Origin of the sequence: Rhodococcus sp. UYP9, assembly GCF_040547235.1 — a bacterium.
Classification (GTDB): Bacteria; Actinomycetota; Actinomycetes; order Mycobacteriales; family Mycobacteriaceae; genus Rhodococcoides.
Genome location: NZ_JBEPPH010000002.1, coordinates 341077 through 684667 on the forward strand (window position 1 = coordinate 341077; position 343591 = coordinate 684667).

349 protein-coding genes, 5 pseudogenes and 2 riboswitches (1 of these 356 cut by a window edge) are annotated in these 343591 nt (G+C 62.9%); of the genes and pseudogenes, 229 read left to right on the top strand and 125 right to left on the bottom strand.

All coding sequences use genetic code 11. The features are described from left to right. Positions 1-2144, top strand: partial view of an acyl-CoA dehydrogenase family protein gene (locus tag ABIB36_RS07925; protein WP_354559862.1) — the 3' portion only. 16 nt of this gene lie to the left of the window's left edge; the window shows 2144 of its 2160 coding nt (coding positions 17-2160); its start codon lies off the left edge, out of view; it ends in the stop codon at positions 2142-2144. 226 nt (positions 2145-2370) lie between these two features. Here ABIB36_RS07925 and ABIB36_RS07930 read toward each other — a convergent pair whose 3' ends face one another. Next, positions 2371-4677 carry a serine/threonine-protein kinase gene (locus ABIB36_RS07930; protein ID WP_354571543.1) on the bottom strand — a complete coding sequence of 769 codons (2307 nt, stop codon included), beginning with the start codon at positions 4675-4677 and terminating at the stop codon, positions 2371-2373. A gap of 335 nt (positions 4678-5012) precedes the next feature. On the opposite strand from ABIB36_RS07930, the gene ftsH reads away from it, so the two are divergent. The 18 genes and pseudogenes from ftsH to ABIB36_RS08020 form a co-directional block, all read left to right on the top strand. Then, complete coding sequence (ftsH, locus tag ABIB36_RS07935; RefSeq protein WP_354559858.1) at positions 5013-7682, top strand: ATP-dependent zinc metalloprotease FtsH; 2670 nt, start codon at positions 5013-5015, stop codon at positions 7680-7682. Positions 7683-7798: 116 nt separating this feature from the next. Then, on the top strand, positions 7799-8404 hold the full coding sequence (gene folE, locus ABIB36_RS07940; protein ID WP_179142207.1) for a GTP cyclohydrolase I FolE: 606 nt from the start codon (positions 7799-7801) through the stop codon (positions 8402-8404). Next, positions 8401-9255 (top strand): dihydropteroate synthase, encoded by an 855-nt coding sequence (folP, locus tag ABIB36_RS07945; RefSeq protein WP_179142178.1) that lies wholly within the window; start codon positions 8401-8403, stop codon positions 9253-9255. Before folE ends, folP begins: the two co-directional genes overlap by 4 nt. Continuing rightward, the gene (folB, locus tag ABIB36_RS07950) at positions 9252-9614 is read left to right on the top strand and encodes a dihydroneopterin aldolase (RefSeq protein ID WP_084345538.1); all 363 of its coding nucleotides are present in this window, start codon (positions 9252-9254) and stop codon (positions 9612-9614) included. Before folP ends, folB begins: the two co-directional genes overlap by 4 nt. Beyond that, entirely contained in the window at positions 9611-10129 is a 519-nt protein-coding gene (gene folK, locus ABIB36_RS07955) for a 2-amino-4-hydroxy-6-hydroxymethyldihydropteridine diphosphokinase (protein WP_084345537.1), read from the top strand. The genes folB and folK overlap by 4 nt, the downstream gene beginning before the upstream one ends. Next, positions 10126-10593 carry a DUF3180 domain-containing protein gene (locus ABIB36_RS07960; RefSeq protein ID WP_084345536.1) on the top strand — a complete coding sequence of 156 codons (468 nt, stop codon included), beginning with the start codon at positions 10126-10128 and terminating at the stop codon, positions 10591-10593. Before folK ends, ABIB36_RS07960 begins: the two co-directional genes overlap by 4 nt. A gap of 100 nt (positions 10594-10693) precedes the next feature. Beyond that, the gene (locus ABIB36_RS07965) at positions 10694-11911 is read left to right on the top strand and encodes a DUF6779 domain-containing protein (protein WP_084345535.1); all 1218 of its coding nucleotides are present in this window, start codon (positions 10694-10696) and stop codon (positions 11909-11911) included. A gap of 155 nt (positions 11912-12066) precedes the next feature. Continuing rightward, a complete protein-coding gene (locus tag ABIB36_RS07970; protein WP_084345534.1) occupies positions 12067-13011 on the top strand; it encodes a Rossmann-like and DUF2520 domain-containing protein in 945 nt (314 codons plus the stop codon). Next, positions 13008-13910, top strand: a complete 903-nt coding sequence (gene panC, locus ABIB36_RS07975) for a pantoate--beta-alanine ligase (protein ID WP_354559855.1) — start codon at positions 13008-13010, stop codon at positions 13908-13910. The genes ABIB36_RS07970 and panC overlap by 4 nt, the downstream gene beginning before the upstream one ends. An 11-nt stretch (positions 13911-13921) precedes the next feature. Further along, positions 13922-14353 (top strand): aspartate 1-decarboxylase, encoded by a 432-nt coding sequence (gene panD, locus ABIB36_RS07980; protein WP_354559853.1) that lies wholly within the window; start codon positions 13922-13924, stop codon positions 14351-14353. A 2-nt stretch (positions 14354-14355) separates the two neighbouring features. Beyond that, entirely contained in the window at positions 14356-15156 is an 801-nt protein-coding gene (locus ABIB36_RS07985; RefSeq protein WP_084345531.1) for a type III pantothenate kinase, read from the top strand. Positions 15157-15303: 147 nt separating this feature from the next. Next, a complete protein-coding gene (locus ABIB36_RS07990) occupies positions 15304-15852 on the top strand; it encodes a cysteine dioxygenase (RefSeq protein ID WP_354560212.1) in 549 nt (182 codons plus the stop codon). Continuing rightward, a complete protein-coding gene (locus ABIB36_RS07995) occupies positions 15849-16271 on the top strand; it encodes a rhodanese-like domain-containing protein (protein WP_084345520.1) in 423 nt (140 codons plus the stop codon). Before ABIB36_RS07990 ends, ABIB36_RS07995 begins: the two co-directional genes overlap by 4 nt. 39 nt (positions 16272-16310) lie before the next feature. Next, positions 16311-17831, top strand: coding sequence for a lysine--tRNA ligase (gene lysS, locus ABIB36_RS08000; protein ID WP_084345518.1), 1521 nt, complete (start codon positions 16311-16313; stop codon positions 17829-17831). A gap of 310 nt (positions 17832-18141) precedes the next feature. Continuing rightward, positions 18142-20682 carry an ATP-dependent Clp protease ATP-binding subunit gene (locus ABIB36_RS08005; protein ID WP_084345516.1) on the top strand — a complete coding sequence of 847 codons (2541 nt, stop codon included), beginning with the start codon at positions 18142-18144 and terminating at the stop codon, positions 20680-20682. A 324-nt stretch (positions 20683-21006) separates the two neighbouring features. After that, the gene (locus tag ABIB36_RS08010) at positions 21007-22605 is read left to right on the top strand and encodes an MFS transporter (protein ID WP_354559851.1); all 1599 of its coding nucleotides are present in this window, start codon (positions 21007-21009) and stop codon (positions 22603-22605) included. A 55-nt stretch (positions 22606-22660) separates the two neighbouring features. Then, positions 22661-23098, top strand: a complete 438-nt coding sequence (locus ABIB36_RS08015) for an OsmC family protein (protein WP_084345513.1) — start codon at positions 22661-22663, stop codon at positions 23096-23098. A gap of 995 nt (positions 23099-24093) precedes the next feature. Further along, positions 24094-25395: pseudogene (locus ABIB36_RS08020) on the top strand (putative bifunctional diguanylate cyclase/phosphodiesterase); the annotation flags it as partial. Positions 25396-25511: 116 nt separating this feature from the next. On the opposite strand, the gene mhuD reads toward ABIB36_RS08020, so the two are convergent. After that, a complete protein-coding gene (mhuD, locus tag ABIB36_RS08025; protein WP_354559849.1) occupies positions 25512-25820 on the bottom strand; it encodes a mycobilin-forming heme oxygenase MhuD in 309 nt (102 codons plus the stop codon). Between the two features lie 44 nt (positions 25821-25864). Here mhuD and ABIB36_RS08030 point away from each other — a divergent pair, with 44 nt between their 5' ends. Next, entirely contained in the window at positions 25865-26602 is a 738-nt protein-coding gene (locus ABIB36_RS08030; protein ID WP_354559847.1) for an alpha/beta fold hydrolase, read from the top strand. A gap of 5 nt (positions 26603-26607) precedes the next feature. After that, positions 26608-27414 carry an alpha/beta fold hydrolase gene (locus tag ABIB36_RS08035; protein ID WP_084345502.1) on the top strand — a complete coding sequence of 269 codons (807 nt, stop codon included), beginning with the start codon at positions 26608-26610 and terminating at the stop codon, positions 27412-27414. Positions 27415-27429: 15 nt separating this feature from the next. Here ABIB36_RS08035 and ABIB36_RS08040 read toward each other — a convergent pair whose 3' ends face one another. Next, on the bottom strand, positions 27430-28326 hold the full coding sequence (locus ABIB36_RS08040) for an HhH-GPD family protein (RefSeq protein WP_354559844.1): 897 nt from the start codon (positions 28324-28326) through the stop codon (positions 27430-27432). 68 nt (positions 28327-28394) lie between these two features. Between ABIB36_RS08040 and ABIB36_RS08045 the strand changes: the two genes are divergently transcribed. Next, positions 28395-29018 carry a carbonic anhydrase gene (locus ABIB36_RS08045; protein ID WP_084345881.1) on the top strand — a complete coding sequence of 208 codons (624 nt, stop codon included), beginning with the start codon at positions 28395-28397 and terminating at the stop codon, positions 29016-29018. Positions 29019-29116: 98 nt separating this feature from the next. Further along, the gene (locus ABIB36_RS08050; RefSeq protein ID WP_084345501.1) at positions 29117-29851 is read left to right on the top strand and encodes a hypothetical protein; all 735 of its coding nucleotides are present in this window, start codon (positions 29117-29119) and stop codon (positions 29849-29851) included. A gap of 16 nt (positions 29852-29867) precedes the next feature. Here ABIB36_RS08050 and disA read toward each other — a convergent pair whose 3' ends face one another. The 3 genes from disA to ABIB36_RS08065 all read right to left on the bottom strand — a co-directional run bounded on the left by disA (position 29868) and on the right by ABIB36_RS08065 (position 33182). Next, positions 29868-30965, bottom strand: a complete 1098-nt coding sequence (gene disA, locus ABIB36_RS08055; protein ID WP_084345499.1) for a DNA integrity scanning diadenylate cyclase DisA — start codon at positions 30963-30965, stop codon at positions 29868-29870. Between the two features lie 112 nt (positions 30966-31077). Continuing rightward, positions 31078-32487 (bottom strand): DNA repair protein RadA, encoded by a 1410-nt coding sequence (gene radA / locus ABIB36_RS08060; RefSeq protein WP_354559841.1) that lies wholly within the window; start codon positions 32485-32487, stop codon positions 31078-31080. 35 nt (positions 32488-32522) lie between these two features. After that, positions 32523-33182, bottom strand: coding sequence for a copper chaperone PCu(A)C domain-containing protein (locus tag ABIB36_RS08065; RefSeq protein WP_354559840.1), 660 nt, complete (start codon positions 33180-33182; stop codon positions 32523-32525). Positions 33183-33540: 358 nt separating this feature from the next. Here ABIB36_RS08065 and ABIB36_RS08070 point away from each other — a divergent pair, with 358 nt between their 5' ends. From ABIB36_RS08070 to rlmB, 5 genes are read left to right on the top strand one after another with little or no spacing between them, the layout of a single operon-like run. Continuing rightward, positions 33541-34029, top strand: a complete 489-nt coding sequence (locus ABIB36_RS08070) for a CarD family transcriptional regulator (RefSeq protein WP_084345496.1) — start codon at positions 33541-33543, stop codon at positions 34027-34029. An 11-nt stretch (positions 34030-34040) separates the two neighbouring features. Continuing rightward, the gene (gene ispD / locus ABIB36_RS08075) at positions 34041-34715 is read left to right on the top strand and encodes a 2-C-methyl-D-erythritol 4-phosphate cytidylyltransferase (protein WP_373270515.1); all 675 of its coding nucleotides are present in this window, start codon (positions 34041-34043) and stop codon (positions 34713-34715) included. After that, positions 34712-35176, top strand: coding sequence for a 2-C-methyl-D-erythritol 2,4-cyclodiphosphate synthase (gene ispF / locus ABIB36_RS08080; RefSeq protein WP_084345494.1), 465 nt, complete (start codon positions 34712-34714; stop codon positions 35174-35176). The genes ispD and ispF overlap by 4 nt, the downstream gene beginning before the upstream one ends. A 23-nt stretch (positions 35177-35199) precedes the next feature. Beyond that, on the top strand, positions 35200-36615 hold the full coding sequence (gene cysS, locus ABIB36_RS08085) for a cysteine--tRNA ligase (RefSeq protein ID WP_084345493.1): 1416 nt from the start codon (positions 35200-35202) through the stop codon (positions 36613-36615). Next, the gene (gene rlmB / locus ABIB36_RS08090) at positions 36615-37592 is read left to right on the top strand and encodes a 23S rRNA (guanosine(2251)-2'-O)-methyltransferase RlmB (protein ID WP_084345492.1); all 978 of its coding nucleotides are present in this window, start codon (positions 36615-36617) and stop codon (positions 37590-37592) included. Before cysS ends, rlmB begins: the two co-directional genes overlap by 1 nt. Before the next feature lie 20 nt (positions 37593-37612). On the opposite strand, the gene ABIB36_RS08095 is transcribed toward rlmB, so the two are convergent. The 6 genes from ABIB36_RS08095 to ABIB36_RS08120 form a co-directional block, all read right to left on the bottom strand. Then, entirely contained in the window at positions 37613-38470 is an 858-nt protein-coding gene (locus tag ABIB36_RS08095) for a 5-oxoprolinase subunit C family protein (protein ID WP_084345491.1), read from the bottom strand. Then, a complete protein-coding gene (locus ABIB36_RS08100) occupies positions 38467-39069 on the bottom strand; it encodes a 5-oxoprolinase subunit B family protein (RefSeq protein ID WP_084345490.1) in 603 nt (200 codons plus the stop codon). The genes ABIB36_RS08095 and ABIB36_RS08100 overlap by 4 nt, the downstream gene beginning before the upstream one ends. Then, positions 39069-39827 (bottom strand): LamB/YcsF family protein, encoded by a 759-nt coding sequence (locus ABIB36_RS08105; protein ID WP_354559838.1) that lies wholly within the window; start codon positions 39825-39827, stop codon positions 39069-39071. Before ABIB36_RS08105 ends, ABIB36_RS08100 begins: the two co-directional genes overlap by 1 nt. Positions 39828-39838: 11 nt before the next feature. Beyond that, positions 39839-40717, bottom strand: coding sequence for a metal ABC transporter permease (locus ABIB36_RS08110; protein ID WP_084345488.1), 879 nt, complete (start codon positions 40715-40717; stop codon positions 39839-39841). Next, entirely contained in the window at positions 40718-41536 is an 819-nt protein-coding gene (locus ABIB36_RS08115) for a metal ABC transporter ATP-binding protein (RefSeq protein ID WP_084345487.1), read from the bottom strand. Between the two features lie 139 nt (positions 41537-41675). Further along, entirely contained in the window at positions 41676-42614 is a 939-nt protein-coding gene (locus tag ABIB36_RS08120; protein ID WP_084345879.1) for a metal ABC transporter solute-binding protein, Zn/Mn family, read from the bottom strand. 217 nt (positions 42615-42831) lie between these two features. Between ABIB36_RS08120 and ABIB36_RS08125 the strand changes: the two genes are divergently transcribed. Further along, positions 42832-43920 (top strand): LacI family DNA-binding transcriptional regulator, encoded by a 1089-nt coding sequence (locus tag ABIB36_RS08125; RefSeq protein WP_354559835.1) that lies wholly within the window; start codon positions 42832-42834, stop codon positions 43918-43920. A 199-nt stretch (positions 43921-44119) separates the two neighbouring features. On the opposite strand, the gene otsB is transcribed toward ABIB36_RS08125, so the two are convergent. Further along, positions 44120-46669 (bottom strand): trehalose-phosphatase, encoded by a 2550-nt coding sequence (otsB, locus tag ABIB36_RS08130; RefSeq protein WP_354559833.1) that lies wholly within the window; start codon positions 46667-46669, stop codon positions 44120-44122. Positions 46670-46720: 51 nt separating this feature from the next. Next, positions 46721-47413, bottom strand: a complete 693-nt coding sequence (gene kstR, locus ABIB36_RS08135) for a cholesterol catabolism transcriptional regulator KstR (protein ID WP_084345484.1) — start codon at positions 47411-47413, stop codon at positions 46721-46723. Between the two features lie 94 nt (positions 47414-47507). On the opposite strand from kstR, the gene ABIB36_RS08140 reads away from it, so the two are divergent. The 9 genes and pseudogenes from ABIB36_RS08140 to ABIB36_RS08180 all read left to right on the top strand — a co-directional run bounded on the left by ABIB36_RS08140 (position 47508) and on the right by ABIB36_RS08180 (position 56612). Next, positions 47508-49649, top strand: coding sequence for an acyl-CoA dehydrogenase family protein (locus ABIB36_RS08140; protein WP_354559831.1), 2142 nt, complete (start codon positions 47508-47510; stop codon positions 49647-49649). 132 nt (positions 49650-49781) lie between these two features. Next, positions 49782-50711 (top strand): annotated as a pseudogene (locus tag ABIB36_RS08145) (acyl-CoA dehydrogenase family protein); the annotation flags it as partial. Between the two features lie 111 nt (positions 50712-50822). Next, complete coding sequence (locus tag ABIB36_RS08150) at positions 50823-51962, top strand: acyl-CoA dehydrogenase family protein (protein ID WP_256895511.1); 1140 nt, start codon at positions 50823-50825, stop codon at positions 51960-51962. Next, entirely contained in the window at positions 51959-52879 is a 921-nt protein-coding gene (locus ABIB36_RS08155; protein ID WP_354559829.1) for a bifunctional MaoC family dehydratase N-terminal/OB-fold nucleic acid binding domain-containing protein, read from the top strand. The genes ABIB36_RS08150 and ABIB36_RS08155 overlap by 4 nt, the downstream gene beginning before the upstream one ends. Next, the gene (locus ABIB36_RS08160; protein ID WP_084345480.1) at positions 52861-53289 is read left to right on the top strand and encodes a MaoC family dehydratase; all 429 of its coding nucleotides are present in this window, start codon (positions 52861-52863) and stop codon (positions 53287-53289) included. The genes ABIB36_RS08155 and ABIB36_RS08160 overlap by 19 nt, the downstream gene beginning before the upstream one ends. Next, positions 53286-54461, top strand: a complete 1176-nt coding sequence (gene ltp2 / locus ABIB36_RS08165) for a 17-hydroxy-3-oxo-4-pregnene-20-carboxyl-CoA lyase (protein ID WP_084345479.1) — start codon at positions 53286-53288, stop codon at positions 54459-54461. Before ABIB36_RS08160 ends, ltp2 begins: the two co-directional genes overlap by 4 nt. A gap of 154 nt (positions 54462-54615) precedes the next feature. After that, entirely contained in the window at positions 54616-55110 is a 495-nt protein-coding gene (locus ABIB36_RS08170; RefSeq protein ID WP_354560209.1) for a gluconokinase, read from the top strand. A gap of 138 nt (positions 55111-55248) precedes the next feature. Next, on the top strand, positions 55249-56025 hold the full coding sequence (locus ABIB36_RS08175) for a DUF2637 domain-containing protein (RefSeq protein WP_084345478.1): 777 nt from the start codon (positions 55249-55251) through the stop codon (positions 56023-56025). Positions 56026-56114: 89 nt separating this feature from the next. Continuing rightward, positions 56115-56612 carry a DUF427 domain-containing protein gene (locus tag ABIB36_RS08180; protein ID WP_084345477.1) on the top strand — a complete coding sequence of 166 codons (498 nt, stop codon included), beginning with the start codon at positions 56115-56117 and terminating at the stop codon, positions 56610-56612. 3 nt (positions 56613-56615) lie between these two features. On the opposite strand, the gene ABIB36_RS08185 is transcribed toward ABIB36_RS08180, so the two are convergent. From ABIB36_RS08185 to kstD, 6 genes are all read right to left on the bottom strand, one after another. Next, complete coding sequence (locus tag ABIB36_RS08185) at positions 56616-57638, bottom strand: NHL repeat-containing protein (RefSeq protein ID WP_354559825.1); 1023 nt, start codon at positions 57636-57638, stop codon at positions 56616-56618. Then, positions 57635-58279 (bottom strand): 5,6-dimethylbenzimidazole synthase, encoded by a 645-nt coding sequence (bluB, locus tag ABIB36_RS08190; RefSeq protein ID WP_084345475.1) that lies wholly within the window; start codon positions 58277-58279, stop codon positions 57635-57637. Before bluB ends, ABIB36_RS08185 begins: the two co-directional genes overlap by 4 nt. Beyond that, entirely contained in the window at positions 58269-60572 is a 2304-nt protein-coding gene (locus ABIB36_RS08195) for a putative bifunctional diguanylate cyclase/phosphodiesterase (protein ID WP_354559823.1), read from the bottom strand. The genes bluB and ABIB36_RS08195 overlap by 11 nt, the downstream gene beginning before the upstream one ends. Before the next feature lie 122 nt (positions 60573-60694). Next, positions 60695-62428 (bottom strand): cholesterol oxidase substrate-binding domain-containing protein, encoded by a 1734-nt coding sequence (locus tag ABIB36_RS08200; RefSeq protein ID WP_084345473.1) that lies wholly within the window; start codon positions 62426-62428, stop codon positions 60695-60697. A gap of 40 nt (positions 62429-62468) precedes the next feature. Further along, on the bottom strand, positions 62469-63329 hold the full coding sequence (chsH3, locus tag ABIB36_RS08205; protein WP_354559821.1) for an enoyl-CoA hydratase ChsH3: 861 nt from the start codon (positions 63327-63329) through the stop codon (positions 62469-62471). Continuing rightward, entirely contained in the window at positions 63326-64993 is a 1668-nt protein-coding gene (gene kstD, locus ABIB36_RS08210) for a 3-oxosteroid 1-dehydrogenase (protein ID WP_179142176.1), read from the bottom strand. The genes chsH3 and kstD overlap by 4 nt, the downstream gene beginning before the upstream one ends. 115 nt (positions 64994-65108) lie before the next feature. On the opposite strand from kstD, the gene ABIB36_RS08215 reads away from it, so the two are divergent. Continuing rightward, positions 65109-66725: an FAD-binding protein gene (locus ABIB36_RS08215; protein WP_354559818.1), complete on the top strand. Its 1617-nt coding sequence runs from the start codon at positions 65109-65111 to the stop codon at positions 66723-66725. Between the two features lie 38 nt (positions 66726-66763). Here ABIB36_RS08215 and ABIB36_RS08220 read toward each other — a convergent pair whose 3' ends face one another. Further along, positions 66764-67087 carry a hypothetical protein gene (locus ABIB36_RS08220; RefSeq protein WP_084345470.1) on the bottom strand — a complete coding sequence of 108 codons (324 nt, stop codon included), beginning with the start codon at positions 67085-67087 and terminating at the stop codon, positions 66764-66766. Beyond that, positions 67084-68226, bottom strand: a complete 1143-nt coding sequence (locus ABIB36_RS08225; protein ID WP_084345469.1) for a 3-ketosteroid-9-alpha-monooxygenase, oxygenase component — start codon at positions 68224-68226, stop codon at positions 67084-67086. The genes ABIB36_RS08220 and ABIB36_RS08225 overlap by 4 nt, the downstream gene beginning before the upstream one ends. A 155-nt stretch (positions 68227-68381) precedes the next feature. Between ABIB36_RS08225 and hsaA the strand changes: the two genes are divergently transcribed. From hsaA to hsaB, 4 genes are read left to right on the top strand one after another with little or no spacing between them, the layout of a single operon-like run. Further along, a complete protein-coding gene (gene hsaA / locus ABIB36_RS08230) occupies positions 68382-69563 on the top strand; it encodes a 3-hydroxy-9,10-secoandrosta-1,3,5(10)-triene-9,17-dione monooxygenase oxygenase subunit (protein WP_256895476.1) in 1182 nt (393 codons plus the stop codon). Next, on the top strand, positions 69560-70438 hold the full coding sequence (gene hsaD, locus ABIB36_RS08235; protein ID WP_354559816.1) for a 4,5:9,10-diseco-3-hydroxy-5,9,17-trioxoandrosta-1(10),2-diene-4-oate hydrolase: 879 nt from the start codon (positions 69560-69562) through the stop codon (positions 70436-70438). Before hsaA ends, hsaD begins: the two co-directional genes overlap by 4 nt. A gap of 3 nt (positions 70439-70441) precedes the next feature. Then, on the top strand, positions 70442-71341 hold the full coding sequence (hsaC, locus tag ABIB36_RS08240; protein ID WP_354559814.1) for an iron-dependent extradiol dioxygenase HsaC: 900 nt from the start codon (positions 70442-70444) through the stop codon (positions 71339-71341). Beyond that, positions 71342-71908: a 3-hydroxy-9,10-secoandrosta-1,3,5(10)-triene-9,17-dione monooxygenase reductase subunit gene (gene hsaB / locus ABIB36_RS08245; protein ID WP_084345466.1), complete on the top strand. Its 567-nt coding sequence runs from the start codon at positions 71342-71344 to the stop codon at positions 71906-71908. Positions 71909-72006: 98 nt separating this feature from the next. On the opposite strand, the gene ABIB36_RS08250 is transcribed toward hsaB, so the two are convergent. From ABIB36_RS08250 to ABIB36_RS08270, 5 genes are read right to left on the bottom strand one after another with little or no spacing between them, the layout of a single operon-like run. Continuing rightward, a complete protein-coding gene (locus ABIB36_RS08250) occupies positions 72007-73086 on the bottom strand; it encodes an acyl-CoA dehydrogenase family protein (RefSeq protein WP_354559811.1) in 1080 nt (359 codons plus the stop codon). After that, positions 73083-74057 carry an acyl-CoA dehydrogenase family protein gene (locus ABIB36_RS08255; protein ID WP_084345464.1) on the bottom strand — a complete coding sequence of 325 codons (975 nt, stop codon included), beginning with the start codon at positions 74055-74057 and terminating at the stop codon, positions 73083-73085. Before ABIB36_RS08255 ends, ABIB36_RS08250 begins: the two co-directional genes overlap by 4 nt. After that, complete coding sequence (locus ABIB36_RS08260) at positions 74054-75196, bottom strand: acyl-CoA dehydrogenase family protein (protein WP_084345463.1); 1143 nt, start codon at positions 75194-75196, stop codon at positions 74054-74056. Before ABIB36_RS08260 ends, ABIB36_RS08255 begins: the two co-directional genes overlap by 4 nt. Beyond that, positions 75197-76033: an enoyl-CoA hydratase gene (locus ABIB36_RS08265; protein WP_084345462.1), complete on the bottom strand. Its 837-nt coding sequence runs from the start codon at positions 76031-76033 to the stop codon at positions 75197-75199. Further along, positions 76030-76164, bottom strand: coding sequence for a hypothetical protein (locus tag ABIB36_RS08270; RefSeq protein WP_256895475.1), 135 nt, complete (start codon positions 76162-76164; stop codon positions 76030-76032). The genes ABIB36_RS08265 and ABIB36_RS08270 overlap by 4 nt, the downstream gene beginning before the upstream one ends. Before the next feature lie 55 nt (positions 76165-76219). Between ABIB36_RS08270 and ABIB36_RS08275 the strand changes: the two genes are divergently transcribed. From ABIB36_RS08275 to ABIB36_RS08285, 3 genes are read left to right on the top strand one after another with little or no spacing between them, the layout of a single operon-like run. After that, positions 76220-77416 carry an acyl-CoA dehydrogenase family protein gene (locus ABIB36_RS08275; RefSeq protein WP_256895474.1) on the top strand — a complete coding sequence of 399 codons (1197 nt, stop codon included), beginning with the start codon at positions 76220-76222 and terminating at the stop codon, positions 77414-77416. Then, positions 77413-78210 (top strand): SDR family oxidoreductase, encoded by a 798-nt coding sequence (locus tag ABIB36_RS08280; protein ID WP_084345461.1) that lies wholly within the window; start codon positions 77413-77415, stop codon positions 78208-78210. Before ABIB36_RS08275 ends, ABIB36_RS08280 begins: the two co-directional genes overlap by 4 nt. Positions 78211-78262: 52 nt before the next feature. Continuing rightward, entirely contained in the window at positions 78263-80128 is a 1866-nt protein-coding gene (locus ABIB36_RS08285) for a Na+/H+ antiporter (protein ID WP_354559809.1), read from the top strand. An 11-nt stretch (positions 80129-80139) separates the two neighbouring features. On the opposite strand, the gene ABIB36_RS08290 is transcribed toward ABIB36_RS08285, so the two are convergent. Further along, positions 80140-81021 carry an alpha/beta fold hydrolase gene (locus ABIB36_RS08290; RefSeq protein WP_354559807.1) on the bottom strand — a complete coding sequence of 294 codons (882 nt, stop codon included), beginning with the start codon at positions 81019-81021 and terminating at the stop codon, positions 80140-80142. A 228-nt stretch (positions 81022-81249) separates the two neighbouring features. On the opposite strand from ABIB36_RS08290, the gene ABIB36_RS08295 reads away from it, so the two are divergent. The 4 genes from ABIB36_RS08295 (at position 81250) to dinB (ending at position 84898) form a co-directional block, all read left to right on the top strand. Continuing rightward, the gene (locus ABIB36_RS08295; RefSeq protein ID WP_354559805.1) at positions 81250-81705 is read left to right on the top strand and encodes a MarR family winged helix-turn-helix transcriptional regulator; all 456 of its coding nucleotides are present in this window, start codon (positions 81250-81252) and stop codon (positions 81703-81705) included. A gap of 110 nt (positions 81706-81815) precedes the next feature. Next, positions 81816-82445 (top strand): TetR/AcrR family transcriptional regulator, encoded by a 630-nt coding sequence (locus tag ABIB36_RS08300; protein WP_256895473.1) that lies wholly within the window; start codon positions 81816-81818, stop codon positions 82443-82445. A 12-nt stretch (positions 82446-82457) separates the two neighbouring features. Next, complete coding sequence (locus ABIB36_RS08305) at positions 82458-83606, top strand: acetyl-CoA C-acetyltransferase (RefSeq protein WP_084345457.1); 1149 nt, start codon at positions 82458-82460, stop codon at positions 83604-83606. Between the two features lie 110 nt (positions 83607-83716). Continuing rightward, positions 83717-84898, top strand: coding sequence for a DNA polymerase IV (gene dinB, locus ABIB36_RS08310; protein ID WP_354560207.1), 1182 nt, complete (start codon positions 83717-83719; stop codon positions 84896-84898). On the opposite strand, the gene ABIB36_RS08315 is transcribed toward dinB, so the two are convergent. Genes ABIB36_RS08315 through ABIB36_RS08325 form a run of 3 tightly spaced genes read right to left on the bottom strand, consistent with a single transcriptional unit; the run spans position 84884 to position 87600 of the window. Continuing rightward, positions 84884-86272 carry a cytochrome P450 gene (locus tag ABIB36_RS08315; protein ID WP_354559803.1) on the bottom strand — a complete coding sequence of 463 codons (1389 nt, stop codon included), beginning with the start codon at positions 86270-86272 and terminating at the stop codon, positions 84884-84886. The genes dinB and ABIB36_RS08315 overlap by 15 nt on opposite strands. 52 nt (positions 86273-86324) lie before the next feature. After that, positions 86325-86978, bottom strand: a complete 654-nt coding sequence (locus ABIB36_RS08320) for a GyrI-like domain-containing protein (RefSeq protein WP_084345873.1) — start codon at positions 86976-86978, stop codon at positions 86325-86327. A gap of 19 nt (positions 86979-86997) precedes the next feature. After that, positions 86998-87600 carry a TetR/AcrR family transcriptional regulator gene (locus ABIB36_RS08325; RefSeq protein WP_084345872.1) on the bottom strand — a complete coding sequence of 201 codons (603 nt, stop codon included), beginning with the start codon at positions 87598-87600 and terminating at the stop codon, positions 86998-87000. A 135-nt stretch (positions 87601-87735) separates the two neighbouring features. Here ABIB36_RS08325 and ABIB36_RS08330 point away from each other — a divergent pair, with 135 nt between their 5' ends. From ABIB36_RS08330 to ABIB36_RS08340, 3 genes are all read left to right on the top strand, one after another. Then, entirely contained in the window at positions 87736-88845 is a 1110-nt protein-coding gene (locus ABIB36_RS08330; RefSeq protein WP_354559800.1) for a hypothetical protein, read from the top strand. A gap of 89 nt (positions 88846-88934) precedes the next feature. After that, entirely contained in the window at positions 88935-89510 is a 576-nt protein-coding gene (locus ABIB36_RS08335) for a TetR/AcrR family transcriptional regulator (RefSeq protein ID WP_084345870.1), read from the top strand. A 33-nt stretch (positions 89511-89543) separates the two neighbouring features. Next, entirely contained in the window at positions 89544-89822 is a 279-nt protein-coding gene (locus tag ABIB36_RS08340) for a DUF2277 domain-containing protein (RefSeq protein ID WP_084345454.1), read from the top strand. 56 nt (positions 89823-89878) lie between these two features. On the opposite strand, the gene ABIB36_RS08345 is transcribed toward ABIB36_RS08340, so the two are convergent. The 4 genes from ABIB36_RS08345 to ABIB36_RS08360 are packed head-to-tail and all read right to left on the bottom strand — an operon-like array spanning position 89879 to position 93283. Beyond that, positions 89879-90946: an NAD(P)H-dependent flavin oxidoreductase gene (locus ABIB36_RS08345; RefSeq protein ID WP_084345453.1), complete on the bottom strand. Its 1068-nt coding sequence runs from the start codon at positions 90944-90946 to the stop codon at positions 89879-89881. Continuing rightward, on the bottom strand, positions 90943-91689 hold the full coding sequence (locus ABIB36_RS08350) for a CoA-transferase subunit beta (protein ID WP_084345452.1): 747 nt from the start codon (positions 91687-91689) through the stop codon (positions 90943-90945). Before ABIB36_RS08350 ends, ABIB36_RS08345 begins: the two co-directional genes overlap by 4 nt. Continuing rightward, positions 91686-92510, bottom strand: coding sequence for a CoA transferase subunit A (locus ABIB36_RS08355; protein ID WP_084345869.1), 825 nt, complete (start codon positions 92508-92510; stop codon positions 91686-91688). Before ABIB36_RS08355 ends, ABIB36_RS08350 begins: the two co-directional genes overlap by 4 nt. Before the next feature lie 5 nt (positions 92511-92515). Beyond that, a complete protein-coding gene (locus tag ABIB36_RS08360) occupies positions 92516-93283 on the bottom strand; it encodes an enoyl-CoA hydratase family protein (RefSeq protein ID WP_084345451.1) in 768 nt (255 codons plus the stop codon). A gap of 260 nt (positions 93284-93543) precedes the next feature. Here ABIB36_RS08360 and ABIB36_RS08365 point away from each other — a divergent pair, with 260 nt between their 5' ends. After that, a complete protein-coding gene (locus ABIB36_RS08365; RefSeq protein WP_084345450.1) occupies positions 93544-93963 on the top strand; it encodes a helix-turn-helix domain-containing protein in 420 nt (139 codons plus the stop codon). A gap of 178 nt (positions 93964-94141) precedes the next feature. Further along, positions 94142-94819 (top strand): hypothetical protein, encoded by a 678-nt coding sequence (locus tag ABIB36_RS08370; RefSeq protein ID WP_354559796.1) that lies wholly within the window; start codon positions 94142-94144, stop codon positions 94817-94819. A gap of 16 nt (positions 94820-94835) precedes the next feature. Here ABIB36_RS08370 and ABIB36_RS08375 read toward each other — a convergent pair whose 3' ends face one another. Further along, a complete protein-coding gene (locus ABIB36_RS08375; RefSeq protein ID WP_084345448.1) occupies positions 94836-95966 on the bottom strand; it encodes a steroid 3-ketoacyl-CoA thiolase in 1131 nt (376 codons plus the stop codon). Between the two features lie 230 nt (positions 95967-96196). Here ABIB36_RS08375 and ABIB36_RS08380 point away from each other — a divergent pair, with 230 nt between their 5' ends. Beyond that, positions 96197-97465 (top strand): cytochrome P450, encoded by a 1269-nt coding sequence (locus ABIB36_RS08380; RefSeq protein ID WP_084345447.1) that lies wholly within the window; start codon positions 96197-96199, stop codon positions 97463-97465. A gap of 70 nt (positions 97466-97535) precedes the next feature. On the opposite strand, the gene ABIB36_RS08385 is transcribed toward ABIB36_RS08380, so the two are convergent. From ABIB36_RS08385 to ABIB36_RS08400, 4 genes are read right to left on the bottom strand one after another with little or no spacing between them, the layout of a single operon-like run. Next, entirely contained in the window at positions 97536-98396 is an 861-nt protein-coding gene (locus ABIB36_RS08385) for a TIGR03619 family F420-dependent LLM class oxidoreductase (RefSeq protein ID WP_084345446.1), read from the bottom strand. Further along, complete coding sequence (locus tag ABIB36_RS08390; protein ID WP_084345445.1) at positions 98393-99562, bottom strand: thiolase family protein; 1170 nt, start codon at positions 99560-99562, stop codon at positions 98393-98395. Before ABIB36_RS08390 ends, ABIB36_RS08385 begins: the two co-directional genes overlap by 4 nt. After that, complete coding sequence (locus ABIB36_RS08395; protein ID WP_354559793.1) at positions 99563-100612, bottom strand: thiolase family protein; 1050 nt, start codon at positions 100610-100612, stop codon at positions 99563-99565. It lies immediately after the preceding gene. Positions 100613-100623: 11 nt separating this feature from the next. Then, a complete protein-coding gene (locus tag ABIB36_RS08400; protein WP_354559791.1) occupies positions 100624-101586 on the bottom strand; it encodes a Zn-ribbon domain-containing OB-fold protein in 963 nt (320 codons plus the stop codon). 67 nt (positions 101587-101653) lie between these two features. On the opposite strand from ABIB36_RS08400, the gene ABIB36_RS08405 reads away from it, so the two are divergent. From ABIB36_RS08405 to ABIB36_RS08415, 3 genes and pseudogenes are all read left to right on the top strand, one after another. After that, positions 101654-102682, top strand: coding sequence for an LLM class F420-dependent oxidoreductase (locus tag ABIB36_RS08405; protein WP_354559789.1), 1029 nt, complete (start codon positions 101654-101656; stop codon positions 102680-102682). Between the two features lie 22 nt (positions 102683-102704). After that, a pseudogene (locus tag ABIB36_RS08410) lies at positions 102705-103787 on the top strand (AMP-binding protein); the annotation flags it as partial. 150 nt (positions 103788-103937) lie between these two features. After that, a complete protein-coding gene (locus ABIB36_RS08415; RefSeq protein ID WP_354571554.1) occupies positions 103938-104264 on the top strand; it encodes an AMP-binding enzyme in 327 nt (108 codons plus the stop codon). On the opposite strand, the gene ABIB36_RS08420 is transcribed toward ABIB36_RS08415, so the two are convergent. The 3 genes from ABIB36_RS08420 to ABIB36_RS08430 all read right to left on the bottom strand — a co-directional run bounded on the left by ABIB36_RS08420 (position 104261) and on the right by ABIB36_RS08430 (position 107267). After that, complete coding sequence (locus ABIB36_RS08420; RefSeq protein WP_354559787.1) at positions 104261-105424, bottom strand: FAD-binding oxidoreductase; 1164 nt, start codon at positions 105422-105424, stop codon at positions 104261-104263. The two genes, ABIB36_RS08415 and ABIB36_RS08420, sit on opposite strands and share 4 nt — an antisense overlap. A gap of 74 nt (positions 105425-105498) precedes the next feature. Continuing rightward, entirely contained in the window at positions 105499-106185 is a 687-nt protein-coding gene (locus tag ABIB36_RS08425; RefSeq protein WP_084345439.1) for an ABC transporter ATP-binding protein, read from the bottom strand. Then, a complete protein-coding gene (locus tag ABIB36_RS08430) occupies positions 106182-107267 on the bottom strand; it encodes an ABC transporter permease (RefSeq protein WP_354559784.1) in 1086 nt (361 codons plus the stop codon). The genes ABIB36_RS08425 and ABIB36_RS08430 overlap by 4 nt, the downstream gene beginning before the upstream one ends. A 182-nt stretch (positions 107268-107449) precedes the next feature. Here ABIB36_RS08430 and ABIB36_RS08435 point away from each other — a divergent pair, with 182 nt between their 5' ends. From ABIB36_RS08435 to pyrE, 8 genes are all read left to right on the top strand, one after another. After that, on the top strand, positions 107450-108634 hold the full coding sequence (locus tag ABIB36_RS08435; RefSeq protein WP_354559782.1) for a sensor histidine kinase: 1185 nt from the start codon (positions 107450-107452) through the stop codon (positions 108632-108634). Next, positions 108631-109254 carry a response regulator gene (locus tag ABIB36_RS08440; protein WP_084345437.1) on the top strand — a complete coding sequence of 208 codons (624 nt, stop codon included), beginning with the start codon at positions 108631-108633 and terminating at the stop codon, positions 109252-109254. The genes ABIB36_RS08435 and ABIB36_RS08440 overlap by 4 nt, the downstream gene beginning before the upstream one ends. A gap of 97 nt (positions 109255-109351) precedes the next feature. Further along, positions 109352-111898, top strand: a complete 2547-nt coding sequence (gene clpB, locus ABIB36_RS08445) for an ATP-dependent chaperone ClpB (RefSeq protein ID WP_084345436.1) — start codon at positions 109352-109354, stop codon at positions 111896-111898. 76 nt (positions 111899-111974) lie between these two features. Further along, the gene (locus ABIB36_RS08450) at positions 111975-112928 is read left to right on the top strand and encodes a DUF5666 domain-containing protein (protein WP_256895470.1); all 954 of its coding nucleotides are present in this window, start codon (positions 111975-111977) and stop codon (positions 112926-112928) included. A gap of 67 nt (positions 112929-112995) precedes the next feature. Then, positions 112996-113799, top strand: a complete 804-nt coding sequence (locus ABIB36_RS08455; protein WP_354560203.1) for a TtfA family protein — start codon at positions 112996-112998, stop codon at positions 113797-113799. A 103-nt stretch (positions 113800-113902) separates the two neighbouring features. Then, entirely contained in the window at positions 113903-114691 is a 789-nt protein-coding gene (locus tag ABIB36_RS08460) for an SDR family NAD(P)-dependent oxidoreductase (RefSeq protein ID WP_179142204.1), read from the top strand. Between the two features lie 61 nt (positions 114692-114752). Further along, positions 114753-115328, top strand: a complete 576-nt coding sequence (locus tag ABIB36_RS08465) for a LemA family protein (protein WP_354559779.1) — start codon at positions 114753-114755, stop codon at positions 115326-115328. Between the two features lie 65 nt (positions 115329-115393). Beyond that, the gene (gene pyrE, locus ABIB36_RS08470; protein ID WP_084345867.1) at positions 115394-115942 is read left to right on the top strand and encodes an orotate phosphoribosyltransferase; all 549 of its coding nucleotides are present in this window, start codon (positions 115394-115396) and stop codon (positions 115940-115942) included. A gap of 8 nt (positions 115943-115950) precedes the next feature. Here pyrE and ABIB36_RS08475 read toward each other — a convergent pair whose 3' ends face one another. From ABIB36_RS08475 to ABIB36_RS08485, 3 genes are all read right to left on the bottom strand, one after another. Then, positions 115951-116472: a class F sortase gene (locus tag ABIB36_RS08475; protein ID WP_354559777.1), complete on the bottom strand. Its 522-nt coding sequence runs from the start codon at positions 116470-116472 to the stop codon at positions 115951-115953. Positions 116473-116539: 67 nt separating this feature from the next. Next, positions 116540-118333 (bottom strand): hypothetical protein, encoded by a 1794-nt coding sequence (locus tag ABIB36_RS08480; protein ID WP_354559775.1) that lies wholly within the window; start codon positions 118331-118333, stop codon positions 116540-116542. Between the two features lie 276 nt (positions 118334-118609). Beyond that, positions 118610-119209: an Rv1733c family protein gene (locus ABIB36_RS08485; protein ID WP_354559773.1), complete on the bottom strand. Its 600-nt coding sequence runs from the start codon at positions 119207-119209 to the stop codon at positions 118610-118612. Between the two features lie 127 nt (positions 119210-119336). Here ABIB36_RS08485 and ABIB36_RS08490 point away from each other — a divergent pair, with 127 nt between their 5' ends. Then, the gene (locus ABIB36_RS08490; RefSeq protein ID WP_354559771.1) at positions 119337-120008 is read left to right on the top strand and encodes a lysoplasmalogenase; all 672 of its coding nucleotides are present in this window, start codon (positions 119337-119339) and stop codon (positions 120006-120008) included. Here the strand turns inward: ABIB36_RS08490 and ABIB36_RS08495 are convergent. After that, positions 119973-120425 (bottom strand): hypothetical protein, encoded by a 453-nt coding sequence (locus ABIB36_RS08495; RefSeq protein WP_084345428.1) that lies wholly within the window; start codon positions 120423-120425, stop codon positions 119973-119975. The genes ABIB36_RS08490 and ABIB36_RS08495 overlap by 36 nt on opposite strands. Positions 120426-120473: 48 nt before the next feature. Here ABIB36_RS08495 and ABIB36_RS08500 point away from each other — a divergent pair, with 48 nt between their 5' ends. The 4 genes from ABIB36_RS08500 (at position 120474) to ABIB36_RS08515 (ending at position 123825) form a co-directional block, all read left to right on the top strand. Then, positions 120474-121301 (top strand): SDR family oxidoreductase, encoded by an 828-nt coding sequence (locus tag ABIB36_RS08500; RefSeq protein WP_179142174.1) that lies wholly within the window; start codon positions 120474-120476, stop codon positions 121299-121301. An 82-nt stretch (positions 121302-121383) separates the two neighbouring features. After that, positions 121384-121989: a DUF6636 domain-containing protein gene (locus ABIB36_RS08505; RefSeq protein WP_354559769.1), complete on the top strand. Its 606-nt coding sequence runs from the start codon at positions 121384-121386 to the stop codon at positions 121987-121989. A 5-nt stretch (positions 121990-121994) separates the two neighbouring features. Then, a complete protein-coding gene (locus ABIB36_RS08510; protein ID WP_354560201.1) occupies positions 121995-122669 on the top strand; it encodes a TrmH family RNA methyltransferase in 675 nt (224 codons plus the stop codon). A 43-nt stretch (positions 122670-122712) separates the two neighbouring features. After that, positions 122713-123825, top strand: coding sequence for a glycoside hydrolase family 76 protein (locus ABIB36_RS08515; RefSeq protein ID WP_084345425.1), 1113 nt, complete (start codon positions 122713-122715; stop codon positions 123823-123825). Positions 123826-123832: 7 nt separating this feature from the next. On the opposite strand, the gene ABIB36_RS08520 is transcribed toward ABIB36_RS08515, so the two are convergent. Together ABIB36_RS08520 and ABIB36_RS08525 are read right to left on the bottom strand one after the other, a co-directional pair. After that, positions 123833-124483, bottom strand: coding sequence for a DedA family protein (locus ABIB36_RS08520; RefSeq protein WP_084345864.1), 651 nt, complete (start codon positions 124481-124483; stop codon positions 123833-123835). Positions 124484-124543: 60 nt separating this feature from the next. Further along, complete coding sequence (locus ABIB36_RS08525) at positions 124544-125272, bottom strand: VTT domain-containing protein (RefSeq protein ID WP_143542041.1); 729 nt, start codon at positions 125270-125272, stop codon at positions 124544-124546. 214 nt (positions 125273-125486) lie between these two features. On the opposite strand from ABIB36_RS08525, the gene fbaA reads away from it, so the two are divergent. Then, positions 125487-126527, top strand: a complete 1041-nt coding sequence (gene fbaA / locus ABIB36_RS08530; protein ID WP_084345862.1) for a class II fructose-bisphosphate aldolase — start codon at positions 125487-125489, stop codon at positions 126525-126527. A 73-nt stretch (positions 126528-126600) separates the two neighbouring features. Here the strand turns inward: fbaA and ABIB36_RS08535 are convergent, their stop codons facing one another. Next, positions 126601-127392 carry an Rv0361 family membrane protein gene (locus ABIB36_RS08535; RefSeq protein ID WP_084345424.1) on the bottom strand — a complete coding sequence of 264 codons (792 nt, stop codon included), beginning with the start codon at positions 127390-127392 and terminating at the stop codon, positions 126601-126603. A 101-nt stretch (positions 127393-127493) separates the two neighbouring features. Between ABIB36_RS08535 and ABIB36_RS08540 the strand changes: the two genes are divergently transcribed. The 3 genes from ABIB36_RS08540 (at position 127494) to ABIB36_RS08550 (ending at position 130043) form a co-directional block, all read left to right on the top strand. Then, on the top strand, positions 127494-127910 hold the full coding sequence (locus tag ABIB36_RS08540) for a DUF3151 domain-containing protein (protein WP_084345423.1): 417 nt from the start codon (positions 127494-127496) through the stop codon (positions 127908-127910). A gap of 37 nt (positions 127911-127947) precedes the next feature. Then, positions 127948-129045 carry an FUSC family protein gene (locus ABIB36_RS08545; protein WP_084345861.1) on the top strand — a complete coding sequence of 366 codons (1098 nt, stop codon included), beginning with the start codon at positions 127948-127950 and terminating at the stop codon, positions 129043-129045. A 71-nt stretch (positions 129046-129116) separates the two neighbouring features. Then, entirely contained in the window at positions 129117-130043 is a 927-nt protein-coding gene (locus ABIB36_RS08550) for a cation diffusion facilitator family transporter (protein WP_354559765.1), read from the top strand. Here the strand turns inward: ABIB36_RS08550 and ABIB36_RS08555 are convergent. The 3 genes from ABIB36_RS08555 to ABIB36_RS08565 form a co-directional block, all read right to left on the bottom strand. Beyond that, positions 130033-130500, bottom strand: a complete 468-nt coding sequence (locus ABIB36_RS08555; protein ID WP_084345421.1) for a pyridoxamine 5'-phosphate oxidase family protein — start codon at positions 130498-130500, stop codon at positions 130033-130035. The genes ABIB36_RS08550 and ABIB36_RS08555 overlap by 11 nt on opposite strands. Positions 130501-130649: 149 nt before the next feature. Beyond that, a complete protein-coding gene (locus tag ABIB36_RS08560) occupies positions 130650-131393 on the bottom strand; it encodes a site-2 protease family protein (RefSeq protein WP_354559762.1) in 744 nt (247 codons plus the stop codon). Further along, positions 131390-132067 carry a hypothetical protein gene (locus ABIB36_RS08565; RefSeq protein ID WP_084345419.1) on the bottom strand — a complete coding sequence of 226 codons (678 nt, stop codon included), beginning with the start codon at positions 132065-132067 and terminating at the stop codon, positions 131390-131392. The genes ABIB36_RS08560 and ABIB36_RS08565 overlap by 4 nt, the downstream gene beginning before the upstream one ends. 211 nt (positions 132068-132278) lie before the next feature. Between ABIB36_RS08565 and ABIB36_RS08570 the strand changes: the two genes are divergently transcribed. The 10 genes from ABIB36_RS08570 (at position 132279) to ABIB36_RS08615 (ending at position 140344) form a co-directional block, all read left to right on the top strand. Then, positions 132279-133568 (top strand): adenylosuccinate synthase, encoded by a 1290-nt coding sequence (locus tag ABIB36_RS08570; RefSeq protein WP_084345418.1) that lies wholly within the window; start codon positions 132279-132281, stop codon positions 133566-133568. Between the two features lie 406 nt (positions 133569-133974). Continuing rightward, on the top strand, positions 133975-134541 hold the full coding sequence (locus ABIB36_RS08575; protein ID WP_354559760.1) for an alternate-type signal peptide domain-containing protein: 567 nt from the start codon (positions 133975-133977) through the stop codon (positions 134539-134541). Between the two features lie 12 nt (positions 134542-134553). Beyond that, on the top strand, positions 134554-135117 hold the full coding sequence (locus ABIB36_RS08580) for a hypothetical protein (protein WP_354559758.1): 564 nt from the start codon (positions 134554-134556) through the stop codon (positions 135115-135117). Beyond that, entirely contained in the window at positions 135114-135716 is a 603-nt protein-coding gene (locus tag ABIB36_RS08585; RefSeq protein ID WP_354559756.1) for a signal peptidase I, read from the top strand. Before ABIB36_RS08580 ends, ABIB36_RS08585 begins: the two co-directional genes overlap by 4 nt. Continuing rightward, positions 135713-136231, top strand: a complete 519-nt coding sequence (locus ABIB36_RS08590) for a hypothetical protein (RefSeq protein ID WP_084345414.1) — start codon at positions 135713-135715, stop codon at positions 136229-136231. The genes ABIB36_RS08585 and ABIB36_RS08590 overlap by 4 nt, the downstream gene beginning before the upstream one ends. Beyond that, entirely contained in the window at positions 136228-136854 is a 627-nt protein-coding gene (locus ABIB36_RS08595) for a TasA family protein (RefSeq protein WP_354559754.1), read from the top strand. The genes ABIB36_RS08590 and ABIB36_RS08595 overlap by 4 nt, the downstream gene beginning before the upstream one ends. Positions 136855-136865: 11 nt before the next feature. Beyond that, on the top strand, positions 136866-137435 hold the full coding sequence (locus tag ABIB36_RS08600; RefSeq protein ID WP_354559752.1) for a signal peptidase I: 570 nt from the start codon (positions 136866-136868) through the stop codon (positions 137433-137435). Continuing rightward, a complete protein-coding gene (locus ABIB36_RS08605; RefSeq protein ID WP_143542040.1) occupies positions 137419-138036 on the top strand; it encodes a SipW-dependent-type signal peptide-containing protein in 618 nt (205 codons plus the stop codon). Before ABIB36_RS08600 ends, ABIB36_RS08605 begins: the two co-directional genes overlap by 17 nt. Before the next feature lie 7 nt (positions 138037-138043). After that, on the top strand, positions 138044-139765 hold the full coding sequence (locus ABIB36_RS08610; protein ID WP_354559749.1) for a signal peptidase I: 1722 nt from the start codon (positions 138044-138046) through the stop codon (positions 139763-139765). 138 nt (positions 139766-139903) lie between these two features. Continuing rightward, entirely contained in the window at positions 139904-140344 is a 441-nt protein-coding gene (locus ABIB36_RS08615; RefSeq protein WP_084345412.1) for an LGFP repeat-containing protein, read from the top strand. Positions 140345-140490: 146 nt separating this feature from the next. Here ABIB36_RS08615 and ABIB36_RS08620 read toward each other — a convergent pair whose 3' ends face one another. Continuing rightward, positions 140491-141009: a methylated-DNA--[protein]-cysteine S-methyltransferase gene (locus ABIB36_RS08620; protein WP_354559747.1), complete on the bottom strand. Its 519-nt coding sequence runs from the start codon at positions 141007-141009 to the stop codon at positions 140491-140493. Between the two features lie 75 nt (positions 141010-141084). Between ABIB36_RS08620 and yczR the strand changes: the two genes are divergently transcribed. After that, positions 141085-142563: a MocR-like transcription factor YczR gene (yczR, locus tag ABIB36_RS08625; RefSeq protein WP_354559745.1), complete on the top strand. Its 1479-nt coding sequence runs from the start codon at positions 141085-141087 to the stop codon at positions 142561-142563. 10 nt (positions 142564-142573) lie between these two features. On the opposite strand, the gene ABIB36_RS08630 is transcribed toward yczR, so the two are convergent. Further along, entirely contained in the window at positions 142574-143650 is a 1077-nt protein-coding gene (locus tag ABIB36_RS08630) for a CaiB/BaiF CoA transferase family protein (RefSeq protein ID WP_084345410.1), read from the bottom strand. A gap of 117 nt (positions 143651-143767) precedes the next feature. Between ABIB36_RS08630 and purT the strand changes: the two genes are divergently transcribed. After that, positions 143768-144955, top strand: a complete 1188-nt coding sequence (gene purT, locus ABIB36_RS08635; protein ID WP_354559743.1) for a formate-dependent phosphoribosylglycinamide formyltransferase — start codon at positions 143768-143770, stop codon at positions 144953-144955. After that, positions 144952-145434, top strand: a complete 483-nt coding sequence (locus tag ABIB36_RS08640; RefSeq protein WP_084345408.1) for a DUF456 domain-containing protein — start codon at positions 144952-144954, stop codon at positions 145432-145434. The genes purT and ABIB36_RS08640 overlap by 4 nt, the downstream gene beginning before the upstream one ends. Positions 145435-145442: 8 nt before the next feature. Here ABIB36_RS08640 and ABIB36_RS08645 read toward each other — a convergent pair whose 3' ends face one another. After that, positions 145443-146177 carry an amidohydrolase family protein gene (locus ABIB36_RS08645; RefSeq protein WP_354559741.1) on the bottom strand — a complete coding sequence of 245 codons (735 nt, stop codon included), beginning with the start codon at positions 146175-146177 and terminating at the stop codon, positions 145443-145445. Positions 146178-146215: 38 nt separating this feature from the next. Here ABIB36_RS08645 and ABIB36_RS08650 point away from each other — a divergent pair, with 38 nt between their 5' ends. Further along, on the top strand, positions 146216-147085 hold the full coding sequence (locus tag ABIB36_RS08650) for an SMP-30/gluconolactonase/LRE family protein (protein ID WP_502944896.1): 870 nt from the start codon (positions 146216-146218) through the stop codon (positions 147083-147085). Positions 147086-147143: 58 nt separating this feature from the next. Here the strand turns inward: ABIB36_RS08650 and ABIB36_RS08655 are convergent, their stop codons facing one another. Further along, positions 147144-148529, bottom strand: coding sequence for an FAD-dependent oxidoreductase (locus ABIB36_RS08655; protein WP_354571548.1), 1386 nt, complete (start codon positions 148527-148529; stop codon positions 147144-147146). A gap of 440 nt (positions 148530-148969) precedes the next feature. Here ABIB36_RS08655 and ABIB36_RS08660 point away from each other — a divergent pair, with 440 nt between their 5' ends. The 4 genes from ABIB36_RS08660 to ABIB36_RS08675 are packed head-to-tail and all read left to right on the top strand — an operon-like array spanning position 148970 to position 152115. Further along, the gene (locus ABIB36_RS08660; RefSeq protein WP_354563186.1) at positions 148970-149860 is read left to right on the top strand and encodes a TauD/TfdA dioxygenase family protein; all 891 of its coding nucleotides are present in this window, start codon (positions 148970-148972) and stop codon (positions 149858-149860) included. A gap of 20 nt (positions 149861-149880) precedes the next feature. Beyond that, positions 149881-150408, top strand: a complete 528-nt coding sequence (locus ABIB36_RS08665) for an Rv0361 family membrane protein (protein ID WP_084346326.1) — start codon at positions 149881-149883, stop codon at positions 150406-150408. Between the two features lie 37 nt (positions 150409-150445). Beyond that, positions 150446-150859 carry a rhodanese-like domain-containing protein gene (locus ABIB36_RS08670; RefSeq protein ID WP_354563183.1) on the top strand — a complete coding sequence of 138 codons (414 nt, stop codon included), beginning with the start codon at positions 150446-150448 and terminating at the stop codon, positions 150857-150859. 17 nt (positions 150860-150876) lie between these two features. After that, a complete protein-coding gene (locus ABIB36_RS08675) occupies positions 150877-152115 on the top strand; it encodes an O-succinylhomoserine sulfhydrylase (RefSeq protein ID WP_084346324.1) in 1239 nt (412 codons plus the stop codon). A gap of 29 nt (positions 152116-152144) precedes the next feature. Here the strand turns inward: ABIB36_RS08675 and ABIB36_RS08680 are convergent, their stop codons facing one another. From ABIB36_RS08680 to ABIB36_RS08700, 5 genes are all read right to left on the bottom strand, one after another. Beyond that, positions 152145-153260 (bottom strand): isochorismate synthase, encoded by a 1116-nt coding sequence (locus tag ABIB36_RS08680; protein WP_354563181.1) that lies wholly within the window; start codon positions 153258-153260, stop codon positions 152145-152147. Then, positions 153260-154018: an HAD-IIA family hydrolase gene (locus ABIB36_RS08685; RefSeq protein ID WP_373270526.1), complete on the bottom strand. Its 759-nt coding sequence runs from the start codon at positions 154016-154018 to the stop codon at positions 153260-153262. Before ABIB36_RS08685 ends, ABIB36_RS08680 begins: the two co-directional genes overlap by 1 nt. Before the next feature lie 85 nt (positions 154019-154103). Next, the gene (locus tag ABIB36_RS08690) at positions 154104-154433 is read right to left on the bottom strand and encodes a WhiB family transcriptional regulator (protein WP_502950150.1); all 330 of its coding nucleotides are present in this window, start codon (positions 154431-154433) and stop codon (positions 154104-154106) included. 69 nt (positions 154434-154502) lie between these two features. Then, on the bottom strand, positions 154503-155990 hold the full coding sequence (locus ABIB36_RS08695) for an MFS transporter (protein WP_354563178.1): 1488 nt from the start codon (positions 155988-155990) through the stop codon (positions 154503-154505). Between the two features lie 83 nt (positions 155991-156073). Then, complete coding sequence (locus ABIB36_RS08700) at positions 156074-156301, bottom strand: hypothetical protein (protein WP_354563176.1); 228 nt, start codon at positions 156299-156301, stop codon at positions 156074-156076. Then, a riboswitch (SAM riboswitch) is annotated at positions 156301-156398 on the top strand. It overlaps the preceding gene by 1 nt. 4 nt (positions 156399-156402) lie before the next feature. Here ABIB36_RS08700 and ABIB36_RS08705 point away from each other — a divergent pair. From ABIB36_RS08705 to ABIB36_RS08785, 17 genes are all read left to right on the top strand, one after another. Beyond that, positions 156403-156477 (top strand): putative leader peptide, encoded by a 75-nt coding sequence (locus tag ABIB36_RS08705; protein ID WP_354563199.1) that lies wholly within the window; start codon positions 156403-156405, stop codon positions 156475-156477. A gap of 87 nt (positions 156478-156564) precedes the next feature. Then, entirely contained in the window at positions 156565-157509 is a 945-nt protein-coding gene (locus ABIB36_RS08710; protein WP_502950152.1) for an amino acid ABC transporter permease, read from the top strand. Then, entirely contained in the window at positions 157506-158288 is a 783-nt protein-coding gene (locus ABIB36_RS08715; protein ID WP_354563174.1) for an amino acid ABC transporter ATP-binding protein, read from the top strand. The genes ABIB36_RS08710 and ABIB36_RS08715 overlap by 4 nt, the downstream gene beginning before the upstream one ends. A 35-nt stretch (positions 158289-158323) precedes the next feature. After that, the gene (locus tag ABIB36_RS08720) at positions 158324-159298 is read left to right on the top strand and encodes an ABC transporter substrate-binding protein (protein WP_354563172.1); all 975 of its coding nucleotides are present in this window, start codon (positions 158324-158326) and stop codon (positions 159296-159298) included. 27 nt (positions 159299-159325) lie between these two features. Then, positions 159326-160411 carry an FAD-dependent oxidoreductase gene (locus ABIB36_RS08725; RefSeq protein ID WP_354563170.1) on the top strand — a complete coding sequence of 362 codons (1086 nt, stop codon included), beginning with the start codon at positions 159326-159328 and terminating at the stop codon, positions 160409-160411. Next, a complete protein-coding gene (locus ABIB36_RS08730; RefSeq protein WP_354563168.1) occupies positions 160408-161451 on the top strand; it encodes an LLM class flavin-dependent oxidoreductase in 1044 nt (347 codons plus the stop codon). The genes ABIB36_RS08725 and ABIB36_RS08730 overlap by 4 nt, the downstream gene beginning before the upstream one ends. A 103-nt stretch (positions 161452-161554) precedes the next feature. Then, positions 161555-163168 carry an ABC transporter substrate-binding protein gene (locus ABIB36_RS08735; RefSeq protein ID WP_354563165.1) on the top strand — a complete coding sequence of 538 codons (1614 nt, stop codon included), beginning with the start codon at positions 161555-161557 and terminating at the stop codon, positions 163166-163168. Between the two features lie 2 nt (positions 163169-163170). Further along, positions 163171-164145, top strand: coding sequence for an ABC transporter permease (locus ABIB36_RS08740; protein ID WP_354563163.1), 975 nt, complete (start codon positions 163171-163173; stop codon positions 164143-164145). Then, entirely contained in the window at positions 164138-165031 is an 894-nt protein-coding gene (locus tag ABIB36_RS08745; protein ID WP_354563161.1) for an ABC transporter permease, read from the top strand. The genes ABIB36_RS08740 and ABIB36_RS08745 overlap by 8 nt, the downstream gene beginning before the upstream one ends. Continuing rightward, entirely contained in the window at positions 165031-166626 is a 1596-nt protein-coding gene (locus tag ABIB36_RS08750) for a dipeptide ABC transporter ATP-binding protein (RefSeq protein ID WP_354563195.1), read from the top strand. Before ABIB36_RS08745 ends, ABIB36_RS08750 begins: the two co-directional genes overlap by 1 nt. Next, on the top strand, positions 166619-167731 hold the full coding sequence (locus tag ABIB36_RS08755; RefSeq protein WP_354563160.1) for an LLM class flavin-dependent oxidoreductase: 1113 nt from the start codon (positions 166619-166621) through the stop codon (positions 167729-167731). The genes ABIB36_RS08750 and ABIB36_RS08755 overlap by 8 nt, the downstream gene beginning before the upstream one ends. Further along, a complete protein-coding gene (locus tag ABIB36_RS08760; RefSeq protein WP_354563157.1) occupies positions 167731-169092 on the top strand; it encodes an NtaA/DmoA family FMN-dependent monooxygenase in 1362 nt (453 codons plus the stop codon). Before ABIB36_RS08755 ends, ABIB36_RS08760 begins: the two co-directional genes overlap by 1 nt. Further along, positions 169089-169865 carry a DUF1684 domain-containing protein gene (locus ABIB36_RS08765; protein ID WP_354563155.1) on the top strand — a complete coding sequence of 259 codons (777 nt, stop codon included), beginning with the start codon at positions 169089-169091 and terminating at the stop codon, positions 169863-169865. Before ABIB36_RS08760 ends, ABIB36_RS08765 begins: the two co-directional genes overlap by 4 nt. After that, positions 169862-170989: an LLM class flavin-dependent oxidoreductase gene (locus tag ABIB36_RS08770; protein ID WP_354563153.1), complete on the top strand. Its 1128-nt coding sequence runs from the start codon at positions 169862-169864 to the stop codon at positions 170987-170989. Before ABIB36_RS08765 ends, ABIB36_RS08770 begins: the two co-directional genes overlap by 4 nt. Positions 170990-171059: 70 nt before the next feature. After that, on the top strand, positions 171060-171407 hold the full coding sequence (locus ABIB36_RS08775) for a DMT family transporter (RefSeq protein ID WP_354563150.1): 348 nt from the start codon (positions 171060-171062) through the stop codon (positions 171405-171407). Then, positions 171407-171730: a DMT family transporter gene (locus ABIB36_RS08780; RefSeq protein WP_354563148.1), complete on the top strand. Its 324-nt coding sequence runs from the start codon at positions 171407-171409 to the stop codon at positions 171728-171730. Before ABIB36_RS08775 ends, ABIB36_RS08780 begins: the two co-directional genes overlap by 1 nt. A 244-nt stretch (positions 171731-171974) precedes the next feature. After that, positions 171975-172781: an alpha/beta fold hydrolase gene (locus ABIB36_RS08785; RefSeq protein ID WP_084346419.1), complete on the top strand. Its 807-nt coding sequence runs from the start codon at positions 171975-171977 to the stop codon at positions 172779-172781. 73 nt (positions 172782-172854) lie between these two features. Here the strand turns inward: ABIB36_RS08785 and ABIB36_RS08790 are convergent, their stop codons facing one another. After that, positions 172855-173061 (bottom strand): dodecin, encoded by a 207-nt coding sequence (locus ABIB36_RS08790; protein WP_084346317.1) that lies wholly within the window; start codon positions 173059-173061, stop codon positions 172855-172857. 174 nt (positions 173062-173235) lie between these two features. Between ABIB36_RS08790 and ABIB36_RS08795 the strand changes: the two genes are divergently transcribed. From ABIB36_RS08795 to fgd, 3 genes are all read left to right on the top strand, one after another. Next, the gene (locus tag ABIB36_RS08795; RefSeq protein ID WP_354563144.1) at positions 173236-173943 is read left to right on the top strand and encodes a GNAT family N-acetyltransferase; all 708 of its coding nucleotides are present in this window, start codon (positions 173236-173238) and stop codon (positions 173941-173943) included. Between the two features lie 37 nt (positions 173944-173980). Further along, entirely contained in the window at positions 173981-174322 is a 342-nt protein-coding gene (locus tag ABIB36_RS08800; RefSeq protein WP_084346315.1) for a YidH family protein, read from the top strand. A 79-nt stretch (positions 174323-174401) separates the two neighbouring features. Beyond that, positions 174402-175415 carry a glucose-6-phosphate dehydrogenase (coenzyme-F420) gene (gene fgd / locus ABIB36_RS08805; protein ID WP_084346314.1) on the top strand — a complete coding sequence of 338 codons (1014 nt, stop codon included), beginning with the start codon at positions 174402-174404 and terminating at the stop codon, positions 175413-175415. A 162-nt stretch (positions 175416-175577) separates the two neighbouring features. On the opposite strand, the gene ABIB36_RS08810 is transcribed toward fgd, so the two are convergent. Further along, positions 175578-176096 carry a nitroreductase/quinone reductase family protein gene (locus tag ABIB36_RS08810; protein ID WP_354563140.1) on the bottom strand — a complete coding sequence of 173 codons (519 nt, stop codon included), beginning with the start codon at positions 176094-176096 and terminating at the stop codon, positions 175578-175580. A gap of 61 nt (positions 176097-176157) precedes the next feature. Here ABIB36_RS08810 and pta point away from each other — a divergent pair, with 61 nt between their 5' ends. Then, positions 176158-178233, top strand: a complete 2076-nt coding sequence (gene pta / locus ABIB36_RS08815; RefSeq protein ID WP_354563138.1) for a phosphate acetyltransferase — start codon at positions 176158-176160, stop codon at positions 178231-178233. Next, positions 178230-179414 carry an acetate kinase gene (locus ABIB36_RS08820; RefSeq protein ID WP_354563136.1) on the top strand — a complete coding sequence of 395 codons (1185 nt, stop codon included), beginning with the start codon at positions 178230-178232 and terminating at the stop codon, positions 179412-179414. Before pta ends, ABIB36_RS08820 begins: the two co-directional genes overlap by 4 nt. Here the strand turns inward: ABIB36_RS08820 and ABIB36_RS08825 are convergent. The 3 genes from ABIB36_RS08825 to ABIB36_RS08835 are packed head-to-tail and all read right to left on the bottom strand — an operon-like array spanning position 179403 to position 184068. Next, positions 179403-181715 carry a serine/threonine-protein kinase gene (locus ABIB36_RS08825; protein ID WP_354563134.1) on the bottom strand — a complete coding sequence of 771 codons (2313 nt, stop codon included), beginning with the start codon at positions 181713-181715 and terminating at the stop codon, positions 179403-179405. The genes ABIB36_RS08820 and ABIB36_RS08825 overlap by 12 nt on opposite strands. 2 nt (positions 181716-181717) lie before the next feature. Beyond that, complete coding sequence (locus tag ABIB36_RS08830; RefSeq protein ID WP_373270522.1) at positions 181718-182713, bottom strand: glutamate ABC transporter substrate-binding protein; 996 nt, start codon at positions 182711-182713, stop codon at positions 181718-181720. Beyond that, complete coding sequence (locus tag ABIB36_RS08835; RefSeq protein ID WP_354563132.1) at positions 182710-184068, bottom strand: GlnX family signal transduction membrane protein; 1359 nt, start codon at positions 184066-184068, stop codon at positions 182710-182712. Before ABIB36_RS08835 ends, ABIB36_RS08830 begins: the two co-directional genes overlap by 4 nt. 13 nt (positions 184069-184081) lie before the next feature. Between ABIB36_RS08835 and ABIB36_RS08840 the strand changes: the two genes are divergently transcribed. Further along, on the top strand, positions 184082-184921 hold the full coding sequence (locus ABIB36_RS08840) for an NUDIX hydrolase (protein ID WP_354563130.1): 840 nt from the start codon (positions 184082-184084) through the stop codon (positions 184919-184921). 36 nt (positions 184922-184957) lie between these two features. On the opposite strand, the gene thiE is transcribed toward ABIB36_RS08840, so the two are convergent. Then, positions 184958-185650: a thiamine phosphate synthase gene (gene thiE, locus ABIB36_RS08845; protein WP_354563127.1), complete on the bottom strand. Its 693-nt coding sequence runs from the start codon at positions 185648-185650 to the stop codon at positions 184958-184960. 25 nt (positions 185651-185675) lie between these two features. Continuing rightward, a riboswitch (TPP riboswitch) is annotated at positions 185676-185788 on the top strand. Here thiE and thiO point away from each other — a divergent pair. The 7 genes from thiO to ABIB36_RS08880 all read left to right on the top strand — a co-directional run bounded on the left by thiO (position 185787) and on the right by ABIB36_RS08880 (position 191990). Then, positions 185787-186848, top strand: a complete 1062-nt coding sequence (thiO, locus tag ABIB36_RS08850; RefSeq protein WP_084346306.1) for a glycine oxidase ThiO — start codon at positions 185787-185789, stop codon at positions 186846-186848. (Overlaps the previous riboswitch by 2 nt.) Then, complete coding sequence (thiS, locus tag ABIB36_RS08855; protein ID WP_084346305.1) at positions 186845-187060, top strand: sulfur carrier protein ThiS; 216 nt, start codon at positions 186845-186847, stop codon at positions 187058-187060. The genes thiO and thiS overlap by 4 nt, the downstream gene beginning before the upstream one ends. Positions 187061-187064: 4 nt before the next feature. Then, a complete protein-coding gene (locus ABIB36_RS08860) occupies positions 187065-187805 on the top strand; it encodes a thiazole synthase (protein WP_354563123.1) in 741 nt (246 codons plus the stop codon). An 83-nt stretch (positions 187806-187888) separates the two neighbouring features. Beyond that, a complete protein-coding gene (locus ABIB36_RS08865; RefSeq protein ID WP_084346304.1) occupies positions 187889-188851 on the top strand; it encodes an ABC transporter ATP-binding protein in 963 nt (320 codons plus the stop codon). After that, positions 188851-189648, top strand: a complete 798-nt coding sequence (locus tag ABIB36_RS08870) for an ABC transporter permease (protein WP_084346303.1) — start codon at positions 188851-188853, stop codon at positions 189646-189648. Before ABIB36_RS08865 ends, ABIB36_RS08870 begins: the two co-directional genes overlap by 1 nt. A gap of 24 nt (positions 189649-189672) precedes the next feature. After that, entirely contained in the window at positions 189673-191151 is a 1479-nt protein-coding gene (locus ABIB36_RS08875; protein ID WP_084346302.1) for a M28 family peptidase, read from the top strand. A 32-nt stretch (positions 191152-191183) separates the two neighbouring features. After that, positions 191184-191990, top strand: coding sequence for an adenylate/guanylate cyclase domain-containing protein (locus ABIB36_RS08880; protein ID WP_084346301.1), 807 nt, complete (start codon positions 191184-191186; stop codon positions 191988-191990). On the opposite strand, the gene thiD is transcribed toward ABIB36_RS08880, so the two are convergent. Further along, positions 191952-192806 carry a bifunctional hydroxymethylpyrimidine kinase/phosphomethylpyrimidine kinase gene (gene thiD, locus ABIB36_RS08885; RefSeq protein WP_354563119.1) on the bottom strand — a complete coding sequence of 285 codons (855 nt, stop codon included), beginning with the start codon at positions 192804-192806 and terminating at the stop codon, positions 191952-191954. The two genes, ABIB36_RS08880 and thiD, sit on opposite strands and share 39 nt — an antisense overlap. Positions 192807-193076: 270 nt before the next feature. Between thiD and ABIB36_RS08890 the strand changes: the two genes are divergently transcribed. Both ABIB36_RS08890 and ABIB36_RS08895 read left to right on the top strand, forming a co-directional pair. Next, on the top strand, positions 193077-193403 hold the full coding sequence (locus tag ABIB36_RS08890) for a GNAT family N-acetyltransferase (RefSeq protein WP_084346300.1): 327 nt from the start codon (positions 193077-193079) through the stop codon (positions 193401-193403). Positions 193404-193481: 78 nt separating this feature from the next. Then, entirely contained in the window at positions 193482-193808 is a 327-nt protein-coding gene (locus tag ABIB36_RS08895) for a GNAT family N-acetyltransferase (RefSeq protein ID WP_179142241.1), read from the top strand. 8 nt (positions 193809-193816) lie between these two features. Here ABIB36_RS08895 and ABIB36_RS08900 read toward each other — a convergent pair whose 3' ends face one another. Genes ABIB36_RS08900 through ABIB36_RS08910 form a run of 3 tightly spaced genes read right to left on the bottom strand, consistent with a single transcriptional unit; the run spans position 193817 to position 196197 of the window. Beyond that, on the bottom strand, positions 193817-194617 hold the full coding sequence (locus ABIB36_RS08900; protein ID WP_084346299.1) for an exodeoxyribonuclease III: 801 nt from the start codon (positions 194615-194617) through the stop codon (positions 193817-193819). 52 nt (positions 194618-194669) lie between these two features. Beyond that, positions 194670-195590 (bottom strand): N-acetylglutamate synthase, CG3035 family, encoded by a 921-nt coding sequence (locus ABIB36_RS08905; protein WP_084346414.1) that lies wholly within the window; start codon positions 195588-195590, stop codon positions 194670-194672. Between the two features lie 13 nt (positions 195591-195603). Further along, positions 195604-196197 carry a peptide deformylase gene (locus ABIB36_RS08910; RefSeq protein WP_084346298.1) on the bottom strand — a complete coding sequence of 198 codons (594 nt, stop codon included), beginning with the start codon at positions 196195-196197 and terminating at the stop codon, positions 195604-195606. A 275-nt stretch (positions 196198-196472) separates the two neighbouring features. Between ABIB36_RS08910 and napA the strand changes: the two genes are divergently transcribed. The 5 genes from napA (at position 196473) to ABIB36_RS08935 (ending at position 200737) form a co-directional block, all read left to right on the top strand. Beyond that, on the top strand, positions 196473-196802 hold the full coding sequence (gene napA / locus ABIB36_RS08915) for a nucleoid-associated protein NapA (RefSeq protein WP_084346297.1): 330 nt from the start codon (positions 196473-196475) through the stop codon (positions 196800-196802). A gap of 33 nt (positions 196803-196835) precedes the next feature. After that, positions 196836-197369: a LytR C-terminal domain-containing protein gene (locus ABIB36_RS08920; protein WP_354563115.1), complete on the top strand. Its 534-nt coding sequence runs from the start codon at positions 196836-196838 to the stop codon at positions 197367-197369. Positions 197370-197454: 85 nt separating this feature from the next. Next, the gene (gene sodC, locus ABIB36_RS08925; protein ID WP_084346296.1) at positions 197455-198153 is read left to right on the top strand and encodes a superoxide dismutase[Cu-Zn]; all 699 of its coding nucleotides are present in this window, start codon (positions 197455-197457) and stop codon (positions 198151-198153) included. An 81-nt stretch (positions 198154-198234) separates the two neighbouring features. Then, on the top strand, positions 198235-199353 hold the full coding sequence (locus ABIB36_RS08930) for a glutamate--cysteine ligase (protein ID WP_084346412.1): 1119 nt from the start codon (positions 198235-198237) through the stop codon (positions 199351-199353). 46 nt (positions 199354-199399) lie between these two features. Continuing rightward, entirely contained in the window at positions 199400-200737 is a 1338-nt protein-coding gene (locus tag ABIB36_RS08935) for a phosphatase PAP2 family protein (protein ID WP_354563112.1), read from the top strand. Here ABIB36_RS08935 and mnhG read toward each other — a convergent pair. Genes mnhG through ABIB36_RS08965 form a run of 6 tightly spaced genes read right to left on the bottom strand, consistent with a single transcriptional unit; the run spans position 200700 to position 207036 of the window. Beyond that, the gene (gene mnhG / locus ABIB36_RS08940; RefSeq protein WP_084346294.1) at positions 200700-201044 is read right to left on the bottom strand and encodes a monovalent cation/H(+) antiporter subunit G; all 345 of its coding nucleotides are present in this window, start codon (positions 201042-201044) and stop codon (positions 200700-200702) included. The two genes, ABIB36_RS08935 and mnhG, sit on opposite strands and share 38 nt — an antisense overlap. After that, positions 201041-201298 (bottom strand): monovalent cation/H+ antiporter complex subunit F, encoded by a 258-nt coding sequence (locus ABIB36_RS08945; RefSeq protein ID WP_084346293.1) that lies wholly within the window; start codon positions 201296-201298, stop codon positions 201041-201043. The genes mnhG and ABIB36_RS08945 overlap by 4 nt, the downstream gene beginning before the upstream one ends. Continuing rightward, complete coding sequence (locus tag ABIB36_RS08950; protein ID WP_179142259.1) at positions 201295-201930, bottom strand: Na+/H+ antiporter subunit E; 636 nt, start codon at positions 201928-201930, stop codon at positions 201295-201297. The genes ABIB36_RS08945 and ABIB36_RS08950 overlap by 4 nt, the downstream gene beginning before the upstream one ends. Before the next feature lie 5 nt (positions 201931-201935). Beyond that, positions 201936-203564 carry a Na+/H+ antiporter subunit D gene (locus tag ABIB36_RS08955; protein WP_084346291.1) on the bottom strand — a complete coding sequence of 543 codons (1629 nt, stop codon included), beginning with the start codon at positions 203562-203564 and terminating at the stop codon, positions 201936-201938. Then, the gene (locus tag ABIB36_RS08960) at positions 203561-204196 is read right to left on the bottom strand and encodes a Na(+)/H(+) antiporter subunit C (RefSeq protein ID WP_084346290.1); all 636 of its coding nucleotides are present in this window, start codon (positions 204194-204196) and stop codon (positions 203561-203563) included. The genes ABIB36_RS08955 and ABIB36_RS08960 overlap by 4 nt, the downstream gene beginning before the upstream one ends. Beyond that, positions 204193-207036 (bottom strand): Na+/H+ antiporter subunit A, encoded by a 2844-nt coding sequence (locus ABIB36_RS08965; RefSeq protein WP_354563109.1) that lies wholly within the window; start codon positions 207034-207036, stop codon positions 204193-204195. The genes ABIB36_RS08960 and ABIB36_RS08965 overlap by 4 nt, the downstream gene beginning before the upstream one ends. A gap of 290 nt (positions 207037-207326) precedes the next feature. On the opposite strand from ABIB36_RS08965, the gene ABIB36_RS08970 reads away from it, so the two are divergent. From ABIB36_RS08970 to ABIB36_RS08985, 4 genes are all read left to right on the top strand, one after another. Then, positions 207327-207632 (top strand): ArsR/SmtB family transcription factor, encoded by a 306-nt coding sequence (locus ABIB36_RS08970; RefSeq protein WP_084346409.1) that lies wholly within the window; start codon positions 207327-207329, stop codon positions 207630-207632. Continuing rightward, positions 207625-208101: an SRPBCC family protein gene (locus tag ABIB36_RS08975; protein WP_084346289.1), complete on the top strand. Its 477-nt coding sequence runs from the start codon at positions 207625-207627 to the stop codon at positions 208099-208101. Before ABIB36_RS08970 ends, ABIB36_RS08975 begins: the two co-directional genes overlap by 8 nt. A 38-nt stretch (positions 208102-208139) precedes the next feature. Next, a complete protein-coding gene (locus ABIB36_RS08980) occupies positions 208140-208553 on the top strand; it encodes an NUDIX hydrolase (RefSeq protein ID WP_256895551.1) in 414 nt (137 codons plus the stop codon). 70 nt (positions 208554-208623) lie between these two features. Beyond that, positions 208624-209376: an isocitrate lyase/PEP mutase family protein gene (locus ABIB36_RS08985; protein WP_084346408.1), complete on the top strand. Its 753-nt coding sequence runs from the start codon at positions 208624-208626 to the stop codon at positions 209374-209376. 35 nt (positions 209377-209411) lie between these two features. Here the strand turns inward: ABIB36_RS08985 and ABIB36_RS08990 are convergent, their stop codons facing one another. The 7 genes from ABIB36_RS08990 to ABIB36_RS09020 all read right to left on the bottom strand — a co-directional run bounded on the left by ABIB36_RS08990 (position 209412) and on the right by ABIB36_RS09020 (position 216009). Beyond that, entirely contained in the window at positions 209412-211550 is a 2139-nt protein-coding gene (locus tag ABIB36_RS08990; RefSeq protein ID WP_084346288.1) for an AAA family ATPase, read from the bottom strand. Continuing rightward, positions 211547-212404, bottom strand: a complete 858-nt coding sequence (pssA, locus tag ABIB36_RS08995) for a CDP-diacylglycerol--serine O-phosphatidyltransferase (RefSeq protein ID WP_084346287.1) — start codon at positions 212402-212404, stop codon at positions 211547-211549. Before pssA ends, ABIB36_RS08990 begins: the two co-directional genes overlap by 4 nt. A gap of 11 nt (positions 212405-212415) precedes the next feature. Then, a complete protein-coding gene (locus ABIB36_RS09000) occupies positions 212416-213132 on the bottom strand; it encodes a phosphatidylserine decarboxylase (protein WP_084346286.1) in 717 nt (238 codons plus the stop codon). Between the two features lie 101 nt (positions 213133-213233). Further along, complete coding sequence (locus ABIB36_RS09005; protein WP_084346285.1) at positions 213234-213503, bottom strand: GlsB/YeaQ/YmgE family stress response membrane protein; 270 nt, start codon at positions 213501-213503, stop codon at positions 213234-213236. A 75-nt stretch (positions 213504-213578) separates the two neighbouring features. Then, a complete protein-coding gene (locus ABIB36_RS09010; RefSeq protein ID WP_084346284.1) occupies positions 213579-214034 on the bottom strand; it encodes an SRPBCC family protein in 456 nt (151 codons plus the stop codon). Positions 214035-214178: 144 nt separating this feature from the next. Continuing rightward, the gene (locus ABIB36_RS09015; protein WP_256895550.1) at positions 214179-215066 is read right to left on the bottom strand and encodes a DUF559 domain-containing protein; all 888 of its coding nucleotides are present in this window, start codon (positions 215064-215066) and stop codon (positions 214179-214181) included. 133 nt (positions 215067-215199) lie between these two features. Continuing rightward, a complete protein-coding gene (locus ABIB36_RS09020; protein WP_256895549.1) occupies positions 215200-216009 on the bottom strand; it encodes a DUF1206 domain-containing protein in 810 nt (269 codons plus the stop codon). Positions 216010-216469: 460 nt separating this feature from the next. Here ABIB36_RS09020 and ABIB36_RS09025 point away from each other — a divergent pair, with 460 nt between their 5' ends. Further along, positions 216470-217147: a GOLPH3/VPS74 family protein gene (locus tag ABIB36_RS09025; protein ID WP_354563102.1), complete on the top strand. Its 678-nt coding sequence runs from the start codon at positions 216470-216472 to the stop codon at positions 217145-217147. Positions 217148-217170: 23 nt separating this feature from the next. On the opposite strand, the gene ABIB36_RS09030 is transcribed toward ABIB36_RS09025, so the two are convergent. Continuing rightward, positions 217171-217518, bottom strand: coding sequence for a DoxX family protein (locus ABIB36_RS09030; protein WP_084346281.1), 348 nt, complete (start codon positions 217516-217518; stop codon positions 217171-217173). Between the two features lie 362 nt (positions 217519-217880). Between ABIB36_RS09030 and groL the strand changes: the two genes are divergently transcribed. The 5 genes from groL (at position 217881) to ABIB36_RS09055 (ending at position 222887) form a co-directional block, all read left to right on the top strand. Further along, positions 217881-219506: a chaperonin GroEL gene (groL, locus tag ABIB36_RS09035; RefSeq protein ID WP_084346279.1), complete on the top strand. Its 1626-nt coding sequence runs from the start codon at positions 217881-217883 to the stop codon at positions 219504-219506. 115 nt (positions 219507-219621) lie between these two features. After that, a complete protein-coding gene (ligD, locus tag ABIB36_RS09040; RefSeq protein ID WP_354563099.1) occupies positions 219622-220578 on the top strand; it encodes a non-homologous end-joining DNA ligase in 957 nt (318 codons plus the stop codon). A 55-nt stretch (positions 220579-220633) separates the two neighbouring features. Further along, positions 220634-221500 carry an asparaginase gene (locus ABIB36_RS09045; RefSeq protein WP_354563097.1) on the top strand — a complete coding sequence of 289 codons (867 nt, stop codon included), beginning with the start codon at positions 220634-220636 and terminating at the stop codon, positions 221498-221500. An 18-nt stretch (positions 221501-221518) separates the two neighbouring features. Beyond that, positions 221519-222244: a molybdopterin-dependent oxidoreductase gene (locus ABIB36_RS09050; protein ID WP_354563095.1), complete on the top strand. Its 726-nt coding sequence runs from the start codon at positions 221519-221521 to the stop codon at positions 222242-222244. Beyond that, positions 222228-222887 (top strand): cytochrome b/b6 domain-containing protein, encoded by a 660-nt coding sequence (locus tag ABIB36_RS09055; RefSeq protein WP_084346275.1) that lies wholly within the window; start codon positions 222228-222230, stop codon positions 222885-222887. The genes ABIB36_RS09050 and ABIB36_RS09055 overlap by 17 nt, the downstream gene beginning before the upstream one ends. Here the strand turns inward: ABIB36_RS09055 and ABIB36_RS09060 are convergent. Next, the gene (locus tag ABIB36_RS09060) at positions 222847-223632 is read right to left on the bottom strand and encodes an MOSC domain-containing protein (RefSeq protein WP_354563092.1); all 786 of its coding nucleotides are present in this window, start codon (positions 223630-223632) and stop codon (positions 222847-222849) included. The genes ABIB36_RS09055 and ABIB36_RS09060 overlap by 41 nt on opposite strands. Positions 223633-223664: 32 nt before the next feature. Here ABIB36_RS09060 and ABIB36_RS09065 point away from each other — a divergent pair, with 32 nt between their 5' ends. Further along, positions 223665-224237 (top strand): isochorismatase family protein, encoded by a 573-nt coding sequence (locus ABIB36_RS09065; protein WP_084346274.1) that lies wholly within the window; start codon positions 223665-223667, stop codon positions 224235-224237. Between the two features lie 4 nt (positions 224238-224241). On the opposite strand, the gene ABIB36_RS09070 is transcribed toward ABIB36_RS09065, so the two are convergent. Further along, positions 224242-224844, bottom strand: a complete 603-nt coding sequence (locus tag ABIB36_RS09070) for a hypothetical protein (RefSeq protein ID WP_354563089.1) — start codon at positions 224842-224844, stop codon at positions 224242-224244. A 50-nt stretch (positions 224845-224894) separates the two neighbouring features. Here ABIB36_RS09070 and ABIB36_RS09075 point away from each other — a divergent pair, with 50 nt between their 5' ends. The 9 genes from ABIB36_RS09075 to ABIB36_RS09115 all read left to right on the top strand — a co-directional run bounded on the left by ABIB36_RS09075 (position 224895) and on the right by ABIB36_RS09115 (position 238382). Then, a complete protein-coding gene (locus tag ABIB36_RS09075; RefSeq protein ID WP_143542090.1) occupies positions 224895-226292 on the top strand; it encodes a glucose-6-phosphate dehydrogenase in 1398 nt (465 codons plus the stop codon). Positions 226293-226359: 67 nt separating this feature from the next. Next, the gene (locus tag ABIB36_RS09080; protein ID WP_084346272.1) at positions 226360-226638 is read left to right on the top strand and encodes a putative quinol monooxygenase; all 279 of its coding nucleotides are present in this window, start codon (positions 226360-226362) and stop codon (positions 226636-226638) included. Between the two features lie 197 nt (positions 226639-226835). Continuing rightward, the gene (locus ABIB36_RS09085) at positions 226836-227894 is read left to right on the top strand and encodes a tellurite resistance/C4-dicarboxylate transporter family protein (protein WP_354563085.1); all 1059 of its coding nucleotides are present in this window, start codon (positions 226836-226838) and stop codon (positions 227892-227894) included. A 49-nt stretch (positions 227895-227943) separates the two neighbouring features. After that, positions 227944-231663 carry a nitrate reductase subunit alpha gene (locus tag ABIB36_RS09090; RefSeq protein ID WP_354563083.1) on the top strand — a complete coding sequence of 1240 codons (3720 nt, stop codon included), beginning with the start codon at positions 227944-227946 and terminating at the stop codon, positions 231661-231663. Beyond that, positions 231663-233318 (top strand): nitrate reductase subunit beta, encoded by a 1656-nt coding sequence (gene narH / locus ABIB36_RS09095; RefSeq protein WP_354563080.1) that lies wholly within the window; start codon positions 231663-231665, stop codon positions 233316-233318. Before ABIB36_RS09090 ends, narH begins: the two co-directional genes overlap by 1 nt. After that, a complete protein-coding gene (gene narJ, locus ABIB36_RS09100; RefSeq protein ID WP_354563078.1) occupies positions 233315-233971 on the top strand; it encodes a nitrate reductase molybdenum cofactor assembly chaperone in 657 nt (218 codons plus the stop codon). Before narH ends, narJ begins: the two co-directional genes overlap by 4 nt. Beyond that, entirely contained in the window at positions 233968-234714 is a 747-nt protein-coding gene (gene narI, locus ABIB36_RS09105) for a respiratory nitrate reductase subunit gamma (RefSeq protein ID WP_354563076.1), read from the top strand. Before narJ ends, narI begins: the two co-directional genes overlap by 4 nt. Positions 234715-234837: 123 nt before the next feature. Beyond that, a complete protein-coding gene (locus ABIB36_RS09110; RefSeq protein WP_354563073.1) occupies positions 234838-237627 on the top strand; it encodes an aconitate hydratase in 2790 nt (929 codons plus the stop codon). After that, positions 237627-238382: a PIG-L deacetylase family protein gene (locus tag ABIB36_RS09115; RefSeq protein ID WP_084346266.1), complete on the top strand. Its 756-nt coding sequence runs from the start codon at positions 237627-237629 to the stop codon at positions 238380-238382. Before ABIB36_RS09110 ends, ABIB36_RS09115 begins: the two co-directional genes overlap by 1 nt. Before the next feature lie 26 nt (positions 238383-238408). Here ABIB36_RS09115 and ABIB36_RS09120 read toward each other — a convergent pair whose 3' ends face one another. Then, on the bottom strand, positions 238409-238609 hold the full coding sequence (locus ABIB36_RS09120; RefSeq protein ID WP_354563071.1) for a PspC domain-containing protein: 201 nt from the start codon (positions 238607-238609) through the stop codon (positions 238409-238411). Positions 238610-239454: 845 nt separating this feature from the next. On the opposite strand from ABIB36_RS09120, the gene ABIB36_RS09125 reads away from it, so the two are divergent. Beyond that, a complete protein-coding gene (locus ABIB36_RS09125) occupies positions 239455-240288 on the top strand; it encodes an alpha/beta hydrolase family protein (protein ID WP_354563069.1) in 834 nt (277 codons plus the stop codon). A gap of 18 nt (positions 240289-240306) precedes the next feature. On the opposite strand, the gene ABIB36_RS09130 is transcribed toward ABIB36_RS09125, so the two are convergent. Next, positions 240307-242337, bottom strand: a complete 2031-nt coding sequence (locus ABIB36_RS09130; RefSeq protein WP_354563066.1) for a prolyl oligopeptidase family serine peptidase — start codon at positions 242335-242337, stop codon at positions 240307-240309. A 105-nt stretch (positions 242338-242442) separates the two neighbouring features. Between ABIB36_RS09130 and ABIB36_RS09135 the strand changes: the two genes are divergently transcribed. From ABIB36_RS09135 to ABIB36_RS09145, 3 genes are all read left to right on the top strand, one after another. After that, positions 242443-243411 (top strand): dipeptidase, encoded by a 969-nt coding sequence (locus ABIB36_RS09135; RefSeq protein ID WP_354563064.1) that lies wholly within the window; start codon positions 242443-242445, stop codon positions 243409-243411. Positions 243412-243460: 49 nt separating this feature from the next. Continuing rightward, positions 243461-244876 (top strand): dihydrolipoyl dehydrogenase, encoded by a 1416-nt coding sequence (gene lpdA, locus ABIB36_RS09140; RefSeq protein ID WP_354563061.1) that lies wholly within the window; start codon positions 243461-243463, stop codon positions 244874-244876. A gap of 159 nt (positions 244877-245035) precedes the next feature. Continuing rightward, the gene (locus ABIB36_RS09145) at positions 245036-245887 is read left to right on the top strand and encodes an SDR family NAD(P)-dependent oxidoreductase (protein ID WP_354563059.1); all 852 of its coding nucleotides are present in this window, start codon (positions 245036-245038) and stop codon (positions 245885-245887) included. A 17-nt stretch (positions 245888-245904) separates the two neighbouring features. On the opposite strand, the gene ABIB36_RS09150 is transcribed toward ABIB36_RS09145, so the two are convergent. The 11 genes from ABIB36_RS09150 to urtA form a co-directional block, all read right to left on the bottom strand. Then, on the bottom strand, positions 245905-246438 hold the full coding sequence (locus ABIB36_RS09150) for a carboxymuconolactone decarboxylase family protein (protein ID WP_354563057.1): 534 nt from the start codon (positions 246436-246438) through the stop codon (positions 245905-245907). 49 nt (positions 246439-246487) lie between these two features. After that, positions 246488-247537, bottom strand: coding sequence for a M48 family metallopeptidase (locus ABIB36_RS09155; protein WP_354563055.1), 1050 nt, complete (start codon positions 247535-247537; stop codon positions 246488-246490). 69 nt (positions 247538-247606) lie between these two features. Next, entirely contained in the window at positions 247607-248458 is an 852-nt protein-coding gene (locus tag ABIB36_RS09160; RefSeq protein ID WP_354563052.1) for an alpha/beta fold hydrolase, read from the bottom strand. Next, positions 248455-249060 carry a TetR/AcrR family transcriptional regulator gene (locus ABIB36_RS09165; protein WP_354563050.1) on the bottom strand — a complete coding sequence of 202 codons (606 nt, stop codon included), beginning with the start codon at positions 249058-249060 and terminating at the stop codon, positions 248455-248457. Before ABIB36_RS09165 ends, ABIB36_RS09160 begins: the two co-directional genes overlap by 4 nt. Beyond that, on the bottom strand, positions 249057-250844 hold the full coding sequence (locus ABIB36_RS09170; protein ID WP_354563048.1) for an N-acyl-D-amino-acid deacylase family protein: 1788 nt from the start codon (positions 250842-250844) through the stop codon (positions 249057-249059). Before ABIB36_RS09170 ends, ABIB36_RS09165 begins: the two co-directional genes overlap by 4 nt. A gap of 84 nt (positions 250845-250928) precedes the next feature. Next, positions 250929-251606, bottom strand: coding sequence for a GntR family transcriptional regulator (locus ABIB36_RS09175; RefSeq protein ID WP_354563189.1), 678 nt, complete (start codon positions 251604-251606; stop codon positions 250929-250931). Positions 251607-251617: 11 nt separating this feature from the next. Continuing rightward, positions 251618-252310, bottom strand: coding sequence for an urea ABC transporter ATP-binding subunit UrtE (gene urtE / locus ABIB36_RS09180; RefSeq protein WP_354563046.1), 693 nt, complete (start codon positions 252308-252310; stop codon positions 251618-251620). Then, positions 252303-253151, bottom strand: a complete 849-nt coding sequence (gene urtD / locus ABIB36_RS09185) for an urea ABC transporter ATP-binding protein UrtD (RefSeq protein WP_354563044.1) — start codon at positions 253149-253151, stop codon at positions 252303-252305. The genes urtE and urtD overlap by 8 nt, the downstream gene beginning before the upstream one ends. Continuing rightward, positions 253148-254239 (bottom strand): urea ABC transporter permease subunit UrtC, encoded by a 1092-nt coding sequence (gene urtC / locus ABIB36_RS09190; protein ID WP_354563042.1) that lies wholly within the window; start codon positions 254237-254239, stop codon positions 253148-253150. The genes urtD and urtC overlap by 4 nt, the downstream gene beginning before the upstream one ends. After that, positions 254236-255120 carry an urea ABC transporter permease subunit UrtB gene (gene urtB, locus ABIB36_RS09195; protein WP_354563039.1) on the bottom strand — a complete coding sequence of 295 codons (885 nt, stop codon included), beginning with the start codon at positions 255118-255120 and terminating at the stop codon, positions 254236-254238. The genes urtC and urtB overlap by 4 nt, the downstream gene beginning before the upstream one ends. Before the next feature lie 90 nt (positions 255121-255210). Further along, positions 255211-256485: an urea ABC transporter substrate-binding protein gene (gene urtA, locus ABIB36_RS09200; protein ID WP_354563037.1), complete on the bottom strand. Its 1275-nt coding sequence runs from the start codon at positions 256483-256485 to the stop codon at positions 255211-255213. A 255-nt stretch (positions 256486-256740) separates the two neighbouring features. On the opposite strand from urtA, the gene ABIB36_RS09205 reads away from it, so the two are divergent. From ABIB36_RS09205 to ABIB36_RS09220, 4 genes and pseudogenes are all read left to right on the top strand, one after another. Beyond that, complete coding sequence (locus tag ABIB36_RS09205; RefSeq protein WP_084346249.1) at positions 256741-256974, top strand: helix-turn-helix transcriptional regulator; 234 nt, start codon at positions 256741-256743, stop codon at positions 256972-256974. Positions 256975-256986: 12 nt separating this feature from the next. Next, complete coding sequence (locus ABIB36_RS09210) at positions 256987-257496, top strand: DUF2029 domain-containing protein (RefSeq protein ID WP_084346402.1); 510 nt, start codon at positions 256987-256989, stop codon at positions 257494-257496. A 54-nt stretch (positions 257497-257550) separates the two neighbouring features. Next, positions 257551-257739: an MBL fold metallo-hydrolase gene (locus ABIB36_RS09215; protein ID WP_306294092.1), complete on the top strand. Its 189-nt coding sequence runs from the start codon at positions 257551-257553 to the stop codon at positions 257737-257739. Beyond that, positions 257736-257975, top strand: a pseudogene (locus tag ABIB36_RS09220) (MBL fold metallo-hydrolase); the annotation flags it as partial. The gene ABIB36_RS09215 and the pseudogene ABIB36_RS09220, both read left to right, overlap by 4 nt. Positions 257976-258076: 101 nt before the next feature. Here ABIB36_RS09220 and ABIB36_RS09225 read toward each other — a convergent pair. Together ABIB36_RS09225 and ramB are read right to left on the bottom strand one after the other, a co-directional pair. After that, complete coding sequence (locus ABIB36_RS09225) at positions 258077-258358, bottom strand: hypothetical protein (protein WP_306294094.1); 282 nt, start codon at positions 258356-258358, stop codon at positions 258077-258079. Beyond that, complete coding sequence (ramB, locus tag ABIB36_RS09230) at positions 258358-259770, bottom strand: acetate metabolism transcriptional regulator RamB (protein WP_084346248.1); 1413 nt, start codon at positions 259768-259770, stop codon at positions 258358-258360. Before ramB ends, ABIB36_RS09225 begins: the two co-directional genes overlap by 1 nt. Positions 259771-259943: 173 nt before the next feature. On the opposite strand from ramB, the gene ABIB36_RS09235 reads away from it, so the two are divergent. The 7 genes from ABIB36_RS09235 to ABIB36_RS09265 all read left to right on the top strand — a co-directional run bounded on the left by ABIB36_RS09235 (position 259944) and on the right by ABIB36_RS09265 (position 267116). Further along, on the top strand, positions 259944-260357 hold the full coding sequence (locus ABIB36_RS09235; protein ID WP_084346247.1) for an SPW repeat domain-containing protein: 414 nt from the start codon (positions 259944-259946) through the stop codon (positions 260355-260357). Positions 260358-260758: 401 nt separating this feature from the next. Beyond that, complete coding sequence (gene aceA / locus ABIB36_RS09240) at positions 260759-262048, top strand: isocitrate lyase (protein WP_084346246.1); 1290 nt, start codon at positions 260759-260761, stop codon at positions 262046-262048. A gap of 44 nt (positions 262049-262092) precedes the next feature. Next, entirely contained in the window at positions 262093-262977 is an 885-nt protein-coding gene (locus ABIB36_RS09245) for a 3-hydroxybutyryl-CoA dehydrogenase (protein ID WP_084346245.1), read from the top strand. 93 nt (positions 262978-263070) lie between these two features. Next, positions 263071-265371, top strand: a complete 2301-nt coding sequence (gene metE, locus ABIB36_RS09250) for a 5-methyltetrahydropteroyltriglutamate--homocysteine S-methyltransferase (protein ID WP_354563031.1) — start codon at positions 263071-263073, stop codon at positions 265369-265371. Then, positions 265368-265643: a DoxX-related protein gene (locus ABIB36_RS09255; RefSeq protein ID WP_084346243.1), complete on the top strand. Its 276-nt coding sequence runs from the start codon at positions 265368-265370 to the stop codon at positions 265641-265643. The genes metE and ABIB36_RS09255 overlap by 4 nt, the downstream gene beginning before the upstream one ends. Positions 265644-265748: 105 nt before the next feature. Beyond that, entirely contained in the window at positions 265749-266789 is a 1041-nt protein-coding gene (locus ABIB36_RS09260) for an NAD(P)-dependent alcohol dehydrogenase (protein ID WP_354563029.1), read from the top strand. Between the two features lie 105 nt (positions 266790-266894). Next, positions 266895-267116, top strand: a complete 222-nt coding sequence (locus ABIB36_RS09265) for a hypothetical protein (protein WP_084346401.1) — start codon at positions 266895-266897, stop codon at positions 267114-267116. Between the two features lie 10 nt (positions 267117-267126). Here the strand turns inward: ABIB36_RS09265 and ABIB36_RS09270 are convergent, their stop codons facing one another. Then, positions 267127-268032 carry a PPK2 family polyphosphate kinase gene (locus ABIB36_RS09270; RefSeq protein WP_354563026.1) on the bottom strand — a complete coding sequence of 302 codons (906 nt, stop codon included), beginning with the start codon at positions 268030-268032 and terminating at the stop codon, positions 267127-267129. Positions 268033-268073: 41 nt separating this feature from the next. Here ABIB36_RS09270 and ABIB36_RS09275 point away from each other — a divergent pair, with 41 nt between their 5' ends. Next, positions 268074-268535, top strand: coding sequence for a PPOX class F420-dependent oxidoreductase (locus ABIB36_RS09275; RefSeq protein ID WP_084346240.1), 462 nt, complete (start codon positions 268074-268076; stop codon positions 268533-268535). Positions 268536-268627: 92 nt separating this feature from the next. On the opposite strand, the gene ABIB36_RS09280 is transcribed toward ABIB36_RS09275, so the two are convergent. Together ABIB36_RS09280 and ABIB36_RS09285 are read right to left on the bottom strand one after the other, a co-directional pair. Beyond that, positions 268628-269596 carry an iron-siderophore ABC transporter substrate-binding protein gene (locus tag ABIB36_RS09280; protein WP_084346239.1) on the bottom strand — a complete coding sequence of 323 codons (969 nt, stop codon included), beginning with the start codon at positions 269594-269596 and terminating at the stop codon, positions 268628-268630. 55 nt (positions 269597-269651) lie between these two features. After that, entirely contained in the window at positions 269652-270407 is a 756-nt protein-coding gene (locus ABIB36_RS09285; RefSeq protein WP_256895547.1) for a TetR/AcrR family transcriptional regulator, read from the bottom strand. Positions 270408-270587: 180 nt separating this feature from the next. On the opposite strand from ABIB36_RS09285, the gene ABIB36_RS09290 reads away from it, so the two are divergent. The 5 genes from ABIB36_RS09290 to ABIB36_RS09310 all read left to right on the top strand — a co-directional run bounded on the left by ABIB36_RS09290 (position 270588) and on the right by ABIB36_RS09310 (position 274806). Next, positions 270588-271838 carry a DUF445 domain-containing protein gene (locus tag ABIB36_RS09290; protein WP_179142237.1) on the top strand — a complete coding sequence of 417 codons (1251 nt, stop codon included), beginning with the start codon at positions 270588-270590 and terminating at the stop codon, positions 271836-271838. Positions 271839-271965: 127 nt separating this feature from the next. Continuing rightward, positions 271966-272499 (top strand): helix-turn-helix domain-containing protein, encoded by a 534-nt coding sequence (locus ABIB36_RS09295; protein WP_179142236.1) that lies wholly within the window; start codon positions 271966-271968, stop codon positions 272497-272499. Continuing rightward, positions 272492-273289, top strand: coding sequence for a heparin-binding hemagglutinin (locus ABIB36_RS09300; protein WP_084346236.1), 798 nt, complete (start codon positions 272492-272494; stop codon positions 273287-273289). The genes ABIB36_RS09295 and ABIB36_RS09300 overlap by 8 nt, the downstream gene beginning before the upstream one ends. Positions 273290-273344: 55 nt before the next feature. Beyond that, a complete protein-coding gene (locus ABIB36_RS09305) occupies positions 273345-273647 on the top strand; it encodes a DUF2516 family protein (protein ID WP_084346235.1) in 303 nt (100 codons plus the stop codon). Between the two features lie 133 nt (positions 273648-273780). Next, a complete protein-coding gene (locus tag ABIB36_RS09310) occupies positions 273781-274806 on the top strand; it encodes an alpha/beta fold hydrolase (RefSeq protein WP_084346399.1) in 1026 nt (341 codons plus the stop codon). Positions 274807-274819: 13 nt separating this feature from the next. Here ABIB36_RS09310 and purU read toward each other — a convergent pair whose 3' ends face one another. Continuing rightward, positions 274820-275707 (bottom strand): formyltetrahydrofolate deformylase, encoded by an 888-nt coding sequence (gene purU / locus ABIB36_RS09315; RefSeq protein ID WP_084346234.1) that lies wholly within the window; start codon positions 275705-275707, stop codon positions 274820-274822. A 98-nt stretch (positions 275708-275805) separates the two neighbouring features. Here purU and deoC point away from each other — a divergent pair, with 98 nt between their 5' ends. Both deoC and ABIB36_RS09325 read left to right on the top strand, forming a co-directional pair. Continuing rightward, on the top strand, positions 275806-276456 hold the full coding sequence (deoC, locus tag ABIB36_RS09320) for a deoxyribose-phosphate aldolase (protein ID WP_354563018.1): 651 nt from the start codon (positions 275806-275808) through the stop codon (positions 276454-276456). A gap of 67 nt (positions 276457-276523) precedes the next feature. Next, positions 276524-277159, top strand: a complete 636-nt coding sequence (locus tag ABIB36_RS09325) for a maleylpyruvate isomerase family mycothiol-dependent enzyme (protein WP_084346232.1) — start codon at positions 276524-276526, stop codon at positions 277157-277159. A 107-nt stretch (positions 277160-277266) separates the two neighbouring features. On the opposite strand, the gene ABIB36_RS09330 is transcribed toward ABIB36_RS09325, so the two are convergent. Beyond that, a complete protein-coding gene (locus tag ABIB36_RS09330) occupies positions 277267-278001 on the bottom strand; it encodes an LmeA family phospholipid-binding protein (protein WP_179142235.1) in 735 nt (244 codons plus the stop codon). A gap of 143 nt (positions 278002-278144) precedes the next feature. Between ABIB36_RS09330 and ABIB36_RS09335 the strand changes: the two genes are divergently transcribed. Continuing rightward, positions 278145-278732, top strand: coding sequence for a type IV toxin-antitoxin system AbiEi family antitoxin domain-containing protein (locus ABIB36_RS09335; RefSeq protein WP_354563370.1), 588 nt, complete (start codon positions 278145-278147; stop codon positions 278730-278732). Here the strand turns inward: ABIB36_RS09335 and ABIB36_RS09340 are convergent. The 3 genes from ABIB36_RS09340 to ABIB36_RS09350 all read right to left on the bottom strand — a co-directional run bounded on the left by ABIB36_RS09340 (position 278729) and on the right by ABIB36_RS09350 (position 280696). Then, positions 278729-279481, bottom strand: coding sequence for a class I SAM-dependent methyltransferase (locus ABIB36_RS09340; RefSeq protein ID WP_179142258.1), 753 nt, complete (start codon positions 279479-279481; stop codon positions 278729-278731). The two genes, ABIB36_RS09335 and ABIB36_RS09340, sit on opposite strands and share 4 nt — an antisense overlap. Before the next feature lie 139 nt (positions 279482-279620). Next, positions 279621-280124, bottom strand: coding sequence for a DUF2505 domain-containing protein (locus ABIB36_RS09345; RefSeq protein WP_084346229.1), 504 nt, complete (start codon positions 280122-280124; stop codon positions 279621-279623). A gap of 65 nt (positions 280125-280189) precedes the next feature. Further along, a complete protein-coding gene (locus ABIB36_RS09350; RefSeq protein ID WP_084346228.1) occupies positions 280190-280696 on the bottom strand; it encodes a DUF2505 domain-containing protein in 507 nt (168 codons plus the stop codon). 57 nt (positions 280697-280753) lie between these two features. Between ABIB36_RS09350 and ABIB36_RS09355 the strand changes: the two genes are divergently transcribed. From ABIB36_RS09355 to ABIB36_RS09365, 3 genes are all read left to right on the top strand, one after another. After that, the gene (locus ABIB36_RS09355) at positions 280754-281770 is read left to right on the top strand and encodes a UDP-N-acetylmuramate dehydrogenase (protein ID WP_084346227.1); all 1017 of its coding nucleotides are present in this window, start codon (positions 280754-280756) and stop codon (positions 281768-281770) included. 105 nt (positions 281771-281875) lie between these two features. Continuing rightward, positions 281876-283429 (top strand): MBL fold metallo-hydrolase, encoded by a 1554-nt coding sequence (locus ABIB36_RS09360; protein ID WP_084346226.1) that lies wholly within the window; start codon positions 281876-281878, stop codon positions 283427-283429. A 91-nt stretch (positions 283430-283520) separates the two neighbouring features. Next, entirely contained in the window at positions 283521-284756 is a 1236-nt protein-coding gene (locus ABIB36_RS09365; RefSeq protein ID WP_256895546.1) for a L,D-transpeptidase, read from the top strand. 23 nt (positions 284757-284779) lie between these two features. Here the strand turns inward: ABIB36_RS09365 and ABIB36_RS09370 are convergent, their stop codons facing one another. Then, complete coding sequence (locus tag ABIB36_RS09370; RefSeq protein WP_084346225.1) at positions 284780-285535, bottom strand: SDR family NAD(P)-dependent oxidoreductase; 756 nt, start codon at positions 285533-285535, stop codon at positions 284780-284782. Positions 285536-285837: 302 nt separating this feature from the next. Between ABIB36_RS09370 and ABIB36_RS09375 the strand changes: the two genes are divergently transcribed. From ABIB36_RS09375 to ABIB36_RS09400, 6 genes are all read left to right on the top strand, one after another. Further along, entirely contained in the window at positions 285838-287133 is a 1296-nt protein-coding gene (locus ABIB36_RS09375) for an ROK family transcriptional regulator (protein WP_084346224.1), read from the top strand. Between the two features lie 54 nt (positions 287134-287187). After that, the gene (locus tag ABIB36_RS09380) at positions 287188-288021 is read left to right on the top strand and encodes an alpha/beta fold hydrolase (protein ID WP_084346396.1); all 834 of its coding nucleotides are present in this window, start codon (positions 287188-287190) and stop codon (positions 288019-288021) included. A 19-nt stretch (positions 288022-288040) separates the two neighbouring features. After that, a complete protein-coding gene (gene mshA, locus ABIB36_RS09385) occupies positions 288041-289384 on the top strand; it encodes a D-inositol-3-phosphate glycosyltransferase (RefSeq protein WP_256895545.1) in 1344 nt (447 codons plus the stop codon). Beyond that, on the top strand, positions 289381-289863 hold the full coding sequence (locus tag ABIB36_RS09390) for a type III secretion system chaperone family protein (protein WP_084346223.1): 483 nt from the start codon (positions 289381-289383) through the stop codon (positions 289861-289863). The genes mshA and ABIB36_RS09390 overlap by 4 nt, the downstream gene beginning before the upstream one ends. A 103-nt stretch (positions 289864-289966) precedes the next feature. Then, positions 289967-291556: an AMP-binding protein gene (locus tag ABIB36_RS09395; protein ID WP_084346222.1), complete on the top strand. Its 1590-nt coding sequence runs from the start codon at positions 289967-289969 to the stop codon at positions 291554-291556. Positions 291557-291616: 60 nt separating this feature from the next. Beyond that, positions 291617-292858, top strand: coding sequence for an ATP-binding protein (locus ABIB36_RS09400; RefSeq protein ID WP_143542088.1), 1242 nt, complete (start codon positions 291617-291619; stop codon positions 292856-292858). A gap of 18 nt (positions 292859-292876) precedes the next feature. On the opposite strand, the gene ABIB36_RS09405 is transcribed toward ABIB36_RS09400, so the two are convergent. Continuing rightward, positions 292877-293473 carry a helix-turn-helix domain-containing protein gene (locus ABIB36_RS09405; RefSeq protein ID WP_084346220.1) on the bottom strand — a complete coding sequence of 199 codons (597 nt, stop codon included), beginning with the start codon at positions 293471-293473 and terminating at the stop codon, positions 292877-292879. Positions 293474-293569: 96 nt separating this feature from the next. On the opposite strand from ABIB36_RS09405, the gene ABIB36_RS09410 reads away from it, so the two are divergent. Further along, positions 293570-294220, top strand: coding sequence for a class I SAM-dependent methyltransferase (locus tag ABIB36_RS09410; RefSeq protein WP_084346219.1), 651 nt, complete (start codon positions 293570-293572; stop codon positions 294218-294220). A 947-nt stretch (positions 294221-295167) separates the two neighbouring features. Here ABIB36_RS09410 and ABIB36_RS09415 read toward each other — a convergent pair. The 4 genes from ABIB36_RS09415 to ABIB36_RS09430 are packed head-to-tail and all read right to left on the bottom strand — an operon-like array spanning position 295168 to position 298232. Next, entirely contained in the window at positions 295168-295917 is a 750-nt protein-coding gene (locus ABIB36_RS09415; RefSeq protein WP_354563378.1) for an enoyl-CoA hydratase-related protein, read from the bottom strand. Beyond that, the gene (locus ABIB36_RS09420) at positions 295914-296606 is read right to left on the bottom strand and encodes a nitroreductase (protein ID WP_179142233.1); all 693 of its coding nucleotides are present in this window, start codon (positions 296604-296606) and stop codon (positions 295914-295916) included. The genes ABIB36_RS09415 and ABIB36_RS09420 overlap by 4 nt, the downstream gene beginning before the upstream one ends. Before the next feature lie 50 nt (positions 296607-296656). Next, a complete protein-coding gene (locus tag ABIB36_RS09425; protein ID WP_354563382.1) occupies positions 296657-297601 on the bottom strand; it encodes a TauD/TfdA dioxygenase family protein in 945 nt (314 codons plus the stop codon). 10 nt (positions 297602-297611) lie between these two features. Next, a complete protein-coding gene (locus ABIB36_RS09430) occupies positions 297612-298232 on the bottom strand; it encodes a TetR family transcriptional regulator (protein WP_256895544.1) in 621 nt (206 codons plus the stop codon). A 100-nt stretch (positions 298233-298332) separates the two neighbouring features. On the opposite strand from ABIB36_RS09430, the gene ABIB36_RS09435 reads away from it, so the two are divergent. Beyond that, positions 298333-299931 carry an ABC transporter substrate-binding protein gene (locus tag ABIB36_RS09435; protein WP_354563385.1) on the top strand — a complete coding sequence of 533 codons (1599 nt, stop codon included), beginning with the start codon at positions 298333-298335 and terminating at the stop codon, positions 299929-299931. Between the two features lie 131 nt (positions 299932-300062). After that, the gene (locus ABIB36_RS09440) at positions 300063-301598 is read left to right on the top strand and encodes an acyl-CoA synthetase (protein ID WP_354563387.1); all 1536 of its coding nucleotides are present in this window, start codon (positions 300063-300065) and stop codon (positions 301596-301598) included. 45 nt (positions 301599-301643) lie between these two features. Here ABIB36_RS09440 and ABIB36_RS09445 read toward each other — a convergent pair. Further along, positions 301644-302078: pseudogene (locus ABIB36_RS09445) on the bottom strand (carboxymuconolactone decarboxylase family protein); the annotation flags it as partial. Between the two features lie 18 nt (positions 302079-302096). After that, positions 302097-302450 (bottom strand): GNAT family N-acetyltransferase, encoded by a 354-nt coding sequence (locus ABIB36_RS09450; protein WP_354563389.1) that lies wholly within the window; start codon positions 302448-302450, stop codon positions 302097-302099. Positions 302451-302525: 75 nt separating this feature from the next. Between ABIB36_RS09450 and ABIB36_RS09455 the strand changes: the two genes are divergently transcribed. The 4 genes from ABIB36_RS09455 to ABIB36_RS09470 all read left to right on the top strand — a co-directional run bounded on the left by ABIB36_RS09455 (position 302526) and on the right by ABIB36_RS09470 (position 306402). Then, a complete protein-coding gene (locus ABIB36_RS09455; RefSeq protein WP_084346211.1) occupies positions 302526-303497 on the top strand; it encodes a pirin family protein in 972 nt (323 codons plus the stop codon). A gap of 137 nt (positions 303498-303634) precedes the next feature. Beyond that, on the top strand, positions 303635-304390 hold the full coding sequence (locus ABIB36_RS09460) for a phosphoglyceromutase (RefSeq protein ID WP_354563392.1): 756 nt from the start codon (positions 303635-303637) through the stop codon (positions 304388-304390). Positions 304391-304540: 150 nt separating this feature from the next. Then, a complete protein-coding gene (locus tag ABIB36_RS09465) occupies positions 304541-305716 on the top strand; it encodes a sensor histidine kinase (protein WP_084346209.1) in 1176 nt (391 codons plus the stop codon). After that, positions 305713-306402 carry a response regulator gene (locus ABIB36_RS09470; RefSeq protein ID WP_084346208.1) on the top strand — a complete coding sequence of 230 codons (690 nt, stop codon included), beginning with the start codon at positions 305713-305715 and terminating at the stop codon, positions 306400-306402. The genes ABIB36_RS09465 and ABIB36_RS09470 overlap by 4 nt, the downstream gene beginning before the upstream one ends. Before the next feature lie 60 nt (positions 306403-306462). Here ABIB36_RS09470 and ABIB36_RS09475 read toward each other — a convergent pair whose 3' ends face one another. Beyond that, on the bottom strand, positions 306463-307296 hold the full coding sequence (locus ABIB36_RS09475; RefSeq protein ID WP_247595957.1) for a DUF3109 family protein: 834 nt from the start codon (positions 307294-307296) through the stop codon (positions 306463-306465). On the opposite strand from ABIB36_RS09475, the gene ABIB36_RS09480 reads away from it, so the two are divergent. From ABIB36_RS09480 to ABIB36_RS09525, 10 genes are all read left to right on the top strand, one after another. Next, the gene (locus ABIB36_RS09480; protein ID WP_306294091.1) at positions 307297-307719 is read left to right on the top strand and encodes a Ppx/GppA phosphatase family protein; all 423 of its coding nucleotides are present in this window, start codon (positions 307297-307299) and stop codon (positions 307717-307719) included. Beyond that, a complete protein-coding gene (locus ABIB36_RS09485; protein WP_354563395.1) occupies positions 307716-309017 on the top strand; it encodes an Rv0497 family membrane protein in 1302 nt (433 codons plus the stop codon). The genes ABIB36_RS09480 and ABIB36_RS09485 overlap by 4 nt, the downstream gene beginning before the upstream one ends. Before the next feature lie 7 nt (positions 309018-309024). Beyond that, positions 309025-309870, top strand: coding sequence for a sugar phosphate isomerase/epimerase family protein (locus ABIB36_RS09490; RefSeq protein ID WP_179142232.1), 846 nt, complete (start codon positions 309025-309027; stop codon positions 309868-309870). 145 nt (positions 309871-310015) lie between these two features. Next, positions 310016-310852, top strand: coding sequence for a thioesterase family protein (locus ABIB36_RS09495; protein WP_084346206.1), 837 nt, complete (start codon positions 310016-310018; stop codon positions 310850-310852). A 31-nt stretch (positions 310853-310883) separates the two neighbouring features. Further along, positions 310884-311699 carry a pyrroline-5-carboxylate reductase gene (gene proC / locus ABIB36_RS09500; RefSeq protein ID WP_354563399.1) on the top strand — a complete coding sequence of 272 codons (816 nt, stop codon included), beginning with the start codon at positions 310884-310886 and terminating at the stop codon, positions 311697-311699. A 127-nt stretch (positions 311700-311826) separates the two neighbouring features. Next, positions 311827-312063, top strand: a complete 237-nt coding sequence (locus tag ABIB36_RS09505; RefSeq protein ID WP_084346204.1) for a helix-turn-helix domain-containing protein — start codon at positions 311827-311829, stop codon at positions 312061-312063. 231 nt (positions 312064-312294) lie between these two features. Beyond that, positions 312295-312396, top strand: coding sequence for a 30S ribosomal protein bS22 (locus ABIB36_RS09510; RefSeq protein WP_003402602.1), 102 nt, complete (start codon positions 312295-312297; stop codon positions 312394-312396). Positions 312397-312599: 203 nt separating this feature from the next. Next, a complete protein-coding gene (locus ABIB36_RS09515; protein WP_179142231.1) occupies positions 312600-313709 on the top strand; it encodes an NAD-dependent epimerase/dehydratase family protein in 1110 nt (369 codons plus the stop codon). Next, positions 313706-314764 (top strand): lysophospholipid acyltransferase family protein, encoded by a 1059-nt coding sequence (locus ABIB36_RS09520; RefSeq protein ID WP_084346202.1) that lies wholly within the window; start codon positions 313706-313708, stop codon positions 314762-314764. The genes ABIB36_RS09515 and ABIB36_RS09520 overlap by 4 nt, the downstream gene beginning before the upstream one ends. Positions 314765-314782: 18 nt before the next feature. Beyond that, a complete protein-coding gene (locus ABIB36_RS09525) occupies positions 314783-315271 on the top strand; it encodes a GNAT family N-acetyltransferase (protein ID WP_354563403.1) in 489 nt (162 codons plus the stop codon). 19 nt (positions 315272-315290) lie between these two features. On the opposite strand, the gene ABIB36_RS09530 is transcribed toward ABIB36_RS09525, so the two are convergent. Beyond that, positions 315291-316220: an HAD family hydrolase gene (locus ABIB36_RS09530; protein WP_084346389.1), complete on the bottom strand. Its 930-nt coding sequence runs from the start codon at positions 316218-316220 to the stop codon at positions 315291-315293. A 333-nt stretch (positions 316221-316553) separates the two neighbouring features. On the opposite strand from ABIB36_RS09530, the gene ABIB36_RS09535 reads away from it, so the two are divergent. The 14 genes from ABIB36_RS09535 (at position 316554) to ABIB36_RS09600 (ending at position 326396) form a co-directional block, all read left to right on the top strand. Continuing rightward, positions 316554-316826 carry a glutaredoxin family protein gene (locus tag ABIB36_RS09535; RefSeq protein WP_084346200.1) on the top strand — a complete coding sequence of 91 codons (273 nt, stop codon included), beginning with the start codon at positions 316554-316556 and terminating at the stop codon, positions 316824-316826. A gap of 182 nt (positions 316827-317008) precedes the next feature. Continuing rightward, complete coding sequence (locus tag ABIB36_RS09540) at positions 317009-317827, top strand: redox-sensing transcriptional repressor Rex (protein ID WP_084346199.1); 819 nt, start codon at positions 317009-317011, stop codon at positions 317825-317827. Continuing rightward, positions 317824-319206, top strand: a complete 1383-nt coding sequence (locus ABIB36_RS09545) for a glutamyl-tRNA reductase (RefSeq protein WP_084346198.1) — start codon at positions 317824-317826, stop codon at positions 319204-319206. Before ABIB36_RS09540 ends, ABIB36_RS09545 begins: the two co-directional genes overlap by 4 nt. Continuing rightward, positions 319203-320189 (top strand): hydroxymethylbilane synthase, encoded by a 987-nt coding sequence (gene hemC / locus ABIB36_RS09550; protein WP_084346197.1) that lies wholly within the window; start codon positions 319203-319205, stop codon positions 320187-320189. Before ABIB36_RS09545 ends, hemC begins: the two co-directional genes overlap by 4 nt. After that, a complete protein-coding gene (locus tag ABIB36_RS09555) occupies positions 320186-321748 on the top strand; it encodes a bifunctional uroporphyrinogen-III C-methyltransferase/uroporphyrinogen-III synthase (RefSeq protein ID WP_269304833.1) in 1563 nt (520 codons plus the stop codon). The genes hemC and ABIB36_RS09555 overlap by 4 nt, the downstream gene beginning before the upstream one ends. Positions 321749-321822: 74 nt before the next feature. Beyond that, positions 321823-322797, top strand: coding sequence for a porphobilinogen synthase (gene hemB, locus ABIB36_RS09560; protein WP_354563409.1), 975 nt, complete (start codon positions 321823-321825; stop codon positions 322795-322797). Positions 322798-322813: 16 nt separating this feature from the next. Then, positions 322814-323437 (top strand): hypothetical protein, encoded by a 624-nt coding sequence (locus ABIB36_RS09565; RefSeq protein WP_084346194.1) that lies wholly within the window; start codon positions 322814-322816, stop codon positions 323435-323437. A gap of 80 nt (positions 323438-323517) precedes the next feature. Then, positions 323518-323640, top strand: a complete 123-nt coding sequence (locus tag ABIB36_RS09570; RefSeq protein WP_254900410.1) for a hypothetical protein — start codon at positions 323518-323520, stop codon at positions 323638-323640. 72 nt (positions 323641-323712) lie between these two features. After that, on the top strand, positions 323713-323871 hold the full coding sequence (locus tag ABIB36_RS09575; RefSeq protein WP_179142230.1) for a hypothetical protein: 159 nt from the start codon (positions 323713-323715) through the stop codon (positions 323869-323871). 55 nt (positions 323872-323926) lie between these two features. Continuing rightward, positions 323927-324400, top strand: a complete 474-nt coding sequence (mce1N, locus tag ABIB36_RS09580) for a transport-regulating membrane protein Mce1N (RefSeq protein WP_354563441.1) — start codon at positions 323927-323929, stop codon at positions 324398-324400. Then, complete coding sequence (locus ABIB36_RS09585; RefSeq protein ID WP_256895543.1) at positions 324397-324645, top strand: hypothetical protein; 249 nt, start codon at positions 324397-324399, stop codon at positions 324643-324645. The genes mce1N and ABIB36_RS09585 overlap by 4 nt, the downstream gene beginning before the upstream one ends. Before the next feature lie 15 nt (positions 324646-324660). Continuing rightward, positions 324661-324942: a metal-sensitive transcriptional regulator gene (locus ABIB36_RS09590; protein ID WP_084346193.1), complete on the top strand. Its 282-nt coding sequence runs from the start codon at positions 324661-324663 to the stop codon at positions 324940-324942. Between the two features lie 51 nt (positions 324943-324993). Further along, positions 324994-325170, top strand: a complete 177-nt coding sequence (locus ABIB36_RS09595) for a heavy-metal-associated domain-containing protein (protein ID WP_084346386.1) — start codon at positions 324994-324996, stop codon at positions 325168-325170. A gap of 71 nt (positions 325171-325241) precedes the next feature. Continuing rightward, positions 325242-326396, top strand: a complete 1155-nt coding sequence (locus ABIB36_RS09600) for a PQQ-dependent sugar dehydrogenase (protein ID WP_502944964.1) — start codon at positions 325242-325244, stop codon at positions 326394-326396. 91 nt (positions 326397-326487) lie between these two features. Here the strand turns inward: ABIB36_RS09600 and ABIB36_RS09605 are convergent, their stop codons facing one another. Both ABIB36_RS09605 and ABIB36_RS09610 read right to left on the bottom strand, forming a co-directional pair. Further along, positions 326488-328461, bottom strand: coding sequence for an acyl-CoA dehydrogenase family protein (locus ABIB36_RS09605; protein ID WP_084346192.1), 1974 nt, complete (start codon positions 328459-328461; stop codon positions 326488-326490). Between the two features lie 42 nt (positions 328462-328503). Continuing rightward, positions 328504-328710 carry an inositol 2-dehydrogenase gene (locus ABIB36_RS09610; protein ID WP_084346191.1) on the bottom strand — a complete coding sequence of 69 codons (207 nt, stop codon included), beginning with the start codon at positions 328708-328710 and terminating at the stop codon, positions 328504-328506. A gap of 105 nt (positions 328711-328815) precedes the next feature. Between ABIB36_RS09610 and ABIB36_RS09615 the strand changes: the two genes are divergently transcribed. From ABIB36_RS09615 to ABIB36_RS09670, 12 genes are all read left to right on the top strand, one after another. After that, positions 328816-330084, top strand: a complete 1269-nt coding sequence (locus ABIB36_RS09615) for an adenosylmethionine--8-amino-7-oxononanoate transaminase (RefSeq protein ID WP_354563445.1) — start codon at positions 328816-328818, stop codon at positions 330082-330084. 13 nt (positions 330085-330097) lie between these two features. Further along, complete coding sequence (locus ABIB36_RS09620; RefSeq protein ID WP_354563416.1) at positions 330098-331240, top strand: 8-amino-7-oxononanoate synthase; 1143 nt, start codon at positions 330098-330100, stop codon at positions 331238-331240. After that, complete coding sequence (gene bioD, locus ABIB36_RS09625; protein WP_354563418.1) at positions 331237-331917, top strand: dethiobiotin synthase; 681 nt, start codon at positions 331237-331239, stop codon at positions 331915-331917. Before ABIB36_RS09620 ends, bioD begins: the two co-directional genes overlap by 4 nt. Before the next feature lie 134 nt (positions 331918-332051). Continuing rightward, positions 332052-332705 (top strand): hypothetical protein, encoded by a 654-nt coding sequence (locus ABIB36_RS09630; protein ID WP_354563420.1) that lies wholly within the window; start codon positions 332052-332054, stop codon positions 332703-332705. A gap of 143 nt (positions 332706-332848) precedes the next feature. Beyond that, entirely contained in the window at positions 332849-333550 is a 702-nt protein-coding gene (locus ABIB36_RS09635) for an alpha/beta fold hydrolase (RefSeq protein WP_354563422.1), read from the top strand. A gap of 52 nt (positions 333551-333602) precedes the next feature. After that, on the top strand, positions 333603-334928 hold the full coding sequence (hemL, locus tag ABIB36_RS09640; protein ID WP_354563424.1) for a glutamate-1-semialdehyde 2,1-aminomutase: 1326 nt from the start codon (positions 333603-333605) through the stop codon (positions 334926-334928). Next, the gene (locus tag ABIB36_RS09645) at positions 334925-335599 is read left to right on the top strand and encodes a histidine phosphatase family protein (RefSeq protein WP_354563426.1); all 675 of its coding nucleotides are present in this window, start codon (positions 334925-334927) and stop codon (positions 335597-335599) included. The genes hemL and ABIB36_RS09645 overlap by 4 nt, the downstream gene beginning before the upstream one ends. Continuing rightward, positions 335592-336194, top strand: a complete 603-nt coding sequence (locus tag ABIB36_RS09650) for a TlpA disulfide reductase family protein (protein WP_269304863.1) — start codon at positions 335592-335594, stop codon at positions 336192-336194. The genes ABIB36_RS09645 and ABIB36_RS09650 overlap by 8 nt, the downstream gene beginning before the upstream one ends. Next, entirely contained in the window at positions 336191-337012 is an 822-nt protein-coding gene (locus ABIB36_RS09655) for a cytochrome c biogenesis CcdA family protein (protein ID WP_084346184.1), read from the top strand. The genes ABIB36_RS09650 and ABIB36_RS09655 overlap by 4 nt, the downstream gene beginning before the upstream one ends. Beyond that, entirely contained in the window at positions 337009-338652 is a 1644-nt protein-coding gene (gene resB / locus ABIB36_RS09660; RefSeq protein ID WP_084346183.1) for a cytochrome c biogenesis protein ResB, read from the top strand. The genes ABIB36_RS09655 and resB overlap by 4 nt, the downstream gene beginning before the upstream one ends. A 3-nt stretch (positions 338653-338655) precedes the next feature. Beyond that, positions 338656-339624: a c-type cytochrome biogenesis protein CcsB gene (gene ccsB / locus ABIB36_RS09665; RefSeq protein ID WP_354563431.1), complete on the top strand. Its 969-nt coding sequence runs from the start codon at positions 338656-338658 to the stop codon at positions 339622-339624. Between the two features lie 92 nt (positions 339625-339716). Further along, positions 339717-341138, top strand: coding sequence for a MinD/ParA family ATP-binding protein (locus ABIB36_RS09670; RefSeq protein WP_354563433.1), 1422 nt, complete (start codon positions 339717-339719; stop codon positions 341136-341138). Between the two features lie 49 nt (positions 341139-341187). Here the strand turns inward: ABIB36_RS09670 and ABIB36_RS09675 are convergent, their stop codons facing one another. Further along, positions 341188-341388 (bottom strand): hypothetical protein, encoded by a 201-nt coding sequence (locus ABIB36_RS09675; RefSeq protein ID WP_084346181.1) that lies wholly within the window; start codon positions 341386-341388, stop codon positions 341188-341190. 100 nt (positions 341389-341488) lie between these two features. Further along, positions 341489-341701 carry a BldC family transcriptional regulator gene (locus ABIB36_RS09680; protein WP_084346180.1) on the bottom strand — a complete coding sequence of 71 codons (213 nt, stop codon included), beginning with the start codon at positions 341699-341701 and terminating at the stop codon, positions 341489-341491. A 319-nt stretch (positions 341702-342020) separates the two neighbouring features. Between ABIB36_RS09680 and ABIB36_RS09685 the strand changes: the two genes are divergently transcribed. Next, positions 342021-342341 carry a DUF4229 domain-containing protein gene (locus tag ABIB36_RS09685; protein ID WP_084346179.1) on the top strand — a complete coding sequence of 107 codons (321 nt, stop codon included), beginning with the start codon at positions 342021-342023 and terminating at the stop codon, positions 342339-342341. Then, positions 342341-343429: an L-cysteine desulfhydrase Cds1 gene (cds1, locus tag ABIB36_RS09690; RefSeq protein ID WP_084346178.1), complete on the top strand. Its 1089-nt coding sequence runs from the start codon at positions 342341-342343 to the stop codon at positions 343427-343429. The genes ABIB36_RS09685 and cds1 overlap by 1 nt, the downstream gene beginning before the upstream one ends. Positions 343430-343591: the final 162 nt, after the last annotated feature.

Below are 343591 nucleotides of genomic sequence, written 5' to 3' on the forward strand. Positions count from 1 at the left end.
CCGAGGACCAGCTTTCGCTGGCTGAATCAATCAATGACTACTACCGCCGCACGGACGCCCTCGGGCAGACCCGTGCCCGGCTGGAGAGTCCGACTGTGGGCCTGCCGGGCGACTGGGCGAGATATGCGGAGCTCGGGTGGCTCGGCATCCACCTCCCTGAGGACGTCGGCGGGGCGGGCATGGGTATGGGCGAGGCCGCGGTGGTCGTCGAGGAGCTCGCGGCAGTGCTGGCCCCGGGTCCCGTCCTACCGACAGTCTGGGCCTCGGCGCTGCTCGCCGCGAGCGGCACCCCCGACCAGCAGCAGCAGCTGTCGCTGACGGGGCTCGCCGAGGGCACCGTCGTCGGCGCGGTTGGTTCCGTGCCGGATGGGCTCGCCTCGCGCGACGCGGACGGGGCGTTCCGACTCGCCGGTCCGGTCCAGGTGCTGGGAGGCATGGAGGCGGATCTGATCCTGCTGACGGTCGGAGCGGACGTGCTGGCCTTCGACCGCGTGCAGCTGGGCAGCGTGGACGCGGAGAGTATGGACCCGACGCGCAGCGTCGCGCTGATCAGTGCGGATGGCCCCGTGCAGCCTCGGATGGAGTTGCCGGGCGCCGCGGAGCTGGCCCAGGCCATCGGCCGTGTCTTGGCGGCCGCGGAGGCAACGGGCGTGACACGCGCCTGCCAGAACATGGCTGTGGACTACGCGAAGCAGCGACAGGCCTTCGGCCGGGCCATCGGGTCCTTCCAGGCGATCAAGCACATCCTGGCGAATGTCCTCGTCGATCAGCAACTGAGCATGGCTCAGGCCTGGGACGCGGCCGGCATCTTGGCAGGCGCCCCGGAGCAGCGGAGCCTCGCTGCCGCGGCCGCGGTCGTGACCGCGCTGCCCGCAGCGGTGAGCGCCGCCGAGCAGAACGTCCAGGTGCACGGCGCCATCGGCTATACCCGCGAGCACGACGCGCACCTGTACATGCGTCGCGCCGGAGTGCTGAGCATGATGTTCAGCGTCGTCGCCGCGCGTCGCGAGATCGCCGCCGCGACCGTCGCGGGCGTGCGCCGAGTGTCCGGCATCGACCTGCCGCCCGAGGCGGAGGGCTACCGCGCCCAAGCGCGGGAGTTCGTCGCGCAGTTGGGCTCGGTGGCCGGGGCCGAGCGGCGCGAGTTGTTCGTGGACTCCGGTTACGCCATCGCGCACTGGCCCCGGCCCTGGGGCCTGGGTGCCGGCGCCGTCGAGCAGTTGGTGCTCGATGAGGAGCTGCGTGGACAGGAGCGGCCGGAGTACGGCATCGGTGAGTGGGTGCTGCGCACGGTTGTAGACCATGGCACGCAGGAGCAGCTCGACCGCTATGTGCACGCCAGCCTGCTGGGCAAGATCACGTGGTGCCAGCTGTTCAGTGAGCCCGGCGCCGGCTCGGACGCCGCGGGCGTGACCACCAAGGCCAAGCGGGCGGAGGGCGGCTGGATCGTCAACGGCCAGAAGACCTGGACCAGCGGCGGGCACACGTCGACGCATGGTATGGCGACCATTCGGACCAACCCGGACGCGGCCAAGCACAAGGGCATCTCCATGATGCTGATCGACATGGCCGCGCCGGGGCTCACCGTCCGGCCGATCCAGGACAGTCGGGGCGTCGAACTGTTCGCCGAGGTGTTCTTCGACGACGTCTTCGTTGCCGACGAGGATGTCCTGGGAGCGGTCGACGGCGGCTGGGGAGTGGCGCGCTCGGCCCTGGGCAACGAGCGAGTGACCATCGGGCGCGATCGGCTCGGCCTCGACCTGTCCTACGACCTGTTCGCGCTGTACGCCGAAGTGCGCGGCGACGCCGGGCTGGACCAGTCGATCGCGGACCTCGTCGCGGAGGATCTCGCGCTGGCGGCGCTCACCCGCCGCATCGCTGAGCAGGCCGTGCGCGGCGGCGCGTCCGGGCCGGAGGGGGCAGTGCTCAAGCTGGTCGGCAGCGAACATACACAGCGCCTGGCGACCGTGAGCCTCGCGGTGGCCGGCGAGGCCGGCGCGCTGGAGGCGAAGGCGCTGAACGAGCTGCAGCGCAGCTTCCTGTACGCGCGCTACAGCACCCTCGCGGGGGGTACCTCGGAGGTCCTGCGCAATCAGATCGCCGAGCTGATCCTGGGGCTGCCCCGCGAGCAGTCCCTGCGTTGACCTTGCCCTCGGTGATCATCACGTCCACGTCGGCTCGCCGAAGGAGCTCGCCGCCAAGTACGGCGAACGCTTCGAACCCCCGGCAAGCCCCGCTGGGCTAGCGCCAACGCGACAGAGGTGCCTGACCGAAAATCACGGTTCAGGCACCTCTGTCCACACCACTGCAATGGACGCGGCGGTACCGAGTCACTGGCATCGAACCGTGCGATACCGGGCTTGGCCAAGGCTAGCGCGACCTGCGGGAGACGACCCGCAGCAGCGCGTTGAGATCGCCCTCGATCAGCCGGAAAATCGAGTACGACGCGACGAATGCCAAGATCCCGCCCACACAGACGACCCGTACGACGTCGATGATGTTGGGGATGTCCGCAGTAGGAACGAAGGTCAGGCCACCTACGGCGATCAGCGGAATCGACGCGGCGACGGTCAGAAACCCGACGCTACGGCGCTGCAACGTGTGCAGTCGTGAGGCGTCTCCGCTCCCCGCACGACCGTAGGGCAGCAGCGACGGGTACAGACATCGAACGGTGAACAGCGAGACCAGGAAGAACGGGTAGGCGGTTGCCATCGCGCCGCAGACGACCAGCGATGCGATGAAGTGCACGTACGCCTCGGTCGGCACCGAACCGGCGGCGAACTGTAGGGACACGGGGAATGCGATACCTGCGACGACCCACAGACCGAGGCATACCGCGACCACTCGGCCCGCGGCCATGAGCGTGTCTGCTCTTGCCTGGGCCAATCGTTCTTCCGGAACGATTTTTCCGGTCCGCAGTGCATGCGGAACTGCGAGTACTCGACGGCAGAACCAGAGAATCAACACCAGCCCCAGGGGCCAGACCAGGCCGTTGATGGCCGTCGCGACGATCCCGAATCTCTCCTGTGCCGCCGGGGCGAGGTCGCTGATGATCAGCGCCTTGTTGTGCTGGTAGTTATAGACCGCAGCGACGGCATTGGGAACGCCGATCGCGAGGGTCATGACAGGAACCGTGTGTCGCCGAAGTCTCACGCGTGCGCTGGTGGGCGGGGGGTCGACCAGATTGCGTGCGCGAGCGTCGAGGCACAGGTCGAATTGCTGAGCCATTTCCTGGCCGGTGGCCCAGCGATCTTCCCGGTCGGGCGAGAGGCATTTGACGAGGATGCGTCGCAGCGTCGCCGGACAGTCTTGTGGCAGTTCGGACAGTGCCTGCGCGCCGACTCCGCCCCGGCGCACCCCAAGCAGGCCGTCGATGGCCGTACGGTCCCCGGCCGCGGAGTCTTCGGGGTCGGGGAACGGCTTGTGGCCGGTCAACAGTTCCCACAGCACCACCGCGAGCGAATACAGATCGCTGCGCGTGTCGAGATCTGCGGCGCGCCCCGGCCGTCCGGGATGGCAGGCCTCCAATTGTTCCGGCGACATGTAGCTCAGCGACCCACCGAAATAGGCGACTGGGCTGTCCCCTGCCACGGCGCCGCTGAAGCTGATGTTGAAGTCGGCCAGTTTCGGGACGCCCTCGGCGGTCAACAACACATTCGCCGGCTTGATATCGCGATGCAACACACCGCGTTCGCCCGCGTAATGCAGTGCATCCGCGAGTCGACGGCCGATCCAAGCCACCGTCTCCGGCCACGACAAGGACGAAATCTGTTCGCGCACAGTCGAGTCGGTGGGGCGAAGGCCGCCCTTGTCAGCGAGTGAGGCGTCGACGCTGTCGAGAAGTAGTCGTCCGTGGCGGTCGGTTTCTCGATTCGCCCGGACCCTTCCGAGCACATTGAGCAGGGTGCCTCCAGGCACGTACTGCATGTACAGCAGCCGCAGCCCGCGGTCCCGGAGAACACGTTGATCGAACACCCGAACGATGTAGTCGTGATCGAGCTGCGCCAAAGTCTGCGGTTCGGTCCCGCGGTCCTCGGAAATCTTCACCGCCACGATTCGTTGCATCGAGCGCTGCCTGGACAGGAACACCCGCGCAAAAGCGCCACGGCCGAGGCCCATCAGCAAGTCGAAATCGTCCAACCGATCGCCGACGTCGAGATCCTCGAGCTCGTCCTGGGACCCTGGGCGGGTCCATTCCAGGCCGGCGGAGGCGGTTCCCGTCATGTCGGTGGTCGTGGGTTCCACCTGGGTGGCATCGAGCTCCGACTCCGGCTCGGTCGAGGAGAGCTCGGTGGTTTCACCCGGAACGACGTTGAGCAATTCGGCCAGCGCCGCTGCTTGCACCGGGTACTCCGCGACGTAGTGGGACGGCGATACCGAGTCCCCGCTCTGACGTCGCACGCAGAATTCCTCATAGATCAATCCCACCGGGACCTGAGCCTCGGCGAGGTCGAATTCGGTGCAGTAGTCCCGCAGTCGCTTGGGCAAGTGCGCACGTAACCAGCGCTCCTGGAGGTCGACCGAGATGAGCGCTACGAGCCACCGATGCCGCAGAGTGGCCGAATCGGGTAGGAATTCGGCAAGGTCGGGCGCCCGTGGATCAGCCGTCGAGGTACTCGTCCGCCAGGCGGATCTCAGCAGCTCAGCGGCTGCGTCGGCGTGCTCCGGCACTGCCATGCCGTCCGGATGGGTTGTGACACCATCCGAATTTACGGTGACTCTGTCCGAGCCTGGCTGCACTTTGACAGACTAGACCCTCCAGCGTCGCTGTCCTCTGCCGAAAGCGGTAGGTCGGACAATAAGAAGACTGTGGTGGGGAACCTGTGGGGCAGGGGAGACGTTGAAGGGGGAGATGCGTTGTGCAACGCAGCAGTGTTGCCGGCCCGTTTGTGCACGTGATGCACCTGGGGCAGTCGGTTGCCGTTCGCGGTAACCTGGATCATCCGGTGCGCGGCCGGAGTCTGCGTACTGGAGAAGACTGGAAAGGACGAGGCCGTCTCGGCTGAAGCTGTATGAATCGGAAGACAGTTATACGGAACCTGGCCATCGTTTTCGGCGTCCTGATGGTGATCGCTGCCTTCAGCTACTTCGGAAACGACACACGCGGGTGGAAGACTGTCGACACGTCAGTGGCGATAGCGCAGCTCGATTCCAAGAACGTCGACACAGCTCAGATCGATGATCGTGAGCAGCAGATACGCCTCGAGCTCAAGTCCGGCAGCGACGCAACCGACGGCGAGACGAAGATCCTCGCCAAGTACCCGACCTCGGCGTCGGAACAGATCTTCGACAAGGTCGGCCAGGACGGGCTGAAGAGCTACAACACCGTGGTGTCCCAGGACAGCTGGTTCAGCTCACTGCTGCTCTTCCTTCTCCCGATGGTCATTCTGCTCGGCATCTTCGTGTTCTTCATGAGCCGTATGCAGGGCGGCGGTCGTGGTGGCGTGATGGGCTTCGGTAAGTCGAAAGCCAAGCAGCTCACCAAGGACATGCCCAAGACGACGTTCCAGGACGTCGCCGGTGCCGACGAGGCCGTCGAAGAGCTGTACGAGATCAAGGATTTCCTCCAGAATCCGGCTCGCTACCAGGCCCTCGGTGCGAAGATCCCGCGTGGCGTGCTGCTGTACGGTCCTCCCGGAACAGGTAAGACACTCCTTGCACGTGCAGTCGCCGGTGAAGCAGGAGTGCCGTTCTTCACCATCTCCGGTTCGGACTTCGTCGAAATGTTCGTCGGCGTAGGCGCCTCTCGTGTGCGCGACCTGTTCGAACAGGCCAAGCAGAACAGCCCCTGCATCATCTTCGTGGACGAGATCGACGCCGTCGGACGCCAGCGTGGAGCGGGCATGGGTGGCGGCCACGACGAGCGCGAGCAGACCCTCAACCAGCTGCTGGTCGAAATGGACGGCTTCGGTGAGCGCACCGGGGTCATCCTCATCGCCGCCACCAACCGCCCCGACATCCTCGATCCCGCTCTTCTACGTCCGGGTCGCTTCGACCGTCAGATCCCCGTCGGGGTTCCCGACCTCGCTGGTCGACGCGCAATCCTGGCCGTGCACTCGGCGGGCAAGCCGGTGGCACACGACGCCGATCTCGAAGGCCTCGCGAAACGCACGGTCGGCATGTCCGGTGCAGACCTGGCGAACGTCATCAACGAAGCAGCACTACTGACAGCACGCGAGAACGGCACGGTCATCACCGAGGCAGCTCTCGAGGAGTCGGTGGACCGCGTCGTCGGTGGACCCCGCCGCAAGAGCCGGATCATCAGCGAGCACGAGAAGAAGATCACCGCCTACCACGAGGGCGGGCACACGCTCGCGGCGTGGGCGATGCCCGATATCGAGCCCGTGTACAAGGTGACGATCCTCGCTCGCGGTAGAACCGGTGGCCACGCCATGACGGTGCCCGAGGACGACAAGGGCCTGATGACGCGGTCCGAGATGATCGCTCGTCTGGTCATGGCAATGGGTGGTCGCGCAGCCGAAGAACTCGTTTTCCACGAGCCGACCACCGGTGCTTCCTCCGATATCGACCAGGCCACCAAGATCGCGCGGGCAATGGTCACCGAATACGGCATGAGCAGCAAGCTCGGCGCAGTTCGTTACGGGCAGGAGCAGGGCGATCCGTTCCTCGGTCGCTCGATGGGCATGCAGTCCGACTTCTCGCACGAGGTCGCACGGGAGATCGACGAGGAGGTGCGCAATCTGATCGAAGCAGCGCACACCGAGGCCTGGGCGATCCTCAACGAATACCGCGACATCCTGGACATCCTCGCCACCGAATTGCTCGAGCGCGAGACCCTCACTCGCAAAGATCTCGAAAAGATCTTCACGAGTGTCAGCAAACGCCCTCGAATCACCGCGTTCAACGATTTCGGCGCACGGATCCCATCGGACAAGCCACCGGTGAAAACGCCACGCGAACTCGCTGCCGAGCGCGGTGAGCCCTGGCCGCCCGAGCCTGTCGCCCCGAAGGTCGTTCCACCACAACAGTTCCCGCAGCCCACGTACGCAGGTGCACCCCAGCTTTCCAAGGGGGGCCCGGGCAACTACGGCGGTGGTCACGCCAACGGAGCGCCCACAGCGGGTAACAACCCAGCCGGCAACAATCCAGCCGGCAACAATCCAGCCGGCAACAATGGCGGTAGCCCGTACAACGGTGGCACCCAGAACAGCAGCCCGTACAACGGCGGACCGTACAACGGGGGTGCGTACAACGGTGGGGGTGCACCCTCCAGCGGAGCACACAATGACGGCGCGCCCTACAACGGTGGGTCGTATCGCAAGCCGGAGCCACCGAAGAGCTCGCGTCCCGACTACGGTGCCCCGGCCGGATGGTCCGCCCCAGGCTGGCCTCCACGAGATCCGCTCGGTCCCGTTCAGGGCGGACCCCCAGCAGGCTATTCGGAGGGCAATCGCTACACCGATCCCTCCTATCAGCCGCCGCAATATCAGCCCCCGGAGTACCGCCAGCCCGACAATCGCCAGCCCGAATACCGGGAACCGGAGTCCCAGGGTCAGGAAGCCCCGCGATGGGATCCTTTGAACGGGGCCCTGCCGGACGACGCCGTTCGCGGCGGTGGAAACGAAGAACCGAATCCACCCTGGGAGACCCCGAATCCGGACGGCGAGCAGAACGAGGGCCCTCGCACGCAACGCTGGGAAGGTCCCAACGGACAGCACTAGTTCGGTCGCCCCGAGGCGCCGCCGGATAGGCTGACCGTCAAACCTCGGGGCATCGGCGCCCCGCAACCGGAGGTACAAGCTCAGTGTCAGTCAGGCAGATCGACCAAGACGGGGTAATACCCGGCGACGAGTTCGTCGCAGTGGCAACCGGAAACGCGTTCGATCAACCGCGCGCGGAGGCCGCAGTGCGCGAACTGCTCATCGCAGTCGGCGAAGACCCGGATCGGCAGGGGCTGCTCGAGACTCCCGCCCGCGTCGCACGCGCGTACAAGGAAATCTTCGGAGGCCTCTACACCGACCCGGACGACGTACTGAACACGACGTTCGACGAAGGCCACCAGGAATTGGTTCTCGTCCGCGACATCCCCATGTTCTCCACGTGCGAGCATCATCTCGTTTCGTTCCATGGAGTTGCGCACGTCGGGTACATCCCCGGTAGCAACGGCAAGGTGACAGGCCTCTCGAAGCTGGCACGAGTGGTAGACCTCTATGCCAAACGGCCACAGGTTCAGGAACGGCTGACCAGTCAGGTTGCCGACGCAGTGATGCGCAAGCTGAGCCCACGCGGCGCGATCGTCGTCATCGAGGCGGAGCACCTGTGCATGGCGATGCGTGGCATCCGAAAGCCCGGAGCGAGTACGACGACGTCGGCTGTGCGGGGCTTGTTCCAATCTTCTGCCGCGTCTCGGTCCGAAGCGTTGGATCTCATCCTGCGCAAATGACCTTGCCCGTCGCGCCCGTCGTCATGGGTGTCCTCAACGTGACCGCCGACTCGTTCTCCGACGGGGGGCGGTACCTGGACGTCGACGCAGCAGTTGCACACGGAACGACACTGCACCGGACAGGTGTCGGCATCGTCGACGTCGGTGGTGAATCCACGCGTCCGGGTGCCGATCGAATCGACCCTGCCGTCGAGGCGCGCCGAGTTGTGCCCGTCATCGCAGAACTGTCGGCGCGCGGCATCGCCACCAGCGTGGACACCATGCGGGCATCGGTGGCGGCGGCGGCGATCGAAGCAGGGGTATCGATCGTCAACGACGTCTCCGGAGGCCGCGCAGATCCTGCGATGGCGTCGGTGGTCGCCGATGCCGGTCTGCCGTGGATTCTCATGCATTGGCGCTCGGCCGCCGATTACGGCCCTGACGGCGCGGCCGCTCATCAGGACAGTGGCGCCATCGCGTATTACGACGACGTCGTCGCCGATGTTCGACGCGAACTGCTCGAGCAAGTCGATCGTGCCGTAGCCGCAGGTGTGGATCCGGCGGCCATCATCCTCGATCCAGGTCTCGGTTTCGCGAAGAACGCCGAGCACAACTGGGAACTGCTGCGAGCGCTACCGACGTTCGTCGAGCTCGGCATGCCGATTCTGATCGGCGCGTCACGTAAACGTTTTCTCGGCACACTTCTCGAATCCGACGGTGAACCGAGACCGCCCGACGGACGTGAGGTCGCAACAGCGGTTGTGTCCGCGCTTGCGGTCGCAGGAGGAGCGTGGGGTGTTCGCGTTCACGACGCCCAGGCCTCACTGGACGCGGTAGCAGTAGTGAAGGCATGGCAGGGGTTGAGAAGGTGAGTGACCGAATCGAGTTGCGCGGGTTGAAGATTCGCGGCAACCACGGAGTCTTCGACTTCGAGAAACGTGACGGTCAGGACTTCGTCGTCGACATCACCGTCTGGATGGATTTGCGCCCTGCTGCCGCGACGGATGATTTGGTGAACACGCTGCACTACGGCGAGCTTGCGGAAGCGGCAGCGGCGATCATCGCAGGTCCGTCGCGGGACCTCATCGAAACCGTCGCAGCCGAAATCGCCGACGGAGTCATGGCGGACACGCGCGTCGATGCAGTCGAGGTGGTGTTGCACAAACCGTCCGCGCCGATCCCACTCTCCTTCGACGATGTGGCTGTAGTCGCCTCGCGGAGTCGTCGGTGACGCGCGCGGTGCTGTCGATCGGCAGCAACGTCGGTGACTCGTATGCGCATCTGCGTTCGGTGACGTCCGCGCTCGGCGACCGCGTCGTTGCGGTGTCTTCGGTGTACTCGTCGGCGCCCTGGGGAGGCGTCGAACAACAGGACTTTCTCAATGCCATCGTCGTAGCGGACGATGATCAACGGGGCCCGTACGACTGGCTCGAGGTTGCTCGTGAACTGGAAAAGGCAGCGGACCGCATACGGGTCGAGCGTTGGGGACCGCGAAGTCTCGACGTCGACATCATCACGTGTGACGACATTTCCAGTAGCGATCCACAGCTGCTCCTTCCGCATCCTCGAGCACACCAGCGAGCATTCGTCCTGGTCCCTTGGCTCGAGGTCGACCCTGGGGCGTCGCTCGAAGTGTCCGGGGACGCTCGGTCGGTGGGCGAATGGATACAATCGCTGAGCGAGGAAGAACGGGCGGGCGTTCACCGCACGGAGATGACACTGCACACACCGAACACCGCTCCATGACGGCCACGAGAATCAGAGATCTTGTCGGCCTCGCCGGATTCGCGGCTCTCGCAACCTGGCTGCTCGTGCGATCGTTCTACGGATCGCTACCACCGATTCACGTGTTCGCCGGCGCATCGCTCTACGTCGTCGCGATCGCCGAGACGGTGCTCGGCTTCGTGATCCGATCGCGCATCGAGAAACTGCAGGTCGGCGACGGGCCGAATCAGCTACATCCGATCACCGCGGCCCGAGCGCTGGCCCTGGCCAAGGCATCTGCTCTGGTCGGTGCAGCAGCTGCCGGAGTGTGGTTCGGATTCCTGCTACACATCGTCCCGCTCGCGTCGTCGGTGCGGGCCGCGTCCTCGGACCGGGCGGGCGTCATCGTCGGGCTCGTTGCTGCAGTGGCTCTGGTGGGTGCGGCCCTGTGGCTCGAACGTTGCTGCAGGACCCCGACCGACTCCGGTGACAGGCCCGAACGTTGAAGGCAGTTACCGTCCCCGGAGCCGGATCGTTACCACCGAAGCGGACAAGCGTAGTCCGGCTTCCCCGTTTGTCGACGGTTCGCCAGCTACCCTGGACGTCATGACCGAACCGACTCGCGCGAAAGCGTCACGCCGTCAACGGCGGAGTGCGAGCCAGCTTTTCATTGCAGCGCTGGTCGTATTCGGCATCATCGCCAGCATGTTGATGTTGTTCAGCGAAAATGTGCAGTGGCTACGTGTGGGCTTGGTCTCAGCGTTGTGGGCCGCGATCATCGGTGCGTTCGCGATGACGAAGTACCGCCGCGAAGCAGTGGCCGACCAAGCCAAGGCCAAGGATCTTCAGACTGTGTACGAGCTCCAGCTCGCGCGTGAGATTTCCGCTCGGCGGGAGTACGAACTCGGCGTCGAATCTCGCGTACGAAGCGAAGTGGCTGTCGAGACCAGCGAGATTGCGGCACTCCGAGCAGAACTGGCTCACCTACGCAACAACCTGCAACTACTGTTCGACGGCAACCTGCCCACCGAACGAGTGGCGCTGCGAGCCGATGCGACGCGTGTGCAGGAGCTCGGCGGTCGCAGCTACGCCAGCTACCAGCCGGCACCTTCGGGCTTGTTCGTTCCCGGTAAATCTTCGCAGTCCTCTTCCCCGAGCGCCGAGGGCCCGAACGCCCCCGTGCCCGGTCTCGGAACGCCGTACGACGAGCCCGTCACAGCCGAGACCTCGGTGCTCTATCCCGACGTCCCCATCGGTAGCGAGGACGTGCCCGGCGCGGGTTCTGTGCCCAGCGGGGGTTATGTGTCGAGCGAGCCGGCCCGTCGCGCAGAATCGCGATCCCCGGCCAGCGGTCGACGCGTACCCACACCGCCGCAGGCCCCGGCTCCGACACCACCGCTGGTGAGTGAGCCCGTCGGCTATTCGTCCGATCGGTCGACGGCCGTCGAAGCCGAAGAACCGCTCGCGGCAGCCCAGGGGTCGGGCGCGAGTTCGCAGCCATATTCGGGCCAGCCGTCTTCGAGCCCGCAGCCGTACGCGAGCCGGGTGTCCGAGCCTGAGGTTGTTGCGGAGTCGACGGAACAACCTGCACCGGTTCCCGAGGAAGCTGTGGCACCTGCGCCCGACTCGAACACCGAGGACGTGGAAAGTCACGACGCTTCGGAGCCTGCTTCCGATCTTCCGAGGCGACGGCGTCGAGCCGAGCCGGACGGTGATGGCGCGGGTGCGCACACCAATGGTCGTTCGGTGGCCGAGATCATGGCAGGAATGAAATCCAGTGACACCGAGCCGAGCGCACGTCGTCATCGACGCCGCGCCGACTGACCTGCTGACATCTCGTCCGAACGCCGGGCGCGGCACCGAAGGGTGAAATAGATCACTGCTCAGGCCGTGGCCCGAGGTATCCCGGTGCCGCTATCCTTCGTTCAGGACGTCTGGTACCCGCCGAGCGGGACTGGAACGAACGAGAGGAAGTTTCGGTGACCTCACCTGAGTTCAGGAGTGGTGCCCGCGGAATACCCCCAAGCTCTGCCGACCCGGCACCTGCGCGTTTGAGCGTAGGTATCGTCTCCGCAGGACGGGTCGGTACCGCACTCGGCGAGGCTCTCGAGCGCGTCGGGCATGTCGTGTTCGGTTGTGCTGCAGTGTCGGAAGAGTCCAAGGAGCGCGTACGCACGCGCCTGCCGGATTCGCAGATCTTGCCTGTCGACGAGGTTGCCAGGCGTGCCGAGTTGCTGATCCTCGCAGTTCCGGACAACGAGTTGGCATCCATCGCCGCAGGGTTGGCGGCAACCGGTGTCGTTGCCCGGGGAAAGCTCGTCGTGCACACCTCCGGCGCGAACGGCATCGGCATCCTCGCCCCGTTGGCCGCACAAGGTGCTATCCCGTTGGCTATTCACCCGGCCATGACGTTCACCGGCGGGCCCGAGGACACCGATCGGCTGGCCGCTGCGTGCTTCGGAATCACCGCAGCGGACGAGATCGGCTATGCCGTCGCGCAAGCCTTGGTTCTCGAACTCGGTGGTGAACCGGTTCATGTCGCCGAAGACAATCGCGCGCTCTATCACGCAGCGTTGGCTCACGGGTCCAATCACCTCGTCACGCTGGTTGCCGACGCCGTCGACGCATTGCGAGTCGCACTCGACGGCCCAGGTTTTCCTGGGATCGATTCCGAACCCGAAGCAGCACAGCGAGTTCTCGGTCCGCTCGTGCGAGCAGCGTTGGACAACGCATTGCGGCACGGTCAGAGCGCTCTTACCGGGCCGGTGGCGCGCGGCGACGTCGCCGCCGTGCAGAAGCATCTGGACGTGCTCAGCGACGTCGATCCTGCGATCGCGGCGGGATACCGAGCGCTCTCGCTCAGATCCGCCCAACGCATCGGATCGAAACCCGAACTCATCGAGATTCTGGAAGGCGAGTTATGACCCTGGCAGGTAGCTACAAGGCGGGGGAGTTGACAGTTCATCACGATCCGACTGTCGTCTCCGCGGTGTCGAAGGCACTGCGCGGCGTCGGCAGGCAGATAGCGCTGGTGCCGACCATGGGTGCGCTGCACGCCGGGCACATCCATTTGGTTCGGCAGGCGAAGCGCACCGGGGCCGTGGTGTTCGTGTCGATCTTCGTGAACCCCCTGCAGTTCGGCGAAGGGGAAGACCTCGACGCCTATCCACGCACCCTCGACGCGGACGTGGAGTTGCTGGCAAGTGAGGGAGTCGAGATCGTCTTCGCTCCTTCGGTGTCGGATATGTACCAGGCCGGGCCACGTACGACCGTGCTCCCCGGTCCGCTCGGCAGCGAGATGGAGGGTGCTAGCCGGCCGACGCACTTTGCCGGGATGCTCACAGTGGTGACCAAGTTGTTGCAGATCACCTCCCCGCATGCAGCGTTCTTCGGTGAGAAGGATTACCAGCAGCTGACGTTGATCCGACAGCTGGTGCGAGATCTGAACTTCGACGTGAAGATCTTCGGTGTCCCCACCGTGCGCGAGCAGGACGGTCTCGCGTTGTCTTCTCGCAATCGCTATCTCGACGACGCCCAGCGTACGGCGGCGATGGCTTTGTCGGCGGCGCTGGTAGCCGGGGCCCACGCCGCGGCCGGCGGAGCCGAAGTGATTCTGGCTACGGCAGGCGAAGTGCTCGCGGCGGTGCCCGAGGTGAAGGTCGACTATCTCGAACTTCGAGGTGTCGATCTCGGACCTGCTCCCGAGCGTGGCGACGGTCGACTTCTCGTGGCCGCGACGCTCGGCACCACCCGACTCATCGACAACGTCGGTGTCGCTGTCGGGACCGGCTTTCTCGAATACCCCGACGACCCGAAGAATTGAAGGGATAGAACATGTTTCGCACAATGATGAAGTCCAAGATTCATCGCGCGACCGTAACCCATGCGGACCTGCACTACGTAGGTTCGGTGACCGTCGATCAGGACCTGATGGAGGCGGCCGATCTCCTCGAAGGTGAGCAGGTGACCATCGTCGACATAAACAACGGCGCACGGTTGGAAACTTATGTAATCACCGGCGAGCGTGGCAGCGGGGTGATCGGTATAAACGGTGCCGCAGCACATCTGGTCGATCCTGGTGATCTGGTCATTCTCATTGCCTACGGCGTGATGAACGAGCAGGAATGCAAGGACTACGCACCCCGAGTGGTGTTCGTCGACGACAAGAACAAGCCCGTCGAACTCGGTAGTGACCCCGCATATGCACCCGAGGGCTCGGGCCTGATCACACCTCGCACACTTCGTGCCGATTCCGTTCTGGTGTAAAGATGCTGCTTGCGATCGACATTCGCAACACATCGATGACGCTCGGCCTGTTCAGCGGCAATGGTGATCACGCAAAGTTGTTGCGTGATTGGCGGATGCGTACGGATTCGCGAATAACGGCGGACGAGCTGGCATTGATGCTTCGCGGCCTTCTCGGCGACGACGTCGATCAGATCACCGGCGTGAGCGCCCTGTCGACCGTCCCCTCGGTGCTGCGGGAAATTCGGACGATGTTGACCCGTTACTGGGAGCACATTCCGCACGTCGTCGTCGAACCTGGTGTGCGAACGGGTGTTCCGCTGTTGGTCGACAATCCCAAGGAGGTCGGCGCCGATCGGATCGTCAATACCCTTGCTGCGCACGATTTGTACGGTAGTGCCTGCATCGTGGTCGACTTCGGCACCACGACCTGTGTCGACGTCGTCTCTGCCAAAGGCGAATTCCTCGGCGGTGCCATTGCGCCCGGGTTGGAGATCTCCACTGCAGCAATGTCTTCCAGATCAGCAGCATTACGGGAGATCGAATTGGTACGGCCCCGCTCGGTGGTCGGGAAGAATACCGTCGAATGCATGCAGTCCGGTGCCGTGTTCGGGTTCGCCGGGTTGGTCGACGGATTGATCGCCCGCATCCGTCGTGAACTCGCCGACTTCTCCGGTGCGGACGTGGCCGTGATCGGTACCGGCGCCAGTGCCCCGCTGATCATGGGGGAGAGCAGTGCAATCGAGCATCACGAGCCCGACCTGACGCTAGAGGGCCTGCGACTGGTCTACGAGCGCAATCTCGCGAAACGACGGATGCGCTAGCGCTTGCGGGCGGCGTGTGTAACAATCTTTCTCGTGATGACGTGCATGGGACCCAAGGAGTGTTGTCGAGGCTGATCGCTGCCTCGTTCAAACATCGACTCTGGAGTACTCCCCGTGCTTTCCACACCTGTCTTCATTTCCCCACCGGTGCGCTCTGTTTCCAGCCGCGCCCGTTCCGCGCCTCAGCTTTCTCTACCTACCCGGCTCAGGCCACATGACCTACTGCGTATCACCGATCAGGGCGCTTCGGACGTGCTGGACGGCCGATTCGACGACATCCTGCCCGAGAGCGGCCTCTGGCCGACCGAAGAACGCTGGGCGAGTCGTTTGCACGCCGACGACGACCTGGACGTCTGGCTCATCAGCTGGGTACCGGACAGGTCCACCGAGCTTCACGATCACGCGGGCTCGATCGGCGCATTGACCGTCCTCAGTGGCTCCCTCGTCGAATCTCGTTGGGCTGGAAATGAACTGAAGAGCCGGCGCCTCGATGCCGGGGATCAAGCGTCGTTCCCGCTCGGGTGGGTCCACGACGTCATGCATGCACCGGACACCACCGCGCCCGGCCCCACGCTCAGCGTTCACGCGTACTCGCCACCGCTGACAGCAATGTCCTACTACGAAGTCACCGAGCAGTCCTCGCTCCGAAGAACCCGTACCGAGCTGACCGACGAACCCGAAGGTGCATCGAAATGACGATCGTCGAAATGTTGGATCAGGCGCGCAGCCGCATCGAGCGCACCACCGTCTTCGAGCTGCGCGACGCGATTGCCCGTGGTGCCGTCGTCGTCGACATTCGGCCTCAGGCGCAACGGGCCGTCGAGGGCACGCTGCCCGGCGCGCTTGCCATCGAGCGCAACGTGCTGGAGTGGCGCCTGGATCCGACGAGTGATGCCCGGCTCGCTGTCGCAGTCGATCACGACGTCGAGTGGATCGTCATCTGCTCCGAGGGCTATACCTCCAGCCTCGCCGCGGCGTCGTTGCAGGATTTGGGGCTCACGAAGGCCACCGACCTCGTCGGCGGGTACCAGGCACTGAAGTCGGCCGGGCTGCTCGGCGTGCTGACCAAGGCCAAGCACACCGTCCGTGAGGCCAAGGCCGTCAGTGCGCACTGATTCTCCTGTTGAGGGGTTCGACAGATAAAGTGTGCGTCTGTGACTGATTCAGCTTCCTCCACCGCCGACGACACTCCGGAACAGATTCGGATCCGTCGCGCCAAGCGGGACCGGTTGCTCGAACAGGGACGTGAGGCGTACCCGGTGTCCGTAGCGCGGACGCACACGTTGCTCGAGATTCGTGACCGGTACTCCAACCTCGAAGCCGATGCGAAGACGGGCGTGCTCGTCGGAGTCGCCGGTCGCGTGATTTTCGTCCGCAACACCGGCAAGTTGTGTTTCGCCACTCTCCAGGAAGGCGACGGAACTCAACTCCAGGCAATGATCAGCCTTGCGGGTGTCGGTGAGGACGCCTTGGCGGCCTGGAAGTCGGACGTCGATCTCGGTGACTTCGTCTTCGTACACGGCGAGGTCATCAGCTCGCGTCGCGGCGAGCTCAGCGTGATGGCCGATTCGTGGGAGATCGCGTCGAAGGCTCTGCGACCGCTCCCGGTGGCGCACAAGGAACTGAACGAAGAGACGCGTATTCGGCAGCGATACCTGGACTTGATCACCCGCCCGGAAGCACGCGCGGTCGCTCGCAAGCGCATCGCGGTCGTACGCGAACTGCGCAATGCCCTGGAGCGACGGGGCTTCCTCGAAGTCGAGACCCCGATGCTGCAGACCTTGCATGGTGGCGCTGCCGCCCGCCCGTTCGTCACTCATTCCAATGCACTCGATACCGACCTTTTTCTCCGGATCGCACCCGAACTGTTTCTCAAGCGTTGCGTCGTGGGCGGCATCGAGAAGGTTTTCGAGATCAACCGCAACTTCCGTAACGAAGGTTCCGACTCCTCGCACTCTCCCGAATTCGCGATGCTCGAAACCTACGAGGCGTACGGAACGTACGACGACTCGGCGAAGATGACTCGTGAGCTCATTCAAGAGGTTGCCGAGGCCGCGCTCGGAACTCAGGTGATCCTGCTGCCCGACGGCACGACCTACGACATGAGCGGTGAGTGGACGACACTCGAGATGTACCCGTCCCTGTCGGAGGCGCTCGGCATCGTCGTGACGCCCGATACCACGGTCGAAGAACTCTTGGCCCTCGCCGAGAAGATCGGTGTCGACGTGCCGCGCAAGGACGGCAAGTCGATCTACGGTCACGGCAAGCTCGTCGAGGAGTTGTGGGAGAACCAGATCGGTAACGATTTGTTCGCGCCGACCTTCGTTCGTGACTTCCCCGTCGAGACGTCTCCGCTGACTCGTCAGCACCGCAGCAAGCCGGGCGTCACCGAGAAGTGGGATCTCTACATCCGCGGGTTCGAACTCGCGACGGGCTACTCCGAACTGGTCGACCCGGTCATCCAGCGGGAGCGTTTCGAAGATCAAGCACGTCAGGCCGCGGCCGGAGACGACGAGGCCATGGTTCTCGACGAGGACTTCCTGGCCGCGATGGAGCAGGGCATGCCTCCGACCACAGGCACAGGTATGGGAATCGACAGGCTCCTGATGGCGCTGACAGGACTAGGTATCCGAGAGACGATTCTGTTTCCGATCGTGAAGCCGTCTCAGGGCTGACTTGCGAGCAAAGTTTATTGTTCGCCAACAGCGGACACTCGAGGGGAAACGAATTGCCCCGACGGTGCGTTATGAACAGTAAGCAGGCACATAGGTCCGTCGCTACAGATCAGAGATGACCTGTAGAGGGGGTCGAGGGTCGGCAAGTGAACCTTCGGCCAACTAGAGTAAGGCTGGAGGCGTGGATACCTTTCGGCATCTACGTGAGACTTACCCTTCAAATGCCGGCGAACCCGATTTACCAAATACCGTGGTGCTAGAAGACCTGGTGGGCGGAGTGCTACCACCCACCGAGAAGTGAGGGAGAGCGATGTTCGAGAGGTTCACCGATCGCGCGCGGCGTGTTGTCGTCCTGGCTCAAGAAGAAGCCCGGATGCTCAACCACAACTACATCGGCACGGAACACATCCTGCTCGGCCTCATCCACGAGGGTGAGGGCGTCGCAGCGAAGTCTCTGGAGTCGCTGGGTATCTCCCTTGAAGGAGTCCGCAGCCAGGTCGAGGAGATCATTGGTCAGGGCCAGCAGGCTCCGTCCGGTCATATCCCGTTCACCCCGCGCGCCAAGAAAGTACTCGAGCTCAGTCTGCGTGAAGCACTGCAGCTCGGCCACAACTACATCGGCACCGAGCACATCCTGCTGGGTCTGATCCGCGAAGGCGAAGGCGTTGCGGCTCAGGTACTGGTCAAGCTCGGAGCCGACCTCAACCGGGTGCGTCAGCAGGTTATCCAGCTGCTCTCCGGTTACCAGGGCAAGGAGCCGTCCGAGAGTGGTAGCGGACGCGGCGATGCCGGTACGCCGTCGACGTCGCTGGTTCTCGACCAGTTCGGTCGCAACCTGACCCAGGCTGCACTCGAAGGCAAATTGGACCCGGTCATCGGTCGCGCGAAGGAAATCGAGCGCGTCATGCAGGTGCTGAGCCGTCGTACGAAGAACAACCCTGTTCTCATCGGTGAGCCCGGCGTGGGTAAGACCGCTGTTGTCGAGGGCCTGGCTCAGGCGATCGTCAACGGTGAGGTGCCCGAGACACTCAAGGACAAGCAGCTCTACACCCTCGACCTCGGTTCGCTGGTTGCCGGTAGCCGTTACCGCGGTGACTTCGAAGAGCGCCTGAAGAAGGTTCTCAAGGAGATCAACACCCGCGGCGACATCATCCTGTTCATCGACGAGCTGCACACTCTCGTCGGCGCAGGCGCAGCCGAGGGCGCTATCGATGCGGCCTCGATCCTCAAGCCGAAGTTGGCTCGCGGTGAGCTGCAGACCATCGGTGCCACCACCCTCGACGAGTACCGCAAGTACATCGAGAAGGACGCCGCTCTCGAGCGTCGTTTCCAGCCCGTGCAGGTCGGCGAGCCGACTGTCGAGCACACCATCGAGATCCTCAAGGGTCTGCGTGATCGGTACGAGGCTCACCACCGCGTCTCCATCACCGACGGTGCACTCGTCGCAGCTGCCACGTTGGCCGATCGTTACATCAACGATCGATTCCTGCCGGACAAGGCGATCGACCTGATCGACGAGGCGGGCGCGCGGATGCGCATCCGTCGAATGACCGCTCCACCAGACCTGCGCGAGTTCGACGACAAGATCGCCGACGCACGTCGGGAGAAGGAGTCCGCGATCGACGCGCAGGACTTCGAGAAGGCCGCGAACCTGCGCGACAAGGAGAAGCAGCTCGTCTCCCAGCGCGCCGAGCGTGAGAAGCAGTGGCGTAGCGGTGACCTCGACGTGGTTGCCGAGGTCGACGACAACGAGATCGCCGAGGTCCTCGGAAACTGGACCGGCATCCCCGTGTTCAAGCTCACCGAGGAAGAGACCACTCGTCTGCTCCGCATGGAAGATGAACTGCACAAGCGGATAATCGGACAGGTAGAGGCAGTCAAGGCCGTCTCGAAGGCAATCCGTCGTACTCGTGCAGGACTGAAGGATCCGAAGCGTCCGTCGGGCTCGTTCATCTTCGCCGGCCCGTCCGGTGTCGGTAAGACCGAGCTGTCGAAGGCACTCGCGAACTTCCTGTTCGGTGAGGACGACGCCCTCATCCAGATCGACATGGGTGAGTTCCACGATCGCTTCACCGCGTCGCGGCTGTTCGGTGCTCCTCCCGGCTACGTCGGATACGAAGAGGGCGGCCAGCTCACCGAGAAGGTCCGCCGCAAGCCGTTCTCCGTCGTTCTGTTCGACGAGATCGAAAAGGCACACCAGGAGATCTACAACACGCTCCTGCAGGTGCTCGAAGATGGCCGTCTCACCGACGGCCAGGGACGCACGGTCGACTTCAAGAACACCGTGCTGATCTTCACCTCGAACCTCGGTACCGCGGACATCTCGAAGGCAGTCGGACTCGGCTTCTCCTCAGGTGAAGGCACCGGATCGAACTACGAGCGGATGAAACTCAAGGTCAACGACGAGCTGAAAAAGCATTTCCGCCCGGAGTTCCTCAACCGTATCGACGACATCGTCGTGTTCCACCAGCTCACCAAGGACGAGATCGTCCAGATGGTCGACCTCATGCTCAACCGAGTCGAAGGTGCGCTCAAGAACAAGGACATGTCGATCGAGGTCACCGAGAAGGCCAAGTCACTGCTGGCCAAGCGTGGATTCGACCCGGTACTGGGTGCACGGCCACTGCGTCGCACCATCCAGCGCGAGATCGAGGACGCGTTGTCGGAGAAGATCCTGTTCGGCGAGGTCGAAGCCGGCCAGATCATCCTGGTCGACGTCGAGAACTGGGACGGCGAAGGCTCGGGCGAGGACGCGAAGTTCACGTTCCGCGGCGAGAAGAAGCCGATCAGTGTTCCTGACGAACTGCCCGTCGACCTGGCCAAGGCCACCGGCGACAGTGACAGCGACTAGTCGGTAGTTTCAGCCCAGTAGTTTCGGCCCAGTATTTTCGACTCAGCGGGCCGTACTCCGAAAGGGGTGCGGCCCGCTTTGTCGTCTGTGGGCTGGGTGGTTCGCCCGCCCGCCCCACCGCTTCAATGGTCCACTCATACGATCTGATGGCTTCGATGTCACATTCAAGCGGCGGCGGAACCGTCGGATTCGCCCGCCCCACCGCTTCAATGGTCCACTCATACGATCTGATGGCTTCGATGTCACATTCAAGCGGCGGCGGAACCGTCGGATTCGCACTCAATAGGTGAGGCGGAGAACGCAACGTTGGGTTTTACTGAGTGCGTGACTACAGTCGACAGGCACACTGCGTCCGCGCGAGCCGGTTTGGTTCTGTTCGTACTCATCCTTGTTGCTTCCGTCGCAAACCTGAATTTGGCGGTCGCCAACGTCGCACTGCCGGAAATCGGTAGAGACTTCGACGCCAGTCAGACGCAGCTCAATCTGATCGCGGTCGCGTATTCGCTCGGCCTCGCTGGTTCGGTCCTCTATCTCGGTGCGCTCGGGGACCGCTACGGACGCAAACTGTTGTTGGTTCTGGGTATGGCGTTGTCGATACCTGCCTGTGTCATTGCCGGTTTCGCACCCAATTTCGAAGTTCTGTTCGGTGCGAGGTTGCTCGGTGGTCTGTCCGCAGGCTTGGCCTACCCGACGACCCTGGCACTCATCACTGCGTTGTGGTCCGGGGCTTCGCGCACGAAAGCAATTGCGTTGTGGTCGGCTCTCGGCGGCGCCATGTCCGCACTCGGACCACTGTTGTCCGGGGCGTTGCTGGAGAAGTTTCAATGGGGATCGGTCTTCCTGGTGACGTCACCGCTGGCGTTGGTCGCCCTGGTTCTGGCAGCTGCGTTCGTGCCAGCGCATGTGAACGAAACAACCGATCCGGTAGACAATCTCGGTGGAATCGTGTCGGTTGTGTTCATTGCAGCGCTGGTGCTGAGCATCAATTTCGCGCCGGTCGACGGGATGGGAACCGTCGCGCTCGGGCTGGGTGCGATCGCTCTTGCAGCAGGGGCGGTATTTCTCGTCCGGCAGAACCGCACGTCGTTCCCGCTGTTCGATCTGAAAATCGCTCGTCGGAGGACGTTCTGGGTTGCGGCCCTGGCTGGGATCATCGTGTTCGGTTCGCTGATGGGTGTCATCTTCGTCGGTCAGCAGTTTCTGCAGAACGTGCTCGGTTACTCGACACTTGCCGCCGGTGCGTCGACGCTACCTGCGGCCGTCGCGATGGTGCTGGTGGCGCCGCAGTCGGCGAAGCTGGTGGAGCATCGGGGGTCGAGATTCACTTTGCTGCTCGGTTACGTCTTCATCGTTCTCGGATTGGTGATGGCCTGGCTGACATGGAAGGAAGACGTGTCCTATGCAGTAGTGGCGATCAGTTACGTGTTGCTCGGTATCGGCGTTGGCCTCGCAGGCACACCTGCCTCGCGTTCCTTGACCGGCTCGGTGCCGGTCGATCGCGCCGGAATGGCGTCGGGAACAGCGGATCTGCAACGCGATCTCGGCGGAGCGATCATGCAATCGACGTTGGGTGCACTGCTCACTGCTGGGTACGCGGCATCGTTGACGTCGCAGATTTCGAGTTCGCCCGAGGCGAGCAATATCAGCGCGGAAACCCAGTCGATTCTCACCAAGTCGTTCTCGTCGGCAACCGATTTGGCAAGCAGCTATCCGCAGTACGCCGATCAGATCATCGGCGCAGCCAAACAAGCGTTTCTCGACGGTGATCAAATGTCCTACGCCGCCGCGATAATCGTGGTCCTGGTCGGTGCCGTACTGGTCTTCTTCGCTTTTCCGGGGCGCGACGAGGAGAAAAAGCTTCTCGCTCAATATCATTCGATCGACGCGGGTCGATCTGCAACGCCGATCGACGAACCCGGTTAGCCTGGGATTCTTCGGGCTCGTCCGAGCCTGAATTCGAACGAGGAGTCGAAAAGCGATGCCTACACGCACTTCACGCACAGCCTGGAACGGAACACTGGAGAAGGGTTCGGGTCAGGTCGAGCTGACCAGTTCCGGTGCTGCGACATTCGACGTGTCCTTCCCCAAGCGCGCGGCTGAAAACGCTGATGGCACGACGAGTCCGGAGGAGCTCATCGCTGCAGCGCATTCGGCTTGTTATGCGATGCAGCTCTCGGCCGTGATCGCCGAGGCGGGCGGTACTCCGCAGAGCCTCGACGTCACCGCAGAGGTCTCGCTCGGACCGGATACGCCAGGCTTCAAACTCACGGGGATCAAGCTCACCGTCCGAGCCGAGGTCGACGGTCTCGACGCCGACGGTTTCGCGAAGGCTGCGCAGGCCGCGAAGGAAACCTGTCCGGTGAGCAAGGCGCTGACCGGAGTCGACATCACTCTGGACGCTGCACTCGAATCCTGATTCCATCGGACTTTGCTCATCTTGATGTTCGACCAATCCGCTGAGCTTCTCGCTCCGAATGCTCCCTGTTGGACCGTTTCTACTCGGTGTCGGGCACGGCTGTAGTCGGTGGACAAGGGGTCGCTCTGAAAAGGATGCGTTGGTCGAGGTTTCTGCTGCTGGGCTTGTCGGGCACTGGGTTGTACCTGGTACTGCCCGCGGGCCTGCCGCGCTCGATCGCCAATGGCGTACTGATGGCGGTAGCGCTCGCCTTTGTCGTCTTCGGCGCCCGGATGAATCGTTCGGTGAACGGCGTCAGCTGGACGTTATGGGTGGTAGGTCTGCTCGCGTGGGGTTTGGGCAATCTCGTCGGCAACCCGAGTCATACGATGGTGATGTCCTGGGCGGACGTTCTGTGGGTCGGCGGCCACGTTGCCCTCATCGCCGGGCTACTTCTTTTTCGGGTGGGCAACGCTCGGGCGTTCCGGGTTGAGGACATCCTCGAGGGCGCGATCGTCGCCAGCGGTGTCGCACTGGCGACCTGGATAGTCGTCATTCAGGCGCGGGTCGAAACAAGCCTCGATATCACGTCGTTCGTTCGCCACTGGCAGGCGATCGTCTACGCCGGAGCCGACGGTTTTCTCGTATCGCTGATGGTGATTCTGCTGCTGTCGAAAAGGGCACGGAAGGCGCCGTTCGCGCTGGCTGCTTGTGCATTTCTGTTCTTCTTCGCCGGTACGTGGATTTCGCGTGTCGCCGTCAGCGTCGAGGTGCGCGACCCGGCCGTCGTCCAGGCCTGTTGGCTCGCTGGGTTCGTCCTCGCGGGATCGGTGGCCTTGTATCCACCTTCTCGTGCATGGAAACCGCGTCGGGGTCCGAAGTCGCATTTCGTGCTCGATCGCACCCGTCTGGTGGGGTTGGGTTCGGCGATTCTGATGGCTCCCACGGTGATGGCAGTGCAGCTGGCGCGTGGGCTACCTGCGGCCGAGTGGGGATGGGTCGTGCTCGGCTCCACGATGGTGATCATCGCGCTTGCAGCGGCCCGGATAGCGTGTTTCCTGTTGGTGCTACGCAGGCAGGCTGCCGCGCTGACCCATGCGGCCATATCCGACCCTGTCACCGGGCTTGCGAATCGCACTCACCTAGGGGAGCTGCTCGACCTCTCGATCCAGTCCGCAGGAGAGGCCGGGATTGTGGTGATGGTCGTGGACATCGACAGGTTCGCCCACGTCAACGAGACGTTCGGCTATGCCGTCGGCGATCGGGTGCTGCGGGAGATCGGGGACCGATTGGTCTCGGCCGCCGTCGTGGATGCGGTCGTCGGAAGATTGGGTGGCGATCAGTTCGTCGTATCCGTCCCCTCGGACTCGATGGAGCTGTCGCCGTCTCGGTGCGCCGAGCACTTTCAGCGCGCGGTGAATTGCACCATGTTCGTCACCGATATCAACATCGCGCTCGAGGCAACGGTCGGAATGGCCTTGTCCGCAGATCAACCCGGTGTCGATGCCCACGGGTTGTTGCAACATGCGCATGTTGCCCTGACGTCGGCCAAGCACGAGCACACTCGATTATCGGTGTACGCACCCTCCATGGACTGCGATCGCCATGAGCAGATGCGTTTGCTGGGGGAATTGAAGACAGCGCTGAGCGAACGCCAGCTCACAGTCTTCTTTCAACCCTGTCTCGATCTCGGGTCCGGATCGGTGACCGGCGTCGAAGCGCTCATTCGTTGGCAGCATCCACGAGAGGGGTTGATCGCCCCCTCGTCGTTTCTTCCCGATGCCGAGCGCACCGGCATGCTGCCCGCGATCACCGCGTATGTCCTCGAGGATGCATTGGCGTGTTGTAGTGCGCTGCGTCGCAAGGGATCCAACATTCGGGTCGCGATCAATCTCTCGGTCCGGAATCTGATCGACCCCACGCTCGTCGGGCAGGTCGCCAAGGCACTCCAGCGTCACGATCTGCCTCCGGAAGCGGTGGAATTCGAAGTGACCGAGACCTCGGCCATGACCGATACACGTCGGTCGGTGGATTCCCTTGTCGCGCTTCGCGATCTGGGTGTGACCATTGCGATCGACGACTATGGGACCGGATACAGCTCGCTGGCATATTTACGTTCGCTGCCCGTTCAGACTCTGAAGATCGACAAGTCGTTCGTGACGGCGATGGTTTCTCAGCCCATCAATGCCTCGATCGTGCGGTCGACGATCGACCTTGCACGCAGTCTCGGAATGAACGTGGTGTCGGAGGGGGTCGAGGACGGGGACACGTTGAATCGACTTCGCGCACTCGGGTGTGATGGCGCGCAGGGCTTCTATATCGGACGTCCGGTGCCGGCCGAAGAGCTGGAGGAGTCGATCACTCGCATCGAACGCGAGCTCTCCGTCGCAGCGTTGCAGGAACGATTGCCGACGACTGGCACTCCGACGGGGCGTCAGGCCTTGGCTGCGACGTCCAGGACTACTTCGAATTCGAGTAGCGATGCTCCGGCGGCGACGGGCTTGGCGCGCTCGCCCGAATGCGCTGCCCTGGCTGGGCCCGCCGACCACGCCTGGAATGCCTCCTCGGTCTCCCATTGCGTCACTACGAAATAGCGGGTTTCACCCTTGACCGGGCGCAGGAGTTGGAAGCCGAGAAAACCTGGCGAACCTTCGACAGCGCCGGCGCGGGCAGCGAAACGCTTCTCCAATTCCGCGCCTGCACCCTCGGGAACTTCGATTGCATTTATCTTCACGACAGCCATGACCGAGAGGCTACTCGGTCCTGCGGAGAGCTACAGTCGTGACGATGCTGCACGACGAGGGTGGGGACGGGCGACCGATCTTGCTGTTGCACGGGTTGATGGGCAGCGCGCGAACGTGGCGACGCCAAGTGCCGTGGTTGCGTGCGTTCGGCCACGTCTACACCTACGACGCGCCGGGGCACGGCAGGCCCGCTCCGCGCGGGATCGGTACCGAGGCGTTCGTCGAGGACCTGACCGCTCACGCGGAGCAACTCGGGGAATGTGTCGTCATCGGGCATTCGATGGGATCGCTGCACGGCTGGTGTCTCGCCGCGGCGAGACCCGATCTGGTGGCAGGTCTGGTCGTCGAGGACATCGCACCGGACTTCCGCGGGCGCACGGCCGATGACTGGGCTGCACTCATTCGTCGGTGGCCACAGCCGTTCGAGACCGAATCGGCGGTATGTGAGTTCTTCGGGGACGTCGCAGGGCAGTACTTCCTGGATTCCTTCCAACGTCGAGTCGACGGCTGGTATCTGCACGGTGACATATCGACGTTCGAGGCGATCTCGCAGGAGTGGGGTGCGAGGCACTTCTGGAACGAGTGGGAATCCGTCACCGCTCCGTCGTTACTGATCGAGGGTGCGTCCGGAATCACACCGCCGGGGCAAATGCGTCGGATGCACGAGAGGAACGCCAAGTCGAGCTACGTACTGATTCCAGGGGCGGCGCATCTCGTGCACGATGAGCAGCCCGAGCTCTACCGCGCAGCTGTGGAAGTGTTCCTCCGACAACTACTATGACGCGAATGTCCCTGGTGAAGCTCAACGGAATCGATATCAACTTCGACGTCAAAGGTACCGGCCCGCTCGTCGTATTGGTGATGGGATCGGGGAGCCCGGGGCGGGTGTGGCAGACGCACCAGGTGCCGGCCTTGGTGAAGGCAGGCTTCCAGGTCCTCACGTTCGACAACCGGGGGATAGCGCCGTCGTCGGAGTGCGGCGCCGGGATGGTGCTCGACGATCTGGTTGCCGACACCGCTGCGTTGATCGAGCATGTGGGCGCTGCGCCGGCACGAGTCGTCGGAACGTCGATGGGCTCGCGTGTCACCCAGGAACTCGCGTTGGCGCGGCCGGACCTCGTCTCGCATGCAGTGATGATGGCGACGTACGGCCGTTCGTCGACGATGCAGAAGGCCATGGCCCAGGGCGAAAGAGATCTGTACGACGCGAGCATCGCACTCCCGGCCACCTACCGCGCGGCAATCACCGCCTTGAGTAACTTCTCACCGAAAACCCTGCGCGACGAGGCGGCTATCGGTGACTGGCTCGCCGTCATGGAGTTCTCCGGTGGCACCAGATCGGCGGGCAAGCGCGCGCAGATCGGCCTCGAAATGTGTGCCGGATCCGAACGACTCACCGCATATCGCACGATTGCAGCCAAGACCCTCGTGGTGGGGTTCGCCGACGACCGACTCATCCCCGTCCATCTGAGCCGCGAAGTCGCGCAGGCGATTCCGGGAGCTCAGTACGAGGAGATCCCGGACACCGGACACTTCGGCTACCTCGAGCGTCCCGAGAAGATCAACGAAGTGCTCATCGACTTCTTGCGCTGATACCCGGGGCATCGGCTATCCGAGACCGGTCGGGGACCCCGCTTCACCGGCCAGAGCGAAAAGCCCTGCCGCGGTCTGCTCGACCAAGCCGTCCACGAGCAGGGAATCCAAGGCGCGATCGCGTTGCCCGGGATCGCTGAGCCACACGACGTCCAACCGGGCCCGCTCTACCGGACCGTCGGTTTCACGTAGAACAGACATCAGTTTCCCGCGTACCTGCCGGTCGGTGCCCGTGAACTTTTGCACCTTCTTGGCGGGTCCGCTGTAGGCCGGGCGGCCTGCTTCGATCCACGAGCACTCGGGCAGTGGACACAGCAGGCACGCAGGATTCTTCGCGGTACAGATCAACGCGCCCAATTCCATCAGTGCCGCCGAATACCTGGCCGCGCGCGCGTTACCTGCGGGAAGCAACGCCTCGACGTCGGCGAGATCCCGTGTCGTCGACGGGTTGCCCGGTTCCGCAGCGCCGTGCACTGCCCGAGCGACGACGCGTCGAACATTGGTATCGACGACGGGAACGCGTTGGCCGTACGCGAAGCATGCGACAGCGCGAGCCGTGTAAGCGCCGATCCCGGGTAACGACAGCAGCGTCTCGACGTCCCGCGGCACGGCGTCGCCGTGCTCGGCAGCCAACACTCCCGCGCACTGATGCAAACGCAACGCCCGACGCGGATAGCCCAACTTGCCCCATGCGCGCAGGACATCGGCTTGCGAAGACGCCGCCATCTTCGACGGGACGGGCCACCGTACGACCCACTCTTCCCAGATCGGAGCAACGCGGGACACAGGCGTCTGCTGCAGCATGATTTCGCTCATCAGAATCTGCCAAGCGCTGACACCGGGCCGTCGCCACGGCAGGTCGCGCTCCTCGGTGTCGAACCACCCGAGAAGTGCAACTGGACTGATCGGCACGCTTGTCTCCTCGGGTTCTTCGGTATCCGACTCGCCGGTAACAGTGGGATCGGTGCACAATGATGCTTATGCCTTCGACGAATCCGATAACGGCCTGGAAATCTCTTCGAGAGGGTAACCAGCGGTTCATTGCAGGCGAATCTCTGCACCCGAGCCAGGGTATCGAGGACCGTGCCCGTCTCGCCGACGAGCAGCACCCACGCGCCGTGCTCTTTGGTTGCGCGGACTCCCGCGTCGCCGCCGAGATCATCTTCGACCAGGGCCTCGGCGACATGTTCGTAGTCCGAACCGCAGGTCACGTCATCGATTCCTCCGTCCTCGGCTCGATCGAATATGGTGTGGCGATTCTCGATGTGCCGCTCATCGTCGTGCTCGGACACGATGGGTGCGGGGCAGTCAAAGCAACTCTCGACGCGTTGGACACCGGTGACATCCCCGGTGGCTACATTCGTGACCTCGTCGAACGCGTCACCCCGTCCGTGCTGTCCGCCCGCCGTGACGGCTACTCCAACGTCGACGATTTCGAGGCACGGCACGTCGAGGAGACCGGCAATCTGTTGATGCAGCGGTCGCGGATCATCGCGGAGAAGGTCGACGCCGGGGAAGTTGCCATCGTCGGCCTGACCTATCAGTTGTCCGAAGGTAACGCTCGCTTGCGTGGGGTAATCGGCGATATCGGCGAGCTTCCCTGAGCTTGTTCGTCTTTTCAGACGGTTTCTTCGTGACCTACAAGGCGACACGCCGTAGGCGCTTCAGAGAATCGTAGCTGCGTAACGCCTACGGTTGGTCTGTGTTGGAACCAAGCGGGCCGTTGCCCCCCGAAATCTATTGGCGTCGTCGCGCACTCGCCATCGGTGCGGCTGTTGTGGTGCTGGGTTTGATCGTGTGGTTCATCTCCTCTCTCAGTGGTGGCAGCGAAGAACCGCCGCAGGCGGAGCCGGCAGGTGTCGTGACTTCGCCGGGTCCGGCCGCAACGCCGAGTGCCTCCGCCGCGAAGGAGTCGGGTGCATCCTCGGCCGGTTCGGGCGCTGGTTCCGGCGCATCGGCATCGGGTGGATCCGGAAGTGGTAAGCCGGCGAGCACCGGAGCGTCCACGACGCCCTCGAAGCCGGCCGGGGCAGCTGCCGTCCCGAGCAATCAGTGCTCGGATCAAAGCCTCGCCATCAAGGCGACGCCGGACAAAGCGTCGTACAAGGTCGGCGAAGAGCCAGGCTTCACCGTCGTCATCACCAACATCAGTTCCACGGAGTGCCAGCGCGACGTGGGTGCAGGTCTGCAGCAGGCCCTCGTGTACACGCTCGACGATCTGCGGATCTGGTCGAACACCGATTGCTTCCCCGACGCGCAATCCGATCTGCGGACGTTCAAGCCCGGCGAGCAGGCTGGGTTCACGGTCAAGTGGTCCGGTACCAATTCGGTTCCCGGCTGTGGTGAGGAGCGGATACCTGTCGGCGTCGGCTCGTACAAGGTGATCGCTCAACTCGGTGAGCTGCGTAGCTCTCCCGAGCCGTTCAACATGACCTGATCCGGTGCGGGTCCGGTCAGTCGAACGGGCCCGCGATGGACGACTCGGCCAGACGTGAAAGCCCTTCACGAATATGGCGCGCCCACAATCCGCCGATGCCATCGACCGACTGCAGGTCTGCCGCTGTTGCGGCAAGAAGCCCCTGCAGCGTGCCGAACGAGACGACCAGTCGATGGATCTGGCTGAACTGCAGCCTCGGTACCCGGGTGAGGACACGGTATCCCCGGGGGCTCATCGGAGTGTCGAGTGCTTCGATGGTCGCCGGGTAGCCGAACGCGCGTGCGAGCGTCGTGAGGTCGAGCAGATCGACGTCGGTCAATTTGTCGAGAGCAGCCAAGGCCTTCTCCACGGCTGCCGTCGTCGACGGTTCCGGGCCGGCAAGGTAGTCGCGGACGACGAGCTGACGGTCGACGTCGTTGTCGCCGAGTAGTTCCTCGAGCTGCAGCGCCAACTGCCTGCCGTCGGTGCCGAGTTCGAGGACGTTCTGTTCGATTTCGACCGAGACCCGGCGAACCATCTCCAAACGCTGAGCGACCGTGAGTGCGTCACGCAGTGTTACGAAGTCCTCGATTTCCACGACCGAGAGCTGACGGGTGTTGTCGTCGAGACGTTGCTTGTAGCGCTCGAGCGTTGCTACGGCCTGATTCGCACGCGAGAGGATGGTTGCCGAGCCCTCGATGACATGTCGAACTCCGGCCACGTAGACGCTGACGATGCTCATCGACTGGCTGACCGAGACGACCGGGTATCCGGTCTCCATGGCGGTACGTTCGGCGGCGCGGTGCCGCGTTCCTGATTCGACTGTAGGAATCTTGTGATCCGGCACAAGCTGCACGTTGGAGCGGACGATTCGTTTGCCGTCCGTGGACAGGACGACGGCGCCGTCCATCTTGGAGAGTTCACGCAGCCTGGTGGGCGCGAACTCGACATCGAGTTCGAATCCGCCGTCGCAGATCTTCTCGACTTCTTCGTCGTAGCCGAGGACTATGAGACCGCCGGTACGGCCTCGAAGTATTCGTTCCAGCCCGTCGCGCAGGGCTGTGCCCGGTGCTAACCGGGCGATGGTTTCACGTAGCGCCGGGGATGCACTGGCATCGCGTGCGTTCTCGTCCACGTTCGTCCCCTCGTCCCAGCATTTACTTCCACAACGGCTTGTCGGCTGCATCGGCACTACTTCTACAACAGTGGTGTCTCACAGTCTCGCAGCTAGAGGCTACGGGAGTTGATCAAACCGTCCGCATATGTGCGTAATCGAGTGCCTCGCCGAGATTGGTGACGGTGCGGACTTCGATTCCCTTCGGCACGGTGTCGTCGTGTTCGGGGGTGATGGCGTGAGTGAAACCGAGCCGCGCCGCCTCGGCCAAGCGTCGACCCAGCCCAGATACCCGACGGACTTCTCCCGCCAACCCGACCTCGCCGAGGATGACGAGCCCTGTAGGTATCGGACGATCCGTCACGGCCGACGCCACTGCCACCGCGAGTGCCAGGTCCACAGCAGGTTCGCTGGTACGCATTCCGCCGATCGTTGCCGCATAGACCTCGCTCCGTGCAACTTTCACCCCACAGCGTCGCTCCAGGACGGCCAGAATCATGGCTACTCGCGCATGGTCGAGGCCACTCACGGCTCGACGTGGGGAAGGCATGTGTGTATCGACGACGAGTGCCTGCACTTCGGCGAGCAACGGACGCTTACCGTCCATGGTGACCGTCACGGCCGTCCCGGGTACCGCGTCGGTGCGGTGATGCAGGAACAGGCCCGACGGATCGGTGATGCCCTCGATGCCGGTATCCCGCAGTTCGAAGCACCCCACTTCGTCGGAAGCACCGAAGCGATTCTTGACCCCGCGGATCATGCGGAGAGTGGAGTGCTTGTCGCCTTCGAAATGGAGAACTACGTCGACCAGATGCTCGAGTGAACGCGGACCCGCGACGGCTCCGTCCTTGGTGACGTGACCGATCAGGAGGACGGCGACGCCGGTCGTCTTCGCCAGCGACGTGAGCGCACTGGTGATCGCGCGGACTTGGGTGACACCGCCGATGACCCCGTCGACGTCCGCGGCAAGCATCGTTTGGACCGAATCGACGATCAGCAGACTCGGCGCGACCTGCTCTACGTGGCCGAACACCGTCGCAAGATCGGATTCTGCGGCGAGGAAGACGCGTTCGTGGACCGCGCCTGTCCGGTCTGCCCGCAACCGAACCTGACCAGCGGATTCCTCGCCCGTGACATAGAGCGCACGCCGGTCTTCACCGGTACGGGCCCAGCGGTGCACGACCTCGAGAAGGAGCGTCGACTTGCCCACCCCAGGCTCACCGGCGAGCAGTACTACAGAGCCGGGGACCAGTCCACCGCCGAGTACGCGGTCGAACTCCGGGATACCGGTCGAGTTCGCCTGTGCAGTGCTACTGCTGACCTGGGTGAGGGCGGTTGCAGGCGAAGTCGGAATCATCGCGGTGGTCGCCGACCGTGTGTTGCCGGCGCCCAGACCTGATGCGCCCGGTCTGCTTGCAACCGGAGTCAGCACGGGCGCCTCGTCCATCGATCCCCAGCTACCGCATTCCGGGCAACGGCCTACCCATTTGGCTACGGTGTGCCTGCAGGCCGAACATCGGTAGTTCGTCTTCAGTTTGGCCACGTGGCGAACGCTAGAGGACGGTACTGACAGAAACGTCAGTTGTTGCCGTCGGCGCCTTCTTCGACCTGAGTCTCCACGACGCGGTTTTCGGCGCTGTGTGCCTCGGCTTCGACGGGCGACTTGGTCGAGACATCGCGCGGGAGAACCGGGCCTGCATCGACGGGGACGAGAACCTCGACGTCACCGGCTTCTTCGAACGTGAACGTGACGGGAACCGTCAGGCCTGGGCGAACGTCCTCGCTGATGCTGTTGAGTTCGACAACGATCATCTGCAAGGGGATCAGCTCGTCATCGACCTCGGTGCCGGTGGGCGCTCCGGCCCCGAGGGCGGTCAACGGTGCAATCTCGCTTCCGCCAGGCTCCTTGCCGACCGTCACCGAGGACGCCGCTGTCGTGGAGATCCGTGTGAGGCGATCGGGGGTCGTCGCGCTGTTGTTGACGGCGACGAAGCCGAGTTCGACTTTGCCACCCGGCTCGATCGAGTACTCCTCGCTCTGCGGGTACACCACATGCACATTGCGCAGTGAGATGTCGCCGACATTGGCGAAGTTTCCATTGACGGCCGAGACCTGCTGGGCGGTCTGAGAAATTTGGCCGGAGCCGCAGGCAGTCAGAGTCAGTGCTGCGCCTGCCGCGAGAGCGGTTGCCCACAGGCGGGTTTTTCGGTGCGTGGTCGCAGCGTTGAACGCAGTCACGGGTCGTCCTCCAGTTGTGCCGGTGTGTCCGGGGGTGCCGATGCGGTTCCGGGCCAGTGCCTTTGCCGAGCCTAGGCCGGTAGCTCCAGGTCCACTAGGCAGAGTAGTAGTCAGCTTTCGAGGGTAGACCTCTGGGGCGTCCGGAACGTGCGGTATCGGGCTCCGACCGGCGTGTTGACCGGTGTTTGCTGTTACCTGGACCACCTTGACGGAGGGCGCCGGGACACCCACCTGAGGGGCCGCGGATACACGTTAACCGGCGGCTGTCAACCCCTGAAAAGACTGCGTTATGCCCCTGACCTGCGCCGTTGATCTGAGCGCGTGGTAAACTGGCAAAATCGAAAGGGGCACGGGACACATGATTTTCAAGGTCGGAGAGACCGTCGTTTACCCCCATCACGGAGCGGCGTTAATCGAAGCGATAGAAACCCGCACCATCAAGGGTGAACCGAGAGAGTACCTGGTTCTCAAAGTTGCGCAAGGTGATCTCACTGTTCGAGTTCCTGCGGACAATGCCGAGTACGTCGGTGTTCGTGACGTCGTGGGCCAAGAAGGTCTGGACAAGGTCTTCCAGGTGCTTCGGGCACCGCACACGGAAGAGCCCACCAACTGGTCGCGACGCTACAAGGCGAACCTCGAGAAGCTCGCTTCCGGTGACGTGAACAAGGTTGCCGAGGTTGTTCGTGACCTCTGGCGTCGTGAGCAGGATCGCGGCTTGTCTGCAGGCGAGAAGCGCATGCTGGCCAAGGCGCGTCAGATTCTGGTCGGAGAGCTTGCGCTCGCCGAGGGAACGGATGAGGCCAAGGCCGACATCATTCTCGACGAAGTACTGGCCGCAGCCTCCTAGGTGTGACCAGCGTGCATGCTGGCCCGGTCGTCGCGCTCGTACCGGCGGCGGGCCAGGGCCTTCGGCTCCAACAAGGAATGCCGAAGGCATATGTGACTTTGAAGGGTAGAACCCTTCTGCAACATTCGGTCGACGGCCTGACAGCGTCAGGCGCCGTCGACCGAATTGTTGTGATCGTGCCGGCCGATCTGGTCGAGCACACGCGTGAGCTCCTCGGACCCACCGTCACAGTGGTCGAAGGGGCTCACGAACGTACCGATTCGGTACGTTGCGGTCTCGCGGTCGCCGGAGACGCAGCTATCGTGCTGGTTCACGATGCTGCGCGCGCGCTCACTCCGCCCACCCTGGTTTCTCGGGTGGTCGCCGAGGTGCGCGCTGGACGCGGTGCCGTCGTACCCGCAGTTCCGGTTACCGACACCGTCAAGTCGGTCGATCTCACGGGCGCGGTGGTCGGGACTCCCGATCGGAGCTCACTCCGGGCAATTCAGACCCCGCAGGGATTTCGCGCCGATCTGTTGATCCGCGCCTACGCCGAATCCACGGATTCTGCGACCGACGACGCGGGCCTGGTGGAACGCCTCGGTGAGACGGTGCACACGATCACCGGTGAATTGCTCGCATTCAAGATCACCACTCCACACGACCTTTTGCTCGCAGAGGCGATCACAGCACAGGAGAATGCATGAGAGTCGGCATCGGAACAGACGTGCACCCGATCCAGGTCGGGCGTCCGTGTTGGCTCGCGGGCCTGCTGTTCGAGGACGGTGACGGGCTCGAAGGCCACTCCGACGGTGACGTCGCCGCCCACGCGCTGTGCGATGCGCTGCTGTCCGCGGCAGGTCTCGGTGACCTCGGCTCGGTTTTCGGGACCGGGCGGCCAGAGTGGGACGGCGTCAGCGGTGCGGCAATGCTGACCGAGGTGCGTCGCCTTCTTACCGAACACGGTTTCGGTATCGGTAACGCCGCAGTCCAGATCATCGGAAATCGACCGAAGATCGGGCCGAGCCGCGTGCAAGCGCAGGAGACGTTGTCGGCGATTCTCGGAGCCCCCGTTTCGGTGTCTGCGACCACCACCGACGGATTGGGATTGACGGGTCGAGGCGAAGGAATTGCCGCCGTTGCGACGGCACTTGTCATGAGCGAGTAAAACCCCCGGTAGCATGGCGAGTCGTGACCCTTCACCTTTACGACACCGAGACGAGGGCCTTGCGGGAATTCACCCCCTTGGTCCCTGGCCATGCGTCGGTGTACCTGTGTGGGGCGACAGTCCAGGGTGAGCCTCATATCGGCCACGTTCGTAGCGGTGTCGCATTCGACGTCCTTCGCAGGTGGCTCCTCGCCCACGAGGTCGACGTCGCTTTCGTCCGCAACGTCACCGACATCGACGACAAAATTTTGAACAAAGCGCGCGACGCCGGACGGCCGTGGTGGGAGTGGGCCGCGACGTTCGAACGATCCTTTGCCTGGGCCTACGACCAGCTCGGGGTGCTACCTCCGTCGGTCGAGCCGCGAGCAACCGGACACATCACCCAGATGGTGGAGTTGATCGACAGATTGATCGAGTCCGGGCACGCGTACGCCTCCGCCGGTGACGTGTACTTCGACGTGATGAGCTTCCCGAGTTACGGGGCGCTGTCCGGGCACAAACTCGACGACGTACATCAGGGCGAGAGCGCGGCCGAGGGTAAGCGTGATCCCCGAGACTTCACGCTGTGGAAAGCAGCGAAGCCCGGCGAGCCATCGTGGCCGACACCGTGGGGTCGTGGACGGCCCGGCTGGCATCTCGAGTGCTCGGCGATGGCAGAGACCTACCTTGGGCCTGACTTCGATATTCACTGCGGTGGTCTCGATCTGGTGTTCCCGCACCACGAGAACGAGCGAGCGCAGAGCCAGGCGGCAGGTGACGGGTTCAGTCGATACTGGCTGCACAACGGCTGGGTCACGATGGGCGGCGAGAAGATGTCGAAATCGCTCGGCAACGTCCTGTCTGTACCCAATGTTCTCCAGCACGTGCGACCACAGGAGTTGCGCTACTACCTCGGTGGTGCGCACTACCGTTCGATGCTCGAATACTCGGACAACGCGTTGCAGACGGCAGCGGTGACCTATCGAGGAATCGAAGGATTCGTCAAACGGACGGTCGAGCGAGCGGGAGAGGTACCACTCGGCACCTGGACCGACGGATTCGCCGCCGCGCTGGACGACGACCTGGGAGTTCCCAAGGCGCTCGCCGAGCTACACGCGACGGTGCGGGCGGGCAACAGCGCGCTCGAAGGCGGAGACCTCGAATCCGCCGTCGAGCATGCCGGGCAGGTGCGTGCGATGCTGTCGATTCTGGGTGTGGATCCGCTGGATCCGCACTGGGCTGGTGGCTCCGGCGACACCGACGCCCTAGAAGGAGCCCTGGGAGTGTTGGTCGATGCAGAGTTGCAGCGTCGAGCACAAGCCAAGGTGGACAAGGACTGGCCGGCCGCGGACGCGATTCGAGATCGCCTCGCCAAGGCAGGCATAGACGTGACAGATACCCCCAACGGGCCGGAATGGTCCGTCGGGGCAACACGCAGTAACGACGAAGCAGGGCAGTGATGGCAGGCAATTCAAGTAGGCGCGGCGCGATACGCAAGACCGGCACCAAGAAGGGGCAGGTCGCGGGCTCCGGCGGGAATCGGCGCAGAGGCCTCGAAGGTCGCGGCGCCACTCCGCCCGCTGAGGAGCGGACCAAGCATCCAGCTGCGCGTCGCGCCAAGATGGCGGAGAAGTCTGCCCAGTCACGTGGCGACAGCCGTGGTCGCAGCACCCGCGTCCCGACTCGGAAGAACGACGACGCGCCAGAGGTCGTGCTGGGCCGTAACCCCGTCGTGGAGTGCCTTCGCGCGGGAGTTCCAGCGACGGCCCTGTGGGTTGCCGTCGGCACCGACAGTGACGAGCGGCTGAAAGAAAGCGTCCAGCGTGCGGCCGACGCCGGTATCTCCATTCTCGAAGTTCCGCGTTCGGATCTCGACAAGCTGAGCGCGAACGGTCTGCACCAGGGTCTCGCTTTGCAGGTTCCGCCGTATCGGTACGCCCACCCCGACGACTTGATCAGCACGGCTCGCTCGCACCAGGAACCGGCACTTCTGGTCGCTCTCGACAACATCACCGACCCTCGTAACCTCGGCGCTGTCGTGCGCTCGGTGGCGGCGTTCGGTGGACACGGGGTCGTCATCCCGCAGCGTCGTAGCGCCAGCGTCTCGGCCGTCGCGTGGCGCACCAGCGCAGGTGCCGCGGCGCGACTGCAGGTTGCCCGCGCCACCAACCTGACCCGGACGTTGAAGGATTGGCAGTCCAAGGGCGTCACCATCATCGGTCTCGACGCCGAGGGCGACACCACGCTCGACGAATTCGACGGCACCGGCCCACTGGCCGTGGTTGTCGGATCCGAAGGCAAGGGTCTCTCACGTCTGGTTCGCGAAACCTGCGATTCGATTCTGTCCATCCCGATGGCAGGTCCGGTCGAATCGCTGAACGCTTCGGTGGCAGCGGGCGTCGTGTTGGCCGATATCGCGCGTCAGCGTCGTCGATAGGACGGGACGCCCCTTAGGGACTAGTGCACTCGGAACCGTATCGAGTCCCCGGGCCGCAGTTGGCCGATCGATGGCAGATCGGTGTCTCGAACGACGGCGATGACGGGATATCCGCCTGTCACCGGGTGATCGGCGAGGAAGAGGACGGGCTTGCCGTTCGGTGGAACCTGAAGGGCGCCGGGGACCATGCCCTCGCTGAGTAGCTCGTCGGTCCGCGCTCGTTCCAGTGGCGTCCGACCGTCGAGCTTGACCCCGACGCGATTCGAATCGATGGTTGCCGTCCATATCTGGCTCGCCAGGACATGGAGTGCCTCGGAGGTGAACCAGTCTTGGCGCGGACCTAGGTTCACCGACACTTCGATGTGCCCGGCGCGGTCCGGGGGCGGCGCCAATTCCGTTGCAGGCCACTGTGACTGCGCATCACCGATCGCGAGGACGTCGCCTTCCCTCAGTGGCGGCGGACCCAGCCCCGACATCGTGTCGGTGGACCTGCTCCCGAGAACCGTGGCGACGTCGAATCCGCCGCGCGCAGCGATATAGCTGCGGAGTCCCGAAGTCGGTGTCGCCACTGACAATTCGTCCCCGTCGGACAGATACAGCGTGTTGTACATCGCCCCCGCGATGCCGTTGACGGTGATACTGCCCGAAGCGCCGGTGACCGCTACGACGACCGATCCCTGCATGCGGATCACCACACCGCCCATCGTTGCCTCGAGTGTTGCAGCCTCGACGGTGTTGCCTACCAGCCTGTTGGCAGCGTCGTGCGAGCGGAGGTCGGCAGCGCCGGATCTTCCGACGCCGATCAACGCGTGACCGGGACGGCCGTGATCCTGCACTGTGCACAGTGGCCCGGGACGCAGTATCGCGACGGCTTTCACGACTGTCGGAACCTGACCTTCGTGCCGGGCTGTAGCCGCGCGGGGGGCGAGCCGCCCTCGTCCCACAGGACCGCATCGGTGGTCCCGATCAACTGCCATCCACCTGGGGAACTGCGCGGGTAGATTCCGGAGAACTCACCGGCAAGTCCGACCGAACCGGCAGGGACCGAAGTGCGAGGTTCGGATCGGCGAGGAACATGCAGGCGGTCGTCGGGGCTGACGAGATAGCCGAACCCGGGTGCGAACCCTGCGAATGCGACGGTCCAGATCCGACCCGTGTGCGCTGCCACGACTTCCGGCGTCGACAGACCGGTGTGTCTGGCAACATCGTCGAGATCCGGACCGTCGTACCTGACCGCAATCGTCATCGCGTCGGCCTTCGCTTCACTGTCCTCTGGTACTGGTTCGGCCGAACGAATCCACGTCACGATCCGTTCTCGCTCGCCCCGGAATCGCACCAGAACTGTCCGGGCGGCCGGGACCAGATCCTCGACGTCGGCGGGGGCTGTCGCGTGCAGTGAACGGAAGAAGGCCATCGTCTCGCGGAGGTCGCCGTACTCGATCAGTACGGCATGTTCACCTGCATCTCGGACGATCATCAGACGAAGGGTGAGATCGCGATACCGTTGTCGGACAGGCTCTTCCGGACTGCGACGGCCATGTCGACCGCGCCTGGAGAGTCTCCGTGCACACACACCGATTCCGCGGAGACGGCGATGCTGGTGCCGTCGATCGACACGACTGTCCCTTCCTTCACGAGTTGGAGGATGCGGGCCGCGACCACGGCAGGATCGGACAGGATGGCGCCGGCCTCACGCCGGGAGACCAACTCACCCGAAGGTGTGTACGCACGGTCGGCGAAGGCCTCCGCCACGGTCCGCAAACCGGCAGCCTCGGCTTCCTCGAGGAACACCGAGCCCGCCAAACCGAGGACGGGGAGGGTCGGATCGTAGATTCGGACGGCGTCGACAACCGCTTTCGCCTGATCCCGATGCGTCACGATGGCGTTGTAGAGCGCGCCGTGCGGTTTGACGTAGGCGATGGCCGAACCTGCTGCCTGACTGAGTCCGTCGAGGGCCCCCATCTGATACAGCACGTCGGCAGTCAGATCGGCAGGTTCGATGTCGATGAAGCGTCGTCCGAAGCCGGCGAGGTCGTGATAGCCGACCTGAGCACCGATACGGACGGCCTTACCTGCGGCTGCTCGGCAGGTCGCCAGGATCGTCTGTGGGTCACCCGCATGGAATCCGCATGCGATATTGGCACTGGTCACCACGGCCAGCATTGCGTCGTCGTTACCGAGCTTCCACGTTCCGAAGCTCTCGCCGAGGTCTGAGTTGATATCGATGGACGTCATCGGTTTCAAGTCTAGGCGACAACGATGCGACCGGAGTCGGCCTTTCGGCGAGACCCCACCGCGCGGCAGATGAGGTAGATGACGAACGAGATGGTCGTGACGAATGTCGAGACGGGAACACCGGGTGCGAGCGAGAGGAGAATGCCGCCCACAGCTGCGATCTCGGCGAACAGAATGGACAACAGTGTCGCCTTGAGCGGGCTTGCAGTCACACGCGCGGCAGCGGCCGCGGGCGTGATGAGCAAAGACAGCACGAGCAGCGCACCGACGATCTGAACGCCGAGCGCACACGCGACTCCGACGAGAACTGCGAACACGACGGCGAGCCCACGGACCGGGACTCCGCGCGCCAGCGCAACTTCCGGGTCGGTGCTGGCGAACAACAGTGGACGGTAGACGATCGCGAGCACGATGAGGACCAACACTGCGCACACCAGCAGAAGCTGAATACCGCTCTGCCCGACGCCGACGATCTGACCGATCAGGAGCGAGAAGCTCGTGCCGGTTCTGCCCGGATACAGCCAGATGAACAACACCGACAATCCCAGCCCGAACGACATGATGACACCGATCACCGAGTCGCGATCACGAGCCTTGGAGCCGAGTAGAGCGAACATCACCGCGGCGACGACCGAGCCGACGATAGCTCCGAGGCCGACAGTGATACCGACAAGCAAAGCTGCCGAGGCGCCGGTCAACGACAATTCACTCGAACCGTGCACCGCGAACGCCCACTGCCTACTGACGATCAGCGGCCCGAGCGCACCGGAGAGGAGACCGAGAATGGCCGCCGCGAGGAGTGCCTGCTGCACGAAGTCGTAGCTCAACAAGTTCGCCGTCGTGCTGAAGTCGAAGATCTTGGAGAGGGCGTCGACCACTTTCTCGTTCATTCAGAGATCCTCGGTCGGTGGATGGTGCGCACCCGCAGAGCCGAGAGCGTCGATGGAATCTCCGGTGCCGACGACGACGAGCCGCCCACGCACCTTCAGAACTTCCACCTCGGTCCCGTACAGCTCCGAGAGCACTTCGGTCGTCATGACATCAGCAGGTGCGCCGATGCGGAACTTGCCGTCGACGATGTAGACGATCCGGTCCACCAGCGGCAGAATCGGATTGATCTCGTGCGTTACGAACAGCACCGCCGTGTCGTGCTCCCGCCGTCGCCGATCGATGAGACCGGACACGAGACGTTGATTCGCCAAATCGAGGCTGAGCAGAGGTTCGTCGCACAGCAACACAGTCGGATTGCCGACCAGCGCCTGGGCGATGCGGAGACGCTGCTGCTCGCCTCCCGACATAGTCCCGACAGGAGCACCCGCGAAAGCATTGGCGTCGACCTGGTCGATCGCATGCTGCACGACACGAGTGCGCTCACGCATTCCGCGAAGACCGAGCCCCCAACGATGACCGTCCCAACCGAGACCGACGAGATCACGCCCACGCAGCGGCAGGCCGTCGTCGATACTGCGCTGCTGAGGGATGTAACCGACACCGGACTGGCCCTTGCGGACTGGCTCTCCCGCAATTGCCGCAGTCCCCGTCGTCAAATGGTTCTGGCCGAGCAGCACCTTCAGAAGCGACGTCTTACCCGAACCGTTCGGTCCGAGGACAGCCACGAACTCACCGCTCTCCACCGCGAGATCGAGGTTCCGCCACAACGTGCGCTCCCCGAACGCCAGTCCGGCATCGCGCAGTTCTACAGCAGGCATGAACTACAGCTTTCCAGCCCTGACCCGACAGCCGTTCCGCGGGCTCCACTCCCAGTCTCGGGGGTCGTTCCGCGGGCTCCACTCCCAGTCTCGGGGGTCGTTCCGCGGGCTCCACTCCCAGTCTCGGGGGTCGTCATGCTCAGGATGCCGACGCCAGCGCAGATTCGAGATCCTGAGCCGCCTGCGTCTGCCACTCGATGTAGGTCTTGCCCTCGGGCAGCGTCTCGGTCACCTCGACGACGGGGATTCCGGCGGCCTCGGCGGTGGAGCGGATGTCCTGGGTGACGGCGTCCTGCGTCTGGATGTTGTAGACGAGGACCCGAACGGACTTCGACGTCAACAGGTCGCGAGTAGCCGCGATGGACGCGGGCGACGGGTCGTTGCCCGATTCGAGGGCGTTCTTGAAGTCCTCGGGTGTCCGATCGTCGAGGTCGGACTCTTCGATCAGGTAGTGCGCGATCGGTTCCGTCTGTGCGACAGGAGCATTGGCATGATCGACGGCGATCTTGTTCGTCACGTCGGTGATGCGATGGACATGATCATGGAACGTTTCGGCATTCGCGGTGTACTGGGCGGCGTTGTCGGGGTCGAGCTGGCCGAGCTTCTCGGCAATCGATTCTGCGGTGGATGCGGCAACCTCGGCGTCGAACCAGACGTGCTCGTTGGCGTCGCCGTGGCTATGGCCGTGGCCTTCGGTGGAGTCGGCGGAGCTGTCCGGGGCTGCTTCTTCGTCGTCGTGTGCATGGTCCGAACCGAGGAGGTCGTACGCGTTGACCGACGGCACGTCCTTCCCCTCCGAGCCGAGGATGTCATCGATGAACTCGTCGTATCCGCCACCGTTGTATACGACGAGCGACGCCTCGGCCACCTTCGCGGCATCGCCGGCGCTGGCTTCGTACGAGTGCGGATCTGCCGACGGGTCGGCGATGATCGACTGCACCGAAGCGAGGTCTCCCGCGACGGCTTGCGCGACGCTTCCCCACACGTTGGTCGAGGCCACGATGGTGATCGGGCCGTCGATCGCGGTGGCAGGCGCCGAAGAATTGGATGGGCTCGTGTCCGAACTGCATGCGGTCATGCCCAGTGCGGCGGCGCAGGTGAGCCCTACGAGAGCGGTAGTCGAGCGGGCGAGTTGTCGCACTGGGAACCCCTTGAGTCGAAGCTTGCGGAAGCGAAATATTCGCCTAGTTGGAAATGGTTACCGTTGTACTCTAGCGATTCGGCGGTTCTCGATCGAATCGGGTACCCAGGTGCCGAATTTCACTGCAGCGCCCTTTTCCGGCTAACGTCCCCGTATGTCCAGGTCGAGCGAGCCGCGCCGCCCCGCCACATTGGCCTCCATCGCTGCCGACCTGAAGGTGTCGCGCACCACAGTGTCGAACGCCTACAACCGGCCCGACCAGCTCTCACCCGAACTTCGCGAACGCGTTCTCATGGCAGCCAAACGCCGCGGATACGCAGGACCGGACCCACTCGCTCGCTCGCTTCGCACTCGTAAGGCAGGCGCAGTCGGGCTCGTACTTACCGAAGCGCTCAGCTACTCCTTCCGGGACCCCGCCGCCATGGCATTCCTGGCCGGGCTCGCCGAATCCTGCGAAGCTGCAGGCCAAGGCCTACTTCTGATTCCAGCAGGGCCCGACCGAGACGAGACTGCGGCCGCCGCCGTCGTGCAACAAGCAGGGGTCGACGGCTTCGTCGTCTATTCCGTTGCCGACGACGACCCCTACCTGATGGCCGTTCGCGAGCGGCACCTACCGATTGTCATTTGCGACCAACCACGCGGGGTGCCGGAGGCAGCACTCGTCGCCATCGACGATCGATCCGCGATGAAGATGATCGCCGATCAGATCATTGCCCTTGGACACCGCCACATCGCCGTTCTCTGTATGAGACTCGGACGCGACCGTCGCGACGGGGTCGTACCGCCCGCTCGGCTCGCCGGCAGCCACTTCCACGTCCAACGGGAGCGGATAGCAGGGGTGAAGGACGCTATGAAGGACAGCGGCCTCGATCCGGAATCGCTCACCGTCGTCGAACGGTTCGAACACACCACCCGCTCCGGCCACTCCGCTGCAGCTCAGGCGCTACAAGCCAACCGCGAGACCACCGCACTGCTCTGCACCACCGATGTACTCGCGCTCGGCGCACTCAACTTCGCCAAGGTCGCCGGCATCGACGTTCCGGGTCAGCTCACCATTACCGGTTTCGACGGCGTGGACGACGCAATTCGCGAAAACGTCACCACCGTTCGTCAGGATGCCGAGGAGAAGGGGCGACGCGCAGGTGCGCTCCTGCTCTCCACCTCGCAGTCGGGCATCATGGCCGCCGAATTCTTGCCGACCGAGTTGGTCAAAGGTCGTACGGCAGCGCCGCCGCCCGCCTAGACCCCGGCTGGACCGATGGACCGCTTGGCCCCGGCTGGACCGCTTGAATGGCCACCTCAAGCTGACAGATCGTATGAGTGGACCATTCAAGCGAACGGGCGAGACGGCTTGAATGGCCACCTCATGCTGACAGATCGTATGAGTGGACCATTCAAGCGATTGTGTACGAGCGATTGTGGGCAAGCGAATACGGCCCCGCTCAGGCGCTGAGCAAACTCGCACACCTGAGCAGACCGAGGTGGCTGTAGGCCTGGGGATGGTTGCCCAGTGAGCGTTCGGCGACGGGGTCGTATTCCTCGCTGAGCAGGCCGGTCGGACCGGCTGCGCTGACGAGTTGGGCGAACAGGGCCTCTGCTTCGGATCGCTGCCCGATGAGTAGGTATGCCTCGACCAGCCACGCCGCGCACAGGTGGAATCCACCCTCGCCGCCGGGCAGTCCGTCGTCGTGGTGGTAGCGGTACACGGTCGACCCGCTACGCAGTTCGGCTTCGGTTGCCGTCACGGTTGCTGCGAACCGAGGGTCGGACGGATCGATCAGCCCGGAGAGCCCGATGTGCAGGGTCGCCGCGTCGAGGTCGGTGCCTTCGTAGGCTGCGGTGAAGGACCGGACTTCTTCGTTCCAACCCTTGTCGATGACCTCGGCGTGGATTTGCTCGCGCAGACTGGCCCAGCTCGGTTCGGTTTCCCGACCGAACGAGGCCGCGAGGGCGAGCGCCCGATCGATGGTCATCCAGCCCATGACCTTGGAGTACACGTGGTGGCGGGGTGTCCCGCGGATCTCCCAGATGCCGTGATCGGGTTCGTCCCATCGGCGCTCGACAGCCTCGACCATCGAGCGGACCAGAGACCAATCGTCGTCGGACAAGGCCTCTTTCCCAGCCATGCCCTGAGACTGGCGGGCATGCGCGAGGGAAGAGACGAGGTCGACGATAGGACCGAACACGTCGAGCTGGACCTGCTGGTTGGCTGCGTTTCCGACGCGGACCGGGCGCGAGCCGGCGTATCCGGGCAGCTCGTCGATGACGGCCTCGGACGGCAGACCGAGACCACGGATCGTGTACAGCGGATGGAGTCGTTCCGGGCCAGGCACGGACTGCAGGACCTCGTGGATCCATCCGAGGTATCCCTCGGCTTCGGCCGTCGAGCCGAGGTTGACCAGCGCCGACGCGGTGAGGGCCGCGTCACGCAGCCAGCAGTAGCGGTAGTCCCAGTTGCGCACGCCGCCGATCTCTTCGGGTAGCGACGTAGTCGCGGCTGCCATGATCGAGCCGGAGTCAGCGTGAACGAGTCCACGTAGCGTCAGGGCGGATCGTTTCATCAAATCCCGTTTGAGTGGCGGCAGGTCCAGGACATCGACCCAGTCCTTCCAGTAGGCCTCGGCCTGTGCCCGTCGCTCCGGTTCCGGTAGCGCAGACGGCCCGAGATCCTCGCTGCCCAAACGTAATTCGAGAACGACAGGTCCACCGGTCGGGTCGATCTCGGCGTGCGCGGTCTGTTGCGCGCCGTCGGATACGACGTTCCATTTCACGCCGGGACTGCGCAGGACCATCGGCTCTGCGGTGCCGGAGATCCGAAGTCCGTCCTCTTCGGGTTCGAGCTGAACCCATACTTTGCCGAATTCGGGTCGGGGTGCGAACGTCACGATCGCGGTGGCCTTGCCGGTGACGACGCGGGTGAGCGAGGTCTGCCCGATTGCGACATCGTGCGGGAGGTAGTCGGTGACCTGCAGGCTCGCCCACTTGGTCTGGACGGTCATGGTGCCGTCGACGTATTGCTGGCTCAGCGGCAATGCAGTGCGCTTGGGGCCGATGCTGAAGTGCCCGGCCTCGTTGCCACCGAGGAGGTGCGCGAAAATCGCTGCCGAGTCCGGTTCGGGGTGGCACAGCCATGTCAGGTTCGCGTCGGGAGTCACCAATGCGACGGCGTTGGGGCTGGCGAGCATCGTGAGCCGCTCGATGCGTGGAGCATCGGCACCGGAGAGCCACCGGCGACGCTCTTCGAGCAGAAATGCCAGCGCGAGTGAGACCTGTTCGGTGCTGTCGATGTGGAACTCGGCGAGACTGTCGCCGGGGCCGATCTTGACGCCGATGTCGGGGCCGTGCAGGCGGGTGAAGGCCTTCTCATCGGTGACGTCGTCGCCGAAGAACACCGCAGCCGTCGCGCCCTCCTGGTGCCGGAGGATGTCGAGGGCGTCACCCTTGTCGGTGACGATGACAGCGAGTTCGATGACGGACTTGCCTTCGGTCACCTGCACACCTTCGCGCAGCGACACGCCGTCGCGCACCGCAACGAGAGCGGCTTCCGCGTCGGCCGCATCGGCATTGCGGACATGTAGCGCAGCACTCGCGGGTTTGGTTTCGACGGCCACACCGGGGAATCGGGCGGCAATCGAGGTCATCTCCTCGGCGATATCCTGCAGAAGTCGCTTGGCCTCGTCGTCGATTGCATTGATGAATCCGACGTCGAATTCGCTGCCGTGGCTGCCGACGAGTTGAACCTCGGCCGGGAGCCTGGACAGTGTGGCCAGATCGCGGAGGGCGCGACCGGAGATGACGGCGGCCTTCGTCGCGGCGAGACTCGCCAACTCACGCATAGCGGTCACGGACTCTGCATGCGGAAATGCCTTCGATGGATCGGAGACGATGGGCGCCATCGTCCCGTCGTAGTCGGAGGCAACGAGCAGGCGAGGCGTCCGGGCCACGGCCATGAGGGCGCGGCGGAGTTCAACCGGTAGATCCAAAGCAGTCACGGAACGAATCTAGGCGATGCGAGCCGATACGGCTCACTCGGACGCGCACGCTCAGTAGAGGGGCTTTGAATCTCCGAGTAGCAAATCGACGGTCAGTTCGAGTCGAGCGGCGACGTCGGTGGCCGACGAACGACGGGTCAACCACGCGACGAGATTGGACAGCCAGACGTCACTGATGACGCGAGCGATGCTGAGCTGCAGTTCCGTTGGCTCGCCGTCGCTCATCGCTTTGGCGAACAGTCGGTCCATCAATCGGCCGACCTGGTCCACCTCGGCGGCAGCGGACGCGTCCGCGAACATGAAAGCGCGAGTCATTGCTTCAGTGAGTAAAGGATCACGTTGCATCGCTCGTGTGATCTGGCCCAGAATCAGGTGCATCCGCTCCTGCGGCGTTTGGCCGGGCGGGAGCTTGCGACGGGAGTCGATCTTTTCGAACTCACGAGAGAGGGCTGAAACCAGCAGGTGCACTTTGGAGGGAAAGTATCGGTACAGCGTTCCGACTGCGACGTCCGCACGCTCGGCGACAGCGCGCATCTGAACGGCTTCGTAGCCACCTTTGGAGGCGAGAGCCAAGGTCGAATCGAGAATTCGCTTGCGGCGTTCGCGCTGAGCATTGGAACTCAGGTCGTCGTCGGTGAGGACGCCGACCGAACGTAGTGGTGTAGCCGTGTTGGTTTCATTCACGGCCGTTCCTCTGTTCTTGTCGGCATTGGTCGCCGAACGCGACCGAGAAGATGTGCTCATCGACGTTGTCCTTCGCACCTTGACTCTGAACCAGCTACCGTATTAGAACACGTTCTAGACAAAAAAGTCATCTTGAAGAGTAGGGAAGAACATTGTGACAATTGCCACCACCGACGATCAGCGCGACGTCCAACAGTCGATTCGGTCGTGGGCTGCCACTGCCGATCCCATGCGGACGCTACGCGCCGACGAGCAGTCGGGTTGGCGCTCGCACTGGCGCGGGCTCGCTGAACTGGGCGTGTTCTCCGTTGCCGTTCCCGAGTCGGTGGGTGGCGTCGGCGGCACGGTCGCGGACCTCGCGGCGATGCTCGAGGAAACGTCGACAGCCCTCGTCGGCGGCCCGGTGCTCTCGAGCGCCTTGGCTGCTCTCGTGGTCGGTCGGAGCGCGGGACCTGCGGCGGCGCGGTGGGGTGCCGATCTCTGCGAAGGCGCACTTCCCTGCGCCGTAGTGCTGTCCGACGCGCCGGTCGTAGCCCGCCGCGACGGCGACACCTTGCTCCTCGACGGCACTGCGGATATCGCCTTCGGTGCGGCAGATGGCGTCGGCGTGCTGTTGCCTGCAACGGTCGACGGCGAGACGGTCTGGTGCATGCTCGGAATCGACACGCCGGGTCTGAAGATCGAGTCGTTGCTCGGCGTCGATCGCAGTGTTCCGGTAGCCCGGCTGACTCTCCAGGATGTCGCGGTGGATCCGGATTCGGTCCTGTCCGACGTCTCGACGTCGTACGTTCTCGATCTGGCGGCCACTCTCGCTGCTGCGGATGCGGCAGGCGTCGCCGGGTGGGCGCTACGTACCGCTGTCGAGCACGCCAAGATGCGCGAGCAGTTCGGTGCACCGATCGGCAGCTTCCAAGCGATCAAGCATCTGTGCGCCGAAATGCTGTGCCGGGTGGAGAAGACGCGCGCCGCCGCATGGGACGCGGCGGTGGCAGTGGACTCCGCGGCCGAGGAACACCCATTGGCTGCCGCTGTGGCTGCCGCGATCGCTCTCGATTCCGCAGTGGACAACGCCAAGGACGCGATCCAGATCCTCGGCGGTATCGGATACACGTGGGAGCACGACGCGCACTTCTATCTGCGGCGAGCCCTGTCCATCCGGCAGTTGCTCGGCGGTACATCTCGTTGGCAGATGCGCGTGACGGAATTGACCCGCGCCGGCGTGCGACGCCACCTGAGCGTCGACCTCGGCGAGGCCGAGAACAGGCGTGAGGATGTTCGCGCGGAGGTACGCGCGGTGGCAGAGGCGGAGGATCCTCCGCGCACGCTGGCCGAGTCGGGGCTTGCTGCCGCGCATTGGCCGCAACCTCACGGCCGGGACGCAAGTGCAGCGGAGCAACTGCTCTACGCGGAGGAGATGGCTGCGGCCGGTCTCGAGATTCCTGATCTGGTCATCGGCTGGTGGGCCGTTCCGACGATTCTCGAACACGGAACTGCCGAGCAGATCGAGCGTTTCGCGGGTCCGTCATTGCGTGGGGACATTCGCTGGTGCCAACTGTTCAGCGAGCCTGAGGCAGGCTCCGATCTGGCGGCATTGCGGACCACGGCGACGAAGGTCGATGGAGGCTGGAAGCTCAAGGGTCACAAGATTTGGACTTCGCTCGCTCAGCAGGCCGACTGGGGAATCTGTCTTGCCCGCACCGACCGTGACGTCCCGAAGCACAAGGGAATCAGCTACTTCGTTCTCGATATGACCTCGCCCGGTATCCGTATCGAGCCGCTGCGAGAAATCACCGGTGATGCCGTGTTCAACGAGGTGTTCCTCGATGACGTCTTCGTCCCCGATGATTGCCTCGTCGGAGATCTGAACAGCGGCTGGAAGCTGGCCAGGACCACCCTCGCCAACGAGCGGGTTGCGATGAGCAGTGGCTCGACGCTCGGTTCTGCGCTCGAGGACGTTGTCGAGGCGACGTCGTCCAGCACCGATCCCGGTGTCGCGAATGCGTTGGGCGGGCTCGTTGCGAACGGGCTGGTGGGTTCCCTGCTCGAGTTCCGCTCGACGCTTCGGCGACTCGGCGGGCAGGATCCCGGAGCAGAATCCTCCGTTCGCAAGCTCGTCGGCGTACGTCATCGGCAGGATCTCGCGGAATTCGCGTTGGAGGTCTCGGGGCGGGCCGGGGTTGTCGAGGGACCCCTGGCGAAAGAGATGCTGCTGACTCGCTGCTTGTCGATTGCGGGCGGTACCTCACAGATCCTGTTGACCGTCGCTGCCGAGAGGATTCTCGGTCTGCCTCGATGACTGCTGGTATATCCGTACCGATGGTGTTAAAAATAGAACAGGTTCTACCGAAGGACTCTTCGGTTCATCTTCCGTAGGCAGGATCAAGGCGTGGACTTCACCAGAAACTCCAATCAATCGACGGTCGCCGAGATGATCTCCGGATTGCTCGCACGCGACTCCGAGCCCGAAGCATTGTGGACGGCGCTGTCCGAGGCAGGGCTGTTCCAGATGGTGCTGCCCGAGGATCTCGGCGGCGACGGACTCGGATTGCCGGAAGCGGCGACGGTTCTGACCGAGCTCGGCAAGGCTGCGGCAGTCGGACCGGCACTTGCGACGCTCGGGTTCGGCATCATCCCGCTCACGCGACTGGCGGAAGCGGCTCTTATCCGTGACACCGTCGGCTCGGGCCGCATTCTGACGGCGGCGCTCATGGAACCTGGGTCGCCGTTCCCCGCGGAACCGAAGACGAAAGCCGTTCCCGACGGCGATCTCATGCGTGTGACCGGGACCAAGATCGCGGTGCCGTATGCCGAGCAGGCGTACCGCATCTTGGTGCCGACTTCCGAAGGTGTCGTATTGGTCGACCCCTCCGCGGAGGGTGTTCGGCTCGTGCCGACCCCGTCGTCGAGTGGCGACCCCGAGTACGCGATCGAATTCGATTCGGCACCGGGGCAATTCGTCACCGAGAATATTGCCGAGCTTTATCGGATCGCGATCGCGGCCATCGGCGCAGTCGCCGACGGGCTGGCTGCGGGCGCGGCGGCGCTCACCGCGTCGCACTTGGCGAGCCGTCATCAGTTCGGCAAGCCGCTCGCATCTTTTCAGGCCGTGGCCGGTGAGATCGCCGACGTGTATGTCACGGCGCGAACCATTCATGTCGCTGCGGTCTCGACGGTGTGGCAGGCCTCGCAGGAGACGCCGAGTCGGCCGGGTGACGCCGATGTGCTCGCCTATTGGATTGCTGCCGAACTGCCCGCTGCCATGCAGGTCTGCCATCATCTACACGGCGGAATCGGAGTGGACGTCACCTATCCGATGCACCGATACTATTCGGCTGCGAAGGACGTCGCGAGGCTCGTCGGTGGCGCCTCTTACCGGCTCGATCTGGTGGGCGCATCGATTCAGCGCGAGGACGTACTCGAATCGGTCGAGGTCTCCTCCGACGCAACCGGAGAGTCACCCTTCGTCGAGTTGACTGGAGAGCAGCAGGAGCTACAGCGAAAGCTGCGAACGTATTTCGCCGATCTCGTCAGCGACGAGGACGCGGAGATCATGATGACCGAGCGGCACGGCAAATCCTCTCGCGCGATCATCCAACAGATGGGCACCGACGGATGGCTCGGAGTCGGGTGGCCCAAGGAGTTCGGTGGCCACGGGTTCGGTGACGTCGAGCAGTCGATCTTCGTGAACGAGGCTGCGCGCGCTGACATTCCGCTCCCTGCGGTGACCTTGCAAACCGTCGGTCCGACCCTGCAGAAGTACGGAACCGAGGTCCAGAAGGACAAGTTCCTCAAGTCGATCCTCGCCGGTGAGGTGCATTTCGCGATCGGCTACACCGAGCCGGAGGCGGGAACCGACCTCGCCTCGCTGCGCACCACCGCTGTGCGCGACGGAGACGAGTACATCGTCAACGGGCAGAAAATTTTCACCACGGGCGGTCACGACGCGGACTACGTCTGGCTCGCAGTGCGCACGGGGCCTGCGGATTCGCGTCACCGCGGCATCTCCATGCTCATCGTCGACACCACCGACCCCGGATACTCATGGACGCCGATCATCACCCTCGACGGTGCACACCACGTCAACGCGACGTACTACAACGATGTGCGGGTCCCCGTCGACATGCTGGTGGGGGAGGAGAACGCCGGCTGGCGTCTGATCACCACGCAGCTGAACCACGAACGCGTCATGCTCGGACCGGCCGGTAAAATCGACGGTCTGTACCTGCACTTGCGTGGTTGGGCGCAGAAGCACGGCGTGCTCGACGAGCCCGATGTCCGACGCGCTCTCGGCGAGATCCATGCCACGTTCCGGATCAACGAGCTGCTCAACTGGCAGATCGCTTCGTCCACTGCGGATGCGGTCGATATCGCCGATGCCTCGGCTACCAAAGTGTTTGCCACCGAACGGATCCAACGCGTCGGCCGGCTTGCCGAGGAGCTGATCGGTCGACACGGCAACCCCCTCGACGCCGACACTGCCAAGCTCATGGCCTGGCTGGACAAGCAGGTCAAGCGCAACGTGGTCATCACGTTCGGTGGAGGGGTCAACGAAGTGATGCGGGAACTGATCGCAACCTCCGGCCTCGGGCTGCCCAGGGTCGTGCGATGAGCGAATCGATCAGCGAAGCAGCGGATCGTATTGCGGCAGCGGGGGAATGCGCACCTCGCGCTGGGCGGGACCCGATCAATCAACCGATGATCAACAACTGGGTCGAAGCGATCGGCGACGCGAACCCCATCTACGTCGATGCCGGGGCCGCCGTCGCCGCCGGACACAAGGGTGTCGTCGCACCTCCCGCCATGGCTCAGGTGTGGACGATGGGCGGATTGCATTACACGCGCTCGTCCGACGACCCGCTCGGGCTGATGATGGGCATACTCGACGACGCCGGATTCACCTCCGTCGTGGCGACCAATTGCGATCAGACCTATCACCGTTATCTCGAGCTCGGTGAAGAAGTCACGGTCACTACGAAACTCGACAATGTCGTCGGTCCGAAGAAGACCGGTCTCGGTCTCGGCTGGTTCGTCACCACACGCAACATCTGGTACGTGGGTGATGAGGCCGTCGCCGAAATGGTCTTCCGGGTACTCAAGTTCGCACCGGAAGCCAAGCCTGTCGCCGACGACGTTTCGAAGGCGATTCGTCCGGTCGTATCCCAGGAGACCGAGTTCTTCTGGGAGGGAGCACGACTAGGCGAACTGAGGATTCAGCGGGTCGAGGACGGCTCGCTTCGGCATCCCCCGATTCCGGCGATCTGGCAGGACAAGGCCGCGCCGATCGACTACGTGGTCGCGAGCGGTAAGGGCACGGTATTCAGCTTCGTCGTCCATCACGCACCCAAAGTGCCTGGGCGGACACTGCCTTTCGTGGTTGCTCTTGTCGAACTCGACGAGGGAGTCCGCGTACTCGGTGAGCTACGCGGAATCGAACCGTCCCAGGTCGAGGTCGGATTGTCCGTCGAGGTCGAATTCCTCCGCATCGACGAGAACTTCACACTCCCCGCATGGAAGGCGATCCGATGATTGCAGCGCAGGTAGGTGACGAACTGCCCGAACTCGAAATTTTCGCCGATCCGACATTCGTAGTCTCGACGGCGTTGGCCACCAGGGACTTTCAAGATGTTCACCATGACCGCGACAAGGCAATCGAGCGCGGTTCCAAAGATATCTTCGTCAACATCCTTACCGACACCGGCTTGGTGCAGCGTTTCGTGACCGACTGGGCGGGCCCGACCGCGGTCTTCCGCTCGATCGGTCTGCGGCTGGGGGTTCCCTGGTACGCCTACGACACTTTGACGTTGCGCGGGAAGGTATCTGCCGTCACCGACGGTGAAGTGACGGTCGAGGTGACCGGCTCCGACTCTCTCGGTGATCACATCGTGGCAAAGGTGAAACTGGCATCGTCAGAGCTGACAGGGGGGAGGCCGGCATGAGCGGCTTGTCGGGCAAGGCGGCGATCGTCGGAATCGGCGCCACGGATTTCTCCAAGGACTCAGGGCGAAGCGAACTTCGACTGGCTGCAGAGGCAGTGCAGGCCGCACTGACGGATGCCGGTCTGACGCCCGCCGACGTCGACGGTCTGACCTCGTTCACGATGGACACCAACACCGAGATCGCGGTTGCACGGGCCGTCGGAATCCCGAACCTGAAGTTCTTCAGCCGAATTCACTACGGCGGTGGCGCAGCGTGTGCCACGGTGCAGCAGGCCGCGATGGCAGTTGCCACCGGAGTCGCTGATGTCGTGGTCGCGTATCGGGCATTCAACGAGCGCTCCGGCTCACGCTTCGGACAGGTTGCTCCGCATCTCGCTGCGGCACCGACATCCTCGGGTGTCGACGCTGGATGGGCGTATCCGCAGGGGCTCGGTACACCCGCGTCGTTCGTGGCGATGGTGGCGCGTCGGTACATGCATGTCTACGGCGCGACGAGCGAGGACTTCGGCCGAGTTGCCGTCGCGGACCGTAAGCACGCGGCAAACAATCCGGCTGCGTTCTTCTACGGCAAGCCGATCACGTTGGAGGACCACCAGAATTCACGCTGGATCGCCGAACCGCTGCACCTTCTCGATTGCTGCCAGGAGTCCGACGGTGGAATTGCGATCGTGGTGACTTCGCCGGAGCGGGCGAAGGACCTGCCGAATCCGGCCGCCGTCATCACCGCGGCAGCGCAGGGAAGTGGCCCGGACCAATACATCATGACCAGCTACTACCGCGACGCGATGACAGGTCTTCCGGAGATGGGTCTGGTCGGAGATCAATTGTGGGCGCAGTCCGGGCTCACCCCGAAGGACATGCAGACGGCGGTGTTGTACGACCACTTCACTCCGTTCGTATTGATGCAGCTCGAAGAACTCGGGTTCTGTGGGCGCGGCGAGGCACGTGACTTCATCGCCGACGGTGCCATCGAGCTCGGCGGACGGTTGCCACTGAACACTCACGGTGGTCAGCTCGGTGAGGCGTACATCCACGGGATGAACGGAATTGCCGAGGGCGTCAGGCAGATTCGCGGGACTTCGGTGAACCCGGTTCCGGATGTGGAGAACGTTCTCGTCACTGCGGGCACCGGTGTGCCCACCTCGGGGCTCATCCTTTCCCGAACTCGGTAGCGCACGTAGTCGGGTACCGCTGTCATGGAAAACTCGACTACATGGATCGTAACGGCGTGAGAGATCACCACCCTCGAACCCACAGTGAGTGTGGCGAGGGTGGTGATCTGTTTTGACGGACTCCACCGGCGGCGCACATCCGGTTCTGGTCATCATGGGTGTGTCGGGATCGGGCAAGTCCACAGTGGCCGGCGTCCTTGCGCGAGCACTCTCATGGGATTTTCAGGAAGGCGACGACCTGCATCCGGCGTCGAATGTCGCGAAGATGGCGTCCGGAGTCCCGCTGACCGACGAGGACAGGCTGCCGTGGCTAAACACGATCGCTGACTGGATCAGGTCGCATACTCGCCGAGGCGAACCTGGAATCGTCACCTGTTCCGCACTGAAACGAAGCTACCGGGACGTGCTCGCGCACGGATCCGAAGGGCAGGTCCTCTTCGTTCATCTCGTCGGAACCAAGACACAACTCGGCGACCGGTTGGACGTTCGGTCGGACCACTTCATGCCGAGTGGGCTCCTCGACTCCCAACTCTCGACGCTCGAGCCGATCGGACCGGACGAGAACGCACTTCTAGTCGACGTCGGTCCACCGCCGCAGGAGATCGCCGCTCGCATCATCGCCGAACTCGACAGTCGCCAGGGCGAATGAAAGAAGCCGCGTCGACCGCGCGATCTGCTCGCGCCTCCTGACACACCGCCGTCGTCGTCTTCCTGCTGTGGCTTCCGAACAACCGCGCCCACAGCATCGGTCCGAACCTGTCGGTGGTGTACTGCATCATGTGCACTCATGAACAAGGTCCTGCGCGCGACACTCGTCAGCGCTGTCGTCATCACCACCGTCATCGGCATCGCGTCGTTCGTCTTGAGCTTCGCCGCACTGTGGGATTTGGCGACCATGGCCGGAGTCCCACGAAACCTGTCGTGGTTGTGGCCGGTCATCGTCGACGGCACAATTCTGCAGGCCACCATTTCTGTCATCGCACTTGCTCAATTCGCAGATCAGCGTAGCGGCAGGCGCTTCTTCTGGTGGGTGCTCGTCATCGCAGCGTTGGTCAGTATCGGCGCAAATGCATTGCACGCCTTCACTTCCAACACTGGAACCCTGCATCCCGCGCTGTCCGCTGCAATCGCCACCGTCGCACCGGTCAGCCTGCTCGCTGCCACCCACGGGCTGGGCATACTCGTGCGAATCCCCTCGACTCAACCCGGACCGGTCGCCGTCGTGCCCGGAGTGCCTGTGCAACCCGAGGTGACCGTGCAACCCGAGGTGGCTACGGCACGAGACGTCGAGTCGATCGTTCCGTACTCGCCGCAGTCTCCACTGGTTCACGTCGCCCACGACACTCCGGAAGATACCGACCCGCAGGGCCACGAGAGTGCCGAACCGCAGCGCAGTGCCGAACCGCAGCGCAGTGCCGAACCGCAGCGCAGTGCCGAACTAAAGGGCGTCGAGTTGTTGGACGGCATCGAAGACGTGGGCAGCGGAGAGCCTCTGGACAGTGTCGACAGGTGGATCCTCGACGGGGATCGCATCGAGGACCTCTACCCGGTCGATGCCCCATGATCGAGATACCCCATGATCGAGATGCCTCCTGACGGCGTCAAGCTGTGCACAGAAGTGACCTCACAGTGGTGGAGTGGCACTATCGAGGGATGAGCAAGGTGATACCGCAGGTCCCCGGCCCAGGGCAAGAATCAGTGTGGGATTATCCGAGACCACCTCGGTTGGAGCATTCGAATCGATTGATCACGGTGCGCTTCGGTGGGACGCTGATCGCCGAGACTCGCGATGCGTGGCGAGTGCTCGAGACTTCGCACCCACCGACCTGGTATATCCCGCGTGATGATGTTGCCGCCGAGGCACTCTCGCCCTCGGCGGGCCGGTCGACGCATTGTGAGTGGAAGGGTGCAGCGACGTACTGGACCGTCCACGGTGCCGACTCGGTGAGCGACGGCGCCGCGTGGAGTTACGAGGAGCCGACGGCGTCGTTTCTGCCGATCACCGGGCATCTGGCGTTCTCGCCTTCGCGGTTGGAATGCGAGGTCGATGGCGAACGCGTCACCCCTCAGGAGGGCGGCTTCTACGAAGGCTGGATCACGAGCGAGGTGGTGGGTCCGTTCAAAGGGATCCCCGGTAGCTGGGGTTGGTGATTCTCAGGGTGTGAGAGCGCTGGCAGGGATGATCTGCAGGCTGGATTCGTCACCGGGATTGCTTCCCGTCACCAGCACGTCGCCCGAACGTGTATCGACTGCAACCGAATTGGCTTGTCGCACGGTCGGAAGGTCGACGATCGGCCGCGGAGCCGCCGGGTCTGCGACGTCGACGACGCGCAGGGTGTTCGATTCTGTCAGCGTGATCAGCAGCAACTTTCGTTGCGGGTCGTACGCGAGTCCGTAGGGATTGCCAGGTGCTTCGATGCGAGAGACTTCGCTGACCTGCGGGTCGACTCTCTCGATGAAAACCGCACCACCGTCGGTATCGGCGAACGCGGCAAGGTCTCGACCCAGTGCGGTGGCGTGCGTCAATTTGGTTCCGAGTGGCCCCTGCGCGACTAGCTCCTGATCGGGGCCACTGTAGATCCACACACCGTTGCCCTGGACGTCGGCGACCGCAGCGTACTCGCCGACGGCGGCGAGACCACCGGGTTGAACCGGTCCTGCCGGTAGCGAGGCCGTCACCGCGCCGTCGCGAACGAACACGACGCCGCCGCCCATCTCGTTGGTGACAACGGTGGTCCCGTCGGAGGTGGTGACGGCATCGTGCGGTTGTCTTCCGACTCCCTGCACCGTGGTGATGACATTACCGTTTTCGGGATCGACGACGAGTAGCTCGTCGCTTGCTTCGAGCGGTGCGAGGACCGGTCCATCCGGTCCGGCGAGGGACAGGTGTCTGGGTGCGCCGGTTGTCGGTACGAAGGAACGCTCGACGCCGGTGGTCGCGTCGACCAGCCGAATGCCGTCGGGCTCTCGTACGCCGACGGCGGCGATGCCCGAAGTGGTGACGACGATTCCCTCCGGCGCACCCGCGAGTGGCGTCACCACTCCCACCGGTGTCTGTGCCGAGGGCGCTTCGGCAGGCTCTGCTGCGGGCGTCGTCACTGCAGGCTTGTCGCTGTCCTGCGCGGCACACCCCGTCACCAGTGCGAGTACGGCAACAGCAACGAGAAGCTGTTTCACGCGCCGCCGAACTTCTCGTAGTGCACTGCCTCGACGAGCGGGCGTCGATGGCGCCATCCGAATCGTTCCAGGTCGGGAGTCTCGGCGAACTCGGTGACCGGGCCGACACACAACCAGGCGATCGGCCGGATCGGGTCCGGGATTCCCAGCAGGTCTTTCAGGTAGTCCTCTTCGTAGAAGGACACCCATCCGACTCCGATACGTTCGGAGATCGCAGCCAACCACAGGTTCTGGATGGCAAGGACGGCTGAGAACAGGCCGGTGTCCTCGACGCTCGCGCGTCCGAGAATATGTTGGCCTCCTCGGGTCGGGTCGTAGGTGACCACGACGCCGGTGCAGCTCGTTTCGATTCCTTCGATGCGAATGGGATCGAAAGTAGCTTTGCGTTCGGGCGGTAGCGAGTCTGCGAACGCTCGACGCTTCTGCGCCACGTGTGCGGCGAAGGTGGCGAGCGTGTCGGGGTTCTGGATGACGACGAAGTCCCACGGTTGGGTGTTGCCGACGCTCGGCGCCTTGTGTGCGGCGCTCAGGATTCGCTGTAATACCTCGTCGTCGACCGAGTTGCCGTCGAACTCTGCGCGCACGTCGCGTCGCATTGCGATGGCCGTGTATACCGACATCGGGTTGTCGTCATCGTTCATATGTCTTCGTGTATTCCTTCAGTTTGGCGTTCGACTCCGCGACCGAATCCGGAATTCGATGTGCGGGAACTGGGCGTCCCACAAAGTATCCCTGAGCGGTTGTACAAGCGAGCTTACGTAATTCGAGCAGGGTGGCGGCGTCTTCTACGCCCTCGGCCGTGATGGTCAGGCCGAGGGTTCGGGCCAGATCGATCGTGGATCTGACGATGATGCCGTGAGCCTGATCGTGTGCCATGTCGCTGACGAAGGTCTTGTCGATCTTCAATTGCTGCACGGGAAGCCGCTGCAGGTAGGCGAGTGCGCTGTACCCGGTGCCGTAGTCGTCGATCGCAAGCGTGACTCCGAGCTTGCGCAGGCCCAACAGCGACTCGATGGCGACGAGCGGATCAGCCATCGACGAGGTTTCGGTGATCTCGATGGTCAAATCCTCGGGCGCGGCGCCGGCGGCGGCGAGCGAGCGTCGAACCTGCTCTACGAGAGTGCTGTCGAGAAGATTGCGTGTGGAGATGTTGACCGAGACGTTGAGCTCCACCCCTGCTTCGCTCCATTCCTTGCGGTGGGCCAACGCCTCACTCAGGACGAAGTTGGCCAGCGGCCTGATCAGTCCGGTGTGCTCGGCCATCGGGAGGAACTGATCGGGTTCGATGATGCCTTCGACAGGGTGGTTCCATCGGAGAAGCGCTTCGACCCCGGTGGCCTCCATCGAGTCGAGATTTACCTGCAGTTGGTAGTACAGCTCGAGTTCGCGGGCATCGATCGCAGTGGTGAGCTCACTGAGCAGATGCAACTGGCGGCTGCTGTCGCGGTCCATCGACGGTTCGTAGCTTGCGATACGTGGTTGCACCAACTTGGCCGATTGCATCGCCAGATTGGATCGGTGGACCAAGTCGTCGGAGCGTGCACTGGATAGTTCGTTGCCCGAGGCAATACGTGTCCCGGTTCGCGAGGCGGTCCGATCACTCAGTGCGATACCGATGCTGGCCTCCACGAGAAGCGTCGCACCTCCGACACTGATGGGGCAGCACAGCGCCGCATGCATCTTGTGCGCTGCGGCAACGGCCTCGGAATGTGTGTCGTCCACGGCGAGTGCAACGGCGAACTCGTCCGCCCCGAGTCTGGCGAGTACCCCACCGGTGCCGACGGCGCCAACCAGTCGGTCGGCGACGGCACGGAGCACATCGTCGCCGACCGCGTGCCCGAACGTGTCGTTGACTTCCTTGAACCGATCTACGTCGAGTAACAGCAGGGCGAGAGGACCGCTATTGGCGTCGATCCATTCTTCCAACCCTCGACGATTACGCGTCCCGGTCAGATGATCGGTCTGAGCAGCCAATCGTAGGGTGGCGGTCTGCCTACGGAGCAGTCGCAGCAGTTCGGTGACTCGAACGAACACCAAGGAAACGAGCACCGTCGCTGACAGCATGATTCCCCACCCCCACTCGGTGACGGGCGTCCCACGGATGAGAAAGGTTGCCATGATTGCGCCCGGCGTCAGCACCGCCAGTGTGAGAACGATCGTGGTGGGCGTGCTGAACGAGGCTTCGAGAGTGCTCGGCGAGCCGCGCTGTGCACGGGGAACTGTCAGATATCTCATCGACGGATGAACAGCAGCTGTTCCGAGTAGGACGTAGCAGACGACGTAACCGGCGACGGTGATATTGGGGGCCATGGTCGGTACCTCGGCCGAACCGACGCGCATGGTGGTGTCAGTGGCCAGCGTTACCGCCGCCGATGCGGCCAGAAGTCGAAAAGACGTGCTCTGCCACTGAACTGTGCCGAGGAAATGAACCAGGAGCCCGAGCATGAGGACGTCCATCGCTGGATAGGCGATTGCAGCCACACCCGACGCGGTCGAGACGTTCACGCCGTCGGCCGGGATGACGAGCACCCACAGGATGAGGCCGAACGCGATCATGACGATCACACTGTTGGCGACGTGCCCGAACTCGCCTCGCCGCCAGCCCTGCCGCACCAGGAGAAAGAGTCCGAACGCGAACAGTGGGTAGCCGAGTATGTAAATGGCATCGGCTACCGAGGGGACGGGCAGGTGGCCGTCGACGTGCTCGATCCAGAAGAACGCAACGTCCCCTGTCAGCCACATCGAGGTGCCGAGTGCGATCATCCACCATGGCGCGCGGGAGACAGGACGATTCACCGCGATCCCGACGAGTACTGCGATCACCGCAGACAGGCCGATACCGACGTAGAGGACATTGGACACGGTGCCATCCGGGGTGAAGATGTAGCCGATACATGCGGCCGATGCCACTATCGGATACAACCACCATTTCACCCGGTGCATCCTTCCACTGCGTCGTGTCGTCGGTTTCTCATCACTGCCCAACTTCCCACACTTCGCAACTCGAATCACTTCGAACGCAGAATGTGGGAAGCCGGGAAAGTGAGATGTTCGACTCAGGGAAGCAGTTGATCGATGAAGGAATTCGAGTAGATCCGGTGTGGATCGAGGTCGTTGTACGTGGCCCGCGCGGTGTCCCAGTTCTCGCTGACGGGCACCCCTTCACGATAAGTGTCGGGCAGGATGTTTTCGATCACGTCCGCATCCTTGTACGGAAGCTCGGTGCTGAACGCCCAACCTTTCGACCATTCGGGACGGAATGTCGCCCAGCCGCCGGTGTAATGCGAGCGCATCCACTGTTCCATCTCGCGATAGAAGGCGAACATCCCCGGTGTGCCGGGGACGCCGAGCACGTTGAGCCAAATGGCAGTGTCCCACTCGGGATGGTCGGGTCGCGGCCGCATTGCCGAGATCGTCGGTGGCCCAGCAGAATCGACGAGGAGATCCGACTCTGCGTCCATGCCGCAACAGCGGATTTCCACTGGACCGTTGATCGGAAACTGGCCGATCGATTGGTAGTACGACACCCGTTGTTCGAACCAGACGGTGAAGTCGTGGATCACCCGCGCGACGTTGTCGCGGCTGGTGATGACCGCTCCACCGCCCTCGGTCAACAGAAGAGTGCTGGGCTTGATGTAGAACTGGACGTTCTTCGCCCATCCCCACAGATCGTTCGACCCCGTCGCAGCCAATCCCCCGACAGTGGCGGTGTAGAAGAACTGCCCGAAAGCGGGTGCGATGGAGGTTACTCCGGCAGTCAGCTGTCCGATCAGGTCGGACGCGATCTCGGGCAAATTATCGGAGAAGATGTAGTTGTACGGACCGGTCACCTCGCGTGCCGTCAAAGGCTTTTCGGGGCAGATCGACCAAACTTTGAGCCATGGGTTCTCGGTGAACGGATACCAGATGGCCTCGACGCGACCGGTTTGCTTGAGAAAACTCTCGAATGTCCGTCCCGGTGCGCTTGGTTCGCCGAACATTTCGCGCCAACCGATGTCGGTATAACTCTGGCAGCGCATACGTGGATTGGCACCGGCCATCATCGTGACAGAAGTCAGGAACACGCGACCCAGGTGTGTCAGTAGTGGCGTAATTTCCGGGTCGGATCGATCGAACGAGCGCAAAGCATAGGCGTCACCGTCCCAGACGACAGCGGTCAAAGCGGTCACCAGATTGCTCAACGAACCGTACGTGGTTCCGGGTACTGGGATCTCACCTGCGGCCGGAATCGCAGCACCATGGGCATCGACGGCCAGCGCGCCTGCGATGGACAGTACTCCCGGAGCGGGCACGCTGACCCAGCCGAGACCGTTGTTCTCGAGTTGCTGAAGCATCGCCTCCAGGGTCGCGCCGGCACCGGCGGTCACCGTTGCAGGACGATCCGAATCTGCGGGGTCGACGGAAATCCCGTTCAGATGAACCATGGTGTCGACCAGTACGACCCGGTCGAGGTTCTCGCCGTTGACGATCGTCAACGGCGTCCACCCATGCATCGCGCCACGCGGCCTGATGCGATACGAGTTCTCATGGGCCCAATTCGCCAGTCGAACTACATCGTCCGGTGTGGCCGGGGAACAGGTCCAGATGGCGTCGAGAATGATCTCCTTCGACCAGTTCTGATAACGCTGCTGGTAGAGGGGAATTCCCGACGGAAAGTTCGGGGGTGGTGGGATGGTGCTTTCAGGGCTGCCGAAAGGCACGGCACCCACAGGGGCGGCGCGCATCACGGATGCCACCGCGAGTGCGCCCGCGCCTGCGGCGATGAATTTTCGGCGGTTCAGATCGGACATAGTGCTGAGTACTCCGTCGTCTCGAAGATACGAAATGGGTTTAGCGGGTTGTCAATACGACATCGGCGAGGGCCGGCGCGTTCTCTCGTGCGGGAACGGTGACGCTGATCAAATATCTACCGCCTTCGAGCCAGATACGGCAGGCCAAGGTCTCGCCAGGGTAGACGACGCCTGCGAACCTGGCGTCGAAACTGCTGATTGCGTCGACATCACCGTCGAGGACCGTGTCGGTGACGGCCTTGCACACCATCGAGTATGTGCACAGACCGTGCAGAATCGGGTTGGGAAACCCTGCAGCGGCAGCGAACTGGGGATCGGAGTGCAGTGGATTGCGATCGCCGCACATGCGGTACATCAATGCCTGTTGCGGCAGAATCGCTATCGAAGTTTCGGCGTCCGGCGCCCGTTCGGGTAGAACGGCCTTGTTGGACGGTCCTCTCTCGCCACCGAAGCCGCCTTCACCTCGGGCGAAGATCGATGACCTCGCCCGCCACAGCTCGGTGCCGTCGAGCGAGGTCGTGATCTTCTCCTGCACGATGACTGCTGCGCTGCCCTTGTCCCAGATATCGGTGATGCGAGTGATCGTCCGGGCCTGTCCGGCAGCAGGAATGGGACCGGAGACGGTCACGCCCTGACTGCCGTGCACCACCTTGGCGAGGTCGATGTCGACACCGGGGAACTGCACCCGAGGTGCTTCGACCTCGTGGAAGGTGGCTGCCACTGCCGCGAAGGTCGGGAGCACCTTCGGCTTGGCGTCGTCCAAGTAGCGGAGTTCGCGAGGGTCGGTGGGGGACCCACCGGCCCCGACCGCCAGGTGGAATGTCTGCACGTCGTTCGCAGTCCACGAAAACTCTTCCGCCGGTAACTCGGCGCCGATCGCGAGGTCGGGATCGATGCTCACTGAGACGCCCTGCTCGCCATGTCGAGAACGGCCAGGTAGCCGAACGTCATCGCGGGTCCGATGGTTGCGCCAGGGCCCGCGTAGGTGTGGCCCATCACCGGGGCGCTGGCGTTGCCGATTGCGTACAAACCGTCGATGACGCTTCCGTCCTCGCGCAGTACCCGGGCGTCGGCATCAGTGACGAGCCCGCCCTTGGTGCCCAGATCGCCAGGCACCATCTTCACGGCGTAGTAGGGCGGCTTGTCGATCACGCCGAGACTCGGGTTCGGCTTGTTGGTCTTGTCTCCGTAGTACTTGTCGTAGCCGCTGTCGCCTCGACGGAAGTCCTCGTCGACTCCGCTGCGTGCAAATCCGTTGAAGCGCTCCACCGTTGCGGTGAGCTGTTCGACGGGCATGCCCGTCTTCTCTGCAAGTTCGGCGACGGTGTCGGCTTTGACGACCACACCGGACTCCAACCAACGAGAGGGGAACCGCTTCTTCGGGGTCAGCCCGGCGAAGATGTAGCGATCGCGGTAGCGCTGGTCGATGATCATCCATGTCGGGATGTTGTCGCCGGGACCCTCACCGATGCCGTACTCGCCGCCGTACATCATGTGCACGGCCTCGACGTAGGGTGCCGCCTCGTTGAGGAAACGCTTTCCTGCGGTGTTGACCATGATGCCGCCGGGCAGCGTGCGCTCGGCGATACAGAACCACGGGCCGCCGGTCAGCGGAATCGAAGGACCCCACCAGGCGTCGTCCATGAGATCTACTGCCGCACCGAGCTTTTGGCCTGCCGTGATACCGTCGCCGGTGTTGGCCGCAGCGCCGACCGTCCATTCGGTCCCGATCGGCTGACGCTGGTATTTCTTACGCATCTCCGCGTTGTGCTCGAAACCACCCGACGCCAGCACGACGCCCAGCTTGGCCCTGATGACAGAGTCGGAACCGCCCACGACGACGCCGACGACACGGCCGTCCTCGACGTGGAAGTCTGTCATCGGAGTCTCGAGGAGCACCGGCACGTTGGCGTCGAGGAGGCCGGCACGCAGTCCGGCGGACAGTGCTTGGCCGCGGCCGAGTAGGTGCTTGCCGGTGAGCTTGGCGCCCATCCAGCGCATCCCGACGCGCATCACGCGGGCCAGTCCGCTCGGGTGGCGTCGCAGAAGGTTGATCGCCCGGTAGTCCGCCTGAGTGATCACCACGTTCAGTGGCGCCTTGCCGTAATCGGGTTCGAGATTGTCGACCTCGGAGCCCAGGCAGGTGGAGTCGAACGGAGTCGGTTCCACCGATCGTCCGCCGACCCGTCCGCCCGGTGCTTCCGGGTAGTAGTCCGAATATCCCGGGACCCACTGCATTTTCAGCGGCGAGTTCTTCAACACGAAGCTCAGCATTTCGGGTCCGCGTTCGAGATAGGTGTCGATGCGTTCCTTGGACACGACGTCGCCGATGATCGCGTGTAGGTAGTCGCGCGCGGCCTCCGGGGTGTCGTCGACGCCGTCGCGTTCGAGTACTTCGTTGTTCGGGACCCACACACCGCCACCCGACCGGGCGGTGGATCCGCCGAACTTTGCTGCCTTCTCGATGAGGACGACGCTGAGTCCTCGATGTGCTGCGGTGAGCGCCGCCGTCATTCCGCCCGCGCCGCTACCGACCACGACGATGTCGTATTCCTGCTTGTTCATGTAGAACACGTTATAGAATGATGTGGGTGTCAGTCCATGCTTTCTGCCAGGAAGAATTGATGAAAATCGATTCCAGAACAAAAACACGTTGCAGTTCGTGTTCGGGAGGTTTCACGTGAGCTGGGATCTATACGCCGACGTCGTAGTCGTCGGGTTCGGTGTGGCAGGTGCAGCGGCTGCGCTCGAGGCCGTCGCCGCGGGCAGTTCCGTCATCGCACTCGATCGGTACGCCGGTGGCGGTGCCAGCGCGATCTCGGGGGGAGTGGTCTACGCCGGCGGTGGTACGTCCGTTCAGGGGCAGGCCGGAGTCGAGGACAGCCCCGAGCAGATGTTCGCGTACCTGACCAAGGAGGTCGGCGACGCCGTCAGCCCGGCCACCCTGCGAAAGTTCTGCGATCAGAGCCCGGAGATGATCGAGTGGCTTTCCCATCACGGTGTGCCGTTCGAAGCGTCGCTGTGCCCTTACAAGACTTCGTATCCCACCAATCGTCACTACCTTTACTACTCGGGCAGTGAGGCCGCAGGGGAATTTCGAGAGGTGGCCACGCCTGCGCCGCGCGGACATCGGGCCAAGGGCAAGGGCACCTCGGGGAAGATGTTGTACGGTCCGATGGCGAAATCTGCGCGGGATGCGGGTGTGCACTTGATACCGCAGACTCGCGCGGTCTCGCTTGTCGTCGAGGATGGCCGAGTCGTAGGCATCGAGAGTCGGACGTTGAAGGATGCGCCCGCTCGAATCCGGCTGGCTCACAAAAGGATCGGCTTACTCTCCGCGAAGCCGGGCATTTATGCCCCGCAATTTCGCTACCTGCTCGAGCGCAGACTCGCTCGGATCGAGAAGAAGTACGGCCGTCTGGTCCGCATCCGAGCGCGTGGAGGCGTCATCCTCAGCGCGGGTGGGTTCGCCGCGAACCGCACGATGATGAAGACGCACGCACCGAAATACACCGGTGGAATTGCACTCGGAACGGCAGGTGACGACGGCAGTGGCATCGGCTTGGCCACCGACGTCGGCGCAGGTACGGCAAAGTTGGCCAACATCTCGGCCTGGCGGTTCATCGTCCCCGCAGTCCCGTTCCTCGGCTCCCTGCTCGTCGATCGGGCTGGTGAGCGCATGGTCGACGAATCTCGTTACGGCGCTGCCCTCGGTCACGCCATCGTCGAGAAGGGCGGCGGCCGTGGCTGGTTGCTCGCCGATGCGGATCTCGTGCGGGACGCCAAAGCTCAACTACCCAAGCAAGCGATGTGGTTCCAGCGAGTCCAGAATGCCGGGCTGATGCGCACGGCCCGGCGTGGAAATACGATCGAAGAAGCGGCGCGCGCTGCCGGTCTCGACCCCGCAGGACTGCAGGAGACAGTGGACCGACACAACGAGGCCATCGCGTCGAGAATCGCAGATCCGATGGGCAAGCACGACGACTTCCGACGTCCCGTCCTCGCGGCGCCGTTCACGCTCTTCGATGCGGGCATTCCTGGCGGCTCGGCGATCGCGAAGATGATGAATCCGTGCCCGATGATCACCCTCGGTGGACTCATTGTCGATGAGGACACTGGAGGTGTGAAAAATGCTGGCGGAGTGGTTATTCCGGGATTGTTCGCTGCCGGCCGCACTGCTGTCGGGCTGTGTTCGAATTCTTACGTCAGCGGACTCTCGCTCGCGGACTGTGTTTTCTCGGGCCGTCGGGCAGGTGCACATGCGCTGGTACCGGCAAGCGATGTGAGAAACGTGTAGGGGTCCAGCGACGCTGGACCCCTACACGGCGGAACTGTCTAGTCGGAGGGGACCGACAGAATCCCTTCCATCACCGCGTGGTCGATGCTGTCCTGCATACGGGGACACGAATCCTGCGTGGCAGAGTTCCCTGCCTCACGAAACACCGGGCAGGTATCGGCCGGCCTGGTGGTCCACTGCACCGAGGTCTGCTTGGAACTGTTCTTGCGCACCAGAACGCTCGTTCCACATGCTCGGCATTCCACGGGCGCGAGAGACGAATCGAGATAGTTTTCCTTGTCGCGCAACGTCTGCGCGTGAATTTCCTCGATTCGCTCCGGATCCTGCGCGAAGTCCGGTGCCTTGGCCCAGCTCAGGCTCATGACACGTCGGCGTTCTCGGTCTTGTCGGCCTTCTGCTTGGCGAGGTTCTCGTCGACCTCTATCTGCCACGCCTCATTGGCCTTGCTGGTATCGACTTCGAACTCGAACCGGCCGGTCATTTTGTCGTCGACATCGGCGACGTCGACATAGAACTGGTCGTACCAGCGACGCAACTGATAGACCGGTCCGTCCTCCTCACAGAGCAACGGGTTGTCGATCTTGGTCTTGTTTTTCCAGATCTCGACGTCCTGCAGGAAGCCTGCGCTGATGCCCTCGGTGAACTTGTTCGCCAGCTTGGTTGCAGTCTTGTCGTCGATGCCATCCGGCTTCTTGACCGTGATGCCCCACTGCAGTACGAACGAGTCCTGATCGATCGGGTAGTGGCAGTTGATCAGGACGCTCTCTACCTCGTAGCCGCCGTAGCTGTTCATCAGCGGGTTGACCATGTACGAGGGGCCGTAGTACGAGGCTTCGGACTTCAGCAGGGTGTCGCCGCCGTACTGCGAGGCCATTCCGATGTCCGGACGACCCTTGGTATTGAGGTATTGCGAGGCGATATGGCCCTCGAACACGTTCTTGAAGTACGTCGGGAAGGCATAGTGAATGTAGAAAAAGTGCGCCATGTCGACGACGTTGTCGACGATCTCGCGGCAGTTGGCGCCCTTGATGACCATCGAGTTCCAGGTCCAGTCGGTCCAGTCGTCGCTGTATGCGCCCTCGATCCGCGGGATCACGACGTCTTCCGGGGGCGGATTGCCTTCAGCGTCGTTCCAGACGAACAACTGGCCGTTCTGGTCCAACGTCGTCCAGGTCCTGGTACGCGCGAGCGGTGGGACACGCCTCGCATACGGAATCTGCGCGCATTTGCCGTTCGCACCCCAACGCCAGTCGTGGAAAGGGCAGGCGATCTCGTCACCTTTCACCGTTCCCTGGGTCAGATCGCCGCCCATATGGCGGCAGTAACCGTCGAGGACGGCGATCTTTCCGGCCGAATCAGCGAAGACGACAAGTTTGGTGCCGAAAGCCTCGATGGAGTGCGGTTTGCCGTCGGTGAACGTTGTGGTGAGGCCGAGGCAATGCCAACCACGTGCGTAGCGGGTCGGTGTACTGCCGACGTCGATCTCTCGGATCTTTGCCATGTGAACCCCTCACGGTCTACTCGAGCTGTTACTACTAGAACACGTTATAGAATTTCGGTAGAAATGGCTAGTGAAAGCGCGGAAAAGAGTTCTCGACACATGAGAGAACGTGTTCTAGTCTTGCTAGGAAACCACTGAGAAGGTAGGAGTCAATCGTGACGCAGGAGCCGATCGTCAGCCACGAGGTGTTAGCTCGAATCGACGCCTTACTGCCAACCCTGCGCGAGCGCGCGCAGGAGACCGAAGATCTGCGGCGTCTGCCCGACGAGTCGGTGAAAGCACTCCAGGAGACCGGCTTCTTCCGTTTGCTGCAGCCGGCGCAGTGGGGCGGCTACGAAGCAGACCCGGAGTTGTTCTATACCGCAGTGAAAAAGATCGCCAGTGCTTGCGGATCCACCGGCTGGGTCTCCTCCATCATCGGAGTGCACAACTGGCACCTCGCATTGTTCCCACAGCAGGCGCAGGAAGACGTGTGGGGCCAGGACACCGATGTTCGGATCTCCTCTTCGTACGCACCGATGGGCGCGGGCAACGTCGTGGACGGCGGATACCGGGTATCCGGTGCGTGGCAGTGGTCTTCGGGCTGCGATCACGCGACCTGGGCGATGCTCGGCGGACCGGTCATCAAGGATGGTCGACCCGTCGACTTCGTGACGTTCCTCATCCCGCGTGAGGACTACCGCATCGACGACGTGTGGAATGTCGTCGGACTGCGCGGAACCGGCAGCAACACCGTGGTGGTCGAGGATCAGTTCGTTCCGTCGCACCGAGTGCTGAGCTTCGGAAAGATGAATGATCACACCGCCGAAGGGCTCGAGCGCAATACTGCTCCGGTGTACAAGATGCCGTGGGGCACGATTCACCCGACCACCATTTCCGCCCCGATCGTGGGAATGGCGGAAGGTGCCTACGCTGCGCACGTCGAGCATCAGGGCAAGCGTGTGCGTAAGGCATTCGTCGGCGAGACCGGTAAGGATGATCCCTTCGCGAAGGTGCGTATCGCCGAGGCCAGCAGCGACATCGATGCCGCGTGGCGTCAGTTGTCGGGCAATGTCGCCGAGGAGTACGCACTGTTGAAGGCAGGCGAGGAAGTGCCGATCGAGCTTCGGCTGCGAGCTCGCCGCGATCAGGTGCGTGCGACCGGCCGATCCGTTGCCTCGATCGACCTTCTGTTCGAGAGCGCAGGTGCGACGGCACTGCAGAACGATGCTCCGCTGCAACGCTTCTGGCGGGACGCTCATGCAGGCCGAGTGCATGCAGCAAACGATCCGGAACGCGCGTACCAGATGTTCGGTGGCGGCGAGTTCGGCCTCCCGCTCAAGGACACGATGGTATGACCGCGGCCACGCAGGAGATCACCTACGAATCGACGTCGAAGTTCGCGCAGATTCGTCCGGACATGAAACTGCACTACCACGAGGCGGGCGTCGGAAACGATACGACGATCGTGCTGCTGCACGGCGGCGGGCCGGGCGCGTCGGGATGGTCGAACTTCGCGGCCAACATTCCTGTTCTCGCGGAACAGTTCCACGTCCTGTGCGTAGACCAGCCCGGATTCGGGTTGTCCGACAAGCCGATCGACCATCCGCAGTACTTCGTGCACTCGTCGTCTGCGCTCAAGGATTTGCTGGATCATCTCGGGATCGCGAAAGCCCACCTGCTCGGAAATTCGCTCGGAGGCGGCACCGCGGTGCGATTCGCGCTCGATTTCCCCTCCAACGCAGGCAGGTTGGTGCTCATGGGACCCGGAGGATTGAGCATCAACCTGTTTGCCCCCGACCCGACCGAGGGTGTCAAGCATCTCGGCAACTTCAGTGCTCCGCCGGGGCCGTCGAAGGAAAAGCTCAAGGCGTTCCTCAAAGTGATGGTGTTCGACCAGTCACTGATCACCGAGGAGCTACTCGAGCAGCGCTACGCCGCCGCGTCTACCCCGGAGTCCATCGCCGCGATGCGTGCCATGGGGAAGTCGTTCGCCGGCGCCGATTTCGAGAAGGGCATGCTCTGGCGTGAGGCATACAAGCTACGCCAGCCTGTGCTGCTGATCTGGGGTCGCGAGGACCGTGTCAATCCGATCGACGGTGCGCTGGTGGCACTCAAGACGATTCCGCGTGCGCAGTTGCATGTGTTCGGTCGATGCGGACACTGGGCTCAGGTCGAAATGGCCGAGGAATTCAATCGTTTGACCGCTGCATTTCTTACCGAGGGGAGCTGAGAGATGGGTATCCGATCTCTGGCATACATGCGTATCGAGGCCACCGACATGGACGCGTGGCGCGAGTACGGGCTCAAGGTGCTCGGCATGGTCGAGGGCAAAGGCCTCACCCCGGGCGCGCTCTACCTACGAATGGACGATTTTCCGGCCCGGCTGGTCATCGTTCCGGGTGAGAAGGACCGACTGCTCGTATCCGGGTGGGAAACTGCCAATGCTGCCGAGCTGCAGAGCATTCGGAGTTCCCTGGACAGCGCCGGTGTTCCCTACAAGGAGGGCACCGCCGAGCAGATTCAGGACCGTCGAGTAGACGAGTTGATCGTGTTCGAGGACCCGTCGGGCAATACCCTCGAGGCGTTCCATGGGGCGGCTCTCGAGCATCGGCGCGTGGTCAGCCCGTACGGCCACACTTTCGTCACCGGCGAACAGGGCCTGGGGCACGTCGTGCTCTCGACCGACGACGACGACGCATCACTGCGGTTCTACCGCGACGTCCTCGGTTTCCGACTTCGCGATTCGATGCGTCTGCCTCCGCAGATGATGGGTCGGCCCGCCGACGGCGATCCCGGATGGTTGCGGTTCTTCGGATGCAATCCCAGGCACCACAGCTTGGCGTTCCTGCCGATGCCGACCCCGAGCGGAATCGTGCATCTGATGATCGAGGTCGAAAACTCCGACGACGTCGGACTCGGACTCGACCGCGCGTTGCGTAAGAAGGTTCCGATGTCGGCAACGCTGGGACGTCACGTCAACGACTTGATGCTGTCCTTCTACATGAAGACGCCTGGCGGATTCGACATCGAATTCGGCTGCGAAGGAAGACAAGTCGAAGACGAGAAATGGGTAGCCCGCGAAAGTACGGCCGTGAGCCTGTGGGGACACGACTTCTCGGTGGGAATCAGATAGGTGAGTGAACACGTGGCGAACTTCGAACCCCGGACGTTCCGGACTGTTCTCGGGCAATTCTGCACCGGGATCACGATCATCACTACGGTCGACGAGGACGTCCCGGTGGGCTTCGCCTGCCAGTCGTTCGCCGCGCTGTCGCTCGATCCACCGCTCGTGTTGTTCTGCCCGACGAAGGGTTCCAGGTCATGGGCGGCAATCGAACGAAGCGGAAAATTTGCAGTCAATGTTCTCGGTGAAGAGCAGCAGGACACCTGTGCGCGTTTCGGATCTCGTGAGCCGGACAAGTTCGCAGGTGTCGAGTGGAGCCCGTCGGAACTGGGTTCGCCCATTCTGGCAGGCTCGCTCGCGCACATAGATTGCACGGTGGAGACGGTTCTCGACGGTGGCGATCACTACATCGCTATCGGTCGGGTCCACTCGCTCGGCGAGATCACCGGTGAGCGTCCGTTGCTCTTCTACCGCGGCCAGTACACCGGTATCGAACCGGACAAGACCGTTCCCGCACCATGGCGGGACGATCTCGAAGCATTCCTTACCGCGTCGTCTCCGGACACCTGGTTGTAATTCGAGCCACGACGAAAATCGCCCCGGGTGTACCCGGGGCGATTTTCGTCCGCTGAGTCTCCTCGCCGTGCCGGCTCGGTCCGCCGGCGACGGTCCGACTACACCGCGGCGGGAGCGTAGCGGCTCACGTACTCGCTCGGTCGCCCGAACAGCTGTGAAGAGCCGTGCGCCCGTTTGAAGTACAGGTGTGCGTCGTGCTCCCAGGTGATCGCGATGCCACCGTGAATCTGTATCGAATCTGCGGCGATGTGCGAGAGGGCTTCGGAGCAGTGCACTTTCGCCACACCCGCATCGTCGTGGGCCGACGGAAGCTGCTCGGCGAGTGACCGCGCGGCTGCGTACGACACCGAACGTGCGCTCTCGAGCAGTACGTACATATCCGCCATGCGGTGTTTGAGCGCCTGGAAACTTCCGATCGGGCGACCGAACTGTACCCGGGTGCGACTGTATTCCACGGTCATGTCCAGGCTTGCCGCAGCAGCACCGATTTGATCGGCAGACAGTGCAGTACAAGCGATATCGCGAACCTGTGCGAGCGTGCCGGGCGCGGTGTCGATCTTGCGCCCGGTGACGCCGGCGAACTCGACGGTGCTCAGTCGACGCGTGGGGTCCATCGTCGGAGTGTTGCGACGGGTGACGCCTGCGGCGGACGGGTCCACCTCGTACAGCGATACCGTGCCGTCGTCCGAAGCAGCGACGACGAGAACATCGGCATACAGACCGTCGAGGACGTACTCCGCCACACCGGTGAGAGTTCCGTCGGTGACGGTCACCGGGACGTCGTCGTCACTCCACACCGAACCGGCCCAGCACAGCGCCGCAATGGAACTGCCCTCGGCGATGCCGGGGAGCAAACGCTCACAGGCCTCGCGGTCGCCGGACACGAGCAGTGCCTGGCCTGCGAGTACGACCGAACCGAGCATCGGCGACGGTGTCAGGGATCTACCCAGTTCCTCGAGCACCACGTGCGATTCGAGGGCCCCGAATCCGGCTCCGCCGAACTCTTCCGGAATTGCCAGTGACGAAATGCCGACCTCACACAATTGCTGCCACAGCGACTCTTGGTAGCCGCGGTCGGTGTCGATCGCGGCGCGCATGTCCGAGCGCTTGTCGAGCAGTGATCTGACCATGACCCGCAGATCGTTCTGCTCTTCGGTGAACACTCCTACCCCGTTCATACGGCGGCCAGAGCGTGCGCGATACGTGCGCGGTGAGCAGCGACGGTTCCCCATGCGGTGTACAGGGCCCGTACCTTCGTCAGCCACAGCGACAGGTCGTACTCGGCGGTGTAGCCGATCGCGCCGTGTACCTGGAGTGCGACGCGGGAAGCGCGGTAGGCAGCCTCGGAACTGGCGACCTTCGCGGCCGACACGTCACGGGATGCGTCTTCGCTGCCGTCGGAAATGGAGATAGCAGCGCCGTAGATGAGCGGCATTGCCATTTCCAGACCGATGAGTGCGTCGGCCAACTGGTGCTTGATCGCCTGGAAGGAGCCGATGGGCTTGCCGAACTGCACACGGCCCTTGGCGTACTCGGTGGTCGTATCCACGAGATGGCGACCGAGTCCGAGAAGCTGCGCCGAACAGGCCAACGCTGCCAAATCGAACGCGCGATCCCAGGCCTGTGCGACGGCGGGGTCCTCGACCAACGTCGAGCCGTCGGTAACCTCGAACAGCCTGCGGGCAGTGTCGACGGAATTGCGACGAGTCCCTGTCTGTACCTGCTCGAGCCGTGATCCGCTCACGCGCAGCACGAGGTCGCAGACGTCTGCGTCCAGTGCGCGAGGACTTGCCACGGATGCCAGTGCAGATCCGTCGGCAATCCCGGGAAGCCATTTCTCGGCGAGGTCGCCGAACGGCGCGAGCAGTGTCGGGGCCACCGCGACGGATTCGATCAGTGGGCCGGGCGCTGCTGCGCGTCCGATCTCGATGAATCCGACGACGAGGTCGACCGGATGTGCGCCGAGACCGCCGTGGTTCTCCTCGATGGTCAACCCGGTGACGCCGGTGTCGGCGAGTCCGCGCAGAAGCTTGCGGCCCGGCTCGAGTTCGTCGCGGCTCCAGGCTCGAACTGCCCCGGCCGAACCGGTGAGCTGTTCACGCAGACTGGATGCGAAGTCTTGTTGTTCAGTGGACAGTGCGAATCTCATCGGTCCGCCTTAGGAAGGCCGAGCAGACGCTCGGCAACGATGTTGCGTTGAATCTCGTTGGTACCCGCGTAGATCGGGCCGGAGAGGGAGAAGAGGTAGCCGTCCTGCCAGGAGCCGTCGAGCTCGCCGTCGTCGCCGAGCAGGTCGAGTGCGGTCTCGTGCAGTGCTACGTCGAGTTCGGACCAGAAGATCTTGTTGACCGAGGACTCGGCACCGAGTGCTCCGCCTTCCTGCAGGCGTGTCACCGTGCCGAAGGTGTGCAGGCGGTACGCACGCGCCCCGATCCATGCGTCGACGACGCGATCGGTGGTGTTCGAATTCGCCACGGCATCGGAATTCTGCTTCCAATGCTCGATCAAGCGATCCGCTGCGGCAGTGAACCTTCCGGGGCTGCGCAGGGAGAGTCCGCGTTCGTTGCTCGAGGTGCTCATGGCAACGCGCCATCCGTCGTTCGGCTGCCCGATGACGTCGGCGTCCGGAACGAAGACATCTTCGAAGAAGATCTCGGCGAAACCGGCCTCACCGTCGAGCTGCGGGATCGGACGCACCGTGACGCCCTCGGCGGTCAGCGGGAACATCACGTACGTCAGGCCGCGGTGGCGCTGCGCTTCGGGATCGCTACGGAAGAGACCGAAGCCCCAGTCGGCGAAGCTTGCGCGTGAACTCCAGGTCTTCTGACCGTTGAGGACCCAGCCGCCCTCGACCTGCTTGGCGCTCGAGCGGATACCCGCAAGGTCGCTGCCGGCCTCGGGCTCGGACCAAGCCTGTGCCCAAATGTCGTCGCCGCGTCCCATACGCGGAAGGAAACGCTCGCGCTGTTCCTCGGTTCCGTACTCGAACAGCGTCGGAGCGAGCAGGAAGATGCCGTTCTGTGCGACGCGTCCCGGTGCGGCGGCGGCGTAGTACTCCTCTTCGAAAATTACCCATTCCAGCAACGAAGCGTCACGGCCACCGAGTGCGCTCGGCCATGAGACGACGGAGAGGCGGGCGTCGGCGAGGGTGTTCTCCCACTGCCGGTGCTGCTCGAAGCCCTCGGCCGTGTCCATCGAGGCGAGCGGCTCCGAGGGGATGTTTTCGGCGAGGAACTCGCGCACGCTGTCGCGGAACGCAATTGTGGAGTCATCGAGATCGAGATCCATTTACTTGCCCTTCTCCTTCATCGTCTTGGCGTTCATGCCGCCGAGGGAGTCGGTGTCGACCTCGGCATTGTGTGCATGCGCAAAGTGGTGGAGACCGAATACCGAGTCCATGCCTGCGCGCATTCCCATCTGGTCCTCGCACTGGTTGACGGCCTTCTTGGTCAACGCAAGTCCGAACTGCGGCATCGCCGAGATGCGTCCGGCGAGAGCGCGGGTCTCCGACTCCAGATCATCTCGCGGTACGACGCGCGAAACCATGCCCCACTCGTAGGCGCGCTGTGCCGAGAAGCGGTCGCCGGTGTAGAGGATTTCCTTGGCGGCACGGGTGCCGAGTACCCACGGATGCGCGAAGTACTCCACTCCCGGGATGCCCATGCGCACAACGGGGTCGGAGAAGAATGCATCGTCGGAGGCCACGATCAGATCGCACACCCACGCGAGCATCAGTCCGCCGGCGATGCAGGCGCCCTGCACCGAAGCGATGATCGGCTTCGGGATTTCGCGCCAACGGCGGCACATCCCGAGGTAGACCTCCATCTCGCGAGCGAAACGCTGGTCGCCACCGACTCGATCGATGTGGTCCCACCACATGACGGCCTTGTTCTCGAAGTGAACGTCCACGTCGCGTTCGGGGGTACCGATGTCGTGTCCGGCGCTGAAGTGTTTGCCGTTGCCCGCCAGAATGATCACCGCTACATCGGGGTCCTCGGTCGCGCGGGTGAATGCGGCGTCGAGTGCGTAGGTCATTGCCGAGTTCTGCGCATTGCGGTACTCGGGCCTGTTCAACGTCACCGTCGCGATCTTGTCGACAACTTCGTATGTCACAGGTTCGCTCATCGGATTTCCTTACCTAGTTCGATCCGGGAGGCCCTGCCGGGGGCCTCGTAATACTTGTAACGAGTGTTGATCGGGGTCGGCCCTGCCGCACGTCGGAGTGGGTCCGGGCCGATGCTCGGTTCCGTAGTCATGATCTCCTCGGGCGGTTCGTTAACAAGCAAGTGCTTGGTAGGTTATCCTACTGAAGTGGATGGAAGCCAGGGGCAGGTTCGGCAAGGTATCTCGGGTGCGTCCGATGTGGAGTTCGCCGCCGAGGTTCGACAATGGTTGGCAGAGAATCTGAACGGGGAGTACGCAGCCTTACGTGGGCTGGGTGGACCCGGGCGGGAGCATGAGGCCTTCGAAGAGCGGCTCGCGTGGGATCGCCATCTCGCCGCCTCCGGATGGACGTGCCTCGGCTGGCCGGAGGAATACGGCGGACGGGCGGCGACGCTCGATCAGCAGTTGATCTTCCACGAGGAGTACGCCAAGGCCGATGCGCCCGCGCGCGTAAGCCACGTCGGGGAGGAACTGCTGGGCCCGACGCTCATCGCGTTCGGCACCGAGGAGCAGAAGAAGCGCTTTCTTCCCGGCATCAATACGGTCTCCGAACTTTGGTGCCAGGGCTACTCGGAGCCCGGTGCAGGCTCGGATCTCGCGAACGTCTCCACGACGGCGCGCCTCGATGATCAAGGCTGGGTAATCAACGGCCAGAAGATCTGGACTTCGCTGGCGCACGTCGCCGACTGGTGCTTCGTCCTCACTCGGACCGAGCCAGGATCCAAGCGGCACGCCGGACTGTCGTATCTCCTCGTGCCGATGGACCAACCCGGTGTGACCGTTCGACCCATCAACCAGTTGACCGGAACGTCCGAGTTCAACGAAGTGTTCTTCGAGGATGCTCGAACCGAAGCGGAACTCGTAGTCGGCGAACCCGGAGACGGGTGGCGAATCGCCATGGGAACGCTGACCTTCGAGCGCGGGGTATCCACCCTCGGGCAGCAGGTCGGCTTCGCTCGCGAACTCGACGGTATCGAGGCAATTGCCCAGCGCAACGGTTCGGCCGCGGACCCGATTCTGAGCGACCGGCTGGCACGGGCGAGGATCGGACTGTCGGTGATGCGAGCGCACGCGTTGCGCACCTTGGCAACCGTCGACGCCGGCACGAGCGGCGGCGAGGCATCGGTCTCGAAGCTCCTGTGGGCCAACTGGCATCGAGGACTCGGTGAGCTCGCGATGGACGTGCTCGGTGCGAATTCACTGACCTACGAAGAAGAACTGACCAACCTGCAACGGCTGTACCTCTTCACTCGCGCCGACACCATCTACGGCGGATCGAACGAAGTGCAGCGCAACATCATCTCCGAGCGAGTGCTCGGCCTACCCCGAGAGGCGCGTCCATGACCGGACTACTGTCCACCCCACCGGCCGAGATATCCGGCCACGGACTACTCGTCGGCCGGGTCGCCGTCGTGACCGCTGCAGCCGGAACCGGCATCGGCTCGGCAACCGCACGTCGGATACTCGCCGAAGGTGGGGACGTCCTCGTTTCCGACTGGCACGAGCGCAGGCTCGACGCCACCCGTGAAAGCTTGGCAGAGCAGTTCCCCGATGCCCGAGTCGAGTCAGCGGTGTGCGACGTATCGAGCACCGAGCAGGTACGCAACCTCATCGACACGGCCGCCGAGCGGATGGGCCGCATCGACATCCTCGTCAACAACGCAGGTCTCGGTGGCGAAGTCCCCGTCGTGGACATGACCGACGAGCAGTGGGATCGGGTCCTCGACATCACGCTGAACGGCACATTCCGCTGCACCCGAGAGGCATTGCGGTACTTCCGTACTGCCGGTCACGGTGGCGTCATCGTCAACAATGCAAGCGTTCTCGGCTGGCGCGCGCAGAAGGGACAGGCGCACTACGCCGCTGCGAAGGCCGGCGTCATGGCGCTGACCCGCTGCTCCGCCGTCGAAGCAGCCGAATTCGGAGTGCGGATCAATGCCGTCGCACCGAGCATCGCCAAGCACGCGTTCCTCGCCAAGGTGACCTCCGAGGATCTTCTCGACCAACTGTCTGCGGACGAGGCCTTCGGCCGCGCTGCGGAACCGTGGGAAATCGCAGCAACCATCGCGATGCTGGCCAGCGACTACTCGAGCTACCTGACCGGTGAGGTGGTGTCCGTCTCCAGCCAGCGGGCCTGAGACGGGTCCCTCACTTCGCCGTCCGGCGAGGATGCGGGGACAATGACTCGCTATGGAGATCGCTGTCTTTCTCGTGGCCCTCGCGGTCGGTGTACTCACCGTCGCGGGCCTGGCCGAGCGACTGGGCGTTCCGCCGCCCCTACTGCTGATCGTGGTAGGGGTCGCGGCGTCCTACGCGCCGGGAATGCCGGAGATCCACCTCGAACCCGAGGTGGTGTTGCTCGGACTGCTTCCGCCCCTGCTCTATGCGACGGCGATCCAGTCCTCGCTGGTCGATATCAATGCCAACCGCCGATCGATTCTTCTACTGTCGGTGGTACTGGTTGCCGTCACGGCAATCGGCGTCGGCGCAATCGTGCACACCATCCTGCCGAATATCTCCTGGCCTGCAGCGCTCGCGATCGGTGCAGTCGTCGCACCACCGGATGCGGTCGCTGCCTCTGCGATCGGACGCAGAATCGGCTTGCCGCGTCAGATAGTGACGATCCTCGAAGGTGAGTCGCTACTCAACGACGCCACCGCCCTCGTCGCGCTGAGCACGGCAATCTATGCGCTGAGCAATTCGGTGAATGCCGGCCGGATCGGCCTCGACTTCGCCATCGCGGCAGGCGGCGGAGTTGCAGTCGGCCTGGTGACGTTCTATGTCGTCGCCAAGGTTCGGCGCAGACTGACCAATCCGGTGCTGGACACCGCAATTTCGTTCGTCGTCCCGTTCGCGGCGTATCTCTTGGCCGAGGAGATCCACGCCTCCGGCGTCCTGGCCGTTGTCGTCGCAGGGCTGTTGCTCGGGCACGAAGCCCCGATCCTGCAGTCGGCGCAATCCCGGATCGCGGAGCGCATAAACTGGCGAACCATTGCGTTCATTCTCGAGAATGCAGTCTTCCTGCTGATCGGCCTACAGGCGTCGTGGATCGTCCGCGACGTCGCCAAGAGTTCGCTTTCGCCCCTGACCATCGTCTCGGTGTGCGTGGCCACGCTCGCAGGCGTCATCGTGATTCGAATCTTCTGGGTATTCGTCTCCCGTTATGCCCTGGTACGCCCGGGCGCCGATCTGGCGACCGGGACTGTCCCGTCGTGGCGCTACACGCTGCTCATCGGCTGGGCCGGGATGCGCGGGGTCGTCACGCTCGCCGCTGCCTTCATCATTCCGTTGGGAACCCAGGATCGAGAAGTGCTGCTTCTCATTGCGTTCACGGTCGTGGCCGGAACGCTGTTCCTGCAAGGACTGTCGCTTCCGCTGCTCGCCCGGCGTCTGAAGGTCCCATCACCGGATCCGATGGGCGACGCGTTGGCACGCGCCACCCTGCTGCAGCAGGCGTCGAAAGCGGGGTACGCCGCGCTCGACAAGCTCGAATACGAGGACCCTCACGACATCGACACGCTCGTTCGCCAGCGCGTGGAGCAGCGCAACTCCGCGGCATGGGAACGACTCGGCACCACCGCCGATCAGGAGACGCCCAGCGAGCTGTACGCCCGCGTCCGGCTGACAATGATCAAGGCGGAACGCGAGCGAATTCTCGAGATCCGCAGCTCGGGAACCGTGCCTTCCGAGGTCGTCGGCGAAGTGCTGGGGATGCTCGACGTCGAGGAATCGATGATCGACGCGGCGAGCGATTCGCGTCGAGACATTCGAGCGTCGAACGAACTGCGTGGCCATCCCGGAGTCGCATGCGAGGACCTCGACCGATACCCGGAAGCGCAAACGCACACCGACGGCACGTGTCACGAGTGCGTCCGCGACGGGACGGAATGGGTTGCGCTGCGTGCCTGCCTGGATTGTGGACACATCGGGTGTTGCGACTCCTCGGCTCGTCAGCACGCCACCGCGCACTTCCACGAGACAGGCCACCCCGTCATGGAATCTGCCGAGCCGGGGGAGAACTGGCGGTGGTGCTTCGTGCATCACCTGACTGCCTGACCCTCGACTGATCAGCGAAGAAGGAACTCGATTGTGACGCGCTCGAATGCCTCCTTGGCTTCGATCATCACCCAGTGTCCGCAGTTGGGGAAGATGTGCAACTCGGCATCAGGAATGCATCTCATCGGGATCATTGCCATATCGGGTGGGCACTGGCGGTCGTCTCTGCCCCATGTAAGCAGCGTCGGGCATTGCACTTTGTGGAGCATCGACCAGTACGGTGGCGCTTCCGAATTTCTCATCGCGTATTGCCGCTCGGCGAAGGCCTTGGAGCCGTACATCGCGGACAACGAGTCCTGCGAAGCAGGATCGCTCGAGGCGTCCCATCGCTCTTCTATTCGCTCTTCGGTGATTACCGCTGGGTCGTAGACCATGCAGTCGAGCCAGCGAACCAACTTCTCACGGCTGGGACCGTCCGCGAATTCTTGCAGCAGTCGAGTGCCCTCGCTTGGGTTCTGGCTGAAGATGTTCGGCCCTATCCCGCCAATGGTCACGAGCTTGGTTACACGTTGCGGATACCTGATGGCCACCTGCGCGCCGACGACACCGCCCATCGAATTTCCTACTACCGCGGCAGATTCGATGCGCAGGGCCTCCATGAGAAGGACTACCGATTTGGCTGCCGTCACCATGGGCGGTCCGTCGAAGGTGTCGCTGATGCCGAAGCCTGGGAATTCGAGAATGTAGCAACGGAAGTGTGTTGCGAAGACTTCGAGATTGTGTCGGTAATTACGCCACCCACTGACGCCGATGCCGGAGCCGTGCAAGAGGAGAAGGGGCGGACCTTCGCCTGCCTCGTGATATCGCAACACCCCCTGGTCGGTTGCTACTTCGCGCTTGGTGCTCTCGTACCAGTCGTTCGCCCGGAGGTCGTCGAAATTGGATGCACTCATATCGAAACTCCTGTCCCACAACAGAGTCGGATCATCGGGTGTCACCCGCACTCGGGATTGTTCGCGTGCTGACTCAGCGGCACCCGTTTGCGAAGGTAGCAGCATTCTGTCATGTAGTCGATAGCAGTCATATCGCAGCGTTCGGCTAAGGTGGGTGCTTCCTGAAGTGGAGGAGATCTCGAGAACGTAGGCTGCGACACCTACGAACCCTGACAAGAAGGAGGGGCGATGGTGGAAAGCGACGGCGTTGGGCAATTGTCCGAGGTCCTCGATGACCGGATCGGCACACATTTGAGGCGGATAACGCGACTGCTCATCGACGCCAAGGCTGCCGCACTCGAACCGCTCGGAATCACCGTGCCGCAGTACTCCGCGCTCCTGTCGGTCAAGCACCTCGAGCCAAGTTCGGCGGCGCAGCTTTCGCGAGCCGGCTTGGGAACACCGCAGTCGATCGCGACCATGCTGTCGACACTCGAAGGGAAAGGGTTCATCAATCGCCAGGCCTCTCCCATTCATCGAAAGCTTGTCGAAGTTCGACTCACTCGTCTCGGACTGAAGACGGTCGACGAGGCGGACCATCTGGCGGCAAGCATCGAGAACGATCTGCGACGAGCTCTCGGTGAGGAGCTTTTCAGCAGTATCCTGGAGGTCGAGCGGGTTGCCGCGGCGCTCTTTCTGAAGTAGTGGGAATGCGGCTTGCCTCGAGGTGTTGGCAATCGACCTCGAGGTTGCGGACCTGACTGCCTGACCCACGCACGTATGCAAAGCAAGTGCTTGGTTGGTATGATGTGCTCGTGCCCCGAACCCCCAAAGCCGTAGGACGACGCGATGAGCTGCTCGAGCTCGCCGCGACGCTCTTTGCCGAACGTGGCATGCGTGCAACGACGGTCCGTGACATTGCCGACGCAGCTGGGATCCTCTCCGGGAGTCTCTATCACCACTTCGACTCCAAGGAGTCGATGGTCGACGAGATTCTGCGGGGGTTCCTCGACGAACTCTTCGACAGCTACCACAAGATCGTGGCAGAGGGATTGGGTCCGCGGGAAACCCTGGAAGGTCTCGTAGTGGCGTCGTTCGACGCGATCGACCGCTCGCACTCGGCCGTCGCGATCTATCAGGACGAGGCCAAGCACCTCGTCGGCACCGAACGCTTCGAGTACATCACCGAGCGCAATAGTGAGTTTCGTGAACTCTGGAACGGTGTGGTCGAGCGCGGTATCGCAGACGGCAGTTTCCGGCCGGATGTCGACGTCGAACTCGTCTACCGATTCATGCGCGACACAGTGTGGGTGGCCGTCCGGTGGTATCGCCCGGGCGGCAAGCTCACCGCAGAAGCCGTCGCGCAGCAGTATCTCGCCATCGTGCTCGACGGATTGTCGAGCACTCCCAAGTCCGTCACACGATCCCGCACGGCGTCAACCTAGGAGAGTCTTCCCATGCCCGAGGCCTACATAATCGACGCTGTTCGAACTCCGGTCGGTAAGCGCGGCGGTTCCCTCGCCGAGACGCACCCCGCCGATCTCGGTGCGAGCGTCCTGCGTTCCCTGATGGATCGGTCCTCGATCGATCCGCCCCAGATCGACGACGTCATTTTCGGTTGTGTCGACGCCATCGGTGGGCAAGCTGGAAACATTGCGCGCACAGCCTGGTTGGCGGCTGGATTCCCGGAGGAAGTACCTGGGGTCACTGTCGATCGTCAGTGCGGTTCGAGCCAGCAGGCGATTCACTTCGCCGCCCAGGCCGTCATGAGCGGAACGTCGGATCTGATCGTCGCCGGTGGCGTACAGAACATGACGCAGATCCCGATCGCGGCAGCGATGGTCGTGGGACAGCAGTACGGCTTCGAGACCCCGTTCAGTGGGTCGAAGGGGTGGGAGCATCGCTACGGCAAGCAGGAAGTCTCACAGTTCCGCGGCGCCGAGCTCATCGCCGAGAAGTGGGACGTCACGCGTGAAGACATGGAGCAGTTCGCTCTGGCCAGCCATCAGCGCGCTCGACACGCCATAGCCGAAGGGCGATTCGATCGCGAGATCGTCGGCGTCGGCGACTTCATGGTCGACGAGTGCCCGCGTGAGACGACTCTCGAGAAGATGGCTTCGCTCAAGACCCTCATCGAGGGTGGACGGCTCACCGCAGCCCTCGCCAGCCAGATCTGCGACGGAGCGAGTGCGACTCTCGTGGCTTCCGCAGCAGCAGTCGAGGCACACGGACTCACCCCGCGCGCCCGGATTCATCACCTCAGTGCCCGCGGTGCCGACCCGATCTTCATGCTGAGTGCGCCGATCACGGCCACCAAGCACGCACTCGAGAAGGCCGGCCTGTCGATCGACGACATCGACGTCGTGGAAATCAACGAGGCGTTCGCTCCCGTCGTCCTGGCGTGGCTGAAGGAGACCGGCGCTGATCCTGCCCGGGTCAACATCAACGGTGGTGCGATCGCTCTCGGGCACCCACTCGGCGCGACGGGGGCAAAGCTGTTCGCCACCATGCTGTGTGAACTCGAACGTACCGGTGGCCGCTACGGCCTGCAGACCGTATGTGAAGGCGGCGGTACCGCCAACGTCACGATCATCGAACGGCTCTGATTCTCCCGTAACGCGCCGGCGTCGGGGCGAATGTCGGACCTGCGTGCGACCCTGTGGTCGTGACCGAGTTCGCCCCCGACGCCCCGGCGAGCAGTGCTGAAGCCAGCATCATGCACGCCGATCTGGACTCGTTCTACGCGTCGGTGGAGCAGCGAGACGACCCACGCCTTCGAGGAAAACCGGTGCTGGTCGGTGGTGGGGTCGTGCTCGCCGCCAGCTACGAGGCCAAGGCATTCGGGGTCCGAACCCCCATGAGTGGCGCCCGCGCCCGCGCCCTGTGTCCGCACGCAATTTTCGTTGCCCCTCGTATGGAGGCGTACACCGAGGCGAGCCGGGCCGTATTCGAGATCTTTCGTAACACCACTCCGCTCGTGGAGGGCATTTCCGTCGACGAGGCGTTCCTCGAAGTCGGTGGGTTGGGCAAGATCAGAGGCACCCCGGTCCAGATCGCCGAAAAGCTGCGGCGAGAGGTCAAGGAGCAGGTCGGCCTGCCCATCACTGTCGGCATCGCCTGCGCCAAGTTTCTGGCGAAAGTGGCCAGCGCGGTCGGAAAGCCCGACGGGTTGCTGTTGGTTTCGCCCGGCCGTGAGCTCGAGTTCCTTCATCCGCTGAAGATCGAGCGGCTATGGGGCATCGGGAAAGTCACCGCCGAGAAGCTCCATGCGTTCGACATCGTGACTATCGGTGACATCGCCGCCCACAGCGAAGCGTCCATCGTGTCGATTCTCGGTAAAGGCGCCGGGCATCATCTGTATTCGCTCGCCAACAATCGTGATCCCCGACAGGTTCAGACGTATCGGGGACGCAGTTCCATCGGTGCGCAGCACGCACTCGGGAGCGGCCCGACGTCGTCGGCGGAGGTGAAGGTCTCCCTCATCGCCCTGGTGGATCGAGTGACGCAGCGGATGCGTGCCGCTGAACGCACCGGTCGTACAGTGGTTTTGAGCATACGGTTCGGTGACTTCACCCGGATCACACGTTCCCACACGCTCGGCCGTGCGACGGCCGACACCCAGGCCATTCTCGACGCGTCCCTGACGCTTCTGCAGGAAGCTGCGTCTCTGATCGCCGAGCGTGGGATCACGCTGGTGGGCATCACTGTCTCGAATATCGAACGCACGGGCACCGAGCAACTCGAGCTGCAGTTCGATCGACCCGAGAATGCGCCGAGTGCTTCTGCGCTCGATGTGGCGCTCGACGGCGTCCATACCAAATTCGGCAAGGGCGCTCTGACCAGGGGAGTGTTGTTGGGCCGCAACTCCGGTTCTTCGGTTCCGCTACTTCCGGACTGACACCGTCAGCTCGAAGTTCTTCGGCATCAACGTCAGCCGTTCCTCGATCTTCAGCCGGTAGTCGGGGTCGGCCCGAATGTCGAACTGCTGCAGTATGGTTCCGAGAACGAGCACTGCTTCATGAATGGCGAACTGCCGACCGATGCAGGCACGTTCACCCGTACCCCAGGGCTTGTAGACGTGCCCCGGCCGGGACCGAACATTGGCGGAAAGAAACCGATCGGGACTGAAGGCGTCAGGGTTCTCGCCCCAGACCGGGTCTCGGTGCAGACCCGGAATGAGAACGAACGCCCAATCGCCCTTCTTCATCGAATGGATGCCGCCGATCGAGGTGTCTTCGCGTGCCTCGCGGGCGAATGCAGGCGCCGTCGGCCACAGCCTCAAACTCTCGTCGAGGATGCGTCGAACCAGGCGGAGCTTGGGGACCTGCTCGAACTCCGGGGTCTGCGAACCCCATACCTCGTCGACTTCGGCACGCGCGGCCTCGAGAATGTCGGGGTGCTGCGAGAGGTAGTACAGAGCGAAAGACAGCGCGCCCGAAGTGGTTTCGTGGCCGGCGATCAGGAACGTCACGATCTGCTGACGAATGTTGATCTCGCTCAGGGCATTGGGATTGTCGGCGTCACGTGCCGCATCGAGCATGATGTCGAGTAGATCGCCTCGACCGGAGGTGCCGGCGTCGCGGCGAGTACGCACGATGTCGTCGAGAAGGGTTGCGATGTAGTGCTTGTCGCGATCGTTCCTACGCTCGGCTTTGCGAAAAACGATGTCGGCCAGCCATGGGATCGGCACGATTTCGCGTCGTTGATTGTGTGAGAGTACCCCGACCATCGCGTCGACGAACGGGTGCGGCTTGTCGCGGTCGAACGAGTCGAACCCGTAGCTGAATCCGGTTCTGCCGATGGTGTCGAGGGTCAGCTTGGTCATGTCGGCGGACACGTCGACCTTGGTGTGCGCGCGCCAGTGCGCCGTGAGGTCGGCCGCGACGTCGACCATGATGTGGTGGTAGCTGCGCATTGCGGGCTGAGTGAAGGCCGGGCGAAGCAGGTCGTGTGCTTTCTGCCAGTTCGGTTCGTCCGAATACGCAGTGAACAGGCCGTCGCCTCCGATCGAGCGCAAGCCCACGATAGCGGGGGATACGTGTTTGACGAACCGATGTTCGTCGCACAGCTCTCCAGCCAGGTCGGCGCCCGAGACCATCACGTACTGGCGACCTAGTATTACGCGTTCGAAGATCGGGCCCAATTTCTTCGACAGTGCTATCGAATCCTGTACGGGTGTGGACGCGTGGACGCCGACGACGTCGCCGAGGAGCGGCAGGCGCCTCCTCGGGTGCGGAAGTGCGTGCGTCGCCACGTCGACGTCGGTGACCATGCTGACCCTCTCGATTCACTACTGAACTCGAATACAACAGTGAACCTACTCGCTACTGAATCAGTGTCAACTTCTCACTCGGCGATGCAATGTCGGCCTGGGTGACGGGTTGGCGCAGGATCGTCTTCAGCTTGTCCGGGGCGGTGCGGCGTACGTCGCTGAGGTAGACCTCGTGGTGCTTGCCTGTCATCCGTAGCGACTGCGACGGGATGAATTCGTAATGCATCCGGTCGAGCACGGGCCCCTCGTCGTCGTAGGGGCCGATGTGGAGGGTCTGGACAGCGAGGCCTTCGCTCGAGGTCTCGCGCCGAAGCGCGGGGAGGGCAGGCGCGCCACCTTTTCGTTCGACGGTACGCAGCGCTGCGTCGAAGTGATCATCGTTGATCCAGTCGGGAGTCATGATCATCACCGTCCAGTCCCATTGGGACTTGTCCCGAGCCGAAGTGAACGAATCCATATCGCTGGACCACCAGAGCGCTTCGAGTGGCATCACGGTGTAGTCGCGGTCGAGTTCGTTCTTGCTGAGGAACTTCAACGTGTATGCAACGGGATAGATCGTCGCAAGAGCATCCCGGTAGGCGGTGGAGGTGTTGGGATCCCCGTGGCCGTCGATCATCAAGAACGTCATGTCCGGTACGGTGACGACCTCGAATCTGCCCCGAGGTGCGGTGTACGTCTGGATCTGCTTCTTGAAGTCGATCTTCACGATCGGTTCCCCCGTGTGTCTACCCTCGGTGGCGCGGCTCGCCATCGATGACGGTTTGTAGTGCGTCGCCGTAGCTTTCGACGATGGTATCGGTAGATGCGGCGAGCAGCCACGGGCTTTCGACGACGTAGAGAGCGTTCATCAGTCCGGATAGCTGAGCTGCGAGCAGATGGGCGCGCAATTCGGCGTCGCCCCCGGAAAGCCGCGGCGCAAGTGGCGCGATGATCATCTGCTCGATCGCCTCCTGCAGGTGTTCGCGGACCACTGGGCGGTCCGATGCGCGAACGAGTGCTGCGTAGACGGCAGCCGAAGTGCCCACCTGTCGCTGACGTGTTCTCCGGACCACGAAATCGACCAAGGCCCTGCCCAATTCGTCGAGTGGACCTTGCATGACCTCTACGAACGCGTCGGACATCGTCATCGTGCGAATGAATAGCTTTTCCTTGGAGCCGAAGTATCGAATGACCAGAGCTGGATCCACGCCGGCGTGTCTGGCGATGTCACGGACCCCGGTGGCGGCAAAGCCTTGTTCGGCGAACAGTTGCGCCGCGGCGGCCTGTACGGCTTGGCGGTTGTGGGCGGTACCCGACCGGGCGCCGTCGTCTGAGATCTCGACCAGCATGCTTCGCATCCTTCGTTCGGTTCGATCGACCACTTGCCACCAATCATAGTCAACAGTGTTGACAAATCCACTGTCAACACTGTTGACTGTCGTTTGTCATCATCGTTGACATTTGAACTGAAAGGTTTGTTGCGCATGCCACACTCCAGCGACCACCGGCACCCCGACTGGGATCAGGCCTTCGGGGCCGACACCGAAGCCATCGCACCCGCTCATATCTTGGAGCACTCCCAAGCATCGGTGCCCGCCGCCGGGGAAAGTCGGACCGCGTGGCGCTCCGTCGTCGAAGCGATGGTGTTTCCGATCTTCTTCGCCGTGATGTTCGCGCTCTGCTATGTGAGCGCCTTTCACAATCCGACACCCCGGAATGTGGAAATCGTGGTCACTGGACCCGAGTCCTCCACCTCGATACTCGTCGATCAACTCGCGAGCAAAGTCGAGGGCAAATTCGACCTCCAGACATCGACAGACACCGCTGCAGCGATCGAACGCCTGCAAGGCCGCGAGATTGCCGGCGTCATCGAACTGGGTTCACCCATGACCGTGCACGTCGCGTCCGCCGAGGGTCCGGTGCTCGTGCAAGCAGTCGAGGGGTTGACCCAACCACTTGCCGCCGCCCAGGGACAGCCGGCGAACATCGTCGATCACGCGCCGCTCGCACCCGATGACCCCACCGGCCAAGCGTTGTTCTACCTGCTCGTGGTGTCCACGATCATCGGCTATCTGACGATCACCGTCCTCGCACAGGTTGCCCCGGCCATGAAGATGCGACCCAAGCTTGGAATTCTCGCCGGGATGTCCTTCATCGGTATCGCGTTGTCGTACCTCGTGTCGTCGATATTCGTGGGGTTCTACGCAGCTTCGTTCGTGGAGAACCTGGCGATGCTCGCGGTGATCTTCACCTATACCTTCACCGTCGGACTGGTCAGTATTCTGGCCAACAAGGTATTCGGCCATGCCGCGATCATGGTGGTGATGCTCCTCATGATCTTCCTGAACTTCCCCAGCGCAGGTGCGGCCATCCCGGTCGACTTCCTCCCCGGATTCTGGTCGGGTGTCAGTAACTTCTGGATCGGCTCAGGGGCGATGGATGCGGCCCGTTCCATCGTTTACTTCGGTAGTACTGGCGTCGACAAGGGACTGTTCATCCTGGGCGGATGGCTCGTCCTCACCGTGGCACTGCTGGTCTTCACCCACCGGCCCAAGAAGACGTCGAAGGATGTTGCGGCGCACGCCGCACACTGACCCGACAATGGACGTGGACTCCTCGAGCATTTGGCGGAGTCCACGTCCATCTTCGTCTCGAAGTGCTGCCGAGTAACATCGCCAACACGATGTCCAGCCCACGTAAACGCCTGTCACCTGATCTGCGACGCGCACAATTGCTCGACATCGGGTCCCGCCTGTTTGCCGAGCGACCGTACGAAGATGTGTGGATCGAGGAGGTCGCCGACCTCGCAGGCGTCTCACGCGGATTGATGTATCACTACTTTTCCTCGAAGCGTGACTTCTTCGCCGAGATCATTCGCGTCGAGTCGGCACGGATTCTCGAGATGACAGCCCCCGATACCTCGCTCCCGATCACCGAGCAGGTCGCAGCGGGGCTCGATGCATATATCGGTTACGTGCTCGCCCACGAACACGGAATCCGTGCGGTCAACCGAGGCGCGATGTCCGGAGACACCGAGATTCAGGCGATGGTGACGGCCGAACTCGGGGTGCAGCAGGATCGAATCCTTGCAGCCCTTCCCCCAGCGGTCCGAGAGGACGAGGTGCTCAGAACGGCGCTACGGGGATGGGTGTCGTTCGTACGGGCTGTATGCCTCGACTGGATGGACCGCCGGACCATCTCCAAAGAAGATGTGCGCGCGTTGTGCCTACGGGCGCTCGAGGGACTTCTCAGGCTCTAGAAGGAGCGCACTACCAGGACTATCGTGGCGGCTATGTGCCGAAACATCACGACCCTGCGCGGGCTCGAACCGCACGCCACGGACGATGAGATCGAGGCCGCGGCAAGACAATATGTTCGCAAGATCAGTGGCGTCCAGAAGACGTCCGACGCCACCAGGGAGGCGTTCGAGCAGGCCGTCGCGGAGGTGACCGCCACGACGCACCGACTGCTCGATGCGCTGCCCGAGCGACGTCAACCGCCCCCCACCGTCCCGCCCCTGCGCAGGCCCGAGGTCCAGGCGCGGATTGCCGCAAAGGCTTCCGCTTCCTAGCTCTCGGCTGGTCTGGCAGGGGACGATATCGGTGGAGGGCGGTGACAGAAGGTCGATCAGCTAACGGTCGTGAACTTCTGGATGTCCTCGATCCGACGCACTGCGTCTTCGACGATCGAGGAGATCAGCTCGGCACAGGTCGGCAGGTCTTCGATCATTCCGACAACCTGACCCGACGCCAACACACCAGCGTGCGTATCGCCGTCGACCAAGCCTGCTTTGAGCAGCATCGGGGTGTTCGCAGCCATGATGATCTGCTGCCACGTGCGATCGCTGCTGCGGCGCATGGCAATTCCGTCGCGGGCGAGATTCGACCACGTCATACCGGTCATCGACTTGAACTTGCGAGCATTGCCGACAGCGGCGAACAGGCCACGAGCGGGGTTCGACTGCTCGAGGCTCGTCACCAGTTCGGTGTTGAGCACCCGGTGGGGCATGCCGTCGACGCGTCGCGAGACCGTCGTGTCCTGCAGACCCCGTTTGAGGTATTCCTGCTTGACCGAATCGGGAACCGTGCTCTCCTGCGTCAACAGGAATCGGGTACCCATCGCAACGCCCGCCGCGCCGTAGGCCAGTGCGGCAGCGAGGCCGCGGCCGTCGTAGAAGCCGCCTGCCGCCACTACGGGGATGTCGACGGCGTCCAGCACGGACGGGAGCAGAAGCGTCGTGGCGACAGGTCCGGTGTGACCGCCGCCCTCGCCGCCCTGGACGATGACTGCGTCGGCGCCCCAGGCGGCAACCTTCTTGGCGTGCTTGGCTGCACCGATCGATGGAATTACTACTACGCCTGCCTTCTTGAGCAGCGCGATGAGTTCTTCCTTGGGTGCCAGCGCGAAGGATGCGACACGCACGTTCTCCCGAATCAGGAGATCGATGCGTTGACGAGCGTCGGTGGCATCTGCACGGATGTTGACGCCGAAGGGCTTGTCGGTCAACGTCTTCGTCTTCGCCACTGCCGCTTCGAGCTCGGCGTAGGTCATCGTCGCCGACGCCAGGATGCCGAGGCCGCCTGCGTTGGCGGTGGCCGCGACCAGGCGCGGCCCGGCAACCCAGCCCATGCCGGTCTGAACGACGGGATGTTCGATGCCGACCAGCTCGGTCAACGGCGTGCGAAGGCCGGTCATCCCTTGACCTCGCGGCTACGAGACCCCTTGGGGTCGATGACGCCGAGCAGGGTCATCTCCTCGTCGGTGGGGAGCCTGGAATCGGTGACATCGTTGGTGTCGAGTTCGAATCCGGTGTTCTCGAGCACCTCGTCGACGGTGACTCCGGGATGCACCGAGAGCAGGCGCATCGCGTGGTTCTCGCCGGAGAAATCGAATACACCCAGATTGGTGACGACCCGGTGCAGATCGTGGTGGGCGAACCCTGCGTTGTCGGTGACGCGGTCGTAACCGACACCGGACACCAGATCGACGGTCTCGGTGAAGACGCGTGCCGAGTGCCGCGCAATCCAGTAACTGGTGCGGTGATTGATCGTGTTGCCGGGGGCGCCGCGGGAGCCGAACATCTGTCGGGTCGGCTTGTCGTGCGGTCCGAAGTGCGAAATGTTCTGGTTGCCGAACCGGTCGATCTGGTTGGCGCCCATCACGACATGACGTCGACCGCTGGCGACGACGTCGAATACCTTCCGGTACGGGATCCATCCCTCGATCGCACCGGTGGCACCGAGTGCCGGTGTGTCGGCCATGAGGTACGCCTCTCCGTCGGAGAGGAGTAGATCGGGCTCGGTGGTGAGTTTGGCCAGGCGGGCGCCGATGCTGGGCATGAGGCCCATCGGGCTTGCCATGATCTCGCCTGCGCCTGCGAACATATCCGCGCATGCAACTGCGCAGATGTCCGCCCGGGTGATGTCGATGCCGCTCATGCGGACGCCCCTTCCTGATTTGTCAGCTGAGCGAAGCGCTTCCACCCGTCGGGTTCGGACGCTGCCTCCGCATACTGTTTCTGGAGTTCTTCGTCGCGACCGTAATCAGGTACGCACGAGGTGAATCCGGCACCGCCCGGTGCCTCCACCACACCGTCGACCATCATTCGGTTCAGCAGGAGAGCCTGTGGGGGAGCGCTTGCAACGAGCTCTGCGGTATCGACGATGCGTTCGACGGAGACGAAACGCTGTTCGGCAGCAAGGCAGAACAGGTCGTCGAAGTACGGGTCCGGGCCGAGGTATGCGGCGTTGCCGTGGGCGTCGGCGAGGTTCAGGTGAACCAGCGCGGCATCGAGTTCGAGAGCAGGCATCGCGATGAGTTCGCTGGCATCGTCGTACGGCGAGACAACGGTCTTCAACTCGGGGAAGTACTTCGGCACATCGGAACCGAGACCGGCACGCATCGGCAGGAACGGCAGTCGCTGTGCGGCAGCCTGGAGGCCGGTGTTGACCATGCCCTCGTCGAGCTCGCGGATCTCGATCGCTCCGGCCGTGCGGGCTGCGGAGAAGTACGGGTCGTACGGAATCGAGTCGAGGGAGACGAAGCCGAAGTAGAGCTTCTTCAATTTCCCTGCGGCACAGAGCAAGCCGACGTCCGGTCCGCCGAAGCTGACGACAGTCAGATCGGTCACGTCCGAGCGAAGGATCGCCTGGATCAGAGCCATCGGCTTACGACGTGATCCCCAGCCCCCGATGCCGATCGTCATGCCGCTCTTCAGCCGGCCCGCGACGTCGTCGGCGGTAAGTACTTTGTTGCGCATTGCTGTCATTTTGCTGCTGCTCCTTTGGCACGTGCGAGATCGTCCTCGAACGATGCGCGGATCTCGTCGGCGGCTCCCGACAGGTTCAGTTCGAAGGTGAAGCCTTGCTCGTAGCGGTAGCTTCTGTGTACCGGCTGCAGATCGATACCGTTGAGTGCTTCCTTCGCGGCTCGGATCACCCGCGGGTCCTTGGCCGCGATATCGCGTGCGATTTCCAAGGCCGTATCGTCCAGTTCCGCTCGCGGAACCACTCGGTAGACCGAGCCGTGGTGCTCCAACTGCTGCGCGGTGATGGTGGACGCGGTGAAGAACAGCGCGCGCATGAGGTGCTGTGGGACGAGTCGGGACAGATGCGTCGCCGCGCCCAGGGCGCCGCGGTCGACCTCGGGGAGTCCGAAGGTTGCGTCGTCGGAAGCCACGATGATGTCGGAGTTACCGACGATCCCGATGCCCCCGCCGAGGCAGAATCCCTGCACGGCGCTGATGACCGGGACCGCGCAGTCGTAGACCGCTGCGAACGCGGCGGCGCATCCCCGGTTGGCGTCGATGAGGCGTCCGTGCCCGGAGTCGCGCGCGAACTCCTTGATATCGACGCCCGCGCAGAACCCGCGGTTCTCCGCTCGCACGACCACGACGCGTGTGTTCTCGTCGCGGCTAGCTGCGGTGACTATGTCAGCGAAGTCGAACCATCCTTGCGTCGGATACGCATTGACGGGTGGGTAGTCGACCGTGACGACGGTGATTCCGTCGGTGGTGCTCGAAGTGATTGCCATTGATCAAGGATCCTCACGTAAGCTGAAAAACAAGCAAGTGCTTGGTAGGTTAACACGAAGACAGCGATATCGGTCTTCTCGATGGTTCGGGGTTCTGCTCGAAAGGGTCGTTTCCGCGGTTTTCATCGAATTACAAGATCAACATGTCTGTTGATCAGCGGAAAACAGTCGACTACCGGGTATAGAGTTACCTTTTCGTTATCGTTACGGCGCCTCATGCGGGCGGTGCCTCTCCGTTCCGGAAGGATGAAATGTCCCCGATGTCGATCGACTTCGCGGCACGTCTGAACAAGCTCTTCAGCATCGTGCATCCCCCTGGCCGCAGGCCTCACACCAATGCCGAAGTTGCCGATGCGCTCGCCGGCAGCGGACATCAAATTTCCAAGCCGTACATTTCGCAGCTGCGGTCCGGTCAGCGCAACAACCCGTCGGACGAAACGGTTGCCGCACTGGCTCGCTTCTTCAAGGTCGAACCGGACTACTTCTTCAACGACATCTACGCCGCCAAAGTCGATCACGATCTCGAGCTTCTCGCGCAGCTGAAGGGCTACGGCCTACGGCGGCTGGCGACCAGGGCTTTCGACCTGTCCGCGGAGTCGCAGAATCTCCTGAGTTCGATGGCGGAGAAGTTGCGAGCCAGTGAAGGTCTTCCGGAGGTTCCGCCGGACAGCACCGGATAGGGCGCGTCCTGCACACAATCGGACGGCGATTTGTCGATAGACATGGCCGCGAGCAGCTATTCTGAAAACCTGGGGGTTGCTGAAAAGTAGCTGATGCGCTTGAATCCTCAACAAGGGATGGTTCAGTCGCCGGTTCGCCGTCGATAGTGCTGGCGAGGCGTTGAAGGGCAGTAGTACATTGACTGACGATCGGAGTGAATCGTTCGATGCGCTCGACGGTGGCCTCGCCATCGAGCAGCCCCTCCTCCGCGCAGTGTTGTCCTACACCCCGGACGGCCGCCCTGCTCCGCATCCGTCCGAGTGGGTAACCTTGCACTCCGAAGACGGTGCTGCAGCAGTCCGTCTGAGGATGGTGTGCGCAACCGGAATCGACAACGCCGTCAGAGGACCGTTCGATTCCGTGTTCTACCCGTTCGGCTCCTTCGACATCATCGTCCCGTCACGAAAACCGGGTCAGGGCGCGTTGCTGATGATCCAGTTGACCGGACCGGATGCGCCCACCCGATTCGAATTCGACGTCGAGCTCCCCGCCGACTGGGCGCTGCGGGTGGAAGTCGACGGATCGGTGACGGCACTCGACGAGATGGGCAGAGGCAGGATCTACGTCGGAGCGCCGTGGGCGTTCGATGCCGAGTCCTGCCGAGTGCCGATCCGTTACACGCTCGAGAGCGGCAAGCTCGTAAAGAACATCGAACTCGGCGCAACCACTGCATATCCGGTACTCGTAGATCCCGACCCCGACGCAATTCTCACCGGAGACGGGCGCTTGGTCACCGAAACGTGGATTCCGTGGCTCGCGCCGAGCAGCGACGATGTGGCGCTGCTCGACACGAAAAAGCCGCCGAACCAACTGTGACCTCCAGCTGAGAGGCTCAGATCCGTTCGATGATGGTGCCGGTGGACAATGCCCCACCTGCGCACATGGTGATCAATGCTGTCGAACCGTTGCGACGCTCGAGCTCGTGCAGCGCCGTGGTGATGAGTCGAGAACCGGTGCTGCCGACCGGGTGGCCGATTGCCAAGGCTCCGCCGTTGACATTGACCTTGTCCATATCGGGCTTGTGTACCGAGGCCCAGGACAGCAGAACCGAAGCGAACGCCTCGTTGACCTCGAACAGGTCCAAGTCGCCGATCTTCATCCCGCTCTGCTCGAGCACCCGCGTGGTGGCCTGCACCGGGCCGTCGAGGTGGAACTCGGGCTCCGCTCCGACCAGGCACTGCGAGACGATGCGCGCACGAGGGGTGAACCCGAGCTCTCTGGCGCGGTCCTCATCCATCAGGATGACGGCTGCGGCGCCGTCGGAAATCTGTGAAGAGGTACCTGCCGTGTGCATTCCGCCGTCCATCACGGGCTTCAGCTTCGCCAGCGACTCGGCCGTCGTGTCACGCAAGCCCTGATCCCGGCTCACGGTCTCGTCTCCGACCTGCACCGGCATGACTTCACGGTCGAAGCGCCCCTCCTCCCATGCCGCTTTCGCGAGGGCCTGCGACCGAACGCCGAGGGCTTCGAGGTCAGCTCGGGTGATGCCGCGGCGTCGTGCAATCCGCTCCGCCGCTTCGAACTGATTCGGCAGGTCGATGCTCCACGACTCGGGCCGTCTCGGTCCGGCGTTCTCGCCGACATTGGCGCCCAGGGGAACGCGGCTCATGGCTTCGACGCCGCAGGCCATACCGGTGTCGATGGCTCCGATCGAAATCAAACCGGCGATCAGGTGGTTGGCCTGTTGCGCCGACCCGCACTGAGCGTCGATCGTCATGGCACCTGCCTGCCACGGCAGGCCCGCGTGAAGCCAAGCAGTCCTGGTGATGTTGTTCGACTGTTCACCGGCCTGGGTGACACATCCGCCGATGACTTGCTGGACCAACTCGGGGGCGACGCCGAGCCGCTCGATTGCGCCGGTCTGGGCAAGGCCGAGCAATTCGGCAGCGTGCAGACCCGACAGCCATCCACCTCGCTTGCCGATCGGTGTACGGACGGCCTCGACGATAACGGGATTGCCCACTGCGGGCTCCTCTCTTTTCATTCGAAAGTAGAACAGGTTCCATCTTACTGTTAATGGCGGTTGACCGTATCTTCTTCCCTATCTCGACCCCTTGTGTTTGAATAAACCTAGAACGTGTTCCATAAGAGCGCGGCCGTACAAAGTGGCTCCGAGCAGGAGCGCAGCCTGCTCGGCGGCCCTGAACAGGACCGCAGCCTGTGCATCGACCCAAGAAACTGTCAGGAGAGCAAGTGACAGACCTACATCAGGACCTCATTCGTCCCGATTTGCCAGAGGGCTTCGACCCGACCGATCCCAGTATCTACGAACAGAGGATACCGGTCGAAGAGTTTGCCGAGCTTCGCAAGACAGCTCCGGTCTGGTGGTGCCCGCAGCCGCGCAACGTCGGGGGATTCGACGACGACGGATACTGGGTCGTCACCAAGCATGCCGAGATCAAAGAGATCTCCAAGCGCAGCGACGTGTTCTCGAGCTTCGAAAACACCGCGATGCCGCGATTCAACGACGACATCACGCGCGAGCAGATCGAACTGCAGCGCTTCGTGATGATCAACCAGGACGCCCCCCAGCACACCAAGACCCGCAAGATCGTCGCCAAGGGATTCACCCCCAGGGCGATCGGTGGCCTGCACGACGAGCTCGAGCGTCGTGCGCAGGAGATCGTCAAGAAGGCGGCAGAGAACCCGACCGGTGACTTCGTCACCGAAATCGCCTCGGAGCTGCCGTTGCAGGCCATTGCCGATCTGCTCGGGATCCCGCAGGAGGATCGCAAGAAGATCTTCGATTGGTCCAACGAGATGACCGCGTACGACGATCCGGAGTTCGACATCGACCCGGTCGAGGCGTCGACCCAGATTCTCGGGTACGCGTACGGCATCGCGGACGAGCGTCGAAAGTGTCCTAAAGACGACATCATCACCACCCTGATCAACGCCGACATCGACGGTGATCACCTCGCACCCGAGGAATTCGGCTTCTTCGTGATCATTCTTGCCGTCGCGGGCAACGAGACCACCCGCAATGCGCTCACACACGGGATGGGCGCGTTCATCGACAATCCTGAGCAGTGGGAGTTGTACAAGAAGGAGCGCCCGGACACCACGGCCGACGAAGTTGTTCGTTACGCCACCCCGGTCACCTCCTTCCAGCGCACCGCGAAGGAAGATTTCGACCTGAACGGCACCACGATCAAGGCCGGTGACCGAGTCGTGATGTTCTACGGCTCCGCGAACTTCGACGAAGATGTCTTCGAGGACCCGTACAAGTTCGACATCCTACGAGACCCGAATCCGCACCTCGGTTTCGGTGGCCACGGTGCCCACTACTGCATCGGGGCGAATCTCGCGCGGATGGAGATCAATTTGATGTTCAACGCGATCGCCGACCACATCCCCGATATCTCCAAGCTCGGCGATCCACGTCGACTGCGTTCGGGATGGCTCAACGGAGTCAAGGAATTCCAGGTCGACTACAAGGGCGGCTGCCCAGTCCCGCACTAGCCCGGTAGCAGACACGAGAGCGGCAGTACGTCTTCGAAGACGTACTGCCGCTCTCGTATGTGTAGGGCGTCTAGATGAACTTCTCCGCGAACTTCCGAAGCGAATCCTGCTTCGCTTCCAGCGGACCGTCGAATCCGATGCCGTCGAATATCCACGGCACCGAGATGATGTCGGTGACACCGGCGTCTTCGAGTTCGGCGTAACCGTCCTTACCGAAGCGGTCGACGCACACGGTCTGGATCTCGAAGGGTTTGTCGGCGGTGCCGTACTCCTCTCGGAGTTCGCGCAGACGGGCGATGACGGTGACCAGATCGTCGAACTTGATCATCGCCGAGGTCCACCCGTCACCCACCCGAGCGGCGCGTCGTAGCGCCACATCGGTGTGCCCGCCGATATAGAACGGAACCGGCTTCGTCGGTGCCGGACTCATCTGAAGCTTGTCGAAATCGAAGAACTCGCCGTGGTACTCCACCATGCCGCCGCCGAGAATCGCCTTGATAACCTCGATCATCTCGTCGACGCGTTTGCCACGCTTGGCGTACGGCGCCCCACACCATTCGAATTCCTCTGGAGCCCAGCCGATCCCGACACCGAATCCGAATCGATTGTCGGTCAGTACAGCAACCGAACCTACCTGGCGGGCAAGCAGAACCGGATTGCGAGAACCGAGCTTGAGGACCTGGGTATAGAACTCGATGGTCGAGGTCACCGCACCCATTGCTGCCGCCGCGATGAGCGGATCGACCCAGGGGGTCTCGGCATTCCACATTCGTGTGCCATCAGGGGTGTACGGATAGTCCGTCGACTGGGTTTCCATGTAGAACAACGAATCCGGCAGCGCGATCGAAGAAAACCCGCACTCCTCCGCAGTCTTCGCCAGCGCCGGCAGTTCGTGTAGCGGTGTCATTGCAATACCGACCGTGTACTTCATGGCTGTTCGCTCCCTACGACCCACATGGAAAAATATTGGGACCCTCCACCGTAGGCGTGGCCGAGGGCTTTCTTGGCATTGTCCACCTGGTGTTCGCCGGCGCGGTGCATAACCTGCATTGCAGCCTCGGCAAACCTGATCATTCCCGACGCCCCGATGGGGTTGGACGACAGAACGCCGCCGGAGCAGTTGACCGGGAGCTTACCGCCCATGGCGGTGTCGCCTGCCTCGGTCAGTTTCCATCCCTGACCCTCGGGCACGAATCCGAGGTTCTCGAGCCACATCGGTTCGAACCACGAGAACGGAACGTAGATTTCAGCGACGTCGATCTCTTCGAGGGGATCGGTGATTCCCGCTGCTTTCCACAGTGCCGCAGCCGCATCCCGGCCCGCCTGCGGATTGACCTGGTCGCGCCCGGCGAACGTCGTTGGCTCGGTGCGCATCGACGTAGCGTGGATCCAGGCGACCTTCTTCCCGTCCGCCTCACGAGCGTGGGCAGTAGCCTCGTCGCCGATCACCACCGCGCAGGCCCCATCGGACGACGGGCACGTCTCGTCGTAACGGATGGGGTCCCACAGCATCTGTGACGCCTGAACCGACTCCAGTGTGATGTCCGGATGCTTGAGGTGCGCGTAGGGATTCCGGCTCCCGTTGAGCCGGTCCTTCACCGCTACCATGGCGCCGATGTGCTCGGGTGCACTCGAACGGCGGATGTACGAGCGGATATGTGGCGCAAAGTATCCACCGGCGCCCGCACCGACGGGCATGTTGAACGGAACCGGAATCGACAAGGCCCACATGGCATTGCTCTCCGATTGCTTCTCCCAAGCTACGGCGAGAACACGTTTGTGTACGCCCGACTGCACCAACGACGACGCCACGATGGCCGTCGAGCCACCCACCGAACCGGCAGTGTGGACGCGTAGGAGCGGCTTGCCGGTGGCGCCGATGGCGTCGGCCATGAACAACTCGGGCATCATGACGCCCTCGAACAGGTCGGGTGCCTTGCCGATGACGACCGCATCGATGTCATCCCACGACACCTCGGCGTCGATCATCGCGCGGTCGATCGCCTCGCGCACGAGTCCGGACATCGAAACATCGTGTCGCTTGGCGACATAGTGAGTCTGGCCGGTACCCAGTACCGCAGCGGGTTGCTTGCTCACTTATCTTCCCTCCATGACGGCGACCAAGTTTTGTTGTAGCAGTGGGCCGCTCGTTGCATGCGCGAGAACCCGACCGGCACTGCCGTCGAAGATCCTCGACGCCGCATGGCCGATTCGCTCGAGCCCGGCGGAGAACATCGGGTTCCCCACCAGCGTGCCACCGGAGGGATTGATCGTCGCGGTCTCGGGGAGCCAGTCGGACAGAATCAGTTCCTGATGGGTGAACGGTGCGTGCAGTTCGGCCAGTTCGATGCCGGCAAGATCACCGCCCGACGCTTTCACGGCGGCGTTGTATGCCGACGGGGCCGTCGTCAGATCCCGTGCGCCGAAGTTCGGTGAGTCGATCAGATGCTCGATTCCGCTTATCCACGCGGGGTTTTCGCGGAGAGAACGCGCACGATCGCCCGCAGCGAGCACGATCGCCGACGCACCATCGGTCACCGGCGCGCAATCGTGTGCGCGCAGGGGATCGGCTATGTAGTCCGCCTGAAGCAATTGTTCTATGTCGAGGTTGCCGGACAACTGGGCCAACGGATGCGCGTTGGCACGGTTGCGGACGGCGACCTCGGCCATTGCTCGCGCGTCCCACTTCCCGGCGTCGATCCCGGCACGCGCCTGCAGTCCGGCGATGGACAGCGAATCCGGCCACAGCGGAGCGACGAGGTAGGGATCGAGTTGCATCGCAAGAATTTTCGCCAGAGTTCCCGCCGACGACTTTCCGAAGCCGTACACCAGAGCTGTCTCGACCTCGCCCGTCATCAGTTTGATCCAGGCCTCGTACAGTGCCCATGCCGCATCCATCTCTACGTGAGACTCGTTGATCGGCGGGACCGCACCGATGGCGTCGATAGCGGAAATGAAAGAAAATGCCCGTCCGGCCAGGTAGTCGGAAGAACCCGAGCACCAGAATCCGATGTCGGACTTCGTGATTCCCAACTCGGCATACAGCTGCTGGAAACATGGAACCAGCATCTCGACGCCGTTGGTGGTACCCGCCGTCTGTGCGACATTCGGTGCCTGTGCGAAGCCCACCACTGCGATATCGGTCATGCTCTCGCCCCTCAGAGGTGGTGCTTGTAGGTGTCGTACTCGGCGTCGGGTTCACCCGTCGGCCTGAAGTACTCGATGTTCTCGAGCGTGTAACCCCATTCCGCGCGCGGCTTCCACTTGGCCTCGACCCGCATCCCCATCCGAACTTCCGCCGGATCGCATTCGAGAATCAAATGCTGAAACGGAATGTCGGCGCCGTCGAGCAGCACATATGCCGCAATGTACGGGGGCTTGATCTTCTGGCCCTTGAACGGAACATTGACGATGCAGTAGGTCGTCATGATGCCGTGGTCGGGTAGTTCGACCCTCTCCGTCGTCGGCCGACCGTCCGTCGGGCTTGCGCCGCGCGGCGGGACGTAGACCTTGCCCTCGGAATCTGTTCGACCCCCGATGAAGCGCCCTTCGGCGAGACCGCGAAGGTAGTAGCTTTCCTCGGCGGAGGCAGTGTGGGTGTACTCGAGGCGGACGGGGGTGGTGATCATCTCGACGGTTTCCCGGGACGCACCTTCGGGTTCGGGTCCGGACTCTTCCGTTCGCTCCGCAGGTTCGAAGCACACGACGTCGTGAATGTCGCCGGTGCGGTCCTGCGCCCACCGCGGCTGTACGCGCATTCCGGTGGACATCCGGTCCGCGGACTCGGCGTCGACGGCATGAAGGAGTGAGGTGTCGGCACCGTCGAGCTGGATCAGCGCGAAGGCGAAAGGGTGATCGAGAGGGTGGTCGTCGTACGGAGTGTTTACCCAGGACCACGAAGTTACGGTGCCTGTGGAACCGACGTCGACGAAGTCGGTGACGGGTTCTTTTGTGACGGAGTCGTATTCGGGTGGGGGTACGTATACCCGCCCGTCGCTTCCTCGTCCGCCGATGAATTGCTTGCGGCGCAGTCCCGTCAAAAAAGCCCCGATGGTCGGCCCGACAGAGCGGGTGTAGTCGAAGGCGTTGTTCAAGGGCGCGCTGAGTGGTGTACTCACCATAGTCACATTTTTCAGTAGAACAGGTTCTCATTATGGTGGCAAGGCCGCGCTACGGGAAGGCTCGTGAATGAAGCTCGGATTGCAGCTCGGATACTGGGGTGCGCAGCCACCAACTGGCACGGGAGAACTGGTCGATGCGGCCGAAGCCGCCGGCTTCGACGCGATCTTCGCCGCCGAATCCTGGGGTTCGGACGCGTTCACTCCGTTGGCGTGGTGGGGCGCCCGGACGGAATCGGTGCAGCTCGGTACTTCGGTTGCGCAATTGTCCGCTCGTACACCGACGAATTGTGCGATGCATGCTTTGACGCTGGACCATCTGAGCGGAGGACGGGCGATCCTGGGCCTGGGCGTCTCGGGCCCCCAGGTCGTCGAGGGGTGGTACGGGCAACCGTTCGCCAAACCCCTGGCTCGTACTCGGGAATACATCGACATCGTGCGGCAGGTTCTCGCCCGCGAGGCGCCGGTTACCAGTGCGGGGCCGCACTATCCGCTGCCCGTGGACGGAACGGGGATGGGGAAGCCGCTCAAGCCGATCACTCATCCGCTGCGCGCGGACCTGCCGATCTGGCTGGGTGCGGAAGGTCCCAAGAATGTTGCCCTCGCCGCCGAGATCGCGGACGGCTGGCTGGCTATCTACTATTCGCCGCGGCTTGCATCGATGTACAACGGGTGGCTGGACGAGGGATTCGCCCGCCCGGGCGCGCGACGCAGCCGAGCCGATTTCGAAGTTGCTGCCACCTGCCAGGTAGTGCTCACCGACGATCGAGCTGCCACCATCGCGCGGCTCAAACCGACCATTGCGCTGTACGTGGGAGGCATGGGCGCGCCGGAACTGAACTTTCACGCCCAGGTGTACAACCGAATGGGTTACGACCGCGAAGTCGCGGAAATCGGCAAGCTCTATCAGTCCGGGCGTAAGGACGAGGCCGCAGCGATGGTGCCCGATGAGATGGTTGCCGAAACCATGATCATCGGAAACGCCGATTACGTCCGCGAAGAGGTGAAGCGGTGGGAGGATGCTGGCGTCACGATGCTTCTGGTGACCGCAGATACTGCAGATCGAGTACATGAACTCGGGGCCTTGCTCAAGGAGTAGAACGAGTTCTAGATTGGGAGCTATGACCGTCGACACCAATACGCAGACCCGAGGCGGTGGATTGTGGAACATCGCTGCCGAGGAGCCCGATCGAATCGCCCTGGTGGACCCGATCGGCGGCGAGTACAGTTTCGGCGAGTTGGCTTCCACGGCAAACAAATATGGACGTGGCCTCCACGACTTGGGTCTCCGGCCCGGTGACAGCGTCGTGATGATGTTGCACAACAGTGCCGACCTCGTCGCGTTCTATTTCGCGGCTTTGCAGACCGGGTTGTACATCGTCGCGGTCAATTGGCACCTCACCGGACCCGAGGTTGCCTACATATTGAAGGACAGCGAGGCGAAAGCCTTTGTCGCATCGGATCTTTTCGCGGAGGCGGCGACCTTTGCCGCCGAGGAATCCGGAGTCGAAGGCCGGTTCTCCGTTGGCGCGATCGACGGTTTCACCCCACTGCAGGATCTCGGCGAGTCCGAGGAACGACCGGAGATCCGCACCCTGGGTGGGCCGATGCTCTACACCTCGGGAACGACGGGAAAGCCGAAAGGGGTCCGGCGCCCGCTCACCGGCGCCGACCCCGACTAAGTGCCACTCGCATCGAGTGGCTTCTTCGGAATCTTCGGGATCAAGCCATTCGACGATCACGTGCATATCTGCGGTTCGCCGTTGTATCACACAGCCGTACTGAACTTCGTAGTTATCTCGATTCAATTGGGGCACAAGGTAATACTGATGGATCGATGGGATCCGGAAGAGATGCTCGCCTTGATCGACCGCCACCGCGTCACGCACAGTCATATGGTCCCGACACAGTTCCACCGCTTACTGGCGCTACCGGAAGCCGCGCGAGCGCAGTACGACGTGTCCTCGCTCCGATTCATGATCCACGGTGCTGCGCCGTGCCCGCTCGAGGTCAAGCGGCGCATGCTCGAGTGGTGGGGGCCTGTGGTGACCGAATACTATGCAGCGACGGAGGGCGGTGGGACCGTCATCTCGGGTGAAGCATGGCTGCGTAAACCCGGATCGGTGGGCACTGCATGGCCCAACTCGGTGGTCAAGGTGCTCGGCGACGACGGAATCGAACTTCCGGTGGGTGAGCCGGGGCAGATCTACATGCGGATGGGCGGCTCCAGTTTCGAATATCACCACGACGAGAAGAAGACCGCGGAAGCGCGAGTGGGAGACCTTTTCACGCTCGGCGACATCGGCTACCTCGACGAGGACGGGTATCTCTTCCTGTGTGATCGTAAGTCCGACATGATCATCTCCGGGGGAGTCAACATCTACCCCGCCGAGATCGAGGGTGAGATGATCAACCACCCCAAGATCGCCGATATCGCGGTATTCGGTGTACCCCATGTGGATTGGGGCGAGGAGATCAAAGCTGTCGTACAACCGGAGGCGGGTGTCGAGCCCAGTGACGAACTTACCGAGGAGATCATGGCATTCGCGCGTGAGCGTTTGGCCAAGTTCAAGCTGCCGAAGTCCGTGGACTACGTAGCAGAGCTGCCCAGAGATCCGAACGGAAAGTTGTACAAGCGCACACTGCGGGATCCGTACTGGCAGGGGCGCAGCAATATCTAGAGCGGATCGTGCTGTATGTGCTCCATCGGCGTACCGCTTCTGCGCAGTGCGTACATGGTCGTACGCACCATCGAGGGGGATCCGGATATCTGAATTTGCCGGTCCGCCCATGAGCCGAATTGCGTTACGACAGTGCTGATCTGACCATAGAGTTGACGATGCATTCCCCACGGCAGTTCACGCGTAGGACCGGAGTACCACCAGGGGTCCTCGTAATCCTCGGTCACCGGAACTACCGTCAACCATGGATTCGACAGCGAAATCTGCCACAGCGTTTCGATGTCGTACAGATCGCACGGGTACACGCCGCTGACGAACAGGTGAACGCGTGGGTTGGTGCTGCGCAACGCCATGTCCATGATCTGCGCTCGTAGCGGCGCAATCCCGGTTCCGCCGGCAATCATCAGCACGTCCTCGTGACTGTTTCGATCGATGGACATGCCGCCGAGAGGAGGACTTATCGCCCACCTGTCGCCGATAGACACCTCGGAGACCATCGCGGGACTGACCCATCCTCCCGAGACGCGCCGAACGTGAAATTCGATCTCCCCCTGTGGATTACTCGGTATCGCCGGTGAGAGGTATCGCCACAGATTGGGGCGTTGGGGAATTTGAACGCTGACATATTGGCCCGGGTAGTAGGGAATCGGCTCGTCGACCTTCAGTCGAATGATCGCCAGATCGTCGAGTACCCGGTGGTGCTCGACGACGGTCGCACCCCAATACGGCGGCAACTCGTCGTTGTCCGCTGCTACCGCCATGCTGCGGCTCACTGCATCGAGCGTGTCGGTCCAGGCCGCTTCGACTTCTTCGGTCCACACCTCGTTACCTACGAAACCACGGAAGGCCGCAATGAGCGCGGACTGCCCTGCGCGAAAGTGTGCGCCGGTGATTGCGTGCTTTCGGTGATCGCGTCCGAGTTGCTCGAGAAACGGTTCGACCTGGTCCGTCTTGTCGAGATTGTCGAATATGTAGCCCAGTGCAAGAACGAAATGGCGACGGAGTTGATCCATCGACACCGGAAAGAGCGTCCGGAAGTCCGGATTCTGTGCGAACAGGTGTGCAAAAAAGGAGCGGGCCAACCGATCCGGACCATCCTCGGCGGCCTGCACCGATTTGAAACCGGCCCGGATCAGGGCAATAGCTCGCTCGTCCTGCATGAACCAACCTCCGTCCCAGTAGCCCGACTACCAAACTAGACGAACGGAGGTGACGATAGTCGACCTCTCCTCGATCAGGCGCCGCTCTTCACCGAGGTCCGCAGAACTCCGTCGATGATTTCGACGACGTTGTCCATGGCTGATAGATGAGAGTGGTCGTGCGTGACGACCACTGTAGCGGTCGCGTTGCGGTGCGTCAGGGTGGTGATGAGGTCCAAGATCGCCGCACCGCGCTCTTGGTCCAGCGCGCTGGTGGGCTCGTCGACGAGCAACACCGCGGGGTCGTTCATCATGGCTCTGACGATGTTGACCCGCTGACGTTGACCACCGGACAACTGGTTCGGTCGCTTGTCTGCTTCCTTACCCAGCCCGACAGAATCGAGCATCGCCAACGCCTTTTCTTTTGCCGCCCGCGGAGAGTGGCCGTTGATGTGTGCGATGACCTGCAGCTGCTCGACTGCGGTCAGCGAGGGGAGCAGGTTCGGTTGTTGGAAAACCATGCCGACCTTGTTGCGGCGCAGAGTGGTCAAATCGCCGCGGGACAGTGAATCGGTCGAAACCCCGTCGATGACGACGTGGCCGTGGTCGGGCGTGATCAGGGTTGCCGCGACGGCGAGCAGGCTGGACTTCCCGGAGCCGGACGGCCCGATGATCGCTGTCATCGTGCCCTTTTCGACAGTCAGGTCGACGCTGTCCAGGGCGGTGAGGCGGCCGGCGCCGTCGGGGTAGGTGAGGGTGATGTCGGTCAGGTTCAAGCTCATCGTGCGCTCCCGAGTGCAGTGAGTGGGTCAACCGAGGTGATGCGGTTGATGGACAGTCCGGCGCCCATCGCGCCGAGGATGATGATGATCAGTGCGGGCAGTGCCACGGTGCCGATATCGAGTACGAACGGGACTGCCCCGCCGACCAATGCTCCGACGCCGGCGGCGAGTGCGGTTCCGATCGCCGTGCCTGCAGTCAGTAGCAGGACTGCTTGGCCGAGCGCATCTCGCAACAGGTAGCCGGTGGACGCGCCGAGGGCTTTGAGGACGGCGACGTCGCCGGTGCGCTGGATGGTCCACACGGTGAAGAATGCACCGATTACCAGCGCCGAGATTGCGAACATGAACGCGCGCATCAGCTGGAGCGAACCATTCTCCGAGGTGTAGGAACCGATTGCAGATTTGGCATCGGACGTGGTCACGGTGTCGGTACCGATCTGCGCGTCGGCTGCAGCCAGGTCGGCAGTGTCGCCGCTGGTGGTCAAACCGATCACGGTGGCCGACAGCGGACCGGTCGACGAGCCGCCGGTCAGGGTCTGCCAGGCGGCCAGGTCCATGAAGATCACCGGGGTGTGGCTGTAGGAGGCGTCGCCGTCGATCGCCACGACGGTCAGACGCTGCCCACCGAGGCGGAAGTCGTCGCCGGTGCTCACGTCGAGCTCATCGGCTGCGGACGTCGACAACACGGCAGTGCCGGGAACTATGCGGTCCGATTCGGGAGCCAGGGCCGAGCCCTGCTGCACGCCGAAGGCAGAGATTGCAGCGCTGTGCTCACCGGCCTCGGCCTTGGTGGTGGTGATGCCGAGGGGATCGGCTCGGTCGACGCCGTCGACGCTCGACCACTGTTGCCACATGGATTCTGTGACAGTGGAGTCGGTGAACGACACCGACTTACCCGCGGCAGGCTCGGAAAACGCCAGCCGGTCCGCGGACAGGCCGGTAATGGCGGATGTGCTTTCCTTCCCGAGCCCGGCGGTGAGCCCGGACAACAGGCCGACCAACATGGTGATCAGGATGATGACGGTGCCCATCAGGGCGAACCGACCCTTGGCGAACAGTAGATCTCTCCAGGCGACGAACACGGCTTTTTGCCTCTCCTTGCATGCCACCGAATGGGGTCTCGGTGACTGATCTCAACTCTGGTCGGAACCTGCGTGTTCGGCATCGACCGGCAGACTGCATAGGTGAGGCCGTTAGGGGGAGGACCCGCTACACCTTTCGGACGATGCAGTCAGGGAGTCGACCTCGATAGACTGTGGCATCTATGGATCCGTCTTCGAAGACCCCACTCGTTCGCGTACTGCGCGCCTGCCTACATCTGATGTTCGTCGCACTGGTTGCGCTTTCAATCGTGCGTGCGGTTCTGGACGATGCGCCGGACGTGGTCGCGATCGTCGTCATCGCGGTGCTTCTCGGCGCGGTGTACACGGCAGGCGCGTTGTGGCCGAGGGCGCGAACCTCTCGATCGGCGGCCGCGCAGTGGTTGGTAGCGGTCGGCGTTCTCTGGATCGCGTTGCTCGTGTTGAGTCCGGAGGCCGTGTACGTCGCGTTTCCGCTCTACTTCCTGCAACTACACCTGTTGTCCCCCAAATGGGGGCTGACCGCTGTTGCGGCGACGACGATCGCGGCGATCGGTGGTTTTTCCTGGCATCAAGGTGCCCTCACTGTGGGAGTCGTCATCGGGCCGGCGCTCGGAGCGACGGTCGCCGTTGCGGTGGTCTTCGGCTACGACGCTCTCTACCGGGAGAGTGAACAACGGCGCAGGCTCATCGAGGAGCTCACCGCGACCCGCGGAGAACTGGCGGCGGCCGAGCATGCGGCAGGGGCCCTCGCGGAGCGCGAGCGTCTTGCCCGCGAAATCCACGACACCTTGGCGCAGGGGCTGTCGAGTATTCAGTTACTGCTGCGTGCGTCGGAACGAATGCTCCCCGAGCGGCCGGACGAAGCGAAAGAACACGTCGTCCATGCCCGGGAGACGGCAGTGAGCAATCTGGAGGAAGCGCGTCGTTTCGTTCGTGCCCTCACCCCACCCGACCTCGAGAACAGTTCGTTGTCCGCAGCCTTGGAACGATTGTGCGCCAATGCCTTTCATGCTGGTGGACCGGTGGTCGATTGGACGCTGTCCGGCACTCCGGTTCCGTTGCCGATCGCACATGAGGTCGCATTGCTCCGGATCGCTCAATCGGCCCTCGCCAACGCCGTTCAGCACAGTAATGCCGATCGAGTAGCGGTGACGCTGAGCTACATGGACACCGAAGTCGCCCTCGACGTCGTCGACGACGGAGTGGGTTTCGATCCCGACGCGCTTCCTCCTCGCACGGATCGAGGATTCGGGCTACCGGGGATGCGAGCCCGAGCCCGCTCGTTGAACGGGACGATGGTGGTGGAGACCGCCCCCGGCGAGGGCACCGCTATCGCCGTCACTTTGCCGTTGGAGGCGCGAGCATGATTCGCCTTCTGCTGGCAGACGATCACCCGGTTGTGCGCGCCGGATTGCGAGCCGTATTGGAGACCGAACCCGACTTTCAGGTTATAGCCGAGGCACGGACCGCCGAGGAAGCGATCGAAGTGTCCGCCGAACTCGACGTGGACGTCGTACTGATGGACCTGCAGTTCGGGGCCGGAATGAACGGTGCCGAAGCTATCGCGGTGATCAGTGCTCGCCCGGACGGGCCACACGTATTGGTGCTGACGACCTATGACACCGATGCGGACATCCTTGCCGCCATCGAGGCCGGGGCAGCAGGCTATCTGCTGAAAGATGCACCCCCCGAGGAGCTCGCGGCTGCGGTTCGCACTGCGGCATCGGGCAAGTCCGCGCTCGCACCATCGATCGCCTCGCGGCTGATGGACCGGATGAGGACGCCGGACAACGCGCTGACTCTGCGGGAGATCGAGGTACTGGGGTTGGTGGCAGAGGGCCTCTCCAACCTGCAGATCAGTCAGAAATTGTTCTTGAGCCAAGCGACCGTCAAGTCCCACCTCGCGCACATCTACACCAAGTTGGGCGTGGATTCGCGGACCTCGGCGGTTGCAGCCGCGACTTCTCGCGGGCTGATGCGACGCTGATAGAGCCACTTGTGCGAACTTGAGCGGAACAGACTCAACTTGAGTAGTGTTACATCCAGCGACACACGAAACGCTCAGTCGAGAAAGTAGGTGACCGATGGACAGCTTCACCCCCACAACGAAAACGCAGGCCGCGCTCAGCGCAGCATTGCAAGCCGCGTCCGCAGCGGGAAATCCGGATATTCGCCCGTCGCATTTGTTGGTGGCGTTGCTGGACCAAACGGACGGCATCGCCTCGCCCCTGTTGAAGGCCGTCGGTGTCGACCCGATTGCGGTGCGTACCGAAGCACAGAAATTGGTCGACCGCTTGCCCTCCGCGACAGGGTCGACAACCACTCCCCAGCTCGGACGTGAGGCGCTTGCGGCCATCACCGCAGCACAGGCGCTCGCGACCGAACTGGACGACGAGTACGTCTCCACCGAACATCTGATGGTCGGCCTCGCGACAGGTGGTTCCGATGTCGCCGACCTCCTCACCGGCCTCGGCGCAGGCGCCAACGAGCTACGCGACGCATTCCAGGCTGTCCGGGGGAGTGCGCGCGTCACCAGCGCCGATCCCGAGAGCACCTACCAAGCCCTCGAAAAATACAGCACCGATCTGACTGCTCAGGCTCGCGAAGGCAAGCTCGATCCGGTCATCGGCCGCGACACCGAGATCAGGCGCGTCGTCCAGGTCCTCTCGCGTCGTACCAAGAACAATCCCGTTCTCATCGGCGAGCCCGGTGTCGGCAAGACCGCCATCGTGGAGGGACTCGCGCAGCGGATCATCGCCGGTGACGTGCCGGAAAGCCTGAAAGGCAAGACCGTGGTGTCGCTCGACCTCGGCTCGATGGTCGCGGGCGCGAAGTTCCGCGGTGAGTTCGAGGAGCGGCTCAAAGCCGTACTCGACGACATCAAGAACTCCGCCGGCCAGATCATCACCTTCATCGACGAACTGCACACCATCGTCGGCGCAGGCGCGAGCGGTGAGTCGGCAATGGATGCCGGCAACATGATCAAGCCGATGCTCGCCCGCGGTGAACTGCGACTCGTCGGAGCCACGACACTCGAGGAGTACCGCAAGTACATCGAGAAGGATGCCGCCCTCGAACGGCGATTCCAGCAGGTCTACGTCGGCGAACCCTCGGTCGAGGACACCGTCGGAATTCTGCGTGGACTCAAGGAACGCTACGAGGTCCACCACGGTGTTCGCATCACCGACTCGGCGCTCGTCGCAGCGGCCACACTGAGCGACCGCTACATCACCGCACGGTTCCTTCCAGACAAGGCGATCGACCTGGTCGACGAGGCCGCGTCGAGACTGCGCATGGAAATCGACTCACGGCCCGTCGAAATCGACGAGGTGGAGCGGTCGGTTCGTCGGCTCGAGATCGAAGAGATGGCACTCGAGAAGGAGACCGACGACGCGTCGAAAGCTCGGCTCGAGAAGCTGCGTGCCGAGTTGGCGGACTCCCAGGAGAAGCTCAACCAGTTGAGCACCCGCTGGCAGAACGAGAAGACCGCCATCGACTCCGTGCGTGTTCTCAAAGAAGAGCTCGAGAACCTACGCGGTGAATCCGAACGCGCCGAGCGCGACGGTGACCTCGGCAAGGCCGCGGAACTGCGTTACGGCCGGATCCCGACTCTGGAGAAGGAACTCGCAGCCAAGACCGAGTCGACGCCCGCGCAGGAAGGGCTCATGCTCAAGGAAGAGGTCGGCCCGGACGACGTCGCCGATGTCGTCGCGGTATGGACCGGAATTCCCGCAGGTCGGATGCTCGAAGGTGAGACGGCGAAGTTGCTGCGCATGGAAGACGAGCTGGGCAAGCGCGTCGTCGGCCAGAAGGATGCCGTCCAAGCGGTGTCCGACGCGGTCCGCCGAGCACGCGCCGGGGTCGCCGATCCGAACCGTCCGACGGGATCGTTCCTGTTCCTCGGTCCGACCGGCGTCGGCAAGACCGAGCTCGCGAAAGCGCTCGCGGACTTCCTGTTCGACGACGAACGCGCAATGGTTCGCATCGACATGAGCGAGTACAGCGAGAAGCACGCAGTAGCGCGATTGGTCGGTGCACCTCCCGGCTACGTCGGGTACGAAGCAGGCGGGCAGCTCACCGAAGCAGTCCGTAGGCGTCCGTACACCGTCGTGCTGTTCGACGAGGTCGAGAAGGCGCACCCGGACGTCTTCGACATCCTGCTCGCCGTGCTCGACGAGGGCAGGTTGACCGACGGCCAGGGCCGCACGGTCGACTTCCGCAACACCATCTTGATCCTCACCTCGAATCTCGGGGCAGGTGGTGACAAGGAACAGGTCATGGATGCGGTCCGGCGGGCGTTCAAGCCCGAGTTCGTCAACCGTCTCGACGACGTCGTCGTGTTCGACGCTTTGTCCGAGGAACAGCTCGAGTCGATCGTCGACATCCAGCTCGGCCAATTGGCCAAGCGTCTTGCTGCTCGACGGCTGACGCTCGAGGTCTCCCCGGCGGCGAAGATGTGGTTGGCGTCGCGCGGCTACGACCCGCTGTACGGGGCTCGTCCGCTGCGCAGGCTGACTCAGCAGGCAATCGGCGATCAGCTTGCCAAGCTGCTGCTGGCGGGCAAGGTCCGCGACGGTGACCCCGTCTCGGTGGACGTTTCTCCCGACGGGGATCAGCTGATCCTGAGCTGACGAATGCTTCGCTGATGGAAGTAGGGTCCACCGGATACTTTCCGGTGGGCCCTACTTCGGACGTACCCTCGTGAACATGACGAATCCGGATGAGCCGCGTGATCGGCCTCGGGGCAGCGATCGGTCCTGGGCAGATGGCACCGCGAACCCGCCGCCCGAGGGATCCGAGAACGACCAGCCCACCGAGGTCTGGCAACCCCAGCAGAACCAGGGTGGTCAGCAGTATCAGCAGTACCCGGACTCCCAGCCTTATCCACCGGGTGAGCCCTATCCAGGTGCACAGCCTTATCCGACGGGTCAGCCGTATCCGGATCAGCCCACTCAGCAGTTCGGCTTTCCGCAGTCACAGGGGCAGGGGTACGGGCAGCCGTATCCACAGCAGCCGAACCCGACTCAGGCCATGCCCCCGTACGACCCCAACCAGCAGTACGCAGCCAACCAGCAGTACGCCGCGAACCAGCAGTACGCGTTAAACCCGGAGCAGTATGGTCAGCCTCCCGGTTACACGGGGGAGACACCGGTCGAGGCCTCGGGCGGCGGTTCCGGCGGTGACTCGTCCAACAAGTGGCTCGTTGCTCTCCTTGCCCTGGCAGTCCTTGTCGTCGTGATACTCGCTGGGATTCTCTTTCTCACCAATCGGTCCTCGGATTCCGAGGTCACTGCGTCGCCCGGAATCACCAGGACGCTGCCCCAGAGTTCGGCTCCGCTGCCCAGTACACCGCCTCGCGCGCCCGTCGTTCCTTCGGCGCCCGGTGGACTCGTGCCCGGTGGGATTCCGGAGATCCTCGGTGGGGCCGGTGCTGCGGTCGGAACCATCACCGCGATCGACGGCACCACCATCTCGATCAACGGTGTCGACGGCGCTCCCGTCACAGTGACCACGACACCCAAAACCGAAGTCATCTCCCTGTCGGGTTTCGACCTCGCCGATTTGAAGGTCGGATCCTTGGTCGTCGTCAACGGCGCACCTGTCGAAGGCGGTTCCATCACGGCCGAGGTCATCATCGAAGTGCCCAAATTCGGTGGCTGAACCCTCCCGGCTCCATCGACGCAGGCGCCCCACCCAGCAAGCTATAAGGTGATCACCGATGACGGTTATGTGGTTCGGACTAGCAGTGATCGCGCTCGCGGGTGCGGTCGCCCTTCTCTATGTCGATCGATCGCGCCGCGACCAGCTCGGGCGAGTTCGACAGATGTGGGCGAAGGCCCAGGGCTATACGTACGCCCCGACGGATGATCAATTGATCTCGCATTTCCATCGGGCAGCGCTGGCCAAACTCGACGATGCGATTGCTCTCGATGTCGTCCGCGGCGTTCGCAGGGGCGAGAAGTTCGTGCTGTTCGACGTCGAGGAGACCTCGACCATCGTGGCGGTCAAGCGTCCCGTCGGGTCGGACGTCGATATCGATCTTCGTCTCAAATCGACTCCGCCTCCGCGTGAGAAGGACATGGAATTGCTCGGGTCGATCGGTCCGCGCGTCGTGTTCGCCACCGATGTCGAAATCGCTCGCCGGGTCTGCGATCAGCGCATGGCGGCCTTCACCGAGTCCGTTCCGGCACACGTGTCGCTGCTGTGGAGCGAAAGCGAATGGGCACTGGGGTCGGTGCCGCTGAACAGCACCGGTCGCGACTGGGATGCCGCTATCGACGCGGTGGCCAGACTGTCGGGACTTCTCCACGTACTGCCACCCGTCCGGAACCGCCCGGTAGCTCCCCGACCCGACATGCCGCGTCGCCGTCCCGATATCGACGCGGGTGGGCATCCTCCGAACCGTCCGCAGGCACCCGCTGCCCGGCAGGCTCCGCGCCCGCCCGTATCCGCACCCGTGGATCCGCCGCGACGCCCGAGCGGCCCGACCCCGATCAATCGCGACGCGGAACGGCGTCGACGCGAGTCCTGAGGACCGATGATCGATCGGAACGACGTCGGGTTCCTTCAAGACGCCATCAAGTGGCTTCGAGCAGATAGCCTTCAGTTCTATGACCGCTGAGTCGATCGAACCTATGTCCACACCCGCTTCGCGTCCCGTCGCGCTCGTCACCGGTCCCACCTCGGGACTCGGTGGTGAATTCGCGCGCCATCTGGCATCGCGCGGCTACGACCTGGTGCTGGTCGCTCGTAACGAGTTGAAACTACGAGCCCTCGCCGACGACCTGCGCGTCGGATTCGGTGCGAACTCGGAGATCATTGCCGCGGATCTGGCCACCTCGGCCGGCCGCGAGACCGTGATCGCGCGTTTGGAACTGGGCGTGGAGTATCTGGTCAACAACGCGGGCTTCGGTACCTCGGGCGAATTCTGGACCGCCGACCCGGAACTGTTGCAATCGCAGTTGGACGTCAACGTCACCGCCGTCATGCACTTCACCCGAGCAGCGCTCCCGTCGATGGTTGCCGCGGCCAAGGGAACCGTGATCAACGTCGCGAGTGTGGCCGGTTTGTTGGCCGGACGGGGCTCCACCTACTCGGCGTCGAAGGCATACGTCATCTCGTTCTCCGAAGGCTTGTCCGGTGGTCTCGCCGGCACCGGCGTTCGGATCCAAGCCCTGTGCCCTGGTTTCATCAAGACCGAGTTCCATCAGCGGGCGGGCATCGAAATGTCCTCGATCCCGAGCTTCATGTGGTTGAACGTCGACCAGGTTGTGCAGACCTCGATGAAGGATCTGGACAAAGGCAAGGTCATCAGCATTCCCGGCGCACAGTACAAAGTACTGACGGCCGTCGGCAGCAAGGTGCCCAAAAGTGCGGTCCGGAAGCTGACCAACCTTGTCGGACGAGGACGCGGACGGACCTAATTCGCGCGACGCGGGCGAGCCTGCGGGCGTGTCGGGCAGTACACCGATAAATTCATACCTCGTGACTGTTTTCGTGGTTCTTGCGATCCTCGTACTCGTTCTCCTTGCCTACACGGCGAGCCTCGAACGGCGGGTTCGACGCTATACCTCGCGTACCGCTGCGAGTCGACATCTCGTGACCGTCGAACTCGATCGCCGTCACGTTCAGCTGGAGCCGTTCATCGCTGCCGTCGAGTCCTCGGGGCTCGATGCGAAAACAGTCCGGGCCCTGGTCGGTGCTCGATCGTGGTCCAAAGCGGTCCGCGAGCGCGAACTGGGTCTCAACGCACAGGCTGCCGCGGAGAATGCGCTGTCCGCCGCAGTGCACTCGGTGCTCGCGGAATCGGACATGCATCCCACGCTCAAGACCAATTGGGCCTTCCAAGGTCCCGCCGGGGATCTGGAGACGACCGAGAAGCGGATCGCAGGCGCAGTGCGGGTGTACAACGACAACGCATATCGACTCTCGCTGGCGCGTACGACGTTTCCGTCCAAGTTGGTAGCGAAGGCGTTGAAGGTGTCGGATCCAGAGCCGTTCGTCGAGCATGCAGCGTCGGTAGGCGAACCATCTGACAACATGCCCTCGCAGCGTGCCTGATCCTCTGTCGGTCGACCGACAGAGGAGTCGGTAGATTCTCCGGAGACGACCGAAGGGATTTCTTCATGGCCATCAGCGCCGACAATGCCGAGCGGGCCGAATTGGCCGGCCTCGTACGCGAACTTGCCATCGTCCACGGCAAGGTGACGTTGTCCTCGGGAAAAGAGGCCGACTACTACGTCGACCTACGCCGCGCGACGCTCCATCACCGAGCGAGCGCACTGATCGGTTCGTTGATGCGCGAACTCGTCGCGGACTGGGATTTCGACTCGGTCGGCGGATTGACGATGGGCGCCGATCCCGTTGCGTTCGCAGTCATGCACGCACCGGGCCGCCCGATCGACGCGTTCGTCGTGCGGAAGGCCGCGAAGGCGCACGGCATGCAGCGCCAGATCGAAGGACCCGACATCGTCGGTAAGCGGGTGCTGGTGGTGGAAGACACCACAACCACCGGCAATTCGCCGCTGACCGCCGTCGCAGCGCTGCGGGAGGCGGGTGCGACGGTCGTCGGAGTTGCCACCGTCGTGGACAGGGCAACTGGTGCCGACGACGTCATCGCCGCCGAGGGGCTCGAATACCGTTCGCTCCTCGGACTGGGAGATCTAGGTTTGTAGGAGCCCAACTACAGCAGCTGAGCGACCACGATGAAGTTGTCGTTCGTCGGTTCGCCGCCGCGCACGTCGCAGTTGGCGAGGATCAGCCGTCCGGGCACCGAGCGACGAAGGTCGTTGTCGCCCAGTAGTGAACCCTTCGGCAGTGGGCCGACGCTTTCGACCGCGTATTCGAGAACTCCGTTGGGGGTATCGAGTACGACTCGGTCGCCCGGCTGTGCGACGCCGAGCGCCTTGAACGGTGCGTCCTTCTTCGAATAGTTGTGGCCCACAACCACTACGGTCTGTTGTGCCTCGGTCCCCGGTAGCCCACTCTCGGCCCACCATGCAGGTCGCTCGTCGACAGGATTGAGTACCTGGCCGCTGTCGCCTCCACGAAAGAGGCCGTCGGGATTGACCGGGCTGCTCATGTAGGTGACGCCGTCGGAAGAGCGTAGTTCGATGGCGGCGGGCTGGGCCGGATCGACGACCGCGGCAGTCGGCGAAGGCGCAGAAATCTGCGCCTCCACCGACTCCCTGCTGGGACTGCTCACGTCGGAACCGTCACTTGCGCAACCGGATACAGCGATGAGCAGTGCCGAAGTAGTGACCCAGATGGATCTACGAAGCATCGGCACCGTTGCGGCGACGCAGGTACAGTCCGCCACCGACTGCGGCCACTGCGACGACTCCGACGCCGGCAAGGATCGCCGGCAGCGCGTTGGAGTCGGAAGAACTACTCGACGCCGAATCGACTGAATCACCCAGCGCCAGATCGACGGCGGGCAGTTCACCGGCAACCGTCATGACGCCCTGGTCGTTCGTGGTGAAGTAGTCGGCGACGGTGAAGGAGCCGTCTTCGTTGAAGACTCCGATGAGTTCGACGCCGGTCTCGTCGACGACCACGGTGGTCTCGTCGACCTTGGTGCTGTCGACGTCGTCGTGAGCGGTTCCACCGAGGTTGATGGTCAAACTGAGCTTCGGGCCACTGGCGGCGAGGTCGGCGGCCTTCTTCTTCAGGTCTGCTTCGGCCTTGGCTGCGGCATCGGCGGCGATCTTGGCAGTTTCTGCCTCGGCCTTCGCTGCGGTCACGGCCTCGGCCTTCGTCTTTGCGTCGGCTTCAGCGGCATCCGCGGCGGTTGCGAGCGCCGCCGCCTTCTCGTTCGCGGCGATGGCGTCGGCTTCTGCCTTGGTGAGCGCAGCGGCTGCTGCGGTCGCCTTTGCTTCCAGATCGGCGGCGTTGTCACCTGCGGTCGCGGCAGCTTCGGCTGCAGCGGTTGCGGCGGCCTCCGCTGTCTTCAGATCTGCAGCTGCCTTGGTTGCGGCAGCCCGTGCTTCCTCGGCGGCCTTGGTCGCGGCAGCGGCCTCCTCAGTGCTCGCCGCAGCGTCTGCTTCGAGCTCGGTTGCTCTGGCGTCTGCAGCTGCAGACGCTTCCGCAGTCGCTCTGGCCTCGACGGCCAGTGACGCCGAGCGGGCTGCGGTAGCCACTGCCGCGCGGACGGCTGCAGTCACCTTCGCGAGGTTGAACTTCTTGAACGCTTCTTCGACGGCGGCGACGGACTCGCGCAGTTCCGTCGTCGACTTGTCGAAGTCGGCCTGTGCAGTCAACGCGATTTCTGCTTTCGCGTCGGCCTCTGCCCGTGCTTCGGCGGCGGCTGCGACGGCTTCGGGGTCACCCGCTGCTGCGGCGGCGGCCTCTAGCTCGGTTGCCTTCTTCTCGGCGGCCGCGGCTTCGGTCTTCGCTGTCTCGGCGGCGGTCTTGGTTTCGGCGACCTTGGCATCCAACGCTGCTTTGTCGTCCTTGGCTGCGGTGGCTGCGGCGGAGGCCGCGATGCTGGCAACCTTGGCCGCTTCCGCTGCCTTCATTGCGTCGGTCGCGCTCAGTGCGGCGCCTGCGGCATCGAGCTCGGCTTTGGCTGCGGCGGTGTTCGAGGCTGCTGCTGCGGCGACGGCTGCGTCGTAGCGAGTCTGGGCGGCGACCGAGGCTTCCGCGGCTGCCTTGCTGGCGATCTCGGCGTCGGCGAGCGCCTTCTTCTCCGCTTCGGAGAGCTGCGGGACGACAGTGACGTCGATGGTCGCTGTGCCGTCGTCGTTGATGACTACGCCGGCAGTGACCTGAGGTAGTGGGCGCTCGGCGGACGGCGCCTCGAGAGGAACGATCGGTCCGACCTCGGCGGCGTCACCCTCGTTGGCTGCAGGAACGGCGGCGTTGGGCACCACGCTCTCGGATACGCCTTCCTCGGTACCCGCGGTGGATTCCCCGGTCGGTGTTGCTTCTTCCGTGGAAGTCCCCGGTGTGGTGGGTTCCTGCGCGTACGCGATGCCCGGTGCGGCGACCGTCAGCGACATTGCGACTACCGCGCCGGCTGCGGCAATGCGGGCACGCCGAGACCTAGAGATCGATTTGTGCGACATATATGTGGAGCCCTTCAGTCGGTAGCGGTCTGAGCCGCCGTATTTCCGCCCCGACACGGAATTTCAGGTTAGTGAGACATGCATACGAGCGTTCCAAGACCGTAACGGACCCGACGGTCTTCTAAGCTTTACTTCGGGTTTGGTTATCGAAGTGTTACGTGTGGGACGCTTGTGACTGAAGTGGTTTGGGTGGCTGAGCTGCGTCGATAGGCGACTGTGATTTTCTTTACCTCGTACATGCGGCGGGGGAGTCGTCGACGCGCCATTACCACTGGATCAGGACTGGTCGTTCTCTCCCAGAAGCGCCGCGATCTCGCGGTCCCACTCGTCGTACCTTTGGGCGTCGAGACGGAAGCGGACCGCAAAATAGGTGCCGACGAGAATGGATGCGGCGGCGAAGAGGCTGCCGAATCCGGTGAACAGTGCAGTGACGACGGCATCGGCCCCTGTTGCCGGAGGTGCGGTCGGGTCGCCGTCGCGGTCGACCCAGATCGGGAGCTGGGTGCCGGAGGGGCTGCCCGCAGGCAGAGAGACCTGTCCCTGATGGTCGAGACCGTCATGACTCCACGTCGCGCCGACGGTGGTGCTCGTGACCGATCCGACTTCGCCCTGCAGGACGGGTGCGATATCGGCGGCGGCGGTGGTGGTGGCAGTGACCTGGTGGACACTGTTCTCCTGTGCTGCGACCCGACTTTGCCCGACGGCGAGGGTGGACATGCCGATCCACGCAGCTACCGGCAGCATCAGGATCATCAGAGTGAAGACGGTGGTCTTGATGGTGGACTGAATGCGGTCCGAGCGGCGAACCAGTGGGTTTCGCTCGACAAGATGAGGTGACCGGGGCGTCCCGGCGTGCTCTGCATGCTTTCGGCGCATCGTCATCCCCACGTGTTCTCTCGCGTGTCCAACTATCACCATGACAACCTTGGGGCCTGCGATCAAGCATTCAAGGTCAGCATCACATATCTGCTCAGCTCAACCGACGATGGAGGAAACAAGTCCGATGAAGCGATCGACGTTCTCACGTGTTGCATTCGGTTCGGCTGCCATCGCGACGGTATTCGGTGCGGTTACCGGGAACGAGAAGGTGCACCGGGTGGCCAAGCCCCTGATCGTTCCTGCGCTCGCGCTCGGGATGCGACGCTTCTCGCCGGTCCTCGGGGTAGCGCTCACGGCCGCCACCGTCGGGGACGTTCTGCTGATGGACCCGGATGACGATTCGAAGATTCTGCGCGGAGCCGGGGCGTTCGCCGTCATGCAGGGTTGCTATTGCGCCCTTCTCGCGTCGGCAGGCAGTCGACCGACCCTTACCGCTGCCGTACCGCGCTTCGTCGGGTGGGCGGTGGCGTCGTCACAGTTGGCGCGAAAGTCACCGGAGGTGGCTCCTGGGTTGGCCGGGTACGGCGTAGCTCTGGCGGCGATGTCGACGTTGGCTGCAGATCCAGCGTCCGCACCAGGAGCTGATGTATTTGCGGGTGTGGTGGTGCCTAATGCCGATCCGCGTTCCTGGCAGGCGCTGGGCGGAATCCTGTTCACCGTCTCCGACGCGTTGATCGTGTACCGACGGCTCTACCTGTCGAGCGAGACGTCTCGGCGGGTCGTCGAAGGTGCGATTCTGGCGACGTATTCCGCCGCTCAGCTACTTCTCGTCGAAGGATTCACCAGGCAGAAGTAGGACGCGGTGGTGGTCCGACGGGTCGACCATGATCGGCAAGGTTCGACCGGTTTGGAATCGCGCTGTCTCCGACGGGGGTATCGAATAGACGATTCTGCCGACGTAGGAATCCGAACCGGGAACTGTGAATGCCAAGTCGAGTTCCATTTTCCTCTCGTCGATCCTGCGACTCGCCTCGACCGTCGCCCAGCCCTCGACGCCATTCTTGGCCAGGCGTCGCTGTTCGGCAGTAGGGCGGTTGGCGACCATCATGGCCAACCCGAGTGCGGTGCCGAATCCGGCAACCAAGCCGACAAGTTGGTAGGGCAGGGTCCCGGGCGGTGTGTGCGTTCGCAGCCAGCCGGCCCAGATGATCAACACGACGAGGTAGCCGACAGCGACGAAGGCAACCGCTCGCAGAATTCGTTCGTGATTCACCGAAATCTCCTCGAAGACCTACTAAGGGTAGTCCTGAAATCTGTCCAAATGTTTACCGATAATCCCAGTAACCCCTATCCTGTCGGTGTGACTACTCGAACTGTGTTCATCACCGGCGCGGCAGCCGGGATCGGACGGTCCACCGCATTGAAATTCGCTCGCTCGGGATACCTCGTCGGGGCCTATGACATCGACGAGACGGGATTGGCGTCGTTGAGCAAGGAGATCGCCGCGGCCGGTGGCCGGGTCGTCACGGGAGTTCTCGACGTCACCGACCCGGTTCAGTGGGCGGATCGGCTGACAGAGTTCGACGCGGAGTCCGGCGGGCGACTCGACGTCCTGATCAACAATGCGGGCATTCTTGTTGCAGGCAAGTTCGAAGAGATTTCTCTCGATGTGCACAAGCGTCAGATCGACATCAACTTCAATGGGGTCGTCTACGGAACTCTCGCCGCCTTCCCGTATCTGAAGGCCACCCCCGGTGCGCAGGTCGTCAACCTCTGTTCCGCATCAGCGATCTACGGCCAACCCGAACTTGTCACCTACGGCGCGACGAAATTCGCGGTTCGCGGTATCACCGAGGCCCTGGACCTCGAATGGGCTGAGTACGACATCTCGGTGAAGGCGATGTGGCCGCTGTTCGTGCAGACCGCGATGACCCAGGGTGTTTCCACGGGCACCACCAGTTCGCTCGGGATCAAGCTGACGGCCGACGACGTCTCCGAAGCGATCTTCGACGCCACCCGGCCTTCGAAGCGCCTACTCCACAAGGTTCATTTCCCGGTGGGGTTGCAGTCCAAGGCGATGTCGATCGGTTCGCGATTCTCCCCGGCATGGTTGACGCGGGAGATCAACCGCCGTTTGAGTCACACCTGACCCCACCCCACAGTGCTTGTCTCGGTGCGCCGGTAGGGTCGCACTGCGAAACAGGTCAGCGAGAGCGGGGTCGGGGTATTTCATGGTGGACAAGCGTCTTGCAGCAGCGGCAGTCCTGGCGGTGTCGGCACTGTTGACGGCATGTGGCAGTGAGTCCGGTGCAGAGGTGGCCGTAACCTCGCCGCCGAGTACGACGAGTGCGCCCGCCGCGACCACTACTACGACGGTCGCACCTGTTCCCGTCACCACTACCGAGGCGCCGCTTCCCACCACGACCGAGCCTGCTCCGCCGCCGCCGATGCCGCAGACTACGTATGCCCCGCTACAGGGCGCCTACTATTTCAGTTCTCCGGACGGGCAGTTCCAGTGCGGAATCGTCACTCTTCCTTCTCGAACGGAGGCAGGCTGTCAAGGCGCGACCACGCCGGTTCCACCGCGCCCTGAGTCGTGCATGATCAGCTGGGGCAACGGGATTCGCGTCACCAACGAAGGCGCAGCCGAGTTCATGTGCTCCGGTGGCGCGGTGTACACCTCGGGTGGTGCAACGATCGATCCGCCGCTCGAGGTGGGTCAGCAGATCGTCGGCGACGGGTACACGTGCATCTCGGCTGCCGACGGTATCTCCTGCAACAACGACGAGACCGGTCACGGTTTCCGCATTGCTGCCGACAGCAACGAAACCTTTTGAGCGACATGGAATCCGGAGTCGCAGCCGATGCCGGACCGACGGAGTGGGGTGAGGCCCCCAACGGTGTCGGTCCGTGGATCGAGGAGTACACGGCACCGCGACCGACCGATGCTCGTTACGACGCCGAACTGCTCGACAACGGAGATCGACGCAATGTCGTCGACGCCTATCGCTATTGGACACGTGAGGCGATCGTTGCCGACATCGACAGTCGTCGGCACAGTCTTCACGTCGCGATCGAGAACTTCACGAACGACGCCAACATCGGCACAGTGGTCCGGACGGCCAATGCTTTTGCTGCGCAGGCAGTTCACATCGTCGGTCGTCGTCGGTGGAATCGGCGGGGTGCGATGGTTACCGATCGCTATCAACACATTCACCACCACGCCACGGTCGCCGACTTGCTCGAGTTCGCCCGAGCGAACGCGCTGACCGTTGTCGCCGTGGACAACACACCGGGATCGGTGCCGCTGGAAACGGCGGTTCTGCCGCGTGACTGCGTGCTGTTGTTCGGCCAGGAGGGCCCGGGAGTGACGGAGGAAGCCCGCGGCGGCGCCTCGATGACGGTGTCCATCGCCCAGTTCGGGTCGACTCGAAGTATCAACGCCGGAGTGGCTGCGGGTATCGCTATGCATTCCTGGATTCGGCAGCATGCGGACTTGTCTCAGGCGTGGACCTGACTCCTTGTGTCACTCGTCTTGCCTGTAATGGCAGGATCGGGGCATGCAGGAGCAATGGTCGCAGCGTGCGGACGCCGCGGAGGGGGCGGTCTACGCGCGCCACGTACGTCGATTGTGGGGACTGCCCGGTACCGCGCTAGGAGTGGTGGCGTGGCCCCCCGTCCGGCGCGAACGACTGTTCGGACGTTGGCATTACTGGTGGCAGGCGCACTTGCTGGATTGTGCTGTCGACGCGGCAACTCGAGCGCCCACGGTCAAGCGTCGCAGGAAGCTGTCCAAAATTGCTCGCGCACATCGCATTCGGAACATCACCGGATGGACCAACAACTATTACGACGACATGGCATGGCTCGGCCTTGCGCTGGAGCGATCGCAGCGGTTGCACGCCGTCGACAATCGGTCGGCGATCCACACGATCGAATTGGAGTTGTTCGACGCCTGGGCGCCGAAGAAGGGCGGCGGAATACCGTGGCGTAAGGGTGACGATTTCTACAACACTCCGGCGAACGGGCCTGCGTCGATACTGCTTGCCCGCACCGGTCGGCTGTGGCGCGCACAGGCCATGGCGGACTGGATGGACGCACACCTGCGCGACCCGGCGACGGGTTTGATCCTCGACGGCATTCGCACGGGTGGCGTGCTCGATCGTGCGGTGTTCAGCTACTGCCAGGGCGTCGTGCTCGGAGTCGAGACCGAATTGGCAGTTCGTCTCGATGCGCCGCGGCATCGCGCACGCGTTCACGCGCTGGTTGCCGCCGTCGAGACGCACTTGTGCCGGGATCTGGTGATCGTGGGCGGGGGCGGCGGTGACGGCGGTCTGTTCGACGGCATTCTGGCGCGCAACCTCGCTTTCGTCGCCACGACGCTCCCCGGTGACTGCGACGAGGACGAACAGGCTCGCTCGCTGGCGGCGTCGATCGTGCTTGCATCGGCGGAGGCCGCGTGGGAGAACAGACTCGAGGTCGAGGACCATCCGCTGTTCGGCGCCGCCTGGAACAAGGAGGCGCGCCTGCCCGGGCCGGGGCATTCCATCGCCACGTTCACCGGTGGAACCGTCCGCTCGTCCAAGATTCCCGAGCGGGATCTATCGGTCCAACTCAGTGGATGGATGTTGATGGAAGCCGCCCACGTCGTCTCCGCGGCCGGCTTCCGGTAGCGAAGCTCTACTCCCGAACCTCTTCCACCTCGACGATTTCCGTCGGGCGGGCCATCTCTTTGCGGTACTGCCAGATGCCGAGTGCGGTACCCAAGACGAGCGCGACGATCATCGCGATCAATACCGCCGGTAGCAGCCACGGGACCTGCTCGAGGAAGCTGCCGAAGTAGAAGCCGATCAGCAGCAGTACCGGCGCCCAGATGATGGCGCCCAGGGTGCTGGCAATCGTGTATTTACGATGGTTCATGTTCGCTGCGCCTGCGACCATCGGGCAGAGCGTGCGGACCCATGGAATCCAGCGAGCCACGAGCACAGCCCAGAAGCCGTGCTTCTCTAGCAGAACATTCACTTTGTGCAGGTTCTTCGTGTTGAGGTACTTGCCGTTTTTGCGTGCGACGAGCTTGGAGCCGGTGCGGTGGCCGATGACGTATCCGGCTTGATTTCCGGCGATCGCGGCGATCATCGCGCCCACCGACAGCGCCCAGATGTGGCCGACTCCGGACGAGTGTGTGGCCATGACGATGCCTGCGGTCACGAGCATCGAGTCACCGGGAAGAAACAAGCCGATGATGACAGCGCATTCGAGAAACACGAAGGCGACGACGATGGTCCACACGACGAGGGGACCGGCAGTGGTGAGCGGTCCGAAACTGCCCATCGCCGTCATCGTCTCGGACGCTTGTGCGTTGATCTGGCCGATCATGCTCGACGCACCATGTCAGGAAGTGGCGTCCCGCTGCGATTCGATCGACTCGGTCGCTTCGGCCAACGGAGTCTTGCGTGCTTTGATCATCCGTTTGCCCACCTCGATGACGATCGGGAGCACAGAGACGAGAACGATGACGATGAAGATGATGTCGACGTGCTCGCGAATGAAATCGATCTGGCCGAGCAGGTAGCCGAGCATCGTCACACCCGCACCCCAGAGGATGCCTCCGACGACGTTGTAGGTCAGGAACAGCGAGTACTTCATCTTCGACGCACCGGCGACGACGGGGGCAAACGTGCGAACGATCGGAACGAAGCGCGCCAGGATGATGGTGATCGGCCCGTGTTTTTCGAAGAAGGCATGCGACTCGTCGATGTACTTCTTCTTGAAGAAGCGCGCGTCGTTCGATTTGAAGAGGGCGGTACCGCCCTTGGAACCGATAAGGAATCCCACTTGGTCACCGAGGATCGCGGCGATGGGAATCAGGATCAGCAGGAGCCAGATGGGTGCGAACGGCTCGATGTCCGTCGACTTCGATGCCGCTATCAGCCCTGCTGTGAACAGCAGTGAATCACCGGGTAGCAGGGGAAACAGCAACCCCGATTCGATGAAAACGACTAGCAGCAATCCGACCAACACCCAGGCGCCGAACGAATTGAGCAGGTTGACCGGATCGAGGAACCCGGGCAGCAAAGCCAGGTTGGTCGTCACGGATTCCGAGGCGGCATTGAAACTCACGGCGCTCACACTACCGGCCGAACCTGGGAGAACCTGAACAACAGGTTTCGACCACCGGATACGGACTGCCCGATTAGCCGTGATCGATTTCAGAGCCCTGCGGTGGGTCCCGGGCGACACAGCGTCGGTGAGTTGCCATACTGCAGAGGACACACGGCGCGCGCCACTACGCGTGAGCGCTCGCCGATCGACTCTTTACATGGAGGAATCCACCGTGCCGATCGCAACTCCCGAGGTCTACGCCGAGATGCTTGGCCGGGCGAAGGAACACCAATTCGCATTTCCGGCTATCAACTGCGTAGGTTCCGAGTCCGTCAATGCCGCCATCAAAGGCTTCGCCGACGCAGGTAGCGACGGCATCATTCAGTTCTCGACGGGCGGCGCCGAGTTCGCGTCGGGCCTCGGGATCAAGGACATGGTCACCGGCGCAGCAGCCCTCGCCGAGTTCGCTCACGTGATCGCCGCGCGCTACGACGTCACCATCGCGCTGCACACCGATCACTGCCCGAAGGACAAGCTCGACACCTACGTACGTCCGCTGATCGCCCTGTCCCAGGAGCGCGTCGACGCAGGCAAGAACCCGCTCTTCCAGTCGCACATGTGGGACGGTTCCGCGATCGCGATCGATGAGAACCTCGAGATCGCCAAGGAACTGCTCGCCCTTTCAGCGGCAGCACGCATCATCCTCGAGATCGAAATCGGCGTCGTCGGCGGCGAAGAAGACGGTGTCGAGGCCGAGATCAACGACAAGCTCTACACCTCGAACGAGGATTTCCTCAAGACCGTCGAAGCCCTCGGCGCCGGCGACGCGGGATCGCGCTACCTGCTCGCAGCAACGTTCGGCAACGTGCACGGCGTCTACAAGCCGGGCAACGTCAAGCTGAAGCCTTCGGTGCTCGCCGACGGCCAGAAGGTCGCATCGGAGCACCTCGGTCTTGCCGAGGGTTCCAAGCCGTTCGACTTCGTCTTTCACGGAGGATCGGGCTCGGCGAAGAGTGAGATCGAAGAGGCACTCGGTTACGGCGTCGTCAAGATGAACGTCGACACCGATACTCAGTACGCATTCAGTCGGCCGATCGCTGGGCACTTCTTCAGCAACTACGACGGCGTCCTGAAGGTCGACGGCGAGGTCGGCAACAAGAAGGCCTACGACCCCCGCAGTTACCTGAAGAAGGCCGAAGCAGGGATGACCGCTCGCGTCATCGAGGCGTGCAACGACCTGAAGTCCGCCGGCCGTAGCGTGTCCGCCGGATAGGACCCTTCCTCGACCGACTCGGCCCCGCAACGTGTTTTCGTTGCGGGGCCGAGTGCTGGTCGTGATCAGAGAATTACTCCGGGGGTGCGGGGCTACTCGGGCTGCAGACTTTCCACACATCGCCGTCACGGCGCAGGTCGAAGGTGCGGGGTGAGGAGTCGGCGGGATTGGCCGCGGTGTGCGCAAGAACCTGCGCAATCGCGGCGTCACCGGTCACCTGAACGGCGTCGATGCTCTCCACGACCGGAACATTGCCCTGCTCGACGGCAATGCGGTGGACGTCGGCGAAATCGGCGTCCGGGATATCGCGGTAGAAGGTGGCGAGTTCGCCGCACGAGGCGCTTCGGAGAGTCGTCAGATCTCCGGCGCTCAATGCTTGTGTGAACGATTGGATCGACGTTCTGATCTGCGCATCGACCGAACTGCCCTCGTCGTCGCGCGAGAGGTAGGCGAAGCCCGCGACACCGATAGCGACGATCAATACCAACGCGCCCACGAGTGCGGCGATCCATCTTCTGTTCCCGGACTTCCGGGTCGAAGTGCCCTGCGTCGGTTCGATGCGCTGGGGACGGACCTGTGGCTGCGAGAGCTCACCCCGCGCGGGGATGCGTCGCGGTGCCACTGGCGGCCGGGCAGCGGGCGTTGCGCCGGCGGGCTTCACGGCCGACGGCGCAGGCTGGGGCTGTTCGGTGGTCGGCGGCACCTTTGTAAGAGCGGTGGTCTCGGCTTCGGCCGGATCGGGAGCCGCGGGAGGCGGGGTCTTCGGTGTGAGCGGCTGCTTCGCGGCCGGTGGTTCTTGTTTTCGAATCGCCTCGGTGGCGGGCTCTTCGCCCACCTCGTTCGGCTTGTCCTGCGGATCCGACACCCTGTTCTCCCAACTGACCGGACTGTGCGACGCAGACGAGCCTAGCGAGCGGAAGGGTGGGTGGACGCACGCGCGCGGAGTGTCGGGGCACAATGGGGTCCATGACTTCTTTCGGTGACCTGCTTGGACCGCAGCCGACGCTCTTGCCTGGAGACGAAGAGGCAGAGTCGGCCCTTCTCAATCACGAGGACCCGGCGAAGGTGGCTGCCGACAATCCGACGGCCTCGATTGCCTGGGCATATTTGGCGGAAGCCGCTTTGACCGCTGGACAGACGATCACCGCTTACGCTTATGCGCGCACCGGATACCACCGCGGACTCGATCAGCTGCGTCGCAACGGATGGAAGGGGTTCGGGCCGGTCCCGTACAACCATGAGCCGAACCGAGGATTCCTCCGATGCGTCGCCGTTCTTGCAAAGGCTGCGCGCGATATCGGCGAGAACGACGAGTACGCCCGCTGCCTCGACCTCCTCGAAGACTGTGACCCGAAAGCGGCGGACGCGCTCGGCCTCGGCTGATCGCTTTCGCCCGACGGCGAAGCGTGGCAGGGCACGGCTGAAGACCGGACGTATCCGGCTCCAGTCTTCGTTGCTGCCGATCATTCAGTGTGCTTTGGCGGCCGGTGTCGCCTGGTTTGTCGCAACCGACATCGTCGGACACCCGACTCCGTTCTTCGCGCCGATTGCGGCCGTCATCTCGCTCGGCCTCTCACTGGGTTCTCGGTTGCGGCGTTCGGCGGAACTGGTTGTAGGCGTCACACTGGGGATCGGTGTAGGCGACTTGATCATTTCGGCGATCGGCAGCGGCCCCTGGCAGCTCGCTCTGGTCGTGGCACTCGCGATGGCGGCCGCGGTCTATCTCGACGGCGGTCCGATTTTTGCTATGCAGGCAGGCTCCTCGGCCGTACTTGTTGCGACGCTCATTCCACCCGGAAACTCCGGCGGAATCGACCGGATGGTCGACGCGTTGGTCGGCGGGCTGGTCGCGATCGCGATCGTTGCGCTGATTCCGACGCATCCGGTGTGGCGGGCGCGCAAGGACGCGGCGAAGATTCTGAAAACGGCGTCCGAGGTGTTGCAGAAGGTGGCCGACGGTCTCGTTGCCAACGACCCGAAGCCCATCGAGGAAGCGCTGAAGAAGGCGCGTGCGACGCAATCGGATATCGACACCCTGCGCAGTGAACTCAAGGGTGGCCGAGAGATCGCGCGAATCTCACCGTTGTACTGGAGGCAACGCAACCGCCTTGCGGGTTTGGCCAAGACAGCTGATCCGCTCGACAATGCAGTGCGCAATATTCGGGTGCTGGCGAGGCGTTCGCTGTCTCTGGTGCGTGACGACGAGATCCTCGATCCGCGACTCGTCGACGAGGTCGAGAAGCTCTCGCAAGCGGTGGATGTGCTGCGGCGGATGATTCTCGCCGATCCCGGGCAGCGTCCCGACGCGGCCGACGCGGCGCGGGCACTGCGGTCGGTCGCATCCGGTGCGAAACCTGAACTGATCGACAATGCAGGTCTGTCCGCGACGGTGGTGTTGGCTCAGTTGCGGTCGATCATCGTCGATCTGCTGCAGGTGGCCGGTCTGAAGCGGATATCGGCTCTGGCGACGTTGCCGCCGACCGTCGAGAAGCCGGGTGTGACTCCGGACGTGTTCTGAGGGACGACGCCGTTGCACATATGCGTATGTACGCATATGGTGAGGTCGAATCGAACGACCGGAGGGGAATCATGGGCGCGGGGCATGGACACAGTCATGGCATGTCGGGATCCGCGCCGGCAGTAGGCCCGTCGAGCGGTCGGATCCGCAAGATGTTCATCGCGCTGGCGATCCTCGTGGTATTTCTCATCGTCGAGGCCACGGTGGCGTTGGCGATCAACTCGCTGGGTCTGCTGGCAGATGCCGGCCACATGCTCACCGACGTGCTCGGAATGTCGATGGGACTGATCGCCCTTCTCCTCGCACGCAAGGGGAGTGCCGTCGCCGCTCGGACTTTCGGATGGCACCGCGCAGAAGTCCTCACCGCGATTGCCAACGCAGTCCTGCTCCTCGGTGTCGCGGTCTTCATCATGTACGAGGCCATCGAGCGAATCGGAGATGCGCCCGACATCCCCGGGCTGGCGATGATCCTGACGGCCGCGGCCGGTCTCGTAGCCAATCTCGTTGTCATGCTTCTCATTCGCGGCGATGCCAAGGACAGTATCGCGGTACGCGGTGCCTACATGGAGGTGTTGGCAGATGCAGTCGGTAGCGTCGGCGTCCTCATCGCCGGTGTGCTTCTGCTGGTGTTCGATTGGACGTGGGCGGACGTCGTCATCGGTGTGCTCATCTCACTGTGGGTCGTTCCGCGTGCACTCAAGCTGGCCGGGTCCGCGTTGCGCATCCTGACGCAAGCGAGCCCCGGACATGTCGATGTCGAAGCCGTCGAAGCGGATCTCGCTGCTCTTCCCGGTGTCGTCGGAGTGCACGATCTCCATATCTGGACGCTCACTACAGGTATGGACGTCGCGACGGTTCACCTCGAGTGTGATGGCTCGGGTTCGGTATTGCTCCAGCGCGCAAAGGCAGTCCTGGCCACCTACGGTCTCGATCACGCAACCGTTCAGGTCGAGCCGAGTGCTCAAGGCGCTACGTGCAAGGACGAACTCACCTGGTGAAAGTCCGCACCGGAGCGCCCGGCTTCCACAGCCGAACCTTCAACTTGTCCTCGGCTATTTCCGTCAGGACAACTTCGGAGATATCGAGATCGAAGACGTTGTAGGGGGACAGTTCGGGCGGTGCCGCGTCGAATATCTTGTGCAGCGCTTCGGGATCCACGAGTTCGACGGCATGCCCCGAGATTTTCGCGTCGCCACCCTCCATCGAATGATCTCCGGGGTTGCTGTGGATCGCATATCGCGGATCGCGCTGTAGGTCACGCGCTTTGAGGGCATTGAGCATCGAACCCAAGCGCAAGGTTCCATTGTCGAGGAATTCCACCTCGGTGCCGCTCACTCGAGGTGATCCGTCTGCACGGATCGTCGCCAGTACATGATGCTTGTGCGCGCCGAACCTGGCGGAAACGGCCTTCGCCAGCTCCGGCGCCGCGCTCTCGAATTCTCCCCACGTAGCCATGGACACAGTATGCAACCATGTTGGTCTCACGAGAAGGGGCGCTTACGGCACCAACACCGCCTTCCCGATACATCCGAGGCGATCTCGGTGACGAGACTGCATGGACAGACGATATCGTGAGAGATTCACGATGGTCCCTCGAGTCGAATTCAGGCCCAGAATCTCATGAGGTAATTGCCGTACTGCGCGTAGATCTCTGGAATTCCGGACAGGCCGAATATCCAATAAATTGCGCCGAAGAATGCCGAATTGATAGCCGGGACGAACAGGAATGCGACAAGAACCAGAATTCCGTAGCCCTTGAAATTCGCGAGCGCACGGCGGGTGTCGTTCGACAGATATGGCTCGAGTGCGGCGTAGCCGTCGAGACCCGGAACCGGGAGCAGATTGAGAATCGTGGCCATAACTTGGAGAAATGCCAGAAAGCTGAGTCCCCACCAGAAGACGAGGTGGTTGCCGTCCATCCCCCAAATGCGGATCACCGCCAGGAGTAGAACGGCAATCAGTGCATTTGCAGTGGGGCCGGCCAGCGCGATTCGACGCTGAACTCCGGGCGCAAAAATGCCCGAACGCACATAGACAGCGCCGCCGGGCAATCCGATTCCGCCGATGGCGATGAAGACGATCGGAAGCACGACCGACAGGAGAGGGTGTGAATACTTCAGCGGGTTGAGCGTCAGATACCCACGCAGTTCCACCTCGCGGTCACCGGCACGGAACGCGGTGAAAGCATGCCCGAACTCGTGCAGGCAGACCGAGACGATCCAACCGGCCAGAACCAGCACGAAGACACCCGCGCGCGCCCACGTCGAGGTCGGCTCGGCTGTCCATGCCAGCGCGCCACCGGCTGCGGCGACGGCGACAACCCCGAGAAATATCGGACTCGGCTTCACCGCACCAGCAACCACTCCTGGTCGTGGCGGTAGAACGTCGAGCGTTTGACCTCACGGTCACCCGGGACGCCGTCGCGCGTCAGTTGCGCGGCGTTTGCTCCGAGCTGCATCGCGCGGCCGAAAGTCCACCGCCGTTCGAACAATCGACGACGGCCGATGACGCGGGCCTTCAAACCGGGCATCTCGGGCGTCGGCATCACTTCTACACCGGAGACGGTTCCCGAGAAGAGCTTTGTGTCGTCCACATACGCCTCGCCCTCCAGGTTGCCGCCGGCGTTACCTTCGACCAACGCTTTTCCTACGATTGCCTTGCCCGCGTCGTCACGAATGAGGGGCGTCGGTGTGGCAGTGCCGGTCATCGCTACCTTCGCGGCGCGTGAGCCGCTTCCGAGCCGGTAGTTGATGCCCGCCGCGGTCGTCGTCTCGGGGACGAATGCCAGCTCGATGTGCAGGCGTTCGGTCCGCATGAGCCTGGTCAGTACAGCCGCCAGTGATGCGTCGTCACCGAGGACGATCACTCGGGGATCCAACACTGCTCCCACCGCCGCAAACAACGCGTCGCATTCGTCGTTCGTGGGGATCTTCGAAGCCGACGTCAACGGAACGTCGGTCAACGTGATCGGCAGGAGCGGAGTTCCGCATTGCAGGACGAACGGTGTCACAGTGCTCCCCATGCGGGCCGGTCGGCGGCCCGCGCCTTGTCTCGAGTCTTTCGCGAACTGTCTGGAGTCTTCCGCATACTTTCGCCAACCACCGTAGCGCCACGACGGGCAAGCCGTTGCCTCGGCTAGACTGACGCCCCGGCACTGCCGTGAGCTTGGCAGCACGCTGCAACAGCCACCACTGCACAAGAAGTCACTGCACCAAAAACCACCAGGAGAGCACATGCCGGCGATAGTCCTGATCGGCGCCCAATGGGGCGACGAGGGCAAAGGCAAAGCGACCGATTTGTTCGGCGAGCGACTTCAGTGGGTCGTTCGCTATCAAGGCGGCAACAACGCGGGCCACACGGTGGTGCTCCCCAGCGGCGACAAGTTCGCTCTGCACTTGATTCCGTCGGGCATCTTGACGCCGGGCGTGAAGAACGTGATCGGCAACGGCGTCGTAGTCGACCCCGGTGTGCTGCTGTCCGAACTGGCAGGGCTCGAAGAGCGCGGCGTCGATACCTCTGGCCTGCTGCTCAGTGCCGATGCGCACCTGATCATGCCTTACCACGTTGCCATCGACAAGGTAACCGAACGCTTTCTCGGTGCCAAGAAGATCGGCACGACGGGACGCGGTATCGGGCCTTGCTACCAGGACAAGTTCGCTCGAGTCGGCGTCCGTGCGGCCGACGTGCTCGACGAGAAGATACTCACGCAGAAGGTCGAGGCTGCACTCGAGTTCAAGAATCAGGTGCTGTCGAAAATCTACAACCGACGCGCACTCGACCCACAACAGGTGGTCGACGAGGTTCTCGAACAGGCAGAGGGCTTCAAACACCGAATCTCCGATACGCGACTCGAACTCAACCTTGCCCTCGAACGCGGTGAGACGATCCTGCTCGAGGGCTCGCAGGGCACGCTGCTCGACGTCGACCATGGCACCTACCCGTACGTGACGTCGTCGAATCCGACGGCAGGCGGCGCAGCGGTCGGGTCCGGCATCGGCCCCAACAAGATCACTACGGTGCTCGGTATCTTGAAGGCGTACACGACACGAGTCGGATCGGGCCCCTTCCCGACCGAGCTGTTCGACAACTTCGGCGAGTACCTCGCAGTGCAGGGCGGCGAGGTCGGTGTCACGACCGGGCGTGCGCGTCGCACCGGGTGGTTCGACGCGGTCATCGCCCGCTACGCAACGCGTGTGAACGGCATCACCGACTACTTCCTGACCAAACTGGATGTGCTCTCGAGTCTGGAGACCGTCCCGATCTGTGTTGCCTACGACGTCGACGGTGTGCGTCACGATGAAATGCCGATGACTCAGACCGGTTTTCACCACGCCAAGCCGATCTACGAAGAGATGCCCGGATGGTCGGAAGACATCACCGGTGCTCGAAAGTTCGAGGATCTGCCGATCAACGCGCAGAACTACGTGCTTCGCCTCGAAGAACTGTCCAAGGCATACATCTCCTGCATCGGCGTCGGTCCAGGACGGGATGAAACCATCGTGCGTCGGGATATCCTCGGCTGACTTTTTTCAGTATTCGATTATCGGCCCCGGGAACTCAGGTTCCCGGGGCCGATTTTTTATTTCTGCGTGAAGACATGAAAAAGACCGTCGGCTTACTTTGAAGGTAATTACCGACAGCTAATTCTTTTCAGCGATGAATGTCTAGCATTCTCCCTATTTGGAGGGACTTATTCGTAAACGCTTTTTTGTCGCCATTCGATCAAACTCGATGTGCGACCTTTTTCTGATAAAGGGTAGTTAAACAATTCTTTTGACTTTTAAGTTTACCTAGGTAACAAACCGGCTAGTCTTGACGACACATTGGAAACCGCACCCAGTTGCGTGGGCCAATCGAGGCCAAATAGACCCAATCCGGTCGCACCTATCTGGCCTACTCACTGGGCCACACCAGAGAAAGCAGAACAATATGAAAAAAGCAACCAAAGGCGCAGTAGCCGCAGGTGCCGCAGCTGTATTGCTGCTCGGCGGTTTGGGATCTTTCGCTCTGTGGAACGACAGCGAAGATATCGCCGGTGGAACGATCACATCGGGTGAATTGTCTTTGACCCAAGCGACGGCACCGGTGTGGACTCAGACGACAAGTGATGTGAATCCGGCAGGCGAAATCGCCGACATTTCGGCTTACCGAATTGTTCCGGGCGACATCATCACCTACTCGGCCAGCTACGGCATCTTGGCTGACGGTGACAACCTGTTGGCTGACCTGTCGGTCAATATCGCTGACATCGCCCCGGGCGCAGGCAATGCGGAGCTGGATGATGCTGTCGACGTCAGTATCGCTGCCACGTCGGACACGACGCCTCTACCGACCAACGGCGACAAAGTTCGACTCACGTCGGGCGATCAAACGGTGAACCTCACCATTACATTCGCCTTCGACAGTGCGACCACAGGCCAGGTTGCGCAGAATCAGCAGTTGGACCTCGAAGCCTTCACTCTCGTGCTCGAGCAGTCTCGGATAAAGACTCCGTAGTCGAGTCTCGGGTTGAAGCACAGGCGCTATTGGGCGCTCGCAGCCGCGTCCGTCGTCGTGCTGGTCTTCGGATCAGCACAGACGACGGGCGCGTTGTGGCGTGATCAGGAAGTGGTTGCCGGTGGAACGGTCACTTCGGGCACTTTGGACATCAAGGTGGGTCCATCGGGTGCCGAGGTGAACAACTACACCCTTGCGGCATTGGGGTCGACTAATTTGAGGCCCAACGGGTTCTCGCAGGCACCGCTGTCGATTCGCAATGCAGGTAATCAGCCGTTCAACTACAGGTTGCAAGGTACTTCGGTCAGTGGGGTGAACCCCATCCCGTTCAACTTGACCATCACCAAAGTTGTTGCAGCAGCCAACTGCGTGGTGAACGGCGGTGCGCCTACCGGTAGCACGACCGTTCTGTTCAACGGACCGGCATCCAATGCGCAAGTTCCTGTTGCTCCCGCCGCCAGATTGCTTGCACCCACAGCGAACGAGGTGTGGTGCTTTCGATTGGCGACGGTTTCTGAACCACCACAGAGCGCGACCTCGCAGGTCACGTTTTCGTTCAGGGCGGATCAGACATGAGTTCCGTCGATGACACCGATGTCATCCCGACTGTCTCGGCGGAGAAGGCTGACGAGAAGAGCGGGGTTCGGTGGTGGTTCAGCCGTATCGTTTCCTACACATTGTTGGCGGCGATGCTGTTGATTCTGGCTGTGACAGTGGTACTCCCGCGAGTCACGGGGGCGACCCCGTACACGATTCTCACCTCGTCGATGCGGCCTGCGTATCCGCCGGGCACCCTGGTGGTCGTGAAGCCGGTCGATCCACACGAGCTCGGAGTCGGTACCCCCATCACCTACCAATTTGCCTCGGGCTTGCCGGAGTTGGTGACGCACCGAATTGTGGCAATCCGACAGAGCGGTGCAGGTGAACTCACCTTCATCACCCGCGGGGACAACAACGGCTCCGACGACGAGAATCCGGTGCAGGTTGGCCAGATTCGCGGCAAACTCTGGTACGCAATTCCCTACATGGGCTACGTCAATAATTGGCTCAACGGTGAACAGCGGAAGATCACGGTGACGATTATCGTGATCGGGCTTGCGGGGTATGCGCTCTACATGTTCGGCAGCGCCGGAATGGAGCATCGCAACAAGCGGAAGGCATCTGGAGCGCCATGACACGTAACGTGTCGGTCTGCTGGGTCACCGGGCTCGCCACCTTGGCGTGCGTGCTGCTGATCGGCGCCGGCCCGAGCCGGCCCGTTCCGAGCGTCAGCTACAGCAGCGACGCGGAGTCGTGGACACGCACTCTTTCCGATCCGTTGTTCGACAACGATATTCGGTGGGTTCCAGGAGACAGGCGCAGCACGGAGCTTCACGTCTCGAACGACACGGACGACGATGGTCGCCTGGTTCTGTTCGTGGAGAGTCGGAACCCTGCCCTCCGAGAGATGTTGACATTGTCGGTCGAGGGCGGGGATCAGGCAGTGAGGTGCACGCACATTTCCGTACCCGCCCACGAAACACTCCTGGTCGAAACAACTCTCGAGTTGAATGTCGAGGCGAGTAATGAAACACAAAGTGCAACAGCGGGTATCGACCTCCTGGTCCAATGGGACAAAGAAGACGATGACGTATGTGTCGGGTGGGCGCTACGTAACCTGGTCGATGGACAGGAAGAGGCTCAGCCGTGATCGCGCGTAAGAGTGACGGGTTCGACCCGTCGGCCGCAATGCGGCGTGTCGGCCACGCCCTCGTCAGTGCTCGGGCTCGTGCGATCATGTCGATCGGAATCGTTCTCGGTCTCGGTGCAGTGGGAACCCTGGCTGCATGGTCGGATACCTCGGTGGCGACGTCCGGGCAATTCGAGACGGGCACGATCGACATCAAGCTCGACGGGGTGGACAACAACCCGGCGTCGATCTCGACGGGACTGAAGAAGGCCGCAATGCTGCCCGGTGACGCGGTTTCCGCGTCGTTCGTCGTGCAGAACCAGGGCTCGGTCGTGTTCACCTACACAATTGGAGCCTCGATGACGGACGCACCCTTCGGGCAATTGCTGGTACTCGAGGCCTACGCCGGTACAACATGCACGGGCACCGTGCTCGGGACTCGAACCGGTCTCACTACCTCCACACAGCCGTTCGTGGTCAGTGGCACGACCCCACTGACACGTCCGAACGTGGCGGCAAAGGTTGGAGCGACACCAGGTGCGGACCCACTGTGCATTTCGGCCACGATGCCCTCGAGCGCGATCTTGCCGGGAACGGTGCGGACTGGAACGATCTCGCTCACTTTCACTGCGACGTCGACATGAGCGAGCCTGCAATGACACATGAGATCGACGGACCTTCCTCGAAGGTGTCCACCGCCGCCCGGCGTGTTCTGCGTGAAATCTTGCTAACGGTCGGCGCTATCAGCGGGCTGGTGTGCATCGGGATTGCGCTGGCTGCGGCAATTTTCGGTATCACGCCTCTGGTGTTTCGGTCCGGGTCGATGTCGCCGGCAATCGACACCGGCGCGCTTGCTTTTGCGAGAAGTACGCCGGCTACGGAACTCGAAGTCGGTGACGTCGTCTCGGTGACGAATGCGAGCGGGGACCGGGTAACTCACCGCATCGAATCCATCGAAGTCGTAACGGGTAACAGCGCTACTCTCGTACTCAAGGGTGACGCCAACACGGACGTCGATTCCGAGCCTTACGTAGTCAGCGAGGCGGATCGAATTCTGTTCAGTGTGAACAGGCTTGGGTACGTCGTCACCTGGTTGTCCGGGCCGGTCGCGGTCTTCGCCGGAGGCGTGCTTGTGGGTGTGCTGCTGATGGTTGCATGGCGCCCGGGTGGCCTGCAGCCGACGTCGAGAGTCGATCCAGAGGTGAACGATGAACCCGCCGAATAGATCACCTGTGCGACGTGCGCTGGAATCGCTGACGAGTACTCGCGCTCGAATCCTTCTCACTCTCGGCATCGTTCTCGGGCTGGGCACGGTCGGCACGATGGCTGCGTGGACCGACAATTCGACGGCCACCTCCGGAACCTTCAGCACCGGAACCGTCAGCTTGCTGATCAACAACGTCAGTCCATACAACTTCACCAGCTTGACGCTTGCGAGCATGTTGCCCGGTGAAAGCAGGGCGGCAACCCTGCAGGTTCAGAACAAGGGCACGGTTCCGTTGAAATACAGCATGAGTGCGACGACGCCGGCGGGAAGTCCAGCGCTCACGGAATTCCTACAGATCACCATCTTCCCGGGCGCCTCGCCCACCAACACCACGACCAACGGGATGCGGACCGGGGGTTGCACGGGTACGCAGGTGGGGCAGGCGACGCTCGCAGCCGGTGCATCGGTCAACGTCATCACCACTGTCCGTGATCTTGCCGCGACCACCGGCGTGGACGATCTGTGTGTCATTGCCAAACTTTCCGCGACGGCACCGACCACGGTGCAGAACCAGACGCTGAGCGCGGTCACCTTCAACTTCTCCGCGACGACAGTGTGAGGTCGAGATGAGTATGCAAGCGAATCGAACAAGTCCGAGCCCGGCGCGGGGCGTCCGCAGGACTGCCCTGATATTTGCCGCGACCGTCGGTGCAGTTGTCGGATTCGCGGTCCTGGCGTCACTGATCTTCGGGGTCAAGGCACTCGTTTTCCAATCCGGTTCCATGTCGCCGACCATCGAGACCGGCGCACTCGGCTTCGCGCATTCCGTGCCTGCCGCCGATATTCGCCTCGGTGACGTGATCAGTGTCGACGGTGAGGGTGGTACTCGAATCACTCACCGTGTGGTCGGCATCGACGCCAGCTCCGGTGACGCCGCAGAAGTTCGGCTTCGGGGCGATGCCAACCAGCAAGCAGACCTCGTGCCGTACGCCATCACGTCCGCAGACCGAGTCTTCTTCCACGTGAACGGGTTGGGTTACGTTCTCGTCTGGCTCTCGAACCCGTTTGTCGCTGCGGCCGGCGTACTCGGTGCAGCTCTAGCGCTGTCGACGGCCGTTCGGCCGAACTGGCGACGACGGAACACTCACCTGCACAGTCGAGTTCGTGATGAGGCGTCGAATTCCGAACCGGCTATCCCCGCGCAGGGATCGACCAAGATTCTTTACCGCAGTCCTCTCGTTCTGACTTTGGTGCTCCTGACGGCCGTCAGCACCGCAGACGTTTCGGGCACCAGTGCCGCCCTCACCGCCACGGCAGCTGCGAAGAGCGGTGCGTTCGGTTCGAAGGCGGCCTTCGTACCGAGGATCAATACCCCTCTCAGCGGCGGCAGGCTCGTTGACTGTCAGGAGCCAGGCTTCTACGACATCCTTGTGAGTTGGACACACATCGGTGCGCCGTACACGTACAAAATAGCGCTGAGAACTATGAACAACCAGATCTACACGACGTTCAACGTGACTCCACCAGTAGGGGCTGCCGCAGGGGCCACGGTCACTGCCGGCTACGGGCCGTTTCCCAATACAAATGGACTTGCTTTCGACTTCAACCTCGAAGTACATACTGCGCTCCCCTCCTCCGGTGCGGTGTCATCCGCCTGGGCGGGAACGGTGATCCATCGTCCGGCATCAGGCACACGGGCCCGGTGCGGCAGAGCGAGCAGCACCGGAATTGTGCGGGACGTATCCGGGGACGATCCAGTTCCGGCGAACACCCCAGCAATGGCCGGGGCGCAGCGTCGGTCTCTCGATCCCGAGCGGACCAGCGAAGCCGCGCCGACGACTACTCCCGGTGCAGCGTCGACAACCGATCAGCCGTCGACGACCCAGCCGGCACCTGATGAGCCGTCAACGCCAGCGCCGTCCGCAACGGCCGCCCCCGGAGAGACGAGCACTACCTCGCCGGACTCGCCAGCACCGACCGTCCCACCGATAGCGCCTGCGCCGACGGAGGAGCCGCTCACCTCACCCGTCGGATCGTCGTCGGGCAATTACACGGCACAGGTCGTCCAGTCGGCTACCGGACCCAGCGCCGTGATCAGGAACGGGGATACCGAGGTGTACCGCACCGGTGTCTCGGCCGGAGACGTGGTGGGATGGGTGCCGGGCACCGATGTGCTGCAGATCGTGACGGAGAGCGGCACGTGGACGGTCTCCAACTCCGCTGGCGTCTGGGTCAAGACTGCGGTCGTACCGCCCCCGGCAGCGCCGCCCGTGCCCGCGCCGGGTCAGGCACCGTTGGAACAGGAGCCGGAAGAGCCCGTTCCTTCTACCGAATCTGGGCCTGCCTAGAGATCGCCCGGTGGGGCTGCAGGGCATCCAACAGTGAGCGACTCGCTAGGTAGAAAAACGAATATCTTCGATTCGACTTCCCGGAACGTTGAAAAGGGGGGACAATAGTGGGCAATTAATGCGACGGAAGGTCGGTCGATGCCCACTACATACTGCGGTCTCGAAGTTTTCGGATATCAATTCGATCGCTTTGCCTACGAGCACCCGTGGATCGGCGAGCAGGTCGGCGATTTCATGCTCGGTCCAGGTGGCGGAGGAATGCTCGAATACCGGAATGCGACGGTGTTCGCACTCCCCGAGGGCGGCGCCCACGAAGTGCACGGGGAGATACTTGCCTTCTATCTGAAGCACAGCGGACCGTACGGCTCGCTGGGTTACCCGATCAGCAACGAAAAGCCCACGCCCACGGGTTACGGGCGCTACAACCTGTTCGAGCGCGGATCGATCGGTTGGATGCCCGAGACGGGAGCCTTCATCATCGGTGGCCGAAGCGAAGGCGACGCGACGGCACCGGGTTCCGAGGCAGGTAATGCGCCTTCTGCCGACTTACCCGCGGATTCGATCTCCATTCCTGCCTGAAAGATACCGCTGGATTCTTTTCCTGTGGTAATTCAAGCCCGACGGATTGATTCATCGAATTCGAATGAATAAGAAACTTGCGGAATTGATTACCTGAACATTTATTGAATCTGCACTTACACGCAACTCTTCTCGCTCGAGCGCGGTCAAAAAAGTGTCGGCTCCCCGAACCCCGCAACACCCTCGATCGACAGAATCTTCTCCTTGGTGCTCGCCCCGCCCGGTGCGGAGAATCCGCCCACCTCGCGCCCAGCGCCGAGGACGCGGTGGCACGGGATGATGATCGGAACCGGGTTACGGCCCAGCGCTCCGCCCACTGCCTGCGCGGCACCTGGCTGCCCGAGCCGAGCAGCGAGCGCCCCATACGTCATCGTCGACCGAAGCGGTATGGCCCGCGTGACGCTGTAGACCGCACCGTCGAACTCCGAGACGTCGAGGACTACCGGAATTGCAGAAAGATCGACGCGCTTGCCGTCGAGGAGTGCAGTGATCAGTTCGACGGCCTCTCGGGCCGCACCCAGTGGAACTGCCGGTTCACCGCCGAAGCCATGCAGATACTCCGACAGTGCGTCGCCCGATTCCGGTAATCCGACGGCGGTGATACCGGCGTCGGACCAGGCCAGGCCACACCTCCCGAGAGCGGTATCGAAGAGTACGTAGGGCACCCCTCCAGTATGAACCAGTCCACTGGATGGGTCGTTGGATTTGATTCCGAATGCCAGTGGGCGAATACTCGAGCGATGGCAACGAGGGTTCTCCATGCGACATCGCTGGCACGCGATCTAGGACGCTGGCGCACCGATGCCGATGACGGGTCCAGTAGGCGTCGGACGTCCCGGCCGACGTACCGGGCGCTCGCCGACGGCGTCCGACTCCTCATTCACGACGGGCGGATCCCGTTGGGGGTGGGTCTGCCGAGTGAGCGGGACCTCTCCGCTGCGCTCGAGCTGAGCCGCACCACGATCACCTCTTCGTACGCAGTCCTTCGCGAGGAGGGCTACCTCATCAGCAAGCAGGGCGCGCGCAGCACGGTCGCCCTTCCCGACGCGGCGCGCCCCAACGGCATACTCCTCCAGACGAAGTCGTCGAGCGGGCCGGTGGTGGACATGAGCCACGCTGCGATGGCGGCCCCGACCGAGGCGATGCTGGCGGCGTACGGCTCTGCGCTGCAAGCACTTCCAACGTACTTGTCCACGCACGGCATGGAGCCGATCGGCCTCGCAGTGCTACGTGAGGCAATCGCTCGACGGTTCACCGAGCGGGGCCTCGCGACCACCCCCGATCAGATCATGGTCACCTCTGGAGCGCAGCAGGCCCTGGGGTTGTTGTTGGGCACGTTGACCTCGCCGGGTGATCGCGTGCTGATCGATCATCCGACGTACCCCAACGCGCTCGAGGCGATCCGGCGCATCGGCGCGCGACCGGTCCCGGTGCCGATCCGCCCTGACGACGACGCGTGGGATCTGGAAGGTATCCGCAGTGCGGCCAGACAGACCGCGGCGAAAGTCGCGTACATGATCCTGGACTTCCACAATCCGACGGGAAGGTGCTTGGACGCCGATGGCCGCGCTGAACTCGCGCGGATCGCCCGCGACACGTCGATGACACTGATCGTCGACGAGACGATGGTGGATCTGTGGCTCGACAGCCCACCGCCACCACCGGTCGCGTCGTTCGGTCGGGTGTCCGGGACCGATATCGTCACCATCGGTTCGGCGTCGAAGTCGTATTGGGGTGGTCTGCGCATCGGATGGATCAGAGCAAATCCGTCGTTGATCAGTCAGCTCGCGGGCTCGCGGGCCGCGCACGATCTGGGTACCTCGATCATGGATCAGCTGGCTGCAGGGTTTCTACTCGAGGACGCGGATGCGATTCTCGAAACCAGAAGGACGCAACTGCGGGAGCGTCGTACGGTCTTGGAAGATGCTATCGCCGAACATCTTCCGGGCTGGCGTTACCGGCGTTCGACGGGTGGGATGTCGCTGTGGTTGCAGATTCCCGCGCCCGTATCGAGTGCATTGGCCGCGACTGCGCCTGCGTTCGGGGCGGTACTGGCAGCCGGTCCGCGTTTCGGCGTCGAGGGTGCGTTCGAGCGCTTCCTTCGGATGCCGTACACACGCGAACCCGCCGAGCTCGCCGCAGCGGTCACGGCCACTGCGGCGGCGTACCGGGCGTTGGCCCCCACTGTCGAGGGTCAACAACCGGCGCTCGTCTTCTGAACGAAAAGGCTCAGCGCCAGAGTGTCTCGACGTCTGCTGCGGTCGTCGGGGGAGCGGTCGGGGTGCCGTTCGGGGTACGTGAGAAACGCGGTGCCGGGCGGTGTTGAGTGACGCCGTCGACCTCGATGAGCGTGCCGCGATCTTTCAGATGCCGTTGCTCGGGAGCTTCGGCGAACGTCAGGACCGGGGACACGCACGCGTCTGTGCCGTCGAAAATTGCAGCCCACTCGTCGCGGGTCTTGGATTTGAAGGTGGCAGTGAAAAGTTCGGCCATCTCGGGCCAGCGGTCACGCTCACCTTGGCCTGGAGTTGTCGCCGGATCCAGCTGCAGCAGTGTGAGCATCTCGGCGAAGAACTGCGGTTCCAGCGCGCCGACGGCCATGTACTTTCCGTCGGAAGTCTCGTAGGTGTCGTAAAAGGGAAATCCGGTGTCGAGCATGTTGACTCCGCGCTCGTCCGACCAGGCGCCGATGCCGCGTAGGCCCCAGATCATGTGTGAGAGTGCGGCGGTGCCGTCGACCATCGCAGCGTCGACGACCTGGCCCTTGCCTGAAGTCTGGCGTTCGAACAGTGCAGCCAGAATGCCGAAGATCAAGAACATCGACCCGCCGCCGAAATCACCGACCATGTTCAACGGTGGCACCGGGCGCTCACCCTTGCGCCCGATTGCATTCAGAACACCGGTGACGGAGATGTAGTTGATGTCGTGGCCGGCGGCCGCGGACCACGGACCTTCCTGTCCCCATCCGGTCATTCGGCCGTAGACGAGACGTGGGTTGCGGGCGAGGACATCCTCCGGGCCCAGGCCGAGTCGCTCGGTGACGCCGGGACGGAAGCCTTCGATCAGGACGTCGGCACGCTCGAGCAGGCCGAGGACTTTCTCGATGTCGGCCGGGTCCTTGAGGTTTGCTTCGACGATCGTTCGGCTACGGAGTTGCTGATCGTGTTCGGCGATCTGCCCGGCGCGTTGCACTCGGACGACGTCGGCACCGAGATCTGCCAACAGCAGCGCCGCGTGCGGCCCCGGTCCGATTCCAGCAAGTTCTACGACGCGAAGCCCCGTGAGTGGTCCACCGCTACTCGACACATTTCCTCGTTCCGATCAGGTCGGCTCGTTCGGCAGGCCGACTGGGTGTCTGGAGGTTAACTTGTGCTTGGACGTCAAAGTAGTCCGGGTATGGATAATGGGCAGGTGAGCGCGGCAATGGAATCTGGACGGATCGGCACACCTCTTACCTCGGGTGCGACGCGGGTGATGCTGCTCGGAGCAGGTGAGCTGGGTAAAGAAGTCATCATCGCGTTCCAGCGCCTCGGCGTCGAGGTGATTGCCGTCGATCGTTACGACAATGCCCCAGGCCATCAGGTAGCCCACCACTGTTTCACCATCGACATGAGCGATCCGGAACAGTTGCTGTCCCTGATCGACGCCCAGCAACCGGACTTCGTGGTTCCCGAGATCGAAGCCATCGCCACCGATGCTCTTGCCGAGGTGGAGCAGCGCGGACGCACGGTCGTCATCCCGACAGCTCGCGCAACACAGCTGACGATGAACCGCGAAGGAATCCGTCGGCTCGCGGCCGAAGAGTTGCAATTACCCACTTCGCCTTTCGCTTTCGCGGATTCACTCGACGAGGTGCGTAAGTCGTTGTCCACCATAGGTTTTCCTTCGGTGATCAAGCCGGTGATGTCTTCCTCGGGTAAGGGCCAGTCGGTAGTGCACGGCCCCGAGGACGTCGAACAGGCATGGGAGTACGCGCTGAAGGGTGGCCGCGTCGATCTCGGTCGCGTCATCGTGGAAGGGTTCGTCGATTTCGACTACGAGATAACACTTCTGACCGTCCGTTCGGTTGCGGGAACAGATTTCTGCGAGCCGATCGGTCACCTGCAGGAAGCGGGGGATTATATCGAATCCTGGCAACCCCAGCCGATGTCCGACACCGCCCTGGCACGAGCGAAAGACGTCGCCGACCGGATCACCACTGCGCTCGGGGGGCGCGGAGTCTTCGGTGTCGAACTGTTCGTCAAGGGGGACGACGTCTACTTCTCCGAGGTAAGCCCTCGCCCACACGACACCGGCCTGGTCACCCTGCGCACCCAACGCTTCTCGGAATTCGAACTGCACGCCCGTGCGATCCTCGGACTGCCCGTGGACACGACGCTCCTTTCGCCCGGCGCATCCGCGGTGATCTACGGCGGAGTCGACGCGAGAGGAATCAGCTTCGAAGGCGTCGCGGACGCGCTGGCCGTGCCGGAAACCGATCTTCGCTTGTTCGGCAAGCCGGAGAGCTTCGTGCGCAGACGGATAGGTGTTGCGGTGTCGACAGCCGCGGACATAGCCACCGCCCGGTCCAGGGCCGTCGAAGCCGCAGGAAAGGTTCACCCGGTCACGTGAGCGGCTACGCGGAAGTACTCGTGGGACTGGTTATTGCAGTGGGGTTGATCGGAGTCGTCGTTCCGATCCTGCCCGGAACGATCCTGATCTTCGCGGCGATCGGGCTGTGGGCGCTGTTGACCGGCGGTAGCGCAGCGTGGACGGCGTTCGGTATCGCGACGGTCTTGCTCGTGGTCAGCGGTGTCGTCAAGTACACCTGGCCCGGGAGGCGGATGCGCGACGCCGGTGTTCCCACGCGCTCGTTGATCCTCGGTGGATTGCTCGGCATCGTCGGCTTTTTCGTCATCCCGGTGGTCGGGCTGTTCGTCGGATTCGTGCTCGGCGTCTATGCCGCCGAGCTTCCTCGGCATCGAAGTCATTCCGCCGCATGGCAATCCACGATCCATGCAACCAAAGCTGCGGGGTTGTCGATACTCGTCGAACTGTTGGGCGCCCTGCTGGCAAGCGCGGTCTGGCTTTCCGCCGTCTTCGCATTCTGAAGTGTCGGTCAGGTGACGCGATACCAGGCGCGCGCGTTGCCGTCGAGAACTGCGGGTAGGTCGCCACCGACCGCTTCGGCGATGAGGTTCAGATCGGATTCGAGGAACGGGCGCGGTGCGCGCGTGCCGGGCAGATCGGTTCCGAACATCAGCGCCGTCGGATCGACATCGTGAATCCGACGCATGGTCTCCACGATGTCGAGATCCACTCTGCCGAAGCCTGTTGCTTTGACGCGCACTCCTCGGTCCACCAGGTTGAGCAGGTACGACAAGCCTTTGGACGACATGCCGAGGTGGTCGATACTGACAGCGGGCAGCTTCGCCAGAATCGGTTCGAGCGAGAGAAGCATGGACGCATCGACGTAAAGTTCGGCAGGCCATCCGACGAGGTCGAATGCGCGCCGCGCCTGCGTGGTCAGGGTTTGTATGTCGGTAGCGCCGCGCCGGAGATTCAACCGTAGAGCACGTACTCCGGCATCGTCGAGCGCGAGGATGTCCTCGTCGGTGGCGTCGGGCGAGAGTTGAATCACCCCGACCCAGCCGCGGCCCAACGCAGCCAGTGCGGCAACCATGAAGGTCTGATCGCTGCCCTGAAACGATGCGCTGACCACGGCACCACCGGTGATGCCGAGTCCGTCGATTCGGGCCGTGTAGTCGGCGATGGTGAACGGCTCCGGGACGAATCCGTTGTTTTCGACAAGGGGGTAGGCGGGATCGATGATGTGAAAGTGAGCGTCGAACACGCCTCACAGCATGACAGGTGTGTGTTTCGATGGCGTTCATGAAACCTGAAGTCACAGTTGTCCTCGAGAACTACACGTACTTGGAGTGTCCGCGCTGGCACTCCGGCCGTATCTGGGTATCGGACTTCTACAGCCAGCAGGTGATCTCTGCCGAGGCGGACGGCTCCGATGCCCGCATCGAGGCAGAGGTCCCGCAGCAGCCGTCCGGGCTGGGGTGGCTTCCCGACGGCAGGTTGCTCGTGGTGTCGATGCGCGATCAGAAGATTCTGCGGCGTGAGGACGACGGAAGCCTCGTCGTGCATGCCGATCTGTCTTCGTACGTCGGCGCCAACCTCAACGACATGCTGGTCGACGCCGGCGGCCGTGCGTATGTCGGTAACTTCGGCTTCGATTTGATGAACCTCGCGACGCCCGCGACGGCGAATCTACTGCGGGTCGATCCCGATGGCTCCGTCCACGTCGCAGCGAAAGACCTGTACTTTCCCAACGGGATGGCCATGACGGAGGACGGGGAACTGCTCGTCGACGAGACGATAGGCAACCGCGTGAGTGCGTTCGCGGTTCATCCCGATGGATCGCTCGGGGAGCGGCGTGACTGGGTGAAGTTCGCCGAACTCCCCGACATGGGCGACGTGACTGCCGCACTCGGGCAGCTGGTCGTAGCCGCCGACGGGTGCTGTATCGACACCGACGGAACGCTGTGGGTAGCCGACGCGCTCGGGCAACGTGTGGTTCACCTCGCGCACGGCAAAGGCATCATCGATCAGCTCGACTTCGATACCGGTGTCTTCGCATGCGGACTCGGTGGGGACGACGGCCGCACATTGTTCGTCTGCGCCGCACCCGACTTCAACGAACATCAGCGCAAGGTGGAGACGGCAGGAAAACTGCTGGCAGTTCAGATATAGAGGCTGCGCGCATGTGAGTGGAAATACGTCCTTCAGGCGTATTTCCACTCACATGCCGCTAGGCCTTGTCCGGCTCGGACGCCTTCAGCATGTCCTCACGCTCGACGACCTTGACGCGTTCGCGGCCTTCTGTTTCGCCGAGGCTGCGTTCGTGGGCGTCGAGGCGGTACCAGCCGTCCCAGGTGGTGAAGGGGACTTTCTTGCTCTCGAGGAAGTCGGTGACGGCCTGCTCGGTGGGTTCGGGGGCAGCGGTGAAGTTCGGTGCGTCCTCGAGGAGGTTGGCGACGGTTTCGTTGGCGTCGCCTTTGGTGTGGCCGATGAGGCCGACGGGTCCGCGTTTGATCCAGCCGGTGACGTAGGTCGCCGGTACTGCACTGTGCGAGGATGCCGATTCGAGGACGCGGCCTGCTTCGTTGGGGATGGTGCCGGCTTGGTCGTCGAAGGGGAGTTGGGCGATGTTTTTGGAGAGGTATCCGACGGCGCGGTAGACCGCTTGGACGTCCCAGTCGTTGTATTTGCCGGTGCCTTTGACGTTGCCGGTGCCGTCGAGTGCGGTGCGTTCGGTGCGTAGGCCGATGACTTTGCCGTTGTCGCCGAGGATTTCGGTGGGGGATTCGAAGAAGTGCAGGAACAGTTTGTGGGGGCGGTTGCCGACGTCGCGGATGGCCCAGTCTTGGAGGGTGTTGGCGACCATGTCGACCTGCTTGGATCCGCGGCGTGCGGCTTCGGAGCCTTCGTCGTAGTCGATGTCTTCGGGGGCGACGATGACTTCGATGTTGGTGGAGTGGTCGAGTTCGCGGAGTTCGAGGGGGGTGAATTTGGCTTGTGCGGGTCCGCGGCGTCCGAAGACGTGGACTTCGATGGCTTTGTTGGTTTTGAGGCCGGCGTAGACGTTGGCGGGGATTTCGGTGGGGAGGAGTTCGTCGCCGGTTTTGGCGAGGACGCGGGCGACGTCGAGGGCGACGTTGCCGACGCCGAGTACGGCGACTTTTTCGGCCGTGAGGGGCCAGGTGCGGGGGACGTCGGGGTGGCCGTCGTACCAGGAGACGAAGTCGGCGGCGCCGTAGCTGCCGTCGAGGTCGATGCCGGGGATGTTGAGGTCGCGGTCGGCGTTGGCGCCGGTGGAGAAGATGACGGCGTCGTAGAAGCGGCGCATGTCGCCCAAGGTGATGTCGGTGCCGTAGTCGATGTTGCCGAGGAGGCGTACTTGTGGTTTGTCGAGGACTTTGTGTAGGGCGGTGATGATGCCTTTGATGCGGGGGTGGTCTGGTGCGACGCCGTAGCGGATGAGTCCGAAGGGGGCGGGCATGCGTTCGAACAGGTCGACGCTGACGCCGCGGCCGGCGATGTTGTAGTCGGACTTCATGAGTGCGTCGGCGGCGTAGATGCCTGCCGGTCCGGCGCCGACGATGGCGACGCGAAGTGGACGGGTCTGATCAGTCATGTGCAGCGAACTACCTTCGTCGAGGGAAGTACGGATACCCCAGCATAAATTAGGCATCACTTCGCTGGGTCGGTGGTCCTCATCACTGCGCTGTGAGCGGCACGAATCCATGAAATTGCGCTATTGCCCAGTTCCAGGTAGGAATTGCACTGTGCACACGACATTTCTGGTCCGGCGGATAGCCGTCGACTTCTGTCGTGTCTGCACCAATATGTGCTGTCGGTGACCACACCCGACTCGTGAGCCTTTCGGCCATTCCCTTTTTCGTTCGAATATCCCGCGCCCATGTCGGCTCCGCCCGGGATTTGTCGCTGCTCTCCCACGCTCGCTGATGCGTGAGAGACTGCAGGAAGACATCCGCCAGGTCAGAGCCGCGCTGGGTCCGCCGATGACGCGGTCCGCAGCGTAGAAGACTCCGCAGCGTAGGAGACAAGGAAGTCATGACCACCATCGATACGGCCGTCTCCCTCACTCTCGACAAGCTCGGTCCGCGTTTCGGCGCCGAAGTGATCGGACTCGATATTGCGTCGGCTTCCGACGCCGAGGTGCTGGCGGTCCGCCAGGCACTCGTCGAGCACAAGGTGCTGGTGCTGCGCGGGCAATCGCTCGACGACTCGGGCCAGATCGATTTCGGTCGCCGGCTCGGCGAGTTGACTGCCGGGCACCCGGTCCACCACAGCGGTGACATCGCAGAAGAGGTCTATGCCCTCGACAGTGCGGACAACGGGTTCGCCGATGTCTGGCATACCGACGTGACGTTCATGGCTCGTCCGCCGATGGGTTCGATTCTGCGATCCGTCGTACTACCTCCGCATGGCGGGGACACGAATTGGGCCGACAGTCAGCTTGCATACGAGTCGCTCTCGGCGCCGGTGCAGCAGATGATCGATCAGTTGACTGCTGTCCACGACGGCAACCGCGAGTTCGGTTACTACCTTGCTCAGAATCGCGGCGGCAAGGGCAATATCTGGGACGGTAAGGAAGTGACGGCGCTGGTACCCGTCGAGCATCCGGTAGTTCGGGTGCACCCCGAGACCGGGCGTAAGGGCATCTTCGTCAATCCGGGATTCACCTCCCATATCGTCGGTGTGTCCGAGGCCGAGAGTCGCGGAATTCTCGACCTTCTCTATGCGCACCTCACGAAGCCCGAGCATGTGGTCCGCCACCGCTGGCGTCTCGGCGACATCGTGTTGTGGGACAACCGCAGCACCTCTCACTATGCAAATCGCGACTACGGCGCCGAGCGTCGAGTGATGCACCGCATCACCCTGCGCGGCGACATTCCGATCGGCCCCGCAACAGGACAACCCCGGCCGAACCTCGGCGCGTAAAGACAAGGAAGATTGGTCGTATGGCGTCGTGGCGTGAACGAAGACAACAGTGGGCCGATTCTCGTGAGGAAGCGCAGAACAACGCCTCCGAAGCGGCAACCGAGGCAGGTGGGCGTCGTCCGGCGTCGGCCTGGCCGTTCGTGCTTGCAGCCGGGATAGTGGTTGCGATTCTTGCTGCTATTTTTCTCTCCGCCAAGTTTGCACCTGCGGAGAAGAACATCACCCAGGCCCAGTTGATGACGGACAGCATCACCGATTTCGTCGACGCGCAGAACAACGGCGATGCCGAGCTCCTGCGATCGGCGACGTGTCCGGACCAGGTCGCGAAGCTGATCAGCGGCACTGACGACCAGTACCGATCCGACCGGGCCGAATACGTTCAGGAGAACGGCAAGACCACGGTCGACGGCGTACCTACCGACTACCAGGTCAACGGTGACCGGGGCGTCGCGACGGTGCCGACGAAGGAAGCGAAGTCCGGAGCCACGGCCGACGAAGTGTGGAAGTTCGTTCGCTCCGGCGATCAATGGCTGGTGTGCAACGTATGAAAGATGTCGAATCCATCGAAAATGGAAGGCTTGACCCGTGACTTATGCAGGTGACATAACCCCTCGAGCAGCCTGGGAGCTGCTTCGCGCCGATCCCGATGCGGTATTGGTGGATGTGCGTACCCACGCGGAATGGCAATATGTCGGCGTGCCGGACACCTCGACGATCGAGCGGCCGACGCATCTCATCGAGTGGGTCAGCTACCCGGATGGTGCGCGCAACGAGCGCTTCGTCGAACAGTTGAAAGAATCCGGTGTCGACGGCTCCCGTCCAGTGGTGTTCCTGTGCCGATCCGGGCAGCGATCCATCGGGGCTGCCATCGCCGCAACTGCTGCCGGTATCGGCCCGTCGTACAACGTTCTCGACGGGTTCGAGGGCGCAACCGACGCCGAAGGCCATCGCGGCGCGACAGGGTGGCGTGCGGCAGGCTTGCCTTGGAGACAGTCGTGAGCGAAACAGGGAATCGGATGAGTGGCGGGCAGGGCTCGAGTATCCCGAAGGGGGGCGGCTTCGAGAAGCCGTTGCCCACGGGTGTCGGTCAGGGAACTTTGGGGGTCCGCGGTGGGTTGATGCGCTCGGGCTTCGACGAGAACTCCGAGGCGCTGTACCTGTCTTCCGGATTCGTCTATGAAAGTGCCGGTGCAGCCGAGCAGGCATTCACGGGCGAGATCGATCATTTCGTCTACTCGCGCTACGGCAACCCGACCGTGAAGATGTTCGAGGAGCGACTGCGTCTGATCGAGGGCGCTGAGGCGTGCTTCGGTACTTCGAGCGGGATGTCGGCGGTGTTCACCGCGCTCGGAGCGTTGTTGAAAGCAGGCGACCGACTGGTAGCGGCGCGCAGTCTGTTCGGATCGTGCTTCGTGGTGTGCAACGAAATTCTGCCGCGGTGGGGCGTGGAAACCGTCTTCGTCGACGGCGATGACAACGATCAGTGGGAAGAAGCACTGTCGGTTCCGACGACTGCCGTGTTCTTCGAGACGCCGTCGAATCCGATGCAGTCTCTCGTCGATGTCGTGCGGGTATCCGAGCTTGCGCACGCTGCGGGCGCAACTGTGGTGTTGGACAACGTCTTTGCGACTCCGTTGTTGCAGAAGAGTCTCGATCTGGGTGCTGACGTCGTGGTCTATTCGGGCACCAAACACATAGACGGTCAGGGCCGAGTTCTCGGCGGCGCGATCCTCGGGTCGGCCGAGTACATCGACGGACCGGTGAAGAATCTGATGCGCCACACCGGCCCTGCGCTGAGTCCGTTCAATGCGTGGACTTTGCTCAAGGGGCTCGAGACGATGCCGGTGCGAGTGCGGCACTCCACCCAGGCTGCGCTGGAGATCGCGCGGTTCCTCGAAGGGCATTCGGCGGTGTCGTGGGTCAAGTACCCCTATCTCGAATCGCACCCTCAGTACGAACTGGCGAAGTCCCAGATGAGCGGCGGCGGCACCGTCATCACGTTCGAGCTCGACGCGGCCGAGGGCGAGGGGAAGAAGCGAGCATTCGAATTCCTCGACGCGCTACGGATCGTCGACATCTCGAACAATCTCGGCGACGCGAAATCGCTCATCACTCATCCGGCAACCACCACTCACCGCGCTATGGGCCCGGAAGGTCGTGCCTCGGTTGGCATTACCGACGGCGTGGTGCGTATCTCGATCGGGCTGGAAGACACCGTGGACCTGATCGCAGATCTGGAGCAGGCGCTGAACTGACTGCTCGTCCGCACGCACTGTCGGTTCGGCTAGAGGCCCAGGGCAGAGAGAATCGTCCGGAACTTTGCAGTCGTTTCGGCAAGTTCGGCGTCGGGATCGGAAGCTTCGACGATCCCGCCGCCGGCTGTTGCGACGGCCGAGAGTCCGCCTGCCGCAAGCTCGAGGCCTCGGATTGCGACCATCCATTCGCCGTTTCCGGCGCCGTCCGTCCAGCCGACCGTGCCGGCGTAGAAGCCGCGTTTTCCTTCGATGCGTGCGATCGCCTCCATGGCCGCTGCGCGTGGAACTCCGGCGACGGCGGCGGTCGGATGCAGGGCGAGTGCTACCTCGAGCGCGGTTGTTGCTTCGTCTCGGAGAACGCCGGTGATCGGTGTACTGAGATGCCATAGCTGCGGAGTGCTACTGAGCTGCGGCCACTCTGGGATATCGAGCTCTGCGCAGAGCGGCTCCAACGCCGCTCGAATTTCCTCGACCACGAAACGGTGTTCGGCTTGGTCTTTCGTACTCGCCTGTAATCGTGCTGCGATCTCCGCGTCCATCCGGGGATCTTCGCTACGCGCTGCGGTACCGGCGAACGGGTGACAGGTGACCGTGGTGCCGTGGCGTCGTACCAGCAGTTCGGGGCTGGAACCGACCAGGTATTTACCCAAGAAGTCGCCGCCTGCCGCGGACAGGTCGACGGCGAAACCGTTGCCGAGTCGATCTGCACGCACCAACGCGTCGAGAAGCGAGAGTGGGGGGATCGGTCCATCCGCATGCAGTTGCAGTGACCGCGCCAGCACCACTTTCTGCGCCTCGCCTGCTCGCAACGCATCCACGAGCGCCCGTACTCGCTCGACGTGCACCGCCGAGGACGGGATCTGCCCACCGATGTGCACGCTCGGCAGTGGAACCACGGTCCCCGATGGCTGCCACGGACACTGCCGCCGGATCAGTTCGAGCGGCTCGACCAGTGCCGCTGGGTCGGCGACATCGAACGGTAGCGCCCCGACGACGGAGTGCCCAGCGCGGACAGCGTCGACAGCGTCCTGGACGGACGGATAGCAACGATCGGTTCCCCTGGCTTCGACGCTGTAGTCGCTGCGGGACAACACGAACGTGCCACTGTTCAGGTCGGCGGAATGGTCCGGGATAGCTCGGTCCATCAGAAGGGAGTCTGGGTGCGACCGACCAGATCTGCCACCGAGTTGATGACCTTGGTCGGGCGGAACGGGTACTGCTCCACCGACGCCGCCGTCGAAATGCCCGTCAACACCAGGATGGTCTGCAGCCCCGCTTCGAGTCCGGACACGATGTCGGTGTCCATGCGGTCGCCGATCATGAGGGTGCTCTCGGAATGGCCGCCGATCTTTCGGAGCGCAGACCTCATCATCAGCGCATTCGGCTTACCCACGTAGTAGGGCTCTTTCCCGGTCGCCTTGGTGATGAGTGCGGCGACGGATCCGGTGGCGGGCAGTGAACCGTCGCGAGATGGGCCGGTGGCGTCTGGATTGGTCGCGATGAAGCGTGCGCCCTTCTCGACCAGGCGGATTGCGGTAGTGATCGCTTCGAAGGAGTAGGTCCGGGTTTCACCGAGCACCACGTAATCGGGATTGGAGTCGGTGAGGACGTAACCGATGTCGTGCAGTGCCGTCGTCAAACCGGATTCGCCGACGACGTATGCGCTTCCGCCCGGTCGCTGATTACCGAGAAAGTTCGCGGTGGCCAGCGCGGAAGTCCAGATCGCCTTCTCCGGAATGTCCAGTCCGGTTCTTTCCAGACGGGCCCGCAAATCCCGGGGAGTTCGGATCGAATTGTTCGTCAGCACGACGAACGGGATGTCGTTCGACTGCAGTTCGGCAACGAACGCGTCGGCACCGGGAATGAGGTGGTCCTCGTGCACGAGGACGCCGTCCATGTCCATCAGATAGGTCCAACGCTGCGGTTCCTCTGGTGAGCTCACATCACCATTGTGCTCTACCGGGCTGTTCGAGAGCTGCAGATGTGCTCTATCCGGCCCTTTGCGCCCGGGCACGCTCGAGTGCACGTTCACGGGCCGTTGTCCCGCCCCATACGCCGAAGGGTTCGTTGGACGAGAGAGCGAAAAGTCGGCATTGGGTGAGGACGGGGCACTCCGCACACAGGGCTTTCGCCTGTTCTTCGCGCACTCGTCTCGCGGTCCGTCCTTCACCTGAGGGTGAAAAGAAGACCTCCGAGCTGGTGCCGCGGCAGGCCGCGTCCAATTGCCACTGCCACGCTTCGATTGTGGGCGCCATGACTCGATGATGGTCGGGCAAATGGCCGATTGGAAGATTTTCCATCATCGAGAGTCTGACCATGAGGTGAACTTTCGGATTTCATCGAACACCCCATGGCTACTCCTCTACCCGGAGACTGCGGTCCCGGCGTCAGTTCCGAGCGGTGGCGGGTTCGAATGCGCCGGCCGCCGACTCGACCTTTGTCGAAGTGGTCGGACTCTGGAAGCGCGGGATGAAGATGCAGAGTACGAGGGCAAGAATGGAAGCCCCTGCTGCGACTGCCATCGTCACATGGAAGGCTGCTTCGGAGGGGACACTGACCGCTCCGGTGCTGATGGTCATCTGCGCAAGGATGACCCCTGCCACTGCGCTGGCGAAAGATGTTCCGAGAGAACGCATCAGCGTGTTGAAGCTGTTGGCTGCACCGGTTTCCGAGGCGGGAACTGCGCCCATGATGAGGGCGGGCATAGCTCCGTAAGCAAGACCGATTCCGGCGCCGATGATGATCGAAATGAGAACCAGCAGCCACACCGCGCTGAGGGTGAGGGTGCCGAGCAGATATCCGACGGCGATGACGAGCGCGCCCAGCATCATGGTGACTTTCGGGCCTCTCGTTGTGGTGATGTGTGCGGAGATCGGTGCGACGAGCATCATGACCAGCCCGGAGGGAGCCATCACCAGGCCGGCAGCGAGGATCGACTGTCCCAACCCGTACCCCGTGGAGGTCGGCAACTGAAGAACCTGGGGAAAGACCAAGCTCATCGCGAAGAGCGCGAAGCCGACGAAAATCGAGGCGAGGTTGGTGAAGAGAACCTGCCGACGAACGGTGACGCGGAGGTCGACCAGCGGTTCTGCGGTGCGCAGTTCCCACCATGCCCAGAAGACGAACGATGCGAGTGAGGCGGCGAGCATGCCCAGTGTCAGGGCGCTGGTCCATCCCCAACTCGAACCTTTGGAAATTGCCAGAAGCAAGGTGATGAGTGCGACCGACAAGGATGCCGCTCCGGCGAAGTCGAAGCGCCCACCGGTACGGACCTTGGATTCGGGTACCACTGCCATGACCAGGCCGATGACGAAGACCCCGAGGGCGGAGGCCGCCCAGAACAAGTAATGCCAGCTTGCGTACTCGGCGATCAGTGATGCCGCGGGTATTCCGAGGGCTCCGCCGACGCCGAGCGACGCGCTCATCAGGGCAATCGAACTTGCGAGCTTCTTGGCAGGAAGGACATCGCGCATGACGCTGATTCCGAGCGGGATCACACCGGCTGCGAAACCCTGAAAGGTGCGGCCGACGACGAGTGGCACCACGGATGCGCTCAATGCGCCGATGACCGATCCGACGACGAGCAGAGCCAGACCGACGAGGAGCATCCTGCGCTTGCCGTACATGTCACCGAGGCGGCCCATCATGGGGACCGCTACAGCTCCGGCGAGCAACGTTGCGGTGATCACCCAGGCAGCGTTCGACGCAGATGTGTTCAACAGGGTGGGGAGCTGGGGGATCAGCGGAATGACCAAGGTCTGCATGAGCGCGACCACGACTCCCGCAAACGACAGGACCGCGACTATCGGACCCGTGCCGGCGCCTTTCGTGGAATCAGAGACCGCGGGGGCGGTGCCGGCCGAGCGTTGGGACATAAGTGCCTCCGGGGCATATGAGTAATAGCAAAAGCTTTCTAAATCAGTTGACTGAACAAAGTTAATTCACCTGACTCAATCCGTCAATCCGGGGACGCGTCGAACTCGGTGGAGCGAACAGTGTGGTCGGTACCGCGCGGCGGCGGGTCCGTTGCTGCGGCGGGATCGAATGAACCAGGGGTGCACGCGGACCGATTTCGGTGGGTTGCAAGGGTTGAAATCAACGTGATTGCAAGCCGAATATGCACTGCTGCAACATGAATGGAACTACTCGACTTGACGTATCCACTGCCGAAGGCATAGGTTTTCATCACCATCCAGAGCGACCGAGAGACCTTGGCTCTACGACGTCGCAGCAACCCCCTTTCTCACCGAAGGTGTGGGTGCTACCGCCAGGACCGATGGAGGAAACATGAGCTACGACACGTGGCGGCGCCTGCACGTAGATCTATGCCGCGTGGCGACCAGTACCTGTTGCCACGCCTGAGAACATCACAGACATTTTCTCCCGGTACACGCCACCCGAAGGGCGCTTTCGCATGCACACAATCATTCCGTGGTCCCCGTGACCGACATCGCAACCAGGCCCGCTCCCGGCATCGTCGCTGCTGATGCCGAAGAACTGGTAGTCGCTCGAAAGTGGCATCCATGGCGGTGGGTGACGAGCGCAGTCACCGTGGTCGTACTCGCTCAGTTCCTGCATGGATTCGTGACCAATCCTGGTTGGGATTGGGGCACATTCGCGGACTACTTCACTGCGCCATCGATACTGGCGGCTCTATGGCTCACCATTCAGTTGACGTTCTGGGGAACGCTGTTCGGATTCGTCATCGGGATCGCTCTCGCGGTGGCCAGACTGTCGGACAACCCTGTCCTGCAGGTGATCTCCTGGTCCTACATCTGGGCATTTCGGTCCATCCCCTTGATAGTCCAGCTCTTGTTCTGGTTCAACATCGCGTATCTGTATCGGACTCTGTCGCTGGGCGTTCCGTTCGGTCCGGCGTTCTTCGAGTTCGATGTCAACAGTGTCATCAGTGGCTCGACCGCGGCAATCATCGGTCTGGCACTACACCAAGCCGCGTATTCTGCCGAGATCGTTCGATCCGGGATCATCTCGGTCGATCAAGGCCAGCTGGAGGCAGCTGCTGCGTTGGGTATCCCCAAGCGTCGTGAGTTCTTCAAAATTGTTCTCCCACAGGCCATGCGCGGAATATTGCCGAATGCCGCCAACGAGGTCATCAGTCTCTTCAAAGGAACCTCGATCGTATCGGTGATGGCCATCGCCGAGCTGTTCTACCAGGTGCAGGTGGTGTACGGCCGCAACGGGCGGGTCGTACCGCTTCTGCTGGTGGCAACCGCCTGGTACATCGTGCTGACGTCGATCCTCTCGGTGATCCAGTTCTACGTCGAACGGCATTACGCGAAGGGTGCTGTGCGGACAATCCCACCGACCCCGATTCAGAAGCTGCGCAGCAAACTTTCCGAGATCACCCTGGCGCCACGAGGGGCTACACGATGACCGCGCTGCCGAAGAATTCCGAGTACGCCGTCGAGGTACGCGGCATCGAAAAGTCGTTCGGCACGCTGGAGGTACTCAAAGGCGTCGATCTTCTGGTACGCCCCGGCGAGGTCACGGTCATCATCGGGCCGTCCGGTTCGGGGAAGTCGACACTGCTGCGGGTTCTCAACCATCTCGAGAAAGTCGACCAGGGCACGGTTCGAATAGACGGTGAACTGGTGGGATATCGCCGCAAGGGCAACAAGTTACACGAACTGAGCAACAAGGAGATCCTTCGTCAGCGGTCGCAGATCGGGTTCGTGTTCCAGAACTTCAATCTCTTTCCGCACCTGACTGCGCTGGAAAATGTTGTCGAGGCGCCGGTCTCGGCACAGAAGCGCACTCGGTCCGAGGTCGAGATCGAGGCGAAGGCTTTGCTCGGGCGCGTCGGTCTTGCGGACAAGGAGCACGACTATCCGCGCCGGCTCTCCGGCGGGCAACAGCAACGCGTGGCTATTGCCCGAGCACTCGCATTGCGCCCCAAAGTAATTCTCTTCGACGAGCCCACCTCGGCTCTGGACCCTGAACTCGTCGGCGAGGTTCTCGAAGTAATTCGTGTTCTCGCCCGCGACGGAGCGACGCTCGTGATCGTGACCCATGAGGTCGGATTCGCTCGCGAGATCGCGGACAACATCGTCTTCATGGACGACGGACTGATCATCGAACAGGGGTCACCTGCCGCTCTGCTCGACAATCCGAAACAAGAACGAACCAAAGCCTTTCTCGCACGCGTCCTCTGACGCAGTTGCGCCACTTCGAACTACAAGGAACAGCCATGCCCGGATCCACCAGACGTCTCGCCGCAGTCGCCTCAGCGCTCGTCGCGGTCGCCCTCTCGGCCACCGCCTGCAGCGAACCCGCGACCGAGGACACCGTGACCGCATCCGATGGCGTGACCTACGACCTCTCTCCTGAACAGTCCGGCCGTATCCACGTCGACAAGGTCGATGAGATCGCCGCGAAGGTACCTCAGGAAATTCGGGATCGGGGCACGTTGATCGGCACGGGCTCGATCGGTTCGCTTCCCCCACTGGGCTTCTATGCCACCGACGACACGACGCCAATCGGTTCCGAGATCGATATCGCGTGGCTGATCGCCGACACCTTGGGCTTACAGCTCGACCGCCGAACTGCGGACTGGGCACAGAACTTCGTCAAGATCGACTCGGGTGAGAACGACGTATTCATCTCCAACGTCACTGTCACCGAGGAGCGAAAAGACAAGTACGACTTCGCTACCTACCGACTCGACAACCTCGCATTCGAGGCGAAGAAGGACAGCGGTTGGACGGTCGAGGGACGCACGGACGTCGCGGGTAAGAAGATCGGCGTGGGCTCGGGCACCAACCAGGAACAGTTGCTCGTCGACTGGAACGAGCAGAATGCGGCCGACGGGCTCCCTGCCGCGGAGATCGCGTACTACCAGAATGCGTCCGACTACTACCTGGCTCTCGGATCGGGTCGTATCGACGCATACTTCGGCCCCAACCCTTCTGCGGTCTATCACTCCTCCAGCACCGGTGAGAGCGAAGTGATCGGGACCTTCTCCGGTGCAGGGGACGCACTGCAAGGCGAGATCGCAGTGCTGACGAAGAAGGACAACGGCCTCATCGGGCCGATCCAGGAAGCCATCAACCACGTCATCGAGGACGGCAGTTACGAGAAGGTGCTCGCGAAATGGGGCCTGCAGTCCGAGGCTGTCTCCGAGTCGATCATCAACCCGCCCGGCTTGCCGCGCACGGCACCGTAACCAACTCGAACAGGTCAGGAAGTTGCCATGAAGGTAGTAGTCGTCGGCGGCGGCGTCATCGGGGCGGCATCGGCGTGGAGCCTCGCCAAGCGCGGACACGAGGTGACCCTCGTGGAACAGTTCCAGCCCGGCCACAAAAGCGGCGCCTCGCACGGGACGTCGAGGATTTTCCGGCACGCCTATGCCGACGATTACTACGTCGGCCTCGCTGCCCGCGCCTACACCTTGTGGCGCGAGCTCGAAATCGATACCGGTACAGACCTGCTCACCATTACCGGTGCCGTGGACCACGGGCTACCGGATATCGTGAGGCCGAGAATCGAAGCACTGCGACGCTCAGGACGGGCGGGGGAGGTTCTCGACCCGAACGAGGCGCACCGCCGCTGGCCGGGGATGACATTCGATACCACGGTGCTCCACCACCCCGATGCAGGTCGGTTGCATGCAGATCGCAGTGTCGCAGCCCTCACTTCGGTGGCCGAAAAGCTGGGAGTGCGAACAGAATACGGTAGCGCCGTTCGTGAGATTCTTCCAACGGAAGTTTCGACCGACGCCGGTAGTTTTGCCGCCGATCATGTGGTCGTCGCCGCGGGTGCGTGGACCTCTCGGATCGCATCGGCGCACGTGTCGATGCCAGAGCTGGTGACCACTCAGGAACAGCCCGCGCATTTCCTACCGATTCTCGACGCGTCGTGGCCCAGCTTCGTCCACCACCCCGGTGCCGCATTGCAGACGGAAGGAATCTACGGCCTCGCATCGGAGGACGGCGTCAAAATCGGCGAGCACGGTACCGGGCCAGTGGTCGATCCCGACACACGTGACTTCACGCCCGCTCCCGAGGGCGTGGAGCGCCTGAAAAGCTACGCGAGAGCATGGCTGCCAGGCGTCGATGTCGATTCTGCTGATCCACTGACCTGCTTGTACACAACGACCGCTGATTCGAATTTCATCGTCGATCGGTCCGGCAATCTGACTGTGGCCGCGGGTTTTTCCGGTCACGGTTTCAAATTCGCCCCCGCCGTGGGGGAGTTGGTGGCCGATCTCGTGGACGGCCGCACGCTCGGCACGGCACTGTTCGAGCTGGGCCCGCGCACTAGTGAGAGCGCAGCATGAAATTTCTGCTCATGACGCTGGTATCGAACAGTGCCGACCCGATTTCGCGGAAACTGAAGACCCCGGCCGAACGGCTCGGTGAAGTCATCGACACTGCGGTGCTCGCCGAAGAACTGGGTTTCGACGGCTTTGCAGTGGGGGAGCGCCATGAAGATCCGTTCATTTCGTCCTCCCCGCCGGTGATTCTGAGCGCTATCGCAGCTCGGACGTCGGAGATCGGACTGTTCACTGCGGTGACCACGTTGAGTCTTCTGGACCCGGTTCGCGCATTCGAGGACTACTCGACGCTCGACAACCTGTCCGGTGGTCGGCTGCAACTGATCATCGGAAAGGGTAATGGCACTGCACAGGCCGACTTGTTCGCTGTCACACCGCAGGATCAGTGGCAGCGAAATCGTGAAGGTTACGAGCTGTTTCGGATGCTCTGGGACAACGAGAAGGTGACCTGGTCGGGGCGGTTCCGCCCGCCGCTGGTGGGCGCGAAGACGTTGCCGCGTCCGTTGCAGAGTCGTATCCGCATCTGGCACGGCAGTGCAACAAGCAGACAGTCGGTGGATCTCGCTGCGCAGTACGGTGATCCGATATTTTCGGCCAACGTAACCCATCCCATCGAACCGTACGCCGCACTCGTCCGGCACTACCGCGAACGATGGGAGTTCCACGGTCATCGACCCGAGGGCGCTCTTGTCGGTGCAGGAACCGCAGGCTTCCATATCGCTCCGACCTCGCAGGAAGCCGTTGCTGCGTATCGGTTCACGTTCGAAGCACGCTTGGCAGCTCAGCGCAGCGCCGGCATTCCGGTGGTATTCGACTCGCTCGAGGATCTGGTCGAGCGCAGCTCTGCGTTGATCGGTAGCCCGGAGCAGGTGATCGACAAGGTGGGCCGCTACCACGAGCAGTTCGGACACGAAGTGATTCACCTGAGCGCCGACGCCGACGGTGTGACACCGCGGCAGTGGTGTCGAAGCCTCGAACTGTTCCAATCCGCCGTGGCCCCCGTCTTGCGCGAGCGACTTCCGAGCCGCCCGCTTGCCCCATAGTTCTGCTTCACCCTCCACCTTCCGTCCGTCAGCTCGACGTGCCGCTGCTCCTTCGGCGTCGCGGTGGGCTGTTCGGTCCTTCCTCGAGATCCGGAGTAACTCGGTGTCCTCACGTTCCCATTTTGTCGGAGTCAGCGCGCTCGCTGCCGTCAGCATTGTCCTGACTGCCTGCGGCGGCAGTTCCACCTCACCTGCCGACGTCGGCGAACCACGGTCGGGCGGCACGCTGCGCTATGGACTGTCCGGGGCACCGACCTGCTCGGACCCGGCGCAATCGGGCAGTAACCAGACAATCTACGTGGTTCGGCAGGTCGTGGATTCGCTCACCGATCAGGATCCCGACACCGGTGAGATCACCCCGTGGCTCGCCGATAGCTGGGAAGTCGCTCCCGACGCCTCCTCGTTCACCTTCGCACTCAAGGACGGTGTGACGTTCAGCGACGGAACCCCGGTCGACGCCGAAGCGGTCAAAGCGAACTTCGACTCGATCGTCACCGACTTGACCTCGGTGAAGGCCCCTCTCGGTGCGAGCTATCTCACCGGATACAAGGGCACGACCGTCGTCGACCAATTGACCGCACGAGTGGATTTCGACGGCCCGAATGCGCAGTTCCTGCAGGCAACGTCGACTGCGCAGCTCGGAATTCAATCACGCGATACCGTCGCACAGCCTGCGGAAGCGAGGTGCCTCGGAGCCAACATCGGCAGTGGCCCGTTCACCTATGCCGACTACCAGCAGAACAAGTCGGTCACTCTCGCCAAACGGGTGGGATACAGCTGGGGCTCGGCGGCATTCGGCCACGAGGGCGAGGCGTACCTGGACGGCATCGAGTTCACCGTCGTGCAGGAGTCCGGTGTCCGCACCGGAAGTCTGTCCTCGAATCAGCTCGACGCGATCAGTGATGCGTTGCCGCAAGATGCGCCGCAGATCGAGGCAACCGGTGGTTCGATCCTGACGACCTCGAATCCAGGCACGCCATTCGGGTTCCAGCCCAACGTCTCTCGCGGGGTGCTGCAGGATCCGGAAGTACGAAAAGCGCTGATACCGGCGATCGACCGGCAGGAGCTCGTGGACACCGTTCTCGGTCCGGACTTCAAGCCTGCAACAAGCACATTGGCGAGCAAGACACCCGGCTATACCGAGCTGCAGGACATCACGTTCGACCCTGGCAAGGCGACATCCATCCTCGACGCGGCCGGCTGGGTTCTCGGAGCGGACGGCATCCGTGAGAAGAACGGGCAGAAGCTCTCCTTCAAGGTGATGTTCACCGCTGTGTTCGCAGGCAACCAGGCGATCCTGGAACTCACTCAGCAGCAACTGCGCGATGTCGGGGTGGATTTGCAGCTCGAACTCGTATCCAGCCCGGAGGGCACTGCGCGTCAGGGCACCAAGGATTTCGACTCGACGTACTACAACAGCACCAGGGCCGATGGCGACATTCTGCGTACCACCTTCGCTGTCGACGGACGAAACCTGAACGCGCGTGGACCGATCCCGGATCTGGATGCCTCCCTCGCCGAAGAGTTGGCTACCACCGACACCGCCGCACGCAACGAGATCATCGGCTCGACGCAGCAGCAGGTTCTCGACAACGGGCTGTGGATTCCGACCATCGAACTCTCACAGGCCATCGGCGTCGGGCCGTCAGTGCAGGACCTGAAGTTCGAGGCGTCCGCCCGTCTGCAGTTCTTCGATACCTGGTTGAGCGGACAGTAGCCATGATTCGCTACCTCGCGCAGCGCGTAGTACAAGCAGTTCTGGTCCTGTGGGCTGCGTTTACTGTGTCGTTCGCAGTGTTGTTTCTACTTCCATCCGACCCGGTTTCTCTTGCCGCTGACTCGGCAGGCTCCGGCACCCCGGTCGACGCGGCTGCTATCGCCGAACTGCAGGCGCGCTACGGTCTCGACCAGCCCGTGTGGGTTCAGTACTGGCACTCGCTCAGCGGCGCAGTACGCGGTGACTTCGGATTCTCGATCGCCACCGGGCAAAAGGTGACGACGGCAATCATCGACGCAGTGCCGTCTACGTTGGCCTTGGCGACGAGTGCCTTGGTGTTGGCGCTGCTCTTCGGCGGCACAGTGGCATTCTTCGCCACGTACACCAAGATCGGTTGGCTCAGGAACCTGCTGTTCTCGATCCCGCCACTGGGCGTCGCGGTGCCGACATTCTGGGTAGGGCTCGTTCTCCTGCAGGCGTTCTCGTTCCAACTACGGTGGTTTCCAGCGTTCGGCGACCAGGGCGTGCCTTCGCTGGTGCTCCCGGCGATCACGCTGGCGCTCCCCACCGGAGCTGTCATCGCTTCGGTACTCGCCACGTCGATGACGACGACATGGCGGCAGCCGTTCGTTGAATCGGCTCGGGCGAGGGGTGTTTCGCGTCTCCGGGCGCAGACCAAACATGTGGCGCGATTGTCGTCCATCCCAGCGTTCACCATTGCCGGAGTGCTCGTGGGAAACCTGCTGGCGGGGTCGGTCGTCGTCGAAACGGTGTTTTCACGTGCAGGTGTCGGGCGTCTGACACAGACGTCGGTCATGGCGCAGGACATACCCGTGGTACAGGGCGTCGTCGTGTCGATCTCGCTTGTCTTCGTACTCGTCAATCTCGCCGTCGACCTCTTCTATCCCTTGATCGATCCGCGGATCGTCTCGGAGTACACCCGGCCGCAGCCGAAGAAAGAGGTAGTGCATGTCTGACATCCTGACTCGCTCCGTCGACGTCGGCACCGACGATTTCGAGGTCGCGGTCGACGGGGCGCCCTCGCTGCCGAAGAAGCGTCCGAGCCGGCCCATCTCGAAGAACATCTGGCTGGCAGCATCGGTTGTGGTCTTGTTGCTCGCGGTCGGGTTCGCGCTGTTCCCCTCGGTGTTCGCCAGCGGCGATCCGCTCGACGGTGTACCCGCCGACAAGTTGCAGGGACCGAGCGCGGCGCATTGGTTCGGAACCGACAACATCGGCCGCGACCTGTACACCCGCGTCGTCCACGGCGCAGGCCTGTCCCTGACCGCGACGTTGTTCGCCGTCGCGATCGCCCTGATCGTCGGATCCTCGATCGGTCTGCTTGCCGGTGCAGTCGGCGGCATCCTCGACGCCATCCTTATGCGTATCGTCGATGTGCTGCTGTCGATTCCGGCTCTGTTGCTTTCGCTGGCACTCGTCACCGCGCTCGGTTTCGGTACACGCAACGTGGCCATCGCCGTCGGTGTCTCCCTCATCGCCAACTTCGCGCGTGTCATGCGCTCCGAAGTGCTGCGGGTGAGGCGCTCGCTGTACGTGGAGGCGGCATACGCGTCCGGCGTTCGGTGGTACGACGTGTTTCGTCGACACATCCTTCGTAACTCGTATGCGCCGGTGATCGCGCTTGCTGCAGTCGAATTCGGCATGGCGGTCCTCGCGGTCTCGGCGTTGAGCTTTCTCGGGTTCGGTGCAGTGCCACCGACGCCGGAGTGGGGGTCGCTCATTTCCGAGGGTCGTAACTTCCTGGCGACGGCGTGGTGGATGACGACACTGCCGGGGCTCGTGATCGTCGTTGTCGTCCTGTCCGCACACCGCGTAGGCCATGCAATCGAGGGGAATTCATGATGATCCCGGTACTGAAAGTCGATAATCTCGAGGTTTCCTACGGTGACGCGCGGGCCGTCCGCGGCGTCAGCCTGACGGTCGGAAAGGGTGAAGTCGTCGCGATCGTCGGCGAATCAGGCTCCGGCAAATCGACTACCGCACAAGCGATCATCGGTCTGCTGTCCGGCTCCGGCCACATCACGGGCGGTTCGGTGCATTTCGACGGTCGTCGGATCGACGACGTTTCCGAGAAAACATTCGATCGGCTGCGTGGCGCGCACATCGCTCTGGTGCCCCAGGACCCGACCACTTCGCTCAATCCGGTCATCCGTATCGGTGAGCAGGTGGCTGAGGTGCTCCGCGTGCACGGGTTCACCACCAAGCGATCGGCGAAGATCGAAGCCGTTCGGATTCTTGCCGAGGCAGGAATCGACAACCCGGAATTGCGGGCGCGTCAATACCCGCAGGATCTGTCCGGGGGACAGCGGCAACGTGTGCTCATCGGGATCGCTTTGGCGTGCCGGCCGGAACTGGTCATCGCCGACGAACCGACAAGTGCACTGGATGTGACCGTGCAGCGACGCATTCTCGATCACCTCGATGCACGAATAGCCGAGAGCGGCGCCGCCGTTCTGTTGATCACCCATGACCTGGGTGTCGCGGCCGAACGTGCGGACCGTGTGGTTGTCATGCACAACGGCGTCATCGTCGAAACAGGTCTCACTGCAGATGTCCTGTCCAACCCGCAGCACGAGTACACCGAGGCTCTGTTGGCAGCGGCGCCGAGCCTGAATAGAGAGCTGCGTCAACCACGTTCGGCGTCGGAGCCGATTCTGAAGATCAAGAATCTGTCGAAGACATTCCGAATCGGACGGGCCGCGAGCTTGGACGCGATCGAGTCGGTGTCTCTCACGGTCGAGCGCGGTCGAACCATGTCGCTGGTGGGAGAGTCCGGTTCGGGTAAATCGACGCTCGCGCGCATAGCGATCGGCCTCGAAACTCCGACCTCGGGATCGGTCGAGTTCGACGGTACCGAAGTCTCTTCGCTTCGCCGGGCAGGTCTGCGCGCGCTACGTCGTCGAGTGCAGATCGTCTACCAAAATCCCTATGCATCACTCGATCCCAAGCTCGCTATCGAGGCGATAGTTCGAGAACCACTCGACGCCTTTCGAATCGGGACCTCTACAGAGCGTTCGGCACGGACGGTCGAACTCCTCGACCAGGTGGCCCTGTCCAAGGAACATCTGCGGCGCCGACCGGCCGAACTGTCGGGCGGTCAGCGTCAGCGCGTTGCCATTGCACGGGCGTTGGCGCTGAGACCGGACCTGCTGGTCCTCGACGAACCGGTCTCAGCGCTCGACGTCTCGGTGCAATCTCGGATACTCGACCTGCTCGACGATCTGCAGACCGAGCTCGAGCTGAGCTACCTGTTCATCTCGCACGATCTCGCCGTCGTGCGGCAGATCAGCGACACCGTTGCCGTGATGCAGGCCGGAAGAATTGTCGAGATCGGCTCGACAGCAACAATTTTCGATTCCCCGCAGCACGATTACACCCGCGAGCTGCTCGCCGCTGTCCCCGGGCATTCCCGGGAGAAGGAGACCATCGATGTCTGACGGTACATTTTTGATCGGAGTCGACTTACACGGCGCCGGTATCCACCCGCAGGCGTGGCGTCGTGACGACTCGCGCGCCGAGGAACTGTTCACCTCGAAGTATTGGACCGATCATCTCGAGATTGCCGATCGCGCCGGTTTCGACGTCGCATTCATCGGTGATTCCTTCGCACTGCAGTCCGGTGCAGGCTCGGAACTCGGCAGACTGGACGCCGCGTCCATCGCAGCGCGGGCGGCGGCATCGACACACTCGATCGGGCTGATTCCGACCGTCACGGTCACCCACACCGAGCCATTCCACATCTCCAAACAGATCGCGAGCATCGACTTCGCGTCACACGGGCGCGCAGGATGGGAAGTAGAGGTCTCCGAGGACCGGGCGGTGGCCGATGCGTTCGGTCGCAAGCCCGTGCAGCCAGCGGACAGTCTGTGGCGTGAAGCCGACGATGCGATCGAGGTCGTCACCAGACTGTGGGACAGCTGGGAAGACGACGCCGAGATTCGCGATGCGGCGACCGGCAGATTCATCGACCGAGACAAAGTGCACTACATCGACTTCGAAGGTGAGTTCTTCTCGGTCAAGGGGCCGTCGATCACGCCGCGGTCACCTCAGGGCCAGCCCGTGGTGGCCATCCGAGTCGGCGACGGGTCCTCGGTGGCTGCGTCGAGAGCCGACATCGTGCGCATCGCCGCACCCACGCTCGATGCTGCTGCTGTTCTCGCCGGGCGGGTGCGCCGCGCCATCGTTGCAACCGGTCGTGATCCCGCGAACGTGCTGGTGGTGTTGGACCTCGAAGTCCTCGTATCTGACACGGCAGCAGCAGATCTCGATCAGTTGAACGCATGGGCGGAGCAGGTTCCGGAGTCGATCGCGTTTCATGGCGACGCAGAAGGGCTTCGGCTGTTACTCGAGCAGATATTCGAATCCGGAGTCATGGACGGTGTCACATTTCGTCCACTCGCGCTCGCATCGACCCTGCCGACCATCGCGACGCACGTTCTGCCGCAATTGTCTTGGTCGCCGTGCTCGCGGACAGGGTTACTCCGCGAACGACTCGGCCTTCCCCTCCCGGTGAATCGATACACAGCAAAGGAAGCGAAGTAATGGGACAACAGAAGAAACAGATTCACCTCGGCGCACACTTCCCTGGCGTCAACAACACCACCGTGTGGACGGACCCGGCGTCGAAGAGCCAGATCGAGTTCGACTCCTTCGTTCATCTCGCCCAGACCGCCGAACGTGGCCTCTTCGACTTCTTCTTCCTCGCCGAGGGGCTGCGTCTGCGCGAGCATCAGGGCCGGATCCACGACCTGGACGTCGTCGGACGTCCGGATACCCTCATCGTCCTCAATGCGCTGGCAGCGGTCACCACACATCTCGGTCTGGCCGGAACCATCAACACCACATTCAACGAGCCGTTCGAGATCGCCCGACAGTTCGCCTCGCTCGATCATCTCTCCGACGGTCGAGCGGCGTGGAACATGGTGACATCCTCCGATGCCTTCACCGGTGAGAACTTTCGACGCGGCGGCTATCTCGACCGGGGCGACCGTTACGTCCGGGCGAACGAGGTCATCGACACGGCACGCGAACTCTGGGACAGCTGGAGTGCCGAGGCCATCGAAATCGATCGGGAGAAGGGGGTGTTCGCTCGCCGGGAATCGATCACGCAGGTTCGGCACACCGGACCGCAGTTCGATATCGATGCGGCGTTCACGGTTCCTCGCAGCCCACAGGGACATCCGGTGCTGTTGCAGGCAGGCGACTCCGATGAAGGTCGCGAGTTCGGCGCAGCCAAGGCAGATGCCATTTTCACCGTGCACGGGACTCTGGAGGCCGGGCAGAAGTTCTACGCCGATGTGAAGGGCAGGTTGGCGAAATACGGCCGTGAGCGCGGTGATCTCAAAGTCCTGCCGGCCGCAACGTTCGTACTGGGTGACACCCTTGCCGAGGCCGAAGAGCGCGCGATCGGACTTCGTCGCCAGCAGGTCGGGCCCCAGACCGCCATCTCTTTTCTCGAACAGGTGTGGGGACGCGATCTGTCCGAATACGACCCCGACGGTCCACTGCCGAAGGAAGATCCAGCGGCGGATGTGAACATCACCCGTGGGCGTGTTCGCCACGGTGACCCGGCGGCCGTTGCTCGGGATTGGCGTGAGCGCGCCGAAGCCGGAAATCTCAGCATCCGTGAGCTCATCATCGAGGTCACGACGCGTCAGCAGTTCGTCGGCACACCGTTCTCTGTTGCCGAAGAGATCGACAGATATGTACAGAACGATGCGTGCGATGGGTTCATTCTCGTACCGCACATCACCCCGGCCGGGTTGGACGAGTTCGTGGACCGGGTAGTGCCTGAGCTTCAGGAACGCGGAAGCTTCCGGACCGAATACGCCGGCACCACATTGCGTGAGCACCTGAATGTGACTCACCCACATGACACACGAGAAGGAGTACGAGCATCATGACCGACGCTGCGGAGAGAAAGACCTTCGAGGCTTCCTGGGCCGAGTGGCACAGTGAGCGCGAGAGCTTCTACCGCGACCCATTGGGGTGGGTCGCATTGACCGGATTGTACTGGTTGACAGATGAATTCGAGTCCATCGCCGACCTCCCCTGGCGGTGGCGCGCGACCGAGGCCGCCGTCCATATCGAGAGGGCCGAAGGCACGGAGACAGTGAAACCCGTCGAGGGTGCCCCGGGGATCCTCGTCGAGGACGGTGACCGCCGCATCGAAGTGATCCGTCGCACCGGCTCGGTCGCACTTCGGGTACATGATCCGAAGTCGCTCGATCTGCAGTCGTTCGCCGGAATCCCGACTTACGACCCCGACGAGAGGTGGCACGTTCGAGGCACTTTCACGCCCTACGAGCAAACTCGCACCGTCACGACGGGTGCCGTCGTGGAAGGCCTGGAGCATCACCACACTGCCGTCGGTGTCATCGACTTCGAACTCGACGGCCGGCCACAGCAGTTCGTGGCATTCGGCGGCAAGAACGGTGGCCTGCAGATTCTGTTCACCGACGCCACCAGCGGCGTGACGACCTACCCGTCGGCGCGTGCCCTTTCGGTCGCCGAACCTGCGGCCGACGGCGTTGCCGTGCTCGATTTCAACCGAGCCGCAAATCTCCCGTGCTCGTTCACCGATTTTGCGACCTGCCCGATCGCGCCTGCCGAGAACAAGTTGTCGGTGGCAGTCGAGGCCGGCGAGAAGAACCCACGCGAAGGGCGAGTCCTGTGAGCAGAGTTCCACTCTCGGTACTGGATCTCTCACCGATCAGCGAAGGGTCGACCGCCCGTCAGGCACTCCGAAACACTCTCGACCTTGCTCGCCGGACCGAGGAGTGGGGTTACGAGCGCTACTGGGTGGCCGAGCACCACTTCGTCGCGACCGCCAGTTCTTCACCTGCGGTACTGATCGGCTTGATCGCATCGGCTACCAACAGAATTCGCGTCGGATCCGCGGCCGTTCAGATCGGCCATCACACCGCCGCGTCGATAGTCGAATCTTTCGGCACTGTCGACGCGCTCCACCCTGGTCGGATCGACCTCGGTATCGGCCGATCAGGTCAACGTCACGCCGAAGCGCTTGCAGGCAAGGATAATCCGGTCACGCCCAGGCAAGCGCGCGTCGTCGAGGGAATCCTTTTTCCCGAACCATTCGAGACGAAAGGCCTGATTCTCTCCGAACGGTTCCTCGCGTCTGCGTCGATTCTTCAACAGCCAGGCGCGCAGGCCCCGGGCTTCGAGGACCAACTCGACGACATCGTCGATCTCTTGCGCGGGAAGTACGAGACGTCTTCGGGTGTGGCGCTCACCGCAACTCCGGGTGAGGGTGCCGAGGTCGAACTGTGGTTGTTCGGCAGCAGTGGGGGTCAGAGCGCCCAGGTAGCCGGCGCCCGTGGGTTGCCGTTCGTTGCGAGTTATCACGTGAGCCCAGGCACGACACTGGACGCAGTTGAGGCGTATAAGGCGGCGTTCGTACCGTCCTCGGTTCTCGATGAGCCGTATTTCATCGTCTCTGCCGATGTGGTTGTCGCCGAATCCGATTCCGAGGCATTGGATCTGGCAGCGTCGTATCCCCAGTGGGTGCACAGCATTCGCAGCGGTCATGGTGCGATCCCGTATCCGAAGCCCGAAGGGATCGAGCCACTTACCGAGGAGCAATTCGCTCTGGTTCGAGATCGAACCTCGACGCAATTCGTGGGCTCGGCTGCGACCGTGTCCGAGAAGCTCGATGGTCTGCAGCGAGCGAGCGGGGCGAATGAACTGGTGGTGACGACGGTAACGCACGACCACGGTGACAGGCTTCGGTCCTACGAATTGCTCGGCAAGGAATGGGGTCTGCCGCACTTACGCGAGTAGGAGACAACCAGGGATGCAGCGGCGCTCACTTGCAAGGGGGTGGGACCATCATCGGTATGCAGGCAACGAAGTGAGCACGCGGGTATGGACGCTGTTGGCCGCTGCCATCACCACCGAGGTCGCGGCGTCCCTGTCGTTGAAGGCAGCACTCGATGCCCCAGCCTGGTACGCGGTGGTGGTGGCTGGATACGGAACTTCGTTCGTACTGCTGTCGATGATCTTGCGAAGCGGAGCGCCGATCGGCAAGACCTATGGCATTTGGGCGGCAGCCGGTATCGCGCTGACCGCGATACTCGGCACTGCCGTCTTCAGTGAACCATTGACCGTCACCATGATCGCCGGCGTCGTACTCGTCATCGGGGGAGTGGTTCTCGTCGAAGTCGGCTCAGGACGTGCAGCACGCAAGGTCGACATCTGATGTGGTGGTTGTTGGCAGGTGCAATCGCCACCGAAGTTGCCGCGACGCTGTCACTACGAGCGTCGGAAGGCGGGCGAGTGAAACTGTGGCTGATCCCGGTTGTGCTGGGATACATCGCCGCATTCGCGCTGCTGTCACTGACACTCTCCGCGGGGATGGCCATTGGCGTCGCGTACGGAGTCTGGGCCGCCTGCGGGGTTGCGTTGACGGCCATTGCCGGACGGTTGCTGTTCAAGGAGCCACTCACCTGGATCATGACGGCCGGAATTGCGCTCATCATCGGTGGTGTCCTGCTGATCGAGGTCGGATCGGCTGCGCACTGACCCGTTTGCTTCAGTGTGATTCGAAGGGTGTCGCCAGGCGCTGAGGCGAGATACATTGCTCGCTATGGCCTGGATCAAGCGTCTTTTCGACCTGAAGTGGCTCGACGATCACTCTGCTCTTGGGCTCGAGTGCGCCCAAGCCGCAGTGGATTTGTCGATACACGGCTGATTCGCGGAGCAACGCCGTCGACAGCGCAAAATCCAACCGTTGACGCGCACATGAGGCAGTGATGGAGTTGTGGACGTGCCATTTTTCGACGGGGTATCGGGTCCGATCTACTACCGGCATTGGGCTGCGGAGGCCCCACGGGTGTCGGTGGTGTTTCTGCACGGGTACGGCGAGCATTCCGGCCTGTACCACCGTCTTGCGGACTCGTTGAGTTCGGACGGCGTCGAGTTCTGGGCGCTCGATCACCGCGGTCACGGACTCTCTCCCGGCGATCGCGGAAATTTCGGCTCATTTCGTGAACTGGGCGACGATGCCGCGACACTGACTTCGCTCGCCCGATCGGCCGCGTCGGAGCTGCCGATCGTCGTGGTCGGCCATTCCCTCGGTGCCGCGGTGGCCACGCTCGCGGTCCTCGACGCTCCTGATCGGTACGTCGGCGCAGTCATCTCGGGAGCGCCGCTGTCCCCGGTTCCGTGGCTCGATCCCGATGCCCAACAATTCGAACTCGATCCGAGTGAGCTTTCCAACGATCCCTTCTATCTCGACGCATTGGTCAACGATCCGCTTGCCTTCGTCAGCAGCGACGCGGGAGCGCTTCTGGCGCAGGAACTGTCACGGGCGTGGAAGCGATTCGACGCCGACCTGATCTCGCTGCGGCTCCCGGTACTGGCAGTGCACGGCACCTTGGACCGAGTGGCCCCGATCGAGGGTGTGCGACGGTGGGCCGATGTCGTACCGAGCCTGACACTGCGAGAGATTGCCGGGGCGCGCCATGACGTCCTCAACGAGACCGGGCATCGGCGGACCGCGGTGGCGATCGCGAATTTCGTTGTCGAACAAGCGGAACCGACCGAAGAGGAGGACCGGGCATGGCTCGGCTGACTTACCGTGCACCCCGAGGCGTACGACGCACTACCGCGCGTGCGTCCTCGGGGCTGTCCAGGTTCGAGTCGGATTATTCGAGCTTGAAGCCGACCTTGATCATGACCTGGAAGTGAGCGATTGCGCCATCCTCGATATGTCCACGCGTCTCGACGACCTCGAACCAATCGAGATTGTTCAACGTGGAGTTCGCGCGGGAGATGGCCTTGCGAATGGCGTCGTCGGAACTCTCCGTCGAGGTTCCGACGATCTCGGTCACGCGGTAGATGTTGTCGCTCATGTTCACTCGTTTCGCTAGGTGACACGTCCTGAACCCATGTTCTCCGATGCCCGCCGGTTCCAAACCAAAACCGCCGATTAAGTTCCGACTCGGATGGGGTATCTCGGCTTTCGGGATGGAGACTGCCCGTCGAAACGTTGCACCGTCATAGCCCCAGGAGAAAGGTCGGAACGAGTGAGTTCTCAGGTAGTAGATCAGACGCAGGGCGTGCACCCTCTCGACAATCCCGTAGTCGAGTCGCTGCTCGGCGAGCACCGGCGGTTCGCACGCACGCTGGGACGCGTTTCGCGATTCGACCCCGAGGTCGCGCCGTTTCTCGGACACCCGTCGCCGATGAAGGAGCAGGACTGGAAGGACGTACGAACGCTGTTCGGACCCCGCGCCGTCGTATCGCTCCGCGGTACCGGGCACACCCTTCCCGACGGCTGGGAGCTGATCGACAAGTTCGGGATCGTGCAGCTCGACGGCAGTGGCCTCGAGACCAGTCCGTTGCCGGAGGCCGTCCGGCTCGGCGCCGCCGACGTCCCCGAGATGGAAGATCTCATCGCCCGCACACAGCCCGGCCCGTTTCTGCCGCGGACATACGAGCTCGGTACCTATCTGGGCATCCGCGAAAACGGCGCGCTGGTCGCCATGGCAGGCGAACGGATGCATCCACCGGGATGGACCGAAATCAGCGCGGTCTGTACCGATCCGGCGTATCGCGGACGAGGGCTCGCCACCCAGCTCGTCCGCGCAGTCGGGCACGGTATCCGCGAGCGTGGGGAGACCCCGTTCCTGCACGCGTCGGCGGCGAACGTCGGCGCAATCAGGCTGTATCTGTCGATCGGGTTCGTCCTCCGCGAAGAATCTTTGCTGACCTTGGCGCGCACGCCTGCCTAGTGCTCGAATACAAGGGGAACTGGGGCACCATGGGGGCATGACCCAACCCGACCGCCCGGACGAGCGTTTCACCCTCGCCAGCGAACGCACGTTCCTCGCGTGGATGCGCACAGCTCTCGGCTTGCTCGCCGGCGGCATCGCCGTCGTACATCTGGTTCCTGATTTCAGTACCGGATGGGTACGGACCGGTCTCGGCTTGACACTGATCCTGATGGGCGGGGCCGCAGCCTTCGTCGGCTTGCGACGCTGGATGCAGGTCAAGCACGCCCTCGAGCGGGGAGCGCCGATGCCCGAGGCGACAGAGCTGTGGATTTTCTCCGTCGGAATCGGACTCATCGCAATCCTCGCCGCAGTCGTCACCGTGCTCGGTATCACCTAGGACCAGTACCGGTGTGTTCGTCGCCGCGGCGGGAAGGGCACAATCGAGGCATTAGTGACATTTAACGAAGGAGTAGCGCGTGGCACAGGCTCTGAAGCTCGGATACAAGGCGTCGGCCGAGCAGTTCGGCCCACGGGATCTCGTCGAACTCGGTGTTCTCGCCGAGGCACACGGCATGGACTCGGCGACAGTCAGCGACCACTTCCAGCCGTGGCGCCACGAAGGCGGACACGCACCGTTCTCGCTCGCATGGATGACCGCGGTCGGCGAACGAACCAAGACCATCCAGCTCGGCACCTCGGTCCTGACGCCGACATTCCGCTACAACCCGTCGGTCATCGCACAGGCATTCGCGACCATGGGCTGCCTCTACCCGGGACGCATCATGCTCGGTGTCGGCACCGGCGAAGCGCTCAACGAGATCGCAACCGGATACAAGGGCGAGTGGCCGGACTTCAAGGAACGGTTCGCGCGGCTGCGTGAATCGGTGCGCCTGATGCGTGAACTGTGGCTCGGCGACCGCGTCGACTTCGAAGGCGACTACTACTCCACCAAGGGCGCATCGATCTACGACGTCCCCGACGGCGGAATCCCGGTCTACATCGCGGCAGGCGGACCCGTCGTAGCGCGGTATGCAGGCCGAGCGGGCGACGGCTTCATCTGTACCTCGGGCAAGGGCATGGAGCTCTACACCGACAAGCTGCTCCCGGCCGTCGAGGAAGGTGCAGGCAAAGCCGAGCGCGACTCGGGCGAGATCGACAAGATGATCGAGATCAAAATTTCCTACGACACCGACCCCGAGTTGGCGTTGGAGAACTGCCGGTTCTGGGCGCCGCTGTCACTGACACCGGAGCAGAAGCACTCGATCGAAGATCCGATCGAGATGGAGAAGGCAGCCGACGAACTGCCGATCGAGCAGGTCGCGAAGCGTTGGATCGTCGCCTCCGACCCGGACGAAGCCGTCGAACAGGTCAAGCAGTACACCGACGCGGGCCTCAATCACCTGGTCTTCCATGCGCCCGGGCACGATCAGAAGCGGTTCCTCGAACTGTTCGAAAAGGATTTGGCACCGAGGCTTCGCAAGCTTGGCTGACGGTTCGCTGCTTGAATGTGCACCGCTTGAATGTGCGCTTCAAGCTGACTGATCGTATGAATGGACCATTGAAGCGGTGGGTGGGGCTGACCGTCCACCGCTTGAATGTGCGCTTCAAGCTAACTGATCGTATGAATGGACCATTGAAGCGGTCAGGGAGCGTCAGGATACAGCGTCTGCCGACAGCGCAAACATCCGCATATCGCGGTCGGTGCGGGACTGGTACTCGCTATAGGCCCGGGCGAGATCGGCGAACTCGGCGTAGATCCGGACTTTCTCGGGGCCGGTGACCGGTGTCGCTGTCACCGGGATCCGCTTGCCGCCTATCGCGACGGTGGCGAGAGGCTCTTTCAGAAGGTTCGACGTCCAGGCCGGGTGATGTTGTTGGCCGAAGTTGCTGCCGACGACGAAGAGTCGATCGTCTTCGCGGTAGTACAGCAGTGGGTTGCTTCGAATCTTGCCGGACTTGCAGCCGGTGGTGGACAGCAATACGACGGGTGCGGCGATGGGCCCGAGGATCGTGAACCTGCCGTCGGTGCGTTCGAGGAGCCGTCGGTCCACCCCGGCGAGGTGTCGGATGACCCACGATCCCGGTTTCGTTGCCGCGAATGCGATGGCGGGCTTGCGGAGGATACTGCTCTCGCTGCCCCAGCGGACGTCTGGGAATGGTGATTCGGTCATGACCAATCATGCCCGCTGCGGGTGACAGTCTGTCAACACTGCACCGGCTAGTCTGGCTGGCATGGCCGAGTCTGCTTCCTCCATTTACATCGCCTCACCCGAGGGTGACACCGGTAAGTCGACTATTGCGCTCGGGGTGCTGCAGATGTTGTGTGCTTCGGCGGCACGGGTCGGGGTGTTCCGGCCGATTGCGCGCTCGACCACCGAAACCGACTACATCCTCGAACTGCTGATCGATCACACCACTGCGGATCTGACGTACGAGCAGTCGCTGGGGGTCACCTACGAGGAAGTGCATGCCGATCCGGATATGGCGCTCGGGGAAATAGTTTCGCGGTTCCACGACGTGGCCGAGCAGTGCGATGCCGTCGTGATCGTCGGCAGCGACTACACCGATGTCGGTAGCCCGAGCGAGCTGGGATACAACGCGCGCATTGCCGCCAACCTCGGTGCCCCGGTGCTGTTGGCGTTGCGCGGCTCGGGAAGAACGGTTACGGAAGTCGCGCAGTACGCCGAGCTGTGCAAGGCCGAACTCCGCGCGCACCACGCCCATCTGGCAGCGATCGTGGCCAACCGGTGTGATCCGGACAAGCTCGACGAGATCGCGGCTGCGCTGGAGCCGCTCGGCGTGCCTGCGTGGACTCTGCCGGAAGTTCCGTTGCTCGTTGCACCGACGATGGCGGAACTGCTGACGGCGATCGATGGCGAAATGTACAGCGGCGACCCCGAGCTGTTGCGCCGTGAAGCGTTGCGGGTCATGGTCGGCGGTATGACCGCCGAGCATATTCTCGAGCGGTTGAGCGAAGGTGTGGTGGTGATCGCGCCCGCAGATCGGTCCGATGTTCTTCTGGCCATGGTCAATGCGCATGAGGCAGAGGGCTTTCCATCGCTCGCGGGCATCATCATGAACGGCGGGATTTCCCCGCATCCGGCGATCGCGCGTCTTGTCGCAGGATTGGGTCCGCGGCTTCCGATATTGACGACCGGATTGGGAACGTTCGACACAGCGTCGGCCGCGGCGAACACCCGTGGCAGGGTGGCGGTGGGTTCGCAGCGCAAGGTCGATACGGCTATCTCCCTGATGGAACAGCGGGTCGATGCCAAGGTGCTCCTCGACCGCCTCGAACTGACTATTCCCGCGGTCACGACCCCGCAGATGTTCGAGTACCAGCTCATTCATCGCGCCCGCGCCGATCGCAAACACATCGTGTTGCCGGAGGGCAACGACGATCGGATTCTTCGTGCGGCCGGTCGCTTGTTGCAGCGGCGGGTGGCGCAGTTGACGCTTCTCGGCGAGGAGGGGCCGATCCGTCGGCGGGCCGCGGAGCTGGGCGTCCAACTCGACGACGCGCAGGTGCTCGATCCGGCAACTTCCGACTATGCGGAAGTGTTCGCCGCGGAGTACACCGAGTTGCGTAAGCACAAGGGTATGACCATCGAGCGTGCACGCGAAGTCATGACCGATATTTCGTACTTCGGAACGATGATGGTGCACAAGGGAATTGCCGACGGCATGGTGTCCGGTGCCGCGCACACCACCGCGCACACGATCAGGCCTTCGTTCGAGATCATCAGGACGGCCGAAGGGGTGAACACGGTGTCGTCGATCTTTCTGATGTGTTTGTCGGATCGAGTTCTCGCATACGGTGATTGCGCCATCGTTCCCGATCCGACGGCCGAGCAGTTGGCCGACATCGCCATTTCCTCGGCGCAGACGTCCGCGCAATTCGGTATCGAACCGCGTGTGGCGATGCTGTCGTATTCGACCGGTGATTCCGGCACCGGCGCGGGAGTCGACAAGGTTCGCGCGGCCACTGCCCTTGTCCGCGAACGGAGCCCGGAACTGCTGGTGGAGGGTCCGATTCAATACGATGCTGCTATCGAACCCTCGGTCGCCAAGTCTAAGCTTCCCAATTCCGAGGTGGCCGGACGCGCAACGGTGTTCATCTTCCCCGATCTCAATACCGGGAACAACACGTACAAGGCAGTGCAGCGCAGTGCGGGTGCCGTTGCTGTCGGGCCGGTCCTGCAGGGTCTGCGCAAGCCGGTGAACGATCTCTCTCGTGGTGCGCTGGTGGAAGATATCGTCAATACCGTTGCCATCACGGCCATCCAAGCCCAGGAGATCGAACAATGAGTGTGCTCGTCGTCAACTCGGGCTCGTCCTCGGTGAAGTTCCAACTTCTCGACCCGGTGAGCGGCGACTCCATCGCGTCGGGGCTCGTGGAGCAGATCGGTGAACCCGCGGGGCACGTGACCCTCGACTACCTCGATGAGGAAACGAAGAAAACGCAGGAGATCGCCGATCACGGAGTCGGTCTCGCGATCGCTTTCGACATGCTCGCTGCGGCGGGCGTGGAACTGGGGTCCGATGTCATGGCCGTCGGGCACCGGGTGGTGCACGGCGGTGAGGTGTTCTACCGGCCAACCCTCATCGACGACGGTGTGCTGAAGCAGATATCGGATCTGTCCAACCTTGCGCCACTGCACAATCCGGCTAACGTGCTCGGTATCGAGGTCGCGCGGGCGCAGCTGCCGGACGTGCCGCACGTCGCAGTGTTCGACACCGCGTTCTTTCACGGTCTTCCCGCCGCCGCATCGACGTATGCAATCGACCGTGACGTCGCGAAAGCGCACGACATTCGCCGATATGGATTCCACGGCACCTCTCACGAATACGTGTCTCAGCAGGTAGCGGAGTTCCTGGGTCGCGATGATCTGAATCAGATAGTTCTGCACCTGGGCAACGGGGCATCCGCTTCGGCGATCCGGGCCGGTTCGCCGATCGATACGTCTATGGGTCTGACGCCACTCGAAGGCCTGGTGATGGGCACACGAAGTGGCGACATCGACCCAGGCGTCGTCATGCATCTGCGTCGCAGCGCGAACATGGAGGTCGACGCCATCGACGAGCTGCTCAACCGACGGTCGGGGCTCAAGGGTCTGGCAGGTGTCAACGACTTCCGGCAACTGCAGCAACACATCGACGAGGGTGATGCCGACGCCACCCTGGCATTCGATGTCTACATCCATCGCCTGCGCAAGTACATCGGTGCCTACATGCTCGACCTCGGCCGACTGGACGCCATCACCTTCACTGCCGGGGTGGGCGAGAATGCCGCAGCGGTCCGTGCGTCCGCACTGGCGGGCCTCGGTGGGTTCGGGATCGAAGTGGACGCCGAGCGAAATGCGCTGCGCAGCAAGAAGGCTCGGGTCATCTCGACCGACGCGTCGGCGGTGAAGGTGCTGGTGGTGCCGACCAATGAGGAACTGGCTATCGCGCGGGCGGCAGCTCAGCTGGTGCAGTCAGAACAGTGATCGCGGCCTGATGGCGTTCGCCAGATCCACCAGGGTGTAGCGGTGGGCTCGGTCGGTCGCATTGCGGGCAAGCGCGCGTAGACCCGCTTCGGTACCGGTACGCAGGCCTGTCTCGGTGAACGGAGAGCCCAGGATGGGCTCGCGTTCCTCGGCGACGGCGTGCCCGGATCGCACCCAGTCCACTGCCATGGCCAACACCAACGTACGCATCTGCAGGGCACGGCTCTCCCCGCGTGGCAGCATCGCAACTCGACGCGCTGCCTCGCGAAAGTCTTTCTCCTCCAAATCTTTCGACGGTCGATCCATCAAAATGATCAGGACGCTGGTCATCCGCGCGACGGCGTAGTGGCGTGAGCTGATCGGTACCTGGTCGAGAGCGGCTACCGCTCCTTCGAAGTCTCCGCGATACATCATCTGCCGCGCCAGACCGAATGCCGAGCTGACGATCGCGCGGTTGGTTCGCCACACTGTCCGGTAGTAGGACTCGGCGTACGCTCGCCATTTCTCGCGCTCGTCGGTGTCGAACTTCTCGGTACCTTCCCTGATGAGTTCGGCAGTGGCAGCGAGGGCTATCTTCGGCGCGAGCTCCCCGGGAAGTGCGTCGAGAACCTTCTCGAAATGCATCGAGGCGTAACCGAATTCGCCACGAAGCAGTCCGATGAGGCCCGCGTACCACTCGACCCGCCAGGGATCGTTCCCGTCGGTGCGGACCTGTTTGAGAACCGAACTCGCTACTCCGACATCACCTAGGTCGAGGTGTGCCTTGACCTCGGCGAGCGTGATCTCGAGACCGCCGGACGAGCCGTCGGCGAAGCGCTCGATACCGTTGCGACGTGCATGCGCCAGCGAATCGAGTGTCTGCTGGGGTTCGCTGTGTACGGACGCGGCGAGCAGAGGTGCGCTCGGGTCGGCGGGATCGACCAGCGGGACGGGCAGCGCGGTGACGATCTCGCGGCCGTTGATCCTCTCGCCCCGGAGCTTCCCATCGACGTACGTGTCGGTGCGTCCCACCGATTCCTCGGTGCCGAACGTGGTACGAGGCGGACTGAACGCCGTCGACAGCCCAGGTCGTTCGGTTCCCGTCTTCAATGCCAGAATTTCACGCAACACTCCGGTGGCCTGGCTTGCCAGTATTTCGGCCGTCGAAAAGCGTTGTGATGGATCGGGGTTGGTGGCACGCTTCAGTAAGCGATGGAACGACGGATAGGTGCGCAACAACTCGTGATCGTCGGCGGAAGGAATGCCTGCGTCGTATCTGCCCCCACTCGAGGGCATCTCCAGCGTAAGGACCGCAAGAGTGCGGCCGACAGTGTAGATGTCGGAACTGATGGTCGGGCCGGTCTTGGCGATCTCGGGAGCCTGGTATCCGGCTGTGCCGTACAGGTATCCGAAGTCTTCGATTCCCGAGACGGCACCGAGATCGATGAGTTTGATCTGATCGTCGGTCACCATGATGTTCTCGGGTTTGAGATCGTTGTAGACCAAGCCGATGGAGTGCAGATACGCCATTGCCGGCAGTACTTCGAGGACGTAGGCGATAGCTTGCTCCACCGGCATACGTTTGTGCTCGTCCCGTGTCGGCAGGATGTCTCGGAGCGAGCGTCCGCCGACGTACTCCATGACGATGAAACCGATGTCGGTGCCGTCGGCGCGCGGTTGTTCGACGAAGTTGTAGATCTTCACCACGCCCGGATGCGCGACTTCGGCGAGGAACTGACGCTCGGCGACGGCAACGGCATGCGCCTCGTCGTCGCCGGAATGGAGCAAACCTTTCAGCACTACCCATCGATCGCTGACATTGCGATCGATCGCCAGATAGACCCACCCCAGTCCGCCGTGCGCGATACATCCCTGCACTTCGTACTGCCCGACCACCAAGTCGCCGGGCTCGAGCAGTGGTGAGAAGTCGTAGCGGGAACCGCAGCGCGCACACGTTCCCGCAGGCCTGTCCGGTTCCCCCTCGGCGCTTCGGCCGACCGGTGCATTGCACTTCCAGCAGTACCTTTTTCGCTGTGGAACGGTGGGATCTTGCATGACGGCTGTCGCCGGATCCACCGGATCCACCCGAGGGACTTCGACCAATCCGGCGCCGAGCCTTCTTCTGATCCCGGTACCGCGCGTGCGGCCGGACCGTACACGCCCCGATGTCCGATCGGACCGGCGGACGGATGCAGGCGTTCGCTCCACCGCCTGGGTCCGGTCCGCCGTGGGTGTTCGCTCGACGGCCTGGGTGCGGTCCGTGAAATCGGGTGCCGCGGCCGGGGCTGTCGCCGGGCCGGTGGGTGTGTCGGGATCGCCCATGATCAGTCGACGTACGTAGGAGCGGGAGGGCCCGGCGAAGTGCCCATCACCGTGAGCCACTTGTCGTACAACCGATTCCACGTGCCGTCCGACCGGACCCGCTCGAGGGTGCCGTTGACGAATCTGACCAAGTCTTCGCTCTCCTTCTTGATTCCGACACCGTAAGGCTCAGGGCTCAAACTGGCGCCTACCATCTCGAGGTACGGATCCTGCGAGGCGAGACCGGCAAGGATTGCGTCGTCGGTGCTGATCGCGTCGACCTGTCGTTGTTGAAGCACGACAAGGCAATCCGACCACATCGAGGCAGTGACGATCTGCGCCGTCGGCACTATGCGCTGCAGTCGGCGTAGTGACGTGGTGCCGTCCACCGCGCACACGCGCTTGTCCGCGAGATCGGCGACACCGTTGATCCCCGATCCTTTGACCGCCAGAACACGCTGCTGCGCTTGGAAGTACACGGTCGAGAACGACACATCCTCTTTACGGGCGCAGGTGATCGTCATGGTTTTCACCACGATGTCGACCGTGGAATCCTGCAGTCCCTCGATACGTTCGGCCGAGGACAGTATCCGAAAATCCACCCGATCCGGATCGCCGAACAGGTCACGGGAGATCTCCCGTGCGATGTCGACGTCGAATCCGACGAGTTTGCCGGTCATCGGGTCGCGAAAGCTGAAGAGATTGCTACCGGCATCGAGCCCGACTATCAATCGACCGCGGTCCTTGATCGCGTCGACGGTCGGCATCGGTGGGGCATTCTGACCGGCTGCTCCGGGTGGTATCGGCCGCAGGCTGGCGGTGGGGCGATCGCACTGGGGATCCGGGCTCGACGGTTCGGGAGAGGTGGCCGCGGGGCCTGCGCCGTCGGGCAGCGGTGGTTCGGTGTAGCTGACGACCGGAACGTCCGGTACCGCCTCCTCGGTTGCACATCCCGCGATCAGTGCGCCGACGACGGCGAGGATTGCGAACGAGAAACGAAGGGGGGCAGGGTTTTTCACAGGTACTCACGCAACCTCGGAATGAGCCCCGCTCCGACTGCGGCGGCAGCGGCGACGGCGAGGACGATCGCACCCGAGGCAAGTCCGGTCAGGACCGACTTGGCGCGAACCACATTGCCGCGCAGCTCAGCACGTGCGTCGTCGATTCCGTTGTCGAGCATCGTGTCGAGCAAGCGGAATTGGGTCGAGGAATCCTGAACACCGTTACCGGTGGCCACGGTGACAGCGGTAGTGAAATCGCCGACGGCGAGTGCCTGGTCTATCCGCTCGTGCGAGGCCTTCCACGCGGCAACTGAGCCGGTCATATCGGCATTGTCTGCAAACAGTTCGGTCAGACGGTCGGTGTTCTGCGCGAACTCCGCGTCGAACTCTCGGGTGCTTCCGCGTCGGATCAGGTTGAGTGTTTCGTCGGCGCGGGCCTGCTGCGCCAGGATGAACCCGGAGGTCAGTTTCTGCAGCGGAGCAACACCGCGGTCGAGTGCGCGATCGGTGGCTATCGAAGAAATCAGCCCCGCCACCAACATCCACCCGAGCAGGAGCGAGATCGCGAGGGAGGCGCCGAGAAATCCCGCGTTGAGCTTTCGGCGGGTGCGGGTAGAGAGGTATATCTGTGCGAGGACCAGCAATATCAGGCACACCACGACGAGACCGATCGCCACGAACGGAGGATTGACGAAGCGTTCCTGGTCGTTCGATACCCGAGCGGCCTGCTCGGCGTAGAGGCGTTCGGCACGGGGCAGCAGCGAGGACTGCATCTGCGTAGACGCCTCGCCCAGGTACGCCGCACCGACGGGATTGCCACTGCGATTGTTGGCACGGGCGGTCTCCACCAGTCCGGTGTACACCGGCAGGCCCGCGCCGATCTCCATGAGAACCGTCCGTGCTTCGTCGTCCGAAACCGCGAGCCCGTCGGATGCCCGGATCAATTCGGTGCCGGCGTTTCCGATCGCCTGGGTGTATCGATCGCGAACGTCCCGGGGCTCCAGCCCGCCGGCGATGAATGCAGTCGAGGCAGCCGCGTCGGCAACGGACAGTGCGCCGTAGAGGTTCTGCGCCGAGTTGGCGAGTGGCTCGGTCCGAACGAGAAGAGTGTCGAGCGTCCGGGCTCGCTCGGATACCGAGACGGAGATAACGGTGCCGGTGACTACGAACGCGATGACGAGTATCAGGCCCAGAGCGATCATGCGCGCCGGTGTGGACCGAATCAGACGCTGCAGTTCGCGTCGAGAATCGGCCTCCGACGTCACGGCAGCCGTCGTAGGAGGTACGGCAGCCGAGGGCGTAGTGCCGACCACAATCACAGCACCGAGCATATAAGCCGGAGCGACCGTCCGTACGCCTACCGGAAGGTTCACCTAGGGTGTCGGTATGCGTGGCGACGGTGACGGGTGGGTTGTGGGTGAGGACGGCACGCGGCACTGGGGCAAACACGGCGCGGCGGGGCTACTACTGCGGGCCCCATCGCCGGACGGTGAGCCGACGGTCCTTCTGCAGCACCGAGCGCTCTGGAGCCATCAGGGTGGGACGTGGGCGTTGCCGGGTGGCGCAAAGGACTCGCACGAAACCAACGTGCACGCCGCTGTTCGCGAAGCAGACGAGGAAGCCGGAATCGGTGTCGACAACGTCTTCGTTCGCGGCGAAGTCGAGACGGCTCGGATGGCGAGCGGATGGTCCTACACGACCGTCGTCGCCGACGCTGCCACCCAACTCGACACGACGATGAACGGGGAGAGCACCGAGCTTCGGTGGGTTCCGGAGGACATGGTCGATCAACTGCCTCTGCACCCGGGGTTCGCCGCCAGCTGGGCTTCCCTGCGCATCAGCCCGCTACGAGTTCTGCTGGATACCGCGAACGTACTCGGCTCGAGGCCCGACGGTTGGTGGCGTGATCGCAGCGGCGCAACCGGCAAGTTGCTGAGCTCACTGGCGGGCACCCTTCCGCGAACCGTCGAGCTGCCGGGTGTCGGCTTCGGCTGGCTCACCCGGATCGAGGCAGTCCTCGAAGGTGAAGCACGAGCAGCACAGTTCGAGGACACCAGAGTCCCCGTCATCCACGCCGCCGGCAGTGGGGACGACGAACTTGCATCACAGGCACAGGCGTCGACGACACTCACTGCTTTGGTCACCGCCGACCGCGGACTGCAACAACGGCTCCCGACGTCGGTGCAGGTGCTCTCGCCGTCGACCGTGCTGGGATGGCTCGGCTAGGTAGGCCCTAGGCTCCGTCAGCCCTGCAACGCGAGGTCAGCCCTGCAACGCGAGCTTGAGCTCCCGTGCAGCTGCCTGTGGATCGCGAGCTTTGGTGATGGCCCGTACGACGACGATGCGATCCGCGCCCGCGGCAAGAACTTCGTCGACGTTCTCGGCGTCGATCCCGCCGATGGCGAACCACGGCCGCGTCGGAGCGGATTCCGCGGTGCTGCGCAACAGGTCCAGACCGGCTGCTTTCCGGTTCGGCTTGGTCGGTGTGGCCCAGATCGGCCCGGTTGCGAAATAGTCGACGCCGTCCTCGATGGCTGCGAGAGCGGCCTGGCTTCGATTCTGTGTCGACCGCCCGATGACGACGTCGGGGCCGAGGATCTGGCGCGCATAGTGGACCGGAAGATCGCCCTGGCCGAGATGCAGCACGTCGGCGCCCGATGCGAGGGCAAGGTCGGCGCGGTCGTTGACTGCGAGGAGTGCCCCGTGGCGTTTGGTGGCGGCCGACAGAATTGCCAGCGCCGCCAGCTCGTCCTTGGCTTCGAGCGGGCCGAAAGTGCGCTCGCCTTCGGAGTTCTTGTCGCGAAGTTGAATGATGTCGACGCCACCGGACAGTGCGGCCTCGGCGAACTGAGCGAGGTCGCCGTGCTCGCGTCGAGCATCGGTGCACAGATAAAGCCGAGCTGATGTCAAACGCTCACGCGCTTCCGGGTTGCGGATGATCCGATCGCTTTGCACAACGGCAACGGTAGTCTGTTGGCGAGAGTCGATACACGGGAGTCCCGAGGTACGTGGGGCTGAGAGTGGACACGCCAGTCCTTACCGTCAATACCTGAACCGGATCATGCCGGCGCAGGGAGTGAGGTGGTGAGAAGTGCCCAAGAGTCTTTCCGTGGTCGGTGGGGGAGTGATCGGCCTGGCGGTGGCCGCACGATCTGCGCGCGACGGCTGGTCCGTGCGGCTCCACGATCCGTCGGTCGGTACCGGTGCATCATGGGTGGCCGGAGGAATGCTCGCCCCGCTGTCCGAGGGATGGCCGGGTGAACACGAACTGCTCGAACTCGGCGCTCATTCCCTCGCCAGATGGCCCGAATTCGCACGAGCGCTCCCCGGCCCGTCGGTGTTCTCCGCTACCGGATCACTGACGGTCGCCCTCGATGCAGCCGACGCGACGGACCTGCGAACCATTGCCGACTGGGTTGGAAACCAAGGTCACCAGCTCGAGATCCTCGGTCGGGCACAGATCCGGGAGCTCGAGCCTTCCCTCGCACCGAACATCCGCCTCGGGCTGCTGGCACCCACCGAATTGGCCGTCGACAACCGCAGGCTGCTCGAGGCACTGCAGACCGCAGCGGTGAGCGGCGGCGTCGAATTCTCCGCCGACACCGTCACCGATCTCGACGCACTGACCACCGACCGCATCGTGCTGGCAGCAGGCGCTCAGACCTCCGCGCTCCTTGCCGACGTACCGGTCCGGGCAGTCAAAGGCGAAATACTGCGTCTACGACGCAGACCCAGTGCCACACCTGCCCCGACCCGAACGATCCGCGGCAGCGTCCACGGCCGCGCGATCTACCTGGTGCCGCGCGGAGACGGATTGGTTCTCGGGGCCACACAATACGAATCGGGTCAGGACACCCAGGTCACCGTCGCAGGCGTCCGCGACCTCATCGCCGACGCAGAGCGGTTGATGCCGGGCCTCGGCGAATACGAACTTCACGAATGCGCGGCAGGCCTGCGACCGATGAGCCCCGATGGGTTGCCACTCATCGGCAAGATCTCCGACCGCGTCATCGTCGCCTCGGGCCACGGCCGCAATGGAATCCTGTTGACGCCCATCACCGCAGACGCGGTCGCTGCACTACTGGAAGACGACGCACTCATCGAAGCGAAGGCCGCAGACCCGGCCCGATTCACCACAGATAGGAAACAATGACTGCTCTGGCGATAGGTGTCACCGTCAACGGCGAGGACCACCTCCTGACCGAAGAGATGACGATGCGTCAACTGCTCGAACATCTTTCGATGCCACCGAAGGGAATCGCCGTCGCCGTCGACGGCATGGTGCTCCCGAAGAGCCGTTGGGATTCGACGATGGTGGGCAAAGGTTGGACCATCGACGTACTGACGGCGGTGCAGGGTGGTTGATTCGATGAAGATCGCGGACCGAACCTTCGGCTCGCGCCTGATCATGGGCACCGGGGGAGCAGCGAATCTCGCGGTTCTCGAAGAAGCCCTCGTGGCCTCCGGTACCGAATTGACCACCGTGGCAATGCGTCGCGTCGACGCCGCGGGTGGCACCGGTGTTCTCGACCTGTTGCGTCGGCTGAACATCGCACCCCTGCCCAACACCGCTGGATGTCGCGGCGCCGCCGAGGCAGTACTGACCGCGCAACTCGGACGTGAGGCGCTCGAGACCGACTGGGTGAAACTCGAAGTCATCGCCGACGAGCGAACCCTGCTGCCCGACGCCATCGAATTGGTCAAGGCCGCAGAACAACTGGTCGACGACGGATTCAACGTGCTGCCTTACACCACGGACGACCCCGTCCTGGCAAAGCGGCTCGAGGACATCGGCTGCGTCGCCGTCATGCCGCTCGGTGCGCCCATCGGAACCGGCCTCGGCATCTCGAACCCGCACAACATCGAAATGATCGTCGACGCCGCGACCGTGCCCGTCATCCTCGATGCCGGCATCGGAACGGCAAGCGATGCGGCGTTGGCGATGGAACTCGGCTGCGACGCCGTCCTTCTGGCAACGGCGGTCACCAGGGCACAGGACCCTGCGCTCATGGCGTCGGCGATGAAGCATGCCGTCGTAGCCGGTTATCAGGCCCGCCGGGCAGGCCGGATACCGAAACGTTTCTGGGCCCAGGCGAGTTCACCGATGTAGCGGCGCATCATCCCTAAGGATGACCCTCGGTCGCGACTCCTGGGTGATGCGCAGGGGTGGTTCGGTAGTGGACAGTGAGTCCCATGATCGAAGTCAAAGGACTGACCAAACAGTTCGGAAACACCAAGGCGGTCGAAGACCTGACCTTCACGGTGAAGCCCGGCATCGTCACGGGGTTCCTCGGACCCAACGGTGCGGGCAAGTCGACCACCATGCGCATGATCCTCGGATTGGACCGCCCCACCAGTGGGGAGGCGCTGATCGAGGGCAAGCGCTACAACCAACTCAAGCAGCCGCTTCGGACGGTCGGTGCGCTGCTGGATGCCAAATGGGTACATCCCAATCGCTCTGCGCGGGCGCATCTCGAGTGGATGGCAGCCTCCAACGACATCGCGAGGTCTCGAGTGGACGAGGTGCTTCGGCTCGTCGGCCTCACCGACGTCGCGAAGAAGAACGCGGGTGGGTTCTCGCTCGGTATGTCACAGCGACTCGGTCTTGCCGGTGCGCTTCTGGGTGACCCGAAAGTCCTCCTTTTCGACGAGCCGGTCAACGGGCTCGACCCCGAAGGCATCGTCTGGATCCGCAAATTCATGCAGCGCCTCGCCGCCGAAGGCAGAACGGTCCTCGTCTCGAGCCACCTACTGTCCGAAATGGCACAGACAGCAGAAAATCTCGTGGTGATCGGTCGCGGAAAGCTGATCTTCGACTCTTCGGTCCAGGATTTCATCGACCACGCGTCCGAGGCCTCGGTCCGAGTTCGAAGCCCGCAGCTCGACGCGCTTCGCAGTGCCTTGACCTCCGCCGGATTGACGGTGCGCGAACCGGACTCGGCAGAGGAGCTTCAGCCCTCGCTCGTCGTCGTCGACTCGTCCACCGATGCGATCGGTGACATCGCCGGCCGTGCCGGCATCGTGCTACACGAGTTGTCCTCGCAGCGTGGGTCGTTGGAGGAAGCATTCATGAAGCTCACCGGACACGACGTGCAATTCCACGGCGAAGGTGCCGAAGATCCGAACATTCAGCAAGCGATGGGTGGTTCACTCTGATGGGTGTCCTGGCAGCGGAACGAATCAAAATCACCTCGACCAAGTCGCCATGGTGGTGCACGATAGCCATCATCGTGCTCGGACTCGGCTTGGCGGCGATCGTCGGCATCACGTCAAAATTGGGTGTCAATTCTTACAACAATCAAGTCGCACAGGGTGATCAGCCCGACTTCGAACCGTTCTTTCCGTCCGCGTTCGAGGCAGTAGGCAGCGGTGTCGGTGGATTCGGCGCAATGGTGCTGATGATTCTGGCGGCCTTGACGGTCACCAGCGAATACCGCTTCGGCGTCATCAGGACCACCTTTCAGGCCATCCCGAACCGAGCCGCAGTACTGACGTCCAAAGCGCTGCTGATCGGAGTCTTCGGCTTCTTACTCAGTTTGGTTCTCGGCCTCGGAGCGTTCTACCTGGCAAAGGCAACCGCAGGTCCCGACGCCGGAATACTGCTGAGCTTCGACACCGACGGCACCTGGCGCGTCATCTACGGCACGGCCATTCTGGCGTTCCTTCAGGTCATCATCGCGGTCGGTGTCGGCGCGCTGCTTCGGCAGTCGGCGGGTGCTATCGCACTACTGCTGCTGTGGCCGTTGGTCATCGAGAATCTGTTCGGTTTGTTCGGCTCTTTCGGTCGTGCGGTTCAACCGTTCTTGCCGTGGGCGAACACCAGCAACTTCCTCGGTCAGGACGGCGGCATCGACTTCCACTGGGGACCCATCGGTAGCCTGATCTACTTCATCGTGTTCACCGCTGTCATCTTCGGGGCCGCAGTGTTGGTGACGAATCGCCGAGACGCCTGACCTATGTGCAGTTAAGGTGCATGCATGCGACGGATGACCCTTCTTGCAGGTTTCGCAGCAGGCATGCTCGTGGTGGCCGGTTGTTCCTCGTCTTCGGATGAGGAACAACCGGCCATTTCTGCTCCTACCCCGGTTGCGACAGCAGACGGCCGGGGGCTTGCCGATGCCGTCACCGAAGAGAACGTCATCGCTCACTTGGAACAACTCGAGCGAATTGCCACCGACAACAACGGTAATCGCGCAGCGGGTACTGCTGGATACGACGCAAGCGTCGACTACGTCGTCGATCAGCTCGAGTCCGCCGGATTTGCGGTGGAGACACCCGAATTCGAGTTCGATCAATTCACCGCCGACACCCAACTGCTCTCTGCAGGTGAGCAGCAACTCTCGGTCAGCGCTCTGACTTATTCACCGTCGTCTCCACCGGACGGCATCACCGCACGGGTGGTGCGCGCCCCGGCCGATGGGTCACCTGGTTGCGAGGCAACGGATTACAACGGCCTCGAGGTGTCCGGTGCCATCGTCGTCGTCGACCGAGGCGTGTGCCCGTTCGGTGCGAAACAGACCGTCGTAGCAGAACTGGGTGCGCTCGCGATCATCGTGGTCAACAACGAGCCGGGACCTCTCGACGGCGGCACGCTCGGTAGCGCGGACATCGCGAAGATTCCTGCCGGTGGCGTGAGCCAGGAAGACGGACCGATCGTGGCGTCGGCGCCGGAATTGACGCTCACTCTCGACACCGAAACCACAACCACCAAGAGTCGCAACGTCATTGCGCAGACCAAGACGGGCAGCACCGACAACGTCGTCGTCGCAGGCGCTCACCTCGACAGCGTTCCCGAGGGGCCGGGCATCAACGACAACGGCAGCGGCACGGCTGCGGTTCTCGAGACAGCCCTGAAAATGGGAAGCGAGCCCGACATCACCAACGCCGTGCGTTTCACGTTCTGGGGGGCCGAGGAGCCGGGGCTCGTGGGGTCGACCAAATATGTCGAGGGACTGAGCGAGGAGGAAGAAGCGGCAATTGCGCTGTATCTGAATTTCGACATGATCGCCTCGCACAACGCCGGATACCTCGCCTACGACGGTGACGACTCGGACAAGGTCGGCGCTCCGGCGGGACCGCCGGGATCGGAAGCGATCGAGCGGGTATTTCTCGAGCGTCTGCAGCAAGAGGGCATCGCAGCTGACGGGACCGACTTCGACGGCCGCTCCGATTACGGTCCGTTCATCGACGTCGGAATTCCGTCCGGGGGAGTGTTCAGCGGCGCGGACGAGGAGAAATCTCCCGAGCAGGCGGCCAAATGGGGTGGGACGGCCGAGGAAACGTTCGACCAGAATTACCACACCGCCGAAGACACCCTCGCCAATATCGACCGAACAGCTTTGGGCTTGAACGCATCGGCTGTTGCGTTCGGTATCGGAACTTTCGCGCAGGAGATCGACGGCCCGAACGGCGTTCCCTCGGGTGCGGCACGTACCGAGGCACGGTCGGGCGACTGAAGTATGTGTAACCGTCGTTTACAGTCGATCTTGTGAGTCCGTACATCGCGTCGACCGTCGAGTGGGTCCTTAGCGTCAACCGACGCCCCGCTGTGGTCGAGGTAGTGCGCAGAGTGCGGCGAATACTTCCCGGCGATCCGTCCTTCGGTGATCCGCTGTCGATGGCGGGGCCCGGATCTGCGCTGGCAGTGGCACGCGCCGCGGACAAATTTCTCGACGACGAACCCGGAGCCACCCGCGAGGTCGGCTTGGGTGCGCTCCAACTGTGGCAGGCCGTGCTCGAACGAACCGGCCGCGGTCGCGGCGAGCGCGAGATGACCATCGTCTTCACCGACCTCGTCGGGTTCTCCTCGTGGTCACTCGTGGCGGGCGACACCGGGACCCTGACGCTCCTGCGCAGGGTCTCCAAGGCAATCGAACCCGCCATCGAGTTCGCCGGTGGGCACGTCGTCAAACGGTTGGGCGACGGCCTCATGGCAGTATTCCCTCGGCCCGAGCGGGCACTGGAAGCTGCGATAGCCGCACGAGCGGCCCTCGCCGAGGTGAACCTGGACGGGTATACCCCGACGATGCGCGTCGGTATTCATACCGGTAGCCCGCGACAGATCGGATCCGACTGGCTCGGTGTCGATGTCACAGTGGCCGCGCGCGTGATGGAAACCGGCGGCGACGGCAACTTGATGATCTCGCAACCTTCGGTCGACGCGATGCCGCCGGAGACGCTGGAGCGACTGGGACTGGCAACTCGCCCGTATCGTCGCGGCTTCTTCGCACCCAAGCTCAGCGGTGTCCCCGAGGATCTACGCATTCTCCGTGTGGTGCAGTCGCCACAGCGGTGACACCGGGCCGTGGCCCGCGCCGAGGTCGTAGGACGCCTCGAGGCACCGAGTGACCCATTCCTTGCCGAACGCGACGGCATCGGGCACGGAGTAACCGTGCGCCATCGCGCAGGTGATCGCCGCGCCGAGCGTGTCACCACCACCGTGATCGTTGCCGGTGTCGATGCGAGGGCCGGAGAACTCGAGGAATGTGTCGCCGTCGAACAGGATGTCCGTGCTCTTGTCCGACGTACGGAGATGACCACCCTTGACGAGAGCCCACTGGGCGCCGAGTTGGTGCAGCGCCTCGGCTGCGCGGCGTGCGGAGTCGTCGTCGACCACGACGATGCCGGTGATCAACCTGATTTCGTCGAGATTGGGCGTGACGATCGTGGCAATGGGGAAGAGTGTCGTGCGGATTGCGTCGAGGGCCTCCTCGTGCAGCAATGGATCGCCGTGCATCGATGCGCAGACCGGATCGACCAGCAATGGCACCGGCTGATCGCGTCCGATTCCCACCTCTGTACACACGGCGGTGACGGCCTCGATGATGGCTGTGGAGGCGAGCATTCCAGTCTTTGCTGCGCTGACCCCGATGTCGTCGACCACGACGCGAACTTGATCCGCGACGACACTCGGTGGGATCTCGTGAAAGCCGGAAACGCCGACGGTGTTCTGAACGGTGACCGCGGCCACGGCCACGCAGGCGTGGACGCCGCACAGTGCCATCGTCCGACTGTCGGCTTGGATGCCCGCCCCGCCGCCCGAATCGGTGCCGGCGATCGTCAGCGCTCGGACGGGGGTGGATCCGTCGGGCGTCAGCGGTAGGAGCTTCACGAGAGGTGACAGTACCGGCAACGGTTCGCACGGTCTTCGTAGATGTGCCCAGAGTCATGAATGTTGTTGATTCACAGTGAAATAGTGGCTGCCTATATGACGGCTACCAGCCGGGGTGTTGCGACGACGTTGCATGCCCATGTAACCGAAGGTTTGTTCGCGCAAATGGGTGACAAGGCTCAGACGGGCATGTTTAATAGTGGTGCAGGTCACATCTTAGTAACAACTCGAACTTCTCATTCACGTCTCACACAGCAAAGGAGGTGACCTATGCTCGCCAGCTCACCCAGTGCAGAGGTGTCCATCAACACGGACCAGAATCGATTCGAATTGCGGCTGAATGGCGACTTGGTGGGGATTATCGGCTACTACGAAGTCGAAGGTTCGTTCAAGCGTGGTTCTCGCGCTCGCGTCGTCTCGTTCATGCACACCGTGGTCACTGAAGACTTCGGACATCAAGGCCTTGCAGCGATTCTCGTTCGCAGGGCACTCGACAGCGCTCGGTCGTACGGCTGGAAGGTCAAGCCGGTCTGTACCTATGTACAAAGATTCGTCGCCGCCAATCCCGACTACTCCGACGTCGTCGTTCCGCTCTAGAGGTAACGGTTTCACCTTGCCTGCGTCGAATTACTCGGTTCCGTCCCCAATCGGCCCAACTACTGCTCTCATGGTGACATGAATCACAGTCGCATCGACCTAACTTCTGCGGCCGCCGTCACCGCGGCGGTGCGAATCGAGGACAACACCGCGCACAATCGGTTCGACCTGTTCGTCGGCGAAGAACTCGTCGGAATCCTCGGGTATCGAGATGCGGACGACGGTGCCGTCGCATTCATGCACACCGTGGTCAAAGAGGACTTCAGCGATCGCGGGTGGGCAGCTGTCCTGGTCCGCGGAGCGCTCAACACCGCACGCGACCGCCAGTGGCGGATAGTCCCGATCTGCACTTATGTGCAGCGATACCTCGCACGAAATCCCGAGTTTCTCGATCTGGTCGCCTAACTCCTGGGTCAGGAGATGTCGAGGATGACGGGTGCGTGATCGCTGGCGCCCTTACCCTTACGCTCTTCGCGATCTATGGATGCGCCGGAGACGCGAGATGCGAGCGCGGGGGAGGCCAGCGCCATGTCGATTCGCATTCCTTGTTTCTTCGGGAACCTCAGCTGCGTGTAATCCCAGTAGGTGAAGGTTCGCGGCTCGGACGTGAACTGCCGGGTGACCTCGGCGAATCCGGCTTGGGCGAACGCCTCGAATGCATCGCGCTCAGGCTGCGACGTGTGAGTCTTGCCCTCGAACAACTCCGGATCCCACACGTCTGCGTCGGTGGGGGCGATGTTCCAGTCTCCGACCAACGCGATCTGCGCCTCTGGGTCCGCGGACACCCATGCCTGGGCATCGGCCTGTAGCTTGGCGAGCCATTCGAGCTTGTAGGTGTAATGCGGATCGGCAAGATCGCGGCCGTTGGGAACGTAGAGGCTCCACACTCGGACGCCGTCGCACGTCGCCCCGATCGCGCGGGCTTCGCGCACCGCTTCGATCTCCGGATCCTTGCTGAAACCGGGCTGATCCTCGAAACCGATCTGCACATCTTCCAAGCCGACGCGGGAGAGCAACGCGACGCCGTTCCACTGGCTCAGGCCGTCGTGAGCGACCTCGTACCCGATCTCACGGAACCGTTCGTACGGAAACTGCTCGTCCTTGCATTTGGTTTCCTGCATAGCCAGGACATCGATATCGGATCGTTGAAGCCAATCGACGATTCGGTCCTGCCGAGAGCGGACAGAGTTCACATTCCAGGTAGCCAGTCGCACGGCACACACCCTAACCGAGCGCCGACCGTCGGCCCAGCAGTGTGCCAGAAGGTCATCGAGGCGGCTCGGCGTACCGATACCGGTGATGCTCTACGAATCCGAGTTCCCGGTACATGGCGAGGGCCCCGAGATTGTCGGTCGACACCTGCAGGTAGGCGTGAGTTGCTCGCTGCCGCACTCCCCATGCGAGGAGTTCACCGCAGATACGCGTCCCGAGCCCGTGTCGTCGATGAGCCTCGGAGACCTCGATCGCTGACAGGCCGACCCAGCGTCGCAGATCAGGGGCCGTGGTGACGGCTGCGCGTCCGATGGCCAGCATCTCTGTCGCGGAATTGCCGATCCGAGCAAATCCGACAACCCCATCGCGTATGGCCGACACGACGTCCATCGCATCCTCGGGTGCGGCGCGTCCGCGGTAGTGGTAAAACCTCCGCCAGTCCTCGTCGGGGGCGGCGGTGATGACTGCTATCGAGTCGGGCGGCATCACGAGGGAGGTGATGTCCGCGGCCATCACCATGACCTCGTAACCCGTTGTCCAGCCCGCGGGAACTGCGCCGAGACGATCGGGCAACAGCAGCTTCGGCCACTGTCCGCGGTCGCGGAACCATGCGGCGATCTCGCCGAGCGAGGACTCGTCGGCGTGCGGCTCGACCGGAAGAGCAGAGTTTGCTCGGCCGGTGAACCCGCGGCCGTACCGCAACAGCCATCCGTCGATCCACGCCAGCTCCAGGCCCGGCCACCCATCGGCAGCAGCACGTTCGAGTGCTCTGATCTCCGAAGTCCTGATCGGTCGTGGACCGAGGGCCTTCATCGCCACGACACGATCGCGGGCCACCCGCACGACGCGACCGTCCCCGGCCCGAACAGCTACGGCGGTGTCGTTTGCCTCGACCAGTTCACCGATGACGTCGGTCATCGGATGGCTGTACCCCGGGGGCAGCCGATACCGCAGCATGACGCGGGTGCCGGGCATGACGGCCACGAGCTCAGTCGTCCTCGTGGCCGAACGGATCTTCGACGGTTCCCGGTATCCAACTCAGGCCGGGCTTGCCCCAGCCTGCGCGCTTGATGGCCTTCTTGGCTGCGCGGGCATTGCGGCCCACCAGCACGTCGACGTAGAGAAACCCATCCAGATGGCCGACCTCGTGCTGCAGCATGCGCGCGAAGAAGCCGGTGCCTTCGATGTCGACTGGTTCGCCGTGCGCGTCGGTGCCGGTGACCCGAGCCCAGTCGGCACGCCCGGTGGGGTACTGCTCGCCGGGTACCGACAGGCAGCCTTCGTCGTCGTCCTCGGGATCGGGCATGGTTTCGGGAATTGCCGAAGTCTCGAGCACCGGGTTGATCACCTCGCCCTTTCGGCGGACGAGCTTGCCGTCGGGCCCCTCGTCAGGGCAGTCGTACACGAAGAGTCGCAGCGGGACGCCGACTTGATTGGCTGCGAGGCCGACACCGTTGGCGATGTCGAGCGTTTCGTACATATCCGCGATAAGGTCTGCGAGCTCGGCGGGCGTCTGCGTGACTGCGTCAGTCGGGGTGTGTAGAACCGGATCTCCGACGATCCGGATGGGAAGAATTGCCATGGTCGAGAAGAATAGTGTCCGCGTGCAGAGCCGCCTACACACGGTGAGCCAGAGCTGCCGCACGCGCGACTCGCCGCAGACACCGTACACGGCGTGTGACACGCCCATCATGGTTGAATCAGTACCGAACTACACGTGTGCAATTCGCTCGGCCTCCTTCTGCCAGGCCCGATGGGTGACGCGAAGTCGGGCGAGCCCGTTGAACGTTGGCAGGCGATGCTGCACCGAACGTGGATCCGCAGCCGATGCGGGTAAAAGAGAAGTCGAGGAGTGAGATGGACGGCGCAGCAGCGCGTGACTCGAACCAGGCTCCGCAATCCGAAAGCTCCGAAGATCCGAACGAGGTCGGAGCAGACGGACTGACTCGTCGCGAGCACGACATTTTGTCCTTCGAGCGCCAGTGGTGGAAGTACGCCGGCGCCAAAGAAGAGGCGATCAAGGAACTGTTCTCCATGTCCGCTACCCGGTACTACCAAGTCCTCAACGCACTTGTGGATCGTCCTGAATCTCTCGCAGCAGACCCCATGCTGGTCAAGAGGCTGCGGCGCCTGCGTGCGAGCAGGCAGAAGGCCCGCGCGGCACGCAGACTGGGCTTCGAAGTCTAGTTGCCGAGCCGCGATCAACTAGTGTCTTCGAATGTGAGCAGTCCCAATCCGGAATCGTCCGGTCCTCCGCTCCGCGCTCTGGCAATGGTGTTGATTTCGCTGGCGATTCTCTTCGCAGCAATCGGGGCACTGTCGTTGACCGGTTCGGACGAGACCGAGGAATCAGCGGCACAGGCGACGACCAGCGCCGCGCAGCAGGCTCCCACCAGCTCCGCCGCAGCGCGACCCCCTGCCGCAGCGCAGCCTCCCGCATCGGCCACTCGTACATCCGCGCCGACTCCCGCCGGCGAACCGACCGACGTCGAAGTTCGCGTTCTCAACAACAGCAACGTATCCGGTCTCGCAGCCGGAACAGCCGCCACGCTCACCGCCGAAGGCTGGAATGTCGCCGAGACCGGCAATTTCAACGAATCGCAGATCGCACAAACCACGATCTACTACGACACGTCGCCGGGCGCGCAGGTCGCTGCCCAGCAAATATCGACTCAACTCGGCGTCGCCGCATTCCCTCGACCGACGACATTGTCGAGTTTCGGTGAAGGTGTCATCGTCGTCGTGACCGAGTAACTGTCAACCCTGTGGGCCGGTAGTACTACCGGCCATAGTTATGATCGACACAACCGCCCAGCCTGCCCTTCGAAGGAGCAATTTCATGGCACCGATTCGTATCGCTCGGCCAGTGAGTCGAACCTGGCGCCTAGCGACCCCAGTCGTAGCCCTCGCGGCCTTCGGCCTGGTTGCATGCGCTGCTCCCGAGACTGCCTCCGACGTTCCCGGAACGACGCCCCCCGTGTGGACCGGCAAAGAGGATCCGAACGCCAAGGCCGTCGCAGCAGATGCGCCCGTCGGATCGGGTGATATCGAAGCATCGCTGAAGGACGCGTCCGGCGCAGACGTCGGCACCGTCTCGATCGTCGAAGAGGGAAGTTACCTCCGCGTCACCGTCGAGGCCGAAGGACTGACACCAGGATTTCACGGCCTGCACATCCACACCGTCGGCAAATGCGAGGCGAACTCCGTAGCACCGACCGGCGGCGAGCCCGGTGACTTCCTGTCCGCAGGCGGACATCTCCAGGTCGACGGCCGCACCGGACATCCATCCAGCGGCGACTTGACCTCACTGCAGGTCCGCGAAGACGGCACGGGCGAAGTAGTCACCACGACGGACGCCGTCACACTCGAAGATCTCCAGGTCGACGGCGGCCGCGCGATCGTCATCCACGCCGGCGCAGACAACTTCGCCAACATCCCACCGCGCTACACCTTGCCCGACGGCGCAGCGGTGCCCGACGCAAACACACTGATGACCGGTGACGCCGGCGGCCGTGTGGCCTGCGCGGTCATCGACTAGGTGAGTTCCCCGAAGACACCCGATCACTCCGCAGGCTCCGCTCCTGAACCTCCCGGTCACTCCGCAGGCTCCGCTCCTGCAATCCACTTCGAGAGTTCCCCACGCCCCACGCTCGGCGTCGAATGGGAAATCGCGCTCGTGGACAAGGAGTCTCTCGACCTGGTGAACTCGGCCGAGGAGGTCATGGACGGTGTCACGGAGCTCTCGGGTGATCGGACACCACGCGTCACCAAAGAGCTCCTGCGCAATACCGTCGAACTCGTCACCGGAGTGTGCGAGAACGTCGGTGAAGCCATGGACGATCTCGGCGAATCCCTCGATCTCGTTCGCCGAGCAGCGGACCCGCTCGGCATAGATCTGTTCTCCGCGGGCACGCACCCGTTCGCAGAATGGTCGACGCAGGTGCTCACTCGCTCACCCAGCTACGACGAATTGATCGCCCGGACCCAGTGGTGGGGCCGTCAGATGTTGATCTGGGGAGTGCACGTACACGTCGGAGTGTCCTCGCCCGACAAAGTGTTTCCAATCCTGAACTCGCTGCTCCTGCAATATCCACATTTGTTGGCGCTATCGGCCTCGTCACCGATCTGGGCCGGTTCGGATACCGGCTACGCAAGCAACAGGGCACTGATGTTCCAACAGCTCCCGACGGCAGGGCTGCCATTCCAGTTCGAGGACTGGGGGCAGTTCGAAGGCTTCGTCCGTGATCAGATGAAAACCGGCGTCATCGAACAGCTCGGTGGAATGCACTGGGACATCCGCCCCGCCCCCAGATGGGGAACCATCGAAGTACGGGTGTGCGACGGGACGGCCACCAAACGTGAACTCGCGGCGTTGGTAGCGCTGACGCACTGTCTGATCGTCAACCTGGACGAACGTCTCGAAGCCGGCGAAACGCTCCCGACGATGCCGCCGTGGCACGTGCAGGAGAACAAGTGGCGGGCAGCGAGGTACGGCCTCGACGCCGAAATCATTCTCGATGCCGACAGTAACGAGCGTCTTGTCACCGACGATCTGCACGATCTGCTCGAGAAGCTGACCCCGACCGCCGTGCGTCTCGGATGCGCCGACGAATTGGCCGCTGTCGCCGACATTCCACGCCTGGGAGCTTCGTATCAACGGCAACGCCGAATCGCCGCAGAATCCGGTGGAGATCTCAGGGCCGTCGTGGCGTCGTTGGTCGCCGATCTTCGAGCGTGACAGCTCGCTGTAAATAGTTGTTCATCCACCGTTTACTATTAGCGGCGTGCGTTCGGGTGAAGAGGGGGACGGCTCCACCCACGGGGCGGTACCGAATTCCTTACGATTCTATGGCGTCGGTGCGGCGGCGGTAGCTGCGTTTCTCGGATTGCTGCAGCTCGCCGCAAACCACAACGGATTCTCCGGCCCGTTCGCGAGTATCTGGAACGATGTCGCCGGTACGCCCAAGTCGATGTCACTACCATGGGCCGGTCTGATCCTCGGACTCGTCGGTGTGAACAACCGGGTCCGATTGTGGTCGTTGTCGCTCGCAGTCGCTATCGATGTCGTCTTCGCGGTCGGCAGGACCGAATCCGGACTTCCCTTCTCCGTCGGCAACGGCGCGGTGATAGTTCTGATCGGCCTCGCGGTGTACACGGTGTGGACCCGGGACAGCCATGGGATCAAATCCGTGTGCCTCGGCGGCTTGCTCATCCTCGCTTCGAAGGCCGGAGACGCCTGGCTACAGATCACCACGCTGGTCCGGCCGAACGTACTCGACGAGTACGTCCAGCTGGCAGATCACGCGCTCGGAAACCCGTCGTGGGTCGTCGGCACTGCACTTGCCGCCCTAGGCTCGCCCGCGTATGCGGTCCTACATTGGATCTACATCCAACTACCGGTCGCCGCGATTGCCATCGCTATCTATCAACTACGTGGTGTTGCGACGGGACGCCCATGGCCGGCGCACAATCTGGTGCGCACGTTTCTGCTGATAGGCCTCGTCGGGCCGATCCTTTACATCGTGTTTCCGGTGGTGGGACCGATGTTCGCTTACGGTTCGGCCGGGCAGGGCTTCGAGATCGGGGACTTCTGGCCCACGATAGTTCCGATGGACACCTCGCCGTCCGAGATCCCGTTCGACTCGTCGACACCGCGCAACTGCATGCCGAGCCTCCACACTGCCTGGGCATTGAGCTTGTTCATTCATTCACGCAGAGGCCCGTGGTGGCTTCGACTCGGCGGCACGACGTGGTTGGTGGGCACCCTGGCCGCGACGCTCGGATTCGGCTACCACTACGGAGTCGACCTCGTCGCAGGTGTCGTTCTGTGTCTGACTCTCGAAACGATCCTGCGTGACCCCGAACGAGGCTGGGACGGGGGCCGTATCCGGCTGGTCTCGTACGGGACGGCGACCTTGCTGGTGCTCTTGTCGAGCTACCGCTACCTGGCCGTCCCGTTCGCGACGTATCCCGAGGTGTTCGGTCCCCTGGTCCTGCTGCTGATGGGCTCGGTCGTCGTGATGTTCTACGCGACGTTCTTCGCAGCGCCCGGTACTGCGATGGCCAACTGGGGTGGACGCAGCACTAGCGAGGATCCGATTCGTCGGGCTCCATCTCGTTGACGACCAGCAGACCGTCGCGGCCTCGCTGCTCGCGGTAGGCGACACGACCGACGATATGTGCGATGACCGGAGCGGTCGCTAAGGTGAACACCCCGACCAGCACGAGCATCCAGATATCGACGTTGCCGCGCAGTTGGATGACGGCACCGGTCAGTACGAGAATCAGTCCCACGACCTGCGGCTTGGTCGCAGCATGCATGCGCGAAAGAGTATCCGGAAACCGGACGATCCCGATCGCCGCGGTGAACGCCAGCATTGCCCCGATCAAAATCAGAACAGCCGAAATTACTTCGAAGACTGCGTTCATTCGTCCCTCACTCGGAATCTCGCGACGCTGACCGACCCGATGAAGCTCACCAGTGACAGCGCGACGATGGCAGGCACGATCGTGGTGTCGAGGCTGTGGACCGACCACAGGGCCAGCCCACACATCGACACCGCCAGAATCGAGTCCATCGCTACGAGGCGATCGAGGGTGCTTGGGCCGTCGAGAAGTCGATAGGTGGTGATGACGGCTGCTGAGACCAGCAGCACGCCCGCGATCACCAGAACCACGGTCATGACCAGTCGCCCTTTCTCTCGTCATCGATCCGCTTGTCATCTCGAACCTCCGCCGGCGTTGCGATGTCGTCGCCGAGAACACCGTGATACCGCTGGTAGTCCTGGAAATGCAAGGGGCTCGGCTGCCAATCGGAGTCGCGCTCGAATGCCGCGATCAACAACTTTTCGAGTAGTCGAACGGACCGGTAGAAGGCATCGACAGCTTTCTGGCTACCCATGTCGAGGACGTGGACGTAGACGAGCCTGCGTGTCTGATCGATCTCGAGAACCATCGTTCCGGGAATGAGATTGAGGGCATCCACACACAGTGTCAGCACCAGATCCGACTTGATCGCGATGCGGACTCGCAGGACCCCGGTGATGGGAGGGGCCTTCGGCCGGACTGCCAGCCACGCGACACTGAAGCTCGATGCGATTGCGTAGTAGAAGAATACGCAGATGAGCTTGAACACCGACAGGACGTGAACGCGGCCCTCGACGGGAACCTTGGGGAGCGGTAAGAGCAGCATGATGCCGAGACCGACGACGATTCCGCTGAGCACGTTCGCTGGAGAGAGGCTGCCCCACAACAGGACCCACACCGAGGTCAGCCAGGCGAGCGTCCAGAGTCGCAGGAGCAGAAAGCGATTCATGTACTTCATTTGCCCTCCGCAGCTTCGGCAGCACGATCGCCCGCGAATTCCGCTCCGAGTACCGCGTCGATGTACACCGAGCGGTCTCGTAGATCGGCTGCCGCGCGATCGCTGATGTCGATGATCCGACCCGCGAACACTGTCAGTGCCAAACCGACGATGACCAGACCTATCGTCGGGATGAGCATGAACGCCGGCATGCGTCCGACATCCTCGCGGTCACCGAAAGCGATATCCGTCGAGTCATCCAGCAGCGCCGAAGGGCTGTGGTCGGCCAGGTCCCCTTCGGGTGCGTCGGCCCGTGCTCGCCAGAATGCCTTCGTCCAGACACGAGCGATGACGTAGAGCGTCAGCAAACTGGTGACCGTGCCACCCGCGACAAGGATCCAGGCGAGAACACTGCCGTCTGCGCTACCTGCCTGCAGCAATGCGACCTTGCCGATGAAGCCCGAGAACGGGGGAATGCCACCAAGATTCAATGCCGGAACCAGGAAGACGATGGCCAGAACGGGGCTCGCCGCGGCCAATCCGCCGAGCCTTCGTAGCGACGAGGACCCGGCCTGACGCTCGATGAGTCCGACTACGAGGAACAGCGTCGTCTGCACGATGATGTGGTGCGCGACGTAGTAGATCGAGCCCGACAGCCCTGATTGTGTGGACAGCGCGACACCGAAGATCATGTATCCGATGTGACTGACGAGCGTGAACGAGAGCAGACGTTTGATGTCGCTTTGGGCAATCGAGCCCAAAATACCGACCAGCATCGTGAGCAGACCACACACCATGAGCACATTGTCGAGACTGCCGTCGGGAAACAGCAGAGTATGCGCCCGGATGATCGCGTACACGCCGACTTTGGTGAGCAAGCCGGCGAAGACCGCGGTGACCGGGGCCGGAGCCGTCGGGTACGAATCGGGGAGCCATGTCGACAGCGGGAATACCGCGGCCTTGATCCCGAAGGCAACGAGGAGGACGGCGAAGATCGCAGTCCTGGTTCCGGAGGGGATGTCTTCCAGACGCGTCGCCATGTGAGCAAGATTGAGCGTGCCGGTGGCGGCATAGACGAGCCCGATTCCCACCAGGAAGATCAACGAAGACACCATCGAGACCATGACGTACGAGACGCCAGCGCGGACGCGGTCCGCGCTGGCACCGAGGGTCAACAGCACGAACGAGGCGGCGAGCAGAACCTCGAATCCGACATACAGATTGAACAAGTCGCCCGCGAGAAAAGCGTTGCAGATTCCCGCCGTCAACGCCAGATATGTGGGCAGGAAAATCGATACCGGCTGGTTCTCGCTGCCGTCACGAATACCCTGTCCGATCGAGTACACCATCACGGCGAGCAACACGATCGAGCTGACCAACAGCATCATCGCGGCCAACCGATCGACCACCAGCGAGATTCCGATGGGCGAATCCCAGCCACCGACCTGCAGAGCAGTGGCTCCGTCTCGATCGGCAAGATACAGAAGTGCACCGGAGACCAGGACGACAGCGGTCAACGCGACGACGGTAATGAAACGCTGTGCGCGTGGACGACGGCCGAGGACAAGAGTCAAGGCCGCGGCAATCATCGGGATGAGGACGGGGAGAGGGGTGAGAATGTCGGTTGTGCCCGCGGGGATGGTCATGTCGCATCCCCCTTCTTCTTCGTTCTTTTCTCTACTGGGGTCGTATCTTTGACGGCACTGTCGATCCCGTCCAGACCTTGTACCTCGGGTTCGTCGTCGTCATCGTCGAAATCGCCTTCGTGCAGGTCCTCGTAACATTCGAGATCTTCGATATTCTTCAATTCGTCGATGGGTATCGGGTTTCCCTGCGAGTCGAAGGCGTCGCCGCTGAAACTCGGCTCGCCGGTGACGGGGTCGTCGGAGCGGTCGCGGTCCGGTGCGTCGGCGACCGATCGACGCTTGGAGACCTTGGTGTCCTCCGGGTCGTTCTCGACGTCGTCCTTGGTGTTGAGCGTGAAGGAGCGGTACGCCAATGCCAACACGAACGCGGCAATGCCCATCGTGATGACGATCGCCGTCAGAATCATCGCCTGCGCCAACGGATCTGCCATCTCTTCGTAAATGGTCGTCTCGCGCCCCACGATCGGTGGGCTACCCGGGGGGCCGCCGACGGTGAGGATCAGGATGTTGACCCCGTTGCCGACCAGAAGCAGCCCGAGAAGCATCTTGGTGATCGAGCGCTCGAGGAGTAGATACACCCCGCACGAGACGAGTACTCCGACGATGATCAGCATGCCGAGATTTGCGGTCATCGCGCGTTCACCTGCTTCTTCGTTTCCACCTGGGCGTCGAGACGAGCGCCGAGACTGCGCAGTATGTCGAGTACGAGACCGACGACGATGAGATAGACGCCGAGATCGAAGAACAAGGCAGTGACGATTTTGATGTCACCGAGGATCGGCAGTGTCAATTCCAGTGTCGCAGAGGACAATGCCGGTGCGCCGAGGAACAAAGAAGTCACGGCAGTGCCTGCAGCGAAGATGAGGCCGAGGCCGAGGATCTTGCCTGCGTCGATCGGCACCGCCTCGCCCAGTTCGTATCGCCCACCGGCAAGGTATCGGAGTACGAGCGCCAGACCGGCCGTCAGACCGCCGGCGAAACCTCCGCCGGGTGCGTTGTGGCCGGCGAAGAAGAAGTACACCGACATCACCATGATCGTCGGGAAGACCAGGCGAGTGGTGACTTCGAGAATCAGTGAGCGATGCCGCGGGTCGATCAGATCGCCGCCGAGCAACCAGGTCGTATCCGAGCCGACTCCGCTTTCGGAACTGCTGGCCGGGGCGTCGGACACGCGTGGGGCGGTGCCGAACCGTCGGTTCCGGAACACCAGACTCGCGACGCCGGTGGCTGCCACCAGCAACACCGAAATCTCCCCGAGGGTGTCCCAGGCGCGAATATCGACCAGCAGAACATTGACGATGTTCTTACCGTCGCCGAGTAGGTAGGCGGCGTCGGGGAGTTGCAGATACAGCGGCTCGGTGTTGCGGGCGTTCATCGCGAATGCGCCCAGGATCGTCACCGTGGCGCCGACGGCGATTGCCAGCAGTGCACGTGGGATGCGCCAACCGGCAGATCCGCGGTCGTCGACTTCGGCAGGCAGCTTGCGTAGTACCAGAACGAAGACGACGAGGGTCAGTGTCTCGACGAGGAACTGTGTCAGTGCCAGGTCTGGAGCGCCGTGGATGGCGAAGATGATGCCGCAGCCGTATCCGGCGACGCCGACGAGGAGCACGCTGGCGAGACGGTTACGCATGACCGTCGCGCCGAGTGCCCCGGCGATCATGATCAGGGCCACGACCATCTGCAGCGGGTTGTCGAAGAACTTGAAGGTCAAGCCCGGCACGTCCCCGACGGCCAGCACGATCATCGGCAGCAGCACGAGGGTGAGAAGGATGGTTGCCTGTGTGACCGGCAGCGACCCGCGCTGGGTGGAACCGGTCAATCGGATGGACAGCGTGTCCATCCCCTTGAGTACGGCGTCGTAAACGCGGTCGGCGTTGCCGAGCGGTGGGTGCTCGAACTTGAGCCGGTTCAAAATTCGGTGTGCGATGAACAGAGCCACACCGCCGCTCACGACGATCACCGTCAGTCCGAGCGGCAGATTGAATCCGTGCCACAGAGAGAGGTGGTACGACGCTTGCCCGTAGGACGGCGTCGTACGGGCGTAGGGGCTCACGATGGCGTCGACGACCGGGGAGAAGATGCCTGCGAGGAGTCCGAGGACTGCAAGGAATGCGGGAGCCGCCAGGAAGAGAGCGGCGGGTTGGTGCATCTTCTTCACCGCCGGGCTGGGGCGCTTGAGTTGCTTGCGGCCGAACGCGCCCCACACGAAGCGGATGCTGTAGGTCACTGTCAGCATCGACCCGATCACCATGGCGGTGATGACGAGAACGCTGACCGTCGGATTCAGGACAGGGGTGCCGATCACTGCCGACAGGGCTGCTTCTTTGCCGACGAAGCCCAGGAAAGGCGGCAGTCCGGCCATGCTGGCTGCGGCGAGCGCGGCGATGCCTGCCAGTATCGGCACCTTCTTACCGAGGTGCGCGAGCTTGCGGATATCGCGTGTTCCGGTGGTGTGGTCGATGACTCCGACGACCATGAACAGCGTCGCTTTGAACATGGCGTGAGCCAGGACCATGGCCAGGCCTGCGAGCATCGCTTGTTCGGTGCCGATCCCGACGAGGACCATCAGGAATCCGAGTTGGCTGACCGTACCGAACGCGAGGATGAGCTTGAGGTCGAAGGCGCGTAGCGCACGCCAGCCCGCCAGGATCATCGACACCAGACCGAGTGAGATGACCGTCGCTCGCCAGGGTCCTGAGTCTGCGAAACCCGGGGCCATGCGCGCAACGAGATAGATGCCGGCCTTGACCATGGCCGCAGCGTGCAGATAGCCACTGACCGGAGTCGGTGCTGCCATTGCCCCTGGCAGCCAGAAGTGCATCGGAACGATGGCCGATTTGCTGAGCGCACCGATGAGAATCAGTACGACGGCCACACCCGCAAGCCACCCGCCGGGCGCGTCGGCGATGACGGTGGAGAGGCTGTAGCTTCCGGCGACCTGACCCAGGATGATGATGCCGACGAGCATCGCAAGGCCGCCTGCGGTGGTGACGAGCAAAGCCTGCGTCGCTGCACGTCGAGACGAGGCACGCTCGGCGTAGTGGCCGACGAGCAAGAACGACAGGACTGTCGTGATTTCCCAAAAGACGTACAGCACCAACATGTTGTCGCTGGTGATGAGCCCGAACATCGCGCCGGAGAAAGCGACCATCTCCGCAGCGAAGATGCCGAGGCGAGGTTCGTCGTCCTCGAAGTAGCGCGCACAGTAGAGCAGAATCAGCGCCCCGATGCCGAGGACCAGTAGCGACATGATCGCGGCAAGAGAGTCGAACCGCATGTCGAAGTTCATCGACAGCCCGGGAACCCATTGGATGCTCAGCGTCTGCTCGGTATTCCAGTTGGCGAAAACCCAGATGAGGCTCGCCAACGGAACCAGTGCGAGCGGGAAGAAAGCGTTGCGGCCCCAATAACGGACCGCAAGGGGCGCAAACATGGCAGCGACCGTGTGCGCCAACAAGATAGCGAGCAAAAATTACTCCGTCGTCTCGGGTCGTGTCACCGAAGAAGGAGACACGGTGGTCGTGGGGCGGCGTCGAGTAGTCGAGCAATTATCGAGAACACTCGTGAGCCGTGTTCGCGGCCGACGAGATGGATTGGGTTCGATCTTACTTTGCACGGGCGTGGTGCCGTTACCCGGTGCAGAAGGGGTCTTGACGGTTCGAGAAACCCTAGTACTGTAATCAACAGATTAATTGATAAAGGAGATGGTTGATCATCAAGAACGGTGACGATGCCGAGGACCGGTTGGACAAAGCTTTCATGGCCCTTGCCGATCCGGTTCGACGCGCAATCGTCGCTCGGCTCAGTGGCGGCCCGCGGACCGTCAACGATCTTGCCGAGCCGTTCGACATCAGCAAGCAGGCCGTCTCGAAGCACATCGCGGTACTGGAGTCAGCCGGGCTGGTCACTCGATCCCGAGATGCCCAGCGCAGACCGGTCCATCTCGATGCTGCGCACCTGGAGGAAATGACCGCGTGGATCGACCGGTACCGAACCATCCATGAACAACAATTCCGGCGGCTCGATTCGCTGCTGGCAAACATGAAGGAGGAACCCGATGAGTAATCCTGTCACCATCTCCGTCCCCGAGGGCGTCCCGTTCATCGACATCAGCCGCGAGTTCGACGCGCCCGTCGCATCCGTCTTCCGTGCACACAAGGAACCGGAACTGCTCGAGCAGTGGCTCGGACCGCGCGGCTACGACATGAAGATAGAGAAGTACGAATTCGAGTCGGGCGGCAGCTACCGATATGCGCACACCGACCCAGAAGGTGAGGAGTACACCTTCAGAGGTGTTTTTCATGTGGTGCGGGAGAACGAATTCGCGATCCAGACCTTCGAATTCGAGGGCTACCCCGATGTCGTGAGTATCGAATCGATCACCTTCGTCGATCTCGGGAACGGTCGATCGCGCATCGAAGCCCACAGTGTGTATCCGTCGCAGGAAGGGCGCGATGGAATGGTAGAAAGCGGCATGGCGCAAGGCGTCGAGGAGGGTTACGAACGTCTCGACGAGATTCTGGCCAGTCTGTGACGGCTCGTTTGTGATGGCATGAGTGGGATGGGTAGAACGTGAGTGGAAATGTGATCAGAACTGCTGCGCTGGCGTTCGTGCGGGATCGTCGGATGATCCAGGCCAGGTCGGCAGGAAAGTCGGTGTTCTACATGGCCGGCGGAAAGATCGATCCGGGTGAGAGCGCCGAGGACGCGCTGCATCGTGAGGTCCGTGAGGAACTCGATGCAGCCGTCCTCGACGGTTCGTTGGAGTTGCTCGGAGTCTTCGAGTGTGCGGCCTGGGGGCACCCACAGGGCACCGGATTGCGGATGAATTGCTTTCTGGCCGAGTTGGCGTCGGAGCCGGTCGCGACCAGCGAGATTGCGGAAATCCGGTACTTCACCCGCGACGAGTATGCGGCGATGCCCGATGTCGCACCCGGGTCGATGCTGGTCTTCGACCGAATGCGTGAACTCGATCTGATCGATTGAGGGCAATCGGCCCTTCGGGTACGTTGGAGTGAGAACGCACGTTCTCCCGATCGGTATAGGAGCCACACCCATGACGAACCTGTCCCAGAAGGCCACCACACTCCTCGAACTTCACAAGCCAGGCAATCCCGTCGTACTCCCGACCGTGTGGGATGCGTGGTCTGCGAACCTCGCCGTCTCGGCCGGGTTCACCGCGCTCACCGTCGGCAGCCATCCCGTGTCCGACTCACTCGGCAAGCCGGACAACGAAGGAATCACCTTCGAAGAACTTCTCACCCGCGTCTCACAGATCACCGCTGCCGTGGACGCGCCGCTCTCCGTCGACATCGAAGCAGGCTATGGGCAGGACCCCAGGCGGCTCATCGATGGTCTCATCTCGGCAGGCGCCGTAGGCCTCAACATCGAAGACACCGTCCACAGTGAAGGTGGCCGACTGCGTGAAGCGCAGGAGCATGCCGATTTCGTCGGCGCGCTGCGCGCTGCATCGGACGCAACCGACGTACATGTGGTGATCAATGCCCGCACCGACCTGTTCGTCAAGCAGGTCGGTGACGAAAGCGACCGTGTCGACCGGGCCATTGCACGCCTCAAGCTCGCTGCCGCCGCAGGGGCCGACTCGCTCTACCCCGTCGGATTCCACAACGACGCCGACTACAAGCGTCTCGCATCCGAACTGCCGCTCCCGATCAACGCGATCGCACACCCGGTGGACGGCGACCTGGCGCACTTCGCTGAACTAGGCGTCGGCCGCATCAGCTTCGGGCCACTGTTCCAAGCCTCGCTCGGCAAGCATGCAGAAGGCATCCTCGCGCGCTGGAAGTGAGGCTCCTCGCCGGCGGGATGGACATGGCCATCCCGCTAGCGCGTAGCGCTGTAGGCCTTCAAATGCGCAACTTGTGCTGCATCGAGTGAGGGGCGCACCGTCTTTCGGGCAGCCTCGACGTCGGCAGCCGTGACGTCCGCGGCATCCATCGACCGACGCATCGCGGTCAACGCTGCTTCGCGCAGGAGTGCTGCACAGTCCGCAGCCGAATATCCGTCGAGTCCCTCCGCAAGCGCGTCGAGATCGACGTCGGCAGCGAGCGGAACCGACTTTCCCGACGCTTTCAGAATGTCCTTGCGGGCGTCGGCATCCGGCGGTGGCACGAAGACCAGGCGCTCGAGGCGGCCGGGGCGAAGTAGTGCCGGATCGATCAGATCGGGCCGGTTGGTTGCGCCCAGCACGACCACGTCGCGCAGCGGTTCGACGCCGTCCAGTTCGGTCAGCAACGCCGCCACGACGCGATCGCCGACGCCCGAGTCCGAACCCTGACCGCGTCGCGGCGCCAATGCGTCGACCTCGTCCAAGAAGATCAGCGACGGGGCGGAGTCTCGGGCGCGCTGAAACAGCTCGCGCACAGCCTTTTCTGAGGATCCGACCCACTTGTCCATCAGCTCGGCGCCCTTGACTGCGTGGACGCTGAGTTGACCGGAGCTGGCCAGTGCGCGCACGAGGAAGGTCTTGCCGCACCCGGGTGGCCCGTAGAGCAATACCCCGCGCGGGGGATCGATGCCCAGCCGCGCAAAAGAATCGGGATGCTGCAATGGCCACAGCACCGCTTCGGTCAGTGCCTGTTTGGTCTCCACCATGTCCCCGACGTCGTCCAGGGTGATGGTGCCGATTGCGAGCTCCTCTGTGCCCGAACGTGACAGCGGTCGGATCACCTCGAGTGCGGCGAGAAGGTCGGACTGCACGATGACGGGATCGCTCTTGTTGTCACTGGCCCGAGACGCTGCACGTAGTGCGGCTTCGCGCACCAGTGCTGCTAGATCGCCGACGACGAAACCTGGTGTCCGTGAAGCTACTTCATTCAGTTCGAGGGCGTCTGTCGGGACTTTGCGGAGTAGGTGCTCCAGCAGCGCCTTGCGGCCCGCGCTGTCCGGAAGGGTCAGAGTCAACTGGCGGTCGCAGACATCCTGGGCGCGCACTCGACTGTCCGTGCTCTCGGGATGAGCAGTAGTGGCGACGAACGCGATCCCCTCGGTGGCGACGGCCCGCCGCAGATGATCGAGGATCAGCGTCGACGCAGGCTCGGGGACCGAGGGTAGGAGAGCGTCGATATCGGTGACCAGCAGTACACCTTTGCCTGCCAGGCTGTCGATGGCAGCAGCGACCGCATCCACTCGCTCGGATGCCTCCAGTGCGCCGATCGAAGGACCGTCGAGTTCGGCGACAGTACGTCCGGAAAGTACGGCGCGCGCCAGCGTTGCCTTCCCGACGCCTGCCGGGCCGGTCACGAGAACTCCGAGGTGCGGTGATGCACCGAGCTTGGCGAGCAATTCGGACTCGTCGAGAGCGAGGCGAAGCCATTCGAGTAACTTCGCCTGGTGGACCGACACTCCCACGAGTTCGGCGGGCGGAATCGCCGGGATCACCTCGGGGACGGTCGGTGGTCGGCCCTGCCCCCATCCGACGGCGGAGTTGGGCTGAACGCTCACCGGTCCTCCGGATGGTTCGACGGCGGAGACGGTCAGAAGTTCGGTAGTCCATGCAACACCGAAGGTGCGCGAGAGTGCTTGCGTGGCAGCGCTGGAACTGGTTCCCGGTCCCAGGTCGCGGGGGAGCAGTGACACCGTGTCGCCGACGGTCACAATCTTGCCCAGCAGTGCTTGGCGGAGGGTGGTATCGGAGATCGACCCCGCGGCGAGAGCTGACCCGGAGAGTCGAACGGACTTCGCCCCATAGACGGTCACCGGGGCGATGGCTACCGAACCATCTTCTTTGATTCCGGTGTTGGACAGCGTGACGTCGTCGAGCAAAGCCGTGCCCTGCGGGGTGCCCTCCGGTGCCCGTCCTGCAACCGCTGCCGTCCGACGAGAACCGATGAGTGCTACTGCGTCCCACTCCCGAATGCCGAGTGCAGCGAGCACCTCTGGGTGCAGTCGCACCACGCCGCGACGGGCATCGGCTGCCGAGGTGTTCAGGCGTGCGGTCAGGACGAGTTCGGGGGTACTCACCTCGGGCTCCGCGGCCGCCGAAGACCCAGACGGGCGGAGGACCTACGCGCGGTGTTCGGCGCGCGACGAATCGCCCGGCGCTCGGCCCGGCGCTCGGACGGCTTGGCATCCCACGTGTACGGCCGCGCGGCAACCCATCTTTGGGAGCGAATGGCGAACGGGATGTGCGCGAGGTAGACCAACACGAGCACCATCAACAGGATCAACGGATAGGTGATCAGTGCAGCAGCGGTCAACGCCACCATGATCAGGAGTGCCGCCGCCATCCGCGGTGGCACCGACACGGTCTTGAGTGCGAGCGTGGGAATCCGGCTCACAGCCAGCGCTGCAGTGAACAGTGTCCATCCGATGACTACGTAGAACGACGCCCACCAGCCGTCGCCCCACTCTTCGAATGCCGCAATCGGCGCCAGCACGATGAGCGCCCCCGCCGGAGCAGGAACACCGGTGAAATACTCCGCGGCGTAGGTCGGGGTGTCGTTGTCCAGCAGGGTATTGAAACGCGCGAGCCGCAGAACCATGGCCACTGCATAGGTCAGTGCGACGATCCAGCCGAAGCTACTGCCGTCGAGCAGCGTCACGTACAACACGAGCGCAGGGGCCACACCGAACGAGATCGCGTCGGCCAGCGAGTCCAGTTCGGCACCGATCTTGCTCGTCGCGTCGAGGAGACGCGCGATGCGTCCGTCCAGGGCATCGAGGACCGCGGCCGCTCCGATCATGGCCAGTGCAACACCCAGCTGATCGCTCAGTGCGAATTTGACTGCGGACAGACCCGCGCACAGCGCGAGAATTGTCACGACCGACGGCAGAAGTCTGACGGCAGCAGGTGGCCGCGAGCGTCTGGTGATCATCGCCCGGACCCTTACTGGGAAAGCTCGGCGAGCACAGTTTCTGCGCCGACTGCGCGTTGTCCACGCTCGACGAGCAGCTTGGTGCCCAGTGGGAAGTAGGTGTCCACGCGCGAGCCGAATCGGATCAAACCGTAGGTGTCGCCGATGGTGAGCTTGTCGCCGATCTTGGCGTTGTTGATGATGCGCCTGGCGATGAGTCCGGCGATCTGCACAACTGCGATGTTCTGACCTGCAGGGGTGCGGATAAGCATGCTGTTTCGCTCGTTGACCTCGCTGGCTTCGGCTAGATCGGCAGACTTGAACTGTCCGCTGCGGTGCACGACCTCGAGCACCTCGCCACCGACAGGGACACGCTGCACGTGGACGTCGAGGACGGACAGGAAGATGCTGACGCGCGGCACCGGATCGCTACCGAGGCTGAGCTCGGTAGGAGGCACTGCTGTATCGACGAGTGTCACCAGCCCGTCTGCCGGAGCGACTACGACGCCGGGGCGGTTCGGTGGAACGCGGCTCGGATGCCGAAAGAATGTGGCGCAGGCTCCCGCTGCTGTGAGGCCGGCAAGCCGAACCCACTTGTACTTACGGCCGAGGACGGCCACCGCAAGGGGGCCTGCGACGAACGGTAGCCCTGCCGGGTGCAGGGGCGGGACTGTCTCTCGGACCAGGTCGACGACGTGCGCGACCCCAGTTCGGGGCGGTTGACCGATCGGGGTGGGACGGCGTGCCACTTCGCTCCTTATGACTGTTGATATACAAGGCCTCGGCACAGACGACTGCCGGGGCCTCACACAGTACGTGGAAGCCCCGGCAGTCGGTAAGTGTGAGTCGATCAGACCCTGCTACGGCCCATGACCAACTTGACGAGGAACAAGAGGATGACTGCGCCCAGCAGGCAGGTGATGAAGCTGAAGATGAGTCCGCCGCCTTCGACGTCGACTCCGAATACCTTCAGTAGCCAGCCACCGAGTAGTCCGCCGATGATTCCGACGACGATGTTCAAGATGATGCCCATCGAGGCGTCGGTCTTCATGAGCTTGCTGCCGATCCATCCGGCGAGACCGCCGATGATGATCCAGCCGATGATTCCTAGGCCCAACATTTGGTGCCCCCTCTTGCTAATAAGCCGTGGATAGTGCTCAACCAGCATTCCCAGGCGAATCACCAACCAAACATGTCAGCCCTTTTCGGTTTCCGCTTTGATGCGCTGGAGGGTCTTGTTCATGCCGTCGACCAATTCGATGTCGAATCGATCGCTACCGCCGAGCACGTTCTTGACCAGGAACGACGAAATTGCGGTGGTGCCGCTCGGCGCTTCGCGCTTTTCGACGACCGAGGTGCCGGTCCCGTTCGGGGTCAGTGAATACGACCAGATCGTCTTGTTGTCCAGGACGCGGAATGCGATCTTCTTGTTCGGTTCGAATTCGATCACCTTCGACCTGGTCGGCCAGACGAGAAGTCCCTTGCGGTTGATGTTGAGGGTGGTGGTGCCGCGTCGAACATCTCCGCCGAAGACCTTCATGAGCTTGCACTGCGGACTCCACTCGCCCATCCGCTTCAGGTCGGAGATTATTTTCCATACCTGCTCAGGGTTGGCGTCGATGTCGATCGTGGCTTCGAGTGTCTTGCTCACATATACCTCCGTGATGATGAGTGCAACCGGGCGTCACACGCAGTTGGGCAGGATCGTATACCGGGGTGTGGGCATGGTGTTCCGATTCTGCACACACGAAGCGGGATTTCGTTCGGGGAGGACGTAACTGGAACACCATGCCCATCAATTTCGTGAACGCCGGCGCCTGCGCACCACCCCGGCGATCTGACGGGCAGTCTTTTCCGGGTTCGCCATCACATCGAACGCCGAAAATCTCAGTACGAGCCAACCGTCGAGGACCAGATCGTTCTGCCGACGCCGATCCTTGCTGAACACCTCGGGCGCGCTATGGAACTCACGGCCGTCCACCTCGACGACGACCCGTGCGAGTTCGTCGACGAAGTCGCATACGTAATTGCCAACCCAATGGTTGGTTGCGAGCCGGAGACCGCATGCAATGAGCGCGCGATCAAGTACGCGTTCGGGCTCCGAGGCAAATCCCGACGCGGCACTGCGAAGCTGACCGGACGCGCGGGAGTTGCCGCGACGTCTGGGGGTACTTCGAATTTTCGCGGCGATGTCTTGCGCATGGATGTCTGTTGCGAGGCGTTCGTCGACGATTCGAGCGACGGCCTCCGGTGTCATCACGGCGATGCAATCGATCAGCGTTCGTTCGCGGGCGACGACGGGGAGCCGCACGACCTCGGTGGTGTCGGATGCGGGCAGGTCTCGGCGATACATCCTGAGCCAGCAGGGAGTTCGAGCCTTGGATGTCGCGGGCAGCGTCGCTTCGATCATCGAATGCTCGTCCACCCACCCGTACAGCCATGCTGCCGTTCGGTGACTGAGCAGTGCGTTCGGCTGCCACAAGGTGACGGCGTAGCAGCGCGCGATGGTGGTCGGCTGGTCGGCGCTGTAGATCCCAGGCAGCACGCGTTCGTATCTGCGGGTGATGGTGCTGTTGGGTATGCCCGCGGCGAGAAGTTGGCTACGGGTGGCGATTCCGTGGGGATGCACGGCGGTGAGCATCGCCGACGTCCGAACGCGTTCGATCGACGTGAGCTGGGGCAACAGAAACCCTGTGGATGGAGGTGCGGATTGTGGACAACCGCGGGCATGGTGTTCCGATTGCGCTCGAAGGAGACGGCTTCCCGCCTGGTAGAGGTGCAACTGGAACGCCATGCCCATATCGACAGCCGAGTTACTACATCCGTGCGTACCGTGCGAGCACGAAGGAGTACAGCCCGTACAGCGCGATGCCCACGCCTGCCACGATCAACAACACCTGACCGAACGGCTGTTGGCCGAGGGTCTTCAGCGCGCCGTCCATTCCCGTCGCCTTGCTCGGGTCCGAGGTGAAGACAGCAGCTATGACGAGCGCTCCTACACCGATCAGGGCGATGCCCTTGGCGCAGTAACCCACGATCCCGAGGCGCTCGACGGTTTTGCCGGTGTAGCCCTCCAGGTCGTCGAGGAAGTTCTTGGATACGCCCTTGTAGACGTGGTAGCCGCCGACGCCGATGATGACGAGTCCGACGACGACGAGAACGAACTTGCCGAAGCCGTTACCCATCAAGTCTGCCGTCATGGATGCGTTCTGCTTGCCACTCGACTTGCCGGATCCGCTGGCAAACCCGAAGGTCGTCCACGCGAAGACGATGTAGACGAGCGCGAGCGATGCGGCCTTCAATCGGTCCATCACGCTGCCGGAATCGTCGTCGGACTTCTTACCGACGATGGCTTCGACGACCCGCCACAGAGCCAGTGCCACGAAGGCGACGAAGGCAACCCACAGAGCGATGGCTCCGCCGGGCTTCTCGCCGAGCTCGGCGAGCGCGCCGGATTGGTCTGCGTTTCCACCTTGCCCGAACGCCAACCTGATGGCGATGTAGCCGATGAGAATATGGAGCAGGCCACTGACGAAATGGCCGGCGCGTGCGGCCTTCTCGAATGCGCCATTGTCCTGTATCGACTCGACGACGTCGGATGCAGATGAATCCCCGGTCTTACTCAACTTTGTGGCCCCGATCGATTGTGGCTTCCCGTTCGGCTGGACCTTACCCATGGTCGACGGATCCGAAACGCCTCAGCGCGCCTCACACACAACGGGTAACAAGGGGCGAACACTGGCGATAGAACAAACGAGGAATCAGCCAAATCAGTTCGACGGAGTGATCGATCGTGAACCTTCATTCGATGTTGCGACGTACCAGCGCGGATGTGCCACTGCTCGAGTCTGCCCGGATGAGTGGGCGGCCCCGTAAGTGGCCGAGTGAGCAGTTGGAACGGCTGCTGACACCACGGGAAATCGACTTGATAAGACGTGGCCAGATCTGATCTTCGGCCAGAAGGCCTGCGCACGTGGTTCCCGGTGGGTCTGGTGCCGTCGAACTGGCAGCAGTTGCTGAACTGACCCGGCTGCCGAGAACAAGAGCAGGACCTACTAATCCATGGGTACTCGGTAACCTCGGCGTATGACGTTGATCGCCGAGGACCTGTTCCTGCTGCTGGTAGACGATGTCACCGGTAAGCCGATTGTCGACAGCACCAAATTTCCCCGCGTGCTGGCCGGTGCGGTCGTTCTGGAATTGGCTGTCGAGGGTTGCGTTCGCATCACGGAGAAGAATGAGTCCTTCAAGGCGGGACGGCTCGTGGTGACGGGGCCTGCGCCCTCTGATCCCCTCCTCGCCCGTGCGCATGCCTTGATCGGCGCTCGAAACGGTCGGCTGAAGCCGCAGCGTGTGATCGAGAAACTTCAGAGGAATTTGAACAAGGAAGTGGGTTCCAGACTCGCCCAGCAGGGTTTGGTTCTCGAACGTCACGACAAGGTGCTCGGGCTCTTCCCTACGGTGTCCTGGCCGGCGCGCGAGGTGACTCGCAAGAATTGGGCGCGTCAGGGGGTCGGTAGCGCGATCGTCGACGGCACGACACCGGCCCCTGAGATTTCGGTGTTGATTTCGCTGGTGTCGGCCATCGATGCCATCCCCAAGATCTTGCCAGCGGGAGTGGACAAGAAGGCTGCAAAGAAGCGCGCCAAAAAGATTGCCGAGGGCGATTGGGCCAGTTCAGCGGTCCGAAAAGCAGTGGAGGATGTCAATGTCGCGGTCATGGCTGCCGTCATGGTCCCCATCATCGTTTCGTCCGGTTCGTAACGGACCTGCCGGCAACCGACTGCTCACGCGGACAGCAGGCGCAGAACCAGCGCGGCAATGGCGACAGCGCCGAGGAATGCAGCGGGACCGAAACCGCTGTCCTTCACTCGGAGGTGAGCGATGACCGCGCCCACGAAGTACAAGATCACTCCGACTGCGGCGGCGACCCCGATGGGCCAGACGAACAGTCCGAGGATCAGTCCGATCGCGCCGAGAATTTCGATGTAGGCAAGCCAGGGGATCTTGTCGGCAGGCACACCGACCTGTTCCATGATGGGGATGACCTTGGGGTTCTTGGTCAACTTTCCGACCGCCGAGAAGGTCAGCGATACAGCGAGGAAAATCGATACTGCGACTGTTGCGATGAACATCGGTGCCCAATCTATTGTGTCGCCCGAGTTCTCACCGGGCGTCCGTTGTCGAGAACAAGAATAGGGTCGACGGCGGCGGTCCGGGGGAGAGTTGTGAGCATGAGTTTCTGTCCGCCGTCGACCTTGGGCGGGTGCGCCCTGAGCGAACGCTGAGCAAGTCGGGCCAGCAAATCGACCATGTAGTGCCCGTCGACCTTGCACTCGCCATGGTCGAGTGCTAGAAATGCAGTTGGCACTCTCGATACGTGAGTGCCAGGTCGGGACACGGTGAGGCTGGGGATCAAGGACACCCCTGGTCGTCCGTCGCGGGCACCCAACTCGGCCAGAAATGTGTCACCCCCAATCCGGAGGATCACTTCGTAATGGCCAAGATCATCGCGTTCGACGAAGAGGCACGCCGTGGCCTCGAGCGAGGCCTCAACGCCCTCGCTGACACAGTAAAGGTGACGTTGGGACCCAAGGGTCGCAACGTCGTGCTCGAAAAGAAGTGGGGAGCTCCCACGATCACCAACGATGGTGTCTCCATCGCCAAGGAGATCGAGCTCGAAGATCCCTACGAGAAGATCGGTGCCGAGCTCGTCAAGGAGGTCGCCAAGAAGACTGACGACGTCGCAGGCGACGGCACCACCACCGCCACCGTTCTCGCTCAGGCTCTGGTCCGCGAAGGCCTGCGTAACGTCGCAGCCGGCGCCAACCCGCTCGGCCTCAAGCGCGGCATCGAGAAGGCTGTTGCAGCCGTCACCGAGTCGCTGCTCGCTTCCGCCAAGGAGATCGACACCAAGGAGCAGATCGCTGCTACCGCTGGTATCTCCGCGGGCGACCCAGCCATCGGCGAGCTCATCGCCGAGGCAATGGACAAGGTCGGCAAAGAAGGCGTCATCACGGTCGAGGAGTCCAACACCTTCGGCCTGCAGCTCGAGCTCACCGAGGGCATGCGCTTCGACAAGGGCTACATCTCGGCGTACTTCGCCACTGATGCAGAGCGTCAGGAAGCCGTCCTCGAAGACGCGTACATCTTGCTCGTCAGCTCCAAGATCAGCACCGTCAAGGACCTGCTGCCCCTGCTGGAGAAGGTTATCCAGTCCGGCAAGCCGCTCGTCATCATCGCCGAGGACGTCGAGGGCGAAGCTCTCTCCACTCTCGTGGTGAACAAGATTCGTGGCACCTTCAAGTCCGTTGCCGTCAAGGCTCCCGGATTCGGTGACCGTCGTAAGGCACAGCTTGCCGACATTGCCATCCTCACCGGTGGCGAGGTCATCAGCGAAGAGGTCGGCCTCTCCTTGGAGACCGCTGGACTCGAACTGCTCGGCCAGGCACGCAAGGTCGTCATCACCAAGGACGAGACCACCATCGTCGAGGGCTCGGGCGATTCCGACGCTATCGCCGGTCGCGTCAGCCAGATCCGTGCCGAGATCGAGAACTCCGATTCCGACTACGACCGCGAGAAGCTGCAGGAACGTCTGGCCAAGCTGGCCGGCGGCGTTGCAGTCATCAAGGCCGGAGCAGCGACCGAGGTCGAGCTCAAGGAGCGCAAGCACCGCATCGAAGATGCTGTGCGTAACGCCAAGGCTGCTGTCGAAGAGGGCATCGTTGCCGGCGGTGGCGTCGCGCTTCTGCAGGCGTCCCCCGCACTCGACTCCCTCAAGCTGGACGGCGACGAGGCAACCGGCGTGAACATCGTTCGCGTCGCCCTCGAAGCACCGCTGAAGCAGATCGCGTTCAACGCTGGCCTCGAGCCCGGCGTCGTCGCTGAGAAGGTCCGCAACTTGCCCGCAGGTCACGGCCTCAACGCCGCGACCAACGAGTACGAGGACCTGCTCGCTGCAGGCATCAACGACCCGGTCAAGGTCACCCGCTCGGCACTGCAGAACGCAGCGTCCATCGCGGCTCTGTTCCTCACCACCGAGGCCGTCGTAGCCGACAAGCCCGAAAAGGCCGGAGCGCCTGCAGGCGATCCGACCGGTGGCATGGGCGGCATGGACTTCTGAGTCCGTTCCCCAAGCTTTACCGCTGAAAAAGCCCGACTCCCTCGTGGAGTCGGGCTTTTTCGTGTGCGCAGAGAAAGTGCAGCGATGCGGTGGAGCTGCACCTAGGCTTTCGAGCATGGCCCGCGCAGCATCACCGTCGATCGAACTCGAGGTGGGCGAACGTACGGTGCGCATCTCCAACCCCAATCGCGTGTACTTCCCCGAGAGTGGGGCGACCAAGCTCGACTTGGTGAACTATTACCTGAGCGTCGGAGATGGAATCGTCCGCGCTCTACGTGAACGTCCCTGCATGATGCACCGCTTTCCGAGTGGCCTCGCAGGGGAGAAGGTCCACCAGAAGCGAGTGCCCCACGGTGCGCCGCCGTGGCTCGAGACCGTGCGCGTGAAATTTCCGCGCTACAACCGCACCGCCGACGAGCTGTGCGTGACCGAGTTGGCGCATGTGGCGTGGGCTGTGCAGATGTCGACGGTCGAGTTTCATCCGTGGAACAGCCGTCGGGCCGACGTCGAGAAGCCCGATGAATGGCGTATCGACCTCGATCCGATGCCGGACTGTCCGTTTGACCGAGTTCGTCGCGTCGCAGGTGTCGTGCAGGAAGTGTTGGAGGACCTCGGAGCCGTCGGCTGGCCGAAAACCTCTGGCGGACATGGCCTTCACGTCTACGTGCGGATTCAGCCGGACTGGGGTTTCAAGGATGTGCGAAGGGCCGCACTGGCTTTCGCGCGGGAAGTCGAGCGCCGGGCACCCGAAGACGTGACGACCACCTGGTGGCGCAAGGACCGTGACCCGAAGAAACTGTTTGTCGATTACAACCAGAATGCCCGCGACCACACGATCGCGAGCGCCTACTCGGTACGTGGAAACCCGGAAGCAACTGTCTCGACGCCGATTTCCTGGGGCGAGTTGGGCGATGTCGATCCACAGGCATTCACGATGTTCACCGTCCCGGCGAGGTTCGCCGAACTGGGCGACCTGCACGAGGGCATCGACGACGCCGTGTTCTCCATCGATCCACTCTTGGAATGGGCCGAAAGTGACGAGCGGGAGGGATTGAAGGAGCCGGAGGAATAACCCGGAATCGACCCAAGATTCGCACGCCCTCACCCGAACGAGAGGTATCACTTCTGTGTCTCACATCGCCCTGCTGACCACTGGCGGAACCATTGCCAGTAGCCGTGACGAGAACGGCATCAGCCGTCCGGGCAGTGATCCGCTCGGGTTCTCGTTGGCCGCTGATGTCGAGGTTCGTGAGGTCATGTCCAAGGACAGTTCAGCGTTCGATTTCGCCGACATGGATGCCGTTGCCGACGCTGTCGGGAACGCGCTGACCGATCCGGACTGCGTCGGTGCCGTGGTTCTGCACGGTACGGACACGATGGAGGAGACGGCACTTCTCGTCGACCTGTTCCACGATGATCCGAGGCCGGTGGTGTTCACCGGTGCGCAGCGGACGTCGGATCACAGCGAGCCCGATGGGCCCGACAACGTCACAGCAGCGATCGAAGCTGTGCGGAATCCGAGTAACCGGGGAAAGGGAGTCCTCGTTTCCTTCGGAGGCAGAACTCTGTCTGCGCGGGGGTTGATGAAATGGCATACATCGGACCTGGACGCATTTTTCGGATCGGCGCAGGAACGCACCGTCTTCGACCGGCAGAAAATTTCGGACACCAGAGTCGACATCGTTGCGCTGTACCCAGGTGTGGATGCGGTCGCCATCGACGCTTATCTCAGCGCCGGAAGTCAGGGGCTCGTGCTGCAGGCTCTCGGTTCGGGGAACACGAACAGCATGGTCGTGGCGGCGGTGCAGCGCGCCACGGCCGCAGGGATCCCCGTCGTGGTTACGACGCGGGTTCCGCTCGGCTCTGTCGAACCCAGCTACGGCGGCGGAGGTGGCGGTGCAGACCTCGTCGACGCGGGCGCACTGTTCTCAACATTGCGAGCTGGTCAGGCGCGAATTCTGCTTGCCGTGCAGATAGCGACACGCGATCGGTAATTCGTGGACAGTGGAGTGATGCGTCGCAACGAGCCCGATATTCCCGGTGCACCGGTAGGTCGACGCCTCTTCCTCGGACTGGTCGTCGCCGGCGCGGCAGGAATTCTGGGCGGTGGCGCCATTCAAAATGGGCTCGCAACCGTGATGGGCCCGATCGGTAACCACGATCCCACCGGACTGGTCGGCCTGATCCCGCTGGGCAACAACTTTCGATTCTATTCGGTGACCACGGGTGCACCGCGCAAGGACGAGAGCAGCTACCAATTGACTGTCGGTGGTTTGGTAGCAACACCACGCACTCTCGGACTACAGGATTTGCGGGCAATGCCCCAGACGTCTCTGGTGCGAGACTTCCAATGCGTGACCGGATGGCGTGTTCCACAGGTTTCGTGGAGCGGCGTGCGCCTGTCGGAGATCCTCGATGCAGCCTCGCCGACGGCCGATGCGACGGCAGTCCGATTCACCTCGTTCGACGGCACTTACACCGAGAGCTTGACGCTGGAGCAAGCACGTCGCGACGACGTCATTCTCGCCCTCACCATGCTCGGCGGCCCGGTCACTCATGATCATGGCGGTCCAGTTCGGCTCTACGTTGCACCGATGTACGGCTACAAGAGTCTGAAATGGCTCGGCGGAATCGAGTTGACTTCGGATGTGGTGCCCGGTTACTGGGAGCCGCGGGGATACTCGATCGACGGCTGGGTCGGCGCGTCGAACGGACGTGACGATGACGCCACGAGCTGAACTGCTGCGCTTCCACCGAATCGAACGTTGGGTGCACTGGTCCGTCGGCGTGCTGACCCTCGTATGCATTGCGACGGCGGCGATTCTGTACAACGGTTCGTTGGCAGTCCTCGTCGGCAATCGGCACTTGGTCGAAGTGGTGCACGTCTATTCAGGTTTCGGTATCCCGATACCGCTGATTCTCGGTCTTCTCTCGCGGGCCTATCGGCTGGATCTGCAGCGCCTCAACCGGTTCGTCGACGATGACTGGAAGTGGTTGCAGTCCAAGGCTCGTCGGCTCCGGGCAGTGGGCGTCGGAAAGTTCAATGCCGGCCAGAAGCTCAACGGCGGGTTGAGTGGTGGATCGATCGCGGTACTGCTGCTCACGGGGACGGTGATGTTCTTTCCGGAGTGGAGTCCGCTGAACTGGCGGACAGGAGCGACGTTCGTACACGACTGGTTCGCTCTCGCCTTCGGGCTTCTCGTCGTAGGCCACATCTTCTACGCGTTCAAGGATTCCGAAGCGATGCGCGGTATGCGCGGCGGGTCGGTTCTGCGCGCGTGGGCCGAGAACGAGCATCCGGAATGGGCTCGCGAAGTCAAGGCAGCAGAGCGGCCCGTGACTAGCGATCGAGACCCGAAGATTCCTCCTCGAGAACGGTGAACTCGTCCCCGACCGACACCCGGCCGACGGTCTTCACCGAGAACTTCGCACCGAAGACGACGCCTTTGGTGGGGCCGCGGCGGTAGGCGGCGAGGGTACGCAGTGGTTCGGGGCCGGTGCGAATGCCGGTTGTCTGCTCGACGGTCGTGACGGCGCACCGGATGGCAATCTTGTCGAACGCGAGTTCGCAGGCGCCGACGGAAGCCCGGCGTACCAGGTCCTCCCGGTGCGCATCCGCCCAACCGGTGACGACGATGTTGGGCCGGAACCGATCGAACGGAATCGGTGCGTCGAGCCGGGCGTTGAGGCCGCGCATCGACGCATCGGACAGGATGTGGACTGCGGTGCTGTCCGCGAAGCTCGGGGCAGTCGAGGTGATCCTGACCAGTCGGCACTCCTCGCCGAGGATCTCACCGAGCCAGCGTGCAACCTCGTCGCCCTGGTCGATGCCCTGAAACGGTTCGCCGAACATCGTGACATCTCGTGGCCGGGAATGCCGATTCACCTCGACGGTGATCGATCCGAAATCGGCGTGCGACAGGGTGAGGACGTCGTCGACGATCGAGGGATGGACGACGGCGAGGACAGGATCGCTGCGTTGACTGCGGAACGATCCGTCTGCACCGACGATCATGAACTCGCGATCGTGTTCGAGCCCCCGGAACGTCATCGACGCGGTGCTGAGCGACAGGCCCGCGCATCCCTTCACCGGGTAGCACATCAATTCGGTCACTGTCGCGTTCATGCCCATCTCACGTTCAGAGGATACTGGTCACCATGACTCGTGCTTTGTTGGTAGTGGATGTACAGAACGATTTCACCGAGGGCGGCGCCCTGGGCATCGAGGGCGGCGGCGAAGTAGCACGCAAGGTCAGTGAGTTGCTGGCGAAGAAGGGCGACGAGTACGACGTCATCGTGGCCTCGCGTGACTGGCACGACGCTCTCGGCGACAACGGTGGCCACTTCGCGACCGATGAGGTGCCCAACTTCGTCGACACGTGGCCCATGCACTGCGTCGCGGACACGGTCGGGTCGGAGTACCACGGCGAGTTCGTCATCGGATCGGTGGACGTGCACGTCTACAAGGGTCAGGGGAGGCCGTCGTACTCGGCTTTCGAAGGCATCACCGACGAGGGCGTCACGTTGCCCGAGGTGCTGCGAGGCAACGAGGTGACCGATCTCGACGTCGTCGGACTGGCTACCGACTACTGTGTGCGAGCTTCGGCTCTCGACGCGATCGCTCTCGGGCTGAAGGTACGTATTCTCACCGATCTGATCGCCGGTGTTGCTCCCGAGTCTTCGGAGAAGGCACTGACCGAGCTCGTCGCCGCGGGTGCAGTGCTGGTCTGACGAGTCAGTCGTCGATGGTGGTGGTTATGTAGGTGACGCTCGGGGCCTGGGGTGTGGAACCGAATCCGAATCGGACCGGCGGTGTGACGCGGGTCAGTGAGCCGAGATTCTTTCCGTCCCACGACGCCTCGACTGCGGTGACGCGGTATTGGGTGTGAGCCCCGTAGTACTCGCGGCGCCCACCGCCGGCGCTGCCGCGGGTGCGTACGCCGCGGAGCGCCACTCGGGCGATGGGGTCGGTCAGAGTGCAGAACCACGGGGCGGTCGAGATGGCCGTGGGGACGAGCTTCAGCAGCACGCCGAGCGGTGTGATTCGGCCGGTGTGGATTCGCAGGGCCAGTCGACCTGCCTGCACTTTCCTCGATCCGTCCGGTAGGCGCTCGAAGATCACCGGCGTGAGGATCGTCTCGTCGAATGTGTATGTGGCCGAGACGAATTCACGCACCTCGTCATCAGGGGCCAAGAGTAGGCGGTGGCCGTTCTCGAACTCGACCATGACGTCGGTGAAGGTGCCGAGCGGAGACCGCGTCCAGTTGCCGACGACGATGCGTGTGCCCGAGGATGTGCCCATCCCGTAGATCTCGCCGTGGAATTTCGATCGTGTCACCAGATCGACTTTAACCACACCGCACGATCGGTGCGGGCATGATGGAATCCATGGCGACTTTGCAACCTACGATATTCGTCCTGTTCGGTGCGACCGGTGACCTCGCGAAGCGCATGGTCCTGCCCTCGTTCTACCAACTCCATGTCGAGGGACTGCTGCCCGAGAAGTGGCTGCTCATCGGCAACGGTCGTCACGACACCGCCGACGACGAGTTCCGCGACCACGTCCACGGAGCGTTGAAGGAATTCGGCTCCGAACTCGGCAGCAAGGACTGGGACGAGTTCGCGAAACGGATCCGATTCGCAGGCAACGGATTCACCGTCGAAGACCCGGGTGCGCTACCGGAGGCGGTGGCGTCGGCCAAGGACGAGGTGGGCGAGAACGCGCAGTTGGTGCACTACATTGCATTGCCGCCGAGCACGTTTCAGGACTACACCAAGGCCCTCGGCGCGCACGACCTCGCCGATGGTGCACGGGTGGTCTACGAGAAGCCGTTCGGCACGTCGCAGCAGGCTTTCGAAGAGCTCGACAAGGTGGTGCACGAGGTTCTCGACGAGAAGCAGGTCTACCGAATCGACCATTTCCTCGGCAAGGAAGCGACCCAGAATTTGCACGTCCTGCGGTTCGCGAACGGCATGATCGACGGCATCTGGAATGCCGAACACGTGGCCCAGGTGCAGATCGACGTCCCCGAGACCCTGAACATCGACGACCGAGCCGAATTTTACGACAGCACCGGGGCCGTGCTCGACATGTTGGTGACTCACCTCTTTCAGGTCGCCGCCGAGATCGCGATGGAACCGCCTGCGTCCTTGGCTGCCGACGATCTGCAATCCGCGCGGGAAACGGTCATCGGATGCTTCCGTCCGATCGACACGGCCGAGGTCGTACTCGGCCAGTACGACGGCTATCGCGACGTCGAGGGTGTCGCCGACGATTCGACCGTGGACACGTTCGTCGCAGCCAAGCTGTGGGTCGACACCGATCGATGGCGCGGCGTGCCGTTCTTGCTTCGAACCGGAAAGATGTTGGGAGTCAGTGCTCAGCGTGTGTCTCTGGTGTTCCGGAAGCCGGAGAACAGCCCGCTGACCGATCTCCCGGACGACGGCGCGGTGCTGTCCTTCGACTTGTCCGGCAGCGGTTCGATCGATATGGCGATGACGGTGAAGGAGCCGGGACCGGACTTCGATCTGTCCGTCGGGCATCTGTCTCTGCCGTTGCCGTCCGTTCCCAACGCCGACCCACTGTCGCCGTACTCACGCCTGATTCTCGACGTGCTCAACGGTGATCGTTCGTTGTTCACTCGCCCCGACGGGCTTGCACACGTCTGGGAAGTGGCGGCACCGCTGTTGAACGATCCACCCGAGGTGAAGCCGTACGCGGAGGGGTCGATGGGTCCGGAGGGATCTGCCGATCTCGCGGCGCCGTGCGGATGGTTGGTGCACTGACGCATTCCTCGGCCGTGTCGGGTTCGTTGGGGCGATGAGTTTTGCTCTCCGTCGAGGTCTGAGGCTCATGATCATTGTTGCTGGGTATCTGACTGTCGATCCGAACGAAAGAGATCGGTATCTGCAGGGTTGTGTCGAGGTGGTTCGGCTCGCGCGCGAGTCCGAAGGATGCGAGGACTTCGCGATCGCTGCGGACCTGTTCGACGAGCGACGGATCAACGTGTACGAGCGTTGGGCCGACGAAGCGCAGCTGCACGCCTTCCGTGGATCCGGTCCCGATTCCGAACAGCAGGCCGCGATCCTCGACGCCAACGTCCGCGAATTCGATGCTTCCGAGCGGGCTTAGCGGTGGATTCGGCGTGTCGCAGGCTTCAGATATATAGTCCCGCTTGGTCGATCGGCGTTGTGCATCGAATCCGGGTGTATCCGGCGTAGCGTGCACTGTGCAACGCCAGTGCACTGGCTGGCATGTCATAGGTGAGGATTCCGAATGGCACAGCGAGCATCTCGGGGCGTCATGGACCGGCGAATCGGTAACACGTAATGACGGTGCGGAGTGGCGGCGGGCGCACGGTAACCGCCGTTCGAGGTGCCGTCTCGACTCTCAACCCGGGTTACTTCGCGTTGGTCATGGCCACCGGAATCATCTCCGTCGCGATGAAGAACAACGACCAGCCGCTCATCTCCTCGGCGCTGTTCGTGATCGGGGTTCTCGCCTGGGTAGTTTTGGTGGTGCTGCACTGCTGGCGGTTACTGCGCTTCGGGTCTCTGCTGCGCGCGGATTTCACCGATCCGCGACGCGGATTCGGATTCTTCACCTTCGTCGCCGCCACAGACGTCCTGGGCACCCGCTTCGCCGCCGGGGGAGTGCACACGGTGGCCCTGGGGTTCCTGGCTCTCGGGGCGCTGAGTTGGTTCGTGCTCGGATACGTGGTGCCCTCGACGGCGATACTGAATCCTTCGATTCGCCCGGCACTCATGGGCGCGAACGGCACCTGGTTCATCTGGGTGGTTGCCTGTCAATCCGTTGCCGTGCTCGCTGCTGCCCTCGAACCTGTGGTCACAACCGGTAGGAACGAACTCGCACTGGTGGCCGTGTTCTCCTGGTCCGTCGGCGCTTTTCTCTATGCGGGCGTAGCGATTCTGGTCGCGGCGAGGCTGCTGCTCTATCCGCTGAACCCGGTCGACCTCACTCCGGTCTATTGGGTTGCGATGGGCGCAACCGCTATCACCGTCCTCGCAGGCGCTCGCATCGTTCAAATGGCCGATGCCCCTATGGTCGATGCCACCCGCGGCCTGATCGGTGGCACTGCGGTGATGTTCTGGTCCTTCGGAACTTGGCTCATCCCAGTCCTGTTCGCCGCGGCGTGGTGGCGGCATGTCAAGAATCGAGTTCCGCTGGTCTACGACGCGACTCTGTGGAGCATAATTTTCCCGCTCGGGATGTACGGCGTCGCCTCGCACTACCTGGGCCAGGCGGACAACCTACCCATGATGGAAGTCGTCGGCGACGCGGTGTCCTGGGTTGCGTTGGGTGCGTGGTCGATCGTTTTCGTGGCGATGATCTGGCATCTCGCCGACCGATTGGTGGTTCACCCCTGAAGGTTTCGGCTTGTCTTGCCTCGCTACTCCAATTCTCGGGAGGACTTTCATGAGCGCCACCATCAACAGTGGATTGACAGATGCTTTGATCAAGACTCGTCGATTCTTTCGAAGCAACCAGCCTGTTTCTGCCGATGGGCGGACGCTGCTCGCGATCGGGGGACGTTCGGGCGATTCGTTCTACCGGGATCGTTGGAGTCACGACAAAGTGGTCCGGTCGACCCACGGGGTGAATTGCACCGGATCGTGCTCCTGGAACGTCTACGTCAAGGACGGCATCATCACGTGGGAGACCCAGGCCGTCGACTATCCGACTGCCGGACCGGACAAGCCTGAGTACGAGCCGCGCGGGTGTCCTCGCGGTGCCTCCTTCTCCTGGTACACCTACTCGCCGACGCGAACCCGGTATCCCTACATTCGTGGGGTACTGCTCGAGATGTACCGGGAAGCGAAGTCCCGGTTGAAAGATCCAGTGCTCGCCTGGGCAGACGTGACCGAGGATCCTGAGCGCGCCGCACGCTACAAGCGCGCGCGAGGCAAGGGTGGCTTGGTGCGTGCCACGTGGGACGAGGCCATCGAGATAGTGGCGGCGGCGCACGTGCACACGATCCGAAAATGGGGCCCCGACCGCGTCGCCGGGTTTTCTCCCATTCCCGCGATGTCGATGGTCTCGCACGCGTCCGGTGCCCGCTTCGTGAACCTCATCGGGGGATCGATGCTGAGCTTCTACGACTGGTACGCGGACATGCCGGTCGCTTCCCCTCAGATGTTCGGGGATCAAACGGACGTCCCCGAATCCGGGGACTGGTGGGATTCGAGCTACCTGATCATCTGGGGTACCAACGTGCCGGTCACCCGGACACCGGACGCGCACTGGATGATCGAAGCCCGTTACCGCGGACAGAAAGTCATCGTCGTCTCACCGGACTTCGCCGACAGCACCAAGTTCGCCGACGAGTGGCTCCCTGCCGAGCCCGGTACCGATGGTGCTCTGGCGATGGCCATGGGACACGTGATCCTCAAAGAGTTCTACGTCGACCGGCAGACTCCCTACTTCACCGAGTACGTCAAGAAGTTCACGGATCTGCCGTTTCTTGTCACTCTCGACGAAACACACGATCCGGAGGGCGAGGTCACCTATACCGCCGGAAAGTTCTTGACCGCCTCGGACCTCACCGACGAGATCGTGAGCGAGCAGGAGAACTCCGAGTTCAAGACGGTCATGGTCGACGCGAGAACCAACCGGCTCGTCGTGCCCCCTGGCACGCTGGGCCATCGCTACGGTGAAACCGGCGAGGGCAAGTGGAACCTCGATCTCGGCGACATCGATCCGACACTGTCGCTGATCGACGGCGCGGATCAGTACGTTCCGATCGATATGCCGCGCTTCGATGCAGGCCAGGGCAATGCAGGCCAGGGCAAGGTCGGCGTGATTCGACGCGGTGTACCGGTACGCCGCGTCGCAGGGCGACTCGTCACCACTGTCTTCGACCTGATGCTCGCCCAGTACGGCGTCGGTAGACCCGGACTACCCGGGATCTGGCCCAGCGGCTACGACGACGCAGAATCCCCCTACACGCCCGCGTGGCAAGCTGCGATCACCGGAGTCTCCGCGGACGCTGCCGAACGGATCGGCCGCGAGTTCGCCCAGAACGCCGAGGACTCCAAGGGTCGGTCGATGATTCTGATGGGTGCGGGCACCAATCATTGGTTCCATTCCGACACCATCTATCGGACCTTCCTGACGATGACGACGATCACGGGATGCCAGGGCGTGAACGGTGGCGGTTGGGCGCATTACGTCGGCCAGGAAAAGGTCCGTCCGCTGACCGGGTACAACCAGTTGGCCAATGCCCTGGACTGGGTACGACCGCCGAGAAACATGGTGCAGACGGCCTACTGGTACCTGCATACCGACCAGTTCCGCTATGACCAATTCGGTGCCGACACGCTGACGGCACAGACCGGCAAAGGCCAACTGGCGGGCAAGACGACTGCCGACGTGATCGCACAGTCCGCGCGTCTGGGCTGGATGCCGTCCTACCCCACATTCGATCGAAATCCCTTGGTGATCGGTGCGCAGGCCGAGCAGAAGGGGCAGTCGGCCAAGGACTATGTCGTCGAGGAGTTGAAGGCCGGGCGGCTGAAGTTCGCGGCCGAGGATCCTGATGCGCCGGAGAACTTTCCGCGGGTTCTGTCGTTGTGGCGGTCGAATCTGTTCGGTTCCTCGGCGAAAGGAAACGAGTACTTTCTCAATCACCTCCTCGGCACGTCACACACCGTCAGCGCCCGGGAGACTGCGCAGCGCTTCCGACCGCAGGACGTTCGCTGGCACGACGAGGCGCCCATCGGCAAGCTCGATCTCCTGACGACCCTCGATTTCCGGATGACGAGTTCGACGCTGCTCTCGGACATCGTCCTGCCGGCCGCAACCTGGTACGAAAAACACGACCTGTCGACGACGGATATGCATCCGTTCGTCAACTCTTTCAATCCCGCGATCTCCCCGCCGTGGCAGTCGCGTACCGATTGGGATGCGTGGCAACAGATTTCCCAGGTATTCAGCAAACTTGCAGTGCGGCACCTCGGTAAGCAGACCGATGTGGTCGCCGCACCCCTGACCCATGACACTCCGGATGCGATGGCAGCGCCGCACGGGAAGGTCCGGGACTGGAAGTACGGAGAATGCGAACCGGAGCCGGGCGTCACGATGCCGAAAATTATCGAGGTCGAGCGGGACTACACGGCGATCGGTGACAAGATGCGCGCCGTCGGGCCGTTGCTGGACACCTTGGGTGCGACCACCAAGGGAGTCACGTTCGATCTGAGCCGAGAAATCGCTGATCTCAAAGAGAAGAACGGGGTCGTGCGCGGTGGTCCGGCCGACGGCCGGCCCGATATCCTCCGTGACATCCAGGCCTGCGAGATGATCCTGGCCCTGTCCGGCACAACCAACGGAAGGCTCGCCACTCAGGGGTTCAAGACACTCGAAAAGCGCACCGGCAGAATGCTGCACGACCTGGCCTCCGAAAACGAGGGCAAGCGCATCACGTTCTCCGATACCCAACACGGCCCGGTACCGGTGATCACCTCACCCGAATGGTCCGGATCCGAGACCGGTGGCCGTAGGTACTCGCCGTTCACGATCAATGTCGAACGGGAAAAGCCGTGGCACACGCTGACCGGTCGTCAGCACTTCTACCTCGATCACGACTGGATGACCGAACTGGGTGAAGGGCTGCCCACCTTCAGGCCACCGCTGAACATGACGGCGCTCTTCGACGAACCGGAGATCGGAGCAACTCCGGATCACGGTGTGGCGGTTCGCTATTTGACGCCGCACAACAAGTGGTCGATTCACTCCGAATATCAGGACAACTTGCTCATGCTCTCGCTGTTCCGCGGCGGGCCTGGAATCTGGATGAGCCCGCAGGATGCGGAGAAGATCGGTGTGCGGGACAACGAGTGGATCGAAGCGGTCAACCGCAACGGAGTGGTCGACGCGCGTGCCATCATCTCGCATCGGATGCCCGAAGGCACTGTCTTCATGTATCACTCGCAGGACCGCCTCATCGACACACCGATTTCCGAGACGACCGGCCAGCGAGGCGGAAATCACAACTCGCTGACCAGGCTCATGATCAAACCCACGCACATGATCGGCGGATACGCCCAACAGACGTACGCCTTCAACTACATGGGACCTACCGGCAATCAACGCGACGAAGTCACCGTGATCCGCCGTCGTAATCAGGAGGTGAAGTACTGATGCGAGTAATGGCTCAGATGGCGATGGTCATGAATTTGGACAAGTGCATCGGGTGCCACACGTGCTCGGTCACGTGCAAGCAGGTGTGGACCAACCGCTCCGGCGCCGAACACGTCTGGTTCAACAACGTGGAAACGCGACCCGGTCAAGGGTATCCGCGGACCTACGAGGATCAGGAGAAGTGGAAAGGTGGCTGGACACTCGACAAGCGCGGCCGGCTGAAGCTGAAGGCAGGCGGTCGATTGAAGAACCTCGCGACCATCTTCGCCAACCCCAACCTGCCCGGCATCAACGACTATTACGAGCCGTGGACCTACGACTACGAGAACCTCACCACCGCTCCGGCGCAGGACCATATGCCGGTGGCACGACCGAAATCCTTGCTCACCGGTGAGAATACGAAAGTCACCTGGTCCTCGAACTGGGACGACGACCTTGCCGGGTCGGTCGAGCACGGGCACAACGATCCGATTCTCGAGAAGATCGGAAACAAGATCAAATTCGAGTACGAGCAGGCATTCATGTTCTACCTGCCACGTATTTGTGAACATTGCTTGAACCCGTCGTGTGTGGCGTCGTGCCCCACCGGGGCGATATACAAGCGAGTAGAGGACGGCATCGTCCTCGTCGATCAGGATCGCTGCCGTGGCTGGCGGCAATGCGTCAGCGGTTGCCCGTACAAAAAGATGTACTTCAACCACAAGACCGGCAAAGTCGAAAAGTGCACGTTCTGCTACCCGCGTATCGAGATCGGCCAGCCCACAATCTGTTCCGAAACCTGCGTGGGACGGCTGCGCTACCTCGGACTGATGTTGTACGACGCAGACCGGGTGCTCGACGCGGCGTCGGTGACCGACGAGCACGACCTGTTGCAAGCTCAACGCAACGTCTTTCTCGACCCGAACGATCCGGAAGTCGTTCGGCAGGCGCAGCGTGCCGACATCCCGGACGACTGGATCGAAAGCGCGCAACGTTCACCTATCTGGGCGTTGATCAACGAATACAAGGTCGCGCTTCCGTTGCATCCGGAATTCCGAACGATGCCGATGGTCTGGTACATACCGCCACTGTCTCCGGTTGTGGACGCAGTCCGCGAAACCGGTGAGGACGCCGAACGCAAGGGAAACCTGTTCGCCGCCATCGACTCGCTGCGGATCCCCATCGAGTATCTCGCCGGGTTGTTCACGGCCGGGGATACCGCTCCGGTGGACAAGGTGCTCCGCAAGCTCGCCGCGATGCGTTCGTTCATGCGCGATATCAACATGGGTTGGGAGGTAGACGAATCCATCCCGGAGTCCGTCGGGATGACCGGGCAAGAAATGATGGACATGTACCGCCTGCTCGCCATCGCAAAGTACGACGAGCGCTACGTCGTACCGGCCGCCCACTACGAAGACGCCCACAAGCTCGAGAACATCGCCACCGAGTGTTCTCTCGACGTCGAGGGTGGGCCCGGGATGGGTGGGATGGACGGGTCCTTCGGAGGCGACACCGGCATGGGTGCCGATCCAGGTGTCGGCACACCGGACGGGCCGGGACGCCCGGCGGGTGTGCGGATCAATCTGATGGACTGGAACGGGCAGGGCACCCCCGATGGGCTTTTCCCCGAGGCTGCCGGACCGTCCGGATCGACCGATACGGAGCACCGGTCATGACTCCACGCGTGCCCAAGCTCAAATACTCCACCGACGAACTCACCCGCACCTGGCAGTCCGCCTCGATGCTGATGGACTACCCGGACGCACACCTGGTGTCTCACCTCGACCTTCTCGGCCGAGTCGCTGCCACTCTGCCCGCGAAACTCGGTACGGGACTGCAGGAAACGATCGATCAACTCCGCACTCGGCCGCTACCGGAGTCCGAAGCCGATTACGTCGACACCTTCGACACTCGCAGGCGCGGCTGCCTGTTCTTGACCTACTTCTCGAACGGAGAGACTCGAAAACGCGGACTCGCGCTACTGCGTATCAAGCAGGTGTACACCAAAGCGGGGCTGATTCTTGACGAAGGTCAACTACCCGATCACCTCTGTGTCGTATTGGAATTCGCCGCAACGACCGATCAGCAGGCGGGCCTGAAGATGATGTTGGACAACCGCGCCGGCCTCGAATTGCTCCGCCTGCATCTACGCGACATCGAATCGCCGTGGAGCGGGGCGATGGAGGCAGTGTGCGCCACCTTGCCTCCGCTCAAAGGCAAGGATCACGAAGCTGTCGAACGCTTGATCGCCGAGGGACCGGAAGACGAGCAGGTGGGTCTCGATCCCTATGGTTCGCCCGATTTGTTACCGATGCCTGGAGGTGCATGATGGACAATGCCCGGGATGTGTTCCTGTGGTTGATCTTCCCTTACATCTGCCTGACCATTTTCGTTCTCGGCCACATTTGGCGCTATCGCTACGACAAGTTCGGCTGGACCTCCAGATCGAGTCAGATGTACGAAAGCCGCATTCTGCGCTGGGCGAATCCGATGTTCCACTTCGGCATTCTGGCTGTATTCCTCGGACATGTAATGGGCCTGGGAATTCCCGAAAGCTGGACCGAGGCCGTCGGGATTTCGGAAAACATCTACCACTTCATGGCGGTGACGGTGGGCATCGTGGCCGGTGTCTTCACCCTCGTAGGCTTGGCAGGTCTGCTCTATCGCCGCCGCTTCACCAAGGCCGTTCTGGGAGCGACGACCAGGATGGACAAGCTGATGTATCTCATGCTCACCCTGGTGATACTGGGCGGCCTGGTCAACACCGGGTCCGGCGTCGTCGGTGAGTACAACTACCGCGAAGGTGTGTCCGTCTGGTTCCGTGGCATCTTCTTCTTCGACCCGCAGCCCGAATTGATGGCGAATGCCCCGTTCAGCTTCCAATTCCATGCGCTCGCCGCCATCAGCCTTTTCGCGGTATGGCCTTTCACCCGATTGGTCCACGTATTCACCGCCCCGTTGGGATATCTCTTTCGGCCATACATCATCTACCGCAGCCGTGATGCGCACGAAGGATCCCGTGAACGCCGTCGTGGCTGGGACAAGGTCGACACGATACCTCGGCGAAGGTGAACGTCGAATACGATGTGCCGCAGTAGTTGTGGTGGATGCCTTTAGGGCGAGCTCCGGCGACCATTGACAGAAGCCATCTCGACGGCCGACCCTTGAACCAGCCTACGGTAACGAGGAGCGGTCATGACCGGGAACAGTTTCGGTGCGCTGGATCAATTGACGGTGGGCGAGACTGCCTACGACATCTTCCGCCTCGATCGTGTCGAGGGGTCGTCGCGGCTGCCCTACAGCCTCAAAGTGCTGCTGGAGAACTTGCTGCGTAACGAGGACGGGCACCTGGTCACCGCGGAGCAGGTGCGGGCGCTGGCAGGGTGGGATCCACATGCGCAGTCCAGTTCGGAAATACAGTTCACACCGGCACGGGTTCTGATGCAGGACTTCACCGGAGTGCCGTGCGTGGTGGACCTGGTGGCCATGCGGGACGCCATGACTGCACTCGGTGGTGACCCGCAACGGATCAATCCGCTCATCCCCACCGATCTGGTCATCGATCACTCGGTGATCGTCGACATGTTCGGCCGACCCGAGGCATTCCACACCAACGCCGAACTCGAGTTCGATCGCAATCACGAGCGCTACGAGTTGCTCCGGTGGGCTCAACAGGCGTTCGACGGTTTCCAGGTGGTCCCGCCCGATACCGGAATCTGCCATCAGGTGAACCTGGAGTACCTGGCTCGGGTGGTGTTCACCAAGGACGGACCCGATCGCACGGTGGCTTATCCGGACACCCTGGTCGGGACGGATTCGCACACCCCGATGATCAACGGGCTCGGAGTACTGGGTTGGGGTGTCGGAGGAATCGAAGCAGAGGCGGCCATGCTCGGCCAGCCGATGAGCATGCTGATTCCGCAGGTGGTCGGGTTGAAGTTGAGCGGCGAGTTGAGCGAGGGGACTACCGCCACCGACCTGGTCCTCACCGTGGCAGAGGTGCTTCGCCGCACCAGGGTCGTCGGCAAGTTCGTGGACTTCTTCGGTCCAGGGGTGGCCAACGTGCCGCTGGCCACCCGCGCCACCCTGGGGAACATGAGCCCGGAGTACGGGTCGACAGCCGCTGTATTCCCCGTCGACGACGAGACGTTGAGTTACCTGCGGCTGACCGGCCGGCCGGCCGAGCAGATTGCGCTGGTGGAGGCGTACGCCAAGGCGCAAGGACTCTGGCACGACCCCGATCACGAGCCGGAATTCAGTCAGGTCGTCGAGCTGGACCTGGGTACCGTCGAGCCGTCGATCGCGGGCCCGAAGCGACCGCAGGATCGGATCCCACTGCGCGTGGCCCAGCGCGCGGTACGCGGTCTGCTGGCCGGCCGCTCGCATTCCGACGCGGTCCAGGGCGGTCTCGACGACGCTGTGGACGGCTCGTTTCCCGCCAGCGATCCCGTAGCGATCAGCCGCGGTATCGAGCGCGACGAGCCGCCTCGGTCATCTTCGTACGACGAGACACTCACCTGGCCCGAGGACCCCACGAAGGTGACCCTCGACGGTACCGAGTTCGACATCGATCACGGGCACGTGGTGATCGCGGCGATCACCTCGTGCACCAACACTTCCAACCCGACCGTGATGATCGGGGCGGGACTGCTCGCGAAGAACGCGGTCGAGCGCGGACTGCGCAGCAAGCCGTGGGTGAAGACGTCGCTGGCGCCCGGGTCCAGGGTCGTCACCGACTACTACAACCGCGCCGGGCTCACCCCGTACCTGGAGAAGCTCGGATTCGACTTGGTGGGTTACGGCTGCACCACCTGCATCGGTAACTCGGGCCCGTTGATTCCCGAGGTCAGCGCGGCAGTCACCGGCCACGATCTGGCGGTGGCCTCGGTGCTGTCGGGGAACCGGAACTTCGAGGGCCGGATTCACGCCGAAACGAAGATGAACTTCCTGGCCTCGCCTCCGCTGGTCATCGCCTACGCGTTGGTCGGCACCACCCAGGCAGACCTACTCATCGAGCCACTCGGCCAGGACGCCGAAGGCAATGATGTGTTCCTGCGCGATATCTGGCCCACCACGGCGGAGATCAAAGCCGTGGTCGACGAGTGCGTGGAGGCGAGCATGTTCACCGACGGATACGCCGATGTCCTCGCCGGTGACGCGAATTGGCAGGGCATGGACGTATCGAAGTCCGGCACTTTCGACTGGAGTGACACGTCCACCTACGTGCGCAATCCTCCGTACTTCGACGACATGCCCCGCGAGCCACTGCCGGTCCGAGACATCATCGGTGCTCGGGTATTGACGCTGCTCGGAGACTCGGTCACCACCGATCACATCTCGCCGGCAGGTGCGATCGGTGCTGATTCCCCGGCGGGCCGGTATCTGAGCGAGCATGGGGTGGATCGGAAGGATTTCAACTCCTACGGTTCGCGTCGCGGCAATCACGACGTGATGATCCGTGGAACGTTCGCGAATGTCCGTCTGCGCAACCAGCTCGTCCCCGGCGTCGAAGGCGGTGTCACCCGCTACCTGCCCGACGGCTCTCAGCAGTCGATCTTCGATGCCGCGATGGCCTATAAAAAAGACGGCGTGCCGTTGCTGGTGCTGGCCGGCGCCGACTACGGCTCGGGATCTTCACGAGACTGGGCCGCCAAAGGCACCATGCTTCTCGGGGTGAAGGCGGTCCTGGCCACCTCGTTCGAGCGGATACACCGATCGAATCTGATCGGGATGGGGGTGCTGCCGCTGCAGTTCAGGGAAGGGGAGAGCGCCGAACAGCTCGGGCTCACCGGCGAAGAAACGTATTCGGTGATCGGGCTAGAAGGCGCAGACCCGCTCCCCAGTGAGGTCACCGTCCGGGTCGAGACCGACGGGAAGGGGCGTGAGCTGACGGCGACCGTGCGCATCGATACTCCCGCGGAAGCGGCGTACTTCCAGCACGGAGGGATTCTGCCGTACGTCCTGCGCCGTATGCTGGCCGGCTGATGACAGCCGACTCGACGCCAGCTCCCCAGTCCGACAGTCCTGATGCCGACCGTGATGTCGAGCGTGTCCTGGTGTTGGCCGCCCACCCCGACGACGTCGACTTCGGTGCGGCCGGCACGGTCGCCGGCTGGACCGAGCGCGGAATCGTGGTCAGTTATTGCCTGGCCACCTCGGGCGACGCCGGCGGATTCGAAGACATTCCGCGCGAGGCGATGGCGGCGATGCGCGAAGCCGAACAGCAGGCCGCTGCGGCTGCGGTCGGTGTGCACGACGTGGAGTTCCTCCGGTTCGACGACGGCGCGCTGTACCCGACGATGGAGCTGCGCAAAGGGTTCAGTCGGGCAATCAGGAGGGTTCGCCCACAGCGGGTGCTGATCCAGTCACCGGAGTTCGATTGGAGCAGGGTGGGTGCCTCGCACCCCGATCATCGGGCGGCGGGTGAGGCCGCCTTCGCCGCCGTGTACCCCGATGCCAGAAACCCGTTCGCGCACCCGGAGCTGCTCGCGGACGAAGGTCTGCAGGCATGGTCGGCGCACCAACTGTGGATCATGGGTGGACCGCACAACAACAGGGCCGTCGACATCACGGCAACGTTCGATTCCAAGGTGGCCGCGTTGCGGGCCCATCGCAGTCAAACCGGGCATATCCACGAGCTCGACGCACTGTTGCGTGGGTTCGCGGGTGCGGCCGCGTCGCAGGCAGGGCTGCCCGAAGGTCGACTTGCGGAGGCGTTTCAGGTAGTCGCGGTTACGTAAGCTTCTCGCACGAAGTCAGGGACCGATTATCTGCTCGGCATGAGCATCCACGCGGCAAGGTAGATCAGCGCGATGGTTCCGCCCGAGACGACAGTGCCGAGCACGGTCAGGACTCGGACGAGGTTGGCGTCGATGCCGAAGTACTCGCCGATGCCGCCGCACACACCTGCGACCATCTTCTGCGAGTCGGAGCGGACGAATTCTTTGGGTGGGTTGGTGGAAGTCATGCCGACAAGTCTCTCGATGTGGATGTCTTTGCACATCGGGAAGTCCACCCATCTTCACCCTGAAGTTGCCTACGTTGTGCGCGGTGCCCAACCCCTCGATCAAGAGTCAAGACACCTTTCGGATAAAAAACCTCATGCCCGAATGGACGTCCAAAGGCGTTTATTCGTGTGGTTTGCGCATTGTCCCGAGTGAAATAAATGTTGTACGGGTACCGATGAGGGCGTAAGAATTCGACACGACCACTCAATGCTGCGCCGCACTGCCGAGTGCGGTAGGAACGACATCAGGTCGTACTTTCTACGGCTGTTCCAAATGACTAGTACAGGAGATTTCATGGGTTCAGCAGCAGGGTTCATCAGTGACATTTTCTCGGGCGTTCTCGACGGGCTCGTCGAGTCGATCGTGGACCAGATCGTAGGCGTACTGACATCCGGTAGCGCTGCCTGATTTTGTTCACGGTGCACGCTGTAATCGCAGTCGGGGGCGGTTACGGTGGCATCGAGAACGCGTCCGATAAGTGACGTCAGCAATTCAGTGAGTCGAATTTCAGATTTCGACGTACAAGATGTGATCTCGTGAGGTAGACATACCGCTACAGAGACCGTTTTGTGATTACCGTCGCAGAATCTCTGATCCATTTCCTCTCACGAAGGAGTTCTTATATGGGATCCGCCGAACTTGCTGGAATTTTCGGTCTGCTGGCCAAGCTTCTCGGAGCAGCATCGGGTAGCTCGGACACTGCGCCTGCCGCAGCCCTCTAAATCTTTCGACTATGGCCGGTACCCCGCAATACTGGGGTACCGGCCATCGGTCTGTCCGGCGACGCACGCCCTAGTCTGGGTCGGTGCACACCGTTCCCATACAGATGCCCGACGGTTCGACAGTGCCGGTATCGCTTTTTCCGGCCGACGGACCGGACGATGCGCCGGTCGTGGTGATCATGCCGGGTCTCGGAATTCCGGGCGGCTACTACCGCCTGTTCGCCGAAGCCCTGGTCGCCCGCGGTTTCCACGCCGCTGTCGGTGATCTCCGCGGACAAGGCGACAGCGTCCCCAAACCCAGTTCCGCCAGCAAGTACGGCTATCAGGAACTGGTATCGGTGGACTTTCCTGCCATCTTCGAGGTGGTGCGCGAGGAATTTCCGGCCGCCACTCCCTATCTTCTGGGCCACAGCATGGGTGGCCAACTCGGGTCGATGTATGCAGCTCGAATCCGCGGTCGCCTGGCCGGGCTGATCTTGGTGGCCTCGGGGTCGCCGTACCACCGAGGCTTCGGAACCGTGCGCGGTGTTCCATTGCTGTTCGGCGCCGCAGCCATGGCGTTGACGAGCAGCATTGCCGGCTTCTGGCCAGGGGATCGCGTCGGTGTCGGTGGTTTCGGGCGGCAGTCGCGTGTGTTGATCGAAGACTGGTCCAGATTCGCCCGGACCGGACTGATCGAGCCGTCCGGCGCAGATATGGACTACGAGGAGCGGATGCGCCGACTGAAGCTACCGGTCCTGACGATCACGATCGAAGGGGACGAGGTGGCGCCGCCCGGGTCGATGAAGAACTTGGTCGACAAACTCGCCAACGCCGACGTCACCGCCGCGCATGTCGCCGAGTCACTCGGCCACAACGGCTGGATTCGGAATCCAACGGCCGTCGCGGACCTCGTGAGCTCGTGGATACATCGCTGAAAGTTCCTGTCGCCGACGTCAGGGCCGTAGCGCGTTCCACAGGAATCGGAAGGACAGTGCCGTCTTGAAGGCCAGCTGAGCGTTGTCCGCAGCGCCGCCGTGCCCGCCTTCGATGTTCTCGAAGTAGGTGACGGGCTGGCCCAGTTCTTCGAGCCGCGCGGCCATTTTGCGGGCATGACCGGGGTGCACCCGGTCGTCGCGTGTCGAGGTAGCAATGAGGATCGGCGGATAGCGTTTCTCGTCCGGGGCCACGATGTTCTGGTACGGCGAGTATTCGGAGATGAACGCCCACTCCTCGGGGTCGTCCGGGTCGCCGTATTCCGCCACCCACGACGCCCCTGCCAGCAGTAGGTGGTATCGCTTCATGTCCAGCAGCGGTACCTGGCAGACCAGCGCGCCGAACAATTCGGGGTACTTGGTCAGCATGATTCCGATCAGAAGTCCGCCGTTGCTTCCGCCCTGAGCGCCGAGCCGGCTGGGTGTGGTGATCTCGCGCTTTACCAGATCCTGTGCCACGGCCGCAAAATCTTCGTGGACCTTGTGCCGGCCTGCGCGCAGCACCTGGGTATGCCATTCGGGGCCGTACTCGCCGCCGCCTCGAATGTTGGCCACTACGTACGTGCCGCCCTGCTCGAGCCAGGCCAGACCGGTTGCACCGCTGTACGACGGCGTCATCGAGATCTCGAATCCTCCGTAGCCGTAGAGCATCGTCGGCCCGGGGCCCATGCCTTCCTTGCGGACGACGAAGTAGGGCACGGCAGTGCCGTCGAGTGAGGTCGCGAAATACTGGGTGACGGCCATCGAATCGGTGTCGAAGAACGACGGCGCCTGTTTGAGGACTTCGAGGTCGCCGCCGACCGTGCCGAACAGCAGCGTGGCAGGCGTCAGATAGCCACTCGACGACAGAAAGAACTCGTCACCGTTCTCCTCCGCGTCGGTGCCGACGATCTCGGTGGAGGTCGAATCCGGTAGGCCGAGCAACGGCTGATCGTCCCAGGCATCGGGCCCCGGAGTGAGCACTCGGAACTCGCTGCGCACGTCTACGAGCAGGACGACGAGCAGGTGGTTCTCGGTCCAGGCGAACTGATGCAGGGAGCGGTGTGCGTCGGGCGAGAACAGTACGTTCATCTCGCGGTCCCCGGCGAGGAAGCTCTCGAAGTTCGCGGCCAATAGCGCGCCCGACGGATACGTCTTGTCGCCGATCGTCCACTCGGTCATCGTGCGGACCAGTAGCCACTGCTTGTGGACCGAAGTCGTCGCATCGGTCGGCGTATCGATCAGCGTCAGGGTTGTGTCGTCGAGCAGATACAACTCGGCGTTGAAGAAGTCCGTCGCGCGTTGCACGAAATCACGTTCGAATCCGGGAGTTCGGTCGTGCCACGCCGAAATCGAGATGTCGTTCGGCGTTCCCTCGTACACGGTTTCGGCCTCGGCAAGCGGGGTACCGCGGGTCCACCGCTTGGCGATACGCGGATATCCCGAGTCGGTGAGCGAACCGGCACCGAAGTCGGTTCCTACATAGACGGTGTCGGCGTCGATGTACCCGATGTCGGTCTTGGCCTCGGCAACGAAGAATCCGCCTTCCGACTGTTCGCGGAACGTGCGCGTCTGCAAATCGAACTCGCGGACGATCGACGCGTCGGCGCCGCCGCGGGACATCGTGACCAACGCGAGGTGCTGATCGGGACGCAGCACCTGCGCACCGCTCCACACCCAATTCTCGCCTTCGGCCTCGGCGACGGCGTCCAGATCGAGCAGAATGTCCCACTCGGGAGAGTCCTTGCGGTATTCCGTCATCGTGGTCCGACGCCACAGTCCTCGGATGTGCTCGGCGTCGCGCCAGAAGTTGTACAGGTACTCACCGCGCCGACGTGCGTACGGAATTCGTGCGTCGGTGTCGAGGACCTCTCGCACGCGTGCTTCGATGGCGTCGAATTCTGGGCCGGCCAACGCGGCGGTGGTGGCGGCGTTTCGGGTGCGTACCCAGTCCAACGCGCGCTCTTCGGTGACCTCTTCGAGCCACAGGTACGGATCAGAGGTGTTGCTCATGCCCTATTTGTACCCTCGTAGGTACTGTCCCTCCGAGGGTGACCGGCCACCTGCCGGTGCTCGCTCTCGTGTCGGGTAGTGGTGTTCGAGAAAGGTACGGCTGAGATGAATCTGTGGGAACAGCACTGCTGTCTGCCGCTGGTGCCCACTGCGGACATCACGGAATTGGCTCGTTACCCGCTCGGGTCTTACGTGTCCGTCAACGTCGGTTTCTCGCCGCATTCGAAAGCCGTCGTGACTGCGCTGGCGCAGGACTTCCGTCGTAAAGCCCTCGCCGACGGGCGTTTTCGTATGGTCGACGCGGTCGACGCGGTGGACGAACCCGAAGACGCCGAGCTGATCACCCTGGCGTTCGATCTGGAGGATTCCGGTCCGCTCGAGGGCGATCTCGACAATGTTCGCTTTTTCCACAGCCTCGGTGTGCGGTCCATGCTTCCGACCTACAACCACGCCAATGCAGCCGGAGGGGGGTGCCTCGACGTCGAAGACACGGGTCTGACGGCGTACGGGAGGGACGTGGTTCGCGAGATGAATCGTGTGGGGATGCTCGTCGACGGCTCGCACTGCTCGGTTTCGACCGGGCTCGACGTGGCACGTTGCACCGAGCACCCGATGATCTACTCTCACTCCAATTTCGCTGCTCTGTGGCAGCACCCGCGGAACATCACCGATGAGCAGGCACTCGAATGCGCCCGCACTTCAGGGGTCGTGGGGATCAACGGTGTCGGCATCTTCCTCGGCGTCAATGCGCCCGAGGACGATGACAAACGGGTGCAGGCGATGGCCGACCACATCGAGTACGGCGTGGAGTTGCTCGGCATCGAGCACGTGGGTATCGGCTCCGACTATTCGTTCGACCACGAGGATTTCAATCACGAGCTGAGAATTCACCCCGAGGCGTTCTCGGAGATGTACACGCGCTGGGGGCCGCTGCAGTGGGTTCCGCCGGAAGGAACGCTCACCCTGCCCACGGTGCTGCGTAGTCGTGGTTTCGACGACAAGGCCGTCGACGCCGTGTTCGGTGGGAACTTCCGGCGCGTCGCGCAGGCCACGCACGCCGCTACCGGCAGGTAACCCGACCGTCTCGAGACAGAGAATCAGTACGCGACTAAGCTCGGGAATCGTGACCTCACACTATGACGTCGTTGTCCTCGGAGCCGGTCCCGGTGGGTACGTCGCTGCTATCCGCGCGGCACAACTCGGACTGAGCACTGCCATCATCGAGAAGAAGTACTGGGGCGGTGTCTGCCTCAACGTGGGCTGCATCCCCTCGAAGGCGCTTCTCCGCAATGCCGAACTTGCGCACCTCTTCACAAAAGAGGCCAAGTTGTTCGGCATCTCGGGCGAAGCGAGCTTCGACTTCGGCGCAGCCTTCGACCGCAGCCGCAAGGTCGCGGAGGGGCGCGTCAAGGGAATTCACTTCTTGATGAAGAAGAACAAGATCCCCGAGTTCGATGGCCAGGGCACCTTCGTCGACGCCAACACCATCGAGGTGGAGTTGACCAAGGGCGGTACCGAGACGATCACGTTCGACAACGCCATCATCTCCACCGGCAGCACCACCAAACTGCTGCCGGGAACGTCGCTGAGCGAGAACGTCGTCACGTACGAAGAGCAGATCATGACCCGTGAACTCCCGGGTTCGATGCTCATCGTCGGTGCAGGCGCCATCGGCATGGAGTTCGGCTACATCATGAAGAACTACGGTGTCGACGTCACCATCGTCGAGTACCTCGATCGCGCGCTCCCCAACGAGGACGCCGACATCTCCAAGGAAATCGAGAAGCAGTACAAGAAGCTCGGCGTCCGCATCGTCACCGGTGCCGCTGTACAGAGCATCGACGACGACGGCTCCAAGGTGACCGTCAAGTTCAAGAACAACAAGTCCGGCGACGTCGAAACCGTCACCGTCGACAAGGTGATGCAGTCCGTAGGCTTCGCCCCTCGCGTCGAAGGGTTCGGTCTCGAGAAGACCGGTGTCGAGCTCACCGATCGCGGTGCCATCGGCATCACCAGCACGATGAAGACCAACGTCCCGCACATCTACGCAATCGGGGACGTCACTGCCAAGCTGCAGCTCGCTCACGTGGCCGAGGCTCAGGGCGTCGTGGCGGCGGAGACCATCGCGGGCGCGGAGACGCTGCCGATCGAGGACTACCGCATGATGCCGCGTGCGACGTTCTGCCAGCCGCAGGTCGCCAGCTTCGGACTCACCGAAGAGCAGGCTCGTGAAGAAGCACAGGCACGTGGCTCCGACATCAAGGTCGCGAACTTCCCGTTCGCCGCCAACGGCAAAGCGCACGGGCTGGGGGACGCTACCGGTTTCGTCAAGCTGATCGCGGACACCGAGCACGGCGAACTTCTCGGTGGACACCTCATCGGCCCCGACGTGTCCGAGCTACTGCCGGAACTGACGCTGGCCCAGAAGTGGGATCTGACCGTCAACGAACTCGCTCGCAACGTCCATACACATCCGACGTTGTCCGAGGCACTCCAGGAGGCCATTCATGGCCTGGCAGGACACATGATCAACTTCTGACCCTGAAGGCAGTTCGAAGCTCGTTCGTCTTGTGTGCGCACAAGACGAACGAGCTTTTTTCTTGCCCTGTCCGGACTCGTCCTCGCGTGGCAGGATGGGCTTGCCGACCGGTGTCGGTCGCGGCCAGGACGATACGACCGAGGCGAAAGAAGTGCACCTATGAGAAGTTTCGACAACAAGGTCGCAGTCGTCACCGGAGCTGGATCGGGGATCGGCCGCGCGCTCGCCCTCGACCTCGCGCACCGCGGCGCCAGGCTGGCCCTTTCGGACATCGACGGCGAAGCGTTGACGGAGACGGTCGTGTTGTGCGAGAAGATCGGTGCACGCACAGTGTCCTACCAGTTGGACGTCTCCGACCGGGCGGCAATGTATTTCCATGCCGATGCGGTCGTCAGCGAATTCGGACGCGTCAACCTCGTGGTCAACAACGCAGGTGTCGCGCTCGGCGCGGATGTTCTGGATATGACCTGGGACGATTTCGAGTGGGTCATGAACATCGATTTCTGGGGAGTTGTCAACGGCTCCAAAGCGTTTCTGCCGGCACTCATCGAGTCCGGTGACGGTCATCTGGTGAACGTGTCGAGTGTGTTCGGATTGATGGGCATCCCCGGTCAGAGTGCCTACAACTCGGCAAAGTTCGCGGTGCGCGGATTCACCGAGGCACTGCGCCAGGAAATGAAAGTCGCCCGCCATCCCGTCGGAGTCAGCTGTGTCCATCCCGGCGGAATCAAGACGAACATCGTTGCCAACGCGCGAGGAATGGCAGATCTGGGAGATCACGACGCCGTCGTCCGACGCTTCGAGCAGATCGCCGTCACCTCGCCCACACGCGCGGCCAAGGTGATCCTCGGCGGCGTCGAACGTAACAAGCCGCGGATTCTGATCGGCCCGGATGCGCGTCTGTTCGATCTGATCCCTCGCGTGGTGGGGCCACGGTATCAAGATATTTTGGCGCCGCTCAACAGGATTGGGCGAGCCACCGGCGCCAAGTTCGGGTCGAGCAAGAGCTAGCTACAGCGAATCTCTTTTCAGAAGTCGCGTTCTATTCGCAGAGTTTCGATAGTCGTCGCCAAGCTGTCGTACTGCCCGACCAGCAACAGGAATTCGATCAGCTGGCGTTCGTCGAACTCGTGTGCCAAGGCTGCCCAGGTTTCGTCCGACAGATTCTTGGTGGCCAGTAGTTCGTCGGTCGCGGTGAGTATCGCTCGATAGCGATCACCCAGACCGACCGCTGTCGGCCCTTCTTTCACTTGTGCGAGTAGGGTTTCGGTCACTCCGACGCGTCTGCCGATTCGGCGGTGATGGTCCATCTCGTACCCGCAGTCACGTACGTGCGCGACGCGGTTGATCACCACTTCCGTTTCCTTGCGGGAGATCCGGCCGCCGGGCATCAGCTTCCCGCTGTAGAACAACCAGCCTCGGAAGAGGCCGCGGGTGCGTCCCAGGGTGCTGAAAAGATGCGCGTCGGGCGCGCCGGCGGCTTTCGACAGGATGCGCCACAACACCCAGTTGATCGGGCCGAGATCCCTGAACGTTCCGGACGCAATACGCGGTGAGCTCACGCCCCGACGCTACCTGCGGATCTTTCCGTGTACCAGGCGAGAAACGATTTCAGGAATGTCGCCAGTGATCGAAACGGTTCTTGATGTCGGATGCGACGTCGCCGATTCCGTTGCCCACGGCGTCGACGGCACCGGTCAATCCGCTGCCGAGATCGCGGATCGTGCGGATCAGTGGATCCTCTGAAGTGTCGAAATTCTGCTTGTACGTTTTGGCTGCAGTCCGGAACTCGTCGCCGATCTTGGCGCCGTCATCCTGAGACCTTCGGGGGTACTCACCGCGGAGCACCGCCGCGTATTCGCCGCTGTCCACCCACTTCTTCAGTTCGGCCGCGCGCAGTACCGAGAACGGGTGCGAGAGCAGTTCGATGTTGAGTAGTTTCAGCACGCCGTCGCGTAAATCCCCGCTGGCCTCGTACTCGGCGGCCTGTGCCAGAAATGCGTCGATGTCGATTTCGGAGATCCTGGCTCCGCCTGCAAGTTTGAGTTGAACGCGCAACGCGCTGTGAACGTCCTGGCCGCACAGCAACCCAGCACGATCCCCGGAAAGTTCGGACTTGCGTTGCCATTCCATCAAACCGGCGATGATGGCACGCAGAGCCCATCCGCCGACAGGAATCCATCCGATCGTGCCTGCCAGTCGCATGAGGTGCATGAGGATGGTGCGATACACGGCATGACCGGACAGCGCGTGGCCGAGCTCGTGGCCGACGATGAAACGCTGCTCCTCGTAGGTCGTGATGTCGAGCAGGCCGGTCGTGAGCACGATGAACGGGCGATCCATGCCGATGGTGAACGCGTTGACCATCGGCGACTGCAGAACATACAGCTCCGGGGTCTCTTCGGCACCGAGAATCTGCACGCAATCAGCACGGAGATCGTCGAGATCGGTGAATTGCCGAGAGTCGACGCGCACCGACGTCGCCAGATACATCAATCGATGTTGCCGCTCCTGCAACAGACCCGACAAAGTGCGTAGGACCGTATCGAAGCCCTTCAACGTTCGCAGGGTGACCAGTGCCGCCCGGTCGGACGGATGCTCCCACGCGCGGGAGCTGATGTCGGGAAACTGAATTCGCGTGCGGTCCGGTGCGGCGGTCAAAGTAGCTCTCCCAGCGTTCGATGCATGTCCGATTTCAAAGTATCAGCAAAACGGACACGTCGGTCGGTATCACTGCTCGGCGGCCCGCTCTCCATCCTGTGAAAGCAACAGCTCGGCGGCATCTACTGGGTGGGTATACGGCCACCAATGCTCGGCATCGACTTTCATCACGTGGAGGTCCGGTATCCAGCGCTCCAGTCCGTCGGCAAGGTCGCCGGAGAGAAACCGGTCATGGAGTGGAACGACGACGGTGGTGGGCACCACGCACTTCGGATCCGGTCCCGAGAGAAGACGGCGGAGAATGTTTGCGCGATACAGCGCAATTCCGCGTTGTTGGTTCCGCCGCGCTGGTTCCGGGGCATCCTCGCTGCCGATCGATGCCATCATCGCCGGTACGAACCGGCGAAGAACAGGAACGTGGAAACTCCAGATGTACCAGGACCGAACGAGTTGCGTCGCCAGCGATACCCACTGTGAGGGCGAAACGGCGCGTGCACGGCAGAGATCGCGCAGGTGGTCCAGGCTCGGTCCGGACACCGATACGAACGATGCGAAAGTCGTTGCAGCACGGGGTGAGGCCATCGTCTCCCACATCTGGACCGAACCCCAGTCGTGTGCGAACACATGCAAGGGTCCGGTTCGGTCGGGGATCGAATCGACTACGGCGAACGTATCCTCGGTCAAACGGGCCAGGGTGTAGCTCTCGACACTGTCCTGATCGTCGACAGTGGTGGCCCAGCCGCCTCGGGTGTCGTAGGCAACGATTCGCACGCGCTGCTCCAATGCGCGGATCATCGGATCGAAGACGTGGTGATCGTCGGGGTAGCCGTGCACCAGAAGCGCCGTGGAGCCGGCCAGCGGATCTCCGTACTCGTACACCGCGATACGGGCTCCGAAAGAATCGACGGTCCAGGTTCTCACATCGCCTCGATCCGGTTGTAGATGGTTTCGCCTCGTAGTAGTCCGGCGATGAGCTGCAATCGCAACTCCTCCTGCTCGGGCTGCGGATGGACGATTGCCGAGAGCGCTTCACCGTCGAGTAGGTGCACCACGGTGAAAATGACCGTGTCCAGTTGCGCGGGTGGGATGCTGCCTGCGATCGGAAGCGTGCGGGCCAGCGCAGAAATCTGCTCGTGGTAGCGAACCGTGAAGGGAATCAATCGTTCCCGCAGGTCGGTGTCACTCCGGGCCGCAATGAGAAGTTCGTACCAGGCACCGTTTATCGGGGCTCGGCATGCCGCTCGGAGCAGAAGCAGACAGTGCTCGACGGACGCCGTACCGAAACCCGCGAGACCGGTTCGAAATTGGTCGAACTGCCGTCGACGCACGTCGTCCGCAGCAGCGACGACGATGTCGAGGCGTGTAGGGAAATGCCGAAACAACGCACCCGAGGACACCCCCGCACGGGAGACGATTTCGCTCACCGTCGTTGCAGCGTAGCCGTTTTCGCACAGTGACATGATCGTTGCATCGAGTAGCTTCCCGATCGTCTCGGTACGTCGTTCCTGCTGGGTTTTGCTCATACTCGCTCTCGTGGATGCGGTGCCGTGGTGGTACCGGCGCGCAGGAAGCTACCGGCGCGTTCGGATACGCCGAACCATGGCGCGAATTCACCTTCACGGTAGACGATCCGTCCGGCGATCAGCGTTGCGGTGACGGCCTGATCGTTTCGGTTGACCATCCGGCTCAAGCCACCGAACTCGGGCATCATCTCCTCGCGATACGCGAGGACCTCGTCGTCGAGGCCTGCCGGATCGATGACGACCACATCGGCGCGGTCGCCCACCCTCAGGTGTCCTGCGTCGACGCCGTAGAAGTCCGCGAGCTCGCCGCTGAGCTTGTACACGGCATTTTCCACGGACATGAACGGCCGTCGATCTTCGCGGGCGCCGTGCACACGATGCAGCAACCGGATCCCGAAGTTGTAGAAGGCCATGTTCCGTAGATGTGCCCCGGCGTCGGAGAACCCGACGGTGACGCCAGGCCTCGTGATCAGCTTGTCCATCTGCTTGCGTCGGTGATTGGCGATAGTGGTGTGCCAGCGCAGTTTTCGGCCATGCTCGACGACGAGATCGAGGAATGCGTCGACCACGTGGATGCCGCGTTCGGCCGCGACCTCGGCGATGTTCTTGCCGACGACCGAGGCGTCCGGACATTCGGTGATCTGGGCATCGGCGAAGTCTCGGTGCCATACCCGTGAGCTGAACTTCTTCTCGAAGTCGGCGCGGAACCAACGGCGGTAGGCCTCGTCGGACAGCAAGTCGTTGCGGCCCAATTCCTCTCGTAGATGCAGAGCTGCGCGGCCGGATCCGAACTCCTCGAAGACGACGAGGTCGATCCCGTCGGAGTAGACGTCGAACGTGGTGGGCAGGTGTTGCCAGCGGAACTGTCCGCGCCCGGGCCCGTTCACCAGTTGTGCGAGCGGCCCGAAGATGTGGTGAATCCAGGGGGATGCTTTGGCATCGGCGGCAGCAAGAAGTGAGATCTTGAGTGGAGTTCGGCCCAGTCCCGTCGCGCTGCCGAGGAAGAAGAGCATGTCGTATTTGGTGTTGAGGTTAGGGATGCTCTGAAGCAAGCGGCCGCGTCGGCGCAGAATCTTGTGCAGTGCGCGGAATTCCTTCCAACGTGCGTACGAAGACGGCAGTGAACGCGAGCGGTATCTGTCGCCGTCGAGTTTGTCCCAGGGGTTGGTCATGGTGGACATGCCGAGAAGTCCGGCGTCCAGAGCGGTGTTCAGCGCATCGGCCATCGCCGAGAATTCTTCACGTGTCGGTTTCTGGCTGCGGTCGGTTGCCCGATCCAACCCCATCACGTGGGCACGCAGGTCGGAATGCCCCACCAGCGACGCGATGTTGGGCCCGAGCGGGAGTCGCTCGAGCGCGTCGATGTATTCGTTCGGGTTTGTCCATGTCTTGTGTGCATCGACGGCCTTCAGAACGTGCTCGCGCGGCAGCGCCTCCACGCGACTGAAGAGGTCGGCGATGTCGACGGGAGTCGAGTACAACGTCGACAACGAGCAGTTTCCCAGCAGGACCGTGGTGACCCCGTGTCGAACCGACTCGGTGAGTCCTGGTCCGACCAGTACCTCCGCGTCGTAATGGGTGTGTACGTCGACGAAACCCGGCACGACCCACTGGCCGGTTGCGTCGACGACCTCGGTGCTCGGACCGACGGTGAGAGGCTCGGTCGTGATCGCGCGCACGACGCCGACCGAGATGCCTACGTTGCGAACTACCCCCGGCCCGCCGCTGCCGTCGTAGACAGTCCCTCCGGTCAGCACTGTGTCGTACGGCAAGCTCTCGTTCATGTGACCTCCATCACCATGGTTGCTGCAACCATAACTTAGAGAGTGAACGCTCGCAATGTTTGGTTCATGACTGAAAGCAGTGCATCAGATCCGCAGTGCTCCCGCCATCGACGCCGCTTGCTCGGCACGAGCAATAACAGTTTTCTCGTGCGAGGAAATGTGTGCGAGCAGAGCGGACCTCGCCTCGTCGAGCCTTCCTTCGAGGACCGCCTCGCCGATCGTGATGTGCTCGTCGACCTGAGACCGTATGTCCTGCTCGGTCATCGATCCCACCATCCGTACCGGCCGAACTTTCGCGTTGACTGCGCACAGAGCCACGGTCAATGCCGGATTTCCGGACGCGCTCAACAGTGTCGTGTGAAACTGCTCGTCCATCAACACGACCTCGGTGATGTCGGTGGGCGGGATCTTTCGTGCTCGAGTCCAGAGCTCGAGCTCGGTGACGATCGCCGATGCGTCGTGACGGAGCGTCGCGTCTTCGATGGCGCGGACGATGCCGCGAATCTCCAGCGTCTGCCGGAGCTCGTAGAGCCCGGCGAGATCGTCGACGTGTGGTCGATATGCGTGCAACCCGTCGTGGCCGCGGAGGACCAGCCCGTCCGCGAGCAACCGTGCGAGCGCCTCACGCACGGGAGTGCGCGAGACGCCGTACAGCTCGGCCAGGCGTTCCTCGCCGAGCCTTTCCGTTGCCGGGATCGCTCCCGACACGAGGTCGCGACGTAGCGACAGATACACCTTCTCGCGAAGGTCCTTGCGCGGCATGGAAGTACCGGTCAAATCGCCATGGCTGCACGGACATCGGCCTCGGACTCGCTACCGCCCACACCGGTGGACGTGATTCGCCCGGCCTCGAGAATATAGTAGTTCTGGGCAGATTCGAGCGCGAAGCCGATGTGTTGTTCCACCAGCAACACTCCGAGTCCGCCGCGGCGGGTGAGATCGAGAATCGTGCGTTCGATCTCGGCGACGACGGATGGCTGAATGCCCTCGGTCGGTTCGTCGAGGATGAGCATCTTCGGTTCGGTGATGAGCGCGCGTGCGATCGCCAACTGCTGACGTTGACCACCGGACAGAAGACCCGCACGCCTGGTGAGCAGTTCCTTCAACGCGGGGAACAGGTCGAGGGCCTCACCGATCAAAGCCTTACCCCGCGTGCGTCCGTCGGCGACGACCTGTAGGTTCTCGGCCGTGGTCAACTGGCCGAACGATTGCTGGCCCTGCGGGACATAGGCGAGACCGCGTGCGACGCGGGCGCTGGGTCGTAGCGAGCTGACGTCCTCACCATCGAAGAGGACCTTGCCCGAGTTGACTGCAAGCAGGCCGACGGCGGCCCGGAGCAGAGTCGTCTTGCCTGCACCGTTGTGGCCCATGACCGCGGCGACGCCGTCGGCGGGGACGGTGAGGGAGACCCCATGGACGACCTCGCTGCGGCCGTAACCGGTGCGCACGTCGATGAGTTCAAGCATGCTTGTCTCCTAGTGTGGCGTCGGCGCTGTCCTGTGCAATCTGATCGAGTTCGCCGCCTGCGGCTGCGGTACCGAGGTAGACCTCTTGAACCTTGGGGTCGGCCTGTACCTCGGCGACGGTGCCTTCGGACAGGATGCGCCCGGCAGCAAGAACTGTCACCGACGTCGCGAATGCTCGCATGAAGTCCATGTCGTGCTCGACGACGACGACGGTCCGTTCGCCGCCGATCCGGCGAAGCAATTCGCCGGTCTGCTCGCGTTCATCATGGCTCATCCCGGCAACCGGCTCGTCGAGAAGCAGTACATCGGCGTTCTGCACCAGCAGCATTCCGATCTCGAGCCACTGCTTCTTCCCATGGGCAAGGATTCCCGCCGGTTTGTTCCGCTCTTCGGTCAGACCGATGGTCTCGAGCGCCTCCTCGATCTCGGGCGAGACCGCAGTGCGGCGGCGCAACATGGTCATGAGCGAACGTCCTGCCCCGGCTGCGATGTCGAGGTTCTGCAGGACGGTGAGCTGTTCGAAGATGCTGGCAGTCTGGAACGTTCGCCCGACGCCGAGTCTGGCGATCTGGTGCACCTTCTTACCGAGCAGTTCGACGCCGGACTTGGTGATCGACCCGGTGGCGGGTACCAGTCCGGTGATCGCGTCGATCAGGGTGGTCTTGCCTGCTCCGTTCGGCCCGATGAGGAACCGCAGATCGCCCTGCATGAGTGTCAGGTCGACGTCGGTGTTGGCCTTGAATCCGTCGAAGCTCACGGTGAGGCCGCGTACTTCGAGGTACTGGCTCGACATACCGGCGTTGCCACCGAAAGTCGGCTGATGGTTGTCGAGGTGAATCATGTGACAAGCTCCTTCTCTTCGACATCGACGACGGCACCGGGTTCGTCTGCAGCTTTCTTGCGACGTCGGAGAGCGAACAGGCCTGCGACGCCTGCGGGGAAGAACCCGACCACGACGATGAACAGCAGTCCCTGGGCGTAGGTCCAGCCTGACGGAAATTGCTCGGACAGGGTTGTCTGCGCCCACGCCACACCGAGTGCGCCGAGGACCGGTCCCAGCAGCGTGCTCCGTCCGCCGATCGCCACTCCGATGAGGAACGCGATGGACGGAACGATGCCGACGTCGTTGGGGGAGACGATGCCGACGATCGGCACGAAGAGTGCCCCGGCGAGGCCGGCGAAGAATGCCGCAGTCACGTAGGCGACGATCTTCACATTGGCGGGGTCGTACCCCAGGAAACGCACTCGTTCTTCCTGATCGCGGACGGCGACGAGCAGTTCCCCATAGCGGGAATACATGAGCTGTCGGGTGATGGCGACGACCGCCAGCAGTACACCGGCCGCGATGAAGAACAGCATCTGTTTGTTGGCCGGATCATTGAGATTGAACCCGAAGAACGTCCGGAATCTGTTGAGCCCGTTGGATCCGCCCGTGGTCTGCTGACCCACCAACAGAATTGCGAATGCAGCCGCGAGCGCCTGGCTCAGGATCGCGAAGTACGCGCCCTTGACTCGTCGTTTGAAGACACCGAGGCCGAGAACGAGCGCGACGAGAGCCGGGATGAACAGAATTCCGAGAATCGTCACCAGCGGCGAAGCGAACGGAACCCAATACGACGGCAGTTCGCGAATCCCGGCGATGGACATGAAATCCGGCACCGCGTCGCCGCGGAGATCGGCGTCGGAGATCTTCAGATGCATGGCCATGATGTAAGCGCCGAGCCCGAAGAACACTCCCTGGCCGAGCGTGAGCATTCCGCCACGGCCCCAGGCCAATCCGATACCGACCGCAACGATGGCGTAGCAGATGAACTTGCCTAGAAGGTTGAGCCGGAACTCGCTGAGCACGGCCGGTGCGACCGCGAACAAGAGGACGGCGGCAAAGGCGAACCCCAGCCACGCGCCGCGCTTGTGGACGAAGGTGCTCATACCAAACTCCTTGTCTTGACCGCGAACAGACCCTGTGGGCGGGCTTGAAGGAAGAACACGATCAGCACGAACACGATGACCTTGGCGATCGAGGCAGTCGTGCTGTACTCGATGAACGAATTGAGGATGCCGAGCGCGAACGCTGCGATCACCGCGCCCTTGATCTGGCCGAGTCCGCCGACGACGACCACCAGGAAAGCGTCGATCAGGTAGCTCTGCCCGACGGTGGAGCTCGTCGAACCGATGAGCGTCAACGCCACACCGGCGACACCGGCGAGGCCGGACCCGATGAAGAACGTCGAAATATCGGTCCGACGACTCGAGATGCCCGAAGTCTCGGCCAGGTCCCGGTTCTGCACGACCGCGCGAATGCGTCGACCCATCGGTGTCTTCGCGAGGGCGAACGACAAAGCGAGAACACAGATCACGGCGAGAACCAGAATGAAGATGCGAGTCTTGGGAACGACAGCGCCGAGGATGTCGATGCCCCCGGACAGCCAGCCCGGCGAGACTACGTTGACGGCGGGGGCGCCGAAGATATCGCGCGCACATTGCTGCAGGATGAGCCCGACACCGAATGTCACCAGCAGCGTGTCGAGCGGGCGGTGATACATGCGACGGATCAGAGTCACCTCGAGCAGGACGCCCATGGCGCCGCCGACGAAGAACCCGACGATCAGCGAGATGAACAGCGATGCACCGCCGGTGGAGACGAGTTGCTGTACGACGTACGCGGTGTACGAACCGGCCATGATGAACTCACCATGAGCCATGTTGATGACACCCATCTGACCGAAGGTCAGCGAGAGTCCCAATGCGGCGAGTAGAAGAATCGAACCGATACTCAAGCCGGTGAAAAGCTGCCCGACTACGACATCCATGAGCGCTCCTTTACAGTGCAGCTCCGCACAGACGAGCGGACTTGCTTTCGCGAGCTGCATGTCCACTCATCTACGCGAAGTGCCTTGGAATTAGTTGAGGTCGGAAGCCCACTCGTAGGTCTCGAGGAACGGATCGGGTGCGATCGGTGCCGGGGATTCCCACACGGTGTAGATCAGGCCGTCGGCGCGAACTTCGCCGATACGTGCGGTCTTCGAGATGTGGTGATTCGCGCCGTCGATGACGACCTCACCTTCGGGGGCGGCAAAGCTGACACCATCCGCTGCGGCCTGAATGTCACCGACTGCGAAGGACTTTGCCTTCTCCACGGTGTTCTTCCACAGGTACACCGAGGTGTAGGCGGCTTCCATCGGGTCGGAGGTGGGCTTGTCCGCACCGTATTTTGCCTTGTAGTCGGCGACGAACTTCTTGTTCTCCGGGCTGTCGACAGTCTGGTAATAGTTCCACGCCGTCAACTGGCCTTCGATGTTCTGTGCGCCGATTCCGGCAACTTCTTCCTCGGCGATGGAGACCGAGAGGACCGGCATGTCAGCAGCTTTGAGGCCTGCGTTGGTGTACTCGCGGAAGAAGGCGACATTGGAATCGCCGTTGAGGGTGTTGAACACGGCGTCGGCGTCGGCGGAGCGGACCTTGTTCACGATCGTGGAGAAGTCCGTCGAACCGAGTGGGGTGTAGTCCTCACCCTTGATCTCGATACCGTTGGCCGCCGCGTAAGCCTTGATCTCACGGTTGGCGGTCTGCGGGAATACATAGTCGCTACCGACCAGGTACAGAGACTTGACGCCCTTTTCCTTCAAATAGTCGAGTGCCGGAATGATCTGCTGATTCGTCGTTGCGCCGGTGTAGAAGATGTTGTCCGAGGACTCGAGGCCCTCGTACTGGACGGGGTAGTAGAGCAGTGCGTCGTTGTCCTCGAAGACCGGCAACATCGCCTTACGGCTCGATGACGTCCAACCGCCGAAAACAGCTGCGACACAGTCACTGCTGATCAGCTTCTCGGCCTTCTCGGCAAAAACTGTGGGCTCGGATGCGCCGTCCTCGGCGACGACCTGGATCTGCTTGCCGTCGACTCCGCCTGCTGCGTTGATCTCTTCGATGGCCAAGGCGATCGAATCACGCACCGTCACTTCACTGATCGCCATGGTTCCGGAGAGTGAGTTGAGCGAGCCGACCTTGATGGTGTCGCCGGATGTGTCCACGCAGGATTCGGCTGCTGCCGCGCCGTCCGCTGAGGTGGTGTCACTGGCTTTGCTACCGCACGCGGTGAGCGCCAAACCGACCATGGCCAGAGCGAGAGGAGCAACCAGTACACGTGTGGCCATTTTGCTCGAGGAAACTGCAGGCATCTTTGACGCCCTTTCGCTTGTATACGGAGTTGTATTCGCGATTGCAGACAGTAAAGGGGAAGTATTGCGCGGATATGTTGCCCGGTGACGGCTCTATTTCGTCCGTTACGCCGCTGTTAACTTCTCGGCGCGTGGATGATTCGTCCGAGGGGAAGGGCTTCGGCGATGTCGAACCCTGCAGAAATGGATGTGGCTTGCCGCTTGGCGATGACAAGTAGGGTTGACATTCGATGACAAGTCCGCTTGACTTTCGTTATGGCTGCCGCACTCAGGACCAACACGGTGCGTGAACACCGAAAAGCGGCCCGGCTCACCCAGGCGGAGCTGGGTAGAGCATGTGGAGTCAGTAGGCAGAGCATCGTCTCCGTCGAAGGAGGCGACTATGCCCCCAGTGTCTATTTGGCGCTCGAGCTGGCCGCAGCATTGAACACCACCGTCGAAACACTTTTCGCGACAGGCGAAGTGCCCGCGGCACAACCGGAGACATGAGGAGCGATGACCATGAGTACATCCATCACGGCAGGTCCGTTCATCAAGGCGATGCGGTTCGTCGGAGATCTCGACGATGAGTTCTATGACGACGAACGCCAGCGCGATGTGTGGAACGAGGCCTCTGCCATCGGCTTTCAGCTCTTTGCGTGGGTATCGCTGATCAGCGCCGCGATATTGCCGTGGGCGGCGGGCACAACCGGAGCCTGGATCGGTCTGGGCATCCTCGTCGTCTCGACACTGATCAACTTCGCGACTGCAGGCTACTCGGCGGCCCGCGGAGTCAACCTCTACACGGCGTCGAAGCTGGTTCGTGTTCGCGCGATCGTGGTGGGTGTGCTCTTCGCAGTCGGATACGTCAGCGTCCTGGTTGCCTTGCAGCCGAGCGTGTACTCGCAGGCCAGTTCATGGGCGGGTGGCGTCGTCGGCGCGATTCTCGGCGGCGGAGCGGTGGGAGCAGCGATCTGGTACATGCGCAAACGTCATGCCCGCTTCGAAAACGAAGAGATCGACGGCAGTTGACCGGCCGCGGAAATGCTCGACTATGGCATCTCACCGCAGGTAACGTGCTCGCCCATGAGTGCCGGTGAAGGACTGAAACAGATCGCCGACGGGGTGTGGGCGTTCCTGCGACCACCGGGGAGTTGGGGTCAGACGAATACCGGGCTGATCGTCGACCCAGGTGCGGCGTCGATGGTGATCGACACCGTGTGGGACACCCGATGGGCGAAGCGGGTGGCATCGGCGACGTCGGAACCTACATGAACACAGTTCGTGGAGGAGCACGGTTCCCACGCAAGCTGCCGAGACTGCCAGATCAGACGTTCGAAGTGACCGAGCGGATCGACGTAGGGACACGTCAGGTCCAGTTGCGATATCTCGGCCCGGCACACACCGCGGGAGACCTGATCGCCCACGTACCGGACGCAGGCGTGGTGTTCGCAGGCGATGTGCTGTTCATCGGATCGACCCCGATACTTCGGCACGGCCCACTCCCGAATTGGGTGGATGCCCTCGATCATCTGATCGCGCTCGATGCGGAGGTCTACGTTCCGGGCCACGGCCCGATCTGTGGCCTCGACGAGGTGCTCGAGCTCCGTGCTTATTGGACGTGGGTGGACGCGGCCGGACGCCAACACTTCGATGCGGGAGTCGAATCGGTCCATGCCGCCCGCAACATGATGGCGTCCCCGGAATTTTTGTCTTTCTCGAAGTGGGGCTCACCGGAAAGGTTGTTTCTGAGCATGTCCACGCTGTACCGCCTGTGGGAGGGCAAACCGGCGGCGCCGCCGACACTCGTCCGCCGGGTCGCGGCCTTCGCTGCGGCGGGCGCGACGCTGCGCAAGGGGAAGCGAACCCGAGAAAGCGCCGAATCGATGATCATCACCGAACGCGATACGGCGAGACCGAGCTCCGATGCTCATCGATATCGAGGTCTTTGCCGAGCGGGGGGAAGGCACGTTGCGGGCAGTTCGAGCGCTCGCACACTCGGCAACCCGCGCCGATCGGGGTGGCGACAGCCGAACCATGTAGATCGAGCCCATCGGCGTAGACCAACCGAGTTGCATGCCGGAGCTCGCACCCCAAGCCGATGGCGAACGTCTTGGTCGGCTGGCCGTAGCGCGCGGCCCGTCGCTCGACCGTGCGGGCAATCCACAGGTAGCTACGCCCGTCCGGCATCTCGGCGATCTGCGTCATGATCTTGCCCGGGTAGGCGAAGGTTTCGTACACATTCCACAGTGGGCACGTACCGCCGCTGGAAGAAAAGTGAAAACCGGTCGCCGATTGTCTCTTGGACATATTTCCGGCACGGTCGACACGGACGAAAGAGAATGGAACTCCACGAAGCTTGGGCCGTTGAAGCGTCGAAAGGCGGTGGCAGACGGTCTCGTAGCTGACCGAGAAGAAGGCCGACAATCGCTCGATGTCGTAGCGAAATTCCTCGGCCACATCATGGAACTGGCGATACGGAAGAACTGTGGCAGCAGCGAAATAATTGGCGAACCCGAGGATCGCGAGCTTCTTCGATTGTTCGCTCGTGAAACCGCCCTCTTCGACCATTCTGTCCAAGAGATCGGCACATTCGAGGTAGGCCAACTCTGCCGCGTACTTGAAAACCTTCTGCCCGCCCGAGAGGTGCGTGGAAATTTCCAGGACCCGGGTACGCGGATCGAACCGGTGCAGAACATTCTCGCCGAGGTCGATTCGATTGACGATCTGTACCTCGTGGACCGTTTCGAGTCGGCGGGCGATCTCACCGCCGACGTCGGCGCGGTGGAATCGGATCCGAGAGGTCAACTCCTCTGCGGCGGTATCCAATTCATGTAAATAGTTCTGCCGTTGGTAGAAGTAGTCGCGTACTTCTTCGTGCGGTTTGCTGATGGAACCGCTGCCACTGCCGTCGCTGAATCGCTCGTCGGTGGCGGCCGCGAGCTGAGCCGTCGTATTGCGGTACCGGCGGTGCATGTTCACCATCGCCCGAGCCAACTGCGGATGAGAAGAGACCATCTGTGCGATCTCGTGAGCGTCGGCAGCGATGCCCATGTCCTGATCCAGTGCGACCTCTCGAAGCTCGGCGACGAGTCTGGTGTCGTCCTCGGAGGAGAAGAACGAGGTATCGACACCGAAAACCTCGGAAATACGAAGCAGCACGGGCACTGTCAGTGGGCGGACGTCGTGTTCGATCTGGTTGAGATAGCTCGCCGAGATCTCGAGCTGACCAGCCAGTGCAACCTGGCTCATCTTGCGCTCGGACCGAAGCTGCCGCAGCCGCACGCCGACGAACGTTTTGGACATGCGCCCAGGCTACGCCTGTGAAGACAGTGCTTAACAACGTTCGCCTCGGTCGCTCGCGGGTCACGATTCGGTGATGTAACGACCCCGAAGTCGCATCTCGGCGTATACCGGAATGGGAGTTGATTTCAGCCTTCGAACCAAAGATTCAGCCGCGAACAAGAGGGAGTCTGCAGATGTCGGACCACACGAACGAAGTTGTACGCGACGCCATCGTCCTGATTACCGGAGTGGTCCTCGTGACGTCCACCATTTGGCTTCCCGTCGATGGAGACACCGGGGTGTCCGGCGCCATCCTCATCCTCGGCATGCTGTCGGCAGGCACTGCTCTCTGGGCGATGTCCAGTGCGTCGAGATCGAGCCACTGGGCGCACGTGGTCCTCGGGGTGACGCTGGCGCTCTCGCCGCTGATTCTCGCGTTCCCCGCGGATCTGTTGGTGACCGACATGTTCGCCATCGTCGGCGGCGTCCTCATTGCGTCACTCGGTGTACTCGGGGTGGTCTCCAGCACGCGTCGAGCCCCGGAAGCGAGTCGATTGATCGCATCCTCTCTCTCGCAGCCGGCTGCTCGGGATCGCGTGCGGAGCTGATTTCTAGCAGGGAATGCATGGGCCAGTCTCCATCCTGCTGTGATTACGCTCACACCACTAACAAATCGACTTCGTCACTGTTTCGATTCAGACGCCCGCAATCAAACAGTACAAACGTCCGGTAAGGCATCCGGTGGGAGTTTCTCAAATTGCGTTCGTAGCCTGCGGTTTCGGCCTACTGGCCGGTAACCAGCCTGTCCGTTCGGCGAGGGTTCGCGTCGGCTGGAACTTTGCAAACTTAGCAACGGGTGTTGAAAAGCTAGCCAAGATTGGCACTAGCAACAGGTGGACGGGCATTTTTGGGTGTGCCATTGTTTTGGAGTACACCCGAAGGGCCTGGCAACGATGTGAAGAATTCCTTTCGACGCAGGCCGAGAAGATGAGAAGAGACTGGAGCTCCGATGTCGACCACCGGCACCCCGAAGACCACCGCCGAGATCCAGCAGGATTGGGACACCAACCCTCGCTGGAAGGGCGTGACGCGTAATTTCACCGCAGAACAGGTTTCCAAGCTGCAGGGCACCGTGGTAGAGGAAGCAACACTTGCCCGCCGCGGCTCCGAGATCCTGTGGGACCTCGTGACCAACGAGGACTACATCAACTCGCTCGGTGCACTCACCGGCAACCAGGCCGTGCAGCAGGTTCGCGCCGGCCTGAAAGCCATCTACCTCTCCGGCTGGCAGGTTGCCGGCGACGCCAACCTCTCGGGCCACACGTACCCGGACCAGAGCCTCTACCCGGCCAACTCGGTGCCGACCGTCGTTCGCCGCATCAACAACGCACTGCTGCGCGCCGACGAGATCGCCAAGGTCGAGGGTGACACCTCGGTCAGCAACTGGCTCGCCCCAGTGGTCGCCGACGCCGAAGCAGGATTCGGTGGCGCGCTGAACGCTTACGAGCTGCAGAAGGCCATGATCGCTGCCGGTGCCGCAGGTGTGCACTGGGAGGATCAGCTCGCTTCGGAGAAGAAGTGCGGCCACCTCGGTGGCAAGGTGCTCATCCCGACCCAGCAGCACATCCGTACCCTGACCTCGGCTCGCCTCGCGTCCGACGTCGCCGATGTCCCCTCGGTCATCATCGCCCGCACCGACGCCGAGGCCGCAACCCTCATCACGTCCGATGTGGACGAGCGCGACGTGGAGTTCCTCGACGGAACCCGCACCGCAGAAGGTTTCTACGGCGTCAAGAACGGCATCGAGCCGTGCATCGCTCGTGCGAAGGCTTACGCACCGTACGCGGACCTCATCTGGATGGAGACCGGCGTTCCTGACCTCGAGGTTGCCAAGCGCTTCTCCGAGTCGGTTCGTAGCGAATTCCCGGACCAGATGCTCGCCTACAACTGCTCGCCTTCGTTCAACTGGAAGGCGCACCTGGACGATGCGACCATCGCCAAGTTCCAGAAGGAGCTCGGCGCGATGGGCTTCAAGTTCCAGTTCATCACCCTCGCCGGATTCCACTCGCTCAACTACGGCATGTTCGACCTGGCCCACGGTTACGCCCGCGAAGGCATGACGGCGTTCGTCGACCTGCAGGAGCGCGAGTTCAAGGCTGCCGAAGAGCGTGGCTTCACCGCCGTCAAGCACCAGCGTGAGGTCGGCGCAGGCTACTTCGACACCATCGCCACCACGGTCGACCCGAACACCTCGACCGCAGCGCTGAAGGGCTCCACCGAAGAGGGCCAGTTCCACTGATCGCCACGTCCGACTCGAACGACCAGTAAGGCCAAGGAGCTGACGTGACCAGCGAGAAAATTCAGCGAGTCGGCGTTATCGGCATCGGGCAGATGGGTGCCGGAATTGCCGAGGTGTGCGCACGCGCACACGTCGACGTGCTGGTCTACGAACAGACACGTGAGCTGACGGCTGCAGGACGCGCACGCATCCTGCGGTCGTTGGACCGTGGTGTCAGCAGCGGCAAGATCACCGAGCGAGAACGTGAGCAGGCAGCCTGGCGGTTGCGGTTCACCTCCGACCTCAGTGACTTCGCCGACCGTCAGCTCGTTGTCGAGGCCGTTCTCGAGGACGAGAAGATCAAGGCCGACATTTTTGCCGAGCTCGATTCGGTGGTGACGGACCCGAATGCAGTACTCGCGTCCAACACGTCGTCGATCCCCATCATGAAGCTGGGAATTGCGACCAAGTCACCGGATCGTGTCGTCGGTATGCATTTCTTCAACCCGGTGCCGGTGCTCCCGCTCGTCGAGCTCGTCACCACTCTCAAGACAAGCCAGGCTGTCGCCGAGCGTGCGGAGAAATTCGCCAGCGAAGTACTCGGCAAGCAGGTCGTCCGGTCTGCAGACCGTTCGGGTTTCGTCGTCAACGCGCTCCTGGTGCCGTACCTGCTCTCGGCCATTCGCATGGTCGAGTCCGGGTTCGCCACCAAGGAAGACGTGGACAAAGCGACAGTGCTGGGCCTCGCACATCCCATGGGGCCCTTGGCATTGGCCGACCTCGTCGGACTCGACACCGTCAAGTCGATTGCCGACTCGATGTACGAAGAGTTCAAGGAACCGTTGTTCTCCGCCCCGCCGCTTCTGCTACGTATGGTCGAGGCAGGGCTGGTCGGCAAGAAGACCGGATCAGGTTTCTACCAGTACGAGAACGGTCGTTTCGCAAAATAGGTAGGCGCTTCGCGCAGGTGAGTGGGAATACGTTGTCGGCAACGTATTCCCACTCGCGTCTGCCGTTGCACCCTCACTGGAAGGAACCCTTTCGTGGCGAGTAGCGCAGCCGAATTCGGTTCGAGCATCCTGGGATACCCGAGAATCGGCCCGCGGCGAGAATTGAAGCGCGCACTCGAGACCTACTGGAACGGTAGGTCGACGCCTGCCGCCCGCGCCGCACTCCAGTCCGTAGGTCGTTCCCTTCAGGAAGACACCTGGGACGAACTCCATGCAACCGGGTTGACGCAAGTCCCCGGAAACACCTTCTCCTTCTACGATCATGTCCTCGACGACGCATTGCTTTTCGGGGCAGTTCCGACGCGCTTCGCCCCGCTCGAAGGGGAGATGCATCCGCTCGATTTCTACTTCACCGTTGCTCGCGGCAAGCCTGATCTCCCGCCGCTGGAGCTGGTGCGGTATTTCGACTCCAATTACTTCTACCGCCAACCCGAGATCGACGAGTCGACGCCGTTCTCACTGCACGCGGAGAGCCTGCTCGATGAGTTCGATCGGGCGAAGGCCCGCGGTATCGAACTGCGCCCCGTTGTGCTCGGCCCGGTATCGCTGCTGTTGTTGTCCAAGGCCGGATCTCTGGCAGCGCAAGGATTCTCCCCGCTCGATCGGCTGGGGGATCTGCTTACGCAGTACAGTGCCCTCTTCGAGTTGCTTGCCCTGCGAGGTGCTACCTGCGTCCAGCTGGACGAGCCCGCATTCACTGCTGAACGAACAGCCGAGGAGCTGGCAGCACTCGACCGCGCGTACACCGCCCTGTCGACGACGGCGTTGCGACCCCGACTTCTCGTGACAGGTCAATACGGGTCTCTCGGCCCTGCGCTGCCGATTCTCGCAGCCACCAAGATCGAGGCAATCGGTCTGGACCTCGTCGCAGGCAGGCTCGAGCCGGAAGAGCTCGCCGCCATTTCCGGAATGAAACGCAAACGCCTCTACGCTGGAGTCATCGACGGCCGCACCGTGTGGCGTGCCGACCGCGTCGTCGTGCTCGACTACCTCGAGCGATTGAAAGAGGTGTGCGAAGACCTCGTCGTCTCGACGTCGTCGACACTGCTGCACGTTCCGTACGACGTGCTGAGCGAGTACGACATCGACGGCAACGTCGCCGATCGTCTTGCGTTCGCGAAGCAAAAAGTCGGCGAGGTCGTTGCCTTGGCAAAGGCGCTCACCGACGGGCCGTCGGACAGGTGGCGCAAGAAGCCGACCGAGGTGCACTTCAAGCAGAAGCACGCGGTGCGGCACCGGGTTTACAACGTAACGCCCGACATGCGGGTTCGACTGCCGTACGCCGAGCGGAAGATCGCGCAGCACAAGAAGCTGAATCTTCCGCTGATGCCCGCCACCACCCTCGGTTCGTTCCCGCAAACTTCGGCAATGAGGCAGGCGAGATACGAACTGGGACAGGGCCGTATCGATACTGCTGACTATCACGCGCTCGTCGAGGACGAGATCGAGCAGGTCATTCGGCTGCAGGAGGACATCGGGCTCGACGTCTTGGTGAACGGCGAGGTGGAACGCAACGACATGATTCAGTTCTTCGCCGAAGCGCTCGAAGGGTTCGCCACGACGACCAACGGGTGGGTCCAGACGTACGGTTCACGATGCGTGCGTCCGCCCATTCTGTACGGCGACGTGGCCCGGCCGGAACCGATGAGCGTCGAGTGGACAGCGTTCGCGCAGTCGTTGACGGACAAGCCGGTCAAAGCAATCCTGACCGGACCGGTCACCATGCTCGCCCGTTCGTTCGTGCGGAAGGATCTCCCACTGCACGAGGTGGCCGACCAGGTTGCCCTGACCATTCGTGACGAGATCGCCGATCTCGAGAAAGCCGGGATCGGGATCATTCAGGTCGACGAGCCGGCGTTGCGTGAACTGTTGCCCTCGCGTGAGAAGGGGCGCAAAGAATACCTCCGTTGGTCGGTCGAGGCGTTTCGGCTGGCGACGTCGGGTGCACAGGCCGAGACCCAGATTCACACGCATCTGGGGTACTCCACTCGTGCGTCGGTGGTCGACGCGATCGAGAACCTCGATGCCGATGTCACGGCGATCGTGGCAACACGATCCATCGACTGGGTTCTCGGTGCTTTGCAGGAGAACGTCCTCAGCCATGGAGTCGGTCCGGGCGTGTACGAGAGTCGTTCGGCGCGTATCCCCGACATCGACGAACTCGACGAGCTACTGACACAGGCAGCCGCGACGATCGACATCGACCGGTTGTGGGCCAATCCCGACGGTGGCCTCAAAACACGCCAGTATTGGCAACTGGAACCGTCGTTGCGTAACTTGGTGGCAGCGGCGCGACGGGTGCGCCGACGCGCAGAACAGGGGACAGCAGAGTGAGCAAGTCGAAGAAGTCCGGCGGACTCGTTCCGAAGGTGTTCGGAATTGTATTGGCAGCGACGGGTGCCGCGCATTTCGTCGTTCCCGAGGCGTTCGAAGGAATCACCAAGCGTCCTTTCCCTCGCGACACCAGGACCTGGATCAGCCGCAACGGAGCTACCGAACTCGCTGTCGGTGCTGCCATTGCGTACCCCAAGACTCGTAAGATCGGCCTCATCGGACTCGGCACGTATGTCGGCTGGCTGGGTCTCAATATCGCCCGCAACGGTTAGAGCACCGGTCCGGATTGTTGTGAATCACTCCCGCCTGCTGGGAATACCCTGCTGGCGGGAGTGTCCGCTTTGCATGGCTACCGATGGGTAGGTAGCAATGTAGCTATGACTTCAGCTACTGCATATACCGCGACGGCCCCTGATGCTCCGCTCGAGAAGGTCACCATCGAGCGTCGTGAGCTCGGACCCAACGATGTCCTCATCGAGGTCAAGTTCGCCGGTATCTGTCACTCCGATATCCACACCGCCCGGAACGAGTGGGGCGGCACCACCTACCCCGTCGTTCCGGGACACGAAATCGCGGGCATCGTCTCCGAGGTCGGTTCCGATGTCAGTAAGCACAAGGTCGGCGACCGCGTCGGCGTCGGGTGCTTCGTGGATTCCTGCGGCGAGTGCGAGGCCTGCCTTGCCGACGAAGAGCAGTACTGCAGCAAGGGTGTGACGGCGACCTACAACTCCAAGCAGGCCGACGGCACCATCACCCAGGGCGGATACTCCACGCACATCGTCGTCACCGAAGGGTTCGTTCTTTCCATTCCGGAGGGAATCGAGCTCGACGTCGCGGCGCCTCTCCTGTGCGCAGGCATCACGCTGTACTCCCCGCTCAAGCATTGGGGAGCCGGACCCGGAACGAAGGTCGCCATCATCGGTATGGGCGGACTGGGACATGTCGGCGTCAAGATCGCCAATGCACTCGGCGCCGAGGTGACCGTGCTCAGTCAGTCGCTCAACAAGGAAGAGGACGGCAAGCGCCTCGGTGCGCATCACTACTACGCCACTTCCGACGCCGCGACGTTCAAGAAGCTTCGTGGTGAATTCGACCTGATCATCAATACCGTGTCGGCAGAGATCGACATGGACAAGCACATGTCATTGCTCGCGATGAACGGCTCGCTCGTCATCCTGGGGCTTCCGTCCGAGCCCATCAAGGTGCGCGGATTCACCCTTGCGGCCAACCGTCGTAGCCTCGCGGGTTCGATGGTCGGTGGCATTGCGCAGACGCAGGAAATGTTGAACTTCTGCGCTGAACACCACATCGGTGCCGAGATCGAGACCATTGCCGCCGACAAGATCAACGAGGCGTACGAGCGCGTGTTGAAGAGCGACGTCCGCTACCGGTTCGTGATCGACGCCAAGACATTCTGAGTTCTCGTACGCCTTTCGTATCCGAAAATGTATGCGAAAGGCGTACTACGCGGGCGTAGCGTCGAAGTCGGGTCAGCACAGTTCTCTTCGGCGAAGGGACCCGAGATGAAACTCAATACGTTCGCAGGCTGGGTTGGTTACGGACTGGCATTGCTTGCCGTCACTGCGATGGGCTTGTTCCTGGTCGCAGTAGGTTCTGGCTACGACGCTCTGGCAGTGTTGGCAGGCAGTGTCTGCGTGGTGGCAATTGCGGGGGCCATGGGCCTGGTGGGCGGAGTGGTCAAGCACGATCACCGACTCCACCGCACTACCCCAAGACTGCTCTGACGGTTCGGCACTAGCTTTCAGCCAGCCGCCTTTTTTCCAGCTCGACGTCGAAATCGGCAGCGGGCCAGTCGAGTTCGAGCTGTTCCAGTGCATCGATCAGCAACTCCGTTACTGCCAGTCGGCTGTACCACTTCCGGTCGGCCTGGATGACGAACCACGGTGCGTAATCGGTATTCGTTCGATCGATGGCGCGTTGGTACGCGGTGCGATATTGCGGTAGGAATTTACGCTCGGTGACATCGCTCGGATTATATTTCCAGTGCTTGTCTGGACGGTCCAGCCTCTCCTGCAGTCGCGCTCGCTGCTCTTCCGGCGAGACGAACAAGGCGACCTTGATGATGAGCGTGCCCTGTTCGGTGAGGTCCTTCTCGAAAGCGTTGATCTCGTCGAATCTTGGTTCCCACACCTGGCGCGGAACCAGGTCGTGGACCGCTACGACCAACACATCCTCGTAATGCGACCGATCGAAGACCCCTATCTTGCCGCCGCGGGGTAGGGCCTTACGAATTCGCCACAAATAATGGTGCTGCTTCTCTTCCTTGGTGGGAACCCCGAAAGAGGCAAGGTCGACGCCCTGCGGATCGACCATCCCGATGACATTGCGGACCATCCCGCCCTTGCCCGCAGTGTCCATTCCCTGCAGTACCAGAAGAATCGAGCGCAGATCTCCGGCACGTCCGTTGGCGTACAACTTTTCCTGAAGGGCGGAAAGAACTTCACCGCGCTCGAGGAGGAGATCCTGACCCTCCGCTTTCGTGCCCTCGAATCCGGGCGTCTCATCGAAGTCGATGTCCTCGATACGCGTCGAATCGGTCGCGCGGAGGATTTTGCCGGGCGGGGTAGACCACAACGAAGGCTTCTCGTCCTTCGATTCCGCGTTGTCCGGTGACGCCGACTTCTCGGATGACTTGGCCATGAACAGACCCTAGTCCGCGGCGGAGATCTACCCTGGGATTCATGGCCCCGAAACTTGCGTCAGCACAATCCGTCGACCGCTCCACGATGCTCGACTTCGTTTCTCCTCGACACCACCTGACCCTGATCACCCGTAAACGCGACGGCGGAGTGCAAGTCTCGCCGGTTACGTCCGGGCTCGATTCGGAAGGCCGCATCGTCATTGCGACGTACCCGGAGCGCGCGAAGGTCTACAACATTCGTCGCAACCCGTCGGTGACCGCGTTGATTCACTCGGACGAGTGGAACGATGCTTACGTCCAAATCGACGGTACGGCCGAGATCATCGACCTCCCGGATTCGGTGGAACCGCTCGTCGAGTACTTCCGTAGCGTCGCCGGTGAGCATTCCGACTGGGACGAGTATCGGGAGGCGATGCGCAAACAGGGAAAATCGTTGATACGCATCACGATCGAGAGCTGGGGGCCGATCGCCGAAGGTGGCTTCCCGCCGGGGAGAGTGTGACCAGCCCGCCAGAGAGAGTGTGACCAGCCCGCCGGGGAGAGTGTGACCAGCCCGCCGGGGAGAGTGTGACCAGCCCGCCGGGGAGAGTGTGATCAACCCTTTTCGAAGAGCGGTACCGCGTTGTCGAGGGCGTACTGGGTGCCTGCCGCGGACGCGGAAGAGAAAGCGTTGTTCAGGTTCTGGTCTCCGAGGACGACGAGTCGGCCGTCGCGAGCGGAGGGGAGTGCTTGGATGGCAGCGTCGTTGGTGATCGACTCGGCACTGCTTCCGATCGGAAACATCACGGTCAGATCGGCGTCGAGGGCAGCTGTGTTCTCGGCAGAGAGCGTGATTGCGTACTTGTTCGGCTCGGCGAGCGCCTGAATTTCGGGCTTGTTGACGAAACCGAGCCTCTTCATGAAGTCCACGCGGACGTCCCCGTCGACGTAGGCGCCGAGTTGGCCGCTGTAGAGGGTGCCGACGGCAACGGTCTTGTCGGCGAACTGCGGGTTCGCCGCGACGGCCTCGTCGAACTTTTCGTTGGTCTCGTCGATGATCTGGCGACCGTCCTCGGATTTGCCGAGCACGTCGGCGATCAACTGGGTCTGCCCGTCCCACGTTGTTCCGTAGGCGATGTCGGTGCCGACGGGTGCGCCGACGGTCGGAGCGATGTCGGAAAGGTCCTCGTAGACTGCCTGGTCGTTCGTGCTGCGAGTCCACAGGATCAGGTCTGGCTCGAGTGCGGCCACCGATTCGACGTCGATCTCGTAGGTACCGAGGATCGTCGGCGCGGTGTCGTAGCTTTCCTCGACCCATGGTCCGAGTCCGTCACCGCCGACGGCGAGCCAGTCGCTTGCAGCGACGGGCTGCACTCCGAGTGCTAGCGCCGTCTCGGCGTCCGACCATCCGAGTGCGACGACGCGTTGAGGAGCGGCCGGTACGGTGACTTCGCCGAATATCGTGTCGACGGTGGGTCCGTCGGCAGCGGGTTCGCTGCCGGAATCGGTGCCACAGGCTGTCATGGTTACTACCGCGAGGGCAGCGATCACCGGGGCGAATGTCGAGAGTGTCCGTAAGCGCATAGGCAACGCTAACCTACATTGCTTGTTTTTGAGTACCTGCCCCCACGTGTCCTGCTCAGGGGCGGTCCTCGTCGACGAGCGGGTGCGGCTGCGATTTGAACTTCGCCGGCGATCCGTCGGCCTGCGCGACGCCGTGGATTCCACCCCACATCAACATGCATAGATAGTCGATGAGGTCCTCGGCCGACATTGACTTGTTCGAGATCCACCAGTGCGTGGCCAGCTGGACGGCGCCGACGATCGCGAACGCCCAGGGCACCGACCCGCCGGAGTCCATTTCGCGAGCGCGCAGTCGTTCGCCGAGGACGGTCGCGAGCAACTCGGCGATCATGCGCTCCGACTCGGCGACAACGTCACGATTGGTGCCGGCATTGTTGGCCATCACATAGAGGTAGACCTCGGGGTCGGTGGCGACCGTCTCCACGTAGGCCGCGATGACAGCCCGGGTGAGTTGATATTCATCGAGTTCTTCCGAGATGGCCGTGTAGATCCGTGGGGCGAGGGTCGTCTCGACATAACGAGTCATCGTTGCGTTGGTCAGATCGTTCTTGTCGGTGAAGTAGCGGTAGAGAACCGTCTTCGAGATCCCGATCTCCGATGCGATCTCGTCCATGCCGATCTCGCGGCCCCGCAAGCGAATTGCGGCCAACGTGCCGTCGACGAGTTCTTCACGCCGGGCGATCTTGTGATCGCGCCACCGCCGTTTTCTGCCGTCCGGCTTCGCTGGCTTCGTTGCCGCCTCGGTATCTGCCTTCTTGGTGTCGACTTCTGCTTCGAGTGTGCCGTCTTCCGTCGCTTTCGGACTGCTCACTTTTGCCGCTGTCGTCGCATTTCTCGCCACGTGTGTCCGCCGTATCCCGTCGTTTTCGTTCCCGCCTCAGCTTAGGCGTCCTGTTGTATCGATTCCTGCCGCACCGAGCTGCCTGTGCGGATCGGTGCATCCGGGACGACCGCTCTCGCCGAACGCAGGCACAATGGCGAGGTGCAGCTGATGAACTTCGACGATGCGACCAAGCGTCGCGACCTTCGCAAGATGAAGGGCCTCGCAACGGGGTTCCTGGTATTCGCCACCGTGGTCTACATGTTCTGCAGATGGCAGGAGTCCCGAGGCGCAGGCGAGTGGGTCGGCTACGTCCGGGCCGCGGCCGAGGCGGGAATGGTCGGTGCGCTGGCGGACTGGTTCGCGGTGACCGCACTCTTCAAGCACCCGTTGGGTATTCCGATCCCACACACGGCCATCATCAAGAAGAAGAAGGATCAGCTCGGTGCCAGCCTCGGCTCGTTCGTCGGAAGCAATTTCCTGGCGCCCGATGTCGTGTCGGAAAAGATCGGTTCGGCACAAATTCCGCTCCGGCTCGGGACCTGGTTGGCGCAGCCGGAGAACGCGGACAGAGTCGCGGCCGAATCGGCGACGGTGCTGCGCGGGGTCGTCGAAGTGCTCAACGACGACGACATCACGCAGGTGATCGACAACACCATCGTGCGGAGGCTCGCCGACCCGGAATGGGGTCCGCCGATCGGTCGGGTGTTGGGCGAACTCATCAAGGAGAATCGCCAGCTGCCGTTGATCGACATGCTCGCCGAGCGTGCTCACCAGTGGGCGCTGGGAAGTCAGGAGACGATCGAACGCGTCGTCAGTCGCGATTCTCCGACCTGGTCGCCGAAGTTCGTCGACACGCTGCTCGGGGAGAAGATATACAAGGAACTCGTCGAGTTCACCTGGAAAGTCAGGTCGACGCCGGAGCACGAGCTGAGGCTGGCCGCCAACAAGTTCCTCGTCGACTATGCGCACGATCTCCAGCATGATCCGGCGACGATCGAGAAGGCCGAATCGCTGAAGTCCCAGATCATGGGTCGCGCCGAGGTCACGGGGCTTGCATCCGCCACCTGGAAGGTCGCCAAGCGGTTGATCATGGAGTCGGTGGACGACCCGTCGAGCACCTTGCGACGCAAGATCAGCGAGAACGCGGCCGGCTGGGGTGTTCGGCTGCGCGACGATGACGAACTCCGCGGCAAGGTCGATGGCTGGCTGCTCGGCGGAGCGCGCTACATCGCCGCCAACTATGCAGACGAGATCACCACGATCATTACCGACACGGTCGCTCGCTGGGATGCGGAAGAGGCGAGTTCGAAAATCGAGTTGCAGGTGGGTCGCGATCTCCAGTTCATCCGTATCAACGGCACCGTTGTCGGGGCGTTGGCAGGTTTGGCCATCTACTCGGTGTCGAATCTGATTTTTTGATTCGCCAACCCGCCATTGTGTCCCTGGGCAGGAGTGCTAGCAGAGTGCTTGCAATAGCAAGCACCCTTGGGTATGGTCGGTCCTGACGCCGAGACCACAAGTTTCGATGCAGGAACGAGTAGTGAACATGACCCCCAGCAATGATGATCAGACCGACAATCAGGGGATAGTCGCCAAGGTCTCCGAAGCTACGGAGGTCGTGGCGGAGGCGAGTGATCTTGTCGCCAGTGTCGTGACCACAGCAGCATCGGACATCGGCAGTTACATCCGTTCGCAACGCGAGGCCGCGCAGGTGTCCATGCGGCAACTCGCGTCGAGGGCGGGGGTGAGCAATCCGTATTTGAGTCAGATCGAACGCGGGCTTCGTAAACCCTCCGCCGACGTGCTCGCGCAGATCGCCAAGGGTCTGCGTGTGTCCTCGGAAGCTCTATACGTACGGGCCGGGTTCTTGGAAGAACGTCCACACGGTCCGGTTCGAGACACGCTGCTCGGCGACACCGAGATCACCGAACGGCAAAAGCACGTGCTGATCGAAATCTACGACTCGTTTCGTCGTGAGAACGAACAAGCGCGTAAAGCGAGCGACGCAGCGTCGTCGCCGCCCGAACCCGATGTGTCAACAGACCCAGAATCACCCACACAGGAGTCTTCTCATGACTGATCCCAAAAACTTCGATATTCAGACCCCTCTGTACGCCGCAGTCGGCGCAGGCGACGCAGTTGTCCAGGCTGTCGCGGACGTCGTAGCGCAGGTTCGTTCACGCGCCGAGTCCCGCAGCACCGAGGTCACCGAGCGTGTCGACACCGCACGGGCCCGGATCGCCGACCTGTCCGAAGATGTGACCGAGGGCGTAGAGGGTCTTCGTGAGCGCCTCGCTAAGTTGCCCGCCGAACTCCCTGACGAAATCGCCGACCTGCGTGAGCGTTTCACCCAGGACGAGCTGCGCAAGGTGGCAGAGGCATACCTGAAGGTTGCATCGGATCTTTACACTTCTCTCGCCGAGCGCGGCGAAGAGGCCGTCGAGCGCATCCGTCGCACACCGGCTGTCGAAGAAGGTCTCGATCGTGCGAACGCCGCAGCCAACGACGTCGTCGATCTCACCGAGCAAGCGCTGGGAACCGTTGCTTCGCAGACGCGCGCTGTCGGCGAACGCGCAGCTGCACTCGCAGGCATTGCGTCGGACAAGGTCCGCGACACCGCGGACGAACTGGCCGACGAGATCGACGAGGCCGGTGACAACGCCAAGGAAGCTGCCACCGACGCTTCGCAGAAGGTCAGCGGAACCGCTGGAAAGGTCGAGTCCAAGACCCGCGGCAACGTGGATGCTCCCTTGAAGAAGGCGGCTCCGGCGAAGAAGGCCGAGTCTGCCTCGACTCCCACGCCTGCTACCGCAGCCAAGCAGACCGCAGCGCCTGCCAAGAAGGCGCCTGCAAAGAAGTCCACTAGCTGATTTTCAACCCTGAATGCCCCCTGCATCGAGCGGTGTGGGGGGCGTTTTGCGTAGTATGGGTCTCGTGTTAGCCGTCGACAGTCTCACTTCGTGGATCCTTCTCATCCTTCGCTTCATCGCGCTCGGCGGTGCTGCCTACGCGGTGTTCCACGCCGTCAGGCAGCGGCCCGACGCCTTCACCGCGGTGGACAAGCTGACCAAGCCTGTATGGCTCGCCATCCTGATCGTGGCGTTGCTGGTCATCTTCGTTTTCGGAGCCATCAACTTCATCGGCCTGATCGGTGTGGTCGCGGTGTGCGTCTACCTGATCGACGTGCGACCGAAGGTGGACAGCATTCAGCGCGGACCGCGCTGGTAGCTGCACCACGGCGTTGCTGCAGCGGCCGGGCCGTTGGCGCACGCGTGTGACCCGTACAGATCCGATACGACGCAAAGCCCTCGGCTGCGTCGTATCGATCAGTCCTGTCACCAATATCGAAGGAGTTCGGTTCGTGGTTTCACGTAGAGCTGTAGAAGGTGCCATCCTCGGCATCGGGGGACTGGCTGCCGCGGCAGGAATCGGTGTCTACCTCGTGCGGCGACGGGCTCGCACTTCGATCACAAGGACCACCGACACTGCCCCGGACGCATTACTTCGGACGCCGACGTTCGTTCCCCGCATCGTCCCTGTCGTCACCGATGACGGTGCAGAACTTCACGTCCGTGTGTACGGCGACCCGGATGCTCCACCGATCGTGTTCAGTCACGGGTGGACATGTTCGGCGGACTACTGGATCCCGCAGATCAACGCGTTCGCCGAGAACTACTCGGTCATCGTGTACGACCAACGCGGCCACGGTCGCAGCGACGTCGGTACCAGGTTGCTCGGACCCGACGTTCTGGCCGACGACCTCGCCGGCGTCCTGGCCGCTACCGTCACCGAGGACAACAAGGCCGTTCTGGTCGGGCACAGTATGGGCGGCATGTCGATCATGGCGTGGGCCGGCCGCTACCCGAAACAGGTCGACCGACTCGTCAGTGCGGTACTCCTTGCAAGCACTGCCACCGACAGCCTCGTTCGCGAGACAACGGTCATTCCACTTCCGGAGCGTTTTCGTCGAGTCCCGTTGCCACTGTCGCGCGCGGTACTCGGGTCGGCCGTGCCACTTCGGCCGTCACCGGTGATGAGACAGGCCATCAAGTACGTCTCGATGGCCCCGGGTGCGACACCTGCCGAGGTCGCGTTCTGCGAAAAAATCGTGCTCGAGTGCCAACCTCGGACGCGGGGGATCTGGGGAGCTGCGCTGACCGAGCTCGACATTCACGAAGCGTTGGCCAACATGAGCGTGCCGACGAGTGTGCTGGTCGGTACCGCGGATCGGCTGACTCCACCGGTGCAGGCGCGCAAGCTTGCGCGGGCGTTGGAGAGCCACGATCACCTCAGCAGGCTTATCGAGATACCGCGGATCGGGCATATGAGCTCCGTCGAGGCGATCGACGAGTTCAACGAAGAGGTCTTGCGCCTGCGGCTTCTCTGATGACTCCGGGGCCTCAGCTGAAGACGACGGTCTTCTTGCCGTGAACGAGGACTCGGTCCTCGAGGTGCCAGCGCAGTCCGCGGGACAGAACCAGTTTTTCGATGTCGCGGCCTTGCCGGACCATGTCCGCGACCTCGTCGGAGTGGTCGACGCGGATGACGTCCTGCTCCAGGATCGGGCCTGCGTCGAGTTCGGCTGTCACGTAGTGACACGTTGCCCCGATCAGCTTCACGCCGCGGGCGAATGCCTGATGATACGGACGCGCGCCGACGAACGACGGCAGGAAGCTGTGATGGATGTTGAGGGCGCGGCCCGACCAATGGGCGCATAGCTCCTCCGGTAGCACCTGCATGAACCGGGCGAGTACGACGGCATGTGGGTCGTACGAGTCGACGAGGTCACGGACTTCGTCGAAAGCAGGGCCGCGCTCAGCGGGGTCCTTGGCGAATTCGACGTGGTGGAACCGAACGCCGTGCGCGGTCGCAACCGACTCGAGAGACTTGTGATTGCCGATCACTGCGGAAATCTCGGCGGGCAGCTCGCCGCCGGCGGCGCGCCCCAGCAGGTCGTGCAGGCAGTGGGCTTCCTTGCTGACCAGAATGACGACACGCTTACGTTCGCCCGAATCATGGAGCGTCCATTCTGTTTCCGGGCCGATCTCGGCGGCGACGGCCTCGAAGCGAGCCCGTAATTCGTCGATGCTCATATCGACCGAAGACGCACGGACCGCTTGCCGAGTGAAGAACCAGTCGGTGTCGGGATCGGCGTGGTACGCGGCCTCGACGATCCATCCACCGACGTCGGCGAGGAATGTCGAGATCTTGGCGACGATGCCCGTGCGGTCGGGGCATCCGAGTGACAGGACGTAGCGACGGTCGTCGGCGACAGCAGCGGAACTCATTTCTCGATTGTCTCAGGTGGTCCGGACCGCTGTGTCCACCAGTGTGCGCGCAGCGCGCGAGTCCTCCTCGGCCGTCGGGCTGTGGTTGGCTTGCCTCCATGTCTCTCACCCGCGCCGAACTGGCCCGCATGGTCGATCACACGCTGCTCAAACCGGAAGCGACCCGCGCAGACGTGGAGGCCCTGATTGTCGAGGGCCGCGCTCTCGGCGTGCTCGCGGTCTGCGTCTCGCCGTCGATGCTGCCCATCCACGCTGAAGGTTTGGTGACCGCCGTCGTGGCCGGATTTCCGTCCGGCAAGCATCATTCCCTCGTCAAGGGGGCGGAAGCACGACTGGCAGTCGATCAGGGCGCCCGCGAGATCGACATGGTGATCGACATAGGTGCGGCGGTCGAGGGAGATTACAACGCGGTGCTCGCCGACATTCTGACGGTTCGTGAAGCCATCGGATCTTCGGCGATCCTGAAGGTCATCATCGAATCGGCCGCACTGTCCGAGGAAGCGATCGTCGAAACCTGTGTGGCGGCGGAGAGAGCGGGCGCCAATTTCGTCAAGACCTCCACCGGCTTCCATCCCGCCGGAGGCGCTAGTGTCGAGGCAGTGAAGTTGATGGCCGCCACCGTAGGGGGCAGGCTCGGGGTGAAAGCCAGCGGCGGTATACGGACGACCGAGGCGGCGTTGGCCATGGTCGAAGCAGGTGCAACGCGATTGGGTCTGTCCGGGACGCGAGCAGTGTTGGACGGTCTCTGAGTCCGGTTTTCTCGAAACTTCGTCGAAGTTCGGTAGCTATCGGGCCTTATCGGCTTATCCTCCGAAGATGAGTAGCGCCGACGAGATTTTTTCCGCGATTGCGGAGGAGCGTCGGGCTTTGGCTGCAACGGTGTGGGATCTCAGTTCTGAGCAGTGGGCGACTCCGTCGCTGTGCAGCGAGTGGACAGTGAAAGACGTTGTCGCGCATCTTGTCGTGCCGTTGGTTACCCCAGTCTGGAAGTTCGGGTTGACGATGGTGAGAGCGCGTGGAAATTTCCACCGCGCAAATCAACTCATGGCGAGAGGTGTCGGCCGACGGTACTCGACACGACTCCCCGAACTGCTTTCTCGGAATGCGGACAGTCGATTCACCCCACCGGGCAACGGCCCGCTGGCGCCACTCACCGACGTAGTCGTGCACGGCTACGACATCCGCCGTCCGTTGCACCTCGTGCATCGGATTACCGACGAACGTCAGGTCGCGGTACTCGACTTCATCACGAGTACACCTTCACGCGGCATCTTTCCGATCCCGGACGCCACACTGCACTGGAAGGCCACCGACCTCGACTGGACCTTCGGCAGCGGACTTACTGTTCAAGGTCCGGCGGCATCGCTGATGCTCGTTCTCACCGGCCGAACTTCGGCTCTTGCCGATGTCACCGGACCAGGCTTCGAACGTCTGGCGAATTCGGCCGAGTGACGCAGTAGTGGGGGGGGGGGGGGGGGGGCCCCCCCCCCCCCCCCCGGGGGGGGGGGGGGGGGCCGCGGGGGGGGGGGGGGGGGGCGGCCCCCCCCCCCCACTCCAGGTCAGGCGATCAAGGAGCAGCCCTCGGGCGTCTGCTGGGTCTGGTCCGCCGAAACGGGCGGGAGGGTGTACTGATCTCCCTGCAAAGTGAGTTCGATGCCGGAGTCGGTGACGGTCAGCGAGGTCGGTGCCATGTCGAGTGGGTACTGCTGCAAGCTGTCCGACAGAACCCCGACGATGCTGTCCACCAGATCGGTTGGGATTCCGAGTCCCAGAATCGACGCGCCGACGGTCTGGACGTCCACGCGGCCACCTGAGACGACCGGCTTGACGGTCAGCTCCGCAAGGCCGCCGACTGCGAAGGCCAACGTGCCCGCACTTGCATCGCTTGTCACGCCGGTGACGAGCGCGCCGATGCCCTGCGACTGCAGCGTCGACGCGATCCCGGCTGTGGACCAGTCGATGTCCGCGCTCGACGAGCCGATCGTGCCGTTGCTGTCCGCGCTCTGCTGAAGGTTCACGTCGTTGACCTCGGCGTGCACTGTCATGCCTTCGGCAGGCCCGAACCGTGCGTCGTCGCTGTCCAGGGTCACCGAGGAGACCTGCTTGTCGATCAGCGAGACCAGTATCGGCTTCCAGCCGAGGCCGACATCGACCTGACTGCCGATCTCACTTTCGAGCTGGCCTGCCAGGCAGGACTTGATCTGCTGACGGAAGAACAGTTCTCCGCCGAGCAGCGCCGCGACCACCAGGACGGCAACGAGCACCAAGATCAAGGGAGTTTTGCTTCGTGTCATTCGGAGCAGTCTTCCCGAAGAATCTGAAAGAGCTCTGTGAATCCGGCCGATGCGGCGAGTCGGAGGACATGGAAGTGAAACGTCGACGCAATCCGCCGCGCATTTTTGTGATCTGCAACACACCTTGACGTACTGTCTAGTGCATGAGCACGATAGAAGGAAGCGCCGCCGAACTCCGTCGTCTCGCGGCGAGTCAGGACGGATATTTCACCACCGAACAGGCCGAAGGTCTCGGGTTCGGTCGCTCGGCGCTCCACGCCAACTTCGTCGCCGGTGATTGGATGCGAGTCGAGCGCAACCTCTGTCGGCTCAGCGATTGGCCGCGAAGCGACCTCGAAAAGTTCGCAATGTGGTGCGCGTGGTTCGGCGGCGATGCCGTCATCTCGCATCAGAGTGCGGCGGAACTACACGGATTCGGTCACCTGCATCCGCAGTTCGTACACGTATCCGCGTTCACCGATCTTCGTCTCACCGACACCCGCCTGGCCGTTCATCGGCTCCAACTCGCACCTCACGACTTCGAGTCGACGGGCACCTTCAGGCTCACGACGCCGATCCGCACGGTCCTCGACCTTGCGGGAGGCGGAATTTCCCAGATAACCCTCGACGAGGTCGTCGGTGACGCTGTTGCCATCGGTCGCGTCGACGCAGGAGCGTTGTATCAGGAAGCTACTGCTGGATCCGACCGTGTCTCCGAGCGCATCGAATTGGCTCTCTCCGCCTGTATCTAGGTGTTGGGCCGCACGAGGTCCCACGGCACCGTAAGAACGTTGTCCCGCATCCGTCGACGGGGAGGCACCGTCGGTACTCCATTGACGGCGAGCTGTCTCAGCGCGGCGTGCCACCGCACCCGCGGTCCGAACGGTGCCAACGGCGCAGCCGTCGACCAGGCGCGGTCTGCGGCCTGGAGTAATCGGTGAATGGGTTCGCCTGGGATATTGCGGTGAATGAGCACTTTGGGTAACCGCTCGGCGATATCCGAGGGCATGGCCACGGTGAACGGATCCCATGCGAGGGTCAACGAGATCGGTCCGTGAGCGTCGAGCAGGACCCATGCACAGCGTCGGCCCAGCTCGTCGCAGGTGCCGTCGACGAGCAGTCCGCCGGGCGCGAGTCCGGACAGAATGCGTGACCAGGCTTCGGGCACAGCTTCTTCGGGATACTGCCGAAGCACGTTGAATGCGCGAACGAGGTTAGGACGGAGCCCTGCCATTTCGAAGCCGCCGCGGGCGAAATTCACCCCCTCGACCGAGTCCACCACGCGAGCGGGATCGATTTCGAGTCCGGTGACGCGCAGATCGGGCCGGATCGTGCGTAAGCGACGGGCCATTTCCAGAGTGGTGTCCGGTCGAGCTCCGTAGCCGAGATCGACGACGAGCGGATCGGTTGCCTCGACGAGCGTGTGCCGCACGGCCGCGCTGTGGGTGAGCCACCGATCGCTGCGACGGAGTCGGTTGATTCCGGTAGTGCCTCTGGTTATGACGCCTTCAGGAGTGGAGCCTGCGGAACGACCCGGGTGAGCAGGAGTGGAGCCTGCGGAACGACCCGGGTGAGCAGGAGTGGAGCCTGCGGAACGACCATGAAAAGCAGGAGTGGAGCCTGCGGAACGGCTGTGGTGGTCAGGAGTTCTGCGCAAGCCAGTCGGCTGTCACTTCGCCTTCACCGCGCCACAGGTCGATGAGGTTGACCAGCATGAGCTGCTCGAGTTTGCTACCGATGAACGGCAGGAAGACTTTGGCTTCCGAGGAGGTTCGAAGGGTGGATCCGGCTTCGGTTGCGAACAGTGAGGTGGAACCTTTCAGGCTGCCGGGGCCGGCCGGGATGGAGGCATCGTATTTGCCCGATGTGGTTTCGCCGAATGGATCGAAGTGCACGTTTCGGGTGATGATCATGTCCTTTTTGAGGACTGTCTGCGCGATGTCCGGCAGTTCGGTCCGCGGAATGATGTGGTGCATCACGATGTCGATTCCCCCGTCTCCGACCTCGAAGCTTTTCAGCTCGTTGTGGGAGTACTTCTTCATCTCCTCGATACGAGCGTCCCAGTGATCGCGGCTGGACAACGCGGCGTACACCTGCTCGGTGGAGTGGGTGAACCGGGCTGAGTAGTTCATGCGGCGAGCCATAGTGCAACAGGGTACCGGCTTCGTCGGCGGGCCTGGCCAGGGTGCCTACCCGCCGGTATGTCCGGTCAGCTCAGGTTTTCGGCGATCCATTTCGCGGTGAATCCGTGCTCGTTGTCGATGAGCGAGAGAACTTGCTCGCTGATCATGGCTTCGATCTTTCCGCCGAAGATCGGAACCTTCACCTCTGTGGTGCCGGACAACGACATGGTCGACGCCTCGGCGTTTCCTTCGAGCAGCGTGGTTCCGGAGACTGCGGCGGGAGCCCCCTCGACCGTGGCACCGAATTTGCCTTCGGCGCGGTTTCCGCCGATCGGGCCCCAGGATTCGGTGCGCTCGATGACGAGCGGGCCCTTCTTGAATGCGGTGACGGCAGCGGGCAGTTCCTCTTCCGGGATGGATTGGGACATGACGACGCTGATCGTCCCGTTGATCGCATGCACGCTGACCAGGCGTGCGCTGGGGCCGCCGATCTCCTCGATACGGTCTTTCCAGTACTGCTCGGACACGAGCGCGGCGTGCACCTTGTCGACGGGTGCGGGAACGGACGCGCTGTGCGCGATGGGGCGAGGCATACGCGGAGATTACCGGGTGGCTCGGACGTACATGTGAGACCGGTACCCTGGGTTCCCGTGCCTACCGCAATTTCCGAGCTCACCACGATGCGTGTCGGCGGCCCGGCTCGTGAGTTCGCCGTCGCCGCCAGCAGTGACGAGCTTGTCTCCCTGGTCCAGGATGCCGATGCGTCGGGGACGCCTGTGCTGCTCGTCGGTGGAGGATCGAACCTCGTTGTCGGTGACGACGGGTTCGACGGACTGGTCGTCAAGGTCGAGACGTCGGGGACGCGAATCGACGGCGAGTCGCTCTGGGTCGCTGCAGGGACGTCGTGGGATTCGGTGGTGGCCGCCTCGCTGGACGAGGGATTGGCCGGACTCGAAGCGCTCTCGGGGATCCCCGGTCTTTCCGGTGCGACGCCCGTGCAGAACGTCGGCGCGTACGGCACGGTGACGTCGGACGTGTTGGCGAGCTTGACCGTCTACGACCGCGAGACCGGTGAGAGAGCAACCTGGTCGCCGGATCGGTGTGGGTTCGGATTGCATCGCCAATCGGTGTTCAAGCACTCGAGCAGGTACGTCATTCTCGATACCACGATGAAGCTTCGTCGGTCCGAATCCTCGGATCCGGTCCGGTATGCGGGGCTCGCCGACCGACTCGGGGTGAGCATCGGCGACACGGTCGCAGCCAAGGAAGTCCGTGAAGCAGTGTTGGATCTGCGCGGGCAGAAGGGCATGGTCCTCGACGCCGAGGACCACGACACCTGGAGTGTCGGATCATTTTTTCTCAACCCGGTGCTGACCGAGGTTCCGGCCAAGGCAGCGCGCGCTCCGCAGTACCCCGACCCGTCGGGTATCAAGGTGCACGCTGCATGGCTCATCCAGAACGCAGGCTTCGCGCACGGGTACGGCCGTGAATTCGGTGCAGGGACCGTCTCGCTGTCGACCAAACACGTGCTGGCCGTCACCAACCGGGGCGGTGCACGCACTGCGGATGTCATGGCGTTCGCATCACATATTCGCGACGGAGTCGAAGCCGAGTTCGGCATCACCCTCGTCCCCGAATGCGATTTGGTCGGTTGCTCGCTGAACTGACCTGTTCACTCGGCCTACCATCGAAGCAGTTACATGGGAGTTCTGATCCACGGCAGCTGCGGGAGTGCAGGCTGTGGGTACCACGCATGAAAGAGGAGTAATTCTTTGCAGGTCACAAGCGTCGGGCATGCCGGATTTCATATTCAGACCGATGCCGGCAGCATTCTGTGCGATCCGTGGGTGAACCCCGCCTACTTCACCTCGTGGTTCCCTTTCCCCGACAACTCGCAGCTGGACTGGGACGTTCTCGGCGACTGTGACTACCTCTACGTCTCGCATCTGCACAAGGATCACTTCGACCCGAAGAACCTGGCCGAGCACGTCAACAAGGACACGACCGTGCTGTTGCCGGACTACCCGGTCCCGGACCTTCGGCACGAACTCGAGAAGCTCGGTTTCCATAAATTCTTCGAGACCACGACGTCGGTGAAGCACACGGTGTCCGGCCCCAAGGGCGACCTGGACATCATGATCATCGCGCTCCGCGCACCCGCGGACGGCCCCATCGGTGACTCGGGACTCGTGGTGTCCGACGGCAAGACCGTCGCGTTCAACATGAACGACGCGCGGCCGGTCGACCTCGATGTCCTCACCGAGCAGTTCGGGCACGTGGACGTGCACATGCTGCAGTACTCCGGCGCAATCTGGTACCCGATGGTCTACGACATGGTCGAGCGCGCGAAGCGAACGTTCGGTGAACAGAAGCGTCAGCGTCAGATGGACCGTGCGCGTCAGTACATCGAGCAGATCGACGCCACCTGGGTCATCCCGTCCGCTGGGCCCCCGTGCTTTCTCGACGACGAGTTGCGGTTCCTCAACGACGTCTACGAAGATCCGTCGAACATCTTCCCGGACCAGATGGTCTTCCTCGACCAGATGCGTCGCAACGGCCACGACAAGGGTTTGTTGATGATGCCGGGAACCACCTCGACCTTCGACGGCAGTGAGTTGCTCGCGCATGAGCATCCGATTCCGGTCGACGAGGTCGAGGCGATCTTCACCACCGGAAAGGCCGACTACATCGAGGCGTATGCCCAGCGTCAAGCCGGGGTCATCGCCGCCGAGAAAGCTGCCTGGGCTCCGGCTGAGGGTGAGCTGTTGCTCGAGCCGCTTCGCGCCTTGTTCGAACCGATCATGATTCAGTCCGATCAGATCTGCGATGGCATCGGCTACCCGGTTGCGATGATGCTCGGCGAGGAAACCGTCGTACTCGATTTTCCGAAACGGATCGTGCGTGAGCCGATCGTGAAGGAACGGTTCCGCTACAGCTTCACCATCGCGCCCGAACTGGTTCGCACAGCCGTGCGTGACGAGGAGCCCGATTGGGTCAACTCGATTTTCCTGTCCACACGCTTCCGGGCTCGCCGAGTCGGCGGATACAACGAGTTTCTGTACACATTCTTCAAATGCTTGACGGACGAGCGTATTGCGTACGCGGACGGTTGGTTCGCCGAAGCACACGACGACACCGCGACCATCGTCAAGGACGGCTACGAGATCCAGCGTCGGTGCCCGCACTTGAAGGCAGATCTGTCGAAGTTCGGAATCGTCGAGGGCAACAAGCTGACCTGCAATTTGCACGGGTGGGACTGGAACCTCGACACCGGACGCTGCCTGACATCGAATGGGCACGAGCTGAGGACGAGAAAGCTCGACTGACGGTTCGGGCCGAAGTGAATTCGATGTGAATCTGGCCGCACCGGCGGCTCGGATAGGTCGGACCGCGATTTCCGCGGGTACGTTGGAAAGCGTGCATACGCAGGTAGAACGGACAAATCGAACGCGATTGCTGTGGTTGATCACGGTTTTCGCAGCATTGGCGGCATTGGTTTCGGGCTGCACCATAGGCGGTAACGACGCGGGCTCCTCCAACGGAGCGCCGGCAGCCGAGGCGGCTCCCGTCGCCGAAGTATCCTCGACTCCCGCCGACGGTGCCGAGGACGTCAGTCCTATCGCGCCGATTTCGGTGTCGGTGAAGAACGGGACGCTGGGCGAGGTCACGCTCACCAACGAAGACGGCAAAGTAGTTCAAGGTGTCCTTGCGCCGGACAAGACGTCCTATGCCGTCACCGAGCCGCTCGGATACGGCATCACCTACAGCTGGGCGGGCACTGCCGTCGGCACCGACGATAAGTCCGTCGCCGTCGAGGCAGGCTTCACCACGGTCGAGCCCGACAGTCGTACTTCGGTCAGCACCAACATCGGTGACGGCCAAGAGGTGGGCATCGCGGCGCCGGTCATTCTGCAGTTCGATTCGGCGATCGAGAACAAGGCCGCGGTCGAGAAGGCATTGACGGTCACGACCAACCCGCCGACGCCCGGTGCCTGGGCCTGGTTCCCCGATGACAACGGCTCGCGCGTGCACTGGCGTCCGACGAACTACTGGGCGCCCGGCACCGCCGTATCGGTCGAGGCAAAACTGTACGGCTTGGATTACGGCGACGGCGCGTACGGCGCCGACGATGTGTCCATCGACTTCACTGTCGGGCGCAGTCAGGTGGTGAAAGCCGATGCCGCCAGTCACCGCATGCAGGTCGTCCGTGACGGTGAGACCATCATGGACATTCCCGTCAGCTACGGCGAGGGCGACGAAGAACGCAATGTGACGCGCAGCGGTATCCATGTGGTGACCGAGAAGCACGAGGACTTTCTCATGTCGAATCCGCCGTTCTACGAGAACGTGCGCGAACGCTGGGCAGTGCGGATTTCCAACAACGGCGAGTTCATTCACGCCAACCCGCTGACCACTGGAGTTCAGGGCGCATCCAACGTCACCAACGGCTGCATCAACCTCTCGGACGCCGATGCTCAGCAATACTTCGCTACGGCGATGTACGGCGACCCGGTGGAGGTCACGGGTACGCGCATCGACCTCTCCGCCGCGGACGGAGACCTGTACGACTGGGCTATCGACTGGCCGACGTGGCAGTCGATGTCCGAATTGCCCGTCGGAGCAGCAGTTCCGGCGCCGGTCCCGGCAAGCTAGCTACCGGGCCCGGCTAGGGAGGGCTACGTGCGTGAAAAGCGTCCAGGACCCGCTTGATCACGGGGTTTGATGATGATCTGGTCCAGATTCACATGAGACGGACGCGACGCCACGAAGCCGATCACCTCGGCGATGTCCTGCGCAACGAGCGGGGTGATTCCCTGGTACACCGCGTCGGCCTTGGCCTCGTCACCATCGAATCGCACCAGCGAAAACTCGGTCTCGACCGCACCCGGTGCGACCTCGGTCAGGCGGACGGGTTGGCCCAGCAGTTCGCCGCGCAGCGTGCGATGCAGGACCGCCTGTGCGTGCTTGGCCGAGGTGTATCCCGATCCGTTGTCGTACGCCTCGAAGGCCGCAACCGAGGTGATGGTCACCACGAGTCCGTCGCCGGATTCGATCAACTTGGGCAGTAGCGCCTTGGTGATGCGCAGGGTCCCCAGAACGTTGGTCTCCCACATCCAGCGCCAGTCCTCGAGGTCGGCATCGATGACAGGTGCCAGACCTTTGGCGCCGCCGGCATTGTTGATCAGCACGTGAACCCTGGGGATGACTGCGGTGAACGCGGCCACCGAATCCTCGTCTGTCACATCGAGTTCCAGTGCGGTGCCGCCGATTTCGTCGGCAACCGCTTCGAGTCGGTCGAGGCGACGTGCCCCAATGACGACGTGGTATCCCTGGGCGGCGAGTTGGCGAGCAGTGGCTTCGCCGATTCCCGAGCTTGCGCCGGTGACGACGGCGATGCGAGCGTCGGGCGAAATGTGTTCGGACAATGTCATGCATCGATTCTAGACGCCGATTTCGCCTGCATACGGGACCCGGGATTGGTGAAGTGGCCGTGCAGTGCTAATTTTGCCCACATGTCCGCAAGCCTCACCCATGCATTGCGGGTCACCTATGTGACCGCCGCCCTGGGTTCTCGGCTGCCACTTCCCAGGGAACTGTGTTGTCCCGGTCTCGGAACCTCCCGCTAGTTTCCGCACTCGCCGGGCTGAATCGCGTCGTATTGCGTGTTTTCTGCCTCGAGTTTCATGCACCACCTGTCTCGCGAAGACGGGTCTACTGCTGAGGACCGAACACTGTGGCTATCGCTATTTTGCCTACCTCGCCGCCGATTCCATTGCGGCGCAACGCTCGATCCACTCCCACACTCGTGCGTTCGCCCGCACCGCCGAGGACGGGTGTGCAGGTCGTTGCTCCGGATCTTCGGATCGCGGACAACCCCGCTGCATCGGTCCTTCGTGTCGCTTCCGCGGAAGGTCCGATCTCACGCGATAGTGCCGCTCGTGCAACAGGATTGAGCATCGCAACCGTCAACCGGCAAGTATCCGCACTGCTTGGCGTCGGACTTCTTCGTGAACGAGCAGACCTCACCGCCTCCGGTGCCGTCGGACGTCCGCGGATACCGTTCGAGATCAACCACGAGCCATACGCCACCATCGGAATTCACATCGGTGCCGTGGTCACCAAAGTCGTCATCAGCGACTTGCGTGGTCGCATTCTCGGCGCTGTCGAGATCTCGACGCCTCCAGGGTCGGCGCCGGCTGCACTTGCGTCCATCACCCGTAGCGCAGGTGCTTTCGCCGCGCGGTGGCATCGCCGCACCCCACTCTGGGTGGGAGTTGCCGTGGGTGGTCGCGTCGATACGGCGACCGGCTCGGTCGATCATCCACGACTGGGTTGGGAAGGCGCTCAGGTCGGGACGATCATCGGTGGGGGGTTGGGGCTTCCGGTGTCCGTGTCAGGGCACGTCGAAGCCATGGCCGCATCGGAGCTGTTGCTGGCGCCGGTGCGGACCGCCGAGGTCACGACCGGAACGAGTCTGTACTTCTACGCCCGTGAAACCGCTGGAATCGCGCTGACCATCGACGGACGCGTCCACACTCCGTCGACCGGCCCGGGATCGATCGCACATGTGCCGACCGGATCGAATGCGCAGTGCTTCTGCGGCAGTCGCGGATGCCTCGAAGCCACCGTCAGCGACCGAGCCGTCGTAGCGGCGGCCGTCGAGCGAGGTGTGTTGACGGCGGCCGAGCCACGCCGGTCGGTTGCGACGCTGCATCAACTCGCACAGAACGGATCGCTCGGAGCGCAGGAGGTGCTGACCGAGCGAGCGCAGGCGCTCGGCAAGACCGTCGGGTTGTTGCGTGATCTCTTCAACCCGGATCGGGTTTTGCTCGGTGGCCAGGCTTTCACTGAGTATCCCGCCGGAATCCCACACGTCGCATCGGCGTTCTCGCGATCATCGACGTTGCCGCGTAGGGACATTCGCATCACCGGCTTCGGCAGCAAGGTTCAAGAGTTCGCGGCAGCAGTGGTCTCGCTCAGTTCGGTGTACTCCGATCCGCTCGCCTCCATGCGTCGGGCCGCAGCCTGAACGGGCGTTGGGCCGCTGCCGAGTCGGGCCCTGCTCTCGGCGACAATGGGCGCCATGGCAACGAGTGAGGTTCGGCAGGCATGCAGCATCGACGGCACCAACATCGTCTACCGAGTTTCCGGTGATCCTGCCGCTCGGCCGTTGATATTGCTGCACGGCTGGGCGCAGTCCTCGGCGTGCTGGGGTGAGGGCGTGTTGAACGGGTTGGCCGACTCGTATCGGTTGATTGCCGTGGATCTGCGCGGACATGGGTATTCGGACGCGCCCGCCGACGGTTACGCGGACCCCCTCAATTGGGCGGGTGACGTCCACGCAGTCCTCACCGCGGAGGCAGTAGCGGCGAATGCCGTTCTACTCGGCTGGTCCTACGGCGGTCTCGTGATCTGCGACTACCTCGCCGAACACGGGAGCGAGGCGACGGCGGGGGTCGTCCTCGTGGGCGCGATCACCGGTATCGGCCGAGGGGAAGCCGGCGGAAAGGTCGGGAGTTCGATGCGCGCGGCGATCCCAGATGCGATGTCGGAGGTGCCGAGCGTCGCCATTCGCGCACTCGGTAGCTTCGGTAATGCACTCACCGGCCCGGTCGAGGGGAAGGGAGCGCAGGCACAGCAACTCTTCGGGCTCACTCTCGCGACACCCCCTCGCGTCCGGGCCGCATTGTTCGACCGGACGGCCTCCCACGATGATCTTCTGAGCAGCCTCGGGGTGCCGGCCCTCGTCCTGCACGGAACCGCCGATACGGTCGTCGACGTCTCGTCCGGACGACACGCTGCATCGTTGATCCCGAAGGTCACCGAGTCGTATTGGGAGGGTGTCGACCACGGTCCGTTCGTTACCGACCCTGCTCGTTTCGTGGCGGAGGTCGGGGCCTTCATCGAGGGTCTGTGAACGTCCGTACTGTGGGGGAGTGCAAACTGGAACGGTGAGTGGTCGCCAGTTGAACCGGGTTGCGGTGCTGTCACTGCATACCTCTCCACTGGCACAGCCCGGCATGGGTGATGCCGGTGGCATGAATGTCTATGTGCTTCAGAGCGCCAAAGAGCTGGCCAAGCGCGGCGTCGAGGTGGAGATCTTCACCCGGGCGACGTCCTCGGCCGACGAACCTGTCACCGAGGCAGCACCAGGTGTTCTGGTGCGCAACATCGTGGCCGGGCCGTTCGAGGGCCTGGACAAGCAGGATCTGCCGACCCAGTTGTGCGCATTCGCGGCAGGTGTACTTCGCGAAGAAGCGCGTCACGACATCGGGTACTACGACCTCGTTCACTCCCACTACTGGCTATCCGGACAAGTCGGTTGGCTTGCGCGCGACCGATGGGGTGTGCCGTTGGTGCATACCGCTCATACGCTCGCCGCCGTCAAGAACGCATCGATGGCCGCTGGTGACTCACCGGAACCAGCAGCCCGGCAGATCGGTGAACAACAGGTCGTGGCCGAGGCTGATCGGTTGATCGCCAACACCTCGGGAGAGGCCCAGCAGCTCATCGACATCTACGGGGCATCACCGGATTCGATCGACGTCGTTGCGCCCGGCGCCGATCTGAGCAGGTACCGACCAGATGACAAAAAGGCAGCCCGCGCAGAGTTCGGAATCGACCCGAGCGAGACTGTCGTCGCGTTCGTCGGCAGGATCCAACCGCTCAAAGCACCCGACGTGCTGCTCCGGGCAGCCGCCGAGCTTCTCGCACGTGACCCGGGTGTGCCGCTTCGAATTCTCGTGGTCGGTGGACCGTCGGGTAGCGGTCTGGACCGGCCCGACAGTCTCATCGAACTTGCTGCTGTACTGGGCATTTCGGCGCGTGTGACGTTTCTGCCGCCACAGCGTTCGGAGAAGCTCGCGCAGATCTATCGCGCCGCTGATGTGGTAGCCGTTCCGAGTTACAACGAATCGTTCGGATTGGTTGCCATCGAAGCGCAAGCATGCGGAACCCCGGTGATTGCCGCCGATGTAGGCGGTCTCGGTGTCGCGGTCCGATCGGGCGAGACCGGTGTGTTGGTACAGGGTCACCGCACCGAGGACTGGGCTACTGCATTGGGAAACATGCTGCGCGACCGTACTGCGCTCGCGCGCATGGCATCTGCCGCGCCGATTCACGCCGCAGACTTCTCGTGGGAGCGCACCGCCGAAGGCCTCATGGAGAGCTACCGGGCCGCCAAGTTCCACTTCGATCGCCATGAAGCGCCGAGTGAATTCTCGCCGCGCCGATCACGGGGACTCTGGAAACTACGACGAACAGGAGCCGTCACGGCATGAGCGACACGATCACTCTCATCGACGAGGTCTTGACCGAGCGCGGACTCGAATATCAACGCAAGAACGACAATTCCTTCATCGTCGAGTTGCCGGGGGAGCGCAAGCTCAAGACCGCGACGATGCTCACTGTCGGTCGTCACGGTGTTCGCATCGAGGCATTCGTGTGCCGCAAGCCCGACGAGAACTTCGAAGGCGTCTACAAGTACCTCCTCCGACGCAACCGGAGAATGTACGGAGTTCACTACACGATCGACAAAGTAGGCGACATCTACCTCGTCGGTGGAATGTCGCTGCACGCGGTGACCGGGGACGAGATCGACCGAGTGCTGGGCCAAATTCTCGAGGCTGCCGACGGTGACTTCAATGTTCTGCTCGAACTCGGTTTCGCCGAATCCATCAAACGTGAATGGGCATGGCGTGTTTCGCGTGGAGAACCGTTGACCAATCTGGCAGCGTTCGAGCATCTCATCGACGACTGATCGGTGTGGCCGACAGTCGGTTTCGAATGGGTCTATCACCCGTTGTGACGGGGTTCACTGTAGGATTTCGAGCATCTGCCGTAAGCGTGTTCGAAGGAGAGCCATGAGCTTCAACAGCCCCTTTCCCGATGTCGAGATCCCGAACCTCAGTGTCTACGACTATCTGTTCGGGTCCATCGCGGAGGCTGATCTCGACAAGCCTGCGCTCGTCGACGGCAGCTCCGGAGCAGTCACCACCTACAAGGCTCTCATCGGGCAGATCGACGGCATCGCCGGAGCCCTCGCAGCCCGCGGTCTCGAACTCGGCGACGTCGTAGCGCTGCACTCGCCGAACATCCCCGCGTTCGCCTCGGTGTTGCACGGCATTCTTCGCGCAGGTGGTACCGCGACGACGATCAACGCGCTCTACACGGCCGAGGACATCGCCAAGCAGCTCACCGGCTCCGGCGCGAAGTTCCTCTTCACCGTCTCACCGCTGTACCCGCAGGCCAAGGTCGCAGCCGAGAAGGTCGGAATGGCGGACGATCACATCATCGTTCTCGACGGTGCAGAGGGCCACCCCAGTCTGCGGGACCTCCTCACGCAGGGCGCGCCCGCGCCGGAGGTGTCGTTCGATCCGTCGACACATATCGCCGTGCTGCCGTACTCCTCGGGCACGACCGGTGTCCCGAAGGGCGTGATTCTGACGCACCGCAACCTCGTGGCGAACGTTGCCCAGATGGAGCCTCGCGTCGGCATCGACACCGACGACGCGATCCTCGCACTGCTGCCGTTCTTCCACATCTACGGGCTGACCGTTCTGCTCAACATCGCGTTGAAACTGCGTGCTCGTCTGGTCACGATGCCGAAATTCGACCTCGTCGAATTCCTGCGCATAATCCAGGACAACAAGCTCACCTACCTCTTCATCGCACCACCCGTTGCCGTGGCGCTGGCCAAGCATCCACTGGTGGACCAGTACGACCTCTCGAGCGTGCACACCATCTTCTCCGGTGCTGCCCCGCTCGACGAGGAGCTCGGCAAGGCCGTCGCGAAGCGTCTGAATACGCGAGTTCGTCAGGGCTACGGGATGAGCGAGCTCAGCCCCGTCAGCCATGCCATTCCATTCGACCGCGACGACATGCCGCTGAGTTCGGTCGGGTTGCCGCTGGCGAACACCGTCAACAAGATCGTCGACCCGGGGACACTCGAAGAGATCGCTCTTCCGACCGAGGGGCGCTCGGAGCCCGGCGAGCTGTGGGTCAAGGGCCCGAACGTCATGGTCGGTTACCTCAACAACCCCGAGGCGACAGCCGAAACACTTGACGCCGACGGTTATCTGCACACCGGCGACATCGCCGTCGTCGATGCCGAGGGCGTCGTGTACATCGTCGATCGCCTGAAGGAACTGATCAAGTACAAGGGCTACCAGGTGCCGCCCGCAGAGCTGGAAGCGCTACTGCTGACGCACCCGGATATCGCCGACGCGGCCGTCATCGGAGTCATCGACGAAGCAGGCGAAGAGGTTCCGAAGGCATTCGTCGTGCTGCAGGCCGACGCGAAGATCGACGCGGACGGCGTGATGGCCTTCGTCGCCGAGCGCGTATCGCCGCACAAGAAGGTGCGCAAGGTCGAATTCATCGATATCGTGCCGAAGTCCGCGGCAGGCAAGATTCTGCGCAAAGACCTTCGCGCCGCGGAATCGGGCAAGTAGCAACAGCAGGTAGAAGACAAGCGCACCCCGTTCCGCGAGGAGCGGGGTGCGCTCGTGTCGGTGGGGGAACTCGAGGGGGGCGTCGTCATGGTGGGGACAAGCAATCCGTACACCCCTGGCGCGGGGGAAAGACCGCAGGCGTTGATCGGGCGAACCCAACAACAAGGCTTGTTCGACGCGTTGCTTACCGGGTTGGAGCGGCAACGATCCATGCGTTCGATGCTCGTTGTCGGGCTACGCGGGGTGGGCAAGACGGCACTGTTGCGCGATTGCGTGGAGAAGGCACGTGCACGGAACTGGGTGATCATCGATATCGAGGTGAGCAAACGCGAGGACGACGCGTTTCGCCGTCAACTCACCTTCGAATTGCGTGGAGCACTACTCGGACTCTCACCCCGCTCACGGTGGGGCAAGGCTGCCACTCGCGCAGCCGCGGTCCTGCAGTCCTTCGGACGCGGTGCAGACGGCTCGATGATGGCCAAGTGGGACGTCGCAACCGCTGATGGAGTAGCGGACAGTGGTGATCTGGCCGCCGACCTGACTCAGGTGATCTTGGCAATGGGTGACGCCGCACTCGAGAACTCGCGAGGTGTGGTGATAGCAGTCGACGAAATCCAGCTCTTGTCGCAGACTCAATACGCTGCATTGGTCTCGGCATTTCACCGACCGTTCCTGCGTGAATTGCCGATTACGTTGGTGGGGGCAGGTTTACCGCGCGCGGGCCTGACCGAAGAGATCGAGCGCTACGCCAAGCGGATCTTCGAGTTCCCTGCCCTGGGTGCCTTGACGGACGCAGACTCCCGGCGTGTCCTGAGCGAACCGGCGGCTGCACTCGGAGTGGAGTTCGAGGAAGCCGCGTTGGATGCCGCCGTCGAACTCACCGGCCGGTACCCTTACTTCCTGCAGGAACTCGGTGGTGCGGTCTGGTCCAACAAGGCCGGCAACACGATCAGCGCGCAGGATGTTGCTGCCGCGTCGGCGCAGTATTGCAAGGCGCTCGACGCCACGTTCTTCGCCAGAAAGTTCGGTCCGACAACTGATCTGGATCGCTCGTATCTGCGGGCGATGGCCGAGGCCGGTTCCGATCCGCAGCACGAGAGCGATATCGCCCGAATGCTCGACCGCACGGTTACACAGTGTTCGCAGACCCGCCGATCGTTGTTGGACCGAGGGCTGTTGTACGAATTCGACAGTGGCGGTGTGGCATTCACTGCTCCTCATTTCGACCGCTTCATCATCAGGGTCATGCCTTCTCTCACCGTTCCCGCTCGGGCCGCGCGCCGACGTCGGTTCGATCCGTAACAGTTTCGAAGAGCCGTCCTATTTTGAACTCGCCTTCGTCGGCGCGGCGCGGACGTGCGCGCGCTCGCCCTGCTTGCCGACCAGACTGAGAAACTCCACCGGGCCGGAGCTGGTAGCGCCGAACCAGTGGGGGGTCCTGGTGTCGAACTCCGCGGCCTCGCCGGGTTCGAGGATGAGATCGAGCTCGCCGAGGACGAGCCGTAATCTGCCGTCGAGAACGAAGGCCCAGTCGAAACCTTCGTGCGTGCGTAGCACAGGAGTTGCGTCGTCACGACCGGCGGGGAGGACGAACTTGTAGGCCTGAATACCACCAGGTCGACGCGACAGAGGCACGATGGTGGTGCCGTCGTCAGTGGGTAGTGGGCGCATGTTGATGCGGGGGTCACCGGTGGGCGGGGCGTCGACAAGCTCATCCAGAGTGACGCCGTAAGCGCGGGCCAGCGGTAACAGCTGTTCGAGGGTGGGGCGCCGAAGTCCTGCTTCGAGTCGGGACAGCGTGCTGGTTGAAATGCCTGTCTCTTCGGCGAGAGCGATCAACGTGATCTCGCGGCGCTGTCGTAATTGCTTGAGCCGCGGTCCTACGGCATCGATGGTGCGATCCGTGGCCTTGTTCATGCGGTTCGACTTTGCCATTCGGCAACAAGGTTTGCAATACCGCGCTGCTCCGGTCACTGTCGAAGAAGCCACCTATATCGAGAAGGAGAACATGCGATGACGCACTCGTTCGACAAAAATTACTGGGACCAGATCTGGCAGGGCGACCGCGCTGCGGGGATGGCTGCCAGTGAACCGAACCCGCACCTGGTCCGAGAATTCGCAGACTCGACCCCCGGCACCGCACTCGAAGCGGGATGTGGCGCCGGAGTCGAAGCGATCTGGCTCGCCGAACGCGGTTGGCAGGTCACGGCAGCCGACATTGCGACCGATGCTCTTGCTCACGCGGCCCAGCGAGCCACCGCCATGGGCGTCGCCGATCAGGTGCAGTGGATCGAGGCCGACCTGTCCACCTGGGAACCCGACGCAAAGTACGACCTGGTGACCACTCACTATGCGCATCCCGCGATGCCGCAACTCGAGTTCTACGACCGCATCGCATCCTGGGTCGCCCCCGCAGGCACCTTGTTCATCGTGGGCCATCTTCATCACGAGAATCACGGCGCGGACACCGAGCATGGTCATGGTCATGGGCACGAGGATCCGCCCGCGTCGGCCTCTGCGACGGCCGCCGGCATCACGGCACGCCTCGACCCTGCCGTCTGGGAGGTCGTCACCGCCGCCGAATCACACCGAGAATCGACGGCACCCGACGGCCGCCGTACCCCGATTCACGACGTGGTCGTCAAGGCCGTCCGCCGCCCGTGAGCTTGTGGGCGACCGGCGTGTGGGCATGGTGTTCCACCAAGACGACCTTTCGGCGGGATCCCGCCTGATAACCGCGCAACCGGAACACCATGCCCACTTGTTCGGGTACCGATGAGGGATGGACGTCACTGTCGAGATCGCTCAGGGCCGGTTGCGCGGACAACGCGCCGGCGTTGTCACGTCGTTCCTCGGAATTCCGTAGGGAGTGAGCTTCGGATCGCGGTGACGACCGGGGGTGCGCTGATCGGCAGCAGGTGATGGTGGTTCGTCGTTTTGGTGCGAGCATTTTCACCCGAGCTGGAGTGCCGTTCGGGTCACGATTGGGGGAATCGTTGAAGGTCGACACCGAAATTTTAAGCATGTTCGCCGCGTTGCCTGGGGCGGTTCCAAGGTCATGCAGAATCTGTGGGATTGACATGGGTTCTGAAAGAGGCCATCCTCAACCTCGCACAGATCTTCCTGTGCTCCAGTGGATTCCACGGTGGCCGCAGAGAATTCAGTGGACGGGTTTCTCGAGTGCTGTGTTCATCGCAGCCTTCGCCGTACTGGTTTTCGTAGCGTTGTTCAATGGAGTTGCCAACGGAAGTTGCCTGGCTACTGCCGGATTCGCCGGTCTGGCCATCGTGTTCGTGATCATGGCCGCGCACATGTCGGGCATAGCGGGTATTCGGTACGTGTCACTTTCTCGACGCGTGAGAAGCTGTGACCACCTCCGCTACGGGACAGGCGTCGAGATGCTGCGGCCGCCCCTATTGTCTACTCGTTTCGGCTCTCCAGCCTCCAATGCGGGATCCGCATAATCGGCGTGGACGAGCACAGGTGGGGAGACACGGCGAACCCAGTTACGTCGCAGCGATCTTGGATCTGACGCCGGTCCACGATGGGACCGGGCCCGCCCGTTTGCCGGCGATGACCCCGGGACGTCCCACCGCGACGCTGCTGGACGGTCAGCGGCCGCGCCACTGGGGCGGACGCTTGTCGAAGAATGCGCTGATGCCCTCGCTCATGTCCTCGGAGGCGCGGAATACCTCGATGGCCTGTTCGGTGGCCTGCCAGCCGAGGGTGTCCTCGGCGGCTGTGATGGCGCGCAGCGCGCGCAGGGTTTCCCCCACGGCCATGGGGGAGGACAGGCAGATATCCTCGGCGAGGGCGAGCGCCCGCTCGAGCGCGCGGCCGGGCTCGGCCACCTCGTTGACCAGACCCAACTGGTATGCGCGTTCTGGCTCCAGGTGGCGGCCGGAGATGAGTAGCTCCCGCGCGATGTTCGGTGGCAGCGCCCGGGCGGCGCGGAAGAGCGCGCCCGAGGTAGCGACGAGTCCGCGTCGGGTCTCGGGAAGCCCGAAACGCGCGGTGCGGGAGGCGATGATCGCGTCGCAGGCGAGTGCGATCTCGAATCCGCCGCCGAGCGCGAGTCCTTCGACCGCGGCGATCAGCGGCGTGCGGCGCTCGCGCCGGATGACGCCGTACTCCCCGCCCCGCTCGGTCCGCAGGCTCACGCCCGCGCTGAGGTCGGTGCCCGCGCTGAACACCTGAGCGGTCCCGGTGATGATGCCGGCCCACAACTCCGGATCGTCCTCGAGCCGGTTCAGTGCCGCGTCGATGCCCTCGGAGGTGGCCCGGTCGATCGCGTTGCGTTTGGCCTCCCGCTCGAGGCGGATGACGAGTACCCGGCCCTGACGCTCCTCGACGACGCTCATGCCCGCACCCAGGTCGCGGCCGTGCCGATGTCCGCCCGCGGGGTGCGGAAGGAGTTGGCGGGGTGCGCGTCGTCGGCGTAGCCGAACGAGATGGAGCAGACCACCTTTCGGTCCTCGGGCAGGCCGAAGAACTCGCGCAGATAGGGTGCGCTGCCGGCGAGCGCGGCCTGCGGGATCGTCGCTACACCGAGGCTGTGTGCGGCGAGCAGGAAGGTGTTGACGTACAGGCCGCAGTCGACGGCTCCGTATATCCCGAGGGCCTCGTCCGAGGTGATGACGGCGACATGGGGTGCGCCGAACAGCTCGAAATTCTTCATCGTCTGCGCCGACGATGCCTGGCGGTCGCCGGCCGCGATGCCCACACTCGCGTACAGCTGCATCGCGCAGTCCTTACGGCGGGCGCCGTAATCACCCTGATACGCGGTGGGGAAGGGGAAGTCCGGCGCCTGCGGAGAGGTCAGCACGTACTCGCCGAGCCCTTTCCTGAACCGTTCGGTGCCCTCGCCCTCGGTGATCGACACCTGCCAGGGCTGGGTGTTGCACCAGGACGGCGTGCGCTGCGCCATCTCGAGGATCTGCTCGATCGTGCTGCTGGGCACGGGGTCGGTGCGGAACGCGCGGCAGCTGCTGCGCGTGTCGAGCAGCGCTTTCAGCTCGGAGTGGTGGCTGGGGGCCTGCGCCTCTATCACGATGGGACTCTCCTGATTTGATTGCCGGACAAGGGGATAGCGCGGTGGTGCTAGTCGACGCCGATGGGCGTGTCGCCGACGATCGAGATGCGCTCCATGACGCGACGCGCCGGGAAGTAGTCGCTCGAGGCGTAGTGCTGGCTGGCGCGGTTGTCCCAGAAGGCGATCGTATTCGGTTGCCAGCGCAGCCGAACTTGCAGCTCTGGGCGCATGGCATGCCGGTAGAGCATGCGCAGCAGCTCGTTCGATTCGTCCGCCGAGATGCCGAGGATGCGCTGGGTGAAGGCGACGTTGACGAACAGCACGCGGCGGCCGGTCTCGGGGATGACCCGCACCACCGGGTGCGTGACCGGCGGGAACTGGGGTCGCAGCATGTCGATCGCGTCCTGTGGCATCCCGGACCCGAACGAACGTAGCCAGTCGTGCTCGGCCTCGAGGTGGTCGATCCGCGCCTTGATGTCTTCGGGCAGCAGATCGTATGCCGCGCCCATGTCTGCCCACAGCGTGTCCCCGCCGACTGGGGGGATCTCGACCGCGCGCAGGACTGCCGCGAACGAGGGCGTCCGATGCCAGGTGACGTCGTTGTGCCAGATGTTCTCGGCGCCGACGGCGGTCGCGTCCTTGGCCAGCGTCGCGACGTCGATGTCGCTCTGCCCGGGCTGGGTGTACTTGTAGAACGGATGCTGCTCGAGCTCTCCCCACCGTGCGGCGAACGCGCGGTGCTCAGCCCGCGTGATGTCCTGGTCGCGGAAGAACAGCACCTTCCACTCGAGCAGCGCGCGGCGCAATTCCGCCAGGACCTCCTCGGTGAGGTTCCCGCCGAGTCGGATGCCGGAGATCTCGGCGCCGATGGTGGGGGTCTGCGGGTTCAGCGTGAACAGTTCGTAGGGCCGATCGTCCGCGGCTGCTGTCAGACGGGGGGCGATGATCGGCCCGAAGTATGCCAGCGGGTCGGTCGGAGTGGGGGCTGCGGTGCTGGGAAGCGCGTAGGTCATGGCGTGGCTCCTAGAGATACGGGGTGGGGGTCGAGACCGGGGCTTCGATCATGGCGGCGAGGGTGTCGACGAGGTTGGAGACGATCGCCGTGGTCTCGGCGTCGGTCCGGTCTGTGCCTTCCCGCGTGGCGAGGGCAGTCATGCTGAACATGACGGCGTTGTTGGTGCGCCAGGTCGCGATCTTTCCTGGCGCGGGGCAGAGCGCGACCAATAGCTGGTGGACGCGACGGTAGCTTTCCGCCTGCAAGTGTTTCTGGGTCACCTCGGCGAGTACGGGATCGATCACCGCCTGCACGAGAAAGCGCGCATAGCGGCTGCCGGGCCGGCCGAGTGTCTCGGCGGCGAGGGGGTGCACGAGGGCTTTCACGGCTTGTCGGACGGGCGTTGGATCGCCGGACGTCTCGATTTCCTCGAGCAGCTGCGTCCTGCGGGCGTTGATGGGTCCCATACGCGCCGCGACGAGGGCCTCGATGAGTCCCTCGCGGGACCCGAAGTGGTACTTGGCCGCCGACTTGTTCGACTGGTCCGCCGCGAGCTGGACGTCTTTGAGCGTGAGCGCGGGCAGTCCGCGTTCGGCGATGATCTGCTCGGCGGCGTCGATCATCGCGATTCGTGCCGTGATGGGGGTCACAAGATGTAGGTTAAGGTCGTAACCTTAAGCTGTCAAACGTCGCCTGAGCTGTGCGGGCGGCGAAGTCTGGCATGCCTCCGACTGAAAGAAAGAGTGCGATATGGCCTTGCGTGCACTATCGGGAACCGGCCGCGTGTTGGCTGCGTGCGCCGCGGTGGGACTGCTCCTCGTGGGTTGTTCGAGCGGCGAATCCGCCTCATCGGCGAGTTCGGACGACGTGGCCAACGGGCTCGTCGGGGTGCAGGCCGATGGTGATCCGAGGCCGGGCGGGACCATCGCTTACGCCGGCTACTCCTCGGTGAGCAGCCTGGACCCGGCCGCCCGGCAGGACGGCGGCTCCACTGGCGGCACCGAGATGGCCGCGCTCTACGACCTACTGCTGCGCTATGACCAGGATTCCGGCGAATACGTCCCCCAACTCGCGGAGTCGATCGCCGCGAACGAGGACAACACCGTCTGGACCGTGAAACTCCGCGACGGCGCCACCTTCAGCGATGGCACGCCCGTCGACGCGGCGGCGGTGACCTGGAGTATCGAGCGCTACCTGGAGAAGAAGGGCACCCACACGCAGGTGTGGGCGGCCTCGGTCGAGAAGACACAGGCGACCGACGACTCGACGGTCACGTTCACTCTCCAGCGTCCGTGGCGGGAGTTCCCGGCACTGCTGACCAGCGGACCGGGCATGGTCGTCGCGCCGTCGTCGATGGCCGGCGGCGAGTTCGCTCCCATCGGGGCGGGGCCGTTCACGCTCGAGCGGTTCGCTTCGCAGGAGGAGCTGGTGCTGACGGCGCGGGCGGACTACTGGGGTGGCAAGCCGTACCTGGACTCCGTGCGCTTCCCCGCGATCGTCAACGAGACCACTCGTCTGGAGTCGGTGCAGTCCGACAACGTGCAGATCGCCTACCTGCGCAATCCCGAGAACGTGCACAAGGCAGAGGAGGCCGGCCTGCCTGGCGCGTTGTACACGGCCAACATGAGCGGCACGGTGATCATCAACAACCGTGAGGGCCGCCCGGGTGCGGACGAACGGGTCCGTCGGTCGCTGGTCGCCGCGTACAACCCCGATCTGTTCAACCAGCGCGTGCAGAGTGACAGCGGAGTGGCGAGCAGCGACATGTTCGCGCCGCAGTCGCGGTGGCACTCCGACGTCCCGGGCGCCGGCTATGACCCGGACACGGCCCGCAGCCTGCTCGCCGAGGCCAAGGCCGATGGTTACGACGGCAAGATCACGTACGTGGGCACCAACGACCCCGAGACCCAGCGCAGCGCCCTCGCGATCCAGGCGATGCTTCAGGACGTGGGTTTCGAGGTCCAGATCAACTACGCCAGCTCGATCAACGACCTGGTCAAGATGCTGTACGCGCAGCACGACTACGACGTCTCCTACGCCGGCTTCAACGTGCTCGACGAGGCCCCGTTCATCCGGATGTACGGCAACCTCCACAGTGCGTCCGCGTCCAACGTGCTCGGTTACGCCAACCCCGCCATGGACGAGCTGCTGGGCCGGCTTCAGACGGCTCGCGAGGACGACGACCAGCGCCAGACCCTGGCGGAGATCCAGACTCTGGTCAACGAGACCGCGCCGATGGCAGTGACCGGGCCCTATCGGTTGTTCATGCCGTTCGCGGACAACGTGCGCGGCGTGCAATTGAGCTCGGACGGCATCCTGTTGTTCGACAAAGCGTGGACCACCGACTGATCACCTCTTCCGGGGAGCGCGAGGCGATGCTGCGGCAACGGACCGAGCCCGGACGATCATCAGTTTTGTAGAGACGAAAAAGTCCCGGCTCCGAGCCGATGAAACCAATCGACCAACACTGGAGGACCTCGATGTACCCCGCACTGCACGCCCGCACCCATCCCGACCGCGTCGCCGTCCGGATGAGCGATGGCCCCGGCGTCACTTACGCCGAGCTCGACGAGCGCTCCATCCGGCTGGCCCGTGAACTGCGGGGGCGGGGTCTGCAGGTGGGTGACGGCATCGCGATCCTCGCCGAGAACCACGTCCGGTTCTTCGAGAGCTATTGGGCTGCAGTGCGTTCTGGTCTTTACATCACTGCGATCAACCGGCACAGCACGCCAGAGGAAGCCGCCTACATCATGGCGGACTCCGGCGCGAAGGTGCTGATCTGCTCGCACGGCCTGCGGGAGACCGCCGCCGGGCTGCTGCCGCTGCTCGACCCCTCCGTGCACCGCATGATGTTCGACGGCGTGATCGACGGCGTCGAGCCCTACGAGGAGCTGCTGGCGCGGCAGTCGGCGGAGCCTCTCGACGACGAGCCCCGCGGACAGCTGATGCTGTATTCCTCCGGCACGACGGGCCGGCCCAAGGGCGTCAAGCGTGCACTGACCGGTCTGCGGGTCGACGATCCGGCCGCACCCCGGAGCTCCGGCCTGGCCCGCAAGATCACCACGATCGACGAGGAGTCGGTGTATCTCGTGCCCGCGCCGCTCTATCATGCGGCGGCGTTCAACTGGTCGATCGCGGTGCAGGAGATAGGCGGCACCGTCGTGGTGATGCCGAAGTGGGATCCTGAGGAGTTCCTCGCGCAGATCGAGCGGCACCGCGTCACCCACACCCAGGTCGTCCCCACGATGATGGTGCGGCTGCTCAAGCTCGACCCGGGGATCCGCACTCGCCACGACCTGTCCTCGCTGCAGGGTCTGCTGCACTCGGCCGCGCCGTGCCCTGTCGACGTCAAGCGGGGGGTGCTGGACTGGCTGGGCCCGATCGTCGACGAGTACTACACCGGCACCGAGGGCATCGGCGTCACGTTCATCGCGGCGCGGGACTGGGGGGAGCGGCCAGGCACCGTCGGCCGATCGGTGACGGGCGTGATCCACATCTGCGACGACGACGGTGCGGAGGTGGACACGGGGGAAGTCGGGACCGTGTACTTCGCGCGGGAGGACATACCCTTCAATTATCACAACGACGACGCGAAGACCGCCGGCGCGATGCACCCGGACCGGCCGACGTGGTGGACGATCGGCGACATGGGCCGCGTCGACGCCGACGGCTACCTGTACCTGACCGACCGCAAGGCGTTCATGATCATCTCCGGCGGCGTCAACATCTATCCCGCCGAGATCGAGGGCCACATGATCATGCACCCGGCGGTCGCCGACGTCGCGGTGTTCGGCCTGCCCGACGCGGACATGGGCGAGTACGTGCACGCCATCGTGCAGCCGGCGGCAGGCATCGTTGCTGGTCCTGAGCTGGCAGCGGAGCTCCTGGAGTTCGCGCGCGAGGGGCTCTCGCGGTTCAAGGTGCCGCGGGTCCTCGATTTCCGGGAAGAGCTGCCCCGGATGGAGTCCGGCAAACTCCGTAAGGACGTCCTGCGCGCGGACTACCTTCCCGTGTGAGCTGAGAGAGTCCGGCTGTGGGGGTGCGGGGTAGGACGAATGTGGCCGCGGCACAACGGGATGCCCACTGAAGATCGAAATGCAGTTGAAAGAGTTGATGGTAATCGCGATGAGGATCAGCAACGATATCTCGTCGTCGGAGAGAGATTGCCGAACCAGATCGTAGTCTTCGTCGCTCGAGTGTTCTTTGTTCACCAGGGTGACGGCTTCGGCGATGTGCAGAGCCGCACGTTCTTTCACGGTGTACAGGGTGGTTTCGCGTCAGCTGGGTAGGACCGCAACGCGTTGCAGGGTTTCACCGGCCTTGAACGCGGCGGCGCTATGCACGTCGAGGCAGAAGGCACACCCGTTGATCTGTGAAACCCGAAGGTTTACCAGCTCCAAAATGATTCGATCGAGCCCTACGTCAGCGGCCTGCGACCGGAGTTCGCCTGCAGCAGCGGCCATTGCCTTGTATACCGTTGGGCTTTGCTTGTCGATGAATACTCGACCCTGCGGTCACTTGTTCTCGGCCCGGACGATTTCGAGTGTGGCAGGTGTAACCGGGTCGAGGGCGTCGTCGAAGTCGTGGTGCTTTTCGACGAATCTGGCAACGTACGAGCAGACCGGGACTATGCGCTTACCGGCATCGCGGGTGCGACTCAACGCAGCGGCAACCAATTCTCCGGCCAGGCCTCGTCCGGAATACTGATCGTCGATCACAGTGTGATGAAAAATCCGCTGGTTGTCGGCATCGATGTAGGCCGCGAACCCGGCGCGCTGCCCGTCCACATGGATTTCGTAACGCTGGTGATCGGGAGCATCGACTATTGTCGAACCGTGGCCGTCGTCGTTGTGGTCTCCATTGGTCATGATCCCACTATGCCCCAGAATGCCGGGCCGTCGTCCGAATCGGTATCCCGGATGCTACCGAGATGAGGGTCGGTTATGAGTAACCTGGAAGCCTCGCCGCAGGAGTTGTCGTGTGAATCGCGTCTTGATCGAGTCGTACAAGTTCTCGAGGCGCGGGAAGTCCCGTTGGGTGGTCCTCGCGCAATGACCGTCCGGCGCACTCTGCCGCAGCGCACTCGATCATTGATCGGGGCATGGTGTTTCGTCGATCACTACGGGCCAGATGACGTCTCTACCGGCGTTGGCATGCAGGTCCCGGGTCATCCACATACTGGGCTGCAAACCGTGTCGTGGCTTTTCCGCGGTGAAATCGAGCATCGTGACACCACTGGAACGCGCGCGATGGTCCGCCCCGGCGAATTGAACGTGATGACGGCGGGCACAGGAATAGCGCATTCGGAATTCTCGACACCGAACACTTCCGTCCTGCACGGTGTGCAGTTGTGGATCGCATTGCCGGCCGATCATCGGTTCACCGAACCTGCATTTCACCACTACGTTCCGCCGATAGTCGAGCATGGCGGGATTCGTGCAGCGGTCTTTCTAGGATCGCTGTTCGGCCAGACTTCGCCCGTCGAGATGTTCAGCCCTTTGGTGGGAGCCGAGATAGTCGTGCCGGCGGGAAGCACTGCGCGTCTCGATGTCGATGTCACGTTCGAACACGGCGTCCTCGTCGACACGGGTGAGGTCACCGTGTCCGGGATAGCAGCCAGCACCGGGCAATTGATCTATCACGAGCCCGGCGTGGAGACGATCACCGTGCACGCATCCACAGACCTCGACGCACGAGTTCTGCTCCTCGGAGGTGAACCGCTGAACGAGCGAATCATCATGTGGTGGAACCTCATCGGACGCAGTCACGAGGAGATAGTCCAGTTCCGCACGGAATGGGAGCAGGCGCGTCGAGACAATTCGTCCGCCACGCAGTACGGGGCATTTCCCGCAGAATGGGAAAGCACGCTGCCAGCACCGGAATTGCCGAACACCCGGTTACAACCACGCGGATGAGACGCACTCGGCAGACCGAACACCGTTTTTGTAAACCGCGCACACGTGCTCGGACCTGAATGTGGCGCGCAGGTCGGTAAAAACGGTGTCCGGTCCACGCGCGCCAACTGTTGCGCAGTTCATGAGAAACTGACCCCATGAGTATCGGAACCTTGATTCTGCTCCGCCACGGCGAGAGTGAATGGAACTTCTCCAACCAGTTCACCGGGTGGGTCGATGTCCGCTTGACGGACAAGGGAGAGGCCGAAGGCAAGCGTGCCGGCGAGCTCCTGGTCGACGCGAACCTGCTGCCCGACGTGTTGTACACCTCGCTTCTGCGTCGAGCGATCAGCACGGCGAACCTCGCGCTCGACGCAGCGGACCGGCATTGGATCCCCGTCGTTCGTGACTGGCGCCTCAACGAGCGTCACTACGGTGCGCTGCAGGGATTGAACAAGGCGGAGACCAAGGACAAGTACGGCGACGAGCAGTTCATGCTGTGGCGTCGTAGCTACGACACGCCGCCGCCCGCGATCGAAGCAGGCAGCAAATACAGCCAGGACGCGGACCCGCGCTACGCCGACCTGCCGACCGTGCCGCTGACCGAATGCCTGAAGGACGTAGTAGACCGGCTCATCCCGTACTTCGAGGAGACGATCGTCGCCGAGCTGAAGGCGGGCAAGAACGTTCTGGTCGCGGCGCACGGCAACTCACTGCGGGCGTTGGTGAAGTATCTCGACGAGATTTCCGACGCCGATATCGCGGCACTGAACATTCCTACCGGCATTCCGCTGCGCTACGACTTCGAAGCCGGCGAGGGCAAGCTGATTCCGAGCAACGGGGGAGGAACATACCTGGACCCCGAAGCAGCGGCAGCGGGAGCGGCAGCCGTCGCCAATCAGGGCGGAAAATAGGCTCTCCGGTGGTTCGGCGGCTCCATTCGGTGTCCGATTCCCCGAACTTCAGATGAACGGTCGAAGAACACTGTCGGCGAGGCCGGTTGCGACCAGGGGAATGCCTGCGCCCTGCGTATACGAGCTCCACATCGAACGTACGATTCCGGTGTGAGTGTTGCATCGGCTGTGCTGCTGGCTATCGCAGCGGCCTTCGTTGGGTACCTCGTCGGCGGTGTTCTGATCCCGTACCTCGCGACTCGGCATTCGGCGCGGACACGCGCGGCATCGGGATTGACGATGCCGCAGGTGCTGGACCTGATCATTCTCGCGTCCGAGAGCGGCATCGCCGTCGTAGACAGGTTCCACGACGTCGTCCTGTCGAATCCGAGGGCCGAGGAACTCGGTCTGGTGCGTAATCGACTCATCGACGGTCGTGCATGGGAAGCCGCACAAAAGGTTCTCGGCGACGGGAATCCCGTCGAGGTCGACATCAGTTCGAAGGAAGCCAGGACGACGACGAGTCGAGACCGGATGGCGGTCCGGTGCGTGGCTCGGCTGCTGAGCAAAGAGGACCAACGTTTCGTTGTCCTGTTCGCTGACGACGATTCCGAGCAGGCCCGGATGGAAGCGACGCGTCGGGACTTCGTCGCCAACGTCAGCCACGAATTGAAGACTCCAGTCGGTGCGATGAGCCTGCTGGCCGAAGCTCTACTCGAATCAGCTGACGACCCGGACTCGGTCCGTCATTTCGGCGGTAAGGTCGTCGCCGAATCCAAGAGGCTGGGCAGCATGGTGAGCGAGCTGATCGCACTCTCGCGCCTGCAGGGGGCCGAGAGGCTCCCCGACCTCGACGTCGTGGATGTCGATACCGTAGTCAACGAAGCCCTCGATCGGTCGAAGCTCGCATCGGAGAACGCCGGAATCAGTGTCACCACGGACCACCCGAGCGGCCTGGAAGTACTGGGGGACCAGGCGCTACTCGTGACGGCACTCGCCAACCTGATTCAGAACGCGATCGCATACTCGCCCGATGGTTCACCCGTTTCGGTGAGTCGAGGTCTTCGTGGCTCGAATGTTGCATTCGCGGTTACCGATCGTGGAATCGGCATCGCCAAGGAAGATCAGGAGCGGGTCTTCGAGCGATTCTTCCGCGTCGACAAAGCGCGTTCGAGAGCCACCGGCGGCACCGGCCTCGGTCTGGCGATCGCCAAACACGTCGCAGCCAACCACAACGGCAGTCTTTCGTTGTGGAGCAAGCTCGGCACCGGATCCACCTTCACCCTGCAGATCCCGGCGTACTTCGAAGAAGACGACCCTGCGTCGACAGAAAGAGAGACACAGTGACCAACGTGCTTATCGTCGAGGACGAGGAATCGTTGGCCGAACCTTTGGCCTTCATCCTCCGGAAGGAGGGTTTCGAGGTCACCGTCGCCGTAGACGGCCCTTCGGCGCTCGCAGAATTCGATCGGGCAGGTGCGGACATCGTGCTCCTCGATTTGATGCTTCCCGGCATGAGCGGAACGGACGTGTGCAAGCAATTACGTTCGCGCTCAGGTGTTCCCGTCATCATGGTGACGGCACGTGACAGTGAGATCGACAAGGTGGTCGGGCTCGAACTCGGCGCAGACGACTACGTCACCAAGCCTTACTCCGCCAGAGAGTTGATCGCACGTATCCGCGCGGTCTTGCGTCGGGGCAACGATGCCGAGCTCGACGGCATCGTCGACACTGGTGTGCTCGAAGCCGGGCCTGTTCGCATGGACGTCGAACGGCACGTCGTGCTGGTGAACACCGAGCAGATCACGTTGCCGCTCAAGGAATTCGATCTACTCGAATATTTGCTGCGCAACTCCGGGCGCGTACTCACCCGGGGTCAGTTGATCGATCGGGTGTGGGGTGCGGACTATGTCGGCGACACCAAAACCCTCGATGTGCACGTGAAACGGCTGCGATCGAAGATCGAGCAGGATCCGGCCAAACCCGAACGTCTCGTCACCGTACGCGGGTTGGGCTACAAGCTCGAGGGGTAGGCGACCGCATCGCAGGGGAGTGGAAGTGCTTGTCCACGAAGCATTTCCACTCGCCTGAAACTACTTGGTCCGCTGCGCCTCGCGGGTTGCCGGGTGGACCGCTATGAGGCCCAATCCGCGACGGCGTTTGCACAGCGACGCCAACTCGTCGTACGCGGGCTTTCCGAGCATCTCGGTCAGTTCGGGCTTGTACGACTCGAAAACCTGCTTCTCTCCGACGTGCGCGTCGGGGGAGCCGGAGCAGTACCAGGAAAGGTCGTGACCGCCCTCGCCCCAACCGCGACGGTCGTACTCGCCGATGGTCGTCTTGAGGATCTCGGTGCCGTCTGGCCGGGTGATCCAATCCTGCGTGCGGCGGATGGGCAACTGCCAGCACACGTCGGGTTTGACCTCGAGCGGCTCGATGCCTTTGCGTAGGGCCATCGAGTGCAGCGCGCAGCCGATGCCGCCGGCGAATCCGGGGCGGTTCTGGAAGATGCACGCACCCTTGTACCGACGTGTGCGCAGCGATTGCTCGTCGTCGAGGTCGTCGAGTTCGACGTAACCCTTCTTCCCGAGGCCCTTGTCCATCAGTTGCCAGTCTTCCGGCGTCAGTAGCTTCACCGACTCGTCGAGCTTGCGCTTGTCGTCGTCATCGGACAGGAAGGCGCCATGTGAGCAACAACCGTCGTCCGGGCGACCGGCAACCGTGCCCTGACAGGCCGGAGTGCCGAAGACACACGTCCAATTGGACAGAAGCCATGTCAGATCGGCCGCAATGATGTGCTCGGCATTGTCGGGATCGGGAAATTCCACCCATTCGCGAGGGAAATCCAGATCAACTTCTGCAGCAAAAGTCTGCTGCCCACTACCTGGTGTCACAAGAGAGGACGGTAGACCCAGTACCGTGGTCATGTGCGATTAGGGGTGCTCGACGTCGAAAGCAACACCACACATCCATCGGTGATGGATGCGATTGTCGGTGGCCGTCCCGACCCGGAACTAGCCGCGAACGAACGCTTCGACGTTCTGCGGAGTGGGCTCGAATCGGAACTGCCGACGTATTTACCTACTGTGGGCAACCCGGACCGTACGGTGGGAACGTCGAGGACGATTCGATCGTTGGTCCGAAGGTCGGGCGCGGACCGTGCAGGATGGGGATGCGTCGGTGACGATCGGTCACCACAGTCGGTGTCAGGAGCTTTGGTAGCGGAGGCGAGCATGCGAGCACTGTCGATCGACCCGATCGAAATCCGTTCGAGGGCGCTGAGGGAAGGTTTGATTGTGCGGAAGCTGGACACCGAAACGACCGGCGATCCGGTAGTGAGCTCGACATGACGAACAACAACGCAAACCCGGAGGACACCGGGCAGATTTCCGTTGCCGAGCTACTCGCGCGGAACGGTCAGAAGTCGAACCTCAATTCGGGCGGACGCCGCCGTCGAGGCGTCAAGGGCGGTATCTCCGTCGCCGAGTTGACCGGGGAAATCCCCGTCGTGCGCGACGAACCGGTCTCTGCCGAAGCGCCGGTCGTCGAACCGCCGCGTGCCGCCGCGCCGTCACCGCAGCCGACGCCCAAGCCTCAGTTCCAGCAATCTTCTCGCAGGCAGCAGGAGCCGGAACTGTTGTCGGGATCGACGACAGCTGCAGCCGATCTGCTGAATCAGGCTCACGACGAGAACGAGCGTCGGCCTTACGGGTCGGCAGCCACACCGCGACCGGTGCCGGTCCGTTCGCGTCAAGACACCGTGTCGCGTCAGGAAGCAGTGTCGCGTCAAGACCCAGTGCCGCGTCAAGACCCAGTGCCGCGTCAAGAACCAGTGTCGCGCCAGGAAACAGTGGCGAAGCCGAACCAGGAAGCGAAACCGGTCGAGCGCAGTTCCCGCACGTCAGGGTTCGTTCAACGCAGTCGGTTCTCACGCACCGAAGCAGACGCTGTTCCGAAGACCGACGTGGTCGACAAGCCGTCGCAGGCTCGGCCGCGGGCGGCCGATCAGCCCAGCACAGCCGCGATGCCCGCTCAGTCGCGACCGCAACCCTCCAACCCGGTCGCGGTGGCTCAAAAGAAGGCAGTCGAAAAGAAGGCACCGGAAACCGAGAAGAAGACAGCGGCGTCGCCCGCTGCAGCACCGACACCGGATGCGAAGCCGAAATTCGGGAGAGCGTTCGAGCGCCGCGCGGCATCGAAGCCCGACGACGCTGTGACCGAGGTGACCGATGCCGTCGTCCTCGAACCGGTCGACAAGAAGGTCGGACCGGTCGACAAGAAGGTCGAGGCGGTCGACAAGAAGGATGAGAAAGACCAGATTGTCGCCGAGGACGATCTCGCGACTGAGGCCGCGGACGCCTCGAAGGAACGATCCGACAAGAAGAATGCTGCCAAGCAATGGCTCGCACTCGCAGGACAGGGCGCCGTCGCAATCGTGGTGGGCGCACTCTTGTTCAAAGGCTTCGAGAAGCTCTGGGACATGCTGCCATGGGTTGCCCTGACTCTGGCAGTCATCGTCATCGTCGGGTTGGTGGCCGTGGTGCGAATTCTGCGTCGAACCGACGATTTGCTCAGCATGGTCATAGCCATCGCAGTCGGGGTGTTCGTGACGTTGGGACCGCTGGCTTTCCAATTGAGTACGGGCTGAGTCGACGGTGGCGTCGAAAGGCTTGGTAGCAGTCGGATTGTCGACAGCTTCGGTGTATCCGCAGAACACCGAAGCGGCGTTTCGCTATGCGGCAGAACTCGGCTACGACGGCATCGAGCTGATGGTGTGGGCCGAATCGGTGAGCCAGGAAGTCGATGCCGTCGCGGCGCTCTCTCGTAAGTATTCGGTTCCGGTGCAGGCCATCCATGCCCCTTGCCTGCTGATTTCCCAACGAGTCTGGGGCGCCGACCCGGCCGCAAAACTGGAACGTTCGGTGCAGGCTGCAGAGAAATTGGGTGCCTCGACAGTCGTGGTGCATCCGCCGTTTCGGTGGCAGCGGAAGTATGCCGACGGATTCGCCGATCAGGTGGCGGACCTCGAGATGGGTTCGGACGTCGTGGTCGCCGTCGAGAACATGTTTCCGATGCGTGCAGATCGGTTGTTCGGCCGCAAGGAAGGATCTGCGGCGAGACTTCGCAAGCGCGGCGGCCCTGGTGCTGCGCTCTCGGCGTTCGCGCCGTCCTACGACCCGACCGATTCCGGGCACGCGCACTACACGCTGGATCTGTCACATACGGCAACTGCCGGGACCGATGCGTTGGAGATGATGAATCGCATGGGTGCGGGTCTGGCCCATCTCCATCTGGCCGACGGTCGAGGTGCGTCGGTCGACGAGCATCTCATCCCCGGGCACGGCGAACAACCATGCGCCGAGGTGTGCACAGAGTTGGTTCGTCGAGGTTTTCGCGGGCAGGCCGTCATCGAGATCAATACGCAGAACGCACGCACGCTGCCCGAGCGGGCGTCGATGCTCGGGCAGGCTTTGGCATTCGCACGGCGGTATCTCGGATAGTTCGGCTCCTGCGACAGCGCACTCATTTTCGGACTCGCACGGTGGGGGATCGCCGAGACCGACCTGGCGATGACGCCGGTGGAATCCATGCGCAAACGATCTTCACCCCCCATGACTTCACCCCCCCCCACGAAAGGCCCGACCGATGACCGAACCCAGCCCCTTTCGTTCGGCTACCGCACTGACGATCCTCGCGCGTACCGACGTCGAGGGTTCCTTCGCAGCAGTGATCGACTCCGTCTGGACCATCGGCCCCAAAGTGCACGGTGGCACGATGCTCGCCACCTGTGCAGCGGCAGCGAAGGCTCAGCTCGACGACGCGGAGGCGCAACCTCTCGCCGTCAGCGTCAGCTACTTGAATGCGCCCGACCCCGGCCAGGTGGATCTGACGACGATCGTCCGCAAGCGAGGCAAGCAAGTATCGAGCGTCGACGTCGAAATGTCCCAGGCCGGCCGGGTGGCGGTGCGGGCCGTCGTCACTCTGGGGCGCCCGGATACCGACTCGCCGCGACACGAAGTTCCCTCGGCGCTCGCGTCGATGGCTATCGAACCCCCTGCGGATGCCGACGCGGTCGGCGGGGAACATCCGATGGCGTCGGTAGTGCACCTGGCGCAGGGGTGCGATATGCGAATCGACCCGACATCGGCGCACTTTCTTACCGGTAAACAGGGCGAATCGGAGATTCGCATGTGGGTCCGGCCCCGTCCGGGCGACGAGGCCGATGCCGACACCGCCGTCCTGTTCGCACACATGACCGGTGACATCTGCGCACCCGTGACGATGAACCGCGGACTGTTCGGCTGGGCTCCGACCGTGCAGTTGACGTCCTACCTTCGTCGTCGACCCGCTCCCGGTTGGTTGCGGGTAGCTGCGAGCAGCACCGTGATCGGCGCTACGTGGTTCGAAGAAGATCACCTGGTACTGGACTCGACCGGAGCCGTGGTCGTGCAGAGTAGGCAGCTGGCGATGGTCCCGCGCTAGGCACGGTGAGGTCGCCTCTAGAGTTGCGGCCATGACGAGAATTGCTGTAATCGGCGGCGGCCGCATCGGTGAAGCGCTGATCGCGGGCCTGCTCGAATCGGGGCACCCTGTCCGCGACCTGGTGGTAGCGGAGAAGTTCGAGGCCCGAGCCCGCGAGTTGGCCTCGGCGTTCGGGATCCTGACGGCGTCGATCGCGGAGGCATCGGAGAACGCCGACGTCATCGTGCTGGCGGTCAAGCCTGGCGATGTGGATGCCGTGCTCGTCGAGGTCGCCAAGATCGACTTGGACGGAGAACGCGAACAACTGATCGTCTCACTCGCCGCCGGGGTGCCGACTTCGAAGTTCGAATCCAAGCTTCCAGCAGGCTTCCCGGTCGTCCGGGTGATGCCGAATACGCCGATGCTCGTCGGCGAAGGCATGAGCGTGCTTGCCCCGGGTCGACACGCGAAGGCCGAACACCTGGCACTCGTACGGACCGTTCTGTCCTCGGTCGGCAAGGTGGTGACGGTGAAAGAGTCTCAGCTCGACGCTGTAACAGCTGTTTCGGGGTCCGGGCCGGCGTACTTCTTCCTCGTCGCCGAGGCGATGATCGACGCGGGTGTCGGCCTCGGATTGGCCCGGGATGTGTCCACTTCTCTCGTCGTTCAGACGATGGTGGGGTCCGCGGCGATGCTCGATCGGTCCGAAGAGTCCGCAACGGAGCTTCGTTACGCGGTAACTTCTCCTGGCGGAACGACGGCCGCAGCAGTGCGTGAATTGGAAACAAACGGCCTCCGAGCAGCGTTTTTCGACGCTTTGGGGGCCGCGAAGCGTCGATCCACTGAGATGGGCATCACAGCTGAATAGAGATTCGATTGCCTACACCCGTCGCAGTAACCCCATTGGTCCCGCTAAGCTCATCAATAGCACGTGCGTGTCTGTTCGGCAGGAGGGGAAGCCTGCCGCGCGAGACGTGCCGGAGGTAAGTGGATCAATGACGCCTATAAGCAAGTCTTCCAAGGGTTCGTCCCTGGATGGCCAACCAGCTTTTGCTGGAACGCAGTTCCTCACAGTCGCCGAAGTGGCGTCACTGATGAGGGTGTCCAAAATGACTGTGTACCGATTGGTACACGGCGGAGAGTTGCCCGCTGTACGGGTGGGTCGATCGTTTCGTGTGCATGCAAAAGCTGTGCACGATTACCTCGAGACCTCGTACTTCGATGCGGGCTGAGTAGCGCTCGCGCTCTCGGGTGAAGTCGGGCCGGTTTCGCAGACGAATGTCTGCACCGGTAAGATCTACACTCGTCGTGCCAGTCGCTGTTGTTGCATCGGGCTCTGGCTTCTGCAGCGCCCGAGCGCCAGCTTGGGGATCGACAACTCCGTAAGGGGTTCGAGGATGCCAGGTAGGCGTACGCAACTTCGCGTGCGCGAAAACGTAGACAGAACGTGAGGAACACCCGCCATGGGTTCAGTGATCAAGAAGCGTCGCAAGCGCATGTCGAAGAAGAAGCACCGCAAGTTGCTTCGTCGTACCCGAGTTCAGCGCAGGAAACTCGGTAAATAGAGTTCCTCGAAAGAGGCCCGTCACCTTATGGTGTCGGGCCTTTTTCGTGCAGTCGATGCACCCAGTTTTCGACATCGAGAGTCCTGAAAAGCACTCTTGTCCGAATCTGCATTCTTCCTGCACAGGGTGCCATTTCTCGTACTCTCACATCTTCGCTGGATTCCAGTAGGCTGCTTGTTGCGGCACGAATCCTGGGGGTGTGTGTGAACTCGAACGATCGAGGCGTAGCGGCGCCGAAAGTGGTCCTCGTGACCGGTGTAAGCCGTTTTCTCGGGGGTTACCTCGTCACTCGGCTCGCGCAGAATCCATCGATCGAACGGGTCATCGCTGTCGATACGCTCTCACCGAGCAAAGACCTGCTGCGCAAGATGGGCCGCGCCGAGTTCGTGCGCGCCGACATCCGCAATCCGCTCATCGGCAAGGTCGTCCGCAGCGCGGGCGTGGACACCGTCGTCCATGCCGCCACCATTGCCAAACCACCCAGTTCCGGCGGTCGAGCAACCATGAAGGATCTCAACGTCATCGGGGCGATGCAACTCTTCGCCGTCTGCCAGAACTCACCGACTGTGCGCAAGGTCGTCCTGCGGTCTTCGTCGTCCGTCTATGGGTGCAGTGCCAAAGACCCGGTCAATTTCACCGAGGAGATGAGTGCCCGGCGTCCGCCGCAGGGCGCCTACGCTCGGGACACCATCGACATCGAGGGCTACGTCCGCGGGCTCGGCCGTCGCCGTCCGGACGTCGCTGTGTCGATTTTGCGGATGGCGCCGCTGATCGGACCACGGCTCAACGGGACCATCTCGCGGTACATGACGTCCCCGATCATCCCGAGTATCGTCGGCCGCGATGCACGCATGCAATTGCTGCACGAAGAAGACGCCCTGGCCGCACTCGAGCGGGCCACGATCGGCGGACCGGCAGGCACGTTCAACGTCGGAGCCGACGGAACGATCATGCTCTCTCAGGCTATCCGGCGTGCGGGTCGCATCGAAGCGCCCGTTCCGTTCGCGTTGTTCAAGAGCGTAGGTCGAGCACTGATGGGTGGCATGATGCGCGAGTTCACCACCGAACAACTCGACTATTTCCATTTCGGCTGCGGGCTCGACACGACCCGTATGAGATCCGACCTCGGTTTCGAACCTCGGTGGACGACCGTGCAGGCATTCGACGACTTCGTGCGCGGCGCAGCACTGCGTCCGGTCCTCAAAACCGAGTGGATCGATGCCGCAGAGAAACACCTGTTGTCGATCGTCGATGCAGGTGCAGCAGTGTCGACGAAGGTACTGACCGTCGCGAGTCCAGGACGAAGGAGGTGAGCGACGTGGCGAAGGTAATTCCGCTGCACGGCGGTGGGTCCGGTAGAACGGCGTCCGCGAGAAACACAGACCAAAGCCGGGTAGAACGAAGTCGCAGCCGCCACCCGTCCTCGTACTCCGAGGTCCGGCCGCCCACACCACTCATCACTCCGACCTTCGCCGCACCGCCGGTGGCAACAGCTCCGGTGTCCGTGCCCATCGACGCGATCAGAGAAAAATTGGTCGACCAGATTGCCGGAACCGCCGAGTTCCTGCGACGTCGGCTCGCCGGTGACTACCAGATCGACGAATTCGGGTACGACCCCCACTTCGCCGATGCCGTATGGCTTCCGCTGCTGCGGCCATTGTTCGACAAATGGTTCCGCGTCGAGGTCAAGGGCATCGAGAACATTCCGAACGACGGTGGTGCACTCGTTGTCGCCAATCACGCCGGCGTCATCCCGATCGATGCGTTGATGACCTCCGTCGCCGTGCGTGATCACCATCCCGCGCACCGACCACTGCGAATGTTGGCTGCTGACATGGCTTTCGAGATGCCCGGGGTCGGATCGATCGCACGCAAAGCGGGACACACGCTCGCCTGCAACCCCGACGCCGAGCGATTGCTGCGTATGGGGGAGGTAGCGGCGGTCTTCCCCGAGGGCTTCAAGGGAATCGGCAAGCCGTTCAGCGAGCGCTACAAGTTGCAACGGTTCGGCCGCGGCGGTTTCGTATCGGCCGCCCTGCGTACGGGGGCCCCGATCATCCCGTGCTCGATCGTGGGGTCGGAAGAGATCTACCCGAAAATCGGCGACCTCACCACGCTCGCTCGGCTGATGGGGATGCCGTACTTTCCGGTCACACCGCTCTTCCCGCACTTCGGCCCACTCGGTCTCATCCCGCTGCCGTCGAAGTGGTACATCGAGTTCGGTAAGCCGATCTACACCGACTCCTACGAAGCCCAAGCTTCGGACGATCCGATGGTGCTCTTCGAGTTGACCGACCATGTTCGCGAAACGATCCAGCACACGCTCTATCGACTTCTCGCCAAGCGTCGCAACGTCTTCCTCGGGTAGCTCTGTAAAGTCCTCGCGGTGCTGATCCGTGACACCATCACCGAAGACCTGCCTTCGATACTCGCCATTCACAACGACGCGATCGCCACCACGACGGCGATCTGGGACGAGACCGAAGTGGGACTCGACGAGAGAATCACCTGGTTCGACGGCCGTCTTCGGGCTGGATTTCCCGTCCTGACGGCCGTCGTCGACGGTTTCATCGCTGGGTACGCGTCGTACGGGCAGTGGCGTCCGAAAAGTGGGTACCGGCTGACGGTCGAGCACTCGGTATACGTCGACAAAGCTTTTCACCGTCAGGGCATTGCCAGCGCCCTGCTGGCGGAGTTGATAGCGCGCGCCCGTGCCGCAGGAATCCACGCAATGATCGCGGGTATCGAAAGTGGCAACACCACCTCGATCGCGTTGCACGACAAATTCGGCTTCGTCACCGTCGGACAGCTCCCCGAAGTGGGGGTCAAATTCGACAGGTGGCTCGACCTGACGCTGATGCAACTGAGTCTGTGACGTCTTGAACCCGAGCTGGTCAGGCAGCCCGACGGCGACCGAGCACGGCAGCGAGTCCGCCGCCGACGGCACCGATGGCAAGGGCCGTCGGGACCCCGATCCTCGCGGCCTTACGCCCCGTCCGGAAATCACGGATCTCCCAGCCTCGGTTCTTGGCCACTTCCCGCAGGTCTGCGTCTGGATTGACCGCGACGGCCGTGCCGACCAGCGACAGCATGGGAACGTCGTTGTGGCTGTCGGAGTACGCGGTGCACCGTTTGAGGTTCAAACCCTCGCGGACGGCGAGTGTGCGAACGGCGTGAGCCTTGCCGAGTCCGTGCAGAATATCTCCGACCAACAGGCCGGTGAATATTCCGTCCTTGCTTTCGGCGACGGTTCCTAGTGCACCGGTAAGGCCGAGTCGTTTGGCGATGATCTGAGCCAGCTCCAGTGGTGTCGCGGTGACCAGCCAGACCTGCTGACCTGCATCCAGGTGCATCTGTGCAAGTGCGGCGGTGCCCGGCCAAATCTTGTCGGCGATCATCTCGTCGTAGATTTCCTCGCCCAGGCGAGTCAGTTCGGCGGTCGATCTTCCGGTGATGAAGGACAAGGCTTTTTCTCGGCCACTGGCGACATCGTCGCTGTTCTCCTTGCCGCTGACTCTGAATTTCACTTGCTGCCAAGCGAACTGGGCCAGATCGCCGCTGGTGAAGTACTTTCTGGAGGCCAGACCGCGGGCGAAGTGAATGATCGACGCGCCCTGCACCATCGTGTTGTCGACGTCGAAGAACGCGGCGGCGGTCAGGTCGAGTGGCACCGAGCCGTCGCTGTCGAGTTGGAGCGCGAGTGCTGCATCGGCACTTGCCTCTCCGGCGACGTTGGCGCGGACCTGCGCGTCGGTAGGGCCGAGTGGACTGCGGAATCGACGTTTGCGGCGCTTGTCGGCCGCGGGCTGCCGGGTGTCGACCATGACTGCGTCCGGCACCTCCGCTATCGGCAAGTCCGGCACTGTCGAGTCCCCACGAACTTCCTCGGCCCTATCTGCTGCCTCGGGCTCGTGCGCTGTCGAATCATGTGAATCCGACACCTGCGTGTGTGAATCGCCGGAATCTTCGCTGTTGATGTCGGGCTTTTTCGGGTTCTCGTCGTTCATCGTCTTGCGCACCTCCCTGCTCGAGCACTGCCACAACCCTAGTCCGTGTCACTGTGGGCGAGCGCGTACGCGCGGGCTCGATCCATACCCGTGGCGTCTCGGCCTGCCTGTGAGCTTCGTCTCTGCATCTGGCAGTGAGACAGTAGGGGTATGAGCTCCAACGAATCTTCCGTGGTTCTTCTCACCCGCGCCGGTTGTCACACCTGTGTCGTCGCGTTCGAGAAGTTGACTGCGGTGTGTGCTGATTTCGGAATCGTTCCCTCGGCCGTCGATGTGGACCAAGCGGCGGCCACCGACCCTGACCTGCGAGCGGAGTACGGAGACCGTGTTCCGGTGGTGCTGCTCGACGGGCGCGAACACAGCTACTGGGAGGTCGACGAGCCACGATTGCGAGCGGATCTGACGGTCACCAGGGCACCCTAAGAACGTGCGATTGCTCTCGCTTTGCAGGTGAGGGCCCCTCTAGCACGGATCCAGCGACTTTGTTCATTCGTTCACAAGCGGTTACCGTGGTGCGAACAATATCAATGCTCGTAAAGAGTCGTGATCTGGATGTATCAGGATCAGCGTGAGGACCGGCATCGCTGCCGTTCGGACGAGGAGCCATGAACGTGACCGAAGAGCGCCCGGCTGTACCGGCGACCGTTGAACGGTCTGCTGGGGTCGAACGCGTTATTCCACAGGCTACGGTGACGCGTTTAGCGGCCTACTTGCGGGTCCTCGGAATTCTTGCCGACGACGGAGTAATCATCGTATCGAGCGAAGAACTGGCCAACGCCGCGGGTGTCGGCTCGGCAAAACTCCGCAAGGATCTCTCCTTCCTCGGCCCGAACGGCGTGCGTGGAGTCGGTTACGACGTCATGCGCCTGCGGGCCAAGATCGAGAGCGCACTCGGTCTCGATCGCGGACACAAGGTTGTCCTCGTCGGTGTCGGGAACCTCGGTGAGGCACTTGCGCGATACGGCGGCTTCGGCCGTCGCGGATTCTCGATGGTCGGACTGTTCGATCGGGATGCGAAGAGAGTCGGCACCGACATCGATGGACTCGAAGTCCGACACGTGGACCTGTTGGAACAGTCGTGTCGCGAACTCGAGGCCACGATCGGTGTGATCGCCACCCCCGACGCCGCCGCTCAGAGTGTGGCCTCCGCGTTCGTCGCAGGCGGCGTCGAGTGCATCCTCAGCTTTTCCCCGGTGATGCTCGACGTGCCGGATAGTGTCGAGGTGCGTCGAGTCGATCTGGCAGTGGAGATGCAGGTTCTGTCTTTCAACAGTTCGCGGAACGAGGCCGCTCATGGATCACCGAGTCTGCCCGGAAATCCGCGCCTCGGACGTAGCCGAGGACCACGAGTGACGCCCGGTTCACTACCCGGAGCCATCAGCCCTAGCAGTTCGACAAGAAACGGATCGGTGATTGCACCGTGAGTGTCCTTCTCGTCGGGATTTCGCACCGTAGCGCTCCCGTCGCAGTTCTCGAACGTGTCGCTGTCACCGACACGGATCGACCGAAACTTACCGACAAGCTCATGGCTACCGGGAGCATCTCCGAAGTCATGGTCGTCTCGACGTGCAACCGCGTCGAGATCTACGCCGTAGTCGACGCCTTCCATGGCGCTCTGACCGCCGTCGGAGAAGTGCTTGCCGAGCACTCCGGTCTGGAAGTGCAAGAACTGACCCAGCACGCCTACGTTCGATACAGCGAAGCAGCCGTCGAGCATCTCTTCGCCGTAGCCAGTGGCCTCGATTCGATGGTCATCGGCGAACAGCAGATTCTGGGACAGATTCGTGCTGCGTACGCGGCTTCGGACAACCAGCAGGCGTCCGGTCGAGTGCTCCACGAACTGGCGCAGCAGGCGTTGCGCGTCGGAAAGCGTGTTCATTCGGAGACCGGAATCGATTCCGCTGGTGCATCCGTCGTCTCGGTGGCGATCGAGCGCGCAGCGGCCATGTTCGGTGGAAGCCTGGAAGGAAAGACCGCCGTAGTTGTGGGCGCCGGCGCTATGGGCGGACTGTCCGTAGCGCACCTCGGACGTGCCGGAATCGGTCGCCTGATCGTGGTGAACCGCACCCGCGAACGCGCCGAGCACCTCGCCGAAACGGCACTGTCCGCCGGTGTTCCCGCGTCGGCGATGGATTTCGACCAACTCCCCGCTGCGCTGTCCGACGGCGACGTGCTCGTCACCTGTACGGGCGCGGTCGGTGCTGTCGTCTCCCTTGCGGATGCACACCTCGCGCTTGCTCAGCGAGACCCGGGGCGGCTTCTCGCCATCTGCGACCTCGGACTGCCCCGCGACGTCGATCCCACGGTCGCTGGGCTACCCGGCGTCAGCGTGTTCGATATGGAGTCCCTACAACGGGACCCGGCTGCAGGCGCGGCATCTTCCGACGCTGCTGCCGCGCGCGAAATCGTCTCCGCCGAACTCTCCGGATACCTCGCCGGTCAACGGCTCGCCGAGGTGACGCCGACAGTGACAGCGCTACGCCAGCGTGCCGCCGAGGTCGTCGAAGCAGAACTCATGCGACTCGATTCGCGACTGCCCAGCCTGGACTCGCCGCAGCGCGACGAGGTCGCCCGGACAGTGCGACGCGTCGTGGACAAGCTCCTGCATTCACCCACTGTCCGCGTCAAGCAACTAGCCACCACCCCTGGCGGCGACTCCTATGCAGCAGCGCTGCGGGAGTTGTTCGAACTGAGCCCGGGAACGGTCGACGCTGTCGCCAGCCCGATCGAGATCAATGGAATGGAACTCGTGGACGATTTCACTGCCAGCCGGATCGACGGCAAGAAGGGACCACAGCGGTGACCGTCGTAAGAATCGGAACACGAGGAAGCCTGCTCGCAACGACCCAGGCCGACACAGTCCGGCGAGGGCTGATCGCAGCAGGTCTCGACGCAGAACTCGTGATCATCAAAACTGCCGGTGATATGTCGGCCGCTCCGGTGCAGACCATCGGAGTCGGCGTGTTCACTGCGGCGTTGCGTGAGGCACTCACCGACGGCAAGGTCGACATCGCGGTGCACTCCTACAAGGACCTGCCTACCGCTCCCGACGAAAGATTCGTCATTGCTGCGATCCCCGAGCGGGAAGATCCGCGCGACGCGCTGGTCGCTCGTGACGGCCTCGTGCTCGGCGAGCTACCCGTCGGAGCGACCGTCGGGACGTCGGCGCCGCGCCGTGCCGCGCAGTTGCGTGCACTCGGCCAGGGACTCGATGTCAGGCCCTTGCGGGGAAACCTCGACACCCGTATCGGGAAGGTGGCGTCCGGGGAACTCGACGCCGTCGTCGTGGCACGAGCCGGACTCGCTCGGATCGGCAGGCTCGACGTCATCACCGAAGCACTCGATCCGGTACAGATGATCTCTGCTCCAGCGCAGGGTGCATTGGCTGTCGAATGCAGGATCGCCGATACCGAGCTCATCGAGGCGATTCGCACGCTCGACGATACGAACACCCGCACCTGCGTTGCCGCCGAGCGTGGTCTGCTGGCCGAACTCGAAGCAGGATGCTCGGCTCCGGTCGGTGCCATCGCCGACATCGTCGAGTCCATCGACGAGAGTGGCCACGTCTTCGAAGAACTGTCACTGCGTGCCTGCGTGGCAGCCCTCGACGGCAGCGATTCCATTCGCGCGTCGATTGTCGGTGCCACCGACAATGCCGAGGAGCTGGGCCGCGACCTGGCCCGCGAGATGCTCGATCTAGGCGCCCGCAGGCTGGTCGACATAACCGAGCCGGCCGCCACTACGTCTCACCACCCACACAAGAAAGCACTGGAGAACAACCGATGAGCCCAGTCCGCAAGAATGCCAACGGACGGATCCTGTTCGTGGGATCGGGGCCGGGTGACCCAGCTCTGCTGACGGTCCGAGCCCGCGAAGTACTCGGCTCCGCCGAACTCGCGTTCACCGACCCCGATGTCGACAAGGGCGTTATCGCGCTCGTCGGTCACGATCTTCCGCGCGACCCGGAAACCGGCGAGACCGGAGTCGATGTCCGGCCGGCACTCGGCGAGCCTGCCGAGGTTGCCAAAACCCTTCTGGCCGAGGCGAAGAACGGCCACGATGTCGTGCGCCTGGTGTCCGGGGATCCGTTGACCACCGACTCGGTCATCGCCGAGGTCAACGCCGTCGCACGCACACATGTCCAGTTCGAGGTTCTTCCCGGACTACCGTCCGGTTCAGCGGTGCCGAGTTACGCCGGAATGGCGTTGGGTTCCGGACACACCGAGGCCGACGTCCGAGGCGAGGTCGACTGGGCGGCGCTTGCTGCCGCACCAGGGCCGCTCGTACTGCACGCGACGTCGGGGCATCTGGCCGAGACGGCCAGTGCGCTCGTCGAACACGGTCTGGCTCCGCAGACACCCGCGGCCATCACGGTACGGGGCACGACCCGTCAGCAGCGCACCGTCGAGGCCACCCTCGCCACGCTGAACGATGCAGGCAGTGAGCTCGTCGGATCGCTCGTCGTCACGGTCGGCAAGGTCGTTTCCGGCCGAAACAAGATGTCCTGGTGGGAGTCTCGCGCACTGTACGGCTGGACCGTTCTGGTGCCACGTACCAAGGATCAGGCTGGGGAGATGAGCGATCGTCTCGTGACGCACGGTGCCATCCCGATCGAGGTTCCGACCATTGCCGTCGAGCCTCCGCGTAGCCCGGCTCAGATGGAACGTTCGGTCAAGGGACTCGTCGACGGCAGGTACCAGTGGGTCGTCTTCACCTCGACCAATGCAGTTCGCGCCGTGTGGGAGAAGTTCGAAGAGTTCGGTCTCGATGCCCGTGCATTTTCGGGTGTGAAGATCGCGTGCGTCGGCGAAGCGACGGCGGAGAAGGTTCGGTCGTTCGGTATCAACCCCGAACTGCTGCCGTCGGGCGAGCAGTCTTCGCTCGGTCTTCTCGAGGACTTCCCGCCGTACGACGAGGTGTTCGACCCGGTCAATCGGGTTCTGTTGCCGCGTGCCGATATCGCTACCGAAACGGTTGCCGAGGGACTTCGTGAGCGCGGGTGGGAGATCGACGATGTCACTGCCTACCGAACTGTGCGCGCCGCGCCGCCTGCCGCTGAGACCCGCGAGATGATCAAGACCGGAGGGTTCGACGCGGTGTGCTTCACGTCGAGTTCGACCGTTCGAAATCTCGTCGGTATCGCTGGAAAGCCGCACGCGCGCACGCTCGTTGCGTGCATCGGTCCGAAGACAGCAGAGACTGCTGTCGAGTTCGGTCTGCGCGTCGACGTTCAGCCGGAGACCGCGCAGGTCGGTCCGCTCATCGAGGCACTGGCCGAGCATGCTGCTCGTTTGCGTGCCGAAGGTGCATTGCCGCCCCCGCGAAAGAAGAGTCGCAGGCGCTGACGCCCGAGCTGCGTGGAAATAGCTCTGGTAGAGGTGTTTCCACGTAGCTGCCCGACGAAGGAGGGCCCGTACAGTTGTTTCCCGTAGACCGCCCCCGCCGACTGCGCCGGACTCCGGCGTTACGTCGGTTGGTGGCTGAAACGTCTTTGCAAGCGCGGCATCTGGTGCTGCCCATGTTCGTGGCGGACGGGCTGAGTGAGCCGCGCGAGATTTCTTCGATGCCCGGTGTCTTTCAGCACACGCTCGACTCTCTGAGCGCTGCGGCAGAAGAGGCCGTGGAGGCGGGCGTCGGTGGTCTGATGCTGTTCGGCGTGCCGCGCCCCGAGGACAAGGACGCGCAGGGTTCCGGAGCTAGTGATCCCGGCGGAATCCTCAATCGCGGACTTCGGCGCCTGAAGGCCGATCTCGGTGACTCGACTGTGCTCATGGCGGACACGTGCCTGGACGAATTCACCGATCACGGACATTGCGGCGTACTGACCCCCGACGGTGTCGTGGACAACGATGCGACGCTGGCACGGTACGTCGAGATGGCTCTGTCGCAGGCAGATGCCGGCGCGCATCTATTGGGTCCGAGCGGAATGATGGACGGCCAGGTGGCCGCGATCCGGGAAGGTCTGGATGCGGCAGGCCACGACGCCGTCGGCCAGCTCGCTTATTCGGCCAAGTACGCGTCGGCTTTCTACGGCCCTTTTCGGGAGGCGGTCGGGTCTTCGCTGCAGGGTGATAGGCGTACTTACCAACAGGATTCGGCTAATCGCCGCGAAGCTGCCCATGAAGTCGAGCTCGACTTGGCGGAGGGGGCGGACATGGTGATGGTCAAACCAGCCATGTCGTATCTCGATATTCTGCGAGACATCGCCAATATTTCTCCGGTTCCCGTTGCCGCATATCAGATTTCGGGTGAGTACTCGATGATCACCGCGGCCGCGCAGAACGGTTGGATCGATCGCGACGCGGCAATATTGGAGTCCCTGACCAGTATTCGACGGGCCGGCGCCGATGTGGTGTTGACCTATTGGGCGACGGAAGCAGCTGGGTGGCTATGACCGAGCATGGTGAGAGATGACCGATCCATCGCAGCCCGAAGGCGATAGTCCCCGGCCACAGCCGGACTGGGAACGCTGGGAGGCCGAACACGGCCCACCGTCGATGAAGATTCCGTCGTTCGATGTCCTGCCGCTCGAGTCCGTCCAACGACCGGCGCCGGTGGATGTCGAGACTTCGCGGCATCTGTGGTGGGGTGTAGCGCTCCTGGGCATGCTCGAGTTGCTGATGACGCTCGTTGTCGTCTACGGCGACAAGTCGATCTTCGCGCAGCAACTCGTCGACGATGTCGCGCTCCAGCAGCCATCAGTGCCGTTGACCGCGGAGTCGGCGGAGAGTTACCTGACCGCAGCGCTCGTCTTCATGGTCTTCCTAGGAGTGGGTTTCGGAGCGCTGTTCTTGTTCTGGGTGAACAAGATGCGGCTCGGCCGGATGTGGGCACGGATGGTCCTGACGATGATCGGGACGGTGACAGTGGTTCTTGCCTTGCCTCAGCTGTTCGGACTCGGTTCCGCCGACGGTGCGTTGGCGCTGTCGATGGCGGTTGCGGGTATCGCGCAGGGTGTCCTTGCAGCCGGTGCGATCTATCTGATGCACCGCAAGGAGTCCACCGAGTATTTTCTCGCTTCACGCAAGAAGTGAATGTCGGCGTGTCACTTGCGCCCCTCTCTGATCATGTGAATAGCATCACTCGGTACCATCCTCGAGTGATCGGATCCCACATGACGCAACCGGAAGTCCGCGAGGTCGAGCAGGAGCGCGGTAAGCCCTGGGCGCTTCTCGGTTTGCTGCTGGCAGTATCCGTTGCGGTATTCATCATGGCGCTCGGATTCAGTGCGGGTTGACCTGCGGTTTTGTCTTCCGTGGCCGCCTGAGCTAGCGTGACAGCCATCACAATCGGCGGTCAGAGGAGTCGTATGCAGGTTCGGACCGAGTCCAGGCAAACGCCCCATGTCGATCGCACCGAGCGTGTGGATCACAGCATGCGGATGGAGTTGCTGTTGATCGGCCTCGTAGTGACCATGGGCATCCTCGCGGCGTTCGCGATCGTCCTGCCCGCTGTCGTCAGTAGCTGACGCTTCCGACCCGGGCGCTTGCACAGTGACATATGGACGCCAGGCCGGTTCGCCGTTGCCGGACATGGAATTGCTGTTCGGCGAGAAAGGCGCTCGCTGGCGGGCACTGCTGTGGGGGCCGCTGTTCTGCGTGCTGGTGTTGGTGATCGAACTCCTGACCGGCCCCGTTGTCCACTGGTTCGCTCTGGCACTGTTTGCGCTCATCCTGGTCGGCTTCACCTACGTACAGGTCAGTGCCGCACGTAAGCATGTGAGCGTCGCGGTTACGCCCCAGCACTTACGGCAGGGGTCCGAGACCCTCGACATCTCGGACATAGAGGAGGTGCTGCCTCCGATCGATTACTCCGATGGCGACTACGAACCGAAGAAGTGGGAGACAGCGCGAGTGCTCGGTGAATTGCATTCGGTGCCACGTCGACGCACTGCGATAGGTCTCCGAGTGAAAGATGGGGCTCTCGTGCAGGCATGGGCCAAGGACGACGACGGACTGCGGGCAGCGCTCGAACATGCGCGCATCGAGTACTCGTGATCCGGGGACTCGCTATCACCGAGATCGTCTCCGCGGTGATGTTCGTGGCTCTTGCGATCCTGTGTTGGAACGCGGGTGTGACCGAGACGGTGTTCGCTGCGGCCGACAACGGTGGGCCCGAGTATGTCTCCACCCGTTATGCCGGGCCATGGATCGCGCTGGGTGCGGTGAGTGTCATCGTCGCGGGGTTGTTGCTGATCGATGGCGTTCGACGACTCCTTCAGCCACCTCCGCATACCCGGTAGGGGTATAGTGGGCCTATGAGCAGCTATGCCACTGAACAAGACGACCTGCTGAAGAGGCTCAGACGCATCGAGGGACAGGTTGCGGGCATTTCGCGGATGGTCACCGAGGATCGCTACTGCATCGACGTACTCACACAGGTGTCTGCGGCAACGAAAGCGTTGCAGTCGGTATCGCTGAAATTGCTCGACGCGCACCTCGCCGGGTGCGTCGTCGAGGCGGCGCGCAAAGGTGGCCCCGAGGCAGACGCCAAGGTCAAAGAAGCGTCCGACGCGATCGCGCGACTCGTCCGATCCTGATTCCCTGTCCAGAAAGGTGAACAAGTGCAGAACAAATACATCGTCGAGGGAATGACCTGCCAGCATTGCGCCGCATCGGTCTCCGAGGAGATATCCGAACTGGCAGGCGTGAGCGGCGTGGACGTCGACGTCGCCAGCGGTGAAGTTGTCGTCACGAGCGATCAGGACATCGACGCGGCTGCCATCGCTTCCGCGGTCACCGAAGCGGGATACACACTCGTGTCCTGATGAGCGAAACTGCACCTGATCGTGTACCCGACAACGAATCGCCACGAGGGCAGACCATCCGGCGCAGTGCAATGAACAAGCTGCTGTCCGGTTCCGGAATTGTTGTCCTGGCCATGACGATGACTTTGGCGTGCTCGTCCGGATCGGTTGCCCAGGATGACAGCGGGGCACCTGCGCTGGATGTGACAACCGAACTGGACGGCCTGAGCAGGCCATGGGATGTGGTGGTGGCGCCCGACGGCGCAATCCTGACCGGCGAACGGTCGGGCCGATTCGTCGTCGAGCGTGCGGACGGATCGGTGGCAGACCTCGAAGCCGATCTCGGCGATCTCTATGCCGAGGGTGAAACAGGTCTGATGGGGATCGAACTGGCACCGGATTTTTCCTCGTCCAGAACGTTGTACACCTGCCAAGGCGTCCTCGGCGGGGACGCTGGAATGGACAGTTCAGGCGACTCCGAGGGGAACCGCATCGCCGTCGTTCGTTGGTCCGTCGACGCGGCCTGGACGGAATTGACGCGGGTCGCGACCGTGCTCGACGGTATCCCGGTCGCCGGCAACGGCCGTCATGGCGGCTGCCGAATCCTGGCTGCAGAAGACGGTTCGCTGTACGTCGGAACCGGGGACACTGCGAGCCCGACTGTCCCGCAGGATCGAACTTCGCTGGGCGGCAAAGTGCTTCACATCGATGCCGACGGCTCGCCCGCCGCAGACGCACCCGACCGCGTGTACACACTCGGACATCGCAACGTGCAGGGCCTGGCATTCGCACCCGGCACCGGCCGACTGTACGAGGTGGAGCAGGGCACGAGCCGAGACGACGAACTGAACCTCTTGGTTCCCGGCGGGAACTACGGATACAAGCCGGATCGCGAGCCGGGAATCTACGACGAGTCGGTGGAGATGACCGACCCCGATCGCGTGCCGGGTGCACACGCTGCGGTCTGGAGTTCCGGATCACCGACGATTGCGACGCCAGGGCTGGCATTCACCGACGGCGCAGCGTGGGGTGAGTGGAACGGTGCAGCTGTCGTTTCCAGTCAGCAGGGCCAGAAGCTGGTTTTTCTGAAGCTGACAGACGACGGTACCGGGGTCGCTCAGCATGCCGTTGCGCTCGAGAACGAGTACGGCAGGCTCCGTTCGGTCACGAGTCTGCCCGACGGTTCGCTTCTGCTCACCACCGACAACGGCTCGGATGACAAGGTGCTGCGCATATCTCCTCGATGATGCCCATCTCTCCCCGATGGCGCCCATCTCTCCCCGGATGACGCTCAGGGACCATCACGCAACCGGCGATGGTCCCCCACTCATGGCGGCGTCAGACTGCGTGAGCCTTGCTCGGATGATCTGCAGACTCCTCGTCGCTTCCCGCGCCCGGATGACCGAGCATCGCGGCGCCGAGGAGTTCTTCCGGCACGCCGAAGCCCTCGACCAGCTCGAGTGCATGCGGACGCAGCGAGCGGCACCGCTCGTTGATCCCGCGGGTGACGGCCTTCGATCGCTCCGTCGAGAGATAGCGGTGCTCGACGAACCAGGCTTTGTCCTCCTCGATGACGGAGAGTGCATAGAGATCGCACACCTGCTCGAGAATCGTCTTGGCTGCCTCGTCCTCACACGAGTTGATACCGGCGCAGAACGCTTCGAGAACGATCCGATCGATGTGCGCGCGCGCCGCGTGCAACACGTGGTCCTGGACGGAGTTGAAGGCGTCGAACGCGCTCATTTCCTTCGAGTTCTTCTGTAGGCGCCGTGCGACCGTCGACAGAAGATAGTTCTCGCGATCCTCGAACATGCCGACCTGCGTGCCGCGATTGAACAGCGATCCCTCTTCCTCGTTGTCCTGGCGAGAGTCGAGGATGGTCTGGATGATCGTCTGTGCTGCAGTGCGTTTGATCACGCGATCGCCGGCGAACTCCGCGGCGAAGCGAACCCATTCGACTGGGCTCATGCTCTTCACGTCGTCGGCGTAGGCGGTGAGTAGCTCTTTTGCGACGAGTTGCGTCAACACGTGGTTGTCACCTTCGAACGTGGTGAACACATCGGTATCCGCTTTGAGTGAGATGAGTCGATTCTCGGCCAGATAGCCTGCGCCACCGCAGGCTTCGCGCGCTTGTTGAATTGCGGCAGTCGCGTGCCAGGTGTTGGCTGCTTTCAACCCCGCAGCGCGGGACTCCAGCTCGCGCTGCTCCTCTGGATCCGGATCGTCACTCGTCTGAAGCTCGTGCATCTTTGCCACGAGCTCGTTCTGAGCGAATTGCAACGCATAGGACTTGGCGATCAGTGGGAACAGTCGACGTTGATGCACCAGGTAGTCCATGATGAGGACTTCTTCTTCGGAATCCGGTGCCGTGAACTGTCTGCGCTGCAGGGCATATTGCGTCGCGATATCCAGGGCGACGCGAGCAGCGGCGGCCGCGCTGCCACCGACGGTGACGCGACCACGAATCAACGTTCCGAGCATCGTGAAGAAGCGTCGACTCGAGTTCTCGATTGGCGAGGAGTACGTGCCGTCCGCGGCGACGTCGGCGTACTTGTTGAGCAGGTTGTCGCGCGGAATGCGGACGTGGTCGAACATGATGCGCCCGTTGTCGACTCCGGGGAGTCCGCCCTTGTACTGGCAGTCGCTGGTCGTAACTCCGGGGAGGTCCGCGCCGTTCTCGTCGCGCAACGGAACGAAGAAGCAGTGGACTCCGTGTCCTTCCGGCTCCTCGCCCGGTCCTGCGGTAATCAACTGCGCGAATACTGCTGCGACGGTCGCAGTTTCGGCCGCGCCGCCGATGTAGTCCTTGCGTGAGGACGGCGTGGGGGAGTGCACGACGAATTCGTCGGTCTCGGCGTCGTACGTGGCGGTGGTCTCGAGGGCCTGCACATCGCTGCCGTGGCCGGTCTCCGTCATCGCAAAACAGCCGAGGAGATCGAGGTCGATGAGGCGCCGTACGTAGGCCTCGTGATGGCGTTCGGTGCCGAGGTTTTCGATGGCCCCGCCGAACAGTCCCCATTGCACTCCGGCTTTGACCATCAGTGAGAGGTCCGACATGGCGAGCATCTCGATCATCGTCACGGCCCCGCCGACGTCTCCGCCGCCGCCGTGTTCCTTCTTGAAACCGTCTTCGGCTACGCCGTTTCGAGCAAGTAGCTTCATTTGTTCCAAAGCTTTGGTGCGGGCGATCACGGTGTTCGGGGTGTAGTGCGGACGGAACTCGTCTCGAACGAGTTGCCTGCGGGCCTCGTTCTTCACATCACGCCAGCGGCCGTCCAAGGTGTTGCGAAGGTGCTCAGAAGTGGTTGCCATACTCGACGGTAACCTTTCGGGCGCCGAGCCGGGAGTGAAGGGTCAGGAAGGCCACAGATAATTACGGCCGAAAGCTCGCAGTCGCAACCAGAATTCGTTGCGAGCATACGGGCCGTCGTGAAAAAGGGACGCACCGTTGTCCGCGAGCGCACGAGTGACAAGTGGGCTGGAGCCGTCGAATTCACTGATGAGGTGCTCGCGCCAGCCGTCCGGCCATGCGCACCGCGCGGGTTCGTGTTGTGCTTCCACCCATCTCACTGTAATGCAGCGGTAACATCGTCGTAACATGTTCTGCCGTTCGAATACCCCACACCGCAGAATCTTCCGACTCGGTCGATCCTCTAGTGTCGGCGCATCGATACCTCACAGATTCTGCGAACCGATGCCGCGCACGTCTGGCACCCGTACGGCGGCTTTCCCGCCTCGACCGCACCACTTGTCGTGGAGAGTGCAGCCGGCGTCCGGTTGCGACTGAGCGACGGCCGCGAGCTGGTCGACGGCATGAGCTCGTGGTGGGCGGCCGTGCACGGATATCGCCATCCGGTGCTCGACGCGGCGGTGCGCGACCAGCTGGGCAAGATGAGTCACGTCATGTTCGGCGGACTTACCCACCAGCCGGCCGCTCGGCTTGCAGAACTTCTGGTGTCCATCACCCCCGATGGCCTCGACAAGGTGTTCTTCGCCGATTCCGGGTCGGTCTCGGTCGAGGTCGCGGTCAAGATGTGTATTCAGTTCTGGCGCAGTCGCGGTCTGCCCCGCAAGAGCAGATTGTTGACCTGGCGCGGCGGATATCACGGCGACACTTTCGCGCCGATGAGCATTTGTGATCCCGACGGCGGGATGCACACACTGTGGACCGATGTGCTCAATGCCCAGCTCTTCGCTCCCGTACCGCCGAGTGAATTCGATCCGGGCTACGTCGAACTGTTCGAAAAGATTCTCGCGAGCAACGCAGGCGAAATCGCAGCGATCGTCGTCGAACCGGTAGTGCAGGGTGCGGGCGGGATGCGGTTCCACGATCCGCGCTACCTCGCCGAGTTGCGTCGGATGGCCGACGGCCACGATGTCTTGCTGGTATTCGACGAGATCGCCACTGGTTTCGGTCGAACCGGCGCACTCTTCGCGGCCGACCACGCGGGCGTTGCCCCGGACGTCATGTGCGTGGGAAAGGCTTTGACCGGCGGGTACATGACTCTGGCGGCCACACTGTGCACTTCGGAGGTCGCGGAGGTCATCAGTGCAGGCGAGGCCGGTGGCTTGATGCACGGCCCGACGTTCATGGCGAATCCGTTGGCGTGTGCGGTCGCGGTTGCTGCTGTCGAGTTACTTCTCGCCAGAGACTGGCGTACGGAGGTCGCTGCACTCGAATCGGGCCTGCGCTCGGGTTTGGCGCCTGCCCAGTCACTACCCGGTGTTGCGGACGTCCGGGTGCGAGGCGGGATCGGGGTGATCGAGATGCAAGAATCCGTCGACATGCAACTCGCGACGGATACGGCTGTGGCTCATGGTGTGTGGCTTCGTCCGTTCGGCAGGCTGGTCTATGCCATGCCGCCGTACGTGTGCGAGAAGCAGGACGTAGAGCGCATCGCGAAGGCAATGGTGGCTATCGCCTCAGCAACTTGAACACTGTTCAAGTATGGTCTCTCGGGTGAGGACACTCGACTGGCTGACCGAAGCGGCGAACACCCGCCGAACGCTCGGGCTACATCGCACGCCGACAGCACGCCGTCGAGGCGATTCGGTCATCGATCTCGCGTCGAACGACTACCTCGGCCTGGTTCGGCACCCCGAAGTTGTCGAGGCATCCTGCGCTGCCGTGCGTGATTGGGGCACCGGTTCGACCGGATCGAGACTTGTCACCGGCACGACGACGCTGCACTGTGAGCTCGAATCCGAACTCGCAGCCTTCGTCGGCGCGCAATCGGGATTGGTGTTCTCCTCGGGATACACCGCGAATCTTGCTGTGGTGTCGGCGCTCTCGGGTCGTGGCGCACTCGTGATGTCCGACTCGGCCTCTCATGCTTCGCTCGTCGATGCCTGCAGGCTCTCGCGCGCTCGTATCGAGGTATTCGACCGAGCGGACCTCGGCGCAGTCGAGCGGACGCTGCAGACCAGGCAGGAAGAGCGAGCGCTCCTCGTCACCGACTCGGTGTTCAGCGCCGACGGCGATCTCGCGCCGCTGACCGAACTACATGCACTCTGCCGCAAGTACTCCGCTCTGATGATCGTCGACGAAGCACACGGACTCGGTGTCCGGGGAGCTGGCGGACGCGGGTTGGTGCACGAACTCGGTCTGCACGGCCAGCCGGACCTGGTCATCACCGCGACGCTGTCGAAGGCCCTAGCCTCCCAGGGCGGGGTGGTTCTGGGCCCGCCCGCAGTGCGGGAGCACCTCGTCGACGTCGCCAGGCCGTTCATCTTCGACACTGCACTCGCACCGGCGGCCGTCGCGGCAGCTCGAGCCGCTCTCTCGGTACTCGTCCGCGAACCTGCGCGCGCAGTCGCAGTGCGCGAGCGGGCGCAGGATTTGGCCGACATCGTCGGAGTAGCGGAACCGGAATCGGCCGTCGTGTCGGTCGTGCTCGGGGATGCGATCGAAGCCTACGAAGCCGCGCAGTACGCCCGCAGACAAGGCGTGCACGTCGGCTGCTTTCGCCCGCCGTCCGTCCCCGAGGGCACCTCGCGGTTGCGACTCACCGCACGGGCCACGCTGACCGAGGACGACCTCACCGTTGTTCGCGAAGTCCTGCGACCCGTGCTGAACCGGTCACTTCTGTGAGCGTTCTCTTCGTCACCGGAACGTCCACCGACGTCGGCAAGACCATCGTCACCGCGGCACTCGCGGCGACAGTACGAGCGTCGGGACGCTCTGTTGCGGTATGTAAACCCGCACAGACAGGGGTCGCACCCGGCGAGCCGGGTGACCTCGAAGAGATTTCTCGACTCACCGGGGTCGAAAATCTACTGGAACTGGCCCGCTACCCGGAACCATTGGCACCCGACGTCGCGGCTCGTCGCAGCTCGATGCCGCTACTTCGACTCGAAGACGTCTGCGGTGCCGTGAGCGCCCTCGACGCCGACGTGGTGCTCGTCGAGGGCGCAGGTGGGCTGCTCGTACGACTGGGACTCGGCGGATTTACCCTTGTCGACGTCGCCCGCAGAGTAGGCGCCCCGGTCCTCGTCGTCTGCGGTGCCGGGTTGGGAACGCTCAATCATTCCGCTCTCACCGTCTCTACGCTCGAAACCGCAGGCGTGTGGTGCGCGGGCCTGGTGATCGGGTCGTGGCCGAGTACGCCCGATGCAGCGGCCACTTCGAACCTCGACGAACTGCCCGAGGTGACGTCGACGGCACTGCTGGGCCGCCTACCGGAAGGCGCGGGCAAGCTGAGCTCACCCGAATTCACCGCTGCAGCGCCGTCGTGGTTCGACGGAATCGAAGACATTCTGTTTCGGTGACGCGAGATTCGCCCACAATTTTCGACCACTGCGCCGCTGGTGAAAGGGGAGAACGGGGAGAAAAACCGGACTTTTCGTTTATTGCCGTCGGCGTCGGGTACTCAAGGGGCCACACCTACAGTTGGGGGCTGGAAATGAACACTGCAGTATGGATAGTGATTGCTGTTGTAGTAGTACTGCTCATCGTTGCGATCGCACTGGCGCTTGCCAGGAAGCAAAAATCCGGCCGACGCGTGGAAGCCGAACGTATTCGTGAGAAGGCTGCCGAAAAGTCCGTGCAGGTCGAGGAGCGCCAGGCGATAGCCGACGAGAGCGCCGCGAAAGCGCGCCGCTCGCAGGCCGATGCCGAGGCCAAGGCGGCCGAAGCTCGCCGTCTGTCGTTGCAGGCCGAAACCCACCAGGGTGATGCTGCAACCTCGCGCGACGAATTGGATGCGGAGTTCGCCCGCGCCAACAAGATCGATCCCGACGTGAACACCAAGACCGGCACCAGCAAGTCGGGCAGTGTCGACAAGGCATCCGCGGAGAAGATGGTCGCCCCGAATGCCACACACACCGGCCACCACGAAACCGCCCATCACGAAACCGGCCGCCATGAGGGTGCGATCCATGACGAGGGAGTTCGCGACGGCAACGTGCGTCCGGACGGCGTCGTAGGCAACGAGGACAGTGCTGCCCGTGGTGACAGTGCTGCCCGTGGTGACAGTGCTGTTCGTGGTGACAAGGTTGTTCGTGGTGACGAGCACCTGCCGAACGACCCGCGTGGTGGCGAGCACCGCGCACCGTAGGTTTCAGCTGTAGCTCTCTACTGCCCGCCCGCCGAAGTCTGTTCTCCTATTGGGAGCGGAACTTCGGCGGGCGGGTTTTGTCGTTGCTACATCCCGCAGCCGGCCGGCCATTAAAATATTTCCGCAAACGGCAGGAGAAGTCGATGCACGATTTCGTCTTGATTCCAGGTGCGGGCGGCGACGGCTGGTACTGGCATTTGTTGGAAGCGGAGCTGGTACGACGAGGCTACGATGTCGTCGCGGTCACCCTGCCGGCCGGCGACCCGGACGCCGGTCTGGTCGAGTACACCGATGCAGTCCTTGCTGCGATGGGTGGCGTCGGTACCGATGTTCTCGTTGCGCAATCGCTGGGCGGCTTCACCGCACCCCTCGTCGCGCAGAGAACAGAAGTCTCGATGATCGTCCTGCTCAATGCGATGACGCCGAAGCCCGGAGAGTCACCGGGCGAGTGGTGGGAGGCGACGGGGTCGGCGCAGGCGCGAGCCGAACAGGCACAGCGTGAGGGCCGTTCGATCGATACCGAGGATCTCGTTACCGACGTCTTCTTTCACGACGTTCCCCCTGAGGTCACTGCCGAGGCCATGCGGCGTGGTGCTCCCGAACAATCCGACGGCCCGTTCGTCCTTCCGTACCCGTCGACGCAGTGGCCCGATGTCCCGACGCGTTTCCTGCAGGGTGCGGAGGACCGTTTCTTCCCGATCGAGTTTCAGCGAAGAGTCGTAGCCGAACGGCTCGGGATGGACCTCGACGAGATGCCCGGTGGGCACTTGGCGGCACTGTCGCAGCCCATTCTGCTCGCCGACAGACTTCAGGCGTATCGAGCCGAACTCGGTGGCGATCGGTGAATTATTACGCCCTGTAGTTGGCGAAACGGGTAAACCTGGGACACTGGAGTTCGTGACTGTTCCGACCGGCGACGATGCCCCTGTTTCGGCCCGACTCTTCGAGCGCGCGAGCGCGGTGATTCCTGGTGGAGTGAACTCCCCGGTTCGGGCCTTTCAATCGGTAGGTGGAACCCCACGGTTCATCGCCGAGGCCAGCGGATACACGATGATCGACGCCGACGGAAAGTCCTACGTCGACCTGATCTCCTCGTGGGGTCCGATGATCCACGGACACGCCCATCCGGTCGTGGTCGAAGCGGTCCAGAAGGCAGCAGCGACGGGCCTGTCGTTCGGCGCGCCGACCGAGCGGGAAATCGAGCTCGCGGAGGAAATCATCGGCCGTGTGGGTCCGGTGGAGCAGATTCGCCTTGTGAATTCCGGCACAGAGGCCACGATGAGCGCGGTCCGCCTCGCGCGCGGTTTCACCGGACGCACCAAGATCCTCAAGTTCTCCGGCTGCTATCACGGACATGTCGATGCGTTGCTCGCCGATGCAGGCTCGGGTCTCGCGACACTCGGGCTGCCGACGTCGCCAGGCGTGACGGGTGCGCAGGCCGCCGACACGATCGTGGTTCCGTACAACGACCTCGCTGCCGTCGAGACCGCGTTCGCGGAGAATCCAGGCGAGTTCGCCTGCATTATCACCGAGGCTGCCGCAGGCAACATGGGCGCAGTCCCGCCGGTCACCGGCTTCAACGAGGGTCTACGTCGCATCGCCACCGACAACGGTGCACTGCTGATCATGGACGAAGTGATGACGGGATTCCGTGTCAGCGCCGCCGGTTGGTACGGCATCGACGGCGTCGCAGGCGATCTCTACACCTTCGGCAAGGTCATGAGCGGCGGGCTCCCCGCAGCTGCATTCGGTGGTCGCGCCGACATCATGGCCTACCTCGCCCCAGCCGGTCCGGTCTACCAAGCGGGCACCTTGTCCGGTAACCCGGTTGCCGTCGCAGCCGGACTGGCCAGCCTGCGACTGGCCGATGCGGCGGTCTACGAAAAGCTCGAGAACAACTCCAAGCAGCTCGGCGGACTCCTCGGCGATGCCCTCACCGCGGCAGGCGTTCGTCATCATGTGCAGTTCGCGGGCACTATGGTGAGCGTGTTCTTCTCCGACGGACCGGTCACCGATTATGCAGGTGCCAAGGCAGCCGAGACCTGGCGTTACCCGGCCTTCTTCCACGGCCTGCTCTCCCGCGGCGTCTATCCGCCGCCGAGCGCATTCGAAGCCTGGTTCGTCTCCGCAGCCCTGGACGACACAGCCTTCTCGATCATCGCCGACGCTCTACCCGCCGCCGCTCGTGCAGCAGCCCAAGCAGAAGCTGGAACCTCCAAGTGACCGACGCGCCCACCACGAACGACACCACGCATCCGCACCAGGCCAGCAGGACAATCGTCCATGTCCTGCGTCACGGTGAAGTGCACAATCCGAAGGGCATCCTGTACGGACGCCTCCCCGGATTCCGGCTGTCGGTCACGGGCCAGGCCCAAGCCACTGCCGTCGCCAATGCTCTTGCCGGACACGACATAGCGCTCGTCGTCGCATCGCCGCTCCAACGCGCGCAGGAAACTGCGACACCGATCGCGGCGGCGCACGGGCTCACGGTGGCGGAGGACGAGAACCTCATCGAAGCGGGAAACGACTTCGAGGGCCTTCGCGTCGCAGTCGGCGACGGCGCTCTGAGCCGTCCGCGCCACTGGTGGAAGCTACGTAACCCGTTCACCCCGTCGTGGGGCGAGCCGTACCTACAGATCGCGCACCGCATGCTCGCCGCGGTCGGAGCTGCACGTGTCGCCGCGGTGGGCCACGAAGCCGTCGTCGTCAGCCATCAGTTGCCGGTGTGGACACTGCGGCGATTCCTGCAGGGAGAACGACTCTGGCACGACCCGCGGCACCGTCAGTGCGGTCTCGCTTCGCTCACCTCTCTCGTCTACGAGGGCGACACCCTCGTGGACATCGTCTACTCCGAGCCCGGCGGTGCCAGCGATCCCAGGATCACCGGTGCGTAGATTTCTCACTGCCGCCTCTGCCGGCATCTCCGTGGTGGCACTGCTCGGCGCCTGCGCTACCGGCACCGACGCGGTTGCCACCGGCGGTACCTTCGACTTCGTCTCGCCGGGTGGCCAAACCGAGATCTTCTACGATCCGCCGTCCGAGCGCGGAACGGTCGGCACGTTGTCCGGGCCCGACCTGATGACCGAAGGCGACACGACGTCGTTGTCCGATTACGAAGGTAAGGCCGTCGTGATCAATGTCTGGGGGCAGTGGTGCGGACCGTGCCGCGGTGAGGCCGACGACCTCGAAGAGGTCTACGAGAACACCAAGGATCTCGGCGTCCAGTTCCTCGGTATCAACGTCCGCGACAACGCCCAGGACAAGGCACAGGACTTCGTCATCGACAACAACGTGACCTACCCGTCGATCTACGACCCCCCGATGCGCACCCTCACCGCTCTCGGCGGCATACCGACTTCGGTGGTTCCCACCACGATCGTGCTCGACAAGAAACACCGCGTCGCAGCAGTCTTCCTACGTGAACTGCTCGCCGAGGACCTGCAACCCGTCGTCGAACGGGTCGCGGGCGAGGGGCCCGAGCAACAGTGAGTAACACGGTCCACTTGGCGGGCATCGGCGAGACGTTTCAGACGACGGCGTCGACGGGTCCACTCGTCCTCGCCTTCGGCGTGTGCGTGCTCGCCGGTCTCGTCTCGTTCGCGTCGCCGTGCGTGGTTCCGCTGGTTCCCGGATATCTGTCGTATCTCGCGGGGGTAGTCGGGGCCGACGCACCGGCGGTGACCGCGACGGAAGCTGCGACGACGAAGGTACGGACTCGGACTCGCATGCGAGTCGCCGGTGCGGCAGGGCTCTTCGTGCTCGGCTTCACCGTGGTGTTCGTACTGGCGACGGCCACGGTCTTCGGCGCGATCTCGGTACTGGCAGTCAATCGCGAACTGCTGATGCGAATAGGTGGCGTCGTCACCATCGCAATGGGGTTGGTGTTCGTCGGACTGGTGCCTGCCCTGCAGCGCGACGTCCGATTCGAGCCGCGCCGAGTCGGCAGTCTCGTCGGCGCACCACTGCTCGGTGGCGTGTTCGCATTGGGATGGACCCCGTGCCTCGGACCGACCCTCGCGGGCGTCATCTCGCTCGCCGCGGGAACCGAAGGGGCGACGGCGGCACGCGGAGTAATACTCATCGTCGCGTACTGCCTCGGACTCGGATTGCCGTTCGTCATTCTCGCCTTTGGATCGGTCAGCGCACTTCGCGGAGTCGGCTGGCTTCGTACCCATTCACGACAGATACAGGTATTCGGCGGAATCATGTTGATAGCAGTAGGAATTGCCCTCGTGACCGGCGCGTGGGACGTGTTCGTCGGTTGGGTCCGTGACGCTTTCGTATCGGACGTGGTGTTGCCGATATGACCGATCTCGACACCCGGCCGGAGCAGGCGCCCCGGCGCCAATCCCCGCCGCGACGCGTCCTCGCAGGCGCCCGCAACACCTGGCGTGGCCTGACGAGCATGCGGACGGCGCTCGTCCTGCTCTTCCTGCTGGCCTTCGCGGCGATTCCCGGTGCATTGGTTCCCCAACGCAGCCTCAACGCCGGCAAGGTCGACGAGTACATCGCCGCCCGCCCGACGCTCGGCCCGCTGATGGACAAGCTGGAACTGTTCGACGTCTTCAGCAGCTTCTGGTTCACCGCCATCTACGTGCTGCTGTTCGTCTCTCTCATCGGCTGCATTCTTCCGCGCTGCATAGAGCACGGAAAAGCTTTGCGTACCAGACCTGTTCGGGCTCCCCGGAACCTGTCGCGGCTACCGCACCATCGTCGGTACGTCGCCGACGGATCACCCGAGGACACTGCAGCAATCGTGCAGGCACAATTGCGCGGCTGGCGCGTGGAGAAGCGTGAAAGCAACGGGGAGGTGACGCTGTCTGCGGAGAAGGGGTACCTCCGAGAGTTCGGCAACCTCGTCTTCCATATCTCGCTCGTCCTGCTCCTTGCCGCCATCGCGCTGGGCAAGCTGTTCGGATACGAAGGCAACGTCGTGGTCATCGCCAACGACGGGCCAGGGATCTGTAGCACCTCACCGGCAATTTACGACAGTTTCCGCGCAGGCAACCTCGTCGACGGCACCGGACTCGAACCACTGTGCGTCCGGGTCGAGGATTTCAAGGCCGACTACCTGGAGAACGGTCAGGCCGAGCAGTTCACGTCCAACATCGAGTACCAGGCAGGGGACGACCTCGCGAACAATGTCTGGAAGTCCGATGTCCTGCAGGTCAACCATCCGCTACGGGTGGCAGGGGACCGTGTCTACCTGCAAGGCCACGGATACGCACCGACATTCACGGTGACCTTCCCGAACGGCGAAACCCGCACCGAGACCATCCAGTGGCAACCGACCGACGCCACGACCTTCCTCTCCAGCGGCGTGATGCGCATCGACCCACCGGGAGGGCTCTACCCCGACGCAGAGGACCGTCGCAAGAACCAGATCGCGATCGAGGGCCTGTTCGCACCGACTGCGTTCTTCCACGACAAGCTGCTCTCCTCCAGCTTCCCGGCGATGACCGACCCCGCCGTCGCCATCGACATCTACAAGGGTGACACCGGACTCGATACCGGACTTCCGCAGTCACTGTTCACGCTGAACCAGGAGATGATCAACCAAGGCAGGCTCGTCAAGCAGGACCGAATCAACCTGAAGCCAGGTGAGGCGTCGACGCTGTCCGACGGCACGACGGTCCGATTCGACGGTGCCGAAGAGTTCGTGAATCTGCAGGTGTCGCACGATCCGGCGCAGACCTGGGTGCTCGTTTTCGCGCTGACGATGATGAGCGGACTGCTGGTCTCGCTGGTGATCAAGAGGCGCCGAGTGTGGGTCCGACTCCTTGCGGATGCTGACCCACGACGTACTGTAGTAGAACTTGGCGGGTTGGCTCGTACCGATCAGGCCGGGTGGGGTGAGGAGTTCGACAACCTCTGCGAGCGTCTGATTGCCGACGTGAAAACTGTGGACGCAAACTCTGTGAACACGAAGAACGACCAGGAGAACTGACCGATGCCGATTAACGAGACGCTCTCGCAGTACAGCGACTGGTCTTTCGAGTCCTCATTCACGATCTACGTACTCGCATTCATCCTGCTCATTGCGCAGTACGCCTCGGTGAAGGCCTCGGCCGTCCACACCAAGGAACTTGTCGGCTCCGGTGCGCCGATCGCGACAGCCACCGGCCCGGGGCGCATTGCCGACGCGCCGAAGCGTCCGCTGTCCGAGCGTCTGGCCGGTATGGGATACGCGCTGCTGATCCTCGCACTCGTGCTGCATGTCGCAGCGGTCGTCCTGCGCGGGTTCGCAACGCACCGGTTCCCGCTGGGCAACATGTACGAGTTCGTCACCATGGCCACCGCCGCTGCGACCCTGACCTCGATCGTGTTGCTGCGTAAGCGAGCGATGCGCCCGATGCTCGTCTTCGTCCTGGCGCCGATCATCATTCTGATGTTCCTCGCCGCCACGAAGCTCTACGCCGACGCCGCACCCGTCGTGCCTGCACTGCGCTCCTACTGGCTGCCGATCCACGTCACCATCGTCAGCGTCGGCAGTGGAATTCTGCTCGTCTCCGGCGTCGCGAGCCTGCTGTTTCTGCTGCGCATCAAGCAGCCCGCCGGCGAGGAGAAGAGCACCGCGCTCGGCAGATTCGCCGCCAAGCTGCCCGACGCTCAATCGCTCGACCGGCTCGCGTACAAGACGACGATCATCGCGTTCCCACTGTTCGGTGCAGGCGTCATCCTCGGTGCAATCTGGGCAGAAGCAGCGTGGGGCCGCTTCTGGGGCTGGGATCCCAAGGAAACGATGTCCTTCATCACCTGGGTCATCTACGCCGCGTACCTGCATGCTCGTGCAACGTCCGGTTGGCGGAACACCCGCGCAGCCTGGATCAACGTCGGTGGTTTCGTCACCATGTTGTTCAACCTCTTCATCATCAACATGGTGGTCTCCGGTCTGCACTCCTATGCCGGTCTGAACTAGCTGGTAACGTCCGCCTGAAATTATTGGCAGGACCGAAGGTGGCGTGCTGGGGAGCGCGTCACCTGTCTCGGTAACGGTGGGGGGACAAGTTCATGGCCGATTGGCAAATGAGTTCGTGGCAGGCGGTGCGGCCGGAAGAGCCGGACGAGGACCGGCCTTCGTCGATCACTACACCTCCAGAAGTCACGGCTTCAACAGTCACCCCTGCAGAAGACATGCCTCCGGCAGTCACCGCTCCAGAAGTCACACCGCCAGAAGTCACACCACTGGGCGTCACGGCCTCGGTCGTCGCGCCGGTGGAGGCTCCATCCCGTGAGCCTGAACCTGAACCCGTGGCTGCAGCGGTGCACGATGCCGAGACTCCTGTTGTCACGATCGCCGAGCCGCCAGCCGACGCTGCACCCGAGGCCCTGCTCGACCCACCTGAGGCCCTGGTCGAAACTGCACCCGACCCTGGCTTCCGGTCGACGCCGGTACCGATGCCGACCGAGGATCAGCATCCACGCACTTCGCCGCAGACTTCGCTACCTGCGCCGGTAATCGCTTCGTCCGCACTCGATCTGACCAATGCGTTGCTGGTGAAACAGGTCAGCCCCGCGCCACTATCGGGTTGGCGCCGGTGGCTGTATTCCGCGTCGGGCAAGCGGGTGAACCTGGGCAACAGTCCGCGGGACGAAAAACAGTTGCGCCTCGTTCGACAGGTCGACCGCCAACTGGTCGGCTGCTACCGAGTGTCGGTGCTCAGCCTCAAGGGAGGCGTCGGAAAGACCACGACTACGGCGACTCTCGGATCCATGTTCGCGAACATCAGAGGCGACCGCGTCATAGCTGTCGACGCCAATCCCGATCGAGGGACGCTGAGTCAGAAAGTACCCATCGAAACGCCGGCGACAGTGCGAAACATGCTGCGCGACATCGACAGTTTGGATCGCTACAGCGACGTACGCGGATACACCTCGCAGAACGAGTTCAGGCTCGAGGTGCTTGCGTCGGACTCCGACCCTGCTGTGTCGGAAGCATTCAGCGGCAGCGACTACGATCGCGCCGTCGATCTGCTCGAAAAGTTCTACAGCATCGTCCTGACCGATTGCGGTACCGGTTTGATGCACTCCGCCATGGACAGCATCCTGTCCGGCTCCGATTCACTGGTTGTGGTCAGTTCCAGCTCGGTCGACGGGGCTCGGAGTGCGTCGGCCACCCTCGATTGGCTCGACGCACACGGCTACCGAGATCTCGTTCGATCCTCGGTAGCCGTCGTCAATGCCGTGCGGCCGCGAGCGGGGAAAGTCGATCTGGCAAAGGTGGTCGAGCACTTTGCGCAACGCTGCAGGCAAGTCGTGCTCGTGCCCTTCGACCCGCACCTGGAAGAGGGAGCGGAGATCGACCTCGGTCGACTCAAACCCAAGACTCGGTTCGCTCTGTTGGAATTGGCTGCTGCCGTAGCCGCAGACTTCCCCAGCACTCGGCCGGACGCCGCGCGCACGGAAGATCGGACAAGAACAGCCCGCTCCTGAGGAGCGGGCTGCAGACAGAGGCGCGAGGACGGTTCACCCGTCTCGCTCGTTACTCTGGTTGATCTTGTTTTCCCGAATCCTGACCATCGGTGCCCGAGCGTCGAGTATCGCGATTCATCTTCCACAGGAATTCTGGGTCGTCGTCAGGCCCGATCACCTTGCCTGCGGGTTCCTGCATCGTCGGACCGAACGCCTTCCAGAACAAGACGATCACTGCTACCAAGCCGATCATCGCCAAAAGATAGATCATGTCGCACCTCCTCATAAGAGGGTAGCCGCGTGGGGATGCGATGTGCACCCCACGCGGCTCGCAGTTTCCTGAGAATCGACTCTTCTGTGTGAGCGGCGAGCTACCTGTGTCCGGCCTCGGTGGTCAGCGAGGTCAGCAAAGCCATGACCTCGGACTCACGGAAACGACGGTGGCCGCCGGGTGTCCGAAGTGATCCGAGCCGTCCTGCGTGTGCCCATCGGGTCACAGTCTTCGGATCGACATGAAAGAGCGCCGCTACCTGCCCCGGTGTGAGCAGTGAATCCTGAGCCTTGTGCAGAGTTGGTGCGCTCATCTTCTCGTGTCCTCCTGCGTGCTGAATCGCGTTTGATCGATCGCTGATGTGTCCGGTACTGCTGGTGTGTCTTCACCCCTACGGGGTCCTCGGTGAAGCAAGACCCGCCCTCGTGAGGTGTGAATCCCGAATCGGGACCCGCCCGCGAGGACCTGCGTTCTCGTCCGATCGGTCGAGCACGCGTGGTGTACGAGACCCATGGTTACATCCAGACCCCTAGGTACTCGACTGACCTAAAGTTGGTAAAGGGGAGGTAATGGACAAATCGGATAAGTCAGGCGGCATCGAGAAGGGTTGTTCCGAGCGGTAGCCTGGGGTCGTGACCGAAAGCAACACGCCCCCCGCGCCCACCGCAACAAAGGGTCAGCTGTTCCGTGACATAGCTCTTTACACCGGAGCACGCTTGTTGCTCGTCATCGTCATCGCCGCCGCCATCTTCGGAATCGGTCTCATCTTCGGCGTCGAGGTGCCCATACTCGTCGCCGCGGTGTTCGGAGTGCTGATCGCCCTGCCGCTGTCGCTGCTGCTGTTCAAGTCACTTCGCATACGGGTCAACGTGTCGATCGCCGGAGTGGACGAGGGACGCAGGCAAGCGCGTGCAGATCTGCAATCGAAGCTCCGCGGAGAAGACGGCCGTTGATGACCCGCATCGTCGATCACTCGGCGTCGCGTGAATGGGTCGACAACGCAGTCCGGCTGATCGACGCCGACGCCCAACGTAGCGCCGACACCCATCTGCTGCGCTACCCACTGCCGGCCGCCTGGAACGTCCAGCTCTACCTCAAAGACGAGTCCACGCACATCACCGGAAGCCTCAAGCACCGGCTCGCGCGCTCACTGTTCCTCTACTCGATCTGCAACGGTTGGGTTACCGAGAACACCACCGTCGTCGAAGCATCCTCCGGATCGACAGCAGTCAGTGAGGCATACTTCGCGCGCCTACTCGGCCTGCGCTTCGTCGCCGTCATGCCGCGCAGCACCAGCCCCGCCAAAATTGCGCTCATCGAAACCCACGGCGGAAAATGTCACTTCGTCGACGACCCTGCCGCGATGTACACCGAAGCGCACCGACTCACCGCCGAACCCGACACGCACTACATGGACCAGTTCACCCACGCCGAACGCGCAACCGACTGGCGCGGAAACAACAACATCGCCGAATCCATCTTCGACCAACTCACCCGCGAAGAGTCACCCATACCCACCTGGGTCGTCGTAGGAGCAGGAACCGGCGGCACCAGCGCCACCATCGGCCGCTACATCCGATACCGACGGCACGCCACACGATTGGCCGTCGTGGACCCGGAGAACTCCGCCTTCATCGGAGGGTACGAAAGCGGAAGCGCCGACTACGAGACCGACAAACCATCTCGGATCGAAGGAATCGGACGTACACGAATCGAACCATCCTTCGTCGGACAGGTCATCGATCGCATGATCGCCGTGCCCGACGCAGCATCCGTCGCCGCCACCAGACACACATCCACAGTTCTCGGGAAGCGCGTCGGCGGATCGACCGGAACCAACATGTGGGGTGCCTTCGGGCTCATCTCCGACATGATCTCCGCCGGCAACCACGGCAGCGTCGTGACAGTGCTGTGCGACGGCGGAGAACGCTACGCCGACACCTACTTCGACGACAGCTGGGTCGCCGAGCAAGGAATGGACCTGACCGGCCCGACATCGGTCCTCGAAAACTTCCTCAAAACCGGAGAATTCGCACCCTGAACCCCCAGTCCCGCAGGCTCTACTCCCGCATCTATGGGTCGTTCCGCAGGCTCTACTCCCGCCCAACTGGGTCGTTCCGCAGGCTCTACTCCCGCCCAACTGGGTCGTTCCGCAGGCTCTACTCCCGCCCAACTGGGTCGTTCCGCAGGCTCTACTCCCGCC

Excerpts from the sequence above, each read along its gene's own strand:
- ABIB36_RS07930 (WP_354571543.1), bottom strand. The coding sequence starts at position 4,677 with ATGGCAGTGCCGGAGCACGCCGACGCAGCCGCTGAGCTGCTGAGATCC.
- ftsH (WP_354559858.1), top strand. The coding sequence starts at position 5,013 with ATGAATCGGAAGACAGTTATACGGAACCTGGCCATCGTTTTCGGCGTC.
- folP (WP_179142178.1), top strand. The coding sequence starts at position 8,401 with ATGACCTTGCCCGTCGCGCCCGTCGTCATGGGTGTCCTCAACGTGACC.
- ABIB36_RS07960 (WP_084345536.1), top strand. The coding sequence starts at position 10,126 with ATGACGGCCACGAGAATCAGAGATCTTGTCGGCCTCGCCGGATTCGCG.
- ABIB36_RS07965 (WP_084345535.1), top strand. The coding sequence starts at position 10,694 with ATGACCGAACCGACTCGCGCGAAAGCGTCACGCCGTCAACGGCGGAGT.
- panC (WP_354559855.1), top strand. The coding sequence starts at position 13,008 with ATGACCCTGGCAGGTAGCTACAAGGCGGGGGAGTTGACAGTTCATCAC.
- panD (WP_354559853.1), top strand. The coding sequence starts at position 13,922 with ATGTTTCGCACAATGATGAAGTCCAAGATTCATCGCGCGACCGTAACC.
- ABIB36_RS07985 (WP_084345531.1), top strand. The coding sequence starts at position 14,356 with ATGCTGCTTGCGATCGACATTCGCAACACATCGATGACGCTCGGCCTG.
- ABIB36_RS07995 (WP_084345520.1), top strand. The coding sequence starts at position 15,849 with ATGACGATCGTCGAAATGTTGGATCAGGCGCGCAGCCGCATCGAGCGC.
- ABIB36_RS08005 (WP_084345516.1), top strand. The coding sequence starts at position 18,142 with ATGTTCGAGAGGTTCACCGATCGCGCGCGGCGTGTTGTCGTCCTGGCT.
- ABIB36_RS08015 (WP_084345513.1), top strand. The coding sequence starts at position 22,661 with ATGCCTACACGCACTTCACGCACAGCCTGGAACGGAACACTGGAGAAG.
- mhuD (WP_354559849.1), bottom strand. The coding sequence starts at position 25,820 with ATGGCTGTCGTGAAGATAAATGCAATCGAAGTTCCCGAGGGTGCAGGC.
- ABIB36_RS08030 (WP_354559847.1), top strand. The coding sequence starts at position 25,865 with ATGCTGCACGACGAGGGTGGGGACGGGCGACCGATCTTGCTGTTGCAC.
- ABIB36_RS08035 (WP_084345502.1), top strand. The coding sequence starts at position 26,608 with ATGTCCCTGGTGAAGCTCAACGGAATCGATATCAACTTCGACGTCAAA.
- ABIB36_RS08045 (WP_084345881.1), top strand. The coding sequence starts at position 28,395 with ATGCCTTCGACGAATCCGATAACGGCCTGGAAATCTCTTCGAGAGGGT.
- ABIB36_RS08070 (WP_084345496.1), top strand. The coding sequence starts at position 33,541 with ATGATTTTCAAGGTCGGAGAGACCGTCGTTTACCCCCATCACGGAGCG.
- ispF (WP_084345494.1), top strand. The coding sequence starts at position 34,712 with ATGAGAGTCGGCATCGGAACAGACGTGCACCCGATCCAGGTCGGGCGT.
- rlmB (WP_084345492.1), top strand. The coding sequence starts at position 36,615 with ATGGCAGGCAATTCAAGTAGGCGCGGCGCGATACGCAAGACCGGCACC.
- ABIB36_RS08100 (WP_084345490.1), bottom strand. The coding sequence starts at position 39,069 with ATGATCGTCCGAGATGCAGGTGAACATGCCGTACTGATCGAGTACGGC.
- ABIB36_RS08105 (WP_354559838.1), bottom strand. The coding sequence starts at position 39,827 with ATGACGTCCATCGATATCAACTCAGACCTCGGCGAGAGCTTCGGAACG.
- ABIB36_RS08110 (WP_084345488.1), bottom strand. The coding sequence starts at position 40,717 with ATGAACGAGAAAGTGGTCGACGCCCTCTCCAAGATCTTCGACTTCAGC.
- ABIB36_RS08115 (WP_084345487.1), bottom strand. The coding sequence starts at position 41,536 with ATGCCTGCTGTAGAACTGCGCGATGCCGGACTGGCGTTCGGGGAGCGC.
- ABIB36_RS08120 (WP_084345879.1), bottom strand. The coding sequence starts at position 42,614 with ATGACCGCATGCAGTTCGGACACGAGCCCATCCAATTCTTCGGCGCCT.
- ABIB36_RS08125 (WP_354559835.1), top strand. The coding sequence starts at position 42,832 with ATGTCCAGGTCGAGCGAGCCGCGCCGCCCCGCCACATTGGCCTCCATC.
- kstR (WP_084345484.1), bottom strand. The coding sequence starts at position 47,413 with ATGAGCACATCTTCTCGGTCGCGTTCGGCGACCAATGCCGACAAGAAC.
- ABIB36_RS08155 (WP_354559829.1), top strand. The coding sequence starts at position 51,959 with ATGAGCGAATCGATCAGCGAAGCAGCGGATCGTATTGCGGCAGCGGGG.
- ABIB36_RS08160 (WP_084345480.1), top strand. The coding sequence starts at position 52,861 with ATGGAAGGCGATCCGATGATTGCAGCGCAGGTAGGTGACGAACTGCCC.
- ltp2 (WP_084345479.1), top strand. The coding sequence starts at position 53,286 with ATGAGCGGCTTGTCGGGCAAGGCGGCGATCGTCGGAATCGGCGCCACG.
- ABIB36_RS08170 (WP_354560209.1), top strand. The coding sequence starts at position 54,616 with ATGGGTGTGTCGGGATCGGGCAAGTCCACAGTGGCCGGCGTCCTTGCG.
- ABIB36_RS08175 (WP_084345478.1), top strand. The coding sequence starts at position 55,249 with ATGAACAAGGTCCTGCGCGCGACACTCGTCAGCGCTGTCGTCATCACC.
- ABIB36_RS08180 (WP_084345477.1), top strand. The coding sequence starts at position 56,115 with ATGAGCAAGGTGATACCGCAGGTCCCCGGCCCAGGGCAAGAATCAGTG.
- bluB (WP_084345475.1), bottom strand. The coding sequence starts at position 58,279 with ATGAACGATGACGACAACCCGATGTCGGTATACACGGCCATCGCAATG.
- ABIB36_RS08200 (WP_084345473.1), bottom strand. The coding sequence starts at position 62,428 with ATGTCCGATCTGAACCGCCGAAAATTCATCGCCGCAGGCGCGGGCGCA.
- kstD (WP_179142176.1), bottom strand. The coding sequence starts at position 64,993 with ATGAACAAGCAGGAATACGACATCGTCGTGGTCGGTAGCGGCGCGGGC.
- ABIB36_RS08220 (WP_084345470.1), bottom strand. The coding sequence starts at position 67,087 with ATGAGCCTGAGCTGGGCCAAGGCACCGGACTTCGCGCAGGATCCGGAG.
- ABIB36_RS08225 (WP_084345469.1), bottom strand. The coding sequence starts at position 68,226 with ATGGCAAAGATCCGAGAGATCGACGTCGGCAGTACACCGACCCGCTAC.
- hsaD (WP_354559816.1), top strand. The coding sequence starts at position 69,560 with ATGACCGCGGCCACGCAGGAGATCACCTACGAATCGACGTCGAAGTTC.
- hsaC (WP_354559814.1), top strand. The coding sequence starts at position 70,442 with ATGGGTATCCGATCTCTGGCATACATGCGTATCGAGGCCACCGACATG.
- ABIB36_RS08250 (WP_354559811.1), bottom strand. The coding sequence starts at position 73,086 with ATGAACGGGGTAGGAGTGTTCACCGAAGAGCAGAACGATCTGCGGGTC.
- ABIB36_RS08255 (WP_084345464.1), bottom strand. The coding sequence starts at position 74,057 with ATGAGATTCGCACTGTCCACTGAACAACAAGACTTCGCATCCAGTCTG.
- ABIB36_RS08260 (WP_084345463.1), bottom strand. The coding sequence starts at position 75,196 with ATGGATCTCGATCTCGATGACTCCACAATTGCGTTCCGCGACAGCGTG.
- ABIB36_RS08265 (WP_084345462.1), bottom strand. The coding sequence starts at position 76,033 with ATGAGCGAACCTGTGACATACGAAGTTGTCGACAAGATCGCGACGGTG.
- ABIB36_RS08270 (WP_256895475.1), bottom strand. The coding sequence starts at position 76,164 with ATGACTACGGAACCGAGCATCGGCCCGGACCCACTCCGACGTGCGGCA.
- ABIB36_RS08280 (WP_084345461.1), top strand. The coding sequence starts at position 77,413 with ATGACCGGACTACTGTCCACCCCACCGGCCGAGATATCCGGCCACGGA.
- ABIB36_RS08285 (WP_354559809.1), top strand. The coding sequence starts at position 78,263 with ATGGAGATCGCTGTCTTTCTCGTGGCCCTCGCGGTCGGTGTACTCACC.
- ABIB36_RS08290 (WP_354559807.1), bottom strand. The coding sequence starts at position 81,021 with ATGAGTGCATCCAATTTCGACGACCTCCGGGCGAACGACTGGTACGAG.
- ABIB36_RS08295 (WP_354559805.1), top strand. The coding sequence starts at position 81,250 with ATGGTGGAAAGCGACGGCGTTGGGCAATTGTCCGAGGTCCTCGATGAC.
- ABIB36_RS08305 (WP_084345457.1), top strand. The coding sequence starts at position 82,458 with ATGCCCGAGGCCTACATAATCGACGCTGTTCGAACTCCGGTCGGTAAG.
- dinB (WP_354560207.1), top strand. The coding sequence starts at position 83,717 with ATGCACGCCGATCTGGACTCGTTCTACGCGTCGGTGGAGCAGCGAGAC.
- ABIB36_RS08315 (WP_354559803.1), bottom strand. The coding sequence starts at position 86,272 with ATGGTCACCGACGTCGACGTGGCGACGCACGCACTTCCGCACCCGAGG.
- ABIB36_RS08325 (WP_084345872.1), bottom strand. The coding sequence starts at position 87,600 with ATGCTGGTCGAGATCTCAGACGACGGCGCCCGGTCGGGTACCGCCCAC.
- ABIB36_RS08330 (WP_354559800.1), top strand. The coding sequence starts at position 87,736 with ATGCCACACTCCAGCGACCACCGGCACCCCGACTGGGATCAGGCCTTC.
- ABIB36_RS08335 (WP_084345870.1), top strand. The coding sequence starts at position 88,935 with ATGTCCAGCCCACGTAAACGCCTGTCACCTGATCTGCGACGCGCACAA.
- ABIB36_RS08340 (WP_084345454.1), top strand. The coding sequence starts at position 89,544 with ATGTGCCGAAACATCACGACCCTGCGCGGGCTCGAACCGCACGCCACG.
- ABIB36_RS08345 (WP_084345453.1), bottom strand. The coding sequence starts at position 90,946 with ATGACCGGCCTTCGCACGCCGTTGACCGAGCTGGTCGGCATCGAACAT.
- ABIB36_RS08350 (WP_084345452.1), bottom strand. The coding sequence starts at position 91,689 with ATGAGCGGCATCGACATCACCCGGGCGGACATCTGCGCAGTTGCATGC.
- ABIB36_RS08355 (WP_084345869.1), bottom strand. The coding sequence starts at position 92,510 with ATGCGCAACAAAGTACTTACCGCCGACGACGTCGCGGGCCGGCTGAAG.
- ABIB36_RS08360 (WP_084345451.1), bottom strand. The coding sequence starts at position 93,283 with ATGGCAATCACTTCGAGCACCACCGACGGAATCACCGTCGTCACGGTC.
- ABIB36_RS08365 (WP_084345450.1), top strand. The coding sequence starts at position 93,544 with ATGTCGATCGACTTCGCGGCACGTCTGAACAAGCTCTTCAGCATCGTG.
- ABIB36_RS08385 (WP_084345446.1), bottom strand. The coding sequence starts at position 98,396 with ATGAAGTACACGGTCGGTATTGCAATGACACCGCTACACGAACTGCCG.
- ABIB36_RS08395 (WP_354559793.1), bottom strand. The coding sequence starts at position 100,612 with ATGACCGATATCGCAGTGGTGGGCTTCGCACAGGCACCGAATGTCGCA.
- ABIB36_RS08400 (WP_354559791.1), bottom strand. The coding sequence starts at position 101,586 with ATGGTGAGTACACCACTCAGCGCGCCCTTGAACAACGCCTTCGACTAC.
- ABIB36_RS08405 (WP_354559789.1), top strand. The coding sequence starts at position 101,654 with ATGAAGCTCGGATTGCAGCTCGGATACTGGGGTGCGCAGCCACCAACT.
- ABIB36_RS08415 (WP_354571554.1), top strand. The coding sequence starts at position 103,938 with ATGATCATCTCCGGGGGAGTCAACATCTACCCCGCCGAGATCGAGGGT.
- ABIB36_RS08420 (WP_354559787.1), bottom strand. The coding sequence starts at position 105,424 with ATGCAGGACGAGCGAGCTATTGCCCTGATCCGGGCCGGTTTCAAATCG.
- ABIB36_RS08425 (WP_084345439.1), bottom strand. The coding sequence starts at position 106,185 with ATGAGCTTGAACCTGACCGACATCACCCTCACCTACCCCGACGGCGCC.
- ABIB36_RS08435 (WP_354559782.1), top strand. The coding sequence starts at position 107,450 with ATGGATCCGTCTTCGAAGACCCCACTCGTTCGCGTACTGCGCGCCTGC.
- ABIB36_RS08440 (WP_084345437.1), top strand. The coding sequence starts at position 108,631 with ATGATTCGCCTTCTGCTGGCAGACGATCACCCGGTTGTGCGCGCCGGA.
- clpB (WP_084345436.1), top strand. The coding sequence starts at position 109,352 with ATGGACAGCTTCACCCCCACAACGAAAACGCAGGCCGCGCTCAGCGCA.
- ABIB36_RS08450 (WP_256895470.1), top strand. The coding sequence starts at position 111,975 with ATGACGAATCCGGATGAGCCGCGTGATCGGCCTCGGGGCAGCGATCGG.
- ABIB36_RS08455 (WP_354560203.1), top strand. The coding sequence starts at position 112,996 with ATGTGGTTCGGACTAGCAGTGATCGCGCTCGCGGGTGCGGTCGCCCTT.
- ABIB36_RS08460 (WP_179142204.1), top strand. The coding sequence starts at position 113,903 with ATGTCCACACCCGCTTCGCGTCCCGTCGCGCTCGTCACCGGTCCCACC.
- pyrE (WP_084345867.1), top strand. The coding sequence starts at position 115,394 with ATGGCCATCAGCGCCGACAATGCCGAGCGGGCCGAATTGGCCGGCCTC.
- ABIB36_RS08480 (WP_354559775.1), bottom strand. The coding sequence starts at position 118,333 with ATGTCGCACAAATCGATCTCTAGGTCTCGGCGTGCCCGCATTGCCGCA.
- ABIB36_RS08485 (WP_354559773.1), bottom strand. The coding sequence starts at position 119,209 with ATGCGCCGAAAGCATGCAGAGCACGCCGGGACGCCCCGGTCACCTCAT.
- ABIB36_RS08490 (WP_354559771.1), top strand. The coding sequence starts at position 119,337 with ATGAAGCGATCGACGTTCTCACGTGTTGCATTCGGTTCGGCTGCCATC.
- ABIB36_RS08500 (WP_179142174.1), top strand. The coding sequence starts at position 120,474 with ATGTTTACCGATAATCCCAGTAACCCCTATCCTGTCGGTGTGACTACT.
- ABIB36_RS08505 (WP_354559769.1), top strand. The coding sequence starts at position 121,384 with ATGGTGGACAAGCGTCTTGCAGCAGCGGCAGTCCTGGCGGTGTCGGCA.
- ABIB36_RS08510 (WP_354560201.1), top strand. The coding sequence starts at position 121,995 with ATGGAATCCGGAGTCGCAGCCGATGCCGGACCGACGGAGTGGGGTGAG.
- ABIB36_RS08515 (WP_084345425.1), top strand. The coding sequence starts at position 122,713 with ATGCAGGAGCAATGGTCGCAGCGTGCGGACGCCGCGGAGGGGGCGGTC.
- ABIB36_RS08520 (WP_084345864.1), bottom strand. The coding sequence starts at position 124,483 with ATGGGCAGTTTCGGACCGCTCACCACTGCCGGTCCCCTCGTCGTGTGG.
- ABIB36_RS08540 (WP_084345423.1), top strand. The coding sequence starts at position 127,494 with ATGACTTCTTTCGGTGACCTGCTTGGACCGCAGCCGACGCTCTTGCCT.
- ABIB36_RS08550 (WP_354559765.1), top strand. The coding sequence starts at position 129,117 with ATGGGCGCGGGGCATGGACACAGTCATGGCATGTCGGGATCCGCGCCG.
- ABIB36_RS08555 (WP_084345421.1), bottom strand. The coding sequence starts at position 130,500 with ATGGCTACGTGGGGAGAATTCGAGAGCGCGGCGCCGGAGCTGGCGAAG.
- ABIB36_RS08565 (WP_084345419.1), bottom strand. The coding sequence starts at position 132,067 with ATGGGGAGCACTGTGACACCGTTCGTCCTGCAATGCGGAACTCCGCTC.
- ABIB36_RS08570 (WP_084345418.1), top strand. The coding sequence starts at position 132,279 with ATGCCGGCGATAGTCCTGATCGGCGCCCAATGGGGCGACGAGGGCAAA.
- ABIB36_RS08575 (WP_354559760.1), top strand. The coding sequence starts at position 133,975 with ATGAAAAAAGCAACCAAAGGCGCAGTAGCCGCAGGTGCCGCAGCTGTA.
- ABIB36_RS08585 (WP_354559756.1), top strand. The coding sequence starts at position 135,114 with ATGAGTTCCGTCGATGACACCGATGTCATCCCGACTGTCTCGGCGGAG.
- ABIB36_RS08590 (WP_084345414.1), top strand. The coding sequence starts at position 135,713 with ATGACACGTAACGTGTCGGTCTGCTGGGTCACCGGGCTCGCCACCTTG.
- ABIB36_RS08600 (WP_354559752.1), top strand. The coding sequence starts at position 136,866 with ATGACACATGAGATCGACGGACCTTCCTCGAAGGTGTCCACCGCCGCC.
- ABIB36_RS08605 (WP_143542040.1), top strand. The coding sequence starts at position 137,419 with ATGAACCCGCCGAATAGATCACCTGTGCGACGTGCGCTGGAATCGCTG.
- ABIB36_RS08610 (WP_354559749.1), top strand. The coding sequence starts at position 138,044 with ATGAGTATGCAAGCGAATCGAACAAGTCCGAGCCCGGCGCGGGGCGTC.
- ABIB36_RS08615 (WP_084345412.1), top strand. The coding sequence starts at position 139,904 with ATGCCCACTACATACTGCGGTCTCGAAGTTTTCGGATATCAATTCGAT.
- yczR (WP_354559745.1), top strand. The coding sequence starts at position 141,085 with ATGGCAACGAGGGTTCTCCATGCGACATCGCTGGCACGCGATCTAGGA.
- purT (WP_354559743.1), top strand. The coding sequence starts at position 143,768 with ATGGAATCTGGACGGATCGGCACACCTCTTACCTCGGGTGCGACGCGG.
- ABIB36_RS08650 (WP_502944896.1), top strand. The coding sequence starts at position 146,216 with ATGAAACCTGAAGTCACAGTTGTCCTCGAGAACTACACGTACTTGGAG.
- ABIB36_RS08655 (WP_354571548.1), bottom strand. The coding sequence starts at position 148,529 with ATGACTGATCAGACCCGTCCACTTCGCGTCGCCATCGTCGGCGCCGGA.
- ABIB36_RS08660 (WP_354563186.1), top strand. The coding sequence starts at position 148,970 with ATGACCACCATCGATACGGCCGTCTCCCTCACTCTCGACAAGCTCGGT.
- ABIB36_RS08665 (WP_084346326.1), top strand. The coding sequence starts at position 149,881 with ATGGCGTCGTGGCGTGAACGAAGACAACAGTGGGCCGATTCTCGTGAG.
- ABIB36_RS08675 (WP_084346324.1), top strand. The coding sequence starts at position 150,877 with ATGAGTGGCGGGCAGGGCTCGAGTATCCCGAAGGGGGGCGGCTTCGAG.
- ABIB36_RS08680 (WP_354563181.1), bottom strand. The coding sequence starts at position 153,260 with ATGGACCGAGCTATCCCGGACCATTCCGCCGACCTGAACAGTGGCACG.
- ABIB36_RS08685 (WP_373270526.1), bottom strand. The coding sequence starts at position 154,018 with ATGGACATGGACGGCGTCCTCGTGCACGAGGACCACCTCATTCCCGGT.
- ABIB36_RS08690 (WP_502950150.1), bottom strand. The coding sequence starts at position 154,433 with ATGGTCAGACTCTCGATGATGGAAAATCTTCCAATCGGCCATTTGCCC.
- ABIB36_RS08695 (WP_354563178.1), bottom strand. The coding sequence starts at position 155,990 with ATGTCCCAACGCTCGGCCGGCACCGCCCCCGCGGTCTCTGATTCCACG.
- ABIB36_RS08700 (WP_354563176.1), bottom strand. The coding sequence starts at position 156,301 with ATGAAAACCTATGCCTTCGGCAGTGGATACGTCAAGTCGAGTAGTTCC.
- ABIB36_RS08715 (WP_354563174.1), top strand. The coding sequence starts at position 157,506 with ATGACCGCGCTGCCGAAGAATTCCGAGTACGCCGTCGAGGTACGCGGC.
- ABIB36_RS08720 (WP_354563172.1), top strand. The coding sequence starts at position 158,324 with ATGCCCGGATCCACCAGACGTCTCGCCGCAGTCGCCTCAGCGCTCGTC.
- ABIB36_RS08725 (WP_354563170.1), top strand. The coding sequence starts at position 159,326 with ATGAAGGTAGTAGTCGTCGGCGGCGGCGTCATCGGGGCGGCATCGGCG.
- ABIB36_RS08730 (WP_354563168.1), top strand. The coding sequence starts at position 160,408 with ATGAAATTTCTGCTCATGACGCTGGTATCGAACAGTGCCGACCCGATT.
- ABIB36_RS08740 (WP_354563163.1), top strand. The coding sequence starts at position 163,171 with ATGATTCGCTACCTCGCGCAGCGCGTAGTACAAGCAGTTCTGGTCCTG.
- ABIB36_RS08745 (WP_354563161.1), top strand. The coding sequence starts at position 164,138 with ATGTCTGACATCCTGACTCGCTCCGTCGACGTCGGCACCGACGATTTC.
- ABIB36_RS08750 (WP_354563195.1), top strand. The coding sequence starts at position 165,031 with ATGATCCCGGTACTGAAAGTCGATAATCTCGAGGTTTCCTACGGTGAC.
- ABIB36_RS08755 (WP_354563160.1), top strand. The coding sequence starts at position 166,619 with ATGTCTGACGGTACATTTTTGATCGGAGTCGACTTACACGGCGCCGGT.
- ABIB36_RS08760 (WP_354563157.1), top strand. The coding sequence starts at position 167,731 with ATGGGACAACAGAAGAAACAGATTCACCTCGGCGCACACTTCCCTGGC.
- ABIB36_RS08765 (WP_354563155.1), top strand. The coding sequence starts at position 169,089 with ATGACCGACGCTGCGGAGAGAAAGACCTTCGAGGCTTCCTGGGCCGAG.
- ABIB36_RS08780 (WP_354563148.1), top strand. The coding sequence starts at position 171,407 with ATGTGGTGGTTGTTGGCAGGTGCAATCGCCACCGAAGTTGCCGCGACG.
- ABIB36_RS08790 (WP_084346317.1), bottom strand. The coding sequence starts at position 173,061 with ATGAGCGACAACATCTACCGCGTGACCGAGATCGTCGGAACCTCGACG.
- ABIB36_RS08800 (WP_084346315.1), top strand. The coding sequence starts at position 173,981 with ATGACCCAACCCGACCGCCCGGACGAGCGTTTCACCCTCGCCAGCGAA.
- ABIB36_RS08810 (WP_354563140.1), bottom strand. The coding sequence starts at position 176,096 with ATGACCGAATCACCATTCCCAGACGTCCGCTGGGGCAGCGAGAGCAGT.
- pta (WP_354563138.1), top strand. The coding sequence starts at position 176,158 with ATGGCCGAGTCTGCTTCCTCCATTTACATCGCCTCACCCGAGGGTGAC.
- ABIB36_RS08820 (WP_354563136.1), top strand. The coding sequence starts at position 178,230 with ATGAGTGTGCTCGTCGTCAACTCGGGCTCGTCCTCGGTGAAGTTCCAA.
- ABIB36_RS08825 (WP_354563134.1), bottom strand. The coding sequence starts at position 181,715 with ATGGGCGATCCCGACACACCCACCGGCCCGGCGACAGCCCCGGCCGCG.
- ABIB36_RS08840 (WP_354563130.1), top strand. The coding sequence starts at position 184,082 with ATGCGTGGCGACGGTGACGGGTGGGTTGTGGGTGAGGACGGCACGCGG.
- thiS (WP_084346305.1), top strand. The coding sequence starts at position 186,845 with ATGACTGCTCTGGCGATAGGTGTCACCGTCAACGGCGAGGACCACCTC.
- ABIB36_RS08860 (WP_354563123.1), top strand. The coding sequence starts at position 187,065 with ATGAAGATCGCGGACCGAACCTTCGGCTCGCGCCTGATCATGGGCACC.
- ABIB36_RS08865 (WP_084346304.1), top strand. The coding sequence starts at position 187,889 with ATGATCGAAGTCAAAGGACTGACCAAACAGTTCGGAAACACCAAGGCG.
- ABIB36_RS08870 (WP_084346303.1), top strand. The coding sequence starts at position 188,851 with ATGGGTGTCCTGGCAGCGGAACGAATCAAAATCACCTCGACCAAGTCG.
- ABIB36_RS08875 (WP_084346302.1), top strand. The coding sequence starts at position 189,673 with ATGCGACGGATGACCCTTCTTGCAGGTTTCGCAGCAGGCATGCTCGTG.
- ABIB36_RS08890 (WP_084346300.1), top strand. The coding sequence starts at position 193,077 with ATGCTCGCCAGCTCACCCAGTGCAGAGGTGTCCATCAACACGGACCAG.
- ABIB36_RS08895 (WP_179142241.1), top strand. The coding sequence starts at position 193,482 with ATGAATCACAGTCGCATCGACCTAACTTCTGCGGCCGCCGTCACCGCG.
- ABIB36_RS08905 (WP_084346414.1), bottom strand. The coding sequence starts at position 195,590 with ATGCCCGGCACCCGCGTCATGCTGCGGTATCGGCTGCCCCCGGGGTAC.
- ABIB36_RS08910 (WP_084346298.1), bottom strand. The coding sequence starts at position 196,197 with ATGGCAATTCTTCCCATCCGGATCGTCGGAGATCCGGTTCTACACACC.
- napA (WP_084346297.1), top strand. The coding sequence starts at position 196,473 with ATGGACGGCGCAGCAGCGCGTGACTCGAACCAGGCTCCGCAATCCGAA.
- sodC (WP_084346296.1), top strand. The coding sequence starts at position 197,455 with ATGGCACCGATTCGTATCGCTCGGCCAGTGAGTCGAACCTGGCGCCTA.
- mnhG (WP_084346294.1), bottom strand. The coding sequence starts at position 201,044 with ATGAACGCAGTCTTCGAAGTAATTTCGGCTGTTCTGATTTTGATCGGG.
- ABIB36_RS08945 (WP_084346293.1), bottom strand. The coding sequence starts at position 201,298 with ATGACCGTGGTTCTGGTGATCGCGGGCGTGCTGCTGGTCTCAGCAGCC.
- ABIB36_RS08950 (WP_179142259.1), bottom strand. The coding sequence starts at position 201,930 with ATGAATCGCTTTCTGCTCCTGCGACTCTGGACGCTCGCCTGGCTGACC.
- ABIB36_RS08955 (WP_084346291.1), bottom strand. The coding sequence starts at position 203,564 with ATGACCATCCCCGCGGGCACAACCGACATTCTCACCCCTCTCCCCGTC.
- ABIB36_RS08960 (WP_084346290.1), bottom strand. The coding sequence starts at position 204,196 with ATGACCGCAAATCTCGGCATGCTGATCATCGTCGGAGTACTCGTCTCG.
- ABIB36_RS08970 (WP_084346409.1), top strand. The coding sequence starts at position 207,327 with ATGGCCCTTGCCGATCCGGTTCGACGCGCAATCGTCGCTCGGCTCAGT.
- ABIB36_RS08975 (WP_084346289.1), top strand. The coding sequence starts at position 207,625 with ATGAGTAATCCTGTCACCATCTCCGTCCCCGAGGGCGTCCCGTTCATC.
- ABIB36_RS08985 (WP_084346408.1), top strand. The coding sequence starts at position 208,624 with ATGACGAACCTGTCCCAGAAGGCCACCACACTCCTCGAACTTCACAAG.
- pssA (WP_084346287.1), bottom strand. The coding sequence starts at position 212,404 with ATGATCACCAGACGCTCGCGGCCACCTGCTGCCGTCAGACTTCTGCCG.
- ABIB36_RS09005 (WP_084346285.1), bottom strand. The coding sequence starts at position 213,503 with ATGTTGGGCCTAGGAATCATCGGCTGGATCATCATCGGCGGTCTCGCC.
- ABIB36_RS09025 (WP_354563102.1), top strand. The coding sequence starts at position 216,470 with ATGACGTTGATCGCCGAGGACCTGTTCCTGCTGCTGGTAGACGATGTC.
- ABIB36_RS09030 (WP_084346281.1), bottom strand. The coding sequence starts at position 217,518 with ATGTTCATCGCAACAGTCGCAGTATCGATTTTCCTCGCTGTATCGCTG.
- groL (WP_084346279.1), top strand. The coding sequence starts at position 217,881 with ATGGCCAAGATCATCGCGTTCGACGAAGAGGCACGCCGTGGCCTCGAG.
- ligD (WP_354563099.1), top strand. The coding sequence starts at position 219,622 with ATGGCCCGCGCAGCATCACCGTCGATCGAACTCGAGGTGGGCGAACGT.
- ABIB36_RS09050 (WP_354563095.1), top strand. The coding sequence starts at position 221,519 with ATGCGTCGCAACGAGCCCGATATTCCCGGTGCACCGGTAGGTCGACGC.
- ABIB36_RS09055 (WP_084346275.1), top strand. The coding sequence starts at position 222,228 with ATGACGCCACGAGCTGAACTGCTGCGCTTCCACCGAATCGAACGTTGG.
- ABIB36_RS09060 (WP_354563092.1), bottom strand. The coding sequence starts at position 223,632 with ATGAACGCGACAGTGACCGAATTGATGTGCTACCCGGTGAAGGGATGC.
- ABIB36_RS09065 (WP_084346274.1), top strand. The coding sequence starts at position 223,665 with ATGACTCGTGCTTTGTTGGTAGTGGATGTACAGAACGATTTCACCGAG.
- ABIB36_RS09075 (WP_143542090.1), top strand. The coding sequence starts at position 224,895 with ATGGCGACTTTGCAACCTACGATATTCGTCCTGTTCGGTGCGACCGGT.
- ABIB36_RS09080 (WP_084346272.1), top strand. The coding sequence starts at position 226,360 with ATGATCATTGTTGCTGGGTATCTGACTGTCGATCCGAACGAAAGAGAT.
- ABIB36_RS09085 (WP_354563085.1), top strand. The coding sequence starts at position 226,836 with ATGACGGTGCGGAGTGGCGGCGGGCGCACGGTAACCGCCGTTCGAGGT.
- ABIB36_RS09090 (WP_354563083.1), top strand. The coding sequence starts at position 227,944 with ATGAGCGCCACCATCAACAGTGGATTGACAGATGCTTTGATCAAGACT.
- narH (WP_354563080.1), top strand. The coding sequence starts at position 231,663 with ATGCGAGTAATGGCTCAGATGGCGATGGTCATGAATTTGGACAAGTGC.
- narJ (WP_354563078.1), top strand. The coding sequence starts at position 233,315 with ATGACTCCACGCGTGCCCAAGCTCAAATACTCCACCGACGAACTCACC.
- narI (WP_354563076.1), top strand. The coding sequence starts at position 233,968 with ATGATGGACAATGCCCGGGATGTGTTCCTGTGGTTGATCTTCCCTTAC.
- ABIB36_RS09110 (WP_354563073.1), top strand. The coding sequence starts at position 234,838 with ATGACCGGGAACAGTTTCGGTGCGCTGGATCAATTGACGGTGGGCGAG.
- ABIB36_RS09115 (WP_084346266.1), top strand. The coding sequence starts at position 237,627 with ATGACAGCCGACTCGACGCCAGCTCCCCAGTCCGACAGTCCTGATGCC.
- ABIB36_RS09120 (WP_354563071.1), bottom strand. The coding sequence starts at position 238,609 with ATGACTTCCACCAACCCACCCAAAGAATTCGTCCGCTCCGACTCGCAG.
- ABIB36_RS09130 (WP_354563066.1), bottom strand. The coding sequence starts at position 242,337 with ATGAGCAACACCTCTGATCCGTACCTGTGGCTCGAAGAGGTCACCGAA.
- ABIB36_RS09135 (WP_354563064.1), top strand. The coding sequence starts at position 242,443 with ATGAATCTGTGGGAACAGCACTGCTGTCTGCCGCTGGTGCCCACTGCG.
- ABIB36_RS09145 (WP_354563059.1), top strand. The coding sequence starts at position 245,036 with ATGAGAAGTTTCGACAACAAGGTCGCAGTCGTCACCGGAGCTGGATCG.
- ABIB36_RS09165 (WP_354563050.1), bottom strand. The coding sequence starts at position 249,060 with ATGAGCAAAACCCAGCAGGAACGACGTACCGAGACGATCGGGAAGCTA.
- ABIB36_RS09170 (WP_354563048.1), bottom strand. The coding sequence starts at position 250,844 with ATGAACGAGAGCTTGCCGTACGACACAGTGCTGACCGGAGGGACTGTC.
- ABIB36_RS09175 (WP_354563189.1), bottom strand. The coding sequence starts at position 251,606 with ATGCCGCGCAAGGACCTTCGCGAGAAGGTGTATCTGTCGCTACGTCGC.
- urtE (WP_354563046.1), bottom strand. The coding sequence starts at position 252,310 with ATGCTTGAACTCATCGACGTGCGCACCGGTTACGGCCGCAGCGAGGTC.
- urtD (WP_354563044.1), bottom strand. The coding sequence starts at position 253,151 with ATGATTCACCTCGACAACCATCAGCCGACTTTCGGTGGCAACGCCGGT.
- urtC (WP_354563042.1), bottom strand. The coding sequence starts at position 254,239 with ATGAGCACCTTCGTCCACAAGCGCGGCGCGTGGCTGGGGTTCGCCTTT.
- urtB (WP_354563039.1), bottom strand. The coding sequence starts at position 255,120 with ATGGATGTCGTAGTCGGGCAGCTTTTCACCGGCTTGAGTATCGGTTCG.
- urtA (WP_354563037.1), bottom strand. The coding sequence starts at position 256,485 with ATGCCTGCAGTTTCCTCGAGCAAAATGGCCACACGTGTACTGGTTGCT.
- ABIB36_RS09205 (WP_084346249.1), top strand. The coding sequence starts at position 256,741 with ATGGCTGCCGCACTCAGGACCAACACGGTGCGTGAACACCGAAAAGCG.
- ABIB36_RS09210 (WP_084346402.1), top strand. The coding sequence starts at position 256,987 with ATGAGTACATCCATCACGGCAGGTCCGTTCATCAAGGCGATGCGGTTC.
- ABIB36_RS09215 (WP_306294092.1), top strand. The coding sequence starts at position 257,551 with ATGAGTGCCGGTGAAGGACTGAAACAGATCGCCGACGGGGTGTGGGCG.
- ABIB36_RS09225 (WP_306294094.1), bottom strand. The coding sequence starts at position 258,358 with ATGATCATCGATTCGGCGCTTTCTCGGGTTCGCTTCCCCTTGCGCAGC.
- ramB (WP_084346248.1), bottom strand. The coding sequence starts at position 259,770 with ATGTCCAAAACGTTCGTCGGCGTGCGGCTGCGGCAGCTTCGGTCCGAG.
- ABIB36_RS09235 (WP_084346247.1), top strand. The coding sequence starts at position 259,944 with ATGTCGGACCACACGAACGAAGTTGTACGCGACGCCATCGTCCTGATT.
- aceA (WP_084346246.1), top strand. The coding sequence starts at position 260,759 with ATGTCGACCACCGGCACCCCGAAGACCACCGCCGAGATCCAGCAGGAT.
- ABIB36_RS09260 (WP_354563029.1), top strand. The coding sequence starts at position 265,749 with ATGACTTCAGCTACTGCATATACCGCGACGGCCCCTGATGCTCCGCTC.
- ABIB36_RS09265 (WP_084346401.1), top strand. The coding sequence starts at position 266,895 with ATGAAACTCAATACGTTCGCAGGCTGGGTTGGTTACGGACTGGCATTG.
- ABIB36_RS09270 (WP_354563026.1), bottom strand. The coding sequence starts at position 268,032 with ATGGCCAAGTCATCCGAGAAGTCGGCGTCACCGGACAACGCGGAATCG.
- ABIB36_RS09275 (WP_084346240.1), top strand. The coding sequence starts at position 268,074 with ATGGCCCCGAAACTTGCGTCAGCACAATCCGTCGACCGCTCCACGATG.
- ABIB36_RS09280 (WP_084346239.1), bottom strand. The coding sequence starts at position 269,596 with ATGCGCTTACGGACACTCTCGACATTCGCCCCGGTGATCGCTGCCCTC.
- ABIB36_RS09290 (WP_179142237.1), top strand. The coding sequence starts at position 270,588 with ATGAACTTCGACGATGCGACCAAGCGTCGCGACCTTCGCAAGATGAAG.
- ABIB36_RS09295 (WP_179142236.1), top strand. The coding sequence starts at position 271,966 with ATGACCCCCAGCAATGATGATCAGACCGACAATCAGGGGATAGTCGCC.
- ABIB36_RS09300 (WP_084346236.1), top strand. The coding sequence starts at position 272,492 with ATGACTGATCCCAAAAACTTCGATATTCAGACCCCTCTGTACGCCGCA.
- ABIB36_RS09305 (WP_084346235.1), top strand. The coding sequence starts at position 273,345 with ATGGGTCTCGTGTTAGCCGTCGACAGTCTCACTTCGTGGATCCTTCTC.
- purU (WP_084346234.1), bottom strand. The coding sequence starts at position 275,707 with ATGAGTTCCGCTGCTGTCGCCGACGACCGTCGCTACGTCCTGTCACTC.
- deoC (WP_354563018.1), top strand. The coding sequence starts at position 275,806 with ATGTCTCTCACCCGCGCCGAACTGGCCCGCATGGTCGATCACACGCTG.
- ABIB36_RS09325 (WP_084346232.1), top strand. The coding sequence starts at position 276,524 with ATGAGTAGCGCCGACGAGATTTTTTCCGCGATTGCGGAGGAGCGTCGG.
- ABIB36_RS09330 (WP_179142235.1), bottom strand. The coding sequence starts at position 278,001 with ATGACACGAAGCAAAACTCCCTTGATCTTGGTGCTCGTTGCCGTCCTG.
- ABIB36_RS09335 (WP_354563370.1), top strand. The coding sequence starts at position 278,145 with ATGAGCACGATAGAAGGAAGCGCCGCCGAACTCCGTCGTCTCGCGGCG.
- ABIB36_RS09345 (WP_084346229.1), bottom strand. The coding sequence starts at position 280,124 with ATGGCTCGCCGCATGAACTACTCAGCCCGGTTCACCCACTCCACCGAG.
- ABIB36_RS09350 (WP_084346228.1), bottom strand. The coding sequence starts at position 280,696 with ATGCCTCGCCCCATCGCGCACAGCGCGTCCGTTCCCGCACCCGTCGAC.
- ABIB36_RS09370 (WP_084346225.1), bottom strand. The coding sequence starts at position 285,535 with ATGACATTGTCCGAACACATTTCGCCCGACGCTCGCATCGCCGTCGTC.
- ABIB36_RS09380 (WP_084346396.1), top strand. The coding sequence starts at position 287,188 with ATGGCAACGAGTGAGGTTCGGCAGGCATGCAGCATCGACGGCACCAAC.
- ABIB36_RS09390 (WP_084346223.1), top strand. The coding sequence starts at position 289,381 with ATGAGCGACACGATCACTCTCATCGACGAGGTCTTGACCGAGCGCGGA.
- ABIB36_RS09395 (WP_084346222.1), top strand. The coding sequence starts at position 289,967 with ATGAGCTTCAACAGCCCCTTTCCCGATGTCGAGATCCCGAACCTCAGT.
- ABIB36_RS09405 (WP_084346220.1), bottom strand. The coding sequence starts at position 293,473 with ATGAACAAGGCCACGGATCGCACCATCGATGCCGTAGGACCGCGGCTC.
- ABIB36_RS09410 (WP_084346219.1), top strand. The coding sequence starts at position 293,570 with ATGACGCACTCGTTCGACAAAAATTACTGGGACCAGATCTGGCAGGGC.
- ABIB36_RS09415 (WP_354563378.1), bottom strand. The coding sequence starts at position 295,917 with ATGAGCGTCGTCGAGGAGCGTCAGGGCCGGGTACTCGTCATCCGCCTC.
- ABIB36_RS09425 (WP_354563382.1), bottom strand. The coding sequence starts at position 297,601 with ATGACCTACGCGCTTCCCAGCACCGCAGCCCCCACTCCGACCGACCCG.
- ABIB36_RS09435 (WP_354563385.1), top strand. The coding sequence starts at position 298,333 with ATGGCCTTGCGTGCACTATCGGGAACCGGCCGCGTGTTGGCTGCGTGC.
- ABIB36_RS09440 (WP_354563387.1), top strand. The coding sequence starts at position 300,063 with ATGTACCCCGCACTGCACGCCCGCACCCATCCCGACCGCGTCGCCGTC.
- ABIB36_RS09450 (WP_354563389.1), bottom strand. The coding sequence starts at position 302,450 with ATGACCAATGGAGACCACAACGACGACGGCCACGGTTCGACAATAGTC.
- ABIB36_RS09455 (WP_084346211.1), top strand. The coding sequence starts at position 302,526 with ATGAGTAACCTGGAAGCCTCGCCGCAGGAGTTGTCGTGTGAATCGCGT.
- ABIB36_RS09460 (WP_354563392.1), top strand. The coding sequence starts at position 303,635 with ATGAGTATCGGAACCTTGATTCTGCTCCGCCACGGCGAGAGTGAATGG.
- ABIB36_RS09475 (WP_247595957.1), bottom strand. The coding sequence starts at position 307,296 with ATGACCACGGTACTGGGTCTACCGTCCTCTCTTGTGACACCAGGTAGT.
- ABIB36_RS09485 (WP_354563395.1), top strand. The coding sequence starts at position 307,716 with ATGACGAACAACAACGCAAACCCGGAGGACACCGGGCAGATTTCCGTT.
- ABIB36_RS09495 (WP_084346206.1), top strand. The coding sequence starts at position 310,016 with ATGACCGAACCCAGCCCCTTTCGTTCGGCTACCGCACTGACGATCCTC.
- proC (WP_354563399.1), top strand. The coding sequence starts at position 310,884 with ATGACGAGAATTGCTGTAATCGGCGGCGGCCGCATCGGTGAAGCGCTG.
- ABIB36_RS09505 (WP_084346204.1), top strand. The coding sequence starts at position 311,827 with ATGACGCCTATAAGCAAGTCTTCCAAGGGTTCGTCCCTGGATGGCCAA.
- ABIB36_RS09510 (WP_003402602.1), top strand. The coding sequence starts at position 312,295 with ATGGGTTCAGTGATCAAGAAGCGTCGCAAGCGCATGTCGAAGAAGAAG.
- ABIB36_RS09530 (WP_084346389.1), bottom strand. The coding sequence starts at position 316,220 with ATGGTCGACACCCGGCAGCCCGCGGCCGACAAGCGCCGCAAACGTCGA.
- ABIB36_RS09535 (WP_084346200.1), top strand. The coding sequence starts at position 316,554 with ATGAGCTCCAACGAATCTTCCGTGGTTCTTCTCACCCGCGCCGGTTGT.
- ABIB36_RS09540 (WP_084346199.1), top strand. The coding sequence starts at position 317,009 with ATGAACGTGACCGAAGAGCGCCCGGCTGTACCGGCGACCGTTGAACGG.
- ABIB36_RS09555 (WP_269304833.1), top strand. The coding sequence starts at position 320,186 with ATGAGCCCAGTCCGCAAGAATGCCAACGGACGGATCCTGTTCGTGGGA.
- ABIB36_RS09565 (WP_084346194.1), top strand. The coding sequence starts at position 322,814 with ATGACCGATCCATCGCAGCCCGAAGGCGATAGTCCCCGGCCACAGCCG.
- ABIB36_RS09570 (WP_254900410.1), top strand. The coding sequence starts at position 323,518 with ATGACGCAACCGGAAGTCCGCGAGGTCGAGCAGGAGCGCGGTAAGCCC.
- ABIB36_RS09575 (WP_179142230.1), top strand. The coding sequence starts at position 323,713 with ATGCAGGTTCGGACCGAGTCCAGGCAAACGCCCCATGTCGATCGCACC.
- ABIB36_RS09590 (WP_084346193.1), top strand. The coding sequence starts at position 324,661 with ATGAGCAGCTATGCCACTGAACAAGACGACCTGCTGAAGAGGCTCAGA.
- ABIB36_RS09595 (WP_084346386.1), top strand. The coding sequence starts at position 324,994 with ATGACCTGCCAGCATTGCGCCGCATCGGTCTCCGAGGAGATATCCGAA.
- ABIB36_RS09600 (WP_502944964.1), top strand. The coding sequence starts at position 325,242 with ATGAACAAGCTGCTGTCCGGTTCCGGAATTGTTGTCCTGGCCATGACG.
- ABIB36_RS09605 (WP_084346192.1), bottom strand. The coding sequence starts at position 328,461 with ATGGCAACCACTTCTGAGCACCTTCGCAACACCTTGGACGGCCGCTGG.
- ABIB36_RS09620 (WP_354563416.1), top strand. The coding sequence starts at position 330,098 with ATGGTCTCTCGGGTGAGGACACTCGACTGGCTGACCGAAGCGGCGAAC.
- ABIB36_RS09630 (WP_354563420.1), top strand. The coding sequence starts at position 332,052 with ATGAACACTGCAGTATGGATAGTGATTGCTGTTGTAGTAGTACTGCTC.
- ABIB36_RS09635 (WP_354563422.1), top strand. The coding sequence starts at position 332,849 with ATGCACGATTTCGTCTTGATTCCAGGTGCGGGCGGCGACGGCTGGTAC.
- resB (WP_084346183.1), top strand. The coding sequence starts at position 337,009 with ATGACCGATCTCGACACCCGGCCGGAGCAGGCGCCCCGGCGCCAATCC.
- ccsB (WP_354563431.1), top strand. The coding sequence starts at position 338,656 with ATGCCGATTAACGAGACGCTCTCGCAGTACAGCGACTGGTCTTTCGAG.
- ABIB36_RS09670 (WP_354563433.1), top strand. The coding sequence starts at position 339,717 with ATGGCCGATTGGCAAATGAGTTCGTGGCAGGCGGTGCGGCCGGAAGAG.
- ABIB36_RS09675 (WP_084346181.1), bottom strand. The coding sequence starts at position 341,388 with ATGATCTATCTTTTGGCGATGATCGGCTTGGTAGCAGTGATCGTCTTG.
- ABIB36_RS09680 (WP_084346180.1), bottom strand. The coding sequence starts at position 341,701 with ATGAGCGCACCAACTCTGCACAAGGCTCAGGATTCACTGCTCACACCG.
- cds1 (WP_084346178.1), top strand. The coding sequence starts at position 342,341 with ATGACCCGCATCGTCGATCACTCGGCGTCGCGTGAATGGGTCGACAAC.